The 461,373-nt window shown below is 61.7% G+C and carries 362 protein-coding genes, 8 tRNA genes, 3 rRNA genes and 5 pseudogenes (2 of these 378 cut by a window edge); 210 read left to right on the forward strand and 168 right to left on the reverse strand.

Annotation, left to right across the window (positions count from 1 at the left end):
- The 3 genes from V6607_RS20820 to V6607_RS20830 form a co-directional block, all read right to left on the reverse strand.
- A protein-coding gene (locus V6607_RS20820; RefSeq protein ID WP_003208270.1) for a LysR family transcriptional regulator crosses the window boundary here: on the reverse strand, positions 1 to 265 show its 5' portion. It extends 653 nt beyond the left edge of the window; the window shows 265 of its 918 coding nt (coding positions 1-265); its start codon is at positions 263 to 265; its stop codon lies beyond the left edge, outside the window.
- Positions 266 to 432: 167 nt separating this feature from the next.
- Positions 433 to 1,053, reverse strand: coding sequence for a glutathione S-transferase (locus tag V6607_RS20825; RefSeq protein WP_003208271.1), 621 nt, complete (start codon positions 1,051 to 1,053; stop codon positions 433 to 435).
- 125 nt (positions 1,054 to 1,178) lie between these two features.
- Positions 1,179 to 2,051, reverse strand: coding sequence for a LysR family transcriptional regulator (locus V6607_RS20830; RefSeq protein WP_003208273.1), 873 nt, complete (start codon positions 2,049 to 2,051; stop codon positions 1,179 to 1,181).
- A gap of 191 nt (positions 2,052 to 2,242) precedes the next feature.
- On the opposite strand from V6607_RS20830, the gene V6607_RS20835 reads away from it, so the two are divergent.
- Together V6607_RS20835 and V6607_RS20840 are read left to right on the forward strand one after the other, a co-directional pair.
- Positions 2,243 to 3,016: a glucose 1-dehydrogenase gene (locus V6607_RS20835; RefSeq protein ID WP_087692542.1), complete on the forward strand. Its 774-nt coding sequence runs from the start codon at positions 2,243 to 2,245 to the stop codon at positions 3,014 to 3,016.
- A 13-nt stretch (positions 3,017 to 3,029) separates the two neighbouring features.
- Positions 3,030 to 4,076 carry an L-idonate 5-dehydrogenase gene (locus tag V6607_RS20840; protein WP_134326961.1) on the forward strand — a complete coding sequence of 349 codons (1,047 nt, stop codon included), beginning with the start codon at positions 3,030 to 3,032 and terminating at the stop codon, positions 4,074 to 4,076.
- 61 nt (positions 4,077 to 4,137) lie between these two features.
- On the opposite strand, the gene fetB is transcribed toward V6607_RS20840, so the two are convergent.
- From fetB to V6607_RS20855, 3 genes are all read right to left on the reverse strand, one after another.
- Entirely contained in the window at positions 4,138 to 4,932 is a 795-nt protein-coding gene (fetB, locus tag V6607_RS20845; protein WP_134326962.1) for an iron export ABC transporter permease subunit FetB, read from the reverse strand.
- Complete coding sequence (locus V6607_RS20850) at positions 4,929 to 5,606, reverse strand: ATP-binding cassette domain-containing protein (protein WP_003208280.1); 678 nt, start codon at positions 5,604 to 5,606, stop codon at positions 4,929 to 4,931. The genes fetB and V6607_RS20850 overlap by 4 nt, the downstream gene beginning before the upstream one ends.
- A gap of 230 nt (positions 5,607 to 5,836) precedes the next feature.
- Positions 5,837 to 6,301, reverse strand: a complete 465-nt coding sequence (locus tag V6607_RS20855; RefSeq protein ID WP_134326963.1) for a metallophosphoesterase family protein — start codon at positions 6,299 to 6,301, stop codon at positions 5,837 to 5,839.
- Positions 6,302 to 6,494: 193 nt separating this feature from the next.
- On the opposite strand from V6607_RS20855, the gene V6607_RS20860 reads away from it, so the two are divergent.
- The 12 genes from V6607_RS20860 to pnuC all read left to right on the forward strand — a co-directional run bounded on the left by V6607_RS20860 (position 6,495) and on the right by pnuC (position 19,407).
- Positions 6,495 to 7,700: a DUF1835 domain-containing protein gene (locus tag V6607_RS20860; protein WP_087692545.1), complete on the forward strand. Its 1,206-nt coding sequence runs from the start codon at positions 6,495 to 6,497 to the stop codon at positions 7,698 to 7,700.
- Positions 7,701 to 7,759: 59 nt separating this feature from the next.
- Entirely contained in the window at positions 7,760 to 8,686 is a 927-nt protein-coding gene (locus V6607_RS20865; protein ID WP_003208286.1) for a LysR family transcriptional regulator, read from the forward strand.
- A gap of 111 nt (positions 8,687 to 8,797) precedes the next feature.
- Positions 8,798 to 10,081 (forward strand): NAD(P)/FAD-dependent oxidoreductase, encoded by a 1,284-nt coding sequence (locus V6607_RS20870; RefSeq protein ID WP_102369480.1) that lies wholly within the window; start codon positions 8,798 to 8,800, stop codon positions 10,079 to 10,081.
- A 13-nt stretch (positions 10,082 to 10,094) separates the two neighbouring features.
- Complete coding sequence (locus V6607_RS20875; protein ID WP_003208289.1) at positions 10,095 to 10,808, forward strand: SDR family oxidoreductase; 714 nt, start codon at positions 10,095 to 10,097, stop codon at positions 10,806 to 10,808.
- 91 nt (positions 10,809 to 10,899) lie between these two features.
- On the forward strand, positions 10,900 to 12,249 hold the full coding sequence (locus V6607_RS20880; RefSeq protein WP_008433139.1) for an MFS transporter: 1,350 nt from the start codon (positions 10,900 to 10,902) through the stop codon (positions 12,247 to 12,249).
- Between the two features lie 8 nt (positions 12,250 to 12,257).
- On the forward strand, positions 12,258 to 12,650 hold the full coding sequence (locus V6607_RS20885) for a Rid family hydrolase (RefSeq protein WP_003208292.1): 393 nt from the start codon (positions 12,258 to 12,260) through the stop codon (positions 12,648 to 12,650).
- Between the two features lie 147 nt (positions 12,651 to 12,797).
- On the forward strand, positions 12,798 to 13,718 hold the full coding sequence (locus V6607_RS20890; protein ID WP_102369481.1) for an ABC transporter substrate-binding protein: 921 nt from the start codon (positions 12,798 to 12,800) through the stop codon (positions 13,716 to 13,718).
- Entirely contained in the window at positions 13,715 to 14,833 is a 1,119-nt protein-coding gene (locus tag V6607_RS20895) for a phosphotransferase (RefSeq protein ID WP_134326964.1), read from the forward strand. The genes V6607_RS20890 and V6607_RS20895 overlap by 4 nt, the downstream gene beginning before the upstream one ends.
- Positions 14,830 to 15,702, forward strand: coding sequence for a rhodanese-like domain-containing protein (locus V6607_RS20900; RefSeq protein ID WP_134326965.1), 873 nt, complete (start codon positions 14,830 to 14,832; stop codon positions 15,700 to 15,702). Before V6607_RS20895 ends, V6607_RS20900 begins: the two co-directional genes overlap by 4 nt.
- 126 nt (positions 15,703 to 15,828) lie before the next feature.
- Positions 15,829 to 17,976, forward strand: a complete 2,148-nt coding sequence (locus V6607_RS20905; protein WP_134326966.1) for a TonB-dependent siderophore receptor — start codon at positions 15,829 to 15,831, stop codon at positions 17,974 to 17,976.
- Between the two features lie 12 nt (positions 17,977 to 17,988).
- A complete protein-coding gene (locus tag V6607_RS20910) occupies positions 17,989 to 18,825 on the forward strand; it encodes an HAD family acid phosphatase (RefSeq protein ID WP_102369485.1) in 837 nt (278 codons plus the stop codon).
- Between the two features lie 15 nt (positions 18,826 to 18,840).
- Complete coding sequence (pnuC, locus tag V6607_RS20915) at positions 18,841 to 19,407, forward strand: nicotinamide riboside transporter PnuC (protein ID WP_003208301.1); 567 nt, start codon at positions 18,841 to 18,843, stop codon at positions 19,405 to 19,407.
- Between the two features lie 27 nt (positions 19,408 to 19,434).
- On the opposite strand, the gene V6607_RS20920 is transcribed toward pnuC, so the two are convergent.
- Positions 19,435 to 19,923, reverse strand: a complete 489-nt coding sequence (locus V6607_RS20920; protein ID WP_003208303.1) for a type VI secretion system tube protein Hcp — start codon at positions 19,921 to 19,923, stop codon at positions 19,435 to 19,437.
- Between the two features lie 188 nt (positions 19,924 to 20,111).
- On the opposite strand from V6607_RS20920, the gene V6607_RS20925 reads away from it, so the two are divergent.
- The 4 genes from V6607_RS20925 to V6607_RS20940 all read left to right on the forward strand — a co-directional run bounded on the left by V6607_RS20925 (position 20,112) and on the right by V6607_RS20940 (position 25,951).
- Positions 20,112 to 21,026: a hypothetical protein gene (locus V6607_RS20925; RefSeq protein WP_003208304.1), complete on the forward strand. Its 915-nt coding sequence runs from the start codon at positions 20,112 to 20,114 to the stop codon at positions 21,024 to 21,026.
- Complete coding sequence (locus tag V6607_RS20930; RefSeq protein ID WP_134326967.1) at positions 21,023 to 21,583, forward strand: hypothetical protein; 561 nt, start codon at positions 21,023 to 21,025, stop codon at positions 21,581 to 21,583. The genes V6607_RS20925 and V6607_RS20930 overlap by 4 nt, the downstream gene beginning before the upstream one ends.
- 59 nt (positions 21,584 to 21,642) lie before the next feature.
- Positions 21,643 to 22,374: a UTRA domain-containing protein gene (locus V6607_RS20935; RefSeq protein ID WP_134326968.1), complete on the forward strand. Its 732-nt coding sequence runs from the start codon at positions 21,643 to 21,645 to the stop codon at positions 22,372 to 22,374.
- Positions 22,375 to 22,480: 106 nt separating this feature from the next.
- Positions 22,481 to 25,951 (forward strand): hypothetical protein, encoded by a 3,471-nt coding sequence (locus tag V6607_RS20940; protein WP_134326969.1) that lies wholly within the window; start codon positions 22,481 to 22,483, stop codon positions 25,949 to 25,951.
- Between the two features lie 146 nt (positions 25,952 to 26,097).
- Here V6607_RS20940 and V6607_RS20945 read toward each other — a convergent pair whose 3' ends face one another.
- The 13 genes from V6607_RS20945 to V6607_RS21005 form a co-directional block, all read right to left on the reverse strand.
- On the reverse strand, positions 26,098 to 27,144 hold the full coding sequence (locus V6607_RS20945; RefSeq protein ID WP_003208311.1) for an EscU/YscU/HrcU family type III secretion system export apparatus switch protein: 1,047 nt from the start codon (positions 27,142 to 27,144) through the stop codon (positions 26,098 to 26,100).
- 3 nt (positions 27,145 to 27,147) lie between these two features.
- The gene (sctT, locus tag V6607_RS20950) at positions 27,148 to 27,960 is read right to left on the reverse strand and encodes a type III secretion system export apparatus subunit SctT (RefSeq protein WP_003208312.1); all 813 of its coding nucleotides are present in this window, start codon (positions 27,958 to 27,960) and stop codon (positions 27,148 to 27,150) included.
- A gap of 6 nt (positions 27,961 to 27,966) precedes the next feature.
- Complete coding sequence (sctS, locus tag V6607_RS20955) at positions 27,967 to 28,236, reverse strand: type III secretion system export apparatus subunit SctS (RefSeq protein ID WP_003208314.1); 270 nt, start codon at positions 28,234 to 28,236, stop codon at positions 27,967 to 27,969.
- A gap of 10 nt (positions 28,237 to 28,246) precedes the next feature.
- The gene (gene sctR / locus V6607_RS20960) at positions 28,247 to 28,900 is read right to left on the reverse strand and encodes a type III secretion system export apparatus subunit SctR (protein WP_003208316.1); all 654 of its coding nucleotides are present in this window, start codon (positions 28,898 to 28,900) and stop codon (positions 28,247 to 28,249) included.
- Positions 28,897 to 29,898 (reverse strand): type III secretion system cytoplasmic ring protein SctQ, encoded by a 1,002-nt coding sequence (gene sctQ, locus V6607_RS20965; RefSeq protein WP_134326970.1) that lies wholly within the window; start codon positions 29,896 to 29,898, stop codon positions 28,897 to 28,899. Before sctQ ends, sctR begins: the two co-directional genes overlap by 4 nt.
- Positions 29,895 to 30,344 carry a hypothetical protein gene (locus tag V6607_RS20970; RefSeq protein WP_102606212.1) on the reverse strand — a complete coding sequence of 150 codons (450 nt, stop codon included), beginning with the start codon at positions 30,342 to 30,344 and terminating at the stop codon, positions 29,895 to 29,897. The genes sctQ and V6607_RS20970 overlap by 4 nt, the downstream gene beginning before the upstream one ends.
- Positions 30,345 to 31,085: 741 nt before the next feature.
- Entirely contained in the window at positions 31,086 to 32,408 is a 1,323-nt protein-coding gene (locus tag V6607_RS20975; protein WP_134326971.1) for a FliI/YscN family ATPase, read from the reverse strand.
- The gene (locus V6607_RS20980; protein ID WP_134326972.1) at positions 32,405 to 32,983 is read right to left on the reverse strand and encodes a FliH/SctL family protein; all 579 of its coding nucleotides are present in this window, start codon (positions 32,981 to 32,983) and stop codon (positions 32,405 to 32,407) included. The genes V6607_RS20975 and V6607_RS20980 overlap by 4 nt, the downstream gene beginning before the upstream one ends.
- A complete protein-coding gene (locus tag V6607_RS20985) occupies positions 32,976 to 33,593 on the reverse strand; it encodes a hypothetical protein (RefSeq protein WP_003208324.1) in 618 nt (205 codons plus the stop codon). The genes V6607_RS20980 and V6607_RS20985 overlap by 8 nt, the downstream gene beginning before the upstream one ends.
- Positions 33,590 to 34,372: a type III secretion inner membrane ring lipoprotein SctJ gene (gene sctJ / locus V6607_RS20990; RefSeq protein WP_003208326.1), complete on the reverse strand. Its 783-nt coding sequence runs from the start codon at positions 34,370 to 34,372 to the stop codon at positions 33,590 to 33,592. The genes V6607_RS20985 and sctJ overlap by 4 nt, the downstream gene beginning before the upstream one ends.
- Before the next feature lie 4 nt (positions 34,373 to 34,376).
- The gene (locus V6607_RS20995; protein ID WP_003208328.1) at positions 34,377 to 34,814 is read right to left on the reverse strand and encodes a hypothetical protein; all 438 of its coding nucleotides are present in this window, start codon (positions 34,812 to 34,814) and stop codon (positions 34,377 to 34,379) included.
- 9 nt (positions 34,815 to 34,823) lie between these two features.
- Positions 34,824 to 35,054, reverse strand: coding sequence for a hypothetical protein (locus V6607_RS21000; RefSeq protein ID WP_003208330.1), 231 nt, complete (start codon positions 35,052 to 35,054; stop codon positions 34,824 to 34,826).
- Between the two features lie 31 nt (positions 35,055 to 35,085).
- Positions 35,086 to 35,652 (reverse strand): type III secretion protein, encoded by a 567-nt coding sequence (locus tag V6607_RS21005; RefSeq protein ID WP_102369493.1) that lies wholly within the window; start codon positions 35,650 to 35,652, stop codon positions 35,086 to 35,088.
- A 48-nt stretch (positions 35,653 to 35,700) separates the two neighbouring features.
- Here V6607_RS21005 and V6607_RS21010 point away from each other — a divergent pair, with 48 nt between their 5' ends.
- Complete coding sequence (locus V6607_RS21010; protein WP_134326973.1) at positions 35,701 to 36,465, forward strand: tetratricopeptide repeat protein; 765 nt, start codon at positions 35,701 to 35,703, stop codon at positions 36,463 to 36,465.
- A gap of 617 nt (positions 36,466 to 37,082) precedes the next feature.
- Here V6607_RS21010 and V6607_RS21015 read toward each other — a convergent pair.
- From V6607_RS21015 to V6607_RS21045, 7 genes are all read right to left on the reverse strand, one after another.
- Entirely contained in the window at positions 37,083 to 37,463 is a 381-nt protein-coding gene (locus tag V6607_RS21015) for a hypothetical protein (RefSeq protein ID WP_003207261.1), read from the reverse strand.
- A 14-nt stretch (positions 37,464 to 37,477) separates the two neighbouring features.
- Positions 37,478 to 38,758 (reverse strand): type II and III secretion system protein family protein, encoded by a 1,281-nt coding sequence (locus tag V6607_RS21020; protein ID WP_003207263.1) that lies wholly within the window; start codon positions 38,756 to 38,758, stop codon positions 37,478 to 37,480.
- Entirely contained in the window at positions 38,755 to 40,893 is a 2,139-nt protein-coding gene (gene sctV, locus V6607_RS21025; RefSeq protein ID WP_134326974.1) for a type III secretion system export apparatus subunit SctV, read from the reverse strand. Before sctV ends, V6607_RS21020 begins: the two co-directional genes overlap by 4 nt.
- Complete coding sequence (locus tag V6607_RS21030; protein WP_087694813.1) at positions 40,890 to 41,225, reverse strand: tetratricopeptide repeat protein; 336 nt, start codon at positions 41,223 to 41,225, stop codon at positions 40,890 to 40,892. The genes sctV and V6607_RS21030 overlap by 4 nt, the downstream gene beginning before the upstream one ends.
- Positions 41,225 to 41,581, reverse strand: a complete 357-nt coding sequence (locus V6607_RS21035) for a hypothetical protein (protein ID WP_003207269.1) — start codon at positions 41,579 to 41,581, stop codon at positions 41,225 to 41,227. The genes V6607_RS21030 and V6607_RS21035 overlap by 1 nt, the downstream gene beginning before the upstream one ends.
- Positions 41,582 to 41,609: 28 nt before the next feature.
- Positions 41,610 to 42,503, reverse strand: a complete 894-nt coding sequence (locus V6607_RS21040; protein WP_134326975.1) for an FHA domain-containing protein — start codon at positions 42,501 to 42,503, stop codon at positions 41,610 to 41,612.
- Positions 42,504 to 42,618: 115 nt separating this feature from the next.
- Positions 42,619 to 42,780, reverse strand: coding sequence for a hypothetical protein (locus tag V6607_RS21045; RefSeq protein WP_003207273.1), 162 nt, complete (start codon positions 42,778 to 42,780; stop codon positions 42,619 to 42,621).
- Positions 42,781 to 43,343: 563 nt separating this feature from the next.
- Here V6607_RS21045 and V6607_RS21050 point away from each other — a divergent pair.
- Together V6607_RS21050 and V6607_RS21055 are read left to right on the forward strand one after the other, a co-directional pair.
- Entirely contained in the window at positions 43,344 to 46,562 is a 3,219-nt protein-coding gene (locus V6607_RS21050; protein ID WP_134326976.1) for a type III effector HrpK domain-containing protein, read from the forward strand.
- Between the two features lie 72 nt (positions 46,563 to 46,634).
- Positions 46,635 to 47,087 carry a winged helix-turn-helix domain-containing protein gene (locus V6607_RS21055; protein WP_177028595.1) on the forward strand — a complete coding sequence of 151 codons (453 nt, stop codon included), beginning with the start codon at positions 46,635 to 46,637 and terminating at the stop codon, positions 47,085 to 47,087.
- An 848-nt stretch (positions 47,088 to 47,935) separates the two neighbouring features.
- On the opposite strand, the gene V6607_RS21060 is transcribed toward V6607_RS21055, so the two are convergent.
- Positions 47,936 to 48,796 carry a Dyp-type peroxidase gene (locus V6607_RS21060; protein WP_134326977.1) on the reverse strand — a complete coding sequence of 287 codons (861 nt, stop codon included), beginning with the start codon at positions 48,794 to 48,796 and terminating at the stop codon, positions 47,936 to 47,938.
- A 159-nt stretch (positions 48,797 to 48,955) separates the two neighbouring features.
- Between V6607_RS21060 and V6607_RS21065 the strand changes: the two genes are divergently transcribed.
- Positions 48,956 to 50,581 carry an NADP-dependent glyceraldehyde-3-phosphate dehydrogenase gene (locus tag V6607_RS21065; protein WP_008432465.1) on the forward strand — a complete coding sequence of 542 codons (1,626 nt, stop codon included), beginning with the start codon at positions 48,956 to 48,958 and terminating at the stop codon, positions 50,579 to 50,581.
- Between the two features lie 154 nt (positions 50,582 to 50,735).
- On the forward strand, positions 50,736 to 51,797 hold the full coding sequence (locus tag V6607_RS21070; RefSeq protein ID WP_003211716.1) for an FUSC family protein: 1,062 nt from the start codon (positions 50,736 to 50,738) through the stop codon (positions 51,795 to 51,797).
- Here the strand turns inward: V6607_RS21070 and V6607_RS21075 are convergent, their stop codons facing one another.
- Both V6607_RS21075 and V6607_RS21080 read right to left on the reverse strand, forming a co-directional pair.
- Positions 51,798 to 52,418 carry a LysR family transcriptional regulator substrate-binding protein gene (locus tag V6607_RS21075; RefSeq protein WP_256662365.1) on the reverse strand — a complete coding sequence of 207 codons (621 nt, stop codon included), beginning with the start codon at positions 52,416 to 52,418 and terminating at the stop codon, positions 51,798 to 51,800. It lies immediately after the preceding gene.
- Between the two features lie 376 nt (positions 52,419 to 52,794).
- Positions 52,795 to 53,547, reverse strand: coding sequence for a TetR/AcrR family transcriptional regulator (locus tag V6607_RS21080; RefSeq protein ID WP_003211721.1), 753 nt, complete (start codon positions 53,545 to 53,547; stop codon positions 52,795 to 52,797).
- 363 nt (positions 53,548 to 53,910) lie between these two features.
- Between V6607_RS21080 and V6607_RS21085 the strand changes: the two genes are divergently transcribed.
- The 4 genes from V6607_RS21085 to V6607_RS21100 are packed head-to-tail and all read left to right on the forward strand — an operon-like array spanning position 53,911 to position 58,543.
- The gene (locus tag V6607_RS21085) at positions 53,911 to 54,618 is read left to right on the forward strand and encodes an ABC transporter ATP-binding protein (RefSeq protein ID WP_023658970.1); all 708 of its coding nucleotides are present in this window, start codon (positions 53,911 to 53,913) and stop codon (positions 54,616 to 54,618) included.
- Positions 54,615 to 55,814 carry an ABC transporter permease gene (locus V6607_RS21090; protein ID WP_003211725.1) on the forward strand — a complete coding sequence of 400 codons (1,200 nt, stop codon included), beginning with the start codon at positions 54,615 to 54,617 and terminating at the stop codon, positions 55,812 to 55,814. The genes V6607_RS21085 and V6607_RS21090 overlap by 4 nt, the downstream gene beginning before the upstream one ends.
- Entirely contained in the window at positions 55,807 to 57,288 is a 1,482-nt protein-coding gene (locus V6607_RS21095) for a TolC family protein (RefSeq protein ID WP_008432459.1), read from the forward strand. Before V6607_RS21090 ends, V6607_RS21095 begins: the two co-directional genes overlap by 8 nt.
- Positions 57,278 to 58,543, forward strand: a complete 1,266-nt coding sequence (locus V6607_RS21100) for an HlyD family efflux transporter periplasmic adaptor subunit (RefSeq protein ID WP_338740374.1) — start codon at positions 57,278 to 57,280, stop codon at positions 58,541 to 58,543. Before V6607_RS21095 ends, V6607_RS21100 begins: the two co-directional genes overlap by 11 nt.
- Positions 58,544 to 58,646: 103 nt before the next feature.
- Here the strand turns inward: V6607_RS21100 and V6607_RS21105 are convergent, their stop codons facing one another.
- The 7 genes and pseudogenes from V6607_RS21105 to V6607_RS21135 all read right to left on the reverse strand — a co-directional run bounded on the left by V6607_RS21105 (position 58,647) and on the right by V6607_RS21135 (position 65,148).
- Positions 58,647 to 60,065, reverse strand: a complete 1,419-nt coding sequence (locus tag V6607_RS21105; RefSeq protein ID WP_134326980.1) for an FAD/NAD(P)-binding protein — start codon at positions 60,063 to 60,065, stop codon at positions 58,647 to 58,649.
- A 92-nt stretch (positions 60,066 to 60,157) separates the two neighbouring features.
- A pseudogene (locus tag V6607_RS21110) lies at positions 60,158 to 60,739 on the reverse strand (hypothetical protein); the annotation flags it as partial.
- Positions 60,740 to 60,863: 124 nt separating this feature from the next.
- Positions 60,864 to 62,279, reverse strand: coding sequence for an LLM class flavin-dependent oxidoreductase (locus tag V6607_RS21115; RefSeq protein WP_003211735.1), 1,416 nt, complete (start codon positions 62,277 to 62,279; stop codon positions 60,864 to 60,866).
- Positions 62,279 to 62,620: an acyl-CoA dehydrogenase gene (locus tag V6607_RS21120; protein WP_134326981.1), complete on the reverse strand. Its 342-nt coding sequence runs from the start codon at positions 62,618 to 62,620 to the stop codon at positions 62,279 to 62,281. Before V6607_RS21120 ends, V6607_RS21115 begins: the two co-directional genes overlap by 1 nt.
- Positions 62,621 to 62,632: 12 nt before the next feature.
- Positions 62,633 to 63,829, reverse strand: a complete 1,197-nt coding sequence (locus tag V6607_RS21125) for an SfnB family sulfur acquisition oxidoreductase (RefSeq protein WP_003211739.1) — start codon at positions 63,827 to 63,829, stop codon at positions 62,633 to 62,635.
- Positions 63,830 to 64,066: 237 nt separating this feature from the next.
- Positions 64,067 to 64,432, reverse strand: a complete 366-nt coding sequence (locus V6607_RS21130; protein ID WP_134326982.1) for a hypothetical protein — start codon at positions 64,430 to 64,432, stop codon at positions 64,067 to 64,069.
- A 152-nt stretch (positions 64,433 to 64,584) separates the two neighbouring features.
- Positions 64,585 to 65,148: an XRE family transcriptional regulator gene (locus V6607_RS21135; RefSeq protein ID WP_003211741.1), complete on the reverse strand. Its 564-nt coding sequence runs from the start codon at positions 65,146 to 65,148 to the stop codon at positions 64,585 to 64,587.
- Positions 65,149 to 65,240: 92 nt separating this feature from the next.
- Here V6607_RS21135 and V6607_RS21140 point away from each other — a divergent pair, with 92 nt between their 5' ends.
- Positions 65,241 to 66,161 carry a DMT family transporter gene (locus V6607_RS21140; protein WP_008432448.1) on the forward strand — a complete coding sequence of 307 codons (921 nt, stop codon included), beginning with the start codon at positions 65,241 to 65,243 and terminating at the stop codon, positions 66,159 to 66,161.
- A gap of 6 nt (positions 66,162 to 66,167) precedes the next feature.
- Here V6607_RS21140 and V6607_RS21145 read toward each other — a convergent pair whose 3' ends face one another.
- The gene (locus V6607_RS21145; protein WP_134326983.1) at positions 66,168 to 67,745 is read right to left on the reverse strand and encodes an ATP-binding cassette domain-containing protein; all 1,578 of its coding nucleotides are present in this window, start codon (positions 67,743 to 67,745) and stop codon (positions 66,168 to 66,170) included.
- 186 nt (positions 67,746 to 67,931) lie between these two features.
- On the opposite strand from V6607_RS21145, the gene V6607_RS21150 reads away from it, so the two are divergent.
- From V6607_RS21150 to V6607_RS21195, 10 genes are all read left to right on the forward strand, one after another.
- Complete coding sequence (locus tag V6607_RS21150; RefSeq protein ID WP_003211746.1) at positions 67,932 to 70,853, forward strand: monovalent cation/H+ antiporter subunit A; 2,922 nt, start codon at positions 67,932 to 67,934, stop codon at positions 70,851 to 70,853.
- Positions 70,853 to 71,197, forward strand: coding sequence for a Na+/H+ antiporter subunit C (locus V6607_RS21155; RefSeq protein WP_003192163.1), 345 nt, complete (start codon positions 70,853 to 70,855; stop codon positions 71,195 to 71,197). Before V6607_RS21150 ends, V6607_RS21155 begins: the two co-directional genes overlap by 1 nt.
- The gene (locus tag V6607_RS21160; RefSeq protein ID WP_134326984.1) at positions 71,194 to 72,876 is read left to right on the forward strand and encodes a monovalent cation/H+ antiporter subunit D; all 1,683 of its coding nucleotides are present in this window, start codon (positions 71,194 to 71,196) and stop codon (positions 72,874 to 72,876) included. The genes V6607_RS21155 and V6607_RS21160 overlap by 4 nt, the downstream gene beginning before the upstream one ends.
- On the forward strand, positions 72,873 to 73,361 hold the full coding sequence (locus V6607_RS21165; protein WP_003211750.1) for a Na+/H+ antiporter subunit E: 489 nt from the start codon (positions 72,873 to 72,875) through the stop codon (positions 73,359 to 73,361). The genes V6607_RS21160 and V6607_RS21165 overlap by 4 nt, the downstream gene beginning before the upstream one ends.
- Positions 73,358 to 73,636 carry a K+/H+ antiporter subunit F gene (locus tag V6607_RS21170; protein ID WP_003211751.1) on the forward strand — a complete coding sequence of 93 codons (279 nt, stop codon included), beginning with the start codon at positions 73,358 to 73,360 and terminating at the stop codon, positions 73,634 to 73,636. Before V6607_RS21165 ends, V6607_RS21170 begins: the two co-directional genes overlap by 4 nt.
- Positions 73,633 to 74,001 (forward strand): Na+/H+ antiporter subunit G, encoded by a 369-nt coding sequence (locus V6607_RS21175; protein WP_003211753.1) that lies wholly within the window; start codon positions 73,633 to 73,635, stop codon positions 73,999 to 74,001. Before V6607_RS21170 ends, V6607_RS21175 begins: the two co-directional genes overlap by 4 nt.
- A 106-nt stretch (positions 74,002 to 74,107) precedes the next feature.
- The gene (locus V6607_RS21180; RefSeq protein WP_134326985.1) at positions 74,108 to 75,043 is read left to right on the forward strand and encodes an alpha/beta hydrolase; all 936 of its coding nucleotides are present in this window, start codon (positions 74,108 to 74,110) and stop codon (positions 75,041 to 75,043) included.
- Positions 75,044 to 75,158: 115 nt separating this feature from the next.
- Positions 75,159 to 76,088, forward strand: coding sequence for a hypothetical protein (locus tag V6607_RS21185; RefSeq protein ID WP_008432438.1), 930 nt, complete (start codon positions 75,159 to 75,161; stop codon positions 76,086 to 76,088).
- 134 nt (positions 76,089 to 76,222) lie between these two features.
- Positions 76,223 to 76,975 carry an SDR family oxidoreductase gene (locus tag V6607_RS21190; RefSeq protein ID WP_003211759.1) on the forward strand — a complete coding sequence of 251 codons (753 nt, stop codon included), beginning with the start codon at positions 76,223 to 76,225 and terminating at the stop codon, positions 76,973 to 76,975.
- 31 nt (positions 76,976 to 77,006) lie between these two features.
- Positions 77,007 to 77,594 (forward strand): TetR/AcrR family transcriptional regulator, encoded by a 588-nt coding sequence (locus V6607_RS21195; RefSeq protein WP_023658972.1) that lies wholly within the window; start codon positions 77,007 to 77,009, stop codon positions 77,592 to 77,594.
- Between the two features lie 8 nt (positions 77,595 to 77,602).
- Here V6607_RS21195 and lepB read toward each other — a convergent pair whose 3' ends face one another.
- A complete protein-coding gene (gene lepB / locus V6607_RS21200; RefSeq protein ID WP_008432435.1) occupies positions 77,603 to 78,271 on the reverse strand; it encodes a signal peptidase I in 669 nt (222 codons plus the stop codon).
- 160 nt (positions 78,272 to 78,431) lie between these two features.
- Between lepB and V6607_RS21205 the strand changes: the two genes are divergently transcribed.
- The 5 genes from V6607_RS21205 to V6607_RS21225 all read left to right on the forward strand — a co-directional run bounded on the left by V6607_RS21205 (position 78,432) and on the right by V6607_RS21225 (position 81,320).
- Positions 78,432 to 78,983 (forward strand): dihydrofolate reductase family protein, encoded by a 552-nt coding sequence (locus V6607_RS21205; protein WP_134326986.1) that lies wholly within the window; start codon positions 78,432 to 78,434, stop codon positions 78,981 to 78,983.
- Between the two features lie 311 nt (positions 78,984 to 79,294).
- Entirely contained in the window at positions 79,295 to 79,636 is a 342-nt protein-coding gene (locus tag V6607_RS21210; protein WP_134326987.1) for a DUF6124 family protein, read from the forward strand.
- Positions 79,637 to 79,801: 165 nt separating this feature from the next.
- Positions 79,802 to 80,290, forward strand: coding sequence for an Hcp family type VI secretion system effector (locus tag V6607_RS21215; protein WP_003211770.1), 489 nt, complete (start codon positions 79,802 to 79,804; stop codon positions 80,288 to 80,290).
- Positions 80,287 to 81,000 carry a DUF4225 domain-containing protein gene (locus V6607_RS21220; protein ID WP_134326988.1) on the forward strand — a complete coding sequence of 238 codons (714 nt, stop codon included), beginning with the start codon at positions 80,287 to 80,289 and terminating at the stop codon, positions 80,998 to 81,000. Before V6607_RS21215 ends, V6607_RS21220 begins: the two co-directional genes overlap by 4 nt.
- A complete protein-coding gene (locus V6607_RS21225; protein WP_338740403.1) occupies positions 80,997 to 81,320 on the forward strand; it encodes a hypothetical protein in 324 nt (107 codons plus the stop codon). Before V6607_RS21220 ends, V6607_RS21225 begins: the two co-directional genes overlap by 4 nt.
- A 572-nt stretch (positions 81,321 to 81,892) precedes the next feature.
- Here the strand turns inward: V6607_RS21225 and cysS are convergent.
- Together cysS and V6607_RS21235 are read right to left on the reverse strand one after the other, a co-directional pair.
- Positions 81,893 to 83,281 (reverse strand): cysteine--tRNA ligase, encoded by a 1,389-nt coding sequence (gene cysS, locus V6607_RS21230; protein ID WP_008432427.1) that lies wholly within the window; start codon positions 83,279 to 83,281, stop codon positions 81,893 to 81,895.
- A 20-nt stretch (positions 83,282 to 83,301) separates the two neighbouring features.
- Complete coding sequence (locus tag V6607_RS21235) at positions 83,302 to 85,002, reverse strand: glutamine--tRNA ligase/YqeY domain fusion protein (RefSeq protein WP_008432425.1); 1,701 nt, start codon at positions 85,000 to 85,002, stop codon at positions 83,302 to 83,304.
- A gap of 246 nt (positions 85,003 to 85,248) precedes the next feature.
- On the opposite strand from V6607_RS21235, the gene V6607_RS21240 reads away from it, so the two are divergent.
- Both V6607_RS21240 and lpxH read left to right on the forward strand, forming a co-directional pair.
- The gene (locus V6607_RS21240; protein ID WP_003211783.1) at positions 85,249 to 85,752 is read left to right on the forward strand and encodes a peptidylprolyl isomerase; all 504 of its coding nucleotides are present in this window, start codon (positions 85,249 to 85,251) and stop codon (positions 85,750 to 85,752) included.
- A complete protein-coding gene (gene lpxH / locus V6607_RS21245; protein ID WP_003211785.1) occupies positions 85,749 to 86,498 on the forward strand; it encodes a UDP-2,3-diacylglucosamine diphosphatase in 750 nt (249 codons plus the stop codon). Before V6607_RS21240 ends, lpxH begins: the two co-directional genes overlap by 4 nt.
- Before the next feature lie 168 nt (positions 86,499 to 86,666).
- Here the strand turns inward: lpxH and V6607_RS21250 are convergent, their stop codons facing one another.
- The 7 genes from V6607_RS21250 to V6607_RS21280 all read right to left on the reverse strand — a co-directional run bounded on the left by V6607_RS21250 (position 86,667) and on the right by V6607_RS21280 (position 97,701).
- Complete coding sequence (locus V6607_RS21250) at positions 86,667 to 88,199, reverse strand: DHA2 family efflux MFS transporter permease subunit (protein ID WP_003211786.1); 1,533 nt, start codon at positions 88,197 to 88,199, stop codon at positions 86,667 to 86,669.
- Between the two features lie 64 nt (positions 88,200 to 88,263).
- On the reverse strand, positions 88,264 to 89,481 hold the full coding sequence (locus tag V6607_RS21255) for an efflux RND transporter periplasmic adaptor subunit (protein ID WP_003211788.1): 1,218 nt from the start codon (positions 89,479 to 89,481) through the stop codon (positions 88,264 to 88,266).
- A 15-nt stretch (positions 89,482 to 89,496) separates the two neighbouring features.
- A complete protein-coding gene (locus tag V6607_RS21260; RefSeq protein WP_134326991.1) occupies positions 89,497 to 90,960 on the reverse strand; it encodes an efflux transporter outer membrane subunit in 1,464 nt (487 codons plus the stop codon).
- Positions 90,957 to 91,430, reverse strand: a complete 474-nt coding sequence (locus V6607_RS21265; protein ID WP_003211792.1) for a MarR family transcriptional regulator — start codon at positions 91,428 to 91,430, stop codon at positions 90,957 to 90,959. Before V6607_RS21265 ends, V6607_RS21260 begins: the two co-directional genes overlap by 4 nt.
- 145 nt (positions 91,431 to 91,575) lie before the next feature.
- On the reverse strand, positions 91,576 to 95,259 hold the full coding sequence (locus tag V6607_RS21270; RefSeq protein WP_134326992.1) for a translocation/assembly module TamB domain-containing protein: 3,684 nt from the start codon (positions 95,257 to 95,259) through the stop codon (positions 91,576 to 91,578).
- Positions 95,259 to 96,986: an autotransporter assembly complex family protein gene (locus tag V6607_RS21275; protein WP_102605509.1), complete on the reverse strand. Its 1,728-nt coding sequence runs from the start codon at positions 96,984 to 96,986 to the stop codon at positions 95,259 to 95,261. Before V6607_RS21275 ends, V6607_RS21270 begins: the two co-directional genes overlap by 1 nt.
- Positions 96,987 to 97,050: 64 nt before the next feature.
- Positions 97,051 to 97,701 (reverse strand): GNAT family N-acetyltransferase, encoded by a 651-nt coding sequence (locus V6607_RS21280; RefSeq protein WP_003211798.1) that lies wholly within the window; start codon positions 97,699 to 97,701, stop codon positions 97,051 to 97,053.
- A 203-nt stretch (positions 97,702 to 97,904) separates the two neighbouring features.
- Between V6607_RS21280 and xthA the strand changes: the two genes are divergently transcribed.
- Together xthA and V6607_RS21290 are read left to right on the forward strand one after the other, a co-directional pair.
- Complete coding sequence (gene xthA, locus V6607_RS21285; RefSeq protein ID WP_102369515.1) at positions 97,905 to 98,717, forward strand: exodeoxyribonuclease III; 813 nt, start codon at positions 97,905 to 97,907, stop codon at positions 98,715 to 98,717.
- A gap of 201 nt (positions 98,718 to 98,918) precedes the next feature.
- On the forward strand, positions 98,919 to 100,259 hold the full coding sequence (locus V6607_RS21290) for a phosphate ABC transporter substrate-binding/OmpA family protein (protein WP_134326993.1): 1,341 nt from the start codon (positions 98,919 to 98,921) through the stop codon (positions 100,257 to 100,259).
- Between the two features lie 139 nt (positions 100,260 to 100,398).
- Here the strand turns inward: V6607_RS21290 and V6607_RS21295 are convergent, their stop codons facing one another.
- Positions 100,399 to 101,628, reverse strand: coding sequence for an acyl-CoA dehydrogenase (locus V6607_RS21295; protein ID WP_003211803.1), 1,230 nt, complete (start codon positions 101,626 to 101,628; stop codon positions 100,399 to 100,401).
- Between the two features lie 150 nt (positions 101,629 to 101,778).
- On the opposite strand from V6607_RS21295, the gene V6607_RS21300 reads away from it, so the two are divergent.
- The 3 genes from V6607_RS21300 (at position 101,779) to V6607_RS21310 (ending at position 104,086) form a co-directional block, all read left to right on the forward strand.
- Positions 101,779 to 102,708, forward strand: a complete 930-nt coding sequence (locus V6607_RS21300) for a LysR family transcriptional regulator (protein WP_003211805.1) — start codon at positions 101,779 to 101,781, stop codon at positions 102,706 to 102,708.
- Between the two features lie 67 nt (positions 102,709 to 102,775).
- Complete coding sequence (locus V6607_RS21305; protein ID WP_003211806.1) at positions 102,776 to 103,174, forward strand: MerR family DNA-binding transcriptional regulator; 399 nt, start codon at positions 102,776 to 102,778, stop codon at positions 103,172 to 103,174.
- Positions 103,175 to 103,186: 12 nt separating this feature from the next.
- Positions 103,187 to 104,086 carry a hydroxymethylglutaryl-CoA lyase gene (locus V6607_RS21310; RefSeq protein ID WP_134326994.1) on the forward strand — a complete coding sequence of 300 codons (900 nt, stop codon included), beginning with the start codon at positions 103,187 to 103,189 and terminating at the stop codon, positions 104,084 to 104,086.
- A gap of 1,367 nt (positions 104,087 to 105,453) precedes the next feature.
- Here the strand turns inward: V6607_RS21310 and V6607_RS21315 are convergent.
- The gene (locus V6607_RS21315; protein WP_087694671.1) at positions 105,454 to 107,085 is read right to left on the reverse strand and encodes an AMP-binding protein; all 1,632 of its coding nucleotides are present in this window, start codon (positions 107,083 to 107,085) and stop codon (positions 105,454 to 105,456) included.
- A 145-nt stretch (positions 107,086 to 107,230) separates the two neighbouring features.
- Here V6607_RS21315 and V6607_RS21320 point away from each other — a divergent pair, with 145 nt between their 5' ends.
- From V6607_RS21320 to V6607_RS21335, 4 genes are read left to right on the forward strand one after another with little or no spacing between them, the layout of a single operon-like run.
- Positions 107,231 to 108,394: an isovaleryl-CoA dehydrogenase gene (locus V6607_RS21320; RefSeq protein ID WP_003212472.1), complete on the forward strand. Its 1,164-nt coding sequence runs from the start codon at positions 107,231 to 107,233 to the stop codon at positions 108,392 to 108,394.
- Positions 108,395 to 108,408: 14 nt separating this feature from the next.
- On the forward strand, positions 108,409 to 110,016 hold the full coding sequence (locus V6607_RS21325) for a carboxyl transferase domain-containing protein (RefSeq protein WP_003212470.1): 1,608 nt from the start codon (positions 108,409 to 108,411) through the stop codon (positions 110,014 to 110,016).
- A 15-nt stretch (positions 110,017 to 110,031) separates the two neighbouring features.
- On the forward strand, positions 110,032 to 110,838 hold the full coding sequence (locus tag V6607_RS21330) for a gamma-carboxygeranoyl-CoA hydratase (protein WP_134326995.1): 807 nt from the start codon (positions 110,032 to 110,034) through the stop codon (positions 110,836 to 110,838).
- Positions 110,835 to 112,772 (forward strand): acetyl/propionyl/methylcrotonyl-CoA carboxylase subunit alpha, encoded by a 1,938-nt coding sequence (locus V6607_RS21335; RefSeq protein ID WP_134326996.1) that lies wholly within the window; start codon positions 110,835 to 110,837, stop codon positions 112,770 to 112,772. The genes V6607_RS21330 and V6607_RS21335 overlap by 4 nt, the downstream gene beginning before the upstream one ends.
- On the opposite strand, the gene V6607_RS21340 is transcribed toward V6607_RS21335, so the two are convergent.
- Complete coding sequence (locus V6607_RS21340; RefSeq protein ID WP_134326997.1) at positions 112,769 to 113,416, reverse strand: LexA family transcriptional regulator; 648 nt, start codon at positions 113,414 to 113,416, stop codon at positions 112,769 to 112,771. The genes V6607_RS21335 and V6607_RS21340 overlap by 4 nt on opposite strands.
- A 129-nt stretch (positions 113,417 to 113,545) precedes the next feature.
- Between V6607_RS21340 and V6607_RS21345 the strand changes: the two genes are divergently transcribed.
- Together V6607_RS21345 and V6607_RS21350 are read left to right on the forward strand one after the other, a co-directional pair.
- Positions 113,546 to 113,908 (forward strand): DUF3077 domain-containing protein, encoded by a 363-nt coding sequence (locus V6607_RS21345; protein ID WP_003212463.1) that lies wholly within the window; start codon positions 113,546 to 113,548, stop codon positions 113,906 to 113,908.
- 467 nt (positions 113,909 to 114,375) lie between these two features.
- Complete coding sequence (locus V6607_RS21350; RefSeq protein ID WP_003212460.1) at positions 114,376 to 115,527, forward strand: M14-type cytosolic carboxypeptidase; 1,152 nt, start codon at positions 114,376 to 114,378, stop codon at positions 115,525 to 115,527.
- A gap of 54 nt (positions 115,528 to 115,581) precedes the next feature.
- Here V6607_RS21350 and V6607_RS21355 read toward each other — a convergent pair whose 3' ends face one another.
- Positions 115,582 to 116,121, reverse strand: coding sequence for a cytochrome b (locus V6607_RS21355; protein ID WP_003212459.1), 540 nt, complete (start codon positions 116,119 to 116,121; stop codon positions 115,582 to 115,584).
- Positions 116,118 to 117,200 (reverse strand): catalase family peroxidase, encoded by a 1,083-nt coding sequence (locus V6607_RS21360; protein ID WP_008431493.1) that lies wholly within the window; start codon positions 117,198 to 117,200, stop codon positions 116,118 to 116,120. Before V6607_RS21360 ends, V6607_RS21355 begins: the two co-directional genes overlap by 4 nt.
- 171 nt (positions 117,201 to 117,371) lie before the next feature.
- Between V6607_RS21360 and V6607_RS21365 the strand changes: the two genes are divergently transcribed.
- Together V6607_RS21365 and V6607_RS21370 are read left to right on the forward strand one after the other, a co-directional pair.
- The gene (locus V6607_RS21365) at positions 117,372 to 117,878 is read left to right on the forward strand and encodes a sigma-70 family RNA polymerase sigma factor (protein ID WP_003212456.1); all 507 of its coding nucleotides are present in this window, start codon (positions 117,372 to 117,374) and stop codon (positions 117,876 to 117,878) included.
- Positions 117,875 to 118,627: an anti-sigma factor gene (locus V6607_RS21370; protein ID WP_003212454.1), complete on the forward strand. Its 753-nt coding sequence runs from the start codon at positions 117,875 to 117,877 to the stop codon at positions 118,625 to 118,627. Before V6607_RS21365 ends, V6607_RS21370 begins: the two co-directional genes overlap by 4 nt.
- Here the strand turns inward: V6607_RS21370 and V6607_RS21375 are convergent.
- Genes V6607_RS21375 through V6607_RS21405 form a run of 7 tightly spaced genes read right to left on the reverse strand, consistent with a single transcriptional unit; the run spans position 118,624 to position 124,994 of the window.
- Positions 118,624 to 119,586 (reverse strand): spore coat U domain-containing protein, encoded by a 963-nt coding sequence (locus V6607_RS21375; protein ID WP_008431490.1) that lies wholly within the window; start codon positions 119,584 to 119,586, stop codon positions 118,624 to 118,626. The genes V6607_RS21370 and V6607_RS21375 overlap by 4 nt on opposite strands.
- Positions 119,587 to 119,623: 37 nt before the next feature.
- Positions 119,624 to 122,017, reverse strand: a complete 2,394-nt coding sequence (locus V6607_RS21380) for a fimbria/pilus outer membrane usher protein (RefSeq protein ID WP_134326998.1) — start codon at positions 122,015 to 122,017, stop codon at positions 119,624 to 119,626.
- Positions 122,018 to 122,058: 41 nt separating this feature from the next.
- Positions 122,059 to 122,844, reverse strand: a complete 786-nt coding sequence (locus tag V6607_RS21385; RefSeq protein ID WP_134326999.1) for a molecular chaperone — start codon at positions 122,842 to 122,844, stop codon at positions 122,059 to 122,061.
- A gap of 26 nt (positions 122,845 to 122,870) precedes the next feature.
- Positions 122,871 to 123,371, reverse strand: a complete 501-nt coding sequence (locus V6607_RS21390; RefSeq protein WP_008431486.1) for a spore coat U domain-containing protein — start codon at positions 123,369 to 123,371, stop codon at positions 122,871 to 122,873.
- A 4-nt stretch (positions 123,372 to 123,375) separates the two neighbouring features.
- Positions 123,376 to 123,912 carry a spore coat protein U domain-containing protein gene (locus tag V6607_RS21395; protein WP_023658978.1) on the reverse strand — a complete coding sequence of 179 codons (537 nt, stop codon included), beginning with the start codon at positions 123,910 to 123,912 and terminating at the stop codon, positions 123,376 to 123,378.
- Positions 123,913 to 123,930: 18 nt separating this feature from the next.
- Complete coding sequence (locus tag V6607_RS21400; RefSeq protein WP_017476956.1) at positions 123,931 to 124,473, reverse strand: spore coat protein U domain-containing protein; 543 nt, start codon at positions 124,471 to 124,473, stop codon at positions 123,931 to 123,933.
- Entirely contained in the window at positions 124,467 to 124,994 is a 528-nt protein-coding gene (locus V6607_RS21405) for a spore coat U domain-containing protein (protein WP_023658979.1), read from the reverse strand. Before V6607_RS21405 ends, V6607_RS21400 begins: the two co-directional genes overlap by 7 nt.
- Positions 124,995 to 125,187: 193 nt before the next feature.
- Here V6607_RS21405 and zapE point away from each other — a divergent pair, with 193 nt between their 5' ends.
- Together zapE and V6607_RS21415 are read left to right on the forward strand one after the other, a co-directional pair.
- Positions 125,188 to 126,303, forward strand: coding sequence for a cell division protein ZapE (gene zapE / locus V6607_RS21410; protein WP_134327000.1), 1,116 nt, complete (start codon positions 125,188 to 125,190; stop codon positions 126,301 to 126,303).
- A gap of 10 nt (positions 126,304 to 126,313) precedes the next feature.
- Positions 126,314 to 127,636 (forward strand): leucine-rich repeat-containing protein kinase family protein, encoded by a 1,323-nt coding sequence (locus V6607_RS21415; RefSeq protein ID WP_134327001.1) that lies wholly within the window; start codon positions 126,314 to 126,316, stop codon positions 127,634 to 127,636.
- Between the two features lie 123 nt (positions 127,637 to 127,759).
- Here the strand turns inward: V6607_RS21415 and V6607_RS21420 are convergent, their stop codons facing one another.
- Together V6607_RS21420 and V6607_RS21425 are read right to left on the reverse strand one after the other, a co-directional pair.
- Complete coding sequence (locus V6607_RS21420) at positions 127,760 to 128,467, reverse strand: YebC/PmpR family DNA-binding transcriptional regulator (RefSeq protein WP_003212432.1); 708 nt, start codon at positions 128,465 to 128,467, stop codon at positions 127,760 to 127,762.
- 109 nt (positions 128,468 to 128,576) lie between these two features.
- A complete protein-coding gene (locus V6607_RS21425; protein ID WP_102369529.1) occupies positions 128,577 to 129,890 on the reverse strand; it encodes an MFS transporter in 1,314 nt (437 codons plus the stop codon).
- Positions 129,891 to 130,156: 266 nt separating this feature from the next.
- On the opposite strand from V6607_RS21425, the gene V6607_RS21430 reads away from it, so the two are divergent.
- Positions 130,157 to 131,029: a LysR substrate-binding domain-containing protein gene (locus V6607_RS21430; RefSeq protein WP_003212428.1), complete on the forward strand. Its 873-nt coding sequence runs from the start codon at positions 130,157 to 130,159 to the stop codon at positions 131,027 to 131,029.
- A gap of 125 nt (positions 131,030 to 131,154) precedes the next feature.
- Here V6607_RS21430 and V6607_RS21435 read toward each other — a convergent pair whose 3' ends face one another.
- On the reverse strand, positions 131,155 to 132,012 hold the full coding sequence (locus V6607_RS21435; protein ID WP_003212427.1) for a LysR substrate-binding domain-containing protein: 858 nt from the start codon (positions 132,010 to 132,012) through the stop codon (positions 131,155 to 131,157).
- Positions 132,013 to 132,124: 112 nt separating this feature from the next.
- On the opposite strand from V6607_RS21435, the gene V6607_RS21440 reads away from it, so the two are divergent.
- From V6607_RS21440 to V6607_RS21450, 3 genes are all read left to right on the forward strand, one after another.
- A complete protein-coding gene (locus tag V6607_RS21440; RefSeq protein ID WP_134327002.1) occupies positions 132,125 to 133,234 on the forward strand; it encodes a 2-aminoethylphosphonate--pyruvate transaminase in 1,110 nt (369 codons plus the stop codon).
- Positions 133,235 to 133,261: 27 nt separating this feature from the next.
- Positions 133,262 to 134,089, forward strand: coding sequence for a phosphonoacetaldehyde hydrolase (phnX, locus tag V6607_RS21445; protein ID WP_003212423.1), 828 nt, complete (start codon positions 133,262 to 133,264; stop codon positions 134,087 to 134,089).
- A 122-nt stretch (positions 134,090 to 134,211) separates the two neighbouring features.
- Positions 134,212 to 134,772: a cytochrome b gene (locus V6607_RS21450; RefSeq protein WP_134327003.1), complete on the forward strand. Its 561-nt coding sequence runs from the start codon at positions 134,212 to 134,214 to the stop codon at positions 134,770 to 134,772.
- Between the two features lie 117 nt (positions 134,773 to 134,889).
- Here V6607_RS21450 and V6607_RS21455 read toward each other — a convergent pair whose 3' ends face one another.
- The 3 genes from V6607_RS21455 to V6607_RS21465 form a co-directional block, all read right to left on the reverse strand.
- Positions 134,890 to 135,789, reverse strand: coding sequence for a pyridoxal-phosphate dependent enzyme (locus V6607_RS21455; RefSeq protein WP_134327004.1), 900 nt, complete (start codon positions 135,787 to 135,789; stop codon positions 134,890 to 134,892).
- Between the two features lie 57 nt (positions 135,790 to 135,846).
- A complete protein-coding gene (locus V6607_RS21460; protein ID WP_003212416.1) occupies positions 135,847 to 137,886 on the reverse strand; it encodes an NADPH-dependent 2,4-dienoyl-CoA reductase in 2,040 nt (679 codons plus the stop codon).
- Between the two features lie 117 nt (positions 137,887 to 138,003).
- Complete coding sequence (locus tag V6607_RS21465) at positions 138,004 to 138,942, reverse strand: LysR substrate-binding domain-containing protein (RefSeq protein ID WP_134327005.1); 939 nt, start codon at positions 138,940 to 138,942, stop codon at positions 138,004 to 138,006.
- Between the two features lie 136 nt (positions 138,943 to 139,078).
- Between V6607_RS21465 and V6607_RS21470 the strand changes: the two genes are divergently transcribed.
- The 4 genes from V6607_RS21470 (at position 139,079) to V6607_RS21485 (ending at position 144,298) form a co-directional block, all read left to right on the forward strand.
- Positions 139,079 to 140,620, forward strand: coding sequence for a histidine ammonia-lyase (locus V6607_RS21470; RefSeq protein WP_134327006.1), 1,542 nt, complete (start codon positions 139,079 to 139,081; stop codon positions 140,618 to 140,620).
- A 92-nt stretch (positions 140,621 to 140,712) separates the two neighbouring features.
- Positions 140,713 to 141,222: a prolyl-tRNA synthetase associated domain-containing protein gene (locus V6607_RS21475; RefSeq protein ID WP_134327007.1), complete on the forward strand. Its 510-nt coding sequence runs from the start codon at positions 140,713 to 140,715 to the stop codon at positions 141,220 to 141,222.
- 258 nt (positions 141,223 to 141,480) lie between these two features.
- Entirely contained in the window at positions 141,481 to 142,341 is an 861-nt protein-coding gene (locus V6607_RS21480; protein WP_023658982.1) for a transporter substrate-binding domain-containing protein, read from the forward strand.
- Positions 142,342 to 143,170: 829 nt separating this feature from the next.
- The gene (locus V6607_RS21485; RefSeq protein ID WP_338739149.1) at positions 143,171 to 144,298 is read left to right on the forward strand and encodes an IS481 family transposase; all 1,128 of its coding nucleotides are present in this window, start codon (positions 143,171 to 143,173) and stop codon (positions 144,296 to 144,298) included.
- A gap of 145 nt (positions 144,299 to 144,443) precedes the next feature.
- On the opposite strand, the gene V6607_RS21490 is transcribed toward V6607_RS21485, so the two are convergent.
- From V6607_RS21490 to hutU, 4 genes are all read right to left on the reverse strand, one after another.
- Complete coding sequence (locus tag V6607_RS21490; protein ID WP_003220035.1) at positions 144,444 to 145,235, reverse strand: ATP-binding cassette domain-containing protein; 792 nt, start codon at positions 145,233 to 145,235, stop codon at positions 144,444 to 144,446.
- A 17-nt stretch (positions 145,236 to 145,252) separates the two neighbouring features.
- Positions 145,253 to 145,990: an ABC transporter permease subunit gene (locus V6607_RS21495; RefSeq protein ID WP_003220033.1), complete on the reverse strand. Its 738-nt coding sequence runs from the start codon at positions 145,988 to 145,990 to the stop codon at positions 145,253 to 145,255.
- A 16-nt stretch (positions 145,991 to 146,006) separates the two neighbouring features.
- A complete protein-coding gene (locus V6607_RS21500) occupies positions 146,007 to 146,729 on the reverse strand; it encodes an ABC transporter permease subunit (RefSeq protein ID WP_003220032.1) in 723 nt (240 codons plus the stop codon).
- Positions 146,730 to 146,829: 100 nt separating this feature from the next.
- A complete protein-coding gene (hutU, locus tag V6607_RS21505; protein WP_008431964.1) occupies positions 146,830 to 148,500 on the reverse strand; it encodes a urocanate hydratase in 1,671 nt (556 codons plus the stop codon).
- Positions 148,501 to 148,977: 477 nt separating this feature from the next.
- Between hutU and V6607_RS21510 the strand changes: the two genes are divergently transcribed.
- The 3 genes from V6607_RS21510 to V6607_RS21520 all read left to right on the forward strand — a co-directional run bounded on the left by V6607_RS21510 (position 148,978) and on the right by V6607_RS21520 (position 152,467).
- Complete coding sequence (locus V6607_RS21510) at positions 148,978 to 150,108, forward strand: carbon-nitrogen hydrolase family protein (RefSeq protein WP_003207875.1); 1,131 nt, start codon at positions 148,978 to 148,980, stop codon at positions 150,106 to 150,108.
- Positions 150,109 to 150,112: 4 nt separating this feature from the next.
- Positions 150,113 to 151,147, forward strand: a complete 1,035-nt coding sequence (locus V6607_RS21515; RefSeq protein ID WP_008431962.1) for an AraC family transcriptional regulator — start codon at positions 150,113 to 150,115, stop codon at positions 151,145 to 151,147.
- A 300-nt stretch (positions 151,148 to 151,447) separates the two neighbouring features.
- Positions 151,448 to 152,467 (forward strand): pyruvate dehydrogenase, encoded by a 1,020-nt coding sequence (locus V6607_RS21520; protein WP_134327008.1) that lies wholly within the window; start codon positions 151,448 to 151,450, stop codon positions 152,465 to 152,467.
- 144 nt (positions 152,468 to 152,611) lie between these two features.
- Here V6607_RS21520 and V6607_RS21525 read toward each other — a convergent pair whose 3' ends face one another.
- Positions 152,612 to 153,082, reverse strand: coding sequence for a MarR family transcriptional regulator (locus V6607_RS21525; protein ID WP_008431958.1), 471 nt, complete (start codon positions 153,080 to 153,082; stop codon positions 152,612 to 152,614).
- A 145-nt stretch (positions 153,083 to 153,227) separates the two neighbouring features.
- Here V6607_RS21525 and aceE point away from each other — a divergent pair, with 145 nt between their 5' ends.
- Positions 153,228 to 155,897, forward strand: coding sequence for a pyruvate dehydrogenase (acetyl-transferring), homodimeric type (aceE, locus tag V6607_RS21530; RefSeq protein ID WP_134327009.1), 2,670 nt, complete (start codon positions 153,228 to 153,230; stop codon positions 155,895 to 155,897).
- On the opposite strand, the gene V6607_RS21535 is transcribed toward aceE, so the two are convergent.
- A complete protein-coding gene (locus tag V6607_RS21535) occupies positions 155,898 to 156,737 on the reverse strand; it encodes a DUF2242 domain-containing protein (RefSeq protein WP_003207865.1) in 840 nt (279 codons plus the stop codon).
- Between the two features lie 89 nt (positions 156,738 to 156,826).
- Entirely contained in the window at positions 156,827 to 157,726 is a 900-nt protein-coding gene (locus V6607_RS21540; RefSeq protein ID WP_003207864.1) for a LysR family transcriptional regulator, read from the reverse strand.
- A 127-nt stretch (positions 157,727 to 157,853) separates the two neighbouring features.
- Between V6607_RS21540 and V6607_RS21545 the strand changes: the two genes are divergently transcribed.
- Complete coding sequence (locus tag V6607_RS21545) at positions 157,854 to 159,032, forward strand: MFS transporter (RefSeq protein ID WP_134327010.1); 1,179 nt, start codon at positions 157,854 to 157,856, stop codon at positions 159,030 to 159,032.
- A gap of 115 nt (positions 159,033 to 159,147) precedes the next feature.
- On the forward strand, positions 159,148 to 160,482 hold the full coding sequence (gene nhaA / locus V6607_RS21550; protein ID WP_008431950.1) for a Na+/H+ antiporter NhaA: 1,335 nt from the start codon (positions 159,148 to 159,150) through the stop codon (positions 160,480 to 160,482).
- An 89-nt stretch (positions 160,483 to 160,571) separates the two neighbouring features.
- On the opposite strand, the gene V6607_RS21555 is transcribed toward nhaA, so the two are convergent.
- From V6607_RS21555 to V6607_RS21600, 10 genes are all read right to left on the reverse strand, one after another.
- The gene (locus tag V6607_RS21555) at positions 160,572 to 162,446 is read right to left on the reverse strand and encodes a SurA N-terminal domain-containing protein (RefSeq protein ID WP_003207860.1); all 1,875 of its coding nucleotides are present in this window, start codon (positions 162,444 to 162,446) and stop codon (positions 160,572 to 160,574) included.
- Between the two features lie 230 nt (positions 162,447 to 162,676).
- Positions 162,677 to 162,949 (reverse strand): HU family DNA-binding protein, encoded by a 273-nt coding sequence (locus V6607_RS21560; RefSeq protein WP_003174819.1) that lies wholly within the window; start codon positions 162,947 to 162,949, stop codon positions 162,677 to 162,679.
- Positions 162,950 to 163,095: 146 nt separating this feature from the next.
- Positions 163,096 to 165,492, reverse strand: coding sequence for an endopeptidase La (gene lon, locus V6607_RS21565; RefSeq protein ID WP_134327011.1), 2,397 nt, complete (start codon positions 165,490 to 165,492; stop codon positions 163,096 to 163,098).
- 151 nt (positions 165,493 to 165,643) lie between these two features.
- Positions 165,644 to 166,927 carry an ATP-dependent Clp protease ATP-binding subunit ClpX gene (gene clpX, locus V6607_RS21570; RefSeq protein WP_003207856.1) on the reverse strand — a complete coding sequence of 428 codons (1,284 nt, stop codon included), beginning with the start codon at positions 166,925 to 166,927 and terminating at the stop codon, positions 165,644 to 165,646.
- 112 nt (positions 166,928 to 167,039) lie between these two features.
- Entirely contained in the window at positions 167,040 to 167,675 is a 636-nt protein-coding gene (clpP, locus tag V6607_RS21575) for an ATP-dependent Clp endopeptidase proteolytic subunit ClpP (RefSeq protein ID WP_003174822.1), read from the reverse strand.
- Between the two features lie 92 nt (positions 167,676 to 167,767).
- Positions 167,768 to 169,078: a trigger factor gene (gene tig, locus V6607_RS21580; RefSeq protein WP_003207855.1), complete on the reverse strand. Its 1,311-nt coding sequence runs from the start codon at positions 169,076 to 169,078 to the stop codon at positions 167,768 to 167,770.
- A gap of 401 nt (positions 169,079 to 169,479) precedes the next feature.
- Positions 169,480 to 169,555, reverse strand: a tRNA-His gene (locus V6607_RS21585).
- A gap of 82 nt (positions 169,556 to 169,637) precedes the next feature.
- Positions 169,638 to 169,722: transfer RNA gene (locus tag V6607_RS21590), tRNA-Leu, on the reverse strand.
- A 56-nt stretch (positions 169,723 to 169,778) separates the two neighbouring features.
- Positions 169,779 to 169,854: transfer RNA gene (locus V6607_RS21595), tRNA-His, on the reverse strand.
- Positions 169,855 to 169,886: 32 nt separating this feature from the next.
- Positions 169,887 to 169,963, reverse strand: a tRNA-Arg gene (locus tag V6607_RS21600).
- Positions 169,964 to 170,193: 230 nt separating this feature from the next.
- On the opposite strand from V6607_RS21600, the gene folD reads away from it, so the two are divergent.
- The gene (gene folD / locus V6607_RS21605) at positions 170,194 to 171,048 is read left to right on the forward strand and encodes a bifunctional methylenetetrahydrofolate dehydrogenase/methenyltetrahydrofolate cyclohydrolase FolD (RefSeq protein WP_003207853.1); all 855 of its coding nucleotides are present in this window, start codon (positions 170,194 to 170,196) and stop codon (positions 171,046 to 171,048) included.
- A gap of 210 nt (positions 171,049 to 171,258) precedes the next feature.
- Complete coding sequence (gene pbpG, locus V6607_RS21610) at positions 171,259 to 172,191, forward strand: D-alanyl-D-alanine endopeptidase (RefSeq protein WP_003207851.1); 933 nt, start codon at positions 171,259 to 171,261, stop codon at positions 172,189 to 172,191.
- A 46-nt stretch (positions 172,192 to 172,237) separates the two neighbouring features.
- Here the strand turns inward: pbpG and V6607_RS21615 are convergent, their stop codons facing one another.
- On the reverse strand, positions 172,238 to 172,867 hold the full coding sequence (locus V6607_RS21615) for a peptidase C39 family protein (protein ID WP_050550299.1): 630 nt from the start codon (positions 172,865 to 172,867) through the stop codon (positions 172,238 to 172,240).
- Between the two features lie 263 nt (positions 172,868 to 173,130).
- Here V6607_RS21615 and V6607_RS21620 point away from each other — a divergent pair, with 263 nt between their 5' ends.
- On the forward strand, positions 173,131 to 173,292 hold the full coding sequence (locus tag V6607_RS21620) for a hypothetical protein (RefSeq protein WP_003207847.1): 162 nt from the start codon (positions 173,131 to 173,133) through the stop codon (positions 173,290 to 173,292).
- Positions 173,293 to 173,296: 4 nt separating this feature from the next.
- Here the strand turns inward: V6607_RS21620 and V6607_RS21625 are convergent, their stop codons facing one another.
- Positions 173,297 to 173,707 (reverse strand): hypothetical protein, encoded by a 411-nt coding sequence (locus V6607_RS21625; RefSeq protein WP_003207845.1) that lies wholly within the window; start codon positions 173,705 to 173,707, stop codon positions 173,297 to 173,299.
- 216 nt (positions 173,708 to 173,923) lie between these two features.
- Here V6607_RS21625 and V6607_RS21630 point away from each other — a divergent pair, with 216 nt between their 5' ends.
- Genes V6607_RS21630 through V6607_RS21640 form a run of 3 tightly spaced genes read left to right on the forward strand, consistent with a single transcriptional unit; the run spans position 173,924 to position 179,703 of the window.
- Entirely contained in the window at positions 173,924 to 177,145 is a 3,222-nt protein-coding gene (locus V6607_RS21630; RefSeq protein WP_134327012.1) for an efflux RND transporter permease subunit, read from the forward strand.
- Positions 177,135 to 178,301 (forward strand): efflux RND transporter periplasmic adaptor subunit, encoded by a 1,167-nt coding sequence (locus tag V6607_RS21635; protein ID WP_003207841.1) that lies wholly within the window; start codon positions 177,135 to 177,137, stop codon positions 178,299 to 178,301. Before V6607_RS21630 ends, V6607_RS21635 begins: the two co-directional genes overlap by 11 nt.
- A complete protein-coding gene (locus V6607_RS21640; RefSeq protein WP_134327013.1) occupies positions 178,285 to 179,703 on the forward strand; it encodes an efflux transporter outer membrane subunit in 1,419 nt (472 codons plus the stop codon). Before V6607_RS21635 ends, V6607_RS21640 begins: the two co-directional genes overlap by 17 nt.
- 51 nt (positions 179,704 to 179,754) lie before the next feature.
- Here the strand turns inward: V6607_RS21640 and V6607_RS21645 are convergent, their stop codons facing one another.
- Both V6607_RS21645 and V6607_RS21650 read right to left on the reverse strand, forming a co-directional pair.
- Entirely contained in the window at positions 179,755 to 181,002 is a 1,248-nt protein-coding gene (locus tag V6607_RS21645) for an ATP-grasp domain-containing protein (protein ID WP_087693202.1), read from the reverse strand.
- On the reverse strand, positions 180,999 to 181,928 hold the full coding sequence (locus V6607_RS21650; RefSeq protein WP_087693201.1) for a DMT family transporter: 930 nt from the start codon (positions 181,926 to 181,928) through the stop codon (positions 180,999 to 181,001). The genes V6607_RS21645 and V6607_RS21650 overlap by 4 nt, the downstream gene beginning before the upstream one ends.
- A gap of 298 nt (positions 181,929 to 182,226) precedes the next feature.
- Here V6607_RS21650 and V6607_RS21655 point away from each other — a divergent pair.
- A pseudogene (locus tag V6607_RS21655) lies at positions 182,227 to 182,588 on the forward strand (RND transporter); the annotation flags it as partial.
- Positions 182,589 to 182,811: 223 nt separating this feature from the next.
- Here V6607_RS21655 and V6607_RS21660 read toward each other — a convergent pair.
- Positions 182,812 to 183,132, reverse strand: coding sequence for a hypothetical protein (locus tag V6607_RS21660; protein WP_226476354.1), 321 nt, complete (start codon positions 183,130 to 183,132; stop codon positions 182,812 to 182,814).
- A 109-nt stretch (positions 183,133 to 183,241) separates the two neighbouring features.
- Entirely contained in the window at positions 183,242 to 183,580 is a 339-nt protein-coding gene (locus V6607_RS21665; RefSeq protein ID WP_087693213.1) for a polymorphic toxin type 44 domain-containing protein, read from the reverse strand.
- Between the two features lie 476 nt (positions 183,581 to 184,056).
- On the opposite strand from V6607_RS21665, the gene V6607_RS21670 reads away from it, so the two are divergent.
- Complete coding sequence (locus tag V6607_RS21670; RefSeq protein ID WP_087693199.1) at positions 184,057 to 184,305, forward strand: hypothetical protein; 249 nt, start codon at positions 184,057 to 184,059, stop codon at positions 184,303 to 184,305.
- Positions 184,306 to 184,428: 123 nt separating this feature from the next.
- Here V6607_RS21670 and V6607_RS21675 read toward each other — a convergent pair whose 3' ends face one another.
- Both V6607_RS21675 and V6607_RS21680 read right to left on the reverse strand, forming a co-directional pair.
- Positions 184,429 to 185,712, reverse strand: coding sequence for a Zn-dependent hydrolase (locus tag V6607_RS21675; RefSeq protein WP_087693198.1), 1,284 nt, complete (start codon positions 185,710 to 185,712; stop codon positions 184,429 to 184,431).
- A 179-nt stretch (positions 185,713 to 185,891) separates the two neighbouring features.
- The gene (locus tag V6607_RS21680; protein WP_102369544.1) at positions 185,892 to 187,379 is read right to left on the reverse strand and encodes an NCS1 family nucleobase:cation symporter-1; all 1,488 of its coding nucleotides are present in this window, start codon (positions 187,377 to 187,379) and stop codon (positions 185,892 to 185,894) included.
- Between the two features lie 601 nt (positions 187,380 to 187,980).
- Here V6607_RS21680 and hydA point away from each other — a divergent pair.
- From hydA to preA, 3 genes are all read left to right on the forward strand, one after another.
- A complete protein-coding gene (gene hydA / locus V6607_RS21685; RefSeq protein WP_003207833.1) occupies positions 187,981 to 189,420 on the forward strand; it encodes a dihydropyrimidinase in 1,440 nt (479 codons plus the stop codon).
- A 163-nt stretch (positions 189,421 to 189,583) separates the two neighbouring features.
- Positions 189,584 to 190,951, forward strand: a complete 1,368-nt coding sequence (locus tag V6607_RS21690; protein ID WP_003207831.1) for an NAD(P)-dependent oxidoreductase — start codon at positions 189,584 to 189,586, stop codon at positions 190,949 to 190,951.
- On the forward strand, positions 190,951 to 192,225 hold the full coding sequence (gene preA, locus V6607_RS21695) for an NAD-dependent dihydropyrimidine dehydrogenase subunit PreA (RefSeq protein WP_003207829.1): 1,275 nt from the start codon (positions 190,951 to 190,953) through the stop codon (positions 192,223 to 192,225). Before V6607_RS21690 ends, preA begins: the two co-directional genes overlap by 1 nt.
- A gap of 118 nt (positions 192,226 to 192,343) precedes the next feature.
- Here preA and V6607_RS21700 read toward each other — a convergent pair whose 3' ends face one another.
- The gene (locus V6607_RS21700; protein ID WP_003207828.1) at positions 192,344 to 192,964 is read right to left on the reverse strand and encodes a TetR/AcrR family transcriptional regulator; all 621 of its coding nucleotides are present in this window, start codon (positions 192,962 to 192,964) and stop codon (positions 192,344 to 192,346) included.
- Between the two features lie 144 nt (positions 192,965 to 193,108).
- Between V6607_RS21700 and V6607_RS21705 the strand changes: the two genes are divergently transcribed.
- The 10 genes from V6607_RS21705 (at position 193,109) to V6607_RS21750 (ending at position 202,153) form a co-directional block, all read left to right on the forward strand.
- Positions 193,109 to 193,552: a GNAT family N-acetyltransferase gene (locus V6607_RS21705; protein ID WP_003207827.1), complete on the forward strand. Its 444-nt coding sequence runs from the start codon at positions 193,109 to 193,111 to the stop codon at positions 193,550 to 193,552.
- A gap of 23 nt (positions 193,553 to 193,575) precedes the next feature.
- Positions 193,576 to 193,941 (forward strand): copper homeostasis periplasmic binding protein CopC, encoded by a 366-nt coding sequence (gene copC / locus V6607_RS21710; RefSeq protein ID WP_003207825.1) that lies wholly within the window; start codon positions 193,576 to 193,578, stop codon positions 193,939 to 193,941.
- A gap of 3 nt (positions 193,942 to 193,944) precedes the next feature.
- A complete protein-coding gene (gene copD, locus V6607_RS21715) occupies positions 193,945 to 194,802 on the forward strand; it encodes a copper homeostasis membrane protein CopD (RefSeq protein ID WP_003207822.1) in 858 nt (285 codons plus the stop codon).
- Between the two features lie 148 nt (positions 194,803 to 194,950).
- Entirely contained in the window at positions 194,951 to 196,219 is a 1,269-nt protein-coding gene (locus V6607_RS21720) for an OprD family porin (protein WP_008431917.1), read from the forward strand.
- A gap of 252 nt (positions 196,220 to 196,471) precedes the next feature.
- A complete protein-coding gene (locus V6607_RS21725; RefSeq protein WP_003207819.1) occupies positions 196,472 to 197,293 on the forward strand; it encodes an NAD(P)-dependent oxidoreductase in 822 nt (273 codons plus the stop codon).
- A 30-nt stretch (positions 197,294 to 197,323) separates the two neighbouring features.
- Positions 197,324 to 198,199 (forward strand): SMP-30/gluconolactonase/LRE family protein, encoded by an 876-nt coding sequence (locus tag V6607_RS21730; protein ID WP_134327015.1) that lies wholly within the window; start codon positions 197,324 to 197,326, stop codon positions 198,197 to 198,199.
- 51 nt (positions 198,200 to 198,250) lie between these two features.
- Positions 198,251 to 199,222, forward strand: coding sequence for a TRAP transporter substrate-binding protein (locus V6607_RS21735; RefSeq protein ID WP_003207815.1), 972 nt, complete (start codon positions 198,251 to 198,253; stop codon positions 199,220 to 199,222).
- A 67-nt stretch (positions 199,223 to 199,289) separates the two neighbouring features.
- Positions 199,290 to 199,817 carry a TRAP transporter small permease gene (locus tag V6607_RS21740; RefSeq protein ID WP_003207813.1) on the forward strand — a complete coding sequence of 176 codons (528 nt, stop codon included), beginning with the start codon at positions 199,290 to 199,292 and terminating at the stop codon, positions 199,815 to 199,817.
- Positions 199,818 to 201,098 carry a TRAP transporter large permease gene (locus tag V6607_RS21745; RefSeq protein WP_003207810.1) on the forward strand — a complete coding sequence of 427 codons (1,281 nt, stop codon included), beginning with the start codon at positions 199,818 to 199,820 and terminating at the stop codon, positions 201,096 to 201,098.
- Between the two features lie 194 nt (positions 201,099 to 201,292).
- Positions 201,293 to 202,153, forward strand: a complete 861-nt coding sequence (locus V6607_RS21750; RefSeq protein WP_134327686.1) for an aldose 1-epimerase — start codon at positions 201,293 to 201,295, stop codon at positions 202,151 to 202,153.
- A gap of 123 nt (positions 202,154 to 202,276) precedes the next feature.
- On the opposite strand, the gene V6607_RS21755 is transcribed toward V6607_RS21750, so the two are convergent.
- The 5 genes from V6607_RS21755 to ercA form a co-directional block, all read right to left on the reverse strand.
- Positions 202,277 to 203,422, reverse strand: a complete 1,146-nt coding sequence (locus tag V6607_RS21755; protein WP_003207807.1) for an HlyD family secretion protein — start codon at positions 203,420 to 203,422, stop codon at positions 202,277 to 202,279.
- Positions 203,419 to 205,077: an MFS transporter gene (locus V6607_RS21760; protein WP_003207803.1), complete on the reverse strand. Its 1,659-nt coding sequence runs from the start codon at positions 205,075 to 205,077 to the stop codon at positions 203,419 to 203,421. The genes V6607_RS21755 and V6607_RS21760 overlap by 4 nt, the downstream gene beginning before the upstream one ends.
- Positions 205,078 to 205,742: 665 nt before the next feature.
- The gene (locus V6607_RS21765) at positions 205,743 to 207,221 is read right to left on the reverse strand and encodes a DASS family sodium-coupled anion symporter (RefSeq protein WP_134327016.1); all 1,479 of its coding nucleotides are present in this window, start codon (positions 207,219 to 207,221) and stop codon (positions 205,743 to 205,745) included.
- 79 nt (positions 207,222 to 207,300) lie between these two features.
- Positions 207,301 to 208,671, reverse strand: a complete 1,371-nt coding sequence (locus tag V6607_RS21770; RefSeq protein ID WP_003207799.1) for a hybrid sensor histidine kinase/response regulator — start codon at positions 208,669 to 208,671, stop codon at positions 207,301 to 207,303.
- Positions 208,655 to 209,818 (reverse strand): alcohol dehydrogenase-like regulatory protein ErcA, encoded by a 1,164-nt coding sequence (gene ercA / locus V6607_RS21775; protein WP_003207798.1) that lies wholly within the window; start codon positions 209,816 to 209,818, stop codon positions 208,655 to 208,657. Before ercA ends, V6607_RS21770 begins: the two co-directional genes overlap by 17 nt.
- 237 nt (positions 209,819 to 210,055) lie before the next feature.
- Here ercA and V6607_RS21780 point away from each other — a divergent pair, with 237 nt between their 5' ends.
- A complete protein-coding gene (locus tag V6607_RS21780) occupies positions 210,056 to 210,721 on the forward strand; it encodes a response regulator transcription factor (protein WP_003207796.1) in 666 nt (221 codons plus the stop codon).
- A 30-nt stretch (positions 210,722 to 210,751) separates the two neighbouring features.
- Here the strand turns inward: V6607_RS21780 and V6607_RS21785 are convergent, their stop codons facing one another.
- Together V6607_RS21785 and V6607_RS21790 are read right to left on the reverse strand one after the other, a co-directional pair.
- Positions 210,752 to 211,567 (reverse strand): sulfite exporter TauE/SafE family protein, encoded by an 816-nt coding sequence (locus tag V6607_RS21785; RefSeq protein ID WP_003207794.1) that lies wholly within the window; start codon positions 211,565 to 211,567, stop codon positions 210,752 to 210,754.
- Positions 211,568 to 211,576: 9 nt separating this feature from the next.
- Complete coding sequence (locus tag V6607_RS21790) at positions 211,577 to 212,821, reverse strand: FAD/NAD(P)-binding oxidoreductase (protein WP_134327017.1); 1,245 nt, start codon at positions 212,819 to 212,821, stop codon at positions 211,577 to 211,579.
- A gap of 179 nt (positions 212,822 to 213,000) precedes the next feature.
- Here V6607_RS21790 and V6607_RS21795 point away from each other — a divergent pair, with 179 nt between their 5' ends.
- Positions 213,001 to 213,864, forward strand: coding sequence for an MBL fold metallo-hydrolase (locus V6607_RS21795; protein WP_134327018.1), 864 nt, complete (start codon positions 213,001 to 213,003; stop codon positions 213,862 to 213,864).
- 122 nt (positions 213,865 to 213,986) lie between these two features.
- Here the strand turns inward: V6607_RS21795 and bkdR are convergent, their stop codons facing one another.
- Positions 213,987 to 214,472 (reverse strand): Bkd operon transcriptional regulator BkdR, encoded by a 486-nt coding sequence (gene bkdR / locus V6607_RS21800; protein WP_003212855.1) that lies wholly within the window; start codon positions 214,470 to 214,472, stop codon positions 213,987 to 213,989.
- A gap of 195 nt (positions 214,473 to 214,667) precedes the next feature.
- Between bkdR and V6607_RS21805 the strand changes: the two genes are divergently transcribed.
- The 5 genes from V6607_RS21805 to V6607_RS21825 all read left to right on the forward strand — a co-directional run bounded on the left by V6607_RS21805 (position 214,668) and on the right by V6607_RS21825 (position 220,845).
- Positions 214,668 to 215,903: a 3-methyl-2-oxobutanoate dehydrogenase (2-methylpropanoyl-transferring) subunit alpha gene (locus V6607_RS21805; RefSeq protein ID WP_003212857.1), complete on the forward strand. Its 1,236-nt coding sequence runs from the start codon at positions 214,668 to 214,670 to the stop codon at positions 215,901 to 215,903.
- 1 nt (position 215,904) lies between these two features.
- Entirely contained in the window at positions 215,905 to 216,963 is a 1,059-nt protein-coding gene (locus V6607_RS21810) for an alpha-ketoacid dehydrogenase subunit beta (protein WP_003212859.1), read from the forward strand.
- A complete protein-coding gene (locus V6607_RS21815) occupies positions 216,964 to 218,247 on the forward strand; it encodes a dihydrolipoamide acetyltransferase family protein (RefSeq protein ID WP_102369558.1) in 1,284 nt (427 codons plus the stop codon). It begins immediately after the preceding gene.
- Between the two features lie 3 nt (positions 218,248 to 218,250).
- Entirely contained in the window at positions 218,251 to 219,630 is a 1,380-nt protein-coding gene (gene lpdA, locus V6607_RS21820) for a dihydrolipoyl dehydrogenase (RefSeq protein WP_008434480.1), read from the forward strand.
- A gap of 195 nt (positions 219,631 to 219,825) precedes the next feature.
- Positions 219,826 to 220,845 carry a branched-chain amino acid aminotransferase gene (locus tag V6607_RS21825; RefSeq protein WP_003212864.1) on the forward strand — a complete coding sequence of 340 codons (1,020 nt, stop codon included), beginning with the start codon at positions 219,826 to 219,828 and terminating at the stop codon, positions 220,843 to 220,845.
- Between the two features lie 140 nt (positions 220,846 to 220,985).
- Here the strand turns inward: V6607_RS21825 and V6607_RS21830 are convergent, their stop codons facing one another.
- Entirely contained in the window at positions 220,986 to 221,882 is an 897-nt protein-coding gene (locus tag V6607_RS21830) for a GNAT family acetyltransferase (RefSeq protein ID WP_008434482.1), read from the reverse strand.
- A 284-nt stretch (positions 221,883 to 222,166) separates the two neighbouring features.
- Between V6607_RS21830 and V6607_RS21835 the strand changes: the two genes are divergently transcribed.
- The 7 genes from V6607_RS21835 to V6607_RS21865 all read left to right on the forward strand — a co-directional run bounded on the left by V6607_RS21835 (position 222,167) and on the right by V6607_RS21865 (position 228,236).
- Complete coding sequence (locus V6607_RS21835) at positions 222,167 to 223,093, forward strand: arginine deiminase-related protein (RefSeq protein ID WP_087694491.1); 927 nt, start codon at positions 222,167 to 222,169, stop codon at positions 223,091 to 223,093.
- 11 nt (positions 223,094 to 223,104) lie between these two features.
- Entirely contained in the window at positions 223,105 to 224,151 is a 1,047-nt protein-coding gene (locus tag V6607_RS21840) for an ornithine cyclodeaminase (protein ID WP_134327019.1), read from the forward strand.
- Between the two features lie 374 nt (positions 224,152 to 224,525).
- Positions 224,526 to 225,305 carry an ABC transporter substrate-binding protein gene (locus V6607_RS21845; protein WP_003212870.1) on the forward strand — a complete coding sequence of 260 codons (780 nt, stop codon included), beginning with the start codon at positions 224,526 to 224,528 and terminating at the stop codon, positions 225,303 to 225,305.
- A 160-nt stretch (positions 225,306 to 225,465) separates the two neighbouring features.
- Positions 225,466 to 226,167 (forward strand): ABC transporter permease subunit, encoded by a 702-nt coding sequence (locus V6607_RS21850; protein WP_087694493.1) that lies wholly within the window; start codon positions 225,466 to 225,468, stop codon positions 226,165 to 226,167.
- Positions 226,164 to 226,877 (forward strand): ABC transporter permease, encoded by a 714-nt coding sequence (locus tag V6607_RS21855; RefSeq protein ID WP_003208574.1) that lies wholly within the window; start codon positions 226,164 to 226,166, stop codon positions 226,875 to 226,877. The genes V6607_RS21850 and V6607_RS21855 overlap by 4 nt, the downstream gene beginning before the upstream one ends.
- A gap of 3 nt (positions 226,878 to 226,880) precedes the next feature.
- Entirely contained in the window at positions 226,881 to 227,726 is an 846-nt protein-coding gene (locus tag V6607_RS21860) for an ATP-binding cassette domain-containing protein (RefSeq protein ID WP_256344069.1), read from the forward strand.
- A gap of 12 nt (positions 227,727 to 227,738) precedes the next feature.
- A complete protein-coding gene (locus tag V6607_RS21865; RefSeq protein WP_003208571.1) occupies positions 227,739 to 228,236 on the forward strand; it encodes an Lrp/AsnC family transcriptional regulator in 498 nt (165 codons plus the stop codon).
- A gap of 119 nt (positions 228,237 to 228,355) precedes the next feature.
- Here the strand turns inward: V6607_RS21865 and V6607_RS21870 are convergent, their stop codons facing one another.
- From V6607_RS21870 to V6607_RS21885, 4 genes are all read right to left on the reverse strand, one after another.
- Complete coding sequence (locus V6607_RS21870) at positions 228,356 to 229,189, reverse strand: TIGR03915 family putative DNA repair protein (protein WP_102369559.1); 834 nt, start codon at positions 229,187 to 229,189, stop codon at positions 228,356 to 228,358.
- On the reverse strand, positions 229,186 to 230,406 hold the full coding sequence (locus tag V6607_RS21875; RefSeq protein ID WP_003208568.1) for a putative DNA modification/repair radical SAM protein: 1,221 nt from the start codon (positions 230,404 to 230,406) through the stop codon (positions 229,186 to 229,188). Before V6607_RS21875 ends, V6607_RS21870 begins: the two co-directional genes overlap by 4 nt.
- 68 nt (positions 230,407 to 230,474) lie before the next feature.
- Positions 230,475 to 231,812: a SidA/IucD/PvdA family monooxygenase gene (locus tag V6607_RS21880; protein WP_003208565.1), complete on the reverse strand. Its 1,338-nt coding sequence runs from the start codon at positions 231,810 to 231,812 to the stop codon at positions 230,475 to 230,477.
- Between the two features lie 127 nt (positions 231,813 to 231,939).
- Positions 231,940 to 232,422, reverse strand: a complete 483-nt coding sequence (locus V6607_RS21885; RefSeq protein ID WP_032899291.1) for a sigma-70 family RNA polymerase sigma factor — start codon at positions 232,420 to 232,422, stop codon at positions 231,940 to 231,942.
- 256 nt (positions 232,423 to 232,678) lie between these two features.
- On the opposite strand from V6607_RS21885, the gene V6607_RS21890 reads away from it, so the two are divergent.
- From V6607_RS21890 to V6607_RS21900, 3 genes are read left to right on the forward strand one after another with little or no spacing between them, the layout of a single operon-like run.
- Complete coding sequence (locus V6607_RS21890) at positions 232,679 to 233,851, forward strand: efflux RND transporter periplasmic adaptor subunit (RefSeq protein ID WP_134327020.1); 1,173 nt, start codon at positions 232,679 to 232,681, stop codon at positions 233,849 to 233,851.
- Complete coding sequence (locus V6607_RS21895; protein ID WP_102605429.1) at positions 233,852 to 235,822, forward strand: MacB family efflux pump subunit; 1,971 nt, start codon at positions 233,852 to 233,854, stop codon at positions 235,820 to 235,822.
- Positions 235,823 to 235,829: 7 nt separating this feature from the next.
- Positions 235,830 to 237,239 (forward strand): efflux transporter outer membrane subunit, encoded by a 1,410-nt coding sequence (locus V6607_RS21900; RefSeq protein WP_134327021.1) that lies wholly within the window; start codon positions 235,830 to 235,832, stop codon positions 237,237 to 237,239.
- A gap of 44 nt (positions 237,240 to 237,283) precedes the next feature.
- Here V6607_RS21900 and V6607_RS21905 read toward each other — a convergent pair whose 3' ends face one another.
- On the reverse strand, positions 237,284 to 238,912 hold the full coding sequence (locus tag V6607_RS21905) for a PvdJ/PvdD/PvdP-like protein (protein WP_134327022.1): 1,629 nt from the start codon (positions 238,910 to 238,912) through the stop codon (positions 237,284 to 237,286).
- A 152-nt stretch (positions 238,913 to 239,064) separates the two neighbouring features.
- Here V6607_RS21905 and pvdM point away from each other — a divergent pair, with 152 nt between their 5' ends.
- From pvdM to V6607_RS21930, 5 genes are all read left to right on the forward strand, one after another.
- On the forward strand, positions 239,065 to 240,414 hold the full coding sequence (gene pvdM / locus V6607_RS21910) for a pyoverdine-tailoring dipeptidase-like protein PvdM (RefSeq protein WP_008434503.1): 1,350 nt from the start codon (positions 239,065 to 239,067) through the stop codon (positions 240,412 to 240,414).
- 27 nt (positions 240,415 to 240,441) lie between these two features.
- On the forward strand, positions 240,442 to 241,719 hold the full coding sequence (locus tag V6607_RS21915; RefSeq protein ID WP_003208551.1) for an aminotransferase class V-fold PLP-dependent enzyme: 1,278 nt from the start codon (positions 240,442 to 240,444) through the stop codon (positions 241,717 to 241,719).
- Between the two features lie 31 nt (positions 241,720 to 241,750).
- Positions 241,751 to 242,626, forward strand: coding sequence for a formylglycine-generating enzyme family protein (locus V6607_RS21920; protein WP_008434504.1), 876 nt, complete (start codon positions 241,751 to 241,753; stop codon positions 242,624 to 242,626).
- A 151-nt stretch (positions 242,627 to 242,777) separates the two neighbouring features.
- On the forward strand, positions 242,778 to 244,427 hold the full coding sequence (locus V6607_RS21925) for a cyclic peptide export ABC transporter (protein ID WP_102605426.1): 1,650 nt from the start codon (positions 242,778 to 242,780) through the stop codon (positions 244,425 to 244,427).
- A 97-nt stretch (positions 244,428 to 244,524) separates the two neighbouring features.
- On the forward strand, positions 244,525 to 246,990 hold the full coding sequence (locus V6607_RS21930) for a TonB-dependent siderophore receptor (protein ID WP_134327023.1): 2,466 nt from the start codon (positions 244,525 to 244,527) through the stop codon (positions 246,988 to 246,990).
- A 50-nt stretch (positions 246,991 to 247,040) separates the two neighbouring features.
- Here V6607_RS21930 and V6607_RS21935 read toward each other — a convergent pair whose 3' ends face one another.
- The 4 genes from V6607_RS21935 to V6607_RS21950 all read right to left on the reverse strand — a co-directional run bounded on the left by V6607_RS21935 (position 247,041) and on the right by V6607_RS21950 (position 283,848).
- A complete protein-coding gene (locus V6607_RS21935) occupies positions 247,041 to 248,003 on the reverse strand; it encodes an alpha/beta hydrolase (protein ID WP_134327024.1) in 963 nt (320 codons plus the stop codon).
- Positions 248,004 to 248,087: 84 nt separating this feature from the next.
- Positions 248,088 to 260,417: a non-ribosomal peptide synthase/polyketide synthase gene (locus V6607_RS21940; RefSeq protein ID WP_338740574.1), complete on the reverse strand. Its 12,330-nt coding sequence runs from the start codon at positions 260,415 to 260,417 to the stop codon at positions 248,088 to 248,090.
- Positions 260,417 to 271,477: an amino acid adenylation domain-containing protein gene (locus V6607_RS21945; protein WP_338740576.1), complete on the reverse strand. Its 11,061-nt coding sequence runs from the start codon at positions 271,475 to 271,477 to the stop codon at positions 260,417 to 260,419. The genes V6607_RS21940 and V6607_RS21945 overlap by 1 nt, the downstream gene beginning before the upstream one ends.
- A gap of 2 nt (positions 271,478 to 271,479) precedes the next feature.
- Positions 271,480 to 283,848 carry a non-ribosomal peptide synthase/polyketide synthase gene (locus tag V6607_RS21950; protein ID WP_134327027.1) on the reverse strand — a complete coding sequence of 4,123 codons (12,369 nt, stop codon included), beginning with the start codon at positions 283,846 to 283,848 and terminating at the stop codon, positions 271,480 to 271,482.
- Positions 283,849 to 284,057: 209 nt separating this feature from the next.
- Between V6607_RS21950 and V6607_RS21955 the strand changes: the two genes are divergently transcribed.
- Both V6607_RS21955 and V6607_RS21960 read left to right on the forward strand, forming a co-directional pair.
- Positions 284,058 to 284,309, forward strand: a complete 252-nt coding sequence (locus tag V6607_RS21955) for a type II toxin-antitoxin system HicA family toxin (RefSeq protein ID WP_063028501.1) — start codon at positions 284,058 to 284,060, stop codon at positions 284,307 to 284,309.
- Positions 284,306 to 284,662 (forward strand): type II toxin-antitoxin system HicB family antitoxin, encoded by a 357-nt coding sequence (locus V6607_RS21960; protein ID WP_003208166.1) that lies wholly within the window; start codon positions 284,306 to 284,308, stop codon positions 284,660 to 284,662. The genes V6607_RS21955 and V6607_RS21960 overlap by 4 nt, the downstream gene beginning before the upstream one ends.
- Here V6607_RS21960 and V6607_RS21965 read toward each other — a convergent pair whose 3' ends face one another.
- Positions 284,663 to 285,835: an MFS transporter gene (locus V6607_RS21965; protein WP_102369571.1), complete on the reverse strand. Its 1,173-nt coding sequence runs from the start codon at positions 285,833 to 285,835 to the stop codon at positions 284,663 to 284,665.
- A 134-nt stretch (positions 285,836 to 285,969) separates the two neighbouring features.
- On the opposite strand from V6607_RS21965, the gene V6607_RS21970 reads away from it, so the two are divergent.
- The gene (locus tag V6607_RS21970) at positions 285,970 to 286,554 is read left to right on the forward strand and encodes a TetR/AcrR family transcriptional regulator (protein WP_134327028.1); all 585 of its coding nucleotides are present in this window, start codon (positions 285,970 to 285,972) and stop codon (positions 286,552 to 286,554) included.
- A 907-nt stretch (positions 286,555 to 287,461) separates the two neighbouring features.
- Here V6607_RS21970 and V6607_RS21975 read toward each other — a convergent pair.
- The 4 genes from V6607_RS21975 to V6607_RS21990 all read right to left on the reverse strand — a co-directional run bounded on the left by V6607_RS21975 (position 287,462) and on the right by V6607_RS21990 (position 292,393).
- A complete protein-coding gene (locus tag V6607_RS21975) occupies positions 287,462 to 288,970 on the reverse strand; it encodes an MDR family MFS transporter (RefSeq protein WP_134327029.1) in 1,509 nt (502 codons plus the stop codon).
- Entirely contained in the window at positions 288,960 to 290,090 is a 1,131-nt protein-coding gene (locus V6607_RS21980) for an HlyD family secretion protein (protein ID WP_134327030.1), read from the reverse strand. The genes V6607_RS21975 and V6607_RS21980 overlap by 11 nt, the downstream gene beginning before the upstream one ends.
- Positions 290,087 to 291,535 (reverse strand): TolC family protein, encoded by a 1,449-nt coding sequence (locus V6607_RS21985; protein ID WP_134327031.1) that lies wholly within the window; start codon positions 291,533 to 291,535, stop codon positions 290,087 to 290,089. Before V6607_RS21985 ends, V6607_RS21980 begins: the two co-directional genes overlap by 4 nt.
- A 114-nt stretch (positions 291,536 to 291,649) precedes the next feature.
- A complete protein-coding gene (locus V6607_RS21990; protein WP_338740594.1) occupies positions 291,650 to 292,393 on the reverse strand; it encodes a helix-turn-helix transcriptional regulator in 744 nt (247 codons plus the stop codon).
- Positions 292,394 to 292,554: 161 nt separating this feature from the next.
- Between V6607_RS21990 and V6607_RS21995 the strand changes: the two genes are divergently transcribed.
- The 3 genes from V6607_RS21995 to V6607_RS22005 all read left to right on the forward strand — a co-directional run bounded on the left by V6607_RS21995 (position 292,555) and on the right by V6607_RS22005 (position 295,772).
- Positions 292,555 to 293,355, forward strand: coding sequence for an SDR family oxidoreductase (locus V6607_RS21995; protein ID WP_134327033.1), 801 nt, complete (start codon positions 292,555 to 292,557; stop codon positions 293,353 to 293,355).
- Positions 293,348 to 295,174: a glycoside hydrolase family 15 protein gene (locus V6607_RS22000; protein WP_134327034.1), complete on the forward strand. Its 1,827-nt coding sequence runs from the start codon at positions 293,348 to 293,350 to the stop codon at positions 295,172 to 295,174. The genes V6607_RS21995 and V6607_RS22000 overlap by 8 nt, the downstream gene beginning before the upstream one ends.
- Before the next feature lie 136 nt (positions 295,175 to 295,310).
- The gene (locus V6607_RS22005; protein WP_008434533.1) at positions 295,311 to 295,772 is read left to right on the forward strand and encodes a cysteine hydrolase family protein; all 462 of its coding nucleotides are present in this window, start codon (positions 295,311 to 295,313) and stop codon (positions 295,770 to 295,772) included.
- A gap of 208 nt (positions 295,773 to 295,980) precedes the next feature.
- On the opposite strand, the gene V6607_RS22010 is transcribed toward V6607_RS22005, so the two are convergent.
- Positions 295,981 to 296,115 (reverse strand): hypothetical protein, encoded by a 135-nt coding sequence (locus V6607_RS22010; protein WP_256344300.1) that lies wholly within the window; start codon positions 296,113 to 296,115, stop codon positions 295,981 to 295,983.
- A 113-nt stretch (positions 296,116 to 296,228) separates the two neighbouring features.
- Between V6607_RS22010 and V6607_RS22015 the strand changes: the two genes are divergently transcribed.
- Entirely contained in the window at positions 296,229 to 297,137 is a 909-nt protein-coding gene (locus V6607_RS22015; RefSeq protein ID WP_134327035.1) for an alpha/beta hydrolase, read from the forward strand.
- Here the strand turns inward: V6607_RS22015 and V6607_RS22020 are convergent.
- From V6607_RS22020 to V6607_RS22030, 3 genes are all read right to left on the reverse strand, one after another.
- Positions 297,115 to 299,310, reverse strand: coding sequence for an ATP-binding protein (locus tag V6607_RS22020; protein WP_134327036.1), 2,196 nt, complete (start codon positions 299,308 to 299,310; stop codon positions 297,115 to 297,117). The genes V6607_RS22015 and V6607_RS22020 overlap by 23 nt on opposite strands.
- On the reverse strand, positions 299,307 to 299,894 hold the full coding sequence (locus V6607_RS22025) for a biliverdin-producing heme oxygenase (RefSeq protein ID WP_032899296.1): 588 nt from the start codon (positions 299,892 to 299,894) through the stop codon (positions 299,307 to 299,309). Before V6607_RS22025 ends, V6607_RS22020 begins: the two co-directional genes overlap by 4 nt.
- A gap of 131 nt (positions 299,895 to 300,025) precedes the next feature.
- A complete protein-coding gene (locus V6607_RS22030) occupies positions 300,026 to 300,994 on the reverse strand; it encodes a GlxA family transcriptional regulator (protein WP_134327037.1) in 969 nt (322 codons plus the stop codon).
- Between the two features lie 90 nt (positions 300,995 to 301,084).
- Here V6607_RS22030 and inhA point away from each other — a divergent pair, with 90 nt between their 5' ends.
- Positions 301,085 to 301,765: an isonitrile hydratase gene (gene inhA / locus V6607_RS22035; protein WP_003208190.1), complete on the forward strand. Its 681-nt coding sequence runs from the start codon at positions 301,085 to 301,087 to the stop codon at positions 301,763 to 301,765.
- On the opposite strand, the gene V6607_RS22040 is transcribed toward inhA, so the two are convergent.
- Positions 301,762 to 302,103 (reverse strand): antibiotic biosynthesis monooxygenase, encoded by a 342-nt coding sequence (locus V6607_RS22040; protein ID WP_003208192.1) that lies wholly within the window; start codon positions 302,101 to 302,103, stop codon positions 301,762 to 301,764. The two genes, inhA and V6607_RS22040, sit on opposite strands and share 4 nt — an antisense overlap.
- A gap of 27 nt (positions 302,104 to 302,130) precedes the next feature.
- Positions 302,131 to 302,762 (reverse strand): annotated as a pseudogene (locus tag V6607_RS22045) (LysE family translocator).
- Between the two features lie 94 nt (positions 302,763 to 302,856).
- Between V6607_RS22045 and V6607_RS22050 the strand changes: the two are divergent.
- The 17 genes from V6607_RS22050 to V6607_RS22130 all read left to right on the forward strand — a co-directional run bounded on the left by V6607_RS22050 (position 302,857) and on the right by V6607_RS22130 (position 324,781).
- Positions 302,857 to 304,182, forward strand: a complete 1,326-nt coding sequence (locus tag V6607_RS22050) for a PLP-dependent aminotransferase family protein (protein ID WP_003208195.1) — start codon at positions 302,857 to 302,859, stop codon at positions 304,180 to 304,182.
- A 302-nt stretch (positions 304,183 to 304,484) separates the two neighbouring features.
- Positions 304,485 to 304,787, forward strand: a complete 303-nt coding sequence (locus tag V6607_RS22055; protein ID WP_003208197.1) for a hypothetical protein — start codon at positions 304,485 to 304,487, stop codon at positions 304,785 to 304,787.
- 129 nt (positions 304,788 to 304,916) lie between these two features.
- Entirely contained in the window at positions 304,917 to 305,432 is a 516-nt protein-coding gene (locus V6607_RS22060; protein ID WP_134327039.1) for a sigma-70 family RNA polymerase sigma factor, read from the forward strand.
- The gene (locus tag V6607_RS22065; RefSeq protein ID WP_134327040.1) at positions 305,419 to 306,378 is read left to right on the forward strand and encodes a FecR domain-containing protein; all 960 of its coding nucleotides are present in this window, start codon (positions 305,419 to 305,421) and stop codon (positions 306,376 to 306,378) included. The genes V6607_RS22060 and V6607_RS22065 overlap by 14 nt, the downstream gene beginning before the upstream one ends.
- A 105-nt stretch (positions 306,379 to 306,483) precedes the next feature.
- Positions 306,484 to 308,970 carry a TonB-dependent receptor gene (locus V6607_RS22070; protein WP_134327041.1) on the forward strand — a complete coding sequence of 829 codons (2,487 nt, stop codon included), beginning with the start codon at positions 306,484 to 306,486 and terminating at the stop codon, positions 308,968 to 308,970.
- 444 nt (positions 308,971 to 309,414) lie between these two features.
- Positions 309,415 to 310,854, forward strand: coding sequence for an undecaprenyl-phosphate glucose phosphotransferase (locus V6607_RS22075; RefSeq protein ID WP_003208206.1), 1,440 nt, complete (start codon positions 309,415 to 309,417; stop codon positions 310,852 to 310,854).
- Positions 310,854 to 312,314: a mannose-1-phosphate guanylyltransferase/mannose-6-phosphate isomerase gene (locus V6607_RS22080; RefSeq protein WP_003208208.1), complete on the forward strand. Its 1,461-nt coding sequence runs from the start codon at positions 310,854 to 310,856 to the stop codon at positions 312,312 to 312,314. The genes V6607_RS22075 and V6607_RS22080 overlap by 1 nt, the downstream gene beginning before the upstream one ends.
- Positions 312,314 to 313,225, forward strand: coding sequence for a glycosyltransferase (locus tag V6607_RS22085; RefSeq protein ID WP_003208209.1), 912 nt, complete (start codon positions 312,314 to 312,316; stop codon positions 313,223 to 313,225). Before V6607_RS22080 ends, V6607_RS22085 begins: the two co-directional genes overlap by 1 nt.
- Positions 313,226 to 313,254: 29 nt before the next feature.
- Positions 313,255 to 314,019: a polysaccharide biosynthesis/export family protein gene (locus tag V6607_RS22090; protein WP_008434559.1), complete on the forward strand. Its 765-nt coding sequence runs from the start codon at positions 313,255 to 313,257 to the stop codon at positions 314,017 to 314,019.
- 14 nt (positions 314,020 to 314,033) lie between these two features.
- On the forward strand, positions 314,034 to 316,025 hold the full coding sequence (locus tag V6607_RS22095) for an exopolysaccharide transport family protein (protein ID WP_003208213.1): 1,992 nt from the start codon (positions 314,034 to 314,036) through the stop codon (positions 316,023 to 316,025).
- The gene (locus V6607_RS22100) at positions 316,025 to 317,215 is read left to right on the forward strand and encodes a glycosyltransferase (protein WP_003208215.1); all 1,191 of its coding nucleotides are present in this window, start codon (positions 316,025 to 316,027) and stop codon (positions 317,213 to 317,215) included. Before V6607_RS22095 ends, V6607_RS22100 begins: the two co-directional genes overlap by 1 nt.
- Entirely contained in the window at positions 317,205 to 318,533 is a 1,329-nt protein-coding gene (locus V6607_RS22105; RefSeq protein WP_003208216.1) for a cellulase family glycosylhydrolase, read from the forward strand. Before V6607_RS22100 ends, V6607_RS22105 begins: the two co-directional genes overlap by 11 nt.
- 8 nt (positions 318,534 to 318,541) lie before the next feature.
- Complete coding sequence (locus V6607_RS22110; protein WP_134327042.1) at positions 318,542 to 319,759, forward strand: glycosyltransferase family 4 protein; 1,218 nt, start codon at positions 318,542 to 318,544, stop codon at positions 319,757 to 319,759.
- Positions 319,750 to 320,853, forward strand: coding sequence for a glycosyltransferase family 1 protein (locus V6607_RS22115; protein ID WP_008434566.1), 1,104 nt, complete (start codon positions 319,750 to 319,752; stop codon positions 320,851 to 320,853). Before V6607_RS22110 ends, V6607_RS22115 begins: the two co-directional genes overlap by 10 nt.
- Before the next feature lie 2 nt (positions 320,854 to 320,855).
- Positions 320,856 to 322,283 (forward strand): O-antigen ligase family protein, encoded by a 1,428-nt coding sequence (locus V6607_RS22120; RefSeq protein WP_043225192.1) that lies wholly within the window; start codon positions 320,856 to 320,858, stop codon positions 322,281 to 322,283.
- A 2-nt stretch (positions 322,284 to 322,285) separates the two neighbouring features.
- On the forward strand, positions 322,286 to 323,701 hold the full coding sequence (locus tag V6607_RS22125; RefSeq protein ID WP_003208222.1) for a lipid II flippase MurJ: 1,416 nt from the start codon (positions 322,286 to 322,288) through the stop codon (positions 323,699 to 323,701).
- A gap of 36 nt (positions 323,702 to 323,737) precedes the next feature.
- Positions 323,738 to 324,781: an acyltransferase family protein gene (locus V6607_RS22130; protein ID WP_102605365.1), complete on the forward strand. Its 1,044-nt coding sequence runs from the start codon at positions 323,738 to 323,740 to the stop codon at positions 324,779 to 324,781.
- Between the two features lie 112 nt (positions 324,782 to 324,893).
- Here V6607_RS22130 and V6607_RS22135 read toward each other — a convergent pair whose 3' ends face one another.
- Complete coding sequence (locus tag V6607_RS22135) at positions 324,894 to 325,475, reverse strand: DUF4174 domain-containing protein (RefSeq protein ID WP_134327043.1); 582 nt, start codon at positions 325,473 to 325,475, stop codon at positions 324,894 to 324,896.
- Between the two features lie 164 nt (positions 325,476 to 325,639).
- Positions 325,640 to 326,260 (reverse strand): glutathione S-transferase, encoded by a 621-nt coding sequence (locus V6607_RS22140; RefSeq protein WP_134327044.1) that lies wholly within the window; start codon positions 326,258 to 326,260, stop codon positions 325,640 to 325,642.
- 70 nt (positions 326,261 to 326,330) lie between these two features.
- Between V6607_RS22140 and V6607_RS22145 the strand changes: the two genes are divergently transcribed.
- Positions 326,331 to 326,546: an AbrB/MazE/SpoVT family DNA-binding domain-containing protein gene (locus V6607_RS22145; RefSeq protein ID WP_003208231.1), complete on the forward strand. Its 216-nt coding sequence runs from the start codon at positions 326,331 to 326,333 to the stop codon at positions 326,544 to 326,546.
- Here the strand turns inward: V6607_RS22145 and V6607_RS22150 are convergent.
- Both V6607_RS22150 and V6607_RS22155 read right to left on the reverse strand, forming a co-directional pair.
- On the reverse strand, positions 326,543 to 327,121 hold the full coding sequence (locus tag V6607_RS22150; protein WP_087695329.1) for a GNAT family protein: 579 nt from the start codon (positions 327,119 to 327,121) through the stop codon (positions 326,543 to 326,545). The two genes, V6607_RS22145 and V6607_RS22150, sit on opposite strands and share 4 nt — an antisense overlap.
- Positions 327,122 to 327,193: 72 nt before the next feature.
- Positions 327,194 to 329,551 carry a DNA polymerase II gene (locus tag V6607_RS22155; protein WP_102369591.1) on the reverse strand — a complete coding sequence of 786 codons (2,358 nt, stop codon included), beginning with the start codon at positions 329,549 to 329,551 and terminating at the stop codon, positions 327,194 to 327,196.
- 230 nt (positions 329,552 to 329,781) lie between these two features.
- Between V6607_RS22155 and V6607_RS22160 the strand changes: the two genes are divergently transcribed.
- The 7 genes from V6607_RS22160 (at position 329,782) to V6607_RS22190 (ending at position 338,228) form a co-directional block, all read left to right on the forward strand.
- The gene (locus V6607_RS22160; protein WP_102369592.1) at positions 329,782 to 332,016 is read left to right on the forward strand and encodes a TonB-dependent siderophore receptor; all 2,235 of its coding nucleotides are present in this window, start codon (positions 329,782 to 329,784) and stop codon (positions 332,014 to 332,016) included.
- 194 nt (positions 332,017 to 332,210) lie between these two features.
- Positions 332,211 to 333,092, forward strand: a complete 882-nt coding sequence (locus tag V6607_RS22165; RefSeq protein WP_003208237.1) for a LysR family transcriptional regulator — start codon at positions 332,211 to 332,213, stop codon at positions 333,090 to 333,092.
- A gap of 120 nt (positions 333,093 to 333,212) precedes the next feature.
- Positions 333,213 to 334,319: a tartrate dehydrogenase gene (locus tag V6607_RS22170; RefSeq protein WP_008434576.1), complete on the forward strand. Its 1,107-nt coding sequence runs from the start codon at positions 333,213 to 333,215 to the stop codon at positions 334,317 to 334,319.
- Positions 334,320 to 334,321: 2 nt separating this feature from the next.
- Entirely contained in the window at positions 334,322 to 335,770 is a 1,449-nt protein-coding gene (locus tag V6607_RS22175) for an aldehyde dehydrogenase family protein (RefSeq protein ID WP_134327046.1), read from the forward strand.
- 32 nt (positions 335,771 to 335,802) lie between these two features.
- Positions 335,803 to 336,561, forward strand: coding sequence for an SDR family oxidoreductase (locus tag V6607_RS22180; protein WP_008434578.1), 759 nt, complete (start codon positions 335,803 to 335,805; stop codon positions 336,559 to 336,561).
- Positions 336,562 to 336,588: 27 nt separating this feature from the next.
- The gene (locus V6607_RS22185; RefSeq protein ID WP_087695324.1) at positions 336,589 to 337,560 is read left to right on the forward strand and encodes a cyclase family protein; all 972 of its coding nucleotides are present in this window, start codon (positions 336,589 to 336,591) and stop codon (positions 337,558 to 337,560) included.
- A gap of 80 nt (positions 337,561 to 337,640) precedes the next feature.
- Positions 337,641 to 338,228, forward strand: a complete 588-nt coding sequence (locus V6607_RS22190) for a hypothetical protein (RefSeq protein WP_134327047.1) — start codon at positions 337,641 to 337,643, stop codon at positions 338,226 to 338,228.
- 21 nt (positions 338,229 to 338,249) lie between these two features.
- Here V6607_RS22190 and V6607_RS22195 read toward each other — a convergent pair whose 3' ends face one another.
- From V6607_RS22195 to V6607_RS22205, 3 genes are all read right to left on the reverse strand, one after another.
- A complete protein-coding gene (locus tag V6607_RS22195; protein WP_134327048.1) occupies positions 338,250 to 338,717 on the reverse strand; it encodes an SRPBCC family protein in 468 nt (155 codons plus the stop codon).
- A 91-nt stretch (positions 338,718 to 338,808) separates the two neighbouring features.
- Positions 338,809 to 340,701 carry a penicillin-binding protein 2 gene (gene mrdA / locus V6607_RS22200; RefSeq protein ID WP_134327049.1) on the reverse strand — a complete coding sequence of 631 codons (1,893 nt, stop codon included), beginning with the start codon at positions 340,699 to 340,701 and terminating at the stop codon, positions 338,809 to 338,811.
- A gap of 195 nt (positions 340,702 to 340,896) precedes the next feature.
- Positions 340,897 to 342,312, reverse strand: a complete 1,416-nt coding sequence (locus V6607_RS22205; RefSeq protein WP_134327050.1) for an aldehyde dehydrogenase family protein — start codon at positions 342,310 to 342,312, stop codon at positions 340,897 to 340,899.
- 101 nt (positions 342,313 to 342,413) lie between these two features.
- Here V6607_RS22205 and V6607_RS22210 point away from each other — a divergent pair, with 101 nt between their 5' ends.
- Complete coding sequence (locus V6607_RS22210) at positions 342,414 to 343,304, forward strand: LysR family transcriptional regulator (RefSeq protein ID WP_134327051.1); 891 nt, start codon at positions 342,414 to 342,416, stop codon at positions 343,302 to 343,304.
- A 102-nt stretch (positions 343,305 to 343,406) separates the two neighbouring features.
- Here the strand turns inward: V6607_RS22210 and rrf are convergent.
- From rrf to V6607_RS22235, 5 genes are all read right to left on the reverse strand, one after another.
- Positions 343,407 to 343,522, reverse strand: a 5S ribosomal RNA gene (gene rrf / locus V6607_RS22215).
- A gap of 150 nt (positions 343,523 to 343,672) precedes the next feature.
- A 23S ribosomal RNA gene (locus V6607_RS22220) occupies positions 343,673 to 346,566 on the reverse strand.
- Between the two features lie 224 nt (positions 346,567 to 346,790).
- Positions 346,791 to 346,866 (reverse strand) — tRNA-Ala (locus V6607_RS22225).
- 10 nt (positions 346,867 to 346,876) lie between these two features.
- Positions 346,877 to 346,953, reverse strand: a tRNA-Ile gene (locus V6607_RS22230).
- 124 nt (positions 346,954 to 347,077) lie between these two features.
- Positions 347,078 to 348,614 (reverse strand): 16S ribosomal RNA (locus V6607_RS22235).
- The 16S, 23S and 5S rRNA genes sit together here with 2 tRNA genes alongside, the layout of an rRNA operon.
- Before the next feature lie 698 nt (positions 348,615 to 349,312).
- Here V6607_RS22235 and rhtA point away from each other — a divergent pair.
- The gene (gene rhtA / locus V6607_RS22240; protein ID WP_134327052.1) at positions 349,313 to 350,200 is read left to right on the forward strand and encodes a threonine/homoserine exporter RhtA; all 888 of its coding nucleotides are present in this window, start codon (positions 349,313 to 349,315) and stop codon (positions 350,198 to 350,200) included.
- A gap of 167 nt (positions 350,201 to 350,367) precedes the next feature.
- A complete protein-coding gene (locus tag V6607_RS22245) occupies positions 350,368 to 350,649 on the forward strand; it encodes a hypothetical protein (RefSeq protein WP_003210144.1) in 282 nt (93 codons plus the stop codon).
- 12 nt (positions 350,650 to 350,661) lie between these two features.
- On the opposite strand, the gene V6607_RS22250 is transcribed toward V6607_RS22245, so the two are convergent.
- A complete protein-coding gene (locus V6607_RS22250; protein WP_134327053.1) occupies positions 350,662 to 351,222 on the reverse strand; it encodes a TetR/AcrR family transcriptional regulator in 561 nt (186 codons plus the stop codon).
- An 89-nt stretch (positions 351,223 to 351,311) separates the two neighbouring features.
- Between V6607_RS22250 and V6607_RS22255 the strand changes: the two genes are divergently transcribed.
- Positions 351,312 to 352,043, forward strand: coding sequence for an SDR family oxidoreductase (locus V6607_RS22255; RefSeq protein ID WP_338740637.1), 732 nt, complete (start codon positions 351,312 to 351,314; stop codon positions 352,041 to 352,043).
- A gap of 35 nt (positions 352,044 to 352,078) precedes the next feature.
- Positions 352,079 to 352,669 carry a 2-hydroxychromene-2-carboxylate isomerase gene (locus V6607_RS22260; protein WP_102369598.1) on the forward strand — a complete coding sequence of 197 codons (591 nt, stop codon included), beginning with the start codon at positions 352,079 to 352,081 and terminating at the stop codon, positions 352,667 to 352,669.
- On the opposite strand, the gene V6607_RS22265 is transcribed toward V6607_RS22260, so the two are convergent.
- From V6607_RS22265 to V6607_RS22275, 3 genes are all read right to left on the reverse strand, one after another.
- Positions 352,666 to 354,474, reverse strand: coding sequence for an aminopeptidase P family protein (locus V6607_RS22265; RefSeq protein WP_134327054.1), 1,809 nt, complete (start codon positions 354,472 to 354,474; stop codon positions 352,666 to 352,668). The genes V6607_RS22260 and V6607_RS22265 overlap by 4 nt on opposite strands.
- Positions 354,475 to 354,510: 36 nt before the next feature.
- A complete protein-coding gene (locus V6607_RS22270) occupies positions 354,511 to 355,671 on the reverse strand; it encodes an aminotransferase class V-fold PLP-dependent enzyme (protein ID WP_087695274.1) in 1,161 nt (386 codons plus the stop codon).
- Positions 355,672 to 355,899: 228 nt separating this feature from the next.
- Entirely contained in the window at positions 355,900 to 356,169 is a 270-nt protein-coding gene (locus V6607_RS22275) for a hypothetical protein (protein ID WP_008430855.1), read from the reverse strand.
- 397 nt (positions 356,170 to 356,566) lie between these two features.
- Here V6607_RS22275 and msuE point away from each other — a divergent pair, with 397 nt between their 5' ends.
- The 4 genes from msuE to V6607_RS22295 are packed head-to-tail and all read left to right on the forward strand — an operon-like array spanning position 356,567 to position 360,635.
- Positions 356,567 to 357,130 carry an FMN reductase gene (gene msuE / locus V6607_RS22280; RefSeq protein ID WP_003210131.1) on the forward strand — a complete coding sequence of 188 codons (564 nt, stop codon included), beginning with the start codon at positions 356,567 to 356,569 and terminating at the stop codon, positions 357,128 to 357,130.
- A gap of 9 nt (positions 357,131 to 357,139) precedes the next feature.
- Positions 357,140 to 358,285 (forward strand): FMNH2-dependent alkanesulfonate monooxygenase, encoded by a 1,146-nt coding sequence (gene ssuD / locus V6607_RS22285; RefSeq protein WP_003210130.1) that lies wholly within the window; start codon positions 357,140 to 357,142, stop codon positions 358,283 to 358,285.
- 47 nt (positions 358,286 to 358,332) lie between these two features.
- Entirely contained in the window at positions 358,333 to 359,520 is a 1,188-nt protein-coding gene (locus V6607_RS22290) for an acyl-CoA dehydrogenase family protein (RefSeq protein ID WP_003210129.1), read from the forward strand.
- A gap of 11 nt (positions 359,521 to 359,531) precedes the next feature.
- A complete protein-coding gene (locus V6607_RS22295; RefSeq protein ID WP_134327055.1) occupies positions 359,532 to 360,635 on the forward strand; it encodes a sigma-54 dependent transcriptional regulator in 1,104 nt (367 codons plus the stop codon).
- Here V6607_RS22295 and V6607_RS22300 read toward each other — a convergent pair.
- Complete coding sequence (locus V6607_RS22300; RefSeq protein WP_032898632.1) at positions 360,627 to 360,989, reverse strand: antibiotic biosynthesis monooxygenase; 363 nt, start codon at positions 360,987 to 360,989, stop codon at positions 360,627 to 360,629. The genes V6607_RS22295 and V6607_RS22300 overlap by 9 nt on opposite strands.
- Before the next feature lie 90 nt (positions 360,990 to 361,079).
- Between V6607_RS22300 and soxR the strand changes: the two genes are divergently transcribed.
- The gene (gene soxR, locus V6607_RS22305; RefSeq protein ID WP_008430848.1) at positions 361,080 to 361,523 is read left to right on the forward strand and encodes a redox-sensitive transcriptional activator SoxR; all 444 of its coding nucleotides are present in this window, start codon (positions 361,080 to 361,082) and stop codon (positions 361,521 to 361,523) included.
- Between the two features lie 146 nt (positions 361,524 to 361,669).
- Here the strand turns inward: soxR and V6607_RS22310 are convergent, their stop codons facing one another.
- From V6607_RS22310 to V6607_RS22320, 3 genes are read right to left on the reverse strand one after another with little or no spacing between them, the layout of a single operon-like run.
- Positions 361,670 to 362,440: a MetQ/NlpA family ABC transporter substrate-binding protein gene (locus V6607_RS22310; protein WP_003210120.1), complete on the reverse strand. Its 771-nt coding sequence runs from the start codon at positions 362,438 to 362,440 to the stop codon at positions 361,670 to 361,672.
- Between the two features lie 29 nt (positions 362,441 to 362,469).
- Entirely contained in the window at positions 362,470 to 363,135 is a 666-nt protein-coding gene (locus V6607_RS22315; protein WP_008430846.1) for a methionine ABC transporter permease, read from the reverse strand.
- Positions 363,136 to 363,138: 3 nt separating this feature from the next.
- Positions 363,139 to 364,362 carry an SfnB family sulfur acquisition oxidoreductase gene (locus tag V6607_RS22320; protein WP_134327056.1) on the reverse strand — a complete coding sequence of 408 codons (1,224 nt, stop codon included), beginning with the start codon at positions 364,360 to 364,362 and terminating at the stop codon, positions 363,139 to 363,141.
- Positions 364,363 to 364,597: 235 nt separating this feature from the next.
- On the opposite strand from V6607_RS22320, the gene V6607_RS22325 reads away from it, so the two are divergent.
- From V6607_RS22325 to V6607_RS22340, 4 genes are all read left to right on the forward strand, one after another.
- Complete coding sequence (locus V6607_RS22325) at positions 364,598 to 365,059, forward strand: VOC family protein (protein ID WP_003210114.1); 462 nt, start codon at positions 364,598 to 364,600, stop codon at positions 365,057 to 365,059.
- Positions 365,060 to 365,297: 238 nt separating this feature from the next.
- Positions 365,298 to 366,173, forward strand: a complete 876-nt coding sequence (locus tag V6607_RS22330) for an alpha/beta hydrolase (protein WP_134327057.1) — start codon at positions 365,298 to 365,300, stop codon at positions 366,171 to 366,173.
- A gap of 98 nt (positions 366,174 to 366,271) precedes the next feature.
- Entirely contained in the window at positions 366,272 to 367,576 is a 1,305-nt protein-coding gene (dctA, locus tag V6607_RS22335) for a C4-dicarboxylate transporter DctA (RefSeq protein ID WP_134327058.1), read from the forward strand.
- A gap of 192 nt (positions 367,577 to 367,768) precedes the next feature.
- Positions 367,769 to 368,683: a LysR substrate-binding domain-containing protein gene (locus V6607_RS22340; protein WP_173883068.1), complete on the forward strand. Its 915-nt coding sequence runs from the start codon at positions 367,769 to 367,771 to the stop codon at positions 368,681 to 368,683.
- Positions 368,684 to 369,069: 386 nt separating this feature from the next.
- Here the strand turns inward: V6607_RS22340 and leuD are convergent, their stop codons facing one another.
- Together leuD and leuC are read right to left on the reverse strand one after the other, a co-directional pair.
- Positions 369,070 to 369,684: a 3-isopropylmalate dehydratase small subunit gene (leuD, locus tag V6607_RS22345; RefSeq protein ID WP_003208984.1), complete on the reverse strand. Its 615-nt coding sequence runs from the start codon at positions 369,682 to 369,684 to the stop codon at positions 369,070 to 369,072.
- Positions 369,681 to 371,102, reverse strand: a complete 1,422-nt coding sequence (gene leuC / locus V6607_RS22350; protein ID WP_102605704.1) for a 3-isopropylmalate dehydratase large subunit — start codon at positions 371,100 to 371,102, stop codon at positions 369,681 to 369,683. Before leuC ends, leuD begins: the two co-directional genes overlap by 4 nt.
- A 251-nt stretch (positions 371,103 to 371,353) precedes the next feature.
- On the opposite strand from leuC, the gene V6607_RS22355 reads away from it, so the two are divergent.
- Genes V6607_RS22355 through V6607_RS22390 form a run of 8 tightly spaced genes read left to right on the forward strand, consistent with a single transcriptional unit; the run spans position 371,354 to position 377,508 of the window.
- Entirely contained in the window at positions 371,354 to 372,556 is a 1,203-nt protein-coding gene (locus V6607_RS22355; protein WP_008431658.1) for a PepSY domain-containing protein, read from the forward strand.
- Entirely contained in the window at positions 372,553 to 373,092 is a 540-nt protein-coding gene (locus V6607_RS22360; RefSeq protein ID WP_008431660.1) for a hypothetical protein, read from the forward strand. The genes V6607_RS22355 and V6607_RS22360 overlap by 4 nt, the downstream gene beginning before the upstream one ends.
- Positions 373,089 to 373,418, forward strand: coding sequence for a hypothetical protein (locus tag V6607_RS22365; protein ID WP_003208992.1), 330 nt, complete (start codon positions 373,089 to 373,091; stop codon positions 373,416 to 373,418). The genes V6607_RS22360 and V6607_RS22365 overlap by 4 nt, the downstream gene beginning before the upstream one ends.
- Positions 373,415 to 373,975, forward strand: coding sequence for a DUF6162 family protein (locus V6607_RS22370; RefSeq protein ID WP_102605703.1), 561 nt, complete (start codon positions 373,415 to 373,417; stop codon positions 373,973 to 373,975). Before V6607_RS22365 ends, V6607_RS22370 begins: the two co-directional genes overlap by 4 nt.
- A gap of 26 nt (positions 373,976 to 374,001) precedes the next feature.
- Positions 374,002 to 374,922 carry a metal ABC transporter substrate-binding protein gene (locus tag V6607_RS22375; protein WP_023659272.1) on the forward strand — a complete coding sequence of 307 codons (921 nt, stop codon included), beginning with the start codon at positions 374,002 to 374,004 and terminating at the stop codon, positions 374,920 to 374,922.
- On the forward strand, positions 374,919 to 375,665 hold the full coding sequence (locus tag V6607_RS22380) for a metal ABC transporter ATP-binding protein (protein WP_102369603.1): 747 nt from the start codon (positions 374,919 to 374,921) through the stop codon (positions 375,663 to 375,665). The genes V6607_RS22375 and V6607_RS22380 overlap by 4 nt, the downstream gene beginning before the upstream one ends.
- Complete coding sequence (locus V6607_RS22385) at positions 375,662 to 376,561, forward strand: metal ABC transporter permease (protein WP_003208998.1); 900 nt, start codon at positions 375,662 to 375,664, stop codon at positions 376,559 to 376,561. Before V6607_RS22380 ends, V6607_RS22385 begins: the two co-directional genes overlap by 4 nt.
- Complete coding sequence (locus tag V6607_RS22390) at positions 376,561 to 377,508, forward strand: zinc ABC transporter substrate-binding protein (RefSeq protein WP_134327059.1); 948 nt, start codon at positions 376,561 to 376,563, stop codon at positions 377,506 to 377,508. Before V6607_RS22385 ends, V6607_RS22390 begins: the two co-directional genes overlap by 1 nt.
- A gap of 149 nt (positions 377,509 to 377,657) precedes the next feature.
- Here the strand turns inward: V6607_RS22390 and V6607_RS22395 are convergent, their stop codons facing one another.
- The 5 genes from V6607_RS22395 to V6607_RS22415 all read right to left on the reverse strand — a co-directional run bounded on the left by V6607_RS22395 (position 377,658) and on the right by V6607_RS22415 (position 382,410).
- Positions 377,658 to 377,882: an MbtH family protein gene (locus tag V6607_RS22395; RefSeq protein WP_003209001.1), complete on the reverse strand. Its 225-nt coding sequence runs from the start codon at positions 377,880 to 377,882 to the stop codon at positions 377,658 to 377,660.
- A gap of 80 nt (positions 377,883 to 377,962) precedes the next feature.
- Entirely contained in the window at positions 377,963 to 379,363 is a 1,401-nt protein-coding gene (locus V6607_RS22400) for an aspartate aminotransferase family protein (protein ID WP_087695097.1), read from the reverse strand.
- Between the two features lie 150 nt (positions 379,364 to 379,513).
- Entirely contained in the window at positions 379,514 to 380,287 is a 774-nt protein-coding gene (locus V6607_RS22405; protein WP_134327060.1) for an N-acetylmuramoyl-L-alanine amidase, read from the reverse strand.
- A 123-nt stretch (positions 380,288 to 380,410) separates the two neighbouring features.
- Positions 380,411 to 381,730 carry an ATP-binding protein gene (locus tag V6607_RS22410; protein WP_008431673.1) on the reverse strand — a complete coding sequence of 440 codons (1,320 nt, stop codon included), beginning with the start codon at positions 381,728 to 381,730 and terminating at the stop codon, positions 380,411 to 380,413.
- Positions 381,730 to 382,410: a response regulator gene (locus tag V6607_RS22415; protein ID WP_003209011.1), complete on the reverse strand. Its 681-nt coding sequence runs from the start codon at positions 382,408 to 382,410 to the stop codon at positions 381,730 to 381,732. The genes V6607_RS22410 and V6607_RS22415 overlap by 1 nt, the downstream gene beginning before the upstream one ends.
- A 175-nt stretch (positions 382,411 to 382,585) precedes the next feature.
- Between V6607_RS22415 and dsbD the strand changes: the two genes are divergently transcribed.
- The 3 genes from dsbD to dsbG are packed head-to-tail and all read left to right on the forward strand — an operon-like array spanning position 382,586 to position 385,922.
- On the forward strand, positions 382,586 to 384,316 hold the full coding sequence (dsbD, locus tag V6607_RS22420) for a protein-disulfide reductase DsbD (protein ID WP_134327061.1): 1,731 nt from the start codon (positions 382,586 to 382,588) through the stop codon (positions 384,314 to 384,316).
- Positions 384,316 to 385,185 (forward strand): TlpA disulfide reductase family protein, encoded by an 870-nt coding sequence (locus V6607_RS22425; RefSeq protein WP_087695093.1) that lies wholly within the window; start codon positions 384,316 to 384,318, stop codon positions 385,183 to 385,185. The genes dsbD and V6607_RS22425 overlap by 1 nt, the downstream gene beginning before the upstream one ends.
- Positions 385,161 to 385,922 (forward strand): thiol:disulfide interchange protein DsbG, encoded by a 762-nt coding sequence (dsbG, locus tag V6607_RS22430; RefSeq protein ID WP_003209017.1) that lies wholly within the window; start codon positions 385,161 to 385,163, stop codon positions 385,920 to 385,922. Before V6607_RS22425 ends, dsbG begins: the two co-directional genes overlap by 25 nt.
- Before the next feature lie 69 nt (positions 385,923 to 385,991).
- Here dsbG and V6607_RS22435 read toward each other — a convergent pair whose 3' ends face one another.
- On the reverse strand, positions 385,992 to 388,580 hold the full coding sequence (locus V6607_RS22435; RefSeq protein WP_102605700.1) for a hypothetical protein: 2,589 nt from the start codon (positions 388,578 to 388,580) through the stop codon (positions 385,992 to 385,994).
- 167 nt (positions 388,581 to 388,747) lie between these two features.
- On the opposite strand from V6607_RS22435, the pseudogene V6607_RS22440 reads away from it, so the two are divergent.
- A pseudogene (locus V6607_RS22440) lies at positions 388,748 to 388,828 on the forward strand (thiol:disulfide interchange protein DsbG); the annotation flags it as partial.
- A gap of 61 nt (positions 388,829 to 388,889) precedes the next feature.
- Here V6607_RS22440 and V6607_RS22445 read toward each other — a convergent pair.
- The 3 genes from V6607_RS22445 to V6607_RS22455 all read right to left on the reverse strand — a co-directional run bounded on the left by V6607_RS22445 (position 388,890) and on the right by V6607_RS22455 (position 405,370).
- Entirely contained in the window at positions 388,890 to 391,478 is a 2,589-nt protein-coding gene (locus tag V6607_RS22445; RefSeq protein ID WP_134327062.1) for a hypothetical protein, read from the reverse strand.
- A 132-nt stretch (positions 391,479 to 391,610) separates the two neighbouring features.
- Positions 391,611 to 404,549, reverse strand: coding sequence for a non-ribosomal peptide synthetase (locus V6607_RS22450; protein ID WP_134327063.1), 12,939 nt, complete (start codon positions 404,547 to 404,549; stop codon positions 391,611 to 391,613).
- Between the two features lie 62 nt (positions 404,550 to 404,611).
- Positions 404,612 to 405,370, reverse strand: coding sequence for a thioesterase domain-containing protein (locus V6607_RS22455; protein WP_134327064.1), 759 nt, complete (start codon positions 405,368 to 405,370; stop codon positions 404,612 to 404,614).
- Positions 405,371 to 405,648: 278 nt separating this feature from the next.
- Here V6607_RS22455 and V6607_RS22460 point away from each other — a divergent pair, with 278 nt between their 5' ends.
- Positions 405,649 to 406,200: an RNA polymerase factor sigma-70 gene (locus V6607_RS22460; RefSeq protein ID WP_003209024.1), complete on the forward strand. Its 552-nt coding sequence runs from the start codon at positions 405,649 to 405,651 to the stop codon at positions 406,198 to 406,200.
- A 138-nt stretch (positions 406,201 to 406,338) separates the two neighbouring features.
- On the opposite strand, the gene V6607_RS22465 is transcribed toward V6607_RS22460, so the two are convergent.
- The 3 genes from V6607_RS22465 to V6607_RS22475 all read right to left on the reverse strand — a co-directional run bounded on the left by V6607_RS22465 (position 406,339) and on the right by V6607_RS22475 (position 408,930).
- Entirely contained in the window at positions 406,339 to 407,352 is a 1,014-nt protein-coding gene (locus tag V6607_RS22465) for a GNAT family N-acetyltransferase (protein ID WP_003209026.1), read from the reverse strand.
- A gap of 66 nt (positions 407,353 to 407,418) precedes the next feature.
- Positions 407,419 to 408,207, reverse strand: a complete 789-nt coding sequence (locus V6607_RS22470) for a transporter substrate-binding domain-containing protein (RefSeq protein ID WP_083853176.1) — start codon at positions 408,205 to 408,207, stop codon at positions 407,419 to 407,421.
- A gap of 99 nt (positions 408,208 to 408,306) precedes the next feature.
- Positions 408,307 to 408,930, reverse strand: coding sequence for a TetR/AcrR family transcriptional regulator (locus V6607_RS22475; RefSeq protein WP_087695088.1), 624 nt, complete (start codon positions 408,928 to 408,930; stop codon positions 408,307 to 408,309).
- A gap of 154 nt (positions 408,931 to 409,084) precedes the next feature.
- Between V6607_RS22475 and V6607_RS22480 the strand changes: the two genes are divergently transcribed.
- From V6607_RS22480 to V6607_RS22515, 8 genes are all read left to right on the forward strand, one after another.
- Positions 409,085 to 410,863, forward strand: a complete 1,779-nt coding sequence (locus V6607_RS22480) for an acyclic terpene utilization AtuA family protein (RefSeq protein ID WP_102369611.1) — start codon at positions 409,085 to 409,087, stop codon at positions 410,861 to 410,863.
- Between the two features lie 12 nt (positions 410,864 to 410,875).
- The gene (locus tag V6607_RS22485; protein ID WP_102605695.1) at positions 410,876 to 411,748 is read left to right on the forward strand and encodes an SDR family oxidoreductase; all 873 of its coding nucleotides are present in this window, start codon (positions 410,876 to 410,878) and stop codon (positions 411,746 to 411,748) included.
- Positions 411,749 to 411,751: 3 nt separating this feature from the next.
- Positions 411,752 to 413,368, forward strand: a complete 1,617-nt coding sequence (gene atuC / locus V6607_RS22490; RefSeq protein ID WP_134327065.1) for a geranyl-CoA carboxylase subunit beta — start codon at positions 411,752 to 411,754, stop codon at positions 413,366 to 413,368.
- 71 nt (positions 413,369 to 413,439) lie between these two features.
- Entirely contained in the window at positions 413,440 to 414,597 is a 1,158-nt protein-coding gene (gene atuD / locus V6607_RS22495; RefSeq protein WP_003209038.1) for a citronellyl-CoA dehydrogenase, read from the forward strand.
- On the forward strand, positions 414,594 to 415,367 hold the full coding sequence (locus V6607_RS22500; RefSeq protein ID WP_008431696.1) for an enoyl-CoA hydratase-related protein: 774 nt from the start codon (positions 414,594 to 414,596) through the stop codon (positions 415,365 to 415,367). Before atuD ends, V6607_RS22500 begins: the two co-directional genes overlap by 4 nt.
- Before the next feature lie 830 nt (positions 415,368 to 416,197).
- Positions 416,198 to 418,132 (forward strand): acetyl/propionyl/methylcrotonyl-CoA carboxylase subunit alpha, encoded by a 1,935-nt coding sequence (locus tag V6607_RS22505; protein WP_134327066.1) that lies wholly within the window; start codon positions 416,198 to 416,200, stop codon positions 418,130 to 418,132.
- A gap of 71 nt (positions 418,133 to 418,203) precedes the next feature.
- Positions 418,204 to 418,746 carry an exonuclease domain-containing protein gene (locus tag V6607_RS22510; RefSeq protein ID WP_003219774.1) on the forward strand — a complete coding sequence of 181 codons (543 nt, stop codon included), beginning with the start codon at positions 418,204 to 418,206 and terminating at the stop codon, positions 418,744 to 418,746.
- A gap of 47 nt (positions 418,747 to 418,793) precedes the next feature.
- The gene (locus V6607_RS22515; protein WP_003183665.1) at positions 418,794 to 419,078 is read left to right on the forward strand and encodes a pyrimidine/purine nucleoside phosphorylase; all 285 of its coding nucleotides are present in this window, start codon (positions 418,794 to 418,796) and stop codon (positions 419,076 to 419,078) included.
- Between the two features lie 64 nt (positions 419,079 to 419,142).
- Here the strand turns inward: V6607_RS22515 and V6607_RS22520 are convergent, their stop codons facing one another.
- Together V6607_RS22520 and V6607_RS22525 are read right to left on the reverse strand one after the other, a co-directional pair.
- On the reverse strand, positions 419,143 to 419,949 hold the full coding sequence (locus V6607_RS22520; protein WP_003219772.1) for an MOSC domain-containing protein: 807 nt from the start codon (positions 419,947 to 419,949) through the stop codon (positions 419,143 to 419,145).
- A 39-nt stretch (positions 419,950 to 419,988) separates the two neighbouring features.
- The gene (locus tag V6607_RS22525; protein ID WP_008430676.1) at positions 419,989 to 420,924 is read right to left on the reverse strand and encodes a chemotaxis protein CheV; all 936 of its coding nucleotides are present in this window, start codon (positions 420,922 to 420,924) and stop codon (positions 419,989 to 419,991) included.
- 550 nt (positions 420,925 to 421,474) lie between these two features.
- Here V6607_RS22525 and V6607_RS22530 point away from each other — a divergent pair.
- The 3 genes from V6607_RS22530 to V6607_RS22540 all read left to right on the forward strand — a co-directional run bounded on the left by V6607_RS22530 (position 421,475) and on the right by V6607_RS22540 (position 423,787).
- Positions 421,475 to 421,918, forward strand: coding sequence for a hypothetical protein (locus tag V6607_RS22530; RefSeq protein WP_003219767.1), 444 nt, complete (start codon positions 421,475 to 421,477; stop codon positions 421,916 to 421,918).
- 319 nt (positions 421,919 to 422,237) lie between these two features.
- Positions 422,238 to 423,131 carry a sensor histidine kinase gene (locus tag V6607_RS22535; RefSeq protein WP_003219766.1) on the forward strand — a complete coding sequence of 298 codons (894 nt, stop codon included), beginning with the start codon at positions 422,238 to 422,240 and terminating at the stop codon, positions 423,129 to 423,131.
- Positions 423,128 to 423,787 (forward strand): response regulator transcription factor, encoded by a 660-nt coding sequence (locus V6607_RS22540; RefSeq protein WP_003219763.1) that lies wholly within the window; start codon positions 423,128 to 423,130, stop codon positions 423,785 to 423,787. Before V6607_RS22535 ends, V6607_RS22540 begins: the two co-directional genes overlap by 4 nt.
- Here the strand turns inward: V6607_RS22540 and yegS are convergent.
- Positions 423,749 to 424,673: pseudogene (gene yegS, locus V6607_RS22545) on the reverse strand (lipid kinase YegS); the annotation flags it as partial. The gene V6607_RS22540 and the pseudogene yegS overlap by 39 nt on opposite strands.
- A gap of 176 nt (positions 424,674 to 424,849) precedes the next feature.
- On the opposite strand from yegS, the gene V6607_RS22550 reads away from it, so the two are divergent.
- The 3 genes from V6607_RS22550 (at position 424,850) to V6607_RS22560 (ending at position 428,656) form a co-directional block, all read left to right on the forward strand.
- Positions 424,850 to 425,026, forward strand: coding sequence for a hypothetical protein (locus V6607_RS22550; RefSeq protein WP_003219760.1), 177 nt, complete (start codon positions 424,850 to 424,852; stop codon positions 425,024 to 425,026).
- 72 nt (positions 425,027 to 425,098) lie between these two features.
- Complete coding sequence (locus V6607_RS22555; protein ID WP_003219758.1) at positions 425,099 to 427,258, forward strand: mechanosensitive ion channel domain-containing protein; 2,160 nt, start codon at positions 425,099 to 425,101, stop codon at positions 427,256 to 427,258.
- A gap of 51 nt (positions 427,259 to 427,309) precedes the next feature.
- On the forward strand, positions 427,310 to 428,656 hold the full coding sequence (locus tag V6607_RS22560; RefSeq protein WP_003219757.1) for an amidohydrolase: 1,347 nt from the start codon (positions 427,310 to 427,312) through the stop codon (positions 428,654 to 428,656).
- A 382-nt stretch (positions 428,657 to 429,038) separates the two neighbouring features.
- Here the strand turns inward: V6607_RS22560 and V6607_RS22565 are convergent, their stop codons facing one another.
- Positions 429,039 to 429,752 carry a UTRA domain-containing protein gene (locus tag V6607_RS22565; RefSeq protein ID WP_010166446.1) on the reverse strand — a complete coding sequence of 238 codons (714 nt, stop codon included), beginning with the start codon at positions 429,750 to 429,752 and terminating at the stop codon, positions 429,039 to 429,041.
- Positions 429,753 to 430,103: 351 nt separating this feature from the next.
- Here V6607_RS22565 and V6607_RS22570 point away from each other — a divergent pair, with 351 nt between their 5' ends.
- The 7 genes from V6607_RS22570 (at position 430,104) to V6607_RS22600 (ending at position 436,767) form a co-directional block, all read left to right on the forward strand.
- Entirely contained in the window at positions 430,104 to 431,171 is a 1,068-nt protein-coding gene (locus V6607_RS22570; RefSeq protein WP_003219752.1) for an ABC transporter substrate-binding protein, read from the forward strand.
- Between the two features lie 187 nt (positions 431,172 to 431,358).
- Entirely contained in the window at positions 431,359 to 432,165 is an 807-nt protein-coding gene (locus tag V6607_RS22575) for an alkaline phosphatase family protein (RefSeq protein WP_003219750.1), read from the forward strand.
- Positions 432,162 to 433,007: an ABC transporter permease subunit gene (locus V6607_RS22580; protein ID WP_003219748.1), complete on the forward strand. Its 846-nt coding sequence runs from the start codon at positions 432,162 to 432,164 to the stop codon at positions 433,005 to 433,007. The genes V6607_RS22575 and V6607_RS22580 overlap by 4 nt, the downstream gene beginning before the upstream one ends.
- The gene (locus V6607_RS22585; RefSeq protein WP_003219747.1) at positions 432,994 to 433,794 is read left to right on the forward strand and encodes an ABC transporter permease; all 801 of its coding nucleotides are present in this window, start codon (positions 432,994 to 432,996) and stop codon (positions 433,792 to 433,794) included. The genes V6607_RS22580 and V6607_RS22585 overlap by 14 nt, the downstream gene beginning before the upstream one ends.
- Positions 433,791 to 434,780 (forward strand): ABC transporter ATP-binding protein, encoded by a 990-nt coding sequence (locus V6607_RS22590; protein WP_003219745.1) that lies wholly within the window; start codon positions 433,791 to 433,793, stop codon positions 434,778 to 434,780. The genes V6607_RS22585 and V6607_RS22590 overlap by 4 nt, the downstream gene beginning before the upstream one ends.
- A gap of 29 nt (positions 434,781 to 434,809) precedes the next feature.
- Positions 434,810 to 435,463, forward strand: a complete 654-nt coding sequence (locus tag V6607_RS22595; protein WP_134327067.1) for an HAD family hydrolase — start codon at positions 434,810 to 434,812, stop codon at positions 435,461 to 435,463.
- Between the two features lie 176 nt (positions 435,464 to 435,639).
- The gene (locus V6607_RS22600; protein WP_338739149.1) at positions 435,640 to 436,767 is read left to right on the forward strand and encodes an IS481 family transposase; all 1,128 of its coding nucleotides are present in this window, start codon (positions 435,640 to 435,642) and stop codon (positions 436,765 to 436,767) included.
- A gap of 835 nt (positions 436,768 to 437,602) precedes the next feature.
- Here V6607_RS22600 and V6607_RS22605 read toward each other — a convergent pair.
- Positions 437,603 to 438,565, reverse strand: a complete 963-nt coding sequence (locus V6607_RS22605; protein WP_087694978.1) for a zinc-binding dehydrogenase — start codon at positions 438,563 to 438,565, stop codon at positions 437,603 to 437,605.
- Positions 438,566 to 438,703: 138 nt separating this feature from the next.
- Between V6607_RS22605 and V6607_RS22610 the strand changes: the two genes are divergently transcribed.
- Positions 438,704 to 440,785 carry a carboxy terminal-processing peptidase gene (locus V6607_RS22610; RefSeq protein ID WP_023659269.1) on the forward strand — a complete coding sequence of 694 codons (2,082 nt, stop codon included), beginning with the start codon at positions 438,704 to 438,706 and terminating at the stop codon, positions 440,783 to 440,785.
- Between the two features lie 112 nt (positions 440,786 to 440,897).
- Positions 440,898 to 442,676 (forward strand): bifunctional diguanylate cyclase/phosphodiesterase, encoded by a 1,779-nt coding sequence (locus V6607_RS22615; protein ID WP_023659268.1) that lies wholly within the window; start codon positions 440,898 to 440,900, stop codon positions 442,674 to 442,676.
- Between the two features lies 1 nt (position 442,677).
- Here the strand turns inward: V6607_RS22615 and V6607_RS22620 are convergent, their stop codons facing one another.
- The 5 genes from V6607_RS22620 to V6607_RS22640 form a co-directional block, all read right to left on the reverse strand.
- Complete coding sequence (locus tag V6607_RS22620) at positions 442,678 to 443,064, reverse strand: sel1 repeat family protein (RefSeq protein WP_134327068.1); 387 nt, start codon at positions 443,062 to 443,064, stop codon at positions 442,678 to 442,680.
- Positions 443,064 to 443,435, reverse strand: coding sequence for a hypothetical protein (locus V6607_RS22625; RefSeq protein WP_003211116.1), 372 nt, complete (start codon positions 443,433 to 443,435; stop codon positions 443,064 to 443,066). Before V6607_RS22625 ends, V6607_RS22620 begins: the two co-directional genes overlap by 1 nt.
- Complete coding sequence (locus tag V6607_RS22630) at positions 443,432 to 443,770, reverse strand: helix-turn-helix transcriptional regulator (RefSeq protein WP_003211117.1); 339 nt, start codon at positions 443,768 to 443,770, stop codon at positions 443,432 to 443,434. Before V6607_RS22630 ends, V6607_RS22625 begins: the two co-directional genes overlap by 4 nt.
- Before the next feature lie 97 nt (positions 443,771 to 443,867).
- Complete coding sequence (locus tag V6607_RS22635; RefSeq protein ID WP_003211120.1) at positions 443,868 to 444,323, reverse strand: YkvA family protein; 456 nt, start codon at positions 444,321 to 444,323, stop codon at positions 443,868 to 443,870.
- Between the two features lie 463 nt (positions 444,324 to 444,786).
- On the reverse strand, positions 444,787 to 445,527 hold the full coding sequence (locus V6607_RS22640; RefSeq protein ID WP_003211122.1) for an FKBP-type peptidyl-prolyl cis-trans isomerase: 741 nt from the start codon (positions 445,525 to 445,527) through the stop codon (positions 444,787 to 444,789).
- A 246-nt stretch (positions 445,528 to 445,773) separates the two neighbouring features.
- Between V6607_RS22640 and V6607_RS22645 the strand changes: the two genes are divergently transcribed.
- The 8 genes from V6607_RS22645 to V6607_RS22680 all read left to right on the forward strand — a co-directional run bounded on the left by V6607_RS22645 (position 445,774) and on the right by V6607_RS22680 (position 458,154).
- The gene (locus V6607_RS22645; protein ID WP_134327069.1) at positions 445,774 to 447,585 is read left to right on the forward strand and encodes a di-heme-cytochrome C peroxidase; all 1,812 of its coding nucleotides are present in this window, start codon (positions 445,774 to 445,776) and stop codon (positions 447,583 to 447,585) included.
- A gap of 31 nt (positions 447,586 to 447,616) precedes the next feature.
- A complete protein-coding gene (locus V6607_RS22650) occupies positions 447,617 to 448,747 on the forward strand; it encodes a catalase family protein (RefSeq protein WP_003211127.1) in 1,131 nt (376 codons plus the stop codon).
- Between the two features lie 1,269 nt (positions 448,748 to 450,016).
- Complete coding sequence (gene kdpF, locus V6607_RS22655; protein WP_003219423.1) at positions 450,017 to 450,115, forward strand: K(+)-transporting ATPase subunit F; 99 nt, start codon at positions 450,017 to 450,019, stop codon at positions 450,113 to 450,115.
- A gap of 108 nt (positions 450,116 to 450,223) precedes the next feature.
- Complete coding sequence (gene kdpA / locus V6607_RS22660; protein ID WP_134327070.1) at positions 450,224 to 451,930, forward strand: potassium-transporting ATPase subunit KdpA; 1,707 nt, start codon at positions 450,224 to 450,226, stop codon at positions 451,928 to 451,930.
- A 10-nt stretch (positions 451,931 to 451,940) separates the two neighbouring features.
- On the forward strand, positions 451,941 to 452,600 hold the full coding sequence (gene kdpC, locus V6607_RS22665) for a K(+)-transporting ATPase subunit C (protein WP_102606161.1): 660 nt from the start codon (positions 451,941 to 451,943) through the stop codon (positions 452,598 to 452,600).
- A gap of 11 nt (positions 452,601 to 452,611) precedes the next feature.
- The gene (gene kdpB / locus V6607_RS22670) at positions 452,612 to 454,684 is read left to right on the forward strand and encodes a potassium-transporting ATPase subunit KdpB (RefSeq protein WP_087695258.1); all 2,073 of its coding nucleotides are present in this window, start codon (positions 452,612 to 452,614) and stop codon (positions 454,682 to 454,684) included.
- A gap of 129 nt (positions 454,685 to 454,813) precedes the next feature.
- On the forward strand, positions 454,814 to 457,465 hold the full coding sequence (locus V6607_RS22675) for a sensor histidine kinase KdpD (RefSeq protein ID WP_102606160.1): 2,652 nt from the start codon (positions 454,814 to 454,816) through the stop codon (positions 457,463 to 457,465).
- Entirely contained in the window at positions 457,462 to 458,154 is a 693-nt protein-coding gene (locus V6607_RS22680) for a response regulator (RefSeq protein WP_003219430.1), read from the forward strand. Before V6607_RS22675 ends, V6607_RS22680 begins: the two co-directional genes overlap by 4 nt.
- Here V6607_RS22680 and V6607_RS22685 read toward each other — a convergent pair.
- Positions 458,114 to 459,037 carry a LysR family transcriptional regulator gene (locus tag V6607_RS22685; protein ID WP_134327071.1) on the reverse strand — a complete coding sequence of 308 codons (924 nt, stop codon included), beginning with the start codon at positions 459,035 to 459,037 and terminating at the stop codon, positions 458,114 to 458,116. The two genes, V6607_RS22680 and V6607_RS22685, sit on opposite strands and share 41 nt — an antisense overlap.
- Before the next feature lie 105 nt (positions 459,038 to 459,142).
- On the opposite strand from V6607_RS22685, the gene V6607_RS22690 reads away from it, so the two are divergent.
- Positions 459,143 to 460,657 (forward strand): MFS transporter, encoded by a 1,515-nt coding sequence (locus V6607_RS22690; protein WP_338740741.1) that lies wholly within the window; start codon positions 459,143 to 459,145, stop codon positions 460,655 to 460,657.
- A gap of 79 nt (positions 460,658 to 460,736) precedes the next feature.
- Here V6607_RS22690 and V6607_RS22695 read toward each other — a convergent pair.
- Positions 460,737 to 460,813: transfer RNA gene (locus tag V6607_RS22695), tRNA-Asp, on the reverse strand.
- Between the two features lie 19 nt (positions 460,814 to 460,832).
- Positions 460,833 to 460,908 (reverse strand) — tRNA-Val (locus tag V6607_RS22700).
- Positions 460,909 to 461,109: 201 nt separating this feature from the next.
- Between V6607_RS22700 and V6607_RS22705 the strand changes: the two genes are divergently transcribed.
- Positions 461,110 to 461,373: the 5' portion of a sigma-70 family RNA polymerase sigma factor gene (locus V6607_RS22705; RefSeq protein ID WP_087695262.1), read on the forward strand. It continues 255 nt past the right edge of the window; the window shows 264 of its 519 coding nt (coding positions 1-264); it begins with the start codon at positions 461,110 to 461,112; its stop codon lies off the right edge, out of view.

Below are 461,373 nucleotides of genomic sequence, written 5' to 3' on the forward strand. Positions count from 1 at the left end.
TCGAGAAGCTGCCTGCTGCCGCTTCTTCGGCCTCAGTCAACTCCGCGAGGATGCGCCGGCAATCGTCCAGGTAACGCTGGCCGGCCTCGCTCAGGTGCAGGCTGCGGGTGGTGCGCGAAAGCAACTGGGTGCCAATACGCGCCTCCATCGCGGCAATCGCGCGGGTCACGCTGGGGGGCGAGATGTTCAGGCGCCGGGCCGCCGCGGCAAAGCCCTGTTCTTCGGCGACGGCGAGGAAAATCTGCATTTCCTGGAAACGGTCCATGGGTCCCCTTAATCGAATGTGGTCCACCAAACCAGTGGCTTGGGAGCGGTTGTGGCGAGGGAGCTTGCTCCCGCTGGGCAGCGTAGCGGCCCCAAAATCCTGGGAGCGCTGCGCACTGGCGCGCCAACCCGGTCCAGCGGGAGCAAGCTCCCTCGCCACAAAAATCTTCAAGCCTTGGCCAAGCCCACAGCCGTGCGTTGCATACCGATAAAACCCGGCAGCGCTTCGATACTGCCCAGCCAGGCGCGAACCTGCGGATAGTCGTCCAGCGCGACATTCCCCTCCGGCGCATGGGCGATGTAGGTGTAGTGCGCGATATCGGCAATCGTCGGCAGGTCACCGGTGAGAAAACGGCTCTGCTCCAACTGGTGCTCTACCACTTTGAGGAATGCGTGGGAGCGGCTGATGGTCGCCTCGGCATCCAGCGCGGCACCGAACACAGTGATCAATCGCGCCGCAGCCGGCCCGGTGTGCAGCGGCCCTGCCGCAGCCGAGAGCCAACGCTGCACACGGGCCTGGGCCAAAGGCTCGGTCGGCAGCCACTGGGCGGTGCCATATTGGCCGGCGAGGTACACCAGGATCGCGTTGGAGTCTGCCAGCACCACGCCGTTATCATCGATCACCGGCACCTGGCCGAAGCTGTTGAGGGTGGCCAGGAACTCAGGGGTTTTGTGCGCGCCTTGCTTCAGATCGACGTGCACCCGCTCAGCGGGCACGCCCAGCAGCGACAGCATCAACTCAACCCGGTGGGAATGGCCAGACAAGGGGTAACGGTACAGTTTGATCATGACGGGCTCCGCGATGTGCCAGGGACTCGACCCGGTGATCGGGTCGATAACGCTTATGTTCCACCGCTACGGCACGCAGCAGAATAGCCAGTTTTTACAATCAAGCATTTCACCGGATGAAACAATCAATCGCCAAACAACTCGTCGATCAGGTTGAACAGGGTGGTTTTCACCGGGCTGTCGAGCTCGGTCCACGCCAGGCCGGTCCTGGCCCGGAACGCCCCCAACGCCAGGTGCCTGGACACGCAATTGGCCGGCAGCGCCCGGGCCGCCTGCAGCGGCAACACACCCACACCCAGCCCGGCCGAGACCAGCGCCAGCATGGTGGTGAACTCGCCGAGTTCGGAGGCGATCTCCAGCGGCACGCCCATCGCCTGCACGAATTCATCGTAGAAACCCGGTGCATAACGCCGGGCCAGGATGAACACCGGCACCTTGAGCAAGTCCGTCGGCTGAATGGTTTCCTGGGTCGCCAACGGATGCTCGCCGGGCAAGGCGACCACGAAGCTTTCCTGCAACACCTCAAGGGTCTGCACGCCGGGATAGGCCGCCGGCAAACGCATCAGGCCGAAATCCAGTTGGCCGTTTTTCAACGCAGCCGCCTGATCCGGGCCGGGCATGTCCTTGAGCTCCAGTTCAATTCGCGGGTAGCGCTGGTGCACCGCACGAATCAACCCGGGCAGCAATTGCGGCAATACCGACGAGACAAATCCCAGGCGCACCCGGCCGATCTCCCCGCGGTTCGAAGCCCGGGCGGCATCGGCGGCGCGGGCAGCCTGGTGCAGGGTGGCGAGGGCTTCCGGCAGAAACACCCGCCCGGCTTCCGTCAGTGTGACCGAGTGCCGGTTGCGGTCGAGCAGGCGCACGCCCAGGCCGCTTTCGAGCAGTTTGATCTGCATGCTCAGCGCCGGTTGCACGATCGACAACTGCGCGGCCGCCCGGCCGAAATGCAGTTCCTGGGCGAGCACGACAAAGGCGCGCAGGTGCTTGAGTTCCATCAGATTGGCTCCGGTTATCACGATTATTGATCACCCCATCACAAATGAAAATTGGACGCCGGGCCCTGGCTGCGCTGAAGTTAAGCCCGTGATGCACGATATGACAGGGTTTGACGTATAACAATGAGAGCGGCGCCCCGCACTCGGATTGATAGTGTTGATCACCTGTCTCAGTCTTCGGAGATCGCCCCATGCAGCGTGTTTTAGACAGTTTCCGCCTCGATGGCCGCCTGGCCTTGATCACCGGCTCCAGCGCCGGCATCGGCCTGGCCATCGCCCGTGGCCTGGCCCAGGCTGGCGCACGGGTAGTGCTCAACGGGCGCAACCGCAGCACCTTGCGTGACAGTGCCGCGTTGCTGGCGGCGGAAGGCCTGGAGGTGCACACCCAGGCGTTCGATGTCACCGACGGCGCGGCGGTGTTGGCCGCCGTGGCGGAGATCGAAGAGCGCCTGGGCCCGCTGGACATCCTCGTCAACAACGCGGGCATGCAACGTCGCGGGCCGCTGGAGGACTACAGCGAAACCCACTGGCGCGAGTTGATGAGCACCAACCTGGACAGCGCCTTCCTGGTCGGCCAGGCCGTGGCCCGGGCGATGATCCCGCGCAAGCGGGGGCGCATCATCAATATCTGCTCGGTGCAAAGCGAACTGGGGCGCCCGGGCATCGCCCCGTATGCCGCCAGCAAAGGCGCGCTGAAAATGCTCACCAAAGGCATGGCCATCGACTGGGGCCCCCACGGGCTGACGGTGAATGGCATCGGCCCCGGCTATTTCAAGACCGAACTGAACGCCAACCTGGTGGCCAACCCCGAATTCAGCGACTGGCTGGTGCAGCGCACACCGAGCCGGCGCTGGGGTGACGTCGCCGAACTGGCGGGCGCTGCGGTATTCCTTGCCAGCGACGCGGCAAGTTTCGTCAACGGTCATATCCTGTACGTGGACGGTGGCATCACCGCCTCGCTGTAACCTGGAGAATTTCATGCACGCGATTGTCTGCCATGCCTCGAAAGACCTGCGGGTAGAACCGCAAACCGAACCCCAGGCACTGACGCCCGACCAACTGCGGGTGCGCATTGCCCGGGGCGGGATCTGCGGCTCGGACCTGCATTACTACCAGCACGGCGGCTTCGGCACCGTGCGGTTGCGCGAGCCGATGGTGCTCGGCCACGAAGTATCGGCGGTGATCGAGGCGGTAGGCCGTGAAGACGGGCCGTTCAAGATTGGCCAACGCTTGTCGGTCTCGCCGTCGCGGCCTTGCGGGGGTTGCCATTATTGCCATCAAGGGCTGCCGAACCATTGCCTGAACATGCGTTTCTACGGCAGCGCGATGCCCTTCCCTCACGTGCAGGGTGCGTTTCAACAAAGCCTGGTGATCGAAACGCACCAGGCGCATCTGCTGGCCGATCATGTGAGCCTTGCCGAGGGTGCAATGGCTGAACCGTTGTCTGTGGGTTTGCATGCCATCCAGCGTGCCGGGGTGGTGTTCGGCAAACGGGTATTGGTCACCGGGTGCGGGCCCATCGGCAACCTGTTGATCGGCAGCCTGCGGGCAGCGGGCGCGAGGGAAATTGTTGCGGTGGACCTGGCTGCCGGGCCCTTGGCCTGCGCCGAAAAAATGGGCGCCAGCCGTACTCATAACCTGGCGGAAGACGCCGACGCGTTGAAGCGGTATACCGCCGAAAAAGGCTACTTCGACGTGATGTTCGAAGTCTCCGGCAGCGCCCAGGCCCTGCGCAACGGCCTGGAGTGCATGGCCCCGCGCAGCGTGCTGGTGACGGTCGGTCTGGGTGGCGAGGTCTCGCTGCCGTTGAATATGCTGGTGAGCAGGGAGATCGACTTGCGGGGCACCTTCCGCTTCCATTCGGAGTTTGCCCAGGCGGTGGATTTGCTCAATCGCCAGGTGATTGATGTGCGTCCGGTGATCTCCCACACCGTGCCGTTCAGCGAGGCGGTGCAGGCGTTTGAACTGGCGGCGGACAAGAGCCAGGCGATGAAGGTGTTGCTGGATTTTGGTGTGGGTGATTGAACCGGATCTCGACAGCTCCCACAGGGTTGCGGTGCATTTTGGGGATCCGATGGTGCCTGCGCTACACCCGCTCTTCGAGCCTGAACCGCAGGAAACGATGGCTGGCTGAAAACAGTCGACGGTAGGTCAGCAACACCGCACCTACCGTGCCCAACGCCGACGACGCAGCGATCAAAAACATGATCACAATCTGATAACGCACCGCGTCCACCGGACTTTCCCCGGCCAGCACCTGGCCAGTCATCATCCCCGGCAAGCTCACAATCCCCACCACCGTCATCTGGTTCAGCGTCGGAATCATCCCGGCCCGCACAGCCTGGCGAATCGCATCCTGCGCCGCCTCCCAGCGTGAACCACCGAGGGCCAGAATCATCTCGATGGTATTGCGACCGGAGGTCAGCTCCTGAGTCATACGCTCAATCCCCAGGGACACCCCGGTAAGCGTATTACCCAGAATCATCCCAAGGATCGGAATCGCATACTGCGGCTCGTACCACGGGTGAATCCGGATAATCGCGAACAGGCCAACAGCCGTCACCAACCAGGAACTGCCCCACACCGACACAATACTGTCGGCCCGCTGCCCCGCATAGGTCCGCTTCCCACGCCCGGCAGCCGAGAGCCCGGCGATCAGAGTCATCAGGCACATCAGCGGCAGCACCACATACCAGTAGGCAAATTCAAAGACCCAGCCCAGCAGGTAACCGATCGCCAACAACTGCACCACCGTGCGCACAGCCGCCCAGAACAGCTGACGCTCCAGCCCCAGCCGCAACAACAGCGACAGCGCACCGTTGATCAGGATCAGCGAGGCGGCGATGGCCATGTCCATTGCCGTGAGGTCGTGATAATTCATGGCTGCACGGCCCCCGTCAGCACGCCGGCGTCCATATGCAAATGGGTGGTGCTCATGCGTTGCGCCTGCTCAAGGTCGTGGGACACCCAGATATAGGCGTGAGCGCTATCCGCTTCGGCCCAGGCACTGATCAACGCCTCGACCTCCCCGGACGATGCCGGGTCGAGAGCGGCGGTAGGTTCGTCCAGCAACAGCACATCGGGATTGAGTTGCAGGGTACGGATCAGTGACACCACCTGGGACTCACCACCGGATAAATCCCCGGCATTTTTTGCCAGAAAGCCCGACTCCTTGCCCGCGTGGGCCAGCAGCGCCTTGACCGCCTGCGGGTCGAAACTCAGGTGATGCAAGGCCTTGAGGCTGTAGGGGAAACGCAAGTTGTCTTCCACCGTGCCTTCGATCAGCGCCGGGCGTTGGGAGAGGTAGCTGATGCGACTGCGATACTGCGGGACTTGCGCGTTGGCGATGGGCTGCCCGTTCCAGAGGATATCCCCTGAGGTCGGCGCGTCGAGCAAGGCGAGTGCCCGAAGGAATACACTTTTGCCGGAGCCGGATGAACCGGTGATGGATAGGCGGTCGGCGCGGTGCAGCTGGAAGTTCGTGGGCTGCAGCAGTTGCAGCTGGCGGCGCTCGTCCATCCGCGTGAGCGCCCGGGTTTCGACTAATACGCTCATGGCGTTGATGATCCTTGTTCCTGATTCAGACGCAATGGTAAGACAGGGCACGTCCCCCGTGGCGAGGGAGCTTGCTCCCGCTGGGCTGCGAAGCGGCCCCAATAAAGCCACTGCGATACACCTGAAAAAACACCGTTAATTTCTTGGGGGTGCTGCGCAGCCCAGCGGGAGCAAGCTCCCTCACCACAGCAGCTCCCTCGCCACAGCAAGCTCCCTCGCCTCAGCGTTCTTCAGCGCTTGGGCTCCAGCGACACCAGGCGCGGCTTGATGGATTTCTCGCGCACCTCAAGCAACGCCAGGGTCACCGGCAACTTGAAACGTCGCCGCCCTGCACTGCCAGGGTTGAGAAACAGCCGCTCGCCGTGCCACTCGATCAATGGTTTGTGAGAGTGGCCAGTGATCACCAGCCGGATGCCCGGATCAAGCTCCTTCGGCACATCGGCAACGTCATGCACCAGCAACGCCCGCCAGCCGTTCAGGTCAAAATCCAGCCGGTCAGCCAAATGCTCTGCCCACGCGGCATCGAGGTCGTTATTGCCGCGCACCACATGCAATGGCGCAATCGAGGCCAGCAACTCAAGGATCTCCGGGCTACCGATGTCCCCGGCGTGAACAATCTGCTCGCACCCTTCCAGGGCCGCCAGGGCCTCGGCACGGAGCAAGCCGTGGGTATCGGAAATCACACCAACTTTCATGAACGTCTCCTGTGCAAAACCCCGGCGCGATCCACCGGGCGGCTTGCAATCAATCATTGCACTGCCTATATTTCCCGCCTGGCGCCATCTACGCCACCATCCGCGGAAAGGGCTGCGCCCAAGACCTTGACTGAATATCACATTTCTACGACTCCCAACCTTAAAGCGGACAAGGTTTGTACAAGGAGATCGTATGTCGCAATCATTCTCGTCCACTAACGGCCGTATCAACCTTGAGCAGCAGCGCAAGCGCGCCAAGGAACTTTTGCAGCGCCTGAAAAGCGCCGATGCCGCCGCAACCCCGACCTTATCCGATGCCCAATGGTCGATCGCCAAGGAACTCGGTTTTCCCAGCTGGCCCAAGCTCAAGGCCCACGTCGATGCGGTGGATTTTGCCGCCCGCCATCCAGGTTTCGACGCCAGCGATGAAGCCCGCACCACCCACTGGCGCTGCGGCAACGATATCGCCCACAGCCTGGGCGTGGCGGGGTTCAAGGGCCGCTTCCGGATGCTGATTGACCCATTGTGCATGGGCCCGGTGCAGGACTTGCCTGCCGAGCAATACCAGGCCGTTCGCAGCCGCTATATCAGCCAGGTGTTTGCCATGGATGAGGCCGAAGTGGCGCGCCGGCATGCGGACGAATATCACCATCTTGAACAACTGGGCAGCGCCGGCCACAGCGTGTTGTGGTGTGAGGCGGATGCGTACGATCAGTTGTTCCTGATTCGCGCGCTGGCTGGGCTTGAGCATCTGCCTGAAAAACTGGAGTTGATCGAAGTCGATCGTATCCCCGGCGTGCAGCGTTTTATCGGCATCGGCCAACTGGCGCCTGAAGTATTGGCGTGGCTGTGGCCGCAGCGCCGACAGGTCGACGAGGACATGCTGCAACTGGCGCGACAGGCCTGGCTGGCGTATTGCGCCAGCTCGCCGATCAAGCTGGCGGAACTGGCCCGGAGTAGCTCCACCTCCCTGCCCTTCCTGGCCCCGGCATTGCGCCGACAGTTGCAGGAGTTACCAGGTGTGCAGGACGGTTTGTCCCTGACCGAGCGCCTGTCCCTGCAATACGTGGATGAAGCCGGGCCGGTGCCGTTTGGCCGGGTGTTCGCCGAGCTGATGGGCAAGCGTGAACCGCTGCCGTACCTGGGAGACATGATGTTTCATGCGCTGATGCGGCCGTTGATCGATGGCGAGAATCCGCTGTTGATCGAGTCCGGGGCCCAATTGCAATGGCCGCAGCGGGTGTTGGCGCTGACTGCGCTGGGTCGCCAGGTTCTGAACGGCGCAGCCTACTGGCCGGATCATGCAACGGAAGAACGCTGGGTAGGTGGCGTCTGCCTGCGACCGCGCCACCCGCACTGGACAATTGACGAACATGGCATGCCCGTGTGGCGTGATTGATTCTTCGCGACAGCTTTGATCTGTGTCATGTTGAGCCAAACAGGTAACGGTTCAGCGCGATGACCTTACAACAGCTCAACTACTTTCTCGCCGCCATCGAGCACGGTACGTTCTCCAAGGCGGCGGAAAGCCTGCATATTTCCCAACCCTCATTGTCCGAGCAGATCCTGCGGCTGGAGGAGCACCTGGGTACCCACGTGTTCATCCGCACCAATCGCCGACTGATGCTCACCGAAGCCGGACGCCGCCTGCAGCCATTTGCACAAGGCATGGTGACGTCAGCACGCCAGGGCTATGAAGCGGTGCAGGCTGTGCGTGAACTGTCCGGTGGCGTGGCCAGTTTTGGCACCTTCGGCACCGCCCACCACTATTTCCTCACGGACCTGATCGAGCAGTTCCGCACCCAGCACCCGGATATGCGGATCAAGATCGTCGGCTACAACTCCTCGGAAATCGCCGAGCTGGTGAGCCAGGGCGAAATTGAAGCGGGGCTGGTGATGCTGCCGATCAAGCAGCAGAACCTGACCGTCAGCGAGCCGGTCTGGTCGGCCCAGGTCGGCTATATCAGTGCCGACCCGGAGCGACTCAAGGGCCCGAAAACCATCAGCGACCTGGCGGTGGCACCGTTGATTCTCACCGAGGCGCGCTGGCGCACCGCCGACCCGATTCGCCGGTTGTTGGGGCAATTGGCGTCCAAGGGCGGCGAGGTGCTGGACCCGATCATCGAAGTGGAGCACCAGATCACCGGCTTCGAGCTGGCTGCGCGCGGACTCGGCGATGTGATTGCCACGCGCCCGATCCTGCATCAGCTGGGCTTCAATGATCGCTTGGGCTGGGTGCCGATCAGCCCGGCGATCTTCGAGGTATTCGGCTTTATCCATCGCCACGACACGCCTATTTCGCCGCCCACCCGGGTGCTGATCAACCTGATGCGCAGCCACTTGAGCCGCATCCAGAACCTGTATGCGCACCTGGAGACGCTCTAGCCATAGGGATCACCTATAGGAAACACATGACTTAGCCCATTCATCCACCTCTTGCCGAGCGGGATACTCCAGCCAGCGACGCCACAACAGGCGCTTGAATGGGGAGCCAGCATGTCCAATCACTACTGCATCATTGGTGCCGGGGCCGCAGGGCTGGCGGCGCTGAAGACCATGACCGACGCCGGTTTCGAGGTGGACTGCTTCGAAAAGTCCGCGAACATCGGCGGTCACTGGAACAGCGACTACGATGCCTTGCACCTGATCACCCCCAAGAGCAGTTCCTTCTTTGACGGGTTCCCGATGCCCGCTGACTATCCGGTGTACCCGAGCCGCGATCAGGTCAAGGCGTACATGAACGCCTACACCGACACCTTCGGCCTGCGCGAAAAGATCACCTTCAACACCGAAGTGCGCAGCCTGAAGCCCCTGGACGAGAACGGCGAAGCGGGCTGGCAGGTGACCCTGGCAGACGGCACCCACAAACACTACAGCGGCGTGCTGGTGGCCAACGGTCACCTGTGGGATTGCAAGATCCCGCAAGTAAGCAAGGGGTTCACCGGCGTGTCGATTCACTCCGGCGAATACCGCAACGTGCAGCAGGTGCAAGGCAAGGTGCTGGTGGTGGGGTTTGGCAACTCCGGATGCGACCTCGCAGTGGATGCCGCCCAGGCTCGCCTGGACACCACCATTGCGATCCGACGCGGCCAGCTGTTCCAGCCCAAGACCCTGTTCGGCCTGCCCCGGGGCGAGCTGCCGCTGCTGGGGCAATTGCCGCCAGAACAGCAGAACATGCTCATGAACATGCTGATCATGGCCAGCGTCGGCACCCACAAGAATTACCCCGGGCTACCGGCACCGGATACCTATGACCTGGATGCGCAACCGCCGGTGGTCAACACCTTGCTGCTGTACTGGATCCAGCACGGCCGAATCAAGGTCGCACCGGGTATCGAGAGCATCCAGGGCAAGACTGTCACGTTCACCGATGGCAGCCAGGTCGATTACGACACCATCGTCTGGGCTACCGGTTTCAACACGCGCCTGCCGTTCCTCGATGAACGCCTGCTGCAATGGCGCGACGGTGTTCCGCTGCGTACCGCCGCGATGACCTTGCCGACCAACCTGGAAGGCCTGTTCTACATCGGCCTGGGCGCCCCACGTGGCCCGCAATGGCCGGTGTATTGCGAGCAGACCCGGCTAGTGATGCGCTTTCTCACCCTGCGCGAGCGTGGCATGCAAGGCCTGGCGGCGAAGTTTGCCCAGTTGCAGCCGGCCGACTCACGCATCGATATCGTCAAGCGCGAATGGCTGAGCAACTACCAGGACACCCAGCGCCAACTGGATGTGCTGGAACTGGCTCTGCAACCCGGCACCCCTCTTCCTCAATACGCCTGATCGGATAGCCCTTATGAACACTGCACCGCACTCCAGCGTTATCGTCACCGGGACGTCCTCGGGCATGGGCCAGGCCGTCGCACAGCGCTTTCAGGCCGAAGGCTGGCACGTCGTCGCTGTGGACGTAACACCCAGCACACAGCCGGCGAGCCCCTTGTTTTCGCCAGTGGTCGGCGACATCACCCAGGAGGCCACACTGGCCCGTACCCTCGATGCCGCCCTGGACGGCAAGGCACCGCTGCGAGCCGTAGTGAATGCGGCGGGGATCTTTCCCACGTCATCCCTGGATAGCTTCAGCGAAGCGCTGTACCGCAAGATATTCGACATCAACGTGCTGGGCTCACTGAACATCGCACGTATCGGCACCCGTCACCTGAAAGCCGCCGGCGGAGGCGCTATCGTGTTCTTCGCCTCGGTGGATGCGTTCACCGTGTCGAAAAACCAGTTGCTCTACAGCGCCTCCAAGGCTGCTGTGGTGTCGATGACCCGCTCCCTGGCCATCGAACTGGCCGGCGACAATATTGTGGTCAACGCACTGGCCCCGGGCTGGGTGGACACCGAAGGCACCCGTGCCGGCGGGCGCATCGAGGCCGCCATCGAATCGATCCCCTTGAAACGCGCCGCGCGGGTCGAAGAAATCGCCGACTGGGTCTGGCAACTGAGCGCCAAACCCTCCTACATAACAGGCGAATCATTGTGCATCGCCGGGGGCGTGTATATGCGATGACCCCAGCCTCCGCAGGCCCCGCGCATCAGACGTGGGCCTGCCACTCCCTATTGACTGCTGCCTCACTACAATTATTCCAGAGGGCAATATCATGGGCGAAGTTCACGCTTCCTCGATTCATCAAGGGTTTCCCGCCGACCGTGCATCGGCTGAACCCTCACGCAAACGGCTGACCAAAGCGGTCGTCGGCGTGACACTGGGCAATATGGTCGAATGGTTCGACTTTGCGCTCTACTCCTCTCTCGCCGGCATCATCGGCAAGACGTTCTTCCACAACGACAACCCGACCACCCAGTTGATGGCGATCTACGCCACCTTCGCGGCGGGCTTCCTGATTCGGCCACTGGGCAGCCTGGTGTTCGGTCCCATCGGCGACAAGTTTGGCCGGCGCACGGCGCTGTCGCTGAGCATCACGCTGATGGCCGTCGCAACCTTCGCCATTGCCTTGATCCCGAGTTACGCGAGCATCGGCCTGTTTGCGCCCGTCCTGTTGATTCTCATGCGTCTGCTCCAGGGCCTGTCGGCGGGTGGCGAGTACGGCGGCTCCTGCACGTTCATCGCCGAGCATTCGCCGGACGAGCGACGCAGCTTTTTCACCAGTTGGCTGGAATTCGGCAATATCTCCGGGTTCCTGCTGGGCGGTGCAGTGGTCAGCCTGTTTACCCTGGGCCTGGGCGAACAAGCCATGCAGGACTGGGGCTGGCGCGTGCCCTTTGCGATTGGCGGCCTGCTCGGCCTGATCGCCCTCTACTTGCGCCTTGGCCTGGAAGAAACACCAGTGTTCAAGGAAATCCAGGCCAACGAAAAACTGCGAAAGGCGACGGGCGCCGAACCCAGCCTGTTCAGCTTACTGGTCAACGAATGGCCGAAAATCCTGCAATGCATGGGCCTGGTCACCGTGTTCAACGTGACCTACTACATCATCCTCGGGTACATCCCGGGTTATCTGGAAAACGTACTCGGGTACAGCAATACGTTCGCCAGGAACCTGGGGATGGCCGCGACGCTGTTCATGCTGGTGTTGATCCCGGTTTCAGGCTTGCTGGCCGACCGACTGGGCCGGAACCGGATGATCATTACCGGCTGCGTGCTGCTGATCGTCATGGCGTTCCCCTGCTTCATGCTGCTGCATACCCAGAGTGTCGGGTTGCTGCTGGCCGCCCTGCTGATCCTGACCCTCGCCCAGTTGTTTTTTGAAGGAGCGATGCCGGCCACCATGACTTCGCTGTTCAAGGCCCGCGTGCGCTACAGCGCCCTCGCCTTGAGCTACAACGTCGCGGTCTCGCTGTTCGGAGGCACGGCCCCGCTGATCAATACCTGGCTGATATCGATCACCGGCAACCAGATGATTCCCGCCTGGTACCTGATCGGCGGTGCCGTGGTCGGCCTGATTTCGATCCTGTTCGTCAAGGACTCCACCGGTAAACCCCTCCCAACATGAGAACCACCATGACCAGTAAAACCACAGCGCGGCAAACTATTTCCTCGGGCGGTCAGTACGAAAACGTGTTCGGTTATTCCCGCGCCGTTCGCGTTGGCAACCACCTGCACATCTCCGGCACCTGCGCCTCACCCGATTACGAACACAGCAATGCTTACGAACAGGCCCAGGCCATTCTCGTCACCGTCAACAAGGTGTTGGCCGAGGCGGGCATGGGCCCTGAAGACGTAGTGCGCACCGTGGTCTACCTGCGGGATATCAACGATGCCGCCTCCGTCGCCAAGGCACACAGCGAGGTGTTCGACGCCATTCGCCCGGCCAGCAGCCTGATTCAGGTGGATTCGATGCTGCGCCCCTGGCAGAAAGTCGAAATCGAAACGTACGCCATCGTTGCCGATTGACCCAGGCGATGAGTAAAAAACCGCGGCTTGGGCCGCGGTTTTTTTTGGTCCCGGTTATATCCATAGCAATAAACGATATTGGTATATACCAGATTGCTCCCTTATAAATCGCCCCCATCAAAAGACTGCAGGCTGGAGAAGCAAGCGATGGTGTCGGTAAAGGTAATGCTGGAGTACTTTCATCCCTGGCCGAATTCGGCGGGTTTGTACCTGGCGCGGGAACGCGGCTGGTACGCCGAGCTGGGCCTGGATGTGGAGTTGGTGGTGCACGACCCCTACCGTGGCGACACCCTTGAGCACCTGCTGACCGGCGCGGCGGACTTCGGCATTTTCCCCAGCAACCGCCTGCTGGTCCGGCGCGGCCAGGGGCAAGCCCTGCAAGGCATCGCGGCGATCAATCATGCGGGCCTTGAGTCGATTCAAACCCTGACCGACTCCGGCATCCGCCGCCCACGAGACCTGGTGGGCAAGCGCCTGGCGCTCAACCCCACGCCACGGGGTTTGGCGATGGTGCGTCACCTGGTGAGCAACGACGGTGGCGACCCTGATGGCGTGATCCTGGTGGACAGCGGCGTACGTGAGTTGCGGCCCGAACAGTTGGCCGAAGGCATCGCCGATGCCAGTTTCGGCGGCTACTGGGCCTGGGAAGCGTTGATGCACAGCCCCATCGAAGCGGAACGCCGGGTGGTGTTGCCGGTGGATCAGATTGGCGCACCGGCGTATCACAGCTACCTGTTGGGCGCCCACGAACAAACCCTCGCCGAGCAGCCCGGGTTGGTGCGTGATTTCCTCGCGGCCACCGCCCGTGGCTATCTCGCCGTGGCCGAAGAGCCAGCCATCGCGCTGGCGGCCTATGAGCACACCACACCGTATTTCCCGGCGGAATTGCTCAGCGCATCCCTGCACAAAATCGCTCCGACCTGGCTGCATGACGGTCGTTGGGGCGAGCAACGCCAGGCGCTGCTGAAACCTTATGCCGAGTGGCTGCACGAGCACGCGGTGCTCGACAATCCGCAGGTGTGGCAAGGGGCAACCAGCAACGCCTATCTGCCCGGGGCGACGGCATGAATCCACAACGCACCGCCCATGGCCTGGGGCTTGATCCGGTAGCTGCCGACTGGCCAGCGCTGCACGAAGCAGATATCCAACAGTTGCTGCACGAGTACCCGCAACTGGGTCAACTGCGCAGTTTGCATTGGCACAGCCCGCGACCGTTCTCCGCTGCCGGGCTGATCAATACCGGCAGCGCCACCCTGTTCGTCAAACGGCATCACCGACACGTGCGCCAAGCCGCATGGCTGGAAGAAGAACACCGCCTGATCGCCCACCTGCATCGCCACGGCGCACCGGTTGCCGCAGTGGTGCCGAACCGCCACGGTGCAACGGCCACGACGCAAGGTGAATGGACCTACGAGATTCACCATGTCGCCGAGGGCCTTGACCTGTACCGCGATGCGCTGTCGTGGTCGCCCTTCCAAAGCACTCAACATGCGCAGGCGGCGGGTGTGGCGCTGGCTCGATTGCACATCGCAGCCGAGCACTACAGCGCACCCCGCCGTCAAACAGAAGTGCTGCTGGCCAATGCCCGGGTGATCGAACAACCCGCGCCACTGGCCGCGATCGCCAATACCCCGGCGCTGACCGAGTACCTTGCCGACAAGGATTGGCACACACGGCTGACCGAGCTGCTGTTGCCCTGGCACGCGCCCCTGCAACCCTTGCTGCACCAACAACCGGCGCTCTGGACCCATAACGACTGGCACGCCTCGAACCTGCTGTGGCATGCAGACGGCAACGTCGCCAGCGTGCTGGACTTCGGCCTCGCCGACCGCACCTTCGCCCTCTACGACCTGGCGACCGCCATCGAACGCAACGCCGTGCCCTGGCTGGACCTGGACAGCGGTGGCCTGGCAGCAGCGGACCTCGACAGCGTCGACGCATTGCTCACCGGCTATCACCGGGGCCGGCCATTGAGCGCCCAGGACCTGCTCACCCTGAGCGCCCTGCTGCCGTTGGTGCATGTGGATTTTGCCCTGTCCGAAATCGCGTACTACCAAGGCGTAGTGGGTTCCACCCACAGTGCCGACGTGGCCTATCACGCCTACCTGCTGGGCCATCTGCAGTGGTTTGCCGGTGCCCAGGGGCAACGATTGCTCAACCACCTGCGGCGAAAATCCGTATGAGTATCCTGGTCGATACCGATTGGCTGCATGCCCACCTCGGGGAGCCCGGGCTGGTGATACTGGACGCCACCGTCGTCCTGCCGTCCCCGCGTTTTGACGGTGATTACCGGGTCGCCAGCGGTCATGCCGGTTGGCTGCACGCACATATCCCCGGCGCACGGCATGCCGACTTGCTGACCGATCTGGCCGACGTTCAAGCGAGCTACAGCTTCGCCCTGCCAACACCACAAGCCCTGATTCAGGCACTGGCGAATCTGGGTGCAGGCGCCGACAGCAACGTGGTGATCTACGATCGCGCCGACGGTTTCTGGGCCGCACGCCTGTGGTGGATGCTGCGCGGGCTGGGCATTCACGCCGGCGTGCTGGACGGTGGTTTCAACGCCTGGCAACGGGCGGGGTTACCGCAGCACAGCGGGCAGCCTGCAAACACACCCGTCGTCGAGCCCTGGCCGATCAGCACCTACGCACCACTGTGGATCGACCGCGCAGGCGTTGAGGCGGTGGCCGCAGGCCAAGCACCCGGCGTACTCGTCTGCGCGTTGGGCAGCGCCTTGTTCGACGGCACCGCAGCCACCCGCTACGCCCGGCGCGGGCACATTCCCGGCAGCCACAACCTGCCGGCACGCACGCTGTTTGATGCACACGGTCGCTACCTGCCCAAGGACGCCCTGGCCGTGGCTATCGGACCCACGCTGCTGCACGGCGACGGTCCATTGATTCTGTACTGCGGCGGCGGAATTTCCGCGGCGGCCAACGCCCTGGCCCTGACCCTGCTGGGTCGCCAGGACCTCGCACTCTACGACGGCTCGCTGCAGGAATGGGCCGCCGACGCACGCTTACCAATGACTACCGGAGCAGCTCCGGCCTGACGCCTTTTGCGGCGACCCCGGCTTTTTAATTTCGTACTGGCAACCCGTCCGTTGCGCAGCGCTGGGCCCCTTTGCGCCCAATAAAGCGCGAGGCGCCAGCGGGCAGGCCCTTGGAGCGCTCCTTTTATGGCAACACCGTACCGTCACACCCTGCTCGCCCTGAGCATCACCCTCGCCGCCACGGCCGCCCACGCCCAGGACGCGACCCTGGACACCATTACCGTAGTCGGTGAACAGGCCACCGACTACCAGGCGAAAAAGGCCGCTGTCGCCGGCTTCGATAACGCCCCGCTGCTGGACACCCCGGCCTCGGTGGCGGTGATCACCGAGGCTCGCCTGAAAGACCAGCAAGCCCGCCTGCTCAGTGAAGTATTGAAGAACGACGCCTCGGTCGGCGACAGCTATGCGCCGGTGGGTTACTACGAGAATTTCGTGGTGCGCGGTTTCTCGTTGAACCCGGCCAGCAGCTACAAGATCAACGGTCGCACCATCACCGGCGAACAGAACGTCGCACTGGAAAACAAGCAGCAAGTGGAAGTGCTCAAGGGCTTGTCCGGGCTGCAAAGCGGCGTGTCCGAACCCGGCGGATTGATCAACTACGTAAGCAAGCGCCCGGAGAACGTGCGCTCGGTGACTGTCTACACCAACGAACACGGCGAGCGCTACCTGGCCACCGACGTCGGCGGCTGGCTCGGTGCCGAGCAGCAGGTGGGGGTGCGGGTCAACCTGGCCCACGAAGACATCCGTTCCTACGTCGACCACGCCGACGGCCAGCGGGATTTTGCCTCGCTGGCCCTCGACTGGAACATCAGCCCCAACGCCCTGCTGCAACTGAACGCCGAATACCAGAACCGCGAGCAACGCTCGGTGCCCGGATACCAATTGCTCGGCGGCACCACCGTGCCCCACAACGTGTCGCCACGGGATCTGCTGGGCTACCAGAGCTGGTCGAACCCGGTGGGCATCAAGTCGCTGAACCTCGACGGCCTGTTCGAATACCGCTTCAACGAGGCCTGGAAAGCCAGCTTCAGCGCCTCCCGCAGCCGCGTGGTGATCGACGACTACAGCACCTTCGCCTGGGGTTGCTACGGCGCCGCCAGTTGCGCCAACACCGCAGTGCCCAACCACTTCAGCGCCGAGGGTGACTACGACATCTCGGACTACCGCAGCCCCGACGACACCCGCAGCAACGAAGAAGCCCAGGCCGCCCTCAACGGCCAGTTCGACACCGGTTTTCTCAAGCATGACCTGACCTTCGGCACCACTGCCTTCCGCCGCCTGGTGGACCGGCGTGAATCAGTCAACGAATACATCGGCGAGGGCAATATCTACGAAAAGCCGCCGGTGCTTGACCCCTACGAGGGGCCGCTGGGCCATACCTACCGGCGCCTGGACAGCCGCCAATACGGGCTGTTCGCCAGCGACCGCATCAGCTTCAACGAGCAGTGGCAAACCATTCTCGGCGGGCGCCAGGTGCGCCTCGACGAAGAAACCTACGACCAGGCCGGCGACACCACCCGCCATACCCAGCGCAGCGTATTCCTGCCCCAGGTGGCGCTGATCTACAAGCCGCGCCCGGACACCACCCTGTACGCCAGCTACAGCAAGGGCCTGTCCCTGGGCGGCACCGCGGCATGGTTCAGCAGCAACGCCGATGAGGTATTGCCGCCGACCACCTCGCGCCAGCTGGAAGTGGGGATCAAGCGTGACTTCCAGCGCCTGAGCCTGACCGCCGCGCTGTTCCAGATCACCCAGGACCTGCAATACAACCGGCCCAACGATGACGGCACCCTCACCTTTGTGCAGCAAGGCAAGCAGAAGAACGTGGGTCTGGAACTCTCTGCCAACGGCCGAGTGACCGATAACCTGCAAGTGTCGGCCAGCGTGGCGGCGATTCGCGCCCGGGTGAGCGGCAGCGGCACCGACGACTACGACGGCCACCAGGCGATCAACGTACCCAAGCTGCGCGCCAGCCTGCACGGCGACTACAGCATTCCCGGGATCAAGGGCCTGGCCCTGCTCGGCGGCGTGCAATACAGCGGCAGCAAGTACGCGAACCGCGAGGCCAGCGTGAAGGTCGACGACTATGCGGTGTTCGATGTCGGCGGACGCTACAGCACCAAAGTCGGTGATTACGATACTGTGCTGCGCCTGACCGTCGACAACCTGTTCGACAAACGCTACTGGCGCGATGTGGGTGAATCGGCGGGCGATGGCTACCTGTTCCTGGGCGCGCCACGCACCGCGCGGTTATCCGCCACCGTCAATTTTTGAGGCTGACTGTTCATGCGTAATCTGATTTTTGCCAGTGTGTGCCTGCTCTCCACCGCCCTCGTCGGCTGCCAGCAGCAACCGCCCGCCAACGACCAGCTGGATGCGGTGCTGTGGACCCAGACCTCCATCGAGCACGAGCTGATCTACCGCCAGGTGTTCGCCAACGCCACTCGCCAACTGGACGTGGCCCTCAAGACCCCGGACTGGGACGCCCTGCCCTTGCCACCGCGCAATCTGGCCGGGCTGCCGCCAGCGGTGATCATCGACATCGACGAGACCGTGCTCGACAACATCCCGCTGAATGCCCGGGACGTCGTCAACAACCAGGTCTACTCCTACGACCGCTGGAACACCTGGGTCGACCAGGCCAAGGCCCAGGCGCTGCCGGGCGCCGTGACGTTCCTGCAGGCCGCCAAACACAAAGGCATCACGGTGTACTACATCACCAACCGCGAGCAAAGCCAGGTCCAGGCCACCGTCAACAACCTGCGCCTGCGGGGCTTTCCGGTGGACAGCGAGCAGCAGGTACTGGCTGCCGGCACGCCCATTGGCGGCTGCGAACACGCCGGCTACGGCAAGAACTGCCGACGCCAATGGGTCGCCCAACACGCCCGCGTGCTGATCCTGGCGGGTGATTCCCTGGGGGATTTCGTGCAGGCCGAACACAACACCCTGGACGCCCAGCGCAAGGCCGCCGAACCCTACCTGGGCTGGCTCGGCCAGCGCTGGTTCGTGCTGCCCAACCCGACTTACGGCAACTGGTACAGCGCGCCGTATGGCGACCAGGAAAAACTGCCCTTTGAACGCAAGCGCCAGCTCAAGCAACAGGCGCTGCACCTGCAAAACTGACCCTGAGGGGACCGTATGACGCCGCTGGAAATAGTCGCTGTGATCTTCAATATCGCCGGGGTGTGGCTCACCGCCCGACGGGTGCGCTGGTGCTGGCCGGTCAGCGTGGTCGCGGTGTTGCTGTACGGCTGGATCTTCTTCGACGTGAAGCTGTATTCCGACATGCTCCTGCAACTGGTCTTCGCTGTGTTGCAGGGCTACGGCTGGTGGCGCTGGAGCACCGGGCGCATCGACGCGGGCAAGGTGCGGGTGGAACGGCTGCCGGTCCAGGAAGCATGGCGGCACCTGCTCGCCGGGGTGATCGGCGCGCTGCTGCTGGGCGCCGCCATGCACCACTTCACCGATGCCGCACTGCCGTGGCTGGACTCGCTGCTCACCGCTTTCAGCCTGGTGGCCAGCCTGTGGGCGGCGCGCAAGTATGTGGTGAGCTGGTGGCTGTGGATCGTGCTGGATACGGTCTACGTGGGCCTGTTTGTGTACAAGGACCTGCAACTGACCGCTGCGCTGTATGCCGGGTTTGTGGTGCTGGCGGCGTATGGGTTGGTGTCGTGGCAGCGTGACCTGCGCCAACAGGAGCAGTGAGTGAGCGGGCCAAGCCCGCTTCACCCTTTAAATCTTGACGTTCTGCCGGATGTTCCAGCCAAATTTTACCGGGCCACCTTCCTTGCCACCGTCGGTTTTTTGCGCCTGGTAGCTGACTTCCACACTGGCAAAATTCAGGGCAATGCTTTCCTGAAGTAGTTCACTGTCATCTTCAGTACGGATGTCGTAGCCGCACACCAGCACCTCCTTCAGGGTGATGATCAAATACTCCACCGCGCTTGGACCACCAGCCTTGCGCACCACCAGACGCGCCTCCGGATAATGCTTGCCACTGGCACACGCCATCATCAGATTGGGGCTGGATTTATCCAGCGCTTTCTTGAGATTGAGGTTGGCAACGCTGACCTTGCCCGCCCCACCGCCGGTGCCGGCATGCATGGAACCCTCCTGAGATAAACCCCATGCCCAGTTGGCGATATCGATCTCGTCGCGATGGGTCTGGTCCCGCGACTCACCCTTGATATCTCCCAGTTTCAAAAACATATCAGTGGCCATGCTTACTCCCTGTCTTGGTTTTCGCCGTTAGTGGCGAGGGGGCGCACTCTTCCTTATGCGGTGTGGTATTCACAAGACGCCCAAGAGGGATCAGGAAGCGCCTGTCCTGAAAAGACGAACGCTCCTACATTCATTTGCGTCACGCCCTCTCTACTCTCTCGGCTCTCGCAAACTCCAGGAGTTAAGGAATGGCTGCCTCCCTGCTGAAAGACGGATTCCCTTCAGCCCATCTCACCACCCGCCAACGGATTGAAAGCAGCCTCGACCTGCACCGGTTGTTCTTCGCCATCGACAGCGATCCGGCACTGATCGGCGCCGGTGTGGTGTACATCGATGAGCAGTTCAACGTGGTGACGCTGCGCGAATTCCAGCCGATTTGCAGCGTAGTGCCCAAGAAGGTGGTATTGCGCGAAGCGCCCAGGTACGTGGGGCCTTCAGAGTTCAAGCGGATGCTGGCCCATGAACCTCGGGAGTCAAAACGGATGGCCGAGGCGCTGAATACGGCAGTGACGTGCACCGGAGCGATACTGAGCTGGGTGGTGATTTCAAGTGGGATTGCGCTGATGCCGTTTACGGCCGGGACCAGTGCGGTGATTACGTTTATTGGCAAAGCCGCTACCGCAGCCAGCAGTGTCCAATGTCTTATCGGGTTAGGTCGGACGAGTGCTGAAGCATTCGCTCCACAGGCTCTTGATCGCCTGGACAGCAACACGTGGTTTGAAGCGGTAACCGTTGCTCTGGATGGGGTTGCTATGCTGGGAGTCGCTACGTCGACATTGACCACAGTAAAGGCCATCCAGGTCACCACGAAAGTAACCGGAAAACCCATTCAACAGGTACTGAAAGGCCTTACCCGACAAGAGCGGGTCAAGCTGAATGATGAGTTACTCAAAATCCGGGACCCGCGGCTGACGTCAAAACTGCTCAAGTTGAAACAGGCTTCCGGTGCTGCCACCAAACGCATCAGTGCTACGCAAATGCAGCAAGCGACCACCAACCACATCAGAGACGCCTTGGCTGCAACGCTGGGTTTCACCAGCAGCGCGGTATCGGGAAACGTCAAGACGCTGGCAATCGGAATCTATGAAGAGGTCAGCCAGTGAACATACGCAAAAAGACAAAAGATCTGAGCAATGTGAACGGCGACGTTAAAGACTGGAAAACAATGAGCGGAAAAGACCTCTACTATTCATTTTTTTTCATTGAGGATCCGCGACCACTGCTGAAGCGCTATATGCCGACCATTGCGAGCTGGATGCTTGCAGGATGTTTTTCCATCGCAATGATGGGGATCCTGGTTTTAGTGACCTACCTTGACAGTGCCCTCGAAGATCGCACGTTACGTAATTGGTTTTTTGGCGGATTGGCTGTGAGCATATTGTTTTCCCTGGCGCAGATTCAGGTTGTGTACGGGCGGCCTCATTGGGTCTGGATAAACGTAGGGATCTATTTCGTCTGTCTGCTGATATCTCTCCCTGCCATCACCTACCGCCCCAACACCTACCTCTACTCCATGGCCCTTCTTGGCCCTCTGGTGGGCTTGCTTATCCTCAACAGCAACCGCTGCCGGGAAATGCGCCAGAAAATGCTTGAGATCCGGCACAAACGTGAAGCGATCATTGCGACGCTCAAAGAACAGGGAAAATGGAAGTGGTGGTGACCTGCGCCAACAGGAACGGTAGAGTCACGCCCACGCCAGGCCTGCACACGGAACCCAGGATGCCTTTCGACCCGATTTCACCGCACTACCAGCGCATTCGCGAACAGATCGCCCACGATATCGCGGCGGGTGTGCCGCAGGCGGATGAGAAATTCCCGTCCGAACGGGAGATGATCGAGCGCTTCGGCTGCACCCGGGTCACCTTGCGCCAGGCCTTGCAGCAGCTGGAAGCCGAAGGCCTGGTGTACCGGGAAAACCGTCGCGGCTGGTTTGTCAGCCCCCGGCGCATCCGCTATGACCCAACACGCATCAGCGGCTTCATGGATTACGTAAGTGCCCAAGGCCGTACGCCGCGCACCGAATGCCTGCACGCGCAGTTGCGCCCGGCAGGCGATTGGCTGGCCAGGCGGATGGGCCTCGCGTCGGCGGATGAGCCGATGTTTTTCCTGCAACGGCGGCGCTGGATCGACCGACGGCCGGTGTTGCTGGAGTTCAACGCGCTGCTGGCCAGCTGGTGCCCTGGGCTGCTGGAGGCTGACCTGAATACCTCGCTGACCCAACTGCTGCGGGAGCGGTTTTCCCGGGTGCTGTCGCGGTGTGAGCTGGAGATGCACATTGGCACGGTGAATGAAGAACAGGCCGAGTTGCTGCAATTGTCCACCGGTTCCACCAGCGTGTATCTGGAACGCTTGAACTTCGGCGAGGATGACCAGCCGGTGGAGTTTGACCAGGAATTCTGGCGTCCGGATGCATTGTCCGTCGTGATGGAGACGCGCTACCCCGGGACGTGAATTTCACACCTGTGAAAGCTTGTGACTTGTTGCCAACGAACCCGTTTTCACTCGCTTGCAGCCCCTACTATCGAGTCCTCGTGCGCCCCTCACATGGACTGAACCGATGATCACCCGCCCCGAAAAATCCGCGTCGCCCCGCGTCGATCAACCCAACGCTCCCGAGCGGGTTTTCGACGCCGTCCTGAACAAAGCCAAAATCCTTGCCAGCACCGGGCCGGGCGACAAAACCGTCAAGCCCGAGGACTACAAGGAAGTCACCGCCCTCCCGGCCAAACTCGACATCGACAAGCTCAAGGTCATTTCCGAAGACAAGGACGCCGGGGTGATCTACTTCGAACAGGACGGCGCCAAATACAAGATCAGCGCCGAGGGTGCGGCCAACGCCCAGGACGGCTTCGACGTATTGAAGAACCTGCGCTTCGGCCATGCCGTAGCCCCGGTCAACCAGGGCGGGCCCGACGAAGGTACCCCGCTGTACACCTTCCTCCAGACCCTGGCCGAAACCCAGGGCACCCCGGCCGGCAAGGCCATCGTCGAAAGCCTGAAGAACCCCGACCAGCAACTGCTGCGCGAAGACGGCGACGGCGTGCGCCTGGCCAACATCAAATCCGTGGGCAAGGCTGAAGACGGCATCCTCAAGGTCAGCCTTGAAAACGGCAAGACTCTGGTCATTTCCGAATTGCTCACGCCCCAGGCGTTCAGCACCTACACCCAGGCCGGGGTGACCAAGGAAGCCCTCAATGACGGCAAATCCAAAGGTTATGAAGAAGTCACCAGCCTGCCGGGCGACCTCGATTTCAGCCAGTTGAAAGTGGTGTCCGAAGACAGCAGCGCCGGAGTGATCCTGTTCGAACACCAGGGCCACAAGTACGCGATCAGCAAGTCCGAAGCCGACCTGCCGCAGCCCGGCGCCGACCTCAGCAACCCCAACCCCAACGCGGGCGGCACCTTCTACAACTTCCTCCACGCCGTGCACGCCAGCGAAGGCTCGCAGGCCTTCGACTACATCAAGAACGCCCAGTCCCTGCCCGGCCAGGAACTGCTGCGCAAGGACGAGGCCAGCCTGAAGCTGGGCGACATCAGCAAGGTCGATGCGCCCATGGACGGCATCCTGGTGGTCAACCAGGCCGACGGTAAACTGCTGGTGGTGTCCAAGGACATCACCCCCGAAGCCTTCGCCGCCTACACCAGCAAGGGCCAAACCCTGGCCGGCATCGAAAAGGCCAAGGGCGACGGCTACACCCTCGCCGCCCCGGACGCTTACCTGGCCTCCACCGAAGACATCATGAGCGTCGGCGGCGCCGGTGATTATGGCCCGGGCCTGATCGCCTTCACCCAGCACAAGCCGGGGGGCAGCGAAGAGAAAATCGTGGTGTCGGAAGACAGCAATCCACAGATGTTCGAGCAGATTTCCAGCTACCGCAGCGACATCGCCGCGCAAACCACCGACGTCGACAAGCTGCGCACCGACAACGGCCTGCCGCCCCTCAAGGACGTCTCCGTCGACAACCTGACCACCACCGAGAAAGATGACAGCGGCAACCCGCTGTCGGTGCAGGACCTGTCGATGAAAACCCTGGTGGACAGCTACCGCGCCGGGGTCAAGGACGGCAGCATCGGCAAGGACGACCCGCGCGCCAAGTTCCTGCGGGCGGTGGAAGCCAGGAGCATGGCCGACAATGGCATGTCGATCATTCCCGAGCACGGCTTCGGCAACCAGGGCATCGCCACCACGCCCATCGACGTGACCTCGCGGGACGTACGCGACAACATCTTCGACACCAAGGCCATCGACCAGACCATCAACGACCTGCTCGGCGACTCGACCATCCAGCACGACATCAAGGCCAACCACGACGCAGCCCTGGGCAAGGTCGACGGCGGCCAGGCGAAGGTCGATGAGACCAGGCAGCGCCTGATCGACAGCACCTCCTCGGAGAACTTCACCCAGTACATCAAGTCCCTGCAGGACAGCGGCAAGACCGAACTGGCCACCCAGGAAATCCAGACCGCCTACACCGCCCTGGCCGATATCGACCCGGCCAAGGCCGACAACTTCCTGCAAAACCTGCAGATCGACGGCTACACCGATGCCGTTGAAAAGCTGATGGACGATCCCACCAAGATCTCAGACGACAACACCGCCCTGGCCACCACCGACAACACCATGGCAATCCTGTCGATGCTCAAGGGCAGTGCCGACGGCCTGCCGCGCCAGGCGCTGGGTGTGTATTCGAAGTTCGTCGACCAACTGCTCAAGGACAAAAACGCCGCCGCCGATTTCGGCAAGGCGATGATTTCCCTCGGCGACACCTGGCAGAAAAACGGCGTGATCAGCTTCAGCGACATCGACAAGGCCGTGAGCAAGGAGATCATGCCGGGCCTCAGCGAAGAGAACCGCAGTTCGTTCGTGAAGAACCTCAACTTCCTCAAGGACAACGGCGTACTCGGCTCTGTGGGCGGCGCGATCGGCATGGGCCGTATCGTCTACCAACTCGCCGGGCAAGGCGGCAAGCTGGCGGATACGCCGATGAAACGCCTGGGCATCGCTAACGACTTCCTTGGTTTCCTCGGCACCGGCTCGCACTTCGCCACGCTGGGCCTGAAGGTCTACGACAAATTGCGCGGCACCAACGCCTACAAGCTGATGGGCTTCGACCGTTCCCTGCCCGACCTGTGGGCCAAGCCTGGCGAGGGGTACCACGCGCTGCCCAAGGACGCCGAGGCGGTGCAGAAGAAGTATTTCGAGATCGTCGACCAGGCCATGGACGACGGCAAGGACGTGGGCAAGGCCCTCAACAGCGGCGGCTGGAGCGACGAAGGTGCGGCGAAGATCCAGGAAGGCATTGAAAAAGGCATTGCCAGCCGCGGCGGCGTGGCCGGGGCCGGTTTTGGCGCGAAGTTCGCCAGCAGCGCGATCAAGGTGATCGGCATGGCCACCGACGTGGCAGGCGGCGTGATCAGTGTGGTGCAGGCGGCGTTTACCTTGCGTGATGGTGTGCGCGAGAAAGACCCGGTGAAAATCGCCTCGGGCTCACTGTCGATGGCCGGTGGTGTCAGCAGCCTGGTGGGCGCGGCCGGCGGCGTGCTGGGCACCCTGGGGGTGACCGGGCGGATCATTCCGTTCCTGGGGCCGGTGGGTTTCTTGATCTCCGGCGCGTTGTCGTTTGTCGGGGCGATCTTGAGCACGGTGCAGTCCCACAAGCTGCACAAGATCTCGATGCAGAACTGGGACCAGATCCAGGATTTCAAGCAGGACGGGCTGCTCAAGCCCAACGGGGATGAAGCGTACGTGTGGTTGCAGACCTACCTCTCCGACTGGGGCCAGCGGGATGCGCCGCAGGACCAGAGCATTTTTGATTTCCGCAAGGAAGAGTGGGATGCGCGGTCGAGTATCCGCGGGGGCGACCATCGGCGGGACCACCCGGACTTTATCGGGGACGGGAATAACCGTAACTCAGAGGACTACAAGTACTCGCTGAAACCGTCGGAATGGACCAATGAGAACCACGACATTATCTGGCGGGTGGGGGATGGGTATGGGGGTGAGTACCATGATGTGGACAAGCCATAACTGAACTTCCTGACACCCGGCAGAACCCATGTGGGAGCGGGCTTGCTCGCGAAGGCGGTGGGTCAGTCAACATTTTCAGTGACTGACACACCGCCTTCGCGAGCAAGCCCGCTCCCACATTTTGATCGGTGTTCGGCTCAAGATCGTCAGATCAACCGCGCCGCCACCAACCAGTCCGCCACCGCCTGGAACGAAGCATCCGGCACCGGATCCCCCGGCACCGTCTTGCGCGCAATCGCTTCCGCCAAGCCCTTGTCCGGCGCTTGCGGTATCCCTAAATCAAACGCCTCCTGCAACATCCCCAACGCTTCCTCCGGCGAAGCGCGGCACACCACCACCGGCACCGGCGTTTCACCACGCACATAACGCACGCCTATCACCCAGCCATCGGTGGTGCCGATCATCATCGACGCCCGGCCCAACCCCAGCTTGGTGGCCAGCGCCTGCATCTCCTGGCGCTGGCGTCGCCGTTCGCTCTTGATCAACGGGTCGCCGTCAATGTCCTTGCGCTCGCGCTTGGTCTCGCTGCGGGTCATTTTCATGTCGCGGCCGAACAGCCAGCGTTGCATCAACACATCCACCCCGCCCACCAGGATGAAGGCCGCGAGTACGGTAAACACCAGCGGCTTGAGCACCAGGAAAAACGTCGACTCGATACACCCCGCGCCACACCGCGACGACTCCATCAACGCCTGCAACGCATGCCGCCCCACCACGTAGAACGCCACGGCCAACACATGCACCTTGATCAGGCCCTTGATGAATTCCACAAAGTTGCGCAGGGCAAACAGCTTCTTGAAGCCTTCCGCCGGGTTGATACGCTTGAACTCCGGCTTGATCGGCTCCACGGAAAACACAAAGCCACGCATGGTGATGATATTGGTCAGGATCACCACCCCGGTGGTCACCGCCATCACCGGCAGGGTAATGCCGATCACCAGTTGCTCGGCATGGTCCAGCACCCGTGGCCAAACCGTGGCGAAGGGTTCGATGTAGATCTGCGCAGTCAGGTCGATCAGCGCCGTGACCTGGGCCTGGGCCCGGGGCGCGAGGATGGAAATGCACAGGGTGCAGAACAGGATGACCATGCCCGAGACCAGGTCCTGGCTCTTGGCGACCTGGCCTTTCTTTCGCGCGTCCTTGAGTTTTTTATCCGTGGCCGGCTGGGACTTCTCTTCGCTGGTATCGCCCATGCGCTACTCCATGCCCGCCAGGGTTTTCAGCAGCTCCACCGTGCCGCGAAATTCCGCCAACTGGTCCAGCATCAACGGAATCAGGAAGCCGATGTAGATCACCATCAGGATCGAGAAAAACAGGTTTTTCACCGGCAACGACAGGTCGAAAATATGCAGGTTCGGCGCCATCCGCGACAGGTACGCCAGCATCAAATCAGTGACCAGCAGCGAGATGATCAGCGGCGACACCATCAGCACCCCGACCCGCATGATCTGGTCGAGAATCGACAGCACCGCCAGCAACGCCGAGCTGGCAAACACCGGGGTAAACGCGGTCACCGGCCACAGCTGGTAGCTGTGGTAATAACCGTCGACCATCAGGATAAAACCGCCGGACATGAAGAACAGCGTGATCAACATCACCGTCAGCAAGGTGGACATCACACTCGACTCCCCGGTGGACAACGGGTCCACCAGTTGCGCCATGGTCGAACCGCGCTGCAGGTCGATCAACTCCCCCGCCACTTCCGCCGCCCAGAACGGAATGCCGAACAACAGGCCGATCAAGATGCCGATCAGGAATTCCTTGATCAGCAACCCGGCGATAAACAGGCTGCCGTGGTTGGGCATCGAGGTCATGGCGTCGAACACCGGCATGAACATCGGGATCGAAATCGCCACGGCCACGCAGCCGCGAATCATCCCGGTGAGCCCGAGGCGGTTGAACGCCGGGGTGATCACCACCACGCCCATGGCCCGGCAGGCCGCCAGCGAGGCCGAGCTGATCACCGGGTAGGCGACTTCGAGAAACTGTGCGGTAAGGCTGGCATCCATGGGCGGTCAGCGCGTCCACAAGGGGAAGTTGTCCAGCACCTGGCTGCCGAGTTCCGCCACTTGCCCGGCGAGCACCGGGCCGAGGAACACGATAGTCAACAACACCGCCACCAGCTTCACCACCTGGGGCAGGGTCTGGTCCTGGATCTGGGTCAGCGCCTGGAACAGGCCCACGCTCAAACCCACGATGATCGCCACCCCCAGCGCAGGCGCGGAGAGCATCAGCACGGTCATCAGTGCCTGTTTCATCAATGACAGGAAAACGTCCTGGCCCATGGGTCTTGCCTCAGCCGTAACTCAGAATCAAACCGTGCATCAGGCGCGACCAGCCGCTCAATGACACGAACAGGAAGATTTTCAGTGGGATCGAGATCAGGTTCGGCGAGACCATCGACATGCCCATCGCCATCAGCACGTTGGACACCAGCAAATCCACCACCAGGAACGGGATGTACAGCAGGAACCCGATCTCGAAGGCCCGGGTCAGCTCCGAACTGACAAACGCCGGGATCAGCACCACCAGGTCGTCATCCCGCAGGTCGGCACGGGCTTCCGGCGACCAGATGGTCTCGGTGGCCTGCACAAAAAAGCCGCGCTCGGACTCGTTGGCAAACCGTGCCAGGTGCGCCTGTAGCGGCGGGCGCAAGGCGTCGCCGAGGTCCTTGAGTTGCTCGACGTGCTCGATATTCAGGTCGCGGCCCTCTACCTGGCGGTACATGTCGCCAATCAACGGCGTGGTGACGTACACCGAGAGAATCAGCGCGATGCCGTACAGCACCAGGTTCGGCGGCGTCTGCTGCACGCCCAGGGCGTTGCGGATCAGGAACAGCACCACCGAGATTTTCATGAAGCCGGTGAGGGTCACCACCGCCAACGGGATCAACCCGATGGTGGCAACCACCAGGATGATCTCGATCAGGTTCGGCTGATAACCGGTCATGGGGTGGCGAAACTCAGCAGGCGCACGCCCAGGCCGTCACCGATTTTCACCAGTTGGCCCTGGCCGACGCGACGGCCGTTGACCATCAGGTCGACGCCATCCACGGTCGGCGTATTCAGTTGCAGCAGGCTGCCCGCCCCCAGTTCCCGCAGTTGCGCCAGGGTCAGTTCCAGGCTGCCGACCTGGCACACCAGCTTGAGGGGCAAATCGTCCAGGGCCGCGGCGGCATCGACGTCAGTCATTGTGTTCTCCATGTCCAAAAGGGGCGTGTTCAGAGGTTCCTGCACCTGCAGCGACGAGCCGTCGCGCTGGCAGCGGGCTTGCAGGCGGCCCTCAAGGTCCAGCAGCCAGCCGCTGCCAGGTTCGAGCATCAGCACATCGCCGGGCTGCAGGCTGCGCAGCTCGCCGAGGCTCAACCATTGCCGCCCGGCCACTACCGACAGCGTGTGGCGCAACGCCGGCAACGGGTCGGCGTCGATCTGGCCGTGCTGGTCCAGCAACTGGCCCACCAGCACTGCAGCGCTTTCACTCAAGTCCAGTTGGGCGGCCATTGGCGGGTTGTTGCCGAAGGTCAATGTCAGTGCCAGATGCACTGCATAAGGCCGCAGGTCGTCACTGGTTTCGAGCAGTTGCACGGGGTGGCCGAGCAACGGTTCGAGGCGCTCGATCAGGTCCAGCACGGCCAGTTCCAGCAGCAGCGAACGCGGTAATGCCGGCAGCACTTGCGCGTCGAACTGCAACGACAGCGGCACCAGTACGTGTTCCAGGGCGACAGCCGAGAGTCGCAAGCGCACCGGTGACTGGCCGAGCAACAGCAACACATCCCGGGGTGTTTTCAGCGGCTGGGGATCGACGGCCCAGGCGACGCTCAGATCCTGCCCGGCGCAGCGGCCCTGCCACGCATGCCGCCGGCGGTGCAATTGGTTATGCAGCGTGAGCAGCGCCGGGTCGTAGTGCTCAAGCCAGGGCGCCAACGGGTCGGCAAGGGCCACGATCATGTGCCGAGTCCTTGTTCTTCACGCAGCTCGCCGGCCACCCGTTCGCTGCTTTCACGCCCGTCCAGCAGGCTTTGCCAGGCATCGGACTGGCGCTGGCGGCTCAGGCGCTCCTGGCGAAACAGCTCACGCTCGCGCTCCTGGGTTTGCAGGGTACTGGACACGTGGCTGACGTCGCCTTCAAGCACCTGCTCATCGTCGGCCAAGCCCCGCAGGCGATCCTGGGCGGCCTGCCAACTGGCCACCGACAGGCCTTCGGTCAGCGAGGCGTAAATCTCGCCGGCTTCATGGGCAACGGCCTCACGGTGCAGGCGCAGTTGTTCCTTGGCGTCGGTCAAGGCGCCGCGGGTTTGCGCGCAGCGTTGCTGTTGCGCCGCCAACTGGCTCGCCGCCCGCTGTTCGCGCAGCACCCGCAGGGTTTGCAGGGTGCGCAGTTGTTCAGTCTTCATCGGTTCTTTTCTCCATCGTCATACCAACAGCGCACTCACTGAGTGCATGAAGATCGAATGTGGGAGCTGTCGAGCTCCGGCGAGGCTGCGATAGCGGTGGGTCAGGCAACATCAATGTCGGCTGTGCTGACGCCATCGCAGCCTCGCTGAAGCTCGACAGCACCCACACTGGAGCTTGCTGCGTTTTCGGGCTCATGCCAGCACCTGGCGCATGCGGATCAAGGTGTGCATGAAGATCAAATGTGGGAGCTGTCGAGCCCCGGCGAGGCTGCGAAAGCGGTGGGTCAGGCAACATTGATGTTGGCTGTGCTGACGCCATCGCAGCCTCGCTGAAGCTCGACAGCTCCCACACTGGAGCTTGCTGCGTTTTCGGGCTCATGCCAGCACCTGGCGCATGCGGATCAAGGTGTGCATGAAGATCAAATGTGGGAGCTGTCGAGCCCCGGCGAGGCTGCGAAAGCGGTGGGTCAGGCAACATTGATGTTGGCTGTGCTGACGCCATCGCAGCCTCGCTGAAGCTCGACAGCTCCCACACTGGAGCTTGCTGCGCTTTCGGACTCATGCCAGCACCTGGCGCATGCGGATCAAGGTGTGCATGAAGATCAAGTGTGGGAGCTGTCGAGCCCCGGCGAGGCTGCGATAGCGGTGGGTCAGGCAACATTGATGTTGGCTGTGCTGACGCCATCGCAGCCTCGCTGAAGCTCGACAGCTCCCACACTGGAGCTTGCTGCGCTTTCGGGCTCATGCCAGCACCTGGCGCATGCGGATCAAGGTGTGTTCGGGGCTGCTGGGTTCGTCGGCGCTCTGGCGCAGGAAGGCTTCGATTGCCCCATGGCGGGTGATCGCTTCGTCGGCCAGCGGGTCGCTGCCGGCGGAGTACTCGCCGACGCGGATCAGCATTTCGATCTCGCCGTAGCGCGCCATCAATTCACGGATGCGCATCGCCAGGCGCTTGTGTTCGTCACCGGCGACCTGCTCCATCAAGCGGCTGCGGCTGCGCAGCACGTCCACCGCCGGGAAATAGTTGCGCTGCGCCAGTTCGGCGCTGAGGGCGATATGCCCGTCGAGGATCGAACGCGCTTCCTCCGCCACCGGATCGCTGGCGGCGTCGCCTTCGGTGAGCACGGTGTACAGCGCGGTGATGCTGCCGGCAGGGCCCGGGCCGGCGCGCTCGAGCAACTTGGGCAAGGTGGCAAAAAACGACGGCGGATAACCGCGGCGGGTCGGCGGTTCACCCACGGCCAGGCCGATTTCGCGCTGGGCGCGGGCGAACCGCGTGAGGCTGTCCATCAACAGCAGTACATTGCGGCCCTGGTCGCGGTGGTACTCGGCCAGGGTGGTGGCGACAAATGCCGCGCGCACCCGCTCGGCGGCCGGGCGGTCGGAGGTGGCGACGACAGCAACGGTGCGTGCGCGGGCCGTGGCGTCCAGTTGCACGTCCAGCAGTTCGCGCACTTCCCTGCCCCGCTCGCCGATCAAACCGATGACAATCACATCGGCCTCGCTGTTGCGGATGATGCTCGCCAACAAGGAGGATTTGCCCACACCGGGCTCGCCGAAGATGCCCATGCGCTGGCCCTGGGCGAGGGTCAGCAAGCCGTCGATGGAGCGGATGCCCAACGCCATGGAGCGCACGATCAATTGCCGGGAGAACGGGGCCGGTGGCTCGGCATGCAAGGGGTAGGTCTGCAGGTTCAGGGTTGGCGGTACACCGTCACCGTCGAGAAACTCGCCCATGGGGCTGATCACTCGCCCCAATTGCGCATCGCCCACGGCCACACCCAGGCTTTCGCCGGTGGCAGTGATTTGCGTGCGGGTCGACAGGCCTTCCATGGAACCGATGGGCGACAGGATCGCTTCGTCGCCATCAAAACCGATCACTTCGGCGCTGAGGCTGCGACCACTGACCGGGTCGCGCAGATGGCATAGCTCACCGATGCTCGCGCCCGCCACGCTGGCCCGCAGCAACACCCCGCGAATGCTCAGCACCGTGCCCTGCATCGGACGCAAGCGGGCCTGGGACAGCCGCTCGGTCAGGCGCGGCAGCAGTTGATCGAGGTTCATGCCACGCCCTCTTCGGCAAAGGGCAACAGGCTGCGGCGCAGGCTTTGCAGTTGCGCCTCCAGCCCCAGCTCAACCGAACCCGCCGGGCTGCTCAGGCGGGCCTGGCCGGCGCCCAGTTGCGCATCGGCCTCCACGGCGATGCCGTCCTTGAGCAACTGTGGGCGCAGGGCATTCACTTCGGCGGGCGGCACCCACAACGTCAAGGCCTGGCCCTGGCGAAACGCGCTCAGGGCCTGGCGTGTACAACGCACCACGCGGTCGGTGTCATCCAGTTCGCCGAGTACTTCACGCACGATGCCCAGGGCCAGGTCCGCCAGCGACGCCTCAAGCCCGGCCAGGTAATGCTGGACCTCGGCCTGGGTTTCCAGCATCAACTGTGCAACCTGTTCGGCACCTTCGCGGCGCGCACTTTCAAAACCCTCGGCGCGGGCGGTGTGCAGCCATTGGTCGCTGTCGGCCTTGATCTGCTCGGCGTGCGCCCTGGCGGCTTGCACAAAGGCAAAGCCATCGGTCCATAACGCCGCTTCATCGGCGCGCAAAATCCGCGCGGCTGGGCGGCTGGGTAATTCACTCATGGGCAAGCTCCTCGGCGAGTAACCGGGCGGCGACGGTCTGGACGATCTCCAGGTCGCGGGGCAAGCGCCCGCTGTAGCCCTTGGGTGCGACAAACCGCAGGGGCAGCCAGCCTTGCAACTCGGCAGGCTGGGCTTGCAGCCAGGCAGCGACACAGGTGAGGCCATCGCGGTCGATGGCGTCGATCAACTCGGCGGGCTCGCGCAGCAGGTCGGCCGCGCCGCCCAACTGCCGGTGCGCGAGGGCAAGGGCAAAGGCTTCCTGGCCAAGGCCCTCGCGCAATTCATTGACCACTTCGCGGCGGATCTCCCGGCTCAGGGTCGAGCCATGCCAGATCGCACCACACAGCCTGGGCAGACGCGCAAATTGCGCCGGGCTCAGCAGCAGCACCGGCAAATCAGCGGCGGGCGGCGTGACCAGATGCGCCAGCGGCGCCAGCTGATAATGGCTGGCCAGCAGTTGCTCCAGCCGCGAGCGAAAACGCGGCTGCCCATGCAGGGCTTGCAGCACCTCGACCGGCAGGCCTTCGCCAAAACACTCGCCAAGGCTTTGCTCGCGCACAAACTGCAACGGCTGAGCGATCAGCCCCTGCCAACGCTCAACCAGGCTCATTCACCCTCCTTGAGCACATACAACGCCTGGGCCTGGCGCCGCGCCCATTGCTGGCGGGCCAACACACCACCCGCGCCGAGGGCGAGCAGCAGCAAGCCACCGAACAGCAACCGCGCCTGGTTGAGGTTGTCTTCCAACAGCCACAGGCCCATGAAACGCGCGAGTCGCGGTTGCGCCGGGTTCTGGCTGATGGACACCGCGGCCTTGATCGCGGTCACCGACACACCGTCATAGCTCAGGCCGGAAATGCCGTTGGCAACCAGGGTCTTGATCTGCGGAATCAGCGTGTTGATGTCGGTGCCCGGGTCGTAGCGCACCAGCACCGAGGCCGACGACGGCGAAATCACCCGCTTGAGCAGGTCATTGTCCGGCAGCACCACGTGCACCCGCGCCGAGACGATGCCGTCGATCTGCGACACCGAGTGGGACAGTTCTTCGCTCAAGGCATAGATCATCTGCGCCCGCTCCTGCACCGGCGACGACACCAGGCCATTGCCCTTGAACACCTCGCCCATGTTGGAAAAGCTCTGCTGCGGCAGGCCGGCGTTGTCCAGCAGGGTCATGGCCTCGGCGAAGCGCTGTTCGTCGACCACCACTTTCAACTGGCCGTTGTCCTGCACCTTGCGCGTCGCCGGGATGCCGTCGCGCAGCAGCACCGCGACCATGGCGTTGGCGTCGCGCTCGCTGAGGTTGGTGTAGAGGTCCATGTCGCAGGCCTGCAAGAGGCTGGCGAGCACGCCGATCAGCAGCAGGCGCAGGGCACGATTCGGGCTTGGCATGGCGTTATTGACCCTTGAGCAGCGTGTTGGCGGAACCGGAAATCTGCGTCGCACCGCGCACCACCATCTGGGTTTCGATGGAGTAGTCGAACATCTTGCCCAGTGAATGGACGATCTGGTCGACCTGCTGCTCGGCAACTTTCTTGCCCGGTTCTGCGGTGGGCGAGGCACCCGAGGTGCGGATATCCGCAGCGGCCACTTGCGGCGGCGCCGAGGGGTTATTGGTGAGCAAATCGGCGCGCTCGGAAAAGGTCCGGGAGCGGTCGATAAAACTGTTCAGGCGCTCCATCAGCCCCGAGCCGATCTGATGGGGGCTGGCGCCCTCGGGCATGCCCTTGGCCGTATTGGCCATGTGCTCGAACAGATTCTGCGAGGCCCCGGCGGGCCCCGCGCCGGCGGACGGCGGCAAGGCCGTGGCGCTGGCAGCGAGACTGATGGTCATGGGTGCGCCCTACTCTTCGTCGTCATCGGACATGGCGTCATTCAGCATTTCCTGGGCCTTGGGCATGATGATGAATTGGCCGCCGATGGTGACCGCCTGGGTGATCAGGGCATCGGTGAATTCGGCGTCGGTCATCTCCGGTTTATCGGCGCTCTTGGCGTTGTCCACCGCGGCGTTGAACTTGGCTTCAGGGCTGGCGCCACCGGGGGCGAGGTTGCTGTCTACGGCGGTTACGGACATGGTCATGCTCCTTTACTGGGGTTGGGGTGAATCAAGGGGTTTCAGTGCTCACCTGGGCGCCGCGAAACACCCGCACGCCGTGCTCGCGCGCCACCACCGGCGCGGCGGCCTTGGGCTGCAGGTGATCCACATGCTGCTGGACCAGCGCCAGGTACGGCGGCGGCCCGGAGACGAAGACTTCATCGCCCTCGGGGCCGTTACGCATCGATAACTGCTGGCCGAACACATCGAGGTTGTTCAGATAGGCCTGCAACTGATCCAGGTTCAGGGCGTTGGCCTTGAACAGCCTGGTGGTGATTTCATCGCTGGCATTGAGGTACAGCAGGTTGCCGTCGAAATACCAGGTCAGGCCATTGGTGCTGCACAGCGTCTGCAAAAACTCCCCGGCGGTGGCTGCACGCACGGTGCTGCGGGCCTTGCCGCGGACCTTGTCGGAGAGCACCAGCGGGATATCGAGGTTGTGGCCGAACTCTTCGAGGGCGGCGCGCACGTCCTGGTCCACCAGCACATAGGCGTAGGGTTTGGCGAACCATTCGGGTTCTTCGTCGGCGTGGGCGATCGAGGCACCCAACAGCACCGACAGACATAGGAGCGCCATGGAAAATATGCTTACATGACGTCCGCCTTCGCCCAACGAGTTGTGACGATGACCAAACACTTTTTGCTTGCCGGCAGCCTGTTGCTGGCTGCCTGTTCCAATACTGCGCCGAGCGATTCCGACCGCTCGCTGAAGCTGGCCGACGACCTGAACAAACGCGGCGACTACGCCAGCGCGGCGGCGCTGTACGAACGTGCGGCCCAGCAACCGGGCGCAAGCATCGACTTGTGGCTCAAACTCGGCCAGGCACGGCTCGACGGCAACGACGCGGTCGGTGCCGAGCGCGCCTTCCAACAGGCCCTCGGCCTTCAAGCCCACAACGCCGACGCCCTGCTGGGACTGGGCACCGCGCAACTGCGCCTTGGCAAAAGCCAACGCGCCGTGACCGCCCTGGGCCAGGCCGCCGAGGCCAGCCAGTCGCCGGTCGCCTACACCCGACTGGGCATTGCCCAGGTGTTGAACGGCCAGGCCGTCGCGGCACAAACCGCGTTCGCCAAAAGCCTGAGCCTGCAACCCGACGACCTCGACAGCCGCTGCAACCTGGCCCTGGCCTACGCCCTTGGCGGCCAGGCGCAGCAGGCCTTGGACACCATCGCCCCCGTCACCCAATCGCCCCGCGCGTTGCCACGGCATCAGCGTAATGAGTTGTTGGTGCTGGTGTTGGCGGGTTACGAACAACGGGTGGCCAGCTTGCCGCTGGACGATATTCCGGCCGCTGAGCGCGCACGCCTGATCACGGAAGCCAACCGCATCAAAGCCATCAGCGATCCGATTGCGCAAGCGCGGGAATTGGGGCTGGTGGATACGCACTAAATCCAACTGCTTTTGATCTTGCTGTTGCTGTTGCACTGCTTTTGATTTTGATCTATCAGGCCCCGTCAACCACGATGGCCGCAAGCAGGCACGGTGGAGCGGGTAAATCGGCAGGGAAGCCGATTTAGCCGCGCCGGGCCATGGATGGCCCGCCGCGGCGGCCCGCGGAACCGGGCCGGAGTGCGGGCATGCCGAGCCTAGGCGAGGCACCGAGTGGTGGGGCAAAGACCTTTTGGTTACTTTTGGGGCGTTTGCCAAAAGTGACCCGCTGTAAGAGCGGAACCCTAAGTGGCCGTTACCGCAGGAATGGATATGTACGCGGTAAGCTTCAAGATCCGGGTCGCCTATCAGTCCGCTTTCGCGAGCAAGCCCGCTCCCACATTTGGATGGTGGTGTTACAGATGGATCTGCTGGGTCTGGAATACCGCTATCGCAGGCAAGCCAGCTCCCACATTGGGTCTGTGGTGTGACAGATGGATCTGCTGGGGCTGGAATACCGCTTTCGCGAGCAAGCCCGCTCCCACATTTGGATGATGGTGTGGCAGATGGATCTGCTGGGCCTGGAATACCGCTATCGCAGGCAAGCCAGCTCCCACAGAGGACATGTGAACGCAGGTTCATTGCTCCGCTCCCGGAGCGCCCGCCTTGGCCTCTTGCTGAGCCTGACGCCGCTGCAACTGCTCCCGATCAAACCCCTCGATATACACCTGCGCCGCCCGCCCAACCGGCGCCGCCATCGCAGGCCCCGTCGCCCGCCCCTGATTCAAATCCTGGCGCTGCTCCACCATCTGCATCAAATTCAGATTGTTGGCGCAGCCCAACGGCAAGGTCGCCTTGAAATCCTCGTCCAGCCCAATCTCATCCTTGGCCGGCGGCTGCTGGCACTGGCTTGGCACCCCGTCCGCCTGATACTGCGGCGAGTAATACACCGGCGCCAGATGCGTCTTGCAGCCCACCACCAAGAGGGGCAAACACATCAACAAACGCGAAACTTTCATGCCATGCCCCCTCATCAATTCATGTAGAAACCAAACGCCCCACCACTGCGCGGCCCCGCCGCTGCGGCGGTCGCAGGCTGTGCATCCAGCGGCGTGGCCAGGGTGCGACTGCGCACCGGCTCCACCAGGTACGGCGTAATCAAAATCACCAATTCGGTTTCATTGCGCTGAAAACGCTTGGAGCGAAACAGGTTGCCCAGGATCGGCAAGTCCCCCAGCAACGGCAGCTTCTCGATGTCCTGGCTGCTCTCACGCTGGAACAAACCGGCAATCGCAAACGTCTGCCCGCTGCCCACTTCCACCCGCGTATCGGCGCGGCGCACGCTGAACGACGGCACATGGAAATTGCCAAAATCCACCGTGCCGCCACTCACCACACTGCTGACCTCAGGGCGCACTTGCAGGGCGATCCGGCCGTTGGGCAGCAGCGTCGGGTTGAACAGCAGCGACACGCCGAACGACTTGTATTCGATCCCCACCAGGTCCCGATTCACCGGCACCGGGATCGCCACTTCGCCGCCCGCCAGGAAGCTCGCGGTTTGCCCGGTCATGGCGGTGATGTTCGGCTCGGCCAGGATTTGCAGGATCCCGTTGGCCTGCAACGCGTCGAGCATGCCGTCGATATTGGTATTGCCCGAGCCGCTGCCCGCCGCCGCCAGGCCACCGGCGGTGGCGGCTGCCAGCGGTCCGCCGGTGATCAGGCCAAAGGAGAACGTGCCGTTGCTGAACATGGCGTTCCAGTTAACCCCGTAATGCAGCAGTTCCGAGCGGGACACTTCAGCGAAGCGCACACGCAAGTTGACCTGGGCTGCACCGGCGTACTCAGTGGTGTTGACCGCGCTCTGGAAGCCCTGGCCCTGTGGGTTGAGCAAGGCATTCAAATCCGTCGCTTCTCCAACCGAACGCACCGTGCCCTTGGCGATCAATCGGTTACCGGCACCGCTGATCTGCGCGCCATTGCCGGGATGCAATTCCTGCATCGGCGCAGTCACTGCCTGGGTCGCGCTACTGACCGCCAGGCTCAGGCTGGCAAGCTGTTTGCCGTCGCTGCCGAGGGCAATCAGGCTGGTATTGCCCGGCGCCTTGCCGAAGATATAGATCACCCCGGGCGACACCACTTGCAGGTCGGCAATCCCCGGCTCGGCCACCAGTACCGACTCCACCGGGGCCACAAAATGCAGGATCCGGCCTTCACCGGAGGCCAGGTTGATAGACCCCTGGACACCGTTGGCGATGTCCTGGGCACTGCAGAAAAACGAGGTCAACGTCAGCAACAGCAGACAAAAACGGATCATGAGGCAGACGCCAGGGAAGTGACGGAAGCCGCGGCAGGTGCACGGCGGTTGGAGATATCGGTAAGGCTGATGGTCACCAGCGCTTGCAGGTTGTATTCGGTGGCCAGTTCGCGAAACGACAACACCGCCAGCTCCAGCTCACCGCGCAGTACCAGGCGCCGCAGGCTGCGGCGCAGTTCCGGGTGCACCAGCAATACCGCACTGTTGGCTTCAGTGGTTTTGTCGCAGGCCTGGCGCAGTTGGGCGAGCAACGCGCGGTTGACTTCCTCGGGGATCACTTCACGGCTGGGCTCCTGGCGACGCAGAGACGCACGCAACTGGTCTTCCAATCCCGGCGCCAGCACCAGGGCGCCAATCACCCGATTGCGGTCGGCGTACTGATGGCTGATCTGCCGCGCCAACCCTGCACGCAGGTGTTCGGCCAGGCGGCCGGCATCGGTTTCCCGGGCGCCCCACTCCACCATGGCTTCGAGCAAGGCCCGCTGATTGCGGATCGACACGCCCTCGCCCACCAGCAGGCGCAGGGTCTCGGCCACTCGCTGCAACGGCACCAGGCGCAGGGCTTCCTTGACCAGTTCGCCGTAGGTGGCTTCGGTGCGTTCGAGCAGCAGGCGGGTTTCCTGGATGCCGAGGAAGTCCGCGGCATAGCGGCGCAGGCTGCGTTCCAGCACGCCACGCAAGACTTCGTCCGGCAGCAGGAAACCGATGCCGGCGCTGCGCAGTGCGTCTTCGTGCTGACGCTCGATCCAGTGCGCGGCACGACCGTTGAGGGGCGAATCGGCTTGCAGGGTGGCGATGTCCAGCAACTGCACATGCACCGGATCGTCCTGCAACAGCAGGCAGTTGATCGGCATCTCGCCCTCGCTGACGGGTACGCCTTCCAGTGACACGCGGTAGCTGCCCGGCGTGGCCTTGGCGTCCATGTGAATGCCCGGCACCGGCATATCGACGCCGAGGTCGCTGCGAATGTCGTGACACAGCGCTTCGATGCGTTGGCTCAGTAGCTGGCGCGGGGCGCTGAGGGCCAACGCACTGCCGAGGGTCAGCAATACCCGAGTGTCGGGGGCCACGCCATAATCCTGCTCGGCCTGCACTTCAACCACCGGTTCCAGGGTCTCGACCAGCGCTTCAGGCTCTACCTGGTTTTCACGGGTATGACGACGGTACATCACGAAGGCCGCACCACCGAACACCAGCGACAACCCGAGGAACACCCAGGTCGGAAAGCCCGGTATCACGCTGACGCCCACCATGATCAATGCGGTCAAACCGAGGGCGCGGTAGCTGGCACCCAACTGCTTGAGAATCTCGCTGCCGAGGTCACCCGCTTCGCCGTCGCTGTTGACCCGCGTCACCACGGTGCCCGCCGCTACCGAGATAAGCAGCGCCGGGATCTGTGCGATCAAACCGTCGCCCACGGTCAGCAGCGAATAGGTGTGCACCGCCGCGCCGAAGGCCATGTCGCGCTCGATCATGCCGATCAGCATGCCACCCAGCAGGTTGACCGCGAGGATCACCAACCCGGCAATCGCATCGCCCTTGACGAACTTCATCGCCCCGTCCATCGCGCCGAACATCTGGCTCTCGCGCTCCAGGCGTGAGCGCCGGCGGCGGGCTTCGGCCTGGTCGATATCGCCGTTGCGCAGGTCGTTGTCGATGCTCATCTGTTTGCCGGGCATCGCATCCAGGGTGAAGCGCGCCGCCACTTCCGCGACCCGCTCGGCGCCCTTGGTGATCACCACGAACTGCGCCACGGTGATGATCAGGAACACCACCATGCCCACCACCACCTGGCCGGCAATCACGAAGTCACCGAAGGCCTTGACGATATGGCCAGCGTCGCCGTGCAGCAGAATCAAGCGGGTGGTGGTGATCGAAAGCGACAGGCGAAACAGGGTGCTGAGCAGGATCAGCGGCGGCAGCGCGGAGAATTCCACCGAGTGGCCGATGTAGAACGCCACGATCAGGATCAGGATGCTCAGGGCGATGTTCAAGCCGATCAGCATGTCCACCAGGTAGGTAGGCAGCGGGATGATCATCATCACGATCGCCATCAGCATGAACGCGACGATGATCACGTCGGTACGCTGGGCGGCCATGCGCGCGATGCCGTTCAGGCGATTGAGCAGGTTCATGGCGCGGCTCTCCGTGCAGCGAGGTAGCGTTTGAAGCACTGGCGCGCTTCGTCCTTGCGTTCGCCGTACCACAGCGCCCGGGCACGCAGCAGCAACAGGCTGGCAGACTCACCCTCCAGCGCGACCAGCCGATCCAGGGCCGCGAGTGCGCGGGTGAAGTCGCCGCTGTCGGTGAACGCCAGCACCAGCGAGCGCAACAGTTGGCCATCGTCGGGCGCGACACTCACGGCAATCAGCAACATCACCAGCGCGCGCTGGGACTGGCCGTTGCGCCGGTACAGCTCGCCAATGCCCTTGAGCAATTGCACCGCGTCGTCGTTGTCCCGGGGCATCAGGCCTGGACCTCCGAGCGTTGTTGTTCGAGGGTGCGGCGCATCTCGATTTCCTCGCTGATCAGGTCATGGGCCAGCGCCTTGATCTGCGGCTCGGCGTCGAGATTCGGCAACAGGTGCTGCATCACGTGTTCCAGCAGTTCCAGGGAACGTGCGCTGCCGAACAGCAGCGAGTCGACGCCGGCGGCGCTGGTGAGTTCTTCCAGGTCACTGCGCAGGGAGCGGCGGGACTGGACCTTGCGGGTTTTCAGCAACGCTTCGAAAGCCGTGGCCTGGCGCGAGTTGACCGGGCGGATCGCCTCGACCGGCGCGCTGCGCACGTCACTGGGAATCAACGGACGGGGTTCGACTTTCATCCCGGGGCCTTAGCTGAAAAAAGCAGCGTCATAGGGTGAAGGTGAAGCGTTCTTCGCCACGGGCGAGGATCACCTGGTTGTTCTCGATGCGCTCCAGTACCCAGTTGTCCGCCAGGGCCGCGCCGGGGTACAGGCGCTTGCCGCTGTCATTGATCACGTAGGGGTTGGCGCCGAACCACACGGCTTGAAAGCGCACCCGTGGCCGGGCCGCATCTGCACGCACGGCAACCCGCGGGTTAAGCACGATCTGCTGGCCGTAACGCTGGTCGAAGGCTTGTTGCAGGGCGACCCATTGAGGCTTTTGCGCGCGCTCAAAGGAGCCGACGGCGTTGAGTTGGCCATCGATGTCGTTGACCTTCACGGCGTCCAGGTGGGCGGCCTGCAATTGCCCTTCGAACCAGGCCTTGGCCTCGGCACGGGAAGGCTTGGCTGCGGTTGTTTCGGCAACCGGCATTACGGTTTGCGCTTGCGGTGGATCGTTGCGAAATGCCAGGGCGCCAGCGCACACAAAGAGCAACGCGGTGGCGATGATCCAGGGCGTTAACGTGCGTGTCCTCGCAGGGATTTTTTCAGGGCTGCCCGGCAGCGCCAGGCTCACACCCGCCGTGCCGATACGCAGTTGCAGCGGCAGCCGCGCGCGATGGCCGCTACCTTGGGGAATACGGATATCGCCGGCAGTGCCGGTGATCAGTACATCGCCGCCGAGGGCCTCGACGGCCACCTGGGCCCCTTCAAAACGCAGGCGCAGGTGCAACTCGGCAATCCCGGGATCGCTGAGCTGGAGGTCGGCCGCCAGGGCGGCGCCAAGGGTGTAGACCGGCTGGTCGAGCATCAGGGAACTGCCCTGGTGCAAACCGTGGGTCACAAGCAGGGTCGGCGCGCCGTTCGCGGCGGGCAGGCCCAGGGAAATCAAGGCTGTCATGGTTGGGTTTGCCCCCTTGAGAATCACAGGCCGCAACGACGCCTGTGCCGATCAACAACGGTGCAACGGGGTAAGGCAGGTATACGGGCAGCGCCGGCGCTGCCCGCATGGCGAATCAGTTCTGCGGACGCTGTTTGGTGGCGTCGAGCTCTGCTTTTTTCGCGGTGCTGATCTCGGTGATCTTGGCCGACTTCTCGATGGCCATGTTGAAAGTTGCTTCCATCTTCGCGATAGCGTCGTCGGCGCCGCCTGCACTTACTGGTGGAGTAGTAGCCATGTTCAATCTCCTTGCATCGATAGGGAAGTTAAGCCGCATGCAAACCGAAACAAACTCCCAGCGTCAGACAGTGAGTTGGCAATGCAGCCGTCGGTTTGCATGGGAACCATACTACTCACGAACAAAACGCCTTCGCTGTGAAAGCTTGTGAAACGTTCATGGCAGGTGCTGTGAAAAATCCGGCTCAACGTGCCGTTGAGAAAATCTCATCGCCGCGCGGGCGTGGAACTTTTGTTAAAAAACCAATACACGACGAGACCCAATGTTTACGGGGGCACAACCTGAAAAACGAACCCACTCGAACAATTTACGAGCCCGTTACCCCTGGGTAAAAACGTTGGTCACTCAACAATTCCAGAAAATAAATCCGACAACTTCACACTTTTAACTAATAGCCATTTGCCCAACTTTGCAGATATTTCCATTTGTAACAAAACCGACTTGATCATCGCGTTTGATAGCTCGGCGCGGGTTAACCCAATAACACTTCGCAACTTTCGCCCGCCCCAGTTAGTGCACTTGCACTAAATATCGACTGATATAAAACAACTTCCAGGTGATCTATGACTGCGATCCCGAATGGCCTTGACCCTGCCGACAACAAAGGCCCGGATGGCTCCCGGAGCACGTTCGAAAAAGCCCTGTTCACCGCCGTCGACAAGCCGGTATTCGACCCCTCGAAAATCCGCGGGCCGTCCATTCCGCTGCCGTACCAGAACGTGCAGGCACCGGTGAACAACAGCATCACCTACACCCCGCTGGGCAGCGACAAACCGGTGACCCTCAAGCAGATCGACAACCCCAGGCTGTTTGAGCAATTGGTCAACCAGTACAACGCACAGCAAAGCGACGCGACCCTTGAGAAGAATCTGGCCGACAGCAAAGGCGCCGGCTACAAGGAGGCAGACGCCAGCACCGTGGCGCCTGGCCTGGGCAACTACAAGGCGATCGGCAGTACCACCGAATTGGGCCCGGGACTGATCCGCTACGAGACCAGTGCCGGCGACAAAATCGTGGTCAGCCAGAAGGAAACACCCGCGCTGTTCGCCCAGGTCAGCGGCGACTCGGCCAAGCTCTTTGCGATCAATGCCAGCCAGGCCGAGGGCTACCGCCTGGCCGGCCCCATGGAAACCATGGACCCGGCAGCGAATATCGGCCCGCCCGAAGAAGTCGGCCCGGGCCTGATTCGCTATACCACGGCGTCGGGCGACAAGGTGATCGTGTCCCAGGACATCACCCCCGCGCTGTACGACCAGGTGGCCAAACTGTATGCCGGCAGCACCGGCGCGGCGGGCGCCTCGGACACGTCCTGGATCGACACCTCATCGTTTGGCGTGTCGGGTGCCAAGGACTGGGACACCATCACCGGCAACACCAGCGGCACGCCGACCAAGGAAGAACTCGACCTGAACCGGCCCAAGGCGGCCGCGCAATTGCTCTCGCAAAACTGGGACGCCTGGGGCCTGCATGGCGCGCCGATCGACTTCGCCAACCCACCCACGACACTCCCCCCCGAGGCTCAGGCCGTACTCAAGTACGTGGCCAGCAGCCCGAGCCTGATGGCCGCGCTGGATACCGGCGGGCGTGGCAAGGCCGACAATGTGATCACCCATTCCGATGTCGACCATTTCATCGACAACGCCGGCAAGGACCTCGGCGCCGCGTCGAAATCCTATGGCAGTTTCCTCGGCAGCAAACCCGGTGACCTGGCCAAGGCGAATGCCAAGTCGGCGGCAATCCTGATGGCCAATGAGAGCCTGGCCGCTGGCGCAGGTCCGGCGATGCGCCCCGGTGACGCCAACCAGCGCAGCAACGACGGCATGCTGCGCAGCGACAACCTGCAAGCCTTGGGCAGCGATTCGGCCCTGAGCACCGAGCTGACCGGCTCGGCGGCCATGTGGTCCAGACCCGGGATGTTCCACGCCCTGGAAACCGGCGGCGACAACCCCGCCACCGGCAAGTCGGACGGCATCGGCACCCGCGACAACATCGGCGCCTGGCTCGAAAAACAGGCACCGAAAACCGACAGCGACACCCTGACCTTCCTCGACGGTGCCGCCACTCGTGATGCCGTCGCCGGCGTCGACACCTCGGGCCTGACCGCCGACATCCTGGCCAACCCGCAGAACTACAGCGGCGAACAGAAAGCCGCGGTGCTGGTGCAGTTGACCGATGCACAAACCCGCCTGCTGGTCAGCGACTACGTGCCCCACGCCGGGTTGATGGACAAGTACACCTCGCCCCACTACGGCCTCAACCCCAACGAAGACAAAATCAAGGCACAGCTGCAAAGCGGCATCGAAACCCTCTCGGCCGACCCGGACGTGCAAGGCTTCCTGCAAAACAATCGCGGCCCGGCACTGGCCGACATCGTCGACAGCAACCCGGCGATGAAAGTCGCGATGCAGAACTACTACACCGACGACATCGAGACCGGCAAAAACCTCACCGACAATCTCAACGCCAAGGACCAGAACGGCAAGCAGATCGACATGGGCATGGGCCTGCAAAACGCGGCCAACGATACGACCATCGCCAACCTGGCGCTGGGGGGCAACGGCCATGTGGACCTGACCGGCATCGCCGACAAGGCCGGGCAAAGCGACAACATCCAGCAGTACTACAAAAACCAACTGGTGACCGGCAAGGCCTTTACCGACGCGGTGGCCGGCGGTATGGACCCCACCGTGGCGGCCAGCAGCTTCGCCGCCAGCACGGCCTCGGCCCAGGCCTTCCTCGGCGACAAGGCCTCGGCGGATGACGCCGCCACCTTGCAGGTGAATTTCAACGAAGCCCTTGGCGACGCTCTGCTCGGCGGCGCCACCACCGACACCCTGAACATCACCCTGGGGGACGGCAAGGGCAACTTCGACGAAGCCAAGGTCACTGCCGCGATCAACGACGCCCAGCAAAAAGATCCAGAGATGTTCGTCACCTCGGATGGCGGCAAGATCGACCCGGCGCAAGTGGTGTCGATGCTGCGTTCGGTATGGGACATCGGGCGCCAGGGCAACAAGATCGCCGACGCACTGCCCAAGGCCATCGAAGGCATGAAGTTCGGCGACGTCAGCCCGGCATTCAAGCAAGGCCTGTTGCACATCGGCAGCGCAGTGCTGATGAGCGGCGTGCTGATGGCCCGTTCGGCCAGCGGCAGCAACACGCCGGTGGCGGACGCGAACCGGGTATCCGCCGGGCTGCAATTTGCCGGGTTGTTGATGGAGGGCGGCACCAAATACGCCAAGGAAGCGGGTTACGGCATCACCTGGGTCAACCGCCCGGATGGCGGCACCATCGGTGACTTCCCCGGCAAGGTGCCGGTGGGCAAGGGTCCGCTGAGTCCGCAGCAAATCGCCAACCTCGGTGCGGCCGGCAAGATCATCGGTTCGGCGGGCGGGATTATCGGCGGTGTGATCGGGGTGATTGGCGGTGTCGACTCGTTGAAAAAAGGCGACTACCTGAGCGGCAGTTTCTCGGTGGCCACCGGCGTGCTGGGTACGGGTGCGGCGGTGGCCGGGTTGGTGGAAGCCGGGGCAGGGTTGTACGGGGCCACGGAAATCGGCGCGGTGGCCGGGACCATCAGCGGGATCCTCGGCGGGGCAACGGCGATCCTTGGCGGGATCGGCAGCGCGTTCCTGCCCTTCGCCCTGGCTGATGCCCATGGCAAGGCGCAGGACGCGTTCTATGGCCAGCTTGCGCCGGTGCTCAAGCAATACGGCTTGACTGGCGGGCCTACGGAGCCGGGTGATTATCCTGAAGACCCGATCCCGGCGATCAACACCTGACCTTCCCTTGCAGCCTTGCGCGAAGGGAGCCGCGCGAGGTTGTGTTTTTGAACATGCACAAAGGTTAATCACATGACGTATTCACACCGCGGCCACCTTGAAGACAGCGCTATTGAAATCCACTTTGGCCCTTATCAACTGCTGCCCCGACGTCATCTGCTGCTGAAAAACGGTGAGCCGGTGAGCCTGGGGAGTCGGGCCCTGACGTTGCTGATTGCCCTCGCTTCGCGGCCTGGTGAGCTGTTGGAGAAGACCCAATTGCTGGACATCGCCTGGCCACGGTTGGTGGTGGAAGAGTGCAACCTGCGGGCGCAGATCAAGGCGATCCGCCGGGCGTTGGGGGATGATGATTCGGTGTATATCGCGACGGCGACGGGCCAGGGGTATCGGTTTGTTGCGCCGACCTGGGTGGAGCGTGGGGCGCAGAAAAAGCCGGTGGTGTTGGGGGTTTATAGTTGTCGGCGTTGTTTGGGGGATGAGGTGAGGCCGATGCGCGGCGTGCGGCAGGAGAGGCTTAACAGTTGAGGGGGGGATTTGGATCGGGGGCATATCCATTATTTGGGTGATGGCTTATATCGGTTCCGCTCTTACAGCGGCTCACTTTTGAACAGCGCAAAAGTAAGCAAAACGCTCTTGCCCCACCACTCGGCACCTCGCTTAGGCTCGGTGTGCCCTCACTCCGGCTTTGGACCGTGGGCCGCCGTCATGGGCCATCCCTGGCCCAGGACGGCTAACCTGGCGTCCTGCCAGGTTACCCACGCTCCAAAGCCTGCGTTCGGCCAGCGTGGTTTAACGGGGCGCCTGAGATCAAGATCAAAAGCAGATCAAGAGCACAGCGGCCTACCGGCCGGCTTGAGTGTTAAATGCAAAATCAAAAGCTAAAGCGGGCACGGTCCACTGTAGGAGCTGGCTTGCCGGCGATGGCATCACCTCGGTGTGTCTGGAAGACCGAGTTGCCTGCATCGCCGGCAAGCCAGCTCCTACAGAAAAGCAGCTCTGCTTTCGCTCTGGCTTTTGCCTTTGCTTTTAACACGCAGGTCGGCTTTCAGGCCGCCGTGCTTTTGCTTTTGATTTTGATCTGCGAGCCCTGTCAACCACGATGGCCGCAAGTAGGCACGGTGGAGCGGGTAAACCGGCAAGGATGCCGGTTTAGCCGCGCCGGGCCATGGATGGCCCGTCGCGGCGGCCCGCGGAACCGGGCCGGAGTGCGGGCATGCCGAGCCTAAGCGAGGCACCGAGTGGTGGGGCAGAGACCTTTTGGTTACTTTTGGCTGGGCCGGCATTCCGGGCGTTTGCCAAAAGTGACCCGCTGTAAGAGCGGAACCATAGGCGGCCGTTACCTAAATAATGGATATGTACCCCGAACAAAAACCTCAGCGCACCAAGCTCAAATCCACCCGCCCATCACGCACCGGCGGACACCAGTAATACCCCCCAGTCAACGGCTTGCTAATGCGATACAACCCATCAACAATCCCATCCTCAAGCCCACTCATCCGCCGCAGTTGGGCTTCAAACGCATCAAACGAATGCCCAAACGCCAGGAACATCAACCCCGCCTGACCATTCTCGGCCCATGGCATCGACCGCCGCACCACAAACGCCTCCGGGGTAAAACTCTCCTGAGCCGTACGCTTGGTGTGCGCCGACTCCGGCGCGTCCTCCAGCTCCTCGTTATCACCATGGCGCCGACCAATAATGTGGTCCCGCTCCAGAGCCGGCAACGCCGCAAACCCATCCAGATCATGCTGCCACTGCTGGATCGCCGCAAAACTCGCACCACCCTGCGCCACCGCAGCCTCCACCGCCGCATCATCATGCGGATTCTCAGTGCCATCCTCATAGTCGGTCAGATCAAACCCGGTCTTGTAGCGAAACCCCTCGGTCATCTGCACCAGACCAAACCCCGGCGCCAGGGCCTTCTCGAACGCCCGGCTGCGCAACAGCAACTCACCGCGATCCACACCGTGCAACCAGACCCACAGCGCCTGCTGGGTCGACGGATTCTCCGCCCGCGGCCCGCTCACATGAGGGAACGCCCGCAACCCGTCAATCCGGGCGCCAAGGGCATTGACCAGCGGCTCACCAAAACCGACCACCGCACTGGCGTCCACCAACTGCACCAGCGCATCCAGTGCGGCAGGCACGGCATCCAGCGACTCAATGGCAAAAAACAGATGGCGTGCCTGCAACGGCACCGGTGCGGCAAGAATGCCCGGCTGGTACTGACTCATGTGAACTCCTTCAAGAAAGCCGCGCAGTTTACCCGGCGAGCTCACGGTTGTGCTCAAGGTTTTCCAAGGTTCGCGGGTTAATGCGTCTAGCCCTTGCCACACGGGGCGTTGATGGGTGAATCTCTAGTCACGTTTTGCAACCACTCCAGGGGTAGCGACATGACCACCGACAACCTGCTCGCCCAGCTGTTTCCCACTGCCGCCGAGATTCCCGAGCAATTCCGGCTCGCGGCGCCCATCGAACAACGTGATTACCTGGTCGGCGGCCAGTTGCATGTGTGGAACGGCCCCTTGGCCGAAGTGCGCAGCCCGGTGCAGTTGCGCGGTGCCGACGGTGACACGCCGGTCATCATCGGCAGCACCCCGCTGCTGGACGCCGACACCGCCTTGACCGCCCTCGACGCTGCCGTGGCCGCCTACGACCGTGGCCAGGGCGCGTGGCCGACCATGCGCGTGGTGGATCGCATCCAGCATGTCGAAGCGTTTTTGCGGCGTATGCGCGAACAGCGTGACGCAGTGGTCAAGCTGCTGATGTGGGAGATTGGCAAGAACCTCAAGGACTCGCAGAAAGAGTTCGACCGCACTTGCGACTACATCACCGACACCATCAACGCCCTCAAGGAACTCGACCGCCGCTCCAGCCGCTTCGAGCTGGAACAGGACACCCTGGGGCAGATCCGCCGGGTGCCACTGGGCGTGGCGCTGTGCATGGGCCCCTACAACTACCCGCTGAACGAGACCTTCACCACGCTGATCCCGGCGCTGATCATGGGCAACACCGTGGTGTTCAAGCCGGCCAAGCTCGGCGTGCTGCTGATTCGCCCGTTGCTGGAGGCGTTTCGCGACAGCTTCCCGGCCGGCGTGATCAACGTGATCTACGGCAGCGGTCGCGAGACGGTCAGCGCGCTGATGGCCAGCGGCAAGATCGATATCTTTGCGTTTATCGGCACCAACAAGGCCGCCAGCGATTTGAAGAAACTGCACCCGAAACCGCACCGGCTACGCGCGGCGTTGGGCCTGGATGCAAAGAATCCCGGGATCGTGCTGCCGCAGGTCGACCTGGACAATGCGGTCAACGAAGCTGTCACCGGTTCGCTCTCGTTCAACGGCCAGCGTTGCACCGCGTTGAAGATCCTGTTTGTGCATGAGGATGTGGTCGACAGCTTTATCGAGAAATTCAACCGCAAGCTGGCGACCCTCAAGCCTGGCATGCCGTGGGAAGACGGTGTGTCGCTGACGCCACTGCCCGAGCAGGGCAAGGTGGATTACCTCGGCGGCCTGGTGACCGACGCACTGGCCCATGGCGCCAAGGTGGTGAACGAGAATGGCGGCGCCAGCCGTGGCTCGTTTTTCTACCCGGCGGTGCTGTACCCGGTGAACCCGCAGATGCGCGTGTACCACGAGGAGCAGTTCGGTCCGGTGGTGCCGATCGTGCCTTACCGCGACCTGGAGACGGTGATCGACTACGTGCTGGAGTCGGACTTCGGCCAGCAACTGAGTATCTTCGGCACCAGCCCGAGGGAAGTCGGGCGCCTGGTGGACGCGTTCGCCAACCAGGTGGGCCGGATCAACATCAATGCCCAGTGCCAGCGCGGGCCGGACAGTTTCCCGTTCAACGGGCGCAAGAACTCGGCCGAGGGCACGCTGTCGGTACATGATGCGTTGCGGGTGTTTTCGATCCGTACCCTGGTGGCGACCAAGTTCCAGGCGAGCAACAAGGAACTGGTCAGTGACATCCTGCAGGAACGCACGTCGAGCTTTCTGACCACTGACTATATTTTCTGAGCCCGATACCGATCTAAAAATGTGGGAGCGGGCTTGCTCGCGAAAGCGGTGGTTCAGTCACCGGATGTATTGACTGACACGCCGCCTTCGCGAGCAAGCCCGCTCCCACATTGGAACTGAGTGAAGCCTGAACAACGAGGTTACCCTGATACCAATGAATCTCCCTCTCTTCGCCCGCCGCTTGCTGCGTCCGTTGCTGGACCCGTACCGGCGCTACCGTCACGCCAAGTTGATCCACGCGGTGCGGGTTTCCATTGGGTTGCTCGCAACGATCCTGCTCACCACCGGCATCAACCTGCCCCATGGTGAGTGGGCCTCGGTGACGATGCTGATCGTGATCGGCGGTTTGCAGCACCACGGCAATATCGGCAAGAAAGCCGTCGAGCGCGCCTACGGCACGTTGATCGGCGCCAGCGTCGGTTTGCTGCTGGTGCTGCAACAGGCGTATCTGGGGCAGCCACTTTTGACCTATTTGCTGATGTCGGTGGTGTGTGGGTTCTTTTCCTATCACGCCATCGGCAAGGGCGGATACATCGCGTTGCTGTCGGCCATCACCGTATTTATCGTTGCGGGCCATGGCGATAATCCGATATCGGACGGGTTGTGGCGCACGGTCGACATCCTGATCGGCATCGTCCTGGCCCTGGCGTTTTCCTTCGCCCTGCCGCTGTATGCGGTGTATTCCTGGCGCTACAACCTGGCCAGTGCCTTGCGCGATTGCGCGGCGATTTATAGCCGGATCATCAGCGGCCAATCGGTCACCGATGATGAACACCTCAAGCTGCTGAATCGCCTGAACGCCGCGATGCTGCAACTACGCTCGCTGATGCCATCGGTGTCCAAGGAAGTGCGGATTTCCATGACCGAGCTGGACACCCTGCAGCGGCATTTGCGGATGTGCATCAGCACCCTGGAGATCCTCGGCAACACCCGCCCCGACCCACGGGACAAGGAAGCCCTGGCGCGCATGCAGGTGGCGTTGAAAGCCGAGCACCGGCAGATTCGGGTGCAGTTGATCGGGATGGCGCGGGCGTTGCAATCCGGGGCCACCGACCGGCTGGAACGTCCGAGCACCACGCCGACCCACGAACAGACCTTTGAAGTGCCGGTGGTCAACGCGTTGGACGGTTACCGGTTATTGACCCTGCAACTGGCAGCCAATATTGACGCCATGCGCCAGCGCCTGGCCAAGAGCGCCAGCCACTGGAAAATCTGATCAGCCCCGGTGCAGCGCCTGTATCAACAGCTGCTGCAACGCCTGTAACCGGGGCTCGGGGCTGTCCTCGGCAAAGCGCAACACGTTCGCCACTTCGGGCAGCGGCATCCGCTGGTCGAAGGGGCGATACACTTCCACGCGCTTGTCGAGATGGTCACTGCTGAGCAGGCCGATGCCCAACCCGGCGGCGATGGCCGATACCACACCCTCCACCGACCCACATTCCACCACCACCTGCCAGCGAATGCCCAAGGCGCTCAGGCGTTCCTGGGCCAGTTGCCGGTAAAAACAGCCGGGGCCGAAGGTGATCAGCCGCACGCATTCGTCAGGCGCTGGCTGCCAGCCGGGCCGGACGCACCAGTGCACCTGTTCGGTCCACAGCAATTGGTCCCGCGCTTCGATACGCGGGATGAAATCCTGGTGCAGCGCCAGGTCCAGCTCACGGTCCACCAGGGCCTGGCGAAGCACGTGGCTCTGCTCCACCACAATTCGCACATCCAGCTGGCGGTGTTGCCGGGAAAACTGGCCGAGCAAGTTCGACAACTCGGCCATCGGCACCTGTTCGGTGGCGCCCAGGCGGATGGAACCTTGTAACTGCACCGGATTGAAATGCGTCAGCACCGCGTCGTGGGCGCCTGCGCAACGACATCCGTGGGGCCGTGCTGCAGGTGGTGCAAAACGCCGGGCACTTTCTGATGGAGGATGCGCCGGAACGGGTGAGTGAGTACCTTGTAGACTTTATCGGCCAGGTTCACAGTAAACGCTGACTGCCATTTGTCGGGATTACACAAGCCAATAGATTTCACACTTTCTCTTACATATTTTTCACGTTTTATTCACATCCAGAGACGTAGGGTAAAGCCTCATCCGTTACAAACGTTGTAGTTAAAAACCCGCCGCCCCAGCGGGTTTTTTTTGCCCGGGATTTGAGTGGCCACACGGTTTCTGGAGAGAGGAGTCGAAGCAAACCGGCTCATTGCGAGCCGGTCTTGATGGGTCAACGAGCCACCTTGTTGACAGGCGACGCCGCTTGCTCACGTATCGCGCGCTGGGTATCGAGCACCCGCGCCAGGGCCGTTTCGGCTTCAGGACTTTGCTGCGGCACACGAATCGCCGCCGACACCAGGGTAATCAGCTTGGCCATGACCTCGGCATCCGTGGCCGGGCGTCCCAGGCTCATGGAGTTCATCAGCAAACGCAGCTCGGTACCGGCCATCACCCCGGAGATCGCCTTGAGGGCAAATTGCAGGCGCACCCCCAGCTCGTTGCGCGGCAAGTCCGGAAGCGCCAGGGCGAAGGCTTCGAAGAAGCGCTGGAACACCGGCTGGTAATGCACCTTGAGGTATTCCTGGATAAACGGCGACGTGTCGCTGTACACCCGCCCCAGGAACCGGATGAATGAACGCCCTTCCCCGCTGGCCGGGTCGCTGCGTTCCAGGCCCATGGCCGGGGCGAACAGCACCCCGAGCAAGGTGTCGCAATCCAGCGGGCCGTCGGATTCGGCTTCGCACCGGGCGAGCAACTCCAGGCGCTGCTCGTTGAGCGGCTCCAGGCGCTGCATCAGCAGGGTTTTCATCAGGGAGTCCTTGTCCCCGAAGTGGTAATTCACCGCAGCGAGATTGACCTGGGCCCTCTCGGTTATCTGCCGCAACAAAACAGCGTCATAGCCGTATTTGATGAAAAGAGCCTCTGTCGCATCCAGCAATCGGGTCTTGGTAACGTTTGGAGCGCTGAGTTTCTTCGCGACCATAGGGATTGGGGTTCCACTGCGGAAATATTGTTTTAAAAATTAATTTGATTTTTTATACCGGGGCCGCTGCCTGAAAGCAAGTAGTGACACAGCGCCATACTATTCAAAGCCAACAGCAACGGGCTCATTGAGGGTAGCTGATGGATTTTTGCAGCGCCGGAAACGTCCCTTTGAAGAATCGTTTCAAAGGGTAAAACCGCTCTATATCCATGGCTGGCGGAACGGCTGGATCGCGGTTAGTATTCAAACAATATTTTAAAAACAAGAAATAAAACCAGTCCGTGACGTGTACCAGGCAGCTCCTGAACTTGTTACAAGGATTTTCGGGGGAAGCACGGCGCTGTCGAGGCTGCAGGCGTAGTCATGATGACAGATACCCCCGCGCACCCAGGCTTTATCTCCTTGCAAGGCATTGGCAAAAGCTATCAGCTGGCCGGTCAACACCTGTCGATTCTCAATGATGTATGCCTGGCCATCGAAACCGGTGACAGCTGCGGCATCCTCGGCGCCTCCGGCTCCGGCAAAAGTACCCTGCTCAATATTCTCGGCCTGCTGGATTTGCCCGACTGCGGCCAGTACCGCTTTGCCGGCCATGACATCTTCAGCGCCAGCCCCGATCAATTGGCGGCGATCCGCAATCAGCAGATCGGTTTCGTCTTCCAGAGTTTCAACCTGCTGCCACGCCTCAGTGCCCTGGACAACGTCGCCCTGCCCCTGAGCTACCGCGGCGTGTCACGCCACGACTCGGTGGAACAGGCCCTGCGCATGCTCGACCAGGTGGGCCTGGCCGAGCGCGCCCACCATCGCCCGGCCGACCTTTCCGGCGGCCAGCGCCAACGGGTCGCCATCGCCCGGGCATTGGTCGGCAACCCGTCGGTGATCCTCGCCGACGAACCCACCGGCAACCTCGACAGCACCACCGCCCAGGAGATCATGGACCTGTTGCTGGCGCTCAACCGCGAGCAGCAGGTGACGCTGATCATCGTCACCCACGACCCGCACATTGCCGAACGCCTGAATCGCAAGATCCTGGTGCGCAATGGTGTGGTGCAAGAGGCCGGGCGCCTATGAGCCTGCGGGTCGAACAAAGCCTGAGCCAATTGCTGCACGAGGCGTTTGTCAGCCTGCGCACCCTGGGCAAGCGCTCGATCCTGGCCTTGCTGGGCATCGTCATCGGCAGTTCCTCGGTGGTGGCGCTGATCAATATCGGGCACAACGCCGCCGAAGACGCGGCGATGATTTTCAAGGACATGGGCACCGACACCCTGGTGGCGCAATTCCCGCCCAGGGGTGCCAGCACTGCGCAAATGCCCGCCAGCCTGGACCTGGAAGCCGTGCGCCGCAGCGTTCCCGGCATTGCCCATATCGGTGCGGTCTCGCTGTTCAGCGGGCCAGTGGTGTTCCATGGCCGTACCTGGAACGCAAGCCTCGTCGGCAGTACGCCGGACCTCAAGGATGCCATGCGCCTGTCGGTGCGCGACGGGCGCTTCCTGTCGAGTTTCGATGCTGGGGAAACCTATGCGGTCGTCGGTGACCAGGTCGTCCAGGCCTTGAGCGTGCCCGGCGACCCGCTGCAACTGGGCGACCGGGTACGTATCAACGATTACCTGTTCCTGATCGTGGGCATTCTGCACAGCCAGCCCCGGGCAATGCTGATTCCCGTACAGGCCAACGAATCGCTGTTCGTCCCCGCCCCGGGCATGCGCCGGATCTACGCCAGCCCGCAAATCGGCAACGTGATCATCCGTGCCACCCCCGGCCAGGATATGGAACGCCTCGCCCAGGACTCAGCCGTGGCACTGCGAGCCCAGCTCACCGACCACGATGTCGACATTCAGGTGCCCCAGCAAATGATCGATGGCATGACCCGCCAAAGTCGGACCTTCGCCTACCTGCTGTTGGCCCTGGGCGCGATCTCCCTGGTGGGCGGCGGCGTCGGCGTGATGAACGTGATGCTGATGAACGTCTCGGAGCGGCGCCGGGAAATCGGGATTCGCATGGCCCTCGGGGCGCGCCAGCGCGACATTCGCAACCTGTTCCTGCTGGAAGCCGTGACCCTGACCGCCGTGGGTGCGGTATGCGGCGCGGTACTGGGCATGACCGCCGCGTACCTGTATGCCAGGCTGTCCGGCTGGCAGTTTTCCCTGGCGGTGGCCGCGCTGCCGCTCGGGGTCGGCAGCACGTTGCTGGTAGGGCTGTTTTTCGGGATCTATCCGGCGGTGTCGGCCTCGCGGCTGCAGCCGGTGGAGGCCCTGCGCGATGAATAAACGCCTGCTGTTGTTGACCGCCTTGGTAAGCCTGCACAGCGTGGCCGCCGACGTGGTGATTCGCCCCTCCGCGCCCAGCACCACCCGCAGTGGCTATGAACGCAGCGTGTCGCTGAATGCCCAGTCCACCACCCTGACCCTGGGGGATGCGGTGTACCTGGGCCTGCGCAACAACCCGGCGATTCGCAGCGCGTACCTGCAACGGGTGGCGCAGAAATTCGACCTGCGGGTGGCTGAAGACACGTTCAACCCCAAGCTGACCCTGAACAGCTACTACCGCACGACTAAAGGCACTGAAGACAGCTCCCGCAACGCTAACCTCGCGCCTAATGCCACCTTGCTCGGTGAGTACGGCACGCGCCTGAGCATGAACTGGACCCAACAACTGAACAACGCCGATCGCGCCGGACGCTACCGCAGCGACGGCCTCGACCTGTCGCTGATCCAACCGCTGATGCGCGGTGCCGGCTGGGACGCCACCACCGCCCCGCTGCGCCTGTCACGCCTGTCGGAACAGGCCAACCGCCTGAACCTCAAGGCCAACGTGGCGCAGACCATCAGCAACATCATCGCCACCTACCGCGAGTTGCTGCGGGCCCAGGAACAACTGAGCATCGTGCAGGACGCCCTCAAGCGCTCCGGCACTTTGCTTGAAGTGAACAAGGCACTGATCAGTGCCGGGCGCATGGCCGAGTTCGAGATTGTGCAGACCGAAGCCGATATCGCCACCCAGCAACTGGGGGTGGAAGAAGCCCAGAACCAACTGGACACCAGCCGCCTGGCCCTGCTGCGTCTGCTGGCCCTCGACCTGTCGACACCGATCCGCGCCACCGAGGCCCTTGAAGCCAGGCCCATGGACATCGATAAACGCCAGGCTTTCGTGCTGGCGCAGAACCAGCAGCCGGAATACCTCGCCACCCTGCTCGGCAGCCAGCAGGCCGACCTCAACCTGGTGATCGCCAAGGACTCCGGCCGCTGGCAAGTGGACCTGGTGGCCGGTGCCAACCAGATTCGGGCCGCCACCAATGACGATAACGGCTACAACAGCAACCGGCGCTGGGACAGCTACGCGGGCGTGCAGGTGCAGATTCCCATCGGCGACATCAGCACTCGCCAGGCCGAGGTGCACGCGCGGGTCGATGTGGAAAACCAGGAGATCATCATCGCCGACGCCCGCCAGCAACTGGAGCGCGACGTCAACGATGTGGTGCGCGACCTGGGCACTCGCTGGCGCCAGTATGAAATTTCCCAGCGGGCGGTAGAGTTGTCCAAGCGCAAGATCGAAATCGAACGGGAAAAACTCAGCGCCGGGCGCTCCACGAACTTCCAGGTATTGAGTTTCGAAACCGACCTGCGCAACGCCGAGAACTCGCGGCTCAATGCGCTGATTGCCTATTTGAACGCCCAGACTCAGCTCGACTTGACCTTGGGCATGACGCTGGAAAGTTGGGAAATCGCCCTCAATGACTACTAATAAGAAGCGCCTGTTGGGCGTCGTGTTGATTGTGCTGGTGGCCGGCGTCGGCGTCTCGCTGCTCAGCCGTCAAAGCCCGGCCGCCAACCAGCCCGGCAACGCCGAGCAGTGGCTGGCGGTGAAGGTCGACCCGCTGGTGCATCAGATCGGCCTGGTGGGCAAGATCGAGCCTGACACCACCATCACCCTCACCGCGCCGTTCGACGGTAATGTGCAGGCCAACCTGGTGGAACAGGGCCAGCGGGTCGAGGCCGGGCAGGTGCTGCTACGCATGGACCCGGCCACCCTCGAAGTGCAACTGCGCGACGCCCTCTCCGCCCAGCTCAAGGCCCGGCGCACGGTGCAGGAAATGCAGGACTGGGACAGCGGCCAGCAAGTCGGGCGCGCCCGCCGCACCCTGCGCACTGCCGAAATGACCGCCAGCAACACCCAGCGCAAACTCACCGAAAGCGAAAACCTGTTCAAGCGCGGCATCATCCCGCGCAACGAACTCGACGACCTGAAACAGCAGGCCACCCAGCAACAACTCGACCTGACGGCCGCCCGCGCTGAGCTGCAACAGACCGTTGAACAAGGCAAGGGCGAATACCGGCAGATCGCCGATATGGAGCTGACCAACGCCACGGTGAAATATGAAGCCCTGCGCACCCTGCTCGATGGCAAGGAGGTCAAGGCACCGTTCTCCGGCATTGTGGTGCCGGCGCCGGGCAGTAACTCATCGACCCAGGGCGGCGGGAGCAATAGCGCGCCGGTGCAGGCCGGGAGCAAGGTCAGCCAGGGCCAGGTGCTGTTTGGACTGGCGAATATCGAGAAACTGAAAATCGTCGCCAAGGTGTCGGAGCTGGACATCAACCAGTTGCACCAAGGGCAGGCGGTGGAGGTGATGGGCGACGGGTTTGATGGGGAACGGCTGACGGGATCGGTCAGCGTGGTCAGTGGCTTGGCGATTGCCAGCGACAGCCAGGGCAGCGCGCAGTTTCCGGTGACCCTGTCGATTCCCAAGCTGACCCCACAACAGTTGCAACGGGTAAGGTTGGGGATGAGTGCGCGGTTGACCATTGTGACCTACAACAATGACCAGGCGATTGTCGTACCGGCCCAGGCGATCAGTCGCGGGAATGGGGTGATGACGGTGGAATATCGGGCAGCGATGGATAAACCGGTGGAGCGGGTGACGGTGACCACCGGGCAGTCGACGGCCCAGGGGGTTGAAGTGTTTGGGTTGAAGCCCGGGTTTGTGAAGGTCGGTCCATGAACCCGACCTGTAGGAGCTGGCTTGCCTGCGATAGCAATCTCTCAGTTGATAAAGATGCAGCGGACCCACCGCTATCGCAGGCAAGCCAGCTCCCACATTAGATTCATAGGTGTGCCAACCTCGCGGCCAGCGCCTTGGCCTGAATTGCGACATCCGTCACTGCGGTACTTTCCCACCACATCCCGCGCAACGGCGGGCCCATGGCAAACAGCCGCCGGCTGACATTCCCGTGGGCATCCAGCACCGCCCCCGACACATCCGCCGCAATCCCCAACGCCAACGGCCCGGGCTGAATCAGCCCGCGCTTGAGCAACTGCCTGGGCAACGGCCGGGCCACGCGCCGCCAGTCATATTCAATCCCGCTGGAGTTGATCAGCGCTGCCCCCGACACCTGCACCACATCCTGCTCTCCACGATGACGCAGGCGGATCGTCACCTCACCTTGCGAAGGCACCAGCCCCTTGTACGAAGCCGCCCGGATCCGCAGCCGCCCTTCCCCATGCAACCGCGCCACCAACTCGGCACTCAACGGCGGCGAACGGTGGTGGTGGCTTTCCCACCAGGGCCGCACATGCCGCACGAACTGACGTTTCTCGCCCTCGCTGGCCTGGCTCCACAACCGCCCGATGTTGGCACGCACGGTGTCCAGCGGCGCTTGCCAGTCAATCCCCTGCTCCAGCGCGAGCCGGCATTGGCGCCGCACCTCCCGCAGCAATTGCCGGGGGCTGCGCAGGCTGTGGTCTTCTCCCAGGAAGTCGACCCAGGCCGGCGGCTGCCGACGGACATGGGGCAACAGGCCGTGGCGCGAAAAAATCTCGATGGGCCCGCGATGGCCGGCCTGTTCCAGGGACACCACGGCGTCCACCATGGTCAGCCCGGAACCGATGATCAGCACGGTGGATTGCGGGTCCAGTTGGGTCATGGCCGATACATCCCACGGGTCGACGGCAGCGGCATTCAAGCCGCTGGATTCGGTCTGTGGCGTGCGTGCCGCCGGGAACATGCCGGTGGCCAATACCGCACAGGCACCGCGCAGTTGCTGGCCGTCGCTCAAGGTCAGCCGTGTGGCGTGTTCATCCACCTCAAGGTCTGTCACCTCGGCGCGAATGTGCTCGACGGTCGACGCGGAAATCGCCTTGGCCTCGGCCAGCCGCTGCTGCGCGTACAGGCCAAAAATCCCGCGGGGCGAAAACAGTTCGCTGATGGGCACGTGCTGCTGGTCCGACTCGGGCCAGCCGCCGCCGGCGATGTAGGCGGTCAGCCACTGGGTCAGGTCATCGGCGTTGTCCGGGTCGACGCTCATGCGCGCGGCGTTGCCGTTCAAGGTGTGCCCAAGCTCTACCGCACTGTAGGCCTCGCCGCGCCCCAGTTCCTGGCGCGGCTCGATCACCAGGATCTGCCGCGTGCCCGGCAGGCGCAGCAACTGCACCGCCAGCATCGTCCCGCTCAGGCCGCCGCCGACAATCAGCACATCGGCGTTGCGAATGGCGCTCGTCGCCTGTCCGCGTTCGGTTTCACTCATGAAATTGCGCCCTTACTGTCTGCCTGAATGGTTGTGGTAAAAATCGCCCCGTGCAGTATCCAGCACATCGACCCGGGACGCCTAGTTCAGCCCGACTGCGGGAAGCCCAGGCTCTGGCCGCTAATCAGCCATTGCTCCAGCACCGTCGCCAGGCCGCCTTGCCAATGGGTGCTTTCCCCGCTCCACAATTCGGTCTTGCCCGAAGGCTGCCACCAGCGACAGAGCCGTTGTGAGGTGTCCACAGGGTCGATCCGTCGCACCATCGCCAACGTCTGGAACCCAGGGACATACGCGTGGGTAGGCCGGATGCGCCACACTTGTTGCTGCAGGGCAGCGGGCTCGAGGTCATCCGCCAGGGTCAGGATCTGGCCACCGATCACCTGGGCGGCCAGGGCCAGCAGCAATAGGCCGGGTTCGAAGGCACCGCTGAGGGCCAGCCGCGACTGCTCGGTAAAGCCCTGCTGACGCAAGCCATCAGCCAGGCGCTCGACATCCCGCAACGCATCGATCCAGCGCCAGGCATACCACTGGCCGTCACGCTTGTGGCGCAGGGCGCTGTGCAACGGGGTCACTTGTGCCCAATGGCGCAACTGCGCCAACGCCTCGGGCAACACCGTAACCCGTTCGGCGGGCCATTCCACATCCAGCGCCAGTTCAAGTTCATGCACGCTCATAGGGTGATGCTCCTATTGGTGAAACAAGCATGCGGTGGTCCGCTGGCCGGATTTATGTGGGCGGCGGTGGGACGGCTCGACTCGCTCGCGAAAACGGTGCGTCAGGCAACATCAATGCTGAATGTCAGTCCGCATTCGCGAGCAAGCCCGCTCCCACATTTGTTTTATGTACACCCGACAAATCACGATAGCTGGCCCCCGGATGGTTGTCCGCCAACCGCGCGCCGTCCCCAAACAATTTCTCCCGCAGGGTGCCCTGGGCATATTCGGTCTTGTACACGCCGCGCTTCTGCAACTCCGGCACCAGCAACTCGACCGCGTCGATAAAGGTCTCGTGGGTCAGTGCATAGGCCAGGTTGAAGCCGTCCACATCGGTCTCTTCAACCCATTCCTGCAACAGATCGGCCACGGTTTCCGGGCCGCCGACGAACAGCGGGCCGAAGCCGCCGATGCCGACCCAGTCTGCCAGTTCATTCGGGGTCCAGACCTTGTTCGGGTCGGCAGTGGAGAAGGCTTCCACCGCCGATTGAATGGCGTTGGTATGCACATGCTTGAGGGGTTCATCGGGCTTGAACTGGCTGAAGTCGATGCCGGTCCAGCCGGAGATCAGGGCCATCGCGCCTTCGTAGCTGACATAGGATTTGTATTCGTCAAACTTGGCCTTGGCCTTGGCATCGGTCTCGCCAACGATCACCGTCTGCAAGTTGAAGATCAGGATTTTCTTCGGGTCACGCCCCGCCTCGGCCGCACGGCGGCGGATATCGGCAACGGTTTTCTTCAGCAGCACTTTCGACGGTGCGGCAACGAACACGCATTCGGCCTGTTCGGCGGCGAACTGTTTGCCACGGCTCGACGCCCCGGCCTGGTACAGCACCGGCGTGCGTTGTGGCGACGGTTCGCACAGGTGAATGCCGGGCACCTGGAAGTGTTTGCCGACGTGGCGGATCTCGTGGATCTTGCTCGGGTCGCTGAAGATCCGCCGTTCGCGGTCGCGTAACACCGCGCCCTCTTCCCAGCTGCCTTCCCAGAGCTTGTAGCAAACCTCCAGGTATTCCTCGGCGTAGTCGTAGCGCGCATCGTGTTCGGTCTGGGCTTTCTGGCCGAGGTTCTTCGCGCCGCTTTCCAGGTACGAGGTGACGATGTTCCAGCCGACGCGGCCCTTGGTCAGGTGGTCGAGGGTGGAAAGGCGCCGGGCGAACGGGTACGGGTGTTCGAAGGACAGTGAAGCGGTGAGGCCAAAACCCAGGTGTTCGGTGACCAGCGCCATGGGTGCGATCAGCGACAGCGGGTCGTTGACCGGCACCTGGGTCGCCTGGCGAATCGCTGCGTCACCGTTGCCGTTATAGACGTCGTAGATGCCCAGCACGTCGGCGATGAACAGGCCGTCGAACTTGCCGCGCTCGAGAATTTTTGCCAGGTCGGTCCAGTATTCCAGGTCCTTGTACTGCCATGAGCGGTCACGCGGGTGGGCCCACAGGCCGGGCGACTGGTGGCCGACACAGTTCATGTCGAAGGCATTCAAACGGATTTCACGAGGCATTAAACGTTACTCCGGGGGGCGACACCGTTGAGGTGGTAGTTGCCGACAATCTGGTATTTCCAGCGCAGGGGATCATCAAGGGTCGGCGGCAGCGCAGTACGCTGGCCGGTGAGTTCGAATTCGGCGTTGCTGGCAGCGATGAGGGCCTCGGCAGCCGCTATCTGGGCTTCTGTGAGGGCCACCGGGCCTGGGTGGGTTTCGGCACGCTCAAACAAAGCAGCCGCTACCTCCACGCGAATCTGCAAATCGCCAAAGCGGCTGATCACGTAGGGGTCATCACTTTTCTCGACAAAGCGCCGGGTGCTTTCCAGCAGTTGGCGCGCCTGATTCAGTGCGGTCATGGATGCAGCTCCTCAGTTCCAGGCATGGCGTGCGGGCTTGACGCCGTTGAGCACGAAGTTGCCGATCAGGTGGTATTTCCAGCGGGCCGGGTCGTGCAGGGTGTGGGTACGTGCGTTGCGCCAGAAGCGGTCGAGGTTGTGCTTGCCGGACACCGAGCGGGTGCCGGCCAGTTCGAAGAGTTTGCTGCTGGCGAGCAAGGCGGTTTCCGCCGACAGCACTTTGGCCTGGGCGACGACCAACGAGGCATTGGCCACGGTGTCTTCGTTGGGGTTGGCCAGGGCCTGGTCGACGGCAATGCCGGCCTTGGCGAGGATCGCTTCGGTGCCGTGGACCCGCCATTCCAGGTCGCCGATGGCGGCGATGGTGAACGGGTCTTGCCAGCCGTGATCCTGCTGGCTGTCGATCCAGGGCCGGGCCTGGCGTGCATGAATCTTGGCTTGTTCCAGGGCCCCGAGGGCGATGCCGGTGTCGACGGCCGCCTGGATGATCTGCGAAATCGGGCCGTTGGCGGTGGGTTGGTCGAAGGCCTGGTGGGCGGGGATCACCGCACTCAGCGGCACCTTCACACCGTCGAGGGTCACGCCGCCGCTGGCGGTGGTGCGCTGGCCGAAGCCGTCCCAGCTGTCGATCACTTGCAGGCCCGGCGCGTCCCGTTCGACAAAGGCGATGAACGCCTGGTCTTTTTCGTTGACGCCCACCGTCGGCACGATATGGGCGAACAGTGCGCCGGTGCAGTAGAACTTCTCGCCGTTGATGTACGCACTGTCGCCGTCAAAGCGCACTTGTGTGTCAAACGTGCCGGCGTTCTTGCTCTTGGCTTCGGAGAAGGCATTGCCGAACCGATAGCCCAGCAGGACCTTGGCGAAGTAGTGCTGCTTTTGCTCCTCGCTGGCGGTTTGCAGGAGGATGTCGACGACGCCCAGGTGGTTCTGCGGAATCTGCCCCAGGGACGGGTCGGCGGCGGAGATCAGCTTGATCACCTCGGCCACCGTCACATAGGACACTCCCGCGCCGCCGTAGGCCTTGGGAATGGTGATGCCCCACAGGCCACTGGCAGAGAATTCGTCCAGCTCGGCCACCGGCAGGCGTCGCTCGCGGTCGCGCACGCCGGCGTCCACGGCAAAACGCTTGGCCAACTCGGTGGCAACCGCAATGGCCTCGGCGTCCGAACGGATGATGTGGGCAGGTTGTAGGGGTTGGGCTGACATGGGCCGACTCCAGGCTCCAGAGAGATACTGGAGTGATTGCAGGAGTCGTGCCCGAATGCAATGTGCAATGAAATCAGCGGGTTGCCGGTATATCAGGGAAGTCGTTGGCGGTTCAAAACAGCAAAGTGTCCAACCACTGTTGCACTGCCAACAGTTGATCATCCGGGAGCAAGGCCCCGTGGTGGCTTTCAATACCGGCGACACTGACTTCGGTATTGAAAGCCAACTCACTACCACTCAGGCATCGGCAGGACGGTCGTCCACGATATAAAAACTATGGTCAGAAAGGCGCTCGTCATGTCCATCTTGACGCACGCCATATTTTGCCTCCACCACCTCACGGCGGAAGACAATACCGTTCACAACATCTTTGTATTGGTGCTCCAGCGACTTTACCTCGATGTGACCAAACAGCAAGCCGTTCCCCCTGACCGTCCACCTGATTGTTTGCCCGATAGCCAGTCCCGGATACGCGGGAATAATGATCGAGGCTTGCCCACCCTGCATCTCGGGATAATTCACATGGTTCCCGTGAGAGGGATTAATGCGTGGACGGGGAAGCAAGTCACTACTCTTGATGTGCTTTGAGTCTTGCGCTGTCATCAGTGTGCTCTCCATTTAGTGAAGCCAACTGCCCCTTCCGCCCGCGCTCCGGTTGAGCCAGTTCTCTGAGCAGTAACTCCCACACTAGATTCAACCCAACGCTGATGTAAGCTGTGAAATCTGACAGTTGACAACACTCAAAGCCAAGAGTCTTAAATCACCACGTTGCGCACAAACCGCACCGCCACGTCGCCGTCATTGCGATAGGCGTGAAGGTAGCGGCTGGCGAACATCAGGAACTCACCGGTGGCGACGTTTTTTTCCTCATCCCCCAGCACCAGCGTCAGGGTGCCTTCGAACACAAACAACTGCACGCTCCAACCCTCGGGGTCCGGTTCAGGCATGTAGCGATCGCCGGGCTCCAGGCGCATCTCCCATAGTTCCACCTCGCGACGCGCGGTGGCCTTGGCCAGCAGCACGGCTTTGCTGCCGGGGATGTCACCGGCCCAGGCCAGTTCGTTGATACGGCTGTGATCAGCGGCATCCGGGGCCTGGATCAAGTCGCTGAAGGCCACGTCCAGGGCTTCGGCCACCCGGTCGAGGGTCGACAGGCTGACGTTTTTCTCCCCCGCCTCGATTGCCACCAGCATGCGCCGGCTGACGCCGGATTTTTCGGACAGCGCCGTCTGGCTCAACTCAGCCGCATGGCGCAGGCGCCGAACGTTCTGGCTGACGTGTTGCAGGACCGAGGCCCGTTGCGGATTTTCTTTGTGCACTATATTGCTCACAGGGTGGGGTTGCGCAGTATACTGCCCAGCTTGCGGCGCATTGTGCGGTCCGCGCCCTTCCTGTGCAAGACCGAGCCGCCATGACCACCTCCCCATTGTTTTCCCGTTTCAGCAAAGCCGAATGTGTATTGGTGGTGATCACCATGTTTTGGGGCGGCACCTTTTTGCTGGTGCAGCACGCCATGGCGGTCAGCGGCCCGATGTTTTTTGTCGGCCTGCGTTTTGCTGCAGCGGCGCTCATCGTCGGGGCGTTCTCATTCCGCAGCCTGCGGAACCTGACGCTGTTTGAATTGAAGGCTGGCTGCTTTATCGGTGTGGCGATCATGTTCGGCTACGGTTTGCAGACCATTGGCTTGCAGACGATCCTGAGCAGCCAGTCGGCATTTATTACTGCGCTGTATGTGCCATTCGTGCCGCTGCTGCAATGGCTGGTACTGGGACGGCGGCCGGGGTTGATGCCGAGCATCGGCATCATGCTCGCGTTTACCGGGCTGATGCTGCTGACCGGCCCGGCCGGGGCATCATTGAATTTCAGCCCCGGTGAAATCGCCACGTTGATCGGTGCGGTAGCGATTGCCGCCGAGATCATCCTGATCAGCGCCTTTGCCGGGCAGGTGGATGTACGCCGGGTAACGGTGGTGCAACTGGCCACGGCGTCGGTGCTGTCGTTCCTGATGGTGGTGCCGATGGGCGAGGCGCTGCCGGGGTTTTCCTGGTTGCTGCTGTTCAGCGCGGTGGGCCTGGGGCTGACCAGCGCGGTGATTCAGGTGGCGATGAACTGGGCGCAGAAAAGCGTCTCGCCGACTCGCGCCACGCTGATTTATGCCGGGGAGCCGGTGTGGGCCGGCGTAGTCGGGCGGATTGCCGGGGAGCGCTTCCCGCCGATTGCCATGGTGGGCGCGGCGTTGATCGTGGCGGCGGTGATTGTCAGTGAGATGAAAACCCGCCGGCAGCGGCTCGCCGAGCCCCAGGCCGAACTGGAACATGAAAACCAGGGTTAAGCGGCCTCAGAGGCGCAACTCACCGTCCAGGTTAATGGCCTGCAGGAACGCCTCGTCATGGGACACCACAATCAGCGCGCCCTGGTACTGATTGAGCATTTGCTCCAGGGCAATCCGGCTGGGCAAGTCCAGATGGTTGTCGGGTTCGTCCAGCAACAACAATTGCGGCGGATGCTCGGCGTAGAGCTGTGCGGCCAAGGCAATTTTCAGACGCTCGCCGCCGCTCAGTTGGCGCGTATCGAGGACCGCCCGGTCGGCATCGATGCCCATTTGCGCCAGCCGGGTACGCGCTTCGCTTTCCGCCAGTAGCGGATTACTTTCGTAAAGCCATTGCACCGCCGTGCGCTCGGGGTGCTCCAGCCCGGCGTGTTGGTCCAGCCAGCCGATATGGCAACTGCGCGCCAACTCACCGGCAGCCACCGGCAACTGGCCGGCAATCACCCGCAGCAGGGTCGACTTGCCACTGCCATTGGCTCCCAGGATCGACATGCGCATCGGGCCGGTCAGGGTGAGATTGATCGGTGCGCGGTTGCCAAACGGCAACACCACCTCGTTGAGTTGCAACACCAGCTTGCCCTGGGGCACCACGCTTTCCGGCCACAGCATCATGCGCTGGATCTCGGGCGCACACCGCGCACGCGCCTCGGCGATCCGCTGCTGTTGCTGCTCACGCGCCAGCTGCTGGTTGAGGCGCAACTTGCCCTGGCTGTTTTCACTGCGCTCTTTCTGGGCGTTGGTGATCAGTTTGGTCTGGTTGCCATCCCGGGCCTGGCGGTCGCCCCGGGCATTGCGGCGCTGCTGACGCTCCATCTGGATGACCGCTTCACGCTGCTCACGTTTGGCGTGCGCGCGCTCCCCCTGCAACGCCGACTGGAACGCCTGCTGCTCCTGCTCCCGTGTCGCCGCATAGTGGCTGTAATTACCGCCGTACACCGCCAAGCCCTTGGGCGACAGTTCGACAATCTCGTCCATGTGCTCCAGCAACCCGCGATCATGGCTGATCAGCACCAGGCCGCCGGGCCAGCGATCAATCTGCTGGGCAAGCTTGTGCTGCTGATCGATGTCCAGGTGGTTGCTGGGCTCATCGAGGATCAACCAGTCTGCCCTCGACAACCAGGCGCCCAGCAAAGCGACGCGCTGGCGTTCGCCGCCACTGAGGGCCGCGGTTGGCGAGTCGGCAGTCAAGTGCCCCAGGCCGATTTGCTCCAGGGCCGCCGCCAGTCGAGGCGCGCAATCCCATTGATCAACGGCCAGTGCATGGTCGTGTTCGTCCACGCTGCCCTCGGCGATGCGCGCCAACGCCGCCAGCACTTGGTCGACACCCGCCAACGCCGCCACGCTGGGATAGTGTTCGGGCTCCAGCAGTTGCGTCACCGCGTACACACTGCCCTCACGGCGCACATGCCCGCGGGTGGGCTGCAGGGTGCCCGCGAGCATTGCGCCCAACAAGGACTTGCCAGTCCCGTTGGCCCCCACGAGGCCGGTCGCCCGGGCGCTGAAGGCATGGTTCAGGTTGTCGAACAGGCTGCGTCCATCCGGCAGGCTGCAGGCGACATGGTCAAGGTGGAGCAATCGCTGGGTCATCACACGTCCTTATGCAACAGGCTGAAAAAAACCTCTGAACAGCATACCTGCCCTGGATACGGGCATTGAAACAATGCCAAACAGCCTTTTTCAGCCTACCTTGTAGGATCCTGCCACATCTTGCCGTTTGGTGATCAAGATTCCGGCACGTATGATGCATCCCAAACTCCCGCAGATTAGAAGCCTATGTCCCTGATAGTTCTACTGCTTCTGCCTTTTATCGGCAGCTGTCTGGCGGCCTTGCTGCCGCACAACGCACGCAACACAGAGTCCCTGCTGGCCGGCCTTGTGGCCCTGGTCGGGACGGTTCAAGTCGCCCTGCTGTACCCCCAGATCGCCCATGGTGGCGTGATACGTGAAGAATTCATGTGGTTGCCCAGCCTCGGGCTGAACTTCGTATTGCGCATGGACGGTTTTGCCTGGTTGTTCTCGATGCTGGTGCTGGGCATCGGGACCCTGGTGTCGCTGTACGCCCGGTATTACATGTCGCCGGAAGACCCGGTGCCGCGCTTCTTCGCGTTTTTCCTGGCCTTCATGGGTGCGATGCTCGGCCTGGTGATCTCCGGCAACCTGATCCAGATCGTGTTTTTCTGGGAACTCACCAGCCTGTTCTCGTTCCTGCTGATCGGCTACTGGCACCACCGCGCCGATGCCCGGCGTGGCGCCTATATGGCGCTGATGGTCACCGGCGCGGGCGGCTTGTGCCTGCTGGCGGGGGTGATGCTGCTCGGGCATATCGTCGGCAGCTACGACCTGGACCAGGTCCTGGCTGCCGGTGATCAGATCCGTGCCCATTCGTTGTACCCGATCATGCTCGCCCTGGTGCTGATCGGCGCCCTGAGCAAAAGCGCGCAATTCCCCTTCCACTTCTGGCTGCCCCACGCCATGGCTGCACCGACGCCGGTGTCGGCCTACCTGCACTCGGCAACGATGGTGAAGGCCGGCGTGTTCCTGCTGGCCCGCCTGTGGCCGTCGCTGTCCGGCAGCGAAGAGTGGTTCTGGATTGTCGGCGGTGCCGGCGCCATTACCCTGCTGCTCGGCGCTTATTGCGCCATGTTCCAGAACGATCTCAAGGGCCTGCTGGCCTACTCCACCATCAGCCACCTCGGGCTGATCACCTTGCTGCTGGGCCTCAACAGCCCGCTGGCCGCTGTCGCCGCCGTATTCCATATCCTTAACCACGCCACTTTCAAGGCGTCGCTGTTCATGGCGGCGGGGATCATCGACCACGAAAGCGGCACCCGTGACATCCGCAAGCTCAGCGGCCTGTTCAAGCTGATTCCGTTTACCGCCACCCTGGCGATGGTCGCCAGTGCGTCCATGGCCGGCGTGCCGCTGCTCAACGGTTTCCTGTCCAAGGAAATGTTCTTCGCCGAGACCGTGTTCATCTCCGCCACCGCCTGGGTGGAAATCGCCCTGCCGGTCATCGCCACCATCGCCGGTACCTTCAGCGTGGCCTATGCCCTGCGCTTTACCGTGGATGTGTTCTTCGGCCCCAAGGCCACCAACCTGCCCCACACACCGCACGAGCCGCCACGCTGGATGCGTGCGCCGGTGGAGTTGCTGGTGTTTACCTGCCTGCTGGTGGGGATTTTCCCCGCCCAGGTGGTCGGTTCGATCCTCGCCGCTGCCGCCTTGCCGGTGGTCGGCGGCGAGCTGCCGGAGTACAGCCTCGCCATCTGGCACGGCTGGAACGCGCCAATGATCATGAGCCTGGTGGCCATGTCCGGCGGCGTGGTGCTCTATCTGCTGCTGCGCAAACAACTCAAGTTGGGCCGCTTCAAATACCCGCCGATCATCAGCTACTTCAATGGCAAGCGCGGCTTCGAGCGCTGCCTGGTGGTGATGATGCGCGGGGTGCGCAAGATCGAAAAACGCATCAGCACCAAACGCCTGCAAACCCAGCTGTTCCTGCTGGTGCTGGCGGCGGTGATCGCCGGGTTGATCCCGATGCTCTACAGCGGCATCAGTTGGGGCGACCGGCCGAAGATCCCGGGCTCCATCGTGTTCGTCACCCTGTGGCTGCTGGCAATCGCCTGCGCCCTGGGCGCCGCCTGGCAAGCCAAGTACCACCGGCTGGCAGCCCTGACCATGGTCAGCGTGTGCGGGATGGTGACCTGCGTGACCTTCGTCTGGTTCTCGGCGCCAGACCTGGCGCTGACGCAACTGGTGGTGGAAGTGGTCACCACCGTGCTGATCCTGCTGGGCCTGCGCTGGCTGCCACGGCGGATCGAAGAAGTTTCCCCACTGCCCAGCTCGCTGCGCAAGGCACGCATCCGCCGCCTGCGGGACTTCCTCCTGTCCACCGTGGTCGGTGGCGGCATGGCGCTGCTCTCCTACGCGATGCTGACCCGCCAGACGCCCAACGACATCTCCTCCTTCTACCTCAGCCGTGCCCTGCCAGAAGGCGGTGGCAGCAATGTGGTGAACGTGATGCTGGTGGACTTCCGGGGCTTCGACACCCTGGGAGAAATCACCGTGCTCGGCGCCGTGGCGCTGACCGTCTACGCCCTGCTGCGCCGCTTCCGCCCGTCGAAGGAAAGTATGGAACTGCCCGCGCAACAGCGCCAACTGGCACCCGACGTGGCCACCGACCTGATCAACCCGCGCCAGGCCAGCGACACCGCCCTGGGCTTCATGATGGTGCCGGCGGTGCTGGTGCGCCTGCTGCTGCCGATTGCGCTGGTTGTCTCGTTCTACCTGTTCATGCGTGGGCACAACCAACCGGGCGGCGGGTTTGTCGCCGGCCTGGTGATGTCCGTCGCGTTCATCCTGCAATACATGGTCGCTGGTACCCAGTGGGTCGAGGCGCAGATGAGCCTGCGGCCGATGCGCTGGATGGGCTTTGGCTTGCTGTCGGCAACCCTGACCGGGCTGGGCGCACTGCTCGCCGGCTACCCGTTCCTCACCACGCACACCTGGCACTTCAGCCTGCCGGTGCTGGGGGACATCCACGTCGCCAGCGCGCTGTTCTTCGACGTCGGTGTGTACGCCATGGTGGTCGGCTCGACCTTGCTGATGCTCACCGCCCTCGGCCACCAATCGGTGCGCGCCCATAAACCCAGTAACCAAGCGAAAGCCGTTGCCAGCCCAGGAGGAGCCGCCTGATGGAAGAAGTCATCGCAATTGCCATTGGGGTCCTGGCGGCCTCCGGCGTCTGGCTGATCCTGCGGCCACGGACGTTCCAGGTGGTGATGGGCCTGTGCCTGCTCTCCTATGGGGTCAACCTGTTCATCTTCAGCATGGGCAGCCTGTTCATCGGCAAGGAGCCGATCATCAAGGATGGCGTGCCGCAAGACTTGCTCAACTACACCGATCCGCTGCCCCAGGCCCTGGTGCTGACGGCAATCGTGATCAGCTTCGCCATGACCGCACTGTTCCTGGTGGTGCTGCTGGCATCCCGGGGCCTGACCGGCACTGACCATGTGGACGGCCGGGAGCCCAAGGAATGACCTGGATGAATCAACTGATCATCGCGCCGATCCTGCTGCCGTTGCTGACCGCCGCGCTGATGCTGATGCTCGGCGAGAAGCACCGCCCGCTCAAGGCGCGGATCAACCTGTTCTCCAGCATGGTGGGCCTGGGCATCGCCGTGCTGTTGCTGTACTGGACCCAGAAAGGCGGCCCCGGCTCCATCGGTGTGTACCTGCCGGGCAACTGGCAGGTGCCGTTCGGCATCGTGCTGGTGGTGGACCAACTCTCGGCGATGATGCTGGTACTCACCGGGATCATTGGCGTCAGCGCCCTGCTGTTCGCCATGGCCCGTTGGGACCGCGCCGGCACCAGTTTCCATGCGCTGTTCCAGATTCAGTTGATGGGCCTGTATGGCGCCTTTCTGACCGCCGACCTGTTCAACCTGTTCGTGTTTTTCGAAGTGCTGCTGGCGGCGTCCTACGGCCTGATGCTCCACGGTTCCGGCCGGGCGCGGGTGTCGGCGGGGCTGCATTACATCTCGATCAACCTGCTGGCCTCGACCTTGTTCCTGATTGGCGCGGCGCTGATCTATGGCGTCACCGGTACCCTGAACTTTGCCGACCTGGCACTGAAAATCCCCCTGGTGCCGGAAGCCGATCGCGGCCTGCTGCATGCCGGTGCGGGCATCCTCGCCGTCGCCTTCCTGGCCAAGGCCGGGATGTGGCCGCTGAACTTCTGGCTGGCGCCTGCCTACTCCTCGGCCAGTGCGCCAGTGGCGGCGATGTTTGCGATCATGACCAAGGTCGGCGTGTACACCGTGCTGCGCCTGTGGAACCTGCTGTTCTCCGGCCAGGCGGGTGCCTCGGCGCTGTTCGGTGGCGACTGGCTGATCTACGGCGGCATGGCAACCATCGTCTGCGCGGCGCTGGCGATGATTGCGGCGCAACGTCTGGAACGCATGGCCAGCCTGAGCATCCTGGTGTCCGCCGGGATCCTGCTGTCGGCGGTGGGGTTTGCCCAGCCAAGCCTGACCGCCGGGGCGCTGTTTTATCTGGTCAGTTCCACCCTGGCGCTGAGCGCGCTGTTCCTGCTGGCCGAATTGATCGAACGTTCGCGCTCGGCCAACGACATGCCCCTGGACGATGAAATCGAAGCCCTGCCCAAGGCCATGGAATCCCTGCATCCGCCGCCCGGCACCAACCTCGACGACGAACAGAAAGCCGTAGTCGGCCAGGTGATTCCCTGGACAGTAGCGTTCCTCGGCCTGAGCTTTATCGCCTGCGCCCTGCTGATCATCGGCATGCCGCCGCTGTCCGGGTTTATCGGCAAGCTCAGCCTGCTCAGCGCCTTGATCAACCCGATGGGCCTGGGCAATGCCATCGACGAATCGGTGCGTCCGGCCGCCTGGGGCCTGGTGGCACTGCTGATCTTCTCCGGCCTGGCGTCGCTGATCGCCTTCGCCCGCCTCGGCATCCAGCGCTTCTGGACCCCGGAAGAGCGTCCATCGCCGCTGCTGCGCCGCTTCGAATGCGTGCCGATTTTCTTCCTGCTGGGCCTGAGCATCGCCCTGACGTTCAAGGCCGAGCCGCTGATGCGCTATACCCAGGCGGCCGCCGAGAGCCTGAACAACCCGGAACACTATGTGATGGCGGTCATGGCGACGCGTCCGGTGCCGAGCCCTGAAGCCAAGGCCGCCGCCCTGGAGGTGCAGCCATGAAGCGCCTGTTCCCTGCCCCGTGGCTGTCACTGGCATTGTGGTTGTTGTGGCTGGTGCTGAACCTGTCCGTCAGCCCCGGCAACCTGCTGCTGGGGGCGATCCTCGGCTTTGCGGCACCGCTGATGATGGCGCCGTTGCGCCCGCTGCCGATCCGCATCCGCCGCCCGGGGGTGATCATCCGTTTGTTCTTCCTGGTGGGGCGTGACGTGATCATCTCCAACCTCGCCGTGGCCTGGGGCATCCTGACCTGCGGCTCGCGCCCACCGCGTTCGCGCTTTATCAAGATCCCCCTGGACCTGCGGGATGCCAACGGCCTGGCCGTGCTGGCGATGATCACCAGCGTGACGCCGGGCACCGTATGGTCGGAACTGGCCCTGGACCGCAGCGTCCTGCTGATCCACGTGTTCGACCTGGATGACGAAGCGCAGTTTATCGAGCACTTCAAACACGCCTACGAACGGCCCCTGATGGAGATCTTCGAATGAGCGCCCTGCTCTCCAATGCGATCCTGTTCAGCCTGTTCCTGTTCTCCCTGGCCATGGTGCTGACCCTGGTGCGCCTGTTCAAAGGCCCGTCGGCCCAAGACCGGGTGCTGGCGCTGGATTACCTGTACATCCTGGCCATGCTGATGATGCTGGTGCTGGGTATTCGGTATGCCAGTGACACGTATTTTGAAGCGGCGCTGTTGATTGCGCTGTTTGGCTTTGTGGGGTCGTTTGCCCTGGCGAAATTCCTGCTGCGTGGGGAGGTGATCGAATGATCAATGTCGATGTGTTGCCGCTGTGGGTTGAAGTGATCGTCGCGGTATTGTTGGTGCTTAGCAGCCTGTTTGCGCTGATTGGGGCGATTGGGTTGTTGCGGATGAAAGACTTCTTCCAGCGCATGCACCCGCCGGCGTTGGCCTCGACCTTGGGCGCCTGGTGTGTGGCGCTGGCCTCGATCATCTACTTTTCGGTGCTCAAGTCCGGGCCGGTGTTGCACGGTTGGTTGATCCCAATCCTGCTGTCGATCACAGTGCCGGTGACCACATTGCTGCTGGCACGCACCGCGTTGTTCCGCAAGCGCATGGCCGGGGATGATGTGCCGGCTGAAGTCAGCAGCCGTCGCACTGACAGCGGCAGCTGATCCCCACAGGCGCCGCAGTGGTGAAATTCGTTCTCCAATAGAATCCATAAAATAGAACCTCAATCGCTAATCCCGGTATCGGGATCACTTTATGAGGTTCTCCCCCATGGCATTCACTCCCCTTGTCCAGGCCCATCTCGACGCGTGGGTTGCCTGCGCCGCTGACTTCGGCCCATTTCTCACGGGCCAGGAAACCACCCTCACCCTCAATGAGCAGCGCAAGGCTTATGAGCAGGTGCTTTGTTCCCATCCGATTCCCGTCGGTGTCAGCTTTTGTGACGTCGATATGGGTGGCGTACCGGGCATGATGGTCGTGCCTGATGGGTTTGAGGGTGACCGGGTGCTGCTTTACATCCACGGCGGTGGTTATGTCGGCGGCAGCCCGCGGGGCTACCTGGGCCTTGCCGGCCACTTCGCAAAACTGCTGGGTGCAAAAGTCTACCTGCCCGACTACCGCCTGGCGCCCGAGCATCCGTTCCCCGTACCTATTGATGACACGTTGCAGGCGTATCGCTGGCTGCTCGACCAGGGCAATGACCCCAGGTCCATCGTGTTCTCGGGCGATTCGGCCGGCGGCGCAATGGTGGTGTCGGTGATGGTCAAGGCCCGCAACGCAGGCCTGCCACTGCCCGCCGGGGGCGCCGCCTTGTCGCCGTGGGCCAACCTGGAACACACCGGCGCCTCCATCGACAACCGTGACGGCCTCGACCCGCAAGCCTCCCGCCTGGGGCTGACGCTGCTTGCAAAAGCGTTTCTCAACGGCGCGCTGCCGAATGATCCCGATGCATCGCCGGTGTTCGCGGACGTCCGGGGATTGCCGCCCATTCTGGTGCAGATCGGCGAAAACGAAGTCATGCTCAGCGACGCCATGCGCCTGGCCACCCACCTGGGGGAAAACCGGGTACGCGTGTCGCTGGAGGTTTGGCCTGGGATGTTTCATGTCTGGCATTTGTTTGCGGCAATCTTGCCCGAAGGCATGCAGGCCGTGGCGAATGCGGCGTTGTTTCTGGACCAGGCAATACGTGGCAGCCGTAGCGCTTGAGGGGTTGCCCAGAGCGCGGGAAAGGCAGCGCTCCTGCCGATAACTATCTGTCACCTGGGGCCCCACCGCCCCACCTACCTTTATCGGACAACGTATCCCGATACAGGTAATGATCATGTATACCCATTCCGATGCACTGACCACGCTGTTTGATTTGCTCAACTCGCTGAACGCGCTGATTTCACATTTGACGAGCCAGCAACAGGCAGCCAAACAGCGGGGCCTCGAGTTGTATCAACTCGGTGAATTCGAAGAGTGCGAAATCCACCTGACCATCTCCGCCTCGGCCGGCGATGCGCCGTCCCAATACGCCCTGGGCGAAGCCATCCGGCGCCGGGTCGGCAGTGTCGACCCCGAGGCCCAGGCGTGGTACCGCCTGGCCGCCGCCCAGGATCATGTGTACGCCCTGATGCGCCTGGGTGGCGAAACCAACCTGGCCAAGGCCAAGGCCCTCGCCCAGGCAGGTGCCGATGCTGGCGACGGCGCAGCGATGCTGCAGCTGTATGAACTGACCAAAGATCGCTCGTGGCTGAGAAAGGCAGGTGATGCCGGCTGCGCCGAGGCCTATTACATTGCGGCGCTGTTGTACGACAAAAACCCGGAGGCCAGTGACAACCGCGACTCCATGCTCAGGTATGCGGCCTTCAAGGGCTTCCCGCCAGCGATGAAGTGGCTGGCCAACATGCAGACCTACTACCGCAACCTCTCCTACCAGCGCATACACCTGGAAAAACGGCTGGCGCTGAATGACCTTGATGGCGTCATGACCTATGCCGGTGCGCTCGGCGGGTTCGATATCGATGAAAGTGGCACCAACCGCTATCACTACCCCGAGAACAAAATCCACGCCTATGGGCTCTACTGGCTGGTCATGGACAGTACCCGGCAAAACCCACGGCACGCCGATGCCGCAGGCTACCTGCAACAACTGGCCAGCGCGCTGACTGCCGAAGAAATGGAAACAGCCAAGGCGTATGGCCGCCAGTGGAAAACCGAGCACCCGGCGCTGTCGGAGTTCAGGTTGACCTACAGCGACCTGAAATGACCGGCGTCTGATGAAGGATTCGAGAGCACATCCGGCAGTTAAAGATTAATTAATCCAAAAACAGCTTGGCTAAGTATTTCCAGGCTGGTACGGTTTAGTGGATTATTTAATCCACTAAACCTCAGGCCTCCCCCATGACAGCTCACACCCCTCGCTTCAACCACAAAGTCGCCCTGGTCACCGGCGGTTCCCGCGGTATCGGCGAAGCGATTGTCCGCCGGCTTGCAGCTGAAGGTGCAGCGGTCGCGTTTACCTATTCCTCCTCTGCCGACAAGGCGCAAGCGCTGGTTGGCCTGATCGAAAGCAAGGGCGGAAAAGCCTTGGCGATTCAGGCCGACAGCGCCGATGTGGCGGCAATAGAACGGGCGGTCGCGGCCACTGTCGAGCATTTCGGCGCCTTGAATATCCTGGTCAACAACGCCGGGATCCTGCTGATGGGTACCGTCGACACCTTCAGCCTGGAAGACTTCGACCGAATGTTTGCGGTCAATGTGCGGGCCACGTTTGCGGCGGCCAAGGCCAGCTCGGCGGTGATGCACACGGGTGACCGAATAATCACCGTCGGCAGCGTGGTCGCCCAACGTTCGGGCTTCCCGGGCTCCAGCGTCTATAGCATGACGAAGTCGGCGATCGCCGGTATGATCCGCGGCCTGGCGATTGATTTCGCGCCGCGCGGCATCACCGTCAACAACGTGCAGCCGGGCCCGACCAGCACCGACATGAACCCGGCAGACGGGCCCCATGCGGACATGATCAAAAGCCTGATCCCCTTGGGCCGCGTGGGCACCGCCGACGATGTTGCCGGCATGGTTGCTTATCTCGCGTCCGAAGAAGCGGCATTTGTCACCGGCGCAAGCATGACCATCGATGGCGGCTACCTGGCCTGAGCCTTCACCTGCAATTTCCTCCGAGGTAACCATGGCAAGACCCAGAGCATTCGACCGCGACCAGGTGCTGCGCGAGGCCATCCGGGTTTTCTGCGACAAGGGTTTTGCCGCGGCCTCGACTGAAGAACTGATGCAGGCCATGGGACTGAGCCGCCAGAGCATGTACAACACCTTTGGCGACAAACGCCAGTTGTACCTGCTGGCGATGGCCGAGTATCAGCGCACCGGCGTCGACGACTTGATCGAGCGCCTGAACCAGGGCCCGACCCCGCTGCAGGCACTGCACGACACCCTGCAATCCTTCGCCACCCGCGCCCTGCGGGAAGGAACGGCGGGTTGCATGGGCGTCAATGCCATCTGCGAGTTCGGCCTGGAAGATGATGAGATCAATCAACTCACCGCCCACAGCGCCGAACGCTTGCGCAATGCATTCGAACAGACGCTGGAGCGTGCGCAGGAACAAGGCGAATTGACCGTCGGCACCGATCGCTCGGGCGCGTGTGATTTTCTGATGGCCACCCTCAGCGGCATGAAAGTCGCCAGCAAGGGCGGCGCCACCACTGAGCAGCTGGAGCGCATTGCGGGTTTTGCACTGCGGGCGCTCAGCGCAAACGCGTGATCAGCCCACTACAGGATCGGCGCGCCAAATCGACCCAATCGTGGCATCCAGTGATCCAGGATCTGCGCTGACGCCAGGATATGGTGCGCATGCCCGATCAACAGCCGACGCGGCACAAACCCGATATAACGGGAGTCATCGCTGTTATCGCGATTGTCGCCCAGCATGAAGTAACTGTCGGCAGGCACCACCACCGGGCCGAAATCGCGCAGCGCCCGTACTGTCGGCATGAACTGCACCGTGCGCTGGCTGCTGTTCGCACGCTCCGTCACCTTGATCCCCGGAACTGTTTGGCCAGGCGCGATAGGCTCGCTGATGTCCTGCCCATTACTGTAGGTGGCCGGCGTACCGTTGACCCACAACACCTCGTCGCGCATTTCCAGGGTATCACCGGGGATACCGACAATGCGTTTGATCAAGCGCGTGCCGTCCTTGGGCGAGGAGAACGTGACGACATCTCCGCGCTGGGGGTTATCCAGTCTCGCCAGGGAAATATCAGTGAGGGGCAATTTGAGGTCGTACGCGACGCGATTGACCAGCACCACATCGCCCTCAAGCAACGTCGGGCGCATGGAACCGGACGGGATGGGATTCCAGTCAGCCAGGGAGGTGCGGAAAACCCCGAAGCACAGCCAGAAAATGATTGCGTAACGGTAGCGGATTAACCAACGGCGCATAGATCCTCGCAATACGAAAATGCACACCGGCCAGCGCCGGGTACCCACGGTGATTTTTGGCAATGCTCGCTTATTGCATCGGAAGATTAAATTAACATTAGCGTTGCCGACCCATGACAGTCGATATTTTCAAGCACACAGAAAAGGAGTTTCACGCCCCATGGATAGCAAATGTTCGGTCTTTATCGCAGCCAGCGTCGACGGCTTTATTGCCAGGCCAGACGGTGATATCGAGTGGCTTCATCGCCCTGAGTACGAAGGCGCCGAATTGAACGGCGTGACCTATGAACACTTCATCGCCACCGTGGATGCGCTAGTGATGGGCCGCAAGACCCTGGAAAAAGTGTTGTCCTTTCCGGAGTGGCCCTATGAGGGTTTTCCGGTGTTTGCGCTCTCTCATCAGCCGCTTGAGCTACCTGCACATTTGAAGGGCAAGGTTGAGGTCGTGAGCCAGGATGTGAACGCCCTCGTGGCCGAGTTAGCCGAGCGCGGGATGAAACACCTGTATATCGACGGCGGCCAGACGATTCAGGCGTTTCTTGAGGCGGGTTTGATCGACGAGATGATCATCACGCGTATTCCGGTTGTGCTGGGCCAGGGGATCCCCTTGTTCAGCCAGTTGGGTGGCGAGCATGAGCTTCGGCATATCGGCACGTATGCGTCGGATAACGGGTTTGTTCAAAGCCGGTATGAGGTGAGTGGCAAGCGCTGATGGTCGCGGGTTAACACCCGGAAATTTCCGACAGCTTTTTAGGGTTGTCGCTCAGAAGATGGCTCCCTACTCTTCGGTGGTCGCTGCAAATTCAGCGACCGGGTTTCGCAGCCCGGGTAAACTCTAGACGCACAGCGTCCACCACAAGATAGCGGGCGCTTTTTTATGCCTGATGTTATGGCGGCTGTGCGCGGGATACCTTCGGGTATGCCGGGTGCCTAGAGTCCCGGTCTGCGAACCTGCGTACAGCTGCCACCCGATTGTCGTTTCGCAGCGATGGGTGGCGGCTCCATTACTCTAGGAGCGTCGTCATGATCAAAGACAGTCCAAACCCGCCACTCGATTCACCCTCGCTTCACGCGGCTGCTCATCGGGCGATTAATCATTATCTGAATCCCTCTTCTGAACCTGATTCGCCTGACGAGAGCTCCAGGCTCTTTGTCGTGCGTGAAGGGTTGGACGCGGAGACGTTGTTGGTCAATGCATCGGAGGACTTGGCGTCGGTGCAGGTGTTAGCTACGAATCTGGCATTTGAAATCGATGGGCCGTCCCGGAGTGCGGCGTTGGGGATTTGCCGGATGTTGGAGGGGATTCAGTTATTGGTCGATAGCACCCTTGATCAATACGGCGCAACACACAACCAACTACGTTAAAGAGGAAAAAACACAACGGGGTGGATCTATTCGATTTCAACTAGACCCGCCCCTCCATTAGAGAAAAATCCTACATATTGCTCACACACTTCAAAGAGAATCTTCCGATATTTCCTATTTGCCATTTTTTGTATTCTGAAAACCAATAGATCAGGATGCTTCTTTATGGCTAACCACGGTTACATGACTATCAACGGAAAAACCCAGGGTCTTATTTCCGCAGGCTGCTCTACACAAGACTCTATCGGTAACAAATGCCAGGAAGGGCATCGCGACGAAATAATGGTGATGTCCTATAACCACAACATGCTCAATGAAGGGAATGTCAGAGCTGCGACTCATGGGCCAGTGGTCATTACAAAAAACGTCGATAAAGCTTCACCTCTGTTGGCGATGGCACTTTCCAAAAGAGAAGAGCTTAACTGCATCATCCATTTCTACCGTATTTCTCAGTTTGGCCAACACCAGAAGTACTACACCGTCGACCTACGGGGTTGCATCATCGCGGACCTTTCCCTTGACGTGCCCCACGCAGTACTGATGCACGATATAGATGCACAAGAGCATCTCTCCATCCGGTATCGGGAAATCATCTGGACTCACCATCTGGCCGGTACCAGTGGCTACAGTTCATGGCCCGAGACCGACCTATGAAACTAAATAAAGAACCATCAACGCCAACGTTTCATGAACTGTGGGAAGTTAGTCAAGCCGCAGCAAAGCTGACGAATCACGCCTGTGCGATCAGTGCGCGGCATCTCAAGGATGGGATAACACGGTCCATATTCAACCGGGAGGTTGCTTATTACGCGCGCAGTATTGTCAGGGATGTTGAACAAGGTAAGAAGAGTATTGCGCAAGGGTTGATGGAGATAAAGACAGAGCAGCGCAGTTTGTCTCATCAGTCTAGAGAAATAGCGTTAAGGGGACTGGGAGTCGTTGCTGGCGCTATGCAAGTCGCAACAGGTGCAGGTATTTGCTACGCCTCAGTTGGGACACTTTGCCTTATCGCAGGGATGCCACTGATGGCACATGGGGCAAACAACCTATATGAAAATGGACGCAACCTTGTGACAGGGCAATCCGATACGACTGGTCCTCTGCGCAAGGGGTATCACTCGGTATCATCTGCGATGGGATATGGCGAGCGTGAAGCAAATATGGCATATGGCTCTGTTGATATTGGGCTTTCTGCCTACAGCGTTACAAGACGTGTATTCAAACCAGATAGTTGGCGCTTATTCAGGTATATCAGCACGGACAAGATACGAGCTTACAAGACAATGGGACCCAGTTCATTGGCATTTGAGGCGATATCAGACAGCATAACGCTAGAGCAGCTATATCAAGAGACAAAAAAGTGATTACTTTTGCTTTTATTATATTTTCGTTATTTGGAATTTTATTTGCCTACTACCTTAAAGTGGTGCTCTCCAGCAAAACCCTAGGATATGCCAAGTTTTTTCTAGGCTTAGCGATAAATATGTTTTTTATGAGAGCGCATATGAATATCGTCAAATTTGATAACTTCCTGTACTTCGGACATCACCCGGAAATCATTAATAATTGCGAATCCGTTGGTTGGCTTGCATTTATTTGTCTTTTCCTACATGCGTTAGCATTTCCTGTCAAACGTGACTTGAAGTGGTGGTGGCAGCGCTTACCCGGAAAGTCCCAAAGATGATCACCTGGACGTTTGATTGTTCCCAGGCTCTGCGTAGGAATGCATACCGTGACGCCCCGCATCAACTCGTGCAGAACTTCAACCTCGCATTGACGGCGGGACGCAGAGCGTCCGGGGCGGCATTCCCACGCGGAGCATGGGAACAATCGATAACGCTCTTGCCCCACCACTCGGCACCTCGCTTAGGCTAGCGCCTAAGATCAAGATCAAAAGCAGATCAAGAGCACAGCGGCCTACCGGCCGGCTTGAGCGTGGTGAAGCAACAGCAAAATCAGAAGCGGGCACGGTTTAAATGTGGGAGCGGGCTTGCTCGCGAAGGTCGTTAACGATGACGTGGGCGTCCTGATTCAACGCGGCGCCCTCATGTTCTTCGCGAGCAAGCCCGCTCCCACATTAAGCAGCTCTGCGTTTGATCTTGAGATGGCTTGCTCGCCCCTCGATGCGTCAACCATGTCCCCGCACAGGTGTCCCGTCCAAGACACGCTGTAAGAACCGCCACCCGAATAACGGATAGATAGGCCAAAAAAAACGCCCCGAACCAGTCGGGGCGTTTTTCATTCAGCAATCACCAATCAAGCCTGATCAGCCAACCGCCACGTCGTCCCGCCCTTCCCGTCTTCCAACACCACACCCATCGCGGTCAGTTGGTCACGGATACGGTCAGACTCCGCCCAGTCCTTGTTGGCCCGGGCAGTCAAGCGTGCCTGGATCAGCGCATCAACTTCAGCGGCATCCACACGCCCTTCAGCGCCCGCCTGCAGGAAGTCATCGGCTTCCATCTGCAATACGCCCAGCACGCTCGCCAGCTCTTTCAAACGTGCGGCAAGCCCCGCCGCTGCGTCGAGATCGCTCTCGCGCAGGCGGTTGATCTCACGCACCATTTCAAACAGCACCGCGCAGGCCTCAGGCGTACCGAAGTCGTCGTTCATCACTTCGGTGAACCGCGCAACAAACGCTTCGCCGCCCGCAGGCGCCACGGAGGGCAGGCCTTTCAACGCGTGGTAGAAACGCTCCAGGGCGCCCTTGGCGTCCTTGAGGTTGTCTTCCGAGTAGTTGATCGCGCTGCGGTAATGGCTCGACACCAACAGGTAGCGCACCACTTCCGGATGGTACTTTTCCAGCACGTCGCGAATGGTGAAGAAGTTGTTCAAGGACTTGGACATCTTCTCGCCATTGATGCGAATCATGCCGCAGTGCATCCACGCGTTGGCGTAGGTCTTGCCGGTGGCCGCTTCGCTCTGGGCGATTTCGTTTTCGTGGTGCGGGAACTCAAGGTCGCTGCCGCCGCCATGAATGTCGAAGGTCTCGCCCAGGCAGCAGGTGGACATCACCGAGCATTCGATGTGCCAGCCCGGGCGCCCGGCGCCCCATGGCGACTCCCAGCTCGGCTCGCCGGGCTTGGTGCCTTTCCACAGCACGAAGTCCAGCGGGTCTTGCTTGGCTTCGTCGACTTCGATCCGCGCACCGATGCGCAGGTCTTCGATTTTCTTGCGCGACAGCTTGCCGTAGCCCATGAACTTGGCGACGCGGTAGTACACGTCGCCATTGCCCGGGGCGTAGGCGTAACCCTTGTCGATCAGGGTCTGGATCATCGCGTGCATGCCCGGGATATGGTCCGTGGCGCGCGGTTCCATGTCCGGCTTGAGGATGTTGAGGCGTGCCTCGTCCTCGTGCATCGCAGCAATCATGCGCTCGGTCAGCGCGTCGAACGACTCGCCGTTTTCGTTGGCGCGATTGATGATCTTGTCGTCGATGTCGGTGATGTTGCGCACATACGTCAGGTCATAACCGCTGAAACGCAACCAGCGGGTCACCAGGTCGAAGGCAACCATGCTGCGGCCGTGGCCGATGTGGCAGTAGTCGTACACGGTCATGCCGCACACGTACATGCGCACCTTGTTGCCATCCAGCGGCTTGAAGACTTCTTTGGTCTTGCTGAGTGTGTTGTAGATCGTTAGCACGACAGTTCCTTAAAACAGAATCACTGGCCCCACGAATCACGCAAGGTCACGGTACGGTTGAATACCGGAGCACCGGGTTTCGAGTCCTTGATATCCGCGCAGAAGTAACCTTCGCGCTCGAACTGGAAACGGTCTTCCGGCTGTGCGTCGCCAAGCGATGGCTCGGCACGACAACCCGTGAGAACTTGCAGCGAGTCAGGGTTGATGTTGTCCAGGAAACTGGCGCTGTCTTCGGCCTTCTCGGGATTCGGCGAGCGGAACAGGCGATCGTACAGGCGCACTTCGCACTCGACGCTGGCCGCCGCCGGCACCCAGTGCACCACACCTTTGACCTTGCGGCCTTCCGGGTTCTTGCCCAGGGTGTCCGGGTCGTAGGAGCAACGCAGTTCGACGATGTTGCCATCGGCGTCCTTGATCGCTTCGTCGGCACGGATCACGTAGCTGCCGCGCAGGCGCACTTCGCCGTTCGGCTCCAGGCGCTTGTAGCCTTTTGGCGGCTCTTCCATGAAGTCATCGCGGTCGATGTAGATTTCACGGGCGAACGGCAGCTTGCGCACGCCGAGTTCTTCTTTCTGCGGATGACGTGGCAGTTCGAGGTTTTCGACCTGGCCTTCCGGGTAGTTGGTGATCACCACCTTCAACGGACGCAGCACGCACATGGCGCGCGGGGCGTTCGCGTCGAGGTCCTGACGGATGCTGAATTCGAGCATGCCGTAGTCGACCACGCCGTCGGAGCGGTTGGTGCCGACCATCTCGCAGAAATTGCGGATCGATGCCGGGGTGTAGCCACGGCGGCGGAAGCCCGACAGCGTCGACATGCGCGGGTCGTCCCAGCCAAACACGTGCTTTTCATCGACCAGTTGCTTGAGCTTGCGCTTGCTGGTGATGGTGTAGTTCAGGTTCAGGCGGCTGAACTCGTACTGACGCGGGTGCGCCGGTACCGGCAGGCTGTCGAGGAACCATTCGTACAGAGGACGGTGGCTTTCGAACTCCAGGGTGCAGATGGAGTGGGTGATGCCTTCGATGGCGTCCGACTGACCGTGGGTGAAGTCGTAGTTCGGGTAGATGCACCACTTGTCACCGGTCTGGTGGTGATGGGCGTGGCGGATGCGGTACATGATCGGGTCGCGCAGGTTCATGTTCGGCGAGGCCATGTCGATCTTGGCACGCAGTACGCGGGCGCCGTCCGGGAACTCGCCGGCGCGCATGCGGTTGAACCAGTCCAGGTTCTCTTCCACCGAACGGTCGCGGAACGGGCTGTTCTTGCCCGGCTCGGTCAGGGTGCCACGGTATTCCTTGGCTTGCTCCGGGGTCAGGTCGTCTACGTAGGCCTTGCCGGCCTTGATCAACTCGACGGCCCAGTCGAACAACTGGTCGAAATACTTGGAGGCATAGCGCACTTCACCGGACCATTCGAAGCCCAGCCACTTGATGTCGCTTTCGATGGCGTCGATGTATTCCTGGTCTTCCTTGGCCGGGTTGGTGTCGTCGAAACGCAGGTGCGTGACGCCACCGAACTCCTGGGCCAGGCCGAAGTTCACACAGATCGACTTGGCGTGGCCGATGTGCAGGTAACCGTTGGGCTCAGGCGGGAAGCGGGTGACGATCTGCGTGTGCTTGCCCGAATCCAGGTCCGCCTGGATGATCGGGCGCAGGAAATTGACCGGGACGGCAGGTCCGGCCTTGGAATTCGAGGTAGGGTCGACAGTGGGCTTGCTCATAGGATCCTTGAACAGACGAAGTACTTGGCCGGGTGAGGCCGACAAACAAAGGGCTTATCATAGCCGATGCTGTCAAGGCCCTGACAGAGCGTGGCCAAAAACTGCTGCATTTATTGCACGGGCGGTAAAAAACCACCTCGAAATTCCCGCAGGTCACGCTAAACTGCGCGCCTTGGCTGCCGTTTTTGCCAAGCAGGTAAGGCGCAAAACGCCCAAACCCACGAATTCCTTGAAAGAGTAGTGAACATGACTCAAGTCAAACTGACCACCAACCACGGTGACATCGTCATCGAGCTGAACGCCGAGAAAGCGCCGATCACCGTCGCCAACTTCATCGAGTACGTTAAAGCCGGCCACTACGAAAACACTGTTTTCCACCGTGTCATCGGCAACTTCATGGTCCAGGGCGGCGGTTTCGAGCCGGGCATGAAAGAAAAGAAAGACAAGCGTCCAAGCATCCAGAACGAAGCGGACAACGGCCTTTCCAACGACAAGTACACCGTCGCCATGGCCCGTACCATGGAGCCGCATTCGGCCTCCGCGCAGTTCTTCATCAACGTCGCCGACAACACCTTCCTGAACCACAGCGGCAAGAACGTGCAGGGCTGGGGCTACGCGGTATTCGGTAAAGTCACCGAAGGCCAGGACGTTGTCGACAAGATCAAGGGTGTGCAAACCACCGGCAAGGCAGGTCACCAGGACGTTCCGGTAGAAGACGTTATCGTCGAGAAAGCCGAGATCGTTGAGTGATATTGCTGATTTCAGATTTGCATCTGGAAGAGGAGCGCCCGGACATAACCCGGGCGTTTCTGGATTTACTGCACGGCCGCGCCCGTTCTGCCCAGGCGTTGTACATTCTGGGGGACTTCTTCGAAGCCTGGATTGGCGACGATGGGATGACGCCCTTCCAGCGTTCGATTTGCCAGGCTCTGCGCGAGCTGAGCGACAGCGGCACCCAGATTTTCATCATGCATGGCAACCGGGATTTTCTGATCGGCAAGGCGTTCTGCAAAGCCGCAGGCGCAACCTTGCTCAAGGACCCGAGTGTGGTGCAACTCGCAGGCGAGCCCGTGCTGTTGATGCACGGCGACAGCCTGTGTACCCGCGACCTTGGCTATATGAAGCTGCGGCGCATCCTGCGTAACCCCATCACGCTGTTCATCCTGCGCCACCTGCCCTTGCGCACGCGGCACAAGCTGGCGCGCAAGCTGCGCAGTGAAAGCCGCGCGCAGACGCGGATGAAGACCAACGACATTGTCGATGTAACGCCCGAGGAAGTGCCGAGGGTGATGCAGCAGTTCGGCGTGCGTACGCTGGTGCATGGCCACACCCACCGCCCGGCGATTCACAAGCTGCAGATTGGCGAGCAAGCGGCCAAGCGCATTGTGCTGGGGGATTGGGACAAGCAAGGGTGGGCATTGCAGGTGGATGAGCAAGGGTTTCAACTGGCGGCGTTTGACTTCGTCAACCCGCAGTTGGCACTGCCCGGCGCTTGACCCAGATCGTTCCCACGCTCTGCGCGGGAATGCATCCTGTGACGCTCTGCGTCACGACCTTCAAAAGCGGACGCAGAGCGTCCAGAGCGGCGTTCCCACGCAGAGCGTGGGAACGATCATCAAAGCGGCGTTCCCACGCGGAGCGTGGGAACGATCATGGATTGAGGCTTAGTGGCCCGAAGCCTCCGGCCCCGCCTTCGCTGCAAACGGCGGTTTCGCCAGCCATACAATCACGATCAACGCCATGAACATCCACCCCAGCAACGTGAAGTAATCCACGGTGGACATCATGTACGCCTGGCTCGTCAGTATCTGGTCCAACTGCGCATACGCCTTGTGCCCTGCCCCGCCGAGCGCCTGCAAGGCGTCCCGGGTGGCCGAGTCGTAGGTGGTCATGTTTTCGCTCATGTAGGCATGGTGCTGGTCCGCCCGGCGAATCCAGATCCAGGTGGTCAACGATGCCGCAAAGCTGCCGCCCAGGGTCCGCAGGAAGGTCGCCAGGCCAGCGCCGTCGGCGATTTGCGCCGGCGGCAGGTCGGACATCAGGATGCTCAAGGTCGGCATGAAGAACAGCGCTACGCCGATCCCCATGAACAACTGCACCAGGGCGATGTGCGTGAAGTCGACTTCATTGGTGAAGCCAGCCCGCATGAAGCAACTCAAGCCAATCGCCAGGAACGCCAGCCCGGCCAGCAGACGCAGGTCGAACTTGTGCGCATATTTGCCCACGAACGGCGACATCAACACCGGCAGGATCCCGATCGGCGCCACCGCCAGGCCCGCCCAGGTGGCGGTGTAGCCCATCTGGGTTTGCAGCCATTGCGGCAGGATCAGGTTGATCCCGAAGAAACCCGCGTACCCGAGTACCAACACAATCGTGCCGATGCGAAAGTTGCGATAGGCGAACAGCCGCAGGTTGACCACCGGGTGCTCGTCGGTCATTTCCCAGATCACGAACACCGCCAGGGCGACAGCCGAGATCACCGCGCCGATGATGATGAAATTCGACTCGAACCAGTCCAGGTCGTTGCCCTTGTCGAGGATGATCTGCAAGGCGCCGACGCCGACGATCAGGCTGAGCAAGCCGACGTAGTCCATCGGCTGGTAGCTGGTGACCACCGGGCGTTTCTTCAGTTGCGAGCGCACCACCATCACGGCAAAGATGCCGATGGGTACGTTGATAAAGAAGATCCACGGCCAGCTGTAGCTGTCGGTAATCCAGCCGCCGAGGATCGGCCCGGCAATCGGCGCCACCACCGTGACCATCGCCAGCAACGCCAGGGCCATGCCACGCCTGGCGGGGGGATAGACCGCGATCAGCAGCGTCTGGGTCATCGGGTACAACGGGCCGGCAACTAGGCCTTGCAATACCCGAAAGCCGATCAGCTCGGGCATCGAGGTGGAAATACCGCAGAGAAACGAGGCCAGCACAAACAGGATGGTGGCCCACAGAAACAGCTTCACCTCGCCGAAGCGACGGCTCAGCCAGCCGGTGAGCGGCAGCGCGATGGCGTTGCTCACGGCAAACGAGGTGATGACCCAGGTGCCCTGCTCCGAACTCACGCCGAGGTTGCCGGAAATCGTCGGCAACGCCACGTTGGCGATGGTGGTGTCGAGCACCTGCATGAAGGTCGCCAGGGACAGGCCGATGGTGGCCATCAGCAAGCTGGGCGGCGTGAAGGAGGCGTTAGCGTTACTCATCGCGAATCCTGTGCAACATGATTGGCGCTACGGCCGCCGGGGCCGCAGCTGATGGATTGGCGAATCAGCGCTGGGCAGCCTTGGGAGCGGCGACGCTGTTGTCATGGATCAATTGGGTGATCATCGCGTCGGCTTCGGCCAACTGGCGGTCGTAAACGTTGGTGGTGAACGACGCCTTCTGCGGCGCCTGCTGGGCCAGTACCGGGCCGCTCTGGTCGTGCAGGTCGACGTCGACCACGGTGGACAGGCCCACGCGCAGCGGGTGCTTGGCCAACTCATCGGCGTTCACATGGATACGCACTGGCACCCGTTGCACGATCTTGATCCAGTTACCGGTGGCGTTCTGCGCCGGCAGCAAGGCAAACGCGCTGCCCGTGCCCGCGCCGAGGCTGTCGACGGTGCCACTGAATTTCACGTCGCTGCCGTAGATATCGGATTCGATATCCACCGGCTGGCCGATACGCATATTGCGCAGCTGGGTTTCCTTGAAGTTGGCGTCGATCCACAGTTGATCCAGCGGGATCACCGCCATCAGTGCAGTACCCGGCTGGACCCGCTGGCCCAGTTGCACGGTACGCTTGGCCACATAGCCGGTCACCGGTGCGATCAGGGTGCTGCGGGCGTTGGTCAGGTAAGCCTGGCGCAACTGTGCGGCGGCAGCCTGCACGTCCGGGTGGGACGAAATCACAGTGTCATCCACCAGGGCGCTGCTGGTCTTGAACTGTTGCTGCACGTTGGCCAAGGCGTTTTGCGCCGAGGTCAGGTCGTCACGGGCGTGGGACAGTTCTTCCTGGGAAATCGCCCCGCCGGCAGCGAGGTTCTTGCGTCGGTTGTAGTTGTCCTGGGCCTTTTGCACGTTGGCTTGTTGCGCCAGCACCTGGGCTTTCATGCCATCGACGTTGCTGTACAAGCCACGCACCTGGCGCACGGTGCGGGCCAGGTTGGCCTGGGCACTTTGCAGGCCGACGGCCGCGTCGTTGGGGTCGAAGTTGATCAGCACCTGGCCTTCATGCACCAGGTCGCCGTCGTCAGCGCCGATGCTCACCACGGTGCCGGTCACCAGCGGGGTGATTTCCACCACGTTGCCGTTGACGTAGGCGTCGTCGGTGCTTTCGCTGAAGCGACCATACAATTCGTACCAACCCCACACGCCCAAGGCGCCGAGGATGACGATCAGCGCCAGCACAAACAGCATGACTTTGCGTTTGCGCGGGTTGCTGGTGTTGGGTTGTTCAGCCTTGTTTGTTTCAGGAGCGTTGTTGCTGGTTTCGGCAGTGGCCATGACAAGTACCTTGAATTATTCAGTGCGCGTGGCTGGGGTGGTCGAGGCCACGTTATCGGCGTGGAAACCGCCGCCCAGGGCCTGCATCAGTTGAATCGAAAGATCGATTTGCTCGGCATTCAGGGTGGCCAACTGACGCTGGGCCTGGAGCAGTTGCTGTTCGATGCTGAGCACGTCCAGGTAATTGCCGATACCTGAGCTGTAACGCTGGACGCCGGTGTCGTAGGACTGCTGGGCAATGTCAGCGGCGTGTTGCTGGGCCTGGATCTGGCGGCCGGTCTCGCGCAATTGCGAGAGTGTGTTGCCGATATCGCCCAAGGCTTGCACCAGGGTTTTGTTGTACTGGGCCACGGCCAGGTCGTAGTCGGCGTCGCGAGCGTCGAGGTCGGCGCGCAGGCGGCCGCCGTCGAAGATCGGCAGCGAGACGGTCGGCGCAATGCTGAAGAAGCGGCTGGCCGAACCAAACATCGCATCCCCCAGCAACGACTCGGCCCCGGCGCTCGCGCTCAGGTTGAGGTTGGGGTAGAAACGGGTCTTGCTGGCCGCGATGTTCTTGCTCGCCGCCTCCACCCGCCAGCGTGCGGCGATCAGGTCCGGGCGACGGCCCACCAGCTCGGCAGGCAACACCGAAGGCACCGCAACCGCGCTCGGCTTGAGCACGTTGGGGCGTACCAGTTCGCTGCCACGGTCCGGGCCTTTGCCGAGCAACACCGCGAGGGCGATCTTCGCGCTCTGCAGTTGCTTTTCCGCATCGATCAGTTGCGACTGGGAGCTGGCTTCCAGGCTTTCGGTCTGCTGGTACTGGTACTGGCTGTCGATCCCGGAGTTCAGGCGACGCTGGCCCAGTTCGAGCATTTGCCGAGTGCGTTTGAGGTCATCGTTAGCCAGGTCGCGCACGATATGGGCCTGGCCCAGGTCGCTGTAGGCCTTGGCGACGTTGGCCGCGAGGGTCAGGCGCGCGGCCTGTTGGTCGACTTCGGCGGCGCGGGCCTGGCCCAGCGCGGCTTCCCAGGCGGCGCGCTGGCCGCCCCACAGGTCAAAGTTGTAATTGAAGCTGGCACCGATGTTACGCACGGTGGCGTAGGCATCGCCCTGGCCCAACGGGTCCTGGTCCTTGGCCAGGCGCGAACGGCTGACACCGGCGCTGGCATCCAGGGTTGGCATGCGCTCGGCGTCGGCAGCATAGGCAGCGGCTTCGGCCTGGTGGGCGCGGGCGCTGGCCACTTGCATGTCGGGGCTGTTCTGCAGGGCTTCCTGGATCAGGCCGTCGAGCTGTGGATCGCCAAGGCCTTTCCACCAGTCGGCGGTGGGCCAGGCGGCGGTGGACAGGGTCACGCCGCTGAGGGATTTGCCGGTTTGCAGGTTATTGGCTTCGAGGCGTTTGCCTTCTGTGTTCAAGCCGCTGAAATTGGCACAACCGGCCATAGTCATGGCCACCAGCACAAGGCTGAGGCCGGCACGCAAGGAGCGATTGTTCATGCACTACCTACCCGCTGGATGGTGATGGGGTCACCCGCAGCTATCAGAATTTTCTTCAGGATTTTTTCCAGGGTTTGCAATTCACCCGGCTCCAGGGCGCCCGCCAACTGATTCAGGGCCTGGGCACCGATGTGCGGCAGCATGTCGGCCACGCGCTGGCCTTCGGCGGTCAGCACCAACTGCACCTGGCGCCGGTCCTGCTCGGAACGCTTGCGCGCCAGCAGGTCCTTTTGTTCCAGGCGGTCGAGCATGCGGGTCATGGAGCCGCTGTCCAACGACAGGTTGCGGCACAGCTCGGCCGGGGTGTCGACGCCGTACTGGGCCATGATGATCAACACCTTGAACTGCGCGGCCGTGATGCCGTGGGGTTCCATGTGGGTGTCGATGATCTTGTCTTTGAGCAGCGCAGCCCGGCCCAGCAGCAGGCCGAGGTGGCAGTTGTGGAAGTTTTCGGGGGTGAAGTGCTTCATCGTGACCAGCCTATTAACTGCCTAAGCAGTGAATGTGTGACACGATGTTACTGCCTAGGCAGCGAATGTCAAACGAATAGTTAGGTTGCTTGCTAATTAGCGGATAAATGGTGGGAGCCAGGCTCCCACCATTACCGTGGACGGATCAGAAATCGCGCTTGTAGAAAATATCCAGGGAGCTGGCCACGCCGCTGGCCACTTCCAGGTACACCTTCTTGCTCAGCAAATAGCGCAAGGCGATGGTGTTGGCCGGCTCGAACACCCCCACGCCATAACGCAGGCTGAGCTTCTCGGAGATCTTGCCGCTGGCCACCACGGCGGTGTTGTTGCCGCTGCCCTGGGTGTCCAGCTCAAAGTCCTGGATGCCCAGGTTCTTGGCGATGTCCGACGTGACCCCGGCACTGCCCATCAACCCAAGACCCAGCGCCGCTTCGGCCAGCATGTTGTTGTCCTCACCGTTGGTGGTGCGCGAACGCCCCAACACCAGGTACGACAATGCATCCTCTTGGGCCATGGCCGGCTCCGAGAAAATTTGCGTAGTCGGCTGCTCGGCACTGCCGCTCAGACGAATACCGGCGGTGACGGTCCGGGACGGCTCGGTGGTGATCCGCACCGCTTCGATATCCAGGAACGGCTGGTCAATCGGCCCGGCAAACAACAATCGCGCGCGGCGCACAGTCAGGCGTTGGCCGTAGGCCCGGTAGCGGCCGTCGTTGAGCCACAGTTCACCACGGGTGTCCATGTTGTCGCCGATGTGCACATGGCCTTGCAGGTTGGCGGTAAGGCCAAACCCGGCGAAGCTCAGCTTGTCCTTGCCTACCTCCACATCGATGTCCATCGCCATGGCCATCGGCGGCTTGCCCTCTTCGGTCTGGCTGCCGACGATCACCGTGTCATCCGAGACCTTGACCGTCGATGGGGGCAATTCCCGCACGGTGATCTCGCCCTTGGGAATCTGCACCTTGCCGGAGATCGCCAGCTTGTCGTTCTTCATGCTGATCTTCAGGTCAGGCGCCACCTCCAGGGCCGCGTACGGTTCCACGGTGACCGGCAGTTGCGTGCCTTGCAGCGCGATATCCACCGCCAGGGCCTGGCCCCAGTCGATCTGCCCCTTGATAGTGCCCTGCCCGGCCTTGCCGCTGCGCCAGCCGCCATTGAGCTGCACGCTTTCGCCGGCAATCAACGCCTGGATATTCAGGCCTTCAATGCTGGTGGGCAGTTCCGGGCCGGAGATTTCACCCCCCACCAGGTTGATGCTGCCGTTGACCTGAGGCGCCAGCAGGCTGCCGCCAATTCGCCCGTTACCGTTGAGCTTGCCGTTGAGCTTCTCGACCATGGGTACAAAGGGGCGGGCCACCGCGAGGTCGAGGCCGGTCAGGGTGAAGTTGCCGGTGATCGGCTTGTTCTTTGCCAGCGGATTGAGCTGCGCCTGCAACAGCAACTCGCCGAGCTTGCCGCCACGGAAATTGAGCTGGGTGTCGATGCGCGTGGGGTTGAGGGTGGTTTCCAGCTTCAGCGTGTCGTAGGGGAAATCCAGCCACTGGTCCTTGTCCTTGACCCGCAGGGTACCGCCGCTGGCGTCCACCGAGACCACGCCTTTGGGGCCGCTGGCCGGCAGGTCGAGCTGCACGTCGGCATTGAGCTTGCCCTGCCAGGCGAAATCCTTGGGCAACCACTGCGCCAGGCTGTCGATTGGGAACTGCTTGAGGTGATAACGCAGCTTCGGCTCGGGCATCAGGCGCTGGTCTTCGCCGCACAGGCTCGCCGGGCCGGAGACCCAGCAGTGCGCCGCAAAGGTCAGCTTGCCATCGGCCAGGCGCTCGATCTTCGCCGGCGCTTGCAGCTTCCAGTCCTGGCCACCGGCTTGCACATCGCCGCTGGCCAGGCGCCCGCGCCAGTTGCCTTTGTCGAGGTTGCCGTCCAGGGCCAGGGCCAGCTTGAGCAACGGGCCGGCCAGGTCGAGCTGGACTTTCTGGCTTTTGATATCGCCCTGGGCGCTGGCACTGAAGGTGCCGAGCTGGGTTTCACCGGCCTGGATGCCACTGCCTTTCAGGTCGACTTTGGCGCGCTGGGCATTATCCAGGTTCGCGTCCAGGGTCAGGTTTTGCAGGCGGTTATCTTCAAACGCCAGTTGCTGGCCAACCAGGTTGAGCTTGCCTTGCGGCGCTTTCAGGGTGCCGGCGACGTCGAGGCGACCATTCATCTGCCCGCGCAGTTGCGGCCAGAGCTGGGCGAGGCGCGTCAGCTTGATGTCGATCTGCCCGGCAAGGCGCTGTTGCAGGCTGCCGCTGCCATAGATGCGGTTGTCGCCGAGGCGAATGTCGAGGGTGCCGAGGGTCCATTGCTCGCCAGCGCCTTCGGCCTTGGCCTGGAGCACGGCAGGTTGGCCACGCAGACGGCCCTTGAGGTCGAGGTCGGCATTGAGCTTGAGTTGCTCGTTCTTCATTTCACCCTTGCTGCGCAACGGGCCCGCGAGGGTGCCGGGCAACTCCGCGACCCAATACGCCGGGTTGATCGCCGACAAGTCCAGCGCCGTGTCCCAGGCGATGCCATCGGCAAATTGCAGGTTCAGGTGGCCTTCGGCCTTGCCCTGACCAGCCGCGAGTTGCAACTCGGGGAGGAACACTTGCTTGAGGTCGCCACTGAACGGGCTGGCAAGGCTGAACTTGCCCGCAGGGCCGTCGAGGTCGGCCTTGAAGTTGCCCAGATAGTTGCCGTCCTTGTAGGAAACTTCACCATTGAAGGTACGCAAGGCCACCTGGGGTTCGTCGATCACCGGGTACAGGCGATGCCACGGGAAATCCAGCCAGTCGATTTTCGCGTCGGCGCTGAAGCCTTGCTGCCAGTCCAGATTGGCACTGAGCTTGAGGCTTTGCTTGTCACCGGCATTCAAATCCAGCCCGGCGATCTGCGCGCCCTTGGCGTCGACCTTGCCTTGCAGCAGCAGGTCCACCGGGCCTTTTTCCGCGGGCAGTACGGCTTTGCCCAGCAACTGGTAACCGTTGCTCAGGTCGCCCTTGGCGGTCAGGTCCAGCTGATTGAGTTGCAGGGTATCGGGCAAATCGGCGCTGGGTTTGAAGCCGTCGGCGGTGATGTGCAACTGCGCCGGCAGGTTTTCCACCAGCGGTTGCAATTCGCCGCTGAGCTTGGCCGGCAGGTAGCCGCTGCTGTCGGCGTCGAGCTTGAGGGTCTTGAGCAAATCGCCATCGACCTTGAGCGCCAGCGTCCAGGGCGCACCGCCCGGCGCGTAAGGCAGGCTCAGGTTGCCGCTGGCGGCCAGCGGCCAATTGCCGGTGGGTTGCAGCAGGCCGGACAGGTCAAGGACCAAACCGTCCCGTTGCAGGTGCACCGAATCGATCTGCATCCCGGCGGCAGTCCAGTGCGCCGCCAGCTGCAGGCCCTGGAGCTCTTCGCTGCCATTGAACAGCAGGCTGCCAACGCGGATGTCACCCAACTGAAGGGCGACCGGCAGTTTCAGGTCCGGCAGGGTAATCGGGCCGCTGCTTTCTTCGGTGCCGGGTGGAAATTGCAGGCTCACCTGCTCCACATCCAGTTGGTTGATGCACAAGGTCATGCGCATCAAACAGGCCGGCGACCAGTCGAACTTTGGCGACTGAAGCTCCACGCGGCTGCTGTCCTGCTGCCATAACAGATGGTCGGCACTCCACTGCCCGCCCAGGCGACCCTGGAAATTCTCCACGGTCAAACCCGGCACCTGGCCCAGCACCCACCGGCTGCCGGCTTGGGTACCCAGCACCGTCCACAGTGCCAGCACTATCACCGCGAGGACCGCCAGAATGGCCAGCCCCGCTATTTTCAAACCACGCATCACAGCTCAGGCCCCATGGAAAAGTGCAAACGAATGCCGCCCGGATCTTCGAGGGCATGGGCCAGGTCGAGGCGGATCGGGCCAACCGGCGACACCCAGCGCACACCCACACCCACGCCGGTTTTCAGGCTTGGCATTTCCAGGGTGTTGAACGAGTTGCCTTGGTCGATAAAGGTCGCGATCCGCCATTTTTCGGCGATGGAATATTGGTACTCGGCGCTCAGGGCCACCATGTAGCGGCCGCCGATGCGGTCGCCACGATCGTTTTCCGGGGACAGGGTCTGGTACTCGTAACCCCGTACGCTCTGGTCGCCACCGGCAAAAAAGCGCAACGACGGCGGCACGGATTTGTAGCCGTTGGTGGCACTGCCGCCAAACTGCGCCCGGGCCAGGAAACGGTGGTTGTCCCACAGGGTGGTCAAGCCCTTGATGGTCGCCGTGCCGTAAAGCAGGTTGGTGTCGGAACCCAGGCCTTCCTTGGCGACCTTGGCGTCGAACAGCAGGCGATAGCCATTGTGCGGGTCGATGCGGTTGTCGCTGCGCAGGTAGGAATAACTGATGCCCGGCATCAGCAGCGTACTCAGGCCCGAGTCGTTGCCCAGGCGATACTCTTCGCGCTGCCATTTGAGCGAGATCACCCGCGTCCAGCCGCTGGGCAACTTGCTGTGCCACTCGGGGCCGAGGGTGAGCAGTTTACTCAGGGTGTCGGTGTTGGCGATTTCTTCATTCTGGTAACCGCCGGCAAAGCGAAGTTTGTCGGTCAGTGGCGGGTCCATGGGAATGTCGTACCACAACCCGACGTTCTGCCGAGGCGCGGAAAGCTCGGCTTCCCAGCCATAACTGTGGCCCTGGGGGTTGACCCAGTGGCGCGTCCAGTTGGCCTTGCCCCGCGGGCCGACGTCGGTCGAGTAACCGAGGCCCAGGCCCATGGTGCGCGGCTTGCGGGTTTCAAGTTGCACGGCCACCGGGATCACGTCATTGGTCGAGGCCGCCGGAGCGGCGTCCACGCGCACGCCTTCGAAAAAGCCGCTGGATTGCAGGTTCTGGTTGAGTTCGGCGATCAGTTCGGAGTCGTAAGGCGCGCCGCTCTTGAACGGCACCATGCGTTGCAGCAGGTCTTCATCAAACGGCGTATCGCCGGCAAAGCTGACCTTGCCCAAGGTGTAGCGTGGGCCACTGTCATAAATCAGTTCGATATCGGCCACACCCGCCTTGGGGTCGACCGAGAGTTTCTGACTGGTAAAGCGCCCGCTGAAAAAGCCGTAGCGTGACGCCTGGTTCTGGATGACGCGCTTGGCGTCTTCGTAGTTGCCGTGGTTGAGCACGGCGCCGGATTTGAGTTGGTCGCTGGCGGGCACGCGAAAGGCCTTGAGGTCGGCGGCCTGGCCGTCGACCCGAATGGTCACATTGCGCAAATGCACCGGTTCGCCGGGGTCGATGGTGAGGATCAGGCGCGGGTTCTTGCCGCCCTTCACATCGCTGGCAATCTGCGGTTGGTAGTAGCCCAGCGCCTGGGCGGCCTTGCGGGCCTGCTCCTCGGCGCCACGGCTGAACCGCAGCAGGGCTTCTTCGTCACGATCGCCGACCCCGCCGATATAGCCTTCGATGTTGGCTTTCAACGCGTCGTTTGAAGGCTTGATGCGCACATCCAATTCGCTTTGCGCCAAGGCGCTGCAGCTCGTGAACAGCAGAATCAAGCCGCTGGTAAATCTTCCTGGAAACTTCATAGGCCGGGATGCTACACGAGCTTGGGAGCGAGTTAGAACCCGGATTTGTCTGAATAATTCTGTCTTAAACCGTTGCAGCCTGTAACACCTGCGGATTTGCGTGAAAGAACACGTGTTCCAGTACCGGTCCTACAGCGACCTCGCCGATCTCTTCATAGCCCTGGCGCTTATAGAATTCCAGATAGCGAGAATTCCCCGTGTCCAGCACCACGCCTGAGGAATGCGGGTCTTCGGCGCACCAGTTGTGCACCGCTTCCAGCAGTTGCTCACCGTAGTGCTTGCCCTGGAATTGCGGGTGAATCCCCAGCAACGGCAGCACATGCACCGAATCCGAGGGCAGGCACGCCAGCACTGCCTGATGGTATTCCAGGTAACGCCGGGTACCGCGCACACCGGTACTCAGCCACATGCGCAACTGCCAGGCCCAGCTTTCGGTGATGCCCAGGCGGCGGGTCGGTGGCGCGATCAGGGCGATGCCGATCAGCCGGTCGTTGACCAACAGGCCAATCGCCGGGAGTTTCTGGAAGAAGTGCTGCTTGACCAGCTCACGCACCGTGGCGCGCACCCGCTGTTCGTAACCGGGACGTTCGGCTTCGAAGATGTAGGCGAACGTCGGCTCATGGCGATAGGCCTGGTACAACAGCGAACGGGCTTCGCGGGAATAGCCGCTGTCGAGCATGTGGATCTGGGCGATGGCAGTCGAGGTGTCAGGCATAACAGTGAATCTCCCCTGGGCGCTGACTCAAAAGGTCGCGCTCTTGTTATTACGAACGTCTGCGGCACTGTTTCGTTCAGTGTAGCCACCGGACGCCGCTTCGTAGCCCAACGCAGCCTTGTGCCTCGGCAGCTGCTACAAGGCTGGCTCCCGTCCTACATTGTCGGCTAGCATCGCCCTTTTGCCAGACTGGACCGCCGACCATGAAAATCGTGTCTTTCAATATCAACGGGCTGCGCGCCCGCCCTCATCAGCTGGCGGCACTGATCGAGAAACACCAGCCGGACGTGATCGGCCTGCAGGAAACCAAGGTCCACGACGACCAGTTCCCGCTGGATGAGATCAAGGCCCTCGGCTATCACGTGTATTACCACGGGCAGAAAGGCCACTACGGTGTTGCCCTGCTCTCGCGCCAGGAACCGCTGGCGCTGCACAAAGGCTTTGCCAGTGACGAAGAAGACGCCCAGCGCCGGTTTATCTGGGGCACCTTCGCCGACGCCAACGGCAACCCGATTACCATCATGAACGGCTATTTCCCACAGGGCGAAAGCCGCGACCACCCCACCAAGTTCCCGGCCAAGCAGCGCTTCTACGAGGACCTGCAAACCCTCCTGGAGTCGCAGTTCAGCAATGAACAGGCCGTGGTGGTAATGGGGGATGTGAATATTTCCCCGGAAGACTGCGACATCGGCATCGGTGCCGACAACGCCAAGCGCTGGCTGAAGACCGGCAAGTGCAGCTTCCTGCCGGAAGAACGCGAGTGGATGGCCCGCCTGAAGAACTGGGGCCTGGTGGACAGCTTCCGCCACCTCAACCCGGATGTGGCAGACCGCTTCAGCTGGTTCGATTACCGCAGCCGTGGTTTTGAAGACGAGCCAAAGCGCGGGCTGCGAATCGACGTGATCCTGGCTTCCCAGGGCTTGTTGCCCCGGGTAAAGGATGCCGGTGTGGACTACGACCTGCGCGGCATGGAAAAACCCTCCGATCATGCACCGATCTGGCTGGAATTGAGCTGATTTCTTAACAGCAGCGCCGTTAAATGTGGGAGCGGGCTTGCTCGCGAATACGGTGTGTCAGTCACCGGATACGTCGACTGACACACCGTATTCGCGAGCAAGCCCGCTCCCACACTTTTTGACGGCGTGATGCCGGTCATATTGCTGAAACCTCTCTGACTTAATCTTGCGGCACTCCCTTTGGCTTGAGAAGGTGCCGGCATGATGCTGCGCGTTCTATCCCTGCTGGCCCTGCTCAGCGCATTTCCCTTCGCCGCTTTTTCCACCCCTCTGCCCTTCCCCGAACATGGCCCGGCCTTGCGCATCCAGGGTTCCAATACCATCGGCGCGGCACTTGGCCCGGCGCTGGTCAAGGGGCTGATGGAGCAACAGGGGTTGCAAGCGGTGCACAGCGAGCCATCTGACCAGGCCAACGAACAGCACATCGTCGGCAAGACTCGCCAGGGCCAGAAGGTGACGGTGGAAGTGGCGGCCCATGGTTCCAGCACCGGGTTCGCAGCCCTGAAAAACGCCAACGCCGACCTCGCGGCGTCTTCCCGGCCGATCAAGGACAGCGAACTGGTGGACCTCGAAGCCCTCGGCGACCTGAAAAGCCCCGACGCCGAACAGGTCATCGCCATTGACGGGCTGGCGATCATCCTCAACCCACGCAACCCGTTGGGGACGCTGAACACCGCGCAACTGGCGCAGATCTTCAGCGGCGAAGTCTCGACCTGGGAACAACTGGGCGGCATCGGTGGCCAGATTCACCTGTACGCGCGGGATGATCAATCCGGCACCTATGACACCTTCAAGGAACTGGTGCTCAGCCGGCGCGGCAAGTCGTTGGATGGCAGCGCCAAGCGCTTCGAATCCAGCGAGCAGTTGTCGGATGCTGTCAGCCATGACCCCCAGGGCATCGGTTTTATCGGATTGCCCTATGTACGCCAGGCCAAGGCGGTGGCCATCGTCGATGGCGACTCGCAGCCGATGCTGCCGCTGAACAGTTTGATCGCCACCGAGGACTACCCACTGTCACGCCGGTTGTTCTTCTACCTGCCACCTGTTGCACAAAACCCCTGGGCCAAGGCCCTGGTGGACTTTGCACAAAGCAGCAAAGGCCAGGCGATCGTCGCCGCCAACGGTTTTATCGCACAGCAGGTGCAGGCCATGGCGGTGGAACCACGGGCGCCGATGCCCGGGGATTACCAGGCGATTGCCCGACAAGCGCAGCGCCTGACGGTAAATTTCCGGTTTGAGGAAGGCAGTGCCAGCCTCGACAACAAGGCGCGCCAGGACCTGATGCGGGTAGTGGCTTATATAAAGAGCCACGGCAAGCTGGACAAGCAGGTGACGCTGGTGGGGTTTGGGGATGCCAAGAGTGATGCGCAGCGGGCGGCGCTATTGTCGAAGTTGCGGGCGATGGCGGTGCGCCGGGAACTGGTTAAAAGCGGCGTGGTGCTGAGGGACATTCAGGGGTTCGGTGCCGAGATGCCGGTGGCGGCAAATACGGCAGATGAGGGACGGATCAAGAACCGGCGGGTGGAGGTCTGGGTGTATTGAGGACGCGGAGCGTCCGGGGCAGCATTCCCACGCAGAGCGTGGGAACGATCAACTGGCCTCATCGCGGCAAGCCCGGCTCCCACAGTTGGCTGCATTCCCCTGTGGGAGCTGGCTTGCCTGCGATGAAGACACCTCGGTTTTACTGCCCGCTGCGCATCATTTCCCGCGGCACATACTTGCCGATCTCGAACTTGCCGATTGCTGCGCGGTGCACTTCGTCCGGGCCATCGGCCAGGCGCAGGGTGCGCTGCATGGCGTACATGTAGGCCAGCGGGAAGTCATTGGATACGCCGGCGCCACCGTGGATCTGGATGGCGCGGTCGATCACCCTCAACGCCACGTTCGGCGCCACCACCTTGATCTGGGCGATTTCGCTTTTCGCGACCTTGTTACCCACGGTGTCCATCATGTAGGCAGCTTTCAGGGTCAGCAGGCGCGCCATGTCGATTTCCATCCGCGAGTCGGCGATCTTGTCGATATTGCCACCCAGGCGGGCCAGCGGCTTGCCGAAGGCAGTACGGCTGACGGAACGCTTGCACATCAGTTCCAGTGCGCGCTCGGCCATGCCGATGGAACGCATGCAGTGGTGAATACGGCCCGGGCCAAGGCGCCCCTGGGCAATTTCAAAGCCCCGGCCTTCGCCCAGCAGGACGTTTTCGTACGGCACGCGGACGTTTTCAAACAGCACTTCGGCGTGGCCATGGGGTGCGTCGTCGTAGCCGAACACCGGCAGCGGGCGCACGATCTTCACACCGGGCGCATCCACCGGTACCAGGATCATCGAGTGCTGCTGGTGACGCGGCGCATCCGGGTTGCTCAGGCCCATGAAGATCAGGATCTTGCAGCGCGGGTCACAGGCGCCGGAGGTCCACCATTTTTTACCGTTGATCACCCACTCGTCGCCGTCGCGTTCTGCACGGGCGGCCATGTTGGTGGCGTCGGAGGAAGCCACGTCCGGCTCGGTCATGGCAAATGCCGAGCGGATTTCGCCGCGCAGCAGCGGTTCGAGCCAGCGCTGTTTTTGCTCTTCGTTGGCGTAGCGCACCAGCACTTCCATGTTGCCGGTATCCGGTGCCGAGCAGTTGAACGGCTCCGGCCCCAGCAAGGAGCGGCCCATGATTTCGGCCAAGGGTGCGTATTCCAGGTTGGTGAGGCCGGCGCCCAATTCGGATTCCGGCAGGAACAGGTTCCACAGGCCTTCGGCTTTAGCCTTGAGCTTCAACTCTTCCATGATGGCGGTGGGCTGCCAGCGGTCACCTTCGGCAACCTGGCGTTCAAACACAGGCTCGGCCGGATAAACGTAGGCGTCCATGAACGCGGTGACGCGTTCACGCAGTTCCTGAACCTTGGGCGAATAGGCGAAATCCATGGGCAGCACCTTCTCAATGGAGGTTGTTGAGGTCATGAATCGATGCTAGAACAGCGTTGATAATTTACCTAGCCTATTCTCGGCGTGTATTAACATTCATCACCGATATATGATCGGCGTATGGACACCTAACAATAAGAGCGCAGCGAAATGAATCTGAGCAAGGTCGACCTCAACCTCTTCATCGTCTTTGACGCGATCTACACCGAAGCCAACCTGACCCGCGCCGGGCAGATTGTCGGGATTACTCAACCTGCGGTGTCGAACGCTCTGGCCCGCCTGCGGGAGACCTTCAACGACCCGCTGTTCGTGCGCACAGCCCAAGGCATGGTGCCCACGCCCATGGCCCAGAACATCATTGGCCCGGTGCGTAACGCGCTTTCGCTGCTGCGGGTGTCGGTACAGGAAAGCCGGATCTTCAACCCGCAACAGGCGGCCAAGACCTACCGCATCAGCATGACCGACCTCACCGAAGCGGTGATTCTGCCGCCGCTGTTCCAGCGTCTGCGCCGCCTGGCACCTACGGTGGTAATCGAGAGCTTCCTGTCCAAGCGCCGGGAAACCACCAAGGAACTAGCGGCCGGTCGCCTGGACTTTGCCGTGGATGCGCCGCTCAACACCGACCCGCAAGTGCGCCACGTCAAGCTCATGGAAGACCGCTACGTGTGCGCCATGCGCAAGGGCCATCCGATGGCGGGCAAGGACAAACTGACGCTGGATGACTACCTGTCGCTGACCCACATTCATATCTCCAGCCGGCGCAACGGCCTGGGCCATGTCGACCTGGCGCTGGGCAAGATGGGCCTGCAACGCAAGATCGCCCTGCGCTCCCAGCACTACCTGATGGCCTCGCAGGTGCTGCAGCAAACCGACATGGTAATGACCGTGCCGGAGCGCTTCGCACGGCGCCATGAACTGCACTGGTTCAACCTGCCGGTGAATGATGTGCCGATGGTGGAAACCCATCTGTACTGGCATGAAAGCACCGACCAGGATCCGGCCAACCGCTGGATGCGCGAGCAGATGATCGAGTTGTGCCAGCAGGTGACGGCCCATGAGAAGAAGCTGGACAAACTGTAGGAGCGAGCTTGACGTTAACGTCAACCAGCCATTAGCTTAACGCTCAAGACACTCCTTGAGCGCCCTCATGAGCACGACCTACAGCATCTCCGACCTCGCCCGCGAGCTCGACATCACCACCCGCGCCATTCGCTTCTATGAAGAACAAGGCCTGCTGTCCCCGGAACGCCGGGGCCAGGAGCGCATTTATTCGCCCCGCGACAAAGTCAGCCTGAAGCTGATCCTGCGGGGCAAGCGCATCGGTTTTTCACTGGCCGAGTGCCGGGAACTGATCGAACTCTACGACCCTACCAGCGGCAACCAGAAACAGCTGCACAGCATGCTGGCGAAAATCGCCGAGCGCCGCGAGCAGCTGGAACAACAGTTGCTCGACATCGAACAGATGAAGCTCGAACTGGACACCGCCGAAGAGCGTTGCACCCAGGCGCTGGAACAGACCATTCAGGGCCAGGTTGGCCATTCATAAAAGGTAGCTGCCATGTCCCTCCCCTCTCATGTGCGCCTGGTGGAAGTGGGCCCCCGCGACGGCCTGCAGAATGAAGCGCAACCCATCAGCGTCGCCGACAAGGTGCAATTGGTGGACGCCCTGAGTGCCGCCGGCCTGGGTTACATCGAAGTCGGCAGTTTTGTGTCGCCCAAATGGGTACCGCAGATGGCCGGGTCGGCCGAGGTGTTTGCGCAGATCCAGCGCAAGCCGGGCGTGACCTATGGCGCACTGGCGCCAAACCTGCGGGGTTTTGAAGATGCACTGGCGGCGGGCGTAAAAGAAGTGGCCGTATTTGCGGCGGCTTCCGAGGCGTTTTCCCAGCGCAATATCAACTGCTCCATCAGCGAAAGCCTGGAACGCTTCGTGCCGATCATGGCCGCGGCCAGGCAGCATGGTGTGAGTGTGCGGGGTTATGTGTCGTGTGTGTTGGGTTGCCCTTATGAAGGTCAGGTCGCGCCGGAACAGGTCGCGGCAGTCGCTCGCGAGCTGTTCTCCATGGGCTGCTATGAGGTGTCCCTGGGCGACACGATTGGCACCGGCACTGCAGGCGCAACACGCCGGATGTTCGAGGTGGTCGGCGCGCAGGTGCCACGGGACAAGTTGGCCGGGCACTTCCATGACACCTATGGCCAGGCCATCGCCAATATCTACGCCAGCCTTGAGGAAGGTATCCAGGTGTTCGACAGCTCTATTGCGGGCCTCGGCGGGTGCCCCTATGCCAAGGGGGCCAGCGGTAACGTTGCCACTGAAGATGTGTTGTACCTGCTCAATGGCTTGGGCATCGAGACCGGTATCGACATGGACAAGCTGATTCTGGCGGGTCAGCAGATTTGTACGGTACTCGGCCGCCCCACCGGTTCGCGCGTGGCGAAGGCTCGCAGCGCCGGTTGAGTAGTGCGCTTGTGACGATGTGTTACCTCGCGGCTACACATCGGGTAACACGGGAACATATTTTGTCGCATTTCCTGAAGGAAATTTCTCGCCCAAAAATCAAGGCATTGATTTTAAAGGACTTTATAAAGTTGGCACGGCTTCTGCTATCTCTATTGCATAACAAGAATAAAAAGCACCAAACCTAATAAAAATAAGACGTAACGACTCTGACATAACAAAAACAACACGGCAGAGACGCAGCTAACAGATTTTTTTGGAGAAGATGTGCTTCGCAGGGTACGGCTTGCCGAAACCCGCAACCGGATAGAGAAGAACAAAAAACTACCTCAAGGTAGCTACCCACTGGTTGGATCGCGTGCGAAGAAGCAGATCAGCGCTCAAAAAAATACGTTTGCTCTTGACCCCGGATGGGGGTCGCCAAAAACAGCGGTAAAGGGCCACGGTTGCCAAAAACAACAATAGACCGCCCCTCAATAATAAAAAAAGAGCACGCAACGACAAATTAAAGGGGACCTTCGGGTCCCCTTTGTGCTTTCTCGGGGAAGGTGATTTGCGTGTATATCCGTTTTTTGGGTGATGGCTGAGATTGGTTCCGCTCTTACAGCGGCTCACTTTTGAACAGCGCAAAAGTAAGCAAAACGCTCTTGCCCCACCACTCGGCACCTCGCCTAGGCTCGGTGTGCCCTCACTCCGGCTTTGGACCGTGGGCCGCCGTCATGGGCCATCCCTGGCCCAGGACGGCTAACCCGGCGTCCTGCCGGGTTACCCACGCTCCAAAGCCTGCGTTCGGCCAGCGTGGTTTAACGGGGCGCCCAAGATCAAGATCAAAAGCAGATCAAGAGCACAGCGGCCTCCCGGCCGGCTTGAGTGTTTAAAAGCCAAATCAAAAGCTAAAGCGGGCACGGTCCAAATGTAGGAGCTGGCTTGCCTGCGATGGCATCACCTCGGTGTATCTGGAAGACCGAGTTGTCTGCATCGCCGGCAAGCCAGCTCCTACAGAAAAGCGGCTTTGCGTTCGCTCTGGTTTTTGATCTGGCTTTTAAACACTCAGGTCGGCTTTCAGGCCGCTGTGCTCTTGCTTTTGATCTTGATCTGACTGCCCCAATAAGCCCGAGGCCGAACGCAGGTATTGCGGAGCGGGTAAACCGGCAGGACGCCGGTTTAGCCGCGCCGGGCCATGGATGGCCCGTCGCGGCGGCCCGCGGAGTAATGCCGGAGTGAGGGAACACCGAGCCTAGGCGAGGTGCCGACAGGCGGGGCAGAGCGCTTTGGTTACTTTGCCGCTTTTTTGCAAAGTGACTCGCTGTAAGAGCGAAACCATAAGCCGCCGTTACCTAAATAACGGATAAACACCCCGCCCTCCCTCACCCCCCCTTCAACTCTTCAATCATAATTTCCCGCATCCGAAACTTCTGGATCTTCCCCGTCACCGTCATCGGAAACTCATCCACAAATTTGAAATGCTTGGGCATCTTGAAGTGCGCAATCCGCCCCTTGCACCACGTCTGCAGCTCAAGCTCATTAGCCACATGCCCCGGATGAAACTTGATCCACGCCACAATCGCCTCACCGTAACGCTCATCCGGAATCCCGATCACCTGCACATCCGCCACCGCCGGATGAGTAAAGAAAAACTCCTCCAACTCCCGCGGGTACACGTTCTCACCTCCGCGAATGATCATGTCCTTGTTACGCCCGGCGATGCACACATACCCATGTTCATCCATGGTCGCCAGGTCGCCGGTGTGCATCCAGCCCGCCTCGTCGATAGCCTCACGAGTGCTGTCAGGATTATTCCAGTAACCGAGCATCACGCTGTAGCCACGGGTACACAGCTCCCCTACCTGGCCCCGAGCAACCGTGTTACCGGCGTCATCGATAATCTTGCTTTCCAGCTGTGGCTGGGTCCGGCCAACCGTCGTAACACGCCGCTCAAGGTCATCATCCGGCCCGGTCTGCAACGACACCGGGCTGGTTTCCGTCATGCCATAGGCAATCTGCACCTCACTCATGTGCATCTCGCCGATAACCCGGCGCATCACCTCGATCGGACAAGTGGCGCCCGCCATGATCCCGGTGCGCAGGCGCGACAGGTCGAACTCGGCGCGGCGCGGGTGATCAAGCATGGCGATAAACATGGTAGGCACCCCGTATAGCCCGGTGGCCTGTTCTTCGGCGACGGCAGCCAGGGTCAGCAATGGGTCGAAACCGTCACTCGGGTAGATCATCGTGGTGCCATGGGTGATGCAGCCCAGGTTACCCATCACCATGCCAAAGCAGTGATACAGCGGCACCGGGATCACCAGGCGATCTTGCGCCGTCAGGCCCAGGCTTTCGCCAACCATGTAGCCGTTATTGAGGATGTTGTGGTGACTGAGGGTGGCGCCCTTGGGGAAGCCGGTGGTGCCGGAGGTGTACTGGATATTGACGGGTTGATCGAAGTGCAGGCCGGCCTGGCGGATCTGCAATTGCTCGGGCGGGACGCCTGCCCCGAGGGCCGCCAGTTGCGACCAGGGCGTAAACCCCGGGGGCGGGCTGGGATCAAGGCTGATGATGCCGCGCAGGTCAGGTTGAAGCTCCTGCAACATGCCGTGGTAATCGGAGGTCTTGAACGACCCGGCGCACACCAACCACTGGCAACCGGATTGCTTGAGTACGTACTCCAATTCACTGCTGCGATACGCCGGGTTGATATTGACCAGAATCACGCCGATTTTGGCGCTGGCGACCTGGCTGATGCACCACTCGGCGCAGTTGGGGGCCCAGATGCCCAAGCGGTCGCCGGCCTGCATCCCCAAGGCCAGGAACGCACGTGCATGCAAGTCAACCGTCTCTGCCAGTTGCCGCCAGGTGTAGCGACGCTGTTGATGGCCCACGACCAAGGCTTCGCCGTCGGAGTAGCGCGAAACCGTTTGATCAAAGGCCTGGCCGATAGTCATGGCCAGCAAGGCCTTGTCCTGACAGCCGCGGCTGTAGCTCTGATTCGATTGATCCATAACGACCCCTGTTGTCTTTTTTGTAGGTTGACGTAAACGTAAACTACGATTGACAGGCCCGCAACGCAAGTTTACGTTAACGTAAAGGTGATCGCCCTCCCCGGCGTATTGGCCATACAAAAACAACGCTAGAAGGTGCCCGTCCATGAGTTACCCCTCCCTGAACTTCGCCCTCGGTGAAACCATCGACATGCTGCGCGACCAGGTGCAGTCCTTCGTGGCCAAGGAACTGGCGCCGCGCGCTGCGCAGATCGATATCGACAACCTGTTCCCCGCCGATATGTGGCGCAAGTTCGGCGATATGGGCCTGCTGGGCATCACCGTGCCGGAAGAATACGGCGGCGCCGGCCTGGGCTACCTGGCCCACGTGGTGGCCATGGAAGAAATCAGCCGGGGCTCGGCTTCGGTGGCGTTGTCCTACGGCGCGCACTCCAACCTCTGCGTCAACCAGATCAACCGCAACGGCACCCATGAGCAAAAACTCAAATACCTGCCCAAGCTGATCAGCGGCGAACACATCGGCGCACTCGCCATGAGCGAGCCGAACGCCGGTTCCGACGTGGTCTCCATGAAGCTGCGCGCCGATAAACGCGGCAGTGTGTATGTGCTCAACGGCAGCAAGACCTGGATCACCAACGGCCCTGATGCCAATACCTACGTGATCTACGCCAAGACCGACCTGGAAAAGGGTGCCCACGGCATCACCGCGTTTATCGTCGAGCGCGACTCGAAGGGCTTCAGCCGCAGCAACAAGTTCGACAAGCTCGGCATGCGCGGCTCCAACACCTGCGAGTTGTTTTTCGATGACGTCGAAGTGCCGGAAGAAAACATCCTCGGCGCACTCAATGGCGGCGTGAAAGTGCTGATGAGCGGCCTCGATTACGAACGCGTTGTGCTGTCCGGCGGCCCGACCGGGATCATGCAGGCCTGCATGGACCTGATCGTGCCCTACATCCATGACCGCAAGCAGTTCGGCCAGAGCATCGGCGAGTTCCAGCTGATCCAGGGCAAGGTCGCCGACATGTACACCCAGCTCAACGCCAGCCGCGCCTACCTGTACGCCGTGGCCCAGGCCTGCGAGCGCGGCGAAACCACGCGCAAGGACGCCGCCGGCGTGATCCTCTACAGCGCCGAACGCGCTACCCAGATGGCCCTCGACGCGATCCAGATTCTCGGCGGCAATGGCTATATCAATGAATTCCCGGCTGGTCGTCTATTGCGTGACGCCAAGCTGTATGAAATCGGTGCCGGCACCAGTGAGATCCGGCGCATGTTGATCGGTCGCGAACTGTTTAACGAAACCCGCTGAACGGAGCGCGCACCATGGCTACCCTGCACACCCAGCTCAACCCGCGCTCGGCGGAATTCGCCGCCAACAGCGCTGCGATGCTCCAACAGGTCGACGCCCTGCATACCCTGCTCGCCCAGGTGCAGCAAGGCGGCGGCGCCAAGGCCCAGGAGCGGCATACATCGCGGGGCAAGCTGTTGCCCCGCGAGCGGATCAATCGCTTGCTCGACCCTGGCTCGCCGTTCCTTGAACTCAGCCAGCTGGCGGCTTATCAGGTGTACGGCGAAGACGTGCCCGCTGCCGGGGTGATTGCCGGGATTGGCCGGGTGGAAGGCGTCGAATGCATGATCGTCGCCAACGACGCCACGGTGAAAGGCGGCTCGTACTACCCGCTGACCGTCAAGAAACACCTGCGCGCCCAGACCATCGCCGAGCAGAACCGCCTGCCGTGCATCTACCTGGTGGACTCCGGCGGCGCCAACCTGCCGCGTCAGGATGAAGTGTTCCCGGACCGCGAGCACTTCGGACGGATCTTCTTCAACCAGGCGAACATGAGCGCCCAGGGCATCCCGCAGATCGCAGTGGTGATGGGCTCCTGCACTGCCGGTGGCGCCTATGTACCGGCGATGGCGGACGAAGCAATCATGGTCCGCCAGCAAGCCACCATTTTCCTCGCCGGCCCGCCGCTGGTGAAGGCGGCGACCGGTGAAGTGGTCAGCGCCGAAGACCTGGGCGGTGCCGATGTGCACTGCAAGATTTCCGGGGTGGCCGACCACTATGCCGACAGCGACGAACATGCGCTGGCCCTGGCTCGGCGCAGTGTGGCCAACCTCAACTGGCGCAAGCTGGGGCAATTGCAACAACGCACGCCGCTGGCGCCGCTTTATAGCAGCGAAGAGCTGTACGGCGTGATTCCGGCCGACGCCAAGCAACCGTTCGATGTACGCGAGGTGATCGCGCGATTGGTGGACGGCTCGGTGTTCGATGAATTCAAGGCGTTGTTTGGCACCACACTGGTGTGCGGCTTTGCGCACCTGCACGGCTATCCGATTGCGATCCTGGCCAACAACGGCATCCTCTTCGCCGAGGCCGCGCAAAAAGGCGCGCACTTTATCGAACTGGCCTGCCAGCGCGGGATTCCGCTGTTGTTCCTGCAAAACATCACCGGCTTCATGGTCGGCCAGAAATACGAAGCCGGCGGCATCGCCAAGCACGGCGCCAAACTGGTGACAGCGGTAGCCTGTGCCAAGGTGCCGAAGTTCACCGTGATCATCGGCGGCAGCTTCGGCGCCGGTAACTACGGCATGTGTGGACGCGCCTACGACCCGCGCTTCTTGTGGATGTGGCCCAACGCACGCATCGGCGTGATGGGCGCCGAACAGGCCGCCGGCGTGCTGGTGCAGGTCAAGCGTGAGCAGGCCGAGCGCGCGGGCCAGGGTTTCAGCAGCGATGAGGAAGCGGCGATCAAGCAGCCGATCCTCGACCAGTACGAAACCCAGGGCCACCCCTACTACTCCAGCGCACGGCTGTGGGATGACGGCGTCATCGACCCGCTGCAGACCCGCGACGTGCTCGCCCTGGCCCTGTCCGCCGCGCTGAACGCCCCCATCGAGCCGAGCCGCTTCGGCGTGTTCCGCATGTAAATGGAGCTGCACCCCATGAGCGATTTCAACACCCTCGAACTGATCACCGATCCCCGTGGCTTTGCCACGCTGTGGCTCAGTCGTGAAGCCAAGAACAACGCGTTCAATGCCGAAATGATCCGCGAACTGATCATTGCCCTGGACCGGGTGCAAGGCGATCCGGCCCTGCGCTTTCTGGTACTGCGCGGGCGCGGCAAACACTTCAGCGCCGGCGCCGACCTGGCCTGGATGCAGCAGTCGGCCGAACTGGATTACCACACCAACCTGGACGATGCCCGAGAACTGGCGGAGCTGATGTACAACCTCGCCAAGCTGAAGATCCCGACGCTGGCGGTAGTCCAGGGTGCGGCCTACGGTGGTGCCCTGGGGTTGATCAGTTGCTGCGACATGGCGATTGGCGCCGACGATGCGCAGTTCTGCCTGTCGGAAGTGCGCATTGGCCTGGCGCCGGCGGTGATCAGCCCGTTCGTGGTGCAGGCGATCGGCGAACGGGCAGCCCGTCGCTATGCCCTCACAGCGGATCGCTTTGGCGGTCAGCGGGCACGGGAAATCGGGTTGTTGGCGGAGAGTTATCCCGCTGATGAGTTGGACGTACACGTCCAATTGTGGATTACCAATCTGCTGCTCAACAGCCCGGCGGCCATGCGCGCCAGCAAGGACCTGCTACGGGAAGTCGGCCACGGTGCCCTGACGCCAGCGTTGCGTCGCTACTGCGAGAACTCCATCGCCCGAATCCGCGTCAGCACCGAAGGCCAGGAAGGCCTGCGTGCCTTTCTGCAAAAACGCGCGCCCAACTGGCAGCCTCAGGAGCCGCGTTCATGAAGACGCTTACTACCGTATTGGTAGCCAACCGTGGCGAAATCGCCTGCCGGGTGATGCGCACCGCCAAGGCCATGGGCCTGACCACCGTGGCCGTGCACAGCGCCACCGACCGTGACGCGCGGCACACCCGCGAGGCTGATATTCGTGTGGACCTGGGCGGCAGCAAGGCCGCCGACAGTTACCTGCAAATCGACAAACTGATCGCCGCGGCCCAGGCCAGCGGCGCCCAGGCGATTCACCCGGGTTATGGGTTTCTTTCGGAGAACGCAGGGTTTGCCCGCGCCATTGAAGCCGCCGGGTTGATCTTCCTCGGCCCGCCCGCCTCGGCCATTGATGCCATGGGCAGCAAATCGGCCGCCAAGGCGTTGATGGAAACCGCCGGCGTGCCGTTGGTGCCGGGTTACCACGGCGACGCCCAGGATCTGGAGACCTTCCGCCAGGCAGCCGAGCGTATCGGTTACCCGGTGCTGCTCAAGGCAACGGCAGGCGGTGGCGGCAAGGGCATGAAGGTGGTCGAGGACGTCAGTCAACTGGCCGAAGCGTTGGCCTCGGCACAGCGTGAAGCACTGTCCTCCTTTGGCAATGCGCAGATGCTGGTGGAAAAGTATTTGCTCAAGCCGCGTCACGTGGAGATCCAGGTGTTCGCCGACCAGCACGGTCACTGCCTGTACCTCAATGAGCGCGATTGCTCGATCCAGCGCCGCCATCAAAAAGTCGTCGAAGAAGCCCCGGCGCCGGGCCTGAGTGCCGAGCAGCGCAAGGCCATGGGCGAAGCGGCCGTGCGTGCGGCCCAGGCCATCGGCTACGTGGGCGCGGGCACCGTGGAGTTTCTGCTGGACGCCCGGGGCGAGTTTTTCTTCATGGAGATGAACACCCGGCTGCAGGTGGAACACCCGGTGACCGAGGCCATCACCGGCCTGGACCTGGTGGCCTGGCAGATTCGCGTGGCCCAGGGCGAGCCGCTGCCGATGACTCAGGAGCAAGTGCCACTGCTGGGGCATGCGATTGAAGTGCGCCTGTACGCCGAGGACCCGGCCAACGATTTTCTGCCGGCCACCGGGCACCTGGCGCTGTACCGCGAATCCACGCCAGGGCCCGGGCGCCGGGTAGACAGCGGCGTCGAACAAGGCGACAACGTGTCACCGTTCTACGACCCGATGCTGGGCAAGCTGATTGCCTGGGGCGAGGACCGCGAACAGGCGCGCCTGCGGCTGCTGGGCATGCTCGATGAATTTGCCGTGGGTGGACTGAAGACCAACCTGGGCTTCTTGCGGCGCATTATCGGCCATCCGGCGTTTGCCGCTGCCGAGCTCGATACCGGGTTTATCCCGCGTTATCAGGATGAGCTGCTGCCGGCGCCTGGCGAATTGAGTGAGGCATTCTGGCAGGCCGCCGGCCAGGCGCTCATGCAGACCCAACCGAGCACTGACACCCGTTCGCCCTGGGCCGACACCCGAGGTTTTCGCGCAGGCTTGCCGGGCGAGGTTTCCCTGCACCTGAGCTGCAACGGCCAGGATCGCCTGGTAATGCTGCAAGCCGGCATCAACCCGCCCCAGTTGCACGGCGAACAATTGCTGATCGACCAGCACGGCGTGCGCCGCTCCCATCTGGCGGTACGCGAGGGCGGCAGTGTGTTTTTGCGCTGGGACGGCGAGGTGCACAGTGTCAGCCTGTTCGACCCGATTGCCGCCGTCGACGCCAGCCAGTCCCATCAGGGCGGCCTGACCGCACCGATGAACGGCAGCATCGTGCGAGTGCTGGTGGAAGTCGGGCAAACGGTTGAAGCCGGTACGCAGTTGGTGGTGCTGGAGGCCATGAAGATGGAACACAGCATTCGCGCGCCCCATGCCGGCGTGGTCAAGGCGCTGTACTGCCAGGAAGGCGAAATGGTCGGTGAAGGCAGCGCACTGGTGGAGCTGGAAGCCGCGAGTTAAAACCTCGTGACCGCCTGCGCCACCACGCCGATGATCCGGCACTCTTCACTGAACAGCATCTTCGGGTATGTAGGGTTGAGCGGCACCAGGTAAAGCTGGCCGCTCTGCCTGACCCATTTGCGCAAGATCGCCTGGGAATCAAATGCCCATTGGGCCACCACCAGTTTGCCGGGCTCGGGCTGGATGGCCGGGTCCACCAGAATCATCGTGCCTTCATTGATACTCAAGCCGCTGGGGGCGGTCATGGCGTCGCCAGTCACGCGCATCCAGAACGCCTTGCCACGGGCGTGATAGTCGCTCATCTGAATACGAGTAACGCCGTACGGCCGAGGTTCTTCCTGCAATGGGTAGCCTCCCTTCCCTTCGCTCACCGGGTAACGGTAATTCGGGTTGTAGTGCGGCGCCGGCTGCAGTTCCTCGGCAACCGCCGCGAGCGCTTTTTCGCGAACCACCAGCGCGACCTCGAGCCCATCCAGGCCCAGCTCCTGCATCACCCGGTTCATATCGGCAAGGCTCGGCACCCGACGCTTGTTCAGCCAGTGGCCGACCCCGCCCTGAGACATGCCCAGGCGCGACGCCAGTTGGTCCTGCGTGACCTTGCGGTCTTTCATGTTGGCCTTGACCAACGCTATCCATTTATCCATGGGCCCTGACAATACGTTGTGTACTCACCACGACAATAAACAGTTTGTAGTAATCAATAAAACGCCATAAATACGATTAGTACTAATATCGATTGCAGGCTTTCGACACCCACACAGAGCACTGCCCTTATGACGACCACCTCGTATACCCTGCCCGACACCTGCGATGAAGACGAGCGGCTGTTCCTGCGCAGCAGTGGCGCCGCCCAACGCGCGCTGGACTATTACCTGAAAGAGGATGCCGCACCGCCCTCCGTTGACGATACGTTGTTCGAGGTCAAGCCCGGCATCAGCGACGAGGAGGCCCTGGTCCACGCCTCCGACCTGCTGCGCAGCGCCGCGGCCACTGCGTACGAATCGGCAAACAGCGCCCACGGCAATAGCCGGGACCTGGCGTTTTCAGTGGTCTATTTGATCGATATGGCGAAGGTGATGGTGGAGCGGTCACTGCGGCTTTCGGCGAGGGGTGCCGAACAGCCGGCCAGCCTGTAACAGGCACGCGGGAAAAATATTTCTATCCGAGGGATAAAAACATTTGACTTGCAAATGATAATGATTATTATTGGACCTAACTGATCGCGAGATCAGTCGATAGACCAAGAGACCTTAGGTCGGACTCTTGGAATATCTCCTCATCAGGCTAATCACGGTTTTTGACCCGGCTCTTTGGCCGGGTCTTTTTTTTGCCAGTTTTCCCCTGGCGTGACTTCAGGCTAATGAAGACTGTGTGTTGCTTGATGGCGCGCATGGTAGCAAAAGACCATCGCCAAAAGAAAGTCGATCGAGCGCTCTAGGCCGGTTCTTTCAAAAATAGCACTTGAGAATCAATCTCATAGATTCTAAGCTGCGGCGGCGTCATGGACGACGCCCCCCTCTTCACCCGCAAAAATTGCATCCAGGCTTTGCCCCGCTCCGGTGTAAAATGCCCGCCACAACACTCATATTCAGGCAACCAGACTATGACCGTGGCCTTGACCTCCATCAAGATCAGCACCGACTTCGACAGTGGCAATATCCAGGTGCTCGACGCCAGTGATGCTCACCAGTTGCTGCTGGCGATAAAGCCCGATACGCGCAGCCAGCACTACCAGTGGTTCCACTTCAAGGCCGAAGGCATGCATGTGGGTCACACCCACACCTTCCGCCTGAGCAATGCCGGCCACTCGTCCTACAAGCACGCCTGGAGCGGCTACAACGCCGTGGCGTCCTACGACCATATCAACTGGTTTCGGGTACCGACCCGCTTTGATGGCGAGACGCTGCACATCACCCTCGAAACCCGTGAAAAACAGGCCTGGTTCGCCTACTTCGAACCCTACAGCCGCGAACGCCACGACTGGCTGATCGACCAGGCGCTGAACCGCGCCGGCACGCAATTGCTGGCCACCGGCAAAAGTGTCGAAGGCCGTGATATCCAACTGCTGCGCCGTGGCAAGGGCGAGGCCAACAAGCGCAAGGTCTGGATCATCGCCCAGCAGCATCCCGGCGAGCACATGGCCGAATGGTTTATGGAAGGCATCATCGAGCGCCTGCAACAGGACGGTGACGCCGAGCTGAAAAAGCTCCTGGCCGCCGCCGACCTGTACCTGGTACCGAACATGAACCCCGATGGCGCGTTCCATGGGCATCTGCGTACCAACGCCATGGGCCAGGACCTCAACCGCGCCTGGCAGAGTGCGAGCCAGGAGATCAGCCCCGAAGTACTGTTCGTCCAGCAACAAATGGAAAAGTACGGCGTTGACCTGTTCCTGGATATCCACGGCGACGAGGAAATCCCCTATGTGTTCACCGCCGGTTGTGAAGGCAACCCGGGCTACACGCCACGTATCGAGCAGTTGGAAAAACACTTCCGCAGCCACCTGAGCAACCTCACCCGGGATTTTCAGACCGCGCATGGCTACACCCGCGACCTGCCGGGCGAAGCCAATATGACCCTGGCGTGCAACAGCGTCGGCGAGAAGTTCGATTGCCTGTCCCTGACCCTGGAAATGCCCTTCAAGGACAACGACGACGCGCCCAACCCGCACACTGGCTGGTCGGGCAAACGCTCGATGCAGTTGGGCAAGGATGTGTTGAGCAGCGTGGCGGATATCGTCGGCGTATTGCGCTAAACATCCACGATCCCGGCGACGGCTGCCTCACAGCAACCGCCGCCGGGGAAGGCTTCAGTCCTTGCTGCCGGTCATGCTTTGCAACACACCGTCACGCCGGATCAAACCGTGGAACAGCGCCGCCGCCAGGTGCAACAACACCGTCAGAAACAGCAAATACGCCAGGTAACCGTGAGCCTTGCGCAACACGGCAAACAACGGCGCATTCGCCCCCACCAGCGCCGGCAACTGTACCGAACTGCTGAGCATCACCGGGTCGCCGGCCGCTGAAATCATCGCCCAGCCCAGCAGCGGCAACACCAGCATCAACGCATACAGCACCACGTGGGAGGCCTTGGCCGCCAGCACTTGCCACAGCGGCAAGTCGGCAGGCAGCGGCGGCTGGCGCGTGGAAAAACGCACCACCAGGCGCACGATCACCAGCGCCAGGATCGCAATGCCCAGCGGCTTGTGCAGGTGGATCAGCCACTCATGGCGTTCGGAAACCGAGGCCACCATGCCCGCGCCGATAAACAGCATGGCGATGATCATCAACGCCATCAGCCAATGCAGCAGCCGCGCCAGCGGGGCGAAAAACCGGGGTTGGGCATTCATGGCTTCGACTCCTGAGGGGCGCTGTGCAGCTGGCTGACTTCGCTGGTGCGACGCAGGTAGGAACTGGCGTACGCCGCCGAACGGGCGGCCAGCAATGGGTCATTCGAGGCTTCGATACCGCTCGGCAGCACCAGTGGATCAAAGTTGATGTCACGGCAATCACCGTCCATTTGCGGCTGGCTGCTTTCCAGCACCAGGGTCCCGGCATTCAGCACCTTGTGCTCACCGGTCCAGGTCTTGCTGGCGTCATCCACCGGGTCGCCCGGGTTGGCCAGGGTGAGGTTCAACTGCCAGCGCAACGGCCCGGCCACCAGGCGCTGGGCCAGGTCTTTTTCGAGGAAGTCGCTGCCGGCGGGCGCCGTGGCCCCCGCAGCATCCTGGCTTTGCGGTACGACGCCCCAGCGCACGGCCTGGCGTTGGCCGCTGGCGTTTACCAGGTAAAACGCGTTGATGCCGTTATAGGTTTCAGTGGCATAGCTGGCAGATGGCTTGGCGGTCTTGACCCAGGCCAGGAACGGCGCGGTCTCGGGGTGCGCCGCGAAGAACGCCGGCATGCCTGCCGGGTTCGGCTTGCCGGTGGCCGGGTCAGGTGCGCCGGCCTTGAGCATCTCGAAGAAGGCCTCGGGCGTGCCCACCGGGAACACCGGCATGCTGTTCATCCCGGTGCGCCATTGCTGGCCGTTGGCCAAGTTGAACTGCAAGGCAAAACTGCGGATCGGCACGCTGCTGTCCGGCGCATACGGGTTGCCGCTGGGCAGCGCAAAACGCCCGATAACCGGGGTGCGCGCCTCGCTGAATACCTGGGCACTGGAGTACTGGCGCGCTTCGGGGCTGCTCTCGAAATAACCGGCCACGCACACGCCCTTGGCATGGTTACGCCGGTAGCCAGGGTGCAAGCCGTTGTTGGTTTCCAAGGCATTGACCAGGGTTTTGGGGCGCAACCGTTGTGGGTCGAGGCTTCCGTTAACGTAGGCAAACGCCCCGGCCACGACGGCAACCACCACGCCGATGCTGGCCAACCGAATTATCAGGCTTGCGGTGCTCAGCGGCGGACGGGGCGGTGATGAGTGATCTACCATGAAATAACTCCAGGGCCCAAGGCCTTGAGTGGGTGAAACATAAGGTCGGAACACTTGGGACGAACGCCAGCGCACTCTATTCCCTGGCCTGCTGTTTATTTTTATTGGCCTGGAATAACCTTCAACGCCGGACGTCTTCCTAGTCCCAGCGTAGTGACTAGCCAGAATCCCATGCACGAACTCGACGAACAGTTACGTGAACTCATCCCCAGGTTGCGGCGTTTTGCCGTGTCCCTGACGCGTAACACCAGCAGCGCCGACGACCTGGTGCAGGCGAGCCTTGAGCGCGCGATCATCAGTTGGGCCGACAAACGCCTCGAAGGCGACTTGCGCGCCTGGCTGTTCTCGATCCTCTACCGGCAGTTCCTCGACGCCCATCGGCGCTCCCGGCGGTACACACGCATGCTGGAATTTTTCACCGGCCGCGATGATTCGCAGCCGTCGGTCGAGCGCACCGTCATCGCGCAATCGACCCTGCAAGCCTTCGACAAATTGAACACCGAACAGCGCGCCCTGCTGCTGTGGGTCTCGGTGGAAGGCTTGAGCTACAAAGAAGTCGCCGACATCCTCGAGGTGCCCGTGGGCACCGTGATGTCTCGCCTGTCGCGCGCGCGCCAGGCCCTGCGCCAGCTCAGCGACGGCGAAATCACCAGCCCTGCCCTGCGGATACTCAAATGATCAGCCTGCCTCCCAGCGAACGCGATTTGCATGCCTACGTCGATCACCAGCTCCTGGACGCCGACCGCCGCCAGCTCGAAACCTGGCTGGCGGCCCACCCGGACGTCGCCGCCCAGGTGCACGCCTGGCAACAGGACGCGCAGCACCTGCGGGCATCGTTGAGCGGCGCACTGCAACAACCCGCCAACCCCGAGCTGGACCCCGCCCTGATTCGCCAGCGGGTCAAACGCCAGTCACGCCGCCATCTCGCAACCGCCGCCATGCTGTTGATTGCCGTCAGTGTCGGCGGCCTCGGCGGCTGGCAGGCCCGCCAGGCCACGCTGCTCGAGAGCATGGCGCCCATGAGCGACGCGATGCAGGCCTACCGCCTGTTTGCCCAGGACGGCATCCTGCCCGCCGACTACCACGTGCAAAGCGGTGGCGACATGCAAGGCTGGCTCGACCGTTATTTCAACCAGGCCTACCGCCTGCCGGACCTGAGCCAGGCCGGGTTCAAGGCGGTCAGCGGGCGCCTGCTCAGCACCGAACAAGGCGCGGCGGCCATGGTGCTGTATGAAGACCCCCAAGGGCGGCGCATCAGTTTCTATATCCGTCCGCCGGGCCCGGAAAACAAATTCCTGCCCCGTGGCAGCCGCAGTGCCGACGGGCTGCAGGCCGAATACTGGTCGGGCGCGGGCTACAACTATGCGATGGTCAGCCCGCAAGACCCGTCGACCACGCAGATGCTCAAGCAGACGATGCGGTTCTAGAAGGCCACATCCAGCACCACGTTATCGACGTAGGTGCCGGCCGGCGGTGTTGTCTGGTTGGTATAGATCGCGGCGTTGTAGTTGAACACCTGGCTACCGGTACCCAAGCCATTCCCGGGATTCACCTCAGCCGTTGAGCTGGCGCGCCGGGCGGTGCTCACGCTGCCCCAGCGGGTGGTGGTGGCGCTTTTGAAAATGTCGTAATTCAGGAAATTGCTGCCAGAAACCATCCGCCGCTGCCCACCCACACTCACCGGGTTCTGGCCATCGCTGATGCCCACGGTGTAGGCGCTGCCCTTGGTGCAGGCAATGGTGGCCTGCCCGTTCACGCTGGAAAAACCACTGACTACCGGCGCACTGCCGAAGGCGATGTTGGGTGCAGAGATTGTGCAGTCGTTAGCCACGGTCATGCTGACGGTCAGGGAAGCCGTGCCACTGCCGGTGTCCCGTATGACACAGAGAGAACCCACACCGAGGACCGAGCAATAATTCCAGGTCCAGGCAATGCTTAGTGTCTCAGTATAAAGGCCGGCCGCCACATTGCTGCCGATGATGGAACTCAGATAAAGCGGCACGGTTTTCGTGCCCGGCCCGGATACCAGCCCCAGGCTTTGGGCGATGCCGGTGGCACCGAAATCGAATTGGGTTCCACGGGTGATCGGATAACTGGTGCTGTTACTGCCGTAGATCGTATAGCTGATGATATCCCCAGTGGGGCCGACCATGCCGCTGGTGGCCGACGTGATGGTTGCATAGAAGTGATCATTGGCTGCCAGCAACGAGATCAGCGTGGCCCCACAATTCAAGCCGGCATTGGTGGTGGAACTGGTCTGGGGAGCGGTGCGCACCGTCATCGAACTGATCGAGCCAAAGCCGGCCGGCGAGGTGGTTCCCGGCACCGAGCACGCGGCCATCACCTGTGTCGAAAAGCCCAGCCCCGCCAGCACCAGCAGCCCCACTATGCATTCCTTGCCCCGCACACCCACACTCCTTATCTCATTGGCAAACCAGTGGCCCGATCAGCGGCACCTGTGCTTCGTTGATATCCAGATCGAACGTTGCCTGGCAGGTACGGCCCTCACCCACAGTGACTTGCAAGGTGTTGTGGGCCGCCAGGTTCTCCAGGTACACCAGGCCGTCCCAACCCACCACCGCCCGCGCGCCGGTTTGCTCGTGACGCACCTGGCTGCCCAGGGGCAGTTCCTGATGCTGGGCATCCACCAGGGTGATACTGGCCGCGATCACCCGGCGCACCGGGAATTCCAGCAAATAGCCGCTGCCGCGACGCACCGCCACCCGCTGCTCGACATTCGGCGTCTGCACGGTGACCGGCAGGTTCAGCGGGTCGATTTCATATTTGCCGCGGTAATAAGCGCTGCTCCACGGCACCAGCAGATGCCCGTTGCGATCGGTTTCACCCACTAGCTGGTTTTCGTAAAGCACCGGCACCCCGGCATAACCATCGGTGCTCACCACCACAAACGCGTCATTCACCCGATTAGCCGCGAACACTTGCTTGTCCATCCACACCAACGAACCGCTGGCATCCGCCCAGCGGGTCTCGGCGTCGCTGCTGCCATAGACGCCCGCCTGCAATTGCACCGACTGCATGCGCCAGGTCAGGTCGGCCTGGCGATAGGCGGGGCCGTCGCCACTGGCATACCCCAGGTTGTAGCCCACGCCGCCTTCGGACGGCACCGCCCGGCTGTAGTTGACCCGCTGGCGACTCTCGCCGGCCTGGCTGCGCTCGTTGCTCAAGGCCAGGCTGCCATAGATGTCGAACGGGATGACCAACTGCGCCTGCATGGCCCAGTTGCTGTCACCGACCTCGCGGTTGGCCGACAGGTAGAAACTGGTGTTGCGCCACAGCTGTTTGCTCCAGGTGAGGTTCATCAGCCGGGTGCGGGAGTCATCGGCCGCCTGCACATCGAAATAGCCGGCACCGATGCTGCCGAAATCGTTGAGGTTCAGGCTCAGGGTCACCTGCTCGCTGCGCTTGCTGAGGCTCGCATAAGGCGTGTCGACCAGGGTCAGGTCGGCGTATTGGTCGCGGCGTTCTACTCGCTGGTATGACAGGCTGTAGCGCTGGTTGCTGTATTGATAACCGAAGCTCAGTTGCTGGCCGGTCTCGCCATCAAACTGGCTTTGGCTGAGGGCGGTATTGAGCACCCCGAAGTTGCCCAGCCGCACGTTGCCGCCGAGCCCGCCCAGGGTCAGGTCGCCTGAGGCTTCGGCATGGCTTTCCAGGGTGAAGTAGTCCGACACCCCGTAACGAAAGGTGCCGCTGGCCACGCCCGGCCCGTAGCCAAAATCCCGAATGGTGTAGTCGCGGCGCAAATTACCGGCCGCCACGGAAAAATCCGACAGGCCTTTTTGCAACAACGTACTGGTGACGTAGAACGGCACGGTGGTCGACACCTGCCGGCCCAGGGCATCGGTGGTGACCACCACCGCTTCGCCGGCGCCGTTGATAAACGGCACGTTGGTCAAGGTGTAAGGGCCCGGCTGCAGATCTGCGCTGCTGGATTTGTAGCCATTGATGAACAGGTCCACCGACGACGGCACCGCCGCCTCCCCGGCAAATTGTGGCAAGGGGTAAGTCACCAGGTCCGGGCGTACGCCGAAATCCCGCGACACTTGCACCCCGCCCAGGCGTACCGAACTGCTCCACGGCAATGCGCTGCTGATCACGTCGCCCGCCTCGTAGGTCAGCAGGCGCTCATCGTCGGAAAAGCGCCAGGTGGTGTCATAGCGCCGGTAGCCATTGTTCAAAGTGCTGCCGCTGGCCTGGCCGCCAAAGGTGGTGCGGTATTGGCCGGTATTGGACAAGGTGCCCCAGGTATCGAACAGCCGCACTTCGTTGAAAATGCCCAGGTATGTGCCGGCGTCATCGGTGTCGTTCAGGTAAGCGTCATAGTTGAGCAACGCACCAAAACTGGTGAGTGCCTGGGCGCGCGGGTAGTTGTTGCGGCTGCCGATGAACTGCGCCGGCAACCACGCCGGCGGTACCGTCAACATGAGGCGCTGGCCCTGGCTGTCGTAATCGGTGTGCAGGCCCGGCAGGTGGTCCAGCGCGACCTCGGTGGTGATCTCGGCCGGCAGCTTCATGCCCACGTCCCGCAAGGTGGCCGCCGGCACAAACAGGCCGCCGGCGCGCTGATCCACGGCCACCACCCGGCCAGTGTCCATCTGGTTGACCACCAGTTCGAGGAACAACTGTGCATCGGCAACAGCCTCCATGTTGCTGGGCGGCGGCGGCAACGGCGCGGCCACGCCAAGCGGCGCAAGCACCAGGCCCGCCAGGCCGCCCACCACCCACACCGATCGCCATCGACTACGAGCCCAACCATGGCTCACCAAGGCTTTGTGTCCATCAATGGACATCTCCATCCGTTAAGACCAAGGGCTGCTCCATGCCCTATTCCATTGCGTTACCGTCCCGGCGCAAGGTTCTCCAGTTGCGTTGCGCCATTGACTCGCACCTGCAGCGGCTGATCGCCCGCGACACCTTGTGGCACCGGCCAGCGCATGGTTGCGCCCGGCAGTACATAGCCGAGCAGGCCGTCAACCAGCGGCCGGGTCTGCCCGCCCTGCTTGAACGCCACATCGGTGAGCCGCGCGTGCACCGCGCCCTGGTTGCGCATCTCCACATAGTTGCGCCCGCCGACGGTGACTTTTTTCCAGCTCAGGTCAGGCTTGCCCGCGCCCTTGGGGTCGCGCTGGCGTGTCGCATCTTCCTTGCTCCACAGGCCTGCGCCGTAGGCGAACAACGGCACCGAATAACGCATCTGAAAGCGGATGGCGGCGGCCGTCTTGCCATCGGCTGCGGGGGTTTCAGGGGTGGCGGCGGGGATTTCGTCGATGATGATCCGATAGGCCAACTCCTGGCCCGGCGGCACTTCCCGGGTCCGGGTCAGGCGCACCAATTGCTTCTGCCCCGGTTCGATCTTCGCCACCGGCGGGCTGCCGATCACGTCGCGCTGGTTCTGGTACTGCTCGTCAAACCCGCCCTGGCTCCAGGCAAATACCCGGATCTGCAGGTTCGCAGTCTCTGTACCGCGATTCTCCAACCACAAGGCGCTGGCCTGTTGATCGGCCTCCAGCACCGGGTCAATGGGCCAGATCAGCACCGAACTGGCAGCCTGGACCTGCCCGGCGCCCAACGCCACCAGACCGATAAAACCCGCAACCCAATACCGCCGGGAAGCTGCAAACATAGATTCCACTCCTCATGCCAATGGCCTTACCAGGACAGCTGCACCTGCAGCACGTCGCTGTACGTCCCCCCAGGCTGATTACCCGGTAACACCACCCGGCCGTAAATCGGCAGGGTTATATTGTTCGCGTTGCTGTAGGCCACGCTGACGCTTTGACTGATCCCCAGGCTCTGGCTCAGGGCCGCGTCCTGAAACAGCTGGTACGCCACTTGGGCACTGCCGCTATTGAGTTGCATGTGCCGGCCACTGGCGTTGTACAAGCCGCCGTTGACGCTCATGTTCAAGGTGACTCCCGGGGTGCATTGCAGCGTTACCCCGCTGCTCAGCGCCACCGACACCGTGCTGGTGGACAACGACGAATAGCTGCCGAACGCCAGGCTGCCGTAGTTCGTGCCGCCGCCCACCACCAGGCAGCCTGCGGCAATCGTCGCGCTGACCTGGATCGTCTGGCTGGTCACCGCCAGCAACGACAACGGCATTCCCCAACCCGTGATGACCGCCAGCGTCGCCCAGCAGGCCCGCTTCATGGCACTAGAACGTCAGTTGCACCGACACCGTGTCGGTGTAGGTACCCGCCGGCAGACCTGCCTTGCCCACGGCCTGGCCGTAGATGTTCACGGTTTGCGCAACGCCCGTGCTCGCGCCTACGTTGATGGTTCCGTTGATCGCCAGGAGCGTCGAATGCCCGGTGTCGGTGTAGAAGTCATACGGCACATAGTTGGCCACGCCGTCGTACAGCGCCCGGGTGCCGCCCGTGGACTGGCCGTCATGGGAGCCCGCGCCCACGGTGATCACCGGCGAGGTGCCCGAGGAACACTGGATCGACAACGCGCCTCCACCGCCACCCAGCACCTGGCCGGACTGCGTGGTGAACTGGCTGTTGGTGGTACCGAAATTGATCGTACCGAAGTTCAAACCGGTGGTGCCGCCCACGCCGTTGACCAGGCAACTGTTGGTCAGGATCAGCGTGGAGCTGATCTGCCCGGTGACCGTCGTGGCCGCCTGGGCAGCCGATACCCAGGCCAGTGCGACCAATGGGAGAACTGCTTTAGATACAAGTGCATGCATGATGTCCATCCTCATGAATTACCAATCCAGAGTCACCGTCAGGGTGTCTGTGTAGATGCCGGCCGGTAGGGCCCTGGTATTCGCCACCACCGAGCCGAATACCGGGATCGGTACCTGTGCGCCCTTGGTCACGACGAAATTGCGTTGCTGGCCGATGCTGTAGGTGCTTCGGCCCGCAGGATCGGCCGACAGCCGATACGGTATGGTTTGCCGGCCATTGCTCAAGCGCCGGGTGACGCCGTCGCCGTGGGCGCCGCCGTCGATGGTCACGGTGAAACTGCTCACCACCGACGGGTTGCAGGACACCGCGAGCGCGGCCTTGTCGCCATCACTGATGCCGGCACCCAGGCCCTTGTCCCAAGTGGGTCCGTGGCTGCCGAAATCCAGCAAGGCCGAGCCGCCATCCGGGCTCACCGGCGCGCTGTCGGTGCCTTTGCTCACCTGGCAACTGGCGGTAATCACCAGCCGTGCGTGAATCTGCCCGGCGACCGCCGCCTGGGCGTCCTCGGCCAGGAGCAACAGGCCGCCCAGCGCGATGCAGGCCAGGGCGCGGCTTACCATGTCACCGTCACTTTGAGCAGGTCGGAATAACGCCCCACGGCCGGTATTTCCTTGAGCGGCTCGATGCGTCCATAAAGTGGCAAGTCCACCGTGCCGGAATCGGGCACACGGCCGCTCAACGGTACGTCCACGGCCAAGGGGATGCGGCGTGCGGCATCGGCATAAATTCGATAGGGAATGGGTTTGATCGAGGGGGCAGCAGCGCCCAGGTAACGTACTTCGCCGGCGCCGCCATGCAGGCCGCCGTCGACACGCATCTGATAAGGCGTATCCGGGTTGCACTCCAGGCGTGGCTGGCGCTGGCTGATCAAGGCTGCACTCAACGGGCCTGCCGGGTCATCCAGCCGGGAGCCGCTGCCGAAATCCAGTACGCCGAGCTGCTCGATCCCTGCTTCACGCGTGGTGCCGACCAATTGGCACCCCCGCTGCACGTCGATACGCACCTCAACCTGGAGCTGGGCACCATAAACCGTGTTGCAGAGCATCGCGCTCATGATTGCCAAGACTGCGTGTCCCTTCACTGCCCCAAATCCTTATACAGGGGTGACTGCTGTGTATGAGGTTAGTCACTTGAAGGGAATCCGCCAGTCAGGTCGGTGTTTTGGATCCATTGACCCATGCCTTTTCCAGATAGCTCGCGCTGTGCTTCTCTATTGGTCAAACCGCGACCGGCGCTCTAAAGTGAGCGACCACCGAAACACAGAGTGACTGACATTGGCTGCTTTACCGCCCCTGCTCAAACGGTTGCTGGGTAAAACCGCGGCGACCACCGCCGCCCCCGGTATCAGCGCATTCTTCCAGGGCAAGGCCCGGCAACAGGGCTATACCCTCAGCCCAAGCCAGCAACAGGTGATCGAGACCATGGCCCGGCAAACCGACCATCTGCTGGCCGGGCGCCCTACCCGCAGCCTGTACCTGCACGGCGCCGTCGGCCGGGGCAAGAGCTGGTTGCTGGACGGCTTTTTCCAGGCGTTGCCGATTGCCGAGAAACAGCGCGTGCACTTCCACGACTTTTTCGCCCGTCTGCACCAGGGAATGTTTGCCCATCGCCAGCAGCGCGATGCCTTGGCCGTGACCCTGGATGAGTTGCTCGATGGCTGCCGCGTGCTGTGCTTCGACGAGTTTCACGTACATGATATCGGCGATGCGATGCTGATCAGCCGCCTGTTCAAGGCCCTGTTCCGGCGCGGAGTCTGGGTGCTGGTAACCTCCAATTATCCGCCCGCCGGGTTGCTGCCGAACCCCTTGTACCATCAGCGGTTCAAGCCGGTGATCGAGCTGATCAGCGCGCGCATGGACGTCATGGAAGTCAGCGCCCCCCAGGATTTTCGCAGCCTGGCCCAGGCCCATGGCGATCAGCGGTTCAGCGCTGGCCAGTTCGTGTGGCCGGGGACTGCCGCGCAACGCCAAGCCCTGGGCCTGCCGTCAGCGGATCAGGCCCCGGTCAGCCTGACCGTCGGAGCCCGGCAATTGACTGCCCGCTGGCACCAGGACCGCAGCATTGCCTTCACCTTCAGCGACCTGTGCGAACAACCGACCGCCGTCATGGACTACCTGCAGCTGTGCCGCGACTATGAACGCTGGATCATCGACGGCCTGCCGCACCTGGCGGACTGTCCGATTGCCGCCCAGCAACGGTTCATCAACCTGGTGGACGTGCTCTACGACCAGGACAAGCAATTGGTGCTGATCGGCGAGCAGCCGCTGGAGCAATCCCTGAGCGGCCAGGCCATCGATTTGGCGCGCACCGCCAGCCGCCTGGGGCAGTTGCAGAAGATCGGGCCGCAACCCGCTATCATGAGCGCCATTCACGCCCCTATTGCCGAGTGACGCGCCGTTCATGGATACCCTTGCCCAACTCAAGGCCGGCCAATTGGCCGGCATCAAACGCCTGGACCTGCGCTGTGGGCTGACCGAGTTCCCTCGGGAAATCTTCGACCTGGCCGACTCCCTGGAAATCCTCAACCTGACCGGCAATGCCCTGAGCAGCCTGCCGGATGACCTGCACCGCCTGCCCCATTTGCGCGTGCTGTTCTGTTCGGAAAACGCCTTTACCGAACTGCCGCAATGCCTGGGCCAGTGCGCGCAGTTGAGCATGATCGGCTTCAAGTCGAACCAGATCAGCAGTGTCCCGGCGACGTCGCTGCCACCCTTGCTGCGCTGGCTGATCCTCACCGATAACCACATCAGCCAATTGCCGGACGAACTGGGTGAACGGCCTTTGCTGCAAAAACTGATGCTGGCCGGTAACCACCTGGAGCAGTTGCCGCAAAGCCTCGCCCAGTGCAAAAACCTCGAACTGATCCGCATCGCCTCCAACCGCATGACCCGCCTGCCGGACTGGTTGCTGACCTTGCCGAGCCTGACCTGGCTGGCCTACGCCGGTAATCCGGTAGAGATGGCCGTGGAAGAGGCCCGCCATGACGCGACGCCGAATATTCCCTGGTCCGAGCTGGAATTGAGCGAAGTGCTGGGTGAAGGCGCTTCCGGAATCATCCGCAAAGCGTACTGGGCCCCGTCAAACGGGCCGGTCAAGGCGGTCGCGGTCAAACTCTATAAAGGCAGCATTACCAGTGACGGCTCGCCCCTGCACGAAATGCACGCCTGCATCGCCGCCGGACTGCATGCCAACCTGATCAAGGTAGAAGGCCGTGTCGTCGACCACCCGGAAGGCCAGGCGGCGCTGGTGATGCAACTGATCGAACCGAACTATCGCAACCTTGCGGCGCTGCCGAGCCTGGCGTCGTGCACCCGGGATATCTACGAGCCCACCACCCGTTTCAGCGCGGATGTGGCGCTGCGCATGGCCCGGGGCATCGCTTCGGTGGCGGCGCACCTGCACGCGCAAGGCATCACCCACGGTGATCTGTACGGCCACAACATTCTGTGGAATGAAGCCGGTGAATGTCTGCTTGGGGACTTTGGTGCAGCGTCGTTTCACGCCACGGTCGACAGCCAGGAAACCCGCGCGTTGCAGCGCATCGAAGTCAGGGCGTTCGGGGTGTTGCTGGGGGAATTGCTGGAAAGGATTGATGCGGGGTTGAGCGAGGAAAAGCGCGTGGCGCTGGAAGCCTTGCGGGACAACTGCTGCCAGCCGGATGTGCTGGCCCGGCCCGGGTTCGAGGAAATCACAAGCTTGTTGCAGTTTTCCAAACTCCGCTAAACCCAATGTGGGAGCGGGCTTGCTCGCGAATGCGGTGTGTCAGTCAATACATGCTTGGCTGGTACACCGTATTCGCGAGCAAGCCCGCTCCCACATTTGGACCGGGTTCACATCAAATCAGAATCAACCCGCCAACCCGACGAACATGTCCTGCACGTCGTCATGGTTGTCCAAGCCTTCCAGGAAGGCTTCGACTTCGGCCATCTGCTCATCGCTCAAACCGCTCACCGGGTTCTTCGCGATGTAGCCGAGCTTGGCCGACAGCACGGTGAAGCCCTGCTCCGGCAAGGCTTTCTGCACGGCGTCCAGGTCGGTGGTCTCGGTGATGAACAGGGTCGTGCCCTCTTCTTCGCCTTCCTCGAAATCCTGGGCACCGGCTTCAATCGCGGCCATTTCCGGATCGGCTTCCGGGCTGTCCGGCGAGGCTTCGATCAGGCCCACATGGTTGAAGTCCCAGGCCACGGAGCCGGACGCGCCGAGCTGCCCCTTGCGGAACGCCACGCGGATTTCCGCCACGGTGCGGTTGATGTTGTCGGTCACGCATTCAACGATCAGCGGCACCTGGTGCGGGGCAAAACCTTCGTAGGTTACGCGGTGGTATTGCACGGTCTCACCGAGCAGACCGGCGCCTTTCTTGATCGCGCGTTCCAGGGTTTCCTTGGGCATCGAGGCCTTTTTGGCCTGCTCCACCACCAGGCGCAAATGTGCGTTGGTAGCAGTGTCGGCACCGTTGCGGGCGGCAATGGTGATCTCTTTCACCAGCTTGCCGAAGATCTTGCCCTTGGCATTGGATGCCGCTTCTTTATGTTTGACTTTCCACTGTGCGCCCATGACTCACTCTCTTCTGTCCATCGCGCCGAGACGTCTACTGGCCGGCGCTTTGGGGGCAGAGTTTATAGCGCTGAAACACTCTAATCCACCAAAAAACCGGCCATGCCCCTCAGGTCCGCAAGGGATTGATGGCGCGTTCACGGTCGGGCACGAAGTCACCCACCTGCGCCAGCACCGCCGGCCTGGCGTTCCAGTACGGCATCAACACCAGCGAGGAAAACAGCGCGGCACCGGCAAACACGATAAACACCGTGACGGTGTCGAAATAGCCCGGCAGCAAGCCGCCAAGGATCGCCCCCACCGAACCGCAGCCGTTGACGAACCCCGCCGCCGTCGCGCCGGCCTTGGCGGTACCGAAGTCGATGGCGGCGGTGCTGCTGATCATCGAGTCCGGCCCGTACAGGGTCAGGCCCATCACAAACAGCAGCGCCATCACCAGCGCCACACTGCCGGTGTGCAAGGCGCCCATGAACAACGCCAGGGCCACGGTCAGCGCCAGCAGGCTGAGGACACAGGCCGGCATGCGCCGGGCGCCGAACAGTTTGTCGGACGCCATGCCGATCATGATCGGCCCCAGCAACCCCGCCAGCTCGAACGCCGTCGGCACAATCGCCGCGCCGACCTTGCCCACCGACGGCATCTGCTCATACACAATCACCGGCCCCCACAACAGGATCGCGTAACGCGCCGGTTTCAACAGAAAGTACGCCAGCCCCAGGGTCAACACCGTGCGGTTGCGCAAAATGGCCCGCAGCGGCTCCAGCACACTGGCGTTCTTCTCGGCGGCAGTCTGTTCCGGTTCCGGTTCCACTGCCGGTAACCCCACATCCTGTGGCGTGTTGCGCTGGAAAATGAAAAACAGCACCGCGACCACGAAGACCACAGCCGCACTGGAGATAAATGCCGCATGCCAGGTGCCGATCAGCGTATACGCCCACCATCCGGCAAACGGCGACGCCACCAGGCCACCAAAGGCGTAGCACGAGCTCCATAAACCCAGCACCCGGCCACGCTGCTGCGCCGGGAAGAAACTGCCAAGGTTCTTGCACAGCCCGGACCAGCCGGTGGACTGGGCCAGGCCCTGGATCAACATGCACGTGACAAAGATCGGTAACGTGGCAAATGTGCCCATCACCAGGGCGGCGGCGGCTGAAATCAGCAACCCGCCGAGTACCACCACACGCGGCCCGAAACGGTCGGCGAGCATGCCCCAGGTGAATTGGCCAACGGCGTAGGCCGCCAGGTAGATGCCATCCAGGTTGGCCATCATCATCTTGTCCAGCGGGAAACTCGGGTCGTCGACGATCCCCAGCTTGGCCACCGAAAAAGCCTTGCGGGTGAAATAGAAGGCCGCGTACGCCAGCCAGGTGATGGCGAAAATCTGCACGCGCCAACGCTTGATGTGACTCAAGGGAGTATTCATGGTGGTTCTGACCTCGGGTGTGAGTGTGCCGGCAGAATGAAAAGCAAACGCCTGTATTTTTATTGTTGAGCACTGCAGTACCGGCGCTTGGAGGGGCGCGGTATTGGTCAGATGAGTCCCGCTGGTGAGCACGCAGAAGACCCATGGCCGCCGAAGGTGTAGGACTCGACCTACGGCGACTGGGGCTATCAAAGCAATGGCTGACTAATAGGTAAAATCGATTTATCGTATTTCAAATATAAGCTGAGCTTGTAAGAGGTTTCGCGATGTCGGTGTCTCACGCGCAACTCAAAGCCTTCCATGCGGTGGCCGTACACGGCAGTTTTACCCACGCCGCCGAACGCTTGTTCCTCAGCCAACCGGCCATTTCCGACCAGGTGCGCAAGCTTGAGGAACGTTTCGGCGTGCTGCTGTTTCATCGCAACAAACGTTCGGTGCGCTTGACCGACCTCGGCGAGCGCCTGTTGAGCATCACCCAGCGTCTGTTTGCCGTCGCGGCGGAAGCCGAAGAGCTGTTGCAGGATTCCCGCGCCTTGCAAACCGGCACCCTGACACTCGCGGTGGACGCCCCGGTGCATGTGCTGCCGCAGATTGCGCGCTTCTGCCAGTTGTACCCGGGCATCAGCGTGAAGATCGAAACCGGCAACACCGATGAATCACTGTTTCGCCTGTACAACTACCAGGCCGACCTCGCGCTGCTGGGGCGCGATGTGGACGACGAGCGGCTGCTGTCACTGCCGCTGCCCGATGACCAATTGCTCGCGTTTGTCGCCCGCAACCACCCGTGGGCGGGCCGCGAGTCGATCTGCCTGGCGGACCTGGACGATACGCCGCTGGTGTTGCGGGAAATCGGCTCGGTGACCCGCCAGACCCTGGAGCAGGAAATGCACCAGGCCGGGCTGCGCATTCGCCCGGCGATCCAGGTGGAAGGCCGCGAAGCCGCGCGGGAGGCGGTGGTGGTGGGGATTGGCGTGGGGGTGGTGTCGGCTGCGGAGTTTGGCGCAGATTCGCGGGTGTATGCGATGCCGATCCGTGACTGTACGCAGCGGATGAAGGAAACACTGGTGTGCTTGAAGGAGCAGAGTTCGCGGCGGGTGGTGGCGACGTTTCTGGAGATTGTGCGGGAAAGTTTGCGGTGAAGTTGAGGGCCCCTTCGCGAGCAAGCCCGCTCCCACAGTTGACCGAGTTCTACCGATGGAACGCGGTCGAATGTGGGAGCGGGCTTGCTCGCGAAGGGGCCAACTAGATCTCAAGCCAACACCCTCTAAGGCGCCAACTCGAAAAACGCCTGAATCAACCGCAACTCCCGCCGCCGCTCCATGCACCCGATCACATGCCGGTTCACCAGCCCCTCGCCCTGGATCGGAATCGCGTGCACCCGCGGATCCCGGCTGACTTCCATCGACGACACCACCCCAACCCCCAACTCGGCCGCCACCGCTTCCGTCACCGCCTCACGGCTGTCCAGTTCCAGCAACACCCGGGGCTGCACGCCGGCCTGGGCGCAGGCATCGTCAAAGGTCCGCCGCGTGATCGAGCTGGGTTCACGCAACACCATGATCACCTGATCCAATTGCTCCAGCCGAATCCCCGCAGGCTCCGCCAGCCACGGATGCCCCGCAGGCACCAACGCGCAAATCCGTGACTCGATCAACGGCTGCAAGTGCAGGCCCTTGCGCGGCTCCACCTCGGTCAACACCGCCACGTCAGCCCGCTCCGACAACAGCGCCGCGAGGGTTTCCTGCGCATTGCCCAGGCGCAAATTGACAGTAATCCCCGGATACCGCTGCCGTAGGCTGGCCAGCATCGGCATGACCATGTGCGGCCCGTCCGCCGCCACTTCCAGGCGCCCGGTAAGTAATTGCCGGTTGGCCTCCAGCAACGTCTGCGCCTCTTCCACCAGGCCGAAGATCGCGCGGGTGATCGCCGCGAGTTTGGTGCCCTCCTCGGTCAACTCCACCCGCCGCGCGGTACGCCGCAGCAGCGCGATCTGGTAGTGCTCCTCCAGCGCCTTGATATGCCCGGTCACCGCCGGCTGGCTGATAAACAGGCGCTCGGCCGCCCGGGTAAAACTGCCCTCGCGGGCCACCGCATCAAACGCACGCAGTTGAAACAGGTTCATAGCTATCGGCCTCATTGATAGCTCGCATAACAACAAACAATTTGATTGATGACAAGCCAAACTGCAATTTAGGCGCCGTAACTTCATCCCAATGTTTTGCGAGGACACACGAATGAGCACTGCCGCGCCGATCCTGCTGACCCCGGGGCCCTTGACCACCTCGGCCCGCACCCGCCAGGCCATGATGGTCGACTGGGGTTCATGGGATGACCGCTTCAATCAACTGACCGCCAGTCTTTGCGAGCAACTGCTGGTGATCGTCAACGGCACCGCCAGCCACCATTGCGTGCCATTGCAAGGCAGCGGCACCTTTGCCGTGGAAGCGGCCATCGGCACCCTCGTGCCACGGGACGGCAAGGTGCTGGTGCTGATCAACGGCGCCTACGGCAAGCGCCTGGCGAAGATTTGCGAAGTGCTCGGCCGCGAGTTCAGTACCTTTGAAACTGCCGAGGACGAACCCACCACCGCCGCCGACGTCGACCGCCTGTTGCACGCCGACAGGGGCATCACCCACGTCGCACTGATCCATTGCGAAACCAGCACCGGGATTCTCAACCCGTTGCCCGAGATCGCCCAGGTCATCGCCCGCCACGGCAAGCGCCTGATTATCGACGCCATGAGTTCCTTCGGCGCGCTGCCGATCGACGCCCGCGAGGTGCCGTTCGACGCACTGATCGCCGCCTCCGGCAAGTGCCTGGAAGGCGTACCGGGGATGGGTTTTGTGTTCGCTGAAAAGCAGGCGCTGGCTGCAGCCCAAGGCAACTGCCACTCCCTGGCGATGGACCTTTTCGACCAGCACAGCTACATGGCCAAGACCGGCCAATGGCGCTTCACACCGCCGACCCACGTGGTGGCGGCGCTGCACGAAGCGCTGCTGCAATACAACGAAGAAGGCGGCCTGCCCGCCCGGCACCAGCGCTACGCCGACAACTGCCAGGCATTGCTGGACGGCATGGCCGAACTGGGCCTGCGCAGCTTCCTGCCCGCCGCGATCCAGGCGCCGATCATCGTTACCTTCCACGCGCCGAAAGATCCGCGCTACCAGTTCAAGGAGTTCTACGAACGGGTCAAGGCCAAGGGCTTCATCCTTTATCCCGGCAAATTGACCCAGGTGGAAACCTTCCGCGTAGGCTGCATCGGCCATGTGAACCAGGCCGAGATGCAAGCCGCCGTCGCGGCGGTGGCCGAGGTGCTGCAAGAAATGAACGTGCTCGACATCTGACTGCCCACTACTCACAGGATCTGAACCATGAACTACGCAAACCCAACCCAGCTTCAAGCCGCGATCCTCGACTGGGCCGGCACCGTGGTCGATTTCGGCTCGTTCGCGCCCACGCAGATTTTTGTCGAAGCCTTCGCCGAGTTCGACGTGCAGGTCTCCATCGAGGAAGCCCGTGGCCCGATGGGCATGGGCAAGTGGGACCACATCCGCACCCTGTGCGACCAGCCGCAGGTGGCCGAGCGTTACCGCAAGGCCTTCGGCCGCACACCGACTGACGATGATGTGACCGCCATCTACCAGCGCTTCATGCCGCTGCAGATCGAGAAGATCGCCGAGCACTCGGCATTGATCCCCGGTGCCCTGGACACTATCGCCAACCTGCGCCAGCAAGGGATCAAGATCGGTTCGTGCTCCGGCTACCCCAAGCAGGTGATGGACAAGGTTGTCGAACTGGCTGCCACCAATGGCTATATCGCCGACCACGTGGTCGCCACCGACGAAGTACCCAACGGCCGACCATGGCCGGCCCAGGCCCTGGCCAACGTGATCGCCCTCGGGATCGATGACGTAGCGGCCTGCGTGAAGATCGACGACACCGTGCCGGGCATCCTCGAAGGCCGCCGCGCCGGGATGTGGACCGTGGCGCTGACCTGCTCGGGCAACGCCCTGGGCCTGACCTACGAGCAGTTCCGCGCCCTCGACGCCGGCACACTCGCCAGCGAACGCACGCGTATCCAGGCCATGTTCGAAGGCTCGCGCCCACACTACATGATCGACACCATCACCGACCTGCCTGCGGTGATCGCCGACATCAACCAGCGCCTGGCACGGGGTGAAATGCCGCAGGGCAACTGATCGAGATCAAAAGATCGCCTATACACCCTCCTCTCACGGGCAAACCTCGTAAAACAGGCTTACATTGAAAGGACTCCGTCGCAAAGAACGGAGGTTTGCCCTGATGAGTGAGGAAGAAAGCGATGCCCTGGAAAAATTCCGATACGCGTTACAGCACCATGTCGATTGCGTTGCACTGGCTGATGGTGGTGCTGCTGGCGGTGGTCTACGCCTGCATTGAGTTACGCGGGCAGTTTCCCAAAGGCAGCGGCGCACGTACGTTGATCGTGGAAATGCACTTCATGTTCGGCCTGACGGTGTTTGTGCTGGTGTGGCTACGGTTGTTCGCCCGCAGCCTGGGCGTGGCACCGAAGATCGTACCGGCCCCGCCGCAATGGCAAACCCTCCTCGCTACCCTGATGCACATGGCGCTGTACGCCTTGATGATCGGCATGCCCATCGCCGGCTGGCTGATCGTCAGCGCCGAGGGACATTCGGTGATGTTCTACGGCATCGAGCTGCCGCCGTTGATTGCCGAAAACAAGGCGTTGGCCAAGGAGATTGAAAGCTGGCATGTGCTGTTCGGCAAGGTCGGTTACTGGCTGATCGGGCTGCATGCGTTGGCCGGATTGGCCCATCACTATGTGCTGCGAGACAACACTGCTTTGAGGATGATGCCCGGCAAGAGAGGGAACCTTCAGTAAGCCCACGGATTGAATGTGGCAGCTGGCTTGTGGGGGAGCTGGCTTGCCTGCGATAGCATCACCTCGGTGCCACTGATACACCGCGGTGTCTGCATCGCAGGCAAGCCAGCTCCTACATTAACCGGGTGCAACAGGGAAACCCCGGCGGCCCTGCAGGCCACCGGTGTGGACGAAGATCAGGCGGGTGCCGGGGGAAAATCTCCCGGCTTCAATCTGCTGCTTCAACGACAATAACGCCTTGCCGGTATACAGCGGCTCCAGCGCCAGGCCACAGGCTTGCACGGTAGCGTCGATAAAGGCCAGCAACTCCGGATCAACCTTGGCAAAGCCGCCCCGGCTGGCCTCCAGCAATTCATATCCCTGCTGCACAAGCGCCTGCACCTGTTGCGCCACCCCGTGGTCGTCGGGCACCGCCAGGGCGCCGTATACCGGATGCGCGCCCGCCTCCGCCAGCACCAATCCCGCCAATGTAGTACCGGTGCCTGCCGCCAGCCACCAACCGTGATAGTCCGTCCAGCCCAGGCCGTTTAATTGCGCCTGCGCCTGATTCACCAAAACCCCGCAACCCAACGCGCCCGCCAGGCCCCCGCCGCCTTCAGGTACCGGGTGCAGGTGCGGATACTGCTCGCGCCAGGGAAGCCAGAAGTCCGGCTCGTTGCGCGCGCGATAGCCGCCATACCCCAGCCAATGCAGTTGCATGCCGAAGGCCTTGAGGTCGAGCACCGTGGGTGTGTCTTGCGGATGGCCACGCAGCAAGCCAACGGTAGGAAAGCCGAAGCGTTTCCCGGCCGCCGCCAGTGCATGCAGGTGATTGGAGTAAGCGCCGCCCAGGCTGATGATCCCGCTGGCGCCCGCCGCCCGGCCTTGCGCCAGGTGCTCGGTGAGCTTGAACCACTTGTTGCCGCTGATCAGCGGGTCGATGCGATCCAGGCGCAGCACGGCGACTTCCACCGGCCCCATCCAGTCCAGCTTCAGGGGTTCAAGGGGCGCGTGGGGGAGCCAGTCGAAAGGACCCATGAGGGCGGTTCTGCACAAGAAAAGGGGCGGTAGTCTACCACCGCCCCTTTTACGTGCTTACAGCTCGGCCGCCAGGCGCGAACCCTGGTTGATGGCGCGCTTGGCATCCAGTTCGGCCGCCACGTCCGCGCCGCCGATCAGGTGCACGTTCTGCCCGGCCGCCACCAGGCCGTCCTGCAATTCCCGCAGCGGGTCCTGCCCGGCGCAGATCACGATGTTGTCCACCGCCAGCACCTTCGGTTCACCCTCGGCGCCGATGCGGATGTGCAGGCCCTCATCGTCGATCTTCAGGTACTCGACGCTGTTGAGCATCTGCACCTGCTTGTTCTTCAAGCCGGTGCGGTGGATCCAGCCGGTGGTCTTGCCCAGGCCGTCGCCGACCTTGGAGGTCTTGCGCTGCAACAGGAACACTTCACGCGCCGGCGCATGGCGCTCGGGCTTGATCCCGGCCACACCGCCGCGGGCTTCCAGGTGGGTGTCGATGCCCCACTCTTTCCAGAACGCCTCGCGGTCCAGGCTGGTGGACACGCCCTGGTGCACGAGGAATTCCGAGACGTCAAAACCGATACCGCCGGCACCGATCACCGCCACGCGATGGCCCACCGGCTTACGCTCCAGGATCACGTCGAGGTAGCTTAATACCTTGGCGTTTTCCACACCGGGAATCGCCGGAATACGCGGCGCGATGCCGGTCGCGAGGATGATCTCGTCATAACCGCCCGCAACAAGCTGCTCAACGTCGACCCGGGTGTTCAGGCACAGTTCGACGTGAGTGGTCTGCAACTTGCGCTTGAAGTAGCGCAGGGTCTCGAAGAACTCTTCCTTGCCCGGCACACGCTTGGCGATGTTGAACTGGCCGCCGATCTCGCTGGCCGAATCGAACAGCGTCACTTGATGCCCACGCTCGGCGGCGACGGTGGCGGCCGCCAGGCCCGCAGGACCGGCACCGACCACGGCGATTTTCTTGATCTGCTTGACCGGCAGGTAGTTGAGCTCGGTCTCGTAGCACGCACGCGGGTTGACCAGGCAGGTGGTCAGCTTGCCGCCGAAGGTGTGGTCCAGGCAGGCCTGGTTGCAGCCGATGCAGGTGTTGATCTCATCGGCGCGGCCTTCGGCAGCCTTGTTGACGAAGTCCGGGTCGGCGAGGAATGGGCGAGCCATCGAGACCATGTCGGCATCGCCTTCGGCCAAAATCTGCTCGGCGATTTCCGGGGTGTTGATCCGGTTGGTGGTGATCAACGGAATCTGCACCGCACCGCGCAACTTCGCGGTGACCTTGCTGAACGCGCCACGCGGCACCTTGGTGGCGATGGTCGGGATCCGCGCTTCGTGCCAGCCGATGCCGGTGTTGATGATCGTTGCACCGGCCTGCTCGATGGCCTTGGCCAACTGCACGATTTCTTCCCAGGTGCTGCCGCCTTCTACCAGGTCGAGCATCGACAGGCGGAAGATGATGATGAAATTCGGGCCTACGGCTTCGCGCACCCGGCGCACGATTTCCACCGGCAGGCGCATGCGGTTTTCGTAGCTGCCACCCCAACGGTCGGTGCGGTGGTTGGTGTGGGCGGCGAGGAACTGGTTGATGAAGTAGCCTTCCGAACCCATGATTTCCACGCCGTCGTACTCGGCGACCTGGGCCAGCACCGAGCAGGTGACGAAATCATTGATCTGTTTTTCGATGCCTTCTTCGTCCAGCTCTTTGGGCTTGAACGGGTTGATCGGCGCCTGGATCGCGCTCGGTGCCACCTGCTTCGGGCTGTAGGCATAACGCCCGGCGTGGAGGATCTGCATGCAGATCTTGCCGCCCGCCTCGTGCACCGCCCGGGTGACGATCTTGTGCTTCTGCGCTTCTTCGTCGGTGGTCAGCTTGGCCGCACCGCCATACACCCCGCCTTCATCGTTGGGGCCAATGCCGCCGGTGACCATCAGGCCCACGCCGCCACGGGCACGTTCGGCAAAATAGGCCGCCATGCGCTCGAAGCCACCGGGTTTTTCTTCAAGGCCGGTGTGCATCGAGCCCATCAGGGTGCGGTTGCGCAGGGTGGTAAAACCCAGGTCCAACGGGGCCAGCAAGTGCGGGTAGGCAGCAGCGGTCATGGTACAGCTCCACAACGGATCATCACGGGACGTGGAGCGCTCGAATGGCACTCCATCGGTTTATGTCCCACAGACTAAGAGTCCGCCGGCTGGCGCTCAATGACCGTAAGTGACAACTTAATGATCAAAGTGCGCAGCAGAAAGCATGGCATCGGTAATTTTCTCCTGTTTCTGCCCCTGCCCGATCATCCAGCGTTGAAACCCACGGCACTGCTGTTTGTGCAGGGTATTGGGGTGCCAACTCAGGTAGTACGGCGCCGCCAGCGGCACGGCGAACCGCCAGGGAATCACCAGCCGACCGGCGCGCAGGTCCCCGGCGATCATTGAGAACTGCGCCAGCACGATGCCTTGCCGGTCGATGGCCGCCTGGATCGCGGTAATCGATGATGAATAATTGCGGCGGATCACGATGGGCTGGCCGGTTTGCCCTTCCAGCTCGCTGAACCATTGGGTCCACGAAGGCGGCGAATCGAATTTGGGCCGCGAGTCGATGCCGATCAGGCGGTAATCGAGCAAGTCCCGCGCGCACGCAACCCGTTCCAGCAACTGCGGTGAACAGGTGGGCACCACACAATCGCGGAACAGCGGCACGCTATGCCCGGCATGCTCGGGGTGCTCGCCATAACCGATGCGAAAGTCGGCACTTTCCTCCCCCGATGCATCATCGAGGGTGCTGTCGAGGTAGATATCCAGGTCGGTTTCGTCCTGCCCCCACTCGTCGATCAGCGGCGACAGCCATTTGGTCATCAGCGAAGGCAGGCAACTGATATACAGGTTGTTGGGATTCTTCGCCCGCTCGGCCTCGGCCACCGCCAGCCTGAGTTCTTCGAACGCCGCGGTGCAGCGGGCGTGCAGGCGTTCGCCGACGCTGTTCAAGCGCAGGCGCTGGCCGTCCTTGAGCGTCAGCTTCATGCCCAGGGCATCTTCGAGCAGTTTCATTTGCTGGCTGACAGCGCCCACCGAGATCCCCAGGCGAATCGCCGCCTGGGACATACCGGCGCAGTGGCCCACCACTTCAAACACTTGCAACGCGCGCAACGGCGGTAAACGGCTCATGGGGGAATCTCGCGACTTCAGCAGTTTAGATTTTCTACTAAAAGTAACAGAAAACCTCATATTTTCTTCAGTCAGTGCAACCCGTAGAGTTAAACCACTTCCCACCCCATTGCGTTACGCCCTGCTGGAGTCGCTGATGAAAACCCTGCCTGAACAAATTACCCATGTCGTGTTAGGCGACAGAGAACCCAGCATCGAAGAGTTCGTGGCGATCGCCCGCTATTCGGCCACTGTTTCGTTTGCCGACAGTTACAAGAACCGGGTTAAAAAGTCCCGTGGGTTGATCGAGCGATTCCTCGATGAAAACCGTTTGGTGTACGGCGTGACCACCGGTTTTGGCGACAACGTGCGGCATGTGATCTCGCCGGAAAACGCCAAGGAACTGCAAGTCAACATCGTGCGTTCCCACGCTGTTTCCGTCGGCGAACCGCTGGTGCGTGAACAGGTGCGGGCGATCCAGTTGATGGTGTTGATCAGCCTGGGCAAAGGCTACTCCGGGGTGCGCCTGGAACTGCTGGAACTGATCGCCGGCCTGCTCAACCACGACGTGGTGCCCTTTGCGCCGGGCGAAGGCTCGGTGGGTTACCTCGCGGTAGAAGGCCACCTGGCCCTGGTGCTGCTCGGCGAAGGCCGCGCCAGCGTCAAGGGCGGTGCACTGGTGGATGGCGCAACCGCCCTGCAACAGGTCGGCCTGCAACCGACCGACCTGCAGTGCAAGGAAGGCCTGGCGATGTTGAACGGCACCACGTCGGTGACCGCCATCGCTACGCTGGCGCTGTACAACGCGATGCAGGCTGCCGACCTGGCGGACGTGGCGGCGGCCATGTCGCTGGAGGCGCTCAAGGGCACCATCCGCGCGTTCGACCCGCGCTACCACTCGATCAAGGCTCACCCCGCACAGGCCGCAACCGCCGCCAATATCAAGGCTATTCTGCACGACAGCCAGTTCATCGCAGACAACATCGATTACCGCCTGCAGGACGTCTACAGCCTGCGTGCCATCCCCCAAGTGCATGGTGCTTCCCGGCAGTTCATCAACTACGCGCGGGAAACCATCGAGCGCGAAATCAATTCTTCGGGCGACAACCCGGTGATTTTCCCGCTGGACGACGGTGACGGTATCGCGATTTCCGGCGCCAACTTCGACGGCACCTACATCGGGATTGCAGCCGACACACTGTGTGTGGCGCTGACCAACCTGGCGAAAATTTCCGAGCGCCGGACCGACCGCATGATCAACTCGCACTTCAGCGAAATGCCGGCCTTCCTGGTGCGCAACCCGGGCCTGAACAGCGGCTACATGATCGTCCAGTACACCGCCGCCGGGCTGTACGCCGAGATGAAAACCCTGTCGATGCCGTCGTCGATCGACAGCGTCTCGACCTGCGGCAACCAGGAAGACCCGGTCAGCCTGGCCTACAACGCGGTGATCAAGGCCTACAAAGTCTCGCAAAAACTCCAGTCGGTGGTGGCCATCGAAGTGCTGGTCGCGTGCCAGGCCCTGGATTTCCACGATGTGAACAAAGCATCGACCGCGACCAAGGCGGTCTATGACCTGGTGCGCAGTGAAGTGCCGGTGGCGGATAACGACCGCGCGTTTTACGCTGACATGGCCAGTGTGATTGACCAGGTGCGCAGCGGGAAAATCAACGACCTGGTGGCCCATCACCTGAACTGACAACCACGCCGTCAAACGGCCTGCCCTCCTTTTCGGACGGCGGGCCTTTGCCATTTTTGGCGCAGACAAAGCGATACCCGGGGACTTTGCGAATGCTTCAACCCAAAGACGTTCTACACCTGCTCGATACCTGCTCCATTGCCTATGAATACGTGGAACACAGCGCCGTGCGCACCTGCGAAGAAGCCGACAAACTGGACATCGGAATCAGCGGGCAGGCGGTCAAGAACATCTTCCTGTGCGATGCCAAAGGCTTGAATCCCACCCTGGTGGTGCTCAAGAGCGAGCAGCGCCTGGACCTGCGTGCACTCTCGCAAACCCTCGGCCTCAAGGGCCTGAGATTCGCCTCGCCGCGCCGCCTGATGGAAACCCTGGGCGTGGAGCCGGGAGCGGTGTCATTGCTGGGGTTGTGCAATGACGTGCAGCGCGTCACCCAGGTTGTGATCGCCGAAGAGGTGTGGAACGGCGACAGGATTCTCTGCCATCCGCTGGTGAATACCGCGACCCTGTCGATCGCAGTCCGCGATATGGCGCGACTGCTTGAGCACCTTGGATTCACGCCAATACTCGCCGCGAACCCTGCCCCCACGCCTGACACCTGACAGCGCACGGGCGGGTGCAAAACGCTACCTATCGACCCAAAACAGGGCGAAAAAACCGCGCACATTTTCTAACCATGTTTAATTTCCTTGAAAATCAACAGGTTATTTATTTTTAAAAGCTGGCAAATATTTTGCAATGACATGTATGTACATGTGGAGTCATGTGCAGACTGGAGAGCGAATCGGCCAGTCCCCAAACCTGTATGCGTTCGAGAAAAAAGTCCTAAGCCCACATCAAAACATTGGTAGGAAATAGAAATGACCGCTAAAAAATCGAATTGGTTAGGCTCTGTTGCTGTAGCGACCCTAGTGATGGCAAGTGCTTCCGGACTGCAGGCAAAGGACTGGACGTCCGTGAACATCGCGACCGAGGGCGCGTACGAACCCTGGAACCTGACATTGCCAGGCGGGAAGATCAGTGGTTTCGAGCCTGAGCTGATGGACTACCTGTGCGCCAAGATGAAGCTGCAGTGCAAGATCACCGTGCAGAACTGGGATGGCATGATTGCCAGTCTCAACGCAGGGAAGTTTGATGTGTTGATGGATGCGATCGTTATCACTGACGACCGTAAGCAGGTCATGGATTTTTCGATTCCCTACGCGCAGACGCCGGCCAACTTTGTCGCGCAGGATGCGGCGTTGCTGCCGGGTAAAACCGGGGCGGCGAATGCGATTACGCTGAGTGCTGATCCGAAGGCGATTCACGATGCGATCGAGCCGTTGCGTCAGGCGCTGAAGGGTAAAACCATCGGGATCGCTTCAGGCATCATTTACACCAAGTTCATTGATGAGAACTTCAAGGACGTGGCAACGATTCGTGAGTACAACACGTCGGCCGATGCGATTCTTGATCTGCAATCGGGCCGTATCGACGCGATTTTTGATGACGTTACGTTCCTTGATTCGATCATGTCCAAACCTGAGAACAAGGGGCTGGCGTATACCGGGCCGCAGATCAAAGGCCCTATCTGGGGTGATGGCGAGGGCCTGGGTTTTCGCAAGAGCGATCCGGAGTTGAAGGCCAAGTTTGATGCGGCTTTGAAAGAAGCGATTGCTGATGGGACTGTTAAGAAACTCAGCGAAAAATGGTTCAAGGTGGATTTGACGCCTAAGTCCTGAGGCGTTCCTGGTTGGGGTGGGGGCATATCCGTTATTTGGGTGATGGCTTGTATTGGTTCCGCTCTTACAGCGGCTCACTTTTGAAAAGCGCAAAAGTAAGCAAAACGCTCTTGCCCCACCACTCGGCACCTCGCCTAGGCTCGGTGTGCCCTCACTCCGGCTTTGGAGCGTGGGCCGCCGTCATGGGCCATCCCTGGCCCAGGACGGCTAACCCGGCGTCCTGCCGGGTTACCCACGCTCCAAAGCCTGCGTTCGGCCAGCGTGGTTTAACGGGGCGCCCAAGATCAAAAGCAGATCAACAGCACAGCGGCCTACCGGCCGGCTTGAGTGTTTAGAAGCAAAATCAAAAGCTAAAGCGGGCACGGTCCACTGTAGGAGCTGGCTTGCCGGCGATGGCATCAACTGGGTGTGTCTGATGCACCGAGGTGTCTGCATCGCCGGCAAGCCAGCTCCTACAGAAAAGCAGCTCTGCTTTCGCTCTGGATCTTGCCTTTGCTTTTAACACTCAGGTCGGCTCTCAGGCCGCCGTGCTTTTGATCTTGATCTTGATCTGACTGCCCCAATAAGCCCGAGGCCGAACGCAGGTATTGCGCAGCGGGTAAACCGGCAGGACGCCGGTTTAGCCGCGCCGGGCCATGGATGGCCCGTCGCGGCGGCCCGCGGAGCAATGCCGGAGTGAGGGAACGCCGAGCCCTAGCGAGGCGCCGACAGGCGGGGCAGAGCGCTTTGGTTACTTTGCCGCTTTTTGTACGGACCGGACACATGGTTGACGGGTGTACGGGGACATGGTTGACACTTTTCGGCGAGCTAACTACGCCGGAAAACCATCATGCCCTGGAATACGAGAGACGCCATGAGCCTGAAAAAAGAGTTCGTTGCCTTAGCCCGGCAACCCGGCAGCAATAAACGAGAACTGTGTCGACGGTTCGGTATCAGTCCCCAAACCGCGTACAAGTGGCTCGGTCGCTACGAAGAACAAGGCCAGCAAGGTCTGCTGGAGAAATCCCGCAGGCCAGCCACTAGCCCAAAACTTACCGAGCCCGCGCTGGAGACTGAAGTCTTGGCAATTAGGCGGGAGCATCCAGCCTGGGGCGGCCGCACGATCAGCAATCTGTTAGATAAGCGTATCGCTCCTAGCACTGTCACCAATGTCTTACATCGCCATGGTTTGGTTCAAACGGTCCCAAAAGAGTTACAGGCAGCAAGGTTGAGGTTTGAACACGACGCGCCCAATGATCTTTGGCAGATGGATTTCAAAGGGCATTTCCCAACGCAACAAGGCCGATGCCATCCGCTAACTGTTTTGGACGACCATTCTCGTTTCAACTTGGCAATCAAAGCCTGTGCCAACGAGCGCACAGCCACGGTACAGGAGCAGTTGATCGCGGTTTTTCGGCGCTACGGTTTACCAGCTCGTATCAACGTCGATAACGGGCCCCCATGGGGCTCTCCGCGTAATCCGGGGGAGATCACGGAACTGAGTATCTGGCTCGTTCGCCTAGGTATCAGAGTAAGTTTCAGTCGGCCTTTCCACCCTCAAACCAATGGGAAAATCGAACGATTTCATCGGTCACTCAAGGCTGAAGTGCTCAACGGCCGCCATTTTCGGACGCTTGCAGAAGCGCAAACAAATCTTGATCAATGGCGAGAGGTTTATAACCATCAACGCCCTCATCAAGCCCTGGATTACAAGGTTCCAATGGACCGATACCGAGAAAGCCCCTGGGCTTATCCGGAGACGCTTTTGGCGTTTGAGTACGGGCCGGACGATTTAAAGGCCAAGGTTTATCACAGCCGATTTAAGTTTCAGAAGCGCTATTTCAGGATCGCCAAAGGCCTGGCCGGACATCACATCGCACTACGTCCCAACACTGAGAGTGACGGGCTATTTGACGTCTATTTCTGCCATCATTTTTTGCGAACGATCGACGTGAAACAGCCTGATTACGGTTCATAATGTGTCAACCATGTCCCCGCACATGTGTCCACCATGTGTCCGGTCCGTACACGCTTTTGCAAAGTGACTCGCTGTAAGAGCGAAACCATAAGCGGCCGTTACCGCAGCAACGGATATATACCCAAACCCAACCAACACCCAACCACTACTCCGCACTACGCTGCGTATGACTCGATACAAACTGCCGAAACCGCTCCGTCGGCAACCCCTCAAACAACTCCGCCGGGGTGCCCTGGGCATCAATCAACCCATTGGCCATAAACACCACCCGATTGGACACATGCCGCGCAAACCCCATCTCATGGGTCACCACCAACATGGTCCGCCCTTCCTCGGCCAGCGACCGCATCACCCGCAACACCTCCCCCACCAACTCCGGGTCCAGCGCCGACGTCGGCTCATCAAACAACATTACTTGCGGGTTCATCGCCAACGCCCGGGCAATCGCCACCCGCTGCTGCTGCCCACCCGACAAATGCGCCGGGTAATAATCACGGCGATCATAAAGCCCCACCTTGTGCAGCAGTTGCTCAGCTTCCTCCACACACTCGGCCTTCGAACGCTTGAGCACCCGCATCGGCCCCTCGATGACATTTTGCAAAACCGTCATATGCGACCACAGGTTAAAACTCTGGAACACCATGCCCAGCTTGCTGCGCATGGTCTCCACCTGCCGCGTGCTGCCAGGCAACAACCGACCGTTGCGCTGGCGCTTGAGCTCGATGGTTTCGCCGTCGAGCACAATACTGCCCTCGTCCGGGGTTTCCAGCAGGTTGATACAACGCAGGAAAGTGCTCTTGCCCGAACCGCTGGCACCGAGGATGGAAATCACGTCACCTTTGTGAGCCTCCAACGAGATCCCCTTGAGAACCTGTGCCGAACCGAAAGCCTTGTGAATGTTGTTAACCGTAAGGGCGCTCTGAATCTGAGTACTCATGACAAGCTCCGCTGCAATCAGGAATGAGAAATAGGTTCGGGGGTTTGCTTGACCGGCACGTCTTTCGGCCGCTCACGCAGGTGGGGCGACAGACGATGTTCAATCCAGGCCACCACACGCACCACCAGGAAATTCAGGATCAGATAGATCAACGCCGCACAAATGAACACTTCCATGGTGCGGTAGGTACGCTGGATGATTTGTTGCGCCACGCCGGTGACGTCCCACACGGTGACCAGGCTGGCCAGCGCGGTGGACTTGACCAGCAAGATTGCCTCGGTGGAATAGGCCGGAAGCGCCTGGCGCAAGGTGACCGGGCCGATCACTCGCCACAGCAGGGTCCAACGCCCCATGCCTACCGCCTGCCCCGCTTCGATCTGCCCTTGAGGCACGCTCAGCAGGCCACCGCGAATGATTTCAGCGGTGTAACCGGCGGTGCACAGCGCCAGGGAGACCACGGCGCAGCCATAAGGCGACCTCAACACCACCCACAGGAAGCTGTCGCGAATCGCCGGGAACTGCCCCAGGCCGTAATAGATCAGGAACATCTGGATCATCAGCGGCGTGCCGCGAAACAGCATGATGTAGAAACGCGCCGGGTAGCTGAGGAATGGCCAGCGGCTGACGCGCATGGACACCACGCCCAGCGACAGCAGCAACCCCAGGGTCAGGGACGAAAAAAACAAGGCCAGGGTGATGGGCAAGGCACCCAGCAACTTGAGCATGGTGTCGGCAAGAAAGGCGAAATCGATCATGGCAAACGGTCCCTTCTCACGACTGTGCAGGATTGCGCCGCTGCGTACGTTGTACGCGCGCTTCGGCAATATTGAAAAGACGGCCCGAAAGCCCGGTCAGAATCAGGTAGCACACGCCGCCGACGATGTAGAACGTGAAGTACTGGCGCGTGGAACCCGCCGCCACCTGGCTGGCGCGCATCAGTTCCACCAGGCCAATCACCGAAATCAGCGCGGAGTCTTTCAGGCTCATTTGCCAGACGTTGCCCAGGCCCGGCAGCGCGTACCGCCAGATCTGCGGGATCAGCACCCGGCGAATCCGCGTTGCGCGGTTCATGCCGATCGCCAGTGCTGCCTCAAGCTCACCCTTGGCCACCGCGATAAAGGCACCGCGATAGACCTCAGCCTGATACGACGCCGAGATCAATCCGACGGCGATGGCCCCCACCATGAACGGCGGGACATCGACATAGCCTTCACCGCCAAACCAGTGATTGACGGCCGTCACCACACTGGCACCGCCGAAATAGAACAGGTAGATCACCAACAGCTCCGGAATCCCCCGGAACAGGATGGAATAGGCATCCCCCAGGTATCGCAAGGCACGCTTTTTGGAAAGCTTGGCCATGGCCACCAGGCTGCCGACCAGCGCACCGACCACCAGCGCCGCAAGGGTCAACAACACGGTCATGAGGGCGGCCTTGAGCAAGGCCATCCCCCAACCCGTGTCGCCAAAACTGAGCATCTGCATGAGACTCATCAAGTCACTCCTACCGAAAACACATAAAGCACCGGAACCTTGAAATCCGTCTCAACCTGCCCGACGTCCATGAAGCAAAGGGTGCAACTGCCTGCCTGGTTTACTTGACCATCGGCAGGTTCAAACCCTGCTCCTTGGCGCAATCAATCGCGATCTGGTAGCCCGCATCCGCATGACGCATCACGCCGGTCGCCGGGTCGTTGTGCAGCACGCGAGCGATACGCTCGGCGGCTTCGTCGGTACCGTCACAGACAATCACCATGCCCGAGTGCTGGGAGAAGCCCATGCCGACGCCGCCGCCGTGGTGCAACGAAACCCAGGTCGCGCCGCTGGCGGTGTTGAGCAAGGCGTTGAGCAGTGGCCAGTCGGACACGGCGTCGGAACCGTCCTGCATCGATTCGGTTTCACGGTTGGGGCTGGCCACCGAGCCGGAGTCCAGGTGGTCGCGGCCGATCACGATGGGTGCCGACAGCTCGCCGCTGCGCACCATTTCGTTGAATGCCAGGCCGAGCTTGGCGCGCTGGCCCAGGCCAACCCAGCAGATACGCGCCGGCAGGCCCTGGAAGCTGATGCGCTCGCGGGCCATGTCCAGCCAGTTGTGCAGGTGCGCGTCGTCCGGGATCAGCTCTTTGACTTTGGCGTCGGTCTTGTAGATGTCTTGCGGGTCGCCCGACAGCGCAGCCCAACGGAACGGGCCGATGCCACGGCAGAACAGCGGACGGATGTAGGCCGGGACGAAACCCGGGAAGTCGAAGGCGTTTTCCACGCCCACTTCTTGCGCCATCTGACGGATGTTGTTGCCGTAGTCGAACGTCGGGATGCCTTGTTTCTGGAACTCGAGCATGGCCTTGACGTGCACGGCCATCGACTGCTTGGCGGCCTTGATCACTTCGGCCGGTTCGGTCTTGGCGCGGGCGCGGTATTCGTCCCAGGTCCAGCCGGCGGGCAGGTAGCCGTTGAGCGGGTCGTGGGCGCTGGTCTGGTCGGTGACCATGTCCGGGCGCACGCCGCGCTTGACCAGCTCCGGAAGGATTTCAGCGGCGTTGCCCAGCAACGCAATGGAGATCGCCTGGCCGGCCTTGGTGTATTTGTCGATGCGCGCCAGGGCGTCGTCGAGGTCGGTGGCTTGTTCGTCGACGTAGCGGCTGCTCAGGCGGAAGTCGATGCTGACCTGCTGGCATTCGATGTTCAGCGAGCAGGCACCGGCCAGGGTCGCGGCCAGTGGCTGTGCGCCGCCCATGCCGCCGAGGCCGGCAGTCAGGACCCAACGGCCCTTGAGGTCATCGTTGTAGTGCTGGCGACCGGCTTCGACGAAGGTTTCGTAGGTGCCCTGCACGATGCCCTGGCTGCCGATGTAGATCCAGCTGCCGGCGGTCATCTGGCCGTACATGGCCAGGCCCTTGGCATCCAGTTCGTTGAAATGCTCCCAGCTCGCCCAGTGCGGCACCAGGTTGGAGTTGGCGATCAGCACGCGCGGGGCGTTGCTGTGGGTCTTGAACACGCCGACGGGTTTGCCGGATTGCACCAGCAGGGTTTCGTCGTCGTTGAGGTTGGTCAGGCTTTCGACGATCTTGTCGTAGCATTCCCAGTTACGTGCCGCACGGCCGATGCCGCCGTACACCACCAGTTCTTTCGGATTTTCGGCAACCTGCGGGTCGAGGTTGTTCATCAACATGCGCAGCGGCGCTTCAGTCAGCCAGCTTTTGGCGGTCAGCGTGTTGCCGCGTGCGGCACGGATTTCAACGTCACGGTATTGGGTAGGCTTGGTCACAAAAAAATCCTCAACGATCAATGCGCGAACATTGATGGGTGCGAAGAGGATGTTCATGGACTCTTACGCACACATCTTTACTTGTACATACAAGCATATGCAAGGTTGTTGCCAACTCGACGCGTCGTTGAACAGAGAGGCCTGTAAGGCGCTGAAACTCTTGAGTTGCGCGGCCAGCCCTCCGCGAACCCATCGCGCGAATCAACCTTGGCGAGGAACTTGCGCACGGTATTGAGGCACAAAGTAACAATCTGCCAGAAGCTGGTGCGCGCACGAGTAACATCCCACGGCATTGACCAGCGCGCGTGCACCTGTGGTCACAACCCGTTACTGTCGACCCTGGAAAGATCCGGCCCGCGGTGAAAACACGCGCTCAAGGCTTTTGAGATTTTCGTGCCAAACCACGGTTTTTCGTACCCAGCCCAGAAATTTGAGAGAAAATGCAAACCCAGCACACGGTCCGTTGTCATTTGCCCCATGCGTAAACTTCTTGGCTTTACCCTCATCATGGCCCTGGTCGCCGCCGTTTCCGCCTATCTGGTCTGGACCCAGGAGCGCCCCGTGGGCCATTACCTGTCCGACCTGCGGATCAACCTGGCAGTCGACCAAGGCGTGCCCGCCGACCGCGGCAACCTGCTGGGCATCCAGCCGGAACTGTTCCCCGCCGACTACCAGAGCCTGGAACGCCTGCACCTCAAGCTGGCGGCCTACCTGCAAAACGCCCGTGACCAGGGCCTGATCAACGACAAGACCATCGTGGTACTGCCGGAACATATCGGCACCTGGCTGATGGTCAGCGGCGAAAAGAACGAGCTGTACCAGGCCACCAACCTCAAGGAAGCGATGAACTGGTTGTCGGCGAGCAACCCGCTGCTGTTCCTGCGGGCCTTGATCAGCGCCAAGGGTGACGACCGCATCGACGACGCCTACCTGCGTATGAAGGCCCCGGCCATGGCCCGCGACTATCAAGTGCTGTTCGGTGGCCTGGCCAAGGAATTCGGCGTGACCCTGGTGGCCGGCTCCATTGCCCTGCCCAACCCGAGCGTCAGCCAGGGCCAGCTGCAGATCGGCCATGGCGCGCTGTACAACACCAGTGTGGTCTTCGACCGCGATGGCTTGCCGCTGGGCCAGCCGCAACGCCAGCTGTATCCGATTTTTGACGAGCGCGGTTTTATTGAGCCGGGCGATGAAAACAGCGTCAGCGTGGTCGATACCCCGGCCGGGCGCCTGGGCATCCTGATCGGCAGCGACAGCTGGTACCCGGACAACTACCGCAAGCTCAACGAGCAAGGCGCCCAGTTGGTGGCGGTGCCGGCCTTCGTGATTGGCCGCGAGACCTGGGACAAGCCGTGGCGCGGCTTCAAAAGCGTGTCGACGCCAGCCGAGATCAGCCTCAAGCCCGAAGAGCTCAGCGAAGGCGAAGCCTGGCACCGCCTGACCCTGATCAGCCAGCAACCCATCAGCCAGGCCACCGCCGGCATGAGCGTGTTCCTGCGCGGGCAGTTCTTTGACATGGGCAGCGCCGGGCAAAGCTTCCTCAGCAGCAACGGCCAGGTGTTCGCCGACGGCAATGCCCGTGGCGCGCGCCTGCTGAACGTGTGGCTGTAACTCAATGAAGCCGGTGCGGCTTGGGGATTTGTCGGTGGGCTTCGTCCACACCTTGGCCGATGCGATCCACAGCCATGGCCTGGACCCGCAACCGTTGCTGCTGCAATACGGCCTTGACCCGGCACGCCTGGCCGAGGCGGGTGCACGCTTGTCGATCCCGCGCTATATGCGCCTGGGCTTTGCGGCCATCCAGTTGACCGGCGACGCCAGCCTGGGCCTGCGCATGGGCCAGCTCAGCCGCCTGAGCCAGGCCGGGCTCGCCGGGGTCACCGCCGCCCAGGCGCCCACCGTGCGCGAAGCCGCCCGTACCCTGACGCGCTTCGAAGCCTTGTACGGCTCCAACTATCGCGGCCAGTCGAGCTTTCACGAGGACACGGATGGCGCCTGGTTGCGCTTCTATTCCATCAGCCCCTACAACGCCTACAACCGCTTTGTGGTGGATTCGATCATCGCCGGGTGGCTGCATCAGTTGTCGAGCCTGAGCCTGCAACCGGTGCAGGCGCAACGCATCGAAATCGAATTCGAAGCACCGGACTACAGCGAGCGCTACAGCGTGCTGGGGGACTGCCCGATCCAGTTTGGCGCCGAGCACAACCAACTGCGCCTGAGCCAGAAAACCCTGGCCCTGCGCAACCCGGAACACTGCCCGAGTACCTGGCAATTACTGGTGCAGTTGTGTGAACGGGAACTGGAGCAGTTGACGCGCACCCGCAGCCTGCGCGAGCGCATTACCCGCTTGCTCGGGCCGATGCTCAATGGTGGCCGGGAACCCGACCTAGAAGAAGTGGCGTCACGCTTGAAACTGCCGACCTGGACCCTGCGGCGCAAGCTGGCGGAAGAAGGGACTCAGTTCCGGGCGATTCTCAACGACACTCGCCGCGACCTGGCCATGACCTACATTCGCGATACCGAACTGGCGTTCGGTGAAATTGCCTATTTGCTCGGTTTTGCTTCAGCGGAAGCCTTTCAACGGGCGTTCAAGCGCTGGAACAGCCAGACCCCAGGGGAATTTCGCCGCAGTCAGCGGCATTCCGCCTGACGTCTGTCTTACAGCTCGGTGGCATCATCGGCCGGATCCAGCGGATCCAGTTCAAAGGCGTGGTACTCGAGCAATTCTTCCTGGTAATCGTCCATGGTTGACTCCTTGTTTTATGAAAAGGGGTTGCTTAGTGACCTGCACAACCAGCCTAAAGTGCCGTCATGACGAAAAAATGTCCGTGGCATGACGTTCCTGCACTTCAGGATTAAACGTAGCAGGATTGCCTTGATTTAGCCGGATGAATTTTAGATGCAACTGCAATCATTGCAATTGCAATCGTAAGCCGAATTCCTTTAGGGTATGGGCACCCGTTGCCAAGCGACCCTGCTCATGACTGCCAGCACCGAACGCTCTGCCCTGATCTGCATCGACGCCCTGAATGCAACGCAGCAGCCCCGCTGCTCGCCCCTGTATAGCGTGATGACCATGGCCAACACCCTGGAGTCCAGCCGGCAGGCGTGGGTGATTCGCGGCCAGTCGCGCTCACGCCGAGTGGTGAGCTGGCCCACCTGGTTCGCGCGCAATACCGGGGAAAAACCCATGCTGTACCTGCACACGGCCGCGTCATCGGCGCAGTTGCGCGCGCTGTCCGGCGAGACCCGTCAGCGGGGCATCCTGTGCAACGACAATGCAACCCAGCCCTCCCCTTCACTGCCCTTATGGCTGGCCAGCAATCCTCACTGCACACCTTATGACCCGGCCTCCGGCGAGGAAGCCCGGGCGATTGTGCTGGCGGGTTTGCAGGCGCTGTATGTCGACGGCGAGCCGGGGTTCTACTATCTGGCACTGCACGATCAACACGAAGGGCCAGGGCTGAGCCCGCAGGATAGTGAGCATGCGCTCAGGGGCATGTACCGGGTCCGGCGCTCATACACGAGTGAATTGAGGGTGCGGTTGCTGGGTGCGGGTCGAGCGTTTGAAGAAGTCGTGCACGCCGCGCAGTTGCTCGAGACGGATTGGAACGTCGAGGCGCAACTGTGGAGTTGCCCCAGCTATACACGGCTGGCCCGCGAAGCGAATGCGGCGCAACGCTGGAACCGCCTACACCCGTTGGAACCGAAGCGCAGTTGTCATCTAAGGGATTGCCTGGCTGGGGATGGCGCGCCGGTGGTCGCGGTCACCGGGTATCCGCAGCCGATCGTCGATCAATTGGCGGGGCATGTGGATGCGCGGTTTGTGGCGTTGGGTGCGGGCTCCGTGGAAACGTCTGCACCCAGTCGATATTGGGTAGCGGTGCTGGCATTGAAGGCGTTGGCGGATGACGGCTGGATCGAAGCAGAACAGGTGGAGACCGCCCTGAATCGATATCACCTGAAATGACGATCTGCAATCCATCGCAGATCAAATGTGGGAGCGGGCTTGCTCGCGAAGACGGTGTGCCTGTTGATATTACTGTTGCTGACACACCGCTTTCGCGAGCAAGCCCGCTCCCACACGGAATCCGCGTCGCCTGGAGTCTTTGCTTCAGGTCTTACGTCGCCCGCGGGTCTGCACGCCCGCCTCCATCGCCAGCCCCGCGGTACGCTCCAATGCCTCGGCAAAACCCCGGCGTTGCTCGCTGTCGAGCTGCGACAAAAACAATTCATCCACGCTGCTTTCGTAGATTTTCCACATCTTTTTACGCAATACCCGGCCCGCGTCGGTAATTGAGACAAAGGCAGCACGCCCGTCACCGTCGGAGCGCGAACGCACCACCAGGCCGTCCTTTTCCAGGCGGTCGACCAGGCGCGTCAGGTTGTAGCGTTCGATGGCCAGCACATCGGCCAATTCGTGCATGCGCCGGGTGCCATCGGGGCCACTTTCCAGGCCCCACAAAGCGTCGTACCAGGCATACGGCGGCAGACCGGCATCGGCCAGGCGCCGTTCGATTTCACGGATGACCGTCCTGTGGGCCCGAACAAAACGGAACCAGACATCAGGCTCTTTCGACGACATGCAACACCATCCGGGGAATTTCAAGAAGGTTGCAATAGTAGCTCATCCCGCGCTAGATTCAGCCATGTAGTTGCAATTGCAACTACATTCGCAAAGCTCCCACAAGGAGCCCACACGCTGAAACCCGTCCACCCTGGAGCCTGACATGACCCCGAACACTGCAGTACGCCTCGACGACGATCCACAGGAAACCCGCGAATGGCTGGAGTCCATCGAATCGGTGCTGTCCACCGAAGGCCGCCCGCGCGCGCATTACCTGATTGATCAGTTGCTGGATTTCGACGTGGCGCGGCATGGCGACTTCTACGGGCGGGTGACCACCCCGTACGTCAACACCATCCCGGTAGACCGCCAGTTGCCCTACCCCGGCAACCTGGCCACCGAGCGCCGGCTGAATGCGTTTATTCGCTGGAACGCCATGGCCATGGTGCTGCGCGCGGGCAAACATTCCGGCGTGGGCGGGCATATCGCAACCTATGCGTCGGCTGCGGTGCTGTATGACGTAGGCTTCGACCATTTCTTCCGTGGCCGAACTGAAAGCTTCGATGGCGACCTGGTGTACATCCAGGGCCACTCCGCGCCGGGCATTTACGGGCGGGCGTACCTCGAAGGCCGGATCAGCGAAGCCCAGCTGGACAACTTCCGCCGGGAAGCCGGTGGCGACGGTTTGTCATCCTATCCGCACCCTCGCCTCATGCCAGACTTCTGGCAGTTTCCTACGGTTTCCATGGGGCTCGGACCGATTACCGCCGCGTATCAGGCGCGCTTCATGCGCTACCTGGAGTTCCGCGACCTCAAGCAGCACCAGGGCCGCAAGGTGTGGGCGTTCCTCGGTGATGGCGAGATGGATCAGCCGGAATGCCTGGCAGCCATTTCCCTGGCCGGGCGCGAGAAGCTCGACAACCTGATCTTCGTGGTCAACTGCAACCTGCAACGCCTGGATGGGCCGGTGCGCGGCAATGCCAAGGTGATCCAGGAATTCGAAAGCCTGTACCGCGCCGCCGGCTGGAACGTGATCAAGGTAATCTGGGGCGGCGGCTGGGATGCGCTGCTGGAAAAGGACAAAAGCGGCTTGCTGCGCCAGCGCATGATGGAGTGCGTGGACGGCGACTATCAAAACTACAAATCGCAAAACGGCGCCTACGTGCGGGAACACTTCTTCGGCAAATACCCGGAGTTGCTGGCGCTGGTGGCAGACATGTCCGACGACGATATCTGGAAACTCTCACGGGGCGGCCATGACCCGGACAAGGTCTACAACGCCTATGCCGCCGCCGTGCGTCACAGCGGCCAGCCGACGGTGATCCTGGCGAAAACCGTCAAGGGCTTCGGCATGGGCGAGGCCGGCGAAGGCCAGAACATCAACCACCAGCTGAAAAAGATGGGCGCTGAAGCCGTCAAAGCCTTCCGCGATCGCTTCGGGCTGGAAGTGGCCGACGACCAACTGGCTGAAATCCCGTATCTCAAACCGGCCGCCGACAGCGAAGAGGCCCGCTATTTCGCCGCCCGCCGCCAGTCACTGGGTGGCTACGTACCGGCCCGCCATAGCGCGGTCGAGTCGCTGAAGATCCCGGAACTGGATGCCTTCGCCACCCAGCTCAAGGACACCGGCGAGCGCGCGATCTCCACCACCATGGCCTTTGTGCGCATCCTCGGCACCCTGCTCAAGGATCCGAACCTGGGCAAACTGATCGTGCCCATCGTGCCGGACGAGTCCCGCACCTTTGGCATGGAAAGCCTGTTCCGCCAGATCGGCATTCACTCCGCTGTCGGCCAGCTCTACACCCCACAGGATGCGGGCCAGCTGTCCTACTACAAAGAGAGCAAGGACGGACAGATCATGCAGGAAGGCCTGAATGAATCCGGCGCCATTTCCTCGTGGATCGCAGCGAGTACGTCCTACGCCAACCACGGCTTGATGACCGTGCCGTTCTACATTTTCTATTCGATGTTCGGCTTCCAGCGGGTTGGCGACCTGGCCTGGGCCGCGGGCGATGCACGGGCGCGGGGCTTCCTGCTGGGGGCGACGGCCGGGCGCACCACGCTGATGGGCGAAGGCCTGCAGCATGACGATGGCCACAGCCATGTGCTGTCGTCGGTGATCCCGTGCTGCATTTCCTACGATCCGACGTTTGCCTTCGAGCTGGCGGTGATCATTCGCGAAGGCATGCGCCGGATGTACGTCGAGCAAGAGGACATCTACTACTACATCACCCTGCTCAACGAAAACTACCCGCACCCGGCGATGCCCGAAGGCGTCGAGGACGGGATTCTCAAGGGCATGTATCGGTTGAAGGCGGCTGAAGACACCAAGCAACCACGGGTACAGCTGATGGGCAGCGGTTCGATCCTGCGGGAAGTCATCGCCGCCGCGGACCTGCTGCGCGATGATTTTGCCGTGGCCAGCGATGTGTGGAGTGTCACCAGCCTGACCGAGCTGCGCCGGGAAGGTCATGCCGTGGAGCGCTGGAACCTGCTGCATCCTGAAAGCGAACCGCGTACCAGCTATGTCGAGCAGTGCCTTGAGGGCCAGCCTGGGCCCGTGGTGGTCGCCACCGACTACATGAAAATCTTTGCCGATCAGATTCGCCCGTTTGTACCGGGCCGGCGCTTTGTGGCGCTGGGCACCGATGGCTTCGGGCAATCGGATACCCGCGAAACCTTGCGCCAGTTCTTCGAGGTGGACCGGTATTTCATTGCCCTGGCGGCCTTGAAGGCGCTGGCGGATGACGGCCTGATCAGCCGCGCCAGGGTGGCGGAGGCGATCAGCCGCTACGGGATCAACGTCGACAAGGCCAACCCCGTAGCGGTGTAGTTACTGCGCAGGCGTCGGCAGAGGCGGAATCGCTTCGGTCGGCGCCGGCAGCGCAGGAGTGGTGGCCTCTGGCGCAGGTGCCGGGGCTTCCTTTGGTGCAATCGGCGCAGGTTCCGCCGGTGGTACCACCGGCTCCGATGCCGCTGGCACTACCGCCGGCGTCACTGGGGCTGCCGGTGTGGCCGGCGCTTCTTTTGGCACTTCTTTCGGCGCTTCAACCTTATCGGCCTTATCGGCCGCCGGAGCTGCCTTAGGTTCCGGGATGCCCAGGTCAGCCTTGGGCTTCTCTGGAATATGCGCTGCCTTTTTCACTTCCTGGGGCAGGAAAACGTCCACCAGGGCGAAATAACGCTCATAAAACTTCGGCGCAGACACCGTCTCGCTGGCCACCTTGACCATGGAGTCGTCGGTGGAGCCAATCGGCATCGACACCGAACCCAACACACCCACACCGAGGCTGGCGGAGTTGTTGACCTTCTTCAAGGCGTAGCGATCCTGCAAGGCGTTGGCGAACATCGTCGAGTGATGATTGCCGCTGCCATCGTCGGCACACACCACGTTGAAGCTGATCTGCAGGTGAGTTTCGCCGGTCTGCTGGAAGCTCTTGTTACCCGCCACCAGCTTTGGATCGCTGCTTGTGATGATGTAACCCTGGCTCAACAGCGCACGCCGCGCCGCTTCGCAGGCCGCCGTGTCACTGACCGGGTAATCACGGGAAAACGTGCCGGAGTCGTCGAAGTTCTCATGTTCATAAATAGCGGTCTTGGGTGACGAGCAGCCCGCAGCGCCCGCCAGCACCAGCGCCAACCCGAGGCTACGCAAGTGAAATGATGTCGACATCGAAAATCCTGAGGAAAACAGTCAGGGCGGTATTGTGCAACAGAACGTGGCCTCGGCGCGCGAATTCCTGTCGGTAAAACGTCACAGCCTTACGGGACGGTGTCCGCAGGAAAAAGCCGCTCGCCCATATGGTCGATAAACACGCGCAATTTCGCCGAGGCATGGCGACTTGATGGCCAGAGCATCCAGAAGCTGCCGCTGTGCTCCAGGTAATAGTCCAGCACCCGTTGCAGCCGGCCCTGCTCCACCGATTCGCGGACCATGAAGTCTGGCAGGCAGGCAATCCCCAGGCCTTCATGGGCCACGTGCATCAGTGATTCGATGGTGGTGGAGACCAGCGGCGCACGCAGGGTCGGCTCCGGCAGGCCCGGCTCCGGGCGCAGTGGCCAGGTTTCCAGCTTGCCGGTGGCGCAGAATTTGTGGCGCAGGCAGGCGTGGTCGCTCAAATCCCGGGGCTGGCGCGGCGTACCGTGCAGGCGCAGGTACTCCGGGGACGCCACCAGCACCAGGCGGTAATACCCGAGGTGGCGCGCCATCAAGCGTGAGTCCTCGGGTTTGCCGGTGCGGATCACCGCGTCGAAACCCTCCTCGATCACATCCACCATGCGGTCGGAGAAGTCCACGTCCAATTCGATCTCGGGATAGGCGCGCATGAAATCCGTCAGTACCGGCATCAACAAGCCGCGCACTTGCGGCAGGCTGACGCGCAACTTGCCTCTGGGGGTGGCGGATGCCTGGCTCAGTTCCTGTTCTGCGGCTTCGACTTCCGCCAGGATGCGCCGGGAGCGTTCGAGAAACAGTGCGCCCTCGCTGGTCAACGTGATACTGCGGGTGCTGCGATGGAACAGCCGCACCCCCAGGCGCTCTTCGATGCGCGCGATGCTTTTGCCAATCGCCGAGGACGACACCCCCAGCATGCGCCCGGCCTCGGTAAAGCTGCGGGTTTCGGCCACCTGCACAAACACTGAAATACTGCCCAGGCTGTCCATCGTCTCGCTCCCGAGGATTGCGGACATTGGCGTCCGATAAGTTCGGAACCTTAGCCTGTTTTTCTCCACCGTGCAGCACCCTACTCTGGCTCCCTGCCCTTTCGTCTGAAAACCGGAGCCAAAAAACATGAGCGACAGCGCCCTATCTTCCACGACCCCCACGGTGAGCCGTGAACGACTGCCTCTGGGCGGCCTGTTGGCATTGGCTACCGCCGGCTTCATCACCATCCTCACCGAAGCCATGCCGGCAGGCTTGCTCCCGCAAATGGGCGCCGGCCTCGGGGTGTCCGAAGCGTTGGTGGGCCAGTTGGTGACCCTGTACGCCCTGGGCTCGCTGTTGGCCGCGATTCCCCTGACCATCGCCACCCGGGGCTGGCGCCGGCGGCCATTGCTGATGATTGCCATCGGCGGGTTTGCCTTGGTCAACAGTGTGACGGCGTTTTCCAGCGATTACCTGCTGACCCTGGTGGCCAGGTTCTTCGCCGGGGTGTTCGCGGGATTGCTCTGGGCGCTGCTGGCCGGTTATGCCAGCCGCATGGTTGCGTCGCACCTGCAAGGCAGGGCCATTGCCGTGGCCATGCTCGGCGCGCCATTGGCGCTGTCACTGGGTGTACCGGCCGGGACATTCCTGGGCACCACGGTGGGCTGGCGCCTGAGCTTCGCGATCATGTCCGGCCTGACGGTTGTGCTGCTGGCCTGGGTGCGCTGGCAGGTCCCGGACTTTGCCGGGCAACAGGCGGAAAAACGCCTGGGGCTGCGCCAGGTGCTGGCACTGCCAGGGATTCGTCCGGTGCTGTTTGTGACTTTCACCTACGTGCTGGCTCATAACATTCTCTACACCTATATCGCGCCGTTCCTGGTACCTGCCGGGATTGCAGCGGACATCGACCAGGTGCTGCTGGTGTTTGGCCTGGCGGCGCTGCTGGGTATCTGGATCGTCGGCGCGCTGATTGATCAGCGGCTGCGCGCGTTATTGGTGATCAGCTGCGCAATGTTCGCGCTGTCGGCCCTGGCGCTGGCGTTCTGGATCACCTCGGCGACGGTGATCTACACCACGGTGGCCTTATGGGGGCTGGCGTTTGGCGGTTTGCCGGCATTGCTGCAAACGGCGCTGGCCAAGTCGGCCGGGGATTCAGCCGATGCCGCACAGTCGATGCTGGTGACGGTGTGGAACCTGGGCATCGCCGGTGGCGGACTACTCGGCGGCATGTTGTTGCAAGGGTGGGGAGTGACATCGTTTCCATGGGCGGTCGCCGCGTTGGTCGTACTGGCGCTGATCGCGACGCTGCGTTTAACCGATGTTTAAACGAAACGTGACGTGATGTTTCTTAACTCTTATGATCGCACCGGGTGCGCTGCTGCATACGGCACAGCGCAGGTTAAAGGATAAGCATTGGTCGGGCCGCCAATGGAGACTTGTCGTGCCTGATAAACACCCTGCTATTCCGCGCCCCCAGGTTCTGGTCGAAGGCGCCCTGTCCGCATTGGAGCGATTTTCAAGGATCGAAGCAGTCAGCGGTATCGTGTTGCTGCTGGCAGCGATCGTCGCGCTGGTCTGGGCCAACAGCCCCGTCGCAGATTCCTACGAACACTTCTGGAACACCCCACTCACTATCGGGCTGGGAGACTTCACGGTCTCGCGCTCGTTGCACTTCCTGGTGAACGATGGGCTGATGACCATCTTCTTCCTGGTGGTGGGCGCCGAGATTCGCCAGGAGATCAGGGACGGCGCACTCGCCAACCTGAAACTGGCCACCCTGCCCCTCGGCGCGGCACTGGGTGGCGTGCTGATGCCGGCGCTGATTTACACCCTGCTCAACCATGGCACGGTCGCGGCCAGTGGCTGGGCAGTGCCCACTGCCACCGACATCGCATTTGCCGTGGGTGTGCTGGCGCTGCTGGGCAAATCGATTCCGGCTGGCGTGCGCATCCTGTTGCTGGCTTTGGCGATCATTGATGACATCGTCGCCATCCTGATCATCGCGATTTTCTATACCGCCAGCCTGGACTACATGGGCCTGGTGATCGCGGCCTGCGGGCTGGCGCTGGTGCTGGTTTTTCAGCGGATGGGAATTGGCAAGGCGGTGGTGTACCTGTTGCCGGGGGCGATTGTCTGGTTTGGCCTACTCAAGACCGGCGTCCATCCGACGCTCGCGGGCGTAATGCTTGGCCTGATAACGCCCGTGACTTCCAGACCGACTCGGGAACGCCCTCTGGACACCATCGGGCGCACATTTAACGAGCTGATGGACCGGCTTTCGCATCCGTCAGAAAGTGCCCATCAGGTCGCCAAACCATTGAAGCAATTGAGACAGGCCCAACGGGAAATGTTGCCGCCGGTGCAGCGGATTCAAGCCGGGTTACACCCATGGGTGGCCTTCGGCGTCATGCCACTGTTTGCCCTGGCCAACGCGGGGGTGAGCCTGCAAGGGTTCAACCTGAACGACCCGCTGCCCCACGGTGTGTTCATGGGGGTCATCCTGGCGTTGGTGCTCGGCAAGCCGCTCGGTGTGATGCTGGCGAGCGTGGTGCTGGTCAAACTGAACATCTGCCAGCTGCCGGAGGGCGTGACCTGGAACGGCGTCGCCCTGGTGGGCCTGCTGGCGGGAATTGGTTTCACCATGTCGATTTTCATCTCGTCGCTGGCCTTCTCCGATCCGACGCTGCTGTCGGCTGCCAAGCTGAGTGTGCTGAGCGCTTCGACCCTGGCGGCTGTGATTGGCCTGAGTTGGGGCAAGCTCAAGTTTGCGCGTTGAATCAAGACTGGTTGAGTCAGCTGATTAGTGGATAAAAAAAGACCCCGGCCTCTTCAGGCCGGGGTCTTTTTATTCAGGCTGTTACGAGATCAGAACTTCTTGATCTCAGCCTTGGTTTCCAACTGTTTGCGATAGGCGGCGAAGTCTTGCTGGCCGACACGGGACGCGAGGAAGCGGCGGTACTGAGCCTTCTCGTCATCGGTCGGTGCAGCGGCTTCATTGACCGCGTTCAAGCGCACGATCACCAGGCTACCGTCTGGCAGGGTCACGCTGGTGAAGGTCGGCTTGTCCTTGGCCGCAGGCTTTGGCATGCGGAACAGGGCTTGCAGCACGGCTGGCTCGACGCCTTCCTGGCCACGGGTGGCCGCTTCGGTGACTTTCCAGGCCTGGCCATCCACCGGCTGGTTCAGCGGTGTCTTGCCATCACGCAGGTTGGCAATCAGCTCGTCCGCGTGAGTCTTCGCCGCAGCGCTCGCGCGCTCCTTGGTCAACTGGGCACGGATGGCAGTGGCAACGCTTTCCAGCGGCAGCTGGGTAGGCTTCAGGTGCTCTTTGGCACGCAGCACCACGATGGTTTCCGGATCCAGCTCGATGGCGGTGCTGTTGGCACCTTCATCCAGTACTTCAGGGCTGAATGCAGCGGTCACTACGGCACGGTTGGCAGCGATGCCTTCGCCACCTTCACGGCCAAACGGCGCGGAAGTGTGCACGGTCAGCTTCAGGTCCGACGCCGGCTGGGCCAGGTCGGAAGCTTCGAATGCAGCGTCTTCCAGTTGCTTGGTCGCATCGACGAAACGCTGTTCAACCTGCTGGGTCTTGAGCTCGCGGGTCAGCTTGTCTTTCAGGCTGGCGAACGATGGCACTTCTGGTGCTTCAACACCCAACAGCTTGATCAGGTGCCAGCCGAAGCTGGAACGCACCGGTGCCGAGACCTGGTCCTTGTTCAGCGCATACAGCGCTGTTTCGAAGGCAGGGTCGTAGACGCCAGGGCCAGCGAAACCGAGGTCACCGCCGTTGTTCGCAGAACCCGGATCCTGGGAGAACTCCTTGGCCAGGGCTTCGAACTTCTCGCCCTTGGCCAGGCGCGCCTGGATTTCTTCGATCTTGGCCTTGGCCTGCTCGTCGGTGGTCTTGTCGTTGACTTCAATCAGGATGTGCGCCGCGCGACGCTGTTCAGCGAGGTTGGCGGTTTCTTTCTGATAGAGGGCTTGCAGCTCATCGTCCTTGACCGCGACCTGGTCGAAGAAGGAAGCCTTCTTCAGCTCCAGATAGTCGATGACCACCTGGTCCGGGGTCATGAACTCCTTGGCGTGCTGGTCGTAGTAAGCCTTGACCTCGTCGTCAGTGATCTTCACTGCTGCAGGGTCGGCCTTGACGCTGACGGTGGCGAAATCGCGGGTCTGTTTTTCCAGACGGGCGAACGCGAGCACTTCGGCATCAGTCACAAAACCGCTGCCGGCAATACCAGCACGAACCTGGCCGATCAGCATTTCCTGGCTCAGCATCTGACGGAATTGCATACGGCTGTAGCCCAGCTGACGGATCACCTGGTCGAAACGCTCAGCGTTGAACTGGCCATCCACCTGGAATTCCGGCGTCTGCAGGATCACTTGATCCAGCGCAGCTTCGGAGAAAGCGAATTTCGAATCGGCCGCGCCTTGCAGCAGCAGCTTGCGATCGATCAGGCCCTTGAGGGCGGCGTCGCGCAGCAGCTTTTCGTCCAGCAAGGAAGCATCGAAGTCCTTGCCCAGCTGTTGCATCAGCTGGCGACGTTGCATGTCGACGGCCTGGCCCAGTTCGCTTTGGGTGATTTCTTCACCGTTGACCTTGGCCACGTCCTGCTTGTTGTTGGTCGAAGCCTGAAAAATAGCCTCGATACCGGTGAACGCCATCAATGCGACGATGATCCCGATAATGGTCTTGGCAATCCAGCCTTGTGAATTGTCCCTGATATTCTGCAGCATGCGTCCCCCAGAAACGGTTGAACTTCAAAATTAGGCAACCGTGGAGCGTGGGTAGAGTCCGGATAGAAGAAAGGCGCATCCGAGGATGCGCCTTCTCGTAACTGGCGGAGCGGACGGGGGTTTGAACCCACACCCCCGGCGTGGCGACCCGATGGATACTCGGGTCAGCTGCCGCTCCGCTGCCAGGTCAGACCTGCGTCCGACCCGGATGGGTAAGGCTTGAGCGAAGCTTAGTTAACGGCTTCTTTCAGGGCTTTACCGGCTTTGAAACCTGGTTTTTTGGCAGCGGCGATTTGCAGAGCCTTGCCAGTCTGTGGGTTACGGCCAGTGCGAGCTGGACGATCGGTCACAGAGAAAGTACCGAAACCAACCAGTACCACAGAGTCGCCGGCCTTGAGAGCGCCAGTGACGGATTCGATTACTGCGTCCAGCGCACGGCCAGCAGCGGCTTTCGGGATATCAGCAGATGCAGCGATAGCATCAATCAGTTCCGACTTGTTCACTCTAAGTCCCCTTATATCTATTGAGTATGATTCTAAGTTTTTTGGTGAAAGCAAAAACCAGTGCTGAATGGCCTACAGACACTTAAGAGCCGCTTTATAACAAGGGCTCTAAAAAGCTGTCAAGGAAGCCCCCAGGCTTAAACGTATTAATGCGTGCTAATTCTTTCCTTAGAGTCAGTCTCGCGTTTTTCATCCTTTGCAACTATCTCCGGAGCCACATCCGGCAAGGGCTCCGGCGCGTATTGCAGCGCAATTTGCAGGACCTCGTCAATCCATTTAACCGGTTTAATCTGCAGATCCTGCTTGATGTTGTCAGGAATCTCCTTCAAGTCGCGAACATTCTCTTCAGGAATGATCACAGTCTTGATACCACCGCGGTGTGCAGCCAGCAATTTCTCTTTGAGGCCACCAATGGCCAGTACCTGGCCACGCAGGGTGATTTCCCCGGTCATGGCGACATCGGCGCGCACCGGAATGCCGGTCAGGGCTGATACCAGTGCCGTGCACATGCCTACGCCTGCGCTAGGACCGTCTTTCGGCGTTGCCCCTTCCGGCATGTGGATGTGGGTGTCGTGCTTCTCGTGGAAGTCCAGGGGGATCCCCAGGCTCTTGGCGCGGCTGCGCACCACGGTCTGCGCGGCGGTGATGGATTCAACCATCACGTCACCCAGGGAACCGGTCTTGATCAGTTGCCCTTTGCCCGGGATCACGGCGGCCTCGATGGTCAGCAATTCGCCGCCCACCTGGGTCCACGCCAGGCCAGTGACCTGGCCTACCTGGTCCTGCTGCTCAGCCAGGCCGTAGCGGAATTTGCGCACGCCCAGGAAGTGTTCCAGCAGGTCCGCGGTGACCTTCACCGAGAAGCGTTTTTCCAGCGCATGTTCCTTCACGGCCTTGCGGCAGATCTTCGCCAGTTGACGCTCAAGGCCCCGTACACCGGCCTCGCGGGTGTAGAAACGAATGATGTCGCGGATCGCGTCGGCATTAAATTCGATCTCGCCTTTTTTCAGGCCGTTGGCCGCAATCTGCTTGGGCGAGAGGTATTTGACGGCGATGTTGATCTTCTCGTCCTCGGTGTAACCCGGCAGACGAATCACCTCCATCCGGTCCAGCAAGGCTGGCGGAATATTCATCGAGTTGGAGGTGCACAGGAACATTACGTCGGACAGGTCGTAGTCGACTTCCAGGTAATGGTCGTTGAAATTGTGGTTCTGCTCGGGGTCGAGCACTTCCAGCAAAGCAGACGCCGGGTCGCCACGCATGTCGCTGCCCATCTTGTCGATTTCATCGAGCAGGAACAGCGGGTTGCGCACACCCACCTTTGTCATCTTTTGAATCAATCTTCCTGGCATCGAACCGATGTAAGTCCGGCGATGACCACGGATTTCCGCTTCATCACGCACACCGCCCAGGGCCATGCGCACAAATTTGCGGTTGGTGGCGTGGGCAATCGACTCCGCCAGCGAGGTTTTACCCACACCAGGAGGACCGACCAGGCACAACACCGGACCACGAATCTTCTTCACGCGCTTTTGCACGGCGAGGTATTCGAGGATGCGTTCCTTGACTTCTTCGAGGCCGTAGTGATCGGCATCGAGAATATCTTCGGCGCGGGCCAGGTCCAGGCGCACTTTGGTCTGGGCCTTCCACGGCACCTGCACCAGCCAGTCGATATACGAACGAACCACGGTGGCTTCGGCCGACATCGGCGACATTTGCTTGAGCTTGTTCAGCTCGGCAGTGGCCTTGGTCAACGCGTCTTTCGGCAGGCCGGCGGCATCGATGCGCTTTTTCAGCTCCTCGATTTCGTTGTGGCCTTCCTCGCTGTCGCCCAGCTCTTTCTGAATGGCCTTCATCTGCTCATTCAGGTAGTACTCGCGCTGGCTGCGCTCCATTTGCTTTTTGACACGCCCGCGAATGCGCTTCTCAACCTGCAGCAGGTCGATTTCGGCATCCAGCAGCGCCAGGACGTGTTCGACCCGGGCCGACAAATCGATGATCTCGAGAATGTCCTGCTTCTGCTCGATTTTCAGCGCCATGTGCGCGGCCATGGTATCGACCAGGCGGCTTGGCTCATCAATGCTGTTGAGGGAGGAGAGGACTTCTGCGGGGACTTTCTTGCCCAGTTGCACGTATTGCTCGAACTGGGACAGCAGGCTGCGAACGAACACTTCGGATTCGCGCTCAGGGGCGTCGACTTCGTCGATCAGCGCCACTTCGGCACGCAGGTGGCCGTCCACTTCCATGAAGCGCTCGACCGCACCGCGCTGCTCGCCTTCCACCAGCACCTTGACGGTGCCATCAGGCAGCTTGAGCAGTTGCAGGACAGTTGCAACGGTACCAACGCGATACAGGGCATCTTCGCCCGGATCATCGTCAGCAGGATTTCTCTGGGCCAGCAGCAGGATCTGCTTGTCGCCCGTCATCGCGGCCTCGAGGGCTTCGATAGACTTCTCGCGCCCCACGAACAGCGGGATAACCATGTGCGGATAGACGACGACATCACGCAACGGCAGGAGAGGCAATTCGATGGTTGTCTTCATGATTTCGCCTCTATGACAGATGAAAGTAAGCTTGAAACCAAGATGGGGGCTGCCTGCAAAAAAAACAAGCGTAATGGCATCAGTTAAACGCAGTAAAAACAAAGGGGCCCCTTAAGGCCCCTTTATTTTGTACAGCTCGGCGGTGCAACGCTTACGCGTCTGGCGCAGCCTTGGCAGCCGGCTCACTGTTTTCGTAGATATACAGTGGCTTGGACTTGCCTTCTATAACGCTTTCGTCGATCACCACTTTACTCACCTCGGACTGCGAGGGGATTTCGTACATGGTGTCGAGCAGTACGCCTTCGAGGATCGAGCGCAAACCACGGGCGCCGGTCTTGCGCTCCAGTGCCCGCTTGGCCACCGATTTGAGCGCGTCAGCACGGAACTCGAGGTCCACTCCTTCCATCTCGAACAGCTTGGCGTATTGCTTGGTCAGGGCGTTTTTCGGCTCGGTGAGGATCTGCATCAACGCAGCCTCATCCAGCTCGTCCAGCGTCGCCAGGACCGGCAGACGGCCAACGAATTCCGGGATCAGACCGAACTTGACCAAATCGTCAGGCTCGACTTCACGCAGGGATTCACCGACTTTCTTGCCTTCTTCCTTGCTGCGTACTTCTGCACTGAAGCCAATGCCGCCACGGGTGGAACGGTTTTGAATAACCTTTTCCAGGCCGGAGAACGCACCGCCACAGATGAACAGGATGTTGCGCGTATCAACCTGAAGGAATTCCTGCTGCGGGTGCTTGCGGCCGCCTTGTGGCGGTACGGAAGCAACCGTGCCTTCGATCAGTTTCAACAGCGCTTGCTGCACGCCTTCACCGGAAACGTCCCGGGTGATCGACGGGTTGTCGGATTTGCGCGAAATCTTGTCGATTTCATCGATGTAGACAATGCCCATCTGGGCCTTCTCCACGTCGTAGTCGCATTTCTGCAGCAGCTTCTGAATGATGTTCTCGACGTCTTCACCTACGTAACCGGCCTCGGTAAGAGTGGTTGCGTCGGCGATGGTGAAGGGAACGTTCAGCAGGCGAGCCAGGGTCTCTGCAAGCAGGGTTTTACCCGAGCCTGTAGGGCCGATCAGCAAGATGTTGCTTTTGCCGAGCTCGACGTCGTCACTTTTCTTGTCACGCTGGTTCAGACGCTTGTAGTGGTTGTACACCGCTACGGCCAGAACCTTCTTTGCACGCTCTTGACCAATCACATACTGATCAAGGATGCCGCTGATTTCTTTAGGCGAAGGCAATTTATGCGCGCTGCTTTCGGCCTGGGCTTCCTGCACCTCCTCACGGATGATGTCATTGCACAGGTCGACGCACTCGTCGCAGATAAAGACCGAGGGGCCGGCAATCAACTTGCGTACTTCATGCTGGCTTTTGCCACAGAAGGAGCAATAGAGCAGCTTGCCGTTGTCCTCGCCGTTGCGGGTGTCAGTCATTCGTTCGATCCAAATCCGATAGGCTTGCAACACAAGATGAAGGCTATTGAGGGCTTTTTCAAGTCCACTGGTGGTCGGACCTGCCGACCAGCCCTATTTTGAGCTGCTTATATTAAGCGGGGCGCTTTTCGATCACTGCGTCGATCAACCCGTATTCACGAGCCGCTTCGGCGCTCATGAAATTGTCACGGTTGGTGTCGCGCTCGATCTCTTCCAGGGTATGCCCGCTATGTTTGGCCATCAGCGTGTTGAGACGCTCACGAATGAAGAGGATTTCCTTGGCATGGATTTCGATGTCCGATGCCTGGCCCTGGAAACCGCCCAGTGGCTGGTGAATCATCACGCGTGAGTTCGGCAGGCAGTAACGCTTGCCCTCAGCACCAGCGGTCAGCAGGAAAGCACCCATGCTGCACGCCTGACCGATACAGGTGGTCGATACGTTCGGCTTGATGAACTGCATGGTGTCGTAGATCGACATGCCCGCTGTCACCGAACCGCCCGGGGAGTTGATGTAGAGATGGATGTCCTTGTCCGGATTTTCCGCTTCAAGGAACAGCAGCTGCGCACAGATCAGGTTGGCCATGTAGTCCTCTACCGGACCAACCAGAAAGATCACTCGCTCCTTGAGCAGGCGCGAGTAGATGTCATAGGCGCGTTCGCCACGAGCAGATTGCTCGACAACCATCGGGACCAGGCCGCCAGCGGCCTGGATATCAGAGTTCTGCTGAATATACGAATTACGGAACATGCTCTGCAGTTACTCCCAAATAGTCATGTCTTGAATACGCATAAGCCAGCGCGAGGCTGGCTTATGGGTGTATTTTCAAACGAGTTGAGCAATCAGTCGGCTTGTGCTGCTTCAGCCGGCTTGACTGCTTCTTCGTAAGAGACCGCTTTATCGGTCACCTTAGCCTTCTGCAGAACAGTATCCACAACTTGCTCTTCCAGCACAACCGAACGCACTTCGTTCAGCTGCTGGTCGTTCTTGTAGTACCAGGACACAACAGCCTCAGGCTCCTGGTAGGCCGAAGCCATTTCCTGGATCATTTCGCGAACGCGGGTTTCGTCAGGCTTGAGGTCGAATTGCTTGACCACTTCAGCCACGATCAGACCCAGTACAACGCGACGCTTGGCCTGTTCTTCGAACAGTTCGGCCGGCAGTTGGTCAGGCTTGATGTTGCCGCCGAACTGCTGAACAGCCTGCACGCGCAGACGATCAACTTCGTTGGACAGCAGGGCCTTCGGCACTTCGATCGGGTTGGCAGCCAGCAGACCGTCCATCACCTGGTTCTTGACCTTGGATTTGATGGCCTGGCGCAGTTCACGCTCCATGTTCTTGCGAACTTCGGTGCGGAAACCTTCGATGCCGGTTTCCTTGATGCCGAACTGGTTGAAGAACTCTTCGTTCAGTTCTGGCAGCTTGGGCTCGGAAACGGTGTTGACGGTCACGGTGAACTCGGCGGTTTTGCCAGCCAGGTCCAGGTTCTGATAGTCAGCCGGGAAAGTCAGGTTCAGAACGCGCTCTTCGCCGGCTTTGGCGCCAACCAGGCCGTCTTCGAAACCAGGAATCATGCGGTTGGAACCCAGCACCAGCTGAGTACCCTTGGCGGAGCCGCCAGCGAATGCTTCGCCGTCAACCTTGCCTACGAAATCGATGTTCAGCTGGTCTTCGTTCTGGGCAGCACGATCGGCCACTTCAAAACGGGTGTTCTGCTTGCGCAGGATTTCCAGCATGTTGTCCAGGTCGGAGTCAGCAACATCAGCGCTCAGGCGCTCGATGGCGATCGAATCGAAACCGGCAACTTCGAACTCAGGGAACACTTCGAAGATTGCAACGTATTCCAGATCCTTGCCTGCTTCCAGGGACTTGGGCTCGATGGAAGGCGAGCCAGCCGGGTTCAGCTTCTGCTCGACAACGGCTTCGTAGAAGGAAGCCTGGATCACGTCACCTACAGCTTCCTGACGTGCATCAGCACCGAAGCGGCGCTTGATTTCGCTCATTGGCACTTTGCCTGGACGGAAACCAGCGATCTTGGCCTTTTGGGCAGTCTGCTGCAGACGCTTGTTGACCTGGGTCTCGATGCGCTCGGCCGGCACGGTGATGCTCATGCGGCGCTCAAGAGCAGAAGTATTTTCAACAGAAACTTGCATGGATATTCCTCGTTGCACAGACGTTAGCTGGCCGTTTCCGACCCCAGAATCAAGGGCATGCATTCTAGTGGGTCAAACTCAAGAAGTCACCCTACTGAAAACGGGTAAAAAAACAGCAGGCAATTTATAGGTGCGAATGCACGAGTGCAGCTCGCCCCGGTGGCAAATACATCCCATCATGCCAGGGCTCTGCGCCAACCCTTCTATATATAGAAGCGGTTGCCAATCATCTCCCTGACAACCGACCCTGCGGACAAGGCCGGCAGGCAGTGCGGCATCATCGCGAAACATAAATACGACGAAACGCCCTGCCCTGCAGCCCAACACCTGCGACTGCGTTGAAACTCAAACCGCTGAAACAAAAAAGGCGCCAGACTATTAATCTGGCGCCTTTCGAAATATGGGGTGGACGAAGGGGATCGAACCCTCGACAACGGGAGTCACAATCCCGTGCTCTACCAACTGAGCTACGCCCACCATATTGCGTGACCAAAAAGCCCGTCAAAAAGGCTATTTGTTGAGCTTCGCACCGACCCGCAGGCCTTCACGAAACTTTATTTGGTGCGGATGAAGAGACTCGAACTCTTACACCTTGCGGCGCTGGAACCTAAATCCAGTGTGTCTACCAATTCCACCACATCCGCGCTTGAAGCTTTTAAAGCAAAGGCGCCAGACTATTAATCTGGCGCCTTTTTAAATATGGGGTGGACGAAGGGGATCGAACCCTCGACAACGGGAGTCACAATCCCGTGCTCTACCAACTGAGCTACGCCCACCATATTGCGCTACTTGTGCCAAAGCTGCCTAATGGCGCACCCGGCAGGACTCGAACCTGCGACCATCCGCTTAGAAGGCGGATGCTCTATCCAGCTGAGCTACGGGCGCCTTATTAATCTGTACTCTTGGAGGATTACAAACTAACCAGTGCTAGGCTGTGCCCGACAAGTGCGACGAATAGTATAGATGGACCCGAAACCCGTCAAATCCTTTTTATAAAAAATTCATTTTATTTAAGGGGTTAGGGGAATTTGCAGACCAAGCGCCTTTGCCCTCACGCCATGGCATGCGAGAATGCGCGCACTTTTCTTCCCCCTCTCGATGGTTAATCACGCGTAATGACTGCACAACTTATCGACGGCAAATCAATCGCCGCCAGCCTGCGCCAGCAGATCGCCAAACGAGTCGCCGAGCGCAGCCAACAAGGCCTGCGCACGCCGGGCCTCGCGGTGATCCTGGTCGGCAGCGATCCTGCCTCTCAGGTTTATGTCTCGCACAAGCGTAAAGACTGTGAAGAGGTCGGCTTTATTTCCAAAGCCTACGACTTGGCTGAAGACACCACCCAACAGGCCCTCACCGACCTGATCGACAGCCTCAACGACGATCCGGCCATCGACGGCATCCTGCTGCAACTGCCATTGCCCGAGCATCTGGACGCGTCGAAATTGCTCGAACGCATCCGCCCGGACAAGGACGTCGACGGTTTCCACCCTTATAACGTCGGCCGCCTGGCCCAGCGTATCCCGCTGCTGCGCCCGTGCACCCCGAAGGGCATCATGACCCTGCTGGAAAGCACCGGCGTCGATCTGTATGGCCTGGATGCCGTCGTCGTCGGCGCCTCGAACATCGTCGGTCGCCCGATGGCCATGGAACTGCTGCTGGCCGGCTGCACCGTGACCGTGACCCACCGCTTCACCAAGGACCTGGCCGGCCACGTTGGCCGCGCCGACCTGGTGGTCGTCGCCGCCGGCAAGCCGGGCCTGGTCAAGGGTGAGTGGATCAAGGAAGGCGCCATCGTCATCGACGTGGGCATCAACCGCCAGGACGATGGCAAGCTCGTGGGCGACGTGGTGTACGAAACCGCCCTGCCCCGTGCCGGCTGGATCACCCCGGTACCCGGTGGTGTCGGCCCGATGACCCGTGCCTGCCTGCTGGAAAACACCCTGTACGCCGCCGAAACCCTGCACGTCTAATAACCAGCCGCTCTGAAAAAGCCCTGCCTTATCGCAGGGCTTTTTATTGGCCGGATAAAAAGTACTTTTTTCTTTGTTTTTAAGGGGTTTCATCTGTTTCTAGAAGAACATTCGACAGTTTCTGATCCATACTTCTAGAATGTAACGTTATTTGTCAGAACCTCCGTTGCAGAACGGTATATCCCTACTTTTTTTAGCGAGTTCATCCGCGTGAAAATTCATCTTTCCATTGTCAGCCTATTTTTTGCATTGACAGGCACCTTCGCGAGCGCAAGCGAAACCACCACCGCTCCCCGCGACATGTCCACCCTGCACATCGCCTCCGGCAGTGCGATGGTGGTAGACCTGCAGACCAACAAAGTCATCTATGCCAGCAACCCGGATGTCATCGTGCCGATCGCCTCGGTGAGCAAACTGATGACCGGCCTGATCGTGCTGGAAGCCAAGCAGAACATGGATGAATACATCGACATCAACATCAAGGACACGCCAGAGATGAAAGGCGTGTTCTCCCGGGTCAAGATCGGCAGCGAGATGCCGCGCAAGGAGATGTTGCTGATTGCCCTGATGTCCTCGGAAAACCGCGCCGCCGCCAGCCTGGCCCACCACTACCCGGGCGGCTACCCGGCCTTCATCGCAGCGATGAACGCCAAGGCCAAGGCACTGGGCATGACCAGCACCCACTATGTAGAGCCCACCGGCTTGTCGATCCACAACGTGTCCACCGCCCGTGACTTGAGCAAACTGCTGGCCGCTGCACGCAAGTACCCGATGCTCAGCCAGTTGAGCACCACCAAGGAAAAGACCGTGTCGTTCCGCAAACCCAACTACACCCTGGGTTTCTCCAACACTGACCACCTGATCAACCGCGCCAACTGGGACATCAAGCTGACCAAGACCGGCTTTACCAACCAGGCCGGCCATTGCCTGGTGCTGGTGACCAGCATGGGTAATCGCCCGGTGTCGCTGGTGATCCTCGATGCCTTCGGCAAATTCACCCACTTTGCCGATGCCGGGCGCATCCGCAGCTGGGTCGAAACCGGCAAGAGCGGCTCGGTGCCAGACGTCGCATTGCGCTACAAGGCTGACAAGAACCTGAAGAACCGCCCACGGGCGAATGTTCAGGTCACCGAGTCCCGCTGATCCTTAAATAGCGACATAAAAAACGGCGCCCTTGAGCGCCGTTTTTTTATTTGGCCTGACTGGCCAGTGCCTTGACTGCTTGGGCCGCCGCCTGTTCCTGGCCCGCCTGGGCCGTGGCGCTGGCAGCCTGCTGCCAGCGCTGGGCGTCGACCTTGACCGGCAACTGGGTGGGCCGCTGAATCAGCACCGCCCACTTGCCGCCGTCTTTCCACGCCGACTCAAACGCACTGAAATCCATCGGCATGCGTCGCGCCAAGCCTGAACGCAGCAGCACCATGCTCTTCTGCTTGTTGTAACCCACCACCACGACATACCGCGGACCGGCCCAGAAGGTCGAGCCCTGGGTGATACGCGCCATCACCGGGTACCCGGCCGCGACCTGTGCCAGCAGCGCCGGCAGCTGATCTTCCAGCGGGTACACCAACATCCCGTATTCACGGGCCAGCACCTGCATGTTGCGCTCAAGGTCCGCTTCAGCGCCCGGCAAATGCAGTGGCTTATCCAATAGCCCCGGTGTAATCACAATGCCTTGTTGAGACAGCATGCTGGCAAGAGCGGCTGGGCCACCGAGGTAAGTCTCACCGCGAAACGCCGGCACGCCCTTGAGCTCGACACTCTCCGGCAGCCCCGGGATGCTCGTGGGTTTTGGATGCGAGGAACAGGCCGCCAGCCCCATGAAACAGGCGGCGACCCACCAGGAGGTTTTAATGTTCGAGGGAAACCGCAACTTCTTCACTCACTTGATCAACGGTCGACGTGGGCCCTGATCATAGGACGCTCCGGGGCGCGGGTATAGCCTTGCAGCGCAGTAAAAGGCCGGCGATAGAGCAAACAAGTTGGACGCACACGACCATTGGTCAATAGCAGGCAACCTGCGGATAGCTAGACTGTCCATTGAGAAGACAGTGTGTGCCCGGCACCGGGCGAAAGGAGGCACTTATGAGCCTGACAACAACGATTCTGCTTTTGATCTGTGGATGGCTGGCCGTCGCCGCCGCCATGCTGTGGGGCGTGATGCGCGTGACCCGCCGGCACCATCACCCACACGTAAAACCCGCAGCACCCGGCAAGCTGCACAAACCCGCCGGGCACCACGCCTGACGCCTTAGCCAGGCATGCAACTGAAGTCTTCGGTCTGCGCCAATTCCTTGCCGTGGCTATCCTTCAACTCGGCACGCACCGTCGTACCCAGGCTGGATTCCACCAGGGTGTAATGCTCGCCGGCCTTGAAGTTGCCGTAGGTCACATGCCCGCGACAATCCTGCTGGTTATCATCCCCCGCCTCTTCTTCAAACAAGGTGACGTCCAGGCGATGCGCGCCGGGTTTCACTTCGAAGTAGCGGCCATCATTAATGTTTTTACCGTCTACCCGCTCGGCCATCAGGTCGTTGGGTGCCTCCTCTTGCAAGCCGATCCAGGCTTCGCTCGGGTCCGCCTTCGGCATCGGGCCGGCACACGCCGACAACAACAGGACCGCACTCAAGGCCGGGATCAACAACAAGGGTTTAAGAGACATGGCAGAACTCCAAATGGATAAAGAGTGAACAGGCGAAACAGCTCCCGTTCGATCGGTATCCAGCTTGTTACTGTCACCATTGTTGAACAAATGAATACATATGAAAGGATCTTCAGCCGTTAACTAAATCTTCCTTCACCTGGCTGAAAGGTGCGTGTTAGGTGGGTCCGTCAAGACTGCGAGCGTTTGCAATCCAACTCCTTTGGAGGTTACGGCATGCTCGGGCTGGTAAAGACCGCACTGCTCAAGCCCTACACGTTTATCGTGCTGGCAATTTTCATCTGCATCATCGGGCCCATGGCGGCCTTGCGTACCCCCACTGACGTATTTCCCGATATTGGCATCCCCGTCGTTGCGGTGGTTTGGCAGTACAACGGCCTGTCTCCGGACGCCATGGCCGGTCGCGTGATCTACACCTACGAACGCTCCCTGAGTACCACCGTCAACGACATCGAGCACATTGAATCGCAGTCGTTACCCGGCATGGGCATCGTGAAGATTTTCTTCCAGCCCGGCGTGGATATCCGCACCGCCAACGCCCAGGTAACAGCGGTGTCACAAACCGTGCTCAAGCAGATGCCACCGGGCATTACGCCGCCGCTGATCCTCAACTACAGCGCCTCTACGGTGCCGATTCTGCAGATGGCGTTCTCCAGCCCCAGCTTGTCGGAAGCGAAGATCCGCGACCTGGTGCAGAACAACATCCGCTTGCCCCTGAGCGCCCTGCCCGGCCTGGCCATGCCCACGCCAATGGGCGGCAAGCAACGCCAGATCACCCTCGACCTCGACCCACAGGCGCTGGCCGCCAAAGGCCTCTCGGCGCAGGACGTAGGCAACGCCCTGGCCCTGCAGAACCAGATTATCCCGGTGGGTACCGCCAAACTCGGCCCCAACGAATACACGATTTTGCTCAACAACAGCCCGAAGGCGATTGATGAGCTCAACGACTTGCCGATCAAGACAGTCGACGGTGCGATCATCACCATCGGCCAGGTGGCCCACGTGCGTGACGGCTCGCCGCCGCAGACCAACATCGTGCGCGTCGACGGCCACCGTGCGGTGCTGATGCCGGCCCTGAAAAACGGCAGCATCTCCACCCTGTCGATCATCGACGGCATCCGCCAGATGCTGCCGCGCATCAATGAAACCCTGCCGCCGTCGCTGAAGACCTCGCTGCTCGGCGACGCCTCGGTGTTCGTCAAACAGTCGGTGGGCAGCGTGGCCCAGGAAGGCATCATCGCCGCCTTGCTGACCAGTGCGATGATCCTGCTGTTCCTCGGCAGCTGGCGCTCGACCATCATCATCGCCGCGTCGATTCCCCTCGCGGTACTGTCGGCCATCGCCCTGCTGGCGGCCACCGGGCAAACCCTCAACGTCATGACCCTCGGCGGGCTGGCGTTGGCGGTGGGGATCCTGGTGGACGACGCCACAGTGACCATCGAGAACATCAACTGGCACCTGGAACAAGGCAAGGCGGTGAAGGACGCGATCCTCGACGGCGCCAAGCAAATCGTCGGCCCGGCGTTCGTGTCCCTGCTGTGTATCTGCATCGTGTTTGTGCCGATGTTCATGCTGCAAGGCATCGCCGGCTACCTGTTCCGCCCGATGGCATTGGCGGTGATTTTCGCCATGGCCAGCTCGTTCATTCTGTCGCGAACCCTGGTGCCGACCCTGGCGATGTTCCTGCTCAAGCCGCACGTGCCGGAGCAAGGTGAAGGTCATCACCCGGAAGATGAATTCATCAACCATCACGAGGGCGACCAGCACAAACCGCAGCGCAACGCGGTGCTGCAATCGGTGCTGAATTTCCAGCAGGGTTTTGAGCGTCACTTCTCCAACGTGCGGGACGTTTACCACGGCCTGCTGACCCTGGCCCTCGGCGCCCGCAAGCGCTTCATCATCGGCTTCCTGGCGTGCATCCTCGCCTCGTTCCTGCTGCTGCCAAGCCTGGGCCAGGACTTCTTCCCGGCCACCGACGCCGGGGCCATGGCCCTGCACGTGCGCTTGCCGCTGGGCACACGCATCGAAGAGAGCGCGGCGGCCTTTGACCGGATCGAAGCGCGGATTCGCGAGATCGTTCCGGCCGACGAACTGGACACCATCGTCGACAACATCGGCATCCCGCTGAGCGGCATCGACATGGCCTACAGCAGCAGTGGCACCATCGGCCCACAGGACGGCGATATCCAGGTCACCCTGAAAAAGGACCATGCGCCCACCGCCGACTACGTGAAAAAACTGCGTGAAGCGTTGCCCGAAAGCTTCCCCGGCAGCCAGTTCGCATTCCTCCCGGCAGACATCAGCAGCCAGATCCTCAACTTCGGTTCGCCGGCCCCGCTGGACGTGAAAATCTCCGGGCGCAGCGATGAAGAAAACCGCGCCTACGCCATCGAACTGGAACGTCGCCTGAAACACATACCGGGCATTGCCGACCTGCGCATCCAGCAGTCCACCGGCTACCCGTCACTGCAAGTCAACGTGGAGCGCATGCGTGCCAACGGCCTGGGCATCACCGAGCGTGACGTAACCAACAGCATGGTTGCGTCCCTGGCCGGCAGCTCGCAAACCGCACCAACGTTCTGGCTCAACCCGGCCAACGGCGTGTCGTATTCGATCGTGGCAGCCACCCCGCAATACCGCCTCGACAGCCTGCCGTCCCTGGAAGCGTTGCCGGTAACCGGTGCCGACGGTCAGTCACAGATCCTCGGCGGCGTGGCGACCATCTCGCGGGTACAAAGCCCGGCGGTGGTGACCCACTACAACATCGAGCCGACCCTGGACTTGTACGCCAACGTGCAAGGCCGCGACCTCGGCGGCGTCGCCAGCGATGTGCAAAAAGTGCTGAACGACATGGCCCCGATGCGCCCCAAAGGCGCGACCATCAGCCTGCACGGGCAGATCGATGCGCTGCATGAAGCGTTCAACGGCTTGAGCTTCGGCCTGCTCGGTGCGGTGGTGCTGATCTATCTGCTGATCGTGGTCAACTTCCAGTCCTGGACCGACCCGTTCGTGATCATCACCGCACTGCCGGCAGCGCTGGCGGGGATCGTGTGGATGCTGTTCCTCAGCGGCACGTCATTGTCGGTGCCCGCACTCACGGGGGCCATCCTCTGTATGGGCGTGGCCACCGCCAACTCGATCCTGGTGGTGAGCTTCTGCCGAGAGCGCCTGGCCGAACATGGCGATGCACTCAAGGCCGCACTGGAAGCCGGCTACACCCGTTTCCGCCCGGTCTGCATGACCGCCCTGGCGATGATCATCGGCATGTTGCCGCTGGCCTTGTCCGAAGAACAAAACGCGCCGCTGGGACGTGCCGTGATCGGCGGCCTGATCCTCGCCACCACTGCCACTTTGCTGTTTGTACCCGTGGTCTTCAGCCTGGTCCACGGTCGTCACCCTACTCGCGCTGCTGCTGGAGAAACTTCACATGTCGTCTGATCACAAACCCTCGCGCAAGCGTCTGATGCTCATGGGTGTCGGCGGCCTGACACTGGCCGCCCTGTTGGTCGCCAACGGCCTGCACGCCCGTACGATGCATGAAAAATCCGTCACCGCCTGGACCGAAACCGCCGCCGTGCCGCAGGTGCTGGTGTTCCAGCCCAAACAGAACGCGGCCGGCGACACCCTGCGCCTGCCCGCGCATCTGGAAGCCTGGAGCAAGGCACCGATTCATGCGCGGGTCAGCGGTTACCTGAAAGACTGGAAAGTCGACATCGGCAGCCAGGTCAAGGCCGGGCAGATTCTCGCCGAGATCGACAGCCCCGACCTCGACCAGCAGGTAGCACAAACCCACGCGCGCATGGTGCAGGAACAGGCCAATGCACGACTGGCAGAAACCACTGCCACCCGCTGGAAAAACCTGCTGGACAGCCATTCGGTATCGCGCCAGGAGGCCGATGAAAAAACCTCGAATGCCCTGGCCGCCAAGGCCAACGCCCAGGCCGCCGAGGCTGACTATGCGCGGCTCTCGGCGCTGGAAGACTACAAGACCATTCGCGCGCCATTCGCCGGTGTGATCACCGCGCGCAACACCGACATCGGCCAGTTGATCAAGGCTGACAGCGACAGCGATCCGGAACTGTTCGACATCGCCGACACCCACCAACTGCGCCTCTACGTGCCGGTGCCGCAGAACTACGCCGCGGTGATTCATCCCGGGCTGGCCGCCCAACTGACGGTACCCGAGCACCCCGGCGAACACTTCAGCGCGAAGCTGATGGGCGACTCCACCGCCATCGACCGCCGCTCCGGCACCCTGCTCGCACAGTTCGTGGCCGACAACCCGGACGGCAAGTTGCTGCCCGGCGACTACGCCGAAGCCACCCTGGCGATTCCGGCGGATACCCATGGCGTGAGCATCCCGGCCAGCGCCCTGATCTTCCGCGCCGAAGGTACCCAGGTCGCGGTACTGGACGCCAAGAACCACGTGCACCTGCAAGACATCCACATCGGCCTCGACCTCGGCGAGCGCCTGGTGATTGACCAGGGCCTGAAACCCACTGACCGCGTAGTCGACAACCCACCCGACGCACTGCGCGAAGGCGACGCCGTGCAAATGGCCGATGCCGGAGGTGCACATGCGCCCAAGGCTTAAACCCCTCGCGGCCCTGGTATTGGTGGCACTGCACGGTTGCTCGCTGGCGCCCACCTACAAGGCGCCGACCATCGACCTGCCGGCCAAGTACCGCGAACAGACCAGCGACGGCCCGTGGCACAGCGCGCAACCGTCCGACCAACTGGCGCCGAAGTGGTGGCAGCTGTATCAGGACCCGCGCCTGAACGACCTGCAGGAACAACTGCTCAAGGCCAACCCGGACCTGGCGGCGGCGCTGGCGCATTTCGATGCGTCCCAGGCGTATGCCAGCCAGTTGCATGCCGGGCTGTTCCCGCAAATAACCGCCAGCGCGCAACCGTTGCGCCAGCGGCAATCGGACAATCGGCCACTGCGGGGTGATACCCAGCCTTCGGTGTACAACAGCAACACGGCGGGGTTTGCGCTGAGCTTCGATCTGGATCTGTGGGGCAAAATCCGCAACCAGGTGGCGGCTGGCGATGCACAGGCCCAAGCCTCCGGGGATGATTTGGCGGTGGCACGCCTGAGCCTGCAGCATCAGTTGGCGACGCTGTACGTGCAGCTCAACGGACTGGATGCCCAGAGCCGGATTCTCAGCAGTTCGCTGGATGATTTTGGCCAGGCGCTGAAACTGACCCGCAGCCGGTACGAGGGGCAGATCGCCTCGGAGCTCGACCTGACCCGGGCGCAGAATCAGCTGGCTGAAGCACAGGCGCAGCTTGACGATGTGCGCGGTCAACGCAATCTCACCGAGCATGCGATTGGTGAATTGGTGGGCGTATCCGCCAGTGAATTCCAGCTGCCGCCGAGCCAGCAATTGATCGCCTTGCCGGGAATTCCACAGCAGTTGCCGAGCCAGTTGCTGCAACGTCGGCCGGATATTGCGGCGGCGGAACGGCGGGTGTTTGCGGCCAACGCGAATATCGGCGTGGCCAAGGCCGCGTGGTACCCGGATTTCAGTTTGACCGGCTTGATTGGCGGGCAGACCCAAGGTGTGGGCAACTTGTTCTCCGCCGCCAATCGGTATTGGGCGCTGGGGCCGCTGGTGAATCTGCCGATCTTTGATGGCGGCCGGCTGAGCGCCAATGAGCGCCAGGCCAAGGCGGAGTTTGAAGAGGCTTCGGCGCACTATCGCAGCCAGGTGTTAAGAGCCGTGCGTGAGGTGGAAGACAACCTTGGGCAACTGCGCGACTTGCAGCAGGAGGCGATGGATGAACAGGCTGCCGCGAATGCCGCCGAACACACACAGGCACTGGCGATGAACAGTTACCAGGCGGGGGCTGTGAGTTACCTGGATGTGGTGACGGCGCAGACGGCGGCGTTGCAGGCGCAGCGCACGTTGCAGGCGGTGCAGACGCGGCAGTTGCAGGCGAGTGTGGGTTTGGTGACGGCATTGGGCGGCGGCTGGTTGCCTGGGGCGTGAGGTTGCTTCCTACAACCGGGATCACATACGGGAGTTTTGTTGATCCGGACGTCAGGGCGCCAAGTAGGCTCCCACAGCCTCGAGTGCTCGAAGCTTCAAATAATCCGCCTTGATGACCGCGTTGTCGGCATGCACCAAATAAATGGTACCCGGTTGGCTGAATACGTCTTTGGTCATGCCAATCGGCTGCCCGCTGCCAACGTAGAACACCGAATAAAAATAGGACTCGAGCTTCAGAAGCTCGCTTAAAAACAGCTCTTTGGTGAAACAACCCGGCGAACGATTGATTAGGCAGACGTTATAGCTGTGCAGCAACAATTCATAACCTACCTGGGCGTCAAGCAAGCGCTCAAATTGTTCCGGCTCAACGATGGACATAACCGTGGCGCGAATCTGCCCCAGTCCTGTCGTCTGTTCGGATACTTCAGGACGAAGAATTCCGTCGGTGCGCGCTGCGATCTCCACAAGTCTGGGACCTTTTTCGGTCAGCATAACCTCCGCGTGGCTAGGGCCATTTTCAATGCCCAGGCTTCTGACGACCTTGCGGGTGTAGTCGACCAGCAGCTCACACTCAGGCTCGGCAGGGCTGACCAGTTCATCAATGTCGTAAATGACGCTACCGCTGTCCAGCCGCTCCTTTCGGTATCTCACCACTTCAGTGACCATCTGCCTCGCGCCCAGGGAGACCATATTCACAACATATTCCACACCAACCAAATATTCCTGGATCAGGACCTGAGCGTTCCTAATATTGAGTCGATTGGTCGTTCCCAAAACCTTTCCGAAGGCGACCTCACAATCTTGCAAATCATCGCAAATATAAACCCCATCCGCGCCTGCACTATCCAGAGGTTTCAGCACCACGGGAAACCTGCCATGCCCCAGGATCCAGGCCTTGGCCGCATTCCATGACTCAACGATAGCCTGTTGCGCGGCTGGCAGCCCAGCGTCGGCGACACAACGGATCATTTCAAACTTGTTCCTGCGCGCCTGAGTTCGGTTGAATTGGTTGCGATAAGGAAGATTGAGCTGCTCGTTGAGCCAATCAGACAACAACACACCGGTTTCAGCCCCAGCGATGATGTACTGGGGATCGAACGTCGCAACGCGTTCGACCGTCGCTTCCAACTGCTTATTGACGATCAGACATTCATAAATCGAGGCATCGAAACCCATGTAGTAATAATCATCGAGCGTCGCGGACGACGCCACATGGATCAACGTACAGCCTCGCTCACGCAACGCTTTCGCGACAAACTTACCGGATGAAAAACCATCGACTATCACGACTCTGCTCATCTCAATCCCCGCCTTTCGAGATACAGACTTGCGATTGCTCGTCCAGAGAGTAAAAAAATAATGACGCCAACCGCCGTGACACTGGCTGCCGAAAACTCCACTCGTGTGTCGAGATATTGAAGCAGCAGGACAAACACCGGCAGTGTCAGCAGTAACAGCGAGACATGGATAGCACTGAGATAATGAATGGTTTTTTGAATCAGATAAATCGGCAGCAAATGGCCAATCACCACTAACGTCAGCATCGGCCAGAACAGCTCAGGGCCCAAGGCAAAACCGACACCCGTCGCGGGAATCAAGACGACACAGGCAATGATCATCACCACATTTCGGACCGCCAGAATTTCATAAACAACCCACTGTCGAGCGAATAGCTTTTTCGAGACGATCGTATACATCACGGTGCCCAACGCGCACACCAGAACGCTGACGATGCCAAGCATTCGCTGCCCGGTAGTGGTGGAAGACACACCACTGTCACCCATGAATGACTTGAACAACATGATTCCCACGGAAATCAGTACCAGCCAGGAAATCAATGTATCCGCCAACGCGGTTTTAACTCTGTTTTTATCAAGAGCAGAGAGGATGAGCGTTAGCGCCGGCCCGCATGCCACTGAGGCCACGCCGACAACGGCAGGTTCCAGATAACGGAGTGCGTAGAATAGGCCGCCCCAGTTCAATAGAACTGCAACATTGACTAAAAAAACTAACAATATGTTTTCGCACAGTTTTAAGATAAGTTTTTTGTTACTTCGCAAGAGCGTAAAACTTAGAAAAAACGCTCCTGAAAAACTGAAGCAGTAAAAAATGACTACCAAGGGATTTATCATTTGGGTAACAAAAGCCACATACACGTCAAATGCAGCACTGATAAAGCAAAAAATCAGCCCAAGCACCATTCCACGCCGCATCAAGCTACTCATTTAAATCACCAGATGGTGTGCAACCTTGACGGGCTTCGAATTGTTTCATCGTATCGATGCCATGCTTTAAGAAGTAACGTATCTTCTATATCACCTAGCTTCATTACTCCTCCTTCAATCCAAAAATTTATTCCGATGCATTTAACCCTATCAAAACATTGCAAAAGTAAATAGCTAGCAAAACGGTTAGGTGCTTGCAAAAAAAACTAACACCTTCAGGTAGCACCGATAACGGAAAAATGAAAAAGGGAACTTTCACACAAGCTGCTCGGATGTGACCTTCATACTATTTAACCCATTATCTGCAGTTACTAGTATCCACTGGGCTCTGGGGCCCTTGGTAAACCTGCCGATCTTCAACGGCGGGCGCCTGAGTGCCAAGCCAAGGCCGAGTTTGAAGAGGCCTCGGCCCACTACCTCAGCCAGGTTTTACGCGCCGTGCGCAAGGTTAAAGATAACTAGGGGCAACTGCCGGATTTGCAGCAGAAAGCGCTGGATGAACAGTTATCTGGCGGGGCTCTGAGTTATCTGGATGTGGTGACGGCGCAGACGGCGGCGTTGCAGGCGCAGCGCACATTGCAAGCGGTGCAGACGCAGCAGTTGCAGGCGAGTGTGGGGTTGGTGACGGCGCTGGGCGGCGGTTGGAAGCCCGACGCCTGATACAAATCTCGAGCCCACCCTGGATCAAATGTGGGAGCTGGCTTGCCTGCGATAGCGGAGTGTCAGGCACTGCAACTGTGTCTGAAACACCGCTATCGCGGGCAAGCCCGGCTCCCACATTTGAGAGGAGTGAAGCCTGACGACTCAGGCGGCCGGTTTGCCGCTGGCAATCGCCACCGACGTGGGTCACGTCAAACATCTCTAGACTGAGCCACCGCCAATTTCAATCTTCCGGCCGACTATTCAGAAAAACACTCACTGCTGTGTAATCGCTGCCATTGGCATGTCGATACAGCGTACTGCTGTGATAGTCAGATACATCCCCCGCCACCGACACATTGATCGTACGGCCCTGAACATCAACTTTTGCCGATGCGTCACGCGTAATTAGAAATGGACTGGCATCCCTCAACGCAGCCAATACTTCACTGTCGTCCTCCAAGGCGCGGTAAACGTAATATCGATAGCTGAACGGAACAGTTGCCCCTCCACGGTCATCCTTGACGCCATAGACGGCCCCGTCAGTGCCAAGTGGCACTCTCATTACAACTTCTGTCAATTGCGGGTGCCCCGGCGATAGCAGCCAATTACCACCGATATACACCAAGCAAAACGCCAATAGGCTCGTAGTGACAACTGAGTAAATCGGCTTTCTAGTAGTTCCTGAACCTGGCATACCTGATTCCTTCCTTGATCCAGTATTGATCGACCGGATCATCACCGAAAGGTGCCTCTCCCCACCAACGACCGAACTCGGGTTTATCCGTGCCCGCTCTGCTTTGAGCAAGCCCCGCTGCGCGCAAAAGCACTTCTTCGCTGAAACCAGCAGCTGTCCCCACGGCGCCATAATGAAAGTTTCCAAAGGCTTCATATTCTTTGGAAATCTTCTTGTAGTCCCAAGGACCGCGATTGCGGACCTGAGTATAAAACCAAGAGTACATAAACGCGGAACCAGCCTTCAGCACATTCTTTTTGTGGAACGCGGTAGCCATATTTTCGTCGAGCGATACGCCGGGTGGTGGCATAGGGTTCGCCATCAAATGCTTCCTCTGCATTAGGTTTTTGCGTGTCGGAACCTAACACTGGAAGCCCGAAATAATGAGCGGCACGAAGAACAAAAGAGATTTCGTACAAAGGAGCAGGACATGCCTTACAACCCATCCTCGAAGCGACATATTTCCTACGCTTCTTTCGGGTTGCTGGTCGGAACGGGCACCACTAGTCTTCGCCAGTCGCTGCCAATTCAGCGACCGGACGTGAGAAATCCGAACGACTCCATTGGCGCAAAAGCGCCCGCCGTATACAGTGCAGGCGCTTTTTCTGTGCTCGCTGTTATGGCGGCTGTGCGCGGGCACGCTTCGGCGTGGCCAAGCTCCTGGGGTCTTGGTTTTCTCACTCCGCGTACAGCTGCCACCTTCGTTCGTGAGAAAACCCTGGTGGTAGTCTCTAACTCTCCAGGAACTGCATCATGATCAAAGACAGTCCAAATCCTCTTTCCGATTCAAACCTGCTCTTCACCCTCCGCCCTGGTCTCGATACCGAAACCCTGCTGCTTAATGCCTCTCAGGATCTGGAATCTATCAATGCCATCGCCGCGCACTTGGCCTTTGAGGTTGATGGTTCACAGCGCAGCGTGATGCTGGGGATGTGTCGGATGCTGGAGGGCGTGCAGTTGCTTGTAGATCGGGTGGTGGATGCGAGGGTAGCCGTGAGCTGACCTATAAATGTGGGAGCTGGCTTGCCTGCGATAGCGGAGTGTCAGGCACTGCAACTGTGTCTGAAACACCGCTATCGCGGGCAAGCCCGGCTCCCACATTTGAGAGGAGTGAAGCCTGTCGACTCAGGCAGCCAGTTTGCCGCTGGCGATTGCCACCGAAGCTGCCACCATCGCCCTCAGCAACACCGCACACCCCGCCGCCAAATCATCCGGCGCCGCGTTCTCGATTTCGTTATGGCTGATGCCACCTTCACACGGCACAAAGATCATCCCCGCGGGCCCCAGTTCCGCGACGAAAATCGCGTCATGCCCTGCCCCGCTCACGATATCCATGTTGGACAACCCCAACCCATTGGCCGCATCACGCACGGCATCCACGCAGCCTTTGTCGAAGTACAGCGGCGGGAAGTCAGCGGTGGGTGTCATCTCGAACGTGAGGCCGTGCTTGGCGCAGGTTTCGTCAATCACTTTGCGCACCTGGGCAATCATCGAATCCAACCGCGCCGGTTCCAGATGGCGGAAGTCCAAGGTCATGCGCACTTCGCCAGGAATGACGTTGCGTGAGCCCGGATACGCTTGCAGGCAACCGACGGTGCCGCAGGCGTGAGGCTGATGACCCAACGCCGCCGCGTTAACTGCAGCCACCACGGCCGCGGCACCGACCAGGGCATCCTTGCGCAGGTGCATCGGGGTCGGCCCCGCATGCGCCTCGACACCCCGCAGTTTCAGGTCGAACCATTTCTGGCCAAGGGCGCCCAGCACCACACCGATGGTTTTCTTTTCATCCTCAAGAATCGGACCTTGCTCGATATGTGCTTCGAAATATGCGCCCACCTTGTGCCCGCTCACCGGGCGTGATCCGGCATACCCAATGGCATTCAGCGCATCGCCCACGGTCACGCCGTCGGCATCCGTCTTGGCCAGCGTGTCGGCCAGGGTGAATTTCTCGGCAAACACCCCGGAGCCCATCATGCATGGAGGAAAGCGCGAGCCTTCTTCGTTGGTCCACACCACCACTTCCAGCGGCGCTTCGGTTTCCACCTTCAGGTCATTGAGGGTGCGCAATACCTCAACGCCCGCCAGCACGCCAAAACAGCCATCAAACTTGCCGCCGGTGGGCTGGGTGTCGATATGGCTGCCGGTCATCACCGGCGGCAACTGGGGATTGCGCCCCGGCCGGCGGGCGAAGATATTGCCGACGCCATCGATGGTCACGGTACAGCCCGCTTCCTCGCACCACTTCACAAACAGGTCGCGGGCCTGGCGATCGAGGTCGGTCAGGGCCAGGCGGCAGACGCCGCCCTTGGGGGTGGCGCCGAGCTTGGCGAGTTCCATCAGGGACAGCCACAGACGATCGCGGTTGATGTGCTGATGGGTGGATTGCAGAACGTCTATGGCAGCGTTCATGGGGATCTCCTCAGGCAGTAGTTCTTATGAATTTGACCAGACTCTCACTGGAGGACTGCGATCAAAAATGTGGGAGCGGGCTTGCTCGCGAAGGCGGTGATTCAGCTAACACATCTGGCGACTGGCACACCGTATTCGCGAGCAAGCCCGCTCCCACATTTGATTGCATTCCACATCGATTAAAGCGGTGTTTTCACCGCGACCACACGAGCCCCGCGTTTCATGCAGAGGGCGTAATACAATAGGCCACCTAGCGCCGAGCCGGTGAACCAGCCATAGCTGTAGAACCAGCTGAACGCGTCGCTGCCCAGGGACAGCAACGTCAACACCACCGGCACGCCAAACGCCAGGAAGCCATGCCAGTTCCACGCCGGGTACACGTCATCGCGATACAAACCGGCGAGGTCCAGTTGCTGTTTCTTGATGATGAAATAGTCCACCACCATGATCCCGGCGATCGGCCCCAAGAGGCTTGAGTAACCCAGCAACCAGTTGGAATAGACGGTTTCCAGGCTCACGTCGGAAATGATCAGCCCGAGCTTTTTCAGCAGTTCGTGGGCCATCAGCGCCAGGCCCACCAGGCCGGTGAGCACCACCGCTGTGGTGCGGTTGATCAGCTTGGGGGCGATGTTCTGGAAGTCGTTGGTGGGCGAGACGATGTTCGCCGCGGTGTTGGTGGACAAGGTGGCGATGATGATCAGCGCCATGGCCACGGCTACCCACACCGGGCTCTGGATATGGCCGATCAGGGTCACCGGATCGGAGACGCTGACGCCCACCAGTTTTACCGAGGCGGCGGTCATGATCACGCCGAGGGCGGCGAACAGGAACATGGTCAGCGGCAGGCCGAAAATCTGCCCGAGGATCTGGTCTTTCTGACTCTTGGCGTAGCGGCTGAAGTCGGGGATGTTCAATGACAAGGTGGCCCAGAAACCCACCATCGCCGTCAGGCCTGCCATGAAGTAGCCGGTGAGGCTCGCGCCTTCGGGACGCTTGGGCGGGATCGCCATCAACTCGGTCAGCGAGACATTCGGCAGCGCCCACACCAGCAGCCCGATTCCCACCGCTACCAGCAGCGGAGCAGACAGGGTTTCCAGCCATTTGATCGACTCGGCGCCACGCAATACCACCCACAGGTTCAGGGTCCAGAAGATCATGAAGCCGATCACTTCACCGGTGCCACCAAGGGACTTCCAACCCTCGAAAACCGAGCCCAGGAACAGGTGAATCGCCAACCCGCCAAACATCGTCTGGATGCCGAACCAGCCGCACGCCACCAGGGCGCGAATCAGGCACGGCACGTTGGAGCCAAGCACACCGAAGGACGAGCGCAGCAACACCGGGAACGGGATGCCGTACTTGGTGCCGGGGAAGGCGTTGAGGGTCAGTGGGATCAACACCACGATATTGGCCAGCAGGATCGCCATCAGCGCCTCGCCCACCGACAACCCGAAGTACGCGGTGAGCACGCCGCCCAGGGTGTAGGTCGGCACACACACCGACATGCCGATCCACAGCGCGGTGATATGCCACTTGTTCCAGGTGCGTTCGCGCACCTTGGTCGGTGCCATGTCGTGGTTGTAGCGGGGGCTGTCGAGGACGTCGGGGCCGGCGTCGAGTTCGTACAGGCCGTTGCGCTCAATGACTTGCGATCTGTTCTGTTGCATGGCCGCTCCACGGTTTTTTCGAATTATTTTTGCTCACCCCGTGACGTGCACGGGATGGCCGGAGTACCTCGTTGACAACATGACATCCGGGACCCGGCCAGCCGCCACCGCACTCAATAACCGTGCCGTAAACCGTCAACCTGCCCGCACCGCTTGTATAACTTGCTGATGTTTATCAGCTTTATTGTCTCGACCGAAGAGCCCCTCGTTACTTTCAGCGTTACTCAGGCCAACTAACGCAGAAGTTGTCCGAACCCTCAGGACTCAATCTGGTGCAACACAATTATTTTTATTTACCGGCCCCGTCAAGAGGCATGTCTCAAGCGTCTGATTTGCAATAGGAAATGTTGCTCATATTGTGAACCTGTCAAGTGCGTCAAAATGGTGAGAGGCCGCTACATTTTGGTGATTTTGATTTTTTATCGTTAAAATTCAATCAGTTATTACATACATAAGCTTATAAAAAATATTCTTGCTCATTCGAAAAACTCGGGCTAGTTTCTATTCCTGTCACCGCTGACAGGAATTAACTTTCCAGCGGCGCGATGCATGACAACACTTAGAACTGGCACAAGCCGGTCAAGCCTGTGAGGAACTCGACATGTCGCTGTTGATCCGTGGCGCTACCGTTATTACCCATGATGAAAGTTACCGAGCCGATGTTTTATGCGCAGACGGTCTAATCCGCGCCATTGGCACTGATCTGGATATTCCCGCCGGCACCGAGATACTCGACGGCAGCGGTCAATACCTGATGCCCGGCGGCATCGACCCCCATACCCATATGCAGTTGCCCTTCATGGGCACCGTGGCCAGTGAAGATTTTTTCAGTGGCACGGCCGCCGGGTTGGCGGGCGGCACCACGTCGATCATCGACTTCGTGATTCCCAACCCGCAGCAATCCCTGCTGGAAGCCTTCCATCAGTGGCGCGGCTGGGCCGAGAAGTCGGCGTCCGACTACGGCTTTCACGTCGCGATTACCTGGTGGAGCGAGCAGGTCCGCGAGGAAATGGCCGAGCTGGTGAGCCAACACGGCATCAACAGCTTCAAGCATTTCATGGCGTACAAGAACGCAATCATGGCCGCCGACGACACCTTGGTGGCGAGCTTCGAACGCTGCCTGGAACTGGGTGCGGTACCGACGGTGCATGCCGAAAACGGCGAGCTGGTGTATCACCTGCAACGCAAGCTGATGGCCCAGGGCATTACCGGGCCTGAAGCGCATCCGCTGTCGCGGCCTTCGCAGGTGGAAGGCGAAGCTGCCAGCCGGGCGATCAGGATTGCCGAAACCATCGGCACGCCGCTGTACCTGGTGCACGTGTCCACCAAGGAAGCGCTGGATGAAATCACCTACGCCCGCAGCAAGGGCCAGCCGGTGTACGGCGAAGTATTGGCCGGGCATCTGCTGTTGGACGACAGCGTGTATCAACACCCCGACTGGCAGACCGCCGCCGGCTATGTGATGAGCCCGCCCTTCCGCCCGCGCGGGCATCAGGAGGCACTGTGGCATGGCCTGCAATCGGGCAACCTGCACACCACCGCCACCGACCATTGCTGCTTCTGCGCCGAGCAAAAAGCCGCCGGGCGGGATGACTTCAGCAAGATTCCCAATGGCACTGCCGGTATCGAAGACCGCATGGCGCTGTTGTGGGATGAGGGCGTGAACACTGGGCGCTTGTCGATGCAGGAATTCGTTGCGCTGACGTCTACCAACACCGCGAAGATCTTCAACCTGTACCCGCGTAAAGGTGCGATCCGCGTGGGGGCCGATGCTGACCTGGTGCTGTGGGACCCGCAAGGCACACGGACCATTTCCGCGAAGACTCACCACCAGAAAGTCGACTTCAACATCTTCGAAGGCAAGACCGTGCGCGGCGTGCCGAGCCATACCATCAGCCAGGGCAAGCTGGTCTGGGCGGATGGGGATTTGCGCGCCGAACGGGGTGCGGGTCGGTATATCGAACGGCCGACGTATCCGCCGGTGTTTGAGCAGTTGAGCAAGCGGGCGGAGCGTTCCAGGCCGGTTGCTGTGAAACGCTGAGGCCGCCATTCGCGCGCAAGCCCGCTCCCACATTCGACTGCATTTATCCTGCTGGAATGGGGACGAATGTGGGAGCGGGCTTGCTCGCGAAGAGGCCGGTACAGGCAACAAAAAAACCACTGCCCACCAGAGGCAGCACCTCAAAAACCGTGAGGCCAATACCGTGATCCAGACCCTGAACCATCTTCCCCACCCCCATGAAGATGCGGCGGCCCTCGCCGCGCATTTCACCGACCTGGCGCCGCCGCTCAATGCCCGGCAAGCCCAACTGGAAGCGTCGCGCTGCCTCTACTGCTACGACGCGCCGTGCGTCAACGCGTGCCCCAGCGAGATCGATATCCCGTCGTTCATCCGCAATATCCACACGGAGAACGTCCAGGGCGCCGCGCAGAAGATTCTCTCGGCGAATATCCTCGGCGGCAGTTGCGCCCGGGTCTGCCCGACGGAAATCCTCTGCCAGCAAGCCTGCGTGCGCAACAATGCCGAGGAATGCGCCCCGGTGCTGATCGGCCTGTTGCAGCGTTACGCGGTGGACAACGCGCACTTCAGCGAACACCCGTTCCAGCGCGCCGCGCCCACCGGCAAGCGCATCGCGGTGGTCGGCGCCGGGCCTGCGGGTTTGTCCTGCGCCCATCGCAGCGCCCTGCACGGCCATGACGTGGTGATTTTCGAAGCCCGGGAAAAAGCCGGCGGCCTGAATGAATACGGGATCGCCAAGTACAAGCTGGTGGATGACTTCGCGCAAAAGGAACTGGATTTCCTCCTGCAAATTGGCGGCATCGAGATCCGTCACGGCCAGCGCCTGGGCGACAACCTGACCTTGAGCGAACTGCACCAGCAGTTCGATGCAGTGTTCCTCGGCCTTGGCCTGGCTGCCAGCAAACAGCTCGGCCTGCCACACGAAGACGCCCCCGGCCTGCTCGCCGCCACCGACTACATCCGTGAACTGCGCCAGGCCGACGACCTCAGTCAACTGCCCCTGGCCGACCGTTGCATCGTGCTCGGCGCCGGCAACACGGCCATCGACATGGCGGTGCAAATGGCCCGCCTCGGTGCCCGTGACGTCAACCTGGTGTATCGCCGTGGCCTGGCTGAAATGGGCGCCACCGGCCATGAGCAGGACATCGCCAAGGCCAACCAGGTACGCCTGCTGACCTGGGCCCAGCCCGAAGAAGTGTTGCTCGACGACCAGGGCCATGTGCGCGGCATGCGTTTCGCCCGCACCCGCATGGTCGATGGCCGCCTGCAAGCCACCGGCGAGACCTTCGAACTGGCCGCCGACGCGATCTTCAAGGCCATCGGCCAAGGCTTCGACGACGAGGCGCTGCACGACCCGCTGGCCCACCAACTGCAACGCCAGGGCGATCGGATCTTCGTCAACGAACAGCTGCGCACCAGCATCCCCGGTGTGTACGCCGGCGGCGATTGCGTCAGCCTCGGCCAGGACCTCACCGTCCAGGCCGTGCAACACGGCAAGCTGGCCGCTGAAGCCATGCACGCCCAACTCATGCTGAATGTGGAGGCTGCGTAATGGCCGATCTCTCGATTGTATTCGCCGGTATCAAAGCCCCCAATCCGTTCTGGCTGGCCTCCGCGCCGCCTACCGACAAGGCCTACAACGTGGTCCGCGCCTTTGAAGCAGGCTGGGGCGGCGTGGTCTGGAAAACCCTCGGCGAAGACCCGGCAGCGGTCAACGTCTCATCGCGCTACTCGGCGCACTTCGGCGCCAACCGTGAAGTGCTCGGCATCAACAATATCGAGCTGATTACCGACCGCTCCCTGGAGATCAACCTGCGGGAAATCACCCAGGTGAAAAAGGACTGGCCGGACCGCGCGCTGATCGTGTCATTGATGGTGCCGTGTGTTGAGGAGTCGTGGAAACACATCCTGCCACTGGTGGAAGCCACCGGCTGCGACGGCATCGAGCTGAACTTCGGCTGCCCCCACGGCATGCCGGAACGCGGCATGGGCGCGGCGGTGGGCCAGGTGCCGGAGTATGTGGAACAGGTGACGCGCTGGTGCAAGACCTATTGCTCGCTGCCGGTGATCGTCAAGCTCACGCCGAACATCACCGACATACGCGTGGCGGCGCGGGCGGCCTATCGCGGTGGCGCGGATGCGGTGTCGCTGATCAACACCATCAACTCCATCACCAGTGTCGACCTGGAGCGCATGGTCGCCCTGCCGATGGTCGGCACCCAAAGCACCCACGGGGGTTACTGCGGCTCGGCGGTGAAACCCATCGCACTGAACATGGTGGCGGAGATTGCCCGGGACCCACAGACACAAGGCTTGCCGATCTGCGGGATTGGCGGGATTGGCAACTGGCGCGATGCAGCGGAATTCGTCGCGCTGGGCTGCGGCGCGGTGCAGGTGTGCACGGCGGCGATGCTGCATGGGTTTCGGATTGTCGAAGAAATGAAGGACGGGCTGTCGCGGTGGATGGACAGCCAGGGTTACAGCAGCCTGCAGGAATTTTCCGGGCGGGCGGTGGGCAATACGACGGATTGGAAGTACCTGGATATCAATTACCAGGTGATCGCCAAAATTGACCAGGCGGCATGTATTGGCTGTGGGCGTTGCCATATTGCCTGTGAAGATACGTCGCACCAGGCGATTGCCAGCTTGAAGCAGGCAGATGGGACACATAAATACGAGGTGATCGATGATGAGTGCGTGGGGTGCAACCTGTGCCAGATCACCTGCCCGGTGGCGGACTGTATCGAGATGGTGCCGGTGGATACCGGGAAGCCGTTTTTGAACTGGACGCAGGATCCGAGGAACCCCTACCGCGAGGCGGTGTAGCCTGAATGATCGTTCCCACGCTCCGCGTGGGAATGCATCCGTTGACGCTCCGCGTCACGACCTTAAGAACGGACGCAGAGCGTCCAGGCGGCATTCCCACGCGGAGCGTGGGAACGATCTAGGGCTCCAACCCGATCCCCCGCAGGATCACACTCGTCACCGTCTGCACCGCCCGCTCAAACTGCATGTCCGACAACGGCTGATGGTCATTCAGGATCTTCACCTGATGATCAAAGTCGGCATAGTGCTGGGTCGACGCCCAGATCATATACAGCAGGCTCGACGGCTCCACCGGCAAAATCCGCTTGTCCTCCACCCACTGGCGAATCTTCGCTTCCTTCATCTTGGCCCAGTCATACAGGCTCACATCCAGCGCCTCCCCCAGGGTTGGCGCGCCGTGGATGATTTCATTCGCCCAGACTTTCGAACCATAAGGCCGGCTGCGGGAATGTTGCATCTTGGCGCGGATGTAGCTACTGAGCACCACCCGCGGGTCGTCGAACATCTCGAAGCACAAGGCGTCCTGCTTCCACACCTCCAGCAGGTCGAACAACACCGCGCTGTACAGCTCGCTCTTGGTACTGAAGTAGTAATGCAGGTTGGAGCGCGGCAGTTGCACTTCTTCAGCGATGTCGGCCATGGCGGTGCTGCCATAGCCCTTCTCGGCGAAGACCTTTTCAGCCGCCAGCAGAATCTTTTCGACGTTGACCCGACGAATACCGATCTTGTGATTGCCCATAAGGGCTCCCTGACAACAACATGGCTTCAAGACTACCATCCGCTCTAGATCGCGGCGACACGCCACTGTGAAACTTCGTACAAGAACCTTCCCCGCCGATAGCGGATTGGTTAGCATCGCCATCCCCTCGAAGGATCATCCCCCATGACTATTCGACAGCGAAGCGCGTGCGACGACCCGGTGCTGGGTGCACTGTGGGAACGCTCGGTGCGCGCCACCCATGACTTTCTCAGCGAAGACGACATCCAGCGCCTGCTGCCCCTGGTACGCGACTGCTACCTGCCGATGCCCGCACTTGAAGTGTGGGTGTACGAAGATACCCAAGGCATTGGCGGCTTCGTCGGCACCGGCGGCAATAATGTCGAGATGCTGTTTATCGACCCGAACCGACGCGGCCAGGGCATCGGTCGCCAGTTGCTGGACTTCGTACGCGCCCGCCACGACACCCTGCGGGTCGACGTGAACGAGCAGAATCCACAGGCCGTGGGTTTCTACCTGCACTATGGTTTTATCCAGACCGGCCGCTCGCCCGTCGATGGCGAAGGCAAGCCCTTCCCCTTGTTGCACATGGCACTACCGAACGACTGACTCTCACCTGAAGGTATTGAACAATGTTGATCAAGAAGACCCTCACCACCGTTGCCCTGCTCGCTTCCCTGCTGGGCGCCTCGGCCGCGTTTGCCCACGCCCACCTGAAAAGCTCGGAGCCTGCCGCCGACAGCAGCGTCGCCGCGCCCAAGGACCTGCGCCTGACGTTCAGCGAAGGCGTTGAAGCGACCTTCACCAAGGTATCCCTGAGCAAGGACGGCACCGAAGTCGCGATCAAGGGCCTGGAAACCCCGGACGCCGACAAGAAAGTATTGGTGGTGACACCGGCCGCACCCTTGGCCGCCGGCACCTACAAAGTGGTGTGGAACGCGGTCTCGGTGGATACCCACAAGAGCAACGGTGAATACAGCTTCAAGGTCGGCCAGTAATCCATGGCCACCCTGCTGGTGCTGTGCCGTTTCCTGCATTTCATCGTCGTGCTGTTGATGTTCGGGGCCTGTGTGTTCAGGCCCTGGCTGCTGGGCGCGGGACCGCAACCGGTGCTGGACCGCCAACTGTCGCGCATCACCCAAGGGTTGGCGTGGCTGGCATTGGTGTCGGGGGTGGCGTGGCTGCTGTTGATCAGCGCGAGCATGGCCGGTGTCGGGCTGGGCGCGCTGGAATGGTCGACCGTGCAGTTGGTGCTGGGCAAAACCTTCTTCGGCCAGGTCTGGACCTGGCACTTGCTACTGAACGTGCTGCTGGTTCTGGGCCTGATGACGCCGTGGAAAGCGTTGCGCCTGCCGCTCTGTGCATTGCTGCTGGCGACACTGGCACCGGTGGGCCATGGCGCCATGCTCAATGGCATGGCCGGACAGTTGCTGATCCTCAATCAGGTGGTGCACCTGGTGTGTGTCGGTGCCTGGCTGGGCGGCCTGCTCCTGCTGGTGTTGATCCTCAGGCAATCGCCCCGCTATCCGTTGGAACCGATCCTCAAGCGCTTCAGTGGCATCGGTTATGGCCTGGTGACAGGGCTGCTGGTGACCGGATTGATCAACGTGCGGGTGCTCACCGGGCAGTTCTGGCCGACGCCCTTGTTCACAGGGTTCGCCCTGATCCTGTTGATCAAGGTGCTGCTGGTGTTCGGCATGCTCGCCCTGGCGCTGCTGAACCGCCTGCGGATTCACAACTGTGAGCAGCGGCTGCCTGCCTTGAAGGCCAGCGTAATGATTGAATGGTTACTAGGTGTTTCAGCGGTAGCCGCCGTTTCGCTGCTTGGCACCTTGCCGCCCATGGTTGCAGCGGGATAACTCCTTCCCCCCTGACTCCCTTCACGCAGGGAGTCATCGTATAACTTTCGATTGACATCCCCCTGAAACCTCGCAAATATCGCCCTCAATGTTGTACGACAACGTATAACAAAAAATAAAAACAACAAAAAGACAAGGGAGCGTCACTGTGAGCCAACACGTCCGCCAGTTCTCCGGCACCACCCGTTTTGCCGCCATCGGTTTGAGCAGCCTGGCCTTTACCCTCCCCGCCACCGCCTCGGCAGAAGGCTTCATCGATGACGCCACCGCCACGCTCAACCTGCGCAACGCCTACTTCAACCGCAACTTCACCAACCCCGCCTACCCCCAGGGCAAGGCCGAGGAGTGGACGCAAAACTTCATTCTCGATGCCAGGTCCGGCTTCACCCAAGGCACCGTCGGTTTCGGCCTGGACGTGCTGGGCCTGTACTCGCAGAAACTCGACGGCGGCAAAGGTACCGCCGGCACCCAACTGCTGCCGACCCGCAGCGATGGCCGCCCTGCCGATAACTTCGGGCGCCTGGGCGTGGCGCTGAAAACCAAGCTGTCGAACACCGAATTGAAAGTCGGCGAATGGATGCCGGTACTGCCGATCCTGCGCTCGGATGACGGCCGCTCACTGCCGCAAACGTTCCGCGGCGGCCAGGTAACGTCCAGGGAAATCGCCGGCCTGACCTTGTATGGCGGCCAGTTCCGCGGCAACAGCCCGCGCAACGACGCGAGCATGGATGACATGTTTCTCAACGGCAAAGCCGCATTCACCTCGGACCGCTTCAACTTCGGCGGCGGCGAATACACCTTCAACGACAAGCGCACCCAGGTTGGCGTGTGGTACGCCGAACTCAGTGACATCTACCAGCAACAGTATTTCAACCTCACCCACAGCCAGCCCGTGGGCGACTGGACCCTGGGCGCCAACCTCGGGTTCTTCACCGGCAAGGAAGACGGCAAGGCCCTGGCCGGCGACCTCGACAACAAAACCGCGTTCGCCCTGCTCTCGGCCAAATACAAAGGCAACAGCTTCTATATCGGCCTGCAGAAACTCACCGGCGACAGCGCCTGGATGCGGGTCAACGGCACCAGCGGCGGCACCCTGGCCAACGACAGCTACAACGCCAGCTACGACAACGCCAAGGAAAAATCCTGGCAGGTGCGGCACGACTTCAACTTCGTGGTACTGGGCATTCCCGGGTTGACCATGATGAACCGCTACATCAGTGGCGATAACGTGCACACCGGGGCGATCACCAATGGCAAGGAGTGGGGCCGTGAGTCGGAACTGGCCTACACGGTACAAAGCGGTCCACTGCGGGACCTGAATGTGCGCTGGCGCAACGCAACGATGCGCCGGGATTTCAGTACCAACGAGTTTGATGAAAACCGGATATTCATCAGTTACCCGCTGTCGTTGTTATAGCGGTTTACAAACAACCGGAAAGGCTTTTGTGGCGGGGGAGCTTGCTGTGGCGAGGGAGCTTGCTCCCGCTGGGCTGCGCAGCGGCCCCAAAATCTTGGGAGCGCTTCGCACTCCAGCGGGAGCAAGCTCCCTCGCCACAGGACAGCGATGAGCCTCTATCAACTTCGACCAATAGTGCGTTGACAAGTGTAGGAAACCCTAAGGATACTTCGGATCAGTCATACGACAACCTACAACAATAACGGGATCACCATGACCACCACAACCGCCCCTACCCCGTTCAACCGCTTGCTGCTCACCGGTGCCGCCGGTGGCCTGGGCAAAGTCTTGCGCGAACGCCTGCGTCCTTACGCCAAGGTACTGCGCCTGTCGGATATCGCCGACATGGCCCCGGCCGCTGACGACAGCGAAGAAGTATTGCCTTGCGATCTTTCCGACAAACAAGCCGTGCACCAACTGGTGGAAGGCGTCGATGCGATCCTGCATTTCGGCGGCGTATCGGTGGAACGCTCGTTCGAGGAAGTGCTGGGCGCGAACATCTGCGGGATCTTCCACATCTATGAAGCGGCGCGCCGCCATGGGGTCAAGCGCGTCATCTTCGCCAGCTCCAACCACGTGATCGGTTTCTACAAGCAGGACGAAGCCCTCGACGCCCACTCCCCGCGCCGCCCCGACAGTTACTACGGGCTGTCCAAATCCTACGGCGAGGACATGGCCAGTTTCTACTTCGATCGCTATGGCATCGAGACCGTCAGCATCCGCATCGGCTCCTCGTTCCCCGAACCCCAGAACCGCCGGATGATGCACACCTGGCTGAGCTTCGACGACCTCACCCAACTGCTCGAACGCTCGCTGTACACACCGAATGTCGGGCATACCGTGGTCTACGGCATGTCGGATAACCTCGATGTGTGGTGGGACAACCGCTTCGCCGCGCACCTGGGCTTCACCCCGCGGGACTCTTCCGAAGTATTCCGCAAACAGGTGGAAGCCCAGCCGATGCCCGCTGCCGACGACCCGGCGCGGGTGTACCAGGGTGGCGCGTTTTGCGCCGCCGGCCCGTTCGGTGACTGACCACAGACCAACCCAAGGGAATGAGTGGCCATGCAAGCAGAACTGATTGTCGACGCCCGCAACGCCGTGGGTGAATGCCCGGTGTGGGTACCCGGGGAAAACGCCCTGTACTGGGTGGATATTCCCACAGGCGAACTGCAACGCTGGAACGCCACCAGCGGCCAGGCGCAGGCCTGGAAAGCTCCGCAGATGCTCGCCTGCATCGCCCGCACCTCGGCGGGCGATTGGGTTGCGGGCATGCAAACCGGGTTTTTCCGGCTGACGCCCCACAACGATGGCAGGCTCGACACTGCGCCCCTGGCCAGCGTCGAGCACGCCCGCCCGGACATGCGCCTGAACGATGGCCGCTGTGATCGCCAGGGCCGGTTCTGGGCCGGCAGCATGGTGCTGAACATGGCCGAGAATGCGGCCGACGGTGCACTGTACCGCTACGAAACAGGCGGGGCGGTTCACACTGCACTCAACGGTTTCATCACCCCCAACGGCCTGGCCTTCAGCCCGGACGGGCGCACGATGTACCTCTCGGATTCGCACCCGTTGGTCCAGCAGGTCTGGGCCTTCGACTACGACATCGACAGCGGCACGCCGTCCAATCGGCGGCTGTTTGTGGATATGCACCAGTTCCTCGGCCGCCCCGACGGAGCCGCCGTGGATGCCGAAGGTTGCTACTGGATCTGCGCCAACGATGCCGGGCTGGTCCACCGCTTTACCCCCGACGGCCGTCTCGACCGCTCACTGGCCGTGCCGGTGAAAAAACCCACCATGTGCGCCTTCGGTGGCAGCCGCCTGGACACCCTGTTCGTCACCTCGATCCGCGACGACCACAGTGCCCAGTCGCTGGCCGGCGGCGTGTTTGCCCTCAACCCCGGGGTCACCGGATTGCCGGAGCCCACCTTCATCCTCTAGCTGCATCGCTGTGCCTTGAATAAAACAATAACAAGACTGGAGAGACACCCCATGGACTTCAAACGCACTTTGCTCCTCGCCGCACTCCCCTTCACCTTCGTCTTCGCCGGTGCCGCCCACGCGCTGGAAATCAAATTCGCCGACATCCACCCCGCCGGCTACCCCACCGTCGTCGCCGAAGAACAGCTGGGTAAAACCCTGGTGGCCGAAAGCAACGGCGGCCTGACCTTCAAGATGTTCCCCGGCGGCGTGCTGGGCTCGGAAAAGGAAGTGGTGGAACAGGCCCAGGTCGGCGCGATCCAGATGGCCCGGGTCAGCCTCGGCATCGTCGGCCCGGTGGTGCCGGACGTGAACGTGTTCAACATGCCGTTCGTGTTCCGCGACCAGGTGCATATGCGCAAGGTCATCGACGGCGAGATCGGCGATGAAATCCTCGCCAAGATCACCGACTCCGAATTCAACCTGGTGGCGCTCGCCTGGATGGACGGCGGCACGCGCAACCTCTACACCAAGAAACCGGTGCGCAAGATCGAAGACCTCAAGGGCATGAAGATCCGCGTGCAGGGCAACCCGATCTTCATCGAAACCATCAACGCCATGGGCGGCAACGGCATTGCCATGGACACCGGCGAGATCTTCAGCGCCCTGCAGACCGGCGTGATTGACGGCGCGGAAAACAACCCGCCCACCCTGCTGGAACACAACCACTACCAGAACGCCAAGTTCTACAGCCTGACCGGCCACCTGATTCTGCCCGAGCCCATCGTGATGTCGAAAATCACCTGGAACAAGCTCACCCCCGAGCAACAGGTGCTGGTGAAGAACACCGCCAAAGCCGCGCAGATCCAGGAGCGCGAGCTGTGGGACGCCAAGTCTGCCAGCAGTGAAGCCAAGCTCAAGGCTGCTGGCGTCGAGTTCATCGACATCGACAAAAAACCGTTCTATGAGGCCACCGCTTCGATTCGCGACAAGTACGGCGCGCCCTACGCCGACCTGATCAAGCGCATCGAAGCCGTCGAGTAACCCTTTTTCCTCTCATAGATAAGGCCCGGCGCGGTCGGCATCGACGCGCCCGGTTACGGTGAACGCCATGAAGAATTTACTGCTGCGCATCAACGACCGCATTTACATGAGCTGCATCTGGATCGCCGGCCTCGCCGTTCTCGGCGTCGCGCTGATCATTCCCTGGGGCATCTTCGCCCGCTACGTGCTCGGCACCGGCTCCAGCTGGCCGGAGCCCACCGCCATCCTGCTGATGCTGGTGTTCACCTTTGTCGGCGCCGCCGCCAGCTACCGCGCCGGGGCGCACATGTCGGTGGCCATGGTCACCGACCGCCTGCCGCCCGGCCAACGCCGAATCGTCGGCATCGTCTCGCAATTGCTGATGGCAACCATCTGCCTGTTCATGACGATCTGGGGCAGCAAATTGTGCCTGTCGACCTGGAACCAGTTCATGAGCGCCATGCCGACCTTGCGGGTGGGCATCACCTATATGCCGATCCCGATCGGTGGCTTGCTGACCCTGGTTTTTGTGCTGGAAAAACTCCTGCTGGGTGACCAGAGCAACCGTCGGGTCGTGCGCTTCGACCTGGTTGAAGAAAGTGAAGGGGCTGCCTGAATGGACGCATTGATTCTGTTGGGCAGCTTTATCGCCCTGATCCTGATTGGCATGCCGGTGGCCTACGCCCTGGGGCTTTCTGCGCTGATCGGCGCGTGGTGGATCGACATTCCGTTCCAGGCCCTGATGATTCAGGTGGCCGGCGGGGTGAACAAGTTTTCGCTGATGGCGATTCCGTTCTTCGTGCTGGCCGGGGCGATCATGGCCGAGGGCGGCATGTCGCGCCGGCTGGTGGCGTTTGCCGGGGTGCTGGTGGGGTTTGTGCGCGGAGGCCTGTCCCTGGTGAACATCATGGCCTCGACGTTTTTTGGCGCGATCTCCGGCTCGTCGGTGGCCGATACGGCGTCTGTCGGTTCGGTGCTGATTCCGGAAATGGAACGCCAGGGCTATCCCCGTGAATTCGCCACCGCCGTCACCGTGAGCGGCTCGGTACAAGCCTTGCTGACGCCTCCGAGCCACAACTCGGTGCTCTACTCCCTGGCGGCGGGCGGCACCGTGTCCATCGCCTCGCTGTTCATGGCCGGCGTGGTCCCGGGCCTGCTGATGAGCGCCTGCCTGATGGTGCTGTGCCTGATCTTCGCGAAAAAGCGCAACTACCCCAAAGGCGAAGTGATCCCCCTGAAACAGGCACTGAAAATCTGCGCCGACGCATTGTGGGGCCTGATGGCCATGGTGATCATTCTTGGCGGGATTCTGTCGGGCATCTTCACCGCCACCGAGTCGGCGGCGATTGCGGTGTTGTGGGCGTTCTTCGTGACCATGTTCATCTACCGCGACTACAAATGGAGCGAGCTGCCCAAGCTGATGCACCGCACGGTGCGCACGATCTCCATCGTGATGATCCTGATCGCGTTCGCCGCCAGCTTCGGCTACATCATGACCCTGATGCAGATCCCGGCGAAGATCACCACGATGTTCCTGACCCTGTCGGACAACCGCTACGTGATCCTGATGTGCATCAACGCCATGCTGCTGTTGCTGGGCACGGTGATGGACATGGCGCCGCTGATTTTGATCCTCACGCCGATTTTGCTGCCGGTGATCCTGGGGATTGGCGTCGACCCGGTGCACTTCGGCATGATCATGCTGGTGAACCTGGGGATCGGCCTGATCACCCCGCCGGTGGGTGCGGTGTTGTTTGTGGGGGCGGCGGTGGGCAAAGTCAGCATCGAGAAGACCGTGAAGGCGTTGCTGCCGTTTTATGGCGTGCTGTTTTTGGTGCTGATGGCCGTGACCTACATTCCGGCGTTGTCGTTGTGGTTGCCGGGGTTGGTGTTATAAGCCCCACACTGCGTGTAGCGAGGGAGCTATTGTGGAGAGGGAGCTGCTGTGGCAAGGGAGCTTTCTGTGGCGAGGGAGCTTGCTCCCGCTGGAGTGCGAAGCGCTCCCGCTTTTTTGGGGCCGCTCCGCAGCCCGTCGGGAGCAAGCTCCCTCGCCACACAAGCATTCATCATTCAATAGGTCTGCTGACACTCATGATGCTTGAACTCGAAGACAACCTGACCCACCTGACGCTGGCGCCAGCGTTGGGCGGGAGTATCGTCAACTGGACAGTACGCAGCAGCGGCCAGCCGTTGCTACGCCACACCGATCAACAGTCGCTGGCCAGCGGCCTGCCGGGGAAGCTTGCGTGCTTCCCGCTGGCGCCCTGGTCGAACCGGGTTGCCGAAGGTGGCTTTGATAACCCATCAGGGTGGTTGGGACTTGAGCCCAACAGCCCGCTGGACCCGCTGCCAATTCATGGCAGTGCCTGGCAACAGGTGTGGCAGGTGGTCAGCCAGACGTCAGACGAAGTGGTGTTGCAACTGGACAGCAGCACACCCTTTGCGTATCGCGCCGAGCAGCGGGTTCAGTTGAAGGGCGGCAAGTTGAGCATCACCTTGCGCGTCACGCACCTGGCGGAAACGGCGACGTGGCATGGGCTGGGATTGCATCCGTATCTGCCCCGCAGGCCGGGCACGCAATTGCAGGCAAAGGCTTCGCAGGTATGGATGAGTGATGCGGCGAAATTGCCGACAGGGCTGGCTGCCGTACCCGCCGAGTGGGATTTTCAACACCCAGAATCGTTGCCCGAGACACTGGTGGACAACGGTTTTTGCCAGTGGGACGGGCGCTGCGTCATCCAGCAGCCAGACCTGGGTTACACCCTGGAATGCCAGGCCACCGGCAGCGACTATTACCTGCTGTATTGCCCGCCGGGGCTGGATTTTTTCTGCTTCGAGCCGGTGAGTCATCCGGTGAATGCCCATCACCTGCCGGGTAGGCCGGGATTGAAGCTGTTGGAACAAGGCCAGTCGGCAGAACTCAGTTTCAGCCTGCAATACAAAACCCTCTAACAACACAAAACCCATGTGGGAGCGGGCTTGCTCGCGAATGCGGTGGATCAGTCAACACATCTGCGACTGACACTCCGCATTCGCGAGCAAGCCCGCTCCCACATTTTTGATCTCCATTGTGTCTTAGGGAGGGGTGTTTTTCAGGCGCCCCGCCGTGTCGATACTCACCACCACCGATAACCCCGGTCGCAGCCGTTCACTCTGCTCCTGCCCCGGATCCACGGTAATCCGCACCGGCACCCGCTGGGCGATCTTGACGAAGTTGCCGGTAGCATTGTCCGCCTGCAACAGGCTGAACTCCGACCCGGTCGCCGGGGAAATGCGCTGCACCGTGCCGTGAAACTTGCGGTGGTCCAGGGCATCCACGGTAAAGGTCACCGGCTGGCCAACCTGCACGTTGTCCATCTGGGTTTCTTTCATGTTGGCGATCACCCACAGCTGGTTCGGCACCAGCGCCATCAACTGCGCGCCGCTGTTGACGTAGGCCCCGAGGCGCACGCCAATCTGGCCCAGTTGCCCGTCACGCGGGGCGATGATCCGGGTGTTCGACAGGTCGATACGCGCCAGCTCCACTGCCGCATCGGCACTGGCCACCGCCGCCTCCAGCGAACCGCGATTGACGATCACTGTCTGCAAATCCTGCCGGGCGATTTCCAGGTTGGCCTGGGCCTGGGCCACGGCCGCAATGGTTTGCGCATTGGCGGCGCGGGTCACGTCCAGCTCGCGTTTGGACACCGACCCATCGCTGATCAACTCCTCATTGCGGCGCAAATCCGCGGTGCTTTTGCGGGCCTGGGCCTGGCTGTCCATCAAGGCCGCCTGACGCAGCTTGATGGTCGCCTCGGCGCTGTTGCGTTGCTGCACCACATTGGCCAGGGACGCCTGCTGCACCGCCAATTGCGCCTGGGCCTGATCAAGGCGCTGCTTGTAGATACGGTCATCGAGGCGCACCAGCAAATCCCCGGCCTTGACGTACTGGAAGTCCGTCACCGGCACTTCATACACATAGCCGCTGAGCTGCGGCCCGATGATCGTCACCTGGCCGCGCACCAGGGCGTTTTCGGTGGTTTCCACGGCGCTGCTGAAGGGCGGCAACTGCCAGGCGTAGAGCACGATCAGCACGCCGATAATCGCAATCGCGGCAAAGCCCATGGAAGAGATGATGCGCACCCGCAAGGAGCGCGGTTCGGTGGCCGGCATGCTCGGCGGCGCGGTGCCTTCCGGCGTGGAAGCGATGGCGTTGGTGGTGGTCGTCGTCGGTTCGGTCATGAAGAAAGTGCGCCGCTGGGTTGAACGGGAGGCGCTGCACTGGCGGCAGCTTTAGTGGTACTCATCAGCCAGAGGCTGCGGATAAAGATCCAGATCATGGTGAGTATGGCGATGATCGCGATCAGCATGAACACATCGTTGTAGGCCATCACATTCGCCTCGCGGGTGGCGGCCGTGGCCAGGCTGCGAATGCCCATGAGGTTGCGCAACTCGGGGTCGGCGATCACCCCGCCATAGGCCGAGCCGCCGCTGGCAACACGCGCCGCCACACGCGGGTCGAGCAAGGTCAGGTGTTCGACGATCATGCTGGAATGGAATTTTTCCCGCACGATCTGGAACGTACCGAGCAATGCCGCGCCGATCAGGCCGCCGAGGTTCTGGCAAATCCCGAACAGCACCGAGAAGCTCACCAGGTTCCTGGGGTTGGTCAGTACGTTCTTCGTGCCCAGGACCATGGTCGGCCCGAGGAAGAACGTGCCGCCAAAGCCTAGCAGGAACTGGCTGATGTACATGTTTTGCGGACGCGTGAGGTTGCTGGAGAAACTGTCCATCACCGAGCCCACGGCCATGAAGGCCAGGGAGATGATCAGCGGCATCAGCAAATGCGCGGGGTTGATGGTCAGCGCGCTCACGGCCAGGCCGGCAATCGCCCCCGCCAGCATCACCCAATACAGCGTGCGCATCTGCTCGTTGCTCATGTTCAGCATCTGCATGAAGCCCACGGCGCCGGTGGACTGCTCCGAGAGCACCATGCGAATCAGCACCACCGCCAACGCCAGGCGAATCATCGCCCCGCTGCCCAGCCAACGGGTCATCAGCAACGGGTTGGAGCGGTTATGTTCGATGGCCAGGCCGGCCATGATCAGCACCAGCGAGCAGGCCGAGGCGATACCGATCCACGGCGCTTCCAGCCACCAGTCGATACGGCCCAGGGACAGCACCGCGCAGAGCAAGGCAACGCCGGTGGCGAGGATGGCGAAGGTCAGGAAGTCGAGTTTTTCGAAGGTCTTGAAGCGGTCGCCCGGTGGCAGCTTGAGCAGGAACACACAGCCCAGGCAGGTCAGCGCCATGCCCAGTTCGAACAGGTACAGGCCGCGCCATTCAGCGATTTGCAGCAGGTCTTCGGAGAACAGTCGGGCCAGGGGCAACGCCAATTGCGCGGTGCCCAGGCCGAGCACCAGGGCTTTCATCCGCCACTTTGCGGGAAAGGCCTGGATCATGTAGTAAAGGCCCAGGGAACTGAGGGCGGCGCCGACCATGCCGTGGGCCGCGCGTACGGCGATGGCCGAGCTGAGGTCGTTGACGAACAGGTGGCCGAAGGTGACCAGGGCGTAGAGCACCAGGAACACTTCGGTGAACGCACGCAGGCCGAATTGCTGGCGGAATTTTACCAGCAGCAGGTTCATGGAGACGTTGGTCATGACGTAGGCGGCGGGGAGCCAGGCCATCTCGGCCGTCGTCGCGCCCAGGGCGCCCTGGAGGTACACAAGGTTGGCGATCACCAGCGAGTTGCCGAGGCCACCGGTGATTGCCACGAGTACGCCGACGAGGGCGTAGGCCCAGCGCTTGCGGGTGGAATGCAGCGGCGTCGACGGCGAGCCCGGCAGGCTCGGGCGCTCGTGGGGCTGCCAGGTGTGGGGGGTGTATTTGTCCATTCGGTGGCCTTGATGACCGGCGTTTGGGGCCGGTGGAACGGTTACTCAGGGAGTAGTAAACCTGAGTGGAGTTCAACTTGCCATCTTGGGAGGGATTTGGGCGGTTGGGGTGCATATCCGTTGCTGCGGTAACGGCTGCTTATGGTTCCGCTCTTACAGCGGCTCACTTCTTAACAGCGCAAAAGTAAGCAAAACGCTCTTGCCCCACCACTCGGCACCTCGCTAATGCTCGGTGTGCCCGCACTCCGGCCAGCGTGGTTTAACGGGGCGCCTAAGATCAAGATCAAAATCAAAAGCAAGAGCACAGCGGCCTCCCGGCCGGCTTGAGTGTTGTAAATCAACAGCTAAAGCGGGCACGGTCAAATGTGGGAGCGGGCTTGCTCGCGAAGGTCGTTAACGATGACGCGGGCATCCTGAATGAACGCGGCGCTCTCAGGTTCTTCGCGAGCAAGCCCGCTCCCACAGAAAAGCAGCTCTGCTTTCGCCCTGGATCTTGCCTCTGTTTTTAACACTCAAGCCGGCCGGTAGGCCGCTGTGCTTTTGCTTTTGACCTTGATCTGACTGCCCCAATGAGCCCGAGGCCGAACGCAGGCAGTGCGAAGCGGGCCGCTGTAAGAGCGGAACCATAAGCGGCCGTTACCGAAATAACGGATATGCCCCCCACCTCAAATCCACCCCAACCAACTCCAATACGTAGCCGCAAACACCAACATCAACCCATACCCAATCAACGTCACCAAAATCCCGACCTTGGCAAACTGCCGCGCGGTAAACGTGCCGGTCCCCAAACACACCATATTCTGCGGCGCATTGATGGGCAGGATAAACCCGTAGCTCATCACAAACCCCAGCAACATCGTCATCCCCAGCCGACTGAACTCCCCGGGCAACGTCTGCAACACCGCAATCAAGATCGGCAACAACGCCGAGGTCAACGCCGTGGCACTGGCAAACCCCAAATGAATCACGATCAAAAACGCCCCCAGAATCGCAAACACCCCCAGCGGCCCCACCTGGTCCAACCCGGTATGCGCCACCACCTGCGACCCCAGCCACTGCCCCGCCTGGGTGGTCAGCAACGCCGTCCCCAGGCTGATGCCAACCCCAAACACAATCACCGTGCCCCACGGAATCCGCGACTGCACATCCTTCCAGGTCATCACCCCGATCCCCGGCATCAGCAAGAACACCAGCCCGGCATACGTCGTCGAGGTCGTATCAAAGCTGTGCAACCGCCCCTCAGTCGCCCACGCCAGCAACAGCAGCACCGACACCGTCAGCAAGCGCTTCTGCGGCCCCGTCATCGGCCCGATGTCCACCAGCGATTGCGCCACCGCCTCCTTGCCTCCGGGAATGCTGTCACTCTCCGGCGGCAGCAGCTTCAACACCAAAAACAACAACACCGCCGACATGATCAGCGCCCACGGCGCCCCGGCGATCAACCAGTCGATCCACGACACCCGCTGCCCCAGCATCTTGTCCATAAAGCCAACCGTCAGCAGGTTCTGCGCCGCCGCCGTCTGGATACCGACGTTCCAGATGCTCGTACCCTGGGCCACGACGATCATGATCCCGGCCGCAATATTCGAACGCTTGTCCACGCCGAACGCGGCAATCACCCCCATCATGATCGGCACCACACACGCACTGCGGGCCGTGGCGCTGGGCACCACCAGGCTCAAGAGGATGGTCACGGCAACTGCCCCGACGAGAATGCCCCGGGTGCTGGTACCCACGCGGGTCAGGGTGACCAACGCGATGCGCCGGTCCAGCCCGGTATGGGTCATGGCTGCGGCGATAAACAGCGCGCCGGCCACCAGCGCCAGCGCCGGGTTGGAAAACCCCGTCAACGCCATGCTGATGGCCGGGCTGGAACCGATCAGGTGCGTGGGGTCTTGCAGCGACGGCGCAGTGCCGAGCAAAAAAGCCATCAATGAGGTGATCATGATCGCGCTGGCCTCGTAGGAGACCGCTTCGGTGATCCATACCACCACCGCAAACGCGAGGATCGCCAGCATCCGGTGCCCGGCCACCGGCAAGTCGGCCGGCAGCGGCAACAGCAGCACGCCGACCATCACCAGTACGCCGACCACCAGGCCCAGGGGCAACTTGAATGAAGCAGCTGTTGTTGCGGGGGCACTCATGGGGTTCTCCGTCGGCCGTGAAATCTGGCCCACAGCATGAGGCAAAGCGTCACGCCCGGTGTTGACGGGTATCAAGTGGCTAGGCCAATAACTGGGTCAACACCGCCCGCAACTTGCCGGGCTTGACCGGCTTATTCAGCAATGGCACGTCCAGGCGCTGCAATGCACGGCGGCATTGGTCGGTGCGGTCGGCGGTGATAATCACTGCCGGAATCCTGCAGCCAAAATGCTCGCGCAACTGGTGCACGACCTCACAGCCCACCACGCCATGGTCCAGGTGATAGTCCGCGAGAATCAGCTCCGGTGCCCTGCCCTGCAACGCAACCAGTGCGCCGGCCTGGTCGGTCGCAGTGACCACCTCGCAGCCCCACTGCCCAAGCAGCGCGCTCATGCTGTCGAGGATGCCGACTTCGTTATCCAGCACCAGCAGCCGCCTCCCCGGCAGCGGGTTGCCGGTGCTCGGTTGCGCGGCCACCACACTGATGGGCAGCGGCATGTCCTCGCTGATGGGGACTTCGATGCTGAACATCGAACCGCGCCCCGGCCACGAACGCACCGCCACCGGATAACCGAGGACCTCGGCGATACGCTCGACAATCGCCAACCCCAGTCCCACGCCCTTGCGGTCGGCGGCGCGGCCCACGTCCAGTTGATTGAACTCCAGGAAGATGGCGTCCAGACGGTCCGCCGCAATTCCGCGCCCGGTGTCCCACACCTCCAGGCGCAACCGCTCACCCCGGCGGCGGGCGCCCAACAGGATGGAGCCCGCGCTCGTGTAGCGGCAGGCGTTGCTGAGGAAATTGCGCAGGATCCGCGTCACCAGCCGCAGGTCGGTGTTGATTGCGTAATGGCCTGTACGCGCCCGCAGGTTCAGCCCGGACGCCGCGGCCACCGACTGGAATTCCGAGACCAGCGGTGCGAACAGTTCGTCGAGACGGTACAGGGCGATGTCCGGCTTGACCGCCGCTTGATCGAGTCGGGAAATGTCCAGCAAGTCGGTGAGCAAATCCTCGGCGCCTTCCAGGGCCTGATGGGTGCGCTCCACCAACACGTGTTCGACGCTGGGCAAGTTGCGCTCGCGCAGGGTGGAAATCAGCAAGCGTGCGGCGTTGAGGGGTTGCAGCAGGTCATGACTGGCGGCGGCAAGGTATTTGTCCTTGCTGCGGTTGGCGGCCTGGGCGGCATCCCGAGCATCGCGCAAGTCCTGCTCGATCTTCTCGCGCTGGGCGATTTGCTGTTGCAGGTTGCGGTTGGCTTCCAGCAACTCGTCGGTACGCGCCGCGACCCGCTGTTCCAATTCGTCGTTGAGGCGGATGTAGCGATTGCGCTCGGCTTCCAGCTCGTCGAGGCGCGCGGTCAGTTCGGGGTAATGACTCTTGCGCGCCGAGTGGTTGCCCAGCCCCAGGAGCCCCGCGAGTGCCCGTTGCTGATCGTCAGAGAGCTTCGCCATAGACGACCTCGACGTCACGCTGGCTGGATTCACGCGGGTTGGTAAGGATGCACGGGTCGTGCATGGCGTGCTGCGACAGAAAGGGAATGTCCGCCACTCGAATTCCATGCAGGCCGAGGGTTTCATGGAAGCCGATCGCATGCTTCAACGCGATCAAATGGTCCACCAGCCGGCCGCAGATTTGCCGGTGGTTGAGGCCCCGGCAATCAATGCCGAAGGTCTCGGCAATCACCTTGAAACGCTCCGGTGCCGCGCTGTAGTTGAACGCCACCACATGTTCCACCAGCACCGCGTTGCACAGGCCATGGGGCAGGTCGAGAAAGCCGCCAAGGCTGTGGGACATGGCATGCACCGCGCCGAGGATCGCGTTGGAAAACGCCAGCCCGGCCTGCATGCTGCCCAGCATGATTTTCTCTCGCAGGGCGATGTCGCCGGGGTTGGCGATCATCTGCACCAGGTTGCCATTGATCAGGCGCATGGCTTCCAGCGCGTGGGGATCGGTCAGCGGGCCGTGGCCGGTGGACACGAAGGCTTCGATGGCATGCACCAGCGCATCGATGCCGGTACAGGCCGAGAGAAACGGGTCCATGCTCGCCGTGGTTTCCGGGTCGATCAGTGAAACATCGGGCACCACCGCCTTGCTGACGATGGAGAACTTCATGCGCTCCTGCTGGTTGGAAATGATCACGAACTGCGAGACATCCGCCGAGGAGCCTGCAGTGGTCGGGATCAGGATCAGCGGCGGGCTCGGCACGCGGATGGTGTCGACGCCTTCGAAGTCGAGGATGCTGCAGCCATGGGCGACCACGATGCCGATGGCCTTGCCGCAGTCCATCGGGCTGCCGCCACCGACGGCGACGATCACGTCGCAATGGTTTTCACGGTAGACCTCGGCGCCGAGCATCACCTCTTCAACCCGGGGGTTGGGCGAAACGGCGGTGTACAGGCAGTAGTCGATGCCGATCGCTTGCAGGCTGGCCTCGACATCGGCCACCCAGCCGACAGCAACCACGCCGGGATCACTCACCACCAACACCTTGCGCGCGCCAAAGGTCTTGGCGTAGTTGCCTACGTTGTGCCGGCAGCCGGCGCCAAAGATGATTTCAGGGGAAACGAATTTACGCAGGAGACTCAGGTTCGGGCTCATTGGTAAGCCTGTTTTTATTATTCTGGAAGATGCGCTCCACACTAACCCATCCGACACTGAATGCAATCAGACCAATGGGTGGCGCTGAAACCGCGACGTACGGCACGATCTACTACTTTGGTACTGATTCCCCTCTCTATCGTCGCATTCCCAAGGCATCGAGACTGGCATGTAATGGGCGCATGACCCTATGGATCGGACCTGCTTGAATAAGCAAAAATAATAAGGCGAACGTCCATGTACAAAATTCTGATAGCCGACGATCACCCACTGTTTCGCGAGGCGATCCACAACGTCATCAGCGACGGGTTCCCGGGCAGCGAAGTGATGGAAACCGGCGACCTGGACAGCGCCCTGACCATGAGCCAGGAGCACGACGATCTGGATCTGATCCTGCTGGACCTGAACATGCCGGGCATGCACGGCCTCAATGGCCTGATCAACCTGCGCAACGAGTCGCCGACGATTCCGGTGGTGATCGTGTCCGCCGAGCAGGACAAGCAGGTCGTGCTGCAAGCCATCACCTATGGCGCGGTGGGGTTTATCACCAAGTCCTCGCCCAGGCTGCAGATGACCGAGGCAATCCAACAGATTCTCAACGGCAATGTGTATTTGCCGCCGGAGATTATTCGCAGCCAGAAAATCGGCGGGCAACGGCGCATGAATGATTGCCTGGGGCTTGCGCCGGAGCTGCTGCAGGCCCTGACCCGCAAGCAATTGCTGGTGCTGGAGCGGATGACCAAGGGTGACTCGAACAAGCAGATCGCCTATAGCCTGGAGATTGCCGAGACCACGGTGAAGGCCCATGTCTCGGCAATCCTGCGCAAGTTGAACGTGCACAATCGGGTGCAGGCGATTCTCAGCGCCGGGGACATCGACTTTGGTGCCTACCTGCGGCGCTGATACCCGTAGGGGCGGGATGCTGACCGCATTTCAAGGCACCTGAATGAGGGCCCGAAACAGCATGCCCGCCGCCACCAGCACACACAGGGTGGCAAAACCCACCTGCAAGGTGCGCGCCTTGATCACCGAGCACAGGCGCCGCCCCGCCAACATGCCGACAATGCTCGAACCGATAAACACCCAGCCCATCGGCTCGATACTGACCCCGGCATGAAACGCGCCGATCACGCCGATCAACGAGATCAGGCTGATCACCATCAGCGAGGTGGCGACGATGCCGCGCATCTGCACATCGGTCAGTTGCTTGAAGGCCGGTACGATCAGGAAACCGCCGCCCACACCGAGCAAGCCCGATACCGCACCGGTCACTGCGCCGAGGGCCGCCAGGGTGGCGGTGCATTTGGCGGTCCAGGAAAAGCGCCCGGTCTGTTGATCGAGCATGCAGTTCTTCTGGCCCCAGGACGCGGTGCCGTGGTCGCTCGGCCCGGCCTCAAGCTTCTCCCGTTGCAGCATGCGCCAGGCCACCAGCACCATCAGCGCACTGAACAGGCCCATCAGGACTTTCTCCGACATCTGGTGGGCGAAGAAAACCCCCAGCGGCGAAAATAGCGCGCCAAGCAGCGCAATCAGCAGCGCCGCGCGGTAACGCACCAGGCCATGGCGCAAACCGTCGACAGCCCCCACGGCAGCGGCCGCGCCCACCGCGAACAACGACACGGGCGCGGCCTGGGTCATGGTCAACCCCAGCCCCAATACCAGGGCCGGGACACCAAGAATGCCGCCTCCGGCACCGGTCAAGCCCATGACCAACCCCATCAACACGCCCAGAAAACTTGCCAGCAGCATAGGGTTGCCTCAATCCACCTTGGCCAGACGGGTCAGCCACTCGCGGCCCTTGAGCATGCCGTTCCAGTAGAACCACGGCAGGAAACTCGCCTTGAGGAACCACGCCGAACGCCGCGCCACAGTCGGGTCGAGGGGAAAGGTCGGCAGCAACTTGCCGCCATAGCCGAACTCGGCCAGCACCACCTTGCCCTTCTCCACGGTCAGCGGGCAGGAGCCATAGCCGTCGTACTTGAGGGGCAACGGTGCCTGTCTGCGCAGGGCCAGCAGGTTTTCCGCCACCACCACGATTTGCTTGCGCACCGCCGCGGCGGTCTTGGCGTTGGTGGTGGAACACACATCGCCCAGGCCGAAGATGTGCGGGTAGCGCAGGTGTTGCAGGCTCTGGGGATTCACTTCGCACCAGCCGGCGGCATCGGCCAGGGGGCTGTGGCGAATGAAGTCCGGCGAGACCTGTGGCGGAACGACGTGCAGCAGGTCGAAGGTTTTCTCTTCGACGCGCACATTGCCTTCGGCGTCCTTGATTTCGAACCAGGCCTTGCGCGCGGGGCCGTCGACCTTGACCAGGTTGGAGTTGAATGCCAGTTGCACCGAGTACTTTTCAACGTACTTCATCAGCGGCGGCACGAAGGTCGGCACGCCGAACAAGGCAGCGCCGGCCAGGTTGAATTCGACCTTGATGTTTTTCAGGTCACCCTGGCGGAGCCAGTGATCGCACGACAGGTACATGGCTTTTTGCGGAGCGCCGGCACATTTGATCGGCATGGCCGGTTGGGTAAAGATCGCCTTGCCATTTTTGAGTTGCTGCACCAGTTGCCAGGTGTAGGCGGCGTGCTCATAGCTGTAGTTGGACGTTACGCCATGCCGGCCGAGGGTCTCTTGCAGGCCTTCGATCTTCTCCCAGGCCAGGCGCAGGCCCGGGCACACGATGAGGTTCTTCCAACTGACGCGCTGGCCGCTGTCGAGCACCAGGGTTTGCTCGTCGGGCAGTAATTCGCTGACCGCGGCCTGGATCCAGGTGACGCCGTTGGGCAGCACGTCGGCCATGGGGCGCACGGTCCTGGTAACGTCATAAGCCCCACCGCCCACCAGGGTCCAGGCCGGCTGGTAGTAGTGGTGGTCGCTGGGCTCGATCAGGATGATGTTCAGGTGCGGGTCGCGCTTGAGCAGGCTGGCCAGCAGGCCGATGCCTGCCGAGCCGCCACCGATGACAACGATATCGCCACTGATGGTAGGTCCCCAGTGTTGGTCGTTCATGGTCTATGGCCTTTTTCAGTTAATGCACGCAAGGGTCGTTGCCGTATGGCACCACGCCCTAGCTGTTTGCCACCACGATGCCATCCTTTGCCTCGGGTCCTTTAATTCACTTAAGCTCACAAGGTTATGTGGAAACCTAACTGAATGTAAGTCGCCATTAGCTATCTGGGAAACCCGTCATGTCAGCGTTGATTCAATCCTTTCTGGACGAGGCGTCGTCGACCTACACCTACGTCGTCTATGAAACGGACGGTGGCCCATGCGCCATCGTTGATTCGGTGCTCAACTACGACCCGGCCTCCGGACGCACCGGCACCGGCCAGGCGGACAAGGTGATCGCGTTTGTGCGCGAGCATGGCTTGCAGGTGCAGTGGTTGCTGGAAACCCACGCCCATGCGGATCATCTGTCGGCTGCGCCTTATTTGCGTCGCCAGCTGGGGGGCAAGATCGCGATTGGCCAGTCCATCAGCAAGGTGCAGGGAGTGTTCAAGAACCTGTTCAACCTGGAGCCGGAGTTTCGGGTGGATGGGTCGCAGTTCGACCATCTGTTTGCGCCGGATGAGGTGTTTCACATCGGCAACCTGAAGGCCCAGGCGCTGCATGTGCCGGGGCATACGCCGGCGGATATGGCTTACCTGATTGATGACCAGTTGATTCTGGTGGGCGACACGCTGTTCATGCCGGACGTGGGCACGGCGCGCTGCGATTTCCCTGGTGGGGATGCGCGCCAGCTGTATGGGTCGATGCGCAAGTTGTTGGCCTTCGCGCCTGAAACCCGCCTTTATGTGTGCCATGACTATCCGCCCGAAGGACGCGCAGCCAAGTGCCTGACCACGGTGGCTGAACAGCGGGCGGGGAATATTCATGTGCATGACGGGGTGGATGAGGCGGCGTTTGTCGAGATGCGCACCACGCGGGATGCCGGGTTGGGCATGCCGACGCTGTTGTTGCCGGCGATTCAGGTGAATGTGCGGGCCGGGGTGATGCCGCCGGCGGAAGGAAATGGGGTGATTTATTTGAAGATTCCCCTCAACCAGCTTTGAAATGCACTACAAAATGTGGGAGCGGGCTTGCTCGCGAATGCGGTGTATCAGTCTATATTTTCGGTGACTGACACTCCCCATTCGCGAGCAAGCCCGCTCCCACATTTGTTTTGTGTCGTTCGTTAGCCGAGGTTGATGCCGTTAGCCGGTAGCGGCAGTGCGGTCTTGTAGCGCACTTGCTTGAGGGCAAAGCTGGAGCGGATGTTGGCGACACCCGGGACTTTGGTCAGGAAGTCCATCATGAAACGCTCCAGGGACTGGATGGTCGGCACCAGCACCCGAATCAGATAATCGGGGTCGCCGGCCATCAGGTAGCACTCCATCACTTCGGGGCGATCCGAAATCGCCCCTTCGAATTGCTGCAATGCCAATTCGTTCTGCTTTTCCAGGCTGACGTGGATGAACACATTGACGTGCAGCCCCAGCAGGTCGGCGTCCAGCAGCGTCACTTGGTCGCGAATCAGCCCCAGTTCTTCCATGGCCTTGACCCGGTTGAAACACGGCGTGGGCGATAGGTTGACCGAGCGGGCCAGGTCGGCGTTGGTGATGCGGGCGTTCTCCTGAAGGGCGTTCAGAATGCCGATATCGATACGGTCCAGTTTGCGCATGAGACAAAACCACCTGTTTATTATGTTTATGCAGTTTTTTTATCCCCAAATGATCTCCAACGCAATGAAACAGAGATAAATATTCTCCTGAGCCGAGCCTATGATTGTTGTAGGACAAGATTTCTTCTACCCGAAGAAGGACTGTCAGCTACCGCGCCCACTACAAGAAATTCACAAGATAGAGCGTAGAAAGCCATGACTCAGCAGTACGAACCACTGCGCCTGCACGTTCCCGAACCCTCGGGCCGCCCAGGCTGCAAGACCGACTTTACCTACCTGCGCCTGACTGACGCTGGCCTGGTGCGCAAACCCCCAATCGACGTAGAACCCGCCGACACCGCCGACCTGGCCAAGGGCCTGATTCGCGTGCTCGACGATCAAGGCCAGGCCCTCGGCCCATGGGCTGAAGGCGTGCCAGTCGAGATTCTGCGCAAGGGCATGCGCGCCATGCTCAAGACGCGGATCTTCGACAACCGCATGGTGGTCGCCCAGCGTCAGAAGAAGATGTCGTTCTACATGCAAAGCCTCGGCGAAGAAGCCATCGGCAGCGCCCAGGCCCTGGCCTTGAACATCGACGACATGTGCTTCCCCACCTATCGCCAGCAAAGCATCCTGATGGCCCGGGAAGTGCCGCTGGTAGACCTGATCTGCCAACTGCTGTCCAACGAGCGCGACCCGCTCAAGGGCCGCCAGTTGCCGATCATGTACTCGGTAAAAGATGCCGGCTTTTTCACGATTTCCGGCAACCTCGCCACCCAATTCGTACAAGGCGTGGGCTGGGGCATGGCCTCGGCCATCAAGGGGGATACCAAGATTGCCTCGGCCTGGATCGGCGACGGCGCCACCGCTGAGTCCGACTTCCACACCGCCCTCACCTTCGCCCACGTGTACCGGGCACCCGTGATTCTTAACGTAGTGAACAACCAGTGGGCGATCTCCACCTTCCAGGCCATTGCCGGCGGTGAAGCCACGACCTTTGCCGGACGCGGCGTGGGTTGCGGCATCGCCTCCCTGCGGGTGGACGGCAACGACTTTGTCGCGGTGTACGCCGCCTCCGCCTGGGCCGCCGAACGTGCCCGCCGCAACCTGGGCCCGACCCTGATCGAATGGGTGACCTACCGTGCCGGCCCGCACTCCACCTCCGATGACCCGTCCAAATACCGTCCCGCCGACGACTGGAGCCACTTCCCGCTGGGCGACCCGATCGCCCGCCTCAAGCAGCACCTGATCAAGATTGGTCAGTGGTCCGAAGAGGAACACGCGGCGGTCAGTGCCGAACTTGAAGCCGAAGTGCTCAAGGCCCAGAAAGAAGCCGAACAGTACGGCACCCTGGCCGGTGGCCAGATTCCAAGCGCCGCGACCATGTTCGAAGACGTTTATAAAGAGATGCCGGAGCACTTGAAGCGCCAGCGTCAAGAGTTGGGGATCTGACATGAACGATCACAACAACAATATCGAGCTGGAAACCGCCATGACCACCACGACCATGACCATGATCCAGGCCTTGCGCTCGGCCATGGATGTGATGCTTGAGCGAGACGACAATGTGGTGGTGTTCGGCCAGGACGTCGGTTACTTCGGCGGCGTGTTCCGTTGCACCGAAGGCTTGCAGAACAAGTACGGCACCTCGCGGGTGTTCGACGCACCGATCTCCGAAAGCGGGATCGTCGGCGTGGCGGTCGGCATGGGCGCCTATGGCCTGCGGCCGGTGGCCGAGATTCAGTTCGCCGACTACGTGTACCCCGCCACCGACCAGATCATTTCCGAAGCGGCCCGCCTGCGTTACCGCTCGGCCGGCCAGTTCACGGCACCGCTGACCATGCGCATGCCCTGCGGCGGCGGCATCTACGGCGGCCAGACCCACAGCCAGAGTATTGAAGCGGTGTTCACCCAGGTCTGCGGCCTGCGCACGGTGATGCCGTCCAATCCGTACGACGCCAAGGGCCTGCTGATCGCCTCCATCGAAAACGATGACCCGGTGATCTTCCTCGAACCCAAGCGCCTGTATAACGGCCCGTTCGACGGCCACCACGACCGCCCGGTAACCCCGTGGTCGAAACACCCGCAAGCGCAGGTGCCGGACGGTTACTACACCGTGCCGCTGGATGTGGCCGCCATCGCCCGCCCGGGCAAGGACGTGACGATCCTCACCTACGGCACCACGGTGTATGTGTCGCAAGTCGCCGCCGAAGAAACCGGCATCGACGCCGAAGTCATCGACCTGCGCAGCCTGTGGCCGCTGGACCTGGAAACCATCGTCAATTCCGTGAAGAAAACCCGTCGCTGCGTGATCGTTCACGAAGCCACCCGTACCTGCGGGTTCGGCGCCGAGCTGGTGGCGCTGGTGCAGGAGCATTGCTTCCACTACCTGGAAGCGCCGATCGAGCGCGTCACCGGTTGGGATACCCCGTATCCCCACGCGCAAGAGTGGGCGTATTTCCCTGGCCCGACCCGTGTGGGCGCGGCTTTGCATCGGGTTATGGAGGTCTGAATGGGCACGCACGTTATCAAGATGCCGGACATTGGCGAAGGCATCGCAGAAGTTGAATTGTCGGTATGGCACGTCAAGGTCGGCGACCTGGTGGTAGAAGACCAGGTGCTGGCGGACGTGATGACCGACAAGGCCATGGTGGACATTCCGTCGCCGGTGCACGGCAAGGTGATTTCCCTCGGCGGCGAGCCGGGGGAAGTCATGGCGGTGGGCAGTGTTTTGATCAGTATCGAAGTGGAAGGCGCGGGCAATACCAGGGAGTCGGCGTTGTCGGCGGTGGTTGAAGAGGTCGCGCCGGCACCGGCTCCTGCACCGAAAGTCGAAGCCAGGGCCGCGCCGGTGGTTGAACCCAAGCCGGCAGCCAAACCTGCGGTGGCGGCTGCGCAAGCGCCCGTGGCCCGCGAGGCCGATGACCGCCCGCTGGCCTCCCCGGCCGTGCGCAAACATGCGCTGGATGCTGGCATCCAGCTACGACTGGTCCAGGGCTCCGGCCCGGCCGGCCGGATTCTGCATGAAGATCTGGACGCTTACTTGCTCCAGGGTCCGGCGAAAAATTCCGGGGCCTCCAACCCGTACGCCGAACGCAACGACGAGCAGCAAATCCCGGTGATCGGCATGCGCCGCAAGATCGCCCAGCGCATGCAGGACGCCACCCGGCGCGCCGCGCATTTCAGCTATGTGGAAGAGATCGACGTCACGGCCCTCGATGAGTTGCGCGTGCACCTCAACGAGAAACACGGCGCTACCCGCGGCAAGCTGACGCTGCTGCCGTTCCTGGTGCGGGCCATGGTCGTCGCATTGCGCGACTATCCGCAGATCAACGCGCGTTATGACGACGAAGCCCAGGTCATCACCCGCCTCGGCGCGGTGCATGTGGGTGTCGCCACCCAGAGCGATGTCGGCCTGATGGTGCCGGTGGTGCGTCACGCCGAAGCCCGCGACCTGTGGGGCACGGCGCAAGAAATCAATCGCTTGGCGAATGCGGCGCGCAATGGCAAGGCCAGTCGCGATGAGCTGTCGGGCTCGAGCATCACCCTGACCAGCCTCGGTGCGTTGGGCGGGATTGTCAGCACCCCGGTGCTGAACCTGCCGGAAGTGGCCATCGTCGGGGTCAACCGCATTGTCGAGCGGCCGATGGTGATCAAGGGCCAGATTGTGATCCGCAAGATGATGAACCTCTCCAGCTCCTTCGATCACCGGGTGGTCGATGGCATGGACGCGGCGCAATTCATCCAGGCCATCCGTGGCCTGCTCGAACAACCCGCCAGCCTGTTCCTGGAGTAACCCATGTCTCAAACATTGCACACCACGCTGCTGATCATCGGCGGCGGGCCTGGCGGTTACGTGGCAGCGATTCGCGCCGGCCAGCTGGGCATCCCGACCATCCTGGTGGAAGGCCAATCGCTGGGCGGCACCTGCCTGAACATCGGCTGCATTCCGTCCAAGGCGCTGATCCATGTCGCCGAACAGTTCCAGCAAACCGTGCACCACAGCCAGGGTTCGCCGTTGGGTATCGAAGTCGATGTGCCGACCCTGGACATCGGCAAAAGCGTTGAATGGAAAGACGGCATCGTCGACCGCCTGACCACCGGCGTAGCCGCGCTGCTGAAAAAACACAAGGTCCAGGTCATTCAGGGCTGGGCCAAGGTCGTGGACGGCAAGACCGTCGATGTCGGCGACCAGCGCATCCAGTGTGAACACCTGTTGCTGGCCACCGGCTCGAAAAGTGTCAACCTGCCGATGCTGCCGATTGGCGGGCCGATCATCTCCTCCACCGAAGCCCTGGCGCCGAAACGCATCCCGAAACGCTTGATCGTGGTGGGCGGCGGCTACATTGGCCTGGAATTGGGGATTGCCTATCGCAAGCTCGGTGCCGAGGTCAGCGTGGTTGAGGCCCAGGACCGGATTTTGCCGGCCTACGACGCCGAACTGACCCAACCGGTGGCCGAATCCCTGAAGCAACTGGGGGTGAAGGTGTTCCTCAAACACAGCGTCACCGGTTTCGAGAACAATACCCTGCAAGTGCGCGACCCCAGCGGCGAGACGCTGTCGCTGGAAACCGACCAGGTGCTGGTTGCCGTTGGTCGCAAACCCAACACCCAGGGCTGGAACCTCGAAGCCTTGAACCTGGACATGAACGGCTCGGCGATCAAGATCGACAGCCGCTGCCAGACCAGCATGCGCAATGTGTGGGCCATCGGCGACCTCAGCGGTGAACCGATGCTCGCCCACCGGGCCATGGCCCAGGGCGAAATGGTCGCCGAACTGATCAGCGGTAAATCCCGCGAATTCAACCCGGCCGCGATCCCGGCGGTGTGCTTCACCGACCCGGAACTGGTAGTGGTCGGCAAGACCCCGGACGAAGCCAGGGCGGCCGGGCTGGACTGCATCGTGTCGAGCTTCCCGTTCGCCGCCAATGGCCGGGCCATGACCCTGGAGTCGAAAACCGGCTTCGTGCGGGTAGTGGCGCGCCGCGACAATCACCTGATCGTCGGCTGGCAGGCGGTAGGCGTTGGCGTCTCGGAACTGTCCACGGCCTTCGGCCTGAGCCTGGAAATGGGTTCACGCCTGGAAGACGTGGCGGGCACCATCCACGCCCACCCGACCCTCGGCGAAGCGGTACAGGAAGCAGCCCTGCGGGCCCTGGGGCATGCATTGCACCTATAAAATGGCGAAGTTCATATGTGGGAGCGGGCTTGCTCGCGAAAGCGGTGGATCAGCACCGAATGCATCGAATGACACGCCGCATTCGCGAGCAAGCCCGCTCCCACACAAGCCAAGAATGAAGTATTGTTGCGCCCATCCAGAAATAAACCATAAGCCTGCCTTCGACCAGGCGGTTGACAAAAGATAGAGGGTGTCATGGGTAACGAAAGCATCAATTGGGACAAGCTGGGTTTTGACTACATCAAGACCGACAAGCGTTTCCTCCAGACCTGGAAAGACGGCGAGTGGCAAAAAGGCACCCTGACCGACGACAACGTGCTGCACATCAGCGAGGGCTCCACCGCCCTGCACTACGGCCAGCAATGCTTTGAAGGCCTCAAGGCCTACCGCTGCAAGGACGGTTCGATCAACCTGTTCCGCCCCGACCAGAACGCTGCGCGCATGCAGCGCAGCTGTGGCCGCCTGCTGATGCCACAAGTGCCGACCGACGCCTTCATCGAAGCCTGCAAGGAAGTGGTCCGCGCCAACGAGCGGTTCATCCCGCCGTACGGCACCGGCGGCGCGCTGTACCTGCGCCCGTTCGTGATCGGCACCGGTGACAACATCGGCGTGCGCACCGCGCCGGAATTCATCTTCTCGATCTTCTGCATCCCGGTCGGCGCCTACTTCAAGGGCGGCCTGACCCCGCACAACTTCCTGATCTCCGGCTACGACCGTGCGGCTCCCAACGGCACCGGCGCAGCCAAGGTCGGTGGCAACTACGCCGCCAGCCTGATGCCCGGTTCCCTGGCGAAAAAAGCCAACTTCGCCGACTGCATCTACCTCGACCCGGCCACCCACTCGAAGATCGAAGAAGTCGGCTCGGCCAACTTCTTCGGGATCACCCACGACAACAAGTTCGTCACCCCGAACTCGCCGTCGGTGTTGCCAGGCATCACCCGCCTGTCGCTGATCGAGCTGGCAAAATCGCGCCTGGGCCTGGAAGTGGTTGAAGGCGACGTGCTGATCGACAAGCTGTCGGACTTCAAGGAAGCCGGCGCCTGCGGCACCGCCGCCGTGATCACCCCGATCGGCGGCATCGAGTACAAAGACAAGCTGCACGTGTTCTACAGCGAAAAAGAAGTCGGCCCGGTCACCCAGAAGCTCTACAAAGAGCTGACTGGCGTACAGTCCGGCGACGTCGAAGCGCCTGAGGGCTGGATCGTCAAGGTCTAAGCAACACTGCAAAACCAAACTGTGGGAGCGGGCTTGCTCGCGAATACGGAGTGTCAGTCGACAGATTTATTGACTGATACACCGCATTCGCGAGCAAGCCCGCTCCCACATTTTGATTTCAGTGTTTGGAAAACCGACGTTCAGGCCTTATCCATCGGGATGTTTTCCAGGATCTTCTTGCCCATGCTGATCCGCGGCTCCGCGCCATAACCCAGCGCCTCATAAAACCCCATCACCGCGTCATTGCCACTGGTGATCTGCAGGTTGATCTTCATGCAACCCAGCGCCGTCAACGCCTGCTCCGCATGCCGCACCAACGAGGCGCCCAGGCCCTGGCGGCGATAGTCGTTGTGCACCGCCACTGAATACAACCAGCCACGATGCCCGTCGTAGCCGGCGAGGATGGTACCGATCACCGCCTTCTTGTCGGTGGCCACGAAGAACAACCCATCGTTGACCGCCAGCTTCTTGTCGATCGCCAGGCTCGGCAGGTTATGCGCCGCGTCATAACCAAACGCCGCCTGCCACAACGCCACTACCTGCGCCCGATGGGCCCGATCGCGATAGACGCCGATGGGATGGCGGGATGACAACGCCTTCTCCATCACCAGCGTGCGCTCATTGCCATGGTAGACATCGCGCACCGTGTGGAAACCGAGCTTGGTGTAGAACGGCTCTGCCGTCAGCGAAGACGGCACATGCAACAAGGTCACCCCGGCTTCCCGGGCACGCAGCTCGATTTCAATCATCAGCAAGCGCCCGATGCCCTGCCCTTGCAGCGCCGGATTGACGAAGACCGAGCGCACCACATTGGCGTCAAGTGCCGCCGTGGCAACGATCACCTCATCCTGAATAGCCACCAGCACCGTTCGACGCGCGAGCAACGCCACGACAGCCTCGGGAGTAAAGTTGCTCGCCACCCGCGCAATAACATCCGCCGGATAATCCCGGGCGTTGCTGTCATGCAGGGCCGCCAGGATGACCTGGCTGATGCCCTCGGCATCGGTGGTTTGGGCGAGACGAACTTCAGTGGGCATGGTTTCTCCATCCAGACAAAAAACCTCAGGCAACACAATACCAATGTGGGAGCGGGCTTGCTCGCGAAGGCGGTGTATCAGCCACCGAATTTATTAACTGACCCACCGCTTTCGCGAGCAAGCCCGCTCCCACATTTTGATCTCCACTCACCTCCACAGCCGATTCGGCTGCCCCACCCCACTTTTCAGCTTTCCCGGCTGAGCCACCCCCTCAGTTCAGCCGGGATTCTTCCTTCACACCGCACAAAATAGCCTCACTGCCCACCCCATGGACCCGTGCCCCCATGCAAACCACCAACACTGTCCTGATGATCCGCCCGGCGCACTTCGCCTTCAACCCGGACACCGCGATCAACAACCGCTTCCAGCGTGCGCCCCTCGACCCGTTGGCGGCACAGCAGAAAGCGCTGGAAGAGTTCGACGGCTACGTCGACACCCTGCGCCACCACGGCGTGGAAGTGCTGGTGGTACAAGACACCCCCGCTCCCCATACCCCGGATTCGATCTTCCCCAACAACTGGTGGAGCAGCCACGCCGACGGCAGCCTGGTGCTGTATCCGATGGAAGGCCGGAACCGACGACTGGAACGCGACAAAGGCGTGCTGCAAGTGCTGGAGCAACGCTTCGCGATCCACAACACCATCGACTTCAGCCACCTCGAACAACAGAACATGTTCCTCGAAGGCACCGGCAGCATGGTCCTCGACCGCCAGCACCGCATCAGCTACGCCTGCCATTCCGGGCGTACCCATCAGGATGCCCTGCGCCAGTTCGCCGAACGCCTTGACTACCAGGTCTGCGTATTCCACGCCGTCGACCGCCACCACGCGCCGATCTACCACAGCAACGTAATGATGAGTGTCGGCCGCGACCTCTCCGTGGTGTGCCTGCAAGCTCTGCCCGATGACCACGAGCGCCAGGCCCTTGAACGCTCCCTGCGCGATACCGGCAAAGACATCGTCGCCCTGGACTTCGACCAGCTGGAAGCCTTCGCCGGCAACATGCTCGAAGTCCATGACCGCGACGGCCAGCCGCTGCTGGTGATGTCGGCCAGCGCCTGGGGCTCCCTCAAGCCCGCCCAGCGCCAGCACGTGGAGCGCCACACCCGGCCGGTGGTGGTGAACATCGACAACATCGAACGCATCGGCGGCGGCAGTGCCCGCTGCATGTTGGCGGAAGTACATCTGCCCGCCCGCCCCTCATTTCAATAAGGAGTCTTCCCATGACCCGCTATATCGACGTCAACGACTTGAGCTACCTGGTTTCGCAAAAAGGCCTGCAAACCTGCATTACCGAGATGGCCGAGTACATCCGCGCCGACTACCTGCGCTGGCAGGACTTTGAAAAATGCGCACGCCTGGCCAACCATTCCCCCGAGGGCGTGATCGAGCTGATGCCGGTGTCCGACGCGTCGCTGTACGCCTTCAAATACGTGAACGGCCACCCGAAAAACACCCAGAGCGGCATGCTCACCGTCATGGCCTTCGGCGCCCTGGGTGATGTGGACACCGGCAAACCGGTGCTGCTGGCGGAAATGACCCTGACCACCGCGATCCGCACGGCCGCCACCTCGGCCCTGGTGGCGCGCTACCTGGCCCGGGACAACAGCCGCAGCATGGCGCTGATCGGCAACGGCTCCCAGAGTGAGTTCCAGGCCCTGGCCTTCCACGCGATGCTGGGCATCACTGAAATCCGCCTGTTCGACATCGACGCCAAGGCCACCGCCAAACTGGCGGCCAACCTCAAAGCCTTCCCAGCGATCAAAATGGTCCTGGCAGGCAGCGTGGCCGAAGCCGTGAAAGGTGCCGACATTGTCACCACCGTCACCGCCGACAAGGCCTACGCCACCATCCTCACGGACGAGATGATCGAGCCGGGCATGCACCTTAATGCCGTCGGTGGCGACTGCCCCGGCAAGACCGAACTGGACCGACGAATCGTCGAACGGGCCCGCGTGATTGTCGAGTACGAGCCACAAAGCCGCATCGAAGGCGAAATCCAGCACATGCCGGAAGATTCGCCGGTCACCGAGCTGTGGCAAGTGATCAACGGCCAGGCGCCAGGCCGCGAAAACGCGCGCCAGGTCACCCTGTTCGACTCGGTTGGTTTTGCCATCGAAGACTACTCCGCCCTGCGTTACGTACTGGACGTGGCCAAGGCGCTGGACGTGGGCAGCGAACTGGAACTGGTGCCGGACCTTGCCGACCCCAAGGACCTGTTTGCCCGCCTGGCCCAAGCACCGGTGGCACAGCAGAAAAAGCGCGCCTGAGACCGCTCTGGCCTGCCGCTTTGCGTGAAAGGCAGGCCGGAAAAACCCGGTCAACAAGCCGATTCAGCGGGTGCCGCAGCCGTTTCCGCTGTGACCCGCGTTTTAACAGCACATTCCGCCCGCCGCGGCAGGGGTAAACGACACAAAAAACGCACCATCTTGAAGCATTCTCTCTGACAACAAACAGCCCAATGTAGTGAGGCAGCCCAATGTGGCGAGGGAGCTTGCTCCCGCTGGAGTGCGTAGCGCTCCCGGGATTTTGGGGCCGCTGCGCAGCCCAGCGGGAGCAAGCTCCCTCGCCACAAAAAGCCTCTTCACCTTAGCGTCCCGTTTTCTACTGCCCTGACATCAATTACAAAATATAGGGAATACACATGACTCCGCTCCGATCACTTTTCGCTGCGCTGCTCCTGCCATTGGCCGCAACCGCTGCCCAGGCTCAGGAATGGAAAGAAATCCGCTTTGGGGTTTTCCCCGAATACCCACCGTTTGAATCCGTCGCCGCCGACGGCAGCCTGCAAGGTTTCGACATCGACCTGGGCAACGCCATCTGCGCCAAGCTGGAAGTCAAATGCGTGTGGGTCCACAACGAATTCGACGGCATGATCCCGGCCCTGCGCGCCCGCAAGTTCGACGCCATCATGTCCTCCATGGCCGTGACCCCGGCCCGCCAGAAAGTCATCGACTTCAGCGACCGGCTGTTCCTCAGCCCGACCTCGGTGATCACCCGCAAAAGCGCCGACTTCGGCGACACCCCCGAATCCCTGAAAGGCAAACAGGTCGGCGTGCTGCAAGGCTCGCTGCAGGAAGCCTACGCCCGTGCGCACCTGGCAAAACTTGGCGCGCAGATCAAGGCGTACCAGTCCCAGGAACAGAACTACGCCGACCTGCAAAACGGTCGCCTCGACGCCACCCTGACCGACAAGCTTGAAGCCCAGCTCAACTTCCTGTCCAAGCCTGAAGGCGCCGACTTCAAGACCGGCCCGGCCTTCAAGGATCCGACCCTGCCGCTCGACATCGCCATGGGCCTGCGCAAGAACGACAAGGACCTGGTGGAGCTGATCAACAAAGGCATCGCCGCCGTCCAGGCCGATGGCACCTACACACAGATCCAGAAGAAATACTTCGGCGATCAGGATATCTACAACGAGTGACGCCTCATGTGGGAGCGAGCTTGTGTGGGAGCGGGCTTGCTCGCGAAAGCGGTGGGTCAGTCACACATGTATTGACTGAAACGCTGTCTTCGCGAGCAAGCCCGCTCCCACACAAGCTCGCTCCCACCGTAAAACTCTGCGCCCCATCGAGATACTTCCCATGAATGAACTCCTCAACTTGCAAGGCTTCGGCCCGCTGCTGGCCCAGGGTGCCTGGATGACGGTCAAGCTGGCGTTCCTGGCGCTGCTGCTGAGCCTGTCCCTGGGACTGCTCGCCGCCGCCGCCAAGCTCTCCAGCGTCAAGCTGCTGCGGGTTCCGGCCACGCTCTACACCACGCTGATTCGCAGCGTGCCGGACCTGGTGCTGATCCTGCTGATTTTCTACAGCCTGCAACTGTGGCTGAACGACCTGAGTGAAATGCTCGGCTGGGCCTACTTCGAAATCGACCCGTTCACCGCCGGTGTCATTACCCTCGGTTTTATCTACGGTGCGTATTTCACCGAAAACTTTCGCGGGGCGATTCTCAGCGTGCCCGCCGGCCAACTCGAAGCCGCCACCGCCTACGGCCTGAGCCGCTGGCAGCGCTTTCGCCTGGTGCTGTTCCCGCAACTGATGCGCTTTGCCCTGCCGGGCCTGGGCAACAACTGGCTGGTGCTGCTCAAGTCCACCGCGCTGGTGTCGATCATCGGCCTGTCAGACCTGGTCAAGGCCGCACAAAACGCCGGCAAGACCACCAATGACCCGCTGTACTTCCTGATCCTCGCGGGCCTGGTGTACCTGGTGATCACCACCCTCTCCAACCGCATCTTCAAACGCCTGGAACGGCGCTACAACGTGGGCATCAAGGGGATGGCGCGATGATCGAACTGATCCAGCAATACGGCCTGGCCTACCTGTTCACCGACGGTAACGGCTTTTCCGGGGTGGCGATGACCCTGTGGCTGTTCATTATCTCGGTGGTGCTGGGCTTCATCCTGTCGATCCCGCTGGCGATCGCGCGGGTGTCGGAACACTTCTGGATTCGCTGGCCAGTGGAGGTCTACACCTACCTGTTTCGCGGCACACCGCTGTATATCCAGTTGCTGATTTGCTACACCGGCCTCTACGGCCTGGACGTGGTGCAGGACAACGCCCTGCTCAACCAGTTTTTTCGCAATGCACTGAACTGCACGCTGCTGGCGTTTGTACTGAACACGTGCGCCTACACCGTGGAAATCTTTGCCGGGGCGATTCGCAACATCCCCCACGGCGAGATCGAAGCCGCCAAGGCCTACGGCCTGCATGGCTGGCGCCTGAACCTGTTTGTGGTAGTGCCCGCCGCACTGCGTCGCGCACTGCCGGCCTACAGCAATGAAATGATCCTGATGCTGCACGCCACGTCCCTGGCGTTCACCGCCACCATTGCCGACATCCTCAAGGTGGCCCGCGACGCCAACGCCGAGACGTTCCTGACGTTCCAGGCCTTCGGCATCGCTGCCCTGTTGTACATGCTGCTGTCCTTTGCACTGGTGGGCCTGTTTCGACTGGCCGAACGTCGCTGGATGCGTTTTCTTGTTCCTACCCGAGGCTAACCCATGAATCAGTCCGCGCAGGCCCTGGCCGCTTATCCCACCGATGTACGCCCCGCTACCCAGCCGGTCGCCGTGGCCGAAAACGCCAACGTCAAACTCCAGGTCGAAGGCCTGCACAAACGCTATGGCGAGCATGAGGTGCTCAAGGGCGTTTCACTGAACGCGCGCAACGGCGACGTGATCAGCCTGATCGGCGCCAGCGGCTCCGGCAAGAGCACGATGCTGCGCTGCATCAACTTCCTCGAACAGCCGGACGCCGGGGTTATCACTCTCGATGGCATCAGCATCGAAATGCAGCAAGGCCGCGCCGGCACGCGCGCGCCGCACCAGGCGCAATTGCAGAACCTGCGCACCCGCCTGGCCATGGTGTTCCAGCACTTCAACCTGTGGAGCCACATGACCGTGCTGGAAAACATCACCATGGCGCCGCGCCGGGTGCTGGGGGTGAGCGCCGCCGAGGCGGAAAAACGCGCACGCCTGTACCTCGACAAGGTCGGCCTGCCGGGCCGGGTGGCGGACCAATACCCGGCATTCCTCTCCGGCGGCCAGCAACAGCGCGTGGCCATCGCCCGGGCCCTGGCGATGGAACCGGAGATCATTCTGTTCGACGAACCCACTTCGGCCCTCGACCCTGAACTTGTAGGAGAAGTGCTCAAAGTCATACAGACGTTGGCGGAGGAAGGTCGTACCATGCTCATGGTCACCCACGAAATGGGCTTTGCCCGCCAGGTGTCCAGCCAAGTGCTGTTCCTGCATCAGGGCCGCGTCGAGGAACAAGGCGCAGCGGATATCCTCGACCAGCCGAACAGCGAACGCTTGCAGCAATTTCTTTCCAACCGATTGAAGTGAACACCACACACCATGGATACCAAGGCCACCGGACCGAACGCCTCACCTGTGCTGGACCGCATCGATGAAGCCATCATCGACGTGTTACGGCACCAGGGACGCATCACCTACGAAAAACTCTCGTCGCTGGTGCACCTGACGCCCAGGCCGTGCCTGGAACGGGTACGCAAGCTGGAACGACGCGGGGTCATCCGGGGTTATGGGGCGATCATCGACGTGCAGATGGTCTCGCCGGGGCTGTCACTGCTGGTGCTGGTGGCCCTCTCCAACCAGAGCGGGCGCTCGGCGCAGAAGGCGTTCGAGGCATGTGTCAAAGCCTGCCCGCAAGTGTTCGAGTGCCAGTTGATCAGCGGGCCGTTCGACTACAGCCTGCGCATGCGTTGCCGGGACATGGAGCACTACCGCGTGCTGACGGAAACCTGGCTGAACAATGATGAATTGCACATCGATAAATTGGTGGCGCATCCCGAGCTGGCGGTCGTAAAAAACACCGCCACCGAACTGGCCTGAACCCGCCCCTACAGGCAATAGAGATCAAATGTGGGAGCGGGCTTGCTCGCGAATGCGGTGTATCAGTCGCTGGATGTGCTGCTGACACACCGCATTCGCGAGCAAGCCCGCTCCCACATTTAACCGTGCCCGCTTGAAATTCGCTTGCCTGGACGCGCCCCAATCAGCTTCGCCTGCCCATCCCGCTGCTTGCCCGTACGCGCCTCGCTGATCAACCCCGGAATCAACTTGCCCTCCGGCAGATTCTTCCAGAACCGGCTCGGCAAATGCCCTTCCATCACCTTCGGATTCAACCGCGCCGGGTTAAAGATATGGCTGTAGTACGTCAACCACATCGCACTGTGGGGATCCTCGACATTCTGCGCCAACGCCTGCCATTCCACCGGGCATTGCCGCTGGTGAATCAACTGCTCCCCGTCGTAATAAACCCCATCCAGGGGCGTGGCGATCATCCAGCGATGACGCCCCATGCGCCCGACAAAATGCTGGCTGGCCACCTTCAAGATATCGTGGGCCGGCTCATGCCACGCCACGTACTCCGGCAACTGCGGCCCCGCCTCTGCCGGCAATGCGATAAACCGCACAAACGCATGCAGGTGATGGGCCTCGCGCTGCACCTGCTTGATCCGCCGCTGCAATTCGCTGCCCAGCTTGTCCCCCGACATCATCGCCGTGCGGTCCCCATGGCTGACGCGCCACAGCACCTCATACAACAGGCTCCAGCGCTGTTCACCGTGATAACACGCGGCAGACTCCAGCAGCTCCAGCAGCGCCTTGGGAATCCGCGCCTGGAACGGCCCGCACTCGGCCGGGTACTGCTCGTCGGTGGCAAACAGGTCCGCCACCTCGGCCACGCCCCAACTCACGTGGCTGGGGTCGATCTGATGGCTGAGCAACCAGCGCGCCTGCTCGCGCCAGGTGCTGAACAGGTTGTCGCATTCCAGGCTGATCATCCCCACAGCCCCATTTGCTGCGGCTGCGGGCGGTCGCGCAGTTGTTCGCGCAGCAGCACGCTGGTGCTTTCCGCTTGCTGCGGGTGGTAGTCGCTGGTGATGAAAAACGGCTTGGCCTTGGTCAGCACACACCGCATGCGCGCCAGGTCTTCGAAGCGGATCTTGCGCTGGCGACGCAGGTCCACCAGCCGCTGGGTGGTGCGCAGGCCAATTCCGGGAATGCGCGCAATAAGCGTCGGCTCGGCCCGGTTCAAGTCCAGCGGGAACACCTCGCGGTGCTCCAGCGCCCAGGCCAGCTTGGGGTCGATATCCAGGGCCAGGTCGCCCGGCCCTTCAAACAGTTCATTGGCGCTGAACCCGTAGCTGCGCAACAGGAAATCCGCCTGGTACAAGCGGTGCTCGCGCATCAGCGGCGGCGCGGCCAGGGGCACGCTTTTCGGGCTGTTGGGGATCGGGCTGAACGCCGAGTAATACACCCGGCGCAGTTTGAAATTGCCGTACAACGCCTCGGCGCTGTGGAGGATGGTGCTGTCGTCGGTGTCATCGGCGCCGACGATCATCTGCGTGCTCTGCCCGGCCGGCGCGAAACGCGGCGCGCGGGGTTCGTTGAGCACCGTCTGCTCACCGGTATAGATGGTTTGCATGGCCTGCTTGATCGAGACGATCTGCTTCTCGGGCGCCAGGGTTTGCAGGCTCTTGTCCGTTGGCAACTCGATATTCACGCTGAGGCGATCGGCATACCGCCCCGCCTCGGCAATCAGTGCCGGGTCGGCTTCGGGAATGGTCTTGAGGTGGATATAGCCGCGAAAGTCATGCTCTTCGCGCAGCAGTTTGGCCACCCGCACCAGCTGCTCCATGGTGTAGTCGGCCGAACGGATGATGCCGGAGCTGAGAAACAGCCCGCTGACGCAGTTGCGCCGGTAAAAGTCGAGGGTCAGGGTCACCACCTCCTCCGGGCTGAAGCGTGCACGGGGCACGTCGCTGGAGCGGCGGTTGACGCAGTATTGGCAGTCGTAGAGGCAGAAGTTGGTCAGCAGCACCTTGAGCAACGACACGCAGCGACCGTCGGGCGTGTAGCTGTGGCAGATGCCCATGCCATCGGTGGAACCCAGCCCCGCCTTGCCTTCCGAGCTGCGCTTGGGTGCGCCGCTGCTGGCGCAGGACGCGTCGTACTTGGCGGCGTCGGCGAGGATGCTGAGTTTTTCGATCAACTGCATGGGGTTTCTACCGATACTGGTTTTTTGTACAGTATCAGCAGCCGCCCCCGCGGTTCAAGTGCAGCCTGTCAGCTGGCGGTGGCCAGCAACACGTCCTGCACCGAACGGCTCTTGCCGCGGCTGCGGTCGTGTTCGTACAGCGACGCAGCAATCTCGTCGGCACGGATCGGCAGGATCGACAGCAAGGTATCGCTCAGGCCATGGCTGGCCTGGCTGAAGCCCTGCATGTAGATGCCGGCCTTGCAGCGCTCGTCGGTGACGATGCGGTAGTCGCGGCTGACTTCAAAGTCGCCCATATAGTCGGCCAACGGTGCGAGCAACTGACGATGCATCTGGCGCTCGTAACCGGTGGCCAGTACGACGGCATCGTAATGGTTGAGGCTGGTTTCGCCGGTGGCGTTGTTGCGCAGCGCCAACTCCACACCCAGCGGCCCGGCCGTGGCTTTTTCCACGGTGGTCAGGGTACGGAACGCGTGACGGGCAATGCCGGAAACTTTCTGGCGGTAGAAGATCCCGTAGATGCGCTCGATCAGGTCCAGGTCCACCACCGAATAGTTGGTGTTGTGGTATTCGTTGACCAGGCGCTCGCGCTCGCTGCCGTTCTGCTGGAACACCAGGTCGGTGAACTCCGGCGAGAACACTTCGTTGACGAACGGGCTGTCATCCGCAGGCTTGAGGGCCGAGCCGCGCAGGATCATGTCGACCTGCACTGACGGGAAGCTGTCGTTGAGGTCGATAAACGCCTCGGCTGCGCTCTGGCCACCACCGATGATCGCGATGCGCATCGGCTTGCCGTCGACACACGGTTGCTGGGCCATGCGTTCCAGGTACTGGGAGTGATGGAACACCCGACCGTCATCCTTGAGCGCCTTGAACGACGCCGGAATACGCGGCGTACCACCGGCGCTGACCACCACCGAGCGGGTGGTGCGCACGTGCTGTTCACCCTGGGCGTCCCGGGAAATCACCCGCAGCGCCTCTACCTGCTGCTGATGCAGGATCGGCTCGATGGCCAGCACTTCCTCGCCGTAGCGGCTTTGCGCCTGGAACTGCCCGGAGACCCAGCGCAGGTAGTCGTTGTACTCCATGCGGCACGGATAGAAGGTACCCAGGTTGATGAAATCCACCAGGCGCCCGTGGGCCTTCAGGTAATTGACGAAGGAATAAGGGCTGGTGGGATTGCGCAGGGTCACCAGGTCCTTGAGGAAGGAAATCTGCAATTCACTCTGGGTGACCAGGGTGTTGCCGTGCCAGCGGTAGTCGGCCTGTTTGTCGAGGAACAGCACGTCCAATTTGCCCTGGGCTTTCTCGCGTTCCTGCAGGGCGATGGCCAGCGCCAGGTTCGAAGGGCCGAACCCGATACCGATCAGGTCGTGAACGGCGGGCGATGCAATTGCCTGTGTCATTCCAGTGTCCTCTGGATAAGCCCCGTGGCAGTGGGGCGGGAAAGCCTCAGAGACCTGAAGGCACAGCAACAGGTCGTGTGTTGATAGGAGACGAGGACAATGAAATAAAATTTAGCTAACGCTGGAATCAGTGCGCATCCCACTCACGCATGCGCGCCCGGCAATGCTTCATGGCATTGACGATGTGTTTTTCCACCAGCGCGCGGGAAATACCCAGGCGCTCGGCGATTTGCAGGTGGGACAGGCCGTCGAGCTTGCGCAACAGGAAACTGTCACGGCAGAGCGCCGGCAGCTCGGCCAGCGCGCGCTCAAGCATTTCCAGGCGCTGGCCGTGGTCCAGGCAGTGATGGGGCGAAGACAGCGAAAAACGCTCCTCGCTGTCGAGTACTTCCAGGGGTTCATCCTGGCGCAGGGCGTTGCGCCGATGACCGTCGATCACCAGGTTCAGCGCCGTGCGATAGAGAAACGCCCGGGGCTGCTCGATCGGGACCTCACTGGCACGCCCCAGCACCCGCACATAAGCGTCATGCACCACATCTTCGGCCACCTGACGGTTGCCCAGCTTGGCGTTGAGGAAACACACCAGCTCGCGATAGTAGTTTTCCAACATGACTCCCGACCGCCTGTAGGCGGCATTAGGTCCTTTGAGTACGAAGATAACGGCCGATTCGATGATGGCAGTTTGAGGTGCGTGTAATTTATAGTAATTCTCATCTAGTTTTAAACAAGACTTGCAACGCCGGCCAATTATTTTGCCTGACACACCTGTAACGGCATATGTAACGGCCTAAATCCCCGGACAATTTCCTCGTCTACCTGTCAGCTTCCCGCTCCTGCGGGCCGATCTTTCCTGGCTGGAACTGTGCATGAAACGTCCTCGACCTGCCCGACGCGCCCTGCTTGTGGTCGCGTGCCTCATCCCCATCATCGCTTTAGCAGCCTGGCAGGTCCTGCCGTCGGGCCGGGACAAGCTGGCGACCGTCACCGTGACCCGGGGCGATATCGAAAGCAGCGTCACGGCCCTGGGTACCCTGCAACCCCGGCGCTACGTCGACGTGGGCGCCCAAGCGTCCGGACAGATCCAGAAGATTCACGTCGAGGCCGGTGCCCAGGTCAAGGAAGGCCAATTGCTGGTAGAGATCGACCCCTCCACGCAAAAAGCCAAGCTCGATGCCAGCCGCTACGCCATCGAGAACCTGCAGGCCCAGTTGCAGGAGCAACGGGCCCAGCACGAACTGGCCCGCCAGAAGTACCAGCGCCAGCAACGCCTGGTCGCTGGCAACGCCACCCGCGAGGAAGACGTGCAAACCGCCAGGGCCGAGCTGAGTGCCACTCAGGCCCGGGTCGAGATGTTCCAGGCGCAGATTCGCCAGGCCAGGGCGAGCCTGCGCAGTGACGAGGCAGAGCTGGGCTATACGCGTATCTATGCGCCAATGAGCGGCACCGTGGTCGCCGTTGACGCTCGCGAAGGCCAGACCCTCAACGCCCAGCAGCAAACCCCGCTGATCCTGCGGATCGCCAAGCTTTCGCCGATGACCGTATGGGCCGAAGTCTCGGAAGCCGACATCGGCCATGTCAAACCCGGCATGACGGCCTACTTCACCACCCTGAGCGGCGGCAGCCGGCGCTGGACCAGCACCGTACGGCAGATTTTGCCGATCCCGCCCAAGCCGCTCAACGAAACCAGCCAGGGCGGTGGCAGCCCGAGCAGCGCCAGCAAAAGCGGCACCGGGCGAGTGGTGCTTTACACGGTGCTGCTGGACGTCGACAACACCGATAACGCCTTGATGGCGGAAATGACCACCCAGGTATTCTTCGTCGCCGGCCAGGCCAGGGACACCCTGACCGCGCCGGTCGCCGCCCTGCAAGGTCACGTCGGCGGCGACAAACAGATCGCCCGCGTGGTGGCGAAAAACGGCAGCATCGAGCAACGCGAAATCCGCCTGGGCCTCAGCGACCGCCTGCGGGTCCAGGTGCTGGAAGGCCTGAACGAAGGCGATCACCTGCTGATCGGCCCGGCCGATGGCAGCGGAGGTTGAATGTCGACCCCACTGATCGAACTCAAGGGCATCCGCAAATCCTACGGCGGCGGCGACACGCCGCAGGTTGATGTGCTGCGCGGCATCGACCTGGCGATCCATGCCGGGGAATTCGTGGCGATTGTCGGCGCTTCCGGCTCCGGCAAATCCACGCTGATGAATATCCTCGGCTGCCTCGACCGCCCCACCGAGGGCGACTACCTGTTCGCCGGAGAGAACGTCGCCCAGCTCGACAGCGACGAACTCGCCTGGCTGCGCCGCGAGGCCTTCGGTTTCGTGTTCCAGGGCTATCACCTGATCCCATCCGGCTCGGCCCAGGAAAACGTCGAGATGCCGGCGATCTATGCCGGCATCAGCGCCGCCGAACGCCATGCCCGCGCCAAGGCCCTGCTCACGCGCCTGGGCCTGGCCGAGCGCACCGGCAACCGCCCGCACCAGCTTTCCGGCGGCCAGCAACAGCGGGTGTCGATTGCCCGGGCGTTGATGAACGGCGGGCATATCATCCTCGCCGACGAACCCACCGGCGCCCTCGACAGCCACAGCGGCGCCGAGGTCATGACCCTGCTGGACGAACTGGCCAGCCAGGGCCACGTGGTCATCCTGATCACCCACGACCGCGAAGTCGCGGCGCGGGCCAATCGCATCATCGAGATCCGCGACGGGCTGATCATCAGCGACTCTGCCGACACCAGCGAGACGCCCCCCGTGGCCATCTCCGGCGCGTTGCAAGCCGTGGACCTGCGCCAGCGCCTGGCCGATGGCGCCGAGCACAACGGCGCCTGGAAAGCCGAGCTGCTGGATGCCGTGCAAGCCGCGTGGCGGGTGATGTGGATCAACCGTTTTCGCACGGCGCTGACGCTGCTGGGGATCATCATCGGCGTGGCGTCGGTGGTGGTGATGCTGGCGGTGGGCGAAGGCAGCAAGCGCCAGGTGATGGCGCAGATGGGCGCTTTCGGCTCCAATATCCTCTACGTCAGCGGGTCGGCGCCCAACCCGCGCACACCACCCGGCGTGATCACCCTCAACGACGTGGCCGCCCTGGCGGCCCTGCCTCAGGTCAAGCGCATCATGCCGGTGAACGGCGCAGAGGCCGGCGTTCGCTTTGGCAACGTCGACCATATGGCGTATGTCGGGGGCAATGACACCAATTTCCCGGCCATTTTCAACTGGCCAGTGGTCGAGGGGAGTTACTTCACCGAGGCCGACGAGCGCGCCGGAGCCACGGTGGCAGTGATCGGCAAACGGGTACGCGACAAGCTGTTCAAGGATGTGACCGACCCGATCGGGCAATACATCCTGATCGAAAACGTTCCATTCCAGGTGGTCGGTGTGCTCGCCGAAAAAGGCGCCAGCTCCGGCGACAAAGACAGCGACGACCGTATCGCCATCCCCTACTCTGCCGCCAGCGTGCGTCTGTTCGGCAGCTATAACCCCGAATACGTAGTGATTGCCGCCGCCGACGCGCGCAACGTGCACGACGCCGAACAGGCTATCAATCAGTTGTTGCTGCGCCTGCACAACGGCAAGCACGACTTTGAACTGACCAACAATGCCGCGATGATCCAGGCCGAGGCACGCACCCAGAATACCTTGTCACTGATGCTCGGCTCGATTGCCGCGATTTCGCTGCTGGTGGGAGGTATCGGGGTGATGAATATCATGCTGATGACCGTACGTGAACGCACCCGGGAAATCGGCATTCGCATGGCCACCGGGGCGCGGCAGCGGGACATCCTGCGCCAGTTCCTCACTGAAGCGGTGATGCTCTCTGTGGTCGGCGGCGTCACCGGCATCGGCCTCGCCCTGCTGGTGGGCGGCGTGCTGATCCTCAGCAACGTGGCCGTCGCGTTCTCGATTCCGGCCGCCGTGGGGGCCTTCTTCTGCGCCCTGGTCACCGGCGTTATCTTCGGTTTCATGCCGGCCCGCAAAGCCGCTCGACTTGACCCGGTCAAGGCCCTTACCAGTGAATGATCGCCCTATGAAAGTGTCCCTGACCCTCCTCGCCGCCAGCCTGCTGCTGGCCGCCTGCAGCAGCCCCGCACCGCGTCCGGGCGCAGGCATGCAACCACCGCCCGCCTGGCACAGCGCAAGCGACGCAACGGCGCTGCGGGCCAACCAGCAATGGTGGACAAGTTTCGACAGCCCCCAGCTCAACCAACTGATCGAACAGGCCCGCAGCGGCAGTTACGACCTGGCCAGCGCCATGGCCCGGGTGCGCCAGGCCCAGGCCAGCGCAGTGATAGCCGGCGCACCGTTGCTGCCTGAACTCACCGGCGCGTTCAATGCAAACCGCCAGAAGCTGCTGCGGGGCAAGGGCTACAGCCAGCTGGATGCCACCAGCAGCAACAAGGCCGTGGATTACTTCGATGCGCGCCTGAGCGCCACTTACGAAATTGATTTCTGGGGTGGCAAGCGCGCCGCCCGGGACAGCGCCGTGGAAGAGGTGCGCGCCAGCGAGTTCGACCAGGCCACCGTGGAACTGACCCTGCTCAGCGGTGTTGCGACCAGCTATACCCAGTGGCTGTCATTGCGTGAGCAACTGCGCATCGCCCAACTCAACCTGGACAACGCCCAAAACGTGTTGAAGCTGGTGCAGACTCGCCACGATGCAGGCTCCGCCACCGCCCTGGAACTGGCCCAGCAAAAAAGCCTCGTGGCCGCACAACAACGCCAACTGCCGCTGGCACAGCAACAGGCCGACGAGGCCTTGATCAGCCTCGCGGCACTGCTGGGCACACCGGTGCAGGACCTGCACCTGGCCCCGCAACCCTTCGCCCAATTGAACTGGCCGGGCATCGCCGCCGGTGTTCCCAGCCAACTGCTCAGCCGCCGTCCCGACATCGCCAGTGCCGAGGCCCGGCTGGCAGCAGCCCAGGCAGACGTCACCGTCGCCCGGGCAGCCATGTTGCCCACCCTCACCCTCAGTGCCGACCTTGGCTCGGGTGCCAACAAGCTCGCCGACGTAGTGCGCAGCCCGTTCTACAACCTCACTTCCGGCCTGGTCGCACCGATCTTCAACAATGGCCGCCTGAGCGCCGAGCGGGACAAGGCCCGGGCGCGTCAGGATGAGCTGCTGCAGACTTACCGAGGAGCGATCATCAATGGCTTTGCCGATGTGGAAAAAGCCCTGAGCAGCATTCGCGGGCTGGATGCGCAGCGTCAGTGGCAGAGCGAGGAACTGAGGGAGGCGCAGACTGCCTTTGAGATTGCCCAGAGCCGATACGAGGCCGGAGCGGAGGATCTGCTGACGGTGCTGGAGACGCAGCGTACGTTATACGCGGCGCAGGATTTGAATGTGCAATTGCGCCGATCACGGCTGAACGCAAGCATTGCGCTGTATAAGGCGCTGGGGGGCGGCTGGCAGGTGCCAGCAAGCACGATCAACTGAATGAAAGCCGGGCTTGCCCGGCTCCCACCGTTGAGCGGCGCCCTTTAGAGCACCCGCTCCTTGACCTTCAAATGCCGCGCATACCAGGGACGCTTCGGCACCTTGCGAAACAGCTCGGCCAGCTTGTCCTCATCCGCCCCGAAGGTAATCCGCAGCGCCAGCTTCATGGTTTCCGGGTCCATCTCCATCGACTTGCCCATCTGCAACCCCGGCGTGGTGCTGCAACCATGGGTGTCCGGCCCCAGCCACGGGTCATCCACCTCCACCCAGCGCCCCGGCGCAAACCAGGGCACGCCGTTGACTTCCAGCCGGCTCACTTCACCCGGATGAAAACGCTCGTGGGCACGAAACCAATCCTCGATGCGGTCATCGATCCAACCATGAAAACGCCAGAACACCGGATTCACGTGAGAAGAAAACGGATCTCCAAGGAAGTCATTCTCTGCCACGTACCAACGCGCGGCAAAGTCAGCCGGGTCCCGTGCAAAAGGCACCGGCGCGCCGTTGGACGGGTCCCGCGGCACCGAGGCCCAGCGCATATGCAGCCAGTCGTGCAGGCCCAGCTCCACCTCAGAGCCGAACTGCCCCAATGTGAGTTTCGCCAGGTAGCGCGGGTCGCGGTACTGCGACTCCCAGACCTCAAAGTTACTGTGGTAAGTCTCGGCCGCCTTGATATCGCTGACCCACTGGGTATACGCACTGTCATTCGCCGCCATCCAGGCAGGCGGCAACGCGAAACCGTCATGATTGTCGAAATAACGCACAAACCCCTGGCGATCACGCTCCAGCCCCGGCTGTGGCTGAGGGAAGTACGTCCACGATGGCAAGTCCTGCATCGAACGTGCGGCGCCCAGCATGTGCCGATGCATGAAAAAGAAGTCGATGCCCGAACCGTTGCGATCCTTGCGCGGCCCCCGTGCATCGCGCTCCCGGTCACGCGGACCAGGCTGCCAGCCGATCCCCCGCAAGGCATTACGCTTGTCTTCGGAGAGTTTGTGCCACTGGTCACGGGAAGCGTGCCAGAGCTGGTGAAACAGGCGATGTTCGGGAGCAATCAACCAGGCCAATAGAACCGGGTTGAGACCGATGCGCTCACGCGCCTCGGGAAACAGCCGCTTGGTGGCGACAAAATGATTGTCCCGTTCGAGCAGGGCCAATGGGCGGTCCAGGCTGAGGATCTGCCCGCTCAAGGTGCCGCTGCCGGCGTTACCGAATTCGGCCCAGACTTCATCAAGGGTCATTGTGAACTCGTAGGCTGGAGCCCCGTCCACGGCATCGCGGTCGATCAGGCGCCAGTACAGATGCGCCCCGTCGCCGGGAGTCAGGTCACCCAACACACGATAGCGCGGCTCGCCGTCGGCACGCAGTTGTTCGCCAGTGTCGAGGTAGCCCCGCAGGCCACGCCCACGCGGGGCAACGTCGAGGAGCAATTCCAGGCCCTCCAGGGGCAGGCCTTTCAGGCCGGCATCGCGGCCTGCCAACTGCACATGCCACACGCCACGCAGGCTGTCCGCCAAATGCTGGCCGGCGGTGTCTGCCAGATCCACCGTGGCTTCGCCCGGGGTAATCGGAAACTCTTCACGCGTCAGCTCGCGATGGGCATAAAAGGCCGCAGGCACTGCAGCGCCAGTCAGCGCCAGGCCGGCGATGAACCCTCGTCGAGAAATCGTCATTGCTTTACCTGTGTCAGCCATCAAGCAGGCTTTATCCAAGCTAGAACGTTCGCTGACAGGGGAAATTTAGCACCGCGCCTCCCAGGCTTAAATTTTCCCGGCCATCGCTCGTTCATCCCAGATAGCAAAGGCCTCAACTGACTGAGATGGCAATGACAAAACCACGTTCGAAAAAGGCGTTGTACTTCGGCCTGCCGCTGGTCCTGGCCATTGGCGCCGGGGCCGGGTTCCTGGCTTGGGACCATTGGTTCAGGGGCAATGCCGGGTACCCGTTGGCGGTAATCAAGCAGGCCAATGAGATGCAGGACCGCCTGCTGTCGTTCGACAGTCACATCACCGTGCCGCTCAACTTTGGTACCGCCGGCAACGAAGCCGACAAGGACGGCAGCGGCCAGTTCGACCTGGCCAAGGCCAGCCGGGGGCGCCTGTCGGGTGCAGCCCTGACGATTTTCGGCTGGCCGGAAATGTGGAACGGCCCCAATGCGCCCCACAAGCCCACCGCGGGTTTTGTCGAAGAAGCCCGCCACCAGCAGGAGACTCGCTACAAGATCATCTCCGGCATGGTTCGCGACTTCCCCAACCAAGTGGGCATTGCCTACACCCCGGATGATTTCCGGCGTCTGCATGGCGAAGGCAAGTTTGCGATCTTTATCAGCATGCTCAACGCCTACCCGCTGGGTGATGACCTTAATCAGTTGAACCTGTGGACCGCGCGCGGCATGCGCATGTTCGGCTTCAGCTACATCGGCAACAACGCCTGGTCGGACTCGTCACGCCCACTGCCGTTTTTCAATGACTCACCCGATGCCCTCGACGGCCTCTCGGATATCGGCAAGCAAGCCGTGCATCGCCTCAATGACCTGGGGGTAATCATTGATGTCTCGCAGATGTCCACCAAGGCCCTGGAGCAAGTTGCGCAACTGAGCCGCACACCGATGGTGGCCTCCCACTCGGCGCCACGGGCGTCGGTGGACATACCGCGCAACCTCAGCGACAAGGAACTGCAACTGATCAAGAACAGCGGCGGTGTCGTTCAGGTGGTGGGCTTCCCAGCTTACCTGCGCCCCCTCAGCCAGCCCACCCAGGACAAACTCAACGCGTTGCGCGCGCGCTTCGACCTGCCGCCACTGCCCAACCTGGCCGTAGCCCTGATGCCCGGCGACCCGATCATCTCGGCCTGGCCAGAACAAAAGTTTGGCCAATACGCCAGTGCGCTGTACGCCATCCTCGAAGAAGAACCCAAGGCCACCCTCAAGGACTTGGGCGATGCCATCGATTACACCGTGCGCAAGGTTGGCATCGACCACGTCGGCATCGCCTCGGACTTCAACGACGGCGGCGGCCTCAAGGGCTGGGAGAACGTCGGCGAAGTGCGCAACGTGACTGCGGAACTGATCCAGCGCGGCTACTCCGAAGCCGATATCGCCAAGCTCTGGGGAGGCAACTTCCTGCGGGTCTGGGACCAGGTACAAAAAGCTGCCAAGCCATTGGCCAACCGCTGAACCACCCTCAATGAATGAAGTGAATTCATGACCGACCGCCGTACGTTTCTCAAGCAGGCCGGGCTTCTCGCCGCGAGCCTGCCGCTGGGCACTGCCATCATCCCCCAGGCACTGGCAGGCAATGCGGCACCACCTGGCGACCCTTGGGCAGGCTTTCGCCAACTGTTTACCCAGGACCCGGACTACCTGCACTTTTCGAATTTCCTGGTGGCCTCGCACCCCAAGCCGGTGCGTGAGGCCATCGAGCGCTACCGCGCGCAGATCGACCGCAACCCCGGCCTGGCCATGGATTGGGACCTGCAAGAGACATGGAAGCGTGAAGGCCAGGTGCGCGAATGGGCCGGCCGCTACCTGAATGCCAGGCCCGGCCAGATAGCCCTGACCGGCAGCACCTCCGAAGGCCTGGCGATGATTTACGGCGGGATCCAGGTACGCCCCGACCAGGAAATCCTCACCACTGTTCACGAACATTACGCCACCGCCTACAGCCTCGATTTCCGGGTACGCAAGGAAGGCACCCAGGTACGCAAGATCAAATTGTTCGAGAGCGCCCATTCGGTGTCCGTCGATGAAGTGCTCGGTTCTATCGAGCGCAATATCCGCCCCAATACCCGTGTGCTCGGCATGACCTGGGTGCAATCCGGCAGCGGCGTCAAGCTGCCGATCGGCGCGATCGGCAAGCTGGTGGATGAACACAACCGCAATCGTGACGACAAGGACCGCATCCTCTACGTGGTCGATGGTGTGCATGGGTTTGGCGTCGAGAACCTCGATTTCCCGGACATGCATTGCGACTTTTTCATTGCCGGCACCCACAAGTGGATGTTCGGCCCGCGGGGCACCGGGATCATTTGCGCCCGCTCGGAACAGAACACCGACGTGACACCGATGGTGCCGACCTTCTCCGAAGACACCAACTTCGCCACCACCATGACACCCGGCGGCTACCACGCCTTTGAACATCGCTGGGCTGCGGATGAAGCCTTCAAACTGCACTTGCAGTTGGGCAAGCCGCAGGTACAGGCACGCATTCATCAGCTCAACGACGAACTGAAGACCCAACTGCTGGCGCACTCGAAGATAGAGCTGGTGACACCCCGCAGCAGCGAGTTGTCGGCAGGCTTCACCTTCTTCCGGGTCAACGGCCAGGACAGCCGCGACGTGGCCGCCCACATGATGAAAAACCGGGTAGTGATCGACTCGGTATATCGGGACGCCGGCCCGGTGATTCGCACTTCCCCGGGCCTGCTCAACACATCGGCCGAGATCCAGCGCTTCATGACGTTGCTGAGCCAACGGTTGTGACGCCTCTTTTTCATTTCAGCGAGATGCTCCCATGAACCATCACCCGCACCTGAAACCGCTGGCCGCAGTGATTCTGACAACACTGTGCAGTGCCCTGCTACCGGGGTTGGCCCAGGCGGCCACGCCGACACCCGGTAAAGTGTTCAAGGACTGCAAGGACTGCCCGGAAATGGTCGTGTTGCCCGCCGGTACGTTCACCATGGGCACCCCGGAAGACGAAGTGGGCCGCGAGCCTGATGAAGGCCCGATGCACCCGGTCACCTTTGCCAAGCCCTTCGCCATGAGCCGCTTCCAGGTCACAGCCGGCGAGTGGGACAGCTATGTACGCCAGTCCGGGGTCAAGATTGCCAATGGCGATGAACGACCCGGCCGCGAGTGCGTCGCCAGCAAGCCACGCTACCCCCAGGGGCCGCGCCAACCTGCCGTGTGCATGGACTTCGAGGATGTGCAGAACTACGTCGCCTGGCTATCGAAGAAAACCGGCCATCACTACCAGATGGTCAGTGAAGCCCAACGTGAATACGCCGCCCGCGCCGGCTCCACCGGCCCGTTCCCCTTCCCGTTCGACGAGGGCAAGGGCTACAGCATTGCCCAGCATGCCAACACCTACGGCCCGGCGGATGGCTACAGCTACTCGTCCCCGGTGGGCAGCTACCCGCCCAACGCGTTCGGCATGTACGACATGCACGGCAACGTCTACGAGTGGACAGCCGATTGCTACAACGACGATTACGTCGGCGCCCCAAGCGACGGCAGCGCCTGGCTGACCGGTAAATGCCAGTTCAGACGCATCCGCGGCAACGACTGGGGTGAAGCCCCCGTGTTCTCCCGCTCCGGCAACCGCAATGCGTTAGTACCGGACAACCGCGGCGACTGGATCGGCTTTCGCGTCGTGCGGGATCTGTAAGGCAGCCAGCCCTCTAAATTAACCCTCCCCCCAGTCGTTTTACAGGTGTGTGTGACCCGTCATGCAACGCATTGCGGCGCACCACCGCCCTCTATGCCACCCAGGCCGAGCCCGCGACCGAAGCCGGCCGATCTTCAAGCAGGGAACCTCCATGAGCAAACCAACACGTGGGGTGATCAATGAATTGTTCACCCTGCTCAAACCCTTTCGGCTGATCGTTGTCGGCTCCATTCTGCTCGGCATGGTCGGCGGCCTCAGCGTCACGGTATTGCTGGCGACCATCAATACCGTGCTGCACGCCGACAACGGCCTGACCAACACCGTGGTCGGCGCCTTTGCCGGCCTCTGCCTGCTGGCACTGGTCAGTTCGATCTTTTCCGATATCGGCACCAATTATGTGGGGCAAAAGATTATCGCCCGGCTGCGCAAGGAGCTTGGGGAAAAAGTCCTGTCGGCGCCCATCGAACAGATTGAGCGCTACCGCAGCCACCGCCTGATCCCGGTGCTCACCCACGACGTCGACACCATCAGCGATTTCGCGTTCGCCTTCGCCCCGCTGGCCATTTCGCTGACCGTCACCCTTGGCTGCATGGGTTACCTGGCGATGCTGTCATGGCCGATGTTCTTGATCATGGTGGTCGCGATCATCATCGGCACGGTCGTCCAGTACATCGCCCGGGGCCGGGGAATCAAAGGCTTCATGGAGGCCCGCGACGCCGAAGACGAACTGCAGAAACACTACAATTCCATCGCCGAGGGCGCCAAGGAGTTGCGCATCCATCGTCCGCGCAGGCACCGCATGTTTGTGTCGGGGATAGAAAGCACCGCCGACAAAATCTGCGACACACAAATTCGTTCGGTGAATATTTTCGTCGTCGCCAAGACCCTCGGCTCCATGCTGTTTTTCGTAGTCATCGGGCTGGCACTCGCCCTGCAATCACTGTGGCCGAGTGCCGACAAATCAGTGATGAGCGGCTTTGTGCTGGTGCTGCTGTACATGAAAGGGCCGCTGGAGCATCTGATCGGCACCCTGCCAATCGTCAGCCGCGCACAGATCGCATTCCGCCGTATCGCCGCGCTGTCGGAGCAGTTTTCCTCGCCCGAACCCCACCTGCTGCTCAGCGACCAAGGCAACCAGAGTACGCCGGTGCACAGCCTGGAATTGACGGACGTGTCCTACAGTTTCCCCGCCACCGTAGGCAGCGCACCGTTTCGCCTGGGCCCGGTCAACCTGAAGATCGAGCAAGGCGACATCATCTTCATCGTCGGCGAAAACGGTTGCGGCAAGACCACCCTGATCAAGCTGCTGCTAGGCCTGTACGCCCCGCAGCAGGGAGAAATCCGCCTCAACGGGCAGCCCGTGACGGCAGTGACACGTGACGACTATCGCCAGTTGTTCACCACGATCTTCGCTGACTACTACCTGTTCGACGACGTGGTGCAGGGCGATACCCATATTCCCGAAGATGCCAACCAATACCTGCAGCGCCTGGAAATCGGCCACAAGGTCAGCGTGCGTGACGGTTCGTTCACCACCACCGACCTGTCCACCGGCCAGCGCAAGCGCCTGGCGCTGGTCAATGCATGGCTGGAGGAACGCCCGGTGCTGGTGTTTGACGAATGGGCCGCAGACCAGGACCCGACCTTCCGGCGGATTTTCTACACCGAGCTGCTGCCGGATCTCAAGCGCCTGGGCAAAACCATCATCGTGATTTCCCACGACGATCGTTACTTCGACATTGCCGACCAACTGGTCCGCATGGAAGCCGGGAAAGTAGCCACCGAACTGCAACCAGCATGAATAAGTTAGATTCTCATTCTGGTTTTTTCGGCCTCGTGCGTCTAATTAAGAATCGCTAACAACTACGCAACCATTAAAACCAGTAAGAGTGAGCACAATGTCAGCAATTGCGGGGATTCCACGTTTTACCAAAGCCTTGTTCATGCGCCGTATGCTGCAGCCGGGCTTCAGCGCCACCGCGTTCAGCATGGCGCTGGCGTTGCCGTTCAGTGCGCAGGTTCAGGCCCAGGAGATCAACTTCAATATCCCGGCACAATCGCTGGCAAGCGCCCTGCAGGCACTGGGCACCCAGTCGAACATGCAAGTGCTGTACAGCGCCGATGATGTAAAGGGCCAGCACAGCCAGCCGGTGAGCGGCCGGTTGTCGCCTGAACAGGCGTTGTCGCAGATGCTGGTGGGGACCGGCGCTGTGTTCACCGTTCAAGCCAACACCGTCACCGTACGTGCCCGGGCAACGGGTGATTCACTGGAGCTGGGTGCCACCACCATCAGTGGCCAGGCTGTTGAATCGGCCTACGGCCCCGTGGACGGCTACGTTGCCACCCGCAGCGCCACCGGCACCAAGACCGATACGCCCCTCCTGGAAATCCCGCAAACCGTCAACGTGGTCACCGCTAAACAGATCGAAACCCAGGGCGCACTCAACCTGACCCAGGCCTTGCGCTACACGCCAGGCCTGAACACCGGCGGCTTCACCGACCGCAATGCGATCGCCGACGAAATCACCAGCCGTGGCTTCGCCCCTACCCAGCTGTACCTGGACGGCGCTTACTTGCCCTATGCCGGCAGCCTCGGCGGCGCCCCGCAAATCGATCCGTATACCCTGGAGCGCATCGAAGTGCTCAAGGGCCCATCGTCGGTGCTCTTTGGCCAGAACCAGCCCGGCGGCCTGATCAACATGGTCTCCAAGCGACCGACCACCGAACAACGCAGCGAGGTCAAGATCGGTGCCGGCAGCTACAACCGGGTCAACGGCGCATTCGACACCAGCGGTCCGCTCGACGATCAGAAAGAGTTCAGCTATCGCATCGTCGGCGTCGCGAAGAAAGGCAAGCAGCAGGTCGATCATACCCACAGCGAACGCATGCTGCTGGCACCCAGCCTGACCTGGGCCCCGAACGACGACACATCCCTGACCGTACTGGCGCAGATCCAGCGGGACCGAGGCCTGGAAGACTATCAGGCGTTGCCAATGATCGGCTCTCTCGAGCGCGGCCCCAACGGCAAACGCATCGACCGCAACTTCTTCTCCGGCGACTCGAAATACAACGACTACAAACGTGACCAGTTCATCCTGGGCTACGACTTGACCCACAGCTTCAGCGAAAACCTGAAAGGTCGCTCCACCGCCCGCTACACCGACGTACGCGACGACTACAAAGGCTTCTACCTGCGCAGCTTCGTCACCGATGCAGTCACCGGTGCGGTCGACCAGACCCGGGCCAACCGTGTCAAACTCGACTGGCGCCAGCACAACACCGCCTACACCATCGATAACAACCTGGAATACAAATTCAACACCGGCGCGCTGGAGCACACCACCCTGGTCGGCCTGGACTATCGCAACTTCAACCGCAAATACACCGGCTACAACGCCTACAACGTACTGCCGATCAACCTCTACGGCGAAAACAACAACTACGACACCAGCAGCGTGACCCCGGAAAAAACCACCAAGTGGGACAACACCGTGCGCCAGACCGGCGTCTACCTGCAGGACCAGATCAAACTGGACAAGTGGATCCTGACCATTGGTGGCCGTCAGGACTGGGCCGAAGTTGAAAACAAGGACCTGATTGCAAACTCCATCACCGAACAGCGTGACAACAAGTTCACCGGCCGTGTCGGCCTGACCTATGTCACCGACTTCGGGCTGGCGCCGTACGTCAGCTACTCCGAATCCTTCCTGCCGACCGTTGGCACTACCGCGCCCGAACGTGGCGGCAAGGCCTTCGCGCCGACCGAAGGCGAACAGTACGAAGTGGGTGTGAAGTACCAGCCGTTCGAGAAGACGCTGATCACGGCTTCCGTGTACCAGATCAAGCAGAAAAACGTGTTGAGCCAGGATAACGAGTACACCCAGTACTCGGTCCAGCAAGGCCAGGTTCGCTCCCGCGGTGTTGAACTGGAAGTCAAATCGACGATTGCCAACGTCGACGTACTGGCTGCTGCGTCCTACCTCGACGCGTTCTACATCAAGAACAACTACGGCAACACCGGTAACCGCACCGAGCAACAGGCTCCGGTTTCGGCATCGCTGTGGGTTGACTACCACTTCACCCAGGCGGTGCTCAATGGCCTGACCTTCGGTGCCGGCGCCCGCTACACCGGCCCCAAACCCGGTGATGCCGCCAACTCGTTCGAGGTCCCGGGCTTTGTGGTCTATGACACCACCGTCAGCTACGACCTGAGCAAGGTATCGCCAAGCCTGCGTGGCGTGGAGACCAGCCTGAACGTGCAGAACGTGTTCAACCGCGAGTACGTGTCCCACTGCAACTACTCGTTCGGCTGCTACTACGGCCAGGAACGCGTCGCCTCGGTTGACGTGACGTACAACTTCTAGGCAACACCCACAAAAAAACCGGGCCTGGCCCGGTTTTTTTGTGCCTGTTCTCAAGCTGCCAGCGCGGCTCGCAATGCCTGGGTCAATTGAGCGTACACCTCGTCGATATCCGGCACCACGCTCTGCAGGCGCAGGAAATCGTGAATCAACCCGGCGTACTCGATCACTTCCACCGCCACCCCCTGTTCCTGCAACCGTCGGGCATAGGCACGCCCTTCATCCAGCAGCGGGTCATGACCGGCCAACGCAATCAGCGCCGGTGGCATGCCCGGGTACCCCGGCGCCAGCAATGGCGAGAAGCGCCAGTCAAGACGATCCGCCGCCTCCCGGGCGTAATGCCGGTAGAACCATTCCAGTGTCTCGGTCTCCAGCAGATAGCCCTCGCCGAACAGCTCGGTCGACGGGCTATTGGTAGAAGCGTCCGTCACCGGATAGCACAGCAGTTGCCAGCAGGGTTTAATTGCCAGCGTCGCGGGCTCGAGCACCGACTGCAACGCCAGCACCGTCGCCAGCGTGGCCCCCACACTGTCGCCACCGAAAGCCACGCGGGTGAGGTCCAGGCCTTCGGCTGCAGCGTTATCGGCCAGCCAGGCCAGGGCATCGGCGCCATCGTTCAGCGGCGTCGGGAACCTGTGCTCCGGCGCCAGTCGATAACCCACTGAAACCACCGCACACGGAGTTCTGGCGCAGAATTCGCGGCACACCCCGTCATGGGATTCCAGGCTGCCGACCACGTAGCCACCGCCATGGAAGTACACCAGCACCGGCAGGCTCTGCGCCGAAACGTCAGCGGGACGGTACACACGCAACGCCAGCGTCGCGCCATCGCGTGCCGTGAATTCGATGTGGCTGCAGCGCACCTGCGCAGGCGCCTGCCAGCGCAGTTGCGCGGTGGTGCGCTCGAACGCCTCACGAGCCTGGGCGGGCGTTGACAGGTGAAACGGCCCAGGACCGTCCGCCTGGCTTTCTTGCGCCAGGTCGAGGAAGGCATTGAGTTCCGGATGCAAGGACATCGCAGGTTTCCTTATGAAAAAGCCACAGACGAAAGAGGAGCCACAAGGGCCCCTCTTTGTATAACGATGGATCGGCCTCAATCCTTAAGCCGCTTGTGCCACGCAATGCTCGATCAGCGCCTCCAGTTCGGCCTGGTACTCTCGCATCAACTGTTCGACGGTTTCGGCACGGTAGCGGCGCGTGCTGAAAATACAGCGCATCGCCAGGCGTCCGTCATACACCTGCCCCACCACTTCCAGCCAATTGCCCAGGGCCGCCTGCGGGCTGTAGCAACTGCCATAGCTCTCCTGAGCCGGCACCAGCATCGCCTTGTCATCGAAGCTCTGGTCGAACTGCCCCAGGTAGTTGAAGGTGACACGCGCCTGGGGTGCCAGGCGCAAGGTATCGGCCATCGACACACCGCTCATGTGACGCAGGATGCCGTAGCCCAGGCCCTTGTTCGGTACGGCCGCCAATTGCCGCTGCACCGCACGCACCGAGCTCCCGATATCAGCCCCGGCACCGGGTGCCAGGCGCACCGGGAACATGCTGGTGAACCAGCCCAGGCTGCGGCTCAGGTCGATGTCCTTGACCAGGTCTTCGCGGCCATGGCCTTCGAGCTGGATCAATACCGAAGGCTGCCCGCTCCAGCGGCACAACACCCGGCTCAGCGCGGCGAGCAACACATCGTTGATCTGCGTCTGGTAGACCGCAGGCACTTGCTTGAGCAACTGCTGGGTATGTTCCTGCGACAGGCCCATCAGCGCGACCGACTGGTACTGCACCTGGTTCTTGCCACGCGGGTTATCGCACGGTAGCTCACTGCCCGGCTGGTCGATCTGCTCAAGCCACCAGGCTTGCTCCTGCGCCGGATAATTCGCCGCGTACGCTTGCAGCCCCTCGGCCCAGGCCCGGTAGCTGCTGGTACGAATCGGCAGGGCCGGCGCCTGGCCATTGCGGTAAGCCTCATAAGCGACCTGCAAATCCTGCAGCAGCAAACGCCAGGAAACGGTGTCGATCACCAAATGATGGATCACCATCAATACCCGCACCTGGCCATCGCCCAACGTCACATGAGCGGTACGCCACACCGGCCCGTCTTGCAGGTCCAGGCTGCGCTGTACCTGTTCGGCGTACAGCTCAAGCTCCGCTTCATCGGCCACGGTGTGTTGCCATAACAAGGGCTCAGTGGCCCATTGCGCCTGCATGTCCTCCAGCGGCTGGTAATGCTGGCAATAGCGTGCGCCCACCTCACGAAAGCGCAGGCGCAGGGCGTCGTGCTGCTTCAACATGCAGCGCAATGCCAGCTCCAGCGCCGGCAGATTCAGCGCCTGGCGTGCACGCAGCATCAATGCCTGGTTGTAATGGTGCGGCTCGCTCATACGCTGGTCGAACAGCCACTGCTGGATCGGAATCAGGTTGAACTGGCCCTCGGCGGCCACCTGCGAAACATCCTCGATCAGCGTGGCGACGGTGCTTGAACGCTGCTCGAAAATCGCCTCGATGGTCTGCCCGCGCATCAGGTCCCGCAGCTTGAGGTCCATCTTCAGTTCAGGGTGGTTGCGTACCCGCGAGACGACTTGCAGGCTGAGGATCGAGTCACCGCCCAACTCGAAGAAGTTGTCGGTGATGCCCACGCGTTCCACTTGCAACACATCAGCCCAGACCTGTGCCAGCAGTTGCTCGTCACGAGTACGGCCGGGAACATACTCGCCGCCCTTGAATTCAGGCTCCGGCAAGGCCTGGCGATCCAGCTTGCCGTTGGGCGTGACAGGCAGCGCCGCCATGCAGATGACCTGGGTGGGCACCATGTAATCCGGCAATTGCGCGCGCAAGTCCGCCTTGAGGCGATCACCGATGGCCATGCCATCGGGCGTCACCACATAACCGATCAGTTGCTTGCCCGACGCACTGTCACGGGCGATCACCAACGCGTCACTGACATCGTCCAGTTGCCGCAGGCTCGCCTCGATTTCCCCCAGTTCAATGCGAAAGCCCCGGACCTTGATCTGGTGGTCAATACGCCCGACGTAATCAAGCACACCATCAACACGCTGGCGTACCAGGTCGCCGCTGCGGTAGAGACGATCGCCCGGCGACCCGAACGGGTCCGGCACAAAGCGCTCGGCACTCAGGTCCGGACGACGGTAATAGCCGCGGGCAATGCCCTGACCGCCGATGTAGAGCTCACCGGCAATCCCCGGCGGCAGCGGGTTGAGGTCTTCGTCCAGCACGTACAGCGCGCGCTCGCCGACAGCACGCCCGATCGGCGCATAGGCAGCCTCGCACCGGGTGTCGACCGGGACCTTCCAGAGCATCGGCGTGACCACGGTTTCGGTGGGGCCATAGCCGTTGGTAAAGAACTGTGGACGCAGTGCCGCTTTCACTTGTTCGAAGGTCTGGTCCGGCACCGCATCGCCACCGAAGCAATACACCCGTACCGCGGGTGGTTCCTGTTGGCTATGGGCCGCGTACTCGGCCAACTGCTTGAGGTAGGCCGGCGGGAAACAGGCAATCGTGATGCCGTGTTGATGCAAGGCGTCGAAGGTCTGCTCCGGTGTCCACAGGCTGGCATCGCGGATCACCAGCGTGCCCCCGCTCAATAGCGTACTGAGCCAGCGCTCATGAGCGCCGTCGAAGGCAAACGACATGAAATGCAGCTCGCGGGTGCGCTCATCCATGTCATACAGCCCGGCAATGGCCTGGCAATGCATGCTCATCGGCCCATGCGCCACTGCCACGCCTTTCGGCCGACCGGTGGAGCCCGAGGTATAAATCAAGTAGGCCAGATTGGCGCCCAGCAAACTGCTGGCGGGCGGCGTGTCGCTGTAGCCGGCGCGGTCAAACGTATCGATGGCCAGTTGCGCCAGGCCTTCCACCGCCGGGAGGCGCGCCTGCACCTGGCTATGGGTCAGCAACAGCGCCATCGCCGAGTCTTGCATCATGAACGCCAGGCGTTCGGGCGGATAGTCGATGTCCAACGGCACATAAGCCGCGCCGCTTTTCATCACCGCCAGTAACGCCACGATCATCTCGACGGAGCGCTCCAGGGCCACCCCGACCACCACTTCCGGCCCAGCCCCCAGCTCGATCAAGCGATGGGCCAGGCCATTGGCTCGACGTTCCAGCTCACCGTAGCTCAGCGAATCGCCCCCACACACCAGTGCCGTCGCCTCGCCACGCGAATCGGCATGGCGTGCGATCAGTTCCGGCAAGAGCTGCGCGTGATAGCTGGCATTCGGCGCCGCACTCCACTGCTCAAAGGCTCGCCACTGCTCGGCCCCAAGGCGCTGAAGGTTGCCCAGGCGCGCCGTCGGCGTAACGATCATGGCCTCGAGGGTGTCTTCCATGCAGCGGCGAATCTGCTCTACCGCCTCGACACTGAAGGCATTGCGCAGGAACAGATATTCGATCGACAACTGTTCGCCGAGATTGACCGCCAGGTCCATCGCAAAGTTGGTCACGTCATGGTTACGCGACTCGCCGAAACTCAGGCCGGTGTCCTGTTGCTCACCCAGGCGCTCATCGATCGGGTAGTTTTCAAACACGATGATGCTGTCGAACAGCCCTTGCCCACCCAGCCCCGACCAGCGCTGGATATCCGCCAGCGGCGCGTGTGCGTGCTCACGGATGTCCATGTTGCAGGCCTGCAACGCTTGCAGCCACTGATCCAGCGGCTGCGCGGGTTCCAGGGTCTGGATCACCGGTAGCGTATTGATGAACAGCCCCAGGATGTTGTCGGCATTGGCCAACCCCGCAGGACGGCCAGCCACGGTGGCACCGAACACCACAGTGTTCTGCCCGGTAAAGCGTTGCAGCAACAACAGCCACGCGCCCTGGATCAGCGTGTTGGGGGTGATTTGCAAGGCGCGGCAAGCCTGTTGCAGGCGTGCGGTTTGCACCGCATCCCAACGTGAGTAAAGCGCTTGGTGCCCGGGCAAATCCTCGACATGCCGCGGGAACATCGCCTGGTTCAGCGAAGTGGCCTGCTCCAGCGTTGCAAGACGGCTTCTCCAGAAGCCCTCCAGCGCCCGTTGATCCTGGCGTTGCAGCCATTCGATGAACTCGCGGTAACGACCGTTGCGTGTCGGCACGTGGCCCTGGGCATAAAACTGCATTACCTCGCCAAACAGTCGCGAACTGCTCCAGCCGTCCATCAGGATGTGATGGCAGGTCCAGATCATCTGGTAGCGGTCGTCCTCAAGCCGCAGCAACAGCACACGCTGCAACGGCGCACGGGCCAGATCGAACCCTTGCAGGTAATCAGCCGTTGCGCGCTCGCCGATCGCCTGTTCGCTGATGTCCCGGCCGCGCCAGTCTTCGATCAGCAGCGGCAATTCGGCCTGGCGGTGGACAATTTGCACCGGGGCGCTCAAGCCATCCTGCCAGTGAAAGCTGGTCCGCAGAATGTCCTCACGCTCAATCACCGATTGCCAGGCTGCGGCGAAGCGTTCGGTATCCAGCCCGTGTACCGGCAGGCTGATCTGGTTGATGTACAAACCGCTGCTGTCGTCGGCCAGGGTGTGGAACAGCATGCCTTCTTGCATCGGTGACAACGCATAGACGTCTTGCACCTGCGCCACGGGCACCGGCAAGCCGTCAAGGTGCGCCTGGGTCAAACGGGCCAGCGGGAAGTCAGACGGCGTCAGGCCCTGATGCTCTTCGCCGCAGCAATGCTCGATCAGTGCCTGCAACGCGACGCCGTAGGCATCGGCCAATTGCTGGACGGTGGCCTCATCAAAAACGTCGCGGCTGAAGGTCCAGTCCAGGGACAACTGGCCGTTGTACACCCGGCCATCGATGGTCAGCCAGTTGCCCAGCGCCACGTCATCAGCGTGCCCAGCCCCGCTGCCCTCCTCGCTCGGCGCGAATAACGCCTGCTCATCAAAGCTCTGGTCGAACTGGCCGAGGTAGTTGAAGGTAATCCGGGCCTGCGCGAGTTTCGCCAGACGCGAGCGGACATCCTCTGCACCGAGGTAACGCAGCACGCCATAACCCAGGCCCTTGTTCGGCACCGCGCGCAGCTGTTCCTTGATGCCCTTGATGGTGTCTGCCGCGTGCACCGATGGGGTCAATACCACCGGGAACAGGCTGGTGAACCAGCCCAACGTACGGCTCAGGTCGACGTCGCCGAACAGTTCCTCACGGCCATGGCCTTCCAGTTGCACCAGGCACGCAGGTTGCGCAGTCCACTGGCAAATCACCTGCGCCAGGGCACTGAGCAAAAGGTCGTTGACCTGGGTGCGATAGGCCGACGGTGCCTGCTTGAGCAGGCGCCGAGTCTGTTCTGTATCCAGACGCGTGTTGATCGAATGGCCATGCACCGAAGCCTGGCTGCCCTCAGGCCGCGCCCGTGGCAGTTCCGGCAACGCATGGGCCTGTTGCCCGGTCCAGTAACTCAACTCCCGAGCCAGCCCTTCGCTGTGGGCGTAGCCCTGCAACTGCTCGGCCCACGCCTTGAACGCGGTGGACTTGGGTGGCAACACCACAGGCTGGTTTACCGCCAGCTGCCGGTAGGCCGTTTGCAAGTCTTCCAGCAGCACGCGCCACGACACACCGTCCATCACCAGATGGTGAATCGCCAGATGCAGGCGCGAACTGCCGTCCTGCACTGCGATCAGGCTGCAACGCAGCAGCGGGCCGTGTTGCAGGTCGAGGCTGCGTTGCGCCTGGTTGGCAATGGCGATGATCTCATCGGCGTTCTCTGCCTGGCGCTGCCAGAGGCCTACCGGTTGCGCGCCGACGGCCTCATGGCTGGCCTGCCAGGTACCATCGCCCGATTGCACGAAGCGCAAGCGCAAGGCGTCATGATGGGCCACCACGTGCTCAAGGGCCTGCTGCAGACATGCGCCGTCCAATGGCTCGCGCGGGGTCAGCATCAGCGACTGGTTCCAGTGGTCACGGTGCGCCATGTCATTGGCGAAGAACCAGTGCTGCATCGGTACCAGATGGCTGTCACCGCTGACCGGCCCCTGATCGATCGTTGCGGCTTGATCGGCGCTCGCAGCCCGGGCCAGCGCCTGGATGTTCTGGTGCAGGAACAGGTCCTTGGGGGCCAGGCCGATTCCCAGCTGACGTGCACGGCTGACCACTTGAATCGAATTGATCGAGTCACCGCCCAAGGTGAAGAAGTTATCGGCAGTGCCCACCCGGGCCACGCCGAGCACGGCTTGCCAGATCTCGACCAGGACACTTTCGACTGCATTGGCGGGAGCCACGAAGTCCTGCTGTACCTCAGCCATGTCTGGCACCGGGAGAGCCTTGCGGTCGAGTTTGCCGTTGGGGCTCAGGGGCATTTTTTCCAGCGGCGTCAGGTGCGTCGGCACCATGTGTTCCGGCAGGGTCTGGCGCAGATGCGCAGTCAGCGCCTCGCGCAGTGCCGGCCAGTCGCTGGCGGCGCCAGGCTGGGTAACGACGTAGCCACTCAGGGCTTTGCCGTTGCGGCTGTCCTGCGCCACCACCACGGCTTCGCGCACGGCCCCGTGCTCCAGCAGACGGGCCTCGATTTCACCCAGCTCGATACGAAAACCGCGGATTTTCACCTGATGGTCGATACGGCCAATGTAATCAATCACCCCGTCAACGCGGTAACGGGCCAAGTCGCCCGTGCGGTACAGCCGTTCACCCGCGACAAACGGGCTTGCCACGAATCGTTCGGCCGTCAGCTCCGGGCGACGGTGATACCCACGCGCCAGTCCCTGGCCGCTGAGGTAAAGTTCGCCGTTGACGCCGCAGGGCACCGGGTTGAGCTCGGCGTCGAGAATGTAGGTCATCAAGTTCGCAATCGGCTCGCCGATGGGCACTGCGTCACGGCCCTCGTCACGACAGGTCCAGTGGGTGACGTCAATTGCGGCTTCGGTAGGGCCGTAGAGATTGAACAGCCCCGCGCCCGGCAGCTTGGCGAAGACCTGCTGCTGCGCATCGATCGGCAACGCTTCGCCACTGCAAACGATACGGGTGAGGCTGGTGCAGCGGCTGACATTGGCATCCAGCACGAACGCTTGCAGCATCGACGGGACGAAATGCAGGGTAGTAATGCCCTCGCGCTCGATCAATTGGACCAGCTTCTGTGGATCGCGATGATCCCCTGGCGACGCCACGACCAAGCGGATGCCGGTCATAAGCGGCCAGAAAAACTCCCAGACGGACACATCGAAGCTGAACGGCGTTTTTTGCAGCACGCGGTCGTCGGCGTGCAACCCGTAGGCCTGTTGCATCCAGCACAACCGGTTGGTCAGGGCACCGTGGCTGTTGCCAGCCCCTTTGGGTTTGCCAGTGGATCCGGAGGTGTAAATCACATAGGCGAGGTTTTGCGCGACGGCCCGCGACTCGGGGTTGCCTTGCGCCTCACCGGCCAGCCAGGCATCGTCACCATCGAGTATCAGCGTGCGCACCCGGTCCGGCAGCGGCAAGGTTGCGACCAGCGCTTGCTGGGTCAGCAACCATTCGATGCCGCTGTCGTCGATCATGTAGGACAGGCGTTCCGGCGGGTATTCCGGGTCCAGCGGTACATAAGCGCCGCCGGCCTTCAGGATCGCCAACAGGCCCACCACCATTTCCAGGCTGCGGTGCAGTGCAATGCCCACCAGCACATCGGGGCCTACGCCACGCGCGATCAAGGCATGAGCCAATCGGTTGGCCCGCGCGTTGAGCTGGGCATAGGTCAACGACTGCCCCTCGAACACCAACGCCACGGCATGCGGGGCCCGCTCCACCTGGGCTTCGATCAAGTGGTGCACCGGCTGGTTGTTCGGGTAATGGGCGAACGTGCGGTTCCAGTCCTCAACCATCATCCGGCGCTGCACCGCATCGAGCATCGGTAATTCGGCGATGCGCTGGGTGGGGTTGGCCACAATCGCGCGCAGCAGGTTCAGCCAGTGTTCGCCCAGGCGTGCGACGGTGGCTGGCTCAAACAAGTCAGAGGCATAGGACAGTGCGGCACTGATGCCTTCGCTGTACTCGAACGTATCCAGGGAGAGGTCGAACTGCACGCTGCCCGAATCCCAGGTCAATTGCTCCAGGCTCAACCCCGGCAGTTCAATCGCCTCGCGACGAGCATCACTGGCATGGTTGAACATGGCCTGGAACAATGGCGTATGGCTCAGGTTGCGTGCAGGTGCAAGCAGCTCCACCAGTTGCTCGAACGGCAGGTCCTGATGGGCCTGTGCTCCCAGTACCCGCTGCTTGACCTGATGAAGCAATTGGTCAAAGCGCAGGTGCCCCTCAATGTCGGCCCGGAGTACCTGGGTGTTGACGAAGAAACCCAGCATCCCTTCGGTTTCCAGGCGATTGCGGTTGGCAATCGGTACCCCGACACGAATATCCTGCTGCCCGCTGTAGCGGTGCAACAAGGTCTGGAAGCCGGCCAGCAGCAGCATGAACAGTGTGGTGTTTTGCTGCTGCGCCAGGCGCTTGAGACTCTCGGCCAGGGACGGCTCGAGGGTGATCGGCAGCCGGGCCCCACGATAGCTTTGCTGAACCGGACGTGGATGGTCGGTTGGCAGTTCAAGGACCGGTTGCTCGCCGCCCAACTGTTCTGTCCAGTAGCTGAGCTGCCGTTGCTGCTCACCCGCCGCCAGCCACTGACGCTGCCACTGTGCGTAATCGGCATACTGGATCGGCAGTGCCGCCAACGCCGCCGGTTGGCCTTGACTGAAGCCGCGGTATAACTGCATCAGCTCATCGATCATGACCCGCATCGACCAGGCATCCGACACGATGTGGTGCTGGGTCAGGATCAGCACGTGATCTTCAGCGCCCAGTTGCAACAGCTTGACCCGCAGCAACGGCCCACGCTGCAGATCAAAGAGTTGGCGGGTTTCAGTTTCAATCAAGCCGCGCAGGCCAGGGTCATCCAGCCCGGCAGCCGCCGACTCAAGCGCAATCGCCACCGGTGCCGGCGCGTCGACCCGTTGTACGGGACGCTCGTTCTCCAGCACAAACCGGGTACGCAAGCTCTCATGACGCGCCACCAGAGCGTCAAAACACTGTTGCAAGGCCGCCAGGTCAAGGTGTCCGCGCAAACGCAGGGCCGCGGGAATATGGTAGGCGCTGCTGGTGGGCTCCAATTGCCACAAAAACCATTGCCGTTGCTGGGCATATGACAGGGCAAGCGGCTGGTCGCGTGCAACGCGCGGGATGGCCTGTTCAGGAGTCAACGATGCCGGGGCCATCGCCTCGACAAATGCTTGCAGGGTGTTATGGGCGAACAGCAGGCGCAAAGGCACCTGGACTTGCAGTTGCTGGCGAATCCGCGAAACCATTTGGGTCGCCAGCAGCGAATGGCCGCCCAGCTCGAAAAAGTTGTCACTCAGGCCAACCCGCGGCACGTTGAGCACCTCGGCCCAGATCGCCGCCACCGCTTGCTGCACCGGTGTCTGCGCAGCCACGTAGGTTTTCTGCCATTGGCTGGCATCGGGCTTGGGCAGTTGCCTGCGGTCCAGCTTGCCATTGGGGGTCAGCGGGAACCTTGGCAACAGCACCATATGCGCCGGCACCATGTAGTCGGGCAAGTTGGCCTTGAGCCGGGCGTTCAGGCTGTCGCGCAGGCGACCCTGGCCGTCGGCATCCAGGCCCTGCCATTCGGCGGCGGGGACCACATACGCCACCAACGCCTGGCCGCCCGGGGCATCCTGGGCCAGTACCGCGGCTTCACGTACAGCGTCCTGCTCCAGCAGGCGCGCTTCGATTTCCCCGAGCTCGATGCGGAAACCGCGAATTTTCACCTGATGGTCGATCCGCCCCAGGTATTCGAGGATACCGTCCGGGCGCTGACGTGCGAGGTCGCCGGTGCGGTAAAGCCGCTCGCCGGTGCTGGAAAACGGATGGGGAACAAAACGTTCGGCGGTCAATCCCGGGCGCTGGAAGTAACCCCGCGCCAGGCCGTCCCCGCCGATCAGCAATTCGCCGGCAACACCATAGGGCACCGGCATCAGGTCTGCACCGACGATGTACAGCGATGTGTTGTCGATTGGCCCGCCCAGCCAAGGTTGCGCAGCCTGCGGACGCAGCCGGTGCAACGCCGACCAGACCGTGGTTTCCGTCGGGCCATAGAGATTCCAGACTTCACCGCCAAGGCCAAGCATGCGCACCGCCAGTTCCTGGGGCAACGCCTCGCCGCCGCACAGGCACGTGCACCCCTGGAGCACGTGGGCCTGTTCATTGTCGAGCAACATGCGCCAGGTCGAGGGAGTTGCCTGCACCACGTTGACCTGTTCGGCGTCGATCAGGGCCAGCACTGCGTACGGGTCCTGCGCCACCTCCTGGCCGGTCAGCACGATGCACGCGCCGACCATCAGGGGTACGTAGATTTCCAGGCCGAAAATATCAAACGAGAACGTGGTCAGTGACAACGCCCGATCCTGGGCGGTCATGCCCGGCACCCTGGCCATGCTTGCGACAAAGTTGGTCAGGGCGCCATGTCGCACCATCACCCCTTTCGGCTGGCCGGTGGAGCCAGACGTGTAGATGACATAAGCCAGGTGCTCCGGATCCAGCCGGGTTGGCAGATCGTCACCGGCATGGCCGTCAAGCCAATTGCCCGGTTGATCCAGCACCAGCGTAGTGACCGTGTCAGGCACCGGGATCTGGCTGAGCAGTGAATGTTGGGTCAGCAACAGGTCGATGCCACTGTCCTCAATCATGTAGGCGAGGCGATCCTGCGGGAACGCGGGATCGAGGGGCAGATAGGCGCCGCCGGCCTTGAGGATTGCCAACAACCCGATCAGCATGTGCGGGCTGCGTTCGACGGCAATGCCCACCAGCACACCCGCGCCCACCCCGTGACGTTGCAGCTCCACCGCCAACTGATTGGCCCGGGTATTGAGTTGCCCGTAGCTCAAGCGCTGGCCATTGATGACCAGCGCCTGCGCCTCCGGCGAGCGGGCCACCTGTGCCTCGAACAATCGATGAACATAACCCGCCTGCGGGGTGGCTACCGACGTGCGGACGCAATCGTCGAGCTGCGCTTGGCGCTGTTCAGCGTCAAGCAACGGCAGCTCACCGATGCTTTGTGCCGGGTTCGCGATGATTGCCTGCAGCAGGTTTTGCCAGTGCCCGGCCATCCGCGCAACCGTGTCTGCACCGAACAGATCCGTGGCATAGATCAGCGCCGCAGACAGCCCATCGGGGCGCTCCATGGTTTCCAGGGTCAAGTCGAACTGTGCACTATGGGTATCCCAGCGCAGCCCCTCGACCTTCAATTCACCGGCCGGCCCCTCGCCCGCCGGGCCTTGGGTCTGGTGGTTGAACATCACTTGAAACAGCGGGCTGTGGCTCAGGTTGCGTTGCGGCTGCAAGGCTTCCACCAGTTGCTCGAACGGCAGGTCCTGATGCGCCTGGGCATCCAGCGCAGTCTGCTTGACCTGTTGCAGCAAGGCACTGAAGGAGCCCTGGCTGTCGACCTCACTCTTGAGCACTTGGGTGTTGACGAAAAAGCCGATCAACCCCTCGGTCTCCACCCGGTTACGGTTCGCGGTCGGCACGCCAACCCGAATGTCGTTCTGCCCGCTGTAGCGATGCAGCAAGGCCTGATAGGAGGCCAGCAGGATCATGAACAGACTGACCCCTTCGCGCTGGGCCATCTGCTTGAGGCCGCAGGCCAGCGCGGTGTCGATATCCAACTCCAGCCGGGCACCGCGATAGCTCATCACGGCCGGGCGCGCAACGTCAGTCGGGAGCTCAAGCACCGGCTGCTCGCCGCCCAGTTGCGCGGTCCAGTATTGCAACTGCCGCTCCCGCTCGCCGGCCTCCATCCAGTGCCGCTGCCAGATGGCGTAGTCGCTGTATTGAATCGGCAACGCTGGCAGTTCCAGGCTCAACCCTCGACTGAACGCGGCGTAACCCTTGACCAACTCCTCGACCATTACCTGCATCGACCAGCCATCGGAAACGATGTGGTGCAAGGTGACAATCAGCACATGGTCATCCGCGCCCAGTTGCAACAGGCACGTACGCAACAAGGGCCCCTGCTGCAAGTCGAACAGCCGGCGCGTCTCGTCTTCGATCAAATGCCGCAGTTGCGCCGCATCCGGCACCTGGGCCAGAGGCTGCACCTGCAGACTTACCGGTGCAGCCTCCTGCACTTGCTGCACCACTTGCTCGCCGTGCACCACGAAGGTGGTACGCAGGCTCTCATGGCGCGCGACCAGCGCACTGAAACTCTGTTGCAGCGCCGCAATGTCCAATGGACCGCGCAAGCGCAGGGCCGTAGGCATGTGATAAGCCGCGCTTTCCGGGTCCAGCTGCCACAAGAACCATTGACGCTCCTGGGCAAAGGACAATGACAACGTGTCGAACTCGGCACTGACAGGCGGAATCGGCAGGTTCGCCGGGGAAACGTCCTCTTCGAGCATTTTCTGCAGGTAAAGACGGCGTTTTTCCAGCGGCAGCGTTATGAAGCGCCTGGCAATACGTTGTGCGACAGCGGTGTCCATCAAACCTCCTCGAATTCATCAAGCAGCGCTTCAAGCTTGCTCAATTTTGACGTGCTCATTGACGTGCCGGTCTGCTCCAGTTGCGCGACAAACGCACCGAGGACCGGAAATTGGAATATCAATTGGGGCGTTAACTTCATGCCCAGTTCGAGCTGCAGGCGCGACACCACATTCACCACCAGCAGCGAATGCCCGCCCAGCTCGAAGAAATCATCCGCCAGACCGACCTGCTCAACGTTGAGCACGCCTTGCCAGATGGCCGCGACCTTGCATTCCAGATCGCTTTGCGGCGCCAGGTAAGCCGAATGCAGCGCGCGGTTATCCGGCGCGGGCAGTGCCTTGCGGTCGAGTTTGCCGTTGGGTGTAAGCGGCAGTTGATCGAGGAAGACCAGATGGGTGGGCACCATGAAGTCCGGCATCTGTTGTGCCAGCCGCGCCTTGAGCTGTTCACTCAAGCGCGCCTCGGCCGCCCTATCCAGGCTGCTGTCCTGGCTGACAAGCCAACCCACCAGGCTCGTGCCGGTCGCCGTTTCCCGAGCCAGCACTACCGCATCTCGTACTTCAGGTTGAGCGTGGAGGCGGGCTTCGATTTCACCCAGCTCAATGCGCAGGCCACGGATTTTCACCTGATGGTCAATCCGGCCGATGTATTCGATTACGCCATTTTCGGCGTGGCGCACCAGGTCGCCGGTGCGATACAGGCGTGCAGCGGCCGACTCGCCAAACGGATCGGGAACGAAGCGCTCGGCGGTCAGCCCTGGACGCTGGTGATAACCACGGGCCAGGGATTCACCACCGATGTACAACTCGCCAATCGCCCCCACGGCGCAAGGCTGCAAGGCGCCGTCCAGCACATAGGTGCATACGTTGTTGATCGGACGACCGATGGCGATGATTCGCCCGTCGTCTTCGACAGTGGCCGCCACGGCATGGCTGCTGGTATCAATCGTGGCCTCCGTGGGGCCATAAAGATTGCGCAGCTCGCCATCGAAGAGGCCCAGGACCTGGCGGGAAAGGTGCGCACTCAGCGCTTCGCCGCCGCACAGCAGCAGGCGCAAGGAGGCCAGGTGTTCACGGGTCGCCAGCGGCAACAGCGCCTGCAGCAACGATGGCGCCATTTGCAGCACACTGATCCCCCAACGCTCCACCTCGACCCACAAGGTGGTCAAGTCCAGGTTCAATTGCGGCGCGGCCAATACCAGTTGCGCGCCGCTCATCAGTGGCAACCAGAACTCCCACACCGAGGCGTCGAAACTGATGGCGGTCTTCTGCAGGACACGGTCACTGTGATTCAGCTTCAGGCAACCCTGCATCCATTCCATATGGTTGCTCAGGGCGCCATGGCGAATCGTCACGCCTTTGGGTTTCCCGGTGGAACCGGAGGTATAGATCACATAGGCGAGGTTCTGGCTGTCGACGGTTACCGAAGGCTCATGCTCGCCGTAGCCATCGAACCGCTCGGGCAGTGCGTCCAGCAGCAGGCAGTCCACGGCCACGTCAGCGAAGTACGGCTGTACGCTGGTTTCGGTCAACAGCAAGGCAATGCCGCTGTCCTCGACCATGTACATCAAGCGATCCTGTGGATAAGCGGGGTCCAGCGGTACATAGGCACCACCGGCCTTGAGGATCGCCAGTAGCCCGACGACCATCTGCACGCTGCGCGGCATGCACAGCCCCACCAACACGTCCGGGCCTACACCCCGCTCGATCAACGCATGAGCCAGGCGATTGGCGCGCAGGTTGAGCTGGGCATAGGTCAGCGACGCTTGATCGGCCAACAGGGCCGGCGCATCAGGCGTGCGTCGAGCCTGGGACTCGAACCATTGATGAACGTGGCGTGGGTCGGTGGCCGGCACTGCCGTGGCATTCCAGTCGCGCAACAGCACGGTGCGCGTCGCCGCGCCAACCAGGTCGATATCGCCCAGGCTACGGTCGGCGGCCAGGCTCACCATCTGTGCGAGCACGTGCTCCACCTGCTCAGCCAGGCGCTGGATTGTATGTGTATGGAACGCAGCATGGGCATAAGTGAAGTGCAGGCTCAGGGTCTCATTGAGATTAACGGCCAGGGTCAACGGGAAATTAGTCTGTTCCTGATTACCCACCGTGCCGAAGCTCAGGCCTGACGGTGCCTGCGCTTGCAGGGCCTCGGCCAGCGGGTAGTTTTCGAACACCAGCAGCGTGTCGAACAGGCCTTCACCGCCCTGCCCGGCCCAGCGCTGAATCTCGAACAGCGGCGTGTGTTCATGCTCGCGCAACGCAACGTTGCGGGCCTGAAGCTGTTGCAGCAGGCTGGTGACCGATTGTTCCGGCCGGGGGCTGGCAATCACCGGCAAGGTATTGATGAACAGGCCTATCTGCTGTTCGACGCCTTTGAGTTCGCCGGGGCGTCCGGACACCGTGGCGCCGAAGGCCACCGTGTCATGCCCGGTGTAATGTTGCAGGAGCAGCAACCAGGCCGCCTGGACCACGGTATTGAGGGTGACCTTTTGCTGGCGGGCGAATTCGCCCAGGCGCTGGGTCTGCTGTTGGGACAGTGAGTGATACAGGCTGGCATGGCTGGTTTCGACAGCCGGCTGCGGCGCGGCGAAACGGTTTTCGGCGAGGCGCGTCGGCGCGTCGAGCGCGTGCAGTTGCGCACGCCAGAACGTTTCACTGGCCTTGGCATCACGCCCTTGCAGCCAGGCGATGTAGTCACGATAGCGGCCCGCCGGGCGCGGCAGCACCTGGCCATCGTAACGTTGCAACACCTCGCCCAGCAGCTGCGAGTTGCTCCAGCCGTCCATCAGAATGTGGTGATGGGTATAAATCAGGTGATAACGCTGTTCAGCGGTCTTGACCAGCACCAGCCGCAGCAGCGGCGCGAGGGCGAGGTCGAAACCCTGGTCGCGCTCGCTGGACGCCAACTCGACGAGGGCCTGCGGGGCATCCGTGCGTGTGCTCCAATCCAGCGCGGTGAAGGGTACGCGCACCTGTTTATGCACCACCTGCACCGGTTGCTCGCTGCCTTCCCAGATGAAACTGCTGCGCAAAATGTCATGGGCGTCGACCGCCGCCTGCCAGGCATCTTCGAAACGCTGTGGGTCGAGACCGTCGATGTCCAGGCACATCTGATTGATGTACTGACCGCTGCCGTGTTCGTACAAGCTGTGGAACAGCATGCCCTGCTGCATCGGCGCCAGCGGGTAGATGTCATCCACCGAACGGGCGGCGAGGCCCAGGTTATCGAGCTGCGGTTGGGTAAAGCTGGCCAGCGGGAAGTCGGAAGGCGTCATGCCATGGTTTGCAGGATCGCAGCAATGACCGATCAACAGAGCCAGTTCCACGGCATAATCGTCGGCCAGTTGCTGGATGGTGGCCTGCTCGAACTGTTGGTGGCTGAACGTCCAGCCCAGGCTCAGTGCGCCATCAAATACCCGCCCGTTGAGGCTCAGCCAATTGCCCAGGGGCGCCATCGCGCTTTGCTCTTCACCGGCGCTTTCGCTGGCCGGGCTGAACAACGCGCCCTGTTCCTTATCGAAGCTGGCGTCGAACTGCCCCAGGTAGTTGAAGGTAATGCGCGGCACCGGCAGCGCTTGCAAGGCTGACCGGCTGGCCTCGTCACCGAGGAAGCGCAGCGCGCCGAAACCCACCCCCTTGTCCGGGATCGATCGCAACCCTTGCTTGATCGACTTGATCGAGTCCCCGAGTGCCGCCGCCGGCGACAACTGGACCGGGAACATACTGGTGAACCACCCCACGGTGCGCGTCAGGTCGATGTTGGCAAACAACTCTTCGCGACCATGGCCTTCAAGCTGGATCAAGGTACTTGCATGCCCGGTCCAACGGCAGACCACCCGCGCCAGGGCGGTCAGCAACAGGTCGTTGACCTGAGTGCGATAGGCGGCTGGCGCTTCCTGCAGCAGTTGCCGCGTCAGGTGTTTGTCCATGCGCGTATGAACAGTGATGGCCTGGCCGTTCTGTGGGCTCGCCTCGGGGTTGAGGCACGGCAGGTCAGCCGGCGCACCTTGCAGTTGCGCCTGCCAGTAGGCCAACTGCTGCTGCAATTGCGCGCTGCGTGCATGCGCTTGCAACTGTTCGGCAAACGCCTTGACCGAGCTGGTCTTGGCCGGCAATTGCAAGGCTTGCCCGGCGAGCAATTGATTGTAGGCCGTTTGCAGGTCGTCGAACAGAATCCGCCACGACACACCGTCCACCGCCAGGTGATGGATCACCAGCAACAGCCGCTGGGTGCCATCGTCCAGGGTCGCCAACACGGCGCGCAGCAAGGGTCCGGTTTGCAGGTTCAGGCTGCGCTGGGCTTGATTGGCCAGCACTTCCAGCGCGCCAGCATCGGCCACCGGGCGCACCCATAACAGATCATTGCGCATCGATGCGTCGCGATGGCCGGCACTCCAGCCTTCGGCGCTTTCGTTGAACATCACCCGCAACGCATCGTGATGCAGCACCAGCGCCTGCAATGCTTGCTCCACCAGCGCCGCTTGCAGCGCACGGGCCGGTTGCAGCAGCACCGACTGGTTGTAGTGGTGACGCTGCGGGATGGCGTCGGCAAAGTAAGCCTGTTGAATCGGCAGCAGCAACGCCGGGCCCTGCACCGCAGCCTGATCGATTACCTGCAGCTGGTCACCGGTCTGCGCGACAGTCGCCAATGCCTGCACCGTCTGGTGCTGGAACAGGTCTTTTGGACTAAAGCGGATGCCGGACTGCCGGGCGCGGCTGACCACTTGAATCGAGATAATCGAGTCGCCACCCAGTTCGAAGAAGTTGTCGGTGAGGCCAACCCGCTCCAGTTTCAGCACGTCTTGCCAGACAGTTGCGATTTGCTGTTCCAGCGCGCTTTGCGGTGCCACGTACTCGTGCTGTACCTGGCTTGCGTCCGGCTGCGGCAGGGCCTTGCGGTCGAGCTTGCCGTTGGCGGTCAGCGGCCATTCATTCAGGAACAGCAGGTGCGTCGGTACCATGTAGTCCGGCAGTTCCGCTTTCAACTGCGCCTTGAGGGCGCCTGCATCCTCGGCACCTTGCGCCAGGATCACGTAAGCCACCAATTGCTGGCCGTTCAGCCCTTCCTGGGCCAAGACCACGGCTTCGCGCACCGCCGCCATGGCGTTCAGGCGCGCTTCAATTTCACCCAGTTCGATACGGAAGCCACGGATTTTCACCTGATGGTCAATCCGGCCGATGTACTCGATCACCCCGTCGCTGCGGTATTGCGCCAGGTCACCGGTGCGGTACAACCGCGCACCGCTTTCGCCGAACGGGTCGGGAATAAAACGCAGTGCCGTCAGGTCGCCACGCTTCAGGTAGCCCCGGGCCAGGCCGGCGCGGCCAACATACAGTTCACCGATGCAGCCTTTGGCCACCGGGTTCAGTTCACCGTCGAGCAGGTACCACGACAGGTCGGCTATCGGTTCGCCAATCGGGCTGCTGGCGTCCAGCTCGAGATCAGCCACCGACAGCGGACGGTAGGTGACGTGCACCGTGGTTTCGGTGATGCCGTACATGTTGATCAGCTGTGGCGCGCTGTCGCCAAACCGTTCGAACCATGGGCGCAGGCTCTTGACGTCCAGCGCCTCGCCGCCGAATACCACGTAGCGCAGGGCATTGGCCCGTGAGTCGGCACAAGCCACGTGCATCAACTGTTTGAACGCCGACGGCGTCTGGTTGAGCACCGTGACGCCCGCGTCGCACAACAGGTCGAGGAATTCCTGGGGCGAGCGGCTGACGTCGTACGGCACGATCAGCAGTTCGCCACCGTGCAGCAGTGCACCGAAAATTTCCCAGACCGAGAAGTCGAAAGCATAGGAGTGAAACAGGCTCCAGACGTCCTGCGGGCCGAAGCCGAACCACGGTTCAGTGGCCGCGAACAGACGCAGGATGTTGTGGTGCGCAAGCAAGGTGCCTTTGGGATTGCCGGTGGAACCGGAGGTGTAGATCACGTAGGCGAGGTTCGAAGGATCCACGACGACTTGCGGGTCGCTGTCGGCAAAGGCGCTGACGTCGGTATCCAGCAGCAGGGTTTTCACGCCGTCAGGCACCGGTAATTGACCGGTCAGCGACGCCTGGGCCAGCAGCAGCTGGATGCCGCTGTCTTGCATCATGTAGGCCAGGCGGTCCTGCGGGTAGGTTGGGTCGAGCGGCACATAGGCGCCGCCGGCCTTGAGGATCGCCAGCAGGCCGACGATCATCTCGATACCCCGCTCCGCGGCCAGGCCCACCAGCACGTCCGGCCCCACGCCGTGAGCGATCAACTGATGCGCACGGCGGTTGGCCTGGGCATTCAGTTCGGCGTAGGTCAGGGTCTGGCCGTTGCAACGCAGGGCCACGGCGTCAGGCCGTTGACGGGCCTGCTCGGCGATCAGTTGATGGGCGCAGGTGTCGCTTGGGAAGCTGCGCGGGCGTGGGTTCCACTGGGCGATGTTGTGCTGTTGCTCGGTCGCGTCCAGCAGCGGCAATTCCCCGATGCGCCGTTGCGGATCGGCGACGATACCTTGCAGCAGGTTCAGCCAGTGAGCGGCCATACGCTGTGCAGTGCTTGCGTCGAACAGGTCGGTGGCGTAAGTGAGGGTTGCACTGAGCTCGCCGTCGGCGTCCAGGGTGTCGAGGGTCAAGTCGAACTGGGCGGTACGGCTTTCCCACTCCTGGGCCTTGATCACCAGCCCCGGCAGTTGCGGGATGGCTTGGCGGCCGGCGCTCTGGTGGTTGTACAACACCTGGAACAACGGGCTATGGCTCAGGTTGCGCTCAGGGCGCAAGGCTTCGACCAATTGCTCGAACGGTAGGTCCTGATGCGCCTCGGCGCCCAGTGCCGCCGTCTTGACCTGTTGCAGCAGTTCGCTGAACCGCTGCTGCGGATCGACTTCAGCCTTGAGCACCTGGGTATTGACGAAGAACCCGATCAGGCCTTCGGTCTCGACCCGGTTGCGGTTGGCAATCGGTACGCCCACGCGGATGTCCGACTGGCCGCTGTAACGGTGCAGCAGGCCCTGGAACGAAGCCAGCAACAGCATGAACAGGCTGCAACCTTCACCCAGCGCCAGTTGCCGCAGCTGTTGGCCCAATGCCTGCGGTAACTGGACGGCCAGACGGGCGCCGGCAAAGCTCTGGCGTGCCGGTCGCGGACGGTCCGCAGGCAGCTCCAGCAATGGCTGTTCAGCGCCGAGGACGTTGGTCCAGTAAGCCAGCTGCCGCTCACGCTCACCGGCGTCCATCCATTGGCGTTGCCACACCGCGTAATCGGCATACTGGATCGGTAACTCCACCGGTTCAACCGATCCACCCTGGCTATAGGCGGCATAACGCTCAATCAGTTCCTGCACCAGCACCTGCATCGACCAGCCATCGGAGACGATGTGATGCTGGGTCAGCACCAGCACCTGTTCATCGTCGGCCACCTGCAGCAGCCCGACCCGCAGCAGCGGACCGTTCTGCAGGTCGAACGGCCGGCTGATCTGATCGCGAACAAACGCCTGGATCTGCTCGGCCTGGTTGGCCGAGGTCAGGTCGAGAAACTGCGGCGTCAGCAGCGGACCGGACTCGGCATGGATAACCTGGAACGCACGCTCGTCCTTCTGGACAAAGGTCGTGCGCAAACTCTCGTGACGCTGCACCAGTGCGCTTAAGCTGCGTTGCAACGCCTTCAAATCCAGGTGGCCATGAATCCGTAGCGCCGCAGGGATGTGGTACGCCGCACTGGAGGGTTCCATTTGCCAAAGGAACCACTGGCGTTGCTGGGCGTAGGACAAGGGCAACGGTTGATCACGCGGCACCCTTGGAATGCGCGCAGGCATCGCCGCCTGGATTGGCTCAAGCGCAGCCACGCAAGCCTTGAGGCTGGCATTTTCGAACAGCTTGCGCAGTTGCAGGTTCATGCCGAGGTGTTGGCGGATGCGCGACACCATCTGTGTAGCCAGCAATGAATGGCCACCCAGTTCGAAGAAGTTGTCGGTGAGACCAACCCGCTCCAGTTTCAGCACGTCTTGCCAGACGGTTGCGATTTGCTGTTCCAGCGCGCTTTGCGGAGCCACGTATTCGTGCTGTACCTGGCTTGCGTCCGGCTGCGGCAGGGCCTTGCGGTCGAGCTTGCCGTTGGCGGTCAGTGGCCATTCATTCAGGAACAGCAGGTGCGTCGGTACCATGTAGTCCGGCAGGTCCGCTTTCAACTGCGCCTTGAGGGCGCCTGCATCCTCGGCACCTTGCGCCGGGATCACGTAAGCCACCAATTGCTGGCCGTTCAGCCCTTCCTGGGCCAAGACCACGGCTTCGCGCACCGCCGCCAGGGCGTTCAGGCGCGCTTCAATTTCACCCAGTTCGATACGGAAGCCACGGATTTTCACCTGATGGTCAATCCGGCCGATGTACTCGATCACCCCGTCGCTGCGGTATTGCGCCAGGTCACCGGTGCGGTACAACCGCGCACCGCTTTCGCCGAACGGGTCGGGAATAAAACGCAGTGCCGTCAGGTCGCCACGCTTCAGGTAGCCCCGGGCCAGGCCGGCGCGGCCAACATACAGTTCACCGATGCAGCCTTTGGCCACCGGGTTCAGTTCACCGTCGAGCAGGTACCACGACAGGTCGGCTATCGGCTCGCCAATCGGACTGCTGGCGTCCAGCTCGAGATCAGCCACCGACAGCGGACGGTAGGTGACGTGCACCGTGGTTTCGGTGATGCCGTACATGTTGATCAGCTGTGGCGCGCTGTCGCCAAACCGTTCGAACCATGGGCGCAGGCTCTTGACGTCCAGCGCCTCGCCGCCGAATACCACGTAGCGCAGGGCATTGGCCCGGGAGTCGGTACAAGCCACGTGCATCAACTGCTTGAACGCCGACGGCGTCTGGTTGAGCACCGTGACGCCCGCGTCGCACAACAGGTCGAGGAATTCCTGGGGCGAGCGGCTGACGTCGTACGGCACGATCAGCAGTTCGCCACCGTGCAGCAGTGCACCGAAAATTTCCCAGACCGAGAAGTCGAAAGCATAGGAGTGAAACAGGCTCCAGACGTCCTGCGGGCCGAAGCCGAACCACGGTTCAGTGGCCGCGAACAGACGCAGGATATTGTGGTGCGCGAGCAAGGTGCCTTTGGGATTGCCGGTGGAACCGGAGGTGTAGATCACGTAGGCGAGGTTCGAAGGATCCACGACGACTTGCGGGTCGCTGTCGGCAAAGGCGCTGACGTCGGTATCCAGCAGCAGGGTTTTCACGCCGTCAGGCACCGGTAATTGACCGGTCAGCGACGCCTGGGCCAGCAGCAGCTGGATGCCGCTGTCTTGCATCATGTAGGCCAGGCGGTCCTGCGGGTAGGTTGGGTCGAGCGGCACATAGGCGCCGCCGGCCTTGAGGATCGCCAGCAGGCCGACGATCATCTCGATACCCCGCTCCGCGGCCAGGCCCACCAGCACGTCCGGCCCCACGCCGTGAGCGATCAACTGATGCGCACGGCGGTTGGCCTGAGCATTCAGTTCAGCGTAGGTCAGCGTCTGGCCGCTGCAACGCAGGGCCACGGCGTCAGGCCGTTGACGGGCCTGCTCGGCGATCAGTTGATGGGCGCAGGTGTCGCTTGGGAAGCTGCGCGGGCCGGGGTTCCACTGGGCGATGTTGTGCTGTTGCTCGGTCGCGTCCAGCAGCGGCAATTCCCCGATGCGCCGTTGCGGATCGGCGACGATGCCTTGCAGCAAGTTCAGCCAGTGAGCGGCCAGGCGTTCGATGGTGCCAGTGTCGAATAAATCAGTGGCATAGGTGAATGTGGCGGCCAATGCGCCCTGGGTCTCGTGCGTGCCAAGGGTCAGATCGAATTGCGCCGTGTGCGAGCTCCAATCCAGGCTCTCGACATGCAAGCCTGGCAGTTGCAACGCTTGGGCGGCATCGCCGCTCTGGTGATTGAACATCACCTGGAACAACGGACTGTGACTCATGTGTCGGTCCGGTGCGAGGGCTTGCACCAATTGCTCGAACGGCAAATCCTGGTGAGCCTGGGCGCCCAACGAAGCCTGCTTGACCTGCGCCAGCAATTGATCGAAAGGCATTGCCCCCTGAATCCGCGCATCCAGCACCTGGGTATTGACGAAGAAACCAATCAGGCCTTCGGTTTCAAGACGGTTGCGGTTGGCCACCGGCACGCCCACGCGGATGTCCGACTGGCCGCTGTAACGGTGCAGCAATACCTGGAATGAGGCGAGCAACAGCATGAACAAGGTGCAGCCTTCGCGCTGGGCCACGCGCTTGAGGCGTTCGGTCAGCCCGGCATCGATGGCGAGGTCCAGCCGCGCACCGCGATAACTCTGCACCGCCGGACGGGCGCGGTCAGCAGGCAAAGGCAGCACTTCACCGCCATCACCCAGGCGTTCGGTCCAGTAACCCAATTGCCGCGCAAGCTCGCCGGCTTCCATCCATTTGCGCTGCCAGATCGCATAGTCGGCGTATTGAATCGGCAGCGCCTGCAGGTCCAGCGCCTGGCCGGTGCTGTGGGCAGCATAGAGTTTGACCAGGTCGTGAACCATGATCTGCGCCGATGCGCCGTCACAAATGATGTGGTGCTGGGTGAGCACCAGCACGTGGTCGTCCGGTGCCAGTTGCAACAGCTTGACCCGCAACAGCGGGCCCTGCTGCAAGTCGAACAGCGCAGTGATTTCAGTGTCAATCAACGCCTTGAGCGCTGCGGCGTCCGGCACCGCTTCCAGCACCACCGTCGTGACCGGCAGGCTCAGGCATGCGTGCGCAACCTGCAGCGGCCCTTCCGGCCCGTCGACAAACACCGTACGCAGCACCTCATGGCGCTCCAGCAATGCATCGAAGCTGCGCTGCAACGCCGGCACGTCCAGTGCACCGCGCAACCGCAGCGCCGTCGGCACATGGTAGGCCGCGCTGTGAGGGTCCAACTGCCAGAGGAACCACTGGCGCTCCTGGGCGTAGGACAGGCCGATATGCTCGAACTCGTCACGCATCGCCGGAATCGGCAACGCGGCAAAACTCATGTTTTTGCTGTGCAGCTTTTGCAGGAACGCTTGCCGTTGGGCGAGCGGCAAACGGATGAATCGCTGAACCAGAGACAGGTTATCGAGCTGAGTCATTTTCAAAGGGTCTCCAGGTCTGCCAGGAAATCATGCATCTCACTCAAGTCTTCGCTGGAGTGAGGTGTCAGGTGCACCGCCAGTTGCGCGGCGTACTCCGACAGCGATGGGGTTCGAAATAAAAGGTCCAGGGGCACGGCTGCGCCTTGCTCCATTTGCAGGCGGGCTGTCGCTTGGGTCGCCAGCAAGGAATGCCCGCCCAATTCAAAGAAGTTGTCGTCGCGCCCTACCCGCGCAAGCTTGAGCACCTCTTGCCAGATCTGTGCGACGCTCTGCTCAAGCGCCCCTTGCGGCGCCACATAGGCCCGCAGCAACTGATTGGCGTCGGGCAGCGGCAAGGCTTTGCGGTCCAGCTTGCCGTTGGGCGTCAGCGGGAAGCGCTCAAGCAGCATCCAGTGCGCCGGAATCATGTAGTCCGGCAGGTCGCAGGCGAGCCGCGCCTTCAGCTCGTCGCGCAGCGCCACCAACGACTGCGCCTCGGCCGCCTCAGTACCGGCCGCAATCAGGTAGGCCACCAACTGCGTGCCACCCGGCCCTTGCTGAGGCACCACCACCGCCTCGCGGATCGCGTCCTGCGCCAACAGGCACGCTTCGATCTCTCCCAACTCGATGCGAAAGCCACGAATTTTCACCTGGTGGTCTGCCCGGCCGATGTACTCGATCACACCGTCGACGCGATGTCGCGCAAGGTCACCGGTGCGGTACAGCCGTGTGCCATTACCAAATGGATCCGGGAGGAAGCGTTCGGCGGTGAGCGCCGGCCGCTCGTGGTACCCGCGCGCCAGGCCATCACCGCCAATCAGCAATTCACCGATCAACCCGACAGGGTTCGGCGCGAAGTGCTCGCCGACGATGTACAGCGAGGTGTTGGCAATCGGCCGGCCGAGGTAAGGCAAGCGCTTGTCTGTGGTCAGTGGATAAGCCGCCGACCAGATCGTGGTTTCCGTGGGCCCATAGAGGTTCCAGACCGGGCCTGCGACCGCCAGCAAGCGCTCGGCCAGGTCCTCGGCCAATGCCTCGCCGCCACACAGGCATGTGCGTCCGGCAAGACGCTCGGCCATGGGATGCTCAAGCAACATGCGCCACGTCGATGGCGTGGCCTGCACGACACTGACCTGCTGCTGTTCGATAATCCCCAGCAATGCTTCAGGGTCGTGGGCGCTCTGTTTGTCCACCAGCACCACGGCCGCACCGCTGAACAGCGCGCCGTACAGTTCCAGGCCGAAAATATCGAACGAGAAGGTGGTCAGCGACAGCAGGCGGTCACTTGCCTCGATGCCTGGTTCGCGGGCCATGCTGGCAACGAAATTCACCAGGGCACCATGGCGTACCATCACACCCTTGGGCTTGCCGGTAGAGCCCGAGGTATAAATGGCGTAGCACAGGTTATCGCCGTCCACCGACACCTGCGGATTGGCCGCCTGTTCAGGGCTGACCGATTCATCCATTGCACTCGCCAAGACGGTGTGCACCCCTGCCGGAATCGGCAACTGGCGCAGCAACGATGCCTGGGTCAGAAGCAACTGCAACCCACTGTCTTCAATCATGTGGGCCAGGCGATCCACCGGATAGTGCGGATCGAGCGGCACGTAGGCGCCACCGGCCTTGAGGATCGCCAGCAGCCCGACGATCATGTCCACCCCACGCTCAAGGGCGATACCCACCGGTTGGTCAGCGCCGACACCGAGTTCAATCAAACGATGCGCCAGGCGATTGGCCTGGGTATTGAGTTGAGCGTAGGTCAGCGCCTGATCAGCAAACAGCAGCGCCGTGGCATCCGGCGTCTGCCGTGCCCGCGCCTCAAACAGACGATGAATGCAGTGCTCGCCCGGGTAGACGCTTGCGGTGGCGTTCCAGTCCTGCAATTGCTGGCGGGTTTCACTCGGGTCCAACAGCGTGAGGTCACCCAGTGGGCGTGCGGCATCGCTGCTCATTTGCAGCAGAAGACGCTTGAGGTGCACGCCGATCTGCTCCACCGACACAGGTGTGAAGCTCGCACATTGATAGCTGAACTGCACGGTCAGCTCGGCGCCCAGGCCCACCAGCAGGGTCAGCGGGTAGTTGGTTTGCTCCAGATTGCCCACGGCACCAAAGCGCAGACCCTGAGGCGAACCTTTCTCCAGGGCTTCTGAAATCGGATAGTTCTCAAACACCAGGATGTTGTCGAACAGCGCTTCACCACCCTGCCCCGCCCAGCGCTGGATATCGAACAACGCGGTGTGCTCGAAGTCCCGCAACGCCAGGTTCTGCGCCTGGACGCTGTGCAGCCAATTCCCCAGGCTCTGCTCGGAGCGCGGGCTGGCAATGACCGGCAAGGTGTTGATGAACAGGCCAATCTGTTGCTCGACGCCTGCCAGGTCCGCCGGGCGCCCCGACACGGTTGCGCCGAAGGCGACGCAGGACTTTGCGCTGTAACGCTGTAACAGCAACAGCCACGCAGCCTGGACCACAGTGTTGACGGTGACTTTCGCCTCTCGGGCAAAGTCGCCCAGACGGCGCGTTTGCTGCTCATCGAGGTGCAGGTGGTGGTGAGCGTAAAGGTGGGTGGCGATGGCCTGCGCCGGACGGGCAAACATCTGCGCCAGGCGAATCGGTTCATCCAGGGCGTGCAACTGCTCCTTCCAGAACGCTTCGCCGAGCGATGCGTCCTGCCGCTTCAGCCACGCGATGTAATCACGATACCGGCCAACGGGTCGTGCCACGGTTTCTGCGCTGTAGTGCTGTAACACTTCGCCGAGCAACTGCGCGCTGCTCCAGCCATCCATCAGGATGTGATGGTTGGTGTAGATCAGGTGATGACGATCAGTTGCCGTGCGTACCAGTACCAGGCGCATCAAGGGCGCGCAGTTCAGGTCCAGGCCTTGGGCGCGCTCTTCATCGGCAAGGGTTTGCAGTGCCGCATCCCGATCGGCGTGACCGCTCCAGTCGAGCACACGGAACGGCACCTGCACTTGACGCTGTACCACCTGCACCGGTTGTTCAAGATTGCCTTGCCAGATGAACCCGGTACGCAGGATGTCATGGGCATCCACCACGGCTTGCCAGGCCGCGCGGAAGCGTTGCGGATCGACGCCATCGATATCCAGGCGCATCTGGTTGATGTAATCGCCATTCCCCTGTTCGAGCAAGGTGTGGAACAGCATGCCCTGCTGCATCGGTGACAACGGGTAGATGTCGTCGATGCCTTGAGGTTCGAGCACCAGCGCATCGAGTTGGGCCTGAGACAGTTGCGCCAACGGGAAATCCGACGGCGTCACTCCCCGGTTGGAGTTGTCGCAGCAATGGCCGATCAGCGCCGTCAGTTCTTGCACATAGTCGTCGGCCAGGCGCTGGATGGTCGCGGCATCGAACATCGCGCCGCTGTAGGTCCAGGTCAGGTCCAGTTCACCACCGAAGACTTTGCTGTTGAGCGCCAGCGGGTTGCCGAGCGGCCCCTGCAGGTTGACTTCTTCACCGCCGGATTCGCCGGTCGGCACAAACAGGGCGTCGTCGGCGGTATCGAAGCTGGCGTCGAACTGACCGAGATAGTTGAAGGTCAGGCACGGTAGCGGCAAGGCTTGCAGAGACTCCCGTGTCTGTTCATCGCCCAGGTACGCCAGTGCGCCGAAGCCGATGCCCCTATGCGGAATTGCCCGCAGCTGCTCCTTGATCTGCTTGAGCGACCCAGCGAGATCCGCAACCGGCGACAGCCGCGCCGGGAACACGCTGGTGAACCAGCCCACGGTACGGGTCAGGTCGATGTGCTCGAACACGTCTTCGCGACCGTGCCCCTCAAGCAACACCAACGCATTGTCGTCACCGGTCCAGCGCGTTATCACCCGCGCCAGCGCGGTCAGCAATACGTCGTTGACCTGGGTGCGATAGGCCGCCGGCGCATCCTGCAACAGCTGGCGGGTCAGGGCCCGGTCCAGCTTGCTACGAAAGGTCAGGGCCTGATCATGTTGCTGCCCGCCGTTCGGACGGTCATACGGCAAGGCTGGCGAAGCGCCCTGCAACTGTTGTTGCCAGAAACCCAGCTCGGCCTGCAGCGCAGGGGTTGTGGCGTAGCCCTGCAATGCCGCCGCCCAGGCCTTGACCGCACTGGTCCTGGCCGGCAACTGCACACCTGCGCCTGAAAGGATTTGCCGGTAGGCGTTCTGCAGATCCTCGAACAGAATCCGCCACGACACGCCATCGACCACCAGGTGATGGATAATCAGCAACAGCCGTTGAGTGCCGTCCGCCAGGTTCGCCAGCACCGCGCGTATCAGCGAACCACCGTTCAATTGCAGGCTGCGCTGGGCTTCGTCACCCAGTGCCTCAAGGGCTGCGAGGTCCGCGACCTCCACTGGCCACAGAAGCGTTTGATCCGTGTGCGCCGCGACGTCACGGTAGTGTGCCGACCAGCCGTCAGCCCGTTCGACGAAATCCAGGCGCAAGCTGTCGTGATGCGCCACCAAAGCCTCCAGCGCCTGCTCCAGTGCGTGTGCATCCAGTGCCTGCGCCGGCTTGAGCATCACCGACTGGTTCCAGTGGTGACGATCGGGAATTTCCTGAGCGAAGAATTGCTGATGAATCGGTAACAGCACCGTGGTGCCGGTTGCCGGTCGCTGATCGATCGACGGCAGCGTCTCACCGGTCTGTGCGACCACGGCCAGCGCCTGGATGCTCTGGTGCTGGAACAGGTCTTTGGGGCTGAAGCGAATCCCCGCCTGCCGCGCACGGCTGACCACCTGGATCGAAATGATCGAATCGCCACCCAGTTCGAAGAAGTTGTCGCTGATGCCCACCTGCCCAAGCTTGAGCACGTCTTGCCAGATCGTCGCCAGTTGCTGCTCCAGCGCGTTGCGCGGAGCGACGTAGGCTTGTTGCAGTTGACTGACATCCGGTTTGGGCAGGTTCTTGCGATCCAGCTTGCCGTTCGGTGTCAGCGGCATGCGTTCCAGAGACAAGACATACGCCGGCACCATATGCGCCGGCAATGAAGCCTGGAGCTGCGCACGCAGGTCTTCGCTGAAACCGGCACGGGTTGAATCGCCGACCACGTAAGCCACCAGGCGCTTGCCGCTGCCGGCGCTGCCTTCCTGGGCCACGACCACCGCTTCGCGCACACCCTGAAGGGCTTGCAGCGCCGCTTCGACCTCACCCAGCTCGATGCGGAAGCCGCGAATCTTCACCTGATTGTCGATACGATCCAGATAGTCGAACGTGCCGTCGGCGCGCTGGCGCACCAGGTCGCCTGTGCGGTAAAGCAGGCCGCCAGCGGCGCTGAACGGGTCAGCGACAAAACGCTCGGCGGTCAGCCCCGGTCGGTTGAGGTACCCACGGGCCAGGCCGGTGCCCCCCAGATACAGCTCACCGGCCATGCCTTGGGGCAACAGGTTCAGGTCGGTGTCGAGCACATAGGCGCTGCGGTCACCGATGCGGCTGCCGATCGGCGCGTAGGCAGCACCGCACGGCACCTCGCGACCGGCCTTCCAGATCAGCGGGGTGACCACGGTTTCGGTCGGGCCGTAGCCGTTGATGATGTAGTCCGGATCGAGCGCACGCTTGACCCGCTCGAAACTGGCGTTCGGCACCGCGTCACCGCCAAAGCAATAGATGCGCACCTTCGGTGGATTGCCGACGCGCTCGGCATGTTCGGCCAGTTGTTGCAGGTACACCGGCGGGAACGCGACCACGGTCACGCCGTGTTCGATCATGGCGTTGTAGGTCTGCTCCGGCGTCCACAGCGTGTCGTCGCGAATCAGCAGCGAAGCCCCGTGAGTCAGGCTGGTCAGCCAGCGCTCGTGGGCACCGTCGAAGGCGAACGACATGAAGTGGAACTCACAGTCGCTGTCGCGCATTTCATAGCGCTGGCCGATGGCCTGGCAATGCATGGCCAATGGACCGTGGGCAACGCTGACGCCTTTCGGATTGCCGGTGGAGCCGGAGGTGTAGATCACATACGCAAGGTTGTGCGGGTCGAGCTGCACCGAGGGTGCCTTGATCGACTGCTCACGCAGATCAAGACGGTCCAGCTCCAGCAAGGGTACCGATTCGGCAACCGGCAGCTGCGCCGACACCGACGAATCGCTGATCAGCAGCGCCAGCCCCGAATCCTCGATCAGGTAGGCCAGGCGCTCGCGCGGGTAGAGGGTGTCCAGCGGCACATAAGCGCCGCCGGCCTTGAGCACCGCCAGCAACGCCACAATTACCGACTCGCTGCGCGGCAACGCCACACCCACACGGGTTTCAGCGCCAACGCCGCGGGCGATCAGCGCGTGGGCCAGTTGGTTGGCGCGCTGGTCGATTTCACCGTAGCTGAACTGCCGATCGTTGAAAATCACCGCTGTGCGTTGCGGGCGCTCGGCCGCCAGGGTAGCAATGCGCTGATGCACGCCGATGTCCACCGGGTACGGCTGTGGATGGTTCTGCGCTTGCTGGCGGGCCTGTTCGTCGCGGCTTGCCAGGGCGATTTCACCCAGGTTGCGTTCTGCCGACTCGGCAAACTGCTCAAGCAGTTGCAGCAAATGCGCACTGATGCCTTCGACCACCTCGCTCGCGAATTGGCCGCGGTCGAAGCTGTAATGCAACGCCAGCTGCCGGCCAAGGGTCACCGCCACGCTCAGCGCGTAGTGCGTCTGCTCCAGGTTACCCACATCGCCGAACACCAGCCCCTGCCCGGCCTGGCTCAGCGCCTGGGCTACCGGATAGTTTTCGAACACCAGGATATTGTCGAACAGCGCTTCACCGCCCTGCCCGGCCCAACGTTGGATGTCCGCCAGCGGCGTGTGTTCGAAGTCACGCAGGCTGAGATTCTGCGCCTGCACCGTTTGCAACCATTGGCCGACGCTTTGATCGGGACGCGGTGCGCCGATCACCGGGAGGGTGTTGATGAACAGGCCGACCTGTTGCTCGATGCCCGGCAAGTCCGCCGGACGACCGGCCACGGTCGCACCGAACGCGACTGCTTCGTGTCCGGTATAGCGTTGCAGCAACAGCAGCCACGCGGCTTGCACGAGGGTGTTGACGGTGATTTTCTGCTGGCGGGCAAACGCTTCCAGCGCCTGGGTGCGTTGCTCGTCCAGCGTCAGGTAATGGTCGCCGTGACCGCTCTGGCGCGCGCCTGCGGTGGCCGCGCGGGCCAGCCGGGTCGGCGCTTGCAGCGCGGCCAGTTGTTCGCTCCAGAAGTCCTGGCTCAACTGGGCGTCCTGACGTTGCAGCCAGGCGATGTAGTCGCGATAGCGGCCGCCGGCATTCGCCGGTGTGCGGCCGCTATAGCGCTGCAATACTTCGCCGAGCAACTGCGAGTTGCTCCAGCCGTCCATCAGGATGTGGTGATGGGTGTAAATCAGGTGCCATTGGTCACTGCCGGTCTGCACCAGTACCAGGCGCAGCAGGGGCGCACAGGCCAGGTCAAACCCTTGCGCTCGCTCGGCATCGGCCAGCGCCGCGAGGGCCGCCGGCTGATCGTCGCGGGCCCGCCAATCCAGGGTGGCGAACGGCAGTTGCACCTGCTTGTGCACGATCTGCAGCGGTTGCGCCAGCTCGCCCTGCCAGACGAAACCGCTGCGCAGGATGTCTTGCGCATCGACGGTGGCCTGCCAAGCGGCGCGGAAACGCTCGGGATCCAGACCCTGCACGTCGACGCGCAACTGGTTGATGTACTCACCCGCCGCCTGTTCGTACAGGGTATGGAACAGCAACCCTTGCTGCATGGGCGACAGCGGATAGAGATCGTCGAGCTGACCGGCCGGCACCGGCAGCGCATCCAGTTGCGCCTGGGTCACCCGCGCCAGCGGGAAGTCCGATGGCGTGGCTTGCGCGGCCGGCAAGGTGCAGCAGTGTTCGATCAGTGCATGCAGCTCGCTGGCATAGCGGTCCACCAGTTGCTGCACTGTCGCGCTGTCGAACATCTCGCGGCTGAAGCCCCAGCTCATCGACAGTTCGCCGCCATAGACCTGGCCTTCAACCGTCAGCCAGTTGGCCAATGGCGCCGCCAGGTCCTGTGCCACACCGCTGGTTTCGGCAGACGGCACAAACAAGGCCGCGTCGTCGAACTGACGGTCGAACTGGCCCAGGTAGTTGAAGGTGATCCGCGGTGGCGCCAGTGCCGCCAGCTCGGCGCGTATTGCCGGGGCCGCCAGATGACGCAGCACGCCATAGCCCAGGCCTTTGTCCGGCACCGCGCGCAGTTGCTCCTTGATCGACTTGATCGAACCGTCGAGGTCATCGCGGGCGGTGAGGTTGACGGCGAACAGGCTGGTGAACCAACCCACGGTGCGACTCAGGTCGATGTCATCGAACAGGTCTTCGCGGCCATGGCCTTCAAGCTCGATCAGCGTGCCCGCCTGACCGCTCCAGCGACTGATGGTGCGGGCCAACGCGGTGAGCAGCAGGTCATTGACCTGCGTGCGGTACGCGGCGGGCGCCTGTTGCAGCAACTGACGGGTCCGTGCGGCGTCGAGTCGCCACTCGATTTTTTCACCCTGCGCATTTTGCAGGCTGGCGTCAGGTCGGTCGCACGGCAGATCCTTCGCATCCTGATGCTGGGTTTTCCAGTACATCAGTTGTTCATCGAAGCGCTGCGCTTGCTGTTCGAGCCGCGCAGTCCAGTCCTGGAATGCACTGGTTTTCGGCGGCAGCTCAATGCCGCCGCCTGCCGCCAATTGTTCGTAAGCCTGCTGCAGATCTTCCAGTAATACGCGCCAGGACACACCGTCGACCACCAGGTGGTGAACGATCAGCGCCAGGCGCTGGCTGCCATCGGCCAGCGTGACCAGCAAGGCTCGCAACAGCGGGCCGTTTTGCAGGTCAAGGCTGCGCTGCGCCTCGTTGCACAAGGTATTCAGGTGTTCCGCCGACTCGGCATCGCGTAGCCACAGATCAGCGCTGGCCACTGGAGCATCGTGGTTTTGCTGCCAGCCCTCGGTGCTTTCGGTAAAACGCAGGCGCAAGGCATCGTGGTGATTGATGATGTACGTCAGCGCTGTATCGAGCCACTGCGCATTCAAGGCCTCACGGGGAGTCAGCAGCAGCGATTGGTTCCAGTGTTCGCGCACCGGCATCCCGCGGCTGAAGAAATGCTGCTGGATCGGCCCGAGCACGGCATCACCACTCACCGGCCCCTGATCCACCGCCGAGCGTTTATCGAGGGTGGCGACCAGTGCCAGGCTGCGCACGGTCTGGTACTGGAACAGGTCACGCGGGCTGACGCGGATGCCGGCCTGCCGCGCACGGCTGACCACCTGGATGGAGATGATCGAATCGCCGCCCAGCTCGAAGAAGTTGTCTTCGAGGCCGACGCGCTCAAGACCGAGCACATCCTCCCAGATCGCCGCCAGGGCTTTTTGCAATGCATCCTGTGGCGCCACAAACGCCTGCTGCGGCGCAGCTTCCGGCAACGGCAAGGCCTTGCGGTCGAGCTTGCCGTTGGCGGTCACCGGCAATTTCACCAGCGGCATCAGGTGGGTGGGCACCATGTATTCCGGCAGGCTGTTCAACAGCCACGCCTTGAGCTCCGGTTGCCACGGCGTGGCAGGCTCGCCTCCCTCCAGCACCAGGTAAGCAACCAACTGTTTGCCCCCCTGCACCAGCACCACGGCCTCGCGCACCAGCGGGTGTTGCATCAGGCGGGTCTCGATTTCACCCAGCTCGATACGCAGGCCGCGCAGCTTGACCTGATGATCGAGGCGGCCGAGGTATTCGATCACACCGTCGGCGCGCTGGCGCACCCGGTCGCCGGTCCGGTACAGCCGCGCACCGTCATTGAACGGGCACGGCACAAAACGCTCGGCGGTGAGCGCCGGGCGGCGGTGGTAACTGCGGGCCAGCCCGGTGCCACCGAGGTAAAGCTCACCGCTGACGCCTGCCGGCACAGGGTTGAGTTGCGCGTCGAGGATGTAGGTTCCCAGATTGGCAATGGGGCGGCCGATGGGCACGCTGTCGGCACCTTCGTCGATGCAGGTCCAATGGGTGACGTCGATGGCCGCTTCCGTCGGGCCGTAGAGGTTGTACAACCCGGCGCCCGGAAGCTTGGCGAACACCTGCAACTGCGCATCCAGCGCCAGCGCCTCGCCACTGCATACGATGCGCTTGAGGCTGGCGCAGGCCTGCACGCCCGGCTCGTGGATAAATGCCTGCAGCATCGATGGCACGAAGTGCAGCGTGGTGATGGCGTGCTCGCCAATGGTCTCGATCAGGCGAGCCGGCTCGCGATGCTCGCCGGGTGCTGCGACCACCAGCCGTGCGCCGCTCATCAACGGCCAGAAGAACTCCCACACCGACACGTCAAAGCTGAACGGGGTTTTCTGCAACACTGCGTCGCTGGCATCCAGGCCATAAGCCTGCTGCATCCAGCACAGGCGGTTGACCAACGCACGATGGCTGTTGCCTGCGCCCTTGGGCTTGCCGGTGGAGCCGGAGGTGTAGATCACATAGGCGAGGTTCAGCGCGTGCACGTTGACGGCCAGAGGCTCGCGGCCGTAATCGTCGAGCCAGCCTTGTGCCTGGTCGAGTGCGATGACGTTGATGCCGTCGACCGGCAAGGTCGACAGCAGGCCCTGCTGGCAGAGCAGCAGCCCGATGCCGCTGTCTTCGATCATGTAAGCCAGGCGTTCGCGGGGGTATTCAGGGTCCAGCGGGACGTAGGCGCCGCCGGCCTTGAGAATCGCCAGCAGGCCGACCACCATTTCGATGGAGCGCTCGATGCAGATCCCCACCGGTACGTCCGGGCCAACACCCTGCTCGCGCAGGGCATGGGCCAACTGGTTGGCGCGCGTGTCGAGCTGCGCGTAGGTCAACTGCGTCGCGCCGAACACCAGGGCAACGGCGTGCGGAGTGCGTTGTACCTGGTCTTCGATCAGGTGGTGGATGCCACGTTCGGTCGGGTACGCCTCGGCCGTCTGGTTCCAGTCATGCACCAGCACGTGCTGCTCTGCGGCGGCGAGCATCGGCAGTTCACCGATGCGCTGGCTGCCATCGGCGACCATCGCCTGCAACAGGCTGAGCCAGTGCCGGGCCATGTGCTCGATGGTGGCGGCGTCGAACAGGTCATTGGCATAGGTCAGCGCGGCGTGCAGGGTGCCGGACTTCTCGTAGGTGTCCAGGCTCAGGTCAAACTGGGTGGTACGGCCTTGCCATTGCACCAGGGACAGTTCAAGCCCGGAGGCGGTGTTGACCGCGGCGATGTCCGCCACTTGCGGCTGATGGTTGTACATCACCTGGAACAGCGGCGTGTGGCTCAGGCTGCGCTCGACTTTCAAGGCTTCTACCAGGCGTTCGAACGGCAATTCCTGATGGGCCTGGGCGCCCAGTGCGTGTTCCTTGATGCCTTGCAGCAATTCGTCGACGCGGGTTTGCCCGGTCAGTTCGGTGCGCAACACCTGGGTATTGACGAAGAAACCGATCAGCCCTTCGACTTCGCTGCGGTTGCGGTTGGCAATCGGCACGCCAACCCGAATGTCGCCCTGCCCGGTGTAGCGATGCAGCAGCACGTTGAACGCGCCGAGCAGCAACATGAACAAGGTCACATTGTGTTTTTGCGCGCAACTGCGCAACTGCGCAGCCAGCGCCGGATCAATCGCAAAGTCATGCCGGGTGCCCTGGTAGCTGGGCATCGCCGGGCGTGGATGGTCGATGGGCAGTTCCAGTACCGGGTGCTCATCTCCCAGGCGTGCCTGCCAGTATTCCAGCTGACGAGCCTGCTCGCCGGCCTCCAGCCAGCGGCGCTGCCACAGGGCGTAGTCGCTGTACTGGATCGGCAGGGCCGGCAGTTGCGGCGGCTCGTTGCGCTCATGGGCGTCGTAGCAGCGAATGAACTCGTCGATCAGCACGTTCATCGACCAGCCGTCGGACACAATGTGGTGCAAGGTCAGCAGCAGCACGTGTTCCTGCTCGGCCAGCTTGAGCAATTGCACCCGCAGCAGCGGGCCGTTGGCCAAGTCGAAGGGCAACAGCGACTGACGGGTAGCGGCCTGCATCACCGCCTGCTCACGCTCGGCGGGTGCCAGGGCGCTGAAGTCCAACTGTTCGACCACCAGCGGCGACTGTGCGGCCACTTGCAACAGACGATCATCCGCCTGGCGCTGGAACACCGTGCGCAACGTCTCATGGCGGGCCACCAGGCTGGCGAACGCCTGCTCGATCGCCGGCAGGCTCAAGGCGCCCTTGAGCCGTACCGCGCCGGGCAGGTTATAGGCGCCACTGGCCGGATCCAGTTGCCACAGAAACCACATCCGCTGCTGCGCATAGGACAGCGCCTGCCGGTCCTCGGCCTCCACCCCTGCCGGGATCGGAAACCGGGAAAAATCCACCCCTTCCTTGTGTAGCGCCTGGAGGAACATCTGGCGTTTTTCCAGGGGCAACCCGATAAACCGGCGAGCAAGTTTCAAGGAGTCTTCAGCGTTCATTTCTTGGGATCCGGGGCAATAGGCAGGAAGCACAAAGGCACGTCGTCCCTATAAAACGAATCCGGAAGGGAAAAATTAGCGGGGGATTGGGGGCGCAGACCACGGTGTCATCAAGGGTTACATCAAACACCGAGAGGCTCGGCGCGGCTGTCCTATCATTGACGCAACCCATCAATTGCAACTACATTTAGTTACAGGCAAGGATCGCCGTGTCGAAAAATGAAAAGCTGCTGGCCAAACTGCTCAATGAGCAATCGGCCTTTACCTGGCCCGAACTCGTCACGCTGCTGCGGCGCCTGGGATACACGCAAATCGAAGGGGCGGGTAGCCGGGTCAGGTTCGACATAGGCGACCCCAGTGCAATGATCACCCTGCACAAGCCTCACCCCGGCAACGAACTGAAACACTACATTCGGCGCCAGATCATCGAACAATTGAAATCAGGAGAACTGATTCAGTGAACAACCAGCTGAAACACAAAGGCTACATCGGCTCCATCGAAGCCAGCATCGAAGACAACTGCCTGTTCGGAAAGCTGCTTTTCATCAAGGCCCTGGTCAGCTACGAGGGCAAAACCGTCGCCGAACTGGACGCCGCCTTTTGCACCGCCGTGGACGACTACATCGAGACCTGCCAGGCCCTTGGGCAAGCACCGGAAAAGCCCTGCAAGGGTTCGTTCAACGTCCGTGTCGGCCATGACCTCCACCTGGCCGCCGCCCTCGCCGCGACCCGGCAAAAAGTCACGTTGAACGATCTCACGCGCCAGGCGCTGAACGAATTCCTGCAACATCGCGGCGCACTGGTGACCGGGTAATCACCCCAGCCGCCGATACCCCAGCACCGCCGCCCCAAGCACCACCGCACCCGCCGCCAGCGCCACCCAGAACCCGCTGGGTGCGCCGAAGCGGTCGATCATCCAGCCGGAGCTGGCAGCACCAATGGCCACGCCGATGCTCAGGCCGGTGATCAGCCAGGTCATGCCTTCGGTCAAGCGGCTGGGCGGAACGATTTGTTCCACCAGGGCCATGGACACGATCAGGGTCGGGGCGAAGAACAGGCCGGAGATGAAGATCGCGGCCGCCAACCCCGGAATATTCGTCACCAGCAACAACGGCAGCGTGGTCACGGCGGTGGCCACGCCGCAGTACAAGAACTGGCGCGGCAGCGGTGCTTTCAACTTGAGCGCACCGAACGCCAGCCCGGCCAGGCACGAACCGATGGCGTATACCGACAATACAATGCTCGCCGCGGCGGGCTGGCCCTGATGCTGGGCGAACGCGACACTGACCACATCCACCACCCCAACGATGATGCCCATGGCCATCAACAGCACCATCAGGATCAACACCGAGGGCGAGGCAATCAGCCAACGGCCGTGCTCGGCGTGATGTTCATGCACCGGTGGCTCGGTCTGGCGTTGCAGCACAAAGGCGGTCACGCCCACTGCCAGAAACAGCGCGGCAATCAACGGCCCCGCTTCGGGGAACAGCAGCACGCACAGACCCACCGAGACCGGCGGGCCAATGATGAACACCACCTCGTCGAGCACCGACTCCAGGGCAAACGCCGTTTGCAGTTTGGGCTGGCCGCGATACAGCTCGGTCCAGCGCGCCCGCACCATGGCCGACATGTTGGGCATGCAGCCGGCCAGCGCGGCAAAGACGAACAGCGTCCACGTTGGCGCCTGCACCCGGGTGCAGAGCAACAGCAGCAACAGCGCGCCGCCGCCGATGGACGCGGCCACCGGCAACACCCGGCCCTGGCCATAACGGTCCACCAACCGTGAGACCTGGGGCGCGCAAAACGCGGTGGCCAGGGCGAAGGTAGCGGTCACCGCACCGGCCAAACCGTAACCGCCGTGCACTTGCGACAGCATGGTGATCAAGCCGATCCCGGTCATGGAGATCGGCATGCGGGCCAGCATGCCCGCCAATACAAAAGCCCTGGAACCTGGCGCCTGGAACAGCTCGGCGTAGGGGTTTGCCATGGTGTGTAACCTCTTCCTGAGCGCCCTGAAACTTGCTATTCGAGGTTTTCGGGGCAAAATACATACGGTGCGTATGTGACAAATCATGCGTAACATACGCGTCGTATGTCAATCACCTATTGTGAGCCTTACCCATGAGCCGAGCCCGTGCCGACATGATCGAAGACACCCGCGCCCGCCTGATCGCCAGCGCCCGCCAGGCCTTCGCCACACAAGGCTACGCCCAGACGTCGATGGACGATTTCACCGCTCGCGCCGGCCTGACCCGGGGTGCGTTGTACCATCATTTTGGCGACAAGAAAGGCTTGCTCGCGGCAGTGGTTGCGCAGCTCGACGGTGAAATGGACGCGAGCCTGCAACGTATCTCGGAGCAGGCGGTTGATCCTTGGGAAGGGTTTTGCGAGCGCTGTCGGATTTATTTGCGTATGGCTCAGGATCCCGAGGTCCAGCGCATTGTGCTGCAAGATGCGCCGGCGGTGCTGGGTGCCACCGACCAGCAGCAATGCGTGGACTCGCTGCGCCAGCTGCTCGATGACTTGATGCAAGCGGGCCTCATCGAGCAGGCGTGCAGCCAGGCGCTGGCGAGGCTGATCAATGGCAGCCTGGTGAGCGCATCGTTGTGGATCGCCCAGGATGGAGACTCGGGTGTGCGGCTGGAAGAGGCTCTGCGAGGGCTGGAGTTGTTGTTGCGCGGGTTGAAGCCCAATGCCGTGTGCTGAACGAGTGCGGCGGGGGTGGTCAGGATCCAGGGGGGCATATCCATTATTTAGGTAACGGCCACCTATGGTTCCGCTCTTACAGCGGCTCACTTTGGAAAAGCCCCAAAGTAAGCAAAGGGCTCTGCCCCGCCTGTCGGCGCCTCGCTGTGGCTCGGCGTTCCCTCACTCCGGCATTGCTCCACGGGCCGCCGCGACGGGCCATCCATGGCCCGGCGCGGCTAAACCGGCGTCCTGCCGGTTTACCCGCTCCGCAATACCTGCGTTCGGCCTCGGGCTTATTGGGGCAGTCAGATCAAAAGCAAAAGCACAGCGGCCTCCCGGCCGGCTTGAGTGTTAAAAGCAAAAGCAAAGACCAGAGCGAAAACAAAGCTGCTTTTCTGTGGGAGCGGGCTTGCTCGCGAAAAACCTGAGAGCGCCGCGTTGAATCAGAACGCCCGCGTCATCTTTAACGACCTTCGCGAGCAAGCCCGCTCCCACATTTTTTGGACCGTGCCCGCTTTAGATTTTGATTTTGCTCTTCAACACTCAAGCCGGCCGGGAGGCCGCTGTGCTCTTGATCTGCTTTTGATCTTGATCTTAGGCGCCCCGTTAAACCACGCTGGCCGAACGCAGGCTTTGGAGCGTGGGTAACCCGGCAGGACGCCGGGTTAGCCGCGCTGGGCCAAGGATGGCCCATCGCGGCGGCCCACGGTCCAAAGCCGGAGTGAGGGCACTCCGAGCCTAGGCGAGGAGCCGAGTGGTGGGGCAAGAGCGTTTTGCTTACTTTTGCGCTTTTCAAAAGTGAGCCGCTGTAAGAGCGGAACCATAAGCGGCCATCACCCAAATAACGGATATGTACCCAGCCCCCAAAACCATAAAAAACACACCTGAACCATTGCGCTCACTTGAGTCCCCCACAGCACTGCCCCTAGATCCGCCGCAACATCAACGCCGCCACCGCACACGCTGCCAACGCCACACACGCCAGAAAGAACGCATCACTGTAGGCCATCAAAAACGCCTGATGGCGCACACTCCGATCCAGCAGGTCCAACACCACCTGATGCTCCGGCAACTGCTCCTGCAGCACCCCGCCAGGCAAGCGCTGTTGCAGCACCGGGTCAAACAGCGTCACCGCCTCCCCGATCCGCGCCGAATGCACCCGCTCACGCACCACCACCAACTGCGCCAGTAACGCTGTTCCAACGGCGCCCCCCAGATTGCGCAGCATCGAGAACACCGCCGACGCCGACCCCGCCTGCACCTTGGCCAGCCCATGCACAGCGAGCACCGACAACGCCACCATGATCAACGGCTGACCAATCCCGCGCACCACAATCGAGGGCACAATCACATTGCTGGCGCTGTCCGCCGACAGGTGCGCGCCCATCCAGCACCCCAAGGCCATGATCGCGAACCCCGAGGCCACCAGCATTTTGGCACTCACCCACTTCATCAAGCGCGGCAAAAACGGCGCCATGATCAATTGCACCAGCCCATACGCAATCAAGCTCACACCAATTTCACTGGCGTTGTAGTGCTGCAATTGCGACAGGTAATTGGGCACCAGAAACACCAGCCCATAGGTGCTCGCGCCAAAGATAAACATCGCCACGCTGGCCACGCCAAAGTTGTAGTGCCCCAACAGCCGCAAGTTGATAAAGGCATGCTTGCCCCATAACTGACGGGCCACGAAGCCGATCAATCCCACCACCGCCAACAGCGTCATCCACACGATAAAGGGCGAGCCGAACCAGTCCTTGCGCCCGCCCTCCTCCAGCACGATCTGCAACGCACCCAGGCCCAGCACCATGCAGCCGATACCCAGCCAGTCGCCCTGGCGCAGCAGGCCCAGCTGCATCGGCTGGCGGTCAATGGACCAGGCCACCGCCGCCAGCAACGCGATCCCCGGGAACAGTTGCAGGTAGAAGATCCAGCGCCAGGAATACGCATCGGTCAGCCAGCCGCCAATCGACGGCCCGGCGGCCTGGGCGACACTGTTGGCCAGGCTGAACAAGGCCATGCCCAGCGGGATCTTGCTGGGCGGCAGCTCGGTGATGATCAGTTGGAATGACAAGGGAATCAGCACCGCCCCGGCCGCGCCCTGCACCACCCGGATCAGGATCATCACTTGCAGGTTGGGCGACAGCGAACACGCCACCGAGGCCACCAGGAATATCCCCGAGCCCCACAGCATCACCCGGCGCAGGGAAAACACCTGCACCAGCCACGCGGTGAGGGGAATCATGATGATCTCCGCCACCAGGTAAGCGGTGGAAATCCACGAACCCTCCTCAAACGTCGCGCCCAGTGCACCTTCGATTTCCGGCAGTGCGGCGCTGGTGACGTGCACGTTCATCCCGGCCATGAAGCAGCCGAACAGCCCGCCGATCACCGCGACCCAGGCGCGAAACGGCACACGCCCTTCAGCCTCCATGGACGTGCTCCTGGCTGGCGGCAGGGCGGGTGTCAACCGTGGCAATCACCGACATGCCCGGCAGCACCCGCGACTCACCGGGTTCCAGGCGAATCTTTACCGGAAACCGCTGGACGATCTTGGTGAAGTTGCCGGTGGCGTTGTCCGGCGGCAACAGCGCGAACACCGCACCGGAGCCGGGGGCGATGCTTTCCACTTTGCCGTGCCAATGTGCGCCGGCAAAACTGTCCACCGCGATTTCCACCGACTGCCCCGGCGCCATGTGCTGCAACTGGGTTTCCTTGTAGTTGGCAATCACATAGGCCTGCTCCACCGGCACCACCGCTAACAGCGGCAGGCCGGGCATCACGTATTGCTGGCGCCGGACCTTGCGCTGGCCCACCACGCCGTCAAAAGGCGCGCGGATCTCGGTGTCCTTCAACGCATTGCGGGCCAGCGCGAGGTTGGCCTGGGCCTCGCCGATGCGTGCCTGATGCTCGACGATTTGCGCCTGCGCCTGTTGCCGGCGTCCCTGCAAGACCTGCAACTGCGCCTGCTGCCGCGCGACCTGGGCGCTCGCCTGGGCCAGGGCCGCCTGGGCCTTGGCCTGGCTGGCGCTGACGGTTTCCAGGTGCTGGGCGCTGGCCACCTGTTGCGCGACCAATTCACGATAACGCTGGTAATCGAGCCGCGCGCGCCGGGCTTCGGCCTCGCCACTGCTCAGTTCCGCCCGGGCCTGGGCGATGCGTTGCTGTTGCTCGCCCATTTGCGCGTCGAGGGTTTGCACCGATGCCTGCTGTGCGCTCGCTGCTGCTTGCGCCTGTTGCAGTTGCGCCTGGGCGCTGTTCAGACGCTCGGTGAAATCCCGCTCATCGATACGCACCAGCACATCCCCGGCCTTGACCGGCTGGTTATCTTCCACCAGCACCTGGGCTACATACCCGGCAATGCGCGGGCTGATAGCGACCCAATCAGCGCGCACATAGGCATCGTCGGTTTCTTCAAGAAAACGCCCCCATTGCCACCAGTACCCGGCAAAGGTTGCCAGCCCCACCAGCGTCGCGAGGGAAGCCGTGGTCACCAGGGCGCGACGATGACGTTGCATAACGGTCAGGCGAATGGGTTCAACAGCCTGGTTCATGGTTTGGCTCCATTGACAGCGACAGATAAGGGGGCGGTTGGATCGTCACGCTGCCAGCCGCCACCGAGGGCCTGGAACAGGTCGATCTGGCGGTTGATCAAGCGCAGGTCGGACTCGGCCACGCGGGCTTCAAGGCCCACCAGGCTGCGTTCGCTGTCCAGCAGTTGCAGGGCATCCAGCGCGCCGGAATGGTAGCCGCGGGAGGCCAGGTCGAAGGCGCGGCGGTTGTTGTCCAGGGCGGCGGCCAGGGCCTGCCCACGCTGCTGTTCGCCCTGGTACAGGGCCATGGCCTGCTCCACCTGCTTCAGTGCGTTGAGCACCGTACCGTCAAACCGTGCCAGGGCCTGGCGCGCTTCGGCCTGGCTCTGCCTGACCCGCGCCTGGGCGACCTGCCGGTTGGGAAAGCGCCAGGACACCAGCGGCCCGACGGAATACACCGTGGCGTAGCGGTCCCCGAGTTTGCCCAGGCTGCTGGCGGACGAACCGAGCATCGCGCCGAAGGTGATCCGCGGGTAAAGCTCGGCGCGGGACAGGCCCACCGTCAAGGTGGCTGCGCGCAATTGCCCTTCGGCGCGGCGGATGTCCGGCCGCCGTTGCACCAGTGCCCAACCCTCGCCCACCGGCAAAGGCGCCTGCAACTGCGGGGCCTGGGTACAGCTGCGTGGCGTGACCTGCTCCGGCGGCAACCCGCTGAGCACGGCCAACTCATACAGCGCGCTGCTGCGCCGGGCCGTGAACATCGGCAACGGTGCCCGGGTTTCTTCCAGCAACCCTTGCAGGCGCGCCAGGTCGAGTTGCGTGGCCGCGCCGGCCTTTTGCAGCTTCTGCGTGACCGCGACGCTCTGCTCCAGCAGCTGCACCGAGTGCGCCTGCACCTGTTCGCGCACACCATAGACGCAGGCCTGGGCATAGGCGCGGGCCGTCTGCGCGGCCACCGTCACCCGCAGCTCATCCTCCAGCGCCCGCGCCACCTGGGCATCCGCCCGTGCCGCAGCGATGCGATAACGCACCTCGCCCCACAAATCGAGGGTGTAGCTCAGGGAAAACTCAGGCGTGTGGCTCCATTCGGCACCGGCATGACGGTTAGTCGCCTGGGCCAGCGTCTGGTCATCGCGGCTGCGACCGTAGGCCAGGCCATAGTCCAGGGAAGTCGACGGCAGGCGCTCGCCGTCTGCCTGTTCCAGCTGCGCCAGCAACGCATCGACATGGGCGGCGGCGGCTTCGAGGTCTTTGTTCTGGTGCAGGGCCCGAGCCACCAGGGCGTCCAGTTGCGGGTCGCGGTACAGCTGCCACCAACGGGCGGGCAACGCCTCGGCCGACTCGGCGAAGAGCCGCGGTGCAGGCTGCGCCGTGACGGTCGACGGTTGACCGGGCACACCAGTGCACCCGGCCAGCACACTCAACAGGGCGATGGGCATCCATGGGTGAAAAGAAGGGCTGTGCATCACAAGGCTCGCTCAAGAAGGAGCCTTGCAGATTAGGCAGATGGCCTGTCCGATTCGCCCGCGTCAGGGCCATGTATCGTCGCTAAACGGACAATAGCGTTACCTGACGCAACACTAAACTCCGGGCCGAAAATGACTTGGCGGATAACCCAGCGACTTGCGAAACATCGCACTGAACGCACTCGGGCTCTGGTAACCATGCTCCAGCGCCACCTCCAGGATCGACACGCCCTGGGCCAGCAACTTCAAGCTCAGGGCCAACCGCGCACGCTTGCGCCATTCACCGAAACTCATGCCCAACTCCCGCTGGAACACCCGGCTCAGGGTGCGGGCGCTCATGTTCAGGCTGTCGGCCCAGGATTCCAGGCTGCTGTCGTCAGAAGGGTTGCGGATGAAATGCGTGCACAGCCTGGCCAGCCGTGCTTCGCCGGGCACCGGCACGTGCATCGCCACCACCGGCGCGGCGAGCAGTTCCATGCGGATCAACTCGATCATGGCCTGCAGACGCGAGCTGTGGTGCCCGGCAATCTGCGTGGCGGCGACGATCAGCTCCCGCAGCAATGCCGACACTTCAATCACCTGGCAGGTGCGCCCCAGCCCCGGCTCGGCCTCGGGCATGAGGAACAGCGTGCGCATATGCACCTCGCCGGCCATGCGGATCTCATGCGGGGTGCCGGCCGGCACCCACAACGCATGCCCGGACGGCACCAGCCAACTGCCCTGGGCGGTGCTGACCACCATCACCCCGGACACGCCGTGGATCAATTGCGCCTGGGCGTGGCAATGAGGATGCACCACGTCATCGTTGCGGTAGTTGTCGGCGTAGGCTTCAAGCCACGGGCGGGATGGGCTGTTCATCGGCTGAGGTCTCGCATCAATCAAGCGTCGATTCTAGCGAAAAGTCCTGTGGCAAAAACGATAGATATAGACAGCCATCGTCGCATTCCAGACAGCCGGTGAACTTGTGGGCCGCCCCGCCAGTCAGCTAGTTGGGCACTCTGAAAAAGGTTGGGTGGGCAATGCGCATTTCGTTGGAGCAACAAGTGGCGCTGGTGACTGGCGCCAGTTCAGGAATCGGCGCGGGGGCCGCCAAGGCCCTGGCCGAGGCCGGAGCCGCCGTGGTACTGAACTACAACGCCCAGGCGGCGCCCGCTGAAGCACTGGCGGCGCAGATCAACGCCAACGGCGGCCGGGCCATTGCGATTGGCGCCGACGTGTCGAAAGAGGTCGATGTGGAGCGCCTGTTTGCCCAGACCCTTGATGCCTTCGGGCACCTGGACATCCTGGTGGCCAACTCGGGCATGCAGAAAGACGCCGCTGCCGTCGACATGACCCTCGACGACTGGAACACCGTGATCGGCGTCAACCTCACCGGCCAGTTCCTCTGCGCCCGCGCCGCGTTGCGCATCTTCAACCGCCAGGGCATCCGCGAAGGTGTTTCCCGGGCCGCCGGGAAGATTATTCATATGAGTTCGGTGCACCAGGTGATTCCCTGGGCCGGGCACGTGAACTACGCCGCGTCCAAGGGCGGCGTGGAAATGCTGATGCGCACCCTGGCCCAGGAAGTCAGCCAGCAGCGCATCCGCATCAACGGCGTTGCGCCGGGAGCGATCCGCACGGCCATCAACCGCGCCGCCACCGAAGGCGCGGCCGAAGTGGAACTGCTCAAGTTGATTCCCTATGGCCGCGTGGGTGACGTCGAAGACGTGGCCAACGCGGTGGTGTGGCTGGCCAGTGATGCCTCCGACTACGTGGTGGGCAGCACCCTGTTCATTGATGGCGGCATGAGCCTTTATCCGGAGTTTCGTGGCAATGGTTGATCTGAAAAACGAACCACAAAGTGCCATTGATGCCCACGGCATCATCGGCGACATGCGCAGTGCAGCGCTGGTGAACGACAAAGGCAGCATCGATTTTTTCTGCTGGCCGGAGTTCGACAGCCCCTCCATCTTTTGCTCATTGCTGGACTCCCCCGCCGCCGGCATCTTCCAGCTCACGCCGGACCTGCCCGACGCCCGCCGCGAGCAGATCTACCTGCCCGACACCAACGTGCTGCAAACCCGCTGGTTGAGTAATGACGCGGTGGTGGAAATTACCGATTTCTTGACCGTCAGTGAAGAAGTTGACGACCTGCCGATCCTGATTCGCCGGGTGCGGGTGGTCAGCGGCAAAGCGAGCATCCATATGCGCTGCGCAGTGCGTCATGACTACGCCCGCGCCCAGACCCGGGCCACTCAAGATGACGGCGACGTGTTGTTTGAGGCCGCAGACCAACCCGGCCTGCGCCTGACCAGCAGCCACACCCTGCAGCTGGATGGCGACGCTGCCGTAGCATCCTTTGAGCTCGGCCAGGAAGAAGGCGCCGAGTTTGTACTCGGCGGGCTGGACGATCCCCGAGTCAAAAACGACTGCACCGACCTGTGCCTGGAGCGCACCCTTAAGTTCTGGCGCGGCTGGATTTCCCAATCCAACTACCGTGGGCGCTGGCGCGAGATGGTCAATCGTTCGGCCCTGGCCTTGAAGCTTTTGACCTCGCGCAAACACGGTGCAATCCTCGCCGCCGCCACCTTCGGCCTGCCGGAAACACCCGGCGGCGAGCGCAACTGGGACTACCGCTACACCTGGATCCGCGACGCCTCGTTCACCGTCTACGCGTTCATGCGCCTGGGGTTTATCGAGGAAGCCAACGGCTACATGCGCTGGTTGAAAGGCCGGGTGGGTGACTGCTGCGATCAGCCGATGAAAATCAACATCCTGTACGGCATCGACGGCCGCCAGGAACTGCCGGAAACCGAGCTGAGCCACCTCAGCGGCCACGGCGGCGCGCAACCGGTGCGCATCGGCAACGAGGCGTACGACCAGGTGCAACTGGATATCTACGGCGAGTTGATGGACGCGGTATACCTGGTCAACAAATACGGTGAGGCCATCTCCCACGAGGGCTGGAAACACACGGTGGAAGTGGCCGACCAGGTCTGCGAAACCTGGAACCACAAAGACGTCGGCATCTGGGAAATGCGCGGTGAGCAGCATCACTTCCTGCACTCAAGGCTGATGTGCTGGGTGGCCCTGGACCGGGCGATTCGACTGGCGTCCAAGCGCTCGCTGCCGGCGCCGTTTGCCCGTTGGGACCAGACCCGCCAGGCGATTTACGCCGATATCTGGAGCAACTTCTGGAACGAAGAACGCGGCCACTTCGTGCAGCATATCGGCAGCACGGCGCTGGATGGTTCGATGCTGTTGATGCCACTGGTGCGCTTCGTTGCGGCGACAGACCCGCGCTGGTTGTCGACACTGGAGGCGATCCAGAAAAGCCTGGTGCGCGATGGGATGGTTTATCGCTATCGCAACGACGACAGCCAGATTGATGGGCTACAAGGCACCGAGGGCGCGTTTGCAGCGTGCTCGTTCTGGTACGTGGAATGCCTGGCCCGGGCCGGGCAAGTGGAGAAGGCGCATCTGGAGTTTGAACAGTTGCTGCGCTATGCCAACCCGCTGGGTTTGTATGCCGAAGAGTTTGATAACCAGGCACGGCATTTGGGCAATACACCGCAGGCGTTGAGCCATTTGGCGCTGATCAGCGCGGCAACGTTCCTGGACCGAAAGTTGAGTGGGGTGAAGACGGTTTGGCAGCCTTGAGCCCGAGCACAATCTGAAGGCAATTGAGTAACCTTGTGGGAGCTGGCTTGCCTGCTCCCACATGACCGCGCCAGACTTGGAGACGAGGTGTACCCGGTGCACAATGCGTGGTCCTTCGATCTATACCAGGATGCCAATGCGCCAAGTCCTACTGATCATCGATGTACAACCCTCCTTCGCCCCGCCCGACTGGCTGGTAATCGGCATCAACGCCTTGCTGGGTCGCATGCCGTCAGTGGCCACCGTAGAGCGCCACGACGAAAACATAACCCCCTTCGCTCGCCAACTCGGCTGGCAACCGGCGCCCGACGACGACAGCCTGATCGCCGCCGACCATATCTTCATCAAACACGGCTACGCGCCCACGCCCGAGACCATCAGCCACCTGAAAAGCCTCGCGCCGGACCGAGTGCTGGTGTGTGGCATCCAGACTGATACCTGTGTGCTGGCGGCCGGGTTTGCGTTGTTTGATGCCGGATTACAGCCCACGCTGATCAGCGATTTGACCGTGGGTTCGTCGCTGGATCGCTCGGGGAAACTGGGCGCGGATTTGTGGCGGCATCACTTTAAACACGTCATCACCCACGCAGAGATTTAAGTCAGCCCCTCACTGTGGCGAGGGAGCTTGCTCCCGCTGGGGCGCGAAGCGGCCCTAAAAAGCTCAACGCCATCTAACTCAAAGAACACATTCGACAAAACCTGGGGCTGCTGCGCAGCCCAACGGGAGCAAGCTCCCTCGCCACAGGTTGTTTGGCAAACACCATCGTTGACACAAGGCTCGTATTGATCGGCGCTCTGCCGACGCATTACTCGGCGTCACTGCCAGCCTGGTCGCCGACGGAAACATCAGTCACGTTAGGCGCCACGTTGTATCGCGGGCCAATGGAAGTCGAGGGCGGCGAGTGGATGTGCCAGGTGCGCGACCCTTGGGGTAATTGCATCGGCTTGCGCCAGGCCGGTCTAGACAAGTCAAGCAATTGCAGCCTTTCGAACCACACTCGGTAACCCGCTTGGTCTACAGTTCCAACACTTTCCCTCCACCCTCGGAGCCTCCATGCCCACCCTCCAAATCCGCACGCCCATGCTCGATATCGCTTACGAAGCCCATGGCCCGGAAGGCGGCGAGGTGGTGATCCTGCTGCATGGCTTCCCCTACGACCCTCGTGGCTATGACGAGATCGCCCCGGTGGTCGCCGCACGTGGCTACAGGGTATTGGTGCCATACCTGCGCGGCTATGGCCCGACGCGCTTTATCAACGAACAGGTGATGCGCTCCGGCCAACAAGCAGCGCTGGCCAAGGATTTGCTGGATTTCATGGATGCCCTGTCCATCGAAAAAGCCACGCTGGTGGGCTATGACTGGGGCGGACGCGCGGCGTGTATCGTTGCGGCGCTTTGGCCTGAACGGGTGCGCGGCCTGGTGACGGGCGATGGCTACAACATTCAGGATATCGCTGCGTCGACCAAGCCTCGGGCGCCGGAAACAGAACATCGGCTGTGGTATCAGTTTTACCTTCATACCCAGCGCGGCGTCGACGGCTTGACCGCCAATCGTCGCGAGTTCTGCCAGTTACTGTGGGCGCTCTGGTCGCCGTCCTGGGCCGAAGGGCCGAGCCTGTATGGCAAGACAGCGCCCTCGTTTGATAACCCGGATTTTGTCGAGGTGGTGGTCCATTCCTACCGGCACCGCTTCATGTACGCACCGGGTGACCCGGCGCTGGAAAGCATCGAGCAGGCCCTGGTGCAGCCACCGCCGATTTCAGTACCGAGCATCTCGTTGTGCGGCGCTGATGACGGCGTAGGTCCGGCTCCGGTTGAAGATGACGACCTGGAAAATTTCAGCGGGTTTTATCGGCGCGAGGTGTTGGCCGGCGTGGGCCACAACATTCCCCAGGAGGCGCCCCAGGCAACCCTTGAGGCGATTTTCGAGCTGCTGAGCCTCAGCCCCCAGCCGAAATCCTGAAGCTGAACACGCTGCCCTGCCCCACCACGCTTTCAGCCCACAGGGTGCCGCCGTGGGCTTCGACGATGCCGTGGGAGATGTACAACCCCAGCCCGCTGCCGGTGGGGTTGCCCTCGCGTGAGGTCCAGTAGCGGTCGAAGATATACGGCAGTTGCGCCGGGTCGATGCCGATGCCGTTGTCGCATACCCGAAACAGCACTTCGTCCCCCGCCGCCTCGGCAATCACCTCGATCACTCCGCCCACCGGGGTGAATTTCAGGGCGTTGCCCAGCAAGTTGGAAAACACCTGGAACAAGCGCTCCGGGTCGGCCTGGGCACTCAGCCCGTCCACTGAGCGCCAAGTCAGGTCCAAACCCTTGGCCGCCGCCAGCGGTTGCCACATCGAACAGATCTGGTCCAGGGTTGCCGCCACATCGAGTCGTTGCAGCGAAACGCTGTAGCGCCCGGCCTCGATGCGCGAAATATCGATCAGGTCTTCCAGCAGCGTGTTCATGCGGGCGGTGGCGTTTTGCATGGTTTCAATCGCGGTGGAGAGGCGCCGGTTCGCCTTGTTGTCCTCGGCGGGCACCATGCTGCGCATCATGCCGCATTGCATCAGCAGGATGGTCAGCGGGCTGCGCAGGTCATGGGAGACCACCGCCACCAGCTCGTCACGCGCCCGCACCGCAGCATGTTCGCGTTGCACCTGGCGCGCCAGGTCATGCTCCAGGGCATTGCGCCGCAGGCTCTCCGCCGCCTGTAGCTCCGACAGCGACCAATACAGCGCCTTGCCATCGACCTGCTGCTTCCACAACTCAAACGACAGGCGCGGGCTCAAGGTCGTGCTGCCCGGTTCCTGATGTTTGACCGGCTGGCCGCTCCACTCCACCGAGGACTGGACCTCCGGGCGAAACCACATCACCGCGTTGTCCACCGGCTTGGGCAGGCAGAACGCCAACAGGCCGCTGGCATGGGCCTGGTAGGCCGCCGCCGGGGGAAAGTCCACCGACAATTGATGGCTGTGCACCACGCCTTTGCCCTGTCCGCGCACCCACTGGTACAAGGCGTGGATTTCAGCACGTGCAGGGCAAACGCCGAACACATGCAGGCGCTCTTCCACCCGTATCGCCAGGCCACCGGCGGCGGTCAGGTTCAGCAGCGTTTGCGCATAGGGCAACAGGCTTTCCATCACATCGCACTGGTCCGCGGTCATGGCGGCGACCAACTCTTCGACCATGGCGGCCTTGTCACGTTGTTGGCGGCGCTCCTGCTGCTCCTGGAGCAACGTGATCTGCATCGACAACAACTGGCCGATGCTGGTGCACGCCGTGCGCAGTTCATGGGGCACGCGCAACGGCTCACGGTGACCACAGGTGATCAGGCCCCAGAGCTGGTCGTCCTTGAGCAGCGAAATGCTCATGGAGGAACGCACGCCCATGTTCTTCAAATAATGGCAGTGCACCGGGGACACGCTGCGCAACACGGCGAAGCTGAGGTCCAGGGGCTGGCCGTTGTCGGGGCGCAGGGCCGGCAGGATCGGCACCGGCTGGTACTCGGCGTCGGGAATCGCGCGGATCCAGTTCAGCCGGTACAGCTCGCGGGCCTGGGGCGGGATGTCCGACGCGGGAAAACATAATCCCAGGTACGGCTGCATGCCGTCGCTGAGGGCCTCGCCAATCACTTTGCCGTGGCCTTCCTGCTCGAAGCGGTACAAGGTGACCCGGTCATAACCGGTGAGGCTACGAATCTCGGTCACGCTGATCTGGTACAAGCTGTCGAGCGTCTTCGCCGACTGCAAGCGGCGCAGCGTTCGGGACAGCTGCTTCACAGCGCTGTGCTCAAGCGTGAGGCTCCGCTCCAGTTCGAGAAACAGCAGGCCTTGATGACGATGCAGCAGGATGTCGTAGGCGTAGCCATCCAGCGTCAGTTGATGCACGTCCTCCTCAAAGGCGTCCAGGTCTGCCAGGGCACGACTCACCTGTACTGCCGCTTCGCTGCCCAGCACACTGGCCAGCGCCTGGCCCGACAGGCGTTGCGCGTCCAGGCCCAGCGCGACGCTCAGGTTGCTGCTGGCTTGCAGCACCTCAAGCGCCGGTTCGCTCAGCGTCAACAACAACCCGTGAGGCTGGATCGAGCCGGGGATATGGATGGGCTCGCTGGCGCAATCGTCGATCAGCGTATCGACCGTGGTCATCGCAGCACCCCGCAGCGGTCCAGCCACTGCTCGAAACACAGGAAGGTCGACTCGGCGACCTTCACCGCCTCCACGCGCTCGTACGCGGTTCGCAGCGGGTCAAGGCACGCCATAAAACGCTGCCACAGGGCGCTAGTCTCGGCCCCGTACACATTCATGAACGCGCCGCCATTGGTGGAGCCCACGCCAATCTTGATCTCGATCAGGTCGCGCAACACCTGGCCGCCGAGGGTGGCGCCTTCCAGCACATAGAGGGCGCCCAAGGCCTGGGCCACGTTGGTGATGGCGGGCAGTTCGGGGCATATCGGCAAGGCATCGATCTGCAGGTTTTCCAGGCCCAGCGCCCGCAAATCAGCCTGCAAGTACGGAGTTTTGCTGCGCCGCCCCCACTCCAGGTCCGGGATGATCTCGCCCCACGGCGCCAGGGCGCGCTCCAGCGGCTGATAGAAGCCGTAGTAGGCGCTCATCAACTCGCGGTACAACGCCAGGTCCATGCGGGAAAAAGGCAGCCGAGTGTCGAGGCGTCGATGCAGCGCAGCGGTCGCCGCGCGTAATTCGACAAGGACAGGAGGTAGTGAATTCATGAGCTGTGCGCACGCCGGGAAGGTTCAAAACCGCGACGTAGAGGCCTGGGATCAAGACACTGCGCAATGGACTGTGAGTAACATAGCACCTTGATACAAAAACGTACCTATTCGTTCAAACAGGCTCGACCTCAACCGGGTGAGGAAAACCGTTCACGGTAGGCCTGGGGTGTGATCGATACCGCCCGCAGGAAGCTGCGGCGCATGGTTTCTTCGCAGCCAAAGCCGCAGTGCACGGCGATGCGCTTGATCGACGCGCTGCTGTCCGCCAATTGCCGGCGGGCGGTCTCGACGCGAATCAACTCGACCGCCCGCGCGGGGGTCTGGCCGGTCTCGCTGCGGTAGTGGCGCACGAAACTGCGCTCGCTCATGCCCGCCTGGGCGGCCAGTGTGGCGATATTCAACTCCAGGGTCAGGTGTTCGGCGATCCAGGCGTGCAACTCCGCAAAACGGTTACCGCCTTTCTGCAGGGACAACGTCACGCTGAACTGCGATTGCCCACCGGGGCGCTTGAGAAACACCACCAGGTGCCGCGCCACTTCCAGGGCCACGGCGCGACCCAGGTCCTCCTCCACCAGCGCCAGGCACAAGTCGATACCGGCGGTCACGCCGGCGGAGGTCCACAGGTTGCCCTGCTGGATGAAAATCGGATTGGCCTCCACCGTCAGCTGTGGGTACTTGCGCGCGAGTTCTTCGCAGCGCGTCCAGTGGGTCACCACGCGGCGGCCGTCGAGCAAACCGCTGGCGGCCAGCAGAAAGGCGCCGGTACACACCGAAGTCATGCGCCGGGCCTGGGTGGCTTTTTGCCGAACCCAGTCCACCAGCGCCGGGTCTTCGGCGGCGCCGTACACCCCCCAGCCGCCGGCAATCACCAGTGTGTCGCACGGAGCATCGGCAGGCGGCAGTGGCTCGGCCACCAGGGCCAGGCCCGCCGAGGTCATCACCGGCTCGGCCTGCGCGGCAATCACACTGACCGCATAGGGCAACGGCAAGCCCTGCTGGCGCGCCAGGTCATTGGCCGAGGCAAATACTTGCAAGGGCCCGGTGACGTCGAGCACCTGCACATTGGGAAAGGCGAGTACGTTGATGATTCTGGGCATGTTGGCGTAATTCGTGGGCTCAATGGCGTATGCGCCAAAGCCTAGGTGACTAGAGTGAAGCCGTCCATCCCTTTATCAGGAGCAGTCCCCATGACCTTGCAGATCGGCTTTTTGTTGTTCCCCGGCATCCAGCAACTGGACCTCACCGGGCCCTACGACGTGTTGGGATCGCTGCCGGATGTGAAGCTGCATCTGGTGTGGAAGGACCTCGCGCCGGTCACCTCCAGCACCGGCTTGGTATTTACCCCCAGCACCACTTATGACGAGTGCCCGACGCTGGATGTGATTTGCGTGCCCGGCGGTTCTGGCGTCGGGGCATTGATGGAGGATGAGCAGACCCTGGCGTTTCTCAAGACACAGGCCCAGACCGCGCGCTATGTGACATCGGTGTGCACCGGCTCCCTGGTGCTGGGTGCCGCGGGCTTGCTGCGCGGGCGTCGCGCGACCACTCACTGGGCCTACCACGACCTGCTCGCACCGCTCGGTGCGATCCCGGTGCAGGAGCGCGTGGTGCGTGACGGCAACCTGTTGACCGGTGGCGGGATTACCGCCGGGATCGACTTTGCCCTGACCCTGGCCGCCGAGCTGTACAGCGAGGCGGCGGCGCAACTGGTGCAGTTGCAGATTGAGTACGCCCCGGCGCCGCCGTTCAATGCTGGCCGGCCGGAAACCGCACCGCCACATGTACTGGAGGAAGCCCGCAAGCGCACCGCCGAGTCGCGCAAGACCCGGGGTGAAATCGCGGCACGGGCGGCGGCCAGGTTGGGTTAAGCGTTCGCCCGCCCGTGGCGGTCGGCGGGCACCAGATGCCCGATGGTGCCGTCCCCATACGCCCGCTCCACTTTGGAAATCACCACGTGATAACCGCCGTACCAGCGGCGGTATAGGCGCTTGGCTTCCAGGTGGGTCGGGTGGCTGGCAAAGGCGCGAATGGAGGCCTCGTCACGCCAGTAATAACTGGCGTTGATCAACCCGCCATCCGCCGAACGCCACGACTCGGCCCCCACGTATCCCGGCAGCCTTGCTGCCAGTGCGTCGATCAGATTCGTGAGGCGCTGGAACTCGTCATCCCGTTCGCCGGGCTTGTAGATAAAGGCTGCGATGTACATGGGTAACGTCCTTTTATGAGTGATGTTTCACGTCGGGCGAGACATCAATGCCAAGCGCACGGCCAGCACCATCAGCACGGTTGCCAGGCCCCATTTCTGTAAGCCTGCGCTCCCCGGTTTGCCGGCAAAAAACCGGCTCACCGCCCCGCCAAAAATCCCCAGCACGGCATGAAACACACCGCTGATCAGCGTCAGGATGATCCCCAGTTGCACCAGTTGCAGCGCGATGGGGCCCGCCTCGGGGCTGACGAATTGCGGCAGGAACACCATGAAAAAAACAGCAGCGCCTTGGGGTTGAGCAAACTGTTGAGCATGGCCCGCACAAACACCCGGCCCAGCGGCACGCGGCTGACGTGGGCCGTGTCCAGGGCGGGCGTTTTCTGCAGGGTCTTGAACACCAGCCACAGCAGGTACAACACCCCGGCGTAGCGAATCAGGTCGAAGGCCGGCGGCCAGCTGGCGACGAGAGCGGTCACGCCGGTTGCGGTCAGTACCGTGAGCAGCAGGTCCGCCACGCTGATGCCCAACCCGGATGCCACCCCGCCACGCCAGCCATAGGTCACACCGTGGCTGATGACGAAGGCCATGTTCGGGCCCGGGGATAACAACAGCAGCAGGACTGCGCCAGAGAACACAGCCAGGGTTGCGAGGTCGATCATGCTCAAGCCATCCGCCGGGAAAGCCTGTAGATTAATCAGCCCACCTGATACAAACAAAAAATTGATCTAGATACACTTTGCACAGGAACGCACCATGGCTCAGGTTCGCTACAAACTGATCGTCGATGAACTGGCCACGCGGATTCGCGCCGGACAGTTGCCGCCGGGCACCCAGTTGCCGACCCTGCGTAGCCTGATGAACAGCCATCGCATCGCCCTCGCCACTGCCTTGCGGGTGTACAGCGAACTGGAGGCCAGCGGCCTGGTGGTGGGTGAACCGGGACGCGGGACGTTTGTGCGCGACACCACGTTGCTGCGGGGCATGGGCCTGGTGCAACAACCGCTGCAACCGGGCACCGTGGACCTGAGCCTCAACTACCCCTCGTTGCCGGGCCAGGCCGAGATGCTGCGCGACGGTTTGCGTGCCATTGCCGCCTCGGGCGACCTCGATGCGCTGCTGCATTCCGCCCCGCAGGGTGGCCGCGCCCATGAACGACAGACCGCCGCGCGGCACCTGCGCAATCGGCAGATTCGCGTGAGTGGCGAGCAAGTGCTGATCGTCAACGGTGCGCAACAAGGCCTCGCCGTCAGCCTGATGGCGCTGCTGCAACCGGGGGATGTATTGGCGGTGGATGCGCTGACGTATCCCGGGTTGAAAACCCTGGCCCAGTCCCAGCGCATCGACCTGGAGCCGCTGCCGCAACCGGCTGGGCATACGGATCTGGATGCGCTGGAGGCTTTGTGCAAACGGCGCCCGGTGCGGGCTTTTTATTGCATGCCCACGTTGCACAATCCGCTGGGCACAGTGATGGTTGAAGCCGACCGCGAGCGCCTTGCAGCGTTGGCTGAACGCTACGATTTTCTATTGATCGAAGACGGCGCCTACGCCTTTCTCGCCGAGCCCGCACCGAAGCCGTTGTTTACTTATGCGCCGCTGCGCACGGTGTATGTGTCTGGCCTTTCGAAGAGTGTGGCGTCGGGGTTGCGGGTGGGGTTTATCGTCGCGCCCAAGGCGTGGGTGCCGGCGCTGGAGCAAGCGATCCGTGTCTCGACCTGGAGCACGCCGACGCTCACGGTGAACCTGGCGTGCCGCTGGATAGAATCCGGCGCAGTGGATGCACTGGAAGAGCACAAGCGCCAGGATGCGCGCCAACGCCAGGCGCTGGCCCGGGAGGTCTTGCGAGGGTGTGAGGTGATTGCGCATCCGGCGTCGTATTACCTGTGGCTGGTGTTGCCGGAAGGTCTGCGGGCGGATGCAGTGGTGGCTGCGCTTGAGGGCCAGGGTGTGCGGGTCACCAGTGCCGAGCCGTTTGCCTGTACGGCCCATGTGCCGCATGCGTTGCGGGTGGCGCTGGGGTCGATTGACTTGGCGACGTTGAGAATAGCCTTGGGGAAAATTCGCGAGGCAATTCGGATATGAATAAAGGGCCAGCAGGGTAAATCCCTTTGATTTGCGGGACATTTCCGAGACAATCTTTCGGCCTTGTGCCTGCCGGAACCGGTGGCTAGTCTTCGCCCCGTCACTGCTCATCAGTGATCGGGTTTAGTCGCCCGGATCCGAAAAGGCGCATGTCCCATCATGAGGTTTTATGGTGGCTGTGCGCAGGGCACCTTCGGGTGCGCCGGTTTTTCCTTTTCGGCCGGTCGACTAACCTGCGTACAGCCGCCACCCTACGTTTAGTCGCGAAGGGGTCGGCTCCTTAACCGAAAAGGAGTTACACCATGAATAAACCCGTCCCCGACCCACCCATCGACCTGCTCAAAAACCGCGCTGCCTTCAATCGCGCCCTCGAACACTACCTGCCCTCCCAGGGCTTCCATACCGTCAACGAAGACCTGAGCTTCGAAGACTCCCTGCTCTACACTGCCAGCCTGCTCAGCAGCGCCTCGGCCACCGCCCTCGACTGCGGCGAACTGCTGCAAAGCCCCGAGCGGGCAAAGTTGCTGGCGGTGTGGCATTTGCTGGAAATTGCCAAGACCACCGTCGACCGCTCGATTGAGTGTTTGCACCTGCGCAAGGCTTAGCCGCAACCCCGTCAAGCCTGTGTGGGTTTGTGCATCCGGCCAAATCCACACGGCAACGATTGCCCAATCCTCTGGCCAACGCATAGAATGCGAACCGTTATCAATTAAGACGCCCGCGCCAGGATGCCCATGTCGAGCGACCACCCACTGGATCATGCCGCCATCGGCCAGCTCTACCATGCCCATCATTCCTGGCTGCGCGGCTGGTTGAGCCGGCGTACGGGCTGCCGTGAGCACGCCGCCGACCTGGCGCAGGAAACCTTCGTGCGCCTGCTCAATGCGCGCAAGCAGCAAGCCTTGCTGCAACCCCGGGCCTACCTGAGCAGCATCGCCCGCAGCCTGATGATCGACCAGTATCGCCGCCGCGAACTGGAGCGTGCCTATCTGGAGAGTCTCGCGCATTTCCCGCAAGTCGAGGTGCCGTCGGAAGAAACCCGCCTGCTGATCCTCGACAGCCTGGAGCGCATCGACCGCCTGCTGGACCAACTCAAGCCACGGGTGCGCGAAGCGTTTTTGCTGGCGCAACTGGACGGCCTGACCTGCCAAAAGATCGCCCTGCGCCTGGGGGTGTCCAAGGCCACCGTGGAACGCGACCTGGCCAAGGCACTGCATGCCTGTTATCGGTTGCGTTATGCCGAAGGCTAATCCGCCATTGGTGGACCAGGCGATCCAGTGGATGATCAAGCTGCGGTTCAATATTGCCGATGACGCCACCACGGCCGCCTTCGAACGCTGGCTTGAAACCAGTGGCGACCACCAGCAGGCCTGGCAACGGGTCTCGTCGATGAGTGACGAGTTTGCGCAGTTGCCGGCACAGGTCGGCCGCCATGCCTTGCAAGGTGCCCGCCAACGCATCAGCCGCCGTGAAGGGTTGAAGTTGCTCGGGCTGTTCGCCGGTGCCGCAGGGCTGACATGGTTCGGCCGCGACTACACGCCATTGCCCGGCCTGCTGGCCGACTACCGCACCGCCACCGGAGAGCGGCGTTGGGTCGCCCTCGACGATGGCAGCCGTATCCAGCTCAACAGTGCCAGCGCCATCGACACAGTCTTCAACACCGAAAGGCGTCTGGTGCAGTTGCGCCAGGGTGAAATCCTGATCGACATGGGCGCCGACGGTAGCGCGCCACGGCCCTTCTGGGTGCAAACCCGCGACGGTTATCTGCGCGCCTTGGGCACCCGGTTCATGGTGCGCGAGGAGCCCCACGGCACCTTGCTCGCCGTGCAAAAAGGCAGCGTCGCGGTATTCGCCGACAGCCATCAGGCCAGCGCACGTGGGGTGATACAGCCCGGCGAGCAAATGCTGTTTGATCGAAACGGCTTGCGTCCACCCGCCACCACGGGCCTGGATCCCTGGGCCTGGAGCGACGGTGTGATCAGCGCTCACAACATGCGTCTGGACGATTTCCTCGCGGAGCTGAGCCGTTACCGCACTGGGCTGGTGCGCTGCAGCGAAGCGGTCGCCGGCCTGCGTGTGTCCGGGACTTACCAGTTGGACGATACCGATCAGGTCCTGACCCTGGTGGCACAGGCACTGTCGGTGAACATCACCTATCGCAGCCGTTATTGGGTGACCGTCGCCGCTCGTGCATGACCTTCCGAAAATAAATGAGGTGAATTCTCATCTTCGCTCGACCTGTAAGGAAAGGCCGATCAACAGGCCGATTCTGTCCACTTCCTTCAGGAGCATTCCGCGGTCATGCAAGCGTTCCCCTCCAAGCGTTCTCCCCTCAAGCATGCGGTGCACGCCGCCCTGCTCGGTGCCTGCCTGAACGGCAGCGCCCTGCCCCTGGCGGTCATGGCGCAAACGCCTGTCAGCGACACCCAGGCCCGTGACTGGAACATTGCACCCGGCCCATTGGCCACGGTGCTCGACCAGTTTGCGCGCCAGGCGAGTATCAGCCTGTCCTATGACGCCACCAGCGTCGCCGGCAAGACCAGCCCCGGCCTCAACGGCGCACTGGACAGCCAACAGGCCTTGAGCCAATTAATCCAGGGCCAGGGTTTGCAAGCCCAACGCCAGAGCAACAACACCTGGCTGCTGTTGCCGCAAGTCGCGGACACCGGCGCGCTGAACCTGGGCGCCACCACCGTGACCGGCGAACACCTCGGCGTCACCACTGACGGCAGCGGTTCCTACACCACCGGCGCGGTGACCATCGGCAAGGGCGCCCACAGCCTGCGGGAAACACCGCAATCGGTCAGCGTCATGACCCGCAAGCTGATCGACGACCAGAACATCACCACCATCGATCAATTACTGGAACACACCCCGGGCATCACCACCTACGACTCACCTATGGGTGGCAAGTATTTCTATTCCCGTGGTTTCAAGATGCTCGGCCAATACCAGTTCGACGGTGTGCCGTTGGACATCGGCAAAGACTACGTACAGGCCGACAGCTTCACCGCCAACATGGCGATCTATGACCGGGTGGAAGTGCTCAAGGGCGCGGCCGGCATGCTCAAGGGCGCCGGCACCGCCAGTGGTGCGGTGAACTTCGTGCGCAAGCGGCCACAAGAAAAACCCACCACCAGCCTGTCGCTGTCTGCCGGCACCTGGGACAACTACCGCGCCGACGTCGATACCGGCGGCCCGCTCAATGACAGCGGCACCGTACGCGGGCGCGCCGTGGTCAGCCAACAGAATCGTGGCTCGTACATGGACGTCTCCAAGCGCCAGGACCAAGCTGTCTACCTCGCACTGGATGTTGACCTCTCGCCTGACACCACCCTGGGCATCGGTGCCAGCTACGAAGATGTCGATGCAACGCCCTGCTGGGGCGGTGTGCCGCGCTACAGCGACGGCAAGAGCATCGGCCTGAGCCGATCCACCTGCCTGGGCCAGGCCTGGAACGACTGGCAGAACCAACGCACTACGCTGTTTGCCGACCTCACCCACCACTTCAACGACGACTGGCAACTCAAGGTCACGGCGGTGAACAGCCGCAACCTGCAAGACATCAAATACGCCGCCAGCCAAGGCACCGTGAAGTACGGTGATCCGGCGCCAACCGCCGAGATGTACGCCGCGCTGTTTGACTACGACCACCGGGATTTCGGACTGGATGCCTACCTGGACGGTAAGTTCGAAGCGTTCGGTTTGCAGCATGAACTCATCATCGGCGCCAATGGCAGCCGTGGCACCCAGGACGATGTCTACGCGATCCGCAGCCTGCCCGACCGGCAAAGTATCTTCCTGCCCAACCACCACTTCCCGCAGCCCGCCAACGATACCTTCTGGCCCAACATGTACCGGGGCGGCACCGTCAAGGAAACCGCCACCCAGTACGGTACCTACGCCACTTTGCGCCTGAGGCTGGCCGAGCCATTGATGGTGGTGCTCGGCAGTCGCGTCAGTTGGTTCGAAAACCGCCGCCAGTCGAATAACCTCGCCTGGGGCGAATGGGCCCTGCAGGATGCACGCACCAAGGAAACCGGTGAAGTCACGCCGTTCGCCGCGGTGATCTATGACCTCGACGACAACCTTTCGGTGTACGCCAGCTACGCCGATATCTTCCAGCCACAAAGCTCCAACGCCACGGTGACCGGCGCCGCCCTCAAGCCCAAAATCGGCGAAAACTACGAGCTGGGCATCAAGGGCGAATGGTTTGAGGGGCGCCTCAACAGCTCGCTGGCATTGTTCCGCGCTATCGAGAAAAACGCCGCCGAAACCGACTACACCACCCAATGCGGTACCTCGGCAGACGGCTATTGCTACACCGACACTGGCAAGGTTCGCGCACAAGGTGTCGAAGCCGAGTTGAGTGGCGAGTTGCTGGAACGCTTGCAAGTGGCGGGCGGCTACACCTACACCCAGACCAAGAATCTCAACAACATCAACAGCGCCGCAATTGGCGCGGTCGCAAACAGCTACGTGCCGCGACACATGCTGCGCTTGTGGGGCGATTATCAGTTGGACGGCACACTGTCGAAATGGAGCGTCGGCACCGGCGTCAACGCCCAGAGCAGCAACTACCGAATTCAAGGCATCAAACTGGAACAAGCCGGTTATGCGGTATGGAATGCGCGGTTGGCGTACCGGGTTGATGACACATGGACGGTGGCGCTGAACGGTAACAATCTCTTCGACAAAAATTACTATCAGACGGTGGGAACGGCCGACTGGGGTAATTTCTACGGCGAACCGCGCAACTTCACTGTCAGTTTGAAAGGCAATTTTTAAGGTTAGTACCGCCTCAATGTGGTGACGGACTCACGTCCTCACCACTCATCGCTTGTCCCCGAAAAACCCCGCATCCGACCTCCGTCAAAAAAAGGTTTTCCTCAGCCGCAGGAAATTTCCCAAATTTATTCCTACACTCCAAAACGCCAGCATTTTGTTCCGGGAAAACCCGGAAATCCGACCAAGACAGTCAACAAACTGTCACGCGAAAGAGCACCTGACGTGTCTAGACCGAAGGTCTTATAAAAAAGTCAAAACCTTGACGAGCGACGAAAAGGGAACCATCATTTAGCCATTACCCCGCAAATTCCCTGCAGATAGATAGGTAATTGCGTATTACCCAGCGATGTAACCGTTCGTCTGGCGCCACTTATAAAGCAAGCCCTGCCTTTATGGATGAGCAGCCGAACAAGGAAGCCCTGGTGTGCAATGAGGGATGTTTTTATGCGCGAGAAGTCGTCAGTCGACAGCCTGTTTTTGACCCGGGCCGGTTTCATTGAGTTCTTTGTTGTTTTCGTAAAATTGATGCACGGCCTCACCGCCGTTTTTCCAGCACTGATCCTGCTGTTTTATCCAGACCCGATGGCCCCCGAACTGCGCGCGCACTTTCTCGGCTTGCTGCTGTTTTTCGCGATCCTGACGATCATTCTGTTCCAGGCCATGGGGGTTTACTCCGAGGAGCTGTTCAGCAATCGCCTGCGGTTTCGCACCATGCTGGTGGCCTGGTCCGCGGCCTTTTGCATCCTGCTGTTCATGTACCAGATTCTGTTGATGTTCCCGCAGTTGAGCCCGCGCAACCTGGCGTTCTGGTTTATCACTAGCCTTGCGTTGTTCGGGCTGGAGCGGATCGTGATGCTGCGCCTGTTCCGCAACCTGATGGCCAGCGGCAAATACCTGCAACGCACGGTGATCCTCGGCTTCACCGACACCGCCGTGCACGTGGCCGACCACCTGCAACGCAACGGCGATATCCGTTCCGGACTGATCGGTTTTATCGACGACCGCACCGAGCGCATCCCCAAGGAACTGAGCAACCTGCCGCTGCTGGGCAACACGCGCGACCTGGAAAAGCTGATCCGCTCCGAGCAGGTCAACCAGGTGATGATCACCCTGCCCTGGGCCGCCGAACAGCGGATCAACGGGCTGGTGAAGCGCCTGCGGCAGATGTCGGTCAACGTCATGCTGGTGCCTGACATGGCCGCCCTGCGTTATGGCCACAGCCGCATCACCGATGTGGGCGGCATCCTGATGTTCAACACCTCCCATGTGCCGCTGCGGGGCTGGTCGCCGTTTATCAAGCGCTGTGAAGACCTGATCCTGGCAACCTTGGGCCTGGTGGCACTGTCGCCGATCATGCTGATCACGGCGATTGCCATCAAGCTCGACTCCAAGGGCCCGGTGCTGTTTCGCCAGAACCGGTTTGGCTACAACGACAACGTGATCCGGGTGTTCAAGTTCCGCTCGATGTACGCCGAGATGAGCGACTTCAACGCCGACCGCCAGACCACCCGCGGCGACCCGCGCATCACCCGCGTGGGCCGGATCATTCGCAAGACCAGCATCGATGAGCTGCCGCAGCTGTTCAACGTGCTGCTGGGCAACATGTCGATGGTCGGCCCGCGGCCCCATGCCACCGCGACCAAGGCCGCCGGCGTGCCCTACGAAGTTGCCGTGAGCGAGTACAGCTCGCGCCACCGGGTAAAACCGGGCATCACTGGCTGGGCGCAAATCAACGGCTATCGTGGTGAAACCGACACCCTGTTCAAGATCCAGAAACGCGTTGAGTACGACCTGGAGTACATCTCGAAGTGGTCGGTGTGGTTCGACTTGTACATCGTTTTCATGACGGTCCCGGCCGTCCTTTCGACCAAGGAAGTCTATTGATGAACACCCTCAACGGCTTGATTCCCTGCATCATTTCCGGTGGTTCGGGCACCCGGCTGTGGCCGGTGTCGCGGCAAAACATGCCCAAGCCTTTCATGCGCATGCGTGATGACCAGAGCCTGCTGCAGAAGACGTTCCTGCGGGCCAGTCACCTGCCGGGTGTGGAAAGCGTGCTGACGGTGACCAACCGCGACCTGCTGTTTCGCACCCTCGATGACTACCGCGTGGTCAACAAGGCCCATCTGGCCCTTGACCTGTTGCTGGAGCCGTTCGGGCGCAACACCGCCGCCGCCATCGCCGTGGCCGCCCTGCATGTACAGGAAAACTTCGGCAGCGAGGCGCAGTTGCTGATCCTGCCCGCCGACCATCTGATTCTTGATGAAAGCGCCTTCGCCGATGCCGTCACCCAGGCCCGCGAACTGGCGGAGGCCGGCTACCTGGTGACGTTCGGCATCCAGCCCGACCACCCGGAAACCGGCTTCGGCTATATCGAACAAGGCGAGGCGCTGGGCCAGGGGTTCCGGGTCAAGCGCTTCGTCGAGAAGCCCGACCTGGCCACCGCCCAGGGCTATCTGGACGGCGGCAAGCACCTGTGGAATGCCGGGATGTTCTGCTTCAAGGCCGGTACATTGCTGGAGGAACTGGCGCTGCACGCCCCCGCCGTGCTGGACGCCGCCAAGGCCGCCCTCGAGCACGGCCACAGCCTGAACAACAACAGTTGCCGTCAGCGCGAGCTGAACGCTGAAGGTTTCGGCGCGGCGCCCGACATCTCGATCGACGTGGCGCTCATGGAAAAATCCGCGCAAGTGGCGGTGGTGCCCTGCGACATCGGCTGGAGTGATATCGGTTCCTGGGACGCGGTGCGCCAACTCACCCCCAGCGACGCCAACGGCAACCAGGTCAATGGCCAGGCGATCCTGCATGACGTGCACAACTGCTACATCGACTCGCCCAAGCGCGTGCTGGGCGCAGTGGGCGTGCGCGACCTGATCGTCGTCGACACCCCGGATGCGATCCTGATTGCCGACGCCAAGCGCAGCCAGGACGTGCGCTACATCGTCGCCGAGCTCAAGCGCCAGGACCATCCGGCATTCAGCCTGCACCGCACTGTCACCCGGCCGTGGGGCACCTACACCGTGCTGGAAGAAAGCAGCCGCTTCAAGATCAAGCGCATCGTGGTCAAGCCCCAGGCCTCCTTGTCCCTGCAAATGCACCATCACCGCAGCGAGCACTGGGTGGTGGTCAGCGGCGCGGCGATGATTACCAACGGCGACCGTGAATTCCTGATCAACGCCAACGAGTCCACCTACATTCCGGCCGGGCACAAGCACCGCCTGACCAACCCCGGCATCATCGACCTGGTGATGATCGAGGTGCAGAGCGGCGAGTACCTGGGCGAAGACGACATTGTGCGTTTTGACGACATCTACGGCCGGGCTCCGGCCGAAGTGAAGAAGTGATGCGTACCGCCCTGATCATCCCGACCCGCAACGCTTCCAGCCACCTCGACCGGCTGCTGCCGGCGCTGCGCATGCAAACCCTGCAACCGGACGAAACCCTGGTGGTCGACAGCGCTTCCAGCGATGACACCGTGGCGCGTTTTCGCGAGTTCGGCGTACGGGTCGAAGTGATCGATGCCAAGGACTTCAACCATGGCGGCACCCGCCGCTGGGCCAGCGAGCAAGTCGACGGCGACGCGCTGATCGTCATGACCCAGGACGCGATCCCCGCCGAACCCGAGACGTTCGCCAACCTGGTGGGCGAACTGGAACTGGACCCGCTCAACGGCGTCGCTTACGGCCGCCAGTTGCCGCACCCGGATGCCGGCGTGCTGGGCGCCCAGTCACGCCACTTCAATTACCCGCCGCAAAGCCGCAGCAAAAGCCTGGCTGATGCGCCGGAGCTGGGGATCAAGACCTGCTTCAGCTCGGATTCGTTTTCGGTGTACCGGCGCAGCGCCCTGCAAGCCGTCGGTGGCTTCCCCGCGGATGTGATCGGCAGCGAGGACGCCTATGTCGCCGCCCGCATGCTGCTGGAAGGCTACAAGGTGCGCTACGCCGCCACCGCCCTGGTCTATCACTCCCACGATTACCGTCTCATGGATGAGTTTCACCGCTACTTCGACATTGGCGTTTTCTACGGCCGCGAGCCGTGGATCCGCCAGGCTTTTGGCGATGCCGGCGGTGAAGGTAAACGCTATGTACTGGCCGAGCTTCGAGCGTTACGCGAAGCCGGTGCATTGCACCGCGTACCCGAAGTACTGGTGCGCAGCGCGTTCAAATTGCTCGGCTACCGGCTGGGCCATCTGGAGCGCCAGCTCCCCCTCGCCCTCAAGCGGCGCATCAGCATGTTCCCCGGTTATTGGAGGTGAGCATCATGACCTACAGGAAGACCCCTTTGATGAAACGAACCTTGCTCGTCCTGGCCATGATGGCATTGGCCGCCTGCAATACGCCCGCGCGGATCGTCGCGCCCGATGGCAAGACGGTGGACGAGGGCAAGCAGGCCCTCGATCGCATGGCCCAACTGCCACCGGCGGTGGAGCGGATCCGCATCGGCGACCAGTTGCGGATTGTCCGCGATGCCGGGGAAATGCCAACCCTGTCGGCGTTCAACGTCAGCACGATTTACGAGCTGACGCTGTACACCGTGCAGAACGACGGCAAGATCAACTATCCCTTCCTGGGGCCGATCCAGGTGGCGCGGCGCACGCCGGCGGAAGTCGCCGCCGAGCTGAGCCAGAAACTCGCACCGGTGTATCGCGAGCCTCGGGTGACGGTGAACATCAACCAGGCGCCGGGCAACACGGTGATCGTCGGCGGCGCGGTATTAAACCCGTCGGCTGTCTCCATCGCCACGGCCCCGACCATGGAGCAGGCGATTCTCGGTGCCGGCGGCGTGAGCTCGGTGGGCAACGCGAGCATGGTCGCCCTGCTGCGTGAAGATGGCCAAGGCGTCTACCACGCCTACTTCCTCGATTTCAGCCAGTACCTGAAGAACGGCGCACTGGGCCGCAAGCCCGTGGCGCTGCAACGCGGTGACGTGGTGTTTGTACCCAAGTCCAACGTCGGCGAACGGATCCAAGGCGTGGACACTTACCTGAACCAGCTGATTCCCTTCACCAAATCCATTGGTGTGGGCTACAGCTACACCACGAACCACTAAAGGAGCGACATCCCATGATCGAGATCCGTTCTTTTCGTGATCTTCTGCGTCTGTTCTTCATCTTCAAGCACGAGTTCAAACTGGCGGCGATTGCCGCGCTGGTGATCATTTTGCTGGGGGCGTTCCTGCTGCCGGCCAAGTATGAATCCACCGCGCGATTGCTGGTAAAACCAGGGCGTGACTCGACGATGCCGATCGAGGTCGACAACCGTCAGCCAATCGTCATGCCGAGCACCCAGCGCGACCCGATTGTCGACGAAGAGCGCCTGCTGACCGGCCGCCCTATCGTGCGTGCAGTGGCCGAGCATTACCTCGACGTGATGGACAAGATGCAGCCGCCGGAAGGCGTGTGGAAGCGCACCAAGTGGTACGTCAAGAAAGGCATCAGTGCCGTGTTTGACGGTGTGCGAGTGGTGCTGGAAACCGTTGGCATCGTCGAAGAAACCACCCCGGTGGAACGCCTGGCGAAAAGCCTGGAGAAAAACTTCGAAGTGACCCACGCCATCGGCTCTACGGTGATGGACATCAGCTTCCGCTGGGATGACCCGCAAATCGCCCAGGCGGTGGTCAAGGATTGGGTCGAGACCTACATCGACGAGCGCACCCAGGCGTTGGGCCGCAAGAGCCTGTATGCGTTCTATGAAGGCCAGGTGTCTTCCAGCGCTGCGCAGATCAAGAGCTACAAGGAGCAGATCCTCGCGCACTTGAACGACATCGGCGCCTCGAGCATCACCGATCGCCTGGAAGACTTGTCCGAGCGGATCAACGTGCTGCGTGGCGAGGTGTTCAACTCCACTCGGCTGATCGCTTCCTCCGACGTGGCGTTGCAGAGCACCCGTGACCAACTCAAGGGCCAGCCCAAAGAGGTGACCACGGTTCGCCAGATCGCGTTGAACCCGCAGCAACAAGACTTGCGTCGCCTGCTGAACCAGAAGCTCCTGGAAAAAGCCGACATGATGCGTACCTATACGGATAACGCGCCGCCGGTCAAAGCCCTGGACGCTTCGATCCGTGCCATGCAGGCCCAGGTCGCCGGTGAAAGCGACACGGTGCAAAGCTCCGAGAACCGCGCGCCGAACACCCTGGAAATCCACCTGCAACGGGTACTGCTGGATGAGACCAGCCGCAACCAGTCGCTGCGTACACAGTTGGTGCAACAGCAGAAGCAACTGACTGAACTGGAAGCCCAGCGCAAGGACGCCCTGGCCATCGAGCCGGAACTGGCGCGCCTGGCCCGTGAGTTGAACGGCACCGAGAAAAACTACGCGCTGTATGTCGACAGCCTGGAAAAATCGCGGATCGACCGTGAACTGGACAAGAGCCAGATCAGTAACATCGCGGTGATCGAAGAAGCTACCCTGAACCCTGGGCGCGTCTTCCCGAAAACCCTGCTGATGCTGTTGCTGGCGATCCCGTTCTCCATCGTGGTCGGCTTGCTGGTGATCTACCTGTGCTACCTGCTGGATCAACGGATCCACGACGGCGGCCTGGTGGAAGGCAAATTCGGCCTGCCGCTGTGGACCACGCTGCCGGAGTTGGACACCAGCACCGCGCAAAGCACCAACGCCTTCAACGCGAGCATCTATCGCCTGTATGGGTTGCTGCCGCTGGAGCGTATTGCCGAACAGGGCCTGACCCTGGGGCTGACCTCGGCACGGCACGGTGAAGGCGTGAGCTTTATCGTCGAGCAGTTGCGCCAGTTGCTGGAAGAGAACGGCGTGCGGGTGCGGATCGGCGGGGTTGAGCCGGCGATTCCGGGCCAGGTGGTACTGCTGGATGCTTCGGCGCTGCTGGACAATCGTGATGCGTTCATCAACCTGCGCCGTGCCGACCTGATTGCGCTGGTAGTGGAAGCGCAAAAAAGCACGGTACCGGTGGTGGAACACGCACTGTCGATCCTCACCACGGCGTTCGGCAAGGTCGATGGCATTATCATCAACCGCCGCAAGTTCGAGGTACCGGTCAAGGTGCTGAAAACCATCGCCAAATACCGGGGTTCGTTCTGATGCGCATCGCCCTGCTCGCTCCCCTGCCGCCGGAAAAGAACGGGATCGCCGACTACGCGAACCACTTCAAGACGGCACTGGAGCAACTGGGCGTCGAGGTGGCTACGCCCTTGACGGGCGTGGTCGGCAGCACGGCGGCGATCAAGCAAGCCATTGCCGGTTTCGACTGGCAGGGTGTTGACCTGGTCCACGCCGAGCTGGGCGGTGGGCGGCTGGGGGAGTTCCTGGCCCTGCGCGAATTGCGCAAGGCCTACCCCGCCCTGCCGTTGACCGCCACGGTGCATGACCCGGAACGCATGGTCTGGCGGCGCGAGCAATTGCCCTTTCCGCTGAACCTGCTGGAATCCTTGCCCAGCCCATTGCCCCAGGCGGCAGTGGTGCTGGCCGATCCCTTGACCCTGCGCGAAGAACGTCACGTCGCCCAGGGCCTGACCCGGCTGGTGACCCTCACCCGCCTGGGCGCCGACTGCCTGACGGCGCGCATGCAATTGCCCGCCGGCAAGGTGGCGGTGATCAACCACGCCAACCTGGATATCCCGCCGGTGGCCTTGCCGCCGCTGGACACGCTGCACCTGTTGTATTTCGGTTTTATCTACCGTGGCAAAGGCATCGAAGACCTGTTGCAGGCCCTGGCCGCCGCCTTCGAAAAAGCCCCCGAATTGCGTGACCGTGTGCGCCTGACCCTGGCCGGTGGCACTGCCGCCGAAATGGCGTTTGGCACAGGCGGCAATTACCTGGAGCAGTTGAACAGCCAGATTGCCGAACTCGGCCTGGCAGGCTCCATCGACTGGCGGCTGAATTTGCCGGCCAGCGAGATCCCGCAGACGATCCAGGCGCACCATGTGATGGTGCTGCCGTATCGCGAATCGAAAAAGCTCGGCCTGCTGGGCCGCCAGCGCGGCACCAGCGGCGCATTGTCCTGGGCTGCCGCCTGCGGGCGCGGCGCGATCACCTCCGATGCCAGGGCGTTTGCCGAGGAAGTCGCCAGCGGCAATGGCGCCATCTATCCACAAGGCGATGTAGCCGCCTTGAGCGAACAACTGCTGCGGCTCGCACGCAACCCGCACATGGCCACGGACTGGGCCGCACGCGCCGCCGCCATAGGCCGCGAACGGTTGTGGCCAGTGACCGCGCAGAAGTTCGCGAGCCTGTTTGAGCAAACCGTTGCAGGAGGCAACCATGGCGCGTAAACGGACTTACCTCGCTACCCTCGCAGTCGTCGCTGCGCTGGGTTTGACCGCCTTTCTCTGGGGCCGCCCGGCCGATGCCGAGAGCCATGTGCTCAAGGGCAGCAAAGAGGTGGTGTGGAAGGACTTCCTGGGGGTGAACGCGCAGTTCCTGTGGTTCAGCCCCGAGCGTTATCAGAAGCAGATCGACCGCCTCAAGGCCCTGGGCCTGGAGTGGGTGCGCCTGGACCTGCACTGGGACCAGCTGGAAACCGCCGAGAACCAGTACAACGTCGCGACCCTCGACGAACTGGTGAACAAGCTGCAGCAGAACCAGATCAAGTCGGTGTTCTACCTGGTGGGCTCGGCGAAGTTCGCCACCACCGCGCCCGCCTCCTCGCCGTACCAGGACCAGTTCCCGCCCAAGGACCCGAATATCTTCGCCAACCGCATGGCATTGCTGGAACAGCGTTACCCCAGCGTAGATGCGTGGCAGGTGTGGAACGAACCGAACCTGCTGGGGTTCTGGCGCCCCGCCGCCGACCCGGCCGGCTATGCGAACCTGTTGCAAGTCACCGCCGCCGCGTTGCGGGTGGTGAACCCGAACAAACCGGTGGTGGCCGCCGGCATGGCATTCTTCAGCGAAATGCCCAACGGCCAGAACATGCTCGACGGGCTGCTGCAACTGGGCGTGCCGAGCCTGAATACCGTCATGTCCTATCACCCCTACACCCAATTGCCCGAAGGCAACACGCCGTCGAACCTCGACTTTGTCGAAAAAACCAGCGCCCTCAACCAGAAACTGCGGGCGGCCGGGGTGAATACCCTGTGGAGCACCGAGTGGGGCTGGTCGACCTACAAAGGCCCGAAAGAGGTGCAGGACTTCATCACCACCCAGGGCCAGGCCGACTACATCGTGCGCCGCGTCGCGCTGATGAGCGCGCTGGATTTCGACAAGATCTTCCTGTTCACCCTGAGCGACCTGGACCAGCGCGCCAGCGTGCGCGACCAGAGTTATGGCTTGCTCGACATCGACGCCAACCCCAAGCCGTCGTACACCGCGCTGCAGAATTTCCTGCAGGTGAGCGGGCCCAAATTGACCCCCGGCGACCCACCCACCGCCGATCAGTTGCCCGATGGCCTGTTCAGCATCGGCTGGTCCCGTGCCGACGGGCGCAAGGTGTGGTTTTTCTGGTCGGCCCGTGGCGGCAGCGCGCACTTGCCGGGCATGACCACCGCCACCTTGTATGACCCGTTGCGCGGCACCGAAACACCGTTGAGTGGCACCAATGGACTGGACGTACCGGTCAAGCCGAACCTGCAAATTCTGTTATGGGATTGAAGCCACCCATGCGCATCCTCTGGATCCTGCCCTACTCGCCTTGGCCCGCTACCAGCGGCGGCAAGACGCGCCAGTTTCATTTGCTGCGCAGCCTGGCTGCGCGCGGGCACCGGATCACCTTGCTGCTGCATGACAAACATGCGGTATCGCTGACGGATCGCCAGGTGCTGGAAGCCTTTCTGGAACAGGTGATCATCCTCCCCCGCCGCCCGCTGCGCAGCCTGAAGACCCTGCTGGCCGGGCTGTTTGCGCCGTACCCGTTGCTGGCCAGTGTGAATGGCCTGTCGGGTGAACTGCAGGACACCTTCGAGCGCTTGCTGACCGAGCATTGGGACGTGGTGCAGATCGAACATACCTACACCTTCCAGCCTTACGAAGATGCATTGGCCCGTCGCTCCCAGCCGTTTGTGCTGACCGAACACAATGTCGAATCGTCCCTCGGCGCCGCGACTTACGACCGCCTGCCCGGCTGGGCGTTGCCGTTCATACGCTACGATCAATGGCGCTACGGCCGCTGGGAACACCGGGTGATGCGCCAGGCCGCGCAAGTGGTCGCCGTGACCGACGCCGACGCCCAGACCCTGGCGCAGATTGCCGGCAAGCCGGTACCGGTGGTGGTCAACGGGGTGGATTGCGCGCACTTCGCTGCTGCCCGACCCGACCCGACGACCCGCCGCGTGCTGTTTCTGGGCAACTACGAATACGCGCCCAACGTCGATGCCATCGAGTGGGCACTGGATGAGATCCTGCCGAAAGTGTGGGCCCGCTGCCCCGACGCACGCATGAGCGTCTGCGGTTTCGGCATGCCGGAAAGCTGGCGCGAACGCTGGAAGGACGGACGCATCGAATGGCAAGGTTTTGTCCCCAACCTGCTGGCCCTGCAATCGAGTTGCTCGGTGTTTCTGGCGCCGTTGCGCCATGGCGGCGGCTCCAAGCTCAAGGTGCTTGAAGCCCTGGCCGCCGGCCTGCCGCTGGCGAGTACCGACCAGGGCGTGTCCGGCCTGGACCTGGTGGAAGGCCTGGATTACCTCGGCGGCCAGACCGCTGAAAGCCTGGCCGACGCCGTGGTGCGCCTGCTGCAACAGCCTGAAGTCGCTGCTCCCATGGGCGAAGCCGGTCGCGCTTATGTGCGCCGTGCCCATGACTGGAGCGTCGCCGCCAGCCAGCTGGAGCAGGTGTACGCGCAACTGTCGCCCCAGAGCCAAAAGGAGCCGGCATGCGCATAGGCCTCGATTACCGCACCGTCGGCACCTCGCCGCAATCAGGCATCAGTCGCCAGGTGTACGCCCTGGAAGATGCCCTGCGCACCCTGCCCGGCATCGAGCTCGAACGCTTCAGCGTCGCGCCGCTGGGGGATGAGCTGCGCCTGAACGTGCATTGCCCGGACTGGGGCTGCGCCAAGACCGCCATGCACCAGCCGCACCAGCGCCTGCGTTTCGAGGCGGGCTACCTGCCCAAGGCGCTGCGCAATGAGCACATCGATGTGTACATCAGCACCTTCAATATGGGCCTGCCGCTGCCGCCCAAACCCCAGGGCCTGCGCACCGTGGTGCTGCTGCATGACCTGTTTCAGATCACCCTGGACAACTATCACGCCAACCGCCTGAAGGCGCTGATCTACAAGGCCAGTGATCGGCTGTCGATCACCTATGCGGTGCACACGGCAGACCGGGTGTGGACGCCTTCGCAGTACAGTGCCGACGAAACCGCGCGGCTGTTTCCCAAGGCGGCAGGCAAGATTCGCGTGCTGCCCAACCAGGTGGTCGGTTTTGTCGGACTGCCGGCGGACCTCTCGGCCCGGCAACTGCCCGAGCGCTACTGGCTGCTGGTGGGTACCCGGGAATTGCGCAAGAACGTGCCGTTCCTGGTGGACGCCTGGCAGCAAGCGCGCAGCCAGTCGCCGAGCGTGCCGGAACTGGTGCTGGTGGGCAGCCTGGAGCATTTGCCCGAAGCACAACGCAACTACCCGGGGATACGCGCCTTGAGCGGCGTATCCGACGCTGAATTGCACGGGCTCTACCGCAAGGCCTTGCGCCTGTGGCAGCCTTCCTACGCGGAAGGCTTTGGCTTGCCGGTAATCGAAGCCCTGAGCGTCGGCACTCCGGTGGCGGTGGCCAGCGGTACCTCGCTGGACGAAATCACCCCGCCGCTGGCACCGCGGTTTTCACCCACGGACGGCGCGGCGCTGGTGCAATTGATGCTGCACCTGGCCGACCAACCCGTCGAACAACCACCTGAACAGTTACGCAGCTGGGCCGAACGCTTCAACCACCAGGCCTACCGTCGGCGCCTGGCCGAACTGATCGAGGAATTGAATTGAGAATCTCACTGGGTAGCCTCGTCGCCATCGTCTTCGGCCTGCTGTTTGGTGGGTTGATCCTGTTTCTTTCCCCGGTCAAGGCCGTGCTGGCAGTGATCGGCCTGGCCGCTGCCGTGACGATTCTGCGGTTCCCGTTCTGGGGACTGCTGCTGTTCGCCCTGGTGGCGACGTTCATGCCCTACTCCACCCTCAACCTGGGGATTCGCAGTACGGTCAGTGAGGCGCTGATCGCCCTGACCTGGGCGGCGGTGATCTGGCACGGTTTCCTCTCGCGCCTGCCGGCCGCCCCACCGCTGTCGCGGCGCCCTACCGACCGCATGTTGATGTGGCTGATGATCTTCACAGTGGTGCCGTTTATCGTCGGCCAGGTGAGCATTACCGCCGAGGCCAGCGGCGTGGCGAACTGGTTGCGTTGGCTGCTGAACCTGTCGGTGCTGTTCCTCGCCGCCAAGCTGCTGGTTGAACAGAAGAACCGCGAAGCCCTGGTGATCGCCTTGTTGCTGGGCACACTGGCGATGCTGGTGATGTCCATCGGTGTATTTATCCGCTCGCGCTCGGCCTCGGGCATGTTGCCGATCCTGACCCTGATGAACTACGGCAGCCTCGACACCCTGTCCCTGGGCCTGGGTGCCATGGCCTCGCGGATGGGTTCGCCATGGATGCACCCGAATGCCACCGGCGGGATCATGGCGCTGCTGCTGCCATTGGCGTTCTGCTACGGCATCACCAACACCGGCTGGAAACGCGGTCTCGGCCTGGGCGTTGCCTGCCTGGGTGCGGCAGCCCTGCTGTTGGCCAGCAGCCGGGGGGCGATGGTCAGCCTGGCGCTGGTGCTGATCTGGATGGCGTCGCGCCGGGTGCCGTACACCGGGCGTTTGCTGATGATCGGCGTGGCGTTGGCCGTGGCGCTGGTGCTGTCGTACCCACCGTTGCAGGAACGTCTGGCGACAATCTTTTCGGCGCAGAACGCGAGTACCGAAGTGCGCTTTGACGAATACCGCATGTTCCCCCAGGCCGTGGCCAGTTACCCGCTGGGCATTGGCTTCAAGGTTGACCCTCCAGTGCCGGGTACGCACCTGCTGGGGATTTCCAACCTGTGGCTGAATTTCGTCTACAAGACCGGGGTGATCAGCATGCTGCTGTTTATCGCAGTGACCTGGCGCTGGTGGCGCGAGTCCCGTCCGGAAATCGGCCCGATCCGCCTGACCAAGGACAATGCGATCTGGCTGGGCAGCACGGCGGGGATTCTGTCGGCGCTGGTCAGCGGCTTTTTCGACCACTACTTCAGCTTCGCCCTGGTGATGATTGCGCTGTTCTGGCTGATGGTGGGGATCAACGTGCTGGAGGCGCGGCGGCTGTTTCCGGCGCGTCTGCCAAAGGTCAAGACCGTGGCGCATCGCAAGCCTGTGTTCAATAGCGTCGGGCCCTAGGCATGCTCGGATCGGCGTTCTGGTTGACCCTGGCAACCTTGCTGGGGTTGTGCCTCGGGTTTGCCCGTGAGTGGTTGCTGGTGGCGGCGTGGGGTGCGGGCGAGCGCAGCGATGCGTTCCTGATCGCGCTGTTCTTGCCCGAAGCGTTACGCATGTCCCTGGCCGGCGGTGTGCTGAGTGCCGCCGCCCTGCCGCTGTACCTGCAACGCAAGGACGGCGAGCGCCTGGACTGGCTGGCGGTGTTGTTCCCGGCGCTGTTGCTGATCGCCCTGGTGACCAGCCTGCTGCTGACGTTGCTGGCGCCATGGCTGGTGCAGCTGCTCGGCCCGGGGCTGGCGGCGACGGCCACCAGCCTCGCCAGCAGCAACTTGCAGATTCTCGCCTGGAGTGTGCCGGGGCTGATGCTGCATGCGCTGTTCAGTATTCCGCTGCAGGCCAGCGAGCGCTTTGTGGTCGCGGGGCTCGGTTCGTTGCTGTTCAACCTGCCGCCGGTGACCTACCTCGCCCTCGCCGGTACCGCCACGCAACCGCACTCGCTGGCGTTGGCCTGCCTCACCGGCAGCCTGCTGATGCCCCTGGCGCTGTTGCCGTCGATGCTGCGCCTGGGCTGGCGGCCGTGGCGGCTGCGGGCTTCGACATTGGAATTGCGCGAGCTGGGCGCTCGCATAGGCCCGCTGCTTTTAAGCAACGGTGCCAGCCAGGGTTTGGCGCTGATTGAACGGCTGGTGGCGTCCTTGCTGGGTGAAGGTGCGGTGACCTGGGTCAACCTGGCCCGCAAGCTGATGAACTTGCCGTTGATTGCCCTGATGAGCCTCAACCAGGTGCTGCTGGGCATGATGAGCCGGCGCCAGGGCGACGAGCGCCTGGCCCTGCTCAAGCGCGGCCTGGAAACCGCCAGCCTGCTGACCCTGCCCGCAGGCGTCGGCCTGGTGGCGGCGGCGCCGAGCCTGGTGGCGTTGCTGCTGCCGAAGCAGTCGGTAGATTCGCCGTTGCCGCTGCTGCTGGCCTGGTTTGCCGTGCCGCTGGTGTTCGGCGCCTGGAACGCCCTGCTGGCGCGTTATGCCTATGCCGCCGGCGACACCCGCCAGCCGCTGCGTTGCGAGTTGCTGGGCAGCCTGGTGAACGTGTTGCTGCTGGGTGTGCTGCCGTTTGTGTTTGGCCTGGCGGGTATCCCGCTGGCCGCCCTCGCCGGCGTGCTGTGCACGGCGTTGCTGCTGATGCAACGCCAGGCCTTGCTCGGCGCCCTGCCCTGGAAGGGGCACTGGTTGCTGAGTGGGCTGGTGATGGGCTTGGCGGCGTTGGTGTTGTTTCGGGTTCAAGGTATTTGGCTTCAGCTGGGGTTGAGCACCCTGGCGGGGGCCGTGGTGTTGCTGGGCATGGGCCTGTGGCTCAAGCCGTGGCGCAAGGCAGATTTATAGAGTGGGAGCAGTCAGGTGAAAAAACGCTGGATTCAAATGGATATTGCCAAGGGCATTGGCATCCTGATCATCGTGTTCGGGCATGGCTGGTTCGTGGAGCATTCCCCGAACCTGCTGTACCCGATACTCGCGGTCTTCATCCTGCCGCTGTTCTTTTTCCTCTCCGGGGTGTTCTTCAAGCCCGAGCAGCCGTTCGTTGAAATGGCGGTGCGCAAGGCCGATGCCCTGCTCAAACCGTTCTTCACCACGATGCTGGTGTACGTACTGGTGCGCGATATCCTGCGCGGCCAACCGCTGCTGCCCGACATTGGCGGCGTGCTGTACGCCTCGGTGGATACCCTGCCCTGGCAGGCCTTGTGGTTCTTGCCACACTTCTGGGCGGCGATACTGTTTGCCTGGGTGATGCTGCGGCTGATGCAACGCCTGGGCCTGTCCCTGGTGTGGAGTTGTGTGGTGGTGGGCGTGCAGTTGCTGCTGGGGGTCTGGACCCTGGACTGGTTCTGGCAGGTACCGATCACCGTCGGCGGCCAGACCTGGACGATGCCGGGGCTGCCCTTCAGCCTGGATGTCACGTTGATCAGCAGTACCTATTTCATCCTCGGTTATCTGCTGCGGGACGTGCTGCGCAAACACCAGAGCTCACTGCTGAGCATGGTGGTAGCACTGGTGGTGTACTTCGCGATTTTCATCCCGACCTGGGACACCATGGACCTGGCCCAACGGCGCTATGACCATTGGCTGTGGACCAGTGCACTGGCGGTGATCGGTGTGTACATCTGCTGGGCGCTGGCCGGGTTGATGATGACGTCTGCGGTGCTGACCCGCGCCATGACCTACATCGGCCAGTCGACACTGATCCTGTTGATTTTCCACGGCGAGATCCAGCACAAGACCATTGCCCTCCTGCAGCACCTGGGCCTGCCGGATGTGGCGGCGGCGTTTATCGGGCTGGTGGTGGCGGTGGTGGTGCCGTTGATGATCGGCGAGGTGATCAAGCGGGTGGCCTTCCTGCGGTTTTTCTACTTCCCGTTCCCGGTGCGCAAGGCACCGGCGGTGGCCGGTGAAAAGCCTGGAGCTTGAGGCGTGATGTGGGAGCTGTCGAGCTTTAGCGAGGCTGCGTGGCATCACCGCGGTGTGCCTGAATTACCGAGGTGATGCTATCGCAGGCAAGCCAGCTCCTACAGAAAAACGCTCAATCATCCAGTGCCGGTTGTGGCGCTGGATGCTTGGAGTTCTTGCCGGCCTTGGCTCCAGGCTTGCCTGCTGCAGGGGCAGCGGGCTCAGGTTCGGCCGGCGCGGCAAGGTCCTTTTCAGCCTGGGGCATCTGATCAATCGCGCTGAAGAAATCCGCCAGGCTGAGGGTGTCGGGTGGCACGGTCTTCTCGAGTTTTTTCTCGCCGTCCTTGCCCACCAGAATCACTTTGGTGCCACTGCCGGCACCCAGCTTGAGTGCGCGGATCAGCGCGTTGGTTTCAGGCGGTGCGAGCTTCTTGTTGTCCTTCGCGTCCTTGGCGAACTTCTCGCCTTCAGCGCCGATGCTGCCAAAGGACACGGTGTACAGCACCATGTTGCGCTCTTCAAAGGACTGCTTGTTGGCAGGCTCGTCCAGCTGTTTCTTGAGGGTGGCCAACGTCGGGTTGCCGGAGTCGAGCTCCACCACCACCAACGGACGGGACTTGCCCAGGTCCTGCTTGAGCGGATTGAGATCATCCGCGGCCAACAGCGGCCCCGTAAAAGCCATCAGGGTAGCCAGGGTCAGCGACCGGATGAGCATGCACACCTCCTTTGAATTCCATGCAGGGTTCTTGAGTTTCATGTCTGCGACAGTCAAATTCAAGGATGATTCCTACAACAACTTCAGAAAGCGTAGGTCAGGACGCCCGCGACGCAAGGCGTTTAGCCACCTTACGCCTCATTGTTTCTTTTGATTGCGGATGCTCACGACGGCCAATGCCGGGCAAATACCGGCGCTACGTTTGGGTGGGCATCCACCTGCGCCAGCACCCGGGCAAACTCAGGCCGCGACTGGTGCAGCGCGTCCCGCCCGCCTGCCCAACGCGACACCGCCGCAGCCATGATCGCCAGTGCATTCGGAACCTGCGCCGGGGTGGACAGTTGCTCGGCAAATTGATCGGCAAACACTTCCCAGGCCCCATGCAGGCGGCGACGGGTGCCGCTGATCAGCTGTTCATGCTGCTGCGCATCGAGGCTGTCGGTCCAGCGTTCCGGATAGTCGATGATGCCAATCGCCGAGTAACAGTTGGCGGCGATGTACACCAGGCCGCGAATGACTTGGGCGGGCTCCTCGGGCAGCAGCCCTGAGGCGGGAAACTGCAGGCCCAGGTGAATCAGGATCGCCGCGCTTTCCGTCAACACGCTGCCATTGGGCAGTTGCAGGGTGGGAATTTGCTTGAGCGGGTTGATCCGCGCCAACGCCTCGTTGCCCACGCGGTCTTCCCAGGAGCATGCGTCGACCTGGCACCACTCGACACCGCAACGCTGCAGGGCAATTTCGATGATGCACGAGCCGGTGCCTTGGGTTCCGTAAAGGGTGTACACAGTGCCAAGCCTCCTGGCAGTGGATTGAGGTGTTAGGCTAGGCCGTTCATTCGTTCAACGGGAAGCCATCATGCACAGCAAACGCGTCACGATCGAAGACTGGGACGGCGACGGCGCCATCCGCCTGCCAGACGAAGCCTTGCAGGAACTGGGGCTGGATGTGGGCGACACGCTGTACATCGTCGAGACCTATGTGGGCACGCAAAAAGGCTTTGTGCTGTCGACCACGCCGAAAATTGCCGACCGGATGGATGAGTTGGTGGAAGAGCTGAGCCATAAGCCCTAGCGAGCCAGCCTGGCTTGCAACCCCGCCTTCACCTGTGGCCATTCCGGATCAATGATGCTGAAGCGCACCGAGTTGCGCTTGCGGCCATCGGGCATGATGCGCTCGTGGCGCACGATCCCTTCCTGTACCGCGCCGAGGCGCAGGATCGCGGCCCGGGATTTTTCGTTGAGTTCATCGGTGGTGAACTGCACCCGCACGCACTCCATCACTTCAAACGCGTAGGTCAGCAGCAACAGCTTGGCCTCGGTGTTGACCCCGGACTTCTGCACCGACTGGCTGATAAACGTGTGGCCGATCTCCAGCTTGCGGTTGACCCGGTCGACTTTCCAGAACCGGGTGCTGCCCACCACTTCACCGGTGTCGCGGCGCACGATGACAAACGGCATCACGGTGCCCGCCTCACGCCCGGCCAGGGCAATGTCCACGTACTTTTCGACGGTGTCGGGCCCCGGCACGTTGGTGACCTTGAGGTTCCACAACTGCCCGTCGGCAGCAGCCTGTACCAGGGCGGTGGCGTGTTCGCGTTGCAGGGGCCGGAGTTCGACCGTGGTGCCGGTCAGGGTGATTTCAGTCATGGGAGGGCTGCGCTGTATGGTGGTCGTCAGTGGCCAAGATTGCAGGCTCTCGCCACCTCAAGGCAAGCCGTTTCAGAACAAGCCCATCTGGCCGCCCACCAGGGTGCCGAAGTCATCGTTTACAAACGGCAGGATCGCGTCCGCCACCGGTTGCAGTTGCCGGGTGACGTAGTGGTCGTAGTCGATCGGTGCCTGGCGCACTTCCAGCGGTTCGGGGCCGTTGACGCTGATCACGTAGCTGATCCAGCCACCGTTCTGGTACTGGCGCGGGCGACCCTGGCGGTCGTTGTATTCGTCGGCCAGCCGCGCGGCGCGCACGTGGGGCGGTACGTTGCGCTCGTAGTCACCCAGTTGCCGGCGCAGGCGCTTGCGGTAGATCAGCAGGTCGTCGAGCTCGCCGCTCAAGGTGCGACGTACGTAGTCGCGCACATAATCCTGGTGGGGCTGGCGGTGGAAGATGCGCTGGTAGAGTTCCTGCTGGAATTGCCGGGCCAGGGGCGACCAGTCGCTGCGTACGGTTTCCAGGCCCTTGTAGACCATTTCTTCGCTGCCGTCGGCACGGGTGACCAGCCCGGCGTAGCGCTTTTTGCTGCCCTCTTCCGCACCACGAATGGTCGGCATCAGGAAGCGGCTGAAGTGGGTTTCGTATTGCAGTTCCAGGGCGCTTTGCAGGCCGAACTCATTCTGCAGCCGCTCGCGCCACCAGGTGTTGACGTGCTGCACCAGGTCCAGGCCGATGCGCGTCGCGTCTTCCTGGGAATGGGGGCTGCCGAGCCAGACAAAAGTCGAGTCGGTATCGCCGTAGATCACCTCATAACCCCGGGCTTCGACCAGCTCGCGGGTCTGGCGCATGATCTGGTGGCCGCGCAGGGTGATGGACGATGCCAGTCGCGTGTCGAAGAAGCGGCAACCACTGGATCCGAGTACGCCGTAGAAGGCGTTCATGATGATCTTCAGCGCTTGGGACAGCGGCGCGTTGTGTTCGCGCTTGGCCACTTCGCGGCCCTCGGAAACCCGCGCGACAATCGACGGCAGGCAATGCCGGGTGCGGGAAAACCGCGCACCGCGAAAGCCTTCCACCGACTCGCTGTCTTCGGGGTGACGCAGGCCTTCGATCAGGCCCACCGGGTCGATCAGAAAGCTGCGGATGATCGACGGGTAGAGGCTTTTGTAGTCAAGCACCAGCACCGACTCGTAGAGGCCCGGGCGCGAATCCATGACAAACCCGCCGGGGCTGGCCTGGGGTGGTTTGTCTCCCAGGTTCGGCGCGACGAAACCCTGGCGGTGCATCAGCGGCATGTACAGGTGCGTGAACGCTGCCACCGAACCGCCGTTGCGGTCTGCCGGCAAGCCGGTGACGCTGGCTCGTTCGAGGAGGAATTTCAGCAGCTCGGTCTTCTCGAAAATCCGCGTGACCAGCTCGCAGTCCTTGAGGTTGTAGCGTGCCAGCGCGGGCTTGTCCTCGGCGAACATGCGGTTGATTTCGTCCATGCGCTGGTACGGCGTGGAGATCGATTTACCTTCACCGAGCAAGGTCTGGGCGACGTTTTCCAGGCTGAAGGATTCGAAACTCCAGGTGGCCGAGCGCAAGGCTTCGATGCCATCGATGATCAACCGCCCGGCCGCTGCCGCGAAGTAGTGATTGCGGCTGCCGTGCTCGCGCCAGCCCATGGCATCGCCGCCACGGCCCAGCAGCAGCGGCACGTTCAGGCGTTGCGCATGTTCGTGCAGCACGCGCAGGTCGAACTGCACCAGGTTCCAGCCGATGATCGCGTCGGGGTCATGGGTGGCGAGCCACACATTCAGGCGTTCGAGGAGTTCGGCGCGGGTGTCGCAGTAGTCGAGCTTGAAGTCCACCGCATCGGTGTTGTTGGGCGGGCCGAGCATGTACACCTGGCGCTCGCCGCAACCTTCCAGGGCGATGGAATACAGGTCGCCCTGGGCGGTGGTCTCGATGTCCAGCGACACCAGCTTGAGGGGCGGGCGGTAATCCGGCGCGGGTTTCATCTGCGCCTCCACCAGCATGCCGCCCTCGCCCGCTTTGCCGCCGAACAACACCGGCGCGGTGATGAAGCGCTCCATCATGTAGCGATCGGGCGGGCGCACATCGCCTTCGTAGACGTCGATGCCGGCTCGACGCAGGCGCTTTTCCAGGTCCATCAATTGGCGATGCTGTTGGGTGTAGAGGCCCAGCACCGGGCGATGGTGGAAGTCGCAGAGCGCCAGGTCACGCAACTCGATACCGCGCTCGCCCTTGAGCTGCAGCTCGGCCGGCTTGCGATGGGCTTGCGGGATGAACATCACGGAGGTCTGCACCGGCAAGCGCACGAACCTGGGGCCTTGATCGGTAGCCAGCCAAAAGCTGACCTCCGTGCCCGCCGGGGTGTCGCGCCAATGCCGGGTCAGGACAAACCCCTGCTGTAAATCCACCTTGCCACACCTCAAGAATGACTTTCAGGGCGTGATTCTACTCGGCCTGTGCCACGGCGCGGCGATTTAACCGAAATGGCCTACGTATACGGAGAGAGTAATCTCACAAACTTGTTGCAGAACATTAATGACAATTACTATCATTCGCACCGGAGTCGTATCCGCGCAGCGAGGACGCGCAACGTTGTTGCCCTTTTCCTCACATTGACGGTTCGCCGTCAGGATCGACCATGCCCACTTCCACCCGTTTGGCTGTGCCGTTTCGCCCTACCCTGCTCGCCCTTTGCTGCTCCCTGAGCCTCGCCGCTCACGCCGCCACTCCAGAAACCCCGCAGGATGCGAACAACAGTCAGGACGGCAAGGCTCTGGAACTGGGCGCTACCACCATCAGCGCCGACGCGGCCACGCCCAACGCCCTGCCCCCGGTGTACGCCGGCGGCCAGGTCGCCCGCGGCGGGCAACTGGGGGTGCTGGGCAACCAGGACATCATGGACGTGCCCTTCAGCATGTCTTCCTACACCGAAAAATTGATCCGTGACCAGCAGGCCGAGAACGTCGGCGATGTGCTGCTCAACGATTCGTCCGTGCGCCAGGCGTCGGGGTACGCGAACCAGGCCCAGGCCTTTGTGATCCGTGGCCTGCCGCTGAACGGCGATGACATTTCGTTCAACGGTCTGTACGGCATCCTGCCGCGCCAGATCATGTCCACCGACGCCCTGGAGCGGGTTGAAGTGTTCAAGGGCCCCAACGCCTTTATCAATGGCGTGACGCCCGGCGGTTCCGGGATTGGCGGCGGCGTGAACCTGCAACCCAAGCGCGCCGATGATGTGCCGTTGCGGCGTTTCAGCACCGACATCAGCAGCGATGGCCGGGTCGGCGAGCACCTGGATATCGGGCAACGTTTTGGCGAGGACAATCGTTTTGGCGCACGGGTGAATATTTCCCAGCGCGAAGGCGACACCGGGATCGATGACGAGAGCCAGCGTTCGAAGCTGTTTGCGGTTGGCCTGGACTATCGCGGTGATGCGCTGCGTTTGTCGGGAGACTTTGTCTACTCGAAACAGCAGATCAATGGCGGGCGCAACACCGTGTTGCTCGGCCAGAACCTGACCCATATCCCCAACGCGCCTTCGGCCGACACCAACTACGCGCCGAGCTGGGGCACCAGCAGCCTGGAAGACACTTTCGGCATGTTGCGCGCCGAGTACGACCTGAATGACAACTGGACTGCCTACATCGCAGGCGGCGCCAAGCACACCAACGAGATTGGCCGTTACTCCTCGGTCACGTTGAATGACACCCTGGGCAATGCCACCGTCAGCGGCTCGCGCATCGCCCACCAGGAAGACAACACCAGCCTGATGGCGGGCTTGAATGGCAAGTTCCAGACCGGCGCTGTCAGCCACAAACTGAACTTCGGGTTGACCGGGATCTGGGCCCAGACGCGCAACGCCTATGACTTCGACCTCAACGGCCACGCCAGCAATATCTATAACCCGGTGGACGTTGCCGAACCGGTCAAGGGCAGTTTCGTCGGCGGCGACCTGAACGATCCGGGCATCACCGCCAAGACCTTCGCCCGCAGTGCAGCGGTGTCGGACACCCTGGGCTTTATGGATGATCGCTTGCTGGTGACCGCCGGGTTGCGCCGCCAGGAACTGGTGGTCCAAGGGTATGCCTACGGGTCGGGCCCACGTAACGCCAATTACGACAAGTCGATCACCACACCGGTGTACGGCCTGGTGTTCAAGCCGTGGGACCACGTGTCGTTCTATGCCAACCATATCGAAGGCTTGGCCCAGGGCCCGACCGCACCTCAGAACGCCGGCACCGCACCCATTACCAACGCCGGCCAGGCCTATGCCCCGGCGCGCTCGAAACAGACCGAAGCCGGGGTCAAGCTTGACATGGGTACCTATGGCGCAACCCTGGGTGTGTATCGCATCGAGCAACCAACCGACGGTTACTCACAACTCAGCGCCGACGGCTTGAGCGCCACCTATGTTCGCCAGGGCGAGCAAGTCAACAAAGGCGTTGAGCTCAACGTGTTCGGTGAACCGATCGCCGGCCTGCGCCTGCTGGGCGGCGCAACCATCATCCACACCGAAGTCCACGGCACCCAGAACGGCGCCAACGACGGCAACCGCGCCATCGGCGTACCGACCTTCCAACTGAATGCCGGCGTGGACTGGGATGTACCAGGCCTGCAAGGCGTGACAGTCAACGGACGGATGCTGCGCACCGGCGGCCAATATGCCGACGCGGCCAACAACCTCAGCCTGCCCGCCTGGAACCGCTTCGACGTGGGCGCCCGCTACACCTTCAAGGTGGACCAGCGCGACGTCACCCTCGGCGCCACTGTGGAGAACGTCGCCAATACCAAGTACTGGGAATCGGCACTCGGCGGCTACCTGACCCAAGGTGACCCGCGCGTGGCCAAGCTGTCGGCCAGTATCGACTTCTAACCCCTGTCAATGTGGGCGCTGGCTTGCCTGCGATGCAGGCACCTCGGTGTGTCAGATGCACCTCGGTGATGCTATCGCAGGCAAGCCAGCTCGTACAGAAAGCAGATCTGCTTTCACCCAGGTTGTTTGCCGGACATTGGACAGCCGAACGCCAACTGCGTAGTTTCCCAACCACTGCGCACAAGGACCCCGGCATGTCCCCCGACCTCACTTCCATCGAGCTGTTCCTCAAGGCAGTCAAGCTGGGCAACCTGTCCCGGGCGGCCGAGCAATCCCATCTCTCCCTCTCTGCCGCCAGCCGACGCCTGTCGCTGCTGGAGCAGCACTTCAAGGTCGCCCTGCTGACCCGCACCTCCACCGGCGTTTCACCGACGGCAGCCGGGGAAGTATTGGCCCAGCATGCACAATCGATCCTGCGGGCCGTGGACGGCATGCACGCCGATCTCGCCGATTACGCCAAGGGCGCCACCGGCCGGGTTTGCCTGTACGCCAACAGTTCGGCAATGAGCCAGGAACTGCCGCGCCAACTGACCCAGTGGAACACCTTGCACCCGGGCATCCGCCTGGATATTCGCGAGGAGCGCAGCCGGGAGATCCTCCAGGCCGTGCGCGAGGGCGTGGCGGATGTCGGTATCGTCACCACCCGCCCCAGCGAAGAGCTGCGGTTCGAGCCCTACTGCCAGGACCGCCTGTGCCTGCTCGTGCCCAATGACCACCCACTGAAAATGCGCCATGCGCGCTTCGAGGATTTGCTCGGCTACGACTTCGTCGGCCTGGAAGACAACGCCGCCATCACCCCGTTGATTACCGAGGCCGCCGCGGCGATCGGCATGCCGTTGCGGCTGCGGGTGCAGGTGCGCAGTTTCGAAGCAGTGTGCCGCTTGATCGCCGCCGGCCAGGGTGTGGGCGTGTTGCCACAGGGCGCGGTGCAGATCTTCCGCAAGGAGATGGCCTTGCGCTTTATCGAAATCGACGACAGCTGGGCCGACCGGCAGATGTACCTGTGCATGCGCAAGGAACAGCCGTCGCTGACGAGCCTGGCACTGTTCGACTACCTGAGCGCCAACCCTGCGTAAACCTTTGGCCTTCGAATTTTGCGAAGACCGATTCCACAATTAGCAATTCCCCTGTTGTCACAGCTGTGCCAAGAATGCCCCCGCCAGACCTTCCTATAAAAACAAGACAGGAGACACGGCGTGTCCCAATCCCACACCCGCCCCACCCACCGCATCGCCGTGATTCCCGGCGACGGCATCGGCCGCGAAGTGGTGCCCGAAGGCCTGCGGGTACTGGACGCTGTCAGCCGGCGCTTCGGTATTCACTTTCACTTCGACCACTTTGCCTGGTGCAGCGAACACTACCTGGCCCACGGCACGATGATGCCCGACGACTGGGCCGAACAGATCGGCAGCCATGACGCGATCTTCTTCGGCGCGGTGGGTGCGCCCGACATCATTGCCGACCACACTGCGGTGTGGGAGTCGCTGCTGAAGATCCGCCGCCAGTTCGATCAATACGTGAATATCCGCCCGGTGCGCCTGATGCCCGGCGTGCCCTGCCCGCTGGCCGGCCGCGTGCCGGGGGACATCGACTTTATCGTGGTGCGGGAAAATACCGAAGGCGAATACTCCAGCGTTGGCGGCCGCATGTGGGAAGGCACGGCGCGGGAAATCGCGGTGCAGGAGTCGATCTTCTCCCGCGAAGGCGTGGACCGCGTGGTGGACTACGCCTTCAAACTGGCGCAACAGCGCCCGCGGAAAAACCTGGTGGCGGCGACCAAATCCAATGGTATCTCGATCACCATGCCGTTCTGGGACGAGCGGGTTAACGAAATTGCCCGGCGCTACCCGGACGTGAAGACCGCCAAGTTCCACATCGACATTCTGTGCGCGCACTTCGTGCAGCATCCCGACTGGTTCGATGTGGTGGTGGCCTCCAACCTGTTCGGCGACATCCTTTCCGACCTCGGCCCGGCGTGCACCGGCACCATCGGCATTGCGCCGTCGGCCAACCTCAATCCCGAGCGGCGCTACCCGTCGCTGTTCGAGCCGGTGCACGGTTCCGCGCCGGATATTGCCGGGCTCGGTGTCGCCAATCCCATCGGGCAGATCTGGTCGGCCGCGCTGATGATCGAGCACCTGAGCGACGGTGATCCGCTTTACCAGGAAGCGGCGGCAGCCATCGTGTCCGCCATCGAAACGGTGCTTGCCGAAGGCCCGCGCACCCGGGAAATGGGCGGCAGCGCCAGCACTGTCGAAGTGGGTCGCGCCATCGCCGAATGCGTCGCAGGGAACAGGAGCTGAACATGACCAACGCACATTACATCGCCAACCAATGGCTGGCGTCGACCTCGCTGGAAGACATTCCGGTGATCGACCCCAGCACCGGCGATACCTATTCGAGCATCGCCCGTGGCACGGCCGCCGATATCGAGGCGGCGATCAGCGCGGCGCGCCTGGCACTCGGCGAAACCTTCGACGGCCCGTGGGGCCGGTTGTCTGCCGTGGAGCGCAGCCGTTTGCTGGCCAAGCTCGGCGTGGCGGTGCTGGAACATCATGAAGAGCTGGCGCAGATCGAGGCGCGGGACACCGGCAAGGCGCTGAAAGTCGCCCGCGCCGATGCCACCGCCCTTGCCCGCTATTTCGAATACTACGCGGGTGCCGCCGACAAACTGCACGGCGAAACCCTGCCCTACCAGGCCGGCTACACGGTGTTGACGGTGCGCGAACCCCACGGGGTGACCGGGCATATCATCCCGTGGAATTACCCGATGCAGATTTTCGGGCGCAGCGTCGGCGCCTCGTTGGCGGCGGGCAATGCGTGCGTGGTCAAGCCGGCGGAAGATGCCAGCCTGTCGTTGCTGCGCCTGGCGGAAATCGCTGCCGAGGTTGGTTTTCCAGCCGGGGCGATCAACGTAGTCACCGGTTACGGCTACGAAGCCGGCGCGGCGTTGTGTGCACACCCGGGCATCGATCACATTTCGTTCACCGGCTCCACCGCCACCGGTACTGCTGTGTCGAAAGCCGCTGCCGAACGCCACTGCCCGGTCACCCTGGAGTTGGGCGGCAAGTCGCCGCAACTGGTGTTCGCCGATGCCGACCTGGATGAAGCGTTGCCGGTGCTGGTCAACGCCATCATTCAGAACTGCGGGCAAACCTGCTCCGCCGGCAGCCGTTTGCTGGTGGAACGCAGCATTTACGAAACCCTGCTCGTACGCCTCAGCCAACGTTTCAGCGAACTGCGCGCCGGGCCTTCGGCGCTGGACCTGGACATGGGCCCGCTGATCAATCAGAAGCAGCTGCGCCTGGTGCGCGAGTTTATTCGTCAAGCCGAACAGGAAGGGATCACCGTCGCCGCGCGCGGAACGGTGGTGGCCGAGGCCGGCAGCGGCGGGTATTTCCAGGAGGCGGTGCTGTTTCGCGATGTGCCGCCTGACAGTCGCCTGGCGCAACAGGAAGTGTTCGGCCCGGTGCTGGCCGTGATGCCCTTCGATGATGAAGCCGAAGCGATTCGCCTGGCCAACGGCACCGAGTTCGGCCTGGTGGCCGGCGTGTGGACCCGCGATGGCGCACGGCAAATGCGCCTGGCGCGCACCCTGCGTTGTGGCCAGGTGTTCATCAATAACTATGGCGCCGGTGGCGGCGTTGAATTGCCATTCGGCGGCGTGAAGGCCAGCGGGTATGGACGGGAAAAAGGCTTCGAGGCGCTGCTGGGCTTTACCACCTTGAAGACCATTGCGATCAAACACGGTTGATTCCTCACAACAACAAGAACGGAGAACACACCATGCGTTTAGCCAATAAAGTCGCGATCGTCACCGGCGCCGGCTCGGGGTTTGGCGAGGGCATCGCCAAGACATTTGCCCGCCAGGGCGCCAAGGTCATCGTTGCGGACATGAACGCCGTGGGCGGTCAGCGAGTGGTCAATGAGATTGCCGAAAGCGGCGGCCATGCGCACTTTATCGAGGTCAACGTGGCCAACGATGAAAGCATGGGCGCGCTGCTGCGCGGCACACTGGAGCAATTCGGTGGGCTGGACATCGTCATCAACAACGCCGGTACCACCCACCGCAACCGGCCGATGCTGGAAGTCGACGAAGCCGAGTTCGACCGGGTGTTTGCGGTCAACGTCAAAAGCATCTTCTTGAGCGCCAAGCATTTTGTGCCGCATTTTCGCGGCCAGGGCGGCGGCGTGTTCGTCAATATTGCCTCGACGGCGGCGATCCGCCCGCGTCCGGGACTGGTCTGGTATAACGGCAGCAAGGGCGCAGTGGTGGTCATGAGCAAGACCATGGCGGCGGAGCTGGGGCCGGACAATATCCGCGTCAACTGCGTGAACCCGGTAGTGGGTGCCACGGCGTTGCTCAGCGAATTCATGGGCGTGCCGGACACCCCGGAAAACCGCCAGAAATTCATGGCGACCATTCCCCTGGGGCGCTTTTCCACCCCGCAAGATGTGGCCAACGCCTGCCTGTACCTGGCGTCGGACGAAGCGGCGTTCATCACCGGCACTTGCCTTGAAGTCGATGGCGGGCGCTGCGTGTAACTCACTCTCACAGGGACCGGAATTGCTATGTGTGATCTTCATAATAAGAACGAGCCGAACACCCGCGAATTGCTTGAAGGCCTGCCAAAGAACTGGGGTAAATGGGGCCCGGACGACGAAGTCGGCGCCCTCAATTACCTGACTGAAGCCGAAGTACTGCGGGGCGTGGCCTCGGTGCGCCAGGGCAAGACCTTTACCCTGCAAGTGCAGATCGGCCACCCCGACGGCGACCCGATGTGGCCGGCGCGCAACCCGTCGATGCGCTTCAACACCCTCGACCACAGCCATTACCACTTCGGCAAACAGCCGCACATGACCGGTGGTGCGGCGTATTCCGATGACGTGATCTTCATGCAGCTGCAAGGCTCGACCCAGTACGACGCCCTCGGCCACGCCTGGTACGACAATCAACTGTGGAACGGCTACGACGCCCAGACCACCGTTGGCGGCATGGCCAAGGCCAGCGTGCTGGCGATTGCCGAACGCGGCGTGGTGGGCCGTGCGGTGCTGATCGACATGGCCCGCCATCGCGGCAAGAAGTGCCTGGGCCGGGGCGAAACCTTCAACCACCTGGACCTGCTCGACGCCGCCAAAGCCCAGGGCGTGACCATTGAAAAACGTGACATCCTGATCATCCGCACCGGGTCCATGGGGGCGTTTTATGAGCTGGGCAAGACCGAGTTCTTCAAGGACCTGATGGAGCCGGGGCTGACCTACAGCCGGGAGCTGGTGGAGTGGTTCCACGAGATGGAAATCCCCAACCTGGTGACCGACACCATCGCCAACGAAGTGATCACCGACCCGGTGTCCGGGGTGCAGATTCCGCTGCATTGCGCGCTGATGCGCAACCTGGGGATCGCCTTCACCGAAATCGTGTTGCTGGAGGAACTGGCCGCCGATTGTGCGGACGACGGCCAGTGGAAATTCCTCTACACCGCCGCCCCGCTGAAGATTGTCGGGGGCAGTGGCGCACCGGTGAATCCGGTGGTGATCAAGTAGCCGTTCCGTCTCAGTGGCGAATTTGCGAATCGCGAACGCGCCACTAGACTCAAGGCTCCTCTCACATGGAAGTCCACTCAATGAATGTATTGCGCCCTCTTCGCCAGGCAATTGCCCTGGCAACCCTGCTGTCTGCTGGTGCCCTGACGGCACATGCTGCCGATATCCCGTTGTCCAAGTCGCTGGAAGCCGATGAGGTGACCACCAAGGTGCTGGAGGTGGATGCCGCCAACCATCAGGTGGTGCTCGAAGGTGCCGAAGGCCGCAACGTGCATGTGCAGCTCAGCGACCAGGCCAAGGACCTGGGCAATCTCAAGGTAGGTGATCAGGTCAAGGTGCTGGTGACCCATTCGGTCGCCGCCGTGCTGGACACCGACATCGACAAGAGCGCACCGGACGCCACCGAGAAGACTGGCGTCTTGCGCGCCACCGCGGATAACCCGAACCCGGGCGGTGCGGCCTTCCGCCAGGTACAGGTGCAGTTGAAGATCACCCACATTGACCTGGCGAAAAACCAGGTAACCCTGGAAAACCCGGCGGGCCAGAGCAAAGTGCTGACCGTGGAGAAACCGGAAATTCGCGCCGGCCTCAAAGACCTCAAGGTCGGCCAAAGCGTGTTGGTGACCTACACCGATACCCTGGAAATCAGCACCGCCCACGAAGGCTGATGAATGCGGCGCCCCATCAGCTCACGGCTGATGGGATTTCGCCAGATAGTCTTCGATGTTGTTCATCTGATCATCCCAGCCTCGGGAGTTCTTCTTGTAGGCCTTCTGGCGGCGAACGTCCGGGATCCCGTCAAAACCTGACTCCACCACGCGCAACAAGATGCCTTCGGCATGATCCTCGAGGGTGAACTCCACCAGCGTTGGGGTTTCGGCGTCGTAATCAACTCCCTCGTCTACCGCGTAGGGATGCCAACTGAAAGAGAACCGTGTCTGTGGTTCAAGCCGCTCGATCCTTGCCTTCCACACCACGTGCTCGTAACCGGGATAGGTGATCGGGGCTTCAATGGCCCGGCCCTGGGCAAACTGTTTGCCCTTGAGGGCGATGCCAAACCAGCTGCCGAATTGCTCGGCGTCGGTCAGTGCTTCCCAGACCCGTTGGCGTGGAGCGTTGAGCAGGACTTTACGTTTGATTTCATTTGATTCGTGCATGAGACACCTCCTGTATTGACAGTAGGCGACATCGACCAATGCGCAACCTTTGAAAAGGGATAGGGCATGACGGTGTCATGCCCTTGTGGCGTCAAACGTGGGGATCACCCGGTGCCTTGCTGGGGGTCGCGTATTGCGGCTTCAAGTGGCCTTCCTGATCGAGCAGCCAGGCGTCCATGATCTGGCGCACCACCGGCCCCGCCACTCGGCCACCGGCCTCGCCGTTTTCGATCATCACCGAAATCACGATCCGCGGGTGCTCCGCCGGGGCAAAGCCGACGAACAAGGCGTTGTCGCGGTTGCGCTCCAGGGTCTTGAGACGGTTGTAACGCTCGCCCTGCTTGATCGCCACTACCTGCGCAGTACCAGACTTGCCAGCAATCCGGTACTGCGCACCGGCTGCAGCCGCCCGGGCGATACCGCGTGGATCGTGCATTACCAATTGCATGCCGTGGTTGACCTGCTCCCAGTCGCGCGGGTCTTTGAGCACCACGTTGGGCATCGGGTTTTCATCCACCGGCGGCACGCCATTGATGGTCTTGGCCAGGTGCGGTCGGTTCCACACGCCCTTGTTGGCGATCAGCGCAGTGGCCTGGGCCAGCTGCAACGGGGTGACCTGCATGTAACCCTGGCCGATGCCGAGGATCACGGTTTCACCCGGGAACCACGGCTGGCGCCGGGTAGCGCGCTTCCAGGCTTGGGACGGCATCAGGCCGGCTGACTCTTCGAACATGTCGAGGGAGACTTTCTGGCCAAGGCCGAACTCGGCCAGGTAGTCGTGCAGGCGGTCGATACCCAGCTTGTGGGCCAGGTCGTAGAAGTAGGTGTCGTTGGAGCGCATGATCGCTGCGTCCATGTCCACCCAACCATCGCCGCTGTGGTTCCAGTTGCGGTATTTGTGGTCGAAATCCGGGAGTTGGTAATAGCCCGGGTCGAACACCCGGGTCTGGGCGGTAACCACGCCGCTGTCGAGGCCAGCGATGGCGACTTCCGGCTTGATCGTCGAACCCGGCGCGTAGAGCCCGCGCAGCACGCGGTTGAACAGCGGACGGTCGAGGGAGTCGTGCAGCGCGGCGTATTCCTTGAAGCTGATGCCGGTGACAAACAGGTTCGGGTCGAAACTTGGCTTGCTGACCATCGCCAGCACTTCGCCGGTTGCCGGGTCGAGAGCAACCACCGAACCACGGCGGTCGCCGAGGGCTTCTTCGGCGGCTTCCTGGAGTTTGACGTCCAGGCTCAGCACGATGTTTTTGCCGGGGATCGGGTCGGTGTGCTTGAGCACCCGCAGGACGCGGCCCTGGGCGTTGGTTTCAACTTCTTCATAGCCGACGTGGCCATGCAACTCGGACTCGTAGAAACGCTCGATCCCGGTTTTACCAATGGACTGGGTGCCCCGGTACTCCACTGAGTCGAGGGCTTTGGATTCTTTTTCGTTGATCCGGCCTACGTAGCCAATGGAGTGGGCAAAGTGCGCACCCAGCGGATAATGGCGGACGAATTGCGGCTCGACATCCACGCCCGGCAGGCGGAATTCGTTGACGGCCAGCACGGCTATCTGCTCTTCGGTCAGCTCGTAGAACAGGGTGACGGGCACGAAGGGATGACGGGCTTGCTTGAGCGCCTTATCAAATACGCCGCGATCCTCGGCGGGCAGATGCAGGAGGCTGACGATAGCGTCCAGCTCTCCTTTGAGATCGGTGGTGCGCTCGCGGGTGATGGTCAGGTTGTAGCTGGGACGGTTGTCGGCAAGTACTACGCCGTTGCGGTCATAGATCAGGCCGCGGGTCGGTGTGATCGGCAGGACGTGGACGCGATTGTTTTCGGAAATGGTGGAGTGGTAGTCGTACTGCACCACCTGCAGGAAGTACATCCGACCTACCAGGGCGCAGGTAATGCCGATTACCAGCAGCGCGCAGGCCAGCAGCCGCTTGTTGACCAGGCGGTTTTCTTTTTCGTGATCCTTGATCGGTATTGGTTCAGGCATTTCTACAGCATCTCGTTGAATAAGGTCGACGCCGCTTCCTGCGGAGGAAAAATCAGTCCTTGTGAAAATGTGCTGCACCATACCAAAAATGCAGAAACACTTTGCATCGATTTCCCTGAACGGTGTGCTAATGGAGCCTGTTCATGCACTTTGGTTTGAGCCGTTGACCTTATTCATGCGTTTTTATGCTGACGATCAGCTCAGGATCGACTTGGGCTCCAGGAAGGCTTCGAGGCCGAATGTGCCGTACTCGCGGCCGATACCCGATTGCTTGAAGCCACCAAACGGCGCTAGAGGTTCATGGGCCAGGGTATTGATCAGCACTCGGCCAGCGTCTATACGGCTGGCCAGCCTGCGGGCGCGTTCGGGATTTGAAGACAGGATGTATGCCTGGAGGCCGTAGGGTGTGTCGTTGGCGATGGTCAGGGCCTCTTCCTCGGTTGCGTAGGTAATGATCGAGAGCACTGGGCCGAAAATCTCCTCGCGGGCGATGGCCATTTGGTTGGTCACCCGGCTGAATACGGTTGGTTTTACGAACCACCCGGCTTTGATGCCCTCAGGCAAACCGCGACCTCCTGCCAATAGGTGGGCGCCCTCCTCGATCCCGATCTGAATGTAGCGCTGTACGCGCTCCCACTGTTTTTGGCTGACCATGGGGCCGACCGCAGTGGCTGGGTCACGAGGGTCGCCGGCTTGCACGTTGCCCACCTCGTCGATCATCAGCGCTTCGATTTCTTCCAAACGACTTTCGGGTACCAGGATTCGAGTGCCGGCGATACAGGCCTGGCCGCTGTTCATGAAACCGGCCTGAAGGGCCATGGGCACGGCCGTCTTGAGGTCCGCATCATCGAGAATCAGCACCGGTGATTTGCCGCCCAGCTCTAGGGTCACGCGCTTCAGGGTCTCGGCGCCGGTCCGCAGGATTGTTTTGCCGACAGCGGTTGAACCCGTGAAGGACACTTTTGCGATGTCGGGATGGGCGCTCAACACGGCGCCTACGGTTTCGCCACGGCCAGTGACGATGTTGAATACACCGGGAGGCAAGCCTGCGTCATGCAGGGCGCGGGTGACTAGCGAGGTCTGGATTGCGCTCATTTCACTGGGTTTGATCACGGCGGTACAGCCGGCGGCCAACGCCGCAGCGAGCTTGCCGCAGATAAAACCGGCGTTGCTGTTCCAAGGTGTGATCAAGCCGGCCACACCCAGCGGCTGCATGACCACCTCGGCGATGCCAATGCGTCGGGAGAAGTTGTAGCTCTCCAGTACTGAAGCGGCATCTTGCAGGACGCTGGCTGCATGCTTGGCCATCCACCGCGCACGGGATATTGGGGCGCCGTACTCCTCGATAATCGCGTCGGTAAGTGCGTCCTCAATGGATTCAACTGCGGCGTGAAGGCGTTTGAGATAGTCGATGCGCACATCTTTAGAGCTGTGGGAGAACGCGATAAAAGCTCGCTTGGCGGCAGCGATGGCATCCAGGGCGTCTTGTTCATTTGCCAATCGAACCTGGCCGATACGCTGACCTGTTGCAGGGTTGAACAGGTCAAAAAGCTCTTCGCCATGGGGCGTCACAAAGTCGCCGTTGATGTAAATCTGGTTGATGTATTGCATAGGTCCTCCGGGACGCTGAGCTAGTGCGTCCTACGGTAAGTCACTATGATTAAGCTGATAAGCCGTACAAATCGGCATGAGTTGATGAGTGACTCAGGACAATGAATACATCCGGGCTGAATGAGTTGGAAGCGGTGCTGGCAGTGGCTCGGCATCGCAGTTTTCGTGCAGCGGCGACCGAGTTGAATGTGTCGACATCGGCGTTGAGCCACTCTATCGCGGGGCTTGAAGCGCGGATGGGGGTGAGGCTGTTCAATCGCACCACGCGCAGCGTGTCGTTATCTGAAGTGGGCGCGGAGTTTGTCGAAACCATTACCCCTGCACTGTTGAGCATTCGCACGGCCTTGGAACAGGCAGGAAATCGCAGCGCGGAACCCAGCGGTACCTTGCGCCTGAATACCTCGGCGGGGGCGGCAAAGCAGGTGATGCCGTTGCTGCTGGAGTACCTGCGACGTTATCCACGGATGAAATTGGATATCGTCACTGAGGGGCGGCTGGTGGATATCGTCGCGCAGGGGTTTGATGCGGGGATTCGGCTCGGTGATACGGTTCCTCAAGACATGATCGCAATCGATATCAGTCCGGCCCAGCGTTTTGCGGTATTGGGCAGCCCGGACTATTTTGCTCTCAACCCAGTTCCCGTCAGTCCCATGGATCTGCGGGCCCATCAGTGTATTCGCAGCCGGATGCCCAGCGGGGCGATCTATCATTGGGAGTTTGAGCGACATGGCGAAGCGCTTGCTGTAGAGGTGCAAGGGGTTTTGACCCTGGATAATCCGACTCTGATGCTTGAGGCTGCCAGGGCGGGACTAGGCTTGACCTATCTTACGGAATGGAATGCCGCTGCCGATTTAGCGAACGGGACGTTAGTGCGCGTACTAGAGGAATGGACGCCGTCTTTTGACTGCTTGCGCCTCTATTACCCAGGTAGGCGCCATGTGCCGGCCGGGTTAAGGGCACTGATTGAGTTGATCAGGGAGCAAGGCTTTTAACCAGGCTGGATCTTTTTTACGGCCAACAGCTCTCTCCCCGTTTTCCGACCGCCCAAAACAAAACCCCTGACTGCATAAGCAATCAGGGGTTCTGGAATTTAATCTTGACGATGACCTACTCTCACATGGGGAAACCCCACACTACCATCGGCGATGCATCGTTTCACTGCTGAGTTCGGGATGGGATCAGGTGGTTCCAATGCTCTATGGTCGTCAAGAAATTCGGGTACTGAGTCGTGGCCAGCTGGCCTCGCTTCAGCAAATTGGGTATGTGATAGCTAGGTGTTTGTAAGATCTCGAACTTTCGGTTCGTTTCGTCTTCACACACCGCAATCTGGTCTCTTCGACGCAAATTGCTTGGGTGTTATATGGTCAAGCCTCACGGGCAATTAGTATTGGTTAGCTCAACGCCTCACAGCGCTTACACACCCAACCTATCAACGTCGTAGTCTTCGACGGCCCTTCAGGGAACTCAAGGTTCCAGTGAGATCTCATCTTGAGGCTAGTTTCCCGCTTAGATGCTTTCAGCGGTTATCTATTCCGAACATAGCTACCCGGCAATGCCACTGGCGTGACAACCGGAACACCAGAGGTTCGTCCACTCCGGTCCTCTCGTACTAGGAGCAGCCCCTCTCAAATCTCAAACGTCCACGGCAGATAGGGACCGAACTGTCTCACGACGTTCTAAACCCAGCTCGCGTACCACTTTAAATGGCGAACAGCCATACCCTTGGGACCGGCTTCAGCCCCAGGATGTGATGAGCCGACATCGAGGTGCCAAACACCGCCGTCGATATGAACTCTTGGGCGGTATCAGCCTGTTATCCCCGGAGTACCTTTTATCCGTTGAGCGATGGCCCTTCCATACAGAACCACCGGATCACTAAGACCTACTTTCGTACCTGCTCGACGTGTCTGTCTCGCAGTCAAGCGCGCTTTTGCCTTTATACTCTACGACCGATTTCCGACCGGTCTGAGCGCACCTTCGTACTCCTCCGTTACTCTTTAGGAGGAGACCGCCCCAGTCAAACTACCCACCATACACTGTCCTCGATCCGGATAACGGACCTGAGTTAGAACCTCAAAGTTGCCAGGGTGGTATTTCAAGGTTGGCTCCACGCGAACTGGCGTCCACGCTTCAAAGCCTCCCACCTATCCTACACAAGCAAATTCAAAGTCCAGTGCAAAGCTATAGTAAAGGTTCACGGGGTCTTTCCGTCTAGCCGCGGATACACTGCATCTTCACAGCGATTTCAATTTCACTGAGTCTCGGGTGGAGACAGCGCCGCCATCGTTACGCCATTCGTGCAGGTCGGAACTTACCCGACAAGGAATTTCGCTACCTTAGGACCGTTATAGTTACGGCCGCCGTTTACCGGGGCTTCGATCAAGAGCTTCGCGTTAGCTAACCCCATCAATTAACCTTCCGGCACCGGGCAGGCGTCACACCCTATACGTCCACTTTCGTGTTTGCAGAGTGCTGTGTTTTTAATAAACAGTCGCAGCGGCCTGGTATCTTCGACCGGCATGAGCTTACGGAGCAAGTCCTTCACCCTCACCGGCGCACCTTCTCCCGAAGTTACGGTGCCATTTTGCCTAGTTCCTTCACCCGAGTTCTCTCAAGCGCCTTGGTATTCTCTACCCAACCACCTGTGTCGGTTTGGGGTACGGTTCCTGGTTACCTGAAGCTTAGAAGCTTTTCTTGGAAGCATGGCATCAACCACTTCGTCATCTAAAAGATAACTCGTCATCAGCTCTCGGCCTTAGAATCCCGGATTTACCTAAGATTCCAGCCTACCACCTTAAACTTGGACAACCAACGCCAAGCTGGCCTAGCCTTCTCCGTCCCTCCATCGCAATAACCAGAAGTACAGGAATATTAACCTGTTTTCCATCGACTACGCTTTTCAGCCTCGCCTTAGGGACCGACTAACCCTGCGTCGATTAACGTTGCGCAGGAAACCTTGGTCTTTCGGCGTGGGTGTTTTTCACACCCATTATCGTTACTCATGTCAGCATTCGCACTTCTGATACCTCCAGCAAGCTTCTCAACTCACCTTCACAGGCTTACAGAACGCTCCTCTACCGCATCATCCGAAGATGATACCCGTAGCTTCGGTGTATGGTTTGAGCCCCGTTACATCTTCCGCGCAGGCCGACTCGACTAGTGAGCTATTACGCTTTCTTTAAAGGGTGGCTGCTTCTAAGCCAACCTCCTAGCTGTCTAAGCCTTCCCACATCGTTTCCCACTTAACCATAACTTTGGGACCTTAGCTGACGGTCTGGGTTGTTTCCCTTTTCACGACGGACGTTAGCACCCGCCGTGTGTCTCCCATGCTCGGCACTTGTAGGTATTCGGAGTTTGCATCGGTTTGGTAAGTCGGGATGACCCCCTAGCCGAAACAGTGCTCTACCCCCTACAGTGATACATGAGGCGCTACCTAAATAGCTTTCGAGGAGAACCAGCTATCTCCGAGCTTGATTAGCCTTTCACTCCGATCCACAGGTCATCCGCTAACTTTTCAACGGTAGTCGGTTCGGTCCTCCAGTTAGTGTTACCCAACCTTCAACCTGCCCATGGATAGATCGCCCGGTTTCGGGTCTATTCCCAGCGACTAGACGCCCTATTAAGACTCGCTTTCGCTACGCCTCCCCTATTCGGTTAAGCTCGCCACTGAAAATAAGTCGCTGACCCATTATACAAAAGGTACGCAGTCACAGAACAAAGTCTGCTCCCACTGCTTGTACGCATACGGTTTCAGGATCTATTTCACTCCCCTCTCCGGGGTTCTTTTCGCCTTTCCCTCACGGTACTAGTTCACTATCGGTCAGTCAGTAGTATTTAGCCTTGGAGGATGGTCCCCCCATATTCAGACAAAGTTTCTCGTGCTCCGTCCTACTCGATTTCATGACTAAGAGATTTTCGCGTACAGGGCTATCACCCACTATGGCCGCACTTTCCAGAGCGTTCCGCTAATCTCAAAGCCACTTAAGGGCTAGTCCCCGTTCGCTCGCCACTACTAAGGGAATCTCGGTTGATTTCTTTTCCTCAGGGTACTTAGATGTTTCAGTTCCCCTGGTTCGCTCCATACACCTATGTATTCAGTGTAAGGTAACCATCTTATGATGGCTGGGTTCCCCCATTCAGACATCTCCGGATCAAAGTCTGTTTGCCGACTCCCCGAAGCTTTTCGCAGGCTACCACGTCTTTCATCGCCTCTGACTGCCAAGGCATCCACCGTATGCGCTTCTTCACTTGACCATATAACCCCAAGCAATCTGGTTATACTGTGAAGACGACATTCGCCGAAAATTCGCAATTACTTACAAATTTTACCTTAGCCTGATCCGTTACCAGTGAAAGTAACGTTCAGTCTATCTTTCTATCACATACCCAAATTTTTAAAGAACGATCTAATCAAAGACTAGAAATCAATATTCATTGGCGAATATTCATTTCTAAACTCTAACAGTAGAAACAGTTAATGGTGGAGCCAAACGGGATCGAACCGTTGACCTCCTGCGTGCAAGGCAGGCGCTCTCCCAGCTGAGCTATGGCCCCATAACAAAATTGGTGGGTCTGGGCAGATTCGAACTGCCGACCTCACCCTTATCAGGGGTGCGCTCTAACCAACTGAGCTACAGACCCAATTTCGAGCGCGTAACTGATTAGCTAAGAGCTATCAGCTTGGAGCTTAAAGCTGCTTCTATCGTCTTCTTCAATGAATCAAGCAATTCGTGTGGGAACTTATGGAGCAGCTGATGTCGTCGATTAAGGAGGTGATCCAGCCGCAGGTTCCCCTACGGCTACCTTGTTACGACTTCACCCCAGTCATGAATCACACCGTGGTAACCGTCCCCCCGAAGGTTAGACTAGCTACTTCTGGTGCAACCCACTCCCATGGTGTGACGGGCGGTGTGTACAAGGCCCGGGAACGTATTCACCGCGACATTCTGATTCGCGATTACTAGCGATTCCGACTTCACGCAGTCGAGTTGCAGACTGCGATCCGGACTACGATCGGTTTTCTGGGATTAGCTCCACCTCGCGGCTTGGCAACCCTCTGTACCGACCATTGTAGCACGTGTGTAGCCCAGGCCGTAAGGGCCATGATGACTTGACGTCATCCCCACCTTCCTCCGGTTTGTCACCGGCAGTCTCCTTAGAGTGCCCACCATAACGTGCTGGTAACTAAGGACAAGGGTTGCGCTCGTTACGGGACTTAACCCAACATCTCACGACACGAGCTGACGACAGCCATGCAGCACCTGTCTCAATGTTCCCGAAGGCACCAATCTATCTCTAGAAAGTTCATTGGATGTCAAGGCCTGGTAAGGTTCTTCGCGTTGCTTCGAATTAAACCACATGCTCCACCGCTTGTGCGGGCCCCCGTCAATTCATTTGAGTTTTAACCTTGCGGCCGTACTCCCCAGGCGGTCAACTTAATGCGTTAGCTGCGCCACTAAGAGCTCAAGGCTCCCAACGGCTAGTTGACATCGTTTACGGCGTGGACTACCAGGGTATCTAATCCTGTTTGCTCCCCACGCTTTCGCACCTCAGTGTCAGTATCAGTCCAGGTGGTCGCCTTCGCCACTGGTGTTCCTTCCTATATCTACGCATTTCACCGCTACACAGGAAATTCCACCACCCTCTACCATACTCTAGCTCGTCAGTTTTGAATGCAGTTCCCAGGTTGAGCCCGGGGATTTCACATCCAACTTAACGAACCACCTACGCGCGCTTTACGCCCAGTAATTCCGATTAACGCTTGCACCCTCTGTATTACCGCGGCTGCTGGCACAGAGTTAGCCGGTGCTTATTCTGTCGGTAACGTCAAAACAGCAAAGTATTAATTTACTGCCCTTCCTCCCAACTTAAAGTGCTTTACAATCCGAAGACCTTCTTCACACACGCGGCATGGCTGGATCAGGCTTTCGCCCATTGTCCAATATTCCCCACTGCTGCCTCCCGTAGGAGTCTGGACCGTGTCTCAGTTCCAGTGTGACTGATCATCCTCTCAGACCAGTTACGGATCGTCGCCTTGGTGAGCCATTACCCCACCAACTAGCTAATCCGACCTAGGCTCATCTGATAGCGCAAGGCCCGAAGGTCCCCTGCTTTCTCCCGTAGGACGTATGCGGTATTAGCGTCCGTTTCCGGACGTTATCCCCCACTACCAGGCAGATTCCTAGGCATTACTCACCCGTCCGCCGCTCTCAAGAGAAGCAAGCTTCTCTCTACCGCTCGACTTGCATGTGTTAGGCCTGCCGCCAGCGTTCAATCTGAGCCATGATCAAACTCTTCAGTTCAAACATCTTTGGGTTTTTAAGAAACCCTAAACTTGGCTCAGCAATCGTTGGTTACATCTTTGATTTCTCGCGGAGTAACTTGTGATGCTGATAATCTTGTTGACTATCAGTCTGACTCCACAAGCACCCACACGAATTGCTTGATTCAGTTGTTAAAGAGCGGTTGGTTAAGATCTTTCGTCTCAACCGAGGCGCGCATTCTACAGCAGCCTCATTTGCTGTCAAGTGATTATTTTCAGAAGTTTTCAAAGTTTCCTTTGTAACTTCAACCACTTGCGCTTCCGATCTCTCGTTAGCGGGAGGCGAATTCTACAGCGTTACACGCTGCTGTCAACACCTCTTTTTCTCCGCTTTCGACCGAGAAGATCGAAACGTTAATAGGGCCAAACAACACTGCCTTACTAACTCCTTCTGGGCCTCGATGATCTGAAGCAACTCGCTGCCGAAACCTACATAACTCTTTGTTTACCAAGGAGTTTTCAGTTTCGACTGCGCCGGAAGTGGGGCGAATTATAGACTTCCAGAATCTGCCGTCAACCCTTAATTCAGCTTTTCTATCAATCCATCCCGACAATCACGGAATTCGTCTATATAGGAAGGAACCCTTAACTAACTGAGCAATATATTGCTCAACGCTCAACAGTTAAGCATCATAGCCACTCGGTTTCTTTCAATACGACCTCGGACGAATACCCTCAATGACCACTTCCCCGCGTAGCCTGGCTTCGACACTGTTTCCGGTCGGCCTGCTACTCATTGCCATGGCCTCTATTCAATCAGGCGCCTCACTCGCCAAAAGCATGTTCCCCATCGTGGGCGCCCAGGGCACCACCACCCTGCGCCTGATTTTCGCCAGTGTGATCATGCTGCTCCTTTTACGCCCATGGCGCGCCAAGCTGACAGCCAAGTCGTTGCAGACGGTGATCGTCTACGGGATGGCGCTGGGGGGAATGAACTTCCTCTTCTATATGTCGCTGCGCACCGTTCCGCTGGGAATTGCAGTAGCCCTCGAATTCACCGGCCCACTAGCAGTCGCCATCTACGCTTCGCGACGCGCCGTAGACTTTCTCTGGATAGCCTTGGCGATTGTCGGACTTCTGCTATTGATCCCAGTGGGCGAAGCCAGCAGCGGCATTGACCTCACAGGCGCCGCCTATGCACTCGGCGCAGGTGCGTGCTGGGCACTCTACATTCTGTTTGGCCAAAAGGCCGGCGCCGACAATGGCGTTCAGACTGCGGCCCTCGGCGTAATGATTGCAGCGTTGTTTGTTGCACCGATAGGTATCGTCCACGCGGGCGCCGCACTCCTCACACCCACGCTGATCCCGATCGCCATTGGTGTCGCGGTTTTATCCACCGCCCTGCCCTACACCCTGGAGATGGTCGCCCTGACTCGCCTGCCAGCCCGCACGTTCGGAACCCTGATGAGTATCGAACCCGCGTTCGGAGCCCTGTCCGGGCTGTTTTTCCTTCAAGAGCACTTGTCCCTGGCGCAATGGCTGGCCATCACCTGCATTATCCTGGCCTCGGTGGGTGCAACCCTGACCATGCGTAACGAATCAAAACCACTCGTTCCAGCCGATTGATTCAGGATTTGACGTAGCTATGGCATTTGCCGCTCAATTAGGCCATGTTTAGGTCGTAACCCAGTGTCATTCATGGAGATTTTCGATAAGGACATCATGAACGCTACACTCGAGAGCGAGCAAAGCCAGCTTCGTGCACTTAAGCGAGGCGGCTATTAAGGATAGTAATGAAGCGAATTTTGATGCTGTTCATGATTGTGGCAATCGCAGGTTGTGCCGCGACCACCAAGACCGAAGTAAAACGGGGAAAGAAGGGCCTGCATATCAACTGCTCAGGCCTGTCCTCTTCCTGGGACCAGTGCTACGCCAGTGCAGCTAATTCGTGTGGCGCCAAAGGCTATAAAGTCATCGCCAAGTCGGGGGACAACGCCGAAGACCCAGGCGACTACCCGTTCGGTCTTAACCCCGCCGGCTACACAAGCCGAAGCATGATTGTCATCTGCAAGTAACTGTCGATGACCTCACAGCCTCGACAGCTGCTGGCTGAGCACCTCGTAGTTCGATGACAGGACCTGTGCCTGCACCTGCGGGTCGACCATCATCCGCGCCACCACCAGGGCGCCGATGCATTGCGACAGAATCGACCACGCCAGGGGCTCGCTGCCCAGTGTTGCTGCCCACCCCACCTGCAATCGGCAAATCCAGTCCTGCGCCTGTTGACGAACGGCCACATCAGATCGCGCAATCTCCGCCCCCAGGCTCGGCAACGCACATCCGGCTTCGGATTGCTCCACATGGGCCATGCTCAGGTAGAACTTCAAACAGCGATCCAGCCGCTCACGGCTTTGCACCCCGTCGCCATTCAATCGCTCAAGGCTGTGGCTCAATTCACGCTCGACAATCGAACTGAACAATTCATCCTTCGAAGCGAAGTGGCTATAAAACGCACCGCCACTCAAGCCAATGGCCTTCATCAAGCCATCCACCCCGACACTGGCAAAACCCTCTTTCTTCGCCAGTGCCGCACTGCTGTTCAGAAGCTTTTCCCTGGTTTGCTGCTTGTGACTAGCCGAATATCGCATCGCTTCCTCCACTGTGCTGTCAGCTTGACGCCTGCTGGATCGTAGCATAACGTTCGTTTGGCAAACGATCGTTTACTAAAGGATCTCCCATGACGAACAACAAGAAAATCGTACTGGTAGTGGGTGCCGGCGATGCCACAGGTGGTGCCATCGCCAAGCGTTTCGCCCGTGAGGGTTACGTCGCCTGCGTCACCCGGCGCAGCGCCGATAAACTGCAACCCTTGGTGGATAGCATCCACGCAGCAGGTGGCGAGGCGCATGGCTTTGCCTGCGATGCCCGCAAGGAAGAAGACGTTATCGCGCTGATCGAGCGGATTGAAACCGAGCTGGGCCCCATCGAAGCCTTCGTGTTCAACATCGGCGCCAATGTGCCGTGCAGCATCCTGGAAGAAACCGCCCGCAAGTACTTCAAGATTTGGGAGATGGCCTGTTTCTCAGGCTTCCTCAACGCGCGGGAATTGGCCAAGCGCATGGTCACCCGTAACCGCGGCACCATCCTGTTTACCGGTGCCACGGCCGGGTTGCGTGGAGCCGCCGGCTTTGCCGCGTTCGCTGGAGCCAAACACGGGATCCGTGCACTGGCGCAGAGCATGGCTCGCGAACTGGGCCCACGGAATATCCACGTCGCCCACGTCGTCGTGGATGGCGCCATCGACACCGACTTCATCCGCGACAACTTCCCGCAAAAATACGCCCTCAAGGATCAGGACGGCATTCTCAATCCGGACCACATCGCCGATAACTATTGGTACCTGCACAGCCAGCCCCGGGACGCCTGGACCTTCGAGCTGGACCTGCGCCCTTGGAATGAACCCTGGTAAGCACGCCCCATAACAATAAACTGCGAGTATCCAGCATGAGTAAAACAGTAGAATTTTTCTTCGACCTCGGCAGCCCTGCCACCTATCTGGCCTATACCCAACTTCCAGGCCTGTGCGCTGCAACCGGCACCCAGCTGATTTACAAGCCAATGCTGCTGGGCGGGGTGTTCAAGGCCACCGGCAATGCGTCACCGGCCACCGTTCCCGCCAAAGGTCGCTACATGTTCCAGGACCTGGCACGCTACGCCCAGCGCTACCACGTTCCGCTCAAGTTCAATCCGCACTTTCCCATCAACACATTAATGCTGATGCGTGCGGTCACCGGCGTCCAAATGCGCCAGCCCGAACGCTTTCTCGACTTCATCGACTGCCTGTTCCACGCACTCTGGGTCGAGGGCCGACACTTGGGAGACCTGTCTGTGGTAGCCGCAGTGCTGACCGAACACGGCTTTGATCCTGAAGCAGTCCTGGCGCTGACCAACGATGACGAAGTCAAGACAACCCTCAAGGACAACACCGAACACGCGATTCAGCGTGGCGTATTCGGTGCCCCCAGTATGTTCGTCGGCGACCAGTTGTTCTTTGGCCAGGATCGCCTGGACTTTGTGCGCGAAGCGCTGGGCTAGATCGCAGCCGTGCGCACCTGCAACCACTCCAGCGCTGCACCGCTGAGCAGCGGGCTCAGGCGCTCACGGACGTGTGCGTGGTAATCGTTGAACCACTGGCGCTCCTCCACCGTCAGCAATAACGGCTCCAGGCAACGGGTGTCGATCGGACACAGTGTCAGTGTCTCGAACTTGAGGAACTCGCCAAACTCGGTCTTGCCCGCTTCACGGTTCAACACCAGGTTCTCGATGCGCACACCCCAGCGGCCCGGCCGGTAAGTGCCGGGCTCGATGGAGGTAATCATGCCTGCCTGCATTGCCGTTTGCGGCGCCGCGACGGCTTGGTACGCGATCACCTGCGGGCCTTCATGCACATTGAGGAAATAGCCGACGCCATGACCGGTACCGTGGCCGTAGTCCACACCCTCGGCCCAGATCGGCGCACGGGCAATCGAGTCAAGCAGCGGCGAGAGAATGCCCTTGGGGAAATGCGCGCGGGACAAGGCAATCACACCTTTGAGCACCCGCGTGCAATCGCGCTTCTGCTCTTCGGTTGGTGTACCGATGGGCACCATCCGCGTGATGTCGGTGGTGCCACCCAGGTACTGGCCACCGGAGTCGATCAGCAGCAAGCCATCGCCTTCGATCAGCGCGTGTTCTTCTTCGGTCGCGTGATAGTGCGGCATCGCGCCATTGGCGTTGAATGCGGCAATCGTATTGAAGCTCAGCGACACATAACCCGGACGACGGGTACGCGCTGCCGTCAGGTGCTCATCAATGGTCAGTTCGGTGATGCGCTCACGGCCCAACGCGCTGTCGAGCCAGGCGAAGAATTCGCACAAGGCCGCGCCGTCCTGCTCCATGGCCTGGCGAATGTGCTCGGCGTCCGTCAGGCTCTTGCGCGATTTGGCCAAGGTGGTCGGGTTAAGCCCCTCGATCAGCGTGACGCCACTGCCCAGGTTTTCCAGCAAGCCGGCGGTCACCCGGGCCGGGTCGACCTGCACACTCGCGCCCGAAGGAATGTCCTTCAACGCCGCTGCGACTTCGCTGTAATCGCGCAGGGTCACGCCATCCTGTTCCAGCACCGCGCGAAGCTCGGCGTCGACTTTGCTCAGGGCCACAAACAGCGTCGCCTGCTGCTGGCCGATCAAGGCAAACGAGACAAACACCGGGTTGAACGAAACGTCGCCACCCCGCAGGTTAAACAGCCAGGCAATGTCATCCAGGGTCGCGATGAAATGCCAGTCGGCCCCCTTTTCCTTCAAGCTGGCACGCAGGGCTGCGAGCTTCTCGCCACGACTGACGGTGGCCTGGGGTGGCAGATGTTGATAGATCGGTTGGTTCGGCAAGGTTGGACGGTCTTGCCAGACTTCATTCAACAAGTCGATATCCGTGCGCAAGCGTGCACCACGTGCCTCCAGCTTGCTGCCCAGGGTGCGCGCCGAGGCCACGGCCATGACCGCGCCATCAACGGCCACCACGCCGCCTTCCGGCGTCTGCTCCGCGAGCCATTCCAGCGGCCCGGGCTGGCCGGGTTGCAGCTTGACCAACTCGATGCCACTGCCCTTGAGCTCCTTGGTCGCCTGTTCCCAATAGCGGCTGTCTGCCCATACACCGGCAAAATCCGCAGTAACAATCAGCGTGCCCACCGACCCATGGAAACCCGACAACCACTGACGGCCCTGCCAGTAACCCGGCAGGTATTCGGACAAGTGCGGGTCCGCCGACGGCACCAACAGGGCATGAATGCCCTCGCGGCTCATCAGTTCGCGGGTGTGCGCCAGGCGCTGGGGAACCGTTCCATGGGTCAAAGGCTGTGTGCTCATCGTGTCTCCTGCTAACCACTAATAATTGTTATGGGGTCAAACGGCCCAGAAAGCCGGTGCGCTGGCCAGTGCGGCCTTGATCAGTTGTACCGCCTGATCGATATCCTGCTCGGTGGTAAACCGCCCGAGGCTCAAGCGAATGGTGCGACCTGCGCTGCGGGCATCATGGCCCAGCGCCAGAAGCACATGGGACGGTGCATTGCTCGCCGAATTGCAGGCCGAAGTGGCCGAGAAGGCAATGCCCGCGCTCAAGGCGGCGGAATTGAACTCGCCTTCGCTGAACGTCAGGCTCAGGGTGTGGGGAATGCGTTGGGTAAGGCTGCCATTAAGGCGCACCCCGGCAATTGTATTCAGCTGTTCCAGCAGGCGCTCGCGCAAGGCAACGATGGTCGCCTTTTCTTCAGCAAAGGACGCTGCCGCCAGGGCAAACGCGGTACCCATGCCGGCAATCTGGTGAGTTGCCAGGGTGCCCGAACGCAAACCACCTTCATGGCCACCGCCGTGAATCTGCGCCAGCACTTTCTGCTGCGCACGTGGGCCGACGTACAACGCGCCGATACCCTTGGGACCATAGAGTTTGTGTGCGGAAAATGACATGAGGTCCACTGGCCATTCGGCCAGGTCAATCTCGACCTTGCCTGCGCCCTGCGCCGCATCCACGTGAAACAGCGCGCCATGCTCGCGCACGCGTGCGCCAATCGCCCGGATATCGTTAAGAGTGCCCAGCTCGTTGTTCACCAGCATCAGCGACACCAGGAAGGTGTCCTCACGCAATGCTTCGCTCACCGCCTCGACACTGATCAAACCCTCGGCGTCCGGCACCAGGTACGTCACGGCAACCCCGGCTTCCTGCAACTGGCGAGCGGTGTCGAGCGTGGCCTTGTGTTCAATCTGGCTGGTGATGATGTGCCCGCCGGCCACGCCGCGCGCCTGGGCAACGCCCTTGATGGCGAGGTTGTTGGACTCGGTGGCACCGGAGGTCCAGACAATCTGTGCCGGCTCGGCGCCGACCAACTCAGCCACCTGGCCCCGTGCCTGCTCAACCGTTTGCCGGGCCTGTTGGCCGAACGCGTGGGAACTGGACGCAGGGTTGCCGAAGTTGGCATTGAAGCCCAGACACTCAACCATCACCTGGATGACCCGCTCATCCACCGGCGTGGTGGCGGCGTAGTCGAAATACAGCGGACGTTTATTCATGACGTTAAAGACTCGCAGAGCAGGTTCCCGAGAACAACGTCTCAGGGGCCGCAATCAGGAAGGAAGATGGTTTACCTGATCCCGTGCCGTTAAAGAAAGACCACTTTATTTAAAAGTGCGTAGGAACGCTCCTGAAATTCAGCTTAACAGGCTCCGGGAAACGGATGGCAAACAAAAAGCCCGAGGTTCCTGTGGGAAACCTCGGGCTTTTCAGACCTCGCCACTGACTCAACTGGGGCGACCGTGCAGCGTCATGCTGCGCTCGGCATTCATCTCACCCTGACGGTCGAAACCGAAGGTGTTCCGTGGCTGGCCGGTCAGTTCGGCTTTCTTCTGTTGGTATTCATCAAATGACAGGCCTCGACGGCTCAGGGCTTCAAGCGCCAGTTCCTTGCTCTCCTCGGCCGAGTAGCCACGCAGTTCGGGCGACGAATGCGTCGCACAACCGGCAAGGACTGAGGTGACAAGCAATACGGAAATGGCGAGAAAACGGTTCATGGCGAAGGTCCTGCGAAACGGGCTGAAGTCAATGAGTACAGGCTACTCCCGCCCCTGCACGGTGAAAAATCATCAGCCGTGATAGTCGCTATCAACCTTTGCGACACTTCTGATAGTCGCGCCTTATATTCCATGTAGGTCTATAAATATGGAAATACGTTCATTTACGGAATAAACACAACCCTCTATAAATGGCCTCAACACTCACGCCACTGTTCGCCTGGCAACTGTTGCCCAGGCAACAGTCATTCAACAAAACACCAGGCAGACAACACCACCATTTTCCAACACCTGGCACAGAGGCCACGCCAGTCAAGGGCTGCACAGCTTGGTACAGCTCTTGCTCAAGCCCTGCTACTGCTCTTGCCCTGAGCCACTGTTGAAAAAGGAACTGTTGATGACCCGTCCACTGAATGTCGTTGCCCTCTCCGGCGGAACCTGGCGTCCGTCCCGCACCTTGGTGTTGACCCAGGCGGTGCTGGCCGAACTGGCCGATCAATTGCCGATCCAGGCCACCCTGATCGAACTGGGCGACATTGCCCGGCCGCTGGGCGGCGCACTGTCCCGCCAGGAATTGCCCGCCGACGTCGAAGCGCAACTGCAGGCCATCGAACAGGCCGACCTGCTGATCGTTGCCGCGCCGGTGTATCGCGGCTCCTACCCCGGCCTGCTCAAGCACCTGTTCGACCTGGTCGACCTCAACGCCCTGATCAACACCCCGGTGTTGCTGGCGGCCACCGGCGGCAGCGAACGCCACGCCCTGGTACTCGATCACCAGTTGCGCCCGCTGTTCAGTTTCTTCCAGGCCCTGACCTTGCCCATTGGCGTGTACGCCACCGAGGCCGATTTCACCGATTACCACATAACCAGTGAGCCCTTGAAGGCCCGCATTCGCCTTGCTGCAGAACGCGCCGCGCCGTTGTTTGCCGCGCATCCCACCTCTCTGCTGAAAATCGCTTAAGGATTTGTCATGGATGTTTTCTGGTTTCTGCCTACACACGGTGACGGCCACTACCTGGGCACCACCCAGGGCGCTCGCCCGGTCACCCTCAACTATTTGAAACAAGTCGCCCAGGCCGCCGACAACCTCGGCTACCACGGCGTGCTGATTCCCACCGGCCGCTCCTGCGAAGACTCCTGGGTGATTGCCTCGGCGCTGGTGCCGTTGACCGAACGCCTGCGTTACCTGGTGGCGATTCGCCCGGGGATCATCTCGCCAACCGTCTCCGCACGCATGGCCGCCACCCTCGACCGGCTGTCCAATGGCCGCCTGTTGATCAACGTGGTGACCGGCGGCGACCCCGACGAAAACCGCGGCGACGGCAGCTTCCTCGATCACAGCGAACGCTACGAAGTGACCGACGAATTCCTGAAGATCTGGCGCCGCGTGTTGCAAGGCGAATCGGTGGATTTCGAAGGCAAACACCTGCGCGTGCAGAACGCCAAGGCACTTTACCCACCGGTGCAGAAGCCATATCCACCGCTGTACTTCGGCGGTTCCTCGGACGCTGCCCACGACCTCGCCGCCGAACAAGTCGACGTGTACCTGACCTGGGGCGAACCACCGGCTGCCGTCGCCGAGAAACTCGCCGACGTGCGTGAGCGCGCCGCCCGCCACGGGCGCACCGTCAAATTCGGGATTCGCCTGCATGTGATCGTGCGCGAAACCGAAGAAGACGCCTGGAAAGCCGCAGCCAAACTGATCGAGCACATCAGCGACGAAACCATCGCCGCCGCGCAAAAATCCTTCTCGCGCTTTGACTCCGAAGGCCAGCGGCGCATGGCCGCCCTGCACGACGGGCGCCGCGACAACCTGGAAATCGCCCCCAACCTGTGGGCCGGCGTCGGCCTGGTACGTGGCGGCGCGGGCACGGCCCTGGTGGGCAACCCTCAGCAAGTCGCCGAGCGCATCAAGGAATACGCGGACCTGGGCATCGAAAGCTTCATCTTCTCCGGCTACCCGCACCTGGAAGAGGCGTATCGCTTTGCCGAACTGGTGTTCCCGCTGCTGCCGGAACCCTACGCCAGCCTGGCCGGGCGCGGCGTCACCAACCTCACCGGGCCGTTCGGCGAAATGATTGCCAACGACGTCCTGCCGGCAAAAGCCAAGGCCTGACCTGCCGTCTGCCGGGGCACGCCCCGGCACACCATGAGGAATACCGCGTGACAGCCAAACCCAACAGCGTCCTGCCCTCACCCTTGCAGACCGCCAAACTGCTGGCCGCCGAATTTGCCCTCACTGCCGTCGAACGCGACGAGCGCGGCGGCACACCGAAGACCGAACGTGACGCCCTGCGCCAAAGCGGCTTGCTGGCCCTGAGCATTCCCACCCAGTACGGCGGCCTCGGCGCCCGCTGGAGCGAAACCCTGGAGATCGTGCGCGAATTCGCCAAGGTCGACAGCTCCATCGCCCACGTCTTCGGTTTTCATCACCTGATGCTCGCCACCGTTCGCCTGTTCTCACGCCCGGAGCAATGGCAACCCTGGTTCGAACAAACCGCGCGCAAGAACTGGTTCTGGGGCAACGCCCTCAACCCGCTGGACACGCGTACGGTGGTCAAAGCCTACAACGGCTGGCGCGAATTCTCCGGCAAGAAGAGCTTTTGCTCCGGTGCCAGCGACTCTGAAATGCTGATCGCCTCGGCGGTGGATGAAAGCGCCGGCGGCAAGCTGCTGATTGCGGCCATCCCCAGCGGGCGCAGTGGCATCACCCTGCACAATGACTGGAACAACATCGGCCAGCGCCAGACCGACAGCGGCAGCGCCAGCTTCGAACGGGTACGCGTGGAAGAGTCGGAATTGCTCCTTGATCCCGGCCCGCTGAGTACGCCCTTCGCCTGCCTGCGCCCACTGATCGCTCAACTGACCTTCACCCACATGTTCCTCGGCATCGCCGAAGGCGCGTTTGCCGAAGCCCGGAATTACACCCTGACCGAAACCCGGCCCTGGCATAAATCCACGGTGCAGGACATTCGCCAGGACCCGTACGTGCTCAACCACTACGGCGAATTCTGGGTCGCGCTGGAAGGCGTGCGCCTGCTGGTGGAACGCGCCGCCGAACTGCTGGACCAGGCCTGGGCCAAGGGCCCGAGCCTCAGTGAAAGCGAGCGCGGCGAGCTGGCCATCGCCATCGCCACGGCCAAGGTCGCTGCCACCCGCAACGGCCTGGAGCTGTGCAGCCGCCTGTTCGAAGTCACCGGCGCGCGCTCCACCCACGCCTCGCTGCGCCTGGACCGGCACTGGCGCAACCTGCGCACGCAAACCTTGCACGACCCGGTGGACTACAAGCTCCACGAACTGGGGGACTGGGCGTTGAACCAGTCCCTGCCGATTCCCACGTTCTATTCCTAGAAGAGGTGCCCATGCAGCTTTTAACCTTACCGCCCTCGCCCGCTCTTGCGACCTCGATCCGCGCCACGGCCCAGGTCTTCGAAGACCCCAAATCCCAGGCGCTGCTGGCGCACATCCAGCAAGTCGCGCCCAGCGAAGCCAGCGTGTTGATCATCGGCGAAACCGGCACCGGTAAAGAGCTGGTGGCGCGCCATATCCACAACCTCAGCGCCCGGCGCAACCGGCCCTTCGTGGCCGTGAACTGCGGCGCGTTTTCCGAATCCCTGGTGGAAGCCGAGCTGTTCGGCCATGAAAAAGGCGCCTTCACCGGCGCCCTCAGTGCCAAGGCCGGCTGGTTCGAAGAGGCGGACGGCGGCACCTTGTTCCTCGATGAAATCGGCGACTTGCCGATGGCGATCCAGGTCAAGCTGCTACGGGTACTGCAGGAACGCGAAGTGGTGCGCCTGGGCTCACGCAAAAGCATTCCCATCGACGTGCGGGTATTGGCGGCCACCAACGTTCAGTTGGAGAAAGCCATCAATGCCGGGCATTTCCGCGAAGACCTGTACTACCGCCTAGACGTGGTCAGCCTCGAACTCAGCCCCCTGCGGGATCGGCCCGGTGACATCCTGCCACTGACCCGGCATTTCATCGAAGCCTACAGCCAGCGCCTGGGTTACGGCCCGATCACCATCAGCCGCGAGGCCGAGCAAAAACTCAAAAGCTACAGCTGGCCGGGCAACATCCGCGAGCTGGAAAACGTGATCCACCACACCCTGCTGATCTGCCGCAACGGGGTGATCGAGCGCGACGACCTGCGCCTGTCGAACATGCGCATCGAGCGTCAGGACGACAGCCAGCACGGCACCGACAACAGCGCCGAAGCCCTGCTGGAACGCGCCTTTCAAAAGCTCTTCGAGGAACAGGCCGGGGCCCTGCATGAAAAGGTCGAGGATGCGCTGCTGCGCGCCGCCTACCGCTTCAGCCATTACAACCAGGTGCACACCGCCAACCTGCTGGGCCTGAGCCGCAACGTGACCCGTACCCGTTTGATCAAGCTCGGCGAGCTGGCGGTGAACAAGCGACGCCCCGGCGAAAACGTACAGGGCGAGCGCATGCTGCACCTGTCAATTTAGGCGGCAGTGCAGAGCGTTGTCATGGCTGCGTTCGATGCTGCGCAGCACCTGGAACGAACCGAAGGTCACCGCCGTGGCCTGGTGGGCGCGGATCAGCGTCCAGAAATCTTCCTCACCGTGCTCAAAACACTTGAAGGCCGCTTCCCCCTCCTCGCGGGAGCGCCATTGCAGGTAGCTGAGCACCCGGCGCCCATCATCGCTGACCTGCACGCTGGCATTGATGAAGCCGCCATGGCCCTGGGCCAGGCGCTCGCTCTGGGATGACAGGGCCGCTACCAACGCGGATTGCTGCTGAGGCTCGATGTGGAATTCGACCATCTGGGTAAAACTCAGACTCTTCTCTAATACCTGCATGAACATTCCCCTCTCACTGTAGGCACAATCTTGCGATTCGATGCCACGCAGGGTAAAACCTCTAGTTAAGTCAAGGTCAAGGGCTTTTTCATGGTCACCAAAGAACTCACCGTCGGCCAACTGGCAGCCCGCAGTGGCGTGGCGGTTACCGCGCTGCACTTTTATGAAACCAAGGGATTGATCAAGAGCCACCGCAACGCCGGCAACCAGCGGCGCTATCCGCGGGATGTGTTGCGCCGGGTGGTGGTGATCAAGATTGCCCAGCGTTTGGGCATTCCCCTGGCGACGATCCATGACGCGCTGCAAACCTTGCCCGATGGACGCACGCCCAACGCTGCCGATTGGGAGCGCCTGTCTGCGCTATGGCGTGAGGACCTGGACCAGCGCATCGAAAAACTGATGTTGCTGCGGGATAAACTCAACGGCTGTATTGGCTGCGGGTGCCTGTCGCTGGAGGCGTGCCCGCTGCGCAATCACGACGACGTACTGGGTGAGCGCGGGCCTGGGGCACAACTCTTGGAGCCGTCCACATAATGGCGGGGTAAAACTCGATCAATGTGGGAGCGGGCTTGCTCGCGAAAGCGGGGTGTCAGTCGCCAGATGCAGTGGCTGATCCACCGCCTTCGCGAGCAAGCCCGCTCCCACACAAGCCCGCTCCCACATTTTGATCGCCGTCAGACTTAGAATCCCGGGGCAATCTGGCCTTTATAGCGGGTCAGGATGAACTGGCGCACTTCATCGGAGTTCAACGCCTTGGCCAGTTTCTGGATGCCAGGGTCATTGATGTTGTCCGGGCGCGCGACCAGGTACTCCACATACAGGCTCTTGCCCTTCTCGACGATCAACGCGCTGTTGGTGTCGATCCCCGCTTCCAGGGCGTAGTTGGCAAACACGAACGCCAGGTCCACCTGGCTCACCGAGCGGGCCAGCAACGCACCTTCCAGTTCACGAATTTTCAGGTGCTTGGGGTTTTCAACGATATCCCGCGGCGTGGCAAGGGTGTTGCTCGGGTCCTTGAGCTTGATCAGGCCGGCTTCGTCCAGCAGCACCAAGGCGCGGCCAGTGTTGACCGGGTCGTTGGGGATCGACACTGTCGCGCCGTCTTTCAACTCCGAGATATTTTTGATCTTGGTCGAGTACGCGCCGAAAGGCTCGATGTGCACACCGACCACCGGCACCAGGTTGGTATTCCGGGTCTTGTTGTAGTCATCCAGGAATGGCCGGTACTGGTAGTAGTTGGCGTCGATGTTCTTCAGCGCCAGTTGCTGGTTGGGCTGGATGAAATCGGTGAAGACCTTGATTTGCAGGTCCACGCCTTCCTTGGCCAGCACCGGCTTTACGAACTCGAGGATCTCGGCGTGAGGCACGGGCGTGGCGCCGACGACCAGCGTCTCGTTGGCAAAGGCATTGAAGGACAAGACAGCGGCCAAGATGGCCAGGGATTTTTTCATGGTTGCTCCGAAGGCATTAGTTATAGGAATCAACGGCGGCTGTAATGCGCCACCAAACGGTCACCGGTCATCTGCAGGGCCTGCACCAGCACCAACAGCAGCAACACGGTGACCACCATCACGTCGGTCTGGAAACGCTGATAGCCGTAGCGGATAGCCAGGTCGCCCAGGCCACCGCCACCGATCACCCCGGCCATGGCGGTGTAGTCCACCAGCACAATCGCGGTGACAGTGACCGCTGCCAGCAGCCCGCCCCGGGCTTCCGGCAACAGCGTGTGGCGGATCACCTGCCAGGTGCTGGCGCCCATGGATTGGGTGGCCTCCACCACGCCACGGTCGACTTCGCGCAAGGCGGTTTCCACCAGCCGCGCAAAGAACGGCGTACAGCCCACCACCAACGGCGGAATGGTGCCGGCCACGCCCAGGGAGGTGCCCACCAGCAAGGTGGTCACCGGGATCAGCACAATCAGCAGGATGATGAACGGCAGCGAGCGCAGCACGTTGACCACCACTGACAGCGCCCGATACACCACCAGGGTTTCGTGCAACTGGCGCTTGCCGGTGAGGAACAACAGCACCCCCAGCGGCAACCCCAGCAGCACGGTAAAACCCAGGGCCGCGCTGAGCATGCTCAGGGTTTCCAGGCAGGCTTGGCCGATGTCGGCCCAATAGATGTTTTTAAACAGCTCGGCCATGGTTCAGGACCAATCGTGACGCGGTGGCTTGGCGCCGTTGAGCAGCCAGTTGCCCACCACGTGATACTTCCAGCGCACCGGGTCATGCAGGGTATGCACCCGTGCATTGCGCCAGTGACGGTCGAAGTTGTGCTTCTTCAGGGTGGAGCGGGTGCCGCCGAGTTCGAAGAGCTTGTTGCTGGCTTCAATGGCGATTTCAGTGGTCAGTACCTTGGCTCGCGCGACAGCCAGGGAGGCGTGGGCAACGTTGTCTTCATCGGGTGCCGGGCGCGCGGCGTCCAGGGCCTTTCCGGCCCGCTCCAGCAAGGCTTCCGCCGCTTCCAGGCGAATATCCAGCGCGCCGACCTGGATGATAGTCAACGGGTCTTCACTGGCGTTTTCCACCCCGGCATCGATCCATGGACGGGCGAATTGCCGGACGAACTGCACCGTGTCACGCAACGCGGCACGGGCGATGCCGGCATCGATGGCGGCGGTGGTCAATTGAGCGAAAGGCCCGGCCAGGGTCGGCGAATCGTAGGAACGATGGGTAGGAAACAGATTGAACGCCGGCACCTTCAAGCCTTCGGCCAGCACCGTGCCGCTGGAGGTGGTGCGTTGGCCCATGCTGTCCCAGTCGTCGACCACCACCAGGCCTTCAGTGCCGCGCGGCACGAACGCCAATTGCGCATTTTGCTGTTCATCCAGCGCCAGCACCGCCAGCCAGTGGGCATACAGCGAACCGGTGCAATAACCCTTGCGACCGTTGATCACATAGCCATCGCCTTGCTGGCGAATGGTCGCCTGGATGTCCTGGACGTTCTTGCCGCCGGTTTCCGACAGCGCATTGGCAAACCGATGCCCTTCCAGCGCCAGGCCAAAAAAGTACGCCTGCTGCTCGGGCGTGCCTTGCAGGCGGATATCTTCCAGCAGGCAGTAATGGTTCTGCGGGATTTGCCCCAGCGAAGGGTCGGCCGCCGAGATAATCGCAATCACCTGGGCCAACACCGCGTAGGACACCTGGGCACCACCAAACTCGCGGGGCACGCTGATGCCCCACAGGCCGCTGTTGGAATACAGGTCGACGACCTCCGCAGGCACCTGGCGGGTGCGGTCGCGCTCGGCGTCCTGCTCCAGCAACACGGCAGCAACCCGGTGGGCAACGGCCAGTGCGTGGGCCTCGTCGCGGATCAACTCGGCGTGGGGCGTGTGAATCGGGTAATCGGCAGATACAGGCAGTACAGACATACAACGCTCTCGGGCGAATGGTTTGCCAGAGGCATTGCAGCTTCTGTGCCTGAGGCGCCTGGCCTTCAAACACAAGGGTTTGCTCTCGATGTACGCGCGGCAGACCGCCCTTGGCGCAGCAAACTGCCGGTTTGCTGTTGCCTGGGCAACACCTCGTCGGCTGCCCGCAAGCCACGGCGCACGTGGCCTATAGTGAAAAAGCCGTCCCTCCACTACCACCATCAAGGAGAACGATATGAGCGTTAAACCCATTCCCGAGGGCTACCACAGCATCACGCCGTACCTGGGCATCGACAAAGCCGCTGAAGCCATCGAGTTCTACAAACGAGCCTTTGGTGCCACCGAAGTCATGCGCCTGGACATGCCCGACGGCAAGATCGGCCATGCCGAACTGCGCATTGGCGATTCGGCGATCATGATGGCCTCGCCCTGTGGCGAAATGTCGTTCGGCAGCCCGGGAAAAGAACACCCCAGCGTGTGCCTGCATCTCTATGTGCAGGACGTCGACCAACAGTTCGCCCAGGCCATCAAGGCCGGCGGCACGGCGATTTCAGAACCCAAGGATCAGTTTTACGGTGACCGTTCCGGGACGCTGAAAGACCCCTTCGGGCATGTGTGGTTCCTGGCCACGCGCAAGGAGGACTTGACCGAGGCGCAAGTTCGCCAGCGGGCCGAGGCGTTGTTCAAGCAAGGATGAAGTCACCTGGGCGACACAACCCAACGGTAGGAACTGGCTTGCCTGGGATGGCATCACCTCGGTGCGACTGATACACCGAGTTGCCTGCATCGCAGGCAAGCCAGCTCCCACCGTTGACCTGCACTGCCTGAAAGATCGGGCTTCAACACACTTCATGAACAACCCCTCCACGCTTTCCCCCTTGCCCCGGGCGCCGTGTGATTTCAGGATGCAAGCAATCATCACAAGGAGTCATTCCATGTTCGCCGGATTCCAAAAAGACCAGCGCCACGTCAACGGTGTGGACATCAGCTACCGCAAAGGCGGCGCGGGTCCCGGCCTGCTCCTGCTGCACGGGCACCCGCAGACCCACGTCATCTGGCACAAGGTCGCCGAGCAACTGGCCGAACACTTCACCGTGGTCGCCGCCGACCTGCGCGGTTATGGCGACAGCAGCAAGCCCGCCGCCATTGACCATCACACCAATTATTCAAAACGTGAAATGGCCCGCGACGGCGTCGAGCTGATGAGAGCCCTGGGCTTCGACGAGTTCTCGGTGCTGGCCCACGACCGTGGCGCCCGCGTCGCCCATCGCCTGGCCCTGGACCACCCCAAGGCCGTGCAGCGCATGGTGCTGCTGGACATCGCACCAACCCTGTCCATGTACGCCCAGACCGACGAAGCCTTTGCCCGCGCCTACTGGCACTGGTTCTTCCTGATCCGCCCGGCGCCGTTGCCCGAGAGCCTGATTGAAGGCAACCCGGAACTCTACCTGCGCAGCGTCATGGGCAGCCGCAGTGCCGGGCTCAAGCCGTTCACCGATGAAGCCTTCGCCGAATACCTGCGTTGCCTGAAACTGCCGGGCACCGCCACCGGGATCTGCGAGGACTATCGCGCCGCCGCCGGCATCGACCTTGAGCACGACCGCGCCGATATCGACAAGGGCAACCACCTGGAGTTGCCGCTGCTGGTGATGTGGGGCGCCGAAGGCACCGTCGGGCGCTGCTTCGAACCCCTCAAGGAATGGCAGAAAGTCGCGACCGACGTACGTGGCAAGGCCCTGCCGGCCGGCCACTACATCGCAGAAGAAATCCCTGAAGTGCTGCTCGGCGAAGTCCTGACCTTCCTTCGCTGAGCCTTTATGAACCGCTGACCTGACCGATCCCGCCCCGCAGGCTTGAAACAGCCTGCGACGGGATCTGCTTGCCCAAAAAACGTCTCGAGATAATAAAAATGACAGTCAGAAAACTGCTGGGAACCCTGTATGTGCAGGTGATCATCGCCATTGTGCTGGGCGTGTTGATCGGCAACCACTGGCCTCAGGTGGGCATCGACCTCAAGCCGTTGGGCGACGGGTTTATCAAGCTGATCAAGATGATCATCGGCCCGATCATCTTCTGCACCGTGGTCTCCGGCATCACCAGCATGCACGACGTGAAGCAGGTGGGCCGCGTCGGCGGCAAGGCGCTGCTGTACTTTGAGATCGTCTCCAGCATCGCCCTGGTAATCGGCATCCTCGCCGCGCACCTGCTGCACCCTGGCGTGGGTTTCAATATCGACGTGAAGACCCTCGATACCTCCGCCATCGCCGGTTTTGTCGGCCAGGCCGAACACGGCGAAGGCGTCACCGGGTTCCTGATGCATGTGATCCCCACTACCTTCTTCGACGCCTTCTCCAAAGGCGAAATCCTCCCGGTACTGTTTGTGTCGGTGCTGTTTGGCCTCGGGCTGGTGATGATCGGCGAGAAGGGCCGGCCCCTGGTTGGCGTGATCAACCAGGCCAGCGAAGTGTTCTTCCGCATCGTCGGGATGATCAGCCGCGTCGCGCCGATCGGGGCCTTCGGGGCCATCGCCTTCACCATCGGCAAATACGGCCTGGGCTCGCTGCTGCCGCTGTTGAAACTGGTGGGTACGTTCTACGTCACCGCGTTTTTCTTCGTCGCCGTGGTGCTGGGCAGCATCGCCCGGTATGTGGGGTTCAGCATCTTCAAGCTGCTGACCTACATCAAGGCTGAACTGTTGATCGTGCTGGGCACCAGCTCCTCCGAATCTGCGCTGCCGCAACTGATCCAGAAACTTGAAAGCCTTGGCGCGTCCAAAGGCGTGGTGGGGATCGTGGTGCCCACCGGCTACACCTTCAACCTGGACGGCACCAACATCTATATGACCCTGGCGGTGCTGTTCCTGGCCCAGGCGACCAATATCGACCTGACGCTGGAGCAACAACTGACCCTGCTGGCGGTGGCGATGCTTACCTCAAAAGGCGCCGGTGCGGTGGTGGGCGCAGGTTTTGTCGCGCTGGCCGCCAGCCTCGCGGTGGTGCCGACGGTGCCGGTGGCGGCGATGGTGCTGATCCTGGGTGTGGACCGGTTCATGGCTGAATGCCGCTCACTGACCAACATCATCGGCAATGCCGTGGCGGCGCTGGTGGTGGCGGCCTGGGAAGGTGAACTGGATCGCGAGAAAATGGCGCCCATCGCCCTCAAGCACGGCCGCCATGCACGGGCCGCCGCCCAGGCGAAGATCGCCGCCGAGTAACCCTTAAACACCAATCCCCTGTGGCGAGGGAGCTTGCTCCCGCTGGGCTGCGCAGCGGCCCCCAAGATCTTTGGGAGCGCTACGCACTCCAGCGGGAGCAAGCTCCCTTGCCACAGCAAGCTCCCTTGCCACAGAAACTCCTTCGCCATACCGGTGCTATTCTGGCGGTTCATGCCGCCATGCCTGTTTCTGATGAACAACAAGAAAGATACCGTGCCCCTACCTGAAGACCTGCGGGTATTCCTGACCGTGATCCGCAAGGCCGGCTTTGCTGCGGCTGCCGACGAGCTGGGTTTGTCCCCGGCCTACGTCAGCAAGCGTATCCAGATTCTCGAAACCACCCTCGCCACCCGCCTGCTGCACCGCACCAGCCGCCGTATCGCCCTGACCGAAGATGGCGAGCGTGTGCAGCGCTGGGCCGTGCGGATTCTCGAAGACTTCCAGCAGTTGTCCGACGAGCTTTCCGACGCCCACGACAGCCCGCGCGGCCACCTGCATTTGTGCAGCAGCTTCGGTTTCGGCCGTAACCATGTGGCACCGGCCTTGTCGCTATTGGCCGAACAATACCCGGACCTGGAGATTCGCCTGGACCTGTTCGACCGGGTGGTGGATATCGTCAGCGAGGGTTTCGACCTGGAGATTCGCGTGGGCGACGACATCCCCGGGCAACACATCGGTCGCCGGCTGGTGAGTAACCGGCGGGTGCTGTGTGCGGCGCCCGCCTACCTCGAACGCCGTGGTGTGCCGCAGCACTTGAGCGACCTGGAACAGCACGACTGCCTGGTGCTCAAGGAGCGCGACAACGCGTTTGGCATCTGGCACCTGGAGCGCGATGGCGTGCAGGACAGCGTGCGCGTGCGCGGGCCGTTGTCGTCGAATAACGGCGAGATCGTCTTGCAATGGGCCCTGGACGGGCGCGGCGTGTTGCTGCGTTCGATGTGGGATGTGAAGCCGCTGCTGGAGCAAGGGAAACTGGTGCAGGTGCTGCACGACTACACCCAGAGCGCCAACGTGTGGGCGGTGTACCCGACGCGGCTGGCCTACTCCGGGAAGTTGCGGGCGTGTGTGGAGTTTTTGCAGGAGCACTTCAAGGGGTTGTCGATTTAGCGTGCCGGGTTTGAGTACATATCCGTTGCTGCGGTAACGGCCGCTGACGGTTCTGCTCTTACAGCGGCCTACCGGCCGGCTTGAGTGTTGTAGAGCAAAAAGCCAAATCAAAAGCGGGCACGGTCCAAATGTGGGAGCGGGCTTGCTCGCGAAGGTCGTTAACGATGACGCGGGCATTCTGGATGAACGCGGCGCTCTCAGGTTTTTCGCGAGCAAGCCCGCTCCCACAGAAAAGCAGATCTGTTTTCGCTCTGGTCTTTGCTTTTGCTTTTAACACTCAAGCCGGCCGGGAGGCCGCTGTGCTCTTGATTTTGATCTGACTGCCCCATCCAGCCCGAAGCCGAACGCAGGCAGTGCGCAGCAGCCAACCTGCAACTACAGCCCCATCACCCGAGCCAGGGATTGGCCGCCAAATGCTCCCGCTCAAACGCCTTGATCTGCTCACTGCGCTGCAACGTCGTGCCAATAGCATCCAACCCCAACAACAACGCAGTCTTGCGCAACGTATCGATCTGGAACGCAATCACCTGCCCGTCCGCCAAAAGAATCTCCTGCGCCTCAAGGTCCACACTGATCTGCGCCTGCTCAGGCTGACTCACCATCTGCCCCAACCGCTGCAACACCGCCTCCTCCAGCGTGATCAACAACACCCCGTTACGCTGGCAGTTATCATAGAAAATCCCCGCAAAGCTGCTGCCGATCAACGCGCGGATGCCCATCTGCTTCAGGCCCCACACCGCATGCTCCCGGCTGGAACCACAGCCGAAGTTCGGCCCCACTACCATAAAGCTCGCGCCCTGCCAGGCCGGCTGGTTCAGCACAAACTGCGGGTCAGGCTCACCCGAGGGCAAAAAGCGCAAATCAAAGAACAACCCGCGGTCCAGCCCGTTGCGGTCGATGCCCTTGAGAAACTGCTTGGGCATGATCACGTCGGTGTCGATATTGGCCGCCAGCATCGGCGCCGCCTTGCCGGTGATCCGAGTGAAGGGTTGCAAGCTCATGTGCGGTCTCCAAAGTGGCGAATATCCGTCAGCCGGCCAGTGATGGCCGCAGCGGCGACCATGGCCGGGCTCATCAGGTGCGTGCGGGCACCCGCGCCCTGGCGGCCTTCGAAATTGCGGTTGGTGCTGGAAGCGCAGCGGTCGCCCGGCTCCAGCACGTCGTCGTTCATCGCCAGGCACATCGAGCAGCCCGACTGGCGCCATTCAAACCCGGCGTCGATAAAGACCGCGGCAAGGCCTTCGGCTTCGGCCTGGTCACGCACTTCGGTGGAGCCCGGCACGATCATCGCCCGCACATGGTCGGCCACGTGCTTGCCGCGCACCACGCTGGCGGCATCGCGCAGGTCTTCGATGCGGGCGTTGGTGCAGGAGCCGATAAACGCGTGGCTGATCACAATGTCGCTCAACGGCATGCCCGCTTCCAGGCCCATGTAGTTCAAGGCACGGCGCATGTCCTGGCGCAGGATCAGGTCGCTGATGTCTTGCGGGTCCGGCACGCGGGCACCGATGGGGGCTGCCTGGTCGGGGCTGGTGCCCCAGGTGACCATCGGCTCAAGGGCGCTGGCATCCAGCTGCACTTCGAGGTCGAACACCGCGTCGGCATCCGAGTGCAGTTGGCGCCAGCCCACCAGGGCGCGTTCCCACAACTCGCCCTTCGGCGCGCGTGGCTTGCCCTTGAGGTAGGCGAAGACTTTTTCATCCGGCGCCATGAAGGCTCCACGTGCGCCGGCTTCCACCGCCATGTTGCAAATGGTCATGCGCGCCTCGACGCTCAAGGCATCGATGGTCGACCCACAAAACTCAATGGCGTAGCCGGTGGCTCCCGAAGCGCCGATCTTGCCGATCAGCGCCATGATCACGTCCTTGGAGGTCAGCCCACGGGCCAGTTCGCCGTCCACGGTCACACGCAGGCTTTTCAGACGCTTGTAGACCAGGGTTTGCGAGGCCAGCAAATGCTCGATTTCCGAAGTGCCAATGCCAAAGCCGAACGCGCCCAAGGCACCGTAGGTGGTGGTGTGGCTGTCGCCGGCGGCGATCACCATGCCCGGCAGGATAAAACCCTGTTCCGGGGCGATCACATGTTCGATGCCCTGGCGCTTGTCGAGGATATCCAACAGCTCGATCCCGAAATCCCGGCAGTTTTCCGCCAGGTACGACACCTGGCGCGCGCCGCCCGCATCCGGCATGGTCGCGATGCGCTTGGGCGTGGTGGGGTTCACATGGTCGACCACCGCCAACGCCGTACCGGGCCGCCACACACCACGGCCCGCCTCGCGCAAGCCGCTGAAAGCTTGCGGGCTGGTGTATTCATTGATCACCTGGCGGTCGATGTACAGCAGCACATGGCCCTGGTCATCCAGGCGGCACACCGTGTGGGAATCGATGTGTTTGTCGTAGAGGGTTCTGGCAGAAGTCATTATGGGGCTCGCTCAACGGTATGACCCCATCATAGGCAGCGCCCCCGCCCCATCAATCCCGCCTTGGTGATGGCTCGGAACATGTTTCGTGTTGCATGAATGCGTATCTGAAACATTTACTTTCATATCCGCCTTAGGGTTTTGTGTTTCTCATCCGTCTTAACTTAGATACAGCCGCTCGCGTCAGCAAAAGCTACGGGTGGCGTTTTCCGGGCCTTTACCGCCTCCCTCCGATCAAGACCCTCATTCACATGTCGAAGAAGTCACGCTCAAAACTCTGGTTTCTCGTGCACAGCTGGCTGGCATTGCCCATCTGGTTCTTTGTGCTGATCGTCTGCGTCACCGGCACCCTGGCGGTGGTCAGCCAGGAGATCGTCTGGCTGGCCAACCCGGACATCCGCGCCAGCAAGCCGTCGGACGATGCCGAACCGCTCACCTACGACCAGGTGATCGGCGCCATCAAGCGCGCCGAACCCCAGGTGATCGTCGAATCCCTGAGCCGCCCGGACGAATCGCACTTCGCCCTCAGCGCCGACCTCAGCTACCCCGACGGGCGCTCGCTGGAGGTCTACGTCAACCCATACACCGGGGTGATCCAGGGCATCAGCCCATCGTTCAACTTCCAGCAATTTACCCGTGCCCTGCATGGCTGGTGGCTGGTGCCTTTCACCAATGGCTACAGCTGGGGCTGGTACCTGGTCTCGCTGCTGGGCTTGCCGCTGCTGGCCTCGCTGGTCACCGGCCTCGTGGTCTACAAGCGTTTCTGGAAAGGTTTTTTCAGGCCGACCCTGCGCATTCGTCACGGTGCGCGGATTTTCTGGGGCGACTTCCACCGGTTGAGCGGCATCTGGTCGATCTGGTTTATCGCGGTGATTTCCATCACCGGCACCTGGTTCCTGATCCAGGCGATCCTGGGTGATAACCAGATCACCATTTCCAGCGAGCCGATCGTCCCGGCGATTGCCCGCGACAAAGTGCCGATGTCCGCCCCGGGCGTACCGGCGCCCATGATTCCCCTGGACGAGGCGATCAACATCGCCACCCAGCGCATTCCCGGGCTTGAGGCCAGCTTCGTGAGCCTGCCTAGCAACGCCTACAGCCACCTGCGCATCGGCGGGCGTGGCTGGTACCCGCTGATGTTCCAGACCGCGGAAATCAACCCGTACAACGGCGAAATCGCCGCCTCGCACCTGCTGTCCGACCGTTCGGCCCTGGAGTTCGTCACCGAATCCATGCGCCCGTTGCACACCGGGGACTTTGGCGGGATCTGGATCAAGCTGATCTGGGCCTTCTTCGGCCTGGTGCTGAGCATGATGGTCTTGAGCGGCTTGCTGATCTGGACCAAACGCACGGCCCTGGCCACCCTCAATGCGCTGAAACGCGAAGCCAAGGCAGCCCGTCAACCGGCGAAAACCCAGGCCTTGCAGGCTGAGACCACGGAGGCCACCCCATGAACAAGGCCATGACGGTTCAACCCCCCTCGCCCCTGCGGGCCTTCTGGCTCAAATGGCGCTTCCACATCAATATCCTGCTGTTGCTGGTGCCCCTGGGCTTCATGCCCAAGTACTTTGCCGACGCGGCACTGTTTCGCGGCGACAGCGGCCTGGGTGAACGGGAGATCGGCGAAGTACAGGTCGGCCCCTGGAGCCTGAAGCTCGCCGAACTACGCAACGAGCCGCCGCGCCCGGACCCGGCAGGCCCGATGAAATCCTTCAACGCTGCCCTGTGTGCCACGTGCATCGACCAGGTCAAGGCGACCTACCTGCGTATCGGCAAGCCCCGCAGCCTGCGGGCGGCCGGGGTGATTTTCTTCGGCACCCCATACCGCATGGGCGCTGCGTTGCCGATCCCTGAGCGCACCCCGCTGGACGCCGAAGTGTGGATCACCATGGAAGGCTGGGACGGCGCCATGCACCAGGCCTCCATTCCCTTGAGCCAGGCATCGCCGGCCACCATCGACTGGCTGAAAAAACGAGGAGTTAAACCATGACTTTGCCGCAACTGGCCCGCACCGTTGGCGCGCTGATCCTCAGTGCCGGTTTCAGTACCGTCGCCCTCGCCCACAACCCGATGTGCGAATGCAAGGAAATCGCCGGCGAGCAGATCCAGTGCACCGGTGGTTTCTCCGATGGCAGCGGTGCCCCCGGCGTGACCCTGGATGTGATCGGCTACGACGAGACCATCCTGGTGCCAGGCAAGCTGGGAGAAGACTCGAAGCTGACCTTCAAGAAACCCTCCGCCGAGTTCTACGTGTTGTTTGATGCCGGCCCCGGCCACGTGGTGGAAATCGACCAAGCGGATATCCAGCCCCAATGAGCCGTACAACCCAAGTCGTGCGCCCGGCCGGTGCCGGGCACGAAACCCTGTATGTCCTGCTGTTGTGCCTGATCATCCTCGCCGTTGCCGGCACGGTGGTGGCCTTGCGCGGTGAAAGCCAGGAGATCGCCGCCGTGCCCAGCCACCAACTGGACGCCCGCCGCGACCTCAGCGCCGCCGAGCAAGGCATCTACGCCGACCTGCGGGTGACCCTGGATGAAATCCACTTGCTGCAGGAGGAACACAGCGCCCTGCCGACGCCTGAACAGCTGGCCGAAGAGGGCTTCGCGCCCTTCGCCCAGGACGCCAGTTCGGTGAGCCGTGGCGACCACCGCTGGCAGTTGCTGGACGCGGCCTATCTGGGCCTGAGCCAGACGCCGGACCTCAGCGGTTCGCTGTTGATGCGCATCCGCGGCGCCGAGCCGGATATCTGGCTCAACCGCAGCGCCCACCTCACCGCCCCCACCGACCTCACTGACCAGGCGCTGATCAGCGCGGGCTGGCAGCAGGTAGTCGCGCAATTCGATGCCGGTGTCACCCGCCAGCATCGTCACTGAATTCACGTTGCAGCCGAGAGAAGACCATGTCTATTTCATCTCCATTATTACGTCTGGTGCTGGTCGGCCTGATCACCGTGCTGCTGGCCCCGTTCGCCAGTGCCGACCCGGCAAAGCGCCTGCGCATCGGCATCACCCTGCACCCGTATTACAGCTACGTCGCCAATATCGTCGGCGACAAGGCTGAAGTTGTCCCGCTGATTCCGGCCGGTTTCAATCCCCATGCCTACGAACCCCGCGCCGAAGACATCAAACGCATCGGCACCCTTGATGTGATCGTGCTCAACGGCGTCGGCCATGACGATTTCGCCGACCGCATGATCGCCACCAGCGAGCGCCCGGACATCCCGGTGATCGAGGCCAACGCCAACGTGCCGCTGCTGGCCGCCACCGGCAACGCTGCGCGCGGTGCGGGCAAGGTGGTCAACCCGCACACCTTCCTGTCCATCAGCGCCTCGATTGCCCAGGTGAACAACATTGCCCGGGAACTGGGCAAGCTCGACCCGGACAACGCCAAGACCTACACCCAGAACGCCCGCGCCTACGGCAAGCGCCTGCGCCAGATGCGCGCCGACGCCCTGGCCAAGCTCACCAGCGCGCCCAACCCCGACCTGCGGGTGGCCACCGTGCACGCGGCATATGACTACCTGCTGCGGGAATTCGGCCTGGAAGTCACCGCCGTGGTGGAACCGGCCCACGGCATCGAGCCGAGCCCCAGCCAGTTGAAGAAAACCATCGACCAACTGCGGGAACTGGACGTGAAAGTGATCTTCTCGGAGATGGATTTCCCGTCCAGCTACGTCGACACCATCCAGCGTGAATCCGGGGTGAAGCTGTACCCGCTGTCGCATATTTCCTATGGCGACTACAGCGCGGAAAAATACGAAGTGGAAATGACCGGCAACCTCAACACCGTGGTGCGGGCGATTCAGGAGTCCGGGGCATGACGGCGGCTGAACACCTGAGTGTGGCCAGCGTTGGCCCGACCCTCGACTTCGATAACGTCGCGCTGACCCTGGGCCGTACGGTGATCCTCGATGCAGTGAGTTTCCAGGTGCAGCCCGGCAGCATCCATGCGCTGGTGGGCCCCAACGGCGGCGGCAAAAGCTCGCTGATCAAGACCCTGCTGGGGCAAACGCCGCACCAGGGCCAGTTGAGCCTGCATTGGCCGGATGCACCCGGCACCATCGGCTACGTGCCCCAGGCGCTGGAGTTCGACCGGGGCTTGCCGATGACCGTCGACGATTTCATGGCCGCGATGTGCCAGCGGCGTCCGGCGTTTCTCGGGCTGTCCAAACATTACGCCGCCGCGATTGGCGACGCACTGGAACGGGTCGGCATGCAGGACAAGCGCAAGCGGCGCATGGGTGCGCTGTCTGGCGGTGAACGCCAGCGGGTGCTGTTGGCCCAGGGCTTGATCCCGGCACCGCAATTGCTGGTGCTGGACGAACCGATGTCGGCGCTGGACGAAGCCGGGATCCAGGTGTTCGAGCGGCTGCTGAACGACTGGCGCCAGGCCGGGATCACCGTGCTGTGGATCGAACACGACCTGGAAGCCGTCGGCCGCCTGGCCGATCGCGTCACCGGCCTGAACCGCCGCGTGCTGTTCGACGCCACGCCGAAAGAAGCACTGACCCCGGACCGCCTGCTGACCCTGTTCTCCACCCACCCACGGAGCCCGGCCTTATGAGCTATGAAGCCTTTCGCCTGATGGTCCAGGGCTGGGCGTCTTCCGGGTATCTGCCGGAAGCGCTGGCCTATGGATTTGTAGTCAACGCCCTGCTCGCCGGCCTGCTGATCGGCCCGGTGCTGGGCGGTTTGGGCACCCTGGTGGTGGTCAAGCGCTTTGCGTTCTTTTCCGAAGCCGTGGGCCATGCCGCACTGACCGGCGTGGCCGTGGGCATTCTGCTGGGGGAACCCTACACCGGGCCTTACGGCAGCCTGTTCGGCTACTGCCTGCTGTTCGGGATCCTGCTCAACTACCTGCGCAACCGCACCGGCCTGGCGCCGGACACGCTGATCGGCGTATTCCTCTCGGTGTCCCTGGCCCTGGGCGCGAGCCTGCTGCTGATTCTGGCGGGCAAGATCAACGTGCACATTCTCGAAAACGTGCTGTTCGGCTCGGTGCTGACCGTCAACGGCAATGACCTGCTGGTGCTGGCGATTGTCGGCGCATTGGTGATGGCCCTGGCCCTGCCGCTGTACAACCGCATCATGCTCGCCAGCTTCAACCCGCAGTTGGCGGCGGTGCGCGGGGTGGCGGTGAAGACCCTGGACTACCTGTTCGTGATCCTGGTGACCCTGATCACCGTGGCGGCGGTCAAGGTCATCGGCGCGATCCTGGTGGGTGCGTTGCTGGTGATTCCGGCGGCCGCCGCACGCCTGTTGAGCCAGTCGCTCAAGGGCTTCTTCTGGATCTCGGTGGTGATCGCCACCGTCAGCACCCTGTGCGGGATCCTGCTGCCGATCATCTTCGACCTGCCGATTCCGTCCGGTGCCGCGATCATCCTGGTAGCCGGTATCGCCTTCGCCCTCGCCGCCATCGCCCGCGGCACGGTCCCCAGCCTGAAAGGGAATCTTGGATAATGCGCCCGATGTTTCGACCACTGCTTCTGGCCCTGGCCATTGCCACACCGGCATTCGCCGCCGACGGCGTCAAGCCGCTACAGATCACCGCCAACCAAGGCGTTGGCCATGTTGCCTTGAACCAGGCCAAGGCGACAAAACCGGTAAAAGTCCTCGCCGCCTTGCCGATCACCTATGGCTTGGCGCAGGTGTTGCTCAAAGGCACTGACGTACAGCTTGAGCGCGCGGCACCGGCCAACCTGCCCGGCTCGCGGCAAGTCGCCTATTTCACAGGGCGCGGTGCGCAGGCGCTGAACACCCTGGCGCTGGACGCCGATGCAGCCATCGGCCTGCGCTCGCTGTGGCCCGACGACCCGCTGTACCCGGTGGCCCGGCGCAGCAATATCCGCATCGTCGAAGTCGACGCCGCGCGCCCGGTGGACGGCGGCTTGCCGGGGATTGCCGTGCAGCCGGGCGCCACCGACGGCCTGAACAGCCAGCCGTGGCAAGCCATCAACAACATGGGGCGTATGGCCGATGTGATGGCCGCCGACCTGAGCCGTCTGGCGCCCGAGGCCAAGCCGCAGATCGAAGCCAACCTGGCCGCGCTCAAGCAACGCCTGCTCAAGCTCACCGCCGACAGCGAAGCGCGACTGGCCAAGGCCGATAACCTGACGGTGGCCAGCTTGAGCGATCACTTTGGTTATCTCGTCAGTGGCTTGAACCTGGAGCTGGTCAGCACCGATGCAAGGGCGGATACCGAGTGGACACCCGAGGCGTTGCAGCAACTGAGCGAAGGCTTGAAGGAGAATGAGGTGGCCGTGGTGCTGCATCACCGCAAGCCAAGCGATGCGGTACAGGCGGCGGTCACGGCGGGCGGGGCGAAGTTGCTGGTGCTGGGCACCGATGGCGCCGACCCGGTGGCGGAACTGGAAGGCAATGTGGATCAGGTGATCAAGGCGCTGTAACGCGCCTCTCACCGGCGAAACACAGTAAATGTGGGAGCGGGCTTGCTCGCGAATGCGGTGTGACAGTCAACACATACGGTGACTGAAACAACGCCTTCGCGAGCAAGCCCGCTCCCACATTTGAGTCGGTGTTATGCCCGAGGTCCGGGTCAGCCGGCAAGTGCCTGGCTATCCATCTTCTGGCGCAGGCTCAGCGGACGCATGTCGGTCCACACTTCTTCGATGTAGGCCAGGCACTCTTTCTTCATCCCGCTCTTGCCCACGGTGCGCCAGCCTTCCGGCACGGCCTTGTAGTCGGGCCAGATGGAATATTGCTCTTCATGGTTGACCACTACCTGAAACAGGATGTCTTCGCGGTCGAATACTGAGGTCATTGCTGTTCTCCGTCGGGGTAAGGCTGGCTGCGCACCACGCACAGCTGATGTAAGAAGGAACGTGCCAGCCCGATAAAAAATTAGAGGCTGGTGACTGACGCCGCCAGGGCGCGACCAAAAATCTCGGCCACACGGTCGATTTCTGCGGCAGTAATCACCAGCGGCGGCAGGAAACGCACGACGCTGCCGTGTCGCCCGCCCAGTTCGAGAATCAACCCGCGCTTGAGGCATTCACGCTGCACCAGCGGCGCCAGTTGGCGATGCACCGGCGGGTGGCCCTGGGCATCAGGCGCACCGGCGGGGTCCACCAGTTCCACACCGAGCATCAGCCCACGGCCACGAATGTCTCCCAACTGCGGGAAGTCGCGCTGCAGGATGCGCAGGTGTTCGCCGAGGCGCTCGCCCATGGCGGCCGCGTGGGCGGGAATGTCGTGGTCCTTGAGGTAACGCATCACCGCCGAGCCGGCCGCCATGGCCATCTGATTGCCACGGAAGGTCCCGGCATGGGCGCCCGGCAACCAGGTGTCGAGCCAGTCGCGATACACCACCACCGCCAGTGGCAGGCTGCCGCCGATGGCCTTGGACAGCACGACCACGTCCGGGACAATGCCGGCATGTTCGAAGGCAAACATCTTGCCGGTGCGACCAAAGCCGCTCTGGATTTCGTCAACGATCAGCGCCACACCAGCCTGCTCGGTAATGCGCCGCAGGCCGCGCAGCCAGTCGAGATCAGCCGGGATCACACCGCCCTCGCCTTGCACCACCTCGACGATCACCGCCGCCGGCAGCAATACACCGGCCTCGGGATCGTTGAGCAGGTTTTCCAGATAATGCAGGTTGACCTTCACCCCTTCCGCGCCGCCCAGCCCGAACGGGCAACGGTAGTCGTACGGGAATGGCAGGAATTGCACGCCATTGCCGAGCAACGCGCCCAGTGGCTTCTTCGGCCCCAGGCTGCCCATCAGGCTCAGGGCGCCCTGGCTCATGCCGTGATAACCGCCCTGGAATGACAACACCGTGCTCCGCCCGGTGGCGGTGCGCACCAGTTTCAGCGCGGCCTCCACCGCATCGGTGCCGGTGGGGCCGCAGAACTGGATCTTGGCTTCCTGCGCCAGCGCCGGCGGCAGCAGGCCGAACAGGTCCTGCACGAATTGGTCCTTGACCGGCGTGGTCAGGTCCAGGGTGTGCAACGGCAATTCATCGCTCAGCACCTGGCGAATGGCATCGATCACCACCGGGTGGTTGTGCCCCAGCGCCAGGGTGCCGGCACCGGCCAGGCAATCGATAAAGCTGCGGCCTTCGACGTCCTCGACATAGATCCCTCGGGCGCGCTTGAGCGCCAGGGGAATGCGCCGTGGGTAGCTGCGGGCATTGGATTCCTGCTGGCGCTGGCGGGCCAGCAGCGGGGTTTCATCGAACTGGTAAAGCGTTTCCGCAGGGACCGCCTGGGTCTCTTCGATACGGCTGGTAGCGACTGACATCTCTCGATCCCTCAATACGCTGATGATGGTGACCAAACTGCCCACCCGTTGGCGCCAGGCCCAAGGGCCGCGCACGGATTTCCTGTTCTGGAAACGCATCAGCGAAGGGAGGATTTACACCTGTGGTCGTTAAAAACAGCTTTAGCGGATTTACCCGGCCACCCCGGTGTATTTTTCATTCAACGCATACAGGATCGCGCAGGTCTGCGCATCCAGCCGCCCACTGTAGTCAGAGGGCCGAAAATGCATCTGGAACGCACGGACACGTTGCTGGAAACCCAGGCGATTTTTCGCCGGGGCATAACCGTAGCGCTGGAACGCCCGCTCCACCTCAACCTCTGGCGGCAGGCCGATGTCGAACCGACGTTGATAGGCCATCTTGGCCACCTCTTCATACCAGGCCCCCACGCCCGCCTCGAACAGGCAGCGCCATGGCAAGCGGGGGCCGGGGTCGCTCTTGCGCCAATAGGCAATGTCGGAATGCCCGAGGATGTCGGTAGGACCGATCACCGGGTAACGCACCTGAATGTCACGAATCAAGGCGATCAACACGTCAATCTGCTCTGCGCCATAGGCCGGGAAGGTCAAGACACCGGCGTCATCCCGGGCCTGGTTGACGATTTCAATGCCGATGGAGCGGCTGTTGAGGTTATCGCGCCCGGCCCAGTAGCTGGTGCCGGCGTGCCAGGCGCGTTGCGCTTCGTCCACCAGGCGAAATACCCGCAACTCGTCATAGCCGGCGGCGCGGTAGCTGGCGTCATGGGGGTCGGCCAACAGGTAGTGGGCACTGAAACCGTCGCGGGTCAGTGCACGCAATGACGAGGCAAAGGGCGCGGCGGTGTAATGCACAATCACCTGGCGCACGGCCTGGCCATTGCGCTCATTGAAGTCGTTTGCGGGATACGTGGAATCGATAACCAACATAGGGGCTGTCCTTTTCAACACAGGCCGAGTCATTCAGCCGGTTCAAACACAAAAAAATGACCGCCATCCTGAAGCGTTGCGCTTGAGGATGGCGGTAGCTATGTGTGCTGTGAAAAGAAGGTTTCAGCGCCGCAACGGCATGCCCAGGTCGACGCGCATGCCATCGGCCTGGCTGTCGAATTTCAGGGAGCACGAGCAGCGCTGCACGATGGCCTGGACGATCGCCAACCCCAGGCCGCAACCCGGGCTGTTGCCGTTGCGCCAGAAGCGCTGGGTCAAGTGTTGCAAGTCTTCGCTGGAAATCGGCGCGCCATGGTCACGCACCCGGAACACCACATTGTCGCCAGCGCTGGACACACTCAGCTCCACCCGGGTATCGGCCGGGGTGTGGCGCAACGCGTTGTCCAGCAGGTTGCGCAGGGCCGCGACGGCCAGGCCCACCGGCATTTCCAAAGGTTTTTCGGACAAACCGTCTGCCAGGATCAGGTCAATACGCTGATTGTCGCCGCCGTTGGCATCCTGGATCGCCAGTTGCGCAACTTGCTCGGCACTCGATTGCAGGCCGTCATCAAACGACAGGCTGCCTTCGACCCGCGCCAGCAGCAGCAACTGCTCAAGGGTGCGGTGCAAGCGGTCGGCGCCCTCTTCAGCGTGGGCCAGGGACTGGTCACGGGCGGCGCCTTCGGTCATGCGCGCCACTTGCAGGTGGGTCTTGATCGCAGTCAACGGGCTGCGCAGTTCGTGGGCCGCGTCACCGGTCAAGCGGCGTTCGCGTTCGATGGTCTTGGCGATGCGTTGCAGCAACTGGTTCTGGGTGTCGAGCAGTGGCTTGAGTTCGCTGGGCAGCGGGCTGATCTGCAACGGTTCGAGGGAGTCGGCACTGCGGCGCATCAAGGCGTCACGCATGCGGTTGAGCGGCAACAGGCTCTGGCCGATCCCCAGCCACAACAGGCACAGGCAGCCCAACAATGCCACGCCCACCGGCACCGAGGCGGCCAGCAGGATCGACAGGTTCAACGCTTCACGCTCCACCTGCCGGTCGGCGGTGGTGATAAACAAATCGCCACGGGACAGGGTAAAGCTGCGCCAGCCCACGCCATCAATCATCTGGTCGCGAAAGCCGCTCTTGCGCGACTCCAGGCCCTGGTCCGGCGTGGTGTGGCTGCGGGCCAAAACCACGCCGCGCAAGGAACTGACCTGGCACGCCATACCGCCTGGCACGTTCAATTGTTCGGCGCTGAAGTGCGCGCCCTCCCCCGTGCTGGAAAGGCCGGGCATCTGCTCCATCAGGCCCGCCACCATGCGTGCCGACGCCACCAGGCGCTGGTCGAGGGAAAACATCATCTGGTTGCGCAGGTCGTTGAGCATCCACGCGGCGGCCAGGACCCAGATCAGCACGAAAGCTGCGCCGAGCTTGAAGGTCAGCCGCAGGCGCAGGCTCATCACGAAGCGTCCTCTCCACCGTCAGCCGGGCCCAGGCGATAGCCCAGGCCGCGCACGGTTTCGACGATGCCATTGCCGAGTTTGCGCCGCAGGTGGTGGATGTGCACGTTGAGGGCGTTGCTTTCCAGTTCATCGTTCAGGCCGTAGACGCTGTCCTTGAGCTGCTCGCTGGAGAGCACCCGGCCGCGGTTCTGCAACAGGGCCTGCAACAGCGCCTGCTCGCGGCGGGACAGGTCCACCGACTCACCGCCCAGCAACGTTTCGCGGCTGCTGGGGTTGTAGGTCAGGCGCCCGTGCTCGATCAGGTTGACGCTGCGGCCGGCTACCCGGCGCAACAGGGTGTGCAGGCGTGCGGCGAGTTCGCGCAGGTCGAAGGGCTTGAGCAGGTAGTCGTCGGCACCGGCCTGCAGGCCGTCGACGCGGTTGGTCACCGAATCCCGTGCGGTCAGGATCAGCACTGGAATCTCCAGGCCCTGGCTGCGCAGTTGCTGCAACAGCTTCAAGCCGTCTTCATCCGGCAGGCCGAGGTCGAGTACCATCACGTCGAATTCCGCCACCTTGAGCATCGCCCGGGCAGCCGCAGCCGTGCCGACGCGCTCGACCGTCAGGCCCTGGGCGCTGAGCCCGGCAACAATGCCGCTGGCGATCAGCTCGTCGTCTTCACAGACCAGTACGTGCATGGTGAACCCTTTGCAAAATGTGAGGGTGATTAAAAAGGCAGTGGATTAAGCGTGCATTATGCCGCCAACGCCAAGAATCCCGGATAATCGCTTCTTTCTAGGATAGCCCGGTTAATCATCGGTTAATCAACGCCACACATTGTGTGTCCCACTTGCTTCGAACTAAGGCTTGATCATGCGGCATCTGTTTATCTTTCTGCTGGTAGTGTTTGCTGGATTCGCCCAGGCCGCGCCTGGCAACAATCCATTCGAGACCAAACCCGACTTCCTCCCGGTGGGCAAAGCCTTCACCTTTACCTCCGAGCGTCTGGCCTCCGGCGAAACCCAGTTGTATTGGCAGATTGCCGACGGTTACTACCTGTACCAGCAACGCATGAAATTCGATGGCCTGGCTGAAAAGCCGACGTTGCCCCAGGGCGAAGCCCACAGCGACGAGTTCTTCGGCGAGCAGCAAGTCTATCGCCAGGGCCTGGAAGTGAAGATTCCCGCTGGCGCCACCGGCCAGGTCAAGCTCGGCTGGCAAGGCTGCGCCGATGCCGGCCTGTGCTACCCGCCGCAATCGATCACCGTGGACCTGGGCGGCAACCCTGCCGTCGCCGCCACCGGCCAGGCCCAGGACCAAAGCCTGGCCAGCGGCCTGCAACAACGCAGCCTGGGCTGGAGCCTGCTGGTGTTCTTCGGCCTGGGCCTGCTGCTGGCCTTCGCCCCGTGTTCCTTGCCGATGCTGCCGATCCTCGCCGGCCTTGTGGTCGGCAGCGGCGCCAGCCCACGGCGCGGCTTTGCCCTGGCCGCCAGCTACGTGGTGTGCATGGCGCTGGTGTATGCCGCGCTCGGTGTATTGGCTGCGCTGCTCGGCGGCAACCTCGCCGCCCTGCTGCAAACCCCGTGGATCCTCGGCAGCTTCGCTGCGTTGTTTGTGATTCTCGCCCTGCCGATGTTCGGCTTCTTTGAACTGCAACTGCCGGCCTTCCTGCGCGACCGCCTGGACAACGTCAGCCGTAACCAAAGCGGCGGCAGCCTGGTAGGTGCCGGCGTGCTCGGCGCCTTGTCCGGCTTGCTGGTGGGCCCGTGCATGACCGCGCCCCTGGCCGGCGCGCTGTTGTACATCGCCCAAAGCGGCAACGCCTTGCACGGCGGCTTGATCCTGTTTGCCATGGGCATCGGCATCGGCGTGCCGCTGTTGCTGCTGGTGACCGTGGGTAACCGCTTCCTGCCCAAGCCTGGCACCTGGATGAATATCCTCAAGGGCATCTTCGGCTTCCTGTTCCTCGCCACCGCCGTGCTGATGATTCGCCCGGTGGTCGGTGAAACCCTGTGGCTCGGCTTGTGGGGTGTGCTGGCGCTGGTCATGGCCTACTGCGGCTGGCGCCTGGCCCACGATTTCGGGCGTACCGCCATGCTGTTCGGTGCCGGTTCGCTGGTGCTGGGCCTCTGGGGCAGCGTATTGGTGATCGGCGCGGCCGGCGGCAGCGACGACCTGTGGCAACCGCTGAAGGTCTACAGCGGCTCGCGGGCAGCTGGCGCTCCCAGCGCCCACGAAGCCTTCATGACCATCAACGACCCGGCCGTGCTGCAAAGCCAGCTCGACAGTGCCAAGGCCCAGGGCCAATGGGTACTGGTGGACTACTACGCCGACTGGTGCGTGTCGTGCAAGATCATGGAAAAACAGGTGTTCGGCAAACCCGAGGTACTGGACGCCCTCAAGGATGTGCGCCTGCTGCGCCTCGACGTCACCGCCGACAACGCCGCCAGCCGCGAGCTGCTGGGCCGCTACAAGGTCCCCGGCCCGCCGAGCTTCGTCTGGATCGGCCCCGACGGTGAAGAGCGCCGCGCCCAGCGCATCACCGGCGAAGTCGACGCCGCCGCCTTCCTGCAACGCTGGACCCAAGCCCGGGAAGCCCTCTGATGCTGACACTGACCATCGGCACCTTCGCCATCGCCCTGAATCACTTGCTGCTGATCACGGCGTTGATCCTCGCCACCCTGGTGGGCTGGCGGGTGGCCAAGCGCGGCGGCGAGAACCCCGAGTCGGTGCTGTTCACCCTGTTTCTGCTGGGTATGCTCGCCGCACGCGTCAGCTTCGTATTGATGTACTGGTCGTACTACCAGAATGACCCGCTGCAAATCGTCGACCTGCGCGACGGCGGTTTTCTCGCCTGGCCCGGCGTGATCGTGCTGATCATCGGCGCGCTGATCTACGGCTGGCGCCGCCCGCTGCTGCGCAAGCCGCTGAGCGCCGGCGTGATCACCGGCCTGGCGTTCTGGGCCTTGACCAGCCTGTCCCTGACCCTCTACGAAAAAGGCACGCACCTGCCGGACATTGCCCTGCGCAACGCCAATGGCGAAACCGTGCAACTGGCCGACTACAAGGGCGGCCCGCTGGTGATCAACCTGTGGGCCACCTGGTGCCCGCCGTGCCGGCGCGAAATGCCGGTACTGGAAAGTGCCCAGCGCCAGCGCCCGGACGTGACCTTCCTGTTCGTCAACCAGGCCGAAAGCATGCAAAGCGTCGCCACCTATCTGGCGACCCAGGGCCTGAACCTGGACAACGTGCTGTTCGACGCCAGCGGCCGCCTCGGCCAGGCCGTCGGCTCCATGGCCTTGCCCACCACCCTCTTCTACCAACCTGATGGTCGCCTGATCAACAGCCACCTGGGCGAACTCTCACAGGCCAGCCTGGCCCGCGCCATGGAGCGCTTCGAGCCGACCCCCGCCAAACCGGCCTTGCCGGCCACCACAAGGAATTCGCCATGCTCCGCCTCCGCCACCTGCTGACACTCCTGCCCCTGACCCTGGCCGCCAGCCTGGTCCACGCCGAAGACTGGCCGGCGCCGATCAAGAACATCGAGGCCAAGGGTGCCAAGATCATCGGCAAGTTCGATGCGCCCAGCGGCCTCACAGGTTACGCGGCGCAATACCAGAACCGTGGCATGGCGCTGTACCTGACTGCCGATGGCAAAAGCGTGATTGCCGGCAACCTGTACGACGCCGATGGCAATGACCTGAGCACCGCGCCGCTGGAGAAACTGGTGTATGCGCCGATGGCCAAGGAAGTCTGGGCCAAGATGGAACACAGCAACTGGATCCAGGACGGCAACAAGGACGCGCCGCGCATCGTGTACCTGTTCAGCGACCCGAACTGCCCGTACTGCAATATGTTCTGGGAACAGGCACGGCCGTGGGTGAAGTCGGGCAAGGTGCAGTTGCGGCACATCATGGTGGGGATTATCCGTGAAGACAGCCCGGGCAAGTCGGCCGCGCTGTTTGCCGCCAAGGACCCGCAACAGGCCTTGGAAGCCCATGAGTCGGCCGGTAAAGGCAGCAAGTTGCAGGCGCTGGAAAAGATCCCGGCGGATATCCAGGCCAAGCTTGATTCGAATATGAAGCTGATGGACGAGCTGGAGTTGTCGGCCACGCCGGCAATTTTCTATCTGGATGACAAGGGTGGATTGCAGCAACAGCAAGGAGCGCCGTCGCCGGATAAGCTGGTGAAAATTCTCGGTCCGAAATAAGCAGACTGTTGGAAAAGGCCTCCCAAAAGCCGGAGGCCTGTATCCTTCAAGCGACCAATTCCAAGCAGATCAAACCTCCTCCACAACCAGTAACGTCACATCGAAGTCATTGCCGGGGTTCCCCATCTGACGATTATCAACGCTGAGCCTTGTCGTTGAAGTGGCAGTAAAGGTTCCTTGGAGCAACTGCCAAGACAACCCAGGAGAGGTGATCGAAGTAATATCGGCCCCGTTTGCCACCAACACCATAGAAGGCTTTGGAGGTGAGCCGCTATTGTCACGTATCCAAGCACTGAACCTGTAAATACGGCCTGACTGCAGTTGAGTGTAGAGTTTGAAAAGCTTTTCGCGCTGTGTAACGGGGTTACTGGTGTACGTATTCCCCCAATCAAACAAGTAATACCCCGACGCTGCTCCCGGCACTGCCCCGGTTTTAAGTACCAGGTCACCCTGAGATGCTGCTCCCGCCCCTCTTTGCCAGTTATTCCAGCCTTTCTGGTTCGGGTTAAAGTCAGTTACATCTTTCATAGGCTTGGTAAAAACCAAACTCAGTACTGGGAAGACGATCTCCTGACCCGGGCTGGGACTGCCATCCGGCGTGCAGCCGAATGTCACGACCAACGGTGTAAGGTTACGCAACTGCTCCAACTCGGAGCGCAGGAGAACCCGTCTCAGGCCGTTCTCAACATCCCCCTCGGTAATCAGTTCGGCCATCATCACCCTGATGACATAGGCGCTCCCATCTTCCCTTGTGCCGTCTACTTGTAGCCAACCTCTCTGCCCCGCCAGGATAAACCACCATTTTTCCACAGTAATATGGGCATCTCCCGCGAATGTCCGCAGGTCCAGAATACCGCTTTGGGTCGCAGGTGGCGTGGCCTCGGGCACTACCGGCACCGGCAGCCGCACCGGTACACTGATGCGCAAATTGAGCGTTTTGGAGGGTGCCCGCTTGCAGGCACTGGTGACGGTGTAGTTAATCTGGATCGTTTTACCGGCGCCTTGAATCACCGCTTCACGGGGGATTGGGAAATCCACATAACCCGGGTCGCCGTTGCCGGGCTCCGGCGCCAACGGCAAGCGGGTACCGTCCGACCGAATCCAGTCCAGGCTGATCATTTGCCCCGAGCTGATGTGTGCATACTCCACACGCACCGTCACACCGTCCCGACCGTTCCAAATCGTCAGGTCCTGGCCGACTGCCTCCAGCACCCTTGGTGCGTCGAGCACCAGCGCTTCCTGTTCAAGCTCCAAGTGCAACACCGGGAACCGTTCAGCGCTGGCCAGATCAACCTGGCCATTGAAGTTCACCGCAAAGTGCACGCTCAACCCACTGCAATCCGCCAGTTTTTGCAGCTCATGCCGCGACAGCACCGCACTGACGCCGTCGTGCAACCACTCCTCGGCCAGCGGCTCCCCCTCCAGCACATCAAAATGGTAAGGCGTGCCATCGTCCAATTCACCGGTGGCCCATAACCAGCAAGGCTGGCCCAAGGCACGATAAGGGAAAGGAATCACCAGGGCTTGTGCGTCACCGTGGAAGGTATTGAGGTCCAGTACATGGCCTGTGGCCTGGAGAACCTGCGGTGCAGGCAACTCGCTGACATTGAGAATTTGCACATGGCGTTCAGGCGATGGCCACGTCTGACCTTCCCGCTGGACCGTGTAATGGACCGTGACCTGTTCATTGAAATTGGCGCTGATAGCCGAGGGTGGCACGTGAAATTCCACAAACGCCTCATCGCCAGCATTTTTACATTCCAGCTGCGGGCTACCCGCCCCGGGCGTGCCCTCCCAATAGGCACACACCCAGTCGCATGGGCACATCTGCTCATAACTGACCCTGATGGTAGCCCCCTCCTGGGCATTGACCGGATTGAGTGCATAGTGTTCAGGCGAAATCAGCGTCGCTTCAACCAGCGTAGGTGCCACGAGATTCAAATGGGGTTCAGTGAGCACCGTCAATGTGGTACTCGGAAAAAGTCTGGATGCATCATCCTCCGGACCGTTAAAGGCCACGATAAATACCAGGGTCAGTTGACTGCCCTGTTTAAGCCCCCGCAGTTTGTCCAAGGGTAAAGCTCTGCGCCATCCCTCATGCACCTCGGCTTCTGTCACCTGCTCGTGATTGACCAGGCGAAGCGTAAAGGCGCTCCCGTCCGCCAGGGTGCCATGGAGGTCCAGCCAAACGAACTGAATCGGATCAATAAACACCCAAGGCGTCACATACACCTGCGGGTCTTGCCCACACAATACTGTAAGGTCCAACACCCCATCGACCGCCTGAGGCACGTCAGGATGGGGAAGATCGTTGAACGGCAATGTCACATAAATATCGCTCTCACTGCTGGAAAACTCCTCGCCATTATGGGTAACCACACAACGAAACAGCGCAAAGCGATTGATACGCAGCCCGACGTAATAGGGCGGGATATGAAAATCCACACACCCCTCTGTCACACCATGCAGGGGCTCAGGCGCATATTCTTCCCCTGGCAAGCTCTTCCAGAACACCCGAATGAGGTCATCCTCACTCATTCCTTCATAACAAACTCGAAGCGTTGCGCCGTCGATCGCATCAAGCGGATCCAGCCTTCGTCCCACAGCTTGAACCAATGTAACCTCAGGAACGATGGCGGTTGCAGATTTGGCAGGCATACCTAAACTCCTTTTCCATGAGAAGAGCGCCTCATGACGGACTGAAACCAGTCCGACTGGCGAGCCCTTATCAAATGCTGAAAAAGAAACCGAATCTACTGTCAGAATTCACAGTTCCAACCTCAAAAACCACGCCGCACGACGAGTGGCACGTCGTGGCACGAGTGATTTTCTATCTGGATGACAAGGGCGAACAGCAAGGAGCGCCGTCGCCGGATAAGCTGGTGAAGATTCTCGGTCCGAAATAATCAGCCCTAGCCTGAAAAGACAATGCCCGCATCGAAGCGGGCATTGTCTTTTCAGCGCGGATTAAATCCCCTCGACCAGGAAATCATCCATGTACCAATCGTTGCCGCTCGTAGCGCCTTCATGGCTATAGATTTCCAGCAGCACGGGAGCGATGGTTGGCGTAAAGGTGAAGCTCAGTGTGTGCCAGTTCAGGTCAACCAACTCTTCCACCGGTGTTTGTTGAATGGAGTCTTTGCGCAACGATAACTTGGGCGTCGCGAACGCAACGCTGTACCGTCGAATCCGTACGGAAAACCGATAAGTAAAACCGCTCTCCAAATCCAAGAAGCGCCGCTGCAGGATCGGGCCGAAACTGTTATTGGTGTATGTGAAATTCCTGACTGCGTAATCGGGCTTGCCGTCAGGTCCCGTCCCCATATATTCAATGCTGATATCCCTGGCATCGGGTGCGCCTGACCCTACGGTCCATAAACCCAAGGTCTGATCGTTGAAATCCGTCAGGTCTCTGTACTGCTTGCGCAACAGCAACATCAGCACAGGGAACACAATTGCTTCGCTCACATGGGAGCTGCCGTCCGCCGTAACCTTGAACACGATGTTCAATACGGACCTGTGGCGAAACTTTTCCAGTTCCTCACGAGGCAGAACGTGCGACAACCCATGGTTTGCCTGCTCTTGCGTGATCGGCTCATTGACCAGCAGCTTGAGGGTATGGGACGACCCGTCGAGCAAGGTTCCCGTACATTCCAGCCAGCCCTTTTGCCCCGCCAGGATGAACCACCAGGCTTGCAGCGTAATCTCGGCATCCCCGGTAAAGGTGCGCAAGTCCAGTGTCCCCTGGCCACCGGGCAATTGAGTGGCCTGCGGCACCTCTGGCGCAGGCAAGCGCTGCGGGACACTGATCTGTAGCTCCAGGTCAGCTGACGTGACGTGCTTGCATGCGCTCGCGACGCTGTAACTGACGGGCACTGTTTTGCCGCTTCCAGCGATTACAGCCTCGCGGGGAATGGTGAAGTCAACGTACTTCGGATCAGTGTTACCCGGCTTGGGTGGCAACGGCAGGCAACTACCGTCCGATTGTGTCCAACACACGCTGATCTCGTCATGAGCACTGATGTGGTCATATTCCACCCGTGCCGTCACGCCATCACGGCCATTCCATACCGTCAACTGCGAGCCCACGGCCTCCCGAATGGTCAAGGGTTTCAGTACCAGGTCTTCCTGATGAATATCCAGGCGCAGCACAGGAAACGGCTCGGCGCTGGCCCTGTCGGACCGGCCATCGAAGTTCACCGCAAAATGCACGTCAAAGCGGCTGCAATCGGCCAGTTTTTGCAGGTCGCGCCGGGACAGCAGCGTACTGACGCCCTCCTGCAGCCATTGCTCGGAGAGCGGCTCGCCATCCAGCACATCGAAGCGATAAGGCGCGCCATCTTCCCGCTCACCGGTTACCCACATCCAGCAGGGCTGCCCCAAGGCGCCGTAGGCATAGGGCGCCACCGTCAGTTGCGCGTCCCCCTGGAACGTATTGAGGTCCAGCGTACTGCCCGTGGCCTGTTCCACCTGCGGCTTGGGCAGGCCGGAGATATTCAGGATTTTTACCGGTCGCGGCAGCGCCGACCAGGTTTGCCCTTCCCGTCGGACGGTGTAGCGGACCGACACCTGCTTATTGAAATTGGCGCTGATGGCTGACGCCGGCACATTAAAATCAACAACGTCCCGATTGTCGGCCTGCTTGCACTCGAGTACCGGAGTGCCTGCCCCGGCAGTCCCTTCCCAGAAGGCGCAAACCCAGTCGCAAGGGCACATATGCTCATAGCTGACCCGGATGGTCGCACCGTCCTGGGTATTGACCGGATTCAATACGAGATTTTCAGGTGTGATTTGCGTGGCTTCCACCACCGTGGGCGCTACGAGATCCAAATGAGGCTCGATGAGCAACGTCAACACCAAACCAGAAATCAGCCGATACACCGGCCTGGAACCCGCACGCGGCAAAAACTCAACGTAGAACGCAATATAAAGCTCACTGTCATGCTTGAGCGTGGCCAGCTCGGCACGGGACAACTTTCGGGTCCAACCGTGGCGCACGTCCTCCTCTGTTACCGGTGCATCTTCATAAGGGTAGAGACTGGCCTTGGACCCATCAGGGTAAATCCCCCCGATATAGACCTGAGCCACTTGAACCGGGTCGATGAACGGCCAGGCGTCGACATGCAGAACCGGGTCTTCACCGCACAACAAGGACAGGTCCAGAACACCGCCTGAGGCTTGAAAGATCTGCAGTTGCGGCAAATTGGACGGCAGCTTGATGAACACGTCGGCAACGGGGGAAGGATGTTCCTCGCCATCGCGGGTAACGACATAGGAAAACAGCGCGAAGTTATCAATGCGCAGCCCTACGTAATACGGGGGTACGTGGAACTCGACTGAGCCTGCTTCGACGCCATCCAGGGAGGCAATCGGCGCGTATTCCCCCGGTGTCGACTCCCAGCGCAACACAATACTGTCGGTGCTGAGCATCCCTTCGTAGAACACCCGGACAGTAGCCCCCTCCAGCAACTGGAGCGGGTCAACCCGGGGCTCTCCCTCGGCCTCGATCAACTGTGGCTTGGGCAGATCAAGGGTCAACGGTGATGACTTGGGCATGATAGAACTCCATTTCAACGAGTGATGGTGTTGCCCATCACACGCCGAAATGCCCCCCTTGCCTACTGTCAGAATTCACAGTTCGAACCTTAAAAACCGCACCACCCGACGAGTGGCGCGTTGCGATCCGAGTTAAAAACCCTCCAGCTCCGCCATCAAATCACTCAACCGATCCACCTTCTCGGCGCTGATCTCATTCGCCGCCAGCCCGTCGATATACCCCGCCAACGCCTCCACCGTGCTGCACTCGAACATCGCCCGCAACGGCACATCCCGCTGCAGCGTCTTCTGCACCCGAGAAGCTATCTGCGTGGCCAGCAACGAATGCCCGCCCAGTTCGAAGAAGTTGTCCTGCACGCCGACGCGCTCGACCTTGAGCACCTCGGCCCAGATCCCGGCCAGCGTCTGCTCCAGCTCATTGCGCGGCGCCAGATATTCCTGGCTGTGCAACTGGCCGATCTCCAGTGCCGGCAAGGCCTTGCGGTCCAGCTTGCCGTTGGCGTTCAGCGGCAACCGGTCGAGCCACAACCAATGCAACGGCACCATGTATTCCGGCAGCTCGGCCCGCAGGCGTTGCTTGATGCGATCGAGGCGCTCACCCGGGTTGAGCTGCGCATCCGCCGCCACCAGGTAGCCCACCAGATGCTTGCCGTTGACGCCCTCCTGCACGCCCACCGCCGCATCCCGCACTTCAGGCTGCTCATGCAGGCGCGCTTCGATTTCACCCAGCTCGATCCGGTAACCGCGAATCTTCACCTGATGGTCGATGCGCCCGACGTACTCCAACACACCGTCGCTGCGACGGCGGGCCAAATCCCCTGTTCGATACAACCGGTCCGCACCCAATGGATTCGGCACAAACGCTTGCGCCGTGCGCAGCGGATCGCTGACATAACCACGACCCACGCCGGTCCCGGCCACGCACAACTCGCCGACGGCGCCTTGAGGCACCAGTTCCAGCGCACCGTCCAGCAGGTACAACCGGTTATTGTCGGTCGGCGTACCAATCGGCAGATAAGTGCCACGGGTCGACGCCAGGTCGACGCGGAAGAACGCCACGTCGTCCGAACATTCCGCCGGGCCATACGCGTTGACCAGGCCAATCTGCGGATAACGCAGCAACCACTGGTGCGCCAGTTCCGGCGGCATCGCCTCACCCGTCGGCAGCATCCAGCGCAAGCCATCCAGGCTCATGCGGTCCTGGGCGAGCATGCCCTGGATCAGTGACGGCACGCTTTCCAGCACGGTAATGCCCTGGGCCTGGACGTGAGCGAGCAAGCCTTGCGGATCATGGGCAATGGTATTCGGCACAATGTCCACCCGCGCCCCGAACAGCGGCGCCGCGAGGAACTGCCACACCGAGATATCGAAACTTTGCGAGGCGGTCTGGGCGATCACATCGTGCTCAGTCAGTTGCAGATACGGCACCTTGCTCAACTGGTTATTGAGCATGCCGCGCTGTTCGACCATCACGCCCTTGGGCAGGCCAGTGGAGCCCGAGGTGTAGATCACGTAGGCCAGGTTATCCGGCGCACTGTAGATGCCCGGGTTCTGCTCTGAACCCACCAGCTCCTCCCACACCAGCAGCCTCGGTCGCGAGCCACAGGCAAACTCTTCCAGCAACAGATCCGCCTGTTCCCGACAAGCCTCGGTGCACACCAGCAACGGCGTACGACTGAGGTCGATGATCCGGCTCAAGCGCTGGGTCGGCAGCCCCGGATCCAGCGGCAAGTAACCCGCGCCGGCCTTGAAGCTGCCGATGATCATGCCCAGCAAATCCAGATTACGTTCAGCCAGCAACGCCACCGGTTGGTCCAGCCCGACACCCGCGGCAATCAGCGCATGACCCAGGCGGTTACTGCGCCGGTTCAGCTCAGAGTAGGTCCATTGCTGATCCAGGCAACTGGCGGCAATCCGCTGTGGATGCTGTGCCACCTGGGCTTCGAACAGCTCGATGTAACTGCGCTCCAGCGGATATTCATGCTCGCTCTGGTTGCAGCCGTCCACCAGGAACTCACGCTCCTGCTCGCCAATCAGCGGCAAGTCGGCCATGTCGCCATGGAAGCCCTGCACCAGCGCCAGCAGCAGCCGCTTGAATTCAGCGAGCATGCCTTGCACGGTGGTTTCATCGAAATAACGCTGGTCGTAGGACAGGTGCAAGCCCAGGTCATCGCCCGGGTAGCACACGGCCGTCAGCGGGAAGTTGGTGTGGGTGCGACCGGAATCCGAGGTGGCATTCAGGCTTTGCGCACGGTCCAGTACCGAGACTTCCACCGGGGCGTTCTCGAACACGAACAGGCTGTCGAACAGCGGCTGGCCTTTCGGCAATTCGCTGTGCTCCTGGATGGTCACCAGCGGCAGGTACTCGTACTCGCGCAGTTGCATATTGCTGTCGAGCAGGCCGCTCAACCATTGGCGCACGCTGCACTGCTGATCGTCCTCCGGCAGCTTGACCCGCAAGGCGATACTGTTGATAAACAGCCCGACGGTGCGCTGCATCTCGGGCATTTCTACCGGGCGCCCGGCCACGGTGACGCCGAACAGCACGTCGCGATCGCCACTCAAGCGCCGCAGCACCAGGGCCCATGCCGCCTGGGCGAAGGTGTTCACCGTCAATTGATGAGCCTGGGCCAGCTCGCGCAATTGCGCGCCGTCGCGCACATCCAGGCGGGTGTAGCAGTCGCCTACCACCATGCCGCCGCTGTGGCCGGCATGCTCGCGCAGGAACGGCCGGTCGCTCGGTATCGGTGTGGTGCGCTCGAACCCTTGCAGGTTCTGCTGCCACCACTGGCGCGCCTCGGCGAGGTTCTGGCGTTGCAGCCAGGCGATGTAATCGCGGTAACGCGGTGGCGTCGCCAGTTGCGCTTCGCGACCTTCGCCGAGGGCCATGTAGATGTCGAAGAAATCGTTCATCAGCAGCGAGCGGCACCACGCATCGATCAGGATGTGGTGGTTGCTCATCATGAACCAGTAGCGGGCTTCGCCTACGCGGATCAGCCGCAGGTGGAAGGGCGCCTGGTTAAGCAGATCGAAACCGGCTTCACGCTCGCTTTTCAGCAACGCTTGCAGGCGCGGTTCCTGCTCGCTTTCCGGCTCCTGGCTCCAGTCGAGGTACTCGATCGGCGTGCTGCCGGGCTTGTGGATAACCTGCAACATGTCTTCGCCGACGTTCCAGCAGAACGAGGCGCGCAAGGCTTCATGACGGGCGATCACCGCCTGCCAGGCCTGGGCGAAACGCTCGGGGTCCAGGGCGCTGTTGATGCGGTAGCGGTCCTGCATGTAGTAGAGGCCGGTGCCCGGTTCCAGCAGGGTGTGCAGCAGCAAGCCTTCCTGCATCGGGGTCAGCGGGTACACGTCTTCGATGGCATTGGCCGGCACCGGCAGCGCATCGAGTTGCCCCTGGGTCAGGTGCGCCAGCGGGAAGTCCGACGGCGTAAGGCCGCCCGCGTCTGCCTTGAGGCAATGTTCGATCAGGCTTTGCAGTTCCGCCAGGTAAGCGTCCGCCAGTTCAGCGATGGTCTGGCTGTGGTGACGCTCGCGGCTGAAGGTCCAGCGCAGCACCAGCTCACCGCCGTACACCTGGCTGTCGACACTCAGCGCGTTGGGCAACGGCGCGTCCGGGTCGTGGGCGATCCCGGCGGACTCGTCCAGCGGGTGGAACAGTGCGTCGGCGCCAAAGCTCTGGTCGAACTGGCCGAGGTAATTGAAGGTGATACTGGCGCTCGGCAACGCGGCCATGGTCTGGCGGCACAGGTCGTCGGCCAGGTAGCGCAGCACGCCATAACCCAACCCCTTGTGGGGCACGCCGCGCAGTTGCTCCTTGATCGCCTTGATCGAGGCGCCCTGCCCGGCGGCCTCTTCGATATGCAGCGGGGTCAGGCGCAGCGGGTAGGCGCTGGTGAACCAGCCGACGCTGCGGGTCAGGTCGATCTCGTCGAATAGCGGTTCGCGGCCGTGGCCTTCCAGCTGGATCAATGCGGATTCATGGCCACTCCAACGGCACAGCACACGGGCCAGGGCGGTCAGCAGCAAATCGTTGACCTGGGTGCGGTAGGCACTTGGCGCCTGCTGCAACAACTGGCGGGTGCGCTCGGCATCCAGGCGCACGCTGACGGTATCGGCGTCGCGATTGCGCAGCGAACCCTGTGGGCGATCCACCGGCAACTCAACGGCAGGGCCGGCCAACTGTTGCTGCCACACGTGCAGCTCCTCACGCAGGGATTCGCTGCCGGCATACGCCTGCAACCGCGCCGCCCAGTCGCGCAAGGCGCTGGTCTTGGCCGGCAGGTTGACCGGCTGGCCGTCGCTCAACTGGCGATACACGGTCTGCAAATCTTCCAGCAATACCCGCCAGGAAACGCCGTCCACCACCAGGTGATGGATCGCGATCAGCAGCCGGCGCTGGCCTTGCGGGCCGTCCACCAGTAACGCGCGCAACAACGGGCCATGGGCGAGGTTGAGGCTGCGCTGGGTGTCGGTGAACAGCGCGCTGCACTGTTCCATGTCCGCCACCTGGGCTTGCAACAGCAGGCCGCCTTCCGGCACCGCCAAGTGTTCGGCGTGCCATTGGGCGTCGCGCTGGGTGAAGCTCAGGCGCAGGGCGTCATGATGTTCCAGCACCGCCAGCAACGCTTGCTCCAGGCGATGAGGTTCCAGGGCCTGAACCGGCTCCAGCAGCAATGCCTGGTTCCAGTGTTGGCGCTCCGGGATGTCGGTGTCGAAGAACCAGTGCTGGATCGGCGTCAGCCCGGACGCGCCGGTCAACACGCCTTGTTCGGCGCTGACCTGCTCGCTGCGGGTCGCCACGGCGGCCAGGGTTTGCACGGTCTGGTGCTGGAACAAATCACGCGGGCTGAAATGAATCCCTGCCTGCCGGGCCCGGCTGACCACCTGGATCGACAGGATCGAGTCGCCGCCCAACTCGAAGAAGTTGTCGTCAAGGCCTACCTGTTGCACGTTCAGTACCGCGCACCAGATGGCCGCCAGGGTTTGCTCCAGCTCGTTGCGCGGCGCCACGTACTGTTGACGATTCGCCTCGGGGTCCGGCTGCGGCAAGGCGCGGCGGTCGAGTTTGCCGTTGGCGGTCAGCGGCATGCTGTCGAGAACGATCAAGTGCGCGGGCACCATGTAGTCCGGCAGCTGCGCTTTCAAATGCGCCTTGAGGGATTCACGCAGCGCGCCCTGCTCTTGGTCGCTGACCAGATAGGCCACCAACTGTTTGCCGCTCGGGGAATCCAGCGCCAACACCACTGCTTCACGCACCGCCTGGTGTTCCAGCAGGCGGGTTTCAATTTCCCCCAGCTCGATGCGGAACCCGCGAATCTTCACTTGATGGTCGATACGACCGAGGTATTCCACCAAGCCATCGGCACGCTGGCGCACCAAGTCACCGGTGCGATACAGGCGACCGCCGTTCGTGGCAAACGGATCCGCGACAAACCGCTCCGCCGTCATCCCCGGACGCTGGTGATACCCCTGGGCAAGGCCTGCACCGCCGACGTACAACTCGCCGGTCGCGCCTTGCGGCACCAGCGCCAGATCCGCATCCAGAATGTAGGCCACACGCGCGCCGATGATGCTGCCGATCGGCACGCTGCCGGCGCCCTCTTCCAGGACTTCCGGGGCCAGGCTGGCCAACGGCATCACCACGGTTTCAGTCGGGCCATAGGCGTTGAAAAACAGCGCCGGCTTGAATGCCGCGCGAATGCGCTGCAAGTGTTCGCCGGTCAGGGCCTCACCGCCGGTGATGCACATGCGCACCGCCAGGGTCTGGTCTTGCGTGGCCAGCCATTGCGCCAACTGGCTGCCATAGCTTGGGGTGAAGCCCAGGATATTGATGCGGTGCCGACGAATCAGCCCGCAGATTTCTTCCGCGTCCCACTGGCCCTGGGCCCGCAACACAACCTGGGCACCACTGAGCAACGGCACCAGCAGACGCTCGGTGGCAGCGTCAAAGTTGATGGAATAGAAGTGCAGCTCGCAGTCATCCGGGCGCATGCCGAAGCGCTCGATCACCGCCTGGCAATGCATGGCGATTTCGCCGTGGGACACCACCACGCCCTTGGGCTTGCCGGTGGAACCGGAGGTGTAGATCAAGTAGGCCTGATGTTGCGGCAGGCTGATGAAAGGCAACTCGCTTGCCGGGTAGTCCGCCAGGGTCGGCAGGTCATCTTCCAGGCACCAGCGGCCGACACTCTCAGGCAGTTCGCCCAATGCGTCGAACATCGCGGCATCGCTGAGCAACAGGCCGATGCCACTGTCTTCGATCATGTAGTGCAGGCGGTCCAGCGGGTATTCCGGGTCCAGCGGCACATAGGCGCCGCCGGCCTTGAGGATTGCCAGCAGGCCAACCACCATCTCCAGCGAACGCGGCAACGCCAGGCCGACCCGCACCTGCGGGCCCACGCCGCGCTCGCGGAGCATCCAGGCCAGGCGATTGGCGCGGCTGTCGAGTTCGCTGTAGCTCAGGGTCTGCCCGGCAAAGGTCAACGCCGGTGCATCGGCACGGGCCAGGGCCTGCTCGCTGAACAGGTGATGGATGCACTGGTCGAGGCGATGCTCGCCAGCCTCAATGCCGAGGCTGTCTCGCAGGGCGCGCTGTTCGCCAGCCTCCAGCAACGGCAACTCACTCAGGCGCTGTTGCGGATCGGCGAGCAAGGCTTCCAGCAGGTTTTGCCAATGCGCCGCCATGCGCGCAATGCGCGGCTCGTCGAACAGGTCGGTGCTGTAGGTCAGGCAGCAACCCAGGCGATGATCGAGGTCAGTGACTTCCAGGTTGAGGTCGAACTTGGTGGCGCGGGCGTCGTTGGCCAGGTATTCGACGGTCATCCCGGCCAGGGTGCGGCTCTGCTGGAATTCCCAGCGCTGCACGTTGCACATCACCTGGAACAGCGGGTTGTACGCCGCGCTGCGGGTTGGTTGCAGGGCTTCCACCAGGTGGTCGAACGGCAGGTCCTGATGGGACTGGCCTTCGATCACGGTGTGGCGAACCTGGTCAAACAGTTCGCCGACACTCATCTGCCCGTTGAGCTGGCAACGCAGCACCTGGGTGTTGAGAAATGCGCCAATCAGCCCTTCGCTTTCCGGGCGAATCCGGTTGGCCACCGGCGCACCGATGCGCAGGTCAGTCTGGCCGCTGTAGCGGTAGAGCAATACCGCGAGGGTGGCGGTCATGGTCATGAACAGGGTCAGGCCGCGTTCGGCGTTGAAGGCACGCACGCGGGCGGCGAGGTCGTCACTCAAATCAAAACGGTACAGCTCGCCCTGGTGACTTTGCACCGGCGGCCGCGGACGGTCGGCCGGCAGTTCCAGCAGCGGATGTTCGGTGCCCAGTTGCGCGGTCCAGTAATCCAGTTGGCGCTGGCGTTCGCCGGACTCCAGCCACTGGCGCTGCCACACGCTGTAGTCGAGGTACTGCACCGGCAGTGGCGCCAGTGGCGATTCGCGGTCGTCGATGAACGCTTCGTACAGCGCGCTGAGTTCACGGGCAAAGATGTCCATGGCCCAGCCTTCGGTGACGATATGGTGCAGGGTCAGCACCAGGTAATGTTCCTGCTCGCCGGCCTTGACCAGGCAGGCGCGCAGCAGTGGACCGGTCTCCAGATTGAACGGCGTGTGGGCTTCATGATCGGCCAGTTGCTGCACACGCCGTTGCCGCTCGGCCTCACTGAACGCCGAGAAATCCTGCCAATCCATGCGCACGCCGGTTTGCGCCGCAACCTTCTGCTGCGCCACGCCATTGATGCTCGGGAAAGTCGTGCGCAGGGTTTCATGACGCATGATCAAGGCCTGCAACGCCGCCTCGAAACGGCCCACGTCCAGCACCCCGCGAAAGCGCGCCATGCCGCCGACGTTATACGCCGGGCTGTCGGGCTCCATCTGCCAGAGGAACCACATGCGCTGCTGGGAATAGGACAGTGGCACCGGCTGGCTGCGGTCGACCTTGCCGATGGCCAGCTGTTGGTTACGTTGCCCGGCGGCCTGGATCAGCCGGACCTGCTCGGCGAAAGCCCCCAGCTCGCTGGCGTCGAACAGCGTGCGCAACGGCAGTTCGACGTCACAGGCCTGGCGGGTGCGGGAGATGATTTGCGTCGCCAGCAACGAATGGCCACCAAGGGCGAAGAAGCCGTCCCGCAGGCCGATGCGTGGCAGCGCCAGGACTTCACGCCAGATCGCGGCGATTTGCTGTTCCAGCGCTGTTTCAGGTTCGACGTGCTCACGTACCTGCCACACCGGTTCCGGCAAGGCGCGGCGATCCAGTTTGCCGCTTGGGCTCAGGGGCATCGCGTCCAGGCGCATCAACTGCGCCGGGACCATGTACTCCGGCAGCTCGGCGGCCAGGGCGGTTTTTACGTCCTGTTCATCCAACGGTTCGCTGGCGGTGTAGTAACCGATCAACTGCGCACCGGCTGCGGTTTCCCGCACCAGCACCACCGCTTGGGCGATGCCGTCGAGAGCCAGCAGGCGGGCTTCGATTTCTTCAGGCTCGACACGGAAGCCACGCAGTTTGACCTGCTGATCCAGGCGCCCGAGGTATTCCAGCACACCCTCGGTGCTCCAGCGCACGCGGTCACCGGTGCGATACAGGCGTGCGCCCGCCTCGCCCAGCGGGTCGGCGACAAAGCGTTCGGCGGTCAGCCCCGCACGCCCGAGGTAACCCCGGGCCAGGCCGATGCCACCGATGCACAACTCACCCGGCACACCCGCCGGCAGCGGCTCGAACTGATCATCCAGCACCCGGCAAATCACATTGCCCAGCGGCCGGCCAATCGGCGAACGCTCGCCGTCCTCGGCCTGGCAATGCCAGTGCGTCACGTTGATCGCGGTTTCGGTGGGGCCATACCGATTGTGCAACTGCACCGCCGGCAACTGCGCCAGCACCCGGTTGCGCAACTCGGCAGGCAGCGCTTCACCGCCGGAGAACAGGCGACGCAGGCTGGTGCATTCGGCAGCCAACGGTTCGTCGACAAACAGCTGCAACAGCGGCGGCACAAAGTGCAGGGTGGTCACGCCGTGCTCCTGCACCAACTGAGCGATGCGATGGGGATCGCGATGCTCGCCGGGGCCGGCCAGCACCAGGCGGCAACCGGTGATCAGCGGCCAGAAACACTCCCACACCGACACGTCGAAACTGATGGGCGCCTTTTGCATCAGCACATCGGTTTCGTCCAATTGGTAGGTGGCTTGCATCCACTGCAAGCGCTCGGCCAGCGCGGCATGAGTGTTGCCCACGCCCTTGGGCTGGCCGGTGGAGCCGGAGGTGTAGATCACGTAGGCGAGGTTGTCGCCATTGAGGTGCAAACCCGGCGCGTGGGTCGGCCAACTGTCGAGCTTGAGGCTGTCCATGGCGATGACGCACACGCCTTGCGCCGTGGGCAGTTGTTCCAGCAGTGGAGTCTGGGTCAGCAGCAGTTGCACGCCGCTGTCCTTGAGCATGTAGCCCAGGCGTTCGGCGGGATAATCCGGGTCCAGCGGCACATAGGCGCCGCCGGCCTTGATGATTGCCAGCAGGCCGATCAGCAGTTGCGGCGAACGCTCGGCGGCGATGGCCACGCACACGTCCGGGCCGACGCCCTTGTCCCGCAGGTAATGGGCCAGGCGGTTGGCCTGGGTGTGCAATTGCGCGAAGGTCAGACTGCCGTCCTGCCACACCAGTGCGGTGCGTTCCGAGACGTGTTGGTTGAGGTGTTCCGGCAGCCAGCGCTGCGCCGGTGTGCACGGCGCAGCGCTCCACTGCTGTTGTTGGCGCTGCTCGTCGACGTGCAACAGCTTCAGGTCGCCGATGGCCTGTTGCGGCTGTTCGCAGATGGCTTGCAGCAGGTTGATGAAGTGCCCGGCCAGGCGCTCGATGGTGGCGGCGTCGAACAGCTCATCGGCGTAGTCGAAGGACAGGCTCAGGCGCCCGTTGCGGTCTTCTTCAGTGTGCAGTTGCAGGTCGAACTTGGCTTCGCGGCTGTGCCATGCCAGCTCGTCGGCAAGCAGGCCCGGCAAGCGGCGCAAGGCGCCGAGGTCACGTTGCTGGTGGTTGAACATCACCTGGAACAGGCCTTGTTCCCGAGCTTGGGGGAAGGCTTCCAGCAGTTGTTCGAAAGGCAGGTCCTGATGGGCCTGGGCACCCAGCGCTGCGGTGCGGGTTGCCGTCAGCAACTCGGCGAAGGGCAGGCGCGCATCCAGTTCGGCGCGCAGTACGAGGGTGTTGATAAAGAACCCGATCAGGCCTTGGGTTTCCTGGCGCGGACGGTTGGCGTTGGGCACGCCGATGCGGATATCGCGCTGGCCGCTGTAGCGATAGAGCAGGCTCTGGAACGCCGCGAGCAACAGCATGAACGGCGTGGATTCGTGGCTTTGGGCAGTCTTGCGAATGGCTTCGCCGAGGCTCGCGCTCACACGCACACTGTGACGCGAGGCACTGCGCAGGTGCTGCGCCGAACGCGGGTGATCGGTGGCCAGGCTCAGGGTTGGGTGCTCGTCGCCCAGTTGTTGTTTCCAGTAAGCCAGTTGCCGCTGGCCCTCGCCTTCGGCCAGCCACTGGCGCTGCCAACTTCCGTAGTCGGCGTATTGCAGGGCCAGCGCTGGCAGTTCCAGGGGTTGGCCCTGGGACGCAGCGGCGTACAGTCGCGAGAATTCGTCGATCAACACGTTGAGCGACCAGCCGTCCGCGATGATGTGGTGCATCGTCACCAGCAGTTGGTGGTCTTCGTCATCCAGGCGCACCAGCGTTACCCACAGCAGCGGGCCTTTCTCCAGGTCGAACTGGGTGCGGGCTTCGTCTTCACGAATCTGCTTGGCACGGGCTTCCCGCTCGGCGGCAGGCAAATCGCTGAGGTCGATGACTTGCAGATCGAAATCAGCCTTGGCGTCGACCCGCTGGAAGGCCTGGCCATCGCGCTCGAAGAAGCGCGTGCGCAGGGCTTCGTGGCGCTGGATCAATTGCTGGAAGCTTGAGCGCACCGCGTCTTCATCCAGCTCGCCGCGCAACCGCAAGGCGCCGGGAATGGTGTAGGCGCTGCTGTGCGGGTCGAGTTGCCAGGTGATCCACAGACGGTTCTGCGCGAGGGATTGCGGCAGGTCTTCCTGTCGCGACAACCCATGGATTGCGCCTTGGGCCACGCCGCCGTCCTGCTGCAATTGCCCGACGCTGGTGGCGAAGGCAGCCAGGATGGGCGCTTCGAACAACAGGCGCAGGTTCAGTTCCAGGCCGAGGGTTTCCCGCAGCTGGGCGACGACCTGGGTGGCGCTGATGGAGTTGCCCCCCAGCAGGAAGAAGTGATCGTCGGCGGCGACCTGCGTCACCTGCAATTGCTCGCACCAGATCGCGGCAATCTGGTTTTGCAGTTCGGATTGCAGGACAGCATCGCCGACCGGTGCCTGCACGCCGGGGAACTGCGCATAACTGTCGAGGCTGCCGTCCGCCAGGCGTGTGCGGCAGGCCGAGCGCTGCACCTTGCCGCTGGACGTTTTCGGCAAGCCACCGGGGTTGAGCAGCACCACCACGCTCGGCGCTTCCTGGCAGGCTTCGGCCACCGCCTGACGAATCGCCTTGATCAGTGCTTCCGGCGGCAGGATTTTCTGCACGCTGCGGCTGATTTCGGCGGCGATGCCAATGCCTTCCAGGCCCTGGGCATTCACCGCGAACGCGGCGACCCGGCCCTTGCGCACCACTTCCACTTCGCGCTCGATGGCTTGCTCGATGTCCTGGGGATACAGGTTGTGGCCCCGCACGATCAGCAGGTCTTTCAGCCGGCCGGTGATGAACACTTCACCTTCGCGGATAAACCCGAGGTCGCCGGTCCGCAGCCAGGTACGGCCTTCGTGCTGAACGAAAGTCTTGGCGGTGGCTTCAGGGTTGCGCCAGTAGCCGTGGGCGATGCTCGGGCCGGTGGCCCAGATTTCACCGACGGCATTGTCGGGGAGCGTCGCCAGGGTGGCGGGGTCGGCAATCAGCACCGCGTGCTCGGGCTGGCTGGTGCCGCAACTCATGATCGCCGCGCCCTGACCGGGCTCGGCGCGGTTGGCGGCCAGGGCCTGTTCGTCCAGGCGCAGGGCCGGGATGCCGTGGCCACGGGTGCCGCCGGCAACGAACAAGGTGGCCTCCGCCAAGCCGTAGGAGGCGAAGAAATTGTTCGGGGTAAAACCGCAGGCGGCGAACTTCTCGGCGAAGCGTTCGAGGGTGTCGAGGCGGATCGGCTCGGAGCCGGAGTACGCCACGCGCCACTTGCTCAAATCCAGGCGATCCAATGCCGATTCGCTGACTCGCTCGCTGCACAAGCGATAGGCGAAGTCCGGCCCGCCGCTGATGGTGCCGCCGTATTCGCTGATCGCTTCGAGCCAGCGCAATGGCCGGCCAAGGAAGTACGCCGGCGACATCAATACGCACGGCACACCGCTGAAGATCGGCTGCAGCAGCCCGCCGATCAGGCCCATGTCGTGGTAAAGCGGCAACCAACTGACGATCACGTCGTCGGGGTTCAGGTCGATGCCGAAGCCCCGGCGAATCAGCAGCTCGTTGGCCACCAGGTTGCCGTGGGTCACTTGCACGCCCTTGGGCAACGCAGTGGAGCCGGAGGTGTACTGCAGGAAGGCGATGTCATCGTCTTGCAAGTTGGGCGCAACCCAATGGCTCGCGATTTCGGCATTGAGGCTGTCGACGCACAGCAACTGCGGCGCGCCTTCGAGTTGCGCCAGCGAATCACCGAGGCTGGACGTGGTCAGCAGCAACCGCGGCTCGGCGTCTGCAATGATCGACAGCAGCCGCTCCTGATGATGACGGCGGGCGGACTCCGGCGGATAGGCCGGCACCGCGATGACCCCGGCGTACAGGCAACCAAAGAACGCCGCGACGTAATCCGGCCCGCTGGGGAACAGCAGCACCGCACGATCGCCCAGCCCGGCGTCGGCCTGCAAGGCGGCGGCAATGGTGCGGGCGCGCAGGTCGAGGTCGCGGTAACTGAGGACAACGCTCTGTTCGGCCGTCTCGGCAAGGAAGCGCAACGCCAGTCGATCCGGGGTTTGCGCGGCGCGGCGTTGAAGGGACTGAACCAGGGTGCGGGGAAGTTCGAAGGCGTCCATCATGGGGTTCCTGCCTGAAATCGGCTTACTGGGAAATCGGGGAATGTGTGGCCGGGGGGGCTTGTTCAGCCGGTTGCCCGGGCCATCTGCCGCGCGGCGTCGTTGCGCCAGCGGGCCAGGTGTTCGTCGGCGTAACGCCGCACACAGCGCAGTACGGAACTCTCGTGCTGCACCAGGAAGAAGTGGTGACCGTCGAACATGTCGAGGGAGAAACCGCTGGCGGTGTCTTGCTGCCAGTCCAGCAGTTGATCGGCGCGCACCGTGTCCTGCTTGCCGCCGAATACATGGATGGGCAGGCTCAGCGGCTCACGCTCGCCATATTCGAAACTGCCGCACAGCAGGAAGTCGGCCCGCAGGATCGGCAGCATCAACTGCATCAGTTCGGCGTTGGCCAGCACGTCTTCGCCCGTGCCCTTGAGTTCCCGCAGGCGGGCGATCAGTTGTTCGTCGTTTTTCTCGATGGCGTATTCGCTGACATCGCGACAGGCCGGGCCGGCGGTACCCGAGACAAACAGCGCCAATGGCGGCGGCGCACCCCGTTCGCGCAGGGCATGGGCCAGCTCGAAGGCCAGCAGGCCGCCGAGGCTGTGGCCGAACAAGGCGTAGGGGCCGTCCAGCTCGGCGCGGATCTCATCAGCCAGTTGCCCGGCCAGTTTTTTGATATCGCGCTGCAACGGCTCGTCCATGCGCATGCCGCGCCCCGGCAACTCCAGCGGCCGCACCTGCAACCACTCCGGCAGCGCCCGCCGCCAGCGGCTGTAGACCATGGCGCTGGCGCCGGAGTAAGGCAGGCAAAACAGGCGTAATCGAGCCGGCGTGTTCATTTCAGACCACTCCCGCTCACACGATAAAAACCCATTTTGTCCTCCTCCAGGCGCTGATCCTTGGCCGGTTTGTTAACTGGCCTTTCACCCATGAGAACGGATGGCACCGGGAAATAATTAGTCAGCGAGACGCCGTTCACACCTCTCGATAAAGCATAAGATTAGTTCTTCTTCTCATTTGACAATCATTATCATTAAGCATAATTTGTTGCCCGATGTGTAGGAGGCCTCAGCAAGGACGCCCTCCCCCAACCTTCTCTTGCAACAAGGTGATTTCCATGACGGAACAAGTATCCACAGGCAGGTGCGACTCACCCCTACTCCAGGCCTTCGTCGACAATCGACTGATCCTGGTCAAGATCGCAGCGCGTATTACCGGCTGCCGATCCCGCGCCGAAGACGTGGTGCAAGACGCCTACTTCCGGTTGCAATCGGCCCCCACCATCACGTCATCGTTCAAGGCGCAGCTCAGTTACCTGTTCCAGATCGTGCGCAACCTGGCTATTGATCACTACCGCAAGCAGGCGCTGGAGCTGAAATATTCCGGCACGGAAGAGGAAGGCTTGAATGTGGTTATTCACGGCGCTTCACCTGAGACCTCGCACATCAACTTTTCGACGCTGGAGAACATTGCCGACGCCTTGACCGAGTTGCCTCAGCGCACGCGTTACGCGTTTGAGATGTACCGGCTGCACGGGGTGCCGCAGAAGGATATTGCCAAGGAGCTGGGGGTTTCACCGACGTTGGTGAACTTTATGATTCGCGATGCGCTGGTGCATTGCCGGAAGGTTTCCGGGACCCATAGCGACACGTTTGCGCGGCGGGCCTGACGCGCCACACATCCCATGTGGGAGCGGGCTTGCTCGCGAAAGCGGTGGATCAGTCACACATGCCTTGACTGACACTGCGCTTTCGCGAGCAAGCCCGCTCCCACATTTGATCTTCGTGCACTCAGATTTTTTGCTCAGTCAAACCAACCCACACCGCTCAAAAAACCGCTCCCGCCCCAGAATCATCAACGCCGCCCGCTTATGAGGAAAATCAAACTCCTTCTCACAGTGGAAACACTGATTCTGCATATGCCCAATCATCTTCCCGTTATCCGCCCGAGGCTCAGCCACCACACGCTGCGTACGCGGATCATCGAGAAACAAGTAATGCACCAGCGCCGACAACCAGCTCGCTACCTTGTGCGGACCACGGTGGTGCTCTTCGCCCACCAGCATATGAATCCCGCGATCGTAATCCGCCGCGTCATAAAACGGCGCAATCCGATCCTCCTTCGCCCAATACGCCTCGAAATAAGCAAACGGCTCATCATCGAAACAGCCAATCAACGTCAACGCATGGGGATCCGCTTCCAGCTTGTCCAGATACTCCCGATGCTGTTCCAGGCTGCCAGTTTCCTGCCAGAAATTCGCCACCCGCGCACTGTTCTGCCAACGATTGAAGCGCGCCAGATCAACATCAATCTCCACCGTACGCAGTGAAATCCACGCCCCCAGCCGCGCATCAAACCGCCGATACACCTCGCCCCGCGGCTTCGGCGCACGGGCAGGATGACGCTTGCCACCGCTGATGATCATCTGCTGCGGATAAGTCCCCGTGAGAGATTGCCCCAGCCACGGTTGCGGCAACTGCCAGAACAACGTGCGCTCGCAATGAAACTGCCCGGCAACCCCGGTCGCCACCAGTAACCCACTGCGCAAGGCATCTTCCGGCGCATGCTCAAGACACCAGACCAGTCGCTGACGCCCGGGCTCCCTGGCAAACAGCCAATAACACGCCGCCCACAAGGCACGGGCAGCCGGCACACTGGCGGGCTCCTGCAAATGCACCTGCACCTCATCACCCCGCTCAAGGCGCAGGCGAATCAGCGGCTGGCCCTCAAGGGTGAGGCTCAGGCGGCTATCAGTTTCATCAGCATTCAGGGCGGGTCCCGCCGGCAAGGGCAGCACAGACAGGTCATTCAGATTGGACATGGGATGGGCTCACGAATCGTCGACAGTTCAACAAGTGACGTGAGCCGAGGGCAAAAATTTAGACGATCACGGCACCGGCATTACATCGATGCGGTAAGGCTCGAAGATCTTCAGCAACTGGCCGTTGTCCCGCAGCTGCTTGAGCAGCCCGGCGAACGCCGGCCCCGTGATCGGCGCCTTGGGCCGCAGCAACGCATAGTGGTGGTACACCTGGTCGATCCGCTCGGACACCAGGAACTGCCCCGCCGTATCGGCATTGCGCACCAGGAAATCGCTGAGGTAGGAACGTGTCACCAGGGCAATGTCGGCCCGGCCCCGGGCGACCATCAGCAGGTTGCTGTCGTGGGAATAGGTCAAGGTGGCGTTGAAGTGCTCCGCCATGTACTTGGGGTCGGGGTTGAAGTTGGCGAACGCGTAGTGATAACCGCTGAACACCGCCAGGCGCTTGCCGGTCAGGTCAGCGAAATACGACTGGTCGCGACCGGGCTCCTGCTGGGCCACGAAGATTTCCGCATCCTCCAGGCCCATGTCGACATCGGTGTGGGCAATATCCTGCCAGCCCCACTTGGGGTTTTCGAAGATCGCCATGTCCACCCGACCTTGCTGGAAGTCGCGAAAACGCCGGGGAATCGAGGTGGGTACCAGCACAAACTGGTAGTCGGTTTGCAGGGCGTTCAAGGCTTCCACCAGTTGCGGCAGCAACCCGGTGTCGGCACCCTGCTCCGGGCGCACGGTGTATGGCGGGAAATGCGCAGCACCGACCCTCACCAGTTGGGCGGCCGAGGCAGGCATCAGCCACAGTGCGCCAAGTGCCCATATTGAGAGTCCTGCAGCCAATCGCCAAGGCGAAAACATCAAGGCACACACCGTCGAAAACTTTGATCCCGCTAAGCTAGGCGTTTTTGTCTATCGAGACAACTTTCTGCCACACAATTAATAGCTTGCGCGAAAGGGCTAGTCAGCTTTCAACACCATCAGCAAGGCTTCGTCGGCCAGTTGCTCCAGGGTCATGCTGCCCTGGGCGCGAAACCAGGTGGTGGTCCAGGACAAGGCGCCCGTCAGGAAACGCCGCGTGATAAACACATCGCCCTTGATGTAACCGGCGTTTTTCGCCTCCCCCAGCACCTGCAACCAGATCTCTTCGTAGATGTCGCGCAAGGCCAGCACCTGGGCCTGGCCCTCGGCCGACAGGGAACGCCATTCATACACCAGCACCGCCATGGCCTCGCCACTGCCGCCCATGATCGACTGCAATTCGCAACGAATCAGCGCCAGCACCCGCTCGCGCACGTTGCTCGCCTCGGCCAGGGAAGCGCGCATCAGGGCGGTGTTGTAGTGGATGGTTTCCTCCATCACCGCCCGCAGGATTTCGTCCTTGCTCTTGAAGTGATGAAAGATGCTGCCGGACTGGATCCCGACCGCGCCGGCCAGGTCACGCACGGTGGTGCGCTCAAAACCCTTGTTGCGAAACAGGTGGGCCGCGGTTTGCAGCAGCTTGCCACGGGCACTGTCGGGGTCGGTCAATTGGCCGGCGTCGACCATGGTGCGCATCACCCGCAGGGCTTTTTGCTCATCCATGCTGCTCTCCTTAACTTCTGGTTACGTCTTGGGCGGCAATTTAGGCCGTGGCAGCCAACCAAGCAAGCGCTTGGGGCAAAGTTATGACCAGAGTTTACAAACCAAGCGCTTGCTTGGTAGTGTGGGTATCAGCAAACCAGAGGAAGGACGCCCCATGAACAAGACGGTACGCATCGGCTGCGCCAGCGCCTTCTGGGGCGACACCTGCACCGCCGCTGCGCAGTTGGTGCACGGCGGCACGCTGGATTACCTGGTGTTCGACTACCTGGCGGAAGTCACCCTGTCGATCCTCGCCGGAGCGCGAATGAAAGACCCCCAGGCCGGCTATGCCACGGATTTCGTCGAGGTGCTGACGCCGCTGCTGGCGGATATCCAGCGCCAGGGCATCCGCGTGATCAGCAACGCCGGCGGGATCAACCCCCAGGCCTGCGCCGCCGCGTTGCAGGCGGCCTGCGACCAGGCCCGAATCCCGTTGAAGATCGCCGTACTGCTGGGGGATGACCTGCAACCGCAGTTCAAGCAACTGCACGGCGTCACCGACATGTTCAGTGGCGCGCCCTTGCCGCCGATGTGCGTATCCACCAACGCCTACCTCGGCGCGCCCGGCATCGTGCAGGCGCTGGAGCTGGGTGCCGATATCGTGATAACCGGCCGTGTGGTGGACAGCGCGGTGGTCAGCGCGGCGCTGGTGCATGAGTTCGACTGGTCCTGGCAGGACTACGACCGCCTGGCCCAGGCGGCATTGGCCGGGCATATCATCGAATGCGGCGCGCAGTGCACCGGCGGCAACTTCACCGATTGGCGGGAGGTGCCGGACTACGAACACATCGGTTTCCCGATTGTAGAGGTCAGTGCCGACGGCCAGTTCACCGTCAGCAAGGTCGAGGGCACCGGCGGACTGATCAGCGAACTGAGCGTCGCCGAGCAACTGCTGTATGAAATCGGCGACCCGCGCGCCTACCTGTTGCCCGACGTGATCTGCGACTTCAGCCAGGTCAAGCTCCGGCAACAAGGCAAAAACCGCGTGCACCTGCACGGCGCCAAAGGCCTGCCGCCCACCGACCAGTACAAGGTCAGCGCCACCTACCCGGATGGTTTTCGCTGCACCGCCAGTTGCCTGATCGCCGGGATCGACGCGGTGGCCAAGGCCGAACGGGTCAGCCAGGCGATCATCAACAAGACCTCAGAGCTGTTCAGCCAGCGCGGCTGGGCGCCCTACACCGACATCAACATCGAACTGCTGGGCAGCGAAGCCACCTACGGCCCCCATGCCCAACGCCAGGACTGCCGCGAAGTGGTGGTGAAACTGGCGGTGCGTCACCCCAGCAAACAGGCGCTGGTGCTGTTCGCCCGGGAGATTGCCCAGGCGGCCACCGGCATGGCGCCGGGGCTCACCGGAATCGTCGGCGGGCGACCCACGGTGTACCCGCTGATTCGGTTGTTTTCATTCCTGATCGATAAAAGCGCCTGCCAATTGCAGGTCGACTTCCTTGGCGAACGGCATGCCTGCGAATTGCCCGTCGCCAAACCGCTGAACACCTCGATCGCATTGATCGATCCGCCCAAACCCCAAGGCCGCGCCGACGCCAACGTGCCGCTGGTCAAGCTGGCCGTGGCCCGCTCCGGCGACAAGGGCAACCACAGCAACATCGGGGTGATCGCCCGCGAGCCCGACTACCTGCCGTGGATCGCCGAGGCACTGACGCCCGAAGTGATCGTCGACTGGATGAGCCACGTGCTCGACCCGATCCACGGCCGCGTCGAGCGCTGGTATTTGCCCGGCAGCCACAGCCTGAACTTCCTGCTGGAAAACGCCCTGGGTGGTGGCGGGATTGCCAGCCTGCGCATCGATCCCCAAGGCAAGGCCTTCGCCCAGCAACTGCTGGAAATCCCGATTGCCGTGCCGCAGCACATTGCCGATCAATTCACTTAAAGGACCCGCGCCGTGGCCTTCGACTCGATCTTCAAAGCCGACCTGTTCCAGGGGCAGACCATCATCGTTACCGGCGGCGGCAGTGGCATTGGCCGTTGCACCGCCCACGAGCTGGCAGCCCTCGGCGCCCATGTGATCCTGGTGGGGCGCAAGCCGGAAAAACTGCAAACGGTGGCCGCAGAGATCAGTGAGGACGGCGGTCGCGCCAGCTGGCAGGCCTGCGATATTCGTGATGAAGAAGCGGTCAAGGCACTGGTCGGCCAGGTCCTGCAGGAGCACGGCCCGATTCATGGCCTGGTGAACAACGCCGGCGGCCAGTACCCCTCGCCGCTCGCGTCGATCAACCAGAAGGGCTTTGAAACCGTGTTGCGCACCAACCTAGTGGGCGGTTTCCTGATGGCCCGGGAAGTGTTCAACCAGAGCATGAGCAAGCACGGCGGGTCCATCGTCAACATGCTCGCCGACATGTGGGGCGGCATGCCCGGCATGGGGCACTCCGGTGCGGCACGTTCGGGCATGGACAACTTCACCAAGACCGCCGCCTTTGAATGGGGTTACGCGGGGGTGCGGGTCAACGCCGTGGCGCCGGGCTGGATTGCCTCCAGCGGCATGGACACCTACGAAGGCGCATTCAAGGCGGTGATCCCGACCTTGCGCGAGCATGTTCCGCTCAAGCGCATCGGCACCGAATCGGAAGTCAGCGCGGCGATTGTGTTCTTGCTCAGCCCCGCCGCCGCGTTCGTCAGCGGCAGCACCTTGCGCATCGACGGCGCCGCCAGCCTGGGCAGCCGCGCCTGGCCGCTGCACAAGGCGCAACCGCCGAGCGTGTCCTTTAATGGTTTCCACCGGGCTTACTTGCCGGATGTGCTCAAGGAGGAGAAATAAGCCATGCCGGTGATCGACTCGCAACTCGACGCCCACAGCCCGCAATTCGCGCAGAACCGCGAAGCGATGCTCACGGGCGTCAATCAATTGCGCCAGCTGGAGCAAAACCTGCTGGGCAAGGCCGCCGAAGCCAAGGCCAGGTTCGACAAGCGCGGGCAACTGCTGCCACGGGAACGCCTGAATTTATTGCTCGACCCCGGCGCGCCGTTCCTTGAACTGGCGAGCCTGGCCGGCTACAAACTGCACGATGACAAAGACGGCAGCGCCGCTGGGGGCGGGTTGATCGCCGGCATCGGCTACGTCAGCGGCGTGCGCATGCTGGTGGTGGCCAACAACAGCGCGATCAAGGGCGGGACCATTTCCCCCTCGGGCCTGAAAAAATCCCTGCGCCTGCAACAGATCGCCATGGAAAACAAACTGCCGGTGGTGACGCTGGCAGAAAGCGGCGGCGCCAACCTCAACTACGCCGCCGAGATTTTCGTCGAAGGCGCCCGCAGCTTCGCCAACCAGGCGCGGATGTCGGCCATGGGCTTGCCGCAGATCACCGTGGTGCATGGCTCGGCCACGGCGGGCGGCGCGTATCAGCCGGGCCTTTCGGATTACGTGGTGGTGGTGCGTGGCAAGGCCAAGCTGTTCCTGGCCGGCCCGCCGCTGCTCAAGGCCGCCACCGGCGAAGTCGCCACCGATGAAGAACTGGGCGGCGCCGAGATGCATGCGCAAACCGCCGGCACCGCTGAATACCTGGCGGAAAACGACGCTGACGGTGTGCGCATCGTGCGTGAGATTGTCAGCCTGTTGCCGTGGGATGACCGCTTGCCACCTGTGCCAAAGCGCGCTTACAGCGAGCCGCTGTACCCGATTGACGAGCTGTTGGGGCTGATCCCCGACGATCCGAAAAAGCCCTACGACGTGCGCGAAATCCTCGCGCGGTTGGCGGATGCTTCCAACTTCCTGGAGTTCAAGGGCGAGTTCGACCCGCACACCGTCTGCGGCCACTTGCATATCCAGGGCCGGGCCTGTGGCTTTATCGGCAACAACGGGCCGATCACCCCGAAGGGGGCGAGCAAGGCCGCGCAATTTATCCAGCTGTGCGACCAGAGCCAGACACCGCTGCTGTTCTTCCACAACACCACCGGCTTCATGGTGGGCACCGAGTCGGAACAGCAAGGCGTGATCAAGCACGGCGCGAAGATGATCCAGGCGGTGGCCAATGCGCGGGTGTCGAAACTGACCATCGTCGTCGGCGGCTCCTACGGTGCCGGCAACTATGCGATGTGCGGCCGTGGGCTCGACCCGCGTTTCATCTTCGCCTGGCCCAATAGCCGCACCGCCGTGATGGGCGGCGCCCAGGCGGGCAAGGTGCTGCGGATCGTCACCGAAGCCAAGCAACTGAAAGATGGCCTGGTGCCCGACCCCAAGGTGCTCGACATGCTCGAACAGGTCACCGCACAGAAACTCGACAGCCAGTCCACCGCCCTCTACGGCAGCGCAAACCTATGGGACGACGGGCTGATTGACCCACGGGATACACGAACCTTGCTCGGGTTTCTGCTGGACATCTGCCACGAGGCCGAGGTGCGGCAACTACAGCCCAACAGCTTTGGTGCAGCGCGGTTTTGATGATCGTTCCCACGCCCCGCGTGGGAATGCAGCCCGGGACGCCCCGCGTCCCCATAGGGAGAACAATAAAAATGATCTTCACCCAGGAACACGAAGCACTGCGTCGCACCGTCCGTGGCTTTGTCGAGCGCGAGATCAACCCGCATGTGGATGAGTGGGAAAAGGCCGGACGCTTTCCGATCCACGAGATCTTCCGCAAGGCCGGCGACCTCGGTTTGCTGGGTATTTCCAAGCCGGAAAAATTCGGTGGCATGGGCCTCGACTACAGCTACTCGATCGTCGCCGCCGAAGAGTTCGGCAGCATTCGCTGCGGCGGCATCCCGATGTCCATCGGCGTGCAGACCGACATGTGCACCCCGGCCCTCGCCCGCTTCGGCTCCGATGAATTGCGCGAAGAATTCCTGCGCCCGGCCATCAGCGGCGAACAGGTGGGCTGCATCGGCGTTTCGGAAACCGGCGCCGGCTCCGACGTGGCCGGGCTGAAAACCCATGCCCGCAAGGACGGCACTGACTACGTGATCAACGGCAGCAAGATGTGGATCACCAACTCACCGAGCGCCGACTTCATCTGCCTGCTGGCCAACACCTCCGACGACAAGCCGCACATCAACAAGTCGCTGATCATGGTGCCGATGAACACCCCCGGCATCAGCGTCAGCCCGCCCCTGGAAAAGCTCGGCATGCACAGCTCGGAAACCGCCCAGGTGTTTTTCGACGACGTGCGCATCCCCCAGCGCAACCGCATCGGCCATGAAGGTGCGGGATTCATGATGCAGATGCTGCAGTTCCAGGAAGAGCGGCTGTTCGGCGCGGCCAATATGGTCAAGGGCCTGGAGTACTGCATCGACAGCACCATCGATTACTGCAAGGAACGCAAGACCTTCGGCAAGGCGCTGATCGACAACCAGGTGATCCACTTCCGTCTGGCCGAACTGTCCACCGAAATCGAATGCCTGCGGGCGCTGGTGTACCAGGCCACCGAGCAGTACATCAAGGGCCAGGACGTGACGCGCCTGGCCTCCATGGCCAAGCTCAAGGCCGGCCGCCTGGGCCGGGAAGTCAGCGACAGTTGCCTGCAATATTGGGGCGGCATGGGGTTCATGTGGGACAACCCGGTGGCCCGGGCTTATCGCGATGTGCGGCTGGTGTCGATTGGTGGTGGGGCGGACGAGATCATGCTGGGGATCATCTGCAAATTGATGGGCACCCTGCCGGGGAAGAAGTCGTGAACACGTTGTTGCTGGAACCGCATAACGGGGTGCTGCATGTGACCCTCAATCGGCCGGACAGCCGCAATGCCATGAGCCTGGAAATGGTCAACGAACTGCGTGCGGTACTGGCCGATGTGGCTGGGGACAAGAGCGTGCGGGCGTTGGTTATCAGCGGCGCGGGTGGGCATTTTTCGGCCGGTGGCGATGTGAAGGACATGGCTCGCGCGGGAGCCGCGGGCGGCTTGCAGGCGTTGAACCGGGCGTTCGGTACGCTGTTGCAGGAAGTGGAGGCGCTGCCGCAGGTGGTGATTGTGGTGCTTGAGGGTGCCGTGCTGGGCGGTGGGTTTGGGTTGGTGTGTGTCAGTGATGTGGCGATTGCGGATCATCAGGCGCAGTTTGGGTTGCCGGAGACCGGCCTCGGGTTATTGCCGGCGCAGATTGCGCCGTTTGTGGTGAAGCGTATCGGGCTGACCCAAGCGCGGCGGCTGGCTTTGACGGCGGCGCGGTTTGATGGGGTTGAGGCGCTGCGGTTGGGGTTGGTGCATTTTGTGGAGCACGATCCGCAGGCGTTGGCGGAGCGGCTGGATGAGGTGTTGGGGCAGGTTTTGCGATGTGCTCCGGGGGCTAATGCGCGGACCAAGGCGTTGCTGCTGGCCAGTGGTGAGCAGGTTTTGGGGCCGTTGTTGGACCAGGCTGCCGAGTGGTTTGCCGAGGCGGTTTGTGGTGAGGAAGGGGTTGAGGGGACTCAGGCGTTTGTGCAGAAGCGCAGGCCGGGGTGGGCGCGATGAATCGGGGGCATATCCGTTATTTTTGTAATGGCGACTATGGGTTCCGCTCTTACAGCGGGTCACTTTTGAAAAGCGCAAAAGTAACCAAAACGCTCTTGCCCCACCACTCGGCACCTCGCCTAGGCTCGGTGTGCCCTCACTCCGGCTTTGGAGCGTGGGCCGCCGTCATGGGCCATCCCTGGCCCAGGACGGCTAACCCGGCGTCCTGCCGGGTTACCCACGCTCCAAAGCCTGCGTTCGGCCAGCGTGGTTTAACGGGGCGCCCAAGATCAAGATCAAAAGCAGATCAACAGCACAGCGGCCTACCGGCCGGCTTGAGTGTTGAAGAGCAAAATCAAAAGCTAAAGCGGGCACGGTTCAAATGTAGGAGCTGGCTTGCCGGCGATGGCATCACCTTGGTGTGTCTGGAAGACCGAGTTGTCTGCATCGCCGGCAAGCCAGCTCCTACAGAAAAGCAGATCTGTTTTCGCTCTGGTCTTTGATCTGGCTTTTAACACTCAGGTCGGCTTTCAGGCCGCCGTGCTCTTGCTTTTGATCTTGATCTTGATCTGACTGCCCCATTCAGCCCGAGGCCGAACGCAGGTATTGCGCAGCGGGTAAACCGGCAGGACGCCGGTTTAGCCGCGCCGGGCCATGGATGGCCCGTCGCGGCGGCCCGCGGAGCAATGCCGGAGTGAGGGAACGCCGAGCCACAGCGAGGCGCCGACAGGCGGGGCAGAGCGTTTTGGTTACTTTTGCGCTTTTCAAAAGTGACCCGCTGTAAGAGCGGAACCATAAGCAGCCGTTACCGAAGAAACGGATATGTACCCGACAAGCCAAGGGACACCACCATGCCGATGTTCAACAAAATCCTCATAGCCAACCGTGGCGAAATCGCCTGCCGCATCCAGCGCACCGCCCAATCCCTGGGCTACCGCACCGTAGCAATCTACAGCGAAGCCGACGCCGACGCCCTGCACGTCCAGATGGCCGACGAAGCCATCAACATCGGCCCCGCCCCCGTCACCCAGTCCTACCTGAACATCGAAGCCATCCTCAACGCAGCCCACCGTACCGGCGCCGACGCCATCCACCCCGGCTACGGCTTCCTCTCCGAAAACCCCGACTTCGCCCGAGCCTGCGCAAACGCCGGCCTCACCTTCATCGGCCCCAGCCCCGAAGCCATCGACCTGATGGGCAGCAAACGCCTCTCAAAAATCGCCATGCTCAACGCCGGCGTCCCCTGCATCAAGGGCTACCAAGGCCCCGACCAGGACGACCCAACCCTGCAACAACAAGCCACCCACATCGGCTACCCACTGATGATCAAGGCCAGCGCCGGCGGCGGCGGCCGCGGCATGCGCCTGGTACACAACCCCGACACCCTGCTGGAACACCTGCGCACCGCCCGCTCCGAAGCACAAAACGCCTTCGGCAGCGCCGAACTCATCCTCGAACAAGCCCTGATCGCCCCCCGCCACGTCGAAATCCAACTGTTCGGCGACACCCACGGCAACCTGATCTACCTCGGCGAACGCGACTGCTCGGTCCAGCGCCGCCATCAAAAAGTCATCGAAGAAGCCCCCTGCCCCGTCATGACCCCCGAGCTGCGCCAAGCCATGGGCGAAGCCGCCCTCAAGGCCGCGCGCGCCGTCAATTACGTCGGCGCCGGCACGGTGGAGTTCCTGCTCGACCGCGACGGCAATTTCTACTTCCTGGAAATGAACACCCGCCTGCAGGTCGAACACCCGGTCACCGAACTGATCACCGGCCTCGACCTCGTCGCCTGGCAACTGCACATCGCCGCCGGCCAACCTTTGCCCCTGAGTCAGGAACAAGTGACCCTAACCGGCCACGCCATGGAAGTGCGCCTGTACGCCGAAGACCCGGCCCAGGGCTTCCTCCCGCAAACCGGCGACGTACTGCGCTGGGACCCGGCGCCAGGTGTGCGCATCGATCATGGCGTGCTGGAAGGCCAGCGCATCACCCCGTTCTACGACTCGATGCTGGGCAAGATCATCGCCCACGGCGCCACCCGCGAAGAGGCCCGGCGCAAGCTGGTCAGGGCCGTGGAAGACTGCGTGCTGCTCGGCGTGCCCACCAACCAGCGCCTGCTGGCCAGCCTGCTCAAGCATCCACACTTCATCGCCGGCGATTTCAGCACCTGCTTTATTGCCGAACACTTCAGCGACATCCCGCGTACCCACGCGACCAACGAAGAGCTGGCATTGGCCGCCGCGCTGTTTTACCACCACAGCGCCAGCGCTCACACCACGCCATTATCCGGCTGGCGCAACAACGCCAGCGTGCCCTGGACCTGGCAATTGGCCGAACACGACGAGCCCCGGGCCATCAGCCTCAGTGTGCTGGCGGACAATTGCCTGCACGTCGAGATTGATCTGCACGCCATCGAAATACGCGACCTCTCCACCGACGGACGCTGGGCCACCGCCGTTCTCAACGGCATTCGCCGTCGCATTGCCTACCACCTGCAAGGCACCCGGCTCTGGTTGCCCGGCGTGTGCATCAATGATCGAACCCAAACCGTCGCCACCCGCCAGGCCGAGGCCGGCAACGGCACGGTCAAGGCGCCGATGGACGGGGCAATTGTCGAAGTACGGGTCAGCGAAGGCGATTCGGTCAGCAAGGGCCAGCTGTTGCTGGTGCTGGAAGCGATGAAAATGGAGCACCCCCTCAAGGCCGGCATGAGTGGCGTGGTCAAGCGAATCCAGGCGGTTGCAGGCGATCAGGTCAGGAACCGTCAGATTTTGCTGGAGATCGAGTAAGCCCTGGGCGGAACTAGCAGGCTTGGCTACGCTCTATCCCCATCAGGACGGGAAGAGTACGGGAACCTGCGATGCCTCATTGGCTGATTATTGATCTTGAAGCCACAACGGATGAAGGCGGCTGGCCCGTGACCGAGATGGAAATCATCGAAATCGGTGTGAGCCTGGTCAACCGCCAGGGCCGTGAACTGGACCATTTCCAGCGTTTCGTGCGGCCATTGCGCAGGCCGCTGCTGACGCCGTTCTGCCGCCAGTTGACCCACATCACCCAGGCGAATATCGACGCTGCCGCGCCGTTGATCGAGGTGTGGCCGCTGTTCGAACGCTGGCTTGGCCAGCACCAGGCACGCCTGGAAGGCTGGGCGAGCTGGGGTGACTACGATCGCCAGCAACTGGAACTGGAGTGGCAGCGCCATGGCTTGAGCAGCGTGCTGGGCCAGACGCCCCACGTGAACCTCAAGCAACGCTTCGCCAAGGCCCGGCGCCTGGACAAGCCGCTGGGGCTCAACGGCGCGCTGCAACTGGCCGGCATGCAGTTCCACGGCCAACAGCATCGGGCGCTGGAAGATGCACGCAATACCGCACGGCTGCTGCCGTTGATTTTGCCCGTGTAGAAGGCATACTGGCCGACCTTTCTTGACCCTTTTCCGAGGATTCGCCCATGTTTAAAGTCAACGAGTACTTCGACGGCACCGTCAAGTCGATCGCTTTCGGCACTGCAGAAGGTCCGGCGACCATCGGCGTCATGGCCCCGGGTGAATACGAGTTCGGCACTGCCCAGCGTGAAATCATGCATGTGGTATCGGGCGCACTGACCGTCAAGCTGCCAGACAGCACCGACTGGGAAACCTTCGCCGCCGGCAGCCAGTTCAACGTGCCAGCCAACAGCAAGTTCCAGCTGAAGGTGGCGGTCGACACCGCCTACCTGTGCGAATACCGCGGCTAAACGTTCGATAGCCGAAAAAAATGCCCGTCTCGCGAGAGACGGGCATTTTTCATTTCAGGGATGCTTACTCCAGGATCGTCACCGGCATGCCGACTTCCAGGCGGCCCACCCCATCGTTGACCAGGTTCTGCCCGAACATCACATCGCCCTCTTGCTCGCGGTAGGTCTTGAGCGTGGCCAGCGGTTCGCGGTCGGCACTGCGCTCGCCACTCGCCGGGTCGATGGTGGTGAGGATGCAGCGTGAGCAGGACTTGACCACGCGAAACTCCACGTCACCGATCCGTATCCGCTTCCAGCCGTCTTCGGCAAAGGCTTCGCTGCCCTCGATCACCAGGTTGGGGCGAAAACGCAGCATCTCCATGGGCCGACCGATACGCTGGGACAGGTCATCCAGGGACGCCTGGCCGATCAGCAGCAACGGAAAGCCATCGGCAAACGCGACCTTGTCATCATCCTTGCCGTAGCCGGCCTCGGTCGTGCGTGCACGGGACAGCGGCACTTGCACCAGCCGCGTGGGTTTGCCGATGAATTCGCTGAGCCAGGCGCCCGCCTCGTCACCGGCATCCGGCACGCGCAAGGTGTCACGCCAGATGGTCACGCCGCGCAACTCGGCATCGCTGCCGGGTAGTGGCACGTCAAGCGCAGGTTGGCCTTCGGCGCTCAAGGTCAGGCCACCGGCGCTGTTCCACAGCGCCGAGAGCTGGCTCATCCTGGCCACGGCGCGCTGGGTCAGGAAACGCCCGCTGGCCTCGTCCACCAACATCCAGCGTCGATCCCCGTCGAGCCCGAGTGTGTCCAGGCCGATCTGCTGCAAGGATTCACCCTTGCCGGACTTCAAGGGGTATCGGTACAACGCGCTGAGACGAAGCATGGGCCTGCATTCCTGAGGGACAAAGCCGTCACCCTAAGCTCAAGCCGGGACTTCGTCCAGCATCAGGCGCTGACGTACCACGTCCACCAACTTGTCGGGCTGAAACTTGGAGAGGAAGTTGTCGCAACCGACCTTCTTCACCATCGAGTCGTTGAAGCTGCCGGACAACGACGTATGCAGCACCACGTACAGGCTGCGCAGGCGCGGGTCGTTGCGAATCTCGGTGGTCAGGCGGTAGCCGTCCATCTCGGGCATTTCGGCGTCGGTGAAGATCATCAACAGCTTGTCGGTCATCACCTGGCCACTGTCGGCCCAGGCCTTGAGCATGTTCAGTGCCTTGAGGCCGTCGCTGGCAATGTGCATCTTCACCCCCAACTGTCCGAGGGTGTCACGCAGTTGCGAGAGGGCGACGTTGGAGTCATCCACCAGCAGCACTTCGCGGCCGCGGGCGCGTTCCAGCACCGGGTCTTCAAGTTTCTCGCGGGAAACCTTGGCGTTGTAGGGCACGATTTCGGCGAGGACTTTTTCCACGTCGATGATTTCCACCAACTGGTCATCGACCTTGCTGATGGCCGTCAGGTAATGCTGGCGCCCGGCACTTGCCGGCGGCGGCAGGATCGCCTCCCAGTTCATGTTGACGATGCGGTCGACGCCGCCCACCAGGAACGCCTGCACCGAGCGGTTGTACTCGGTGACGATAATGGTGCTGTTGGGGCCCGGAATCAGCGGACGCATGCCAATCGCCTGGGACAGGTCGATCACCGGCAACGTCTGCCCACGCAGGTTGACCACGCCGCAGACAAATGGGTGGCGCTGGGGCATCAGGGTCAACTTGGGCAGTTGCAGCACTTCCTGCACCTTGAACACGTTGATCGCGAACAGCTGCCGCCCGGCCAGGCGAAACATGAGGATCTCCAGGCGATTCTCACCCACCAATTGTGTGCGTTGATCTACCGTGTCGAGAATGCCGGCCATTAAAGACTCCTGGGGTTTAGCGGATGGATAGTGCTGGTCACTGAAGCAGGTTATCGGCGGCAAACGCCGGACCTTGACCCCCCACTAAAATGCCATGCAAATCCATTGATGTCACACTGACATCATGCTTTACTGAACCCGCTTCAACGCAAGGCCCATCACCACCGCCGCGTGACCGCAAAGTCTGCGCGAGGTTCCGCTATGTAAGGGATTCCCCTATCCACAATCAGGACCAACCTGATATTCGCGATATCTAATAGCCATTAATGTGACGCCATTCTCATTGCATGAATGGAGTCAGGCTTTTGTTTGCTATCGCAAGCCCACGGCCAACGGATCATCCAGTGACTTATGTACTGGCACCCAAAGAAGTTGTGCGAATGCCCCTGGAAATTGTGGGGTACTCGGACGACGGCCGTCATTCAAATAAATTTCCTACTGAAAAGTCGGAACGGGCCTACAGATATTCGTCATATTTCAGCGGTAGTTTTACGCCATTCAACCGGTGCAACATCTCATCATCCGATCGTATGTTCTGGAGACTTGTGTGATGAACGACGGCAAAGAGTGGCAACTTGCACTTCCCGAGTTCCTCCTCGAAGCGGAAATGTTGCTGGCCAAGTCTGAAGAATGCTTGAGCCACCTGCATTTGATCCGCAACGACAGTGACGCGATCGACTGCATGAAAACCAACCTGATCAAGCTCGCGGAAAAATCCGAAGCCCTGGCCCTGAGGGCGATCAGCGAGTTCTCACGGCATATCCAGTACCTGATCAGCAACGCCGCCAGCCCCCTGCAACTGCATGACGAAGCACTTGATGCACTGCACAACTGCCTCACCCTGCTGGCCTGGCAACTGGAGTTGATCGATACAAAAACCGGCAAGCTCGGCCTGGATGAAACGGAACAAACCGTGTTGATCGCCACCGTTGTCCAACACATCCCCCAAAGCGATTTCGGCTATAAGCAACAACACAGGCCTTACGCAATTTGAGGCTTCTTCGCATTTAAGCGACAAAAATGTCGCATTCAATTGCCTGATTATCTAAAAACGACACCACAACTATTTATGCATCACGACGTCGTTAGCAGAAAAATATCAATAAGCCACTAACGACAATACTGATACAAAACAACTTCAATGATACAACTTCCCCACTCGTTGAACTCCGGGACTACCTTCCGGGACGCTGCCGTGATTAATACGCCTCATCCCGCTCGGCGCCAGGCGACCAACGGTAATAGTGGTGGTACCATGCCCCGCTCGAAGTGACTCAACTTCATGATGCATATAAACGTGAAATGCGCCTCCTATGTACGCCAGCCTGAAGTCACTCATCGCAAGGTCCGTGTCCCGAAGCAATGCACGCTGGATAACCCTCGCGCTATGCCTGTGCGCGTGCCTGCTCAGCCTGTGGGCTTATGCACACTCGGCCGATCTTCCCCTGGCGCTGTTGTCAGTGAACCTGGCCACCCTGCTGGTGGTGGGCTTGCAACAGTGGCGCTCACGCAAGTCCATCAAGTTCCAGCCCCAGGAGTTGGCCGACCGCCTGTTGCAGGTCCAGGAAAACGAACGTCATCGCCTCAGCCGCGAACTGCACGACGATATCGGCCAACTGTTGACCGCCGCCAAGCTGCAAAGTGAATGGCTCAAGCGCCGTCTTCCGGAAAACCTGCAGGGCCACTGTGCGGTGCTGTGCAACACCCTCAACGAAACCCTGGCCAAGGTGCAGGACGTGTCGGCCATCCTCAACCCCCGGCAACTGGCGAGCCTGGGCCTTGAGGCGAGCCTGCGGGCGCATCTGCTCAAGACCCTGGAAAACACCCGGGTAAGCTGGAGCCTGGAATGCCATCAACGGCTGACCGGCATCCCGGAAGAGATGGCTGTTGCCGCCTTTCGCATTACCCAGGAAGCCGTCACCAACATGCTGCGCCATGCCCAGGCACGTAACCTGCTGGTACGCCTGCAACGCCTGCCCGAAGGCCTGTCACTGTTTATCAGCGATGACGGCCAGGGCTTTTCGCCCGCCATCAACCCCGCCCAGGAAGGCCAGCGGGGCATGGCCGGGATGTCCGAGCGGATTGATCAACTGGGAGGCACATTGTCGGTCAATAGCCAGCCAGGCTCCGGGACGAGGATCGAAGCGCTTTTCCCCTGGGCGCCCCGCGCCCTCGAACGGGCCAACCCCCATAAGGTTCTAGAGTGACGTGCAACTTACTCCTGGTGGATGACCACTCCCTGATCAGGGCCGGCGTGCGTGCGCTGGTCATGGATATTCCCGGCTACGCGGTGATCGGTGAAGCGAGCGACGGCGCGCAGTTGCTGGAGCGGTTTGACGCGCTGCAACCCGACATCGTGCTGCTTGACCTGTCGATGAAGCACACCGGCGGGCTCGATGCATTGAAAGACCTCAAGCGCGCCTACCCGAAGAGCAAGGTGCTGATCCTGTCGATGCACACCGACCCGGAGCTGATCATGTGCGCGCTGGAGTCCGGCGCCCATGGCTACCTGCTCAAGGACACCACGGCCAATGAGCTGGAGCACGCGCTGCTGGCGTTGCGCAACAACGAACGCTACCTCAGCCCGGCGATCGCCCATACGGTGATCAACCAGGCGCTGATCCGCAATCAGGCCCAGGTCAACCCGCCGCCCCACAGCCACAACCTGACGGCACGCCAGTTGGAAATCCTGCGCTTGATCGTGCGCGGCAAGTCCACCCGTGAAATCGCCAATGGCCTGGGTCTGAGCATCAAGACCGTGGAAGCCCACCGCTCGCAGATCATGAAGCGCCTGCAGATTTTCGACGTGGCGGGCCTGGTGCTGTTCGCAGTGCGCGAACAGATCATCAGCCTTGACGATTAGTCAGCAACGGTGAGTCCTCCGGCAGATGCACCCGCAGTGCCTGGGGCAAGGCCGAGAAGTGCAAGTCGTCACCCTGGAGTGGTTCGCCGTCGAGGTTGATCGCCAGCCCTTCGGCGACCTTGATTTCGACCCACGGCAAGCGCGCCCGCACAAACATATTGTCCAGGCCCCAGCCGTCCGTCATCAGGTTGCGCAGGGTGCCGACCACTTCCTGCGGCGCCGGCAAGATGCTGATATCCAACAAACCATCATCGGCCAGGGCGCCGGGGCACAGCACGTGGCCACCACCGGCCTGGCGCCCGTTGCCGATGCCCAGGGCCAGCAGCTCGCCGCGCCAGTGAAAGTCAGGGCCCTGCAATTCACCGTAGGCCGCGCGCAACTCGCTGAAGCGTGACAGGCCGGTAAACAGATACGCCGCGCCACCGAGGACTTTCTTCAAGTCTTCGGAGGTGTTGGCAGTGACCTGGCTGCCAAAACCACCGGTGGCCATATTCAGGAAGATCTGCCCGCCTACTTCGCCCAGGTCGATGGCACGGGCCGGTACATCCAGCAGGTCCAGGGCCTGCTCGGGCTCCAGCGGCACACCGGCGGCGCGGGCAAAATCGTTGGCGGTACCGAGGGGCATCAGCACCAGGCTGGCCTCGGTCTTGGCCCGGGCCATGGCCTCGGCCACATCCCGCAGGGTGCCGTCACCGCCGCCGGCAATCAGCCGCGTGTAGCCATCGGCAAGGGCCTGATCGACAAACCGCTGGGCATCGCCACCCTCCCACGTCACCCGTACGGCCAGGTCCCAGCCCTGCTCGCGCTTGCCCTGCACCGCCGCCCGCACCTGCTCGTTGAGGGCTTGCTTGCCGTGCAGAATCAACAGTGCCTTGGGTGTGCTCATGGATGAATGCTCCTGGGTTTAAGGTTCCTGAGGGATGTTGACCGTGGCCAATCGAAAAAAAGCCATCGGATGTAGAAATTAACCGGGTTTTGTAGCGTTTCTGACACGGATCAACTCGCACTTGGCGAAATCGACCTAGACTTATACCTATTCCCACCCGACAAGGCCGTCGCACCATGATCACCATGTCCGCCTTCCACTCCATGCTTATCCCCATCCTGACCGGCATGATCCTCCTGGCCATCGGCTTCAACTTCCGCGACAAACCCATCGGTGTGTTCGGCATGTGGATCGGCATGCTGCTGATCCTCGGCACCGTGGTTTACAAGATCCTCGCCAAACTCGCCGAATGACAATCTCACTCGCATTGCACATGACGGCCTCGTACACTCGGTCAATTCGTCGTTTTTAAGGTTGACCGCCTCGTGCTTGCCCGTCTGTTTGCCCTGCCCTGTTGCCTGCTTTTCTGCCTGCTGACCCTGCTGCCCATGGCGCCTGCCCACGCCGTGAGCCTGCCAGGGCTGCTGGGCAGCAACACCAAAACCCAGCCGCAAGCCGATGTCCCGTTGGGCCAGTCCCTGGACGAGGTGATCAAGACCCTGGAAAACGACCAACAGCGCACCAAGCTGCTGAGCGACCTGAAAAAGCTTCGTGAGACCACGCAAAAGGCCCAGCCCGCCGCCGAACTGGGTGTGCTCGGTTTGATCGGCGGCACGCTGTCGAGCCTGGAGCAACAATTCTCCGGTGCCGACAGCCCGCTCAATCGCTGGTCCAACGAGTTTGACCAGGCCAAGGATGAACTCACCGCACTGATGCTGCCGGCCAGCGAATGGCTGCCGATCATCTTTGCCTTTGCCATGATCCTGATGCTCTGGAGCCTGCTGGCCGCGATCCTGATCTGGCTCAGCCACCGGGTGCGCGAGCGCTTTGGCCTGACCGAAGAACTGCCGCAACACCCCAAGACCTGGGACCTGCTACGCTTTGCCCTGCGCAAGCTCGGCCCGTGGCTGATCGCGTTGGTGATCACCGTCTACATGAGTTACGCACTGCCCTCGTCCCTCGGCAAATCCCTGGCAATGGTGCTGGCCTATGCGCTGGTGGTGGGCACCTGCTTCTCGGCGATCTGCGTGGTCGCCTTTTCCGTACTCGACGGCCCGCACCGTCACCGCGCGTTATACATCCTGCGCCACCAGGCCTTCCGGCCGTTGTGGCTGATCGGCAGCTTTGCCGCCTTTGGCGAAGCCGTCAGCGACCCGCGCCTGGCCGAGAGCCTGGGCCAGCACCTGTCCCATGTCGCCGCGACCATCGCCAATGTCATGGCCGCGCTGTCCACCGGTGTGTTCATCCTGCGATTCCGCCGGCCGATTGCGCACCTGATCCGCAACCAGCCGCTGTCCCGCCGCCTGACCCGCCGCGCCCTGAGTGACACCATCGAAATCGTCGGCACCTTCTGGTACCTGCCGGCGTTGCTGCTGGTGGGCATCTCGCTGTTCGCCACCTTCGTCTCCGCCGGCGACACCAGCACCGCCCTGCGCCAGTCGTTGTTGTGCACGGTGTTGCTGGTGCTGTGCATGGTGATCAACGGCCTGGTGCGCCGCCATTCACTCAAGCCGCAGCGTGGGCACAAGCGCCATGCGCTGTACTCCGAGCGCCTGAAAAGCTTCGTCTACACCCTCGCCCACCTGGTGGTGTGGCTGGTGTTTATCGAACTCGGCCTGCGGGTCTGGGGCCTGTCGCTGATCCGTTTTACCGAAGGCGACGGGCATGAAATCAGCGTCAAGCTGTTCGGCCTTGCCGGCACATTGCTGTTTGCCTGGCTGATCTGGATCCTCAGCGACACCGCGATCCACCACGCCCTCACCCGCTCGCGCAAAGGCCTGGCCAACGCGCGTGCGCAGACGATGATGCCGTTGATTCGCAACGTGCTGTTCGTGACCATCTTCATCATTGCCGCCATCGTCGCCCTGGCGAACATGGGCATGAACGTCACGCCGCTGCTGGCGGGTGCCGGTGTGATCGGCCTGGCCATCGGTTTTGGTGCACAGTCGCTGGTGGCGGATTTGATCACCGGCCTGTTCATCATTATCGAAGACTCCCTGGCAATCGATGACTACGTGGATGTCGGCGGCCACCTGGGGACGGTCGAAGGCTTGACCATCCGTACCGTGCGCCTGCGGGACATCGACGGCATCGTGCATACGATCCCGTTCAGTGAAATCAAAAGCATCAAGAACTACTCCCGGGAGTTCGGCTACGCGATCTTCCGGGTGGCGATTCCCTACAACATGGAAATCGACGACGCCATCAAGCTGATGCGCGACGTCGGGCAGAAGATGCGCAACGACCCGTTGCAGCGGCGCAATATCTGGTCGCCGCTGGAGATTCAGGGTGTAGAAAGTTTCGAGTCCGGCAGTGCGATTCTTCGCGCCCGCTTCAAGACCGCGCCGATCAAGCAGTGGGAGGTTTCGCGGGCGTTCAACCTGTCGCTCAAGCGTCACCTCGACGAAGCCGGGCTGGACCTGGCCACCCCACGCTTGAGCGTGCAAGTGGTGACAGCGGCGGGAGGCGTGCAAGAGAAAGAATAAGCGCTGCCCGGATGACGTCAGGATCAACAACAATAATCATGGAGAGTCCTTATGCGTTTGACCGGTCTTACACACCAATGGGTATTCGGCCTGCTGTGCGGTGTCGCCAGCAGCGCGGTCATCGCCGCCAGCAGCGGCCAGGACAGTGCCCGCGAAGAAATCGCCGCCCAGGCGAAAGTGCTGGAACCGGCCCTGCTGGAAACCCGGCGCGACATCCACGCCCATCCTGAACTGGGCAACACCGAAAAGCGCACCGCAGAACTGGTGGCCAAGCAATTGCGGGAGATGGGGCTTGAGGTCAAGACCGGCGTCGCCCGCACCGGCGTGGTCGCAATCCTCAAAGGCGCCCTGCCCGGCCCGACCGTTGCCTTGCGCGCCGACATGGATGCGCTGCCGGTCAAAGAAGTGTCCGACCTGCCCTTTGCCTCGAAGGCCAAGGGGGTGTACCTCGATAAAGAAGTCGACGTGATGCACGCCTGCGGCCACGACGCCCACACCGCCATCCTGCTGAGTACAGCGAAAATTCTGACCGGCATGCGCGATCGTCTGCCGGGCACCGTGGTGTTTTATTTCCAGCCGGCTGAAGAAGGCCCGAGCGACTTTATCCCCGATGGCAAGAACACTTGGGGCGCGAAGATGATGGTGCAGGAAGGGGTGATGAAATCGCCCAAGCCGGATGCGGTGTTTGGGCTGCATGTGTGGGCCGGTGTGCCTGCGGGGCAGATTGCGTATCGGCCGGGGCCTACCCTGGCGAGTTCGGATGACCTGCGGATCAAGATCCTGGGCAAGCAGACCCATGCGGGGCGGCCGTGGGACGGGATTGATCCGATTACTGTCGGGGCGCAGGCCATCGTTGGGTTGCAGACGGTGGTGAGCCGGCGTACCGACATTTCTTCGTTTCCGGCGGTGGTGAGTATTGGCACCATCAACGGAGGGACGCGGTACAACATCATTCCCGAGTCGGTGGACATGAGTGGGACCATTCGCTCCTACGACTATGGCATTCGCCAGAAGCTGCATGCGGATGTGCGGCAGACCGTCGAGAAGATTGCCGAGAGTGGTGGGGCGAAGGCTGAGGTGACGATCATTGAGAAGTACGACCCGACCATCAACAACCCGGCGCTGACCGAGAAGATGCTGCCGAGTTTGCGTTGGGCGGCGAATGGGGATGTGGTCAACGCCCCGTTAGTGGGTGGGGCTGAAGACTTCTCGTTTTATGCCAAGGAAGCGCCGGGGTTGTTTGTGTTTCTGGGGGTGACGCCGAGGGATCAGGACATGAGCAAGGCGGCGCCGAATCATAATCCGGGGTTCTTTGTGGATGAGTCGGCGTTGGTGGTTGGGGTTCGGACGCTGGCTTCGTTGGCGACTGATTATTTGTATGCCAATGCGGCGGATTGAGGGTATATCCGTTATTCAGGTAACGGCCGCCTAGGGTTCCGCTCTTGCCCCACCACTCTGCACCTCGCTCGGGCTTAAGTGTGGTGAAGCAACAGCAAACCCAAAGGCGGACACGATCCAAATGTGGGAGCGGGCTTGCTCGCGAAGGTCGTTAACGATTACGTGGGTATCCTGACTCAACGCGGCGCCCTCAGGTTTTTCGCGAGCAAGCCCGCTCCCACATAAAGCGGCTCTGCTTTTGCTCTAACACCCAGGTCATCGGGGTAAAGCCCTGTGCTTACTTGGGGCTGGGCCGGCATTCCGGCTGTTCAAAAGTGAGCCGCTGTGAGAGCGGAACCAAAAGCCGTCGTGACCTAGATAACGGATACACACAGGCAAAACGTCAAACCACATCCACCCCCACATGAATCGCATCATGCCGCCAAAACTCCAGATCACAATCAATCAACCGCTCATGCTGATCATAATTAACCCGAGCAATCCGCAACCCCGGGCTCCCCACCGACACCCTCAACGCCGCCGCAGCCTCAACCTGCAATGACGTCGGCACAATCTCAAACCGCACCCGCCCGTAGTGCAAGTCATACACCCGCGCATACAACTCCGTAATCGACTGATTCAAATCACACTCCAGAATCCCCGGAAAATACTGCGGGTTCAGATAGTGCTCCACATACAACACCAACCGCCCATCAATCCTGCGCCCCCGGCAAATCTGAATCACACTGGACAACGCCGGCAACTGCAACCACGCACACACCGCCGCCGAAGCCGGCTGCAACCGCGCCGAAATCACCTCGGTCGACGGCACCCGACCCTGGGCACTCACCATCGCGTGAAAATGACTGCGCTGCATCAGGTTATAGGCAAGCCTGGGCGGCGACACAAACCACCCCCGCCGCTCCTCGCGATAAATCTGCCCTTGTGCCTCAAGTTGTAACAAGGCTTCCCGCACCGTAATCCGGGTGGTACCAAACAACTCGCTGAGCTTGCGCTCGGCCGGCAGCTTACTGGCAGGCGCCAACAAGCCATGGTCGATCTGCTCTTGCAGCGCCAGGCCAATGGTTGTCACCGCCTTGGTTGCCTCATCACGCATCAACGTTACCTATCTGGACTAGACCAGCACTATTCAGGTGCACAAAACGCCCGCTAAACGCGCCTCTGCTGTTGCGTGCAAGCCTAGGCATTGCACATGACCGACAGATGACAGCGCCTCGCGACGTCCTGCCACAAGACCTGCAATACATCGGCCAAGTCCAAGGCTTCCGGGCGGTTGGGCATGGTCTACGCTTACCCGGTGATCCCCCGTCCAGGCCAACAAAAAACGACATCGACATGAAACTGTCATCCGCCACGCCTAAATTGGCTCGTGTATTGCTGACCTAGACCAACACCACCGCAAACGTCGATAAAAACGCAGCGTTGAAAACGCCCAAAGGAGCTTCGGATGAAACAGCTTTTCCTGGCATCACTGTTAGGCTCGACCATTGCCATGTGCACCGCCGCCATGGCCGCTGATACCGATCTAAAAACCCTGGAAGCCGCCGCGAAAGCGGAAGGCGCCGTCAACAGCGTCGGCATGCCCGATGACTGGGCCAACTGGAAAGGCACCTGGGACGACCTGGCCAAGACCTACGGCCTCAAGCACATCGACACCGACATGAGCTCCGCCCAGGAAGTCGCCAAGTTTGCGGCAGAGAAAGACAACGCCAGCGCCGACATCGGCGACGTGGGTGCAGCCTTCGGCCCGATCGCGGTGAAACAGGGCGTTACCCAACCGTACAAACCGACCACCTGGGCACAAGTCCCGGATTGGGCGAAAGACAAGGACGGTAACTGGGCCCTGGCCTACACCGGCACCATCGCCTTTATCGTCAACAAAAAGCTGTTGCACGGCTCCGAAGCTCCGAAAAGCTGGGCTGACCTGAAGACCGGCAAATACAAGGTTTCCATCGGTGACGTGAGCACCGCCGCCCAGGCGGCCAACGGCGTACTCGCCGCCGCACTGGCCAACGGTGGCGACGAGAAGAACATTCAGCCGGCGCTGCTGATGTTCGCCGACATCGCCAAGCAAGGCCGCCTGTCGCTGGCCAACCCAACCATCGCCACCATGGAAAAAGGCGAAGTGGAAGTGGGCGTGGTCTGGGACTTCAACGGCCTGAGCTACAAGGCCAAGATGGCCAACCCGGATGACTACGTGGTGCTGATCCCATCGGACGGCTCGGTGATTTCCGGCTACACCACGATCATCAACAAATACGCCAAGCACCCGAACGCCGCCAAGCTGACCCGCGAATACATCTTCAGCGACGCCGGCCAAACCAACCTGGCGCGTGGCAATGCGCGGCCGATCCGTGCCGAGCACCTGACCTTGCCAGCCGACGTACAGGCCAAGCTGCTGCCTAACGAGCAGTACAAGAAAGTCACGCCGATCAAGGACGCCGACGCTTGGGAGAAGACCTCCAAGGCACTGCCGCAGAAGTGGCAGGAAGAAGTCATCATCAATATGCAATAAGGCTTAATACGCCTGTTCAAGTGGAACGCGGTCAGTGTGGGAGCTGGCTTGCCTGCGATAGCGGTATGACATTCAGCAGTATTGTCGACTGACACACCGCTATCGCAGGCAAGCCAGCTCCCACATTTGATCGGTGTTCCAACCGAAAAACCGAGTCAAGCCTATTTGTTGCGGAGCCCCAGCCCCTATGAAGCACAACGTCATCCTTGTCGTGCTCGACGGCCTGAATTACGAGGTTGCCCGACACGCCATGGGGCACTTGCAGGCCTATGTCGGCGCAGGACGCGCAGCACTGTACAAACTGGAATGTGAACTGCCGGCCCTGTCCCGGCCACTGTACGAATGCATCCTCACCGGCGTCCCGCCGATCGAGAGCGGCATCGTCCACAACAACGTCTCGCGCCTGTCCAACCAGCGCAGCATTTTCCATTACGCCACCGACGCCGGTTTATCCACGGCGGCGGCGGCGTATCACTGGGTCAGCGAGTTGTATAACCGCTCGCCCTTTATCGCCGCCCGGGATCGGCATACCAGCGACTCGGCCCTGGCGATCCAGCACGGGCATTTCTACTGGAATGACCATTACCCGGACTCGCACCTTTTTGCCGACGCCGAAAGCCTGCGCCTCAAACACGCGCCGAATTTCCTGGTGGTGCACCCGATGAACATCGACGATGCCGGCCACAAGCACGGCCTCGACACCCCGCAATACCGCAACAGCGCGCGCTCGGCCGACATCATCCTCGCCGACTACCTGCAAGGCTGGCTCGACGCCGGTTACCAGGTACTGGTGACGGCCGACCACGGCATGAACAACGACCGCTCCCACAACGGCCTGCTGCCGGAAGAACGGGAAGTGCCGCTGTTTGTGCTGGGTGATGCCTTCAGCCTCGACACCCACGCCACGCCCAAACAAACCGAGCTGTGCGGCACCGTCTGCGAGCTGTTGGGTGTACCCCACGACAAACCTGTATGCCGGGAGCTGTTGAAGTGAATTCAGTGATCCGCGGCAAATGGCTGGCCGCCTTGTGCCTGGTGCCCTTCGCCATCTTCTTTATCGTGTTCGAAATCGCCCCGCTGGTGTGGGTAATGATCAGCAGCGTCCAGTCCGAAGAGTTCGGCTGGGGCCTGGCCAACTTCAGCAAGATCTTCAGCTCGAAGTTCTATATGCAGGCGATCCAGTACAGCCTGGAAATCAGTTTCTACTCCAGCGTGTTCGGGATCATCATCGCCGTACTCGGCAGCTACTCGCTGCGCCGGGTCGACGGGCCGCTGCGCAATTTCGTGACCGCGTTCGCCAACATGACCAGCAATTTTGCCGGCGTACCCCTGGCCTTCGCCTTCATCATCCTGCTGGGGTTCAACGGCAGCATCACCATCATGCTCAAGCAGGCGGGGATCATTCAGGACTTCAACCTGTACTCCAAGACCGGCCTGATCATCCTTTATACCTACTTCCAGATTCCCCTCGGCGTGTTGCTGCTCTACCCGGCCTTTGACGCACTGCGTGAAGACTGGCGCGAGTCTGCTTCATTGCTCGGCGCGGACGGCTGGCAGTACTGGCGGCACATCGGTCTGCCGGTGCTGACCCCGGCGCTGCTGGGCACCTTCGTGATCCTGCTGGCCAACGCTCTCGGCGCCTACGCCACGGTGTACGCGCTGACCACCGGCAACTTCAACGTGCTGCCGATCCGCATCGCGGCGATGGTCTCCGGCGATATTTCCCTGGACCCGAACATGGCCAGTGCCCTGGCCGTGGTGCTGGTGGCGCTGATGACCGTGGTGACCGTGGTCCATCAACTGCTGCTCAAGAGGAGCTACCATGTCTCGCGCTGAACCTGGCTCGGCCGCCCTCTACCACCGCGTAGTGGTGTATCTGTTGTTTGCAATCCTGGTGCTGCCGTTGCTCGGCACCCTGGTCTACTCCATCGCCAGCAGTTGGTCGGCGACCATCCTGCCATCCGGCTTTACCTTTAAATGGTATATCCAACTGTGGAGTGACCCGCGCTTCCTGAATGCCTTCGGCCAGTCGCTGCTGGTGTGCGTTGGCGCGCTGATCTTGTCGGTGGTGCTGATCCTGCCGCTGCTGTTTGTGGTGCATTACCACTTTCCAAAACTCGATGCGCTGATGAACATTTTGATCCTGCTGCCCTTCGCGGTGCCGCCGGTGGTGTCGTCGGTGGGGCTGTTGCAGCTCTATGGCTCGGGTCCATTTGCGATGGTGGGTACGCCGTGGATCCTGATCGGTTGCTACTTCACCGTGGCGCTGCCGTTCATGTATCGGGCGATCACCAACAACCTGCAAGCGATCAACCTGCGGGACCTGATGGACGCCGCCCAACTGCTCGGTGCCAGCACCTTCCAGGCGGCGTTCCTGGTGGTGTTGCCGAACCTGCGCAAGGGCTTGATGGTGGCACTGCTGCTGTCGTTCTCGTTCCTGTTCGGCGAGTTCGTGTTCGCCAACATCCTGGTGGGCACCCGCTACGAAACCCTGCAGGTGTACCTCAACAATATGCGTAACAGCAGCGGCCACTTCACCAGTGCCCTGGTGATCTCCTATTTCTTCTTCGTGCTGGTGCTGACCTGGGCCGCCAACATCTTGAACAAGGACAAAAGCCAATGAGCTTCGTCAGCGTCCAACACCTGCAGAAAGGCTACGCCGGTACGCCGGTATTCAGTGACATCAACTGCGAAATCGCCAAGGGCGAATTCGTCACCCTGCTTGGCCCGTCGGGCTGCGGCAAGTCGACCCTGCTGCGCTGCATCGCCGGCCTGACCTCGGTGGACAGCGGGAAAATCCTGCTGGATGGCCAGGACATCGTCCCGCTGAGCCCACAGAAACGGCATATCGGCATGGTGTTCCAGAGCTACGCGCTGTTCCCCAACATGACGGTGGAACAGAACGTCGCCTTCGGCCTGCGCATGCAGAAGGTCAATGCCGACGACAGCCACAAACGCGTGCAGGAAGTGTTGCAACTGGTGGAGCTGAAAGAACTCGCCGGCCGCTACCCGCACCAGATGTCCGGCGGCCAGTGCCAGCGCGTGGCCCTCGCCCGCTCGCTGGTGACGCGCCCGCGCCTGCTGTTGCTCGACGAGCCGTTGTCGGCCCTCGATGCACGGATTCGCAAGCACCTGCGTGAACAGATTCGCCAGATCCAGCGTGAGCTGGGCCTGACCACCATCTTCGTGACCCATGACCAGGAAGAAGCCCTGACCATGTCCGACCGGATCTTCCTGATGAACCAGGGCAAGATCGTGCAGAGCGGCGATGCCGAGACCCTCTACACCGCGCCGGTGGATGTGTTCGCCGCCGGCTTTATCGGCAACTACAACCTGCTGGACGCCGACAAGGCCAGCAAACTGTTGCAGCGTCCGATCACCGGGCGCATCGCCATTCGCCCGGAGGCCATTGAGCTCAGCCGCAGCGGTGAGCTGGATGCGTTGGTGCGCAGCCACAGCCTGTTGGGCAACGTGATTCGCTACCGCATCGAAGCCCGGGGCGTGGAATTGGTGGTGGATGTGCTTAACCGCTCGGCTGACGATCTGCACCCGGATGGTCAGAGATTGGCACTTTCCATCGACCCAAGTGCGTTGTGTGAAGTAGCCTGACGCACGATTTATTTGAGAGAGCGTGACAGATGGCATTGGTAATTTTTGATCTGGACGACACCCTGATCCACGGCGACTGCGCCACCCTGTGGAGCGAGCAGATGGGCCGCCTGGGCTGGGTGGATGGCGAGTCGTTCATGCGCAAGAACGACGAACTGATGGCGGCCTACAGCCGCGGTGAGCTGGCCATGGAGGATTTCATGGACTTCAGCCTGGAGCCGATGATTGGCCGCACGCCGGAAGAGATCGAGCACCTTGTAGAGCCGTGGGTGGAAGACGTTATCGAGCCGCTGATCTACAGCGAAGCTACCCGGACTATCGCCCGGCACCGCCAGAATGGTGACCGGATTCTGGTGATCTCGGCGTCGGGGACGCACCTGGTCAAGCCGATTGCGGCGCGTATCGGCATTGATGAAGTGCTGGGGATTGAGCTGGACGTCGCCCATGGGGTGTACAGCGGCAAGACCACAGGTGTACTGACTTACCGCGAAGGCAAGATCACTCGCCTGATGGAATGGCTGGAGCAGGAAGGTGAGCACCTTGATGGGGCGTACTTCTACTCGGATTCGCGCAATGATTTGCCGCTGTTGCTGAAGGTGGAGAACCCGCAGGTGGTGAATCCGGACCCGGTGCTGCGGGCGCATGCTGAGAAGGCTGGGTGGCCGATTCATCATTGGGTGTGACGTTTTGTGCTGGTTTGAGGTGGGTACATATCCGTTATTTAGGTAACGGCCACCTATGGTTTCGCTCTTACAGCGAGTCACTTTGCAAAAGCGTGTACGGACCGGACACATGGTTGACGGGTGTACGGGGACATGGTTGACACTTTTCGGCGAGCTAACTACGCCGGAAAACCATCATGCCCTGGAATACGAGAGACGCCATGAGCCTGAAAAAAGAGTTCGTTGCCTTAGCCCGGCAACCCGGCAGCAATAAACGAGAACTGTGTCGACGGTTCGGTATCAGTCCCCAAACCGCGTACAAGTGGCTCGGTCGCTACGAAGAACAAGGCCAGCAAGGTCTGCTGGAGAAATCCCGCAGGCCAGCCACTAGCCCAAAACTTACCGAGCCCGCGCTGGAGACTGAAGTCTTGGCAATTAGGCGGGAGCATCCAGCCTGGGGCGGCCGCACGATCAGCAATCTGTTAGATAAGCGTATCGCTCCTAGCACTGTCACCAATGTCTTACATCGCCATGGTTTGGTTCAAACGGTCCCAAAAGAGTTACAGGCAGCAAGGTTGAGGTTTGAACACGACGCGCCCAATGATCTTTGGCAGATGGATTTCAAAGGGCATTTCCCAACGCAACAAGGCCGATGCCATCCGCTAACTGTTTTGGACGACCATTCTCGTTTCAACTTGGCAATCAAAGCCTGTGCCAACGAGCGCACAGCCACGGTACAGGAGCAGTTGATCGCGGTTTTTCGGCGCTACGGTTTACCAGCTCGTATCAACGTCGATAACGGGCCCCCATGGGGCTCTCCGCGTAATCCGGGGGAGATCACGGAACTGAGTATCTGGCTCGTTCGCCTAGGTATCAGAGTAAGTTTCAGTCGGCCTTTCCACCCTCAAACCAATGGGAAAATCGAACGATTTCATCGGTCACTCAAGGCTGAAGTGCTCAACGGCCGCCATTTTCGGACGCTTGCAGAAGCGCAAACAAATCTTGATCAATGGCGAGAGGTTTATAACCATCAACGCCCTCATCAAGCCCTGGATTACAAGGTTCCAATGGACCGATACCGAGAAAGCCCCTGGGCTTATCCGGAGACGCTTTTGGCGTTTGAGTACGGGCCGGACGATTTAAAGGCCAAGGTTTATCACAGCCGATTTAAGTTTCAGAAGCGCTATTTCAGGATCGCCAAAGGCCTGGCCGGACATCACATCGCACTACGTCCCAACACTGAGAGTGACGGGCTATTTGACGTCTATTTCTGCCATCATTTTTTGCGAACGATCGACGTGAAACAGCCTGATTACGGTTCATAATGTGTCAACCATGTCCCCGCACATGTGTCCACCATGTGTCCGGTCCGTACAAAAAGCGGCAAAGTAACCAAAGCGCTCTGCCCCGCCTGTCGGCGCCTCGCTGTGGCTCGGCGTTCCCTCACTCCGGCATTACTCCGCGGGCCGCCGCGACGGGCCATCCATGGCCCGGCGCGGCTAAACCGGCGTCCTGCCGGTTTACCCGCTCCGCAATACCTGCGTTCGGCCTCGGGCTTATTGGGGCAGTCAGATCAAAAGCAAAAGCAAAAGCACAGCGGCCTACCGGCCGGCTTGAGTGTTAACAGCAAAAGCAAAAACCAGAGCGAAAACAAATCTGCTTTTCTGTGGGAGCGGGCTTGCTCGCGAAAAACCTGAGAGCGCCGCGTTCATCCAGAATGCCCGCGTCATCGTTAACGACCTTCGCGAGCAAGCCCGCTCCCACATTTGGACCGTGCCCGCTTTAGCTTTTGATTTTGCTTTTAACACTCAAGCCGGCCGGTAGGCCGCTGTGCTCTTGATCTGCTTTTGATCTTGATCTTGGGCGCCCCGTTAAACCACGCTGGCCGAACGCAGGCTTTGGAGCGTGGGTAACCTGGCAGGACGCCAGGTTAGCCGTCCTGGGCCAAGGATGGCCCATGACGGCGGCCCACGGTCCAAAGCCGGAGTGAGGGCACTCCGAGCCTAGGCGAGGAGCCGAGTGGTGGGGCAAGAGCGTTTTGCTTACTTTTGCGCTCTTCAAAAGTGAGCCGCTGTAAGAGCGGAACCAATAGTCGCCGTTACGAAAATAACGGATATACACCCAGCCCAACTCCCCCCAACACAAATGTCGCATCTGAAATCAGGTCAGACTCTCGTCAATCACCAACACCAGCTTCCCTGAAATCCGATTAGTCGCCAGCTCCGCAAACGCAGCCTCGGCATCCTTGATCGGAAACGTCCTGGCCAGTTGCGGACTCAAGCGCCCCTCGGCAAACAACGGCCAAACATGCTGGCTCAAGTCACTGAACAAGTCAGCCTTGAACTGATCATCCCGACTGCGCAAAGTCGACCCCAACACCTGCACACGCTTGGCCAACACCTGCGCCAGATCGATCTGCGCCTCACGCCCCCCCATCAACCCAATCAACACCCAGCGCCCATCACGCGCCACCAGCTTGAGATTCAGCGCCGCGTAATTCCCCCCCACCGGGTCAAGAATCACATCGAACGGTCCAAAATCCCTCAAGCCCTCGATGCCGTCAGTACGTACCACACCCCCCTGAGCCCCCAGCGCTTCACAGTACGCAAGGCGATCCGCCGACCCCACGCTGACCCAACACGGGCTGCCAAACGCCTTGCACAACTGAATCGCCGCCGAGCCCACCCCACTGGCACCGGCATGCAACAACACCTTCTCGCCGGGCTTGAGGCCCGCCAACTGGAACAGGTTCAACCACGCGGTGCTGTATACCTCGGGCAACCCGGCCGCTTCCACCAGGGACACACCCTCCGGCACCGGCAGCACATGCCGCGCATCCACCACCACTTCTTCAGCCATCCCGCCGCCAGCCAGCAAGGCGCAAACCCGATCACCCACTTGCCACGACGAACCGGCGCCGACTTCGCTGATCACCCCGGAACACTCCAGGCCCAGCACCTGGCTGGCACCGGGAGGTGGCGGATAAAGCCCCGAACGCTGTAATAAATCGGCGCGATTCAGGCCCGCAGCCGCCACGCGAATGCGTACTTGGCCTACATCGCATGTAGGACTTGGCTCTTCTTGCCACTCCACATGACCTTCAACGCCTTGCAATGCTTTCACAGTGCCTCCATAGTGAGTCTGGACTGAGCCCGTTGCTGTAGCGTCGGGCTTTTTGCATTATGCGACCGGCCCATATGGAACCGGCGACTTCAAAGACGGCCTAATATGCGTTATCAATTGCCCCCGCGTCGAATCAGCATGAAGCATTTGTTCCCCAGCACCGCCCTCGCTCTTTTTATCGGTATCGGCCTTTTGCCGCTGTCGAGCAATACGTTCGCAGCCAACAGCTGGGACAACCTTCAGCCTGATCGCGATGAGGTGATTGCCAGCCTTAACGTCGTCGAGTTGCTCAAGCGCCACCATTACAGCAAGCCGCCGTTGGACGACGCTCGTTCGGTGATCATTTACGACAGCTACCTCAAGCTGTTGGATCCCTCGCGCAGCTATTTCCTGGCCAGCGACATCACCGAGTTCGACAAGTGGAAGACGCAGTTCGACGACTTCCTCAAGAGCGGTGACCTGCAGCCCGGCTTCACCATCTACAAGCGCTACCTGGACCGCGTCAAAGCGCGTCTGGACTTCGCCATTGGTGAGCTGGACAAAGGTGTCGACAAGTTCGACTTCACCAAGAAAGAGACCTTGCTGGTTGACCGCAAGGACGCTCCTTGGCTGACCACCGAAGCCGAGCTGGACGACCTGTGGCGCAAGCGCGTCAAGGATGAAGTCCTGCGCTTGAAGATCGCCGGCAAAGAGCCGAAGGCCATCCAGGAACTGTTGACCAAGCGCTACAAGAATCAGCTGGCACGTCTGGATCAGACCCGTGCCGAAGATATCTTCCAGGCCTACATCAACACCTTCGCAATGTCCTACGACCCGCACACCAATTATCTGTCGCCAGATAACGCGGAAAATTTCGATATCAACATGAGTCTGTCGCTGGAAGGCATCGGTGCCGTCCTGCAAAGCGATAACGACCAGGTGAAGATCGTGCGTCTGGTGCCGGCAGGTCCGGCCGACAAGACCAAGCAGGTTGCCCCGGCCGACAAGATCATCGGTGTGGCCCAGGCCGACAAAGAGATGGTCGACGTGGTCGGCTGGCGCCTGGATGAAGTGGTCAAGCTGATCCGCGGGCCGAAAGGCAGCGTGGTGCGCCTGGAAGTGATTCCGCACACCAACGCACCGAACGACCAGACCAGCAAGATCGTGTCCATCACCCGTGAAGCGGTGAAACTCGAAGACCAGGCCGTCCAGAAGCAAGTCCTCAACCTCAAGCAGGATGGCAAGGACTACAAGCTCGGCGTGGTGGTGATCCCGGCGTTCTACCTGGACTTCAAAGCGTTCCGCGCCGGTGATCCGGACTACAAGAGCACCACCCGCGACGTTAAGAAAATCCTCACAGAATTGCAGAAGGAAAAAGTCGACGGCGTGGTCATCGACCTGCGCAACAACGGCGGCGGTTCCCTGCAGGAGGCCACCGAGCTGACCAGTCTGTTTATCGACAAGGGTCCGACCGTGCTGGTGCGTAACGCTGACGGCCGTGTCGACGTGCTGGAAGACGAGAACCCGGGTGCCTTCTACAAAGGGCCGATGGCGTTGCTGGTCAACCGCCTTTCGGCATCCGCCTCGGAGATTTTTGCCGGCGCGATGCAGGACTACCACCGTGCACTGATCATCGGCGGCCAGACCTTCGGCAAAGGCACCGTGCAGACCATCCAGCCGCTGAACCATGGCGAGCTGAAACTGACCCTGGCCAAGTTCTACCGGGTTTCCGGGCAGAGCACCCAGCATCAGGGCGTACTGCCGGACGTCGATTTCCCGTCGATCATCGACACCAAGGAAATCGGCGAGAGCGCCCTGCCCGAGGCGATGCCGTGGGACACCATCCGTCCTGCGATCAAGCCTGCGGTAGACCCGTTCAAACCGTACATCGCAGAGTTGAAAGCTGATCACGAAGCCCGCTCCGCCAAGGATGCCGAGTTCATCTTCATCCGCGACAAACTGGCCCTGGCCAAGAAGTTGATGGAAGAGAAAACCGTCAGCCTGAACGAAGCCGACCGTCGTGCGCAGCACACCGACATCGAGAATCAGCAACTGGTGCTGGAGAACGCCCGCCGCAAGGCGAAAGGGGAAGCTCCACTCAAGGAGCTGAAGAAAGAAGACGAAGACGCGATCGCCGCCGAGCCTGATAAAACCAAGCCGGAAGATGATGCCTACCTGAGCGAGACCGGGCGCATCCTGCTGGACTACTTGAAAATCAGCAAGACGGTGGCCAAGCAGTAAATGATGGCGATTTAATGTGAACGCTCCTCGGAGTGTCATCAAATAGACATCATTCTGTCGTGAAATGAAGGACCTGCCAAAGCAGGTCCTTTTTTTTCGACCCGAGAAAATCATGACCATGACCGAACAGCTGAATGCATTGGGCTCAATCCTGGCTCAAGGCAGTTTGCACAGCCTGTTCCAACCCATCATTTCCCTGTCTGAACGACGCGTCATCGGTTATGAAGCCCTCAGTCGCGGTCCGTCCAACAGCCCGTTGCACTCCCCTGTCGCACTGTTCTCCGTGGCCCGCCATGCCGGGCGTCTCAGTGAGCTGGAGATGGTCTGCCGGGAAAGTGCCTGCCGGCGGTTCAGCGAGCAGAAACTGCCGGGCAAGCTGTTTCTCAACGTCTCGCCCGAATCCCTGCTGGAGACCGCCCACCAGCCCGGTCGTACCCTGCAACTGCTCAGCGACTTCGGCATCCCGCCCAGCCAGGTGGTGATCGAACTGACCGAGCAAACCCCGACCGACGATTTTCAACTGCTGCAAACCGCGCTGCACCACTACCGCGCCATGGGCTTTTCGATTGCCCTGGATGACCTGGGTGCCGGTTATTCCAGCCTGCGGCTGTGGTCGGAGCTGCGCCCGGACTACGTGAAGATCGATCGACACTTTATCGACGGCATCCACCAGGACGCCCTCAAGCGCGAGTTTGTCGGCTCCATCCTGCAAATCGCCAAGGCCTCCCGGGCCCAGGTCATCGCCGAAGGCATCGAGTTGCCGGAAGAGTTGGCGGTGCTCACGGAAATGGGCGTTGACCTGGTGCAGGGCTACCTGCTCTGCCGCCCCCAGGAACACCCGCCGCAGGAAGCGCGGTTGATGCTGCCCAAGCCCGACAACGCCAACGTCGCGCTGAACGACGAAGGCAGCGACCTCAGCGCCCTGCTCAACGAACAACCGGCCGTGGGCCAGCACACTGCCACGGCGCAGGTTTTGGAAGCCTTCCGGCGCCAGGCCAACCTCAATTCCCTGGCGGTGCTGGATGAGCGTGGCCACCCGATTGGCATCGTGCACCGGCACTCGCTGTCAGATGCGCTGCTCAAGCCGTTCGCCACCGATCTGTTCGCCCGCAAGCCCATCAGCCGGTTAATGAGCGATGACTTTCTCGCGGTGGAACTGAGCCAGTCCTTGCAGCAGGTCAGCCGCCTGCTCACCAGTCGCGCACGCCAGCGGATCGAGGAAGATTTCATCATCACCCTCAACGGCGATTATCTGGGGCTGGGCCGGGTGATCGATGTGCTCAAGCTGATTACCGAGCTGAAAATCCAGCAGGCACGCTATGCCAACCCGCTGACCTTGCTGCCGGGCAACGTCCCCATCCAGCAGTGCCTGACGCGGCTGTTGCAGCAACAACGCGAGTCTGTGATCTGCTACGTCGATATCGACAGTTTCAAGCCATTCAACGATATCTACGGCTATGGCCGGGGCGATGAAGTGCTGCTGTGCCTGGCGCAATGCCTGAACGACCGGGTAGACCCCAGCCGCGACTTCGTCGGGCATATCGGCGGTGATGACTTTTTGCTGGTGCTGGGGCCGCAGGATTGGCGCAAGCGGCTGAACCAGCTGCTGGACGACTTCCACACCCAGTGCCGGCGCTTCTATCGCAGCGAGCATCTGGACGCGGGCTGTTTCGTTGCACTGAACCGCCAGGGCGTGCGCCAGGAGTTTGCGCTGCTGTCGCTGTCCATCGGCGTGGTGCATTTGTATCCACAGGCCTGTGGACAACTCGATGCCAGCCAGTTGGCGGAACTGGCCTCGCAAGCCAAGCACCACGCGAAGAACGTGGCGGGCTACAGCATTCATGTGATTGACAGCCTGGAGTTGGGCCAGGCAGAACCGCAGCCGCTCTAGATCAGAGTTGCTCCAGGCGCATCTGCGCCAACGGGTGCCCGGCTCGGGCGGCGATTTTCCACCAGCGTGCCGCTTCCAGCGGATCAGGCGCCTTGCCAAGGCTGCCCGCAAGGCTCAACACCCCAACCTGGTAGGCCGCCTTGCCGTCGCCGGCCAGGGCCGCCAGCCGCAACAGTCGCACGCCTTCTTCACGGGCGCCAAGGCCCTTGCCACGAAACGTCAGGATATGTCCGTAGAAACTCTGTGCTCTTACGTCGCCCAGATTGGCCATGCGCGCGAACTGGCCTTCAAGCCACTGCCAGCCACGCGGCTGTCGCACGAACCAGGACCAATGAAACAACTTGCGCGCCAGCCAGTAACTGGCATACGCCTTGAGCTTCCAGAACACTACGCCTCCGCTGACTCGGGATAATCGTATTCAAATACTCGAACCACTTCGGATGCGTGCCACGACGCCGCGGCCACGCCATCGGACGGCCCGCAGAAGCGCCCGAGACGCTCCACACATTCAAAGAAACCGGTACGTGGCAGGCGACTGGCGCCCTGGCTGATCACCAGGGAACTGCGCAGTGGTTGGTCGGCCTTGGCATCCAGCGCCGCCAGGTGCTCCAGCGCAGCCGTCAGGGTCTGCATGGCCGGCGTGGGAAATTGCAGGCGCTCCAGCAAGGCGCGGTAGGTCAAGAGGTGGCGCTGTCGGCGCGCCTGGTCCAGCTCGTTGAGTAACCCATCCCAATGTTGACGGCTGATGCGTACGCTCACGTTTCGTCCCTCCAACCTGCAACGCCAAGTTCCCAGGCCAGGCTGCGGCGGATGGCAGCGTCCGGCTGGCGTTCACCGCTTTCGATCAGGCCCAGGTAAGACGGGCTGATGCCCACTGTGCGCGCCAGAACCTCGATGGCCAGGCCCTTGGCCTCGCGCAGGCTTCGCAGCTGCTCCAGGGGGCGCAGATCCGGTTCGGCAGTGGCTTGGCTAATGGTCGAAGCGGGAGGCGTTGGCTGTTGCTGACCGGCAGCTTTTAACAGCGCCTGATACTGAGCCCATGGCAGAACCGCATATTCGGGCTCGCCATCCTTTGTAATTATCTGAATATCCATGACTGCCCCGTAGGATCACAACACTTACTTCGTAAGTACTTTCCTTAGGAGTGTAATCCTAACAGCCACAAAGAGCGCAGGGGGATATTCCCAAGGTTCAGTTTTTTTTCAGGTGTTCTTGCGTAAGCAGCTGAGGCGTCGCAGGAAGGCGCTCAACCACCGCAAGTTTCTCGGGGAGCTGACGCTCGCGCCAGGCGCGAAAGGCGCTCAGTTCGCCGTCGAGGGTCTTCATGACCCACGCCAGCACAGCAATGTCGTCGAGCATGCCAAACACCGGGATAAAGTCCGGGATCGCGTCAATCGGGCTCAGGAAGTACATCAACCCTGCCACTACCGAAATCAGCGCCTTGGGGCTGATGGCCCGGTACTCGCCGCGCCAGTAGGCCAGGCACAAGGCCTGGAGCAGCTTGAGGTCGTCCTTGAGCTTGCCCAGCCGGTTGCCCTGGCTCGAGCCTTTGGCGGCGACCGCGAACAGCAACGTCGGCAAGCGCCCACGGCCAAGCAGGCGAGCAGCCATGGGCAGGAAGCGGGTGAAATTAAACGGGGCTTTCATCGTCACTCCAGTTCCAGGCGACAGAAAAGGTTATCCACACAAATTGTGGATAACCTTGTGAACAGAGCCTATTTTCCAGGCTGAAAGCCACGTAATACAAGGCCTACAGTCAGATCGGGCGTTTTTTGCGCACATAAAAAAAACCCAAGAATTCATTGACTTGGAGATAATCTGCGTCTACCCGTACTCGGGTCTTTTATCAGACTGCTCTAGCCCGCATGGGTTCGGTTGAATTTGCCCTGGATTCAGCTGATCGTTCCCACGCTCTGCGTGGGGATGCCGCCTGTGGCGCTCCGCGCTTGCTGTTAGCGCTAGGCTTAAGCTATGCGCAATGGTGACGCAGAGCGTCACGGGATGCATTCCCACGCAGAGCGTGGGGACGATCGCAGAGCGTGGGAACGATCGCACAGGCCAGAAACAACAACGCCCCGTCGAGACGGGGCGTTGTGTGTTCAGGCGCTGATTACTTCTTGGCAGCAGGAGCCGCCGGTGCGTCAGGAGCGTCTGCCTTGGACGGGTCCTTGATGGCCAGCAGTTCCAGGTCGAATACCAGCACGGAGTTGGCTGGAATCGCCGGGCTCGGGCTCTGGGCACCGTAGGCCAGGTCGGACGGGATGTACAACTCGACCTTCTCGCCAACGTGCATCAGTTGCAGGCCTTCGACCCAACCTGGAATCACGCCGCTGACCGGCAGGTCAATCGGGCTGCCGCGATCCACGGAGCTGTCAAAGGTGGTGCCGTTAGTGAGCTTGCCGGTGTAGTGAACAGTCACTACGTCGGTAGGCTTGGGTTGAGCACCGTCCGCTTTCTTCACGATCTTGTATTGCAGACCGGAAGCGGTGGTGACAACGCCGTCTTTCTTGGCGTTTTCTTCGAGGAATTTCTTGCCGGCGGTTGCCGACTCTTCGCTCATCTTGGCCATACGCTCTTCAGCACGTTTTTGCAGTGCGGCGAAGGCTTCGACCAGCTCGTCGTCTTTCAGCTTCTGTTCTTTCTTGCCGACGGCATCTTCGATGCCTTGGGCTACCGCTTTGGAGTCCAGGTCATCCATACCTTCTTGAGCAAGGCTTTTGCCCATGTTCAGGCCGATACCGTAGGAAGCTTTTTGCGCCGGGGTTTTCAGCTCTACGCTGGTTTGCGAATCACAACCCGCAAGTACCAGGCTAACCAGGGCCACCGCCGCCGCCAACCGATGCTGTTTCATGCTATTTCCTTGTTCGTGTGCCAAAAGGGCATTCGAGTAAAGTCGCGAGCTTATCAGGCGGCCACGACCAATGGCTACCGGCATGTGAGCAGGAAACTTCTGATAAGTTCACGTGTTTAAAAGCATTTTCATTCAATCCAGGGCCCTGCAACGGACGGCAGCAGCGCTGGAACGAGACTCATGGCCACTTGCCGCACTGCTGGCCTGATGGCATAAGAACGCTACAACTCGACAAGGATAGTTATCTTGCGCATTTTTTCCCGTGTTTTGCTGATGATTTTCATACTGCTGGGCCTGGTCCTGGCGGTGGTGCTCTATTACGTGGTCAACCCGAAGCTGCCGGTCTACGTGCCGGTGGAACAGGTGCACTACCAGGATCAATGGAGCGCCGCAGATCGCCAGACCTACTATTTCACGCCCCAGGGCACCCAGGTCAAGGGCCTGCGTTATGCCTGGTTTACCGCCTTGGAACTGCCGTTCTCCGAGCAGCGTTTCGCCACGCCCGAGTACCTGGCGCGCTTTGGTTTTCTGGTAGACCCCAAGCAGGTGCCCACCGCGCAGAACCCCGGCAACCTGCCGGTGGGTTTCGCCCGGCATAAAAATACTGGCAGCAATGATGAGTTTCTCGACATCACCTGCGCCGCCTGCCACACCGGCCAGTTGAACTTCAAAGGCCAGGGCCTGCGGATCGACGGTGGCCCGGCGCAACATGTGCTGCCGTCCAGCGTGCCGACCCTGCGCGGCGGCAGCTTCGGCCAGGCACTGGTCGCCAGCCTGGCCTCGACCTACTACAACCCGTGGAAATTCGAGCGCTTTGCCCGCACCGTGCTGGGCCATGACTACGACGACCAGACCGCAGCGCAACTGCGCCAGGACTTCAAGAAGTCCCTGAACAACTTCCTGAAAGTCGCCTGGAACGACACCCACCGTGGCCTCTACCCCACCGAAGAAGGCCCGGGCCGCACCGACGCCTTTGGCCGTATCGCCAACGCCAGCTTCGGCGACGCCATTTCCCCCGACAACTACCGCATCGCCAACGCCCCGGTGGACTACCCGCAACTGTGGGACATCTGGACCTTCGACTGGGTGCAATGGAATGGCTCGGCCCAACAACCCATGGCCCGCAATATCGGCGAAGCCCTGGGCGTCGGCGCCACCCTGGACTTCTTCGACAGCGCCGGCCAGCCGCTCCAGGGTGAGGCGCGCTACGCCTCCAGCGTGCGGGTGCGCGACCTGAATACCATCGAAGAAACCCTGCAACGGCTCAAGCCACCCACCTGGCCCGAAGACCTGTTCGGCGCCATCGACAAACCGCTGGCCGCCCAGGGTCGCGCACTGTTCGCGGAAAACTGCGCCGGCTGCCACGTGCCAGCGGTGTCCCAGGTCGATGGCCGCCCGGTGCGCCAGTTGAAAATGCTACCGGTGGAAGTCATCGGCACCGACCCCGCTACTGCCAACAATATCGCTGACCACCGCTTCGACCTCAGCGCCCTGCAATGGGACCCGGCGGAGTTGGCGAAAATGAACGTCGAACTGCACCCCACGCCCACCGAGCCGCTGGACCTGCGCAGCCTCTCTTCAGCCAAAGGCCTGGCCTACATCACCGCCTTTGTCGAAGACCACGCCTACCGTGCCGCCGGCGTGACACCTGCCGAACGCCCGCGCCTGGACGGCTTCGGCCTGCCGATCGGCGTACGCGAATTGCGTGCCTACAAGGCACGGCCCCTGGCCGGGGTGTGGGCGACACCGCCGTTCCTGCACAACGGCTCGGTGCCGACGATCTACCAATTGCTCTCGCCCCAGGACGAGCGCAGCCCGACCTTCTATAAAGGCACCTTCGAATACGACCCGCGCCACCTGGGCTATCAAACCGCAGCGTTCCCCAACGCGTTCCTGTTCGATACGCGCATCACCGGCAACCACAACAGCGGCCACGAATTCCGTGCCGGGCAGCGTGGCAACGGGGTGATCGGCCGAGGCTTGCTGCCCCAGGAACGCTGGGCGCTGCTGGAATATTTGAAAGTGCTGGGCGGCCCGCTGGAACAGCAACTGCCCTGACCCAACCGACTTCGCAGAAAAGGATTTTTAAATGCTCGCTCGACTTTGGCTGCGCCTCGGCGCGTTTCTCGGCAAGACCCTGTTGTGGCTGGTGGGCCTGGGCCTGCTGGGCTGGTTGCTGTCCACCCTGTGGTTTGCCTGGCAGCACAGCGGCCCGGTATCGCCGGATGAACAGATCCCGCCGGGTGAAGCGGCCATGACCCAGGGCATCATCCAGACCGCCGTGCGCATCGTCGACCAGCACCGCGAAGGCACGCGTTACCTGCGGGATGCGCATGCCAAGGCCCATGGCTGCGTGAAGGCCGAGGTCAGCGTACTGGCGGACCTCGACCCGGCCCTGCGCCAGGGCGTGTTCGCCGAGCCGGGCAAGACCTGGCAGGCGATGATGCGACTGTCCAACGGCAATGCGTATCCGCAGTTCGACAGCATCCGGGATGCCCGGGGGATGGCGATCAAGTTGCTGGACGTGCCAGGCAAACAGCTGCTGGCGGATCAGCAGGCGCGGGGTGAGCAGGACTTTGTGATGTTCAGCCATCCGAACTTTTTCGTCAGTGATGTGGCGGAGTATGCGCAGAACATTTCGGCTCAGGCCGATGGCAAGAAAGTCATGGCGTTTTTCCCCGGGGTGGATCCGCGCAGTTGGCAGGTGCGGCATTTGTTTATCGCGCTGGCGACGTTGGCGCCGCCGCCGGTGAGTCCTACGCAGACGACGTATTTCTCGGTGTCGCCGTATAAGTTCGGGGCGGCGAATGCGAAGTTTCGGGTGGCGCCGGATCCCCAGGGGTGTCCTGCGTATGTGCTGCCCAAACAGAATCAGGACCTGCCGAACTTTTTGCGCAGTGCGTTGAATCAGCAACTGTCGACGGACCGGGTGGCGGCGTGTTTTGTGTTGCAGATTCAGCGGCAGAATCCGCAGAAGTTCATGCCGATCGAGGACACCAGCATTGAATGGAAAGAGAGTGATGCGCCGTTTGAGACGGTGGCCAAGGTGGTGATTCCGGCGCAGGATTTTGATACGCCGGCGTTGAATCTGGCTTGTGATAATCAGTCGTTTAATCCGTGGTTTGGGGTGGAGGCGCATCGGCCGATTGGGGGGATTAATCGGTTGCGTAAGGCGGTGTATGAGGCGGTCAGTGATTATCGGCATAGCCGGAATTTGTAGCTCCGCGGTGTGGGGTGCATATCCGTTGCTGCGGTTATGGCCGCTATTGGTTCCGCTCTTACAGCGGCTCACTTTTGAAGAGCGCAAAAGTAAGCAAAACGCTCTTGCCCCACCACTCGGCACCTCGCCTAGGCTCGGTGTGCCCTCACTCCGGCTTTGGACCGTGGGCCGCCGTCATGGGCCATCCTTGGCCCAGGACGGCTAACCTGGCGTCCTGCCAGGTTACCCACGCTCCAAAGCCTGCGTTCGGCCAGCGTGGTTTAACGGGGCGCCCAAGATCAAGATCAAAAGCAGATCAAGAGCACAGCGGCCTACCGGCCGGCTTGAGTGTTAAAAGCAAAATCAAAAGCTAAAGCGGGCACGGTCCAAATGTGGGAGCGGGCTTGCTCGCGAAGGTCGTTAACGATGACGCGGGCATTCTGGATGAACGCGGCGCTCTCAGGTTTTTCGCGAGCAAGCCCGCTCCCACAGAAAAGCAGATTTGTTTTCGCTCTGGTTTTTGCTTTTGCTGTTAACACTCAAGCCGGCCGGTAGGCCGCTGTGCTTTTGCTTTTGCTTTTGATCTGACTGCCCCAATAAGCCCGAGGCCGAACGCAGGTATTGCGGAGCGGGTAAACCGGCAGGACGCCGGTTTAGCCGCGCCGGGCCATGGATGGCCCGTCGCGGCGGCCCGCGGAGTAATGCCGGAGTGAGGGAACACCGAGCACTAGCGAGGTGCCGACAGGCGGGGCAGAGCCCTTTGCTTACTTTGGGGCTTTTCCAAAGTGAGTCGCTGTAAGAGCGAAACCATAAGTAGCCGTTACCTAAAAAACGGATATACACCCAACATCAACGTAAAGAACCCGTATAGATTCACCCCCAGCCGTAACGTTTAAGTCGTCTCTATTGAGCAACTAATCCCCCCTCCACTACTGTGACCTCCACCCCAATAACCCTCGCAGGAAGTCATCGTGGAAAGTTCAACGTTAGGCATGATCGTCCTCTCAATGATCGCCCTGTTCGGCGCCGCCGCGTTTTGCTTCGAACAACTCGCCACCCGCGAATCAAAGAAAAAGAAAGCCAAATAAGCTGATCATCAAAAGCAGCAAAACCCCAGTGCTTCAAGGGATACCCCGCCCCCGGGTTATCCCTTTTTTACGTTCGCCCACCCCACTGCCCTCTATACACCGTCTTAATACCCAAACCCGCAATCAGTGCCCGAACTTGATACCCAACCTCTTAACCTCCCCGCGTCCGCAATCGCGGCTTATTAATCAGGGGAGTTCCACCGTGCTCACACTCAAGTTCATCTATATCGCCAGCGGCCTATGCGCCGTCGGGCTGTTCGCTTATCTGGGCTACGCCCTCATTCGCGCCGAAAAGTTCTAGGGAGCCCCACCATGTACGACATGATTTTTGTAGGCCTCTCCCTGGTGTTTTTCGCCGCGACAACCATGGCCATTGTCGCCATGGGCAAGATTTGAACGGAGCCTCGACATGCTAAGCACTTTGCTGGAATTTGCGCTGGTCCTGGGGTTGATGACCGGGCTCGCCGTGCTGATGGGCAAGTGGCTGACCCGGGTGTTTACCGGAACCCGCCACGCCCTGCCGGAACGTTATACCTATCGCTTGCTGGGCATCGACCCGCTGGAAACCATGAGCTGGGCCCGCTACGGTTCGGCCCTGTTGCTGTCGAACGCCGCGATGATGCTGCTCGGCTATCTCATCCTGCGGTTACAGGCCGTCATGCCGATCAACCCACTCGGGCTGGCCGCACAAACCCCGGACCTGGCGTTCAATACCGCCGCTTCCTTTATCACCAACACCAACTGGCAGGCGTACTCGGGCGAAACCAGCCTGTCGAACTTAAGCCAGATGGCAGTAATCACCTTCCTGATGTTCGTCGGCGCCACCTCGGGCGTGGTCGCCGCAGCCGGTTTTATCCGTGGCCTGAGTCGCTCAAGCTCGGCGGATATCGGCAATTTCTGGGTCGACTTCACTCGCACCCTGTACCGCGTGATGCTGCCGCTGTGCGTGGGCATGGCCCTGGTGTATGTGTGGCAAGGCATGCCGCAGACCTTTTCCTCCCAAGCCCTGGCCACCACCCTGGAAGGCGCGCAGCAACAACTGATTGTCGGCGCCGTGGCGAGCTTTGAATCGATCAAGCATATCGGCACCAACGGCGGCGGTTTCTTCAGCATGAACGCCGCGCACCCGTTCGAAAACCCGACCCCGCTGACCAACGCCCTGCACATCCTCAGCATGTTGCTGATCCCGTCGGCGCTGACCTACACCTTCGGCAGCATGCTGCTGCAACGCCGTCAGGGCTGGGTGTTTTTCGGCACCTTCCTGGTGATGTTCTTAGGCTTTCTCGCGCTGGTGTACGGCGCCGAGCAAAACGGCAACCCGCTGCTGACCCAGGCCGGTGCCAACCAGACGCTGTCCATCGAACAAAGCGGCGGCAATATGGAAGGCAAGGAACTGCGTTTCGGCATTGCCGACAGCAGCCTGTTTATCGCCACCACCACCGCGGCCACCACCGGTTCGGTCAACGCGATGCATGACTCATTGACCCCCATGGGCGGCTTCGTGCCCCTGGCGCAGATGATGCTCAACTGCGTGTTCGGCGGCGACGGCGTGGGCTTTATCAACCTGATCCAGTACGCGCTGCTGACGGTGTTCCTGGTGGGCATGATGATCGGCCGCAGCCCGGAATTCCTCGGCAAGAAGATCGAGGCCCGAGAGATGAAACTGGTGATGCTCTCGGTGCTCGCGCACCCCATCAGCATCCTCGGTTTCACCGCCCTCGCCGCCCTGTGGCCCGACACCATGGCCAGCCTGAATAACCTCGGCCCCCACGGTTTCAGCGAGGTGCTCTACGCCTACACCTCGGGCACCGCCAACAACGGTTCGGCGTTCGCCGGGCTGAACGCCAATACGCCGTTCTTCAACACCACCATTGGCCTGGCGATGCTGGTCGGGCGCTTCTTCACCATGCTGCCGATGCTCGCCGTGGCCGGTTCCCTGGCGATGAAAAAGACCGTGCCTGCCGGCGCCGGCACCATCCCCACCGCAACCCCGCTGTTCATGGTGCTGGTGGTGTTTGTGGTGCTGGTGGTGGGCGGCCTGACTTTCCTGCCGGCGCTCGCGCTCGGCCCGCTGGTGGAGCAACTGCAGTTGCTGTCCGGCCAGACGTACAACTAAGGACACGTTGATGACGACTCAATCGATATTCAAAGGGCTGTTGCGCCCGGTGCTGGTTTCGGCAGTGTTTTTCATGGCGCTGACCGGCCTCGCCTACCCGGTCTTCACCACCTTTGCCGCGCAGTTGCTGTTCCCGTTCCAGGCCCAGGGCTCGCTGATTGAACGCGACGGTTTGGTGATCGGCTCGGCGTTGATCGGCCAGGACTTCACCAGGCCCGGCTACTTCCACGGCCGCCCGAGCATGACCCTCGGTACCGACCCGCAAGACCCGAGCAAAAGTGTCTCCCAGCCGTACAACGCCGGTTCCAGCGGCGCCAGCAACCTGGGCCCTACCAGCCAGAAACTGGTGGACCAGGTCGCGGCCCGGGTTAAAGCCTACCGCCAGGACAACGGCCTCGCCGCCGAGGCCCAGGTGCCGGTGGATGCGGTCACCGCTTCCGCCTCCGGCCTGGACCCGCATATCTCCGTGGCCAACGCACGCATCCAGCTGGCCCGGGTCGCCCGCCTGCGACAGATCCCCGAAGCCGAACTGCTGCAACTGGTGAACGAAAACACCGCGGAACGCACCCTGGGTTTGCTCGGCGAACCACGGGTCAATGTGCTGCAACTCAACCTCGCGCTGGACGCCCGCCTGCCTCTGCGCCAGCCCCCCATTGCGGCCAGTGAGTAAGAGATTCCCCCATGATCAAGAATGCTCGTTTACCTCTGTTTGATCGCGCCATCGTGCTCACCGCCTGCGGGGATGCGTTCAAGAAACTGCTGCCCCAGGCGCAGTGGAAAAACCCGGTGATGTTTGTGGTGTATCTGGGCAGCCTCCTCACCACGCTGCTGTGGTTCCAGTCCTTGGGTGGCCAGGGTGAAGCGCCCAGCGGCTTTATCCTCAGCATCTGTTTGTGGCTGTGGTTTACCGTGCTGTTCGCCAACTTTGCCGAGGCCCTGGCCGAAGGCCGCAGCCGTGCCCAGGCCGCCAGCCTGCGCGGGATGAAGCGCCAGACCCTGGCCAAGTTGCTGCAACAACCCAAACACGGCGCCCCATGGCTGCCGACCGAAGCCACGCTGTTGCGCAAAGACCAGGTGGTGTTGATCGAAGCCGGCGACCTGGTGCCGCTGGACGGCGTGGTGATCGAAGGCGTGGCCTCGGTGGATGAAAGCGCAATCACCGGCGAATCGGCACCGGTGATTCGCGAGGCCGGCGGCGACTTTTCCTCGGTCACCGGCGGCACGCGGGTGCTGTCGGACTGGCTGGTGGTGCGCATCAGCGTCAACCCGGGCGAGTCGTTCCTCGACCGCATGATCTCGATGGTCGAATCCGCCAAGCGTCAGAAAACGCCCAACGAAGTCGCCCTGACAATTTTGCTGGTGGGCCTGACCCTGTTGTTCCTGCTGGTGATCGCCACGCTGAGCCCGTACTCGATCTTTGCCGTGGCCATGAGTGGCAGTGGCAACGTGATCAGCGCCACGGTGCTGGTGGCGTTGCTGGTGTGCCTGATTCCCACCACCATCGGCGGCCTGCTCTCGGCCATCGGCGTGGCGGGCATGAGCCGCATGATGTCGGCGAATGTGATCGCCACTTCCGGCCGCGCCGTTGAGGCGGCGGGTGACATCGACGTGTTGCTGTTGGACAAGACCGGCACCATCACGTTGGGCAATCGCCAGGCCAGCAGTTTCCTGCCGGCACCGGGGGTCAAGGAAGCTGAACTGGCCGACGCGGCGCAACTGGCGTCCCTGGCCGACGAAACCCCGGAAGGCCGCAGCATCGTGGTGCTGGCCAAGCAGAAGTTCGACATCCGCGCGCGGGACATCAACGCCCTCGGCGCAAGCTTTGTGCACTTCACCGCGCAGACTCGCATGAGCGGCGTCGACCTGCCCGAAGGCCGCGGTATTCGCAAGGGTGCGGCGGATGCCATCCGCAGTCATATCGAAGCGTTGGGCGGGAGTTTTCCGGCAGCCTTGCAGGCCAAGGTCGACGAAGTATCCCGACGCGGCAGCACTCCGCTGGTGGTCTCGGACGGGGCCAAAGCACTCGGCGTGGTGGAGCTCAAGGACGTGGTCAAGGGCGGCATCAAAGAGCGCTTCGCAGAACTGCGGCGCATGGGCATCAAGACGGTGATGATCACCGGCGACAACCGCCTGACCGCCGCCGCGATTGCGGTGGAAGCCGGCGTGGATGACTTCCTCGCCGAGGCGCGCCCGGAAGACAAGCTGCAACTGATCCGCGACTACCAGGCCCAGGGCAAGCTTGTGGCCATGACCGGCGACGGCACCAACGACGCCCCGGCGCTGGCCCAGGCCGACGTGGCGGTGGCGATGAACAGCGGCACCCAGGCAGCGAAAGAGGCCGGCAACATGGTCGACCTCGACAGCAACCCGACCAAGCTGATCGAAGTGGTCGAGGTGGGCAAGCAGATGCTGATGACCCGTGGTGCGCTCACCACCTTCAGCGTGGCGAATGACGTGGCGAAGTATTTCGCGATCATCCCGGCGGCGTTTGTCGCGACCTATCCGCAACTCGGTGCGTTGAACGTGATGCACCTGAGCAGCCCCAACTCGGCGATCCTCAGTGCGGTGATTTTCAACGCGTTGATCATCGTGGCGCTGATTCCGTTGGCCCTGCGCGGCGTGACGTACCGGGCGATTGGCGCGGCGGCATTGCTCAATCGCAACCTGCTGATCTATGGCCTGGGCGGGGTGCTGGTGCCGTTTGCCGGGATCAAGCTGATTGATCTGGTGCTGACCGGGCTGGGTCTCGTGTAGCACCGCAAACCCAATGTGGGAGCGGGCTTGCTCGCGAATACGGAGTGTCAGCCAACTCGACTGTCACTGACACACCGCTTTCGCGAGCAAGCCCGCTCCCACCATTGAACCGCATTGACCAGGAATGACATGCCCGCATTAAACGAAGAACGCCCCGACCCCGACGCCCTTCTCGCCCGAGTCCAGCAGGAAGAACAGGCCGCCTTGCGCGGCAAACTGCGTATCTACTTCGGCTCCAACGCCGGGGTGGGCAAGACCTGCGCCATGCTTGACGCGGCGCAACGGGAAGTCAGCCTGGGGCGCGACGTACTCGCCGGCGTGGTGGAAACCCACGGCCGCCAGGAAACCGCCAACCTGCTCAACGGCCTCGAACAACTGCCCCGCGCCCACCGCCTGCATCACGATTTCACCCTCACCGAATTCGACCTCGACGCCGCCCTTCAACGCCATCCCGCCGTGCTGCTGGTGGATGAACTGGCCCACAGCAACGTGCCCGGCTCGCGCCACCCGAAACGCTGGCAAGACGTGGAAGAACTGCTCAGCGCCGGCATCGACGTGTGGACCACCCTCAACGTCCAGCACCTGGAAAGCCTTAACGATCTGGTGAGTGGGATCATCGGCATTCGCGTGCGGGAAACCGTACCGGACCACGTGTTCGACAATGCCCACGAAGTGGTCGTCGTGGACCTGCCGCCGGATGATCTGCTGCAACGCTTGAAGGACGGCAAGGTGTACCTGGGCCCTCAGGCCGAACGTGCGTCGCGGCACTTTTTCCGCAAGGGCAACCTGCTCGCCCTGCGGGAACTGGCCCTGCGCCGCACGGCCGACCGGGTCGACACGCAGATGCGCGTGTACCGTCGCGAACAGTCGATCAAGACCCTGTGGCCCGCCCGCGAGCGATTGCTGGTAGGCGTGGCCGGTGACGCCGGTGATGAACGCCTGGTGCGAGAAGCCGCGCGCCTGGCGCAAAAGCTCGAGGCGGACTGGATCGTGGTGCACGTCGCCGCAGCCCAGGGCCGCGGCGCCAAGCGTTATCTCACGGCGATGAAAACCCTGGCGCTGGCCAGCGAATTCGGCGCCGACACCGCGACATTGCCGGGCATGGACGTCGCCGAAGCACTGGCCGCCTGTGCCCGGGAACACAACGCCAATCGCCTGGTGCTCGGCCATCACCCACGCCGGGCATGGCGGTTCTGGCATCAGTCGGTGAGCGACCGGATCAGCCGGCACCATCCGCAGATCGACCAGATCGTGATCGCCCATGGCATGTTGCCAGGCACTGTTCCTGCCATTGAAAAACCTACACCAGCGCCCGGCAGAACCCTGGCCTACCTCTGGTCCACACTCGCCTGTTTCACCGCCAGCGCCATCGCCGCGCTGCTGCTGCAGGTGTTCGACCTGGCCAACGTGGTGATGCTGTTCCTGCTCACGGTGGTGCTGGTGGCCCTGCGGTTTGGACGCGGCCCCGGCGTGTGGGCAGCGATGCTCGCGGTGCTGTGTTTCGACTTCTTTTTCGTCCAGCCGCGCTACTCGTTTACCGTCAACGACACCCAGTATTTCTTCACCTTCGCGTTGATGCTCGGCATCGCGCTGATCACCGGGCAGCTCACCGCACGCCTGCGCCACGAAGCGCGCACCGCCGCCGCTCGAGAACGTCGCGCAACCTCACTGGCGCGCCTGGCCCGGGACCTGTCGGCCGCGTTGACCGTGGAGCAGATCAGCGAAGTGGCGCTGCGCACCTTCAGCGGCGTGTTCGAGGCGCGGGTCGGCCTGGCCTTGCCGGACGCCGCCGACGGCGTGCACAGCGTGGGCGCGGGCGGGCTGCCGATCGACGACAGCATCGCCCAATGGACCTACGACCACGGCCAGTCCGCCGGCCAGGGCACCGACACCTTGTCCGCCGCCAAGGGCTGCTACCTGCCGCTCAAGGCGCCGATGCGCGTGCGCGGTGTGCTGGTGCTGGAACTGGCGCAAAGCGAACGCCTCAACGAGCCCGAAGAGCGCCGCCTGCTGGAAGCCTGCATGAGCCAATTGGCGATTGCCCTGGAGCGCGTGCACTTCGTCGAAGTGGCGCAAAGCACGATGGTGCAGATGGAAGGCGAAAAAATGCGCAACACCTTGCTCGCGGCGATTTCCCACGACCTGCGCACTCCCCTGACCACACTGATCGGCGCCGCCGACACCGCCCTGCCCCATGCGCCGCCGGGGCCGCTGACCGCGTTGCTGCACGGTATTCATGAGCAGGCGACTTCGATGCAACGCTTGATCGAAAACTTGCTGGACATGGCCCGCATGCAGGAGCGCGGTGTGCGACTCAACCGGCAATGGCATTTGCTGGAAGAGATCGTCGGCAGCGCCCTGCGCCAGTTGCGTGAACCACTGGCCCGGCATGTGGTGAACACGACGCTGGACCCTCAATTACCGCTGGTGGAAGTCGACGCGCTGCTGATCGAACGGGTGCTGGTCAACCTGCTGGACAACGCCGCCAAATACACCCCGCCTGGCACGGTCATCACCGTTACCGCCCGTTCCGTTTCCGACAGCATCCTGCTGGAAGTCAGCGACACCGGCCCGGGCAGCGCGCCGGCCAATCTGTTCGAACCGTTTGCCCGTGGCCAGCAGGAATCCTCGGTCGCCGGAATCGGCCTGGGCCTGGCCCTGGCCAAGCGCATCGTCGAAGCCCACGGCGGGCGCATCGAAGCCAGACCCGGCAGCGAGCGCGGCATGCATTTCGTCATCACTTTACCGGCGGGTACTCCGCCCCCAATGGACGCCCTATGAGCACTGCACGCATTCTGATTGTTGAAGACGAGGCCAACATCCGCCGTTTTGTCGGCATCGCCCTGCAGGATGAGGGCTTCCAGGTGTTCGAGGCCGACAGCGTCAAACGCGCGTTGATCCACGCCTCCAGCCGCCAGCCGGACCTGGTGATCGTCGACCTCGGCCTGCCGGACGGCGACGGCAAACAGTTGATCAGCGAACTGCGGGGATGGCTGGCGGTGCCGATCCTGGTGTTGTCGGCGCGGGATCGCGAAGAGGAAAAAGTCGCCGCCCTGGACGCCGGCGCCGATGACTACCTGACCAAACCCTTCGGCGTACCCGAGTTGCTCGCGCGCATCCGTGCGCAACTGCGCCGTCATGGGCAGACCGGCACCGTGGCGGCCACCAGCAAGGTGGCGTTTGGCGATATCGAGGTGGACCTGGCGACCCATGAAGTGTGGCGCCAAGGCCTGCCGGTGCACCTGACGCCCATCGAATACCGCCTGCTGTGCGCGATGATTCGCGGGCAGAGCCGGGTGCTGACCCATCGGCAATTATTGCTCGAGGTGTGGGGCCTGGATTACGTGGACCGCGCCCACTACCTGCGGGTGCACATGGCGCACCTGCGGCAGAAGCTGGAGGCGGACCCGGCCCAGCCGCAGTACTTCATCACCGAGTTGCAGGTGGGCTACCGGTTGGTAGGCTTGTGAACAAGTGTGCGGCAGCGAAGTCGACAAACACGCGGATCTTCGGCGAGAGATGCCGGCTGGACGGCCACAGGGCCCAGAACTGGCCCTGGTCATCGGAATGGCCGTCGAGCACGGTTTCCAGCTGGCCTTGGGCGAGGGCTTCGCGTGCCAGGAAGTCCGGCACGTAGGCAATCCCATGGCCGTCCATCGCGGCCCGGAGCATGGCCTCCATGTTGTTCAGGGTCAGCGCGGTGGGCAGGCGCAATTGGGTGATGGCCGGGTTGGCGGACAAGGTCCAGTCCATGATTTTGCCGGTGGTGGCGAAGCGGTAACGCAAGCACGGGTGATGCTCCAGTTCGCTCAGGGTTTCTGGCCGGCCGTTGGCTCGTAGGTATTGGGGCGATGCACACAGCACAAACCTGAACGGCCCCAGCTTGCGGGCCATCAGGGTCGAGTCCGCCAGGCCACCGCTGCGGATGACCACGTCGAAGCCCTCCTCGATCACGTCCACCAGATGGTCGTTGAAATCCAGCTCCAGTTCGATTTCGGGGTAGGCTTTGCGGAACGCCATCATGTGCGGAAAGAGAAAGCGATAACCGATGGTGGGCAGGCTGACCCGCAGTTTGCCCCGGGGTGCCTGCATCGCATGGGAAAGCATGGCGCGGGCGTCTTGCAGGTCGTCGAGAATTTTCCGACTGCGCTCGTAGAACAATTGGCCTTCGGCGGTGAGGCTGACCTTGCGCGTACTGCGGTGCAACAGCCGCACATTCAGTGACGCCTCAAGCTTGGCGACATTCTTGCCCACCGCCGAAGCGGAAATCCCCATCGCCCGGGCCGCGCCGGTGAAGCTCAGGGCTTCCGCGGTTTTCACGAAGGCGATCACGCCGCTCAAGTTATCGGTCACGTCATTGCATCCATTCAGTCCGTTATGAACGGAATGTAAGCCCGTTTATCCGTGATTGCATCCTGATTAGAGTCTTTTAATCTTCAAACTCGCGGGAATGCCCCTATGAACACGACAACCGAATCTGCGCCCGCCCATGGCCGATATTCCATCCTGGCGGCCATTTGCCTGGCCGCCCTGGTATTGCCCATGAGCTTTACCGGCGGCGCCGTCGCCACGCCCTTTATCGGCCAGGCATTTGCCGCCCAGCCCAGCCAGCTGGCGTGGATCACCAACGCATTCATGCTGAGTTTCGGCAGCCTGTTAATGGCCGCCGGCACCCTCGCCGACCTCTATGGGAGAAAGCGTCTTTTCTTGTGGGGCATGGCGCTGTTTACCGTGGTCTCCTTGCTGCTGGCAGTGGCACCGGGGATTTTCTGGCTGGATGTGTTGCGTGGCGTGCAGGGCGTCGCGGCGGCTACGGCATTGGCCAGTGGCTGTGCGGCGCTGGCCCAGGAGTTTGACGGCCATGCCCGCACCCGCGCCTTCAGCTTGCTGGGCACCACATTCGGTGCAGGCCTGGCGTTTGGGCCATTGCTGTCGGGGGTGCTGATCGAGCACTGGGGCTGGCGCTCGATTTTTCTCGGCACTGCATTATTGGCCGGTATTTCGCTGCTGTTTGCCGCGCCCAAAATGCGTGAAAGCCGCGACCCGCAAGCGCTGCGGCTGGACACCGCTGGTGTACTGACGTTTTCCGCGATGCTGGTGGCCCTGACCACGGCGGTGATCCTCGCGCCGGAGCACGGCTGGACGTCGCCGCTGGTTGATGCCCTGCTGATCGCGGCGGCGGTGTTTTTGCTGGTGTTTGTCCTCGTCGAAAACCGCTCCAGCCAACCGATGCTGGAGCTGCGGCTGTTTCGCTTCCCGCGTTTTATTGGCGTGCAGCTCCTGCCGATCGGTACCTGTTACTGCTACATCGTGCTGATCGTGTTGCTGCCCCTGCGGTTTATCGGTGTGGAAGGCGCCAGCGCGCTGGACGCGGGTTTGATGATGCTCGCGTTATCGGCACCGATGCTGGTGGTGCCGATGATCGCCGCATCGCTGACCCGCTGGCTCTCAGCAGGACTGTTGTGTGCCATTGGCTTGCTGATCGCGGCGGTGGGCCTGTGGGGATTAAGCCTGGCCAACCAGCCTGCGCAGACCATCGCCGCAATGCTGGTCATCGGGATCGGCACCGGGCTGCCGTGGGGTTTGATGGATGGTTTGGCGATCAGCGTGGTGCCCAAGGAGCGCGCGGGAATGGCGGCGGGGATTTTCAACACCACCCGCGTGGCCAGTGAAGGCGTGGCGCTGGCGATTACGATGGCGGTATTGGGCGCATTGGTGGCACATCACCTGAAGGGTCTCGCAGGGGCCGACGTGTCAGTGATTGCCCAAGGCCTGGTCATGGGCAACGTGCAACTGGCCTCGGCCGCCCTTCCGCCGGAAGCACTGCGCAGCGCCTACATCGCGGGGTTCAACACCTTGCTGCAACTGCTCGCGGGATTCACCGTGCTGACGGCGTTGGTGGTCCTGGCCTTCATGGGGCGAAACAGCATTGCACCCGTGCAAACCGAACCGGGCATTCAGTCGTTGAGCTGAATCCCAGGCACAAAAAAGCCCGCTCAATGAGCGGGCTTTCCGTGGTACCTGGCGTTCAGCGTTCCAGGTGACCTGAATATGGCGCAGCGGACGGGACTCGAACCCGCGACCCCCGGCGTGACAGGCCGGTATTCTAACCGACTGAACTACCGCTGCGCGTAACACATAAAGCGAATGGTGGGTGATGACGGGATCGAACCGCCGACATTCTGCTTGTAAGGCAGACGCTCTCCCAGCTGAGCTAATCACCCTTCACTTTCGGTGTGGGGCGCATTCTATAGCATTTTTCCGTAATGTCATGATTTAAATGCAATTTATTTAAAATATTTTGTCTTCGACCCCGCGCACCCCGCAAAACCGGCGCTTTGGGTGCAAACGCGAGTCTATTGCGTTTGCCCAAGCCTTGGCCCCACAATTAACAATTATTCTCAATAACACCTGGGCCGGGCCTTATGTCTGTGGGTGAACCGCCGTTCCAACGGGAGATTACCGAGCTGTACAGCGAGCATCACGGCTGGCTGTTCACTTGGTTGCGCCGAAAACTGGGCTGTACCCATAACGCCGCCGACGTGGCGCAGGACACCTTCGCGCGGATTCTGCACGCCCGCGAGTCGGTGACCGCCATCCGCGAACCCCGCGCCTATTTAAGTACCACCGCCAGGCGGCTGATCATCGACCAGGCACGGCGCAAGCAGATTGAGCACGCCTACCTTCAG

This window comes from Pseudomonas sp. KK18, assembly GCF_037094675.1.
Lineage (GTDB): Bacteria > Pseudomonadota > Gammaproteobacteria > Pseudomonadales > Pseudomonadaceae > Aquipseudomonas.

What these genes read in the sequence shown, in the direction of transcription:
- V6607_RS20825 (WP_003208271.1), bottom strand. Translation starts at nt 1,053, where the DNA reads ATGATCAAACTGTACCGTTACCCCTTGTCTGGCCATTCCCACCGGGTT.
- V6607_RS20830 (WP_003208273.1), bottom strand. Translation starts at nt 2,051, where the DNA reads ATGGAACTCAAGCACCTGCGCGCCTTTGTCGTGCTCGCCCAGGAACTG.
- V6607_RS20835 (WP_087692542.1), top strand. Translation starts at nt 2,243, where the DNA reads ATGCAGCGTGTTTTAGACAGTTTCCGCCTCGATGGCCGCCTGGCCTTG.
- V6607_RS20840 (WP_134326961.1), top strand. Translation starts at nt 3,030, where the DNA reads ATGCACGCGATTGTCTGCCATGCCTCGAAAGACCTGCGGGTAGAACCG.
- fetB (WP_134326962.1), bottom strand. Translation starts at nt 4,932, where the DNA reads ATGAATTATCACGACCTCACGGCAATGGACATGGCCATCGCCGCCTCG.
- V6607_RS20850 (WP_003208280.1), bottom strand. Translation starts at nt 5,606, where the DNA reads ATGAGCGTATTAGTCGAAACCCGGGCGCTCACGCGGATGGACGAGCGC.
- V6607_RS20855 (WP_134326963.1), bottom strand. Translation starts at nt 6,301, where the DNA reads ATGAAAGTTGGTGTGATTTCCGATACCCACGGCTTGCTCCGTGCCGAG.
- V6607_RS20860 (WP_087692545.1), top strand. Translation starts at nt 6,495, where the DNA reads ATGTCGCAATCATTCTCGTCCACTAACGGCCGTATCAACCTTGAGCAG.
- V6607_RS20865 (WP_003208286.1), top strand. Translation starts at nt 7,760, where the DNA reads ATGACCTTACAACAGCTCAACTACTTTCTCGCCGCCATCGAGCACGGT.
- V6607_RS20870 (WP_102369480.1), top strand. Translation starts at nt 8,798, where the DNA reads ATGTCCAATCACTACTGCATCATTGGTGCCGGGGCCGCAGGGCTGGCG.
- V6607_RS20875 (WP_003208289.1), top strand. Translation starts at nt 10,095, where the DNA reads ATGAACACTGCACCGCACTCCAGCGTTATCGTCACCGGGACGTCCTCG.
- V6607_RS20880 (WP_008433139.1), top strand. Translation starts at nt 10,900, where the DNA reads ATGGGCGAAGTTCACGCTTCCTCGATTCATCAAGGGTTTCCCGCCGAC.
- V6607_RS20885 (WP_003208292.1), top strand. Translation starts at nt 12,258, where the DNA reads ATGACCAGTAAAACCACAGCGCGGCAAACTATTTCCTCGGGCGGTCAG.
- V6607_RS20890 (WP_102369481.1), top strand. Translation starts at nt 12,798, where the DNA reads ATGGTGTCGGTAAAGGTAATGCTGGAGTACTTTCATCCCTGGCCGAAT.
- V6607_RS20895 (WP_134326964.1), top strand. Translation starts at nt 13,715, where the DNA reads ATGAATCCACAACGCACCGCCCATGGCCTGGGGCTTGATCCGGTAGCT.
- V6607_RS20900 (WP_134326965.1), top strand. Translation starts at nt 14,830, where the DNA reads ATGAGTATCCTGGTCGATACCGATTGGCTGCATGCCCACCTCGGGGAG.
- V6607_RS20905 (WP_134326966.1), top strand. Translation starts at nt 15,829, where the DNA reads ATGGCAACACCGTACCGTCACACCCTGCTCGCCCTGAGCATCACCCTC.
- V6607_RS20910 (WP_102369485.1), top strand. Translation starts at nt 17,989, where the DNA reads ATGCGTAATCTGATTTTTGCCAGTGTGTGCCTGCTCTCCACCGCCCTC.
- pnuC (WP_003208301.1), top strand. Translation starts at nt 18,841, where the DNA reads ATGACGCCGCTGGAAATAGTCGCTGTGATCTTCAATATCGCCGGGGTG.
- V6607_RS20920 (WP_003208303.1), bottom strand. Translation starts at nt 19,923, where the DNA reads ATGGCCACTGATATGTTTTTGAAACTGGGAGATATCAAGGGTGAGTCG.
- V6607_RS20925 (WP_003208304.1), top strand. Translation starts at nt 20,112, where the DNA reads ATGGCTGCCTCCCTGCTGAAAGACGGATTCCCTTCAGCCCATCTCACC.
- V6607_RS20935 (WP_134326968.1), top strand. Translation starts at nt 21,643, where the DNA reads ATGCCTTTCGACCCGATTTCACCGCACTACCAGCGCATTCGCGAACAG.
- V6607_RS20940 (WP_134326969.1), top strand. Translation starts at nt 22,481, where the DNA reads ATGATCACCCGCCCCGAAAAATCCGCGTCGCCCCGCGTCGATCAACCC.
- V6607_RS20945 (WP_003208311.1), bottom strand. Translation starts at nt 27,144, where the DNA reads ATGGGCGATACCAGCGAAGAGAAGTCCCAGCCGGCCACGGATAAAAAA.
- sctT (WP_003208312.1), bottom strand. Translation starts at nt 27,960, where the DNA reads ATGGATGCCAGCCTTACCGCACAGTTTCTCGAAGTCGCCTACCCGGTG.
- sctS (WP_003208314.1), bottom strand. Translation starts at nt 28,236, where the DNA reads ATGGGCCAGGACGTTTTCCTGTCATTGATGAAACAGGCACTGATGACC.
- sctR (WP_003208316.1), bottom strand. Translation starts at nt 28,900, where the DNA reads ATGACCGGTTATCAGCCGAACCTGATCGAGATCATCCTGGTGGTTGCC.
- sctQ (WP_134326970.1), bottom strand. Translation starts at nt 29,898, where the DNA reads ATGATCGTGGCCCTTGCCGACCCGTTGGCGCCCTGGCTTGAGCACTAC.
- V6607_RS20970 (WP_102606212.1), bottom strand. Translation starts at nt 30,344, where the DNA reads ATGAAGACTGAACAACTGCGCACCCTGCAAACCCTGCGGGTGCTGCGC.
- V6607_RS20975 (WP_134326971.1), bottom strand. Translation starts at nt 32,408, where the DNA reads ATGAACCTCGATCAACTGCTGCCGCGCCTGACCGAGCGGCTGTCCCAG.
- V6607_RS20980 (WP_134326972.1), bottom strand. Translation starts at nt 32,983, where the DNA reads ATGAGTGAATTACCCAGCCGCCCAGCCGCGCGGATTTTGCGCGCCGAT.
- V6607_RS20985 (WP_003208324.1), bottom strand. Translation starts at nt 33,593, where the DNA reads ATGAGCCTGGTTGAGCGTTGGCAGGGGCTGATCGCTCAGCCGTTGCAG.
- sctJ (WP_003208326.1), bottom strand. Translation starts at nt 34,372, where the DNA reads ATGCCAAGCCCGAATCGTGCCCTGCGCCTGCTGCTGATCGGCGTGCTC.
- V6607_RS20995 (WP_003208328.1), bottom strand. Translation starts at nt 34,814, where the DNA reads ATGACCATCAGTCTCGCTGCCAGCGCCACGGCCTTGCCGCCGTCCGCC.
- V6607_RS21000 (WP_003208330.1), bottom strand. Translation starts at nt 35,054, where the DNA reads ATGTCCGTAACCGCCGTAGACAGCAACCTCGCCCCCGGTGGCGCCAGC.
- V6607_RS21005 (WP_102369493.1), bottom strand. Translation starts at nt 35,652, where the DNA reads ATGGCGCTCCTATGTCTGTCGGTGCTGTTGGGTGCCTCGATCGCCCAC.
- V6607_RS21010 (WP_134326973.1), top strand. Translation starts at nt 35,701, where the DNA reads ATGACCAAACACTTTTTGCTTGCCGGCAGCCTGTTGCTGGCTGCCTGT.
- V6607_RS21015 (WP_003207261.1), bottom strand. Translation starts at nt 37,463, where the DNA reads ATGAAAGTTTCGCGTTTGTTGATGTGTTTGCCCCTCTTGGTGGTGGGC.
- V6607_RS21020 (WP_003207263.1), bottom strand. Translation starts at nt 38,758, where the DNA reads ATGATCCGTTTTTGTCTGCTGTTGCTGACGTTGACCTCGTTTTTCTGC.
- sctV (WP_134326974.1), bottom strand. Translation starts at nt 40,893, where the DNA reads ATGAACCTGCTCAATCGCCTGAACGGCATCGCGCGCATGGCCGCCCAG.
- V6607_RS21030 (WP_087694813.1), bottom strand. Translation starts at nt 41,225, where the DNA reads ATGCCCCGGGACAACGACGACGCGGTGCAATTGCTCAAGGGCATTGGC.
- V6607_RS21035 (WP_003207269.1), bottom strand. Translation starts at nt 41,581, where the DNA reads ATGAAAGTCGAACCCCGTCCGTTGATTCCCAGTGACGTGCGCAGCGCG.
- V6607_RS21040 (WP_134326975.1), bottom strand. Translation starts at nt 42,503, where the DNA reads ATGACAGCCTTGATTTCCCTGGGCCTGCCCGCCGCGAACGGCGCGCCG.
- V6607_RS21045 (WP_003207273.1), bottom strand. Translation starts at nt 42,780, where the DNA reads ATGGCTACTACTCCACCAGTAAGTGCAGGCGGCGCCGACGACGCTATC.
- V6607_RS21050 (WP_134326976.1), top strand. Translation starts at nt 43,344, where the DNA reads ATGACTGCGATCCCGAATGGCCTTGACCCTGCCGACAACAAAGGCCCG.
- V6607_RS21055 (WP_177028595.1), top strand. Translation starts at nt 46,635, where the DNA reads ATGACGTATTCACACCGCGGCCACCTTGAAGACAGCGCTATTGAAATC.
- V6607_RS21060 (WP_134326977.1), bottom strand. Translation starts at nt 48,796, where the DNA reads ATGAGTCAGTACCAGCCGGGCATTCTTGCCGCACCGGTGCCGTTGCAG.
- V6607_RS21065 (WP_008432465.1), top strand. Translation starts at nt 48,956, where the DNA reads ATGACCACCGACAACCTGCTCGCCCAGCTGTTTCCCACTGCCGCCGAG.
- V6607_RS21070 (WP_003211716.1), top strand. Translation starts at nt 50,736, where the DNA reads ATGAATCTCCCTCTCTTCGCCCGCCGCTTGCTGCGTCCGTTGCTGGAC.
- V6607_RS21080 (WP_003211721.1), bottom strand. Translation starts at nt 53,547, where the DNA reads ATGGTCGCGAAGAAACTCAGCGCTCCAAACGTTACCAAGACCCGATTG.
- V6607_RS21085 (WP_023658970.1), top strand. Translation starts at nt 53,911, where the DNA reads ATGATGACAGATACCCCCGCGCACCCAGGCTTTATCTCCTTGCAAGGC.
- V6607_RS21090 (WP_003211725.1), top strand. Translation starts at nt 54,615, where the DNA reads ATGAGCCTGCGGGTCGAACAAAGCCTGAGCCAATTGCTGCACGAGGCG.
- V6607_RS21095 (WP_008432459.1), top strand. Translation starts at nt 55,807, where the DNA reads ATGAATAAACGCCTGCTGTTGTTGACCGCCTTGGTAAGCCTGCACAGC.
- V6607_RS21100 (WP_338740374.1), top strand. Translation starts at nt 57,278, where the DNA reads ATGACTACTAATAAGAAGCGCCTGTTGGGCGTCGTGTTGATTGTGCTG.
- V6607_RS21105 (WP_134326980.1), bottom strand. Translation starts at nt 60,065, where the DNA reads ATGAGTGAAACCGAACGCGGACAGGCGACGAGCGCCATTCGCAACGCC.
- V6607_RS21115 (WP_003211735.1), bottom strand. Translation starts at nt 62,279, where the DNA reads ATGCCTCGTGAAATCCGTTTGAATGCCTTCGACATGAACTGTGTCGGC.
- V6607_RS21120 (WP_134326981.1), bottom strand. Translation starts at nt 62,620, where the DNA reads ATGACCGCACTGAATCAGGCGCGCCAACTGCTGGAAAGCACCCGGCGC.
- V6607_RS21125 (WP_003211739.1), bottom strand. Translation starts at nt 63,829, where the DNA reads ATGTCAGCCCAACCCCTACAACCTGCCCACATCATCCGTTCGGACGCC.
- V6607_RS21130 (WP_134326982.1), bottom strand. Translation starts at nt 64,432, where the DNA reads ATGACAGCGCAAGACTCAAAGCACATCAAGAGTAGTGACTTGCTTCCC.
- V6607_RS21140 (WP_008432448.1), top strand. Translation starts at nt 65,241, where the DNA reads ATGACCACCTCCCCATTGTTTTCCCGTTTCAGCAAAGCCGAATGTGTA.
- V6607_RS21145 (WP_134326983.1), bottom strand. Translation starts at nt 67,745, where the DNA reads ATGACCCAGCGATTGCTCCACCTTGACCATGTCGCCTGCAGCCTGCCG.
- V6607_RS21150 (WP_003211746.1), top strand. Translation starts at nt 67,932, where the DNA reads ATGTCCCTGATAGTTCTACTGCTTCTGCCTTTTATCGGCAGCTGTCTG.
- V6607_RS21155 (WP_003192163.1), top strand. Translation starts at nt 70,853, where the DNA reads ATGGAAGAAGTCATCGCAATTGCCATTGGGGTCCTGGCGGCCTCCGGC.
- V6607_RS21160 (WP_134326984.1), top strand. Translation starts at nt 71,194, where the DNA reads ATGACCTGGATGAATCAACTGATCATCGCGCCGATCCTGCTGCCGTTG.
- V6607_RS21165 (WP_003211750.1), top strand. Translation starts at nt 72,873, where the DNA reads ATGAAGCGCCTGTTCCCTGCCCCGTGGCTGTCACTGGCATTGTGGTTG.
- V6607_RS21170 (WP_003211751.1), top strand. Translation starts at nt 73,358, where the DNA reads ATGAGCGCCCTGCTCTCCAATGCGATCCTGTTCAGCCTGTTCCTGTTC.
- V6607_RS21175 (WP_003211753.1), top strand. Translation starts at nt 73,633, where the DNA reads ATGATCAATGTCGATGTGTTGCCGCTGTGGGTTGAAGTGATCGTCGCG.
- V6607_RS21180 (WP_134326985.1), top strand. Translation starts at nt 74,108, where the DNA reads ATGGCATTCACTCCCCTTGTCCAGGCCCATCTCGACGCGTGGGTTGCC.
- V6607_RS21185 (WP_008432438.1), top strand. Translation starts at nt 75,159, where the DNA reads ATGTATACCCATTCCGATGCACTGACCACGCTGTTTGATTTGCTCAAC.
- V6607_RS21190 (WP_003211759.1), top strand. Translation starts at nt 76,223, where the DNA reads ATGACAGCTCACACCCCTCGCTTCAACCACAAAGTCGCCCTGGTCACC.
- V6607_RS21195 (WP_023658972.1), top strand. Translation starts at nt 77,007, where the DNA reads ATGGCAAGACCCAGAGCATTCGACCGCGACCAGGTGCTGCGCGAGGCC.
- lepB (WP_008432435.1), bottom strand. Translation starts at nt 78,271, where the DNA reads ATGCGCCGTTGGTTAATCCGCTACCGTTACGCAATCATTTTCTGGCTG.
- V6607_RS21205 (WP_134326986.1), top strand. Translation starts at nt 78,432, where the DNA reads ATGGATAGCAAATGTTCGGTCTTTATCGCAGCCAGCGTCGACGGCTTT.
- V6607_RS21210 (WP_134326987.1), top strand. Translation starts at nt 79,295, where the DNA reads ATGATCAAAGACAGTCCAAACCCGCCACTCGATTCACCCTCGCTTCAC.
- V6607_RS21215 (WP_003211770.1), top strand. Translation starts at nt 79,802, where the DNA reads ATGGCTAACCACGGTTACATGACTATCAACGGAAAAACCCAGGGTCTT.
- V6607_RS21220 (WP_134326988.1), top strand. Translation starts at nt 80,287, where the DNA reads ATGAAACTAAATAAAGAACCATCAACGCCAACGTTTCATGAACTGTGG.
- V6607_RS21235 (WP_008432425.1), bottom strand. Translation starts at nt 85,002, where the DNA reads ATGAGCAAGCCCACTGTCGACCCTACCTCGAATTCCAAGGCCGGACCT.
- V6607_RS21240 (WP_003211783.1), top strand. Translation starts at nt 85,249, where the DNA reads ATGACTCAAGTCAAACTGACCACCAACCACGGTGACATCGTCATCGAG.
- V6607_RS21250 (WP_003211786.1), bottom strand. Translation starts at nt 88,199, where the DNA reads ATGAGTAACGCTAACGCCTCCTTCACGCCGCCCAGCTTGCTGATGGCC.
- V6607_RS21255 (WP_003211788.1), bottom strand. Translation starts at nt 89,481, where the DNA reads ATGGCCACTGCCGAAACCAGCAACAACGCTCCTGAAACAAACAAGGCT.
- V6607_RS21260 (WP_134326991.1), bottom strand. Translation starts at nt 90,960, where the DNA reads ATGAACAATCGCTCCTTGCGTGCCGGCCTCAGCCTTGTGCTGGTGGCC.
- V6607_RS21265 (WP_003211792.1), bottom strand. Translation starts at nt 91,430, where the DNA reads ATGAAGCACTTCACCCCCGAAAACTTCCACAACTGCCACCTCGGCCTG.
- V6607_RS21270 (WP_134326992.1), bottom strand. Translation starts at nt 95,259, where the DNA reads ATGCGTGGTTTGAAAATAGCGGGGCTGGCCATTCTGGCGGTCCTCGCG.
- V6607_RS21275 (WP_102605509.1), bottom strand. Translation starts at nt 96,986, where the DNA reads ATGAAGTTTCCAGGAAGATTTACCAGCGGCTTGATTCTGCTGTTCACG.
- V6607_RS21280 (WP_003211798.1), bottom strand. Translation starts at nt 97,701, where the DNA reads ATGCCTGACACCTCGACTGCCATCGCCCAGATCCACATGCTCGACAGC.
- xthA (WP_102369515.1), top strand. Translation starts at nt 97,905, where the DNA reads ATGAAAATCGTGTCTTTCAATATCAACGGGCTGCGCGCCCGCCCTCAT.
- V6607_RS21290 (WP_134326993.1), top strand. Translation starts at nt 98,919, where the DNA reads ATGATGCTGCGCGTTCTATCCCTGCTGGCCCTGCTCAGCGCATTTCCC.
- V6607_RS21295 (WP_003211803.1), bottom strand. Translation starts at nt 101,628, where the DNA reads ATGGATTTCGCCTATTCGCCCAAGGTTCAGGAACTGCGTGAACGCGTC.
- V6607_RS21300 (WP_003211805.1), top strand. Translation starts at nt 101,779, where the DNA reads ATGAATCTGAGCAAGGTCGACCTCAACCTCTTCATCGTCTTTGACGCG.
- V6607_RS21305 (WP_003211806.1), top strand. Translation starts at nt 102,776, where the DNA reads ATGAGCACGACCTACAGCATCTCCGACCTCGCCCGCGAGCTCGACATC.
- V6607_RS21310 (WP_134326994.1), top strand. Translation starts at nt 103,187, where the DNA reads ATGTCCCTCCCCTCTCATGTGCGCCTGGTGGAAGTGGGCCCCCGCGAC.
- V6607_RS21315 (WP_087694671.1), bottom strand. Translation starts at nt 107,085, where the DNA reads ATGGATCAATCGAATCAGAGCTACAGCCGCGGCTGTCAGGACAAGGCC.
- V6607_RS21320 (WP_003212472.1), top strand. Translation starts at nt 107,231, where the DNA reads ATGAGTTACCCCTCCCTGAACTTCGCCCTCGGTGAAACCATCGACATG.
- V6607_RS21325 (WP_003212470.1), top strand. Translation starts at nt 108,409, where the DNA reads ATGGCTACCCTGCACACCCAGCTCAACCCGCGCTCGGCGGAATTCGCC.
- V6607_RS21330 (WP_134326995.1), top strand. Translation starts at nt 110,032, where the DNA reads ATGAGCGATTTCAACACCCTCGAACTGATCACCGATCCCCGTGGCTTT.
- V6607_RS21335 (WP_134326996.1), top strand. Translation starts at nt 110,835, where the DNA reads ATGAAGACGCTTACTACCGTATTGGTAGCCAACCGTGGCGAAATCGCC.
- V6607_RS21340 (WP_134326997.1), bottom strand. Translation starts at nt 113,416, where the DNA reads ATGGATAAATGGATAGCGTTGGTCAAGGCCAACATGAAAGACCGCAAG.
- V6607_RS21345 (WP_003212463.1), top strand. Translation starts at nt 113,546, where the DNA reads ATGACGACCACCTCGTATACCCTGCCCGACACCTGCGATGAAGACGAG.
- V6607_RS21350 (WP_003212460.1), top strand. Translation starts at nt 114,376, where the DNA reads ATGACCGTGGCCTTGACCTCCATCAAGATCAGCACCGACTTCGACAGT.
- V6607_RS21355 (WP_003212459.1), bottom strand. Translation starts at nt 116,121, where the DNA reads ATGAATGCCCAACCCCGGTTTTTCGCCCCGCTGGCGCGGCTGCTGCAT.
- V6607_RS21360 (WP_008431493.1), bottom strand. Translation starts at nt 117,200, where the DNA reads ATGGTAGATCACTCATCACCGCCCCGTCCGCCGCTGAGCACCGCAAGC.
- V6607_RS21365 (WP_003212456.1), top strand. Translation starts at nt 117,372, where the DNA reads ATGCACGAACTCGACGAACAGTTACGTGAACTCATCCCCAGGTTGCGG.
- V6607_RS21370 (WP_003212454.1), top strand. Translation starts at nt 117,875, where the DNA reads ATGATCAGCCTGCCTCCCAGCGAACGCGATTTGCATGCCTACGTCGAT.
- V6607_RS21380 (WP_134326998.1), bottom strand. Translation starts at nt 122,017, where the DNA reads ATGGAGATGTCCATTGATGGACACAAAGCCTTGGTGAGCCATGGTTGG.
- V6607_RS21385 (WP_134326999.1), bottom strand. Translation starts at nt 122,844, where the DNA reads ATGTTTGCAGCTTCCCGGCGGTATTGGGTTGCGGGTTTTATCGGTCTG.
- V6607_RS21390 (WP_008431486.1), bottom strand. Translation starts at nt 123,371, where the DNA reads ATGAAGCGGGCCTGCTGGGCGACGCTGGCGGTCATCACGGGTTGGGGA.
- V6607_RS21395 (WP_023658978.1), bottom strand. Translation starts at nt 123,912, where the DNA reads ATGCATGCACTTGTATCTAAAGCAGTTCTCCCATTGGTCGCACTGGCC.
- V6607_RS21400 (WP_017476956.1), bottom strand. Translation starts at nt 124,473, where the DNA reads ATGGTAAGCCGCGCCCTGGCCTGCATCGCGCTGGGCGGCCTGTTGCTC.
- V6607_RS21415 (WP_134327001.1), top strand. Translation starts at nt 126,314, where the DNA reads ATGGATACCCTTGCCCAACTCAAGGCCGGCCAATTGGCCGGCATCAAA.
- V6607_RS21420 (WP_003212432.1), bottom strand. Translation starts at nt 128,467, where the DNA reads ATGGGCGCACAGTGGAAAGTCAAACATAAAGAAGCGGCATCCAATGCC.
- V6607_RS21425 (WP_102369529.1), bottom strand. Translation starts at nt 129,890, where the DNA reads ATGAATACTCCCTTGAGTCACATCAAGCGTTGGCGCGTGCAGATTTTC.
- V6607_RS21430 (WP_003212428.1), top strand. Translation starts at nt 130,157, where the DNA reads ATGTCGGTGTCTCACGCGCAACTCAAAGCCTTCCATGCGGTGGCCGTA.
- V6607_RS21435 (WP_003212427.1), bottom strand. Translation starts at nt 132,012, where the DNA reads ATGAACCTGTTTCAACTGCGTGCGTTTGATGCGGTGGCCCGCGAGGGC.
- V6607_RS21440 (WP_134327002.1), top strand. Translation starts at nt 132,125, where the DNA reads ATGAGCACTGCCGCGCCGATCCTGCTGACCCCGGGGCCCTTGACCACC.
- phnX (WP_003212423.1), top strand. Translation starts at nt 133,262, where the DNA reads ATGAACTACGCAAACCCAACCCAGCTTCAAGCCGCGATCCTCGACTGG.
- V6607_RS21450 (WP_134327003.1), top strand. Translation starts at nt 134,212, where the DNA reads ATGCCCTGGAAAAATTCCGATACGCGTTACAGCACCATGTCGATTGCG.
- V6607_RS21455 (WP_134327004.1), bottom strand. Translation starts at nt 135,789, where the DNA reads ATGGGTCCTTTCGACTGGCTCCCCCACGCGCCCCTTGAACCCCTGAAG.
- V6607_RS21460 (WP_003212416.1), bottom strand. Translation starts at nt 137,886, where the DNA reads ATGACCGCTGCTGCCTACCCGCACTTGCTGGCCCCGTTGGACCTGGGT.
- V6607_RS21465 (WP_134327005.1), bottom strand. Translation starts at nt 138,942, where the DNA reads ATGAGCCGTTTACCGCCGTTGCGCGCGTTGCAAGTGTTTGAAGTGGTG.
- V6607_RS21470 (WP_134327006.1), top strand. Translation starts at nt 139,079, where the DNA reads ATGAAAACCCTGCCTGAACAAATTACCCATGTCGTGTTAGGCGACAGA.
- V6607_RS21475 (WP_134327007.1), top strand. Translation starts at nt 140,713, where the DNA reads ATGCTTCAACCCAAAGACGTTCTACACCTGCTCGATACCTGCTCCATT.
- V6607_RS21480 (WP_023658982.1), top strand. Translation starts at nt 141,481, where the DNA reads ATGACCGCTAAAAAATCGAATTGGTTAGGCTCTGTTGCTGTAGCGACC.
- V6607_RS21485 (WP_338739149.1), top strand. Translation starts at nt 143,171, where the DNA reads ATGCCCTGGAATACGAGAGACGCCATGAGCCTGAAAAAAGAGTTCGTT.
- V6607_RS21490 (WP_003220035.1), bottom strand. Translation starts at nt 145,235, where the DNA reads ATGAGTACTCAGATTCAGAGCGCCCTTACGGTTAACAACATTCACAAG.
- V6607_RS21495 (WP_003220033.1), bottom strand. Translation starts at nt 145,990, where the DNA reads ATGATCGATTTCGCCTTTCTTGCCGACACCATGCTCAAGTTGCTGGGT.
- V6607_RS21500 (WP_003220032.1), bottom strand. Translation starts at nt 146,729, where the DNA reads ATGAGTCTCATGCAGATGCTCAGTTTTGGCGACACGGGTTGGGGGATG.
- V6607_RS21510 (WP_003207875.1), top strand. Translation starts at nt 148,978, where the DNA reads ATGCGTAAACTTCTTGGCTTTACCCTCATCATGGCCCTGGTCGCCGCC.
- V6607_RS21515 (WP_008431962.1), top strand. Translation starts at nt 150,113, where the DNA reads ATGAAGCCGGTGCGGCTTGGGGATTTGTCGGTGGGCTTCGTCCACACC.
- V6607_RS21520 (WP_134327008.1), top strand. Translation starts at nt 151,448, where the DNA reads ATGGGCACCCGTTGCCAAGCGACCCTGCTCATGACTGCCAGCACCGAA.
- V6607_RS21525 (WP_008431958.1), bottom strand. Translation starts at nt 153,082, where the DNA reads ATGTCGTCGAAAGAGCCTGATGTCTGGTTCCGTTTTGTTCGGGCCCAC.
- aceE (WP_134327009.1), top strand. Translation starts at nt 153,228, where the DNA reads ATGACCCCGAACACTGCAGTACGCCTCGACGACGATCCACAGGAAACC.
- V6607_RS21535 (WP_003207865.1), bottom strand. Translation starts at nt 156,737, where the DNA reads ATGTCGACATCATTTCACTTGCGTAGCCTCGGGTTGGCGCTGGTGCTG.
- V6607_RS21540 (WP_003207864.1), bottom strand. Translation starts at nt 157,726, where the DNA reads ATGGACAGCCTGGGCAGTATTTCAGTGTTTGTGCAGGTGGCCGAAACC.
- V6607_RS21545 (WP_134327010.1), top strand. Translation starts at nt 157,854, where the DNA reads ATGAGCGACAGCGCCCTATCTTCCACGACCCCCACGGTGAGCCGTGAA.
- V6607_RS21555 (WP_003207860.1), bottom strand. Translation starts at nt 162,446, where the DNA reads ATGCTGCAGAATATCAGGGACAATTCACAAGGCTGGATTGCCAAGACC.
- lon (WP_134327011.1), bottom strand. Translation starts at nt 165,492, where the DNA reads ATGAAGACAACCATCGAATTGCCTCTCCTGCCGTTGCGTGATGTCGTC.
- clpX (WP_003207856.1), bottom strand. Translation starts at nt 166,927, where the DNA reads ATGACTGACACCCGCAACGGCGAGGACAACGGCAAGCTGCTCTATTGC.
- clpP (WP_003174822.1), bottom strand. Translation starts at nt 167,675, where the DNA reads ATGTTCCGTAATTCGTATATTCAGCAGAACTCTGATATCCAGGCCGCT.
- tig (WP_003207855.1), bottom strand. Translation starts at nt 169,078, where the DNA reads ATGCAAGTTTCTGTTGAAAATACTTCTGCTCTTGAGCGCCGCATGAGC.
- folD (WP_003207853.1), top strand. Translation starts at nt 170,194, where the DNA reads ATGACTGCACAACTTATCGACGGCAAATCAATCGCCGCCAGCCTGCGC.
- V6607_RS21615 (WP_050550299.1), bottom strand. Translation starts at nt 172,867, where the DNA reads ATGGGGCTGGCGGCCTGTTCCTCGCATCCAAAACCCACGAGCATCCCG.
- V6607_RS21620 (WP_003207847.1), top strand. Translation starts at nt 173,131, where the DNA reads ATGAGCCTGACAACAACGATTCTGCTTTTGATCTGTGGATGGCTGGCC.
- V6607_RS21625 (WP_003207845.1), bottom strand. Translation starts at nt 173,707, where the DNA reads ATGTCTCTTAAACCCTTGTTGTTGATCCCGGCCTTGAGTGCGGTCCTG.
- V6607_RS21630 (WP_134327012.1), top strand. Translation starts at nt 173,924, where the DNA reads ATGCTCGGGCTGGTAAAGACCGCACTGCTCAAGCCCTACACGTTTATC.
- V6607_RS21635 (WP_003207841.1), top strand. Translation starts at nt 177,135, where the DNA reads ATGTCGTCTGATCACAAACCCTCGCGCAAGCGTCTGATGCTCATGGGT.
- V6607_RS21640 (WP_134327013.1), top strand. Translation starts at nt 178,285, where the DNA reads ATGCGCCCAAGGCTTAAACCCCTCGCGGCCCTGGTATTGGTGGCACTG.
- V6607_RS21645 (WP_087693202.1), bottom strand. Translation starts at nt 181,002, where the DNA reads ATGAGCAGAGTCGTGATAGTCGATGGTTTTTCATCCGGTAAGTTTGTC.
- V6607_RS21650 (WP_087693201.1), bottom strand. Translation starts at nt 181,928, where the DNA reads ATGAGTAGCTTGATGCGGCGTGGAATGGTGCTTGGGCTGATTTTTTGC.
- V6607_RS21660 (WP_226476354.1), bottom strand. Translation starts at nt 183,132, where the DNA reads ATGAGAGTGCCACTTGGCACTGACGGGGCCGTCTATGGCGTCAAGGAT.
- V6607_RS21665 (WP_087693213.1), bottom strand. Translation starts at nt 183,580, where the DNA reads ATGGCTACCGCGTTCCACAAAAAGAATGTGCTGAAGGCTGGTTCCGCG.
- V6607_RS21670 (WP_087693199.1), top strand. Translation starts at nt 184,057, where the DNA reads ATGATCAAAGACAGTCCAAATCCTCTTTCCGATTCAAACCTGCTCTTC.
- V6607_RS21675 (WP_087693198.1), bottom strand. Translation starts at nt 185,712, where the DNA reads ATGAACGCTGCCATAGACGTTCTGCAATCCACCCATCAGCACATCAAC.
- V6607_RS21680 (WP_102369544.1), bottom strand. Translation starts at nt 187,379, where the DNA reads ATGCAACAGAACAGATCGCAAGTCATTGAGCGCAACGGCCTGTACGAA.
- hydA (WP_003207833.1), top strand. Translation starts at nt 187,981, where the DNA reads ATGTCGCTGTTGATCCGTGGCGCTACCGTTATTACCCATGATGAAAGT.
- preA (WP_003207829.1), top strand. Translation starts at nt 190,951, where the DNA reads ATGGCCGATCTCTCGATTGTATTCGCCGGTATCAAAGCCCCCAATCCG.
- V6607_RS21700 (WP_003207828.1), bottom strand. Translation starts at nt 192,964, where the DNA reads ATGGGCAATCACAAGATCGGTATTCGTCGGGTCAACGTCGAAAAGATT.
- V6607_RS21705 (WP_003207827.1), top strand. Translation starts at nt 193,109, where the DNA reads ATGACTATTCGACAGCGAAGCGCGTGCGACGACCCGGTGCTGGGTGCA.
- copC (WP_003207825.1), top strand. Translation starts at nt 193,576, where the DNA reads ATGTTGATCAAGAAGACCCTCACCACCGTTGCCCTGCTCGCTTCCCTG.
- copD (WP_003207822.1), top strand. Translation starts at nt 193,945, where the DNA reads ATGGCCACCCTGCTGGTGCTGTGCCGTTTCCTGCATTTCATCGTCGTG.
- V6607_RS21725 (WP_003207819.1), top strand. Translation starts at nt 196,472, where the DNA reads ATGACCACCACAACCGCCCCTACCCCGTTCAACCGCTTGCTGCTCACC.
- V6607_RS21730 (WP_134327015.1), top strand. Translation starts at nt 197,324, where the DNA reads ATGCAAGCAGAACTGATTGTCGACGCCCGCAACGCCGTGGGTGAATGC.
- V6607_RS21735 (WP_003207815.1), top strand. Translation starts at nt 198,251, where the DNA reads ATGGACTTCAAACGCACTTTGCTCCTCGCCGCACTCCCCTTCACCTTC.
- V6607_RS21740 (WP_003207813.1), top strand. Translation starts at nt 199,290, where the DNA reads ATGAAGAATTTACTGCTGCGCATCAACGACCGCATTTACATGAGCTGC.
- V6607_RS21745 (WP_003207810.1), top strand. Translation starts at nt 199,818, where the DNA reads ATGGACGCATTGATTCTGTTGGGCAGCTTTATCGCCCTGATCCTGATT.
- V6607_RS21750 (WP_134327686.1), top strand. Translation starts at nt 201,293, where the DNA reads ATGATGCTTGAACTCGAAGACAACCTGACCCACCTGACGCTGGCGCCA.
- V6607_RS21755 (WP_003207807.1), bottom strand. Translation starts at nt 203,422, where the DNA reads ATGACCGAACCGACGACGACCACCACCAACGCCATCGCTTCCACGCCG.
- V6607_RS21760 (WP_003207803.1), bottom strand. Translation starts at nt 205,077, where the DNA reads ATGGACAAATACACCCCCCACACCTGGCAGCCCCACGAGCGCCCGAGC.
- V6607_RS21765 (WP_134327016.1), bottom strand. Translation starts at nt 207,221, where the DNA reads ATGAGTGCCCCCGCAACAACAGCTGCTTCATTCAAGTTGCCCCTGGGC.
- V6607_RS21770 (WP_003207799.1), bottom strand. Translation starts at nt 208,671, where the DNA reads ATGGCGAAGCTCTCTGACGATCAGCAACGGGCACTCGCGGGGCTCCTG.
- ercA (WP_003207798.1), bottom strand. Translation starts at nt 209,818, where the DNA reads ATGAGCCCGAACCTGAGTCTCCTGCGTAAATTCGTTTCCCCTGAAATC.
- V6607_RS21780 (WP_003207796.1), top strand. Translation starts at nt 210,056, where the DNA reads ATGTACAAAATTCTGATAGCCGACGATCACCCACTGTTTCGCGAGGCG.
- V6607_RS21785 (WP_003207794.1), bottom strand. Translation starts at nt 211,567, where the DNA reads ATGCTGCTGGCAAGTTTTCTGGGCGTGTTGATGGGGTTGGTCATGGGC.
- V6607_RS21790 (WP_134327017.1), bottom strand. Translation starts at nt 212,821, where the DNA reads ATGAACGACCAACACTGGGGACCTACCATCAGTGGCGATATCGTTGTC.
- V6607_RS21795 (WP_134327018.1), top strand. Translation starts at nt 213,001, where the DNA reads ATGTCAGCGTTGATTCAATCCTTTCTGGACGAGGCGTCGTCGACCTAC.
- bkdR (WP_003212855.1), bottom strand. Translation starts at nt 214,472, where the DNA reads ATGCGCAAACTGGACCGTATCGATATCGGCATTCTGAACGCCCTTCAG.
- V6607_RS21805 (WP_003212857.1), top strand. Translation starts at nt 214,668, where the DNA reads ATGACTCAGCAGTACGAACCACTGCGCCTGCACGTTCCCGAACCCTCG.
- V6607_RS21810 (WP_003212859.1), top strand. Translation starts at nt 215,905, where the DNA reads ATGAACGATCACAACAACAATATCGAGCTGGAAACCGCCATGACCACC.
- V6607_RS21815 (WP_102369558.1), top strand. Translation starts at nt 216,964, where the DNA reads ATGGGCACGCACGTTATCAAGATGCCGGACATTGGCGAAGGCATCGCA.
- lpdA (WP_008434480.1), top strand. Translation starts at nt 218,251, where the DNA reads ATGTCTCAAACATTGCACACCACGCTGCTGATCATCGGCGGCGGGCCT.
- V6607_RS21825 (WP_003212864.1), top strand. Translation starts at nt 219,826, where the DNA reads ATGGGTAACGAAAGCATCAATTGGGACAAGCTGGGTTTTGACTACATC.
- V6607_RS21830 (WP_008434482.1), bottom strand. Translation starts at nt 221,882, where the DNA reads ATGCCCACTGAAGTTCGTCTCGCCCAAACCACCGATGCCGAGGGCATC.
- V6607_RS21835 (WP_087694491.1), top strand. Translation starts at nt 222,167, where the DNA reads ATGCAAACCACCAACACTGTCCTGATGATCCGCCCGGCGCACTTCGCC.
- V6607_RS21840 (WP_134327019.1), top strand. Translation starts at nt 223,105, where the DNA reads ATGACCCGCTATATCGACGTCAACGACTTGAGCTACCTGGTTTCGCAA.
- V6607_RS21845 (WP_003212870.1), top strand. Translation starts at nt 224,526, where the DNA reads ATGACTCCGCTCCGATCACTTTTCGCTGCGCTGCTCCTGCCATTGGCC.
- V6607_RS21850 (WP_087694493.1), top strand. Translation starts at nt 225,466, where the DNA reads ATGAATGAACTCCTCAACTTGCAAGGCTTCGGCCCGCTGCTGGCCCAG.
- V6607_RS21855 (WP_003208574.1), top strand. Translation starts at nt 226,164, where the DNA reads ATGATCGAACTGATCCAGCAATACGGCCTGGCCTACCTGTTCACCGAC.
- V6607_RS21860 (WP_256344069.1), top strand. Translation starts at nt 226,881, where the DNA reads ATGAATCAGTCCGCGCAGGCCCTGGCCGCTTATCCCACCGATGTACGC.
- V6607_RS21865 (WP_003208571.1), top strand. Translation starts at nt 227,739, where the DNA reads ATGGATACCAAGGCCACCGGACCGAACGCCTCACCTGTGCTGGACCGC.
- V6607_RS21870 (WP_102369559.1), bottom strand. Translation starts at nt 229,189, where the DNA reads ATGATCAGCCTGGAATGCGACAACCTGTTCAGCACCTGGCGCGAGCAG.
- V6607_RS21875 (WP_003208568.1), bottom strand. Translation starts at nt 230,406, where the DNA reads ATGCAGTTGATCGAAAAACTCAGCATCCTCGCCGACGCCGCCAAGTAC.
- V6607_RS21880 (WP_003208565.1), bottom strand. Translation starts at nt 231,812, where the DNA reads ATGACACAGGCAATTGCATCGCCCGCCGTTCACGACCTGATCGGTATC.
- V6607_RS21885 (WP_032899291.1), bottom strand. Translation starts at nt 232,422, where the DNA reads ATGTTGGAAAACTACTATCGCGAGCTGGTGTGTTTCCTCAACGCCAAG.
- V6607_RS21890 (WP_134327020.1), top strand. Translation starts at nt 232,679, where the DNA reads ATGAAACGTCCTCGACCTGCCCGACGCGCCCTGCTTGTGGTCGCGTGC.
- V6607_RS21895 (WP_102605429.1), top strand. Translation starts at nt 233,852, where the DNA reads ATGTCGACCCCACTGATCGAACTCAAGGGCATCCGCAAATCCTACGGC.
- V6607_RS21900 (WP_134327021.1), top strand. Translation starts at nt 235,830, where the DNA reads ATGAAAGTGTCCCTGACCCTCCTCGCCGCCAGCCTGCTGCTGGCCGCC.
- V6607_RS21905 (WP_134327022.1), bottom strand. Translation starts at nt 238,912, where the DNA reads ATGACGATTTCTCGACGAGGGTTCATCGCCGGCCTGGCGCTGACTGGC.
- pvdM (WP_008434503.1), top strand. Translation starts at nt 239,065, where the DNA reads ATGACAAAACCACGTTCGAAAAAGGCGTTGTACTTCGGCCTGCCGCTG.
- V6607_RS21915 (WP_003208551.1), top strand. Translation starts at nt 240,442, where the DNA reads ATGACCGACCGCCGTACGTTTCTCAAGCAGGCCGGGCTTCTCGCCGCG.
- V6607_RS21920 (WP_008434504.1), top strand. Translation starts at nt 241,751, where the DNA reads ATGAACCATCACCCGCACCTGAAACCGCTGGCCGCAGTGATTCTGACA.
- V6607_RS21925 (WP_102605426.1), top strand. Translation starts at nt 242,778, where the DNA reads ATGAGCAAACCAACACGTGGGGTGATCAATGAATTGTTCACCCTGCTC.
- V6607_RS21930 (WP_134327023.1), top strand. Translation starts at nt 244,525, where the DNA reads ATGTCAGCAATTGCGGGGATTCCACGTTTTACCAAAGCCTTGTTCATG.
- V6607_RS21935 (WP_134327024.1), bottom strand. Translation starts at nt 248,003, where the DNA reads ATGTCCTTGCATCCGGAACTCAATGCCTTCCTCGACCTGGCGCAAGAA.
- V6607_RS21940 (WP_338740574.1), bottom strand. Translation starts at nt 260,417, where the DNA reads ATGGACACCGCTGTCGCACAACGTATTGCCAGGCGCTTCATAACGCTG.
- V6607_RS21945 (WP_338740576.1), bottom strand. Translation starts at nt 271,477, where the DNA reads ATGACTCAGCTCGATAACCTGTCTCTGGTTCAGCGATTCATCCGTTTG.
- V6607_RS21950 (WP_134327027.1), bottom strand. Translation starts at nt 283,848, where the DNA reads ATGAACGCTGAAGACTCCTTGAAACTTGCTCGCCGGTTTATCGGGTTG.
- V6607_RS21965 (WP_102369571.1), bottom strand. Translation starts at nt 285,835, where the DNA reads ATGGCAAACCCCTACGCCGAGCTGTTCCAGGCGCCAGGTTCCAGGGCT.
- V6607_RS21970 (WP_134327028.1), top strand. Translation starts at nt 285,970, where the DNA reads ATGAGCCGAGCCCGTGCCGACATGATCGAAGACACCCGCGCCCGCCTG.
- V6607_RS21975 (WP_134327029.1), bottom strand. Translation starts at nt 288,970, where the DNA reads ATGGAGGCTGAAGGGCGTGTGCCGTTTCGCGCCTGGGTCGCGGTGATC.
- V6607_RS21980 (WP_134327030.1), bottom strand. Translation starts at nt 290,090, where the DNA reads ATGAACCAGGCTGTTGAACCCATTCGCCTGACCGTTATGCAACGTCAT.
- V6607_RS21985 (WP_134327031.1), bottom strand. Translation starts at nt 291,535, where the DNA reads ATGCACAGCCCTTCTTTTCACCCATGGATGCCCATCGCCCTGTTGAGT.
- V6607_RS21990 (WP_338740594.1), bottom strand. Translation starts at nt 292,393, where the DNA reads ATGAACAGCCCATCCCGCCCGTGGCTTGAAGCCTACGCCGACAACTAC.
- V6607_RS21995 (WP_134327033.1), top strand. Translation starts at nt 292,555, where the DNA reads ATGCGCATTTCGTTGGAGCAACAAGTGGCGCTGGTGACTGGCGCCAGT.
- V6607_RS22000 (WP_134327034.1), top strand. Translation starts at nt 293,348, where the DNA reads ATGGTTGATCTGAAAAACGAACCACAAAGTGCCATTGATGCCCACGGC.
- V6607_RS22005 (WP_008434533.1), top strand. Translation starts at nt 295,311, where the DNA reads ATGCGCCAAGTCCTACTGATCATCGATGTACAACCCTCCTTCGCCCCG.
- V6607_RS22010 (WP_256344300.1), bottom strand. Translation starts at nt 296,115, where the DNA reads ATGCAATTACCCCAAGGGTCGCGCACCTGGCACATCCACTCGCCGCCC.
- V6607_RS22015 (WP_134327035.1), top strand. Translation starts at nt 296,229, where the DNA reads ATGCCCACCCTCCAAATCCGCACGCCCATGCTCGATATCGCTTACGAA.
- V6607_RS22020 (WP_134327036.1), bottom strand. Translation starts at nt 299,310, where the DNA reads ATGACCACGGTCGATACGCTGATCGACGATTGCGCCAGCGAGCCCATC.
- V6607_RS22025 (WP_032899296.1), bottom strand. Translation starts at nt 299,894, where the DNA reads ATGAATTCACTACCTCCTGTCCTTGTCGAATTACGCGCGGCGACCGCT.
- V6607_RS22030 (WP_134327037.1), bottom strand. Translation starts at nt 300,994, where the DNA reads ATGCCCAGAATCATCAACGTACTCGCCTTTCCCAATGTGCAGGTGCTC.
- inhA (WP_003208190.1), top strand. Translation starts at nt 301,085, where the DNA reads ATGACCTTGCAGATCGGCTTTTTGTTGTTCCCCGGCATCCAGCAACTG.
- V6607_RS22040 (WP_003208192.1), bottom strand. Translation starts at nt 302,103, where the DNA reads ATGTACATCGCAGCCTTTATCTACAAGCCCGGCGAACGGGATGACGAG.
- V6607_RS22050 (WP_003208195.1), top strand. Translation starts at nt 302,857, where the DNA reads ATGGCTCAGGTTCGCTACAAACTGATCGTCGATGAACTGGCCACGCGG.
- V6607_RS22055 (WP_003208197.1), top strand. Translation starts at nt 304,485, where the DNA reads ATGAATAAACCCGTCCCCGACCCACCCATCGACCTGCTCAAAAACCGC.
- V6607_RS22060 (WP_134327039.1), top strand. Translation starts at nt 304,917, where the DNA reads ATGTCGAGCGACCACCCACTGGATCATGCCGCCATCGGCCAGCTCTAC.
- V6607_RS22065 (WP_134327040.1), top strand. Translation starts at nt 305,419, where the DNA reads ATGCCGAAGGCTAATCCGCCATTGGTGGACCAGGCGATCCAGTGGATG.
- V6607_RS22070 (WP_134327041.1), top strand. Translation starts at nt 306,484, where the DNA reads ATGCAAGCGTTCCCCTCCAAGCGTTCTCCCCTCAAGCATGCGGTGCAC.
- V6607_RS22075 (WP_003208206.1), top strand. Translation starts at nt 309,415, where the DNA reads ATGCGCGAGAAGTCGTCAGTCGACAGCCTGTTTTTGACCCGGGCCGGT.
- V6607_RS22080 (WP_003208208.1), top strand. Translation starts at nt 310,854, where the DNA reads ATGAACACCCTCAACGGCTTGATTCCCTGCATCATTTCCGGTGGTTCG.
- V6607_RS22085 (WP_003208209.1), top strand. Translation starts at nt 312,314, where the DNA reads ATGCGTACCGCCCTGATCATCCCGACCCGCAACGCTTCCAGCCACCTC.
- V6607_RS22090 (WP_008434559.1), top strand. Translation starts at nt 313,255, where the DNA reads ATGAAACGAACCTTGCTCGTCCTGGCCATGATGGCATTGGCCGCCTGC.
- V6607_RS22095 (WP_003208213.1), top strand. Translation starts at nt 314,034, where the DNA reads ATGATCGAGATCCGTTCTTTTCGTGATCTTCTGCGTCTGTTCTTCATC.
- V6607_RS22100 (WP_003208215.1), top strand. Translation starts at nt 316,025, where the DNA reads ATGCGCATCGCCCTGCTCGCTCCCCTGCCGCCGGAAAAGAACGGGATC.
- V6607_RS22105 (WP_003208216.1), top strand. Translation starts at nt 317,205, where the DNA reads ATGGCGCGTAAACGGACTTACCTCGCTACCCTCGCAGTCGTCGCTGCG.
- V6607_RS22110 (WP_134327042.1), top strand. Translation starts at nt 318,542, where the DNA reads ATGCGCATCCTCTGGATCCTGCCCTACTCGCCTTGGCCCGCTACCAGC.
- V6607_RS22115 (WP_008434566.1), top strand. Translation starts at nt 319,750, where the DNA reads ATGCGCATAGGCCTCGATTACCGCACCGTCGGCACCTCGCCGCAATCA.
- V6607_RS22125 (WP_003208222.1), top strand. Translation starts at nt 322,286, where the DNA reads ATGCTCGGATCGGCGTTCTGGTTGACCCTGGCAACCTTGCTGGGGTTG.
- V6607_RS22130 (WP_102605365.1), top strand. Translation starts at nt 323,738, where the DNA reads ATGGATATTGCCAAGGGCATTGGCATCCTGATCATCGTGTTCGGGCAT.
- V6607_RS22135 (WP_134327043.1), bottom strand. Translation starts at nt 325,475, where the DNA reads ATGCTCATCCGGTCGCTGACCCTGGCTACCCTGATGGCTTTTACGGGG.
- V6607_RS22145 (WP_003208231.1), top strand. Translation starts at nt 326,331, where the DNA reads ATGCACAGCAAACGCGTCACGATCGAAGACTGGGACGGCGACGGCGCC.
- V6607_RS22150 (WP_087695329.1), bottom strand. Translation starts at nt 327,121, where the DNA reads ATGACTGAAATCACCCTGACCGGCACCACGGTCGAACTCCGGCCCCTG.
- V6607_RS22160 (WP_102369592.1), top strand. Translation starts at nt 329,782, where the DNA reads ATGCCCACTTCCACCCGTTTGGCTGTGCCGTTTCGCCCTACCCTGCTC.
- V6607_RS22165 (WP_003208237.1), top strand. Translation starts at nt 332,211, where the DNA reads ATGTCCCCCGACCTCACTTCCATCGAGCTGTTCCTCAAGGCAGTCAAG.
- V6607_RS22175 (WP_134327046.1), top strand. Translation starts at nt 334,322, where the DNA reads ATGACCAACGCACATTACATCGCCAACCAATGGCTGGCGTCGACCTCG.
- V6607_RS22180 (WP_008434578.1), top strand. Translation starts at nt 335,803, where the DNA reads ATGCGTTTAGCCAATAAAGTCGCGATCGTCACCGGCGCCGGCTCGGGG.
- V6607_RS22185 (WP_087695324.1), top strand. Translation starts at nt 336,589, where the DNA reads ATGTGTGATCTTCATAATAAGAACGAGCCGAACACCCGCGAATTGCTT.
- V6607_RS22190 (WP_134327047.1), top strand. Translation starts at nt 337,641, where the DNA reads ATGAATGTATTGCGCCCTCTTCGCCAGGCAATTGCCCTGGCAACCCTG.
- V6607_RS22195 (WP_134327048.1), bottom strand. Translation starts at nt 338,717, where the DNA reads ATGCACGAATCAAATGAAATCAAACGTAAAGTCCTGCTCAACGCTCCA.
- mrdA (WP_134327049.1), bottom strand. Translation starts at nt 340,701, where the DNA reads ATGCCTGAACCAATACCGATCAAGGATCACGAAAAAGAAAACCGCCTG.
- V6607_RS22205 (WP_134327050.1), bottom strand. Translation starts at nt 342,312, where the DNA reads ATGCAATACATCAACCAGATTTACATCAACGGCGACTTTGTGACGCCC.
- V6607_RS22210 (WP_134327051.1), top strand. Translation starts at nt 342,414, where the DNA reads ATGAATACATCCGGGCTGAATGAGTTGGAAGCGGTGCTGGCAGTGGCT.
- rhtA (WP_134327052.1), top strand. Translation starts at nt 349,313, where the DNA reads ATGACCACTTCCCCGCGTAGCCTGGCTTCGACACTGTTTCCGGTCGGC.
- V6607_RS22245 (WP_003210144.1), top strand. Translation starts at nt 350,368, where the DNA reads ATGAAGCGAATTTTGATGCTGTTCATGATTGTGGCAATCGCAGGTTGT.
- V6607_RS22250 (WP_134327053.1), bottom strand. Translation starts at nt 351,222, where the DNA reads ATGCGATATTCGGCTAGTCACAAGCAGCAAACCAGGGAAAAGCTTCTG.
- V6607_RS22255 (WP_338740637.1), top strand. Translation starts at nt 351,312, where the DNA reads ATGACGAACAACAAGAAAATCGTACTGGTAGTGGGTGCCGGCGATGCC.
- V6607_RS22260 (WP_102369598.1), top strand. Translation starts at nt 352,079, where the DNA reads ATGAGTAAAACAGTAGAATTTTTCTTCGACCTCGGCAGCCCTGCCACC.
- V6607_RS22265 (WP_134327054.1), bottom strand. Translation starts at nt 354,474, where the DNA reads ATGAGCACACAGCCTTTGACCCATGGAACGGTTCCCCAGCGCCTGGCG.
- V6607_RS22270 (WP_087695274.1), bottom strand. Translation starts at nt 355,671, where the DNA reads ATGAATAAACGTCCGCTGTATTTCGACTACGCCGCCACCACGCCGGTG.
- V6607_RS22275 (WP_008430855.1), bottom strand. Translation starts at nt 356,169, where the DNA reads ATGAACCGTTTTCTCGCCATTTCCGTATTGCTTGTCACCTCAGTCCTT.
- msuE (WP_003210131.1), top strand. Translation starts at nt 356,567, where the DNA reads ATGACCCGTCCACTGAATGTCGTTGCCCTCTCCGGCGGAACCTGGCGT.
- ssuD (WP_003210130.1), top strand. Translation starts at nt 357,140, where the DNA reads ATGGATGTTTTCTGGTTTCTGCCTACACACGGTGACGGCCACTACCTG.
- V6607_RS22295 (WP_134327055.1), top strand. Translation starts at nt 359,532, where the DNA reads ATGCAGCTTTTAACCTTACCGCCCTCGCCCGCTCTTGCGACCTCGATC.
- V6607_RS22300 (WP_032898632.1), bottom strand. Translation starts at nt 360,989, where the DNA reads ATGCAGGTATTAGAGAAGAGTCTGAGTTTTACCCAGATGGTCGAATTC.
- soxR (WP_008430848.1), top strand. Translation starts at nt 361,080, where the DNA reads ATGGTCACCAAAGAACTCACCGTCGGCCAACTGGCAGCCCGCAGTGGC.
- V6607_RS22310 (WP_003210120.1), bottom strand. Translation starts at nt 362,440, where the DNA reads ATGAAAAAATCCCTGGCCATCTTGGCCGCTGTCTTGTCCTTCAATGCC.
- V6607_RS22315 (WP_008430846.1), bottom strand. Translation starts at nt 363,135, where the DNA reads ATGGCCGAGCTGTTTAAAAACATCTATTGGGCCGACATCGGCCAAGCC.
- V6607_RS22320 (WP_134327056.1), bottom strand. Translation starts at nt 364,362, where the DNA reads ATGTCTGTACTGCCTGTATCTGCCGATTACCCGATTCACACGCCCCAC.
- V6607_RS22325 (WP_003210114.1), top strand. Translation starts at nt 364,598, where the DNA reads ATGAGCGTTAAACCCATTCCCGAGGGCTACCACAGCATCACGCCGTAC.
- V6607_RS22330 (WP_134327057.1), top strand. Translation starts at nt 365,298, where the DNA reads ATGTTCGCCGGATTCCAAAAAGACCAGCGCCACGTCAACGGTGTGGAC.
- dctA (WP_134327058.1), top strand. Translation starts at nt 366,272, where the DNA reads ATGACAGTCAGAAAACTGCTGGGAACCCTGTATGTGCAGGTGATCATC.
- V6607_RS22340 (WP_173883068.1), top strand. Translation starts at nt 367,769, where the DNA reads ATGAACAACAAGAAAGATACCGTGCCCCTACCTGAAGACCTGCGGGTA.
- leuD (WP_003208984.1), bottom strand. Translation starts at nt 369,684, where the DNA reads ATGAGCTTGCAACCCTTCACTCGGATCACCGGCAAGGCGGCGCCGATG.
- leuC (WP_102605704.1), bottom strand. Translation starts at nt 371,102, where the DNA reads ATGACTTCTGCCAGAACCCTCTACGACAAACACATCGATTCCCACACG.
- V6607_RS22355 (WP_008431658.1), top strand. Translation starts at nt 371,354, where the DNA reads ATGTCGAAGAAGTCACGCTCAAAACTCTGGTTTCTCGTGCACAGCTGG.
- V6607_RS22360 (WP_008431660.1), top strand. Translation starts at nt 372,553, where the DNA reads ATGAACAAGGCCATGACGGTTCAACCCCCCTCGCCCCTGCGGGCCTTC.
- V6607_RS22365 (WP_003208992.1), top strand. Translation starts at nt 373,089, where the DNA reads ATGACTTTGCCGCAACTGGCCCGCACCGTTGGCGCGCTGATCCTCAGT.
- V6607_RS22370 (WP_102605703.1), top strand. Translation starts at nt 373,415, where the DNA reads ATGAGCCGTACAACCCAAGTCGTGCGCCCGGCCGGTGCCGGGCACGAA.
- V6607_RS22375 (WP_023659272.1), top strand. Translation starts at nt 374,002, where the DNA reads ATGTCTATTTCATCTCCATTATTACGTCTGGTGCTGGTCGGCCTGATC.
- V6607_RS22380 (WP_102369603.1), top strand. Translation starts at nt 374,919, where the DNA reads ATGACGGCGGCTGAACACCTGAGTGTGGCCAGCGTTGGCCCGACCCTC.
- V6607_RS22385 (WP_003208998.1), top strand. Translation starts at nt 375,662, where the DNA reads ATGAGCTATGAAGCCTTTCGCCTGATGGTCCAGGGCTGGGCGTCTTCC.
- V6607_RS22390 (WP_134327059.1), top strand. Translation starts at nt 376,561, where the DNA reads ATGCGCCCGATGTTTCGACCACTGCTTCTGGCCCTGGCCATTGCCACA.
- V6607_RS22395 (WP_003209001.1), bottom strand. Translation starts at nt 377,882, where the DNA reads ATGACCTCAGTATTCGACCGCGAAGACATCCTGTTTCAGGTAGTGGTC.
- V6607_RS22400 (WP_087695097.1), bottom strand. Translation starts at nt 379,363, where the DNA reads ATGTCAGTCGCTACCAGCCGTATCGAAGAGACCCAGGCGGTCCCTGCG.
- V6607_RS22405 (WP_134327060.1), bottom strand. Translation starts at nt 380,287, where the DNA reads ATGTTGGTTATCGATTCCACGTATCCCGCAAACGACTTCAATGAGCGC.
- V6607_RS22410 (WP_008431673.1), bottom strand. Translation starts at nt 381,730, where the DNA reads ATGAGCCTGCGCCTGCGGCTGACCTTCAAGCTCGGCGCAGCTTTCGTG.
- V6607_RS22415 (WP_003209011.1), bottom strand. Translation starts at nt 382,410, where the DNA reads ATGCACGTACTGGTCTGTGAAGACGACGAGCTGATCGCCAGCGGCATT.
- dsbD (WP_134327061.1), top strand. Translation starts at nt 382,586, where the DNA reads ATGCGGCATCTGTTTATCTTTCTGCTGGTAGTGTTTGCTGGATTCGCC.
- V6607_RS22425 (WP_087695093.1), top strand. Translation starts at nt 384,316, where the DNA reads ATGCTGACACTGACCATCGGCACCTTCGCCATCGCCCTGAATCACTTG.
- dsbG (WP_003209017.1), top strand. Translation starts at nt 385,161, where the DNA reads ATGCTCCGCCTCCGCCACCTGCTGACACTCCTGCCCCTGACCCTGGCC.
- V6607_RS22435 (WP_102605700.1), bottom strand. Translation starts at nt 388,580, where the DNA reads ATGCCTGCCAAATCTGCAACCGCCATCGTTCCTGAGGTTACATTGGTT.
- V6607_RS22445 (WP_134327062.1), bottom strand. Translation starts at nt 391,478, where the DNA reads ATGCCCAAGTCATCACCGTTGACCCTTGATCTGCCCAAGCCACAGTTG.
- V6607_RS22450 (WP_134327063.1), bottom strand. Translation starts at nt 404,549, where the DNA reads ATGATGGACGCCTTCGAACTTCCCCGCACCCTGGTTCAGTCCCTTCAA.
- V6607_RS22455 (WP_134327064.1), bottom strand. Translation starts at nt 405,370, where the DNA reads ATGAACACGCCGGCTCGATTACGCCTGTTTTGCCTGCCTTACTCCGGC.
- V6607_RS22460 (WP_003209024.1), top strand. Translation starts at nt 405,649, where the DNA reads ATGACGGAACAAGTATCCACAGGCAGGTGCGACTCACCCCTACTCCAG.
- V6607_RS22465 (WP_003209026.1), bottom strand. Translation starts at nt 407,352, where the DNA reads ATGTCCAATCTGAATGACCTGTCTGTGCTGCCCTTGCCGGCGGGACCC.
- V6607_RS22470 (WP_083853176.1), bottom strand. Translation starts at nt 408,207, where the DNA reads ATGTTTTCGCCTTGGCGATTGGCTGCAGGACTCTCAATATGGGCACTT.
- V6607_RS22475 (WP_087695088.1), bottom strand. Translation starts at nt 408,930, where the DNA reads ATGGATGAGCAAAAAGCCCTGCGGGTGATGCGCACCATGGTCGACGCC.
- V6607_RS22480 (WP_102369611.1), top strand. Translation starts at nt 409,085, where the DNA reads ATGAACAAGACGGTACGCATCGGCTGCGCCAGCGCCTTCTGGGGCGAC.
- atuC (WP_134327065.1), top strand. Translation starts at nt 411,752, where the DNA reads ATGCCGGTGATCGACTCGCAACTCGACGCCCACAGCCCGCAATTCGCG.
- atuD (WP_003209038.1), top strand. Translation starts at nt 413,440, where the DNA reads ATGATCTTCACCCAGGAACACGAAGCACTGCGTCGCACCGTCCGTGGC.
- V6607_RS22505 (WP_134327066.1), top strand. Translation starts at nt 416,198, where the DNA reads ATGCCGATGTTCAACAAAATCCTCATAGCCAACCGTGGCGAAATCGCC.
- V6607_RS22510 (WP_003219774.1), top strand. Translation starts at nt 418,204, where the DNA reads ATGCCTCATTGGCTGATTATTGATCTTGAAGCCACAACGGATGAAGGC.
- V6607_RS22515 (WP_003183665.1), top strand. Translation starts at nt 418,794, where the DNA reads ATGTTTAAAGTCAACGAGTACTTCGACGGCACCGTCAAGTCGATCGCT.
- V6607_RS22520 (WP_003219772.1), bottom strand. Translation starts at nt 419,949, where the DNA reads ATGCTTCGTCTCAGCGCGTTGTACCGATACCCCTTGAAGTCCGGCAAG.
- V6607_RS22525 (WP_008430676.1), bottom strand. Translation starts at nt 420,924, where the DNA reads ATGGCCGGCATTCTCGACACGGTAGATCAACGCACACAATTGGTGGGT.
- V6607_RS22530 (WP_003219767.1), top strand. Translation starts at nt 421,475, where the DNA reads ATGAACGACGGCAAAGAGTGGCAACTTGCACTTCCCGAGTTCCTCCTC.
- V6607_RS22535 (WP_003219766.1), top strand. Translation starts at nt 422,238, where the DNA reads ATGTACGCCAGCCTGAAGTCACTCATCGCAAGGTCCGTGTCCCGAAGC.
- V6607_RS22550 (WP_003219760.1), top strand. Translation starts at nt 424,850, where the DNA reads ATGATCACCATGTCCGCCTTCCACTCCATGCTTATCCCCATCCTGACC.
- V6607_RS22560 (WP_003219757.1), top strand. Translation starts at nt 427,310, where the DNA reads ATGCGTTTGACCGGTCTTACACACCAATGGGTATTCGGCCTGCTGTGC.
- V6607_RS22565 (WP_010166446.1), bottom strand. Translation starts at nt 429,752, where the DNA reads ATGCGTGATGAGGCAACCAAGGCGGTGACAACCATTGGCCTGGCGCTG.
- V6607_RS22570 (WP_003219752.1), top strand. Translation starts at nt 430,104, where the DNA reads ATGAAACAGCTTTTCCTGGCATCACTGTTAGGCTCGACCATTGCCATG.
- V6607_RS22575 (WP_003219750.1), top strand. Translation starts at nt 431,359, where the DNA reads ATGAAGCACAACGTCATCCTTGTCGTGCTCGACGGCCTGAATTACGAG.
- V6607_RS22585 (WP_003219747.1), top strand. Translation starts at nt 432,994, where the DNA reads ATGTCTCGCGCTGAACCTGGCTCGGCCGCCCTCTACCACCGCGTAGTG.
- V6607_RS22590 (WP_003219745.1), top strand. Translation starts at nt 433,791, where the DNA reads ATGAGCTTCGTCAGCGTCCAACACCTGCAGAAAGGCTACGCCGGTACG.
- V6607_RS22595 (WP_134327067.1), top strand. Translation starts at nt 434,810, where the DNA reads ATGGCATTGGTAATTTTTGATCTGGACGACACCCTGATCCACGGCGAC.
- V6607_RS22600 (WP_338739149.1), top strand. Translation starts at nt 435,640, where the DNA reads ATGCCCTGGAATACGAGAGACGCCATGAGCCTGAAAAAAGAGTTCGTT.
- V6607_RS22610 (WP_023659269.1), top strand. Translation starts at nt 438,704, where the DNA reads ATGAAGCATTTGTTCCCCAGCACCGCCCTCGCTCTTTTTATCGGTATC.
- V6607_RS22615 (WP_023659268.1), top strand. Translation starts at nt 440,898, where the DNA reads ATGACCATGACCGAACAGCTGAATGCATTGGGCTCAATCCTGGCTCAA.
- V6607_RS22630 (WP_003211117.1), bottom strand. Translation starts at nt 443,770, where the DNA reads ATGGATATTCAGATAATTACAAAGGATGGCGAGCCCGAATATGCGGTT.
- V6607_RS22635 (WP_003211120.1), bottom strand. Translation starts at nt 444,323, where the DNA reads ATGAAAGCCCCGTTTAATTTCACCCGCTTCCTGCCCATGGCTGCTCGC.
- V6607_RS22640 (WP_003211122.1), bottom strand. Translation starts at nt 445,527, where the DNA reads ATGAAACAGCATCGGTTGGCGGCGGCGGTGGCCCTGGTTAGCCTGGTA.
- V6607_RS22650 (WP_003211127.1), top strand. Translation starts at nt 447,617, where the DNA reads ATGCTCGCTCGACTTTGGCTGCGCCTCGGCGCGTTTCTCGGCAAGACC.
- kdpA (WP_134327070.1), top strand. Translation starts at nt 450,224, where the DNA reads ATGCTAAGCACTTTGCTGGAATTTGCGCTGGTCCTGGGGTTGATGACC.
- kdpC (WP_102606161.1), top strand. Translation starts at nt 451,941, where the DNA reads ATGACGACTCAATCGATATTCAAAGGGCTGTTGCGCCCGGTGCTGGTT.
- kdpB (WP_087695258.1), top strand. Translation starts at nt 452,612, where the DNA reads ATGATCAAGAATGCTCGTTTACCTCTGTTTGATCGCGCCATCGTGCTC.
- V6607_RS22675 (WP_102606160.1), top strand. Translation starts at nt 454,814, where the DNA reads ATGCCCGCATTAAACGAAGAACGCCCCGACCCCGACGCCCTTCTCGCC.
- V6607_RS22680 (WP_003219430.1), top strand. Translation starts at nt 457,462, where the DNA reads ATGAGCACTGCACGCATTCTGATTGTTGAAGACGAGGCCAACATCCGC.
- V6607_RS22690 (WP_338740741.1), top strand. Translation starts at nt 459,143, where the DNA reads ATGAACACGACAACCGAATCTGCGCCCGCCCATGGCCGATATTCCATC.